This window comes from Nonlabens marinus S1-08, from assembly GCF_000831385.1.
GTDB classification, from domain to species: domain Bacteria; phylum Bacteroidota; class Bacteroidia; order Flavobacteriales; family Flavobacteriaceae; genus Nonlabens; species Nonlabens marinus.
Map to the genome: position 1 here is coordinate 1 of NZ_AP014548.1, position 461,373 is coordinate 461,373.

417 protein-coding genes, 8 tRNA genes, 3 rRNA genes, 1 other RNA gene and 2 riboswitches (1 of these 431 only partly in view) are annotated in these 461,373 nt (G+C 39.9%); of the genes, 191 read left to right on the forward strand and 238 right to left on the reverse strand.

Annotated elements, in window-relative coordinates; genetic code table 11:
• Positions 1–448: 448 nt before the first annotated feature.
• The 16 genes from rrf to NMS_RS14055 all read right to left on the reverse strand — a co-directional run bounded on the left by rrf (position 449) and on the right by NMS_RS14055 (position 17,054).
• Positions 449–557 (reverse strand): 5S ribosomal RNA (rrf, locus tag NMS_RS00005).
• Positions 558–665: 108 nt separating this feature from the next.
• Positions 666–3,488: ribosomal RNA gene (locus tag NMS_RS00010) — 23S ribosomal RNA — on the reverse strand.
• Positions 3,489–3,695: 207 nt separating this feature from the next.
• A tRNA-Ala gene (locus NMS_RS00015) sits at positions 3,696–3,769 on the reverse strand.
• Between the two features lie 127 nt (positions 3,770–3,896).
• Positions 3,897–3,970 (reverse strand) — tRNA-Ile (locus tag NMS_RS00020).
• 159 nt (positions 3,971–4,129) lie between these two features.
• A 16S ribosomal RNA gene (locus NMS_RS00025) occupies positions 4,130–5,651 on the reverse strand.
• The 16S, 23S and 5S rRNA genes sit together here with 2 tRNA genes alongside, the layout of an rRNA operon.
• 565 nt (positions 5,652–6,216) lie before the next feature.
• Positions 6,217–7,548, reverse strand: a complete 1,332-nt coding sequence (locus NMS_RS00030) for an MATE family efflux transporter (protein ID WP_041494780.1) — start codon at positions 7,546–7,548, stop codon at positions 6,217–6,219.
• A gap of 52 nt (positions 7,549–7,600) precedes the next feature.
• The gene (locus NMS_RS00035) at positions 7,601–9,004 is read right to left on the reverse strand and encodes a M20/M25/M40 family metallo-hydrolase (RefSeq protein WP_041494781.1); all 1,404 of its coding nucleotides are present in this window, start codon (positions 9,002–9,004) and stop codon (positions 7,601–7,603) included.
• Entirely contained in the window at positions 8,997–9,866 is an 870-nt protein-coding gene (locus tag NMS_RS00040) for a PPK2 family polyphosphate kinase (protein ID WP_041494782.1), read from the reverse strand. Before NMS_RS00040 ends, NMS_RS00035 begins: the two co-directional genes overlap by 8 nt.
• Positions 9,867–9,872: 6 nt before the next feature.
• Entirely contained in the window at positions 9,873–11,036 is a 1,164-nt protein-coding gene (locus NMS_RS00045; RefSeq protein WP_041494783.1) for a sigma-54-dependent transcriptional regulator, read from the reverse strand.
• Positions 11,036–11,914 carry a DUF6268 family outer membrane beta-barrel protein gene (locus NMS_RS00050; protein WP_041494784.1) on the reverse strand — a complete coding sequence of 293 codons (879 nt, stop codon included), beginning with the start codon at positions 11,912–11,914 and terminating at the stop codon, positions 11,036–11,038. The genes NMS_RS00045 and NMS_RS00050 overlap by 1 nt, the downstream gene beginning before the upstream one ends.
• 3 nt (positions 11,915–11,917) lie before the next feature.
• On the reverse strand, positions 11,918–12,811 hold the full coding sequence (locus tag NMS_RS00055) for a mechanosensitive ion channel family protein (protein WP_041494785.1): 894 nt from the start codon (positions 12,809–12,811) through the stop codon (positions 11,918–11,920).
• The gene (locus NMS_RS00060; protein ID WP_041494786.1) at positions 12,811–14,106 is read right to left on the reverse strand and encodes an ABC transporter permease; all 1,296 of its coding nucleotides are present in this window, start codon (positions 14,104–14,106) and stop codon (positions 12,811–12,813) included. The genes NMS_RS00055 and NMS_RS00060 overlap by 1 nt, the downstream gene beginning before the upstream one ends.
• The gene (locus tag NMS_RS00065; protein ID WP_041494787.1) at positions 14,099–15,028 is read right to left on the reverse strand and encodes an ABC transporter ATP-binding protein; all 930 of its coding nucleotides are present in this window, start codon (positions 15,026–15,028) and stop codon (positions 14,099–14,101) included. The genes NMS_RS00060 and NMS_RS00065 overlap by 8 nt, the downstream gene beginning before the upstream one ends.
• A 224-nt stretch (positions 15,029–15,252) precedes the next feature.
• On the reverse strand, positions 15,253–16,386 hold the full coding sequence (gene dnaJ / locus NMS_RS00070) for a molecular chaperone DnaJ (protein WP_041494788.1): 1,134 nt from the start codon (positions 16,384–16,386) through the stop codon (positions 15,253–15,255).
• A gap of 1 nt (position 16,387) precedes the next feature.
• On the reverse strand, positions 16,388–16,939 hold the full coding sequence (locus NMS_RS00075) for a nucleotide exchange factor GrpE (RefSeq protein WP_041494789.1): 552 nt from the start codon (positions 16,937–16,939) through the stop codon (positions 16,388–16,390).
• Complete coding sequence (locus NMS_RS14055; protein ID WP_262491886.1) at positions 16,923–17,054, reverse strand: hypothetical protein; 132 nt, start codon at positions 17,052–17,054, stop codon at positions 16,923–16,925. The genes NMS_RS00075 and NMS_RS14055 overlap by 17 nt, the downstream gene beginning before the upstream one ends.
• Before the next feature lie 102 nt (positions 17,055–17,156).
• Between NMS_RS14055 and NMS_RS00080 the strand changes: the two genes are divergently transcribed.
• Positions 17,157–17,810, forward strand: a complete 654-nt coding sequence (locus tag NMS_RS00080; protein WP_041494790.1) for a YceI family protein — start codon at positions 17,157–17,159, stop codon at positions 17,808–17,810.
• Positions 17,811–17,937: 127 nt separating this feature from the next.
• Here the strand turns inward: NMS_RS00080 and NMS_RS00085 are convergent, their stop codons facing one another.
• Positions 17,938–18,849, reverse strand: coding sequence for a TIGR01777 family oxidoreductase (locus NMS_RS00085; protein WP_041494791.1), 912 nt, complete (start codon positions 18,847–18,849; stop codon positions 17,938–17,940).
• A 119-nt stretch (positions 18,850–18,968) separates the two neighbouring features.
• Here NMS_RS00085 and NMS_RS00090 point away from each other — a divergent pair, with 119 nt between their 5' ends.
• Positions 18,969–19,952 (forward strand): Gfo/Idh/MocA family protein, encoded by a 984-nt coding sequence (locus NMS_RS00090; protein WP_041494792.1) that lies wholly within the window; start codon positions 18,969–18,971, stop codon positions 19,950–19,952.
• 49 nt (positions 19,953–20,001) lie between these two features.
• Here NMS_RS00090 and NMS_RS00095 read toward each other — a convergent pair whose 3' ends face one another.
• Positions 20,002–20,430, reverse strand: coding sequence for a DUF2141 domain-containing protein (locus NMS_RS00095; protein WP_041494793.1), 429 nt, complete (start codon positions 20,428–20,430; stop codon positions 20,002–20,004).
• Positions 20,431–20,610: 180 nt separating this feature from the next.
• On the opposite strand from NMS_RS00095, the gene NMS_RS00100 reads away from it, so the two are divergent.
• Complete coding sequence (locus NMS_RS00100) at positions 20,611–21,423, forward strand: hypothetical protein (RefSeq protein ID WP_148311305.1); 813 nt, start codon at positions 20,611–20,613, stop codon at positions 21,421–21,423.
• Here NMS_RS00100 and NMS_RS00105 read toward each other — a convergent pair.
• Both NMS_RS00105 and NMS_RS00110 read right to left on the reverse strand, forming a co-directional pair.
• Positions 21,418–21,744 (reverse strand): MerR family transcriptional regulator, encoded by a 327-nt coding sequence (locus NMS_RS00105; RefSeq protein ID WP_041494795.1) that lies wholly within the window; start codon positions 21,742–21,744, stop codon positions 21,418–21,420. The genes NMS_RS00100 and NMS_RS00105 overlap by 6 nt on opposite strands.
• A gap of 1 nt (position 21,745) precedes the next feature.
• Positions 21,746–22,726, reverse strand: coding sequence for a M23 family metallopeptidase (locus NMS_RS00110; RefSeq protein WP_041494796.1), 981 nt, complete (start codon positions 22,724–22,726; stop codon positions 21,746–21,748).
• Positions 22,727–22,942: 216 nt separating this feature from the next.
• On the opposite strand from NMS_RS00110, the gene alaS reads away from it, so the two are divergent.
• The 6 genes from alaS to NMS_RS00140 all read left to right on the forward strand — a co-directional run bounded on the left by alaS (position 22,943) and on the right by NMS_RS00140 (position 28,750).
• The gene (alaS, locus tag NMS_RS00115) at positions 22,943–25,564 is read left to right on the forward strand and encodes an alanine--tRNA ligase (RefSeq protein WP_041494797.1); all 2,622 of its coding nucleotides are present in this window, start codon (positions 22,943–22,945) and stop codon (positions 25,562–25,564) included.
• A 6-nt stretch (positions 25,565–25,570) separates the two neighbouring features.
• Complete coding sequence (locus tag NMS_RS13325) at positions 25,571–26,140, forward strand: RDD family protein (RefSeq protein ID WP_052476602.1); 570 nt, start codon at positions 25,571–25,573, stop codon at positions 26,138–26,140.
• A gap of 127 nt (positions 26,141–26,267) precedes the next feature.
• Positions 26,268–26,837 (forward strand): hypothetical protein, encoded by a 570-nt coding sequence (locus tag NMS_RS00125; protein ID WP_148311306.1) that lies wholly within the window; start codon positions 26,268–26,270, stop codon positions 26,835–26,837.
• Positions 26,838–26,855: 18 nt separating this feature from the next.
• Positions 26,856–27,149 (forward strand): hypothetical protein, encoded by a 294-nt coding sequence (locus tag NMS_RS00130; RefSeq protein WP_041494799.1) that lies wholly within the window; start codon positions 26,856–26,858, stop codon positions 27,147–27,149.
• Between the two features lie 63 nt (positions 27,150–27,212).
• Positions 27,213–28,130 (forward strand): GSCFA domain-containing protein, encoded by a 918-nt coding sequence (locus tag NMS_RS00135; protein WP_041494800.1) that lies wholly within the window; start codon positions 27,213–27,215, stop codon positions 28,128–28,130.
• The gene (locus tag NMS_RS00140; protein WP_052476603.1) at positions 28,127–28,750 is read left to right on the forward strand and encodes a DUF4230 domain-containing protein; all 624 of its coding nucleotides are present in this window, start codon (positions 28,127–28,129) and stop codon (positions 28,748–28,750) included. Before NMS_RS00135 ends, NMS_RS00140 begins: the two co-directional genes overlap by 4 nt.
• 89 nt (positions 28,751–28,839) lie before the next feature.
• Here NMS_RS00140 and NMS_RS00145 read toward each other — a convergent pair whose 3' ends face one another.
• The 3 genes from NMS_RS00145 to NMS_RS00155 are packed head-to-tail and all read right to left on the reverse strand — an operon-like array spanning position 28,840 to position 30,461.
• A complete protein-coding gene (locus NMS_RS00145) occupies positions 28,840–29,283 on the reverse strand; it encodes a hypothetical protein (RefSeq protein ID WP_041494801.1) in 444 nt (147 codons plus the stop codon).
• The gene (locus NMS_RS00150; RefSeq protein WP_041494802.1) at positions 29,280–29,882 is read right to left on the reverse strand and encodes a hypothetical protein; all 603 of its coding nucleotides are present in this window, start codon (positions 29,880–29,882) and stop codon (positions 29,280–29,282) included. The genes NMS_RS00145 and NMS_RS00150 overlap by 4 nt, the downstream gene beginning before the upstream one ends.
• A gap of 30 nt (positions 29,883–29,912) precedes the next feature.
• A complete protein-coding gene (locus tag NMS_RS00155; RefSeq protein ID WP_041494803.1) occupies positions 29,913–30,461 on the reverse strand; it encodes an RNA polymerase sigma factor in 549 nt (182 codons plus the stop codon).
• A 116-nt stretch (positions 30,462–30,577) separates the two neighbouring features.
• Between NMS_RS00155 and NMS_RS00160 the strand changes: the two genes are divergently transcribed.
• Together NMS_RS00160 and NMS_RS00165 are read left to right on the forward strand one after the other, a co-directional pair.
• Entirely contained in the window at positions 30,578–31,297 is a 720-nt protein-coding gene (locus NMS_RS00160) for a Bax inhibitor-1/YccA family protein (protein ID WP_041494804.1), read from the forward strand.
• A 16-nt stretch (positions 31,298–31,313) separates the two neighbouring features.
• Positions 31,314–32,135 (forward strand): zinc-dependent peptidase, encoded by an 822-nt coding sequence (locus NMS_RS00165; RefSeq protein WP_041494805.1) that lies wholly within the window; start codon positions 31,314–31,316, stop codon positions 32,133–32,135.
• Here NMS_RS00165 and NMS_RS00170 read toward each other — a convergent pair.
• The 5 genes from NMS_RS00170 to NMS_RS00190 all read right to left on the reverse strand — a co-directional run bounded on the left by NMS_RS00170 (position 32,132) and on the right by NMS_RS00190 (position 36,368).
• A complete protein-coding gene (locus NMS_RS00170) occupies positions 32,132–32,686 on the reverse strand; it encodes a hypothetical protein (RefSeq protein WP_041494806.1) in 555 nt (184 codons plus the stop codon). The two genes, NMS_RS00165 and NMS_RS00170, sit on opposite strands and share 4 nt — an antisense overlap.
• 185 nt (positions 32,687–32,871) lie before the next feature.
• Positions 32,872–34,563, reverse strand: a complete 1,692-nt coding sequence (gene ettA, locus NMS_RS00175) for an energy-dependent translational throttle protein EttA (RefSeq protein ID WP_041494807.1) — start codon at positions 34,561–34,563, stop codon at positions 32,872–32,874.
• Entirely contained in the window at positions 34,560–34,946 is a 387-nt protein-coding gene (locus NMS_RS00180) for a hypothetical protein (protein WP_148311307.1), read from the reverse strand. Before NMS_RS00180 ends, ettA begins: the two co-directional genes overlap by 4 nt.
• Positions 34,947–34,972: 26 nt before the next feature.
• Positions 34,973–35,155 carry a CAL67264 family membrane protein gene (locus NMS_RS00185; RefSeq protein WP_041494809.1) on the reverse strand — a complete coding sequence of 61 codons (183 nt, stop codon included), beginning with the start codon at positions 35,153–35,155 and terminating at the stop codon, positions 34,973–34,975.
• A 61-nt stretch (positions 35,156–35,216) separates the two neighbouring features.
• Positions 35,217–36,368 carry a THUMP domain-containing class I SAM-dependent RNA methyltransferase gene (locus NMS_RS00190; RefSeq protein WP_041494810.1) on the reverse strand — a complete coding sequence of 384 codons (1,152 nt, stop codon included), beginning with the start codon at positions 36,366–36,368 and terminating at the stop codon, positions 35,217–35,219.
• A gap of 44 nt (positions 36,369–36,412) precedes the next feature.
• On the opposite strand from NMS_RS00190, the gene NMS_RS00195 reads away from it, so the two are divergent.
• A complete protein-coding gene (locus tag NMS_RS00195; RefSeq protein ID WP_041497320.1) occupies positions 36,413–37,219 on the forward strand; it encodes a class I SAM-dependent methyltransferase in 807 nt (268 codons plus the stop codon).
• Position 37,220: 1 nt separating this feature from the next.
• Entirely contained in the window at positions 37,221–37,889 is a 669-nt protein-coding gene (locus NMS_RS00200; RefSeq protein WP_041494811.1) for a ZIP family metal transporter, read from the forward strand.
• Here NMS_RS00200 and trhA read toward each other — a convergent pair.
• Genes trhA through mnmA form a run of 4 tightly spaced genes read right to left on the reverse strand, consistent with a single transcriptional unit; the run spans position 37,886 to position 42,245 of the window.
• The gene (gene trhA, locus NMS_RS00205) at positions 37,886–38,521 is read right to left on the reverse strand and encodes a PAQR family membrane homeostasis protein TrhA (protein ID WP_041494813.1); all 636 of its coding nucleotides are present in this window, start codon (positions 38,519–38,521) and stop codon (positions 37,886–37,888) included. The genes NMS_RS00200 and trhA overlap by 4 nt on opposite strands.
• Positions 38,514–39,467 carry an NAD(P)H-dependent flavin oxidoreductase gene (locus NMS_RS00210; RefSeq protein WP_041494814.1) on the reverse strand — a complete coding sequence of 318 codons (954 nt, stop codon included), beginning with the start codon at positions 39,465–39,467 and terminating at the stop codon, positions 38,514–38,516. Before NMS_RS00210 ends, trhA begins: the two co-directional genes overlap by 8 nt.
• Positions 39,468–41,057 carry a S8 family peptidase gene (locus tag NMS_RS00215; protein ID WP_041494815.1) on the reverse strand — a complete coding sequence of 530 codons (1,590 nt, stop codon included), beginning with the start codon at positions 41,055–41,057 and terminating at the stop codon, positions 39,468–39,470.
• A 9-nt stretch (positions 41,058–41,066) separates the two neighbouring features.
• Positions 41,067–42,245 (reverse strand): tRNA 2-thiouridine(34) synthase MnmA, encoded by a 1,179-nt coding sequence (gene mnmA / locus NMS_RS00220; RefSeq protein ID WP_041494817.1) that lies wholly within the window; start codon positions 42,243–42,245, stop codon positions 41,067–41,069.
• A gap of 170 nt (positions 42,246–42,415) precedes the next feature.
• On the opposite strand from mnmA, the gene NMS_RS00225 reads away from it, so the two are divergent.
• Genes NMS_RS00225 through NMS_RS00235 form a run of 3 tightly spaced genes read left to right on the forward strand, consistent with a single transcriptional unit; the run spans position 42,416 to position 44,324 of the window.
• Positions 42,416–43,378: a fasciclin domain-containing protein gene (locus NMS_RS00225; protein WP_041494818.1), complete on the forward strand. Its 963-nt coding sequence runs from the start codon at positions 42,416–42,418 to the stop codon at positions 43,376–43,378.
• A 2-nt stretch (positions 43,379–43,380) separates the two neighbouring features.
• Positions 43,381–43,848, forward strand: a complete 468-nt coding sequence (locus NMS_RS00230) for a hypothetical protein (protein ID WP_041494819.1) — start codon at positions 43,381–43,383, stop codon at positions 43,846–43,848.
• Between the two features lie 14 nt (positions 43,849–43,862).
• Entirely contained in the window at positions 43,863–44,324 is a 462-nt protein-coding gene (locus NMS_RS00235; RefSeq protein WP_041494820.1) for a hypothetical protein, read from the forward strand.
• A gap of 7 nt (positions 44,325–44,331) precedes the next feature.
• On the opposite strand, the gene NMS_RS00240 is transcribed toward NMS_RS00235, so the two are convergent.
• Positions 44,332–44,766, reverse strand: coding sequence for a hypothetical protein (locus NMS_RS00240; RefSeq protein ID WP_041494821.1), 435 nt, complete (start codon positions 44,764–44,766; stop codon positions 44,332–44,334).
• A gap of 258 nt (positions 44,767–45,024) precedes the next feature.
• On the opposite strand from NMS_RS00240, the gene trmD reads away from it, so the two are divergent.
• From trmD to NMS_RS00260, 4 genes are all read left to right on the forward strand, one after another.
• Positions 45,025–45,705 carry a tRNA (guanosine(37)-N1)-methyltransferase TrmD gene (gene trmD / locus NMS_RS00245; RefSeq protein ID WP_041494822.1) on the forward strand — a complete coding sequence of 227 codons (681 nt, stop codon included), beginning with the start codon at positions 45,025–45,027 and terminating at the stop codon, positions 45,703–45,705.
• Positions 45,706–45,754: 49 nt separating this feature from the next.
• On the forward strand, positions 45,755–46,108 hold the full coding sequence (locus NMS_RS00250; RefSeq protein WP_041494823.1) for a T9SS type A sorting domain-containing protein: 354 nt from the start codon (positions 45,755–45,757) through the stop codon (positions 46,106–46,108).
• Positions 46,109–46,231: 123 nt separating this feature from the next.
• Positions 46,232–46,585 (forward strand): 50S ribosomal protein L19, encoded by a 354-nt coding sequence (rplS, locus tag NMS_RS00255; RefSeq protein WP_041494824.1) that lies wholly within the window; start codon positions 46,232–46,234, stop codon positions 46,583–46,585.
• Between the two features lie 259 nt (positions 46,586–46,844).
• Entirely contained in the window at positions 46,845–49,064 is a 2,220-nt protein-coding gene (locus tag NMS_RS00260) for an NADP-dependent isocitrate dehydrogenase (RefSeq protein WP_041494825.1), read from the forward strand.
• A 293-nt stretch (positions 49,065–49,357) separates the two neighbouring features.
• Here the strand turns inward: NMS_RS00260 and NMS_RS00265 are convergent, their stop codons facing one another.
• Positions 49,358–50,161, reverse strand: a complete 804-nt coding sequence (locus NMS_RS00265; RefSeq protein WP_041494826.1) for an MBL fold metallo-hydrolase — start codon at positions 50,159–50,161, stop codon at positions 49,358–49,360.
• A 173-nt stretch (positions 50,162–50,334) separates the two neighbouring features.
• On the opposite strand from NMS_RS00265, the gene NMS_RS00270 reads away from it, so the two are divergent.
• From NMS_RS00270 to NMS_RS00285, 4 genes are all read left to right on the forward strand, one after another.
• Complete coding sequence (locus NMS_RS00270) at positions 50,335–51,489, forward strand: trans-sulfuration enzyme family protein (protein WP_041494827.1); 1,155 nt, start codon at positions 50,335–50,337, stop codon at positions 51,487–51,489.
• A 9-nt stretch (positions 51,490–51,498) separates the two neighbouring features.
• Complete coding sequence (bshB1, locus tag NMS_RS00275) at positions 51,499–52,215, forward strand: bacillithiol biosynthesis deacetylase BshB1 (protein ID WP_041494828.1); 717 nt, start codon at positions 51,499–51,501, stop codon at positions 52,213–52,215.
• A 110-nt stretch (positions 52,216–52,325) separates the two neighbouring features.
• Positions 52,326–52,401 (forward strand) — tRNA-His (locus NMS_RS00280).
• 647 nt (positions 52,402–53,048) lie between these two features.
• Positions 53,049–53,891 (forward strand): M57 family metalloprotease, encoded by an 843-nt coding sequence (locus NMS_RS00285; RefSeq protein ID WP_041494829.1) that lies wholly within the window; start codon positions 53,049–53,051, stop codon positions 53,889–53,891.
• A gap of 63 nt (positions 53,892–53,954) precedes the next feature.
• Here the strand turns inward: NMS_RS00285 and NMS_RS00290 are convergent, their stop codons facing one another.
• The gene (locus NMS_RS00290) at positions 53,955–54,476 is read right to left on the reverse strand and encodes an adenine phosphoribosyltransferase (RefSeq protein ID WP_041494830.1); all 522 of its coding nucleotides are present in this window, start codon (positions 54,474–54,476) and stop codon (positions 53,955–53,957) included.
• A gap of 52 nt (positions 54,477–54,528) precedes the next feature.
• On the opposite strand from NMS_RS00290, the gene NMS_RS00295 reads away from it, so the two are divergent.
• The 3 genes from NMS_RS00295 (at position 54,529) to NMS_RS00305 (ending at position 60,491) form a co-directional block, all read left to right on the forward strand.
• A complete protein-coding gene (locus tag NMS_RS00295) occupies positions 54,529–56,364 on the forward strand; it encodes a DUF4139 domain-containing protein (protein WP_041494832.1) in 1,836 nt (611 codons plus the stop codon).
• Between the two features lie 72 nt (positions 56,365–56,436).
• Positions 56,437–56,510 (forward strand) — tRNA-Arg (locus NMS_RS00300).
• Positions 56,511–56,891: 381 nt separating this feature from the next.
• The gene (locus NMS_RS00305) at positions 56,892–60,491 is read left to right on the forward strand and encodes a metallophosphatase (protein WP_041494833.1); all 3,600 of its coding nucleotides are present in this window, start codon (positions 56,892–56,894) and stop codon (positions 60,489–60,491) included.
• A 720-nt stretch (positions 60,492–61,211) separates the two neighbouring features.
• Here NMS_RS00305 and NMS_RS00310 read toward each other — a convergent pair.
• The 12 genes from NMS_RS00310 to NMS_RS00360 form a co-directional block, all read right to left on the reverse strand.
• The gene (locus NMS_RS00310) at positions 61,212–62,492 is read right to left on the reverse strand and encodes an alpha/beta hydrolase-fold protein (RefSeq protein ID WP_041497322.1); all 1,281 of its coding nucleotides are present in this window, start codon (positions 62,490–62,492) and stop codon (positions 61,212–61,214) included.
• A gap of 190 nt (positions 62,493–62,682) precedes the next feature.
• Positions 62,683–63,804 carry a serine hydrolase domain-containing protein gene (locus NMS_RS00315; protein ID WP_052476607.1) on the reverse strand — a complete coding sequence of 374 codons (1,122 nt, stop codon included), beginning with the start codon at positions 63,802–63,804 and terminating at the stop codon, positions 62,683–62,685.
• 229 nt (positions 63,805–64,033) lie between these two features.
• Positions 64,034–65,074 (reverse strand): serine hydrolase domain-containing protein, encoded by a 1,041-nt coding sequence (locus tag NMS_RS00320; RefSeq protein WP_041494834.1) that lies wholly within the window; start codon positions 65,072–65,074, stop codon positions 64,034–64,036.
• A gap of 234 nt (positions 65,075–65,308) precedes the next feature.
• The gene (locus NMS_RS00325) at positions 65,309–65,629 is read right to left on the reverse strand and encodes a DUF3192 domain-containing protein (RefSeq protein ID WP_158448938.1); all 321 of its coding nucleotides are present in this window, start codon (positions 65,627–65,629) and stop codon (positions 65,309–65,311) included.
• 193 nt (positions 65,630–65,822) lie between these two features.
• Positions 65,823–66,218 (reverse strand): hypothetical protein, encoded by a 396-nt coding sequence (locus tag NMS_RS00330; protein WP_041494837.1) that lies wholly within the window; start codon positions 66,216–66,218, stop codon positions 65,823–65,825.
• A gap of 117 nt (positions 66,219–66,335) precedes the next feature.
• Positions 66,336–66,815, reverse strand: a complete 480-nt coding sequence (locus NMS_RS00335) for a hypothetical protein (RefSeq protein ID WP_041494838.1) — start codon at positions 66,813–66,815, stop codon at positions 66,336–66,338.
• A 6-nt stretch (positions 66,816–66,821) separates the two neighbouring features.
• Positions 66,822–66,917, reverse strand: a complete 96-nt coding sequence (locus NMS_RS14000; protein WP_231862345.1) for a nitroreductase family protein — start codon at positions 66,915–66,917, stop codon at positions 66,822–66,824.
• Positions 66,918–67,258: 341 nt separating this feature from the next.
• Positions 67,259–68,218 carry a hypothetical protein gene (locus tag NMS_RS00340; protein ID WP_041494839.1) on the reverse strand — a complete coding sequence of 320 codons (960 nt, stop codon included), beginning with the start codon at positions 68,216–68,218 and terminating at the stop codon, positions 67,259–67,261.
• A 70-nt stretch (positions 68,219–68,288) separates the two neighbouring features.
• Positions 68,289–70,010 carry a restriction system-associated AAA family ATPase gene (locus NMS_RS00345; RefSeq protein WP_041494840.1) on the reverse strand — a complete coding sequence of 574 codons (1,722 nt, stop codon included), beginning with the start codon at positions 70,008–70,010 and terminating at the stop codon, positions 68,289–68,291.
• On the reverse strand, positions 70,010–71,458 hold the full coding sequence (locus NMS_RS13330) for a restriction endonuclease subunit S (RefSeq protein WP_052476608.1): 1,449 nt from the start codon (positions 71,456–71,458) through the stop codon (positions 70,010–70,012). The genes NMS_RS00345 and NMS_RS13330 overlap by 1 nt, the downstream gene beginning before the upstream one ends.
• A complete protein-coding gene (locus NMS_RS00355) occupies positions 71,455–73,005 on the reverse strand; it encodes a type I restriction-modification system subunit M (RefSeq protein WP_041494841.1) in 1,551 nt (516 codons plus the stop codon). The genes NMS_RS13330 and NMS_RS00355 overlap by 4 nt, the downstream gene beginning before the upstream one ends.
• A 249-nt stretch (positions 73,006–73,254) precedes the next feature.
• A complete protein-coding gene (locus NMS_RS00360; protein WP_041494842.1) occupies positions 73,255–75,747 on the reverse strand; it encodes a M14 family metallopeptidase in 2,493 nt (830 codons plus the stop codon).
• A gap of 478 nt (positions 75,748–76,225) precedes the next feature.
• On the opposite strand from NMS_RS00360, the gene NMS_RS14075 reads away from it, so the two are divergent.
• Positions 76,226–76,324, forward strand: coding sequence for a GIY-YIG nuclease family protein (locus NMS_RS14075; protein WP_084217579.1), 99 nt, complete (start codon positions 76,226–76,228; stop codon positions 76,322–76,324).
• Between the two features lie 628 nt (positions 76,325–76,952).
• On the opposite strand, the gene NMS_RS00365 is transcribed toward NMS_RS14075, so the two are convergent.
• Positions 76,953–77,621 (reverse strand): FAD-binding oxidoreductase, encoded by a 669-nt coding sequence (locus NMS_RS00365; RefSeq protein WP_041497326.1) that lies wholly within the window; start codon positions 77,619–77,621, stop codon positions 76,953–76,955.
• A gap of 353 nt (positions 77,622–77,974) precedes the next feature.
• Here NMS_RS00365 and NMS_RS00370 point away from each other — a divergent pair, with 353 nt between their 5' ends.
• The 4 genes from NMS_RS00370 (at position 77,975) to NMS_RS13335 (ending at position 81,070) form a co-directional block, all read left to right on the forward strand.
• On the forward strand, positions 77,975–78,754 hold the full coding sequence (locus tag NMS_RS00370) for a patatin-like phospholipase family protein (protein WP_052476610.1): 780 nt from the start codon (positions 77,975–77,977) through the stop codon (positions 78,752–78,754).
• 95 nt (positions 78,755–78,849) lie between these two features.
• A complete protein-coding gene (locus tag NMS_RS00375; RefSeq protein ID WP_041494843.1) occupies positions 78,850–79,695 on the forward strand; it encodes a phosphatase PAP2 family protein in 846 nt (281 codons plus the stop codon).
• A gap of 122 nt (positions 79,696–79,817) precedes the next feature.
• Entirely contained in the window at positions 79,818–80,078 is a 261-nt protein-coding gene (locus NMS_RS00380) for a YgjV family protein (RefSeq protein WP_041494844.1), read from the forward strand.
• Between the two features lie 170 nt (positions 80,079–80,248).
• On the forward strand, positions 80,249–81,070 hold the full coding sequence (locus tag NMS_RS13335; protein ID WP_158448939.1) for a helix-turn-helix domain-containing protein: 822 nt from the start codon (positions 80,249–80,251) through the stop codon (positions 81,068–81,070).
• Here the strand turns inward: NMS_RS13335 and NMS_RS00390 are convergent.
• Positions 81,067–82,035 (reverse strand): NAD(P)H-dependent flavin oxidoreductase, encoded by a 969-nt coding sequence (locus NMS_RS00390; protein ID WP_041494845.1) that lies wholly within the window; start codon positions 82,033–82,035, stop codon positions 81,067–81,069. The two genes, NMS_RS13335 and NMS_RS00390, sit on opposite strands and share 4 nt — an antisense overlap.
• A gap of 128 nt (positions 82,036–82,163) precedes the next feature.
• Between NMS_RS00390 and NMS_RS00395 the strand changes: the two genes are divergently transcribed.
• Positions 82,164–84,587: a TonB-dependent receptor gene (locus tag NMS_RS00395; RefSeq protein WP_231862346.1), complete on the forward strand. Its 2,424-nt coding sequence runs from the start codon at positions 82,164–82,166 to the stop codon at positions 84,585–84,587.
• A gap of 2 nt (positions 84,588–84,589) precedes the next feature.
• Positions 84,590–85,393: a DUF4249 domain-containing protein gene (locus NMS_RS00400; RefSeq protein ID WP_041494846.1), complete on the forward strand. Its 804-nt coding sequence runs from the start codon at positions 84,590–84,592 to the stop codon at positions 85,391–85,393.
• Here the strand turns inward: NMS_RS00400 and NMS_RS00405 are convergent, their stop codons facing one another.
• Positions 85,394–86,026 carry an NAD(P)H-dependent oxidoreductase gene (locus NMS_RS00405; protein WP_041494847.1) on the reverse strand — a complete coding sequence of 211 codons (633 nt, stop codon included), beginning with the start codon at positions 86,024–86,026 and terminating at the stop codon, positions 85,394–85,396.
• A gap of 205 nt (positions 86,027–86,231) precedes the next feature.
• Between NMS_RS00405 and NMS_RS00410 the strand changes: the two genes are divergently transcribed.
• From NMS_RS00410 to NMS_RS00430, 6 genes are all read left to right on the forward strand, one after another.
• On the forward strand, positions 86,232–86,888 hold the full coding sequence (locus tag NMS_RS00410; protein ID WP_041494848.1) for a SanA/YdcF family protein: 657 nt from the start codon (positions 86,232–86,234) through the stop codon (positions 86,886–86,888).
• 94 nt (positions 86,889–86,982) lie between these two features.
• Positions 86,983–87,132: a hypothetical protein gene (locus NMS_RS13955; RefSeq protein ID WP_173405812.1), complete on the forward strand. Its 150-nt coding sequence runs from the start codon at positions 86,983–86,985 to the stop codon at positions 87,130–87,132.
• A 122-nt stretch (positions 87,133–87,254) separates the two neighbouring features.
• Positions 87,255–87,339, forward strand: a tRNA-Ser gene (locus tag NMS_RS00415).
• Between the two features lie 504 nt (positions 87,340–87,843).
• Positions 87,844–89,070, forward strand: a complete 1,227-nt coding sequence (locus NMS_RS00420) for an aminotransferase class V-fold PLP-dependent enzyme (protein ID WP_041494849.1) — start codon at positions 87,844–87,846, stop codon at positions 89,068–89,070.
• 310 nt (positions 89,071–89,380) lie between these two features.
• Positions 89,381–90,622: a cation:proton antiporter gene (locus NMS_RS00425; protein WP_041494850.1), complete on the forward strand. Its 1,242-nt coding sequence runs from the start codon at positions 89,381–89,383 to the stop codon at positions 90,620–90,622.
• Between the two features lie 122 nt (positions 90,623–90,744).
• Positions 90,745–92,376 carry an ABC-F family ATP-binding cassette domain-containing protein gene (locus NMS_RS00430; RefSeq protein ID WP_041494851.1) on the forward strand — a complete coding sequence of 544 codons (1,632 nt, stop codon included), beginning with the start codon at positions 90,745–90,747 and terminating at the stop codon, positions 92,374–92,376.
• Between the two features lie 82 nt (positions 92,377–92,458).
• Here NMS_RS00430 and NMS_RS00435 read toward each other — a convergent pair whose 3' ends face one another.
• The 3 genes from NMS_RS00435 to NMS_RS00445 all read right to left on the reverse strand — a co-directional run bounded on the left by NMS_RS00435 (position 92,459) and on the right by NMS_RS00445 (position 94,587).
• Positions 92,459–93,046: a DUF6642 family protein gene (locus tag NMS_RS00435; protein ID WP_041494852.1), complete on the reverse strand. Its 588-nt coding sequence runs from the start codon at positions 93,044–93,046 to the stop codon at positions 92,459–92,461.
• A 526-nt stretch (positions 93,047–93,572) separates the two neighbouring features.
• Positions 93,573–94,127 (reverse strand): hypothetical protein, encoded by a 555-nt coding sequence (locus NMS_RS00440; protein WP_041494853.1) that lies wholly within the window; start codon positions 94,125–94,127, stop codon positions 93,573–93,575.
• 70 nt (positions 94,128–94,197) lie between these two features.
• Positions 94,198–94,587, reverse strand: a complete 390-nt coding sequence (locus NMS_RS00445; RefSeq protein ID WP_041494854.1) for a hypothetical protein — start codon at positions 94,585–94,587, stop codon at positions 94,198–94,200.
• 463 nt (positions 94,588–95,050) lie between these two features.
• Here NMS_RS00445 and NMS_RS00450 point away from each other — a divergent pair, with 463 nt between their 5' ends.
• From NMS_RS00450 to NMS_RS00470, 5 genes are all read left to right on the forward strand, one after another.
• Complete coding sequence (locus NMS_RS00450) at positions 95,051–96,076, forward strand: PAS domain S-box protein (protein ID WP_041494855.1); 1,026 nt, start codon at positions 95,051–95,053, stop codon at positions 96,074–96,076.
• The gene (locus NMS_RS00455; protein WP_041494856.1) at positions 96,073–96,465 is read left to right on the forward strand and encodes a response regulator; all 393 of its coding nucleotides are present in this window, start codon (positions 96,073–96,075) and stop codon (positions 96,463–96,465) included. Before NMS_RS00450 ends, NMS_RS00455 begins: the two co-directional genes overlap by 4 nt.
• Before the next feature lie 161 nt (positions 96,466–96,626).
• Complete coding sequence (gene epsC / locus NMS_RS00460; protein ID WP_041494857.1) at positions 96,627–97,427, forward strand: serine O-acetyltransferase EpsC; 801 nt, start codon at positions 96,627–96,629, stop codon at positions 97,425–97,427.
• Entirely contained in the window at positions 97,424–98,302 is an 879-nt protein-coding gene (gene cysM, locus NMS_RS00465) for a cysteine synthase CysM (RefSeq protein ID WP_041494858.1), read from the forward strand. The genes epsC and cysM overlap by 4 nt, the downstream gene beginning before the upstream one ends.
• A gap of 242 nt (positions 98,303–98,544) precedes the next feature.
• Positions 98,545–99,201, forward strand: coding sequence for a glycosyltransferase (locus NMS_RS00470; RefSeq protein WP_231862347.1), 657 nt, complete (start codon positions 98,545–98,547; stop codon positions 99,199–99,201).
• On the opposite strand, the gene NMS_RS00475 is transcribed toward NMS_RS00470, so the two are convergent.
• Together NMS_RS00475 and NMS_RS13340 are read right to left on the reverse strand one after the other, a co-directional pair.
• The gene (locus NMS_RS00475; RefSeq protein WP_041494859.1) at positions 99,198–99,629 is read right to left on the reverse strand and encodes a BLUF domain-containing protein; all 432 of its coding nucleotides are present in this window, start codon (positions 99,627–99,629) and stop codon (positions 99,198–99,200) included. The two genes, NMS_RS00470 and NMS_RS00475, sit on opposite strands and share 4 nt — an antisense overlap.
• A 99-nt stretch (positions 99,630–99,728) precedes the next feature.
• Positions 99,729–100,148: a BLUF domain-containing protein gene (locus tag NMS_RS13340; protein WP_052476615.1), complete on the reverse strand. Its 420-nt coding sequence runs from the start codon at positions 100,146–100,148 to the stop codon at positions 99,729–99,731.
• Positions 100,149–100,437: 289 nt separating this feature from the next.
• Here NMS_RS13340 and NMS_RS00485 point away from each other — a divergent pair, with 289 nt between their 5' ends.
• Positions 100,438–101,277 (forward strand): bacteriorhodopsin, encoded by an 840-nt coding sequence (locus tag NMS_RS00485; protein ID WP_041494860.1) that lies wholly within the window; start codon positions 100,438–100,440, stop codon positions 101,275–101,277.
• A gap of 134 nt (positions 101,278–101,411) precedes the next feature.
• Here NMS_RS00485 and NMS_RS13345 read toward each other — a convergent pair whose 3' ends face one another.
• The 4 genes from NMS_RS13345 to NMS_RS00505 all read right to left on the reverse strand — a co-directional run bounded on the left by NMS_RS13345 (position 101,412) and on the right by NMS_RS00505 (position 105,238).
• Complete coding sequence (locus tag NMS_RS13345; RefSeq protein WP_052476617.1) at positions 101,412–102,089, reverse strand: response regulator; 678 nt, start codon at positions 102,087–102,089, stop codon at positions 101,412–101,414.
• A 5-nt stretch (positions 102,090–102,094) separates the two neighbouring features.
• Positions 102,095–103,828 (reverse strand): sensor histidine kinase, encoded by a 1,734-nt coding sequence (locus NMS_RS00495; protein ID WP_158448940.1) that lies wholly within the window; start codon positions 103,826–103,828, stop codon positions 102,095–102,097.
• Positions 103,829–104,197: 369 nt separating this feature from the next.
• Positions 104,198–104,620: a hypothetical protein gene (locus tag NMS_RS00500; RefSeq protein ID WP_041494862.1), complete on the reverse strand. Its 423-nt coding sequence runs from the start codon at positions 104,618–104,620 to the stop codon at positions 104,198–104,200.
• Positions 104,621–104,764: 144 nt separating this feature from the next.
• A complete protein-coding gene (locus tag NMS_RS00505; protein WP_041494863.1) occupies positions 104,765–105,238 on the reverse strand; it encodes a ferritin-like domain-containing protein in 474 nt (157 codons plus the stop codon).
• Between the two features lie 172 nt (positions 105,239–105,410).
• On the opposite strand from NMS_RS00505, the gene NMS_RS00510 reads away from it, so the two are divergent.
• Positions 105,411–106,811 (forward strand): exonuclease domain-containing protein, encoded by a 1,401-nt coding sequence (locus tag NMS_RS00510; protein WP_041494864.1) that lies wholly within the window; start codon positions 105,411–105,413, stop codon positions 106,809–106,811.
• Here NMS_RS00510 and NMS_RS00515 read toward each other — a convergent pair.
• From NMS_RS00515 to tgt, 6 genes are all read right to left on the reverse strand, one after another.
• Positions 106,808–108,034 carry an asparagine synthetase B gene (locus NMS_RS00515; protein WP_394330691.1) on the reverse strand — a complete coding sequence of 409 codons (1,227 nt, stop codon included), beginning with the start codon at positions 108,032–108,034 and terminating at the stop codon, positions 106,808–106,810. The two genes, NMS_RS00510 and NMS_RS00515, sit on opposite strands and share 4 nt — an antisense overlap.
• Positions 108,035–108,203: 169 nt before the next feature.
• Positions 108,204–109,754, reverse strand: a complete 1,551-nt coding sequence (gene dnaB, locus NMS_RS00520) for a replicative DNA helicase (RefSeq protein ID WP_052476618.1) — start codon at positions 109,752–109,754, stop codon at positions 108,204–108,206.
• Between the two features lie 270 nt (positions 109,755–110,024).
• Entirely contained in the window at positions 110,025–110,978 is a 954-nt protein-coding gene (locus tag NMS_RS00525) for an acetyl-CoA carboxylase carboxyltransferase subunit alpha (RefSeq protein ID WP_041494865.1), read from the reverse strand.
• 143 nt (positions 110,979–111,121) lie between these two features.
• Complete coding sequence (locus tag NMS_RS00530; protein ID WP_041494866.1) at positions 111,122–112,048, reverse strand: DMT family transporter; 927 nt, start codon at positions 112,046–112,048, stop codon at positions 111,122–111,124.
• Positions 112,035–113,105: an LptF/LptG family permease gene (locus NMS_RS00535; RefSeq protein ID WP_041494867.1), complete on the reverse strand. Its 1,071-nt coding sequence runs from the start codon at positions 113,103–113,105 to the stop codon at positions 112,035–112,037. Before NMS_RS00535 ends, NMS_RS00530 begins: the two co-directional genes overlap by 14 nt.
• Positions 113,106–114,236 (reverse strand): tRNA guanosine(34) transglycosylase Tgt, encoded by a 1,131-nt coding sequence (gene tgt / locus NMS_RS00540; RefSeq protein ID WP_041497337.1) that lies wholly within the window; start codon positions 114,234–114,236, stop codon positions 113,106–113,108.
• A 539-nt stretch (positions 114,237–114,775) separates the two neighbouring features.
• Between tgt and NMS_RS00545 the strand changes: the two genes are divergently transcribed.
• Together NMS_RS00545 and NMS_RS00550 are read left to right on the forward strand one after the other, a co-directional pair.
• Positions 114,776–115,621 carry a transketolase gene (locus NMS_RS00545; RefSeq protein ID WP_041494869.1) on the forward strand — a complete coding sequence of 282 codons (846 nt, stop codon included), beginning with the start codon at positions 114,776–114,778 and terminating at the stop codon, positions 115,619–115,621.
• A 33-nt stretch (positions 115,622–115,654) separates the two neighbouring features.
• On the forward strand, positions 115,655–116,611 hold the full coding sequence (locus NMS_RS00550; RefSeq protein ID WP_041494870.1) for a transketolase family protein: 957 nt from the start codon (positions 115,655–115,657) through the stop codon (positions 116,609–116,611).
• A gap of 71 nt (positions 116,612–116,682) precedes the next feature.
• On the opposite strand, the gene NMS_RS00555 is transcribed toward NMS_RS00550, so the two are convergent.
• Entirely contained in the window at positions 116,683–117,594 is a 912-nt protein-coding gene (locus NMS_RS00555) for an FKBP-type peptidyl-prolyl cis-trans isomerase (protein ID WP_041494871.1), read from the reverse strand.
• Between the two features lie 75 nt (positions 117,595–117,669).
• On the opposite strand from NMS_RS00555, the gene NMS_RS00560 reads away from it, so the two are divergent.
• Together NMS_RS00560 and NMS_RS00565 are read left to right on the forward strand one after the other, a co-directional pair.
• The gene (locus tag NMS_RS00560; RefSeq protein ID WP_041494872.1) at positions 117,670–118,050 is read left to right on the forward strand and encodes an RNA-binding S4 domain-containing protein; all 381 of its coding nucleotides are present in this window, start codon (positions 117,670–117,672) and stop codon (positions 118,048–118,050) included.
• 97 nt (positions 118,051–118,147) lie between these two features.
• A complete protein-coding gene (locus tag NMS_RS00565) occupies positions 118,148–118,636 on the forward strand; it encodes a phosphoribosyltransferase family protein (RefSeq protein WP_041494873.1) in 489 nt (162 codons plus the stop codon).
• Here the strand turns inward: NMS_RS00565 and NMS_RS00570 are convergent.
• Complete coding sequence (locus NMS_RS00570) at positions 118,628–119,170, reverse strand: shikimate kinase (protein ID WP_231862348.1); 543 nt, start codon at positions 119,168–119,170, stop codon at positions 118,628–118,630. The two genes, NMS_RS00565 and NMS_RS00570, sit on opposite strands and share 9 nt — an antisense overlap.
• Positions 119,171–119,257: 87 nt before the next feature.
• On the opposite strand from NMS_RS00570, the gene NMS_RS00575 reads away from it, so the two are divergent.
• From NMS_RS00575 to NMS_RS00615, 9 genes are all read left to right on the forward strand, one after another.
• A tRNA-Lys gene (locus tag NMS_RS00575) sits at positions 119,258–119,330 on the forward strand.
• Positions 119,331–119,381: 51 nt separating this feature from the next.
• Positions 119,382–119,466 (forward strand) — tRNA-Leu (locus NMS_RS00580).
• Between the two features lie 129 nt (positions 119,467–119,595).
• Positions 119,596–120,513, forward strand: coding sequence for a MerR family transcriptional regulator (locus NMS_RS00585; protein ID WP_041494874.1), 918 nt, complete (start codon positions 119,596–119,598; stop codon positions 120,511–120,513).
• A gap of 159 nt (positions 120,514–120,672) precedes the next feature.
• Positions 120,673–122,139 (forward strand): phytoene desaturase family protein, encoded by a 1,467-nt coding sequence (locus NMS_RS00590; protein WP_041494875.1) that lies wholly within the window; start codon positions 120,673–120,675, stop codon positions 122,137–122,139.
• A complete protein-coding gene (locus NMS_RS00595; protein ID WP_041494876.1) occupies positions 122,136–122,975 on the forward strand; it encodes a phytoene/squalene synthase family protein in 840 nt (279 codons plus the stop codon). The genes NMS_RS00590 and NMS_RS00595 overlap by 4 nt, the downstream gene beginning before the upstream one ends.
• Before the next feature lie 2 nt (positions 122,976–122,977).
• Positions 122,978–123,424 (forward strand): sterol desaturase family protein, encoded by a 447-nt coding sequence (locus NMS_RS00600; RefSeq protein ID WP_041494877.1) that lies wholly within the window; start codon positions 122,978–122,980, stop codon positions 123,422–123,424.
• 3 nt (positions 123,425–123,427) lie between these two features.
• Positions 123,428–124,891, forward strand: a complete 1,464-nt coding sequence (crtD, locus tag NMS_RS00605) for a 1-hydroxycarotenoid 3,4-desaturase CrtD (protein ID WP_041494878.1) — start codon at positions 123,428–123,430, stop codon at positions 124,889–124,891.
• A complete protein-coding gene (locus NMS_RS00610) occupies positions 124,888–125,508 on the forward strand; it encodes a carotenoid biosynthesis protein (protein WP_041494879.1) in 621 nt (206 codons plus the stop codon). The genes crtD and NMS_RS00610 overlap by 4 nt, the downstream gene beginning before the upstream one ends.
• Positions 125,487–126,626, forward strand: coding sequence for a lycopene cyclase family protein (locus NMS_RS00615; RefSeq protein WP_041494880.1), 1,140 nt, complete (start codon positions 125,487–125,489; stop codon positions 126,624–126,626). The genes NMS_RS00610 and NMS_RS00615 overlap by 22 nt, the downstream gene beginning before the upstream one ends.
• Here NMS_RS00615 and NMS_RS00620 read toward each other — a convergent pair.
• A complete protein-coding gene (locus NMS_RS00620; RefSeq protein ID WP_041494881.1) occupies positions 126,618–127,325 on the reverse strand; it encodes a hypothetical protein in 708 nt (235 codons plus the stop codon). The two genes, NMS_RS00615 and NMS_RS00620, sit on opposite strands and share 9 nt — an antisense overlap.
• 103 nt (positions 127,326–127,428) lie before the next feature.
• Between NMS_RS00620 and ggt the strand changes: the two genes are divergently transcribed.
• The 3 genes from ggt (at position 127,429) to NMS_RS00635 (ending at position 130,636) form a co-directional block, all read left to right on the forward strand.
• Positions 127,429–129,111, forward strand: a complete 1,683-nt coding sequence (ggt, locus tag NMS_RS00625; RefSeq protein WP_041497339.1) for a gamma-glutamyltransferase — start codon at positions 127,429–127,431, stop codon at positions 129,109–129,111.
• 10 nt (positions 129,112–129,121) lie between these two features.
• Positions 129,122–129,799: an acyloxyacyl hydrolase gene (locus tag NMS_RS00630; RefSeq protein WP_158448941.1), complete on the forward strand. Its 678-nt coding sequence runs from the start codon at positions 129,122–129,124 to the stop codon at positions 129,797–129,799.
• A 63-nt stretch (positions 129,800–129,862) separates the two neighbouring features.
• Positions 129,863–130,636 (forward strand): SDR family NAD(P)-dependent oxidoreductase, encoded by a 774-nt coding sequence (locus NMS_RS00635; RefSeq protein WP_041494883.1) that lies wholly within the window; start codon positions 129,863–129,865, stop codon positions 130,634–130,636.
• 77 nt (positions 130,637–130,713) lie between these two features.
• Here the strand turns inward: NMS_RS00635 and NMS_RS00640 are convergent, their stop codons facing one another.
• The 6 genes from NMS_RS00640 to NMS_RS00660 all read right to left on the reverse strand — a co-directional run bounded on the left by NMS_RS00640 (position 130,714) and on the right by NMS_RS00660 (position 138,636).
• On the reverse strand, positions 130,714–132,981 hold the full coding sequence (locus NMS_RS00640; RefSeq protein WP_041494884.1) for an aconitate hydratase: 2,268 nt from the start codon (positions 132,979–132,981) through the stop codon (positions 130,714–130,716).
• A 242-nt stretch (positions 132,982–133,223) separates the two neighbouring features.
• A complete protein-coding gene (locus tag NMS_RS13785; protein ID WP_148311310.1) occupies positions 133,224–133,403 on the reverse strand; it encodes a hypothetical protein in 180 nt (59 codons plus the stop codon).
• On the reverse strand, positions 133,404–134,357 hold the full coding sequence (locus NMS_RS00645) for an AAA family ATPase (RefSeq protein WP_041494885.1): 954 nt from the start codon (positions 134,355–134,357) through the stop codon (positions 133,404–133,406). It abuts the gene before it with no gap.
• Positions 134,358–134,377: 20 nt separating this feature from the next.
• Positions 134,378–135,853: a peptidylprolyl isomerase gene (locus NMS_RS00650; protein ID WP_041494886.1), complete on the reverse strand. Its 1,476-nt coding sequence runs from the start codon at positions 135,851–135,853 to the stop codon at positions 134,378–134,380.
• Positions 135,813–136,664 (reverse strand): hypothetical protein, encoded by an 852-nt coding sequence (locus tag NMS_RS00655; protein ID WP_041494887.1) that lies wholly within the window; start codon positions 136,662–136,664, stop codon positions 135,813–135,815. The genes NMS_RS00650 and NMS_RS00655 overlap by 41 nt, the downstream gene beginning before the upstream one ends.
• The gene (locus NMS_RS00660; protein ID WP_041494888.1) at positions 136,657–138,636 is read right to left on the reverse strand and encodes a peptidylprolyl isomerase; all 1,980 of its coding nucleotides are present in this window, start codon (positions 138,634–138,636) and stop codon (positions 136,657–136,659) included. The genes NMS_RS00655 and NMS_RS00660 overlap by 8 nt, the downstream gene beginning before the upstream one ends.
• Positions 138,637–138,757: 121 nt before the next feature.
• Here NMS_RS00660 and NMS_RS00665 point away from each other — a divergent pair, with 121 nt between their 5' ends.
• Complete coding sequence (locus tag NMS_RS00665; RefSeq protein ID WP_041494889.1) at positions 138,758–139,231, forward strand: SRPBCC family protein; 474 nt, start codon at positions 138,758–138,760, stop codon at positions 139,229–139,231.
• A gap of 50 nt (positions 139,232–139,281) precedes the next feature.
• Here the strand turns inward: NMS_RS00665 and NMS_RS00670 are convergent, their stop codons facing one another.
• Entirely contained in the window at positions 139,282–139,917 is a 636-nt protein-coding gene (locus NMS_RS00670) for an SDR family oxidoreductase (protein WP_041494890.1), read from the reverse strand.
• Between the two features lie 111 nt (positions 139,918–140,028).
• Here NMS_RS00670 and NMS_RS00675 point away from each other — a divergent pair, with 111 nt between their 5' ends.
• The 3 genes from NMS_RS00675 to NMS_RS00685 are packed head-to-tail and all read left to right on the forward strand — an operon-like array spanning position 140,029 to position 142,014.
• Complete coding sequence (locus tag NMS_RS00675) at positions 140,029–140,271, forward strand: hypothetical protein (protein ID WP_041494891.1); 243 nt, start codon at positions 140,029–140,031, stop codon at positions 140,269–140,271.
• A 10-nt stretch (positions 140,272–140,281) separates the two neighbouring features.
• Positions 140,282–140,623, forward strand: a complete 342-nt coding sequence (locus NMS_RS00680) for a hypothetical protein (protein WP_148311311.1) — start codon at positions 140,282–140,284, stop codon at positions 140,621–140,623.
• Between the two features lie 8 nt (positions 140,624–140,631).
• Positions 140,632–142,014 (forward strand): FAD-binding oxidoreductase, encoded by a 1,383-nt coding sequence (locus NMS_RS00685; RefSeq protein WP_041494893.1) that lies wholly within the window; start codon positions 140,632–140,634, stop codon positions 142,012–142,014.
• Positions 142,015–142,187: 173 nt separating this feature from the next.
• On the opposite strand, the gene NMS_RS13350 is transcribed toward NMS_RS00685, so the two are convergent.
• From NMS_RS13350 to NMS_RS00745, 11 genes are all read right to left on the reverse strand, one after another.
• The gene (locus tag NMS_RS13350; protein ID WP_052476621.1) at positions 142,188–143,927 is read right to left on the reverse strand and encodes a T9SS type A sorting domain-containing protein; all 1,740 of its coding nucleotides are present in this window, start codon (positions 143,925–143,927) and stop codon (positions 142,188–142,190) included.
• A gap of 291 nt (positions 143,928–144,218) precedes the next feature.
• Positions 144,219–145,127, reverse strand: a complete 909-nt coding sequence (locus NMS_RS00700) for a glycoside hydrolase family 17 protein (protein ID WP_041494894.1) — start codon at positions 145,125–145,127, stop codon at positions 144,219–144,221.
• 1 nt (position 145,128) lies between these two features.
• Positions 145,129–147,468 (reverse strand): MFS transporter, encoded by a 2,340-nt coding sequence (locus NMS_RS00705; RefSeq protein WP_041494895.1) that lies wholly within the window; start codon positions 147,466–147,468, stop codon positions 145,129–145,131.
• An 11-nt stretch (positions 147,469–147,479) separates the two neighbouring features.
• Positions 147,480–148,937 (reverse strand): glycoside hydrolase family 30 protein, encoded by a 1,458-nt coding sequence (locus NMS_RS00710; RefSeq protein WP_394330692.1) that lies wholly within the window; start codon positions 148,935–148,937, stop codon positions 147,480–147,482.
• Positions 148,938–148,980: 43 nt separating this feature from the next.
• Complete coding sequence (locus tag NMS_RS00715; protein ID WP_041494897.1) at positions 148,981–150,264, reverse strand: glycosyl hydrolase family 17 protein; 1,284 nt, start codon at positions 150,262–150,264, stop codon at positions 148,981–148,983.
• Positions 150,265–150,334: 70 nt separating this feature from the next.
• Positions 150,335–153,796 carry a hypothetical protein gene (locus NMS_RS00720; protein ID WP_041494898.1) on the reverse strand — a complete coding sequence of 1,154 codons (3,462 nt, stop codon included), beginning with the start codon at positions 153,794–153,796 and terminating at the stop codon, positions 150,335–150,337.
• 130 nt (positions 153,797–153,926) lie between these two features.
• Entirely contained in the window at positions 153,927–154,778 is an 852-nt protein-coding gene (locus NMS_RS00725; protein ID WP_316931158.1) for a glycoside hydrolase family 16 protein, read from the reverse strand.
• A gap of 10 nt (positions 154,779–154,788) precedes the next feature.
• Positions 154,789–156,720, reverse strand: a complete 1,932-nt coding sequence (locus NMS_RS00730) for an Ig-like domain-containing protein (protein WP_193789814.1) — start codon at positions 156,718–156,720, stop codon at positions 154,789–154,791.
• Positions 156,721–156,730: 10 nt separating this feature from the next.
• Entirely contained in the window at positions 156,731–159,898 is a 3,168-nt protein-coding gene (locus tag NMS_RS00735) for a glycoside hydrolase family 2 TIM barrel-domain containing protein (RefSeq protein ID WP_041494900.1), read from the reverse strand.
• A 303-nt stretch (positions 159,899–160,201) separates the two neighbouring features.
• Positions 160,202–162,982, reverse strand: coding sequence for a helix-turn-helix and ligand-binding sensor domain-containing protein (locus tag NMS_RS00740; protein ID WP_041494901.1), 2,781 nt, complete (start codon positions 162,980–162,982; stop codon positions 160,202–160,204).
• A 57-nt stretch (positions 162,983–163,039) separates the two neighbouring features.
• Positions 163,040–163,807, reverse strand: a complete 768-nt coding sequence (locus NMS_RS00745) for a 3'-5' exonuclease (RefSeq protein WP_041494902.1) — start codon at positions 163,805–163,807, stop codon at positions 163,040–163,042.
• A 147-nt stretch (positions 163,808–163,954) separates the two neighbouring features.
• Here NMS_RS00745 and NMS_RS00750 point away from each other — a divergent pair, with 147 nt between their 5' ends.
• Both NMS_RS00750 and NMS_RS00755 read left to right on the forward strand, forming a co-directional pair.
• Complete coding sequence (locus NMS_RS00750; RefSeq protein WP_041494903.1) at positions 163,955–164,347, forward strand: hypothetical protein; 393 nt, start codon at positions 163,955–163,957, stop codon at positions 164,345–164,347.
• A 3-nt stretch (positions 164,348–164,350) separates the two neighbouring features.
• Positions 164,351–164,731 carry a hypothetical protein gene (locus tag NMS_RS00755; protein ID WP_041494904.1) on the forward strand — a complete coding sequence of 127 codons (381 nt, stop codon included), beginning with the start codon at positions 164,351–164,353 and terminating at the stop codon, positions 164,729–164,731.
• On the opposite strand, the gene NMS_RS00760 is transcribed toward NMS_RS00755, so the two are convergent.
• The 5 genes from NMS_RS00760 to typA form a co-directional block, all read right to left on the reverse strand.
• Positions 164,728–166,020: an O-antigen translocase gene (locus NMS_RS00760; protein WP_041494905.1), complete on the reverse strand. Its 1,293-nt coding sequence runs from the start codon at positions 166,018–166,020 to the stop codon at positions 164,728–164,730. The two genes, NMS_RS00755 and NMS_RS00760, sit on opposite strands and share 4 nt — an antisense overlap.
• Positions 166,017–167,096 (reverse strand): DegT/DnrJ/EryC1/StrS family aminotransferase, encoded by a 1,080-nt coding sequence (locus NMS_RS00765; protein ID WP_041494906.1) that lies wholly within the window; start codon positions 167,094–167,096, stop codon positions 166,017–166,019. The genes NMS_RS00760 and NMS_RS00765 overlap by 4 nt, the downstream gene beginning before the upstream one ends.
• 60 nt (positions 167,097–167,156) lie before the next feature.
• On the reverse strand, positions 167,157–167,456 hold the full coding sequence (locus NMS_RS00770) for a hypothetical protein (RefSeq protein ID WP_041494907.1): 300 nt from the start codon (positions 167,454–167,456) through the stop codon (positions 167,157–167,159).
• Positions 167,453–168,295, reverse strand: coding sequence for a hypothetical protein (locus NMS_RS00775; protein WP_148311312.1), 843 nt, complete (start codon positions 168,293–168,295; stop codon positions 167,453–167,455). The genes NMS_RS00770 and NMS_RS00775 overlap by 4 nt, the downstream gene beginning before the upstream one ends.
• A gap of 223 nt (positions 168,296–168,518) precedes the next feature.
• A complete protein-coding gene (typA, locus tag NMS_RS00780) occupies positions 168,519–170,324 on the reverse strand; it encodes a translational GTPase TypA (protein WP_041494909.1) in 1,806 nt (601 codons plus the stop codon).
• A gap of 190 nt (positions 170,325–170,514) precedes the next feature.
• On the opposite strand from typA, the gene NMS_RS00785 reads away from it, so the two are divergent.
• Together NMS_RS00785 and NMS_RS00790 are read left to right on the forward strand one after the other, a co-directional pair.
• A complete protein-coding gene (locus NMS_RS00785) occupies positions 170,515–171,330 on the forward strand; it encodes an alpha/beta hydrolase (protein WP_041494910.1) in 816 nt (271 codons plus the stop codon).
• Between the two features lie 121 nt (positions 171,331–171,451).
• Positions 171,452–171,883, forward strand: coding sequence for an FKBP-type peptidyl-prolyl cis-trans isomerase (locus NMS_RS00790; RefSeq protein WP_041494911.1), 432 nt, complete (start codon positions 171,452–171,454; stop codon positions 171,881–171,883).
• A 77-nt stretch (positions 171,884–171,960) separates the two neighbouring features.
• On the opposite strand, the gene NMS_RS00795 is transcribed toward NMS_RS00790, so the two are convergent.
• Positions 171,961–172,338: a PH domain-containing protein gene (locus NMS_RS00795; RefSeq protein WP_041494912.1), complete on the reverse strand. Its 378-nt coding sequence runs from the start codon at positions 172,336–172,338 to the stop codon at positions 171,961–171,963.
• A gap of 216 nt (positions 172,339–172,554) precedes the next feature.
• Positions 172,555–173,295, reverse strand: coding sequence for a bacteriorhodopsin-like (locus NMS_RS00800; RefSeq protein WP_041494913.1), 741 nt, complete (start codon positions 173,293–173,295; stop codon positions 172,555–172,557).
• 86 nt (positions 173,296–173,381) lie between these two features.
• Here NMS_RS00800 and NMS_RS00805 point away from each other — a divergent pair, with 86 nt between their 5' ends.
• From NMS_RS00805 to NMS_RS00815, 3 genes are all read left to right on the forward strand, one after another.
• On the forward strand, positions 173,382–174,263 hold the full coding sequence (locus tag NMS_RS00805) for a Brp/Blh family beta-carotene 15,15'-dioxygenase (RefSeq protein WP_041494914.1): 882 nt from the start codon (positions 173,382–173,384) through the stop codon (positions 174,261–174,263).
• A gap of 178 nt (positions 174,264–174,441) precedes the next feature.
• On the forward strand, positions 174,442–175,770 hold the full coding sequence (ffh, locus tag NMS_RS00810) for a signal recognition particle protein (protein WP_041494915.1): 1,329 nt from the start codon (positions 174,442–174,444) through the stop codon (positions 175,768–175,770).
• Positions 175,771–175,794: 24 nt separating this feature from the next.
• Entirely contained in the window at positions 175,795–176,685 is an 891-nt protein-coding gene (locus tag NMS_RS00815; protein ID WP_041494916.1) for a bifunctional 5,10-methylenetetrahydrofolate dehydrogenase/5,10-methenyltetrahydrofolate cyclohydrolase, read from the forward strand.
• 339 nt (positions 176,686–177,024) lie between these two features.
• On the opposite strand, the gene NMS_RS00825 is transcribed toward NMS_RS00815, so the two are convergent.
• Positions 177,025–177,795: a hypothetical protein gene (locus NMS_RS00825; protein ID WP_041494919.1), complete on the reverse strand. Its 771-nt coding sequence runs from the start codon at positions 177,793–177,795 to the stop codon at positions 177,025–177,027.
• 96 nt (positions 177,796–177,891) lie between these two features.
• Here NMS_RS00825 and NMS_RS00830 point away from each other — a divergent pair, with 96 nt between their 5' ends.
• The 8 genes from NMS_RS00830 (at position 177,892) to NMS_RS00865 (ending at position 186,107) form a co-directional block, all read left to right on the forward strand.
• Positions 177,892–178,383 (forward strand): YkgJ family cysteine cluster protein, encoded by a 492-nt coding sequence (locus tag NMS_RS00830; protein ID WP_041494920.1) that lies wholly within the window; start codon positions 177,892–177,894, stop codon positions 178,381–178,383.
• A gap of 104 nt (positions 178,384–178,487) precedes the next feature.
• Positions 178,488–178,961: a TlpA disulfide reductase family protein gene (locus tag NMS_RS00835; protein ID WP_041494921.1), complete on the forward strand. Its 474-nt coding sequence runs from the start codon at positions 178,488–178,490 to the stop codon at positions 178,959–178,961.
• Positions 178,958–179,689, forward strand: coding sequence for a thioredoxin family protein (locus NMS_RS00840; RefSeq protein WP_041494922.1), 732 nt, complete (start codon positions 178,958–178,960; stop codon positions 179,687–179,689). The genes NMS_RS00835 and NMS_RS00840 overlap by 4 nt, the downstream gene beginning before the upstream one ends.
• 69 nt (positions 179,690–179,758) lie before the next feature.
• Entirely contained in the window at positions 179,759–181,171 is a 1,413-nt protein-coding gene (locus tag NMS_RS00845) for an MBL fold metallo-hydrolase (protein WP_041494923.1), read from the forward strand.
• Positions 181,168–181,485 (forward strand): rhodanese-like domain-containing protein, encoded by a 318-nt coding sequence (locus NMS_RS00850; protein ID WP_041494924.1) that lies wholly within the window; start codon positions 181,168–181,170, stop codon positions 181,483–181,485. Before NMS_RS00845 ends, NMS_RS00850 begins: the two co-directional genes overlap by 4 nt.
• Before the next feature lie 37 nt (positions 181,486–181,522).
• Positions 181,523–182,344 (forward strand): 3-deoxy-8-phosphooctulonate synthase, encoded by an 822-nt coding sequence (kdsA, locus tag NMS_RS00855; RefSeq protein WP_041494925.1) that lies wholly within the window; start codon positions 181,523–181,525, stop codon positions 182,342–182,344.
• An 83-nt stretch (positions 182,345–182,427) separates the two neighbouring features.
• Positions 182,428–185,703 carry a S41 family peptidase gene (locus NMS_RS00860; RefSeq protein WP_041494926.1) on the forward strand — a complete coding sequence of 1,092 codons (3,276 nt, stop codon included), beginning with the start codon at positions 182,428–182,430 and terminating at the stop codon, positions 185,701–185,703.
• Between the two features lie 23 nt (positions 185,704–185,726).
• Positions 185,727–186,107, forward strand: coding sequence for a ribosomal maturation YjgA family protein (locus NMS_RS00865; protein WP_041494927.1), 381 nt, complete (start codon positions 185,727–185,729; stop codon positions 186,105–186,107).
• Positions 186,108–186,156: 49 nt separating this feature from the next.
• Here the strand turns inward: NMS_RS00865 and NMS_RS00870 are convergent, their stop codons facing one another.
• Both NMS_RS00870 and NMS_RS00875 read right to left on the reverse strand, forming a co-directional pair.
• Positions 186,157–187,389: an NAD(P)-dependent oxidoreductase gene (locus NMS_RS00870; protein WP_041494928.1), complete on the reverse strand. Its 1,233-nt coding sequence runs from the start codon at positions 187,387–187,389 to the stop codon at positions 186,157–186,159.
• A gap of 97 nt (positions 187,390–187,486) precedes the next feature.
• Positions 187,487–187,867 (reverse strand): hypothetical protein, encoded by a 381-nt coding sequence (locus tag NMS_RS00875; protein ID WP_041494929.1) that lies wholly within the window; start codon positions 187,865–187,867, stop codon positions 187,487–187,489.
• 281 nt (positions 187,868–188,148) lie between these two features.
• Here NMS_RS00875 and ssrA point away from each other — a divergent pair.
• From ssrA to NMS_RS00925, 11 genes are all read left to right on the forward strand, one after another.
• Positions 188,149–188,547: a transfer-messenger RNA gene (gene ssrA / locus NMS_RS13605) on the forward strand.
• A gap of 610 nt (positions 188,548–189,157) precedes the next feature.
• The gene (locus NMS_RS00880) at positions 189,158–189,577 is read left to right on the forward strand and encodes an HYC_CC_PP family protein (RefSeq protein WP_041494930.1); all 420 of its coding nucleotides are present in this window, start codon (positions 189,158–189,160) and stop codon (positions 189,575–189,577) included.
• A 116-nt stretch (positions 189,578–189,693) separates the two neighbouring features.
• Positions 189,694–193,476 (forward strand): efflux RND transporter permease subunit, encoded by a 3,783-nt coding sequence (locus NMS_RS00885; protein WP_041494931.1) that lies wholly within the window; start codon positions 189,694–189,696, stop codon positions 193,474–193,476.
• A gap of 90 nt (positions 193,477–193,566) precedes the next feature.
• Entirely contained in the window at positions 193,567–193,920 is a 354-nt protein-coding gene (locus tag NMS_RS00890; protein WP_041494933.1) for a four helix bundle protein, read from the forward strand.
• A 1-nt stretch (position 193,921) separates the two neighbouring features.
• On the forward strand, positions 193,922–195,226 hold the full coding sequence (locus NMS_RS00895; RefSeq protein ID WP_148311314.1) for a TolC family protein: 1,305 nt from the start codon (positions 193,922–193,924) through the stop codon (positions 195,224–195,226).
• Positions 195,227–195,236: 10 nt separating this feature from the next.
• Entirely contained in the window at positions 195,237–195,764 is a 528-nt protein-coding gene (locus tag NMS_RS00900) for a DUF3347 domain-containing protein (RefSeq protein WP_052476626.1), read from the forward strand.
• Between the two features lie 7 nt (positions 195,765–195,771).
• Positions 195,772–196,998 (forward strand): permease, encoded by a 1,227-nt coding sequence (locus NMS_RS00905; RefSeq protein ID WP_041494934.1) that lies wholly within the window; start codon positions 195,772–195,774, stop codon positions 196,996–196,998.
• Between the two features lie 48 nt (positions 196,999–197,046).
• On the forward strand, positions 197,047–197,793 hold the full coding sequence (locus NMS_RS00910) for a heavy metal translocating P-type ATPase (RefSeq protein WP_041494935.1): 747 nt from the start codon (positions 197,047–197,049) through the stop codon (positions 197,791–197,793).
• A 6-nt stretch (positions 197,794–197,799) separates the two neighbouring features.
• Positions 197,800–198,288: a DUF305 domain-containing protein gene (locus NMS_RS00915; protein ID WP_041494936.1), complete on the forward strand. Its 489-nt coding sequence runs from the start codon at positions 197,800–197,802 to the stop codon at positions 198,286–198,288.
• 6 nt (positions 198,289–198,294) lie between these two features.
• Complete coding sequence (locus NMS_RS00920) at positions 198,295–199,086, forward strand: cation diffusion facilitator family transporter (protein ID WP_070097863.1); 792 nt, start codon at positions 198,295–198,297, stop codon at positions 199,084–199,086.
• Positions 199,087–199,096: 10 nt separating this feature from the next.
• Positions 199,097–200,842 (forward strand): efflux RND transporter periplasmic adaptor subunit, encoded by a 1,746-nt coding sequence (locus tag NMS_RS00925; protein ID WP_041497347.1) that lies wholly within the window; start codon positions 199,097–199,099, stop codon positions 200,840–200,842.
• An 18-nt stretch (positions 200,843–200,860) separates the two neighbouring features.
• Here NMS_RS00925 and NMS_RS00930 read toward each other — a convergent pair whose 3' ends face one another.
• Positions 200,861–201,253, reverse strand: a complete 393-nt coding sequence (locus tag NMS_RS00930) for a hypothetical protein (RefSeq protein ID WP_041494938.1) — start codon at positions 201,251–201,253, stop codon at positions 200,861–200,863.
• A gap of 390 nt (positions 201,254–201,643) precedes the next feature.
• On the opposite strand from NMS_RS00930, the gene NMS_RS13355 reads away from it, so the two are divergent.
• Both NMS_RS13355 and NMS_RS00940 read left to right on the forward strand, forming a co-directional pair.
• Positions 201,644–202,951, forward strand: a complete 1,308-nt coding sequence (locus NMS_RS13355; protein WP_052476628.1) for an ATP-binding protein — start codon at positions 201,644–201,646, stop codon at positions 202,949–202,951.
• The gene (locus tag NMS_RS00940) at positions 202,948–203,373 is read left to right on the forward strand and encodes a response regulator (RefSeq protein ID WP_041494939.1); all 426 of its coding nucleotides are present in this window, start codon (positions 202,948–202,950) and stop codon (positions 203,371–203,373) included. Before NMS_RS13355 ends, NMS_RS00940 begins: the two co-directional genes overlap by 4 nt.
• 66 nt (positions 203,374–203,439) lie before the next feature.
• On the opposite strand, the gene NMS_RS00945 is transcribed toward NMS_RS00940, so the two are convergent.
• From NMS_RS00945 to NMS_RS00955, 3 genes are all read right to left on the reverse strand, one after another.
• The gene (locus NMS_RS00945; RefSeq protein ID WP_148311315.1) at positions 203,440–205,200 is read right to left on the reverse strand and encodes a mechanosensitive ion channel family protein; all 1,761 of its coding nucleotides are present in this window, start codon (positions 205,198–205,200) and stop codon (positions 203,440–203,442) included.
• A 308-nt stretch (positions 205,201–205,508) separates the two neighbouring features.
• Positions 205,509–206,027, reverse strand: a complete 519-nt coding sequence (locus NMS_RS13360; RefSeq protein WP_052476630.1) for an OmpH family outer membrane protein — start codon at positions 206,025–206,027, stop codon at positions 205,509–205,511.
• 106 nt (positions 206,028–206,133) lie between these two features.
• Positions 206,134–207,483, reverse strand: a complete 1,350-nt coding sequence (locus tag NMS_RS00955) for a DEAD/DEAH box helicase (RefSeq protein ID WP_041494940.1) — start codon at positions 207,481–207,483, stop codon at positions 206,134–206,136.
• Positions 207,484–207,955: 472 nt separating this feature from the next.
• Between NMS_RS00955 and rlmF the strand changes: the two genes are divergently transcribed.
• Both rlmF and NMS_RS13795 read left to right on the forward strand, forming a co-directional pair.
• Positions 207,956–208,810 carry a 23S rRNA (adenine(1618)-N(6))-methyltransferase RlmF gene (gene rlmF / locus NMS_RS00960; protein WP_041494941.1) on the forward strand — a complete coding sequence of 285 codons (855 nt, stop codon included), beginning with the start codon at positions 207,956–207,958 and terminating at the stop codon, positions 208,808–208,810.
• Between the two features lie 9 nt (positions 208,811–208,819).
• Positions 208,820–208,987 (forward strand): Lacal_2735 family protein, encoded by a 168-nt coding sequence (locus NMS_RS13795; protein WP_041494942.1) that lies wholly within the window; start codon positions 208,820–208,822, stop codon positions 208,985–208,987.
• Between the two features lie 65 nt (positions 208,988–209,052).
• Here NMS_RS13795 and argS read toward each other — a convergent pair whose 3' ends face one another.
• Positions 209,053–210,837, reverse strand: coding sequence for an arginine--tRNA ligase (argS, locus tag NMS_RS00970; protein WP_041494943.1), 1,785 nt, complete (start codon positions 210,835–210,837; stop codon positions 209,053–209,055).
• 79 nt (positions 210,838–210,916) lie between these two features.
• Between argS and NMS_RS00975 the strand changes: the two genes are divergently transcribed.
• Complete coding sequence (locus tag NMS_RS00975) at positions 210,917–211,342, forward strand: hypothetical protein (protein WP_041494944.1); 426 nt, start codon at positions 210,917–210,919, stop codon at positions 211,340–211,342.
• Here the strand turns inward: NMS_RS00975 and NMS_RS00980 are convergent.
• Positions 211,339–213,018, reverse strand: a complete 1,680-nt coding sequence (locus NMS_RS00980; protein ID WP_148311316.1) for an LIC_10190 family membrane protein — start codon at positions 213,016–213,018, stop codon at positions 211,339–211,341. The genes NMS_RS00975 and NMS_RS00980 overlap by 4 nt on opposite strands.
• Before the next feature lie 215 nt (positions 213,019–213,233).
• On the opposite strand from NMS_RS00980, the gene NMS_RS00985 reads away from it, so the two are divergent.
• From NMS_RS00985 to NMS_RS00995, 3 genes are all read left to right on the forward strand, one after another.
• Positions 213,234–214,133 carry an ABC transporter ATP-binding protein gene (locus NMS_RS00985; protein ID WP_041494946.1) on the forward strand — a complete coding sequence of 300 codons (900 nt, stop codon included), beginning with the start codon at positions 213,234–213,236 and terminating at the stop codon, positions 214,131–214,133.
• A 2-nt stretch (positions 214,134–214,135) separates the two neighbouring features.
• Positions 214,136–217,807, forward strand: coding sequence for a M1 family aminopeptidase (locus tag NMS_RS00990; RefSeq protein WP_041494947.1), 3,672 nt, complete (start codon positions 214,136–214,138; stop codon positions 217,805–217,807).
• A gap of 105 nt (positions 217,808–217,912) precedes the next feature.
• Positions 217,913–219,340 (forward strand): SDR family oxidoreductase, encoded by a 1,428-nt coding sequence (locus NMS_RS00995; protein ID WP_041494948.1) that lies wholly within the window; start codon positions 217,913–217,915, stop codon positions 219,338–219,340.
• Between the two features lie 48 nt (positions 219,341–219,388).
• Here NMS_RS00995 and ctlX read toward each other — a convergent pair whose 3' ends face one another.
• The 38 genes from ctlX to rpsL all read right to left on the reverse strand — a co-directional run bounded on the left by ctlX (position 219,389) and on the right by rpsL (position 247,663).
• Positions 219,389–220,330 (reverse strand): citrulline utilization hydrolase CtlX, encoded by a 942-nt coding sequence (gene ctlX, locus NMS_RS01000; protein WP_041494949.1) that lies wholly within the window; start codon positions 220,328–220,330, stop codon positions 219,389–219,391.
• Complete coding sequence (locus tag NMS_RS01005; protein WP_041494950.1) at positions 220,330–221,250, reverse strand: dimethylarginine dimethylaminohydrolase family protein; 921 nt, start codon at positions 221,248–221,250, stop codon at positions 220,330–220,332. Before NMS_RS01005 ends, ctlX begins: the two co-directional genes overlap by 1 nt.
• A gap of 129 nt (positions 221,251–221,379) precedes the next feature.
• Positions 221,380–222,666: a citrate synthase gene (locus NMS_RS01010; protein WP_041494951.1), complete on the reverse strand. Its 1,287-nt coding sequence runs from the start codon at positions 222,664–222,666 to the stop codon at positions 221,380–221,382.
• Positions 222,667–222,923: 257 nt separating this feature from the next.
• Positions 222,924–228,164, reverse strand: a complete 5,241-nt coding sequence (locus NMS_RS01015; RefSeq protein WP_041494952.1) for a reprolysin-like metallopeptidase — start codon at positions 228,162–228,164, stop codon at positions 222,924–222,926.
• A gap of 161 nt (positions 228,165–228,325) precedes the next feature.
• Complete coding sequence (gene eno / locus NMS_RS01020) at positions 228,326–229,615, reverse strand: phosphopyruvate hydratase (RefSeq protein ID WP_041494953.1); 1,290 nt, start codon at positions 229,613–229,615, stop codon at positions 228,326–228,328.
• Positions 229,612–230,730 (reverse strand): glutamine-hydrolyzing carbamoyl-phosphate synthase small subunit, encoded by a 1,119-nt coding sequence (carA, locus tag NMS_RS01025; protein ID WP_041494954.1) that lies wholly within the window; start codon positions 230,728–230,730, stop codon positions 229,612–229,614. Before carA ends, eno begins: the two co-directional genes overlap by 4 nt.
• A 73-nt stretch (positions 230,731–230,803) precedes the next feature.
• A complete protein-coding gene (gene rplQ / locus NMS_RS01030; RefSeq protein ID WP_041494955.1) occupies positions 230,804–231,280 on the reverse strand; it encodes a 50S ribosomal protein L17 in 477 nt (158 codons plus the stop codon).
• Positions 231,281–231,310: 30 nt separating this feature from the next.
• On the reverse strand, positions 231,311–232,303 hold the full coding sequence (locus tag NMS_RS01035; RefSeq protein WP_041494956.1) for a DNA-directed RNA polymerase subunit alpha: 993 nt from the start codon (positions 232,301–232,303) through the stop codon (positions 231,311–231,313).
• 22 nt (positions 232,304–232,325) lie between these two features.
• Positions 232,326–232,931, reverse strand: a complete 606-nt coding sequence (gene rpsD / locus NMS_RS01040; RefSeq protein WP_041494957.1) for a 30S ribosomal protein S4 — start codon at positions 232,929–232,931, stop codon at positions 232,326–232,328.
• An 86-nt stretch (positions 232,932–233,017) separates the two neighbouring features.
• On the reverse strand, positions 233,018–233,407 hold the full coding sequence (gene rpsK / locus NMS_RS01045; RefSeq protein WP_041494959.1) for a 30S ribosomal protein S11: 390 nt from the start codon (positions 233,405–233,407) through the stop codon (positions 233,018–233,020).
• Between the two features lie 12 nt (positions 233,408–233,419).
• Positions 233,420–233,794: a 30S ribosomal protein S13 gene (rpsM, locus tag NMS_RS01050; RefSeq protein WP_041494960.1), complete on the reverse strand. Its 375-nt coding sequence runs from the start codon at positions 233,792–233,794 to the stop codon at positions 233,420–233,422.
• A gap of 3 nt (positions 233,795–233,797) precedes the next feature.
• Complete coding sequence (gene ykgO, locus NMS_RS01055; protein WP_015361145.1) at positions 233,798–233,914, reverse strand: type B 50S ribosomal protein L36; 117 nt, start codon at positions 233,912–233,914, stop codon at positions 233,798–233,800.
• A 1-nt stretch (position 233,915) separates the two neighbouring features.
• A complete protein-coding gene (infA, locus tag NMS_RS01060) occupies positions 233,916–234,131 on the reverse strand; it encodes a translation initiation factor IF-1 (protein ID WP_015361146.1) in 216 nt (71 codons plus the stop codon).
• 1 nt (position 234,132) lies between these two features.
• Positions 234,133–235,467 (reverse strand): preprotein translocase subunit SecY, encoded by a 1,335-nt coding sequence (secY, locus tag NMS_RS01065; protein WP_041494961.1) that lies wholly within the window; start codon positions 235,465–235,467, stop codon positions 234,133–234,135.
• Positions 235,468–235,476: 9 nt separating this feature from the next.
• Complete coding sequence (rplO, locus tag NMS_RS01070; RefSeq protein ID WP_041494962.1) at positions 235,477–235,929, reverse strand: 50S ribosomal protein L15; 453 nt, start codon at positions 235,927–235,929, stop codon at positions 235,477–235,479.
• A 10-nt stretch (positions 235,930–235,939) separates the two neighbouring features.
• Entirely contained in the window at positions 235,940–236,119 is a 180-nt protein-coding gene (rpmD, locus tag NMS_RS01075) for a 50S ribosomal protein L30 (RefSeq protein WP_041494963.1), read from the reverse strand.
• Positions 236,120–236,128: 9 nt separating this feature from the next.
• Positions 236,129–236,653: a 30S ribosomal protein S5 gene (gene rpsE, locus NMS_RS01080; RefSeq protein ID WP_041494964.1), complete on the reverse strand. Its 525-nt coding sequence runs from the start codon at positions 236,651–236,653 to the stop codon at positions 236,129–236,131.
• 18 nt (positions 236,654–236,671) lie between these two features.
• A complete protein-coding gene (gene rplR, locus NMS_RS01085) occupies positions 236,672–237,019 on the reverse strand; it encodes a 50S ribosomal protein L18 (RefSeq protein ID WP_041494965.1) in 348 nt (115 codons plus the stop codon).
• A 12-nt stretch (positions 237,020–237,031) separates the two neighbouring features.
• A complete protein-coding gene (gene rplF / locus NMS_RS01090; RefSeq protein ID WP_041494966.1) occupies positions 237,032–237,574 on the reverse strand; it encodes a 50S ribosomal protein L6 in 543 nt (180 codons plus the stop codon).
• 10 nt (positions 237,575–237,584) lie between these two features.
• Positions 237,585–237,983: a 30S ribosomal protein S8 gene (rpsH, locus tag NMS_RS01095; protein ID WP_041494967.1), complete on the reverse strand. Its 399-nt coding sequence runs from the start codon at positions 237,981–237,983 to the stop codon at positions 237,585–237,587.
• A gap of 19 nt (positions 237,984–238,002) precedes the next feature.
• Complete coding sequence (gene rpsN, locus NMS_RS01100; RefSeq protein ID WP_041494969.1) at positions 238,003–238,272, reverse strand: 30S ribosomal protein S14; 270 nt, start codon at positions 238,270–238,272, stop codon at positions 238,003–238,005.
• Positions 238,273–238,275: 3 nt separating this feature from the next.
• On the reverse strand, positions 238,276–238,827 hold the full coding sequence (gene rplE / locus NMS_RS01105) for a 50S ribosomal protein L5 (RefSeq protein WP_041494970.1): 552 nt from the start codon (positions 238,825–238,827) through the stop codon (positions 238,276–238,278).
• Between the two features lie 2 nt (positions 238,828–238,829).
• Entirely contained in the window at positions 238,830–239,141 is a 312-nt protein-coding gene (gene rplX / locus NMS_RS01110) for a 50S ribosomal protein L24 (protein ID WP_041494971.1), read from the reverse strand.
• Positions 239,142–239,149: 8 nt separating this feature from the next.
• Complete coding sequence (gene rplN, locus NMS_RS01115) at positions 239,150–239,518, reverse strand: 50S ribosomal protein L14 (protein ID WP_006795805.1); 369 nt, start codon at positions 239,516–239,518, stop codon at positions 239,150–239,152.
• On the reverse strand, positions 239,518–239,775 hold the full coding sequence (rpsQ, locus tag NMS_RS01120) for a 30S ribosomal protein S17 (protein WP_041494974.1): 258 nt from the start codon (positions 239,773–239,775) through the stop codon (positions 239,518–239,520). The genes rplN and rpsQ overlap by 1 nt, the downstream gene beginning before the upstream one ends.
• Before the next feature lie 11 nt (positions 239,776–239,786).
• Positions 239,787–239,969: a 50S ribosomal protein L29 gene (gene rpmC / locus NMS_RS01125; RefSeq protein WP_041494975.1), complete on the reverse strand. Its 183-nt coding sequence runs from the start codon at positions 239,967–239,969 to the stop codon at positions 239,787–239,789.
• A 9-nt stretch (positions 239,970–239,978) separates the two neighbouring features.
• Positions 239,979–240,398: a 50S ribosomal protein L16 gene (gene rplP / locus NMS_RS01130; protein ID WP_041494977.1), complete on the reverse strand. Its 420-nt coding sequence runs from the start codon at positions 240,396–240,398 to the stop codon at positions 239,979–239,981.
• A gap of 11 nt (positions 240,399–240,409) precedes the next feature.
• The gene (gene rpsC / locus NMS_RS01135) at positions 240,410–241,126 is read right to left on the reverse strand and encodes a 30S ribosomal protein S3 (RefSeq protein WP_041494979.1); all 717 of its coding nucleotides are present in this window, start codon (positions 241,124–241,126) and stop codon (positions 240,410–240,412) included.
• A gap of 4 nt (positions 241,127–241,130) precedes the next feature.
• A complete protein-coding gene (gene rplV, locus NMS_RS01140; RefSeq protein ID WP_041494980.1) occupies positions 241,131–241,538 on the reverse strand; it encodes a 50S ribosomal protein L22 in 408 nt (135 codons plus the stop codon).
• Between the two features lie 6 nt (positions 241,539–241,544).
• Positions 241,545–241,823 (reverse strand): 30S ribosomal protein S19, encoded by a 279-nt coding sequence (gene rpsS, locus NMS_RS01145; protein WP_041494981.1) that lies wholly within the window; start codon positions 241,821–241,823, stop codon positions 241,545–241,547.
• A 3-nt stretch (positions 241,824–241,826) separates the two neighbouring features.
• Positions 241,827–242,651 carry a 50S ribosomal protein L2 gene (rplB, locus tag NMS_RS01150; RefSeq protein ID WP_041494982.1) on the reverse strand — a complete coding sequence of 275 codons (825 nt, stop codon included), beginning with the start codon at positions 242,649–242,651 and terminating at the stop codon, positions 241,827–241,829.
• 14 nt (positions 242,652–242,665) lie between these two features.
• On the reverse strand, positions 242,666–242,956 hold the full coding sequence (gene rplW, locus NMS_RS01155) for a 50S ribosomal protein L23 (RefSeq protein ID WP_041494984.1): 291 nt from the start codon (positions 242,954–242,956) through the stop codon (positions 242,666–242,668).
• A gap of 3 nt (positions 242,957–242,959) precedes the next feature.
• A complete protein-coding gene (gene rplD / locus NMS_RS01160) occupies positions 242,960–243,589 on the reverse strand; it encodes a 50S ribosomal protein L4 (RefSeq protein ID WP_041494985.1) in 630 nt (209 codons plus the stop codon).
• Positions 243,589–244,206: a 50S ribosomal protein L3 gene (gene rplC, locus NMS_RS01165; protein ID WP_041494986.1), complete on the reverse strand. Its 618-nt coding sequence runs from the start codon at positions 244,204–244,206 to the stop codon at positions 243,589–243,591. Before rplC ends, rplD begins: the two co-directional genes overlap by 1 nt.
• 80 nt (positions 244,207–244,286) lie before the next feature.
• The gene (gene rpsJ, locus NMS_RS01170) at positions 244,287–244,592 is read right to left on the reverse strand and encodes a 30S ribosomal protein S10 (protein WP_041494987.1); all 306 of its coding nucleotides are present in this window, start codon (positions 244,590–244,592) and stop codon (positions 244,287–244,289) included.
• 10 nt (positions 244,593–244,602) lie between these two features.
• A complete protein-coding gene (gene fusA, locus NMS_RS01175) occupies positions 244,603–246,744 on the reverse strand; it encodes an elongation factor G (protein WP_041494988.1) in 2,142 nt (713 codons plus the stop codon).
• 2 nt (positions 246,745–246,746) lie between these two features.
• Positions 246,747–247,223: a 30S ribosomal protein S7 gene (gene rpsG, locus NMS_RS01180; protein ID WP_041494989.1), complete on the reverse strand. Its 477-nt coding sequence runs from the start codon at positions 247,221–247,223 to the stop codon at positions 246,747–246,749.
• Positions 247,224–247,288: 65 nt separating this feature from the next.
• Positions 247,289–247,663 carry a 30S ribosomal protein S12 gene (gene rpsL / locus NMS_RS01185; RefSeq protein WP_041494990.1) on the reverse strand — a complete coding sequence of 125 codons (375 nt, stop codon included), beginning with the start codon at positions 247,661–247,663 and terminating at the stop codon, positions 247,289–247,291.
• Positions 247,664–247,829: 166 nt separating this feature from the next.
• On the opposite strand from rpsL, the gene NMS_RS01190 reads away from it, so the two are divergent.
• The 5 genes from NMS_RS01190 (at position 247,830) to rlmB (ending at position 255,751) form a co-directional block, all read left to right on the forward strand.
• A complete protein-coding gene (locus NMS_RS01190; protein WP_041494991.1) occupies positions 247,830–249,494 on the forward strand; it encodes a BamA/TamA family outer membrane protein in 1,665 nt (554 codons plus the stop codon).
• Between the two features lie 118 nt (positions 249,495–249,612).
• Positions 249,613–252,648 carry a SusC/RagA family TonB-linked outer membrane protein gene (locus NMS_RS01195; RefSeq protein WP_041494992.1) on the forward strand — a complete coding sequence of 1,012 codons (3,036 nt, stop codon included), beginning with the start codon at positions 249,613–249,615 and terminating at the stop codon, positions 252,646–252,648.
• A gap of 14 nt (positions 252,649–252,662) precedes the next feature.
• Positions 252,663–254,153 carry a RagB/SusD family nutrient uptake outer membrane protein gene (locus NMS_RS01200; RefSeq protein WP_041494993.1) on the forward strand — a complete coding sequence of 497 codons (1,491 nt, stop codon included), beginning with the start codon at positions 252,663–252,665 and terminating at the stop codon, positions 254,151–254,153.
• 11 nt (positions 254,154–254,164) lie between these two features.
• Positions 254,165–254,914, forward strand: a complete 750-nt coding sequence (locus NMS_RS01205; protein WP_148311317.1) for a hypothetical protein — start codon at positions 254,165–254,167, stop codon at positions 254,912–254,914.
• Between the two features lie 102 nt (positions 254,915–255,016).
• Positions 255,017–255,751: a 23S rRNA (guanosine(2251)-2'-O)-methyltransferase RlmB gene (gene rlmB, locus NMS_RS01210; RefSeq protein WP_041494995.1), complete on the forward strand. Its 735-nt coding sequence runs from the start codon at positions 255,017–255,019 to the stop codon at positions 255,749–255,751.
• 3 nt (positions 255,752–255,754) lie between these two features.
• Here rlmB and NMS_RS01215 read toward each other — a convergent pair whose 3' ends face one another.
• Positions 255,755–256,435 carry a rhomboid family intramembrane serine protease gene (locus NMS_RS01215; RefSeq protein ID WP_041494996.1) on the reverse strand — a complete coding sequence of 227 codons (681 nt, stop codon included), beginning with the start codon at positions 256,433–256,435 and terminating at the stop codon, positions 255,755–255,757.
• Between the two features lie 102 nt (positions 256,436–256,537).
• Between NMS_RS01215 and NMS_RS01220 the strand changes: the two genes are divergently transcribed.
• On the forward strand, positions 256,538–257,833 hold the full coding sequence (locus tag NMS_RS01220; protein ID WP_041494997.1) for a replication-associated recombination protein A: 1,296 nt from the start codon (positions 256,538–256,540) through the stop codon (positions 257,831–257,833).
• Here the strand turns inward: NMS_RS01220 and NMS_RS01225 are convergent.
• The 6 genes from NMS_RS01225 to NMS_RS01250 form a co-directional block, all read right to left on the reverse strand.
• A complete protein-coding gene (locus NMS_RS01225) occupies positions 257,812–258,510 on the reverse strand; it encodes a YjjG family noncanonical pyrimidine nucleotidase (protein ID WP_041494998.1) in 699 nt (232 codons plus the stop codon). The two genes, NMS_RS01220 and NMS_RS01225, sit on opposite strands and share 22 nt — an antisense overlap.
• Positions 258,503–259,810 (reverse strand): DUF7033 domain-containing protein, encoded by a 1,308-nt coding sequence (locus NMS_RS01230; RefSeq protein WP_041494999.1) that lies wholly within the window; start codon positions 259,808–259,810, stop codon positions 258,503–258,505. Before NMS_RS01230 ends, NMS_RS01225 begins: the two co-directional genes overlap by 8 nt.
• Positions 259,807–260,508 carry a RadC family protein gene (gene radC / locus NMS_RS01235; RefSeq protein WP_041495000.1) on the reverse strand — a complete coding sequence of 234 codons (702 nt, stop codon included), beginning with the start codon at positions 260,506–260,508 and terminating at the stop codon, positions 259,807–259,809. Before radC ends, NMS_RS01230 begins: the two co-directional genes overlap by 4 nt.
• Positions 260,509–260,519: 11 nt before the next feature.
• Positions 260,520–261,281 (reverse strand): peroxide stress protein YaaA, encoded by a 762-nt coding sequence (yaaA, locus tag NMS_RS01240; protein ID WP_041495001.1) that lies wholly within the window; start codon positions 261,279–261,281, stop codon positions 260,520–260,522.
• A gap of 66 nt (positions 261,282–261,347) precedes the next feature.
• Positions 261,348–262,391 carry an RluA family pseudouridine synthase gene (locus tag NMS_RS01245; protein WP_041495002.1) on the reverse strand — a complete coding sequence of 348 codons (1,044 nt, stop codon included), beginning with the start codon at positions 262,389–262,391 and terminating at the stop codon, positions 261,348–261,350.
• Positions 262,366–263,010 (reverse strand): PASTA domain-containing protein, encoded by a 645-nt coding sequence (locus NMS_RS01250; protein ID WP_041495003.1) that lies wholly within the window; start codon positions 263,008–263,010, stop codon positions 262,366–262,368. The genes NMS_RS01245 and NMS_RS01250 overlap by 26 nt, the downstream gene beginning before the upstream one ends.
• Positions 263,011–263,147: 137 nt before the next feature.
• Between NMS_RS01250 and NMS_RS01255 the strand changes: the two genes are divergently transcribed.
• Genes NMS_RS01255 through NMS_RS01265 form a run of 3 tightly spaced genes read left to right on the forward strand, consistent with a single transcriptional unit; the run spans position 263,148 to position 266,334 of the window.
• Positions 263,148–264,128, forward strand: coding sequence for a D-alanine--D-alanine ligase (locus NMS_RS01255; RefSeq protein WP_041495004.1), 981 nt, complete (start codon positions 263,148–263,150; stop codon positions 264,126–264,128).
• Positions 264,125–264,577 carry a pantetheine-phosphate adenylyltransferase gene (coaD, locus tag NMS_RS01260; RefSeq protein ID WP_041495006.1) on the forward strand — a complete coding sequence of 151 codons (453 nt, stop codon included), beginning with the start codon at positions 264,125–264,127 and terminating at the stop codon, positions 264,575–264,577. Before NMS_RS01255 ends, coaD begins: the two co-directional genes overlap by 4 nt.
• The gene (locus NMS_RS01265; protein ID WP_041495007.1) at positions 264,577–266,334 is read left to right on the forward strand and encodes a M14 family metallopeptidase; all 1,758 of its coding nucleotides are present in this window, start codon (positions 264,577–264,579) and stop codon (positions 266,332–266,334) included. Before coaD ends, NMS_RS01265 begins: the two co-directional genes overlap by 1 nt.
• 1 nt (position 266,335) lies before the next feature.
• Here NMS_RS01265 and NMS_RS01270 read toward each other — a convergent pair whose 3' ends face one another.
• Positions 266,336–266,947 (reverse strand): NUDIX hydrolase, encoded by a 612-nt coding sequence (locus NMS_RS01270; RefSeq protein ID WP_084217582.1) that lies wholly within the window; start codon positions 266,945–266,947, stop codon positions 266,336–266,338.
• Here NMS_RS01270 and pyrE point away from each other — a divergent pair.
• Together pyrE and NMS_RS01280 are read left to right on the forward strand one after the other, a co-directional pair.
• On the forward strand, positions 266,946–267,593 hold the full coding sequence (gene pyrE / locus NMS_RS01275; protein WP_041495008.1) for an orotate phosphoribosyltransferase: 648 nt from the start codon (positions 266,946–266,948) through the stop codon (positions 267,591–267,593). The genes NMS_RS01270 and pyrE overlap by 2 nt on opposite strands.
• A 3-nt stretch (positions 267,594–267,596) precedes the next feature.
• Complete coding sequence (locus tag NMS_RS01280) at positions 267,597–267,983, forward strand: hypothetical protein (protein ID WP_041495009.1); 387 nt, start codon at positions 267,597–267,599, stop codon at positions 267,981–267,983.
• On the opposite strand, the gene NMS_RS01285 is transcribed toward NMS_RS01280, so the two are convergent.
• Complete coding sequence (locus tag NMS_RS01285) at positions 267,980–268,696, reverse strand: biotin--[acetyl-CoA-carboxylase] ligase (protein WP_041495010.1); 717 nt, start codon at positions 268,694–268,696, stop codon at positions 267,980–267,982. The genes NMS_RS01280 and NMS_RS01285 overlap by 4 nt on opposite strands.
• Before the next feature lie 78 nt (positions 268,697–268,774).
• Here NMS_RS01285 and rsfS point away from each other — a divergent pair, with 78 nt between their 5' ends.
• The 6 genes from rsfS (at position 268,775) to NMS_RS01315 (ending at position 273,625) form a co-directional block, all read left to right on the forward strand.
• The gene (gene rsfS, locus NMS_RS01290) at positions 268,775–269,146 is read left to right on the forward strand and encodes a ribosome silencing factor (protein ID WP_041495011.1); all 372 of its coding nucleotides are present in this window, start codon (positions 268,775–268,777) and stop codon (positions 269,144–269,146) included.
• A gap of 15 nt (positions 269,147–269,161) precedes the next feature.
• Positions 269,162–271,195, forward strand: coding sequence for an ATP-dependent zinc metalloprotease FtsH (gene ftsH, locus NMS_RS01295; RefSeq protein WP_052476632.1), 2,034 nt, complete (start codon positions 269,162–269,164; stop codon positions 271,193–271,195).
• Between the two features lie 64 nt (positions 271,196–271,259).
• Positions 271,260–271,883: an LUD domain-containing protein gene (locus tag NMS_RS01300; protein ID WP_041495012.1), complete on the forward strand. Its 624-nt coding sequence runs from the start codon at positions 271,260–271,262 to the stop codon at positions 271,881–271,883.
• A gap of 1 nt (position 271,884) precedes the next feature.
• Complete coding sequence (locus tag NMS_RS01305; RefSeq protein ID WP_041495013.1) at positions 271,885–272,706, forward strand: phosphatidate cytidylyltransferase; 822 nt, start codon at positions 271,885–271,887, stop codon at positions 272,704–272,706.
• Complete coding sequence (locus NMS_RS01310; RefSeq protein ID WP_041495014.1) at positions 272,696–273,346, forward strand: phosphatidylserine decarboxylase family protein; 651 nt, start codon at positions 272,696–272,698, stop codon at positions 273,344–273,346. The genes NMS_RS01305 and NMS_RS01310 overlap by 11 nt, the downstream gene beginning before the upstream one ends.
• Positions 273,347–273,625, forward strand: coding sequence for an acyl-CoA-binding protein (locus NMS_RS01315; protein WP_041495015.1), 279 nt, complete (start codon positions 273,347–273,349; stop codon positions 273,623–273,625).
• Between the two features lie 151 nt (positions 273,626–273,776).
• On the opposite strand, the gene NMS_RS01320 is transcribed toward NMS_RS01315, so the two are convergent.
• Entirely contained in the window at positions 273,777–276,410 is a 2,634-nt protein-coding gene (locus NMS_RS01320) for a valine--tRNA ligase (RefSeq protein WP_041495016.1), read from the reverse strand.
• 112 nt (positions 276,411–276,522) lie between these two features.
• Here NMS_RS01320 and NMS_RS01325 point away from each other — a divergent pair, with 112 nt between their 5' ends.
• Positions 276,523–276,894, forward strand: coding sequence for a DUF1573 domain-containing protein (locus NMS_RS01325; RefSeq protein ID WP_041495017.1), 372 nt, complete (start codon positions 276,523–276,525; stop codon positions 276,892–276,894).
• On the opposite strand, the gene NMS_RS01330 is transcribed toward NMS_RS01325, so the two are convergent.
• Entirely contained in the window at positions 276,895–278,232 is a 1,338-nt protein-coding gene (locus tag NMS_RS01330; protein ID WP_158448942.1) for a PDZ domain-containing protein, read from the reverse strand.
• Between the two features lie 74 nt (positions 278,233–278,306).
• Between NMS_RS01330 and NMS_RS01335 the strand changes: the two genes are divergently transcribed.
• From NMS_RS01335 to NMS_RS01365, 7 genes are all read left to right on the forward strand, one after another.
• On the forward strand, positions 278,307–279,497 hold the full coding sequence (locus NMS_RS01335; protein WP_041495020.1) for a pyridoxal phosphate-dependent aminotransferase: 1,191 nt from the start codon (positions 278,307–278,309) through the stop codon (positions 279,495–279,497).
• Positions 279,494–280,525: a UDP-N-acetylmuramate dehydrogenase gene (gene murB, locus NMS_RS01340; protein WP_041495021.1), complete on the forward strand. Its 1,032-nt coding sequence runs from the start codon at positions 279,494–279,496 to the stop codon at positions 280,523–280,525. The genes NMS_RS01335 and murB overlap by 4 nt, the downstream gene beginning before the upstream one ends.
• 47 nt (positions 280,526–280,572) lie before the next feature.
• Positions 280,573–280,779 (forward strand): membrane or secreted protein, encoded by a 207-nt coding sequence (locus NMS_RS01345; protein ID WP_041495022.1) that lies wholly within the window; start codon positions 280,573–280,575, stop codon positions 280,777–280,779.
• On the forward strand, positions 280,780–281,886 hold the full coding sequence (locus NMS_RS01350; protein ID WP_041495023.1) for a glycosyltransferase: 1,107 nt from the start codon (positions 280,780–280,782) through the stop codon (positions 281,884–281,886).
• Positions 281,887–281,933: 47 nt separating this feature from the next.
• Positions 281,934–282,806, forward strand: a complete 873-nt coding sequence (gene lipA / locus NMS_RS01355) for a lipoyl synthase (protein ID WP_041495024.1) — start codon at positions 281,934–281,936, stop codon at positions 282,804–282,806.
• A 47-nt stretch (positions 282,807–282,853) separates the two neighbouring features.
• Complete coding sequence (gap, locus tag NMS_RS01360; protein ID WP_041495025.1) at positions 282,854–283,849, forward strand: type I glyceraldehyde-3-phosphate dehydrogenase; 996 nt, start codon at positions 282,854–282,856, stop codon at positions 283,847–283,849.
• 157 nt (positions 283,850–284,006) lie between these two features.
• Positions 284,007–286,361, forward strand: a complete 2,355-nt coding sequence (locus NMS_RS01365) for a tetratricopeptide repeat-containing hybrid sensor histidine kinase/response regulator (RefSeq protein ID WP_148311318.1) — start codon at positions 284,007–284,009, stop codon at positions 286,359–286,361.
• On the opposite strand, the gene lpxK is transcribed toward NMS_RS01365, so the two are convergent.
• On the reverse strand, positions 286,358–287,326 hold the full coding sequence (gene lpxK, locus NMS_RS01370; protein ID WP_041495027.1) for a tetraacyldisaccharide 4'-kinase: 969 nt from the start codon (positions 287,324–287,326) through the stop codon (positions 286,358–286,360). The two genes, NMS_RS01365 and lpxK, sit on opposite strands and share 4 nt — an antisense overlap.
• A 48-nt stretch (positions 287,327–287,374) precedes the next feature.
• Between lpxK and NMS_RS01375 the strand changes: the two genes are divergently transcribed.
• The 22 genes from NMS_RS01375 (at position 287,375) to NMS_RS01480 (ending at position 308,740) form a co-directional block, all read left to right on the forward strand.
• Positions 287,375–288,466, forward strand: a complete 1,092-nt coding sequence (locus NMS_RS01375; protein WP_041495028.1) for a Nif3-like dinuclear metal center hexameric protein — start codon at positions 287,375–287,377, stop codon at positions 288,464–288,466.
• Between the two features lie 3 nt (positions 288,467–288,469).
• Positions 288,470–289,249: a zinc ribbon domain-containing protein gene (locus tag NMS_RS01380; RefSeq protein WP_041495029.1), complete on the forward strand. Its 780-nt coding sequence runs from the start codon at positions 288,470–288,472 to the stop codon at positions 289,247–289,249.
• Positions 289,250–289,370: 121 nt separating this feature from the next.
• Positions 289,371–290,018, forward strand: a complete 648-nt coding sequence (gene msrA / locus NMS_RS01385; RefSeq protein ID WP_041495030.1) for a peptide-methionine (S)-S-oxide reductase MsrA — start codon at positions 289,371–289,373, stop codon at positions 290,016–290,018.
• Positions 290,019–290,206: 188 nt separating this feature from the next.
• Positions 290,207–291,868 carry an asparagine synthase B gene (gene asnB, locus NMS_RS01390; RefSeq protein WP_041495031.1) on the forward strand — a complete coding sequence of 554 codons (1,662 nt, stop codon included), beginning with the start codon at positions 290,207–290,209 and terminating at the stop codon, positions 291,866–291,868.
• 192 nt (positions 291,869–292,060) lie between these two features.
• Positions 292,061–293,467, forward strand: coding sequence for an anthranilate synthase component I family protein (locus NMS_RS01395; RefSeq protein ID WP_041495032.1), 1,407 nt, complete (start codon positions 292,061–292,063; stop codon positions 293,465–293,467).
• A gap of 93 nt (positions 293,468–293,560) precedes the next feature.
• Complete coding sequence (locus NMS_RS01400) at positions 293,561–293,956, forward strand: hypothetical protein (protein WP_148311319.1); 396 nt, start codon at positions 293,561–293,563, stop codon at positions 293,954–293,956.
• Complete coding sequence (locus NMS_RS01405) at positions 293,953–294,528, forward strand: anthranilate synthase component II (protein ID WP_041495034.1); 576 nt, start codon at positions 293,953–293,955, stop codon at positions 294,526–294,528. Before NMS_RS01400 ends, NMS_RS01405 begins: the two co-directional genes overlap by 4 nt.
• 1 nt (position 294,529) lies before the next feature.
• The gene (gene trpD / locus NMS_RS01410) at positions 294,530–295,522 is read left to right on the forward strand and encodes an anthranilate phosphoribosyltransferase (protein WP_041495035.1); all 993 of its coding nucleotides are present in this window, start codon (positions 294,530–294,532) and stop codon (positions 295,520–295,522) included.
• Positions 295,523–295,563: 41 nt separating this feature from the next.
• Positions 295,564–296,367, forward strand: coding sequence for an indole-3-glycerol phosphate synthase TrpC (gene trpC, locus NMS_RS01415; RefSeq protein WP_041497356.1), 804 nt, complete (start codon positions 295,564–295,566; stop codon positions 296,365–296,367).
• Positions 296,364–297,002: a phosphoribosylanthranilate isomerase gene (locus NMS_RS01420; RefSeq protein WP_041495036.1), complete on the forward strand. Its 639-nt coding sequence runs from the start codon at positions 296,364–296,366 to the stop codon at positions 297,000–297,002. The genes trpC and NMS_RS01420 overlap by 4 nt, the downstream gene beginning before the upstream one ends.
• Positions 296,999–298,165, forward strand: coding sequence for a tryptophan synthase subunit beta (trpB, locus tag NMS_RS01425; protein WP_041495037.1), 1,167 nt, complete (start codon positions 296,999–297,001; stop codon positions 298,163–298,165). Before NMS_RS01420 ends, trpB begins: the two co-directional genes overlap by 4 nt.
• Positions 298,166–298,250: 85 nt before the next feature.
• Entirely contained in the window at positions 298,251–299,033 is a 783-nt protein-coding gene (gene trpA / locus NMS_RS01430; RefSeq protein WP_041495038.1) for a tryptophan synthase subunit alpha, read from the forward strand.
• 241 nt (positions 299,034–299,274) lie between these two features.
• Entirely contained in the window at positions 299,275–300,126 is an 852-nt protein-coding gene (hisG, locus tag NMS_RS01435) for an ATP phosphoribosyltransferase (RefSeq protein ID WP_041495039.1), read from the forward strand.
• The gene (gene hisD, locus NMS_RS01440) at positions 300,126–301,421 is read left to right on the forward strand and encodes a histidinol dehydrogenase (protein WP_041495040.1); all 1,296 of its coding nucleotides are present in this window, start codon (positions 300,126–300,128) and stop codon (positions 301,419–301,421) included. The genes hisG and hisD overlap by 1 nt, the downstream gene beginning before the upstream one ends.
• Before the next feature lie 32 nt (positions 301,422–301,453).
• Positions 301,454–302,698 carry a pyridoxal phosphate-dependent aminotransferase gene (locus NMS_RS01445; RefSeq protein WP_041495041.1) on the forward strand — a complete coding sequence of 415 codons (1,245 nt, stop codon included), beginning with the start codon at positions 301,454–301,456 and terminating at the stop codon, positions 302,696–302,698.
• A gap of 35 nt (positions 302,699–302,733) precedes the next feature.
• Positions 302,734–303,843: a bifunctional histidinol-phosphatase/imidazoleglycerol-phosphate dehydratase HisB gene (hisB, locus tag NMS_RS01450; RefSeq protein ID WP_041495042.1), complete on the forward strand. Its 1,110-nt coding sequence runs from the start codon at positions 302,734–302,736 to the stop codon at positions 303,841–303,843.
• A complete protein-coding gene (gene hisH / locus NMS_RS01455) occupies positions 303,840–304,472 on the forward strand; it encodes an imidazole glycerol phosphate synthase subunit HisH (RefSeq protein WP_041495043.1) in 633 nt (210 codons plus the stop codon). The genes hisB and hisH overlap by 4 nt, the downstream gene beginning before the upstream one ends.
• A 92-nt stretch (positions 304,473–304,564) precedes the next feature.
• Positions 304,565–305,335 (forward strand): 1-(5-phosphoribosyl)-5-[(5-phosphoribosylamino)methylideneamino]imidazole-4-carboxamide isomerase, encoded by a 771-nt coding sequence (gene hisA, locus NMS_RS01460; protein ID WP_041495044.1) that lies wholly within the window; start codon positions 304,565–304,567, stop codon positions 305,333–305,335.
• A gap of 164 nt (positions 305,336–305,499) precedes the next feature.
• Entirely contained in the window at positions 305,500–306,306 is an 807-nt protein-coding gene (hisF, locus tag NMS_RS01465) for an imidazole glycerol phosphate synthase subunit HisF (protein WP_041495045.1), read from the forward strand.
• A gap of 131 nt (positions 306,307–306,437) precedes the next feature.
• Positions 306,438–307,058: a bifunctional phosphoribosyl-AMP cyclohydrolase/phosphoribosyl-ATP diphosphatase HisIE gene (gene hisIE / locus NMS_RS01470; protein ID WP_041497357.1), complete on the forward strand. Its 621-nt coding sequence runs from the start codon at positions 306,438–306,440 to the stop codon at positions 307,056–307,058.
• Between the two features lie 48 nt (positions 307,059–307,106).
• Positions 307,107–307,433 (forward strand): YegP family protein, encoded by a 327-nt coding sequence (locus NMS_RS01475; RefSeq protein ID WP_041495046.1) that lies wholly within the window; start codon positions 307,107–307,109, stop codon positions 307,431–307,433.
• Positions 307,434–307,621: 188 nt separating this feature from the next.
• Positions 307,622–308,740 (forward strand): alkene reductase, encoded by a 1,119-nt coding sequence (locus NMS_RS01480; protein ID WP_041495047.1) that lies wholly within the window; start codon positions 307,622–307,624, stop codon positions 308,738–308,740.
• Here the strand turns inward: NMS_RS01480 and NMS_RS01485 are convergent.
• On the reverse strand, positions 308,730–309,296 hold the full coding sequence (locus tag NMS_RS01485; RefSeq protein WP_041495048.1) for a TetR/AcrR family transcriptional regulator: 567 nt from the start codon (positions 309,294–309,296) through the stop codon (positions 308,730–308,732). The two genes, NMS_RS01480 and NMS_RS01485, sit on opposite strands and share 11 nt — an antisense overlap.
• A 59-nt stretch (positions 309,297–309,355) precedes the next feature.
• On the opposite strand from NMS_RS01485, the gene NMS_RS01490 reads away from it, so the two are divergent.
• From NMS_RS01490 to NMS_RS01505, 4 genes are all read left to right on the forward strand, one after another.
• A complete protein-coding gene (locus NMS_RS01490; protein WP_041495049.1) occupies positions 309,356–311,008 on the forward strand; it encodes an aromatic amino acid hydroxylase in 1,653 nt (550 codons plus the stop codon).
• A gap of 60 nt (positions 311,009–311,068) precedes the next feature.
• Positions 311,069–311,371, forward strand: coding sequence for a rhodanese-like domain-containing protein (locus NMS_RS01495; protein WP_041495051.1), 303 nt, complete (start codon positions 311,069–311,071; stop codon positions 311,369–311,371).
• Positions 311,372–311,406: 35 nt separating this feature from the next.
• Positions 311,407–312,234: a helix-turn-helix domain-containing protein gene (locus tag NMS_RS01500; RefSeq protein ID WP_041495052.1), complete on the forward strand. Its 828-nt coding sequence runs from the start codon at positions 311,407–311,409 to the stop codon at positions 312,232–312,234.
• A 99-nt stretch (positions 312,235–312,333) separates the two neighbouring features.
• A complete protein-coding gene (locus NMS_RS01505; RefSeq protein WP_041497358.1) occupies positions 312,334–315,477 on the forward strand; it encodes a WD40/YVTN/BNR-like repeat-containing protein in 3,144 nt (1,047 codons plus the stop codon).
• Between the two features lie 74 nt (positions 315,478–315,551).
• On the opposite strand, the gene NMS_RS01510 is transcribed toward NMS_RS01505, so the two are convergent.
• Both NMS_RS01510 and NMS_RS01515 read right to left on the reverse strand, forming a co-directional pair.
• Entirely contained in the window at positions 315,552–315,944 is a 393-nt protein-coding gene (locus NMS_RS01510) for a hypothetical protein (RefSeq protein WP_041495054.1), read from the reverse strand.
• 152 nt (positions 315,945–316,096) lie between these two features.
• Positions 316,097–316,714 (reverse strand): MarC family protein, encoded by a 618-nt coding sequence (locus NMS_RS01515; RefSeq protein WP_041495055.1) that lies wholly within the window; start codon positions 316,712–316,714, stop codon positions 316,097–316,099.
• Between the two features lie 219 nt (positions 316,715–316,933).
• Here NMS_RS01515 and NMS_RS01520 point away from each other — a divergent pair, with 219 nt between their 5' ends.
• The 3 genes from NMS_RS01520 to NMS_RS01530 all read left to right on the forward strand — a co-directional run bounded on the left by NMS_RS01520 (position 316,934) and on the right by NMS_RS01530 (position 322,144).
• A complete protein-coding gene (locus NMS_RS01520; RefSeq protein ID WP_052476633.1) occupies positions 316,934–319,297 on the forward strand; it encodes a transglycosylase domain-containing protein in 2,364 nt (787 codons plus the stop codon).
• Between the two features lie 265 nt (positions 319,298–319,562).
• The gene (locus NMS_RS01525) at positions 319,563–320,702 is read left to right on the forward strand and encodes a BamA/TamA family outer membrane protein (RefSeq protein ID WP_052476635.1); all 1,140 of its coding nucleotides are present in this window, start codon (positions 319,563–319,565) and stop codon (positions 320,700–320,702) included.
• A gap of 278 nt (positions 320,703–320,980) precedes the next feature.
• Positions 320,981–322,144, forward strand: a complete 1,164-nt coding sequence (locus NMS_RS01530) for a DUF7467 domain-containing protein (protein ID WP_041495056.1) — start codon at positions 320,981–320,983, stop codon at positions 322,142–322,144.
• Between the two features lie 241 nt (positions 322,145–322,385).
• Here the strand turns inward: NMS_RS01530 and NMS_RS01535 are convergent.
• The 16 genes from NMS_RS01535 to mraZ form a co-directional block, all read right to left on the reverse strand.
• Positions 322,386–322,459 (reverse strand) — tRNA-Arg (locus NMS_RS01535).
• The gene (locus NMS_RS13365; protein WP_052477009.1) at positions 322,437–322,697 is read right to left on the reverse strand and encodes a GIY-YIG nuclease family protein; all 261 of its coding nucleotides are present in this window, start codon (positions 322,695–322,697) and stop codon (positions 322,437–322,439) included. The genes NMS_RS01535 and NMS_RS13365 overlap by 23 nt, the downstream gene beginning before the upstream one ends.
• Before the next feature lie 90 nt (positions 322,698–322,787).
• Positions 322,788–323,234: a GatB/YqeY domain-containing protein gene (locus NMS_RS01540; protein ID WP_041495057.1), complete on the reverse strand. Its 447-nt coding sequence runs from the start codon at positions 323,232–323,234 to the stop codon at positions 322,788–322,790.
• Between the two features lie 143 nt (positions 323,235–323,377).
• The gene (ftsZ, locus tag NMS_RS01545) at positions 323,378–325,381 is read right to left on the reverse strand and encodes a cell division protein FtsZ (protein ID WP_041495058.1); all 2,004 of its coding nucleotides are present in this window, start codon (positions 325,379–325,381) and stop codon (positions 323,378–323,380) included.
• A 70-nt stretch (positions 325,382–325,451) separates the two neighbouring features.
• Positions 325,452–326,813, reverse strand: coding sequence for a cell division protein FtsA (gene ftsA / locus NMS_RS01550; protein ID WP_041495059.1), 1,362 nt, complete (start codon positions 326,811–326,813; stop codon positions 325,452–325,454).
• A 3-nt stretch (positions 326,814–326,816) separates the two neighbouring features.
• Entirely contained in the window at positions 326,817–327,536 is a 720-nt protein-coding gene (locus NMS_RS01555) for a cell division protein FtsQ/DivIB (RefSeq protein ID WP_041495060.1), read from the reverse strand.
• Positions 327,533–328,891 (reverse strand): UDP-N-acetylmuramate--L-alanine ligase, encoded by a 1,359-nt coding sequence (murC, locus tag NMS_RS01560; RefSeq protein ID WP_041495061.1) that lies wholly within the window; start codon positions 328,889–328,891, stop codon positions 327,533–327,535. Before murC ends, NMS_RS01555 begins: the two co-directional genes overlap by 4 nt.
• Positions 328,884–329,978 carry an undecaprenyldiphospho-muramoylpentapeptide beta-N-acetylglucosaminyltransferase gene (murG, locus tag NMS_RS01565; protein ID WP_041495062.1) on the reverse strand — a complete coding sequence of 365 codons (1,095 nt, stop codon included), beginning with the start codon at positions 329,976–329,978 and terminating at the stop codon, positions 328,884–328,886. Before murG ends, murC begins: the two co-directional genes overlap by 8 nt.
• On the reverse strand, positions 329,965–331,164 hold the full coding sequence (locus NMS_RS01570; RefSeq protein ID WP_041495063.1) for an FtsW/RodA/SpoVE family cell cycle protein: 1,200 nt from the start codon (positions 331,162–331,164) through the stop codon (positions 329,965–329,967). Before NMS_RS01570 ends, murG begins: the two co-directional genes overlap by 14 nt.
• 1 nt (position 331,165) lies before the next feature.
• The gene (gene murD, locus NMS_RS01575; protein ID WP_041495064.1) at positions 331,166–332,527 is read right to left on the reverse strand and encodes a UDP-N-acetylmuramoyl-L-alanine--D-glutamate ligase; all 1,362 of its coding nucleotides are present in this window, start codon (positions 332,525–332,527) and stop codon (positions 331,166–331,168) included.
• A complete protein-coding gene (mraY, locus tag NMS_RS01580; protein ID WP_041495065.1) occupies positions 332,527–333,759 on the reverse strand; it encodes a phospho-N-acetylmuramoyl-pentapeptide-transferase in 1,233 nt (410 codons plus the stop codon). Before mraY ends, murD begins: the two co-directional genes overlap by 1 nt.
• A gap of 1 nt (position 333,760) precedes the next feature.
• On the reverse strand, positions 333,761–335,227 hold the full coding sequence (locus NMS_RS01585; protein ID WP_041495066.1) for a UDP-N-acetylmuramoyl-L-alanyl-D-glutamate--2,6-diaminopimelate ligase: 1,467 nt from the start codon (positions 335,225–335,227) through the stop codon (positions 333,761–333,763).
• Positions 335,224–337,203 (reverse strand): penicillin-binding protein, encoded by a 1,980-nt coding sequence (locus tag NMS_RS01590; protein WP_041495067.1) that lies wholly within the window; start codon positions 337,201–337,203, stop codon positions 335,224–335,226. The genes NMS_RS01585 and NMS_RS01590 overlap by 4 nt, the downstream gene beginning before the upstream one ends.
• The gene (locus NMS_RS01595) at positions 337,203–337,520 is read right to left on the reverse strand and encodes an FtsL-like putative cell division protein (RefSeq protein ID WP_041495068.1); all 318 of its coding nucleotides are present in this window, start codon (positions 337,518–337,520) and stop codon (positions 337,203–337,205) included. Before NMS_RS01595 ends, NMS_RS01590 begins: the two co-directional genes overlap by 1 nt.
• A 1-nt stretch (position 337,521) precedes the next feature.
• Positions 337,522–338,439 (reverse strand): 16S rRNA (cytosine(1402)-N(4))-methyltransferase RsmH, encoded by a 918-nt coding sequence (rsmH, locus tag NMS_RS01600; RefSeq protein ID WP_041495069.1) that lies wholly within the window; start codon positions 338,437–338,439, stop codon positions 337,522–337,524.
• A complete protein-coding gene (gene mraZ, locus NMS_RS01605; RefSeq protein ID WP_041495070.1) occupies positions 338,414–338,881 on the reverse strand; it encodes a division/cell wall cluster transcriptional repressor MraZ in 468 nt (155 codons plus the stop codon). Before mraZ ends, rsmH begins: the two co-directional genes overlap by 26 nt.
• 294 nt (positions 338,882–339,175) lie before the next feature.
• Here mraZ and NMS_RS01610 point away from each other — a divergent pair, with 294 nt between their 5' ends.
• The gene (locus NMS_RS01610) at positions 339,176–339,940 is read left to right on the forward strand and encodes an alpha/beta fold hydrolase (protein WP_041495071.1); all 765 of its coding nucleotides are present in this window, start codon (positions 339,176–339,178) and stop codon (positions 339,938–339,940) included.
• An 11-nt stretch (positions 339,941–339,951) separates the two neighbouring features.
• A complete protein-coding gene (yihA, locus tag NMS_RS01615; RefSeq protein WP_041495072.1) occupies positions 339,952–340,563 on the forward strand; it encodes a ribosome biogenesis GTP-binding protein YihA/YsxC in 612 nt (203 codons plus the stop codon).
• On the opposite strand, the gene NMS_RS01620 is transcribed toward yihA, so the two are convergent.
• The 3 genes from NMS_RS01620 to gldB form a co-directional block, all read right to left on the reverse strand.
• A complete protein-coding gene (locus NMS_RS01620) occupies positions 340,550–340,792 on the reverse strand; it encodes a DUF3820 family protein (RefSeq protein ID WP_041495073.1) in 243 nt (80 codons plus the stop codon). The two genes, yihA and NMS_RS01620, sit on opposite strands and share 14 nt — an antisense overlap.
• Before the next feature lie 96 nt (positions 340,793–340,888).
• The gene (gldC, locus tag NMS_RS01625; protein WP_041495074.1) at positions 340,889–341,230 is read right to left on the reverse strand and encodes a gliding motility protein GldC; all 342 of its coding nucleotides are present in this window, start codon (positions 341,228–341,230) and stop codon (positions 340,889–340,891) included.
• The gene (gene gldB, locus NMS_RS01630; RefSeq protein ID WP_041497362.1) at positions 341,231–342,208 is read right to left on the reverse strand and encodes a gliding motility lipoprotein GldB; all 978 of its coding nucleotides are present in this window, start codon (positions 342,206–342,208) and stop codon (positions 341,231–341,233) included.
• Between the two features lie 51 nt (positions 342,209–342,259).
• On the opposite strand from gldB, the gene nadE reads away from it, so the two are divergent.
• Positions 342,260–343,048, forward strand: coding sequence for an NAD(+) synthase (gene nadE / locus NMS_RS01635; RefSeq protein WP_041495076.1), 789 nt, complete (start codon positions 342,260–342,262; stop codon positions 343,046–343,048).
• Positions 343,049–343,166: 118 nt separating this feature from the next.
• Complete coding sequence (locus NMS_RS01640) at positions 343,167–343,793, forward strand: response regulator (protein ID WP_041495077.1); 627 nt, start codon at positions 343,167–343,169, stop codon at positions 343,791–343,793.
• On the opposite strand, the gene dnaG is transcribed toward NMS_RS01640, so the two are convergent.
• The 5 genes from dnaG to NMS_RS01665 all read right to left on the reverse strand — a co-directional run bounded on the left by dnaG (position 343,790) and on the right by NMS_RS01665 (position 349,221).
• A complete protein-coding gene (gene dnaG / locus NMS_RS01645) occupies positions 343,790–345,748 on the reverse strand; it encodes a DNA primase (RefSeq protein WP_041497363.1) in 1,959 nt (652 codons plus the stop codon). The two genes, NMS_RS01640 and dnaG, sit on opposite strands and share 4 nt — an antisense overlap.
• Before the next feature lie 134 nt (positions 345,749–345,882).
• A complete protein-coding gene (locus tag NMS_RS01650; protein ID WP_041495078.1) occupies positions 345,883–346,647 on the reverse strand; it encodes a hypothetical protein in 765 nt (254 codons plus the stop codon).
• A 79-nt stretch (positions 346,648–346,726) separates the two neighbouring features.
• Positions 346,727–347,866 (reverse strand): porin family protein, encoded by a 1,140-nt coding sequence (locus NMS_RS01655; protein ID WP_148311320.1) that lies wholly within the window; start codon positions 347,864–347,866, stop codon positions 346,727–346,729.
• Between the two features lie 82 nt (positions 347,867–347,948).
• Positions 347,949–348,668: a hypothetical protein gene (locus tag NMS_RS01660; protein WP_041495079.1), complete on the reverse strand. Its 720-nt coding sequence runs from the start codon at positions 348,666–348,668 to the stop codon at positions 347,949–347,951.
• Positions 348,658–349,221: an RNA polymerase sigma factor gene (locus NMS_RS01665; RefSeq protein WP_041495080.1), complete on the reverse strand. Its 564-nt coding sequence runs from the start codon at positions 349,219–349,221 to the stop codon at positions 348,658–348,660. The genes NMS_RS01660 and NMS_RS01665 overlap by 11 nt, the downstream gene beginning before the upstream one ends.
• A 248-nt stretch (positions 349,222–349,469) precedes the next feature.
• Between NMS_RS01665 and NMS_RS01670 the strand changes: the two genes are divergently transcribed.
• Positions 349,470–349,994 carry an ester cyclase gene (locus NMS_RS01670; protein ID WP_041495081.1) on the forward strand — a complete coding sequence of 175 codons (525 nt, stop codon included), beginning with the start codon at positions 349,470–349,472 and terminating at the stop codon, positions 349,992–349,994.
• Between the two features lie 63 nt (positions 349,995–350,057).
• Here the strand turns inward: NMS_RS01670 and era are convergent, their stop codons facing one another.
• Complete coding sequence (gene era, locus NMS_RS01675) at positions 350,058–350,948, reverse strand: GTPase Era (protein ID WP_041495082.1); 891 nt, start codon at positions 350,946–350,948, stop codon at positions 350,058–350,060.
• A 188-nt stretch (positions 350,949–351,136) separates the two neighbouring features.
• Here era and NMS_RS01680 point away from each other — a divergent pair, with 188 nt between their 5' ends.
• The 11 genes from NMS_RS01680 to NMS_RS01730 all read left to right on the forward strand — a co-directional run bounded on the left by NMS_RS01680 (position 351,137) and on the right by NMS_RS01730 (position 362,825).
• A complete protein-coding gene (locus NMS_RS01680) occupies positions 351,137–352,078 on the forward strand; it encodes a mechanosensitive ion channel family protein (protein ID WP_052476638.1) in 942 nt (313 codons plus the stop codon).
• Between the two features lie 230 nt (positions 352,079–352,308).
• Positions 352,309–353,178 carry an OmpA/MotB family protein gene (locus tag NMS_RS01685; protein WP_041495083.1) on the forward strand — a complete coding sequence of 290 codons (870 nt, stop codon included), beginning with the start codon at positions 352,309–352,311 and terminating at the stop codon, positions 353,176–353,178.
• A 195-nt stretch (positions 353,179–353,373) separates the two neighbouring features.
• Positions 353,374–354,027, forward strand: coding sequence for a fasciclin domain-containing protein (locus NMS_RS01690; RefSeq protein ID WP_084217583.1), 654 nt, complete (start codon positions 353,374–353,376; stop codon positions 354,025–354,027).
• Positions 354,028–354,196: 169 nt separating this feature from the next.
• Entirely contained in the window at positions 354,197–355,135 is a 939-nt protein-coding gene (locus tag NMS_RS01695) for a geranylgeranylglycerol-phosphate geranylgeranyltransferase (RefSeq protein WP_231862349.1), read from the forward strand.
• Positions 355,135–356,085: a carbon-nitrogen hydrolase family protein gene (locus NMS_RS01700; protein ID WP_041495084.1), complete on the forward strand. Its 951-nt coding sequence runs from the start codon at positions 355,135–355,137 to the stop codon at positions 356,083–356,085. The genes NMS_RS01695 and NMS_RS01700 overlap by 1 nt, the downstream gene beginning before the upstream one ends.
• A gap of 145 nt (positions 356,086–356,230) precedes the next feature.
• Positions 356,231–357,211 carry a pseudouridine synthase gene (locus NMS_RS01705; RefSeq protein WP_041495086.1) on the forward strand — a complete coding sequence of 327 codons (981 nt, stop codon included), beginning with the start codon at positions 356,231–356,233 and terminating at the stop codon, positions 357,209–357,211.
• Positions 357,212–357,291: 80 nt separating this feature from the next.
• Positions 357,292–358,683 (forward strand): type III PLP-dependent enzyme domain-containing protein, encoded by a 1,392-nt coding sequence (locus NMS_RS01710; RefSeq protein WP_041495087.1) that lies wholly within the window; start codon positions 357,292–357,294, stop codon positions 358,681–358,683.
• A gap of 51 nt (positions 358,684–358,734) precedes the next feature.
• Entirely contained in the window at positions 358,735–359,673 is a 939-nt protein-coding gene (gene speB / locus NMS_RS01715) for an agmatinase (RefSeq protein ID WP_041495089.1), read from the forward strand.
• 17 nt (positions 359,674–359,690) lie between these two features.
• A complete protein-coding gene (locus tag NMS_RS01720; protein WP_041495090.1) occupies positions 359,691–360,659 on the forward strand; it encodes a deoxyhypusine synthase family protein in 969 nt (322 codons plus the stop codon).
• Positions 360,660–360,691: 32 nt separating this feature from the next.
• A complete protein-coding gene (locus tag NMS_RS01725) occupies positions 360,692–361,099 on the forward strand; it encodes a hypothetical protein (protein WP_041495091.1) in 408 nt (135 codons plus the stop codon).
• A gap of 160 nt (positions 361,100–361,259) precedes the next feature.
• Positions 361,260–362,825 carry a bifunctional GNAT family N-acetyltransferase/carbon-nitrogen hydrolase family protein gene (locus NMS_RS01730; RefSeq protein WP_041495093.1) on the forward strand — a complete coding sequence of 522 codons (1,566 nt, stop codon included), beginning with the start codon at positions 361,260–361,262 and terminating at the stop codon, positions 362,823–362,825.
• 245 nt (positions 362,826–363,070) lie between these two features.
• On the opposite strand, the gene NMS_RS01735 is transcribed toward NMS_RS01730, so the two are convergent.
• From NMS_RS01735 to NMS_RS01765, 7 genes are all read right to left on the reverse strand, one after another.
• Positions 363,071–363,658 carry a helix-turn-helix domain-containing protein gene (locus tag NMS_RS01735; RefSeq protein WP_041495094.1) on the reverse strand — a complete coding sequence of 196 codons (588 nt, stop codon included), beginning with the start codon at positions 363,656–363,658 and terminating at the stop codon, positions 363,071–363,073.
• 131 nt (positions 363,659–363,789) lie between these two features.
• Positions 363,790–365,187: a glycosyltransferase 87 family protein gene (locus NMS_RS01740; RefSeq protein WP_041495096.1), complete on the reverse strand. Its 1,398-nt coding sequence runs from the start codon at positions 365,185–365,187 to the stop codon at positions 363,790–363,792.
• Positions 365,188–366,675, reverse strand: coding sequence for a cellulose synthase family protein (locus NMS_RS01745; RefSeq protein WP_041495098.1), 1,488 nt, complete (start codon positions 366,673–366,675; stop codon positions 365,188–365,190). It abuts the gene before it with no gap.
• Positions 366,672–367,373 (reverse strand): glycosyltransferase family 2 protein, encoded by a 702-nt coding sequence (locus NMS_RS01750; RefSeq protein WP_041495099.1) that lies wholly within the window; start codon positions 367,371–367,373, stop codon positions 366,672–366,674. Before NMS_RS01750 ends, NMS_RS01745 begins: the two co-directional genes overlap by 4 nt.
• A gap of 180 nt (positions 367,374–367,553) precedes the next feature.
• Positions 367,554–370,322 (reverse strand): outer membrane beta-barrel protein, encoded by a 2,769-nt coding sequence (locus tag NMS_RS01755; RefSeq protein WP_041495100.1) that lies wholly within the window; start codon positions 370,320–370,322, stop codon positions 367,554–367,556.
• A 45-nt stretch (positions 370,323–370,367) separates the two neighbouring features.
• Complete coding sequence (der, locus tag NMS_RS01760; protein WP_041495101.1) at positions 370,368–371,672, reverse strand: ribosome biogenesis GTPase Der; 1,305 nt, start codon at positions 371,670–371,672, stop codon at positions 370,368–370,370.
• Positions 371,673–371,820: 148 nt separating this feature from the next.
• Positions 371,821–372,798, reverse strand: a complete 978-nt coding sequence (locus NMS_RS01765) for a polyprenyl synthetase family protein (RefSeq protein ID WP_041495103.1) — start codon at positions 372,796–372,798, stop codon at positions 371,821–371,823.
• Between the two features lie 151 nt (positions 372,799–372,949).
• Here NMS_RS01765 and NMS_RS01770 point away from each other — a divergent pair, with 151 nt between their 5' ends.
• Positions 372,950–374,308 (forward strand): aryl-sulfate sulfotransferase, encoded by a 1,359-nt coding sequence (locus NMS_RS01770; protein WP_052476639.1) that lies wholly within the window; start codon positions 372,950–372,952, stop codon positions 374,306–374,308.
• Positions 374,309–374,343: 35 nt separating this feature from the next.
• On the opposite strand, the gene rlmN is transcribed toward NMS_RS01770, so the two are convergent.
• The 14 genes from rlmN to NMS_RS01840 form a co-directional block, all read right to left on the reverse strand.
• Positions 374,344–375,396 carry a 23S rRNA (adenine(2503)-C(2))-methyltransferase RlmN gene (gene rlmN, locus NMS_RS01775; protein WP_197539474.1) on the reverse strand — a complete coding sequence of 351 codons (1,053 nt, stop codon included), beginning with the start codon at positions 375,394–375,396 and terminating at the stop codon, positions 374,344–374,346.
• Positions 375,397–375,455: 59 nt separating this feature from the next.
• Positions 375,456–377,141, reverse strand: a complete 1,686-nt coding sequence (locus NMS_RS01780; protein ID WP_041495104.1) for a T9SS type A sorting domain-containing protein — start codon at positions 377,139–377,141, stop codon at positions 375,456–375,458.
• A 103-nt stretch (positions 377,142–377,244) separates the two neighbouring features.
• Positions 377,245–378,297, reverse strand: coding sequence for a tRNA preQ1(34) S-adenosylmethionine ribosyltransferase-isomerase QueA (gene queA, locus NMS_RS01785; protein ID WP_041495105.1), 1,053 nt, complete (start codon positions 378,295–378,297; stop codon positions 377,245–377,247).
• Positions 378,298–378,363: 66 nt separating this feature from the next.
• Positions 378,364–379,608 (reverse strand): 3-phosphoshikimate 1-carboxyvinyltransferase, encoded by a 1,245-nt coding sequence (locus NMS_RS01790; protein WP_041495107.1) that lies wholly within the window; start codon positions 379,606–379,608, stop codon positions 378,364–378,366.
• A 3-nt stretch (positions 379,609–379,611) separates the two neighbouring features.
• Positions 379,612–379,941 carry a nucleotide pyrophosphohydrolase gene (locus tag NMS_RS01795; protein ID WP_041495108.1) on the reverse strand — a complete coding sequence of 110 codons (330 nt, stop codon included), beginning with the start codon at positions 379,939–379,941 and terminating at the stop codon, positions 379,612–379,614.
• Positions 379,942–381,906, reverse strand: coding sequence for a DUF3857 domain-containing protein (locus NMS_RS01800; protein ID WP_041495109.1), 1,965 nt, complete (start codon positions 381,904–381,906; stop codon positions 379,942–379,944).
• A gap of 86 nt (positions 381,907–381,992) precedes the next feature.
• On the reverse strand, positions 381,993–383,969 hold the full coding sequence (locus NMS_RS01805; protein WP_084217584.1) for a DUF3857 domain-containing protein: 1,977 nt from the start codon (positions 383,967–383,969) through the stop codon (positions 381,993–381,995).
• Positions 383,970–383,977: 8 nt separating this feature from the next.
• Positions 383,978–385,888: a DUF3857 domain-containing protein gene (locus NMS_RS01810; protein ID WP_041495111.1), complete on the reverse strand. Its 1,911-nt coding sequence runs from the start codon at positions 385,886–385,888 to the stop codon at positions 383,978–383,980.
• A gap of 100 nt (positions 385,889–385,988) precedes the next feature.
• A complete protein-coding gene (gene dtd, locus NMS_RS01815; RefSeq protein WP_041495112.1) occupies positions 385,989–386,435 on the reverse strand; it encodes a D-aminoacyl-tRNA deacylase in 447 nt (148 codons plus the stop codon).
• On the reverse strand, positions 386,432–387,436 hold the full coding sequence (gene rsgA / locus NMS_RS01820) for a ribosome small subunit-dependent GTPase A (protein ID WP_041495113.1): 1,005 nt from the start codon (positions 387,434–387,436) through the stop codon (positions 386,432–386,434). The genes dtd and rsgA overlap by 4 nt, the downstream gene beginning before the upstream one ends.
• A gap of 97 nt (positions 387,437–387,533) precedes the next feature.
• Entirely contained in the window at positions 387,534–388,616 is a 1,083-nt protein-coding gene (locus NMS_RS01825) for a bifunctional 3-deoxy-7-phosphoheptulonate synthase/chorismate mutase type II (protein ID WP_041495114.1), read from the reverse strand.
• Positions 388,606–389,466, reverse strand: coding sequence for a prephenate dehydrogenase (locus NMS_RS01830; RefSeq protein ID WP_041495115.1), 861 nt, complete (start codon positions 389,464–389,466; stop codon positions 388,606–388,608). The genes NMS_RS01825 and NMS_RS01830 overlap by 11 nt, the downstream gene beginning before the upstream one ends.
• Positions 389,463–390,626 carry an aminotransferase class I/II-fold pyridoxal phosphate-dependent enzyme gene (locus NMS_RS01835; protein ID WP_041495116.1) on the reverse strand — a complete coding sequence of 388 codons (1,164 nt, stop codon included), beginning with the start codon at positions 390,624–390,626 and terminating at the stop codon, positions 389,463–389,465. Before NMS_RS01835 ends, NMS_RS01830 begins: the two co-directional genes overlap by 4 nt.
• Positions 390,623–391,435 carry a prephenate dehydratase gene (locus tag NMS_RS01840; RefSeq protein ID WP_041495117.1) on the reverse strand — a complete coding sequence of 271 codons (813 nt, stop codon included), beginning with the start codon at positions 391,433–391,435 and terminating at the stop codon, positions 390,623–390,625. Before NMS_RS01840 ends, NMS_RS01835 begins: the two co-directional genes overlap by 4 nt.
• A 295-nt stretch (positions 391,436–391,730) precedes the next feature.
• Between NMS_RS01840 and gldA the strand changes: the two genes are divergently transcribed.
• The gene (gldA, locus tag NMS_RS01845) at positions 391,731–392,633 is read left to right on the forward strand and encodes a gliding motility-associated ABC transporter ATP-binding subunit GldA (protein WP_041495118.1); all 903 of its coding nucleotides are present in this window, start codon (positions 391,731–391,733) and stop codon (positions 392,631–392,633) included.
• 303 nt (positions 392,634–392,936) lie between these two features.
• Positions 392,937–393,089 carry a hypothetical protein gene (locus tag NMS_RS13855; RefSeq protein WP_158448943.1) on the forward strand — a complete coding sequence of 51 codons (153 nt, stop codon included), beginning with the start codon at positions 392,937–392,939 and terminating at the stop codon, positions 393,087–393,089.
• Between the two features lie 49 nt (positions 393,090–393,138).
• On the opposite strand, the gene NMS_RS01855 is transcribed toward NMS_RS13855, so the two are convergent.
• Together NMS_RS01855 and NMS_RS01860 are read right to left on the reverse strand one after the other, a co-directional pair.
• Entirely contained in the window at positions 393,139–393,543 is a 405-nt protein-coding gene (locus tag NMS_RS01855; RefSeq protein ID WP_041495120.1) for a type II toxin-antitoxin system VapC family toxin, read from the reverse strand.
• Positions 393,540–393,836 carry a DUF6364 family protein gene (locus tag NMS_RS01860; RefSeq protein WP_052476641.1) on the reverse strand — a complete coding sequence of 99 codons (297 nt, stop codon included), beginning with the start codon at positions 393,834–393,836 and terminating at the stop codon, positions 393,540–393,542. Before NMS_RS01860 ends, NMS_RS01855 begins: the two co-directional genes overlap by 4 nt.
• A gap of 144 nt (positions 393,837–393,980) precedes the next feature.
• Between NMS_RS01860 and NMS_RS01865 the strand changes: the two genes are divergently transcribed.
• Together NMS_RS01865 and NMS_RS01870 are read left to right on the forward strand one after the other, a co-directional pair.
• Positions 393,981–394,772 carry a tRNA pseudouridine synthase A gene (locus tag NMS_RS01865; RefSeq protein ID WP_041495121.1) on the forward strand — a complete coding sequence of 264 codons (792 nt, stop codon included), beginning with the start codon at positions 393,981–393,983 and terminating at the stop codon, positions 394,770–394,772.
• Positions 394,773–394,818: 46 nt separating this feature from the next.
• On the forward strand, positions 394,819–395,418 hold the full coding sequence (locus NMS_RS01870) for a DUF2911 domain-containing protein (RefSeq protein WP_041495122.1): 600 nt from the start codon (positions 394,819–394,821) through the stop codon (positions 395,416–395,418).
• On the opposite strand, the gene NMS_RS01875 is transcribed toward NMS_RS01870, so the two are convergent.
• From NMS_RS01875 to NMS_RS01910, 8 genes are all read right to left on the reverse strand, one after another.
• Entirely contained in the window at positions 395,415–396,341 is a 927-nt protein-coding gene (locus tag NMS_RS01875) for a head GIN domain-containing protein (RefSeq protein ID WP_084217585.1), read from the reverse strand. The two genes, NMS_RS01870 and NMS_RS01875, sit on opposite strands and share 4 nt — an antisense overlap.
• Positions 396,338–397,477 (reverse strand): acyloxyacyl hydrolase, encoded by a 1,140-nt coding sequence (locus tag NMS_RS01880; RefSeq protein ID WP_052476642.1) that lies wholly within the window; start codon positions 397,475–397,477, stop codon positions 396,338–396,340. The genes NMS_RS01875 and NMS_RS01880 overlap by 4 nt, the downstream gene beginning before the upstream one ends.
• A gap of 15 nt (positions 397,478–397,492) precedes the next feature.
• Entirely contained in the window at positions 397,493–398,446 is a 954-nt protein-coding gene (metF, locus tag NMS_RS01885; RefSeq protein ID WP_041495123.1) for a methylenetetrahydrofolate reductase [NAD(P)H], read from the reverse strand.
• A 14-nt stretch (positions 398,447–398,460) separates the two neighbouring features.
• A complete protein-coding gene (locus NMS_RS01890) occupies positions 398,461–401,562 on the reverse strand; it encodes a vitamin B12 dependent-methionine synthase activation domain-containing protein (RefSeq protein WP_041495124.1) in 3,102 nt (1,033 codons plus the stop codon).
• Positions 401,552–402,577: a homocysteine S-methyltransferase family protein gene (locus NMS_RS01895; protein ID WP_041495125.1), complete on the reverse strand. Its 1,026-nt coding sequence runs from the start codon at positions 402,575–402,577 to the stop codon at positions 401,552–401,554. Before NMS_RS01895 ends, NMS_RS01890 begins: the two co-directional genes overlap by 11 nt.
• Before the next feature lie 149 nt (positions 402,578–402,726).
• Positions 402,727–402,831, reverse strand: a riboswitch (SAM riboswitch).
• A gap of 100 nt (positions 402,832–402,931) precedes the next feature.
• Complete coding sequence (locus NMS_RS01900) at positions 402,932–403,510, reverse strand: hypothetical protein (RefSeq protein WP_148311321.1); 579 nt, start codon at positions 403,508–403,510, stop codon at positions 402,932–402,934.
• A gap of 16 nt (positions 403,511–403,526) precedes the next feature.
• Positions 403,527–403,847, reverse strand: coding sequence for a 2Fe-2S iron-sulfur cluster-binding protein (locus NMS_RS01905; protein ID WP_041495127.1), 321 nt, complete (start codon positions 403,845–403,847; stop codon positions 403,527–403,529).
• Positions 403,840–404,916 (reverse strand): NAD(P)/FAD-dependent oxidoreductase, encoded by a 1,077-nt coding sequence (locus NMS_RS01910; RefSeq protein WP_041497375.1) that lies wholly within the window; start codon positions 404,914–404,916, stop codon positions 403,840–403,842. Before NMS_RS01910 ends, NMS_RS01905 begins: the two co-directional genes overlap by 8 nt.
• A gap of 500 nt (positions 404,917–405,416) precedes the next feature.
• Here NMS_RS01910 and NMS_RS01915 point away from each other — a divergent pair, with 500 nt between their 5' ends.
• On the forward strand, positions 405,417–406,622 hold the full coding sequence (locus NMS_RS01915) for a sensor histidine kinase (RefSeq protein ID WP_041495128.1): 1,206 nt from the start codon (positions 405,417–405,419) through the stop codon (positions 406,620–406,622).
• A gap of 5 nt (positions 406,623–406,627) precedes the next feature.
• On the opposite strand, the gene NMS_RS01920 is transcribed toward NMS_RS01915, so the two are convergent.
• From NMS_RS01920 to NMS_RS01930, 3 genes are read right to left on the reverse strand one after another with little or no spacing between them, the layout of a single operon-like run.
• A complete protein-coding gene (locus tag NMS_RS01920; RefSeq protein ID WP_041495129.1) occupies positions 406,628–407,719 on the reverse strand; it encodes a homoserine dehydrogenase family protein in 1,092 nt (363 codons plus the stop codon).
• A gap of 26 nt (positions 407,720–407,745) precedes the next feature.
• Positions 407,746–408,750 carry an alpha/beta fold hydrolase gene (locus tag NMS_RS01925; protein ID WP_041495130.1) on the reverse strand — a complete coding sequence of 335 codons (1,005 nt, stop codon included), beginning with the start codon at positions 408,748–408,750 and terminating at the stop codon, positions 407,746–407,748.
• Complete coding sequence (locus NMS_RS01930; RefSeq protein ID WP_041495131.1) at positions 408,751–410,043, reverse strand: O-acetylhomoserine aminocarboxypropyltransferase/cysteine synthase family protein; 1,293 nt, start codon at positions 410,041–410,043, stop codon at positions 408,751–408,753.
• A 127-nt stretch (positions 410,044–410,170) separates the two neighbouring features.
• Positions 410,171–410,287, reverse strand: a riboswitch (SAM riboswitch).
• Positions 410,288–410,874: 587 nt separating this feature from the next.
• Here NMS_RS01930 and NMS_RS01935 point away from each other — a divergent pair.
• The 3 genes from NMS_RS01935 (at position 410,875) to NMS_RS01945 (ending at position 415,429) form a co-directional block, all read left to right on the forward strand.
• A complete protein-coding gene (locus NMS_RS01935) occupies positions 410,875–412,110 on the forward strand; it encodes a tail fiber domain-containing protein (RefSeq protein ID WP_041495132.1) in 1,236 nt (411 codons plus the stop codon).
• A gap of 250 nt (positions 412,111–412,360) precedes the next feature.
• Positions 412,361–413,617: a methionine adenosyltransferase gene (metK, locus tag NMS_RS01940; RefSeq protein WP_041495133.1), complete on the forward strand. Its 1,257-nt coding sequence runs from the start codon at positions 412,361–412,363 to the stop codon at positions 413,615–413,617.
• A gap of 372 nt (positions 413,618–413,989) precedes the next feature.
• Positions 413,990–415,429, forward strand: a complete 1,440-nt coding sequence (locus tag NMS_RS01945; RefSeq protein ID WP_041495134.1) for a hypothetical protein — start codon at positions 413,990–413,992, stop codon at positions 415,427–415,429.
• Between the two features lie 74 nt (positions 415,430–415,503).
• On the opposite strand, the gene NMS_RS13860 is transcribed toward NMS_RS01945, so the two are convergent.
• The 10 genes from NMS_RS13860 to NMS_RS01990 form a co-directional block, all read right to left on the reverse strand.
• On the reverse strand, positions 415,504–415,671 hold the full coding sequence (locus NMS_RS13860; protein ID WP_158448944.1) for a hypothetical protein: 168 nt from the start codon (positions 415,669–415,671) through the stop codon (positions 415,504–415,506).
• A gap of 9 nt (positions 415,672–415,680) precedes the next feature.
• Positions 415,681–416,157, reverse strand: coding sequence for a rhodanese-like domain-containing protein (locus NMS_RS01950; protein ID WP_041495135.1), 477 nt, complete (start codon positions 416,155–416,157; stop codon positions 415,681–415,683).
• Positions 416,154–416,999, reverse strand: a complete 846-nt coding sequence (locus tag NMS_RS01955; protein ID WP_041495136.1) for a metallophosphoesterase family protein — start codon at positions 416,997–416,999, stop codon at positions 416,154–416,156. Before NMS_RS01955 ends, NMS_RS01950 begins: the two co-directional genes overlap by 4 nt.
• A complete protein-coding gene (locus tag NMS_RS01960) occupies positions 416,981–418,330 on the reverse strand; it encodes a sodium:solute symporter family transporter (protein WP_041495137.1) in 1,350 nt (449 codons plus the stop codon). The genes NMS_RS01955 and NMS_RS01960 overlap by 19 nt, the downstream gene beginning before the upstream one ends.
• A 191-nt stretch (positions 418,331–418,521) precedes the next feature.
• Positions 418,522–419,976, reverse strand: a complete 1,455-nt coding sequence (locus NMS_RS01965) for a SusD/RagB family nutrient-binding outer membrane lipoprotein (RefSeq protein WP_041495138.1) — start codon at positions 419,974–419,976, stop codon at positions 418,522–418,524.
• A 50-nt stretch (positions 419,977–420,026) separates the two neighbouring features.
• Complete coding sequence (locus NMS_RS01970; protein WP_041495139.1) at positions 420,027–423,236, reverse strand: SusC/RagA family TonB-linked outer membrane protein; 3,210 nt, start codon at positions 423,234–423,236, stop codon at positions 420,027–420,029.
• Positions 423,237–423,284: 48 nt separating this feature from the next.
• Positions 423,285–423,878: a TIGR04282 family arsenosugar biosynthesis glycosyltransferase gene (locus NMS_RS01975; RefSeq protein WP_231862350.1), complete on the reverse strand. Its 594-nt coding sequence runs from the start codon at positions 423,876–423,878 to the stop codon at positions 423,285–423,287.
• Positions 423,879–424,035: 157 nt separating this feature from the next.
• On the reverse strand, positions 424,036–425,007 hold the full coding sequence (gene arsM, locus NMS_RS01980) for an arsenosugar biosynthesis arsenite methyltransferase ArsM (RefSeq protein WP_041495141.1): 972 nt from the start codon (positions 425,005–425,007) through the stop codon (positions 424,036–424,038).
• A 126-nt stretch (positions 425,008–425,133) separates the two neighbouring features.
• Positions 425,134–426,207 (reverse strand): arsenosugar biosynthesis radical SAM (seleno)protein ArsS, encoded by a 1,074-nt coding sequence (gene arsS / locus NMS_RS01985; RefSeq protein ID WP_041495142.1) that lies wholly within the window; start codon positions 426,205–426,207, stop codon positions 425,134–425,136.
• Between the two features lie 405 nt (positions 426,208–426,612).
• Positions 426,613–426,948, reverse strand: coding sequence for an arsenosugar biosynthesis-associated peroxidase-like protein (locus NMS_RS01990; RefSeq protein ID WP_041495143.1), 336 nt, complete (start codon positions 426,946–426,948; stop codon positions 426,613–426,615).
• 148 nt (positions 426,949–427,096) lie between these two features.
• On the opposite strand from NMS_RS01990, the gene NMS_RS01995 reads away from it, so the two are divergent.
• On the forward strand, positions 427,097–427,297 hold the full coding sequence (locus NMS_RS01995) for a hypothetical protein (protein WP_041495144.1): 201 nt from the start codon (positions 427,097–427,099) through the stop codon (positions 427,295–427,297).
• A gap of 71 nt (positions 427,298–427,368) precedes the next feature.
• On the opposite strand, the gene NMS_RS02000 is transcribed toward NMS_RS01995, so the two are convergent.
• From NMS_RS02000 to NMS_RS02030, 7 genes are all read right to left on the reverse strand, one after another.
• Positions 427,369–428,793: an alpha-amylase family glycosyl hydrolase gene (locus NMS_RS02000; protein WP_041495145.1), complete on the reverse strand. Its 1,425-nt coding sequence runs from the start codon at positions 428,791–428,793 to the stop codon at positions 427,369–427,371.
• A gap of 19 nt (positions 428,794–428,812) precedes the next feature.
• A complete protein-coding gene (locus tag NMS_RS02005; RefSeq protein ID WP_041495146.1) occupies positions 428,813–431,164 on the reverse strand; it encodes an alpha-amylase family glycosyl hydrolase in 2,352 nt (783 codons plus the stop codon).
• A 17-nt stretch (positions 431,165–431,181) separates the two neighbouring features.
• A complete protein-coding gene (locus NMS_RS02010; RefSeq protein ID WP_041495147.1) occupies positions 431,182–433,065 on the reverse strand; it encodes an alpha-amylase family glycosyl hydrolase in 1,884 nt (627 codons plus the stop codon).
• 3 nt (positions 433,066–433,068) lie between these two features.
• On the reverse strand, positions 433,069–435,378 hold the full coding sequence (locus NMS_RS02015; protein ID WP_041495148.1) for a glycoside hydrolase family 65 protein: 2,310 nt from the start codon (positions 435,376–435,378) through the stop codon (positions 433,069–433,071).
• Positions 435,378–436,040, reverse strand: a complete 663-nt coding sequence (gene pgmB, locus NMS_RS02020; protein WP_041495149.1) for a beta-phosphoglucomutase — start codon at positions 436,038–436,040, stop codon at positions 435,378–435,380. The genes NMS_RS02015 and pgmB overlap by 1 nt, the downstream gene beginning before the upstream one ends.
• Complete coding sequence (locus NMS_RS02025; protein WP_041495150.1) at positions 436,033–437,478, reverse strand: MFS transporter; 1,446 nt, start codon at positions 437,476–437,478, stop codon at positions 436,033–436,035. The genes pgmB and NMS_RS02025 overlap by 8 nt, the downstream gene beginning before the upstream one ends.
• 118 nt (positions 437,479–437,596) lie before the next feature.
• The gene (locus NMS_RS02030; RefSeq protein ID WP_041495151.1) at positions 437,597–438,616 is read right to left on the reverse strand and encodes a LacI family DNA-binding transcriptional regulator; all 1,020 of its coding nucleotides are present in this window, start codon (positions 438,614–438,616) and stop codon (positions 437,597–437,599) included.
• A gap of 190 nt (positions 438,617–438,806) precedes the next feature.
• Here NMS_RS02030 and NMS_RS02035 point away from each other — a divergent pair, with 190 nt between their 5' ends.
• The 5 genes from NMS_RS02035 (at position 438,807) to NMS_RS02055 (ending at position 447,765) form a co-directional block, all read left to right on the forward strand.
• Complete coding sequence (locus NMS_RS02035; protein WP_041495152.1) at positions 438,807–441,713, forward strand: SusC/RagA family TonB-linked outer membrane protein; 2,907 nt, start codon at positions 438,807–438,809, stop codon at positions 441,711–441,713.
• 7 nt (positions 441,714–441,720) lie between these two features.
• Positions 441,721–443,316: a RagB/SusD family nutrient uptake outer membrane protein gene (locus tag NMS_RS02040; protein WP_041495153.1), complete on the forward strand. Its 1,596-nt coding sequence runs from the start codon at positions 441,721–441,723 to the stop codon at positions 443,314–443,316.
• 25 nt (positions 443,317–443,341) lie between these two features.
• A complete protein-coding gene (locus tag NMS_RS02045) occupies positions 443,342–444,499 on the forward strand; it encodes a SusE domain-containing protein (protein WP_041495154.1) in 1,158 nt (385 codons plus the stop codon).
• A 66-nt stretch (positions 444,500–444,565) separates the two neighbouring features.
• The gene (locus NMS_RS02050) at positions 444,566–447,295 is read left to right on the forward strand and encodes an alpha-amylase family glycosyl hydrolase (RefSeq protein ID WP_052476645.1); all 2,730 of its coding nucleotides are present in this window, start codon (positions 444,566–444,568) and stop codon (positions 447,293–447,295) included.
• 236 nt (positions 447,296–447,531) lie between these two features.
• Positions 447,532–447,765 (forward strand): hypothetical protein, encoded by a 234-nt coding sequence (locus tag NMS_RS02055; protein WP_052476647.1) that lies wholly within the window; start codon positions 447,532–447,534, stop codon positions 447,763–447,765.
• 54 nt (positions 447,766–447,819) lie between these two features.
• On the opposite strand, the gene NMS_RS02060 is transcribed toward NMS_RS02055, so the two are convergent.
• The 5 genes from NMS_RS02060 to NMS_RS02080 all read right to left on the reverse strand — a co-directional run bounded on the left by NMS_RS02060 (position 447,820) and on the right by NMS_RS02080 (position 455,555).
• A complete protein-coding gene (locus tag NMS_RS02060) occupies positions 447,820–448,749 on the reverse strand; it encodes a DUF58 domain-containing protein (protein ID WP_041495155.1) in 930 nt (309 codons plus the stop codon).
• A gap of 166 nt (positions 448,750–448,915) precedes the next feature.
• Positions 448,916–449,914 (reverse strand): NADP-dependent oxidoreductase, encoded by a 999-nt coding sequence (locus tag NMS_RS02065; RefSeq protein ID WP_041495156.1) that lies wholly within the window; start codon positions 449,912–449,914, stop codon positions 448,916–448,918.
• A gap of 210 nt (positions 449,915–450,124) precedes the next feature.
• Positions 450,125–450,445 carry a thioredoxin gene (gene trxA, locus NMS_RS02070; RefSeq protein WP_041497380.1) on the reverse strand — a complete coding sequence of 107 codons (321 nt, stop codon included), beginning with the start codon at positions 450,443–450,445 and terminating at the stop codon, positions 450,125–450,127.
• Between the two features lie 99 nt (positions 450,446–450,544).
• Positions 450,545–454,900 (reverse strand): DNA polymerase III subunit alpha, encoded by a 4,356-nt coding sequence (gene dnaE, locus NMS_RS02075; protein ID WP_041495157.1) that lies wholly within the window; start codon positions 454,898–454,900, stop codon positions 450,545–450,547.
• 208 nt (positions 454,901–455,108) lie between these two features.
• A complete protein-coding gene (locus tag NMS_RS02080) occupies positions 455,109–455,555 on the reverse strand; it encodes a ferritin-like domain-containing protein (protein ID WP_041495158.1) in 447 nt (148 codons plus the stop codon).
• A 220-nt stretch (positions 455,556–455,775) separates the two neighbouring features.
• On the opposite strand from NMS_RS02080, the gene NMS_RS13800 reads away from it, so the two are divergent.
• The 3 genes from NMS_RS13800 to NMS_RS02090 all read left to right on the forward strand — a co-directional run bounded on the left by NMS_RS13800 (position 455,776) and on the right by NMS_RS02090 (position 459,220).
• The gene (locus tag NMS_RS13800; RefSeq protein ID WP_158448945.1) at positions 455,776–456,054 is read left to right on the forward strand and encodes a hypothetical protein; all 279 of its coding nucleotides are present in this window, start codon (positions 455,776–455,778) and stop codon (positions 456,052–456,054) included.
• Positions 456,055–456,158: 104 nt separating this feature from the next.
• A complete protein-coding gene (locus NMS_RS02085) occupies positions 456,159–457,433 on the forward strand; it encodes a ribonucleotide-diphosphate reductase subunit beta (protein ID WP_041495159.1) in 1,275 nt (424 codons plus the stop codon).
• Between the two features lie 2 nt (positions 457,434–457,435).
• A complete protein-coding gene (locus NMS_RS02090) occupies positions 457,436–459,220 on the forward strand; it encodes a ribonucleoside-diphosphate reductase subunit alpha (protein WP_041495160.1) in 1,785 nt (594 codons plus the stop codon).
• Between the two features lie 125 nt (positions 459,221–459,345).
• On the opposite strand, the gene NMS_RS02095 is transcribed toward NMS_RS02090, so the two are convergent.
• Positions 459,346–459,918 carry a DUF3109 family protein gene (locus tag NMS_RS02095; RefSeq protein WP_041495161.1) on the reverse strand — a complete coding sequence of 191 codons (573 nt, stop codon included), beginning with the start codon at positions 459,916–459,918 and terminating at the stop codon, positions 459,346–459,348.
• 159 nt (positions 459,919–460,077) lie between these two features.
• Between NMS_RS02095 and NMS_RS02100 the strand changes: the two genes are divergently transcribed.
• Together NMS_RS02100 and NMS_RS02105 are read left to right on the forward strand one after the other, a co-directional pair.
• On the forward strand, positions 460,078–460,680 hold the full coding sequence (locus tag NMS_RS02100; protein ID WP_052476649.1) for a MarC family protein: 603 nt from the start codon (positions 460,078–460,080) through the stop codon (positions 460,678–460,680).
• Positions 460,681–460,682: 2 nt separating this feature from the next.
• Positions 460,683–460,880, forward strand: coding sequence for a hypothetical protein (locus NMS_RS02105; RefSeq protein WP_041495162.1), 198 nt, complete (start codon positions 460,683–460,685; stop codon positions 460,878–460,880).
• Here NMS_RS02105 and NMS_RS02110 read toward each other — a convergent pair.
• On the reverse strand, positions 460,877–461,373 hold the 3' portion of the coding sequence (locus tag NMS_RS02110; protein WP_041495163.1) for a S41 family peptidase. Its footprint extends 1,087 nt past the window's final position; 497 of the gene's 1,584 nt are visible here — the last part of the coding sequence; its start codon lies off the right edge, out of view — the gene reads right to left on this strand; it ends in the stop codon at positions 460,877–460,879. The two genes, NMS_RS02105 and NMS_RS02110, sit on opposite strands and share 4 nt — an antisense overlap.

Here is a 461,373-nt window from a genome sequence, read left to right on the forward strand (position 1 = left end):
GAAACTGCAGCAAACGCACCATCTAGTACGTTGCAATAGTTCCCTTAAGAGTTGTCTAACCAATGTAATATGATTGGCGGATCACCAAGTATCCATTAGTTAAACCATCTAGGTTAAATGAATTGCTTGTAAGCACAAAAGTAAATGCTATTAGGGATCAGCGAACCACATCCCTAGAAGAAGCATCAGGTATTAGCTGTGTCAAATACCACGAGATGACCAAACGCATCCATTAAGAGTTAGATGACTACATAGCATAAGGATAAAACTTATAATCTCTCATTAGAAGGGCAGTAGTACAATTTAGATAAGTAAGAAGGCTAGTAGTAAAATCTGAATAGCTCAAAATAGAGTAGAACTATAACCCTTCCAGCCGATACACAAGAAGACTCATTTGGGTACAGACCAAAAAAATCCCCCAACCAATAAAGGCTGGGGGATTTCATAAAGAAGGCGGCGACATACTCTCCCACAAATAGCAGTACCATCTGCGCAAATGGGCTTAACTTCTCTGTTCGGAAAGGTAAGAGGTGAGCCCCATCGCTATAACCACCTTAAGGTTATTCAGTGCTCTATAAAAGAACACTGTATGTGTTGACATACTGAAAAGATATAAATAATTGACATTTATAATATAAAAATAAGGGATACAAGAAGCGTCTCGAATACCTAAGCTTACGGGTAATTAGTATCACTCGGCTATGACATTACTGCCTTTACACCTATGACCTATCAACGTGGTAGTCTCCCACGACCCTTTAAAGAAATCTCATCTTGTGATGGGTTTCGCGCTTATATGCTTTCAGCGCTTATCCCTTCCCGACGTAGCTACCCAGCAATGCTCCTGGCGGAACAACTGGTACACCAGCGGTCAGTCCAACTCGGTCCTCTCGTACTAAAGTCAGATTCACTCAAATTTCTTGCGCCCACTACAGATAGAGACCGAACTGTCTCACGACGTTCTGAACCCAGCTCGCGTGCCACTTTAATGGGCGAACAGCCCAACCCTTGGGACCTTCTCCAGCCCCAGGATGTGACGAGCCGACATCGAGGTGCCAAACCCCCCCGTCGATGTGAGCTCTTGGGGGAGATCAGCCTGTTATCCCCGGCGTACCTTTTATCCTTTGAGCGATGGCCCTTCCATGCGGAACCACCGGATCACTATGCTCTTGTTTCCAACCTGATCGACCTGTATGTCTCTCAGTCAAGCACCCTTATGCCATTGCACTCTACGCACGGTTACCAAGCGTGCTGAGGGTACCTTTAGAAGCCTCCGTTACTCTTTTGGAGGCGACCACCCCAGTCAAACTACCCACCAAGCAATGTCCCTTCCAGCGGAAGGTTAGGTCTCAAATAAGCAAAGGGTGGTATTTCAACAATGACTCCACGACGCCTGGCGACGCCACTTCAAAGTCTCCCACCTATCCTACACATTACTTATCCAAGATCAATACTAAGCTATAGTAAAGGTGCACGGGGTCTTTTCGTCCCGTAGCGGGTAATCGGCATCTTCACCGATACTACAATTTCACCGAGCTCATGGCTGAGACAGTATCCAAATCGTTACACCATTCGTGCAGGTCGGAACTTACCCGACAAGGAATTTCGCTACCTTAGGACCGTTATAGTTACGGCCGCCGTTTACCGGGGCTTCAATTCAGATCTTCGCCGAAGCTAAACCCTCCTCTTAACCTTCCGGCACCGGGCAGGTGTCAGGCCCTATACATCATCTTTCGATTTAGCAGAGCCCTGTGTTTTTGATAAACAGTCGCTTGGATCTTTTCACTGCGCCCCATATTGCTATGGGGGACCTTTCTCCCGAAGTTACAGGTCAATTTTGCCTAGTTCCTTAGCCATGAATCACTCGAGCACCTTAGAATTCTCATCCCAACCACCTGTGTCGGTTTGCGGTACGGGCTGCTTCGCTTGCTTTTCTTGGAAGTTGCTCCACTGGATTATCCACTTGGCCGAAGCTTTGCGGTACTATCCCGATCTCAAAAATCGGTTCAACGTACTATTCCGTCAGTACGCACCAGTTTTACACCTCCGTCACTTTTAATGCGAGCAGGTACAGGAATATTAACCTGTTGTCCATCCACTTCTCCCTTCGGATACGCGTTAGGACCCGACTAACCCTCAGCTGATTAGCATAGCTGAGGAAACCTTGGTCTTTTGGTGAGGGGGTTTCTCGCCCCCTTTATCGTTACTTATGCCTACATTTTCGTTTCTATACGTTCCAACAGGCCTCACGACCCATCTTCAACACCTATAGAATGCTCCCCTACCACTCCGTAGAGTCCATAGCTTCGGTAATATGTTTATGCCCGATTATTATCCATGCCGTACCGCTCGACTAGTGAGCTGTTACGCACTCTTTAAATGAATGGCTGCTTCCAAGCCAACATCCTAGCTGTCAGTGCAGTACAACCTCGTTTCTTCAACTTAACATATATTTGGGGACCTTAGCTGATGGTCTGGGTTCTTTCCCTTTCGGACATGGACCTTAGCACCCATGCCCTCACTGCTGATCATCATTTTATAGCATTCGGAGTTTGTCAGGAATTGGTAGGCGGTGAAGCCCCCGCATCCAATCAGTAGCTCTACCTCTATAAAACTAAATCAACGCTGCACCTAAATGCATTTCGGGGAGTACGAGCTATTTCCGAGTTTGATTGGCCTTTCACCCCTACCCACAGGTCATCCGAAGACTTTTCAACGTCAACCGGTTCGGGCCTCCACTGTGTGTTACCACAGCTTCACCCTGCCCATGGGTAGATCACACGGTTTCGCGTCTACCACTGCTAACTATATCGCCCTATTCAGACTCGCTTTCGCTACGGCTGCGCACCTGAAGTGCTTAACCTTGCTAACAACGGTAACTCGTAGGCTCATTATGCAAAAGGCACGCCGTCACCACTCTAGGTGGCTCCGACCGCTTGTAAGCGTATGGTTTCAGGTTCTATTTCACTCCCTTATTCAGGGTTCTTTTCACCTTTCCCTCACGGTACTGGTTCACTATCGGTCTCTCAGGAGTATTTAGCCTTGGCGGATGGTCCCGCCGGATTCATACAGGGTTTCACGTGCCCCGCACTACTCAGGATACCACTATCAATAACATTGCTTACCTATACAGGGCTATCACCTTCTATGGCTCCACTTTCCAGTGGATTCTAATTCAAAATGCATCAAATATTGTGGTCCTACAACCCCACACAGTCCGTAAACTGCGTGGTTTGGGCTATTCCGCGTTCGCTCGCCACTACTAGCGGAATCACTATTGTTTTCTCTTCCTCTGGCTACTTAGATGTTTCAGTTCACCAGGTTTGCTTCCTTGCGGATAACATGTCTTCAACATGCTGGGTTGCCCCATTCGGAAATTCGCGGATCAATTCATATGTGCTGATCCCCGCGACTTATCGCAGCTTATCACGTCCTTCATCGCCTCTGAGAGCCTAGGCATTCCCCATACGCCCTTAATTTGCTTATGGTATTCTGGTTAGTTCTATAACGATATAAAACTAACGCCTTGCTCTTGTATTCTTATTCTTTATTAATAACAAACACATTTGTAAAAATGTGCCTATCTGTTTCTCGTTTAATCTTTTCAATATGTCAATGAACGTTGGCCCCCTGGCCCCCAAAGGGGTAACCCGGCGCTGACCATGGTATCGCAAGCGATCCCGTGGTGGGCGTAGTGGAGAATATCGGAGTCGAACCGATGACCTCCTGCGTGCAAGGCAGGCGCTCTAGCCAGCTGAGCTAATCCCCCATAATGGAATTCAGAATTATGAATTCAGAATTACCAATGTAGAATCCTCTAACTTCTAGAATTTCCAATAAAATATTTTAATGAACTAATCGCGATTTATGCTTTCGCGAAAGCGTATTTTAAAAAGTAGTCTCAGGCAGACTCGAACTGCCGACCTCTACATTATCAGTGTAGCGCTCTAACCAGCTGAGCTATGAGACTCTGACATACCTTCAAAAGGCATCTCACGTCTTTCGACTTTTTTATAAATAAGATTGACAGTTACTATTAATAAATAATAATATAAACAAACACGCCAAATAAGTGTAGCGCATTATGGAAGACTCCCGTTTTTAGGTACCATTATTTCAGGTACTCCAGAAAGGAGGTGTTCCAGCCGCACCTTCCGGTACGGCTACCTTGTTACGACTTAGCCCCAGTTACCAGTTTTACCCTAGGCAGCTCCTTGCGGTCACCGACTTCAGGTACCCCCAGCTTCCATGGCTTGACGGGCGGTGTGTACAAGGCCCGGGAACGTATTCACCGCATCATGGCTGATATGCGATTACTAGCGATTCCAGCTTCACGTAGTCGAGTTGCAGACTACGATCCGAACTGTGATAGGGTTTATAGATTCGCTCCTTCTCGCGAAGTGGCTGCTCTCTGTCCCTACCATTGTAGCACGTGTGTGGCCCAGGACGTAAGGGCCGTGATGATTTGACGTCATCCCCACCTTCCTCACGGTTTGCACCGGCAGTCTCACTAGAGTCCCCGGCATTATCCGCTGGCAACTAGCAATAGGGGTTGCGCTCGTTATAGGACTTAACCTGACACCTCACGGCACGAGCTGACGACAACCATGCAGCACCTTGCAATATGTCCGAAGAAAAACCTATTTCTAAGCCTGTCATACTGCATTTAAGCCCTGGTAAGGTTCCTCGCGTATCATCGAATTAAACCACATGCTCCACCGCTTGTGCGGGCCCCCGTCAATTCCTTTGAGTTTCATTCTTGCGAACGTACTCCCCAGGTGGGTTACTTATCACTTTCGCTTGGCCACCCAGTACTCAATCGTACCGGACAGCTAGTAACCATCGTTTACGGCGTGGACTACCAGGGTATCTAATCCTGTTCGCTACCCACGCTTTCGTCCCTCAGCGTCAATGTATTGTTAGTGACCTGCCTTCGCAATCGGTATTCTATGTAATATCTAAGCATTTCACCGCTACACTACATATTCTAGCCACTTCACAATAATTCAAGACTAACAGTATCAATGGCAGTGCCGGAGTTGAGCCCCTGCATTTCACCACTGACTTATTAGCCCGCCTACGGACCCTTTAAACCCAATGATTCCGGATAACGCTTGCACCCTCCGTATTACCGCGGCTGCTGGCACGGAGTTAGCCGGTGCTTATTCTTACGGTACCGTCAGCCCTCTACACGTAGAGGGGTTTCTTCCCGTACAAAAGCAGTTTACAACCCATAGGGCCGTCTTCCTGCACGCGGCATGGCTGGATCAGGCTCTCGCCCATTGTCCAATATTCCTCACTGCTGCCTCCCGTAGGAGTCTGGTCCGTGTCTCAGTACCAGTGTGGGGGATCTCCCTCTCAGGACCCCTACCTATCGTAGTCTTGGTAAGCCGTTACCTTACCAACAAACTAATAGGACGCATACTCATCTATCACCGTAACCTTTAACCAGTAAATCATGCGATTAGCTGGTACCATGAGGTGTTAATCCAAATTTCTTCGGGCTATCCCTCAGTGATAGGTAGATTGTATACGCGTTACGCACCCGTGCGCCGGTCGTCAGCGGAGCAAGCTCCCTGTTACCCCTCGACTTGCATGTGTTAGGCCTGCCGCTAGCGTTCATCCTGAGCCAGGATCAAACTCTTCATCGTAGAATCTTGTTAAAAAGATCTCTTGTGGGAGACCTCCCATAACACGATATCTACAAGCATTTGGCGTTTATGTCTGTTTACACTATATTATTTTCTTACCGATCCATTATTAATAAAAACAATGAACCTGTTCTTTATTTTGTGCTGTCAATCAATATCTCAATGAACTTATCGGAAAGTCTAAATCTCGGAACTTAAAGCACGGGCTCTTCACGATCCCTATCACTCCAGTCTTCCAGTATTTCCGATGAACGTTGCTTTGTTTTTGACTTAACGTCTCTTGCAAAGCGGGTGCAAATATACGCAGCCTTTTTCTTTCCAACCAAACTTTTTCAAGAGAAAAATTGAAATAATTACAATCTTTTTTTTAACCCCCAAATAACCAGTATTTTACAACACCTAAAAAACACAATCTTTTTTTGTCCCTCACTCTAAATCTACCTCAACTACCTCTCTCCCACTAACTCAACATCCGATCAACTGCATTTTATACAACCATGAGAGGGTTTGTAAATCAAAATCAACCCAAACCGAGGGGTGGAGATTCTGGAAATGAATGTTGAAACTATGCTGGAAGTCTAGAAAGGTATCTAAATCTCAAATACATCATAATTGCAGAAACTGATAACCCAGCAAGAAGTCCTAACCAAATACCATTGATTCCATAATCAGAATGTAAGCTCGAATAATAAGAAATAGGAAAACCTATCATCGTATAGGCCACAAAACAGATTAAACTAGGGACCCAAACATCTTGTAGACCTCTCAACGCACCCAAGACTACTACTTGCAACCCATCACTGATTTGAAATAATGCGGCAATTAACAATAAGCCTGATGCTAGTTCTATTACATATGGATCATCTATATATAGTTCAGGTAACATGTTCCTACCAAAATAGAATAACAAAGCAAAGAACACATCTATTATTATAGCCATTAAAAATATGGATCTTGCAATTCTAATTAAATCAGGCTTGCGATCAGGAGCAAGATGGTTACCAACTCGAATGGTAGCAGTTACACTAAGACCTACCCCTACCATGAAGGTTATTGCCGACAAGTTCAATGCAATTTGATTTGCCGCTTGATGCTCTGTTCCTAAAACACCTGAAAGGAAAATTGCCGAGGTAAATAAGGATACTTCAAATAGCATTTGTAATGCTGTAGGTAATCCTAAGTTTAATAGGGACTTCATATACTCCCATGAAAGTCTACTAAACTTCACAAAATACATTTTGGTCTGATCGCTATTCTTCAAAATGAAATAAAGGAAGATCACCATAAGTACTCTTGAGATCAGGGTGCCATAAGCTGCTCCCGCCACCTCTAATCTTGGAAAACCGAATGTTCCATAAATCAAAAGATAATTCAGTCCCACATTGATGATATTTGCAATAAGTGTGGCGATCATTGCATTTCGAGTAAGCGATAAACCATCAGAAAATTGCTTCATTGCTTGAAATAACATCAATGGAATTAATGAAATCCCTACGATACGCATGTATGGAATAGCTAGCTGCACCACCTCTATAGGCTGATCCATGGCGTACAGTAGTGGCTCTGCTAGAAATAGCATCAGAACCAAGAGTACACCACTAACAGCACACATGATAAAACCATTATGGAATGAAGCTCTTGCAACTTCTAGGTTCTTGCGACCGTCGGCTTCTGCCACCAATGGAGTTATGGCAAAGGACAAACCCATGCCTACTGATAGAGCGATGAAAATAAAGGTGTTTCCTAAGGATACCGCAGCTAGCTGGGCAGCTCCCAACTTTCCTACCATTATATTATCTGCCAAGGCAACTAACAAATGTGCGACCTGACCTGCCATTATAGGCAAGGCTATGGTTAAATTGCGTTTGAACTCGGCTGTATATTGAGAAAGAATCATTTATAAAAAAGACGGCGAAGATAAGTCTTCACCCTTTACTGCTTTGTCTTTTTTACTTCTTGAGTTTTTTACTGAGACCGTAGTTATCGAATAAATATATCAATGAAGTCATCGTTGCAGCTCCTAATTCCAGTTCTCTTTTATTCACTGCGTCAAATGTATCATTTGATGCATGGTGGTAATCAAAATAACGTTGCGAGTCTGGACGCAATCCTGCAAGCACTGCCCCTGTATCTTTCAATGGGCCAACGTCAGCACCGCTACCGCCCATTTCAAAATAGTGAATTAGGTATGGTTTGAATAGACCTTTCCATGATAAAATCTGTTGCATTTGCAGAGGAGAAGTATCAAAACCAAAACCTCTAGGCGTGAAGCCACCAGCATCACTTTCTAAAGCTAGAATATGCTTTTGATCTTGAGTTGCCACTGCAGCTGCATAGGCGTTTGCACCTCTTAATCCATTTTCTTCGTTCATGAACAACACTACACGTATGGTTCTCTTAGGTCTATAATTGGTTGCTTTCATGGTCTGCAAAACTTGCATGGACTGCACCACTCCTGCCCCATCATCATGGCTGCCATCTCCTAAATCCCAAGAATCTAAATGTCCACCTACCACGATCACCTCATCAGGAAACTGACTTCCCTTAATTTCTGCAATCACATTATATGATTGAACATCGCCGTGATTCTCGCTGTCTTGAAATAAATAAAACTTTAAATTCTTGTCTTCCTGAAGTGCTTGATGCAGCTTCTCTGCATCGTTTGTGCTGATGGCTGTTGATGGAATGTATTGATCCATGGGCAAATCACCATAGCTCATGGCACCTGTATGTGGAAAATCATCCATTCTCAAATTCATTGACCTTACAATAGTTCCCACCGCTCCATATTCTGCAGCAGCTTGTGCACCAGAATAGCGTTGATCTACACAGCCCCCATAGGATTCAAAAGTTTGAATTTTAGTAGATTCCATGGGGCGGTTGTAAAAAACAAACTTTCCTTCAATTTTGGATCTTCCTAATGATTTCAAATCTTCTAATCCATCTACTTCAATAACTTCTGCCCAAATTCCATTTGCTGGAGTTGCAATGGAACCGCCTAAAGCGCACACGTTCACTTTAGTATTGTTGCCTTCTGCATCTTTAAAATATGCTACTTCCGGAATTCCTCTGGTCCACTTAGGAACCATTACTGGTTGCAGGTAAGCGGTGTCTGCAACTTTTTTAAGTTCTTCTAAGGTGTATTCCACTGCTAATTGTGCTTGTGGTGATCCAGACAACCTACCTCCTATATTATTAGATAAGTGATCTAACCATTGGTAGCTCTTAGAAGAAGTAAGGTTCTGATTATAGATGCTACGCAATACAGTGGAGTCCATGGCTGCTGCGGATTTTTGCGCTTTCGCGAAAGCGAAACTCCCTAATATGACTGCAAGAGTAAAAATTCTATTCATGAGATAATTTGTTTTTAAATTCTTCCAGACGACCAGCCGTTTTCTCATCAAGGGTTGGGAACTGGATGTCTTTTCTAGGCTCTAAGTGATTTACTAGTATTTCACTCACCATATACCTAGCTATAGGTTTATCGTCTGCTGGGATTACATACCATGGGGCATTTTCAGTACTTGTGTTTTGAATGGCTTGTTCGTAGGCGTTCATGTACTTGTCCCAGAGTTCACGTTCTGCAAGATCACCTGCTGAGAATTTCCAATTCTTTTCTGGCAAATTCAATCGTCTCAATAGGCGGTTCTTTTGTTCTTCCTTGCTCAAATTGAGGAAGAATTTGAAAATGATGGTTCCGTTTTGAGTCAGTTCTTTCTCAAAATTATTGATTTGTTCATAGCGCATGTTCCAAAAATCCTGATCCACATCATCAACGCTATCAATTCCCGGCAAATTCTCGTTCATCAAATACTCTGGATGGACTCTAGTGACTAATACATTTTCGTAATGTGTTCGATTAAATATACCGAATGCCCCTTTTCTAGGTAAAGCTATATAATGACGCCATAAATAACCGTACGATAGTTCTAACTCGGTTGGGACTTTAAAGCTGTGTTGTTCTACACCACGTACATTGAAATCCTTAAAAACCTCACGTATCAAACTATCCTTGCCAGAAGTATCCATGCCCTGAAAACATACTAGAACTGCATACTTATCGTCAGCATAAAGTCGTTCTTGAAATTCAGCCAAGGTTCTTCGAGACTTTTTAAGGGCTTTCTTTGCCGCTTTCTTTTCTAGCGTTTGTTCTAGTTTGGTAGAATAACTCTCTAGTTTTTTGTCTGCTGTGGCACGGTAATTTTCTAAATTCATAGATTTCTATTTACTAGCAAATAACTTCACATCTTTTTCACTGATTTCTTTACCTCCTAAGATGATTAATCGTTCTACGACATTGCGCAGTTCTCTGATGTTTCCTGTCCAGTCATATTCTTGAAGCAATTTAATGGCTTCGTCTTCAAAACTCTTAGTGGCTGTTCCTTGTTCAGAAGCTATCTTTTCTGCAAAGAAATTAGCCAATAGTGGAATATCCTCTCGACGTTCATTTAAGGATGGAACGTTTAATAGGATTACCGCTAGCCTGTGGTAGAGGTCCTCTCTAAAATTATTTTCCTCAATTTCTTTTTTCAGGTTTTTATTTGTCGCAGCGAGAATCCGTACATCTACTTTTATGTCTTTATCGCTTCCTACGCGCTGTATTTTATTTTCTTGAAGCGCTCGCAGCACTTTAGCTTGAGCATTTAAGCTCATGTCTCCTATTTCATCCAGAAATATTGTCCCTCCATTTGCCGCTTCAAATTTACCTGCCCGATCCTTATTTGCTCCAGTAAAACTACCCTTTACGTGACCGAATAATTCGCTTTCTATAAGTTCTCCCGGAATCGCCGCACAGTTTACCTCAATAAAAGGGCCGTTAGCACGGTTGCTTTTTTCATGCAGCCAGTGAGCAACAAGCTCTTTCCCAGTTCCGTTTTCTCCAGTAATCAAGACGCGAGCTTCGGTAGGCGCTACTTTTTCAATGATATTTTTTATGATGACGATAAGTTCGCTTTTACCCACCATCTCATAATTCTTACTCACCTTTTTCTTAAGGCGTTTGTTTTCTACCACTAGTGTTTTGCGATCGAGGGCGTTGCGCACTGTATTAAGCAAACGATTCAAATCTGGTGGCTTAGATATGTAATCAAAAGCACCCAGTCGCATGGTGTTCACAGCAGTATCTAAGTCACCATGTCCTGATATCATGACAACTGGTATCTCTGGTTTGATTTTTTTGATGGCTGTTAAGACCTCAACGCCATCCATTTTTGGCATCTTAATATCACAAAGTACCAGATCATAATCATTGTCTTTGACTAACTCAGTTCCTTGAAGACCATCTGTAGCTTCAGTGACACTATAGTCTTTATTTTCCTCTGTGAGGATTTTGACCAGAACTCTGCGTATAGCGGATTCGTCTTCAATAATTAAAATAGTAGCCATTATAAAGAAAATTTTATGCCTGCTCGAGAATAAAAGGTATTCGAGTCATTTACCGTTTTTACATCATCACCATCATCATTGCGTAATCGTATGTCATTGATAAGCGAGTAGCCTACATAACCATATATGGATAAGTGTTTTGTAAAGTTATGTTCATATCCTAAACCAGCGACAAGGGTGGTCATACTGACATTGTCTGCTACCGCGCCCAGTTCTGTAATAGCATCGTTTTGAATATTTGCGTAAAAACCGTCTAGACGCAAATACGTCTGCATGCTATTTTTTTCATCAAAATTGTATTTCAAGTTCATTTTGGGAGCACCTAAAGAGTAACTCCACTTAGGTGCAAATTCTCTGTAATAATTCAGGTAAGGCAATGGGAATGGGCGTCCCACTCTTGTTGAATATTGCACACCTACAACTAATCGCCAAGGTTTACCATTGGGATTATCCCTTTTATCTTTAATAAAATAAACAGATCCTGAAAAAAACGTATCACCTGATTCAATGCTGCCAGAATCAAAATTTGAAGCAAATAAAGCACCTACCCTACTACCAAAACGCCAGTCATTTTTCATGGGAAAGGTAATACCTAGTGCCGCCTCGTAACTCTCGTAACGGTCCGTTCCAAACTGTGTAAAGAATTGCTCTTCATCCCTGATTAATAAATGCACATTTCTATATTCAAAGTATGGAACGATATAGGTTCCTTCATTGATTTTCAACGGTACATTAAAAAAAGTTCTAAACCTTCTGAAGCTGTTATCAGAATCTCTTTGGGGGAAATAGGTATATTCTGCCCTAAAAAGATCAGTTCCTTGGGAGTTCGCTTTCGCGAAAGCGAAAACCATCAAACAAATAAATAATTTCTTAATCATAAGTTACTCGTTAGATGAATTTCCTGATTTATCATTGTTTAAATGTATAGGTTTAGATTGATAAAAATGTACATCGCGTTGCGGGAACGGGATAGTAATATTGTTATCACGGAATGCTTGATCAATAGCAAATCTCAAATTACTTTTTATTCTAGGATCTGTAAAACTATCTCGAATGAAAAAATAAATCCCGAAATCCAGACTACTGTCACCGAAGTTGTTGAACATCACAAAAGGCTCTGGGCTTTTTAAAATAGACTTTTCTGCTTTAGCGCATTCTATCAAAAGTTTTTCCACTTTTCTCACATCACTCCCGTATGCCACTCCTACATGAACAGATTCGCGTGTTTTGGAATGGTTCTGAGTAAAATTATAAATGGTCTCGCTTAAAAATAAGTGATTAGGTAAGATCAAGACTTTATCATCCCTGGTTATAGCCCGAGTACTGCGTAGCTTAATTTCAAATACCCGTGCTACTTTATCATTTACCTCGATAACATCGTTTACCAGCAGCGATTTATCTACTAGTATGGTGATTCCTGCAATGATATCCTTAAATAAATCTTGCAATGCAAAACCTAGACCTACAAAGATAGCGGCACTTGCAGTGAGCACAGCTGTCAAATCGACATCGTAGCTGTGAAGGATCACAAGAATGACGATTAAATATATAAGATAATTAAAGTACTTGAAAATGCTTTGGAATTTGAGCTTTTCGCTCTCTTCCATATTTCTAGTGAAGAATCGTCTAATTCCACGCAATAAGAAGGTGACAATAACGATTGCAAAAATCGTCAAGATGAGCATCCATGTATCAAAGTGAAAATCTCCTTCCTTCCCTGCAGGAATGATTGGATAGTTAAAAAAATCTTTTATTTTTTGCCAGTCAATATTCATTAGTACTTAAGCCATTTATAGAGATCCTTCCAGTTGGTTTTCTTCCCGTACATCAAAATTCCTATCCGGTAAATTTTTGCTGCGAGATATGCTACTAAAATGATAGAACAATACAGAATCAAGATGCTTAAACCAAGTTGCCACCAAGTCACTTCACCAAATGGTATGCGCATCAACATTACAATGGGCGATGTCAATGGTATGTATGAGAAAATGACTGCTATTGTTCCATTAGGATTATCAATCACACTGAAGAACCCCACATATATAGAAAGGATTAATGGTAAGATGACAGGCAGCATGAACTGCTGTGTGTCAGTCTCGCTATCAACTGCTGCACCTATTGCTGTATAGATGGCCGCATACAAAAAATAACCCCCTATGAAATAAATAAAGAAACAACTGATCATGGTGGCCAATGGCAGCTGCATGATATCATTCAAAATCAATTGCATCTCGTCTGTATTCTGCGCTTGAGCAACCATATCCTGATTTGCCGGATTTTGAAAGGCTTCCACACCAAAAATTGCCGAACCCGCAACAATTAAAACAAAGCCTAGAATGACCCAAATTGCAAATTGAGTGATCCCAGCTAGTGATGTCCCTGTAATCTTACCTAGCATTAAATATATAGGCTTAACGGAACTCACTATGATTTCAATGATCCGATTCGTCTTTTCCTCAATGACAGATCGCATTACCATATTACCATAAATGATAATAAACATCATCAATAAATAACCAGATGCACCACCTAGGGCAATTTTAACCCAACTCGATGCTTTACTGTTTACAACACCAGAATAGGTCTGTAAAGCAACTGTGGTGTCAACTCTTGAACTTTCTAAGGTGTTCAAATCCACCCCTTGCTCAATCAGGTTGTCTTCCGTTGCTTTTTTAGAAATACGCTCCTCAATAGAAGTTATATAGGACAAGGAAGGTGAGTCATCGCTGTACATCATTACTTGCACCTGCCCATCTTCATTTTGAGTAATATGAACCAGACCATAATCATCATTCTTACCACTCATCGCAAGGGCATTATCTAAAGTGACATTTTCCAGCTTATTGTATTGGTAATCGTCCGTCTCTTCAAACAACAGGTCATAACCTTGAGTAGTATCATCTAGAATGGTGACCCGTTTCACATCGCTGTTATTGACGCTGGTAAGCCAACCTATGAGTAGTATAACTCCAATGAATATCAGAGGACTGACAAAGGTCATAATCACAAAGGTGCGGTTGCGCACTTTGTTAATGTATTCTCTCTTGATAATCAACCACAGCTTATCCATCTTGTCTTACGGTTTGAATGAATATTTGATTGACGCTAGGAATAACCTCACTAAAGTGAGTTAATTCTCCTAAACTGGTGAGTTGCTGTAACACTTGCGGAACACTTATATCCTCTGGAATCTGAATAGTCATGTCTGTGGAGTTATCCAATCCTTTAAATTCGGCTGGCACGACAGAGACAGTTTTCTCTAATTCACGAATTGCAGCTTCTCTAGTATCACAAATTAGAGAAACAGCATAGGTGCGATTTCTATACCGTTGTCTTACATCATTTAATTTGCCTTGTAGCACTACTTTAGATTTATTGATCAATGCGATATAATCACACATTTCCTCTACACTTTCCATACGGTGAGTGGAAAAAATTATAGTGGCTCCTTGATCGCGCAGTCTTAAAATTTCGTCTTTAATAAGATCAGCATTTACGGGATCGAATCCTGAAAATGGTTCATCAAAAATTAACAAATCAGGCTCATGCAATACGGTCACAATAAATTGAACCTTTTGCGCCATACCTTTAGAAAGCTCTTGCAGTTTTTTATTCCACCAGCCTTGCATTCCTAATCGTTCAAACCAGTACAGCAGCTTCTCTTTAGCTTCTGCCTTTCCCATACCTTTTAAACGTGCTAGGTAAATGCATTGCTCTCCTACTTTCATTGACTTATACAAGCCTCTTTCTTCTGGCATGTACCCTATATGTGATATATGCCGCGGTTCTAAAGGCTCAGTATTCAGTTTTACCATTCCAGAATCTGGAGCAGTAATTTGATTGATAATACGTATTAAAGAGGTTTTACCGGCACCATTAGGTCCTAGTAAACCATAGATGCTGCCTTTAGGGACTTGAATGGTCACTTGATTGAGCGCCGTAAAGTTTCCGTAAGATTTAGAAATGTTTAGGGCTTCTAGAGCATATTCCATAGAGTAGTTAATATCGCTAAATTAACAATATAGACCACTACTCTAGGGCATTTTTGAATTATTTAATAGAGCCAGGCGCTGCGGCACTATTTACCATAAAAAAACCCACCTCTCAATTACTTGAGAGGTGGGAAAAATTGCTATGAAAAAGAAAAATAACAATTGGTTGGTTAACCAAATGTCTACCAAATATAAACTTATTTTTCAGTTATCATAATATTTCCTTAAGAAAACATGTCTTTTACCTTCTCGAAGAAAGACTTGTCTCCTTGCTCTGGTGCTGGTTCAAAATGAGAATCAGTTTTCATACTTTCAAAAAAGTCTTTTTGCTCCTTGCTCAAACTCCTTGGAGTCCAAACGTTTACATGAACTAATAGATCTCCTGTTCCATATCCATTCAAACTAGGCATCCCTTTACCTCTCAATCGCAAGATCTTGCCACTTTGTATTCCTGCTTCTATAGGAATGCGCACTTTTCCACTTACGGTCTTTATTTCCTTAGATGTACCCAGTACCGCTTCAGGCACACTTACATATAAGTCATAATGCAAATTGTTTCCTTCTCGCTGTAATTCCGCATGTGGTTTTACTTCTATATCTACAAGTAAGTCACCGCTGACACCGTTGCCAGGTGCTTCGTTTCCTTTCCCGCCTACTTTCAAACGCATGTCGCTTTCAACTCCTGCTGGAATTTTTATGGAAACCGTCTCTTCTTCAGATATCAATCCTTGATTATCTGCTCCTGCTGGTTTGCTATCAATTATTTGTCCAGATCCACCACAACTGGTACAAGGAGCGCTTGTTTGCATGCGTCCTAAAATAGTATTCTGAATGCGAGCTATCTGACCGCTACCTTTACAAGTAGGACAAGTTTTGTAGCTTACTCCAGGCGCTTGTTTTTTGCGCTTTACTTTAACTTTTTTCTCGACGCCGTTTGCTGCCTCCTCTAATGTTAGAGAAACACGTATGCGTAAATCTTTTCCCTTAACTCTACGTTGACCACCGCCACCGCCGAATCCAGAAAAACCAGAGAAGCCACCACCGCCACCTCCAAAAATATCACCGAACTGGCTGAATATGTCTTCCATATCCATTCCTCCAAATCCGCCGCCACCGCCGAAGCCTTGACCGCCGCCAGAGGTATAAGCCTGGTGACCTAATTGATCATAACGTGACTTTTTCTGCGGGTCGCTTAAGGTTTCATAAGCTTCCGCCGCTTTTTTAAAGTTTTCTTCTGCAGCTGTATCTCCAGGATTTTTGTCAGGGTGAAATTCAATGGCTTTCTTACGATATGCCTTTTTGATTTCAGCTGCTGATGCTCCTTTTGATATGCCTAATATGTCATAAAAATCTGCCATGCTATTGTCCTATCACCACTTTTGGGAAACGTACAATCTTGTCGCCCAGTTTATATCCTTTTTCAATCACGTCGATAATCTTGCCTTTCATGTCATCGCTTGGGGCAGGAATTTGAGTAACTGCTTCATGCTCGTCTGCATTAAAAGGTTCCCCAGCATTCAGTTCCATTAAAGTAAGACCTTTAGACATTAATGTATTCCTAAGCTTGTTATGAATCAAAATCACACCGTCCGCTAGATCCTTATCTTCAGACTTTCCTATCTCCACCATCGCACGATCAAAATCATCAAGTACGGGAATCATATCTTTCAATACTCCTTCACCTGCTGTTTTGAAAAGCTCGATGCGTTCCTTGGCTGTGCGTCGTTTGTAATTCTCAAACTCTGCAAACAGACGTAAAAACCGGTCTTTCTCTTTCTGTACATCCTCCGCCAGTATTTCTTCTACCGTGCGCTCGTCTTGAGTTTCTTCTTCCTGAACTTGTTCCTGATCCTGAGAACCAGCCTGTTCTTCCAGAGGCTCTTCTACTTCATTCTTATTCTTCTTTGCCATATGCTGACGCTTCTTTAAATTCTATAGTTATTTTATGAAGTTGTAGGTAGTTCGCTTTCGCGAAAGCGAAAACCACATCAACTGCACTGCACGCAATGGTCAAAAGTGCTGCCACAAGTATACTGGTGTCAAAATGTCACCGAATTAATTTAATAATTCCTTAACTTCTATATTTGTAGGTACATCTATTTTTGCAATCTCATATAAATCAATCTAAATGACACGTACTTTTTTAAAAATGACAAGTTTAGCAGCTGTAATTGCAATTGCTGTTTCTTGTAAAGACAATCAAAATGAAGTGGATGCTACTGATGCAGAAACTGAAGCAATGGCTAGTGAAGCTGCTGTAACTTATAATGTTGACACTGAAGCTTCTACTATCAACTGGGTAGGCTCTAAGCCCACTGCAGACCATACTGGAACAATTGCTTTAAGCGATGGATCTGTCATGGTAAATGGTGAAACTGTTGAAGGTGGAGAGTTTACTGTAGATATGACGTCTATCAAAGTAACTGACCTAGAAGGGGAAAGCGCTATGAGTCTTAAGTCTCACCTAGAGGGAACTGCTGAAGGTAAGCAAACTGACTTTTTTAACACCCCTGAATACCCTACAGCTAAATTTGTAGTAACTGGTCTCAATGGTAACACACTTGAAGGAAACTTAACATTGAAAGATGTTACTAAGAACGTTTCTTTCCCTGTAACTGTTTCTTATGATGGTGACAAAATGATGTTGACTTCAGAAGAATTCACAATTGACAGAACTGACTGGGGAATCAAATATGGTTCTTCAAACTTTACTGACATTGTTGCCGACAAAGCAATATCTGACGATATTAAATTGAAAGTAAATCTGGTTGCTACTAAGTAATCAGTTGGTTAAATGATGAATGATGAAAGCCTTCTTGCGGAGGCTTTTTTTATTTAAATTACGTTGCTCGACTAAAATGATTACCGCAGTTTAAAGCGAGTCAGAAATGTGGCAATGTGATAGATTCTTAATCTAAATACTTTTCTAAGGCAGGCTTGAGTTCAGAAAATTTAAAGGAATAACCCGAGTCCTGGATTTTACTACTACTGGCATATTGACTGGAAAGAACCGTAGCGGCCATCTCCCCTAGCATGAGTTTCATCATAAATGCAGGAACGTTAGGTAAGAAAACTGGCTTATCCAACACTTTTCCTATGGTTTCCATCAGTGGTCTGTTGCGCACTGGAACCGGCGCTACTCCATTATAAGTTCCTTGTAGTTGGTTTTCTGTAATATGTTTAAAGATTCCAGCGAGGTCATCTATAGCTACCCAGCTTTGCCACATTTTACCGCTCGCAAAGCCAGCTCCTGCATATAGCTTGACTGGTTTGGCCATTTGTTCTAGCGCACCGCCTTTTGCTGACAGTACAATACCTATACGTACTATTGCATGCTTTAATCCCAACTCTTTGAATTGCATCCCTATGCTTTCCCAGGCCACACAAACTTCGCCTAAAAAATTATCTGCAGTAGGCGGCACCTCGTTTTCCTTCATAGGTGGACCTTCCCATTTATCTGGATATATTCCAATCGCACTTGCAGTAATGGCATGTTGAACGTTATGGTTGGTATCATTCAGCAGATTGATAAGCAACTGTGTACTATTTACCCGGCTGGCCATAATTTTTTCCTTAGCCTCATCTGTCCAGCGTTGAAAAACGGATTCACCCGCTAAATGAATGATAGTATCTACACCATCAATACAGCCTGGGTCTATTGTCATCGCTTTTACATCCCATAAATAACCTTGGTTATCAGGCTCAGACTTAATAGCTTCCTCGCGACTAGTAAGATAATTTACTTTGTGACCTGCGGCTCGCAGTACTTCTGATAATTTAGACCCTACCAGACCAGTGGCTCCTGTGATTAATATTTTCATACTCTAAAGTTATTATGCAGTGAATAATTAACAGAATCCTTAGCTAGAAATTAACGTACTCGATCCAGTTAAAGAGTTACATAAACTATATTGTATTCATTAACCTGAATGATGGGGCTATGGAAAACGAAAGGAATTGGGGTGTTATGGGGCTTGGGAAAATTGCTCACAAATTTGCTCAAGACCTGGTTCAGGTTCCTGGAGCGAACTTGCATGCGGTAGGTTCTCGATCTGAAGGTAAAGCGAAAGCTTTTGCAAACGAGTATCAAGTGACCAAAACCTATGCTAGTTATGAAGAGCTAGCGAAGGATCCAGAACTGGACATTATTTATATAGCAACGCCGCACTCGCTTCATTTTGAGAATACCATGATGTGCCTGAATGCCGGTAAATCTGTTTTATGTGAGAAACCTATTGCTTTAAATGCACAACAGGCAGAACAGATGATTGCTCTAGCAAAAAAGAAAAACTTGTTTTTGATGGAAGGCATCTGGACGCGTTTTATTCCAGCTACTCAAAAGGTATTGGATTTATTAAGCGAAGGATTAATTGGGGAGATACAATATATAAAATCCGATTTCGGTTTTCGAATGAGTGCGCCGCCGGAAAGCAGGTTGCGGGATCCAAAATTAGGTGGGGGTGCTTTATTGGATATAGGAATCTATCCGTTGTACTTAAGTTTATTGCTATTAGGAGAGCCACAACGATTGAAGGCGGAAGCCATTCTTGATGATCGTGGCATCGATACCTATTGTGCCATTATAGGCCAATTTGCTGGTAAGGCAAAATCTGTAATGGAGGCTTCTTTTCTGTCACATACGCAAACGGAAGCCTTCATTTATGGTATCAAAGGCTTTATCCATATGAAGTCGCCATTTCACAATTGCAGCGACATTGAGGTGACTACATACGAGACGAATACCACAGAAGTTTATCATCTTCCCATAACTGGTAACGGCTATTTTCACGAGATTGAACATGTTCAGCAATGTTTACAACAGGGTAAAACCGAATCTGATTTAATGCCACAGGAGATGAGTGCATCACTCATGAAGCATTTGGATAAAATCAGAGCATCAATAGGTCTAGAATACAACGCATAAAAAAGCCGGTGCTTTTAAAAAGCACCGGCCTTGCTTATTTGAGATCCTATTAGATCACAATTTTCAAAGCGGTATCCTCATTAAGTTCAAATTTCGCATCTGCCCAGGTAGGTGGGCCATAGCTCGTCGGGTTATTGCTCATCCCGTATGGCTCTAAGGGCATACCGTTAGCTTCATAGTCCATCTGACCATTACCGTTCTTGTCGTGCAAGACTAGTATGCCATAAGTACCTTTTGGTACATTTTCAAAAGTAACCGTAGCTACTCCATCCTTGATTTCCGCACTAGCTGATTGGACAGGAGCTCCTTTCATAAAGTTAGCTTCCGTGTTTAGTGAAAACATCATATCACCATCATTTGTTTTTGCATTAGGAACCGTGACCGTTAGCGTATACGTTTCTTGAGAAGTTGATGGGGTTTGCGCTTTCGCGAAAGCGGAAATAATAACGAGTAAAAGAGTTGTCATAATAGTTTTCATAATAAAAGGTTTTAGTTTGTTTGATATGTCAAATATGCGGTGACATTCCGCCTGTAAAAATTCCAACCTGCTGAACTGTCATTACTTAAAACTGAATTGTAGATTTCATTTTAAATCGTTCTTAAAAAAACAATAACTGCTCGTTTTACGTAGTTTTCCTCAACTATGAAGTTATTCAACATGAAACTATTACAGTATATTTTGCTTTTAGGAATATCAAGTTCATCTTTTGGTCAAGGCGTAATAGATGGATTTTACAATGGCTCAGGGAATTTGACTGCCGTTTTAGGGTCGGGCTATGAAAACAATCCTACCTACCTAACTGGGAAAAATGAAATTGAGCTTGATAAATCATTTTTCAACATCAATATGTTTGTTGGCTTTGGATTAGCAAAAAACCTAGATTTAAATGTGGCAGCCGCCTATGTGGAAAGCGACGCTGAAAAAAATCTGCAGGATGCTCGTTTCATTCTTAAGTATAAACTCCATGAATTGGAGTTGGATCGACACATTATTTCTATACAAATAGCCAGCGGAGTCTCTTTTCCTCTAACGAATTATGAAACGGAGGGACTCAATGCGATAGGGCAACGCGCTACCAGTATTCCTGCCCGACTGCTCATTCATGCTCAGCAAACCAACGGTTTGTTTTTCACCTTACAAGGCGGCTATGATTATAAGTTTGATCCTGTACCTAATGCTACTGCTGCTACCCTCAAGCTAGGAATGGCAAGACGCACCTATTATGTAGACGCATTTTTAGACTTTCAAAACGCAATCAATGGTAAGGATTATCGAGGCAGTCCAGCGCCCAATAACTTTCGGGAATTAGAAGTTGATTTTATACGAACTGGAGTGACATTTTTCAAGCCTTTTTCTAGCACCTTAGGTGCTTATCTGAACGGCACTTATACTGTAGATGGAAGAAATGTAGGCTTAGGCCCAGCGATAAATGCAGGGGTTGTTTATAGGTTCAACACTTATGGACTATAGGTTGTTCTTGATTTTAAGCAATTCAGCCTTGACGAATTCTAATTTTGAAATGATATCAAAATTGCTGATTTCCTCTTTGTGGGATTTCATGTATTCTCTAGCACCTTCCAGAGTAAATCCTCGTTCCTTAACCAGGTGATAAATACGCTTCAGGTTTTTAATGTCGTCCTGAGAAAATTTACGATTGCCCCTAGAATTCTTTTTAGGTTGCAATACATCGAACTCCTTCTCCCAAAAACGAATTAGTGATGGATTCACATCAAAGGCTTTAGTCACCTCGCCCATGGAATAATACAGTTTTTCAGGCAGCTCTATATGCATATTAATCCAGGGATATATTTTCCTGTTGAGATCTCTTAAGCAGCTCATTAAACTCTTCAGGAGTTAATGAACCGTAGTAGAAGTTGATCGGGTTAATGCGCTCTCCATCTTTGAAAATTTCATAGTGCAAGTGCGGTGCTTGTGAGCGACCAGTAGATCCTACGTAACCAATAATATCCCCTCGCTTCACTTTCTGACCTACTTTGACATTATAGGGATTGCGCTGGCGCAAATGTGCGTACAAAGAAACATAACCAAACCCATGATCTATACGTATGTGGTTTCCATAACCAGAGCTATTAGCATCTGCTCGTTCTACCACTCCATCACCTGAAGCAAATATGGGCGTCCCACGAGGTGCGGTAAAATCCATCCCATAATGAAATTTTCTAGTCTTATTAAAAGGGTCTGATCTATACCCATAACCACTGGCCATGCGGGTCAAGTCTTGATTACGCACTGGCTGGATAGCAGGAATGCTCATCAATAGATTTTCCTTATTCTCTGCTAAAACTGCTATCTCATCAAGAGATTTGCTTTGAATAGCGGTGCGCTTTTTCAATCTATCAATGGACTCACGCAGAGAAATGACTTTATCAGAATCTGAGTAACCTTCATAATTTTTATAGCGGTTCACACCGCCGAAACCTGCTTGACGTTGTTCTGAGGTAATAGGGTTTGCATCAAAATAAATACGGTAAATACTGTTATCGCGTTCCTCTACATCAGCAATAACTGCGGTGAGTTGTTCAATTTCTTCCTCCATATTCTCCAGTTGCAACTCGACAAACTTCTTATCGCGCTTGACCGTACGCAACTCAGGAGAATCATAGACTTGGCCTACAAATAGATACAGCAAAAATCCAACGAGGCAGCTAAAGAACACAAACAAGGTCACACCTCCTAGAATCTTACGCTTCCGGCGCTCGACTTTTCGGTAAGAAAGTGTTTCCTGATCGTAGTAGTACTTAACCTTTGCCATACGTTATAAAGTGCTATTTTTGCCTTGTTTTTAGCGTCTTTAATAGAACGCAGCCAGGTTGATTTTAGTTTGCTTACATAACGCACCAAGTGCGGTATGAACTTCTTTTTCATTTCGCTTTCGCAAAAGCGAAAAAGAAAGCAAATTCATTCTCAACCTTTCAACAACGAAGACAAAAGTAAGAAATTGTAATTAACCGCTACGAGAGCCACAAGAATGAAGTCAGAACAAATCAGATCCACTTTCCTGGAATTTTTCAATAATAAAAAACACGAGATCGTGGCGAGCGCGCCTATGGTTATTAAGAACGACCCGACGCTCATGTTTACGAATGCTGGGATGAACCAGTTCAAGGAATATTTTTTAGGTAATTCCACCCCTAAATCTGACCGTGTAGTAGATACCCAAAAGTGTTTGCGCGTGAGCGGTAAGCATAATGATCTGGAAGAAGTAGGTGTGGACACTTACCACCATACGATGTTTGAGATGCTGGGGAACTGGAGTTTTGGTGATTACTTTAAAAAAGAAGCTATTGCATGGGCCTGGGAATTACTTGTGGATGTGTATGGCATGGATAAAGACAGTCTTTATGTGACCATTTTTGAAGGTGATGCCAGTGAGGGACTTGAGCGTGATACAGAGGCTTATGATTACTGGGCAACGCTGATTGATAAAGACCGTATTCTTAATGGGAATAAAAAGGACAACTTCTGGGAAATGGGCGATCAGGGACCCTGTGGACCATGTTCTGAAATTCATGTGGATTTGCGTAGTGATGCTGAGAAAGCCAAAGTTGATGGCGCCACTCTAGTCAACAACGACCACCCACAAGTGGTAGAAATCTGGAATCTGGTATTCATGCAATTTAATCGCATGGCAGATGGCTCTCTTAAGACACTTCCTGCACAACATGTGGATACTGGAATGGGCTTTGAGAGATTGGCTATGGCATTACAAGGCAAAACATCCAATTATGATACAGATGTTTTCCAACCATTGATCACTGAAATTGAAACTATCACGGGACATCCTTATGGCAAAAAGCAGGAAGATGATATTGCCATACGGGTGATTTCTGATCATGTGCGCGCTGTATCTTTTTCTATTGCAGACGGCCAATTGCCGTCAAATACAGGAGCAGGCTACGTAATCCGTAGGATATTGCGTCGTGCGATACGGTATGGATTCACCTACTTAGATAAAAAGGAGCCGTTCATTTACATGCTGGTTCAAACCCTAGCACACCAGATGGGCGATGCGTTTCCAGAATTGAAGTCTCAAAAAGATCTGATCACAAATGTTATTAAGGAAGAAGAGCAATCCTTTTTGAGAACCTTAGATCAGGGTTTGATTTTATTGGATTCTATGATCGCTTCCGCGAAAGCGAACTCCAGCAACCAGATTGAGGGCTCCAAGGCTTTCGAATTGTACGATACTTTTGGATTCCCTATCGACTTAACTGCGCTCATCCTTAGAGAAAAAGGAATGCAACTCGATGAAGCTGGGTTTGACAAAGCGATGCAGGAACAAAAAAACCGTTCCCGTGCAGCTAGCGCCACATCTTCAACAGACTGGACAGAGCTGAGAAAAGACGATACCCAAGAATTTGTAGGCTATGACCGCCTAGAGGCTGATGTTTTTATTACTAAATACCGAATGGTAAGCAGTAAGAAAGAAGGCGATATGTATCAGCTGGTATTTAATATGACACCATTTTATGGTGAAAGTGGTGGACAGACGGGAGATAAAGGATATCTAGAAAGTGCTAGTGGCGATACCGTTTATATTATAGACACTAAAAAAGAAAACGGACAAACCGTTCATTTAACTAAGAATCTACCTAAAGATTTGAACGGACCGCATAAAGCAGTCGTCGATCTGCACCAGCGTCAACGCAGTGCTGCCAACCATACGGCCACTCACCTATTGCACCAGGCTTTACGTAAAATATTGGGAACTCACGTAGAGCAAAAAGGTTCCATGGTGCGCAGTGCCTCATTGAGATTTGACTTTTCTCATTTTGCTAAGTTATCTCCAGAGGAAATCACTCAAATAGAACAGTTTGTAAACGCTAGGATTGCTGAGCATTTAGAGCTTGAGGAAAATAGAAGTAATACGTACGAACAAGCCATAAAGGATGGGGCCATAGGCCTATTCGGTGAAAAGTATGGTGATGTGGTACGAACCATTAAGTTTGGGGCAAGTCATGAACTTTGTGGCGGCACCCATGTAAAGAACACGGCGGACATCTGGCATTTTAAAATCAAGAGTGAAGGCGCCGTTGCGGCAGGGATCCGCAGGATTGAGGCCATCACTGGCGATGCCGTCAAGGAATATTTTGAGCAGCAATCAGAAACACTGGAAGAAATCAAAACTGCTTTGAAATCAAGTTCGCAAGATCCGGTTGAATCTGTTAAGAGTTTACAAGAAGAAAATGCAGCCTTGAAAAAAGAAATAGAGCAACTTCTTAAGGATAAAGCTGGAAACTTAAAAGGAGACTTGATAGCAAGCGCCACAGAAGTCAATGGCGTGAATTTTATCTCTACGTCTACAGATTTAGACACCAAGTCTATTAAAGATTTAGCCTTTGAGATTGATCGTGAAATGGATAATTTATTCATGATTTTGGGATCCAACGCCGACGATAAAGCGACACTTACAGTGATCATCAGTAAAAATCTAGTGGACGAAAAACAACTGAACGCAGGCACAATTGTTAGAGAACTAGGCAAGCACATTCAAGGTGGCGGTGGTGGACAGCCACATTTTGCAACTGCCGGAGGTAAGAATCCTCAGGGAATTGCTGCCGCTCTTGAAGCAGCCAAATCCTATTTGTAATACTCCATGCAACAAGATCCTTTTCTAGATAACGAACAAACAGGTGATAGTGAGGAGTTGATTTTCGTCGGTTTCTGGCCTAGAGCACTCGCATTACTATTAGATTCTTTGATTGTAGGCATTCCTATAGCCATAGCAAACATCTATAATTTATTGATTCTTAAGAGTTTTTTGTTTTTTGTATTGATTTCCATGATTTCCATAGCCTATAAACCATTGATGGAGGGTATTTATGGTGCAACTCTAGGGAAAATGAGTATGGGAATGAAAGTAGTTGATTATAATGGTGAGGCCATCAATGCGGCGCAAGCCATATTGCGCAGTGTATTTACTATCGGGCAGTCCTTTTTTACCATTCCCGTATACTGGTTTGTTTTTAACGATCTTGATTTGATGGAACTCACTAATTATTTTGAACTGAGTTTGCAAATGGCAGCTTCCTATCCTATTCTAAATGTGATTTCTGGAGTGAGTACCTTGATCCTTTTCATTGAGACACTAACCCTTTTGATGGATCCACCATATTGGCGCTCATTACATGATAGGATTGCAAAGACGTATGTAATTGAAAAGTAATAAAATAGAAATTATGTTTCAATTACTCAGTAAGCATTGTAGTTCCAAACTTTTAATAAAGGTGAAAAAACTGATTTTTACATTCGCATGTTTGATGATGCTAATATCCTGTGATAATATCAGATCAGTGACTTACACTCAACCCGAACTTTTTGAAGAAAACATTCTGCAACTCTTACCTGGAACTTATACCGCAGTGCGACCAGACGTACCCGTAGCAATGAAGAGTGAAGTGAACTCTCTAATTGAAGAAACCTTTAAGGAACTAGTAGGGGATTGTTACGAACAGACAGTTCAAATTCAAGCACTTGAAATACCTCTTAATGGTTCCCAGCTTTTTACTGCTGATGTTGAGCGAATAAAATTTCAAGCTCCAAACTTGGATTTTCTCATCTATGTAAGTTCTTCCTATAGAGAACCGACAGTTACAGAATTTAGAGATAGTAGAACCTATCGACAACCTAGAGAGCATGTAACAGGTACGCTTTATATCTTTGACCTTAATAGTAACACCTTGCTCTTTAAACAACGACTTATTGGATCTACAGAAGAAGCTTACGATCCTTATGAGGAAGAGGAAGATGATGATGGAATAGTGTTCAAAGCTGAGGGTGAACTATTGACAACCAAAGTGTTGAAAAGACTGCTCAAAGGTATTGCTAGAAATGCGAAGTCCAGCAATTTGAAATGTGATTGAAAATATATAATTGAACCCATGAGTAGCGCAGGCAGTATACAAGCCATGATCACAGCAATGAAAAACAACGCCAGGCGTCGAAAGACTAGCGACAAGTCTCTTGCTGGAATACATGCTGGTGAACTCTACAATTCTGATAAAAGCCAAACACCCAATCACACACCCGAACAAATCGCCGCAGCAAAAGCTGCTTTTAAAATCAAGGCAATCAAGGAAAATCGAAAACGTCGACTAGTTCTAATAGTCACGATTATCGCAGCGCCATTGATAGGATATGTACTCTTTGAGTTGATGACCTACATTATCAATTAGTTTAGAATTCTCCTAACATCCACTCAAGGCTGATTCATTACATTTGGTTATCGCTTTGACCTTATGAAATTCACAACACCAGTTGAAATCTCGCCTTTAGAAAAATCTATCGACTATGATAGTTCTATAGTGCTCTTGGGCAGCTGCTTTTCTCAAAATATAGGAGATCAGCTCTCCTATTTTGGGTTTCAGAATCTTATAAATCCATTTGGAACACTTTTCAATCCACACAGCATGGCAACTTTGATTGAAAAGTCCTTAAAAAATGAATTTACAGCAAAGGATGTACAAGAGCGCTTCAGCTACTTTGCTCACTCTGACATTAGTGGCGCAAATGCAGATGACGTTTTAACTAACCTAAAAGATGCAGGAAGGAAACTAAAACACAGATTGAAAACTGCATCACACCTAATCATCACTCTGGGAACTGCCTGGGTCTATGAACTAAAGGAAAATGGAGAAATAGTCGCTAATTGCCATCAACAACCGCAAAAGCTATTCAATAAACGATTGCTTGAGCTGGAAGAACTAACAGCATCCTTACAAGGAATAGAGAATGTAACAAAATCTGCAAATCCGGATCTTCAAATCATTTATACCTTATCACCTGTACGACATACAAAAGACGGTATGGTAGAAAATACCCGCAGCAAAGCACGCTTGCATGAGGTCATTCTACAACAGTGCGAGCGCTCCAACTCCTATTATTTCCCGGCTTATGAAATTTTGATGGACGAGTTACGAGATTATCGTTTTTATGCTCAAGATATGCTCCATCCTAATGCAACCGCTGTGGATTATGTGTGGTTACGCTTTCGCGAAAGCGTACTTCACCAAAAAACTGCTACCACCCTAAAAGCCGTAGAATCTTACCGAAAACTGGCAGCACACCGCCCCAAAAATACTAAAGCACATCAAGAACAACTGGAAAAAAGTCTTTCCATTTTGAAAGAGCAAAACCCACAGATCCATATCGCATGAAACGAATTAAAAATCTAGTTACTGGCGCCATTATTATGTTGCTTATGGTTCTCATATATAATTTTTTTCATGGTGCCAATGAGGAAAGAGACACGCTGGAAGCTCAAACGTCCTTGATTGAAAAGCAAGTACGCAACGTGAGTAAACTAGTGGTGACTGAGGCTACCTATGCCAAGGTATATACCTATCAGAACACTAAAAGTTATGGCTGGGACTTTTTTGAGAGCAAGAAAACTGCTCTTTTAAGCTCTAATGCTCAAGTAACTGTAGGCTATGATCTAAAGAAAATGCACTTTCAGATTGACGCAGCTCAAAAGACGATTCGCATACTGAACATACCACCACCAGAAATAAATATCAATCCTAGATTGAGTTACTATAACTTAGAAAATGGTCTGGTCAATAAATTTGAAGCGGCGGACTTAAATCGTATGGAACGTCTCATAGCAAAAGACTTGAGAAGCAAGATCGAAAAAAGTGATATTGTAAGTAACGCACAGAACAGGCTGTTCAGTGAGTTGAGTCAGATCTATGTCTTGACCAGTAGCTTTGGGTGGACCTTAGAGTACGACGGCTCGCCACTAACGAGCGACGATGATTGGAAAGCAGTTCTGGACTGATGGTTACATATTTTATAAACCAACAAATCCCCTAAGAAAGTATCTCAAGGGATTCATCATCATTAACCAAAACTAAATCTAATCTCTTTTTAATTGTTGCGGCTGCGGCCTCGATATTCTTTCAACAGCTTTCTACGGAACTCTACCTCAGCCTTTTTCAAGGTCAAGAATCGCTTAGGGCCTATAATCTTGATAAGCTTGCGGTGTCTTGATTCAAAGTTAGATTCGTTCAAATCTGCTTCTATTTCAAACATTCGATCCACATATTCCTGTGCTTGATTGTCAGATATCGCCTCAAAATTACGAGCCATGTCGTACATCAATTTCTTTTTTTCTCTGTATAATTTTTCACGGTCTTTTTTAATGTCCGTATATACAGGCCAAAACTTTTGAGCCTCGTCTACTGTAAGTGACAGTTCTTGAGTTAAAAAAGCAACTTCAAGAGCCTCAATTTTCTCATTTGCAGTCCTGCTATCTTGAGCCAGGGAAAGCCCAGAAATAAGCACTACAATAATTATTAGTATATTTTTCATTCTTCCAACATTTGATTCATGTCCACCTCATCAGCAAGGTAGTTGAGCAATACTTCATTATCAATCGAGCTATTGAAAGCTGTGTCATCTAGAACGTCTGTATCTGTGTACAGAATATCAATAGCGTCTTGATCAGCTGTAAAGTCGGTATCTGCGATATACATTGCGAGCTCATCGCTTTCAATATCCTGCATCGTCAGTACATTACCGTCAAACAAACCATTAATAGTTACCATTGCAATAAAAATTGCAGCAACTGCTAATAAGGGTACTACCCATGATGGTGTCTCCCTATTCATCTGAACCACAGGCTTATCTGCTGTGACTTCTAGCACACGTTGTTCCAACTGCTCAAAATACCCTTGAGGTATGTCAAAAGGCGATGTGATTTCACTATCACTTTGTTTCAGTTTTTCTTCTACAGTGGCAGCGAGAATTCTAGATTCTAGATTCTCAAAATAATCCTTTGGAACAGTAAAAGGAAGCTCTTGGTTTGCCGCCTTTCCATTCATGGTATCGAACATACGATCCATGGCAGTATCAAAATACCCATCTGGTATTTCGAACCCTAGATCTTTATGTGTGTTCTTCTTTTTCATAATTCTATGACTCTTTTATGAGTCAATGGTTTAATCTCTTTTAAGGTACGCTTCTACCTTTTTTGCAGCAATGTGATAGCTTGATTTTACTGCTCCTTCACTTAATTCTAAAATCTCTGCAATATCCTTGAACTTGATCTCATCATAATAGCGCATGTTGAAAATTTCCTTTTGACGGTCTGGCAATTGAGCCAGTGCCTTTTGAAGTTCTAGTTGTATTGCATCGCCGGTAAAATAGACATCAGCCTCCAGTTGATCTACAAGATAATCCTGCATTTGCGCATCGTTAATCTGCAATATTTTAGACTTCCGCTTTAAGAAAGTCATGCTTTCATTATAAGCAATGCGGAACATCCATGTGCTTAACTTGCTTTCTCCTTTAAATTTAGGCAATCCTTTAAAAATCTTAATAAACACATTTTGTAAAACGTCGTCCGTATCCTCATGGTTCAAAAGAATCTTACGTATTTGCCAGTACAATTGTTGCTGATGCTGTTTTACCAATATACGAAAGCCCTTATCTAAAGTGTTAGGGCTGGCAACGAGAGTTAGAATTTCGTTTTCGGATACTTGGCTCATTCGGCTGTTATGACGTACTCAATGTAGAAAGGTTTAATACACATGGCAAGAAATTTGAAGATAATCTGAATTCTTGAAAATACATAGAGTATGTATCTTTACTTAAAATTACAACTATGCAACCTACAGAATATAATCCGTCATCTAATTACCAATCACTGATTGAGGTAACTGACGATACCAGAGCCGCGTTCTATCGTAAAACATACGGTCATGTTGCTCTAGCGACCTTACTTTTTATCATTGTAGAAACGATCTTACTGCGCATTGATCCTTTAGTAGAATTGATGTTGTCTTTAACCCAAGGATGGAAATGGCTTTTAGTTTTAGGAGCTTTTATGTTTGCAACAAACTATGCAGAAAAACTAGCTCATACCACACACGATAAAACCAAGCAATACCTTGCGCTGTTATTATTTGTAGTTGCAGAAGCTATCATTTTTGTGCCATTGCTCTACATCGCTATTTTTTATATGGAAGGTGATTACTTCTCTGTCATCAATCAAGCCGCCATTATGACGCTGGCGTTGTTTACAGGTTTGAGTGCCGTGGTTTTAATTACTAAAAAAGATTTTTCGTTCCTGCGCAGTTTTCTTGCGATAGGTTTTGTGATTGCCGTTGGTGCCATTGTTGCTGGGATGATTTTTGGATTCAATCTAGGGTTAGTGTTTAGTGCTGGAATGATTGTTTTAGCTGCGGGAACTATATTGTATCAAACCTCACAGTTAGTTCACAAATATTCCACAGATCAATATGTAGGTGCTTCCTTAGGTTTATTTGCCTCCTTGATGTTGCTGTTTTGGTACATCTTGAGCATCTTCATGTCTAACGATTAAATTTTTTATTTACATATTGCCACGTGACAACTATGATTGGCTCGCGCCTTATGGTTTTGCCTTTGTAGGTGTCATTTTACTATCAGCGATAGTGCATCTTGTCTTGCGTTGGGCGCAGAACAAGTATGACTTTCTATGGTACCGTCAGGTAATGAGCTTTAGAAAGTTATCGCTTTCGCGAAAGCAAACTCTAGAGACCTTTTCCTTTTATAAAAATCTTGATTCTACCTATCAAAAACAATTTGAACACCGTGTCGCCTGCTTTATAACAGATAAAGTTTTCCGTAGGCGAAGTGGTGCGCAAGTTACTGATGTCCAGAAAGTAACTATAAGTTGTGTAGCAGTGATGCTCACGTTTGGAAGACGCAATTACATGATGGATCAACTGGAAACCATTTTGATTTTTGAAGAACCTTTTACAAGTGCTGCCAACTCTCAAAAGCATAAAGGAGAATACAATCCACGCGCAGCAGTTCTTGCCTTGTCATGGCCTGATGTGCTGAAAGGAATAAAAGATGCAAAAGACAATTTTCATCTAGCGCTTCATGAGTTTACCCACGTGATTCACATTGAAAGTGAGCGAGCACAGCACATAGATGCCATGAGGTATCATAAATACCACCAATTGATTCTTATACGTTTAATGCAGAAGGACTTGCGACGTACTATGGAACGCTCACCATTTTTTCGAGAATATGCCTTTACAAATCAATACGAATTCATGGCTGTATTGACAGAGTACTTTTTCGAATCCTATGAAGAATTGAAAGCTCAATTTCCCCAATTGCACGAATTGATGAGCAAAGCGCTTTTATTTGAAGAGAAATGGATGAGTTAGGCGACTTGCCAATTTGAAGTTATAGGTCTTTGAGGTTGTAAGGCAGCAATGTAATTTAAAACTTCCTGGTGCGAATTCAAAGGACAAAAAGCGTCAGATGAAAACTGAGCTTTCCATTTCTCAAGGCTCGCAAGAGATTGAAGGGAAGCTATTTTGTTCATGAAACTGTCTCTTGGGGTTCCAAGGAAATTTCGTGCTTCGTTATGAATAGTCTGTAAAGAAGTTTTAAGACTACTATATTTTTTAGAATCCAATTCTTTACCACTCTCTAAACTTTTCGTGACATTAATAAATGCTGAAATAGAGTTAGATCGGTTAATCTCAAATTTTAATTCACGAAGAAAATCCTCGATACCGTGGCACAAAGGTTTGTATAAACATTGCTCTGTCTCTTCTAAAGGAAGATTATTTGATTTTTGATGTTGAACGAATTGTTGCGCACCTTTTATTTTCAAAAAAGATAGGTACATAATTAGTCCTAGATCTCGAGCTTGATCAACAGAGATGTCAGCTTGAGCGAGCTGGATCCCAACGGATAATAAAATTTTCATGTTGCTTGTTTATAGTTACCCTATTAACATGTACGCAAATTACTACAAATCAAGGTTCAACTCTATACCACATATGGGGTATTTCTCAGAACTTTAACGGAACCTATCATTAGGTGTTAAAAATTCCCTCAAATATCAAATGATGTTTAAACAAAACGCCGTTTGACTTGAGGGATTTTGTATAACTAGTCCCTAATCAATTTTTTGTAACGGATTCTCTTAGGAGTGACATCACCTAATCGCTTCTTCTTATTCTCTTCATACTCTGTAAAACTTCCCTCATAAGAATAGACTTGTGAATCGCCTTCAAACGCAATGATGTGCGTACACACACGGTCTAAAAACCACCTGTCGTGACTAATAATTACCGCACAACCTGCAAAATTTTCAAGCCCTTCTTCTAAAGCTCTAAGCGTGTTTACATCTAGATCATTTGTAGGCTCATCAAGTAGTAACACATTACCTTCTTCCTTTAAAGTCATGGCTAGGTGTAATCTGTTGCGTTCCCCACCAGATAGTGTGCTTACTTTCTTGTTTTGTTCTGATCCTGAGAAATTAAAGCGGCTCAAGTAGGCTCTTGAATTTACCATCTTACCACCCATCATCACCATATCCTGACCGTCTGCAAAATTTTCCCAAATTGATTTTTCTGGATCGATGTTAGAATGGTCTTGATCTACATAAGCAAGTTTTACTGTTTCCCCCACTTCAAAGGAACCTTTATCCGGCTCTACCTCATCCATGATCATTTTGAAAATGGTAGTTTTACCCGCACCGTTAGGACCTATGATCCCTACAATCCCGTTTTGTGGCAACACAAAATTCAAATCTTCATACAGCAACTTATCACCAAAAGCCTTACTTACTCCAGTGGCTTCGATCACATTTGTTCCTAATCTTGGGCCATTAGGGATGTAAATCTCTAGTTTCTCTTCTTTCCCTTTTTGATCCTCGTTTAACAATTTATCGTAGTTGTTCAAACGTGCTTTTTGCTTGGTTTGACGACCTTTAGCCCCTTGACGTACCCAGTCCAGCTCTCGCTGCAACGTTTTACGACGTTTGGATTCCGTTTTCTCTTCTTTAGCAAGTCGGTCACTCTTTTGTTCCAACCAGCTCGAATAGTTTCCTTTATAAGGAATACCCTCGCCACGATCCAGTTCTAGTATCCATCCTGCTACATTATCAAGGAAATACCTATCATGAGTTACCGCGATAACGGTTCCTTTGTATTGAGCTAAGTGTTGCTCTAACCATAACACAGATTCTGCATCCAAGTGGTTGGTAGGTTCATCCAGTAGCAAAATTTCAGGTTCCTGGAGTAACAAGCGACATAAGGCTACTCTACGCTTCTCTCCACCAGAAAGGTTTTTAATTTCAGCATCACCAGGTGGCGTGCGCAAGGCATCCATGGCGATTTCCAGTTTTGTATCCAGTTCCCAAGCATTCAATGCGTCTATCTTATCTTGCAATTCTGCCTGACGGTTCATCAACTTTTCCATCTTATCAGCGTCAGAATAGACTTCTTCCAGACCAAAATCGTCGTTGATCTTATTGTACTCATCAAGAATGGCCACCGTTTCTGCAACTCCTTCTCTAACGATTTCCATAACCGTTTTAGACTCATCCAGTTCAGGTTCTTGTTCTAAATACCCCACTTTATAACCAGGTAGGAAGTGAATATCCCCTTGATAATTCTTCTCCTTGCCGGCAATAATTTTTAACAAGGTTGATTTACCAGATCCATTCAGACCTAGAATACCAATCTTAGCCCCATAGAAAAAACTCAGGTAAATATTTTTTAGCACTTGTTTTCCAGTACTTTGATAGGTCTTTGAAAGACCTGACATAGAAAAGATTACTTGTTTATCGTCACTCATTGTTTAGCTTTTTTGTCTTTTAATATTCTGGTTAATTCTTCTAGAGATTCTGAGGTGTACCGCTTTCGCGAAAGCTTAATATCTTCCATCTCTTTTACACGTATCAAGAGTCCTTGCTCTTGTAAATGTATTTCTTGGATTTCTGAAAATAGAAAACCCATAGTTTTATTTCCCAACAATTTCATGGTCATGCTTTCACCACCATAAGAAACCGAATTGGCTGAAGTAAACCCCTCCAAACTTAAGGCTGTAAAAGAGGTCACTCCTAGGGCTGCTGCCGTATAGGAAACATAATCTGGTCCTCCCATCCACCAACTCATTAATGCTGCCAGAATGAGGATCGCACCAGCTGCCGTGAGAAAACGGTATTTGGGCGAATTCAAATTACGTATGTTAATGGTACGTTGCACTAAACCCTTCCTTTCAAAGCGTTAAACACCCAAGCGATGGCAAAAAAACCAATACCAACAGATGCAAAACCATAACCTGCAATATCACGATAACGGAAGGCTCCCATTGCAATCAATGCAATACCTATTACAATCATAATTAAAGTTGCCCATCCTAGAACTCCATTTTTATTCATTGCCATAATCTTCTTTCTTTAACCTGCTAAATATAAACTTTGCCTCTTTTTACTTACAAATCCATTTTTAATCCTGCTTGCTCGCTTTTTTAGAACCACGGTACATCTCATACTTGACAAGTCGCGCCTCTAGCTTTCCATTAAATAGTTTGATCCTGCGAGAAGGACGCAAACCTACGTGCTTTAACGCTTCTAGATTTCCTGTAATCATCCAGGCCGTACTGCCGGTATATCTCGATTTCAAGGTGTCTCCTATTTCCTTATAGAACTCCTCCATATTGATTTCCAATCGTTCATCATAAGGCGGGTTGAACATCAAAAAGGATTGAGCGCTTTGATGATCTCTAAAAAAATCACCTTTTTCCACACTTACAAAGTCTTCTAGATTTGCATTCTTCACGTTTTCCAGTGCTTTCTCTACCGTGTAACCATCTGCATCGCGAGCGATGATTTTACCATCAAAGCCTCGTATTTTTTTCAAGCAACTTGCCTGAATATTTTCAAATAGTGCATTATCATAATCGGGCCACTTCTCAAAACCGAATTCAGTACGGTTGATATTGGGAGCGATATTAGCTCCTATCATTGCAGCCTCAATGGCTATGGTCCCACTACCACACATCGGGTCAATAAATTCTGAGCGTTGATCCCAATCGCTCAATAAAATAAGTCCAGCGGCGAGCACCTCATTAATAGGAGCCACATTAGTCTGATCGCGATAACCTCTTTTGTACAAGGGTTCACCACTACTATCCAGGGAAACATCTACGGTTTGATCATTGATGTGTACAGAGATTCGTAAATCTGGTTGTTTTGTATCTACATCTGGACGACGGCCGTATTTCTCTCTCAGTTGGTCCACAATCGCATCCTTTGTTTTTAAAGCGATGTATTGACTGTGATTAAAGTATTGAGAAGAAACTGTGGCGTTCACCGCCAGCGTATCATGCGGCGTCAAATATTTTGACCAGTCCATTTGATAAATCCCGTCGTACAAATCCACCTCATTTCGCGCGCGGAAGCTGTGGATAGGCTTCAAGATACGAATCGCTGTGCGCAGCATCATATTAGCTTTGTACATAAATCCTTGATCACCTTTAAAACTGACCATTCGCACGCCTTTTTCCACGTCCATGGCGCCCAGATTTTTGAGTTCCTGTTCCAGGACTTCTTCTAGGCCAAAAAGGGTTTTGGCGATCATCTTAAAATTTTGCGACATTCTCTAGGGATTTGACCGGCAAAATTAAGGTATTTTTGCCTCCTATGAGCGATAGAAAAGAACCGATCACGTGGTATGCCAGTTGGTTTGACACACCTTATTACCACATTCTCTATAGAGATCGAGATTATAAGGAAGCAGGAGAGTTTATGAAAAGCCTCACATCACATCTAGGGTTACAGCCACAAGCTCAAATCTTAGATCTGGCCTGCGGTCGTGGCCGCCATAGCATTTTCTTGAACAGATTAGGCTATGACGTTACTGGTGTGGACTTGAGTGAGAGTAGTATCGCTTTCGCGAAAGCGAAATTAAACCACATAGAATCTGGAAATCTAGAATTAGGTGAACTAGGTACAGGTCCCGTGGATCTAGATCGTATCAAATTTAAGGTTCACAACATGACGGAACCTTTTCCTGCAAAGTTCGATGCCATTTTCAATTTATTTACCAGCTTCGGATATTTTGATGATCCTGCAGATAATTTAAAGACCATAAAAGCTATTAAAAAAAGTTTGAAGCCAGAGGGCGCGGCTGTGATCGATTTTTTCAACGTGAAAAAGGTAGTAGAACACTTAGTTCCGTATGATGAAAAAACAGAAAAAGGAATCGTGTTCCAGCAAACTAGAAAATTCAAAGACGGCTATATTTTCAAAGACATTGAATTTGTAGACGATAAAAACCGGTATCATTTCACCGAACGTGTCCAGGCCTTGACACTTGCCGATTTTGAAAATTACTTTGCTGCCGCTGGCATGCGATTAGAGAACGTTTACGGCAATTACCAATTGGAGCCTTTTGATGAAGCAAGTTCTGATCGTTTGATTCTGATTATTAAATCCGCAACCTATTAAAATGAATTATTTATTACCATTTATTGCGGTACTCATAGGCTGTCTTGCTGCTTTTTTAGTGAAGGAAGTGTCCCGACAACGCATGAAGTTATTATTGGCATTTTCAGGAGCATTTTTACTGAGTGCCGTTGCGACAGAATTTCTGCCAGAAATTTATGAAACAGGAGATGCGAGGTATGGCATCTATTTAATCGCAGGTGTTTTTGTACAAATCATACTCGAATTTTTCTCTAAAGGAGCGGAGCATGGACACTTGCATGTACATCAAGATGTTGCTAGGTTTCCTTATGCACTTTTTGTTAGTCTATGTATACATGCTTTTCTAGAAGGAATGCCGCTTCAAACGGCAGACGGAATGACCTATGGAGTGGCTATTCATAAAATTCCAATAGCCTTTATTTTTACTGGATTTCTTGTTTCTAATAAAGCTTCGTTGTGGAAAATTCTTTTAGTCATCGGGTTGTTCTCCATCATGTCTCCATTAGGTAGTTTTATTGCCCAACATGCGGAATTCTCTATGGACGCCATGCTACCTATTAAAGCACTAGTTGCTGGAATAGTGCTGCACGTTTCAACTACTTTAATACTGGAGTCCAGCGATGGACATCAATTCAACCTTGCTAAAATGTTAGTCATGCTTGCTGGGGCTTTCTTGGCTTTTTTGCTTTAAGTAGTAAGTATCAGCCACACCATTATCAAATGACTTAGGCTCCCACCTAAAACAAAGAAATGCCAGATTACATGGTTAAAGAACAACCTGTTCCAAGCATAAAATATAATCCCAACGGAAAAGGAAATGCCGCCAGCAATCAGCCAGTTCATTTCAGCTGTGCTAAAAGCGTCTTGCAATGCACCTACGTCAATAATGACCATCCATCCCATCACTAAATACAAGATGCTTGAAAACGCCTCGAATTTTCCTGTGAAAAACAATTTCCAAATGGTACCGAAGAGTACTATGCTCCAAACAGCTGTTAGTATCATCCAGCCGCTGGTCTGTTCTAAGCTTATGAGACAAACTGGTGTGTAGGTTCCCGCAATGGAAAAATAAATGGAAATATGATCCATTTTGCGAAGCGTCCATTTGATTTTTTCTGGCTTGGCATAGTGGTATGAAGTAGATGCCGCATACAAAAACAATTGCGATACACAATAGATAATAATTCCCATTAACGCGTACGGCGCTACGCTTTCAACAGCTTCAGTCAGCAAAAAATAGCTTGCAATAACAAAAACTAGAAATCCGAAGCCATGGGTAATGACATTCCAACGCTCTTCCAGTGCGGTTTGAGCTCTAGGCATTCAATGACTTTTGAATCAGCTCTTTTCTAGCGGTTTCATATTCTGAAACCATATCTTGTACTACTTGCGCTGCAGGAACAATGTCATCTATAAGTCCTGACACTTGACCTATTTCTAATTCTCCTTCATCCATATCGCCTTCAAACATTCCTTTTTTAGCTCGAGCTCTTCCTAGTAATTTAGTAAGGTCCTCTTTAGATGGCGATTGCTTGTAGAGTTCTTGTACTTGATTCCAGAACTTGTTGCGCATCATTCGTACTGGAGCGAGCTCCTTTAATGTAAGATGTGTATCACCTTCACCAGCTTCCACTATAGCTTTTTTGAAGTTCATATGACTGCTGGCCTCTGGAGTACATACAAACCTACTTCCTACTTGTACACCGTCTGCACCTAGGGTAATTGCGGCAAGCATTCCTCTACCTGTGGCAATACCTCCCGCGGCAAGTAGTGGTATATCAATGGCTTTAGCAACTTGAGGAATTAAGGTAAAAGTGGTGGATTCTTCCCTACCATTATGACCACCTGCCTCAAAACCTTCTGCCACTACTGCATCCACACCAGCTTCTTGAGATTTCAACGCAAATTTCACTGAGCTCACCACATGGACCACCTTAATACCTGCAGCTTTTAATTGAGGCGTATAGGTTTTAGGATTTCCTGCACTGGTAAAAACTATGGGAACTTGCTCCTCTATGATAATATCTAAAATCTCATCCAGATCTGAATATAGCAACGGGACATTTACCCCATAAGGTTGGTTTGTTGCTTTTTTAGTTTTTTGAATGTGTTCGCGCAACACATCTGGGTACATCGAACCAGCACCTATCAATCCTAGCCCTCCAGCATTACTAACAGCACTGGCGAGTTTCCAGCCACTTGCCCAGATCATCCCACCTTGTATGATGGGATATTTGATGTTGAAGAGTTGGGTAATTCTATTGGTCATTTATAATGAGATTTTATGTGCCACGGACTGCCCATGACTTCTAAAGAGGTAGAGCCCGCTAGAGAATTGGCTTAAATCCACCGTATCTTCTTGCTCCATTTGTGTTTCAAGTATTAATTGCCCTTGCAAGTTGAAAAGCTGGAAAGGATATTCGCTTTCGCCTGGAGCGGAAAAAATATACAGCACCTTATCCTTTACATAATATTTGAAGTCTGATACTGTCGTTATTTCTTGTTGGGATAAGGTTCTAAATGCATTTCCAAAATTTGGAATACCGTAACCTAATTGGTTGTCTGGGCTTACCGATTGAGTTCCAGTCTGCTGTACCGCTTCAATTAATTCTGCAACAGATAATTGTGGGTAGGCTTGAATTAAACAAGCCATGGCGCCGGCGATAATTGGGCCGCTATAACTGGTGCCACTACCTGATTTAAGCTCGCCAGACTCTTCCACCAGCTGGGTAGCAGATCCTTGTGCTGCGACACTAGGCCGAATGCGACCATCCCTAGTAGGACCTATGCTGGAAAAACTCGATTTACTACTTGAGGGAGTAACTGCTCCAATTGCAAAAACACCAGGAGCATCTGCGGGTGCAGCAATCCATGGATGAAAAGTACTATTGCCAGAATTACCAGCGCTTGTAACGATTAGCATACCTTTTTCTGTCGCAACAGTCGCTCCTCTAGAAATGAAGGAGGAACCATTCATGTCCTCATAGTTCAAGCTTTCGGATGGATTATCAAATCCCAAATAGCCTAAAGAAACATTTACCACATCAACACCCAGGGAATCAGCACGCTCTGCAGCGGCCACCCAGTAGCTCATTTCAACAGGTGTTTCACTAGCATCATCTTCCGTACGGAATAAATAATAACTGGCATCTGGAGCTGTTCCAACGTATTGATCATCGCCATTACTGACTTGGCCTGCCATGATACTCAACACTCGGGCACCATGAAAGTGATCGCCAAAATAGCTGTCATTTCCTGCTACAAAATCATAGCCGCCTAAGATTCGGCTTTCAGTTCTAATTGTGGCAAAAGCACGATTTGTATCCACATTTGGAAACCCACTATCGGTTACTGCTATTATAATTCCGCTTCCTGTATGGCCTTGATTGTGTAACTCATCCAGACCTATCATTTCTATCTGATTTCTAGTATTCCCATAATTTGCAGGCAGTAAAATATCTTCCTGAAATTTGTTGAAACTGCTTGTCGTAGCATTTTTACTAGGGTCAGAATACACCACCTGCTGCACGTAATCTAAAGATTCTAGTTGTTGAAGATTCTCGAACGTCCCTGTAACATGAGCACAATTGAACCACTTAGATTGAGTACGGTAACTTATTCCAGGCTGCCGTTGTATACCAGCAACATACTCTTGATTCACTGGGACATCCCTGTCATCAATGGAAATATTGTGACGCTGTTTCCTTTCTAAAGCACGCTGGGTAAGCATGCTTCCTGGATTTTGAAGATAGGTTGAGGTATTTGCTTTATCCTTAAAATAAACCCATGCATTCAAATCTTGCGCTACTAGGCTGGTAGAAACCAATATCATTATCCCTAGCAGTGCGATTCGTATCATGATTCTAATTTAAGCAATTACACCTGAACCTAAACACTCCTCGTCTTTATACCAAGCTGCAAACTGACCTGGAGAGATCGCACTTTGTGGGTCGTCAAAAACCATATAAAGACCGTCAGCACGTTGATACAGCGTGGCTGGCTCCAATTGTTGACGATAACGTATACGTCCCATCACGGGCATTGTTTCTCCTACCTCTAATTTCAAATCTGTACGAATCCAGTGCACTTCATCGGGTTTAATGAAGAGCCCACGGCGGTATAAGCCGGCATGATCTTTCCCTTGACCTACAAAAATAGTATTGGATTCAACATCTGTCTCGATGATGAACAAAGGCTCTGGAGTTCCCCCCACATTGAGGCCACGGCGCTGGCCACGTGTAAAATAATGAGCGCCTTGATGCTGACCTTTTAAAGTTCCTTCAGACTCTAGATAAGTTCGCTTTCGCGAAAGCGAAAAAACCTCATCCTCCGTACTCAATTCTGACATTCTTGAAACACTCAGGTGAGCTGGAATCTCAATAATATTTCCTGTTTTAGGCTGAAGTTGCTGCTGAAGAAAATCAGGCAATCGCACTTTACCTATGAAACACAATCCTTGACTGTCTTTTTTCCCTGCAGTAATTAGATCTTGAGATGCAGCGACTTCCCGCACTTCAGATTTTTGTAAATGCCCTATGGGAAAAAGGGTTTTGGCTAATTGCTCTTGAGAAACTTGGCACAAAAAATAGCTTTGGTCTTTTCCTGGATCGGCACCTGCGATCAAATGATGAATCGTTTGACCATTTTCAGTAGTGGTTTTCTTTTGACAGTAGTGTCCAGTTGCTACAAAGTCAGCACCTAAATCCAAGGCAATGTCCATAAAGACATCAAATTTGATTTCTCGATTGCACAGGACATCTGGATTAGGAGTACGTCCACGGGCATATTCATCAAACATATAGTTGACAATACGCTCCTTATATTGTTCACTCAAATCTACCGTCTGGAAAGGAATTCCTAGTTTATCTGCTACCAGCATGGCATCATTAGAATCTTCCAGCCAGGGACATTCATCACTAATGGTCACGGTATCATCATGCCAGTTTTTCATGAACAGCCCGATGACTTCATGCCCTTGCTCTTTCAATAGATGCGCAGCTACACTAGAATCTACACCACCAGAAAGTCCTATTACTACTTTTGCCATACTGCAAAAATACGGCAGATCCTGATGATGACATAAAACCACATATTCAATTTAACTATAGGGCAAAGCTGGCTGTCTATAGAGAATTAGCACAGTATTTTTGGTTGTAATTTATACAATAGCGCTAGAATGGTTTCGTTATTTTGCAGGACTAATAATTAAGCCAATCAATGAGGAGTTTCATATTTAAAGTTTTCTTACTAATCGGTTTTATTTCTGTTTTCACAGGTTGTGTGGATGAAGATGACAATAGTAATGTGATCAATGGCCCCACGGCATTGGATTTTCTTGTTGACAGTCCTAATCACTCGATTCTTATTGAAGCTCTCACAAGAACACAACTGGAACAAAATATTGATAATTCTGGCAGTTTTACCTTGTTTGCTCCTACTGACGCAGCGTTTAACGTATTCCTTCAAGCAAATGGTTTTGGCAGTGTGAATGCAATTCCAGAAGATGAATTGCGAACCTTATTATTATACCATCTGCAATCTGAAGTCCGGCTGGTTGATCAATTCAATTCGCAATACTATAAAACCCAAGCCTCCATAGATACAAGTCAAATGGATGCGTTTGTGAGTCTAACCTCAAATGCGCTACAGATAAACAATAGAGCCACGGTAACATTGCCTGATAATAGAGTAAGTAATGGTGTGGTTCACGTTGTAGATCAAGTTCTAGAATTACCTAGTGTGGTCACCTTACTCGCTGCCAATCCTAATTTCTCAAATCTGGTGACAGCATTGAATCAAGAAGGCTTAAGTATCGTTCTGGCTGATAATGCAGATGCGTCTGCCCCATTTACTGTTTTTGCCCCCAGCAATGCGGGATTCACTGCACTGATCGTATTTGACCCTAATGATAATTTGAATAATTTTCAAGATGTCTTGAATCAAAATAACCTAGACGATAAATTACTCTACCACATTTTAGGCAGTCAACGATTGCGACTAGAAGATTTTGAAAGTGGGGTTACTATTAACCCTTTGGGCACAGGAAATTTTGCTATAGACACTACCGCTGGTTTTACTATTCTAGACGGTTCTGGAACGACGACTAACCTTGTAGCCACTAATATTACAGCCTTCAATGGTGTGATTCACCAACTGGATTTTGTACTGAGACAAAACTAAGTATGAACCATCAGGAGCTCTTAGAATTCAAGCAACAGGTGCATCAAGCTTGTATGGCATTAGTACAATCTCAATTGGATACCATCCAGAAAAGTCTTGACGAACTGATGGAAGCCAAATCCAGCGAAACAAAAAGCAGTGCTGGAGATAAATATGAGACTGGAATGGCAATGATTCAAAATCAAGAAGAGTTGTATAAACGCCAGCGGGCAGACGCACGATCTAGACAAAATAAGCTTAAAAGCATCTCCCCAACAACTCAACTAACTAAAGCAGATAAAGGAGCCTTAATACTTTCAAGCCTCGGGAATTTTTACATCTGCATTGGGTTAGGAAAAGTGGTAGTGGAAGGACATGAGGTTTATGTAATTTCTATAGAGTCTCCCCTAGGAAAATCATTAAAAGGAAAACAATGTGGAGAAGAACTTACCTTCAACGGTAAAACAAGTTCTATAGAAAACGTAGTTTAGACAAAACCTTTCTCATGAAGAATCCATTACAAAAAGAATTTGACCAGCTACACACTTATCTAGAGAAAGGAGATATTCAAAATTCAGACATTTCTCAAAAAGGTATTTACTGGCATGTAGATCACTGCCTTCGTATTCTAGAAGGAGTCCCAGAGGCATTACGTACCTCCAAAAAAGAAGAGTTCAATCCTAAGACCAACTTGACAAAACTGGTCATTATGAACTTTAAGTGGATTCCTAGAGGTAAAGGAAAATCGCCAAAACATGTTTTACCTGACGCGGATCATCTTTCTAAAATAGAAATAGAAGAACGAGCAGATCGCGCCTTTCATCAGGTCAATTCTATTGCAAAATTGCCTGCATGGTCTCATTTTAGGCATCCTTTGTTTGGTTCCTTGAACCTTAAGGAAACTGTGAAGTTCTTAAAGATTCACACAAATCATCACTTAAAAATAATGAGGGATATTGTCAAATAGAACAGTTCTAGAAGCCGATTTTTTGCCCTCCTTCTGGATGGAATAAAGCTTTCACATGAGGTTTATTCAGCTCTACAAAGGTAAAAACACCCAATCCTATCCCTAGCATTCCAGTAAAACAATTAATGATTCCAGCTACAAAAATGAAAGTGTAGCTTTTTCTCTCCTTAATACGCTTTGCAGCTATCAAGGTAATTATCGCAAAAACCAAAGAAATAACAGCACCCACAACACCTATCACCACAAAGATCCAAGAGAGGTGCATAGGAAATGGAGTATTCTGACCTTCATGTGAAACCTGGTCCATAAAACCGAACATGAAAGATCCAAACAGTGCATAAACAATAAAGAACAGCACCCCTAAGAAGTTAAAACAAGCTTTGACTATATATAGTGTTCTTAATAAATCAAGATTATGATTCGGTTGGTAGATAGGTTGCATTTGATTCGTTTTGTTTATGAATTTAGCTGTTTTCTTAATGTTAAACCAAACAATTCTTCTCTTTTAAGATAGTGACTGTTAGGATTTCGCTTTCGCGAAAGCGAAATAAACCTTACCTCACTGCTTTCATTAAACTATTTTACCTCAACAAGAGTCCCACTTATAGACTTTAATAGATTCAAATTTCTATGAATTTGATGGAATATCACACTTCGGCATGTTTTTAGAAGAAGTACTTTTGTCCCAAATAAATTAATCGTGAGAATAGACATTATCACTGTACTACCAGAATTAATAGAAAGCCCTTTCCAGGCATCTATTTTGAAGCGGGCAGTTGAAAAAGGGATTGTAGAAGTGCACTTGCACGATTTGAGGAAGTACGGATTGAATAAATACAACCAGATTGATGATTATCAATATGGTGGTGGCGCAGGAATGGTGATGATGATTGAGCCCATTGACAAGATGATTGCAAAGTTGAAAGCTGATCGTGATTATGACGAGGTGATTTATATGACCCCAGATGGGGAAACCTTAAATCAAGGAATTGCCAATCAATTATCCATGAAGGGAAATATCATTATCCTTTGTGGGCATTATAAAGGAGTGGATCAGCGTGTCAGGGATTTGTTAGTCACCAGAGAGATCTCCATAGGCGATTATGTATTGAGTGGTGGAGAGCTGGGAGCTGCGGTATTGTGCGATGCTATCATACGATTGATCCCAGGAGTTATTAGCGATGAGACCAGCGCACTGACAGATAGTTTTCAGGATGGATTGCTAGCACCGCCAGTTTATACAAGACCTGCGGAGTATAAAGGAAGTTCAGTTCCTGAGATTCTTTTAAGTGGGAACCTCCCTAAGATTGACAAGTGGCGTGAAGATCAGGCTTATGCACGTACAAAAAACAGAAGACCAGATCTTTTAACCGACCATTAATACCGATAAATCACATAAATACTGTAATTTTGCAGTGAACTAGACACTTATGAAAATACTTTTACTCTCTTTACTTTTAGGTGTTTATGCATTTCCTGTAGATGCCTTACCACTTTTGGATAGAAATCCGAAGATGACTCTAGTTTCCCAGAAGCCAGAAAAGATGACCTTACTCGCTAATCCTATTAAGGATGGTGTGTTAAAACTGTCTTTTACTAACGTGCAAAGCGAGAACATCAACGTGGTGGTGATCAATTCCATAGGGAAGAAAGTCTATACGGCAGAGCGTAGTTTGAATAAACAAACTCAAATTTTTGATATTTCCAGTCTTGCTTCTGGCATTTACTTTTTGCGTGTAAATACAGACCGTTCCAACTTTGTCAAGAAGTTGATTATCCAATAAACATTCAAATCCATATTAAATTTTGCAGGAATAGATATTAATCCTATTTTTGCAGCTCGTAAAAATCAACCTCTGACGATACTCGTGAATGTTGTTTGTTTACCTAACACATAATCTATTAAGATGACTGATTTAGTAAAATTTGTTCAGGACGAGTTTATCGAGAAGAAAGACTTTCCAAAATTTGGCGCTGGTGACACAATCACAGTGTACTATGAAATTAAAGAAGGTGAAAAGAGCCGTACACAGTTCTTCCGTGGTGTAGTACTACAGGTAAGAGGTTCTGGTGCTACAAAAACCTTTACTATTCGCAAGATGAGTGGTAATGTAGGTGTAGAGCGTATCTTCCCTTTCAACCTTCCAGCGATCCAGAAGATCGAAATGAACAAAGCAGGTAGTGTACGTAGAAAACGTATCTTCTACTTTAGAGAACTTACTGGTAAGAAAGCTCGTATCAAAGAAGCTCGTAGAAAATAAACTACGCTTATCTATTAAAAAACAACCGTTTTGGACTTCCAAGACGGTTTTTTTACGTTGTAAAATGGATGAGAAGTTCGCTTTCGCGAAAGCGTAAGTCCTTCAGAATACAACAACCCTTAAAATAGTAGTGTATTTACAGAGTCAAAGTGCTAAGCCTAAGCAAAAATGCCCATAATTACCCTATCAACCCATTATATTTGTAAGCCGTGGCTTTTTTAAAGTCACATGAGTAAATACCTAACAAAAACTTTTATACATGTCAACCCAACAACCTAAGATCATATATACTAAAACCGATGAGGCGCCAGCATTAGCAACCGCTGCCTTTCTTCCTATCGTGAAGAAGTTCATAGAGCCTGCCGGGATAGATATTGAAACTAAGGATATATCCCTTGCGGCAAGAATTCTTGCTGTATTCCCTGATCGCTTAGGCGATAAAAAAGTACCAGATGCATTAGCAGAGCTAGGTCAACTAGTAACTAAAGAAGAGGCTAATGTGATCAAATTGCCCAACATTAGTGCATCCGTCCCACAACTGAACGATGCTATTAAGGAACTAAGAGAGAAGGGCTACGACTTACCCTTCTACCCTGAAGATCCACAGACTGATGAGGATAAGGAAGTGAAGAAGCGCTATGATAGTGTGAAAGGTAGCGCAGTGAATCCAGTGCTACGTGAAGGAAACTCTGACCGTCGCGCCCCTAAACCAGTGAAGCAATACGCTAAGAACAATCCGCACAGTATCGGTGCTTGGAGCAAAGACTCTAAGTCACATGTATCTACTATGGATCATGGGGATTTCATGCACAATGAGAAAAGTATCACTGTTGAAAAACCAACCACAGTAAAAATTCAGTTAGTTGATACCGATAAAAACACTCACATTCTCAAAGAAAATCTAGCTCTGAAAGCTGGAGAAATCATTGACGCTACATACATGAGTAAAGAGGCTTTACTAGAATTTCTAGAAGAGCAAATGGTAGATGCTCGTGAGAAAGACGTGTTGTTTTCATTACATATGAAAGCAACCATGATGAAGGTTTCTGACCCTATCATTTTTGGTCATGCCGTACGTACGTTCTTCAAACCTGTTTTTGATGCGTATAGTGCAGACTTTGATAAAATTGGTGTGGATGTCAACAATGGTTTCGGTGACTTGTTAAGCAAGTTACATGAGTTACCAGAAGAGAAAAAAGATGCGGTACAAGATGCCTTGCGTCGTGTTATGGAATACCGCCCAGATCTTGCCATGGTAAATTCAGACAACGGAATTACCAATCTGCACGTGCCAAGTGACGTCATTATTGATGCTTCCATGCCAGCAATGATTAGAAATTCTGGCCAAATGTGGAATAAAGACGGTAAATCTCAAGATACAAAAGCCGTAATTCCAGATAGTTCTTATGCAGGAATTTATGATGCAACTATAGAGTTCTGTAAAGAAAATGGCGCGTTTGATCCTCGTACTATGGGAACTGTGCCTAACGTAGGTTTGATGGCTCAAAAAGCGGAAGAATATGGATCGCATGACAAAACATTTGAACTTCCTAAGGCAGGAAAAGTTCAAGTTGTTGATGCAGATGGAAATGTACTAATGGAGCACAGCGTTGAGGCTGGTGACATTTGGAGAGCTTGTCAAACCAAGGATGCACCAATCCAAGATTGGGTAAAACTGGCTGTATCTAGAGCTAAGGCCACGGGAGATCCTGCGATTTTCTGGTTGGACAAGAACCGCGCTCATGATGCAGAGATTATCAAAAAAGTAAATACCTACCTTAAAGGTCACGATACTGAAGGACTGGATATCACTATAGCTTCTCCAGTAGAAGCAACAGAACGAACTCTACGCCGAATGAAAGATGGTAAGGATACCATTTCTGTTACTGGTAATGTTTTAAGAGATTATAATACAGACCTCTTCCCTATTCTAGAAGTAGGAACTAGTGCTAAAATGCTCTCCATCGTTCCATTAATGAATGGTGGTGGTTTGTTTGAAACGGGTGCCGGTGGATCTGCCCCTAAGCACGTACAGCAATTTGAAAAAGAAAACCATTTGAGATGGGATTCTTTAGGAGAGTTCCTAGCCCTTGCTGTTTCTTTAGAGCATACCGCAGAGAAATACAACAATCCTAAAGCTCAGATCATTGCTGATTCTCTAGATAAGGCTACAGAGAAGTTCCTTACTAACAAAAAATCACCTTCCCGTAAGGTGAATGAATTGGATAACCGTGGGTCTCAATTCTATCTAGCTTTATATTGGGCACAAGAATTGGCTAACCAGACAAAAGATGAGGAATTAGCTAATCATTTCTCAAAACTGGCTAAGGATCTATCCGATAACGAGGATAAGATCACACAAGAGCTGATTGAGGCACAAGGAAAATCAATGGACATAGGTGGCTATTACTTACCAGATCCTGCTAAAGAAAAGGCAGCGATGCGGCCTAGTAAAACCCTTAATGCGATTATAGGCTAAGTCAAACGCTTATCCTAGATTGAATCCCGATCCCGTTATAACGAGATCGGGATTTTTTGTTTAGACCATTAACTTGAGCTCACAATACTCATGTCCCTTGGAGTTAGCAAGTTTATACGGCCAGTACGGCATGGCTCAGTTGAATATGATTTATTCTAAATATCTGAAGGCCTATCATAGCGATCCTTCCATTACTGATTAAACTCATGAGGGATGAGTATTCATCATACGGATGATCGAATAAAAAAAGACCGCTAATAATAGCGGCCTTTAAACAATAATCTTAGGGGAATTTATTTAGCTCTACTAGGATACCACTCTAATAAGGTGACTTCAATATCAGGATTTTCACTATTGACCAGAGATTTGAACTTTTCTATATCAGAGAATTTATCCTGACCTCTATAGTGGTAAGGAACCACCTCTTTAGGTGCAAATTCTAATACAGCATCAGCTGCTTGTTCCACGTCCATCGTATAGGGTAAATTCATGCACACAAAGGCTTTGTCTATATTCTGTAAATTTCTCATCTCAGGAATTCCCTCGGTATCTCCTGATATGTATATACGGTATCCATCTTTTTCCAGTACATATCCATTACCACGTCCTTTTGGATGTTTGTCTAGGCGACCTTCTGTAATATTATACATAGGGATAGCAGTAATTCTTAGACCATTGCGAGTCGCTGCTTCACCATTATTTACAATAACAGTTGGTCTTAATTTGGCATCTAATTTATCTGCGACTGCTTGAGGAACAAAAAGAAAATTACTCTCATTTTTAACAGCTGCTATAGTTTCTGGATTCATGTGATCGCCATGAATATCTGTCACTAAGATTACCTCAGCATCTGGCATGTTTTCAAAAACAGCGGCACCGCCAACAGGGTCAACATAGATAATTTGATCATTCCAATTCATTACAAATGTGGCATGTGAAATAGGCCGTATCTGGATGTCTGGTATCACATTAGCATTATCCGCTTCTTCATTTATCATTTCTTCCTCACTAGTTTCTGTTTGATCAACAGTAGTTTCGGCCTCTTTACAGGATAGAGCGGTAATGGTCAATAAACAAATCCAAAGTAGGTTTTTCATAATTAAAGTTTTGACAAAGGTACTTTTGAAGTACCCAGACCCCTGTTAATGAAAACAGAAAATGAGCTGAAAGAAGGTTCACGCATAGCCGTTTAGAATAATATTGGGCAGTACTTTTTCTTACTTCTACTATTCTCACAAAATGCCCTAGCTTTGTGTCAGATTCATTTTTTATGAAAAAGAAGAAAAACCAAAATTACAGCTGTGTACATGCTGGCGAATTAAAGGATACAGTATACGGTGGCGCTACCGCGCCTATTTACACCTCTACCACATATGACTATCGCGGTCCGGGCACTAATTTGTATCCGCGATATTTCAACACTCCTAATCAAGTAGCTCTAGCCCAAAAAATGGCGGTACTTGAAAATACAGAGTCTGCCATGATTTTTGGTAGTGGAATGGCAGCGATCAGTGCTGTATTTATGGCTTTTCTCAAGAATGGAGATCACATTATCATGCAACGTGCTATCTATGGCGGGACCTCACATTTCGCTGCGGCCGAATTTGATCGTGTAGGCATAACTTATACGATGTTAGAGCATATAAACGAGGATACATTGCAAGAGAGCCTTCAGGAGAATACCAGAATGGTGTACATCGAGACTCCTAGCAATCCACTATTAGAAGTGACAGATATTGAAATGGTTTCCGCTTTCGCGAAAGCGAACTCCTTAATCACCGCTATCGATAACACCTTTGCCTCACCTATCAACCAGAATCCTGCAGATTTTGGCATCGATTTGATCATTCATAGCGCTACCAAATATTTAGGTGGTCACAGCGATATTTGCGCAGGAACGGTAAGCGGTTCACAGAAACATATGGAAACGTTGTGGAATACGGCCAAAAATTATGGGGGCAGTTTAAGTGATGTTACAGTACACCTATTAGAGCGCAGTATTAAAACCTTAGGATTAAGAGTAAAGCAGCAATCTAAAACAGCGTTGAAGTTAGCGACTTTTCTAGAACGACACCCAGATCTTGAAAAAGTAAATTATCCGGGTCTAAAAACTCATCCACAATATAAAATTGCCAAAAAACAGATGTACGGCTTTGGCGGCATGATGTCTTTTGAGCTAAAAGAGCATGTCGATCACAATGACTTTCTAGAAGAATTAAAAGTGATCAAACCAGCTTTGAGTCTTGCGGGAGTAGAATCTACCATTCTTTCACCAGCTCAAACTTCTCACAGCTTACTGACACCAGAAGAACGAGCTGAGCAAGGTATCACCGATCGCTTACTGCGATTCTCCGTCGGGATTGAAGAGTTGAATATCTTGATTGACGATATTGAGCAGGCGATTGAAAAGAGCCGTAAACGATAAATAGAGTACATGAAATTAGATATACTAGCGATAGGTGCCCATCCTGATGATATTGAGTTAAGCTGTGCAGGTGTGCTGGCTAAGGAACATGCCGCAGGAAAAAAAATTGGTATCCTAGACCTAACTCGTGGAGAATTAGGGACTCGCGGTACACCTGAGATAAGGGATCTTGAAGCTAGTGATGCTGGTAAAATCCTAGGCGCTCAGGTGCGAGAAAACCTAGGCTTTGCTGATGGTTTTTTTCTTAACGATAGGGAGCATCAATTAAAGATTATAGAGGTCATCCGCAAATACCGCCCAGAAATTGTTTTTTGTAACGCCGTTAAAGACCGGCATCCAGATCATGGGCGTGGCTCTAGTGTTGCTAGCATAAGCTGTTTTCTTTCTGGACTACGCAAAATAGAGACCTCCTTTAAGGGTGAACCACAAGAGGCGTGGAGACCTAAACATGTCTATCATTACATTCAATGGCAAGACATGGATCCAGATATCGTAGTAGACATCAGCGGGTTTATCGATAAAAAGATTGATTCCGTAAAAGCTTACAACTCTCAATTCTTTGATCCTAATAATAAGGAGCCTTCGACGCCTATTAGTAGCAACAACTTTTTTGAATCTATTCGATACCGAGCAGCAAACCTAGGAAGACTCATAGGAACAGATCACGCAGAGGGCTTTATGACAGAGCGTTATCCAGCTGTAGAAAGTATATTTGATTTGATATAAATTCTGTCAAAAAAATATTTGAGATTTTAAGAAATACATTAAATTTGCATCCGCTTAACGGCGAGTGGTTGAACTCTTGAGACCCACTTTAAAAAAACTCACATTGATATGGTGGTTGTAGCTCAGTTGGTTAGAGCGCTGGTTTGTGGTGCCGGAAGTCGCGGGTTCGAGTCCCGTCTTCCACCCTAAAAGGTCTTAGAGAAATCTAGGGCCTTTTTTAATTTAGGAACTTGACGAAACTGGGGTCTAAGGGACGAGAAGTTTATGCCGCTGTAGAGCGGTAAGTCCCGTCTTCCACCCTAAAAGGTCTTAGAGAAATCTAGGGCCTTTTTTAATTTAGCAAGGTTTCTTTCCAGTAATCCTCTATAAGCTTCTTCAGTATTTTAAGTCGTTGAACATATACGTATAGGTATATCAGCAGAAATTTTTTTTAACCTATTTATATCTTTTTACTTCTGAAGCTTTCAACAAATTATTTGATCACGTGATTCTGACCAATTTGTTTAAACAAAATAATTTATTTGACGTTTCTCTACGAAAACGTTGTAGTAAGGCAAAAAAATAGGGTTGTTTTATTCGCAAAAAAGAGAACAATTGATAATTATCTAGACGAACGTCACTTGAAAAATCAAACTTATTCACATTTCTCTTCTAATAATAAAATCCTATAGGCAGTAGGATCAAGCTATTTTTTTAACATTTTAACCAGCGTATTATTCTCAAATAGTTAAATTTTAACTAAATCATATTTGCAAACCTTGAAAGAATCCTCCTAGTTTTAGCCATCTCGAGATCAAGAATAAATCATAACACAAATCATTAAAAACCCCAAAATGAATACACAATTTATCAAAAATTCCTTTTTAGGATTATCTGCCTGCGCACTTCTATTTACTTCTTGTCAAAAAGAGGAAAGCTTTGAAGAGGTAGATCAAAAATCTGATCTTGCCCGAGCACAGGAGTATGCGCAAAAGATCGGTTACAACCCTGATCATATTACCATTGATGACTTCCAGTTTCCTGATGGAACTAGTGAAGAAAGAATATACATTGAAGATGACATTGCTCTTACAGCTGCTGATTTTTATGCGCTAGAAGACATGAACTCTATGGCTAAGCAATATAGAACTACAAATTTGGTTACTGGTACTAACCGTACCATTGATATCATTGGATATACCGGTGGTGGTGGTCAAGGATTGACTAGCACTCAGCAAACTGCATTGCAATGGGCAGTGGCAAACTACAACCGCTTGAGTGGTGTGAGTTTGAACTTCCGTTTGACGTTTGGAACTAGCTACCAAGACAAAGACATGGTGATCTACCGCAACCCTAGCAACACTGGTGCTGGTGGATCTGCAGGATTCCCTTCTAACGGGCGTGCTAACAAGTTTGTACAATTGTATGCAGGAATGGATGCTTATGACACTAATGTAAACGAGCACGTGATCACTCACGAGATAGGACACTCTATCGGTTTCCGTCACACTGACTTTTTCTCACGCGCATCTTGTGGTCAAAACACAAATGAAGGTGATGGTGGTGTAGGTGCTATAAGAGTTGCAGGAACTCCTAGCGGTTATGATGCGACATCAGTAATGTTAGCTTGTTTCGCTGCTAACGAGGATGGTGAATTTGGAAACAACGACATCATTGCGTTACAAGCGATGTACTAGACCTTTTAATCTGAAATTTAAAAGCTCCCATCTGCAGATGGGAGCTTTTTTTAAGACCTAAAATCAATAGTGAAGAACTGCATAAGTATCAATACCATCTAAAGCCGCTCTCCCATTGAGAAAATCCAGTTCAATTAAAAAGCTAGCTCCTATGATGGAACCTCCAGCCTTCTTTATTAATCGCGCCGTCGCAGCAGCGGTGCCTCCGGTAGCGAGAACATCGTCATGAATCAAGACAGTTGCGCCATCGGGAATAGCAGATAGTTGCATTTCAATGGCATCCGTACCATATTCTAGCTGATATTCTTGCGTCACCAGACTTCCTGGTAGTTTATTTGGTTTACGCACCATCACAAAACCAGCGTCCAAAACGTCTGCCAGCAATGATCCAAATAAAAAGCCTCTAGCCTCCATTCCCACAACATAGTCGACTTGCTGATTCATAAATGGTTTTGCTAGTAGTTTAGTGGCAGCATTTCTCGCTTTCGCGGAAGCGAGCAAAGGTGCAATATCCTTAAATACGATTCCTTCTTTTGGAAAGTCAGGAATATCATGTACGTGTGATTTTAAATTTTCTATATCCATTGCAGAAAGATATAAAAGGCCGTAGTTTGAGGCTCTATTTAAATTATAAATTATGAAATTTTGGATTCCTGTTATATTATTCTTCGGAATTGCAAGCGCTCAACAAAGTTCTGATTCTAAAATCGAACAAGTGACTGTTTACCTTTCAAATGCAAGGGTGACTCGCAACGCAAGTATTCAACTTAATCCAGGTTCAAACGAAATACAAATAAACAAGCTATCGCCAGATATAGATGAAAGCAGTATTCAAATTTCTGATCTTGATGGATTGAAGTTATTAGGGCTTTCTTACGAGGTGTATGCTGCAGAAGAAAAGGCAAAGAGCAACCATTTTGAGAAGATTCAGACTCGACTTGATTCAATAACTCAAGCACTAGAAAGTATAGGTGCAAAACATCAAGGATTAGAAGAAGAAGAATTGATCCTCAAATCAAACCGTAGTTTAAATAGTAAAGACACTGGTCTGTCACTGGCTCAAGTGAAAAGCTTCGGTAGTTACTACAACGAACGTACAGAGCAAATCTCACTGGCCAAATCTAAACTAACTACGACCCAAAACGATCTCAATCAATTATTTCGTGTGCTTAAGGCTGATCAAAGTAAGTTGGATCCTGTTTCTAATAAAGCTCAAGGAACAATAAATTTAAAGTTAGTAAGCACTGCTAAGAAGAAAGCTAAAATCACCCTAGTATATAACGTGTCTAATGCTGGGTGGGTGCCTACTTATGACATTAATGCTATGGGTAAGACTGATGATATTACACTTAATTTCAAAGGGCAGATTTATCAACAGACAGGTGCCGACTGGAGTAATGTAAGATTAAAATTATCCACAGGAGATCCCAATGTAGATAACACAAAGCCAAATCTGGAAGAAAAAAGACTCCGCTTTATCAATAATTATTATACAGGAAATGCTTCCCGCAGAAGCAATAAGAAGTACAACCCCACTGTGAATACAGTGCGAGGTAAAGTCATTGACCCTAATGGAGATCCTATTCTAGGTGCAGTGGTAATGGTTCCTGGTACTTCCAATGCTACCACTACAGATTTTGATGGGAATTATGTAATTGATGTGGAATCGGGTAAACTTTTAAATTATTCCTTCTCAGGATACGAATCAGTAACTGAGCCTGTATACGCTTCCACTATGAATCAAAAATTAAACACGAGTTTAGAAGCCGTAATTGTGACAAGTTATCGCACTTCGACAAAAGAAAAATCGAATATAGCAGCCAGTACAGTAACAACAAATGAAATTCAAAGTGTAGAGGATAATATTGCCTCCCGCAATTTTGAATTGAGCGAGAATTATACCATCCTATCTAGCGACGGAACTACAGATGTCAACATATTTAGTAATAAAATTGAAGCTACCTATGAATATTATACCGCACCGGTAATTAACGAGAATGTATTTTTAACCGCTATCCTAAAGAACTATGAAAATCTAAATCTGATCCCTGGAGAAGCTAATATATACTTTGAAGATGCCTACACTGGAAAGATTTACCTTGATACAGACACTACGGAAGAGAACCTGACTATAGGTTTAGGTGTCGACCCGCAAATCACGGTCAAAAGAGAAGAAATTAAGAACTTTGAAAGTTCTAGTTTTTTAGGTTCCAATCGTATAACTGAAAAGCGATATGAAATCACGATTAAGAATAACCGGAGCAATGCCACTCAAATCAAAATACAAGACCGCATTCCAGTTAGTAGCAACAATGACATAAAAGTAGATCAAGTAGAAATTGGCAACGCTACCTTGAGCGACAAGGAAAATTTATTGACTTGGATTATCGATTTAAATAGTGGACAACAGGAAAAACGAACCTTTAGTTACCGAGTAAAATTTCCAAAAGACAAAAGAATTAATCTTAAGTAATTAAAGATTTGCCTTTTTTCAAAATAGAGTTATATTTGCACCCGCTAAAAGAGCAATTCTTTATAGCTTTTAGGCCTCGTGGCGCAACTGAATAGCGCACTTGATTACGGCTCAAGAGGTTACAGGTTTGAATCCTGTCGAGGTCACAAGAAACCGCTATTATCCCAGTGATATAGCGGTTTTCTTATTATAGGGCATTATTTAGGGTAACTTCACGCTTTTTATGCCCTATTCTATCCTGATTTTTCAAAAACTAAAATTTTCCTCAATTCCAACTACTGTCAGACCACGAGAAATGTTTGATGTTGAGATTAAAGTTTGAAGTCCGCTTTCGCGAAAGCGAACTTCTAAGGGAAGGTATCAACGTCAGGGAACCTGGCATAAAGTTGAAGAATTCAAATCCTATATTTCCTGTGAAAAGCTCGTTTTTGAGTGAAAATCTTAAAGTTCGCCGCTCAAAACGTTAATCACTAGACCAAAACCTAATTAATTTATGACTTTTACACCTTTAAGTTGAAATTATATCTATGATTTATAAATACCATTCGTTTCAAAAGCACTATTCTCAGTACAGCCTTATTATAATTATTGGATTGCTATACCTATCATCAGGAATGATCCAGGCACAAGAAAATAAAGATATTTCTAAAACTATTTACATCACTGGGAATATAGGAGATCAAAAACAAAGCAAATCAGACGAAATCTTAAAAGCGATCGTCAAACAAAGCCAGTCTGATCCAAATGCCGTTTTTTTATCTACTGGAAATAATACCAGTAAGGCTGGTTATCCTAAGAATAAGGAAGCTCGTAAGAAAGAAGAGCAAAACTTAACCCAGCAATTGTTGAACCCTCTTAAAGAATTTAATGGTCAAATCATTCTGATTCCTGGTAAGAACGAATGGAATAGCGATGGACAAAAAAATATCGATGATCTAGAATCCTTCCTACAAGATAACAGCAAGGCTAAGTTTTGGCCTAATGACGGTTGTCCTATTGAGCGTGAAACCTTGAGTGATGAAGTGGAACTGGTCATGATCGATTCTCAATGGTATTTAGAAGATTGGGATGAACACCCATATATGAACAGCAAATGTGAGATTAAAACTAGAGAACAGTTTTTTTCTCAGTTTAAGGATGAACTAAAAGATGAACAGAATAAAACAGTAATTGTGGCTATTCATCATCCTATACTAAGTGCTAACAGACGTGGCTTTTTTGCAAGAATGGGCGGTTTTTCTAATCAAGCATATTTCAATAATCAGATGCAGTATCTGGTAGGCCGCTTGGAAACTATTGCTAGCCAATTTGAAGATGTTGTTTTCGTTTCTGGAAATAATAAAAATTTACAGTTTATAGTGGACGATGGTATTCCACAGGTTATTAGTGGCGCCACTACAACAACTGAAAAGACCAGAGATAATTCTGAGAAAGTTAAATATGCCAGTGATGATAACGGATTTGCTAAGCTTAGCGTTTTTAAAGATGGTAGTTCTCAAATAGAAATTTTCAAAGTAGAAAATGGCTCTACTCAACTAGTACACACTTCCAACATCCAACTGAAAAAAGGAAGCTTAGAAGATTTTGATTACCATACGCCTGATGAATTTGGAGCCACTTATGAAGCCTCTATTTATACGGAAGAAGAAACCGACAAAACGGGTTTTGGCAAATGGTTTTGGGGAGATCATTATAGAGAAGTTTACTCGAAGGAAATTACCGCACCTATATTGTTCCTAGAAAGCTTGCCTAATAATGTGCGAGCAATCACAGAAGGTGGTGGAAATCAGAGTAGAAGTTTACGATTAATTGACGACAATGAAAATGAATTTACCGTTCGTGAGTTGCGCAAAAGCGCCGTACGCTTTTTACAGTCTTCCATTGATGATCATTATGTAATGGATTACATGAAAAACACGGTTGCAGAAGATATTGTCCAAGATTATTACACCACTGCTCATCCATATGCACAGTTTGCCGTGAATGAGTTGATGACTGCAATTGATTTGTATCATGCAAACCCTAGGATTGTTTATTTACCTAAACAAGAACGACTAGGAAGGTTTAATGCCTCTTATGGGGACAAACTCTATATGTATGAAGAACATGTAGGAGATGAAAATAAGGAGTTTGAAACTTTTGGAAATCCTGATGATATCATCAGCACGAGCGATCTATTCATAGAGCTGAGAGAAGATAAAGATGCAAAAATTGACGAGCCAGAGTACATAAAAGCAAGATTGTTTGATATGCTGATAGGCGATTGGGATCGTCATCAGGATCAGTGGCGATGGGCATTGGAAGAACAAGAAGATGGAACTGAGCTTTATTCTCCTATTCCTAGAGACCGCGACCAGGCGTTTCCTAAGTACGATGGAGTGTTTCCAGCAATTTTAAAATTAGGAGCTCCCCTTGCCCGTAATATGCAGACCTATGCACCAGAAATTCAAAACATCAAAACCTTCAATAATGCAGGGTTTTATTTGGACAAGAGCTTTATAAGTTCTGCTACTTGGGAAGATTGGAAAGCTCAAGCAGAGTTTATTCAAAATAATCTGAGTGATGAAGTGATTGATAATGCATTCGCTCAATTATTACCTGATACGATTGATGAGGATACAGACAAGATCAAGGAGATCTTGAAACAGCGTCGAGCGAATTTGGTCAACATTGCGAGAGACTACTATGAGTATTTTAAAAAATATGAAATTGTTATAGCCAATTCCAAAGACAACACTATTGATGTTGTAAGATCGAAAAATGGAGTGACACAAGTAACCATCAAAGACGATGATAAAGTTATTCTTAACAACACATACTCCAAGGACTTAACCAAAGAATTGTGGATTTATGGTCTTGATGGAGATGATACTATCAATGTAAGCGGCGAAGGAAATAATTATATCGACCTTAAGATATTTGGAGGTGAGGAGAATGACATTTATACCATTGATAATAGAAGAGCCGTTCGAGTTTATGACTATGCTTCTAAGAAAAATACCTTCAATACTCCAGTAAGCAAAACATTGACCGACTCCTACGACATCAACAACTATGATCCACGCAAGCGCGTGTATTCCACAAATGTTTTATTGCCTAGCGTAGGCTTTGATCCTGATGCAGGTTTTAAAGCTGGATTGACTGATACGTATACTTCTTACAAATTACTGCGTAACCCATTTACTTCGCAACATACCTTTTCCGCTAACTATTATGCGGCGACACAAGGGTTTGAATTAAAGTATTATGGAGAGTTTGCACACTTCTTTTACAATTGGAATCTAGGTATAGATGCGCGTTACACGACTGACAATTATGCTACCAACTTCTTCGGTATAGGGAATGAAACTTTCTATGATGAGGATGCCGTAACTTTGGATTTCAATAGAACTAAAATCCAGCAATGGCATATTGAACCTTCTTTACAGTACAAGAAATATCCTGATTTTACGGCTCATATTTCTGGACGACTAGAATCGAATGAAGTAGACGATCAAGAAAATGGATTTGCTCAGCAGTTCTTTTCTGCCTCTGATAACGTGTTTGAACGCCAATTGTATGCAGGTGGTGAAGTGGGGCTTAATTACAACAACAAGCAAGGGTTGGTAAGCTATCCACGTCGTGGTATGGAACTAGAGCTAATTGCTGGATACAAACGCAATATTGAATCTGGGTTTAACAATGAGTTTTCCTATGTTCAACCCACTGTTTCTTTTATATACCCTATCCATGAAAGTGGAGCAGCTACCCTAGCTACTAAAGCACAGGCTAATTTTATCATAGGAAACACTTACGAATTTTATCATGCAGCGACTGTGGGTGGAAACAACAGCTTGAGAGGGTATCGTAATGATAGGTTCCTAGGGCAAACTTCCTATTTCCAAAGTACTGATCTAAGAGTAGGTATTACCAAGTTTCGCACCGCATATGTTCCTATTCGCGTGGGGGTTACCGCAGGCTTTGATTACGGTCGCGTATGGGATGATGGTATGGATTCTAATGAGTGGCACAACAGTTATGGTGGATCTGTATTTATCAACGGGTTTCAAGCCATAACCGCCAATGTCGGGTATTACGTGAGCGATGAAGACAGCCGTATCATATTTACAGCAGGATTCCGCTTTTAATTATTTTTATAAACACTAAACTCAAAAGGTTGAATTTAAAGATTCAGCCTTTTTTGTTGCTTCCTTTTTAGGTTTTTGAAAGATTACATACTAAACAACTTTAGCAGAATTCAAGTTTTTATTGATCCTCGATCGGTACTTCGTTTGAAACTAAGTACACTAAAAAATGAGATTCTATTTGCGTTAAATTATAGCCAAGCTAGATTCAAAATGCTTTCACATCAATGTACATTTATGATGCTAATTTAAACGTCACATATCATGGCACAACAGCAAAAAAAGCAGGCACAACCTGCTAAAGCACAGTCCAAGCCACAGCCTAAAGCTGCTGCTAAAACTGCAAAGCAAGCTCCTAAGAAGTAGCCTGTTTTTCATCGCATCCCGATTGCGATTTCATGTAGAACACTAAAAAGAAACCACGCTTGACGGCGTGGTTTTATCTTTTAAACAATCTGGATATATTCGCTGGTAGCTACTTTCGTTATGAAGGCTCGTTAATTACCTGGTTACAGATTACTTTTCTGTAAAAGCAACCGCAGAATTCTTTGCATTAAGATTTTTACAGCAACAACTTTAATTTGATGTTGAAGTATTATTTGAAGTAGATTGATCAAAATTTCGCTTTCGTACCGTGTCGAGCACGGCATAAACTTCCTGTTCAGATCGCTTTCGCGAAAGCGAACATAACCACTACCTTTCAGCTATTTTGAAGCAATTTATTCACTTCTTGTATTTAATTTTTAGGTTCTCGACTCTATTTTTGTACTGAATATCACCGCTTAATTCGTAAGCTTTGTTAAGTGATTTAATGGCATCAGGTGCATTATCTTGTGCTTCATAATAATCTGCGATAGAGCTATAGGCGTCCGCGCTCTTAGGATAATGCTTGATGGCAAGTTCAAAATACATTTTTGATTTTTCTATTTCTTGCATATCCAGGTTCATGTATCCCATCATAGTCATAAGTTCTTTTGGATAAGGTGCTTCCGAATACCCGAAGTGATCTTTGAGCTTCTGCTCCCTATAAGTAATAATGTTGGAAAGCTCCTCTTTAGAGGTATCAAAGGAATTGAGCTTATCCGTATGTTCCATTTGATACCATTTGAAAAGCGATATCAACCCATCCATCAATGAAGGAAAGGAAACGGTACCATGAATATCCTTAGGGTAAAATTTCCATGAGTAAGCCAATCCATTTTGGGAATTTGCCTTGACCAAGTTTGAGAATTCCATATTGGATCTTGGGAACAAGGTAAAGTCTGTGGTGTCTTGCATCACATTATCAATAGTGATTTGGGAATTTTGCATGTGCAGCTGTCCGCTTAAAGATACGTACAAGGCTTTACCATCCAAGTTCCGATCAGCAAGGGTTCTTTGAGCTTGTTTCAATAACTTTTGGTCGTCCCAGTCTAAACTTGGGTCAATAGCCAGATAATTCGCAAATAAATCAGGCAGTTCCATCAAAGTCGCGACGGCAAACAGGCTGCCATAGGAATGACCTACTAAAGTTCTATAACTGGTTACCGGATAAGTTTTTTCCACAAATGGAATGAGTTCCTTTTCTAAAAAAGATCTAAAGTTAGCGGCTTTCCCATTTTCTTGTTGAAATGGCATTCCATATTTGGTTGTTATGGTCGACGTGGTTAAATCTCTGGTCCTGTTCTTATCGGTAACGATACCTACTAATACCATCTCAGGAGTAAATCCACCGCTGTAAAAACTTTGAACTGCGTTAACGGCAGGCAACAACACTTTACCATCCAAAATGTAGACCACAGGATATTTCTGCTTTGAGTCTGGAGAGTAACTGTCAGGCAATTGAACATAGATCTCTCGTGTTTCATTCAATATTTTAGAATCGAGGCTATCTAGGACTCCTAATTTTTGAAGAAATTGAGATTGATGATCTGATTGTGAAAGGGCAGCGGTTTGTAAGAATACTGTCAGGCAAAATGCCAGTAAGAGTCGAAATCCTTTCGCTATTTTGATATCTCGGTTCATGGTGGTTTGTTTTATCAAGCAGTCTCTAAGCACATTCAAAATGCGTTGACGACATTCATTGAAGGCGCTGCTGACTTGATTTGTATTTTATTTGAAAGATGAAGATAGCAATTCGTGTTGAAAGCACAGTTCCAACTCCAGTTAGTAATAGCCAACTGGATTTAAAACCAAATTCTTAACCTAGAACTATTTAATTATTATCCAATGTATTGATCAAACCAAAACACAACTGATCCATATTCCCCATCTGTGGGTGAAAGGCAGAAACATTTGATAAGATGATAATGCCATTGTTGTGTTCTACATCCAGTGCCATGGAAGACGTATAACCGCCTGTTCCTCCATTGTGCCAAATCAACTCGCCACCATTTTTCCTTTTCAACACATGCCAACCCAGTCCAATGCTCATATTCTCATTGATTTTGAAAGTAGGTTGGTGCGTAAGAGCTAATTCGGCATTTTCTTTATTGAACTGAGCCAAACCAAATTTAGATAAATCTTCCACTGTTGAAAAAATCGCTCCACCACCCGCTAAGGCTTCAAAGTCCCAATTGGATGTCACTTCGCCTTCAGTATTTTGACCTTTGATGAGATTTGGTTTCAGCTGGTCTCTTTTGCTGGTAGAGTTGGTCATTGCATAACGGGAAAAGATCTTTTCTTGGAGTAACTCTTCATAAGTAGAATTAGAAATTAATGCCAACTCAAATCCTAAAATTCCTGCACCTAGGTTGGAATATTCGTTCTTGATTCCTGGTTTTTGATTCAATTTCATAGCATCCGTCAAGTAGGTCGTTAGTTTCTCACGATTGTAATCCTTATACGGATTGTCTTGATCTACTAATAACAGATTCAAATTAGAGGGCAACCTGGGCAGTCCAGACGTGTGATTTGCCAATTGCTGAAAAGTAATTTCTTCTTCCGTGTTGAGTTTAAAGTCTAGGTAATCCTGAATGTTATCGTCCAGTTTCACTTGCTCATCCTGTACTAAATTTGCTAGCAAAGTGGCGGTAAAAACCTTAGTAATGGAGCCTATTTCAAAAGCATCTTGATAGTTGTCTACCAGCCGGATCGTGTCTTTCACTCGCTTTACTCCTACATATGTGATTTCTTTGTTTTGGATAACGGCAATGGAAAGCTGGGTGTTGTTAGGAAACGATTTGACCTTGTTGTAAATCAGTTCTAGTTGTTCTTTCTCTATACCGCTTTCGCGAAAGTCCATCCCATTAACCGCCGTGGTCGTTTGTGCGTTGGAACAACTGATAAAAAAGAGTAGGCCTAAAGCCAGTGTCAACTTATAAATGGAAGCTTTCATAAAAGTTATGCTTAGTAATTGAGCGATTCGGAGAAATTGTTAACCTTGGTTGGATTTAGTTTTGATAATTGAATATAGGTAATTGTATGTACTTACTGGATTTATAAATTGCCTCTATTTTTTTGAACTTTTTTATCGCTTTTATGTTCGCTTTCGCGAAAGCGAAATGAACAAGAAGTTTATGACGTGCTCGACACGGGTCGAAAGCGAAAGTAACAACAGGCGTGAGCTACGAGTCAGATTCCCGTTCGATTATTTTCACAATTCTATTGATGAAAATCTGGGACAGATTCCAGTTGTAGCCTGTAAAGTCTGTGGTATTCATGACTTGAATGACTACCGTATCGATGTCCTCATGGTATTCCGCAAGGCTTTGATAACCTGGTAGCAAGCCGCCATGTTCGTATTCATAAATCTCAGTATAGGTTTTTTGCTCCTCAGGAGTCAAAAGCGTTCCCACACTCAAGGCTCTTAGAAAAATGCCCACATCCTCTGCAGTGGCGATCATAGAGCCATAATCGTTTGTCTTAATGTCTTCTTCAAATCCTACATAATAACCACTCATCAACTGGTCCTGGTCTATATCATTCAAACTGCTAAAGGTATTTTTTAACCCTAGTGGATCTAAAATCTGTTCTTTGATAAATTGATGCTGGGAATAACCTGCGGTCCTCTCTATGAGTCTTCCCAACAATAAGTAGTTGGTGTTGGAATACTCATTGTCGGTATCTGGTTCAAAATTGGCCGGTAGATCCAGCACGTAATCTAACACATCTGTGGTTTTATCTTGTGGCTGTTCCCAGAATCCTGGATGCTCTGTAAAATTAGGAATGCCACTGCGGTGCATCACCATATTTCGCACAGTGATACGATCTGCATACTGGATCTTGTCCTTGAGTTCTGGAAAGTAATGCGCTAGGTTTTGGTCGAGCGATAGCTTGTTTTGGTGTACCAATTTAGTAATAGCAACCGCTACATAAAGCTTGCTGATGCTAGCAATCTTGAAATACGCATGCGGATCTGCAGGGATTTTATTCGCCCGATCCTTAACGCCAGCAGCATAGAATTGTGGCGGTTGACCGGCTTGATCTACATAGACCACGACTCCATCGATATCATAATCCATCATCGCATCTACTTGCTCTTGTACAGTGTCTGGCAACGGCATGATCCAGGACTTTACTAGAATCCAAGGAACAAAGTACAAGGAAATTGCAGTGCCTAGAAACAACAGCACTCTAAAGATATTTTTTACTGATTTTTTAGTCATGTAGTTTACAAAACTAGGGATTTTCTAAAAAGTCGGAATCTTTTGCTAGGTTGGTTGGAATCCCCTGGGTCTTTGTGATCCGTTGCTACTGCCATTAATTTTGACGTAGTCTCTTTGATTGAGGACAAGATCATAACTTCCTAGATCCACACCTTCCAGATCAATCACTTCGAATTTCGAGCTATTTAATTACTTGTCTACTTGGATTAATAAAAAACAACCTTGCGTATAAAGTTAGTCGAGTTCAATCTTGTCTTTGGGAAGCAATTCTCGATACCACTTTTCTAACTTTTGATTCTTGAAAAGAAATAAATAAAATTCGTCATTGTTATAAGAGTCCCGATAAGATAAAACTTCTATTTCATTGCTGTCTTGAATTCGCTTTTCTGCAATAGTATACTCATTCCCCAATATCTCGGTCACCTGTTCTTTGGACATACCTAATTCAAGTCTATTCATTTTTTCACTTGTCATATGTACTACCTGACAAGACACAAAAGAATTTAGAAACAATAGCACAAAAGCGGAAAGAATACAAAATTTGATTTTTTTCATGTACATAATTTTTATTGTGTTATTCATATTCTCGAAAATTTAATTTTTCTCACTTACCCACGCAGGCCAAAGTATCATCCGTATCAGGCATTGCCTTTCGTTTATCAATTACCTTGCCTTAAAGATTATTTGAATCGACAAAACTGAATTGCTTTGAGTTAAATCAAAAGGTGCTTATTAGCGATTCAAATGATTATAAGTTCATTTCTCGCTCTCCAGTTATTAGATAGTTTTTCCATTGTACGACATTGGGCAATGTGAGAGGATAATTAATAGTTGGATTACACCACTCGTCTAATACTTCACAGACTTTTTGTCCTTCTTTATCTTCCATGTCCCAATCAAAATAATCAGAACCAATCGCTACTAGGGAAATTGTCATCAAATGTTGAAGCTTCAAACTACCATTTAAAACGTCATCACAAACAGTTAGCAAATTTTTAGGTTTGATTATAAATTCACCTTCCTGAATCATTTCAACCTCCTTCCAGTATGCTATTATTTTTGCGCTCTTAGCTTTATCTACTTTCACTAATTCTTTTGCGGGAATTAGCCCTAGGAAATAATCTCTTATTTTGGGTTCTGTCATAATGTTTCAAATACTCTTAATCACAGATCTATCTCTTTCCTTGACTTTGGTTTTTTATTAGATTAGTTGGAATCTCTGGATTTCTGTGGTCTGTTGATATTGCCATAAGTATGGCATCTATTTCAATTTGGGGTTTTCGAAGGTTCTATCATGATGTCCACTCCAAGAGACCACATAATAAGTGATGCAATCATAATTAAAGCTGTCCAGTATTTGTCCGCTTTCTAAAACCTTTATTCCTTCGTTCGTTAATAAAGTACTTGCGCTTCCACCGGCGCAAATCACAAGCAATACGTCACTTAATATTTTGTTGAAATAGTCCATTGCAACTTTGATCTCACTATCAAAATCTTGACTGCTAAAACTATCAAAATGATCGTGATAAATATCAAAGCCAATGGTGAACTCATTGTCTTCTGAACTCAAAAATAAATTGTGAGTGCTGTTTTCATTTATAGATTTTATCTCTAAACGAAGGTGATTTTTGCCAAAATCAGAAGGATGTATTGAAATATTCTCAACAAGATTGCTGTGCTTTTTAATCAAATACGCATATACTTTATTTGAGTATTCGTTTAAATCATTCGTGTTAATCATAGTGATCTAAGAATGTTTGGAGAGCTTTTCTATAGTTTCTCGATCTGAAACAAACGTGAATTTCCAAGGCTGACTATTGATGGACGATGGACTTAGTCTCAAAATCTCTTGTAATTCTTGAATTTTGCTAGACCCAATTTTTTTTTAGAGGCATCGTACTTTTTGGTCGTGTAACGCGTCTGCACGGATTCTAAAAAGGTCATAGGTATATTAATGTTGTTTTTACGGAGTTGTTAAATTTGAAGGTCGGTAACATCAAAACTATGTCCTGATCATTTAGTTTTATACAATTCTAATAATATTCTATAGCTTCTCAGGTGCATTGCTTTCTTTTAGTAATCTTTTTAGAGTTGGCGCGAAAGCTCTTTTAAATTTGCGAGGCACTATCAAATTTCAAAAGTGCTTGAACTTGCATTCACTGAATGTAAGTTTCTATTTTTTTTTTAATTATTAATTGCCTCTAGAAATGGAATTTTTAAAAAATTAACATCTCCATATTTGTTTCGGCCTAAATCACCAATATAGTCCTCGTGACTTATGCCTCGATTCATCATTGCAATATACTGTTCTTCATAATGCATCCTCATTTCGTCAGTGCAACACTCTGCTTTATAGTTTTCTTTGATTCCAAATATTCTGTCCCAAGAAGTTATTTGGTCAGTATTACCAGTACTTGTAATGTCGATTTCAATGTCTTCAGGTTCTATTGTTGAATCAAATGCTTTGTTAAATCTTATTTCAATTTCGATATCATGAGTTGTTCTGCTATATGGGTAAAACGCAATTGTTCTTGTTTTGCTTTCACTCTTTTTACCTTTGTTATTTGTAATATAGAGAGTGTCTTCACTCAACTTATACTTACCATTACAAATGTCACAAATTGGTATAAGATTCTTAAAATTCAGAGAATTGAATGGATAGTGTTTTCTCGGCAAATAGTGATCTAACGCGCTTCTGTGGGTATGAAATTGGGTTAGTACTTTATGGATACCACAACATTTACAAACGGAAGATTTTTTGACTACTCTTTTGTAATAAACGTTTATATCTTCATACACGGTATAAAATGGTGCGAGATTTATACAATGGTTATAGAGACAATCACAAAAAGTTTTTATTGCTCTTTTGAGGTTGATATTTATTACCTCTATTTGATCATATTTTACAGGCTCAATATCACCATTACATAATTCTCTAATTTTATTGTTGTTGTGAACTGCTGTCTTTAATAGCTTGATTTGTTTACGATTAAGTGTTTTGCAAATTATGTAAGCTTCAGCTAATGGGGTTAAAACATAATCATTATTGATACTATCAATAAGGTTTTTGTATTTCGGCAAAACCAATGTTGAACTAAAGGTAGCATCTGCGATATTCTTAGCATTAAAAATCACATCAAGCATTACGTGATTCACAAAGGATTGTACCTTCTGGATTTTGGAATATGAATAATTATATGGTTTTAGCATTAACTTAATTCTTGTCTGTAACTTCCTTAATTAGCATTAGTTTTTCAATTGAATCACCAAATTCATTGTTTAATTCCTCTATTAAATTTTCTGTTTTCTCTCCACTATTGAAGCGCTTTTTAAATTCCATCATTTTTGACATAGCGTAAGAACCAATTGTCTCTTTGTTTTTAAAAATCCTATTAGTTAAAAGATTTACGGATGTTCCATAGGTGTCAATTCCTAATTCACTAGCTTTCTTTGCTGAAGTATGGCCATCTTCGTCTTTTTCAAAAAGTACTACATTATCAGGTAAACAATCAGAAATAATAAATGGTGAATGCGAAGTAAGTAATACATCTTTCAATAAGTGAACATTAAAGTCTCCGTGTGGCAGGCCTTTTGGATTTCCTGATGAAATGCTATCATTAAGTGTTTTTACAAATTTTGCTCTCCAGCTTGGGTTAAAATGCGTTTCTGGTTCGTCTAATAACAAAATGGAACGTCTATCTTTTAGTAATAAACAAATTCCCATCGTATGGAGAAACTGATGTTCTCCATCTGAAAAACTTCTTAAAAGTAAATCTTTTACTTTACCTGTTTTAAGCTCTTTGTTAATATAAAAATCTAAAAAATGAAACATATCTTGACGAGGACTACCGACTGGTAATTTGCCATCAGTGTAAATACCTTTAGAGCGATACACATCAATTTTAGTTTCTTCATCAACAAAATGATTGTTTAGTTCGTATAACAATCTGAAAAACTGGAAGCATTCTAAAGAGGAATGAAAATGTTCTTTGAAAGCTAATTTGGTAGCATCATTTACGTGAAAATCTAACCATAGAGTTTTAGTTTTCCTATTTGAAAACCAAGAGGTAGCACACTTTTTTAAGGCTTCTAATTGATTTTGTTCTAGTAATTTAAGAATAGGAGTTTTTATAGTGCTTTTTGTTATTTCATCCTGAAACTCAAAATCGTGTAGGTGAATATTTATTCTAAAACTTGTCAATCCCAAAATACCAGTGTTATCAATATGTCTTAATGGTGCAAGTGTTTTTTTATTTTCAAAAAGCAAACACGCTAATAAAACCGCCTGACTCATATTGTTATCTATATAAATCAAACTGTTTTCAGGCTCATCAAAACGATCGTAATTATCTCTAGTTGCTTGTTTGTATTCGTCTAAATGCATTAAACGACTTTTAATAAATGGCAAACTTAAAATCTCGTTTTCACCAGATGAATAACCAATAATATGAGCTGGTAAGTATTCTTTTCCATCTGCTGCATTATCTCTTACTTTTGGTGGAGTAAGAGAAATTTCTCTAATTTCTACAGATTTATCAAAAGGAAATGGTTGAATGAACATTTGAGGTTCTTTTCCTTCCTTTTTTGTTATAATTACTTTGTCAAAATAAAATAATGTATATAATTTCCTATTGTGTTGCCCAATTAAATATTCTAAGGTAAATGCATCTGGCGAACATTCTGTTCTTTTAAAATTACTTAAATCTTTAATACTCTCAGGTAAATACTTTGCTACACAAACCTCCAAATGATAAAAAATATTTGCCAATGCCTCCAATACATTAGATTTTCCACTTCCGTTTAAACCAGCAAAGCAAAACGGGCGAAACTGTTCCATTGCTTCCGTATCTGCTAATGAATGGAAATTGATCTCAAACCCTTGTTGTAAGCTTCTGAATCCCTCTTTATTCTCTATTTTAAGTTTTAATAATTTCATCAGACGGTTAGCTTTACTCGATTCGTTTTTTTATCAAATACTTGTTTTACTTTTCCTTCTTTTAATAATTCAAATAAAAATACTTTTGCCTTGTCATATATTTCCTGCTCATAAAATTTGTTTTTGTTTAATTCACTTTTATCTAATCGTTCCAGAAGTAATCGAATGGATTTTGTATTACTGTTTACCTTAAAAAAATCATAATCGTTTTCTAACAATACTTCTAAATCAATAGCTTTTCCAAATTCTAAATCTCCTTTAAAAGCAAGTTGAGACAATGCCTTTTGTAAAGTTTCAAAATACTCCTTAGAAAGATTAAGCTTTCTTCTTATTTCAATGTATTTACTGTATTTTTCTTCAAATTGTTCCTGTAATTCAATATTGGGGAAAGGAATGCGGATATTTCTAAATTTAGCCATTGAAATATTTAGCATAGAGCCACTAGACCCTGTTGCTATAGAAAGAAAGGATTTTCTAACATCCTTGTTTTGCAAAACGTAATGCAGATAAACCTTTTTTATTAAAGTTTCATTTGTATCTATTTTCCAAATTTTATCAGGCAAGAAGAGTTTATCATAGTCTTCATCAACTATAGAAGTTGCACCGACTAATTCTAAAGTATTAGCTCGACTAAAAAGTAAATCTCCTTTTTTTGGATGTACCAATTCCTTTTTTATATTATCTCTTTTTACTGCTTTATATTCATCTGGATTGAAAATTCCTTTTGTTACTGCGCTAATTTTTAATACTCCAAATTCATTATTTTCAAGCTCTTTTTTGTTTTCTCCTCCATAGCTTGATCCTGCAGTTATTTTTTCAATACAATCATTAATTGGATTTATTTTCCATTGATTTGGTCTTTCCATTGGACTGCCAAACATTTCTAAAAATGTTGCTCTTAATAATTCATCATATTTAGCAATGGTTTCTTCCCTCTTATTCAAAATGGACTTTGCCTTATCTAGAATCGTTACTATTTTTTTTTGGATTTCGAGGTCTTTCGGAAAGCTTAACTTTATTTCCTTTAGATTTTTATTGTTTAAAATAGGAACAACCGCTTGGTTTGATTTATTTTGGAGTACCTTTTTGTTGTGACGAATTAAATAATTAAACAAATAAGGATTTATTATACTTTCATTTACTAAAACGCCTGTTATTTGTTGATTTGCAGAAGATTCTTTTTCGATTATACCTGAATTCCCTATGTCACCAATACAGGTAATTAAAATAGTTAATGGCTCGAATAGTGTTGCTGAATTACTTACAGCGTACTCAGAAATCATTCTAGAAGAATTTTTTAAAGTAAGTTTGGAAGTAGAAAAATCACTAGGCGTGAACCAACTGTAATTAGCATCTTCAAAGTTTAAAATTTCAGTAGTTTTTGGTGTTGAACCTGTTTTTATTCTTTTTGCTAAAGAACCAATACTTTTAGTTATGATTTCCGTCATTCAATAAGGTTTTTAAGATCTTCCATATCCTTTAGGATTTCATCTTCCAAATTATAAAGGGTTTCTAAAATCTTTTGAGGTGACTCATAAGTTTGTTCTTCGTACTCAAATTTTTTGTAACGATTATAACTCAGGTCAAGTCCATTTTCCTGTATTTCAGATATCGGAACATAAAAGTGATTGGTTCTTTCAATAGGTGTTTGGGTTGCTCTGTTTTTATAGGCATCTCTGGCTATGGGTAAAGGATTTTCGGCTAGTTTTTTTCTGTTATCATCCAGACTATACCCATCATTTTTTAATTCATAAAACCATACTTTTTCGGTATGCCAATTTGGGCTTTCTTCTTCCGCCTTGGTAAATATTAATATAGATGTTTTTACACCTGTATAAGGTTTAAACGCTCCGCTTGGTAGAGAAATTACAGCTTCTAGCTTGTTGTCTTTTAACAGTATTTCCTTAGTTTGTGTATGAGCTTTACTTCCTCCAAACAATACACCTTCAGGAATAATTACAGCAGCTTTTCCTCCAATGCATAGCATTTTAGAAATACGTATTAGAAAGAGTAGTTCACTATTGGTTCCCGTAATTTTGAGCTCATCACTGATTCCACCTTTATCAACTCTACCTGTAAATGGTGGGTTTGCCAAAATCACAGAATATTCTCCATCCTTATATTTTTTGTCATATTTTTTGGAAAGCGAATCGGTATTTTCAATTTGAGGAATCTTGATACCGTGTAACATTAAGTTCATCAAACCAATTCGAACCATTGTTTGGTCAACATCAAAACCAAAAAAAGCTTTTTCCCAGAGATATTGCCATTTTTCTTGCTTACGTATTTTATCTCCTCCAAATCTTTTGAATCTTTTTAAGCCGTTTTCATCTTTAATAATTTCTTTAGGACTTGTATATTTAGTTAGTATATATTGATAGGCTCCTACTAAAAAACCGCCTGTTCCACAAGCTGGGTCGCAAATTTTATCTGTTAAGTCTGGATCAATAATTTCACACATCAATTGGATTAAGTGTCTTGGTGTACGGAACTGTCCATTCTTACCGCCAGAGCCCATTTCATCTATAAGGTATTCGTACAAGTCGCCTTGTGTGTCCTGAAATTGTTGTCCTTCGTCCTGTTGTTGTTTTATATCTTGGAAAAGTTCATCAATGGATAGAACGGCTTCATTCAACAAAGCTGAATTTTTGATGATAAATGTAGCGTTCTCCATGTACCTAGAATAAGGTTGAGAAGGGTCATTTAAACTTTTAATAAAATCAAATGCTTTATTTGCAACCACATCTAACATCGCATCAGGTTCGAGTTGCGAGAAATGAGACCAACGACAATCTTCCTGACCTTTAAAAATAGAATCGTATTCTTTTTCATCAAAGGTTGCTTTAGCTTTTTCGAGTGTATCTGCATCATCAATTCTTCGCATAAATAGCAGGTAAGAGATCTGTTCAATAGCTGTAATAGGGTTAGTGATACCTCTGCTCCAGAACTTATCCCAAAGCTTATTGATTTTTGATTTTAATTCGTTTGATAACATTAGTGTGTATATGTTTTATTGTATCCCTGATTTTTCTTGTCCTGTAACTAATTTGCTTTTAGCTGAGACTATTAAACCTTGAACATCTATATCTAGAATTATAGCAATTCGTATTAGTGTTTTTAGTGTTGGTTGTTGTCTGTTTGGTACATAAGAATTCATATTATGCACTTTATATCAACTGTTCAATAGCGTTTAGCGCTAAAATCCTCGCTTCCACTTTTTCGCGAAAGCGAACTAAGAACACTCCTACAACTCTGGCCTGTTGTTATTCACTAGGAATACCGAGTTGACAAATAGCAATTTCCCGTTCTCCCAGAAGGCGCGAAACAGTGGGTCGTCCACCATATAGATCAGGCTACCAGCGCCTAGACGCTGCTCGCCAAATACCATGGAGTTTTTTAATTTGGTTTTGGCCGTGTCGCCTGCAAAACCAGAGACGTTGACCACGTCGTCTGTGATCCAGCCCACGTTGTAACCGCCGTCTAGATAGCTGTAGGAATCGCTGCCCAATTTTAAACTGTAATAGACATCACCATAGCCAAAGGCCATAGGGTGCGTCTTGTCCATCGTGATCTTGAAAATACTACCGGTGATCAAATCTGTCGTTCCAGATTCTTCACGGGATGCGTAAGGGATCAACAGGTCTTTTTTCTCGTCCTCACCTGCCATGGAATCTTTGTCTTTCTCATTATTGGTCACTCCAAAGCCTTCTTTACCCGCAAACGCACTCACCGCTCCAGACAAGGCGACTACTTTACCACCGCTGCGTACAAAGGTTTTGACTTTGTCCAGCGTGCTGTCATTGAGCAAACTGCCGTAATAACCGTCTGGCATGACCAGCACATCGAATTGGCTTAAATCGGCACGGCCTAGATCGCCGGTATCGATAGATGTTACTGGATAACCCAAGTCTTGCTCAAAGAAATACCAAGTCGCTCCATAACTTAAGGAAGACGTGCGCTCACCGCGCAACAACGCCACTCGTGGCGCACTGATCAACTTCACGTCTGGAGAACCAAAATCTGGTCCTGAGGTTGCGAAAGAACTTACCGCAGGTTCTAATCCTCGTTTGAATTCATTAGCCACTGAATTTACAATCAAGCCAAAGTTGTCGATGCGCTTATTATCACTTTTAGTAATGATCAAACTGCCGCGGTCGTAGGTGGTACCGTTGTTGACAAATGGCTTTTCAGTAAAGCGAACCTTGATGCCAGCTTTTAATAATTTGGCAAGGAATCTGGCGTCTTGCATGCTGTTCCATTTAGCAATGTAACCGGTCGCTGTGTTGTTGGTATTGTCTTCGGTTTTGATATCGAGTGTGGCGCTTGTTGCTGCAACATTGGTGGTACTGGCAACGGCTTCTAGGCCGTAAGCCTTTGGTAAGTTCCAGGCAGTAATGTCATAGGTCAATGGCGTGCTCAATTTTGCGTTTGGCTCAAAAAGCACTTGTACCATTTTCCCTTTGGGCTGGTTGGTAGAAACCACCATGGCGGTATCGTATTCCAGCGTGGTTTTCTTGTCGTTATTGTAGCCTAGGCCGCTGGTTTTTCCTTTTCCTGTAAAACCGTATTTGATTTCATGGCGGTCCAGTAATTTGGCGAGTGCCATGAGTTGGTCCGTGCTGCCTTTCAATACAAAGCTTTTGGTTTGCAGGTCGCTATTGTCAAAGTATTTCTCAAATTCTGTATTCAATTTTGCCACATTGTTAGAAGCGACTTCAATGGTAGAAAGTCCAGTCGTTTTATGGTGCGCCACACGATCTACCAGCGTCAACTCAAAACCTTCATCGTTATTGATGCCCAATCCCGCACGACCGTGACCAGCTTGCTCATAGGTCATTCCTATCGCGCCCATGTAGGTAGGATAGGTATCGCCATAACTAGGGTACAATAAATCAAAGCGTTCTTTAGTAAAATACAACCAGCCTTCGTTATCAAAATATTTGGCGTGGTTCTTCCCTATTTCGGTCTGGAAATCACGTTGGAAATCAGTGATGACTTCGTGAAAAGGTTCTGCTGCCGGAGCGAAATAGTACGGCTCATTAATGCCTTGCTCATGGAAATCCACGTGTATTTGTGGCATCCACTGATTGTACACTTTTAAGCGTTGCTGAGATTCTACCTGCGTTGCCCAAGCCCAATCGCGGTTCAAGTCAAAAAGGTAATGATTAGGACGACCGCCAGGCCATGGTTCGTTGTGTTCTACTGCGATTTGCAATGGGTCATAAGGTTCCCGCTTTACCTGGTTGTACCAGTTCGCATAGCGATCGCGACCGTCTGGATTCACACAAGGATCGATAATGATCACGGTATTATCCAGCCATACTTTTTTAGTAGTGATAAGTTCATAGAGCGTCACCATAGAGGCCTCTGTACTGCTGGCCTCGTTACCGTGCACGTTGTAGGACAACCATACGATAGCTTTATCAGACGTTGCATCACCTTCTATAATTCCTGTTTGAGCCAAATTATTTTTTCTAATCTGTTCAATATTGTTTTGGTTGGCCGGGCTTGTCACGATCGCATACGTCAGTGGTCGGCGCTCATTGGTCTTCCCGTATTCCTGATATGTCACCATATCGCTATTTGCCGCGACGTGTTCAAAATACCGCACGACATCGGCATGGCGGGAGAATTCGGTTCCTATTTCATAGCCTAGGAAATCGGCTGGGGATTGTAGTTGTGCCTGCACGGCGATGCTGGCGAGAAATAACAGACTTAAGAATAGTGATTTGCGCATGAATAAAATTTTGAAGTGCTAAGCTACTTAATAAACCGCAATACCTTTTTGGAAAATAGCAATGGGTTATCCACGAGTTATTTATTTATTGGATGCGTTTGAGTATCTCGCTTTCGCGAAAGCTTAAACACGAATAGCTTATTAACAAACGAATCGCTCGTTCTCGACACTTCGACAAGCTCAGTGCAACGCTGCCGCTCGAACCGGCTTACCATTGATTTCTGAAAAAGCATTGGAACCAGTATCGAGCATTTCGACAAGCTCAATGTAAACTCTAGTCGAGATATGGTTGTAGCACAATGACATTCCCTTACTCATGCCGCTCGTTCTCGACTGCCGCTCGAACCGGCTTGCATTTTTTTTACTATAAATCTAGTAAACCAGTATCGAGCGGCAGTCGAGAAATGGTTGTAGCACGATCTCTGTAAACCAGTATCGAGCGGCAGTCGAGATATGGTTTTTGCATTATCTTCATCTTATGTTCAACTCCTTCCACATCTACATACTAGAATGCGCTGATGGAAAATTATACACCGGAATCACAAGCAATCTGGAACGCAGATTATTAGAACATTAAACAGGTTATAGAGAAACAGCTTACACCCATCACCGCAGGCCTGTAAAGCTGGTTTTTCAATAAGCAATCGGAGACTTATTCCAAGCACTACATTACGAAAAGCGAATCAAGAAATGGTCTGCAAATAAAAAATGGGCACTGATTAATGGTGATTTTGATAGGCTGAAATTATTAGCCTTATGTCAGAATGACTCCAGTAGCGCTTTTGTTTCTTCGAACTATGTTCCTAAAAAAGATCGTGATAGGTAACCCGCTCGTTCTCGACTGCCGCTCGAACCGGCTTGCTTTTATCTATCTTAACAGCCTCATAAACCAGTATCGAGCGACACTAGAGATATAGTTCTTGCACAATGATATTGAGTTACTCAAATCGCTCGTTCTCGACACTTCGACAAGCTCAATGCAACGCTGCCGCTCGAACCGGCTAACCATTGATTTCTGAAAAGCATTGGAACCAGTATCGAGCATTTCGACGAGCTCAATGTAAACTCTAGTCGAGATATGGTTGTAGCACCATCTGATTAACATCTAAACAAGACTCAAAGTCCTCAAATAAAAAATGGAATGTCGCTAGAAATTATAAGCACATTCCATTCTCGATAAAGTATTAAGCTAATTCAGTAATATATTACTGATCATCCAGAGTTACAGCATCTGGCGAGGCGCCGCATTCTTCGAGGATTTTGCTAATGTCTTCGGTCATTTGTGGTGGTCCACACACATAGAAGTTTTTATCAAAATTGTCTACTTGATTTTTGATCAATTCCTTGTCCACACGACCCTTGAGATGTTGGGTATCTTCCTGATCCGTTATAATGTATGTCACACGATCGCCCAGCATTGCATCTAACTCTTCTTTTAAGATAATATCCTTGTTTGTTTTGTTAGAGAATAAAAGATGCATTCCATCTAATTGATCTTTCTTTTGCAAATCTCTAAACATGGCTATATAAGGAGTGATACCAGCACCACCAGCAATCACATAACCATCGCCCTTATATTCAATGGCACCCCACGTGTCTCTAATAATCAGGTGGTCTCCTGGTTTAACATGATCCAATTCCTCAGTCACTCCATCGTGATCTGTATAAATCTTGATCACAAACTCGAGCTCGTCGTCATTAGTAAGGCTGGTAAATGTAAAGGGCCTCTTTTCATCTTTCCATTGTTCCTTATCAATAGAAACCTCGGTCGCATGACCTGGCGTAAATTCATAACCGTCTGGTTTTTCCACACGAAATTGTTTTACATCGTGAGTTAATTGTCTAATCGACTTGATTCTTACAGAATGTTCCATTTTTTTCTTTACAAGATAAAGCATATGAAACCTATGTAAAAAGCAAGCCATGACACATTGACCAACTTTAGTAAAAGTTTATGCAGGTTGAGCTCATATGATAAAGGCGCACCTCTTTATTCAAAAAGTGCGGTAATTCACTTAAACACCACGATTTCAAATGATCTATAGTCATGGTAGAGATATATCTGTCACAAACAGAGTGTCTGATTTTAGTTTCGCTTTCGCGAAAGCAAAATACACAAGAAGTTAATGCCGTGCTCAACAAGTGACTGAAGCGAACTCCTAAACCATCTACCAGAACTAGGTCATTACATTCCTACTAGAAACAATCACAGTGCTATATTTGCCGCATGACTCCAACCCCAAAAATAGGACTCGCACTTGCGGGTGGCGGTGCTCGAGCATCGGCACATATAGGCGTACTGCAAGCCCTTAATGAACACGATATTTACCCTGATGAAATATCTGGTTGTAGCGCTGGTGCTATGATAGGTGCGCTGTATTGCCACGGCTATTCACCACTAGAAATTCTGGAACTATCCATGCAAGAGGAGTTTGTTCGCATCTTCAAATTTCAACTTTGGACAACGGAATGGAACCGGCTGTCCATGCTGCGCAAATTGCTACACAAACACCTGCCTGAGAATAGTTTTGAAGCGATGAAAATCCCTTTTCATGCCTGTTTGACTAACCTCAACAAAGGCTGTAGTGAATATCATACAACAGGAGACCTCACGACTTGCATCGTGGCTTCTTGTGCGGTACCTGTGATTTTCAAACCCGTACGCATGGATGGAATAACCTATGTGGATGGTGGCGTGCTTAACAATTTACCGATTGAGCCCCTACAAGATCGCGGTATGAAAATTATGGGAGTTAGCATTTGCCCACATGAAGAACTGGAGACTATTAAAGGAATCAGAGAAATCAGCGAACGCGTGTTCCAACTCAATGTATGGAGCAATACAGAACACCGTTTGAATCAATGTGATGTAGCGCTAGAAGTCGTGGATTCCTTTACCTATGGCATGTTTGACGTTAATAAATCAGAGGAATTGTTTAAAATAGGCTATGACTGTGCCATGAAACAAATGCCAGAGATTATCGCTGGGCTGCAAAAGCCCGCATAGACAGTTATTAATATCAACTTGCGTTTTCTACAATATTTCTTAAAACTTAAGAGGTTCATAACAACGGTCATATCTTTGTAGCAACAATTATTTATATGCGATACCTGATTGCCTTTTGTCTCCTAGTTTGCTCCTCCTCTGTTTTTGCTCAAAATGAATATGTCTTCGATCGCGGAGAAACAAATCTATGGCAAGACTTTACCTATGACATGGGTAATGTTTTTCAAGGGGTAGGTTTTGCTTATAGTCGCCCTTTGTACTGGCAAGGAGATGATTTTTTAAAGCTGGGAGGGGTCGCTGCAGGGACTATGGCTTTATACGCCTTTGATGAACCTATCAATACCGCATTTAGCGAGGACCGAGATGGTATTCCAAAACTTCTATTGGATTACGGCAATTATGCAGGAGCGCCTCAAAATAACTATGGACTGTCAGGAGCGGTGTATCTAACTGGTTTATTTACTAAAAACGAAAAACTAAGGCGTACAGGTGTGCTCTTGATCTCCTCTGCTACCGCGACTGGCTTTTTACAACAATTGACGAAATCTGCAACGGGTAGAGCGCGACCTGGAGGTGGTTTTGGGAGCAATCACTTCCGCCCGTTTGGAGGGAGTTCTGTTTACCGTTCTTTTCCTTCAGGCCATGCGGTGTTGACATTTACCAACGCCCATGTAATTGCCAAACAGTTTAAAAACCCATGGGTCAAAGCAGGGATTTATACTATAGGAGTCATTCCCGGGATTTCTCGCATTTATGACGAGCAACATTGGGCCAGCGATGTGTTCTTGAGTTGGGCGATGAGCTATTTTATGGTAGAAGCCATTGACTTGTACCTGGACCGTAAGTACGAGACTAAATACAATGACGATGGCAGCATTAAAACCTCTTCCTTAGACCTCAACTTTTCCTTGAACAGTGTTGGGCTCAGTTATAGTTTCTAACATTCTTTAGTTAAACATTGGTTTGTTTTCGCTTTCGCGAAAGCGTGCTTCTTTTCCCTTTTAAAAGCAAGGGAAAGTTTATTTTGCACCCTCAACTATCTTGACCCACAAATCGCCGTATTATGGAATTCAATTACACCGATCTGATAGGCTATGCCGCTAGTCTATTTGTGTTACTCTCATTTTTCAATAAGGATTTGCGCAAGTTGCGTATAGTGAATTCCATAGGTTGCGGTTTGTTTGTAATTTATGGTATTCTATTGCCTAGCATTCCCGTGATTTTGACAAACGTTGCGATTCTACTGGTAAATGCATATTACTTGTTTGTCAAAAAAGAACCTGTTAGCCCTGCACCAGATGTACATGCTGGAGAAGAAAGCTGATTTAGAGTTCCCTCAAACCTCCTTATCAGAATATCTTTAATTCTCAAAAAATTCTTACTTTTCAGGGTTTACAAGCCTTTGCCGTGTAAATGTCGGGTTTAAATACCTTCAAAAGCTTCATTAAATGTTTGTTTCATAAGTAACATTGTTCCAATCAAATGAAAAAAATCATGAAACAACCGGAACTAGGCGACTACATCGCCAACCTAAGAAAAGAGCAAGGACTTACCCAAGAAGAACTGGTAGAACGTTGCAATATTAATGTGAGAACCATACAACGTATTGAAGCTGGAGATGTGACGCCGCGCAATTATACCATTAAGAATATTCTGCAAGCGCTAGGAAGTTCTTATGCGGAAATCACTCAAGAGCTTCACAACAAACCAAAAACGGAAAAAACTCCAGAAAACTTATTAAAGAATCCTAAGAATGGATTGTGGGTAGCTATAGTTGGAATGGCATATGTGCTTACCTCTATTCCATTAACGATCATTGATCTATCCTTAAACATGTTCAACGATGCCATCGTCACTTCTGACAGCCGATTCTTAATAGCGGCACTTTATTGTATTCTAGCAACCGTATTTTATTTAGGGCTCTCATTTAACCTGAAGTTCAAAACCCCAATGCTAAAAATATTTTCTATTCTATACATTATGGTAGTCGTATTTTCAGAAATACTGTTTATGGATATTTATAACACCAATGTTTCTGGTGCAATTAGCCCTACAATTATAGGAATGACGATGATCATATCAGTGATCTTCTCAATTTCAATTGGTTTATTAAGCATACCCTTTTTTCAAAATAAAGATCGCTTTTCAAGACCTTATAAATATTTAGGATATCTATTGATCATTGCGGCAGCTTTTAATTTAACCGTTCTATTGTTCCCAATAGGTAGTTTATTGGTTACCGTATTTGAAATTATGATGGTGATTTACTTTATACAAAATCACAAAGCATTCGCTAATGAACCCACAATGGCTTAACTGAACCGTTTCAAATTCTCGATTTGCTTTTCAATAGAGCTTTTAAATTCAGATTTTAATCTGTCGATCAATTTTTTAGTAGATACGCAATCGTCAATGGTAGCCACACCTTGACCTGCACTCCAGATGGTTTTCCAGGCCTTGGCCTCGGTATCCATTTCTTTACCGAAATCGATTTTACCAGTAGCTTTTAATTGCTCCTCAGTAATTCCTGCGGCGTTCAAACTGGCCCCTAAGAAATTAGCACTCACACCTGAAATTGCAGCAGTATAAACTATATCAGAAGATCCAGCGTCAATAATCATGTCGCGGTACTCGTCTGTAGCTTTAGACTCATTGGTATTGATAAATCGGGTACCCATATAAGCAAGGTCTGCTCCCATTTGCAATGCGCTTGCTACATCTTGACCTGAACTCATAGCTCCCGATAATATAATTGCGCCGTTATAAAATGAGCGTACCTCGCGAATAAATGGCATAGGGTTTAATGTTCCTGCATGACCACCAGCACCTGCACAAACCAAGATCAATCCATCAACGCCGGCTTCTTGAGCTTTTTCAGCATGTCGCTTTTTAATGACATCATGAAATACCAGACCGCCATAACTGTGTACTGCATTCACCACATCTTTCACAGCACCCAGCGAGGTAATGATTAGCGGCACTTTGTGTTTCATGCACATCTTCAAGTCGGCCTCCAGACGCGGGTTGCTGCCGTGAACAATTAAGTTGACTCCATAAGGTGCTGCCTTCTTTCCTGTTTCTTCTTCCCAGTCTGCAAGTTCCGTTTCAATTTGAACCAGCCACTCTTCAAAACCTTCGGTGGAACGTTGATTGAGCGCTGGAAAAGTTCCTACAATCCCGTTTTTACAACATTCAATGACCAGTTCTGGTCCTGAAATTAAAAACATAGGCGCGGCAACTACCGGCAGGGATAAGCGATCGATCAATTGAGTTCCAGTCATAGGTCTTAGTTTTTGATAAAGTTACGCATCTATTTATAAGGCGTACTCATGGAATACTCGCAATTTCTATTTTGTTAATAGGTTTGTTTTTAAAAATAAATACGACTCTATTGCCTTAGTTTTGTCGCATGCATAAAATCAAGTGGTGTTTAGTGGTGTTGATGATTTTCGCTTTCGTACCGTGTCAAGCACAGCATACACTTTCTGTTCCTTCCGCTTTCGCGAAAGCGAACAAAAAAGCGAACTCCCAAAAATATACGTTATCAGGTACAGTGACTGAGGAGGAGACAGGAGAAACATTGCTTAATGTCACGGTCTCTATTCCTGAACTGGCTACTGGAACTGTTACTAATGAGTATGGATTTTATTCGATCACTCTGGAAGCTGGGACCTACCAAGTCATTTATAGCAGTATAGGTTTTCAAAGCATAGAGCGCACTGTCGTGCTGGATCAAAATCAAAAGATTTCACTTAAAATGCAAGAGCAAGGCGAACAACTGGACGCCATTATTCTCAAGAATGATATTGAAAAACTGAATACACGCTCACCACAAATGAGTGTAAATGCTTTGTCTATTGAATCCATAAAAAAAACTCCAGTGGTTTTGGGCGAGGTTGATTTGATCAAAACTTTGACATTACTGCCTGGGGTCACTACTGCTGGAGAGGGCGCCAGCGGTTTTAATGTGCGCGGTGGCGCTGCTGACCAAAACCTGGTCTTGCTGGATGAGGCGACTTTATATGGTAGTGATCACTTATTTGGATTCTTTTCTGTCTTTAATCCTGATGCCATCAAGGATTTAAAATTATATAAAGGTGGTATACCGGCGCGATATGGTGGCCGAGTTTCTAGTGTCTTAGACATTTACCAGAGGGATGGAAACAATAGAAAACTGAGCGGGACCGGTGGTATAGGCATCGTCGCCAGCCGATTGCTATTAGAGGGCCCAATACAGAAAAACAAATCTTCTTTCCTGGTAGGCGGTCGTAGCAGTTATGCACATTTGTTCTTTCCTTTATTTGGATTGGAGAATCAGGCCTATTTCTATGATTTAAATGCTAAGGTTTCCTTTAATCTGGATGATCGCAACCGCTTGTATGGATCTGCTTATTTTGGAAGGGATCGGTTTGAGGTGAATAATTTATTTGGGAATACGTTTGGGAACTCTTTTGTCAATCTGCGATGGAATCATGTGTTTAATGACAAGTGGTTCAGTAATGCCTCTGTAATTTATTCTGATTACAATTATGCGCTAGAGCTTCAATTTGTGGAATTTGAATTCTTTAGTGGTATTAGCAACCTGAATATCAAATACGACCTCACTCATTTTCAATCGGACAAAGCCAAGTTGCGCTACGGCCTTAATTCCATTTATTACGAATTTGATCCAGGAAAAATAGTCCCTACAACACCTACTAGTGCTATTAACGAGCGTCAATTGGTTAAAAAATACGCTTGGGAGAATGCATTGTATGTGGATGGAGAGTTTCGACTCACAGATCAACTGAATGTCAATGCAGGTTTGCGGTTGACTTCTTTTAACAGACTGGGACAAGACTTCATCAATATCTATGAAAATAACCAGCCGTTACTTTTCAATCAAGAACAAGGTGTGTACGAATCGGCCGAGCCTATTGCTACGGAAGAAAGCAGTAGAAGTAACACCCTAGAAACTTTTGTAAACTTAGAACCACGACTTTCTGTTGCCTACAGTCTGGATGATGATACCAGTATCAAGGCGAGTTACCAAAGGATCAATCAGTACATCCACCTAGTTTCTAACACTACAGCTCCTACTCCATTTGACTTGTATGCACCTAGTGGTAATTTCATAAAACCACAACAAGGCGATCAAGTAGCCGCTGGATTCTTTAAGAATCTGGGCGACTATTCGTTTGAGACTGAAGCTTTTTATAAATCGGTAAACAACCGCCTAGACTATATCGATGGTGCTGATTTGATTGCACAAGATGCCGTAGAGACCATATTACTTTCTGGGAAAGCGCGTGCTTATGGATTGGAATTCCTATTGCGCAAAAAAGAAGGAAAATTACAAGGATGGATTGCTTATACCTTATCTAAAAGTGAACAACGCACCCCAGGCAGAACGGCGGATGAGCCAGGAATTAATAATGGGGAATGGTACAATGCACCCTGGGATAAAACCCATGATTTGACTGTGACTGCCAACTATGAATGGAGCGATAAGTGGAGCTTCGGGAGCAATTTTGTTTTACAAACAGGACAGCCCGTAACTTATCCTAACGGTCAGTATCAATTCAACGGTCTTTTTGTTCCCACTTATGAATCTCGCAATGCTAGCCGTTTGCCTATCATCCACAGACTGGACATATCGGCTACATACATTCCAAAACCAGATAAGACCAAAGGCTGGCAAGGCAGCTGGGTTTTTAGTTTATATAATGCCTACAATAGGAAGAATGCAGCGAGCATCAGCTTTGGTGAGAACGAAGATACCAACAGGAATGAGGCGACGCGACTTTCCATATTTGGAATTGTACCTGCCGTCACCTATAACTTCAAATTCTAACTATGAAAAAGTGGATATCTATACTAGTTTTAGGAATACTTTGCTGGGGTTGCGAAGATGTGATTGATGTTGATCTAAATACCGCAGCACCTCGACTGGTGATTGATGCCCGGTTGGAATTATTAGAAGATGCTAGCAGTCAAAACACGGTATTGCTCACTAGATCTTCTGGTTTTTTTGAAGAGGATAATCCGTTGGTGACAGATGCACAAGTTCAAGTAATGGATGGAAATGGAGTGACCTATCCGTTTGTTTATGATCCCGCAAATGGCTTGTATCGCAATGCGAATTTACAAATTCAAGACGATCTGGACTACACACTGACTATTGTAGATCAAGGGCAAACTTATGAGGCTACACAGCAGTTGGTGCGGACCGTTCCATTAATAGATATTGAGCAGCAGGAAATTGAAGGGTTTGGAGAGGTCACAGAGATTACCGCATTTTACGAGGATCCCGAAACCCCTGGAGACAATTATCTGTTTGTATATGAAGATCCAAATAACTTTGAAGTTGACCTAAGGGAAGATGAGTTTAGCAATGGTAACCGCTCACCTCAAAGTTTCTTTATAGAGGAACTAGAGCCCAATACTCCTATCACTCTTAAAATTGCTGGAATTGACGCACAGGCCTTTCGGTTTTTTGAAACATTGCTCCAGCAAACAGATGCAGGTGGCGGTGGTCCATTTGACACACAACCAGCCACAGTTCGCGGGAATATTGTTAATCAAGAAAACCGGGAACAGTTTCCTTTTGGTTACTTTAGAGTTTCTCAGGTATATCAGATCAATTATTTAAGCCAGTAGCTAGTTCATAGAAATCACGCTGTCCTCTAATGGCAAGCGTACTTTCTCCATAGAGGCGAACTGGTCGTCTTCCTTGCGGTGACCTACAGGTAACAGGAGAACAGACTTCAATCCTTTTTCTGCAAGGCCCAGCAATTCGTCCACTTTTTTTGGTAAAAAACCTTCCATAGGGCAGCTGTCAATTCGTTCTTGTGCACAAACCGTCATGAGGTTTCCTAGAGAAATATAAGCTTGATTGCGTGCCCAGGCTTCCACTTCTTGATGTGGCATTGCGATGAATTTTTCTTCCAATTGTTTTTGAAAAGGTTCTAAAATTTCCCGAGGTGTCGAGCGGACCTGCTCTACTAATGAAAAATACTTTTGAACGTATGCATCATCGACACTAATGGTACAAAGTACTAAAACTGCTGGAGCATCCAATACTTGACGCTGACCGAAGGCCATGGGCATCATTTTCTCTTGTAAAACTTTGTTTTTTAATACCACCATACGGCAAGGCTGTAAACCATAAGAAGTCGCCGTTAAATTAAAGGCTTCTTTAAGAAGGTGGAGCTCGTCTTCAGCGAGATCTGCTTTAGGATCAAAATTTTTGGTGGCATACCTCCATTTAAGACTTTCAATACTTTTCGTCATGGCTAATCGTTATATTTGTGTGAAGAAAATTGTGGGGAATTCGCTTTTTTGTTCGCTTTCGCGAAAGCGGAAGGAACAGAAAGTTTATGCCGTGCTTGACACGGTACGAAAGCGGAACAAACACCACCCTAAATCATCACATTACAAAGGTAAACCCTAGGAAACTCTTACAACAATCATTGTTGATTTAAGCGCCAAAAGGCCTATGAGAAAACTTCTTAATATCGTTGTCTTCCTATTGATAGGTACACTGGTCGCCGTGATTTTTCTGCAGGTTTATGTGCAGCAAACCTCTTCTCGTTTTATTAAAGACGATATGAATGAGCTGGTGCCAGCGTATACGGGAATCGTTTTAGGTGCTAGCGTTAGACCCGACAAAAGCCTCTCGCCCATTCTTAAAGATCGGGTGGATGCAGCGAGATTGGCCTATGAGCAAGGAAAAATCAATAAATTTCTATTGAGTGGTGATCACGGTCAAGTGGATTATGACGAGGTGAATGCCATGAAGTCCTATTTGAATGAGCAAGGCGTACCGGACGAGGATATTTTTTTAGATCACGCGGGTTTTGACACTTACGACAGCATGATCAGGGCGAGATCTGTATTTAAAGTTCAAAAAGCTATTGTATTTACTCAGAAGTTTCATTTGCCTAGAGCTGTTTATTTAGGCCGTAATTTGGGATTGGACTTGCAAGGCTATGTGGTGGACCGGGAAAATTTCGAGCCCAGCTCACACCTGCTGCGCAGGGAATGGCTGGCAAATATCAAGGCCTGGACTGAAATTCACCTAGAGCAAAAACCTACTTTTTCTGGAGTGCCTATTCCTATTACTGGCAGTAGTGATCCCACACACGACAAGTAAGAATACGTTCTAAGATCCTTAACACAACGCGTTAAGTTGTGTTAATCTTAACGGGATGAAGTCGATATTTTTTTAACTTGAAAATAAAAATATCATGAGCGATAAGACACCAAATCCAGAAAAGACCAGTAAGAAAGAACAAGCTATCAATCTAGAAGAGTCACATGGAAAAAAAATAAACCATCAAGTAAAAGACAAAAGAGAACATCATCAACCTAGAGATACGATACAAGATCAATCTTAAGGATAGAACAACGAATAGAAAAACTGCGCCCACTGGTGCAGTTTTTTTTGTCTTAACACCTCTAATTAAATAAAATCTTTATATTTGCACCCGCAAAAATGGTGTACATTTCTTGCGTTTTAGGAGAAGTGGCAGAGTGGTCGAATGCACTGGTCTTGAAAACCAGCGAGGGTCACACCTCCAGGGGTTCGAATCCCTTCTTCTCCGCTAGAAGCCCCAGGATCGTAATGATACTGGGGCTTTCTTTTTTAAGGGTCATGATCAATGGGTTTCTTAGTTTAGATTTTCCAATCCGAAAGCATATCAATCATTGCGTTAGCTAATCGAAATACCAAGACTACGGAACTACTTAATTGGCCTAAACGGCAAAGACGTGAAACCCGGATTCTAAGTGTAGGTTTATGTTTGGCGTATTCTAGCTGCCACAACCAACTGTCCTGTGCGATACATAATGCTCATCAGGCATTCCAAATGTTCAACGCGAGGCTTTATTTCAGTGACATTAATTATCTTAATCAAGATAACCATCAAAAAGCAAGGCAACAGCCGGAACGCGAGGGAACTCCTCACACGCATTATACTTGAGCGGTAGCCTTCATTAAAACAAAAAAACTGGCTGGTGACAACAAACCAATTAAGCCAATGAGCAATGAGAATTATTTCTTATCATTATTGGATTATTGCCATATTTGATTTGAGTAAGATTTAACTATGAAACTTGACTTAGAATTTGTTCGCGCACAATTTCCTGCATTTTCTGAGCCTTCTTTACAGGGGTGGGCTTTTTTTGAAAATGCTGGAGGATCCTATCCTTGTATTCAATTTATTAATCGATTAACCGATTTTTATATGAAAAACAAGGTGCAGGTCAACTATCCTTATCCTGCATCAATGTTAGCTGGAGAATTAATGGAGGCTTCCTATAAGAGAATGGCTGATTACTTGAATGTTGAAGATTCAGAAATTCATTTCGGCCCATCCACAACACAAAATATTTATGTATTGGCAAACGCCATGAGTCCGATATGGAAGAATGGTGACGAAATCATTTTGTCTTGTCAAGATCATGAAGCAAATGCAGGTGCATGGAGAAAATTAGCCGATAAAGGAATTAAAATTGTAGAATGGCATGTCGATTCGGAAACAGGATTATTGAGTTTAGATGAATTGGAAGGTTTATTTTCTGAACGAACAAAAATGCTGGTTTTCCCGCATTGCTCGAATGTAATAGGTCACATTAATCCAGTTAAAGAAATTAGCCGTAATGCTCATAAGCATGGGGTTTTATCTGTAGTGGATGGCGTTGCTTACGCTCCTCATGCTTTTCCCGATTTAAAAGATTTGGGTGCAGATATTTATCTTTTTTCTTTGTACAAAACTTATGGTCCTCATTTGGGGTTGATGTATGTGAAGAAAGAGCTGATAGGAAAGTTGGAAAACCAATCTCACTTTTTCAAAGAAGGTATTACCAGAAGTATGTTAACCCCAGCAGGACCTGACCATGCTCAAATTGCGGCTACTAGTGGAATCTTGGATTATTTTGATGCGGTTTATAAGCACCATTTTGATGACGAAGCAGAACCTGCACAAAAAAACAGAGCGCTACATAAATTATTTAATGAGCATGAAAAAGCACTTTTGGATCGCTTACTTGATTTTTTAAAGTCTCGTGATGATGTTCAAATAATAGGTCCTGATGATGCAGAAATAAGAGCGACAACGGTTTCTATTCTTCCTAAAAATAAAACTCTCGATCAGGTTTATGCCACTTTAGTAAAACACCAAATAATGCTAGGGAAGGGCGATTTTTACGCGGTTCGACCCCTTATAGATATGGATATCCCAAGAAAACCTGGCGTGTTGAGAATTTCTTTTTTGCATTACACCAGTATGGAAGAAATTGATCAGTTAATAGAGGCATTAAAAGTTGCTTTATAATATATGCACTTTGATTCTTATCACATCGTTAATAGATAATTAGCTTTAAATAACGAAAGGCTAACAACACATGAAAAACATGGGCGAAAGGCGATTAATCGAGAGGTATGTGTGTATTTATTGAGTATCGCTAGCAATTGCCCTACGTTTCTTATACTAAACCGTTTACGCCTATTGCATTAGACTCTTCTTCTCCGCTATAAGCCCCAGGATCGTAATGATACTTGAGCTTTCTTTTTTAAGGTTGACAAATTGGTTGACTCAACAAACTATATTTAGTTCTCTGCACCCGATTGATTAACTTGCACTAATGGATCAGTTTTCTCCTTACTTGATGGCGCTTACCTTCCTAGGGTTGAGTTTGGCGCTCATGAATTTTCTGCAAGTGTACACGGCCCGTATCAAGATTTCTTACACCATATTACTACTCGGTTTAGGCGCCATTCTGCATGCGATTGGGGTACCCTTACCATGGCCTGATCCTTTATGGGATTTCCATACCGCCAAAATAATTACCGAAATTATTGTCATTGTGAGCTTAATGACCGCTGGGCTCAAAATAGGAACTTTCTACGATTGGGAACACTGGAAAAAACCCTTATCTCTGGTTATCATTACCATGCCATTATTTATGATTGGTATTTTTGTAATCAGCTATTATTTATTAGACCTAAATGGTCCCGTGTCTTTACTTCTAGCTGCCGTACTTGCGCCTACAGATCCTGTACTTGCCAGCGAAATTCAATTGGAAGATGAGCAGTCTATTGATTCTAGAAATACCGGCTTAAGATATATTTTAACAGCTGAAGCTGGAATTAACGACGGTATCGCTTTTCCATTTGTTTTTTTGGCGATCCTTTGGAGCAAGGCAGGGAACTTTTATGATATAGACTTTACAGAATATTTTGGTTATTATATCATCTTCAAAATTTTAGGCGGCATTCTAATTGGTGGTGTGATAGGTGTCGTTTTTAGCAAATGGATCTATGCACACCATCACAAGAACCAAAAACTGATTCTAAAAGGCTTTCTAGCTTTGGTGCTTACCTTTTTTGCTTACGGCGCTGCAGAATTGTGCAGCACTTATGGTTTTTTAAGTGTGTTTGCAGCTGGGGTCACTTTACAGTATTATAGACCCAAGCAAGACCAAAGGAAAAAGCAAAACCGCAACATCCTCACCTTTGTTGCTGAAAGTGAAAAACTACTAACCACTCTTTGGGCCATTTTCTTCGGTGGCGCACTACTATCGGGCATCTTGAGCTATACAGACTGGTATGGAATTATGGCAAGCCTTGTCATCATCCTCATCTTACGACCACTGCTAGGCTATCTTGGTGTCGTTTGGTATGACCTTAAAGAGTCTAAAAAATGGGCAATTGGCTTTTTTGGAATCAAAGGCATCGGTAGTTTCTTTTACCTGAGTTTTGCTCTTATGGAAGGCTCCTTCGCGGACTATGATCAATTATTCGGTATCGTCTCCTATGTAGTTCTATTTAGTATTCTCATCCACGGCCTTACCAGCATTAGAGTAGTAAACTACTTTAACAATTGATAGTTCGCTTTTTTGTTCGCTTTCGCGAAAGCGTAATCCGCCTCATCTCTTAGCAAATTATAGAAAGGTCCATACTTGCTCACAGGCATTTATAATACTTTTGCACTCTCAAAAATGAGTTTATGATATCTGTAGATCAATTGGCGGTAGAATTTTCTGGAACTACCCTTTTTAGTGGAGTAACCTTCAATGTCAATGAAAACGACAAGATTGCGCTCATGGGTAAGAATGGTGCAGGAAAATCTACCTTGATGAAGATCATTGCTGGCGTTTCAAAACCCACTCGTGGTCACGTACGAGCACCCAAAGACGCGGTGATTGCCTACCTGCCACAACACCTGTTGACTGCTGACGACTGCACGGTGATGGAAGAAGCCTCTAAAGCTTTCGGCACCTTGCTGGACATGAAAAATAAGTTGGACGAACTCAACAAAGAGCTGGAAACCCGTACTGACTATGAGAGTGATGCCTATATGAATATCATTAATGAGGTGTCTGACCTGGGTCTGAAATACTATGCCATTGAAGAGGTAAATATTGAAGCCGAGGTAGAGAAAGCCCTCAAAGGCCTAGGCTTCACCGCAGCAGACTTCAATCGACCTACCAGCGAATTCAGCGGTGGGTGGCGCATGCGTATTGAATTAGCCAAAATCTTACTTCAAAAACCCGACCTCATCCTACTGGACGAGCCCACGAACCACGTTGATATTGAATCTGTTTTATGGCTGGAGGACTTTTTGATTAATAAAGCTAAAGCCGTCATCGTGATCTCCCACGATCGCGCCTTTATCGATGCAATCACTAACCGCACCATAGAGGTGACCATGGGACGTATCTATGATTACAAGGCTAATTACAGTCACTACCTGCAACTGCGAGAAGACCGCAGGGCACACCAGATCAAGGCCTACGAGGAACAGCAAAAAATGATTGCCGATAACCGCCAGTTTATTGAACGTTTTAAAGGGACCTATTCAAAAACAAACCAAGTGAGTTCACGAGAACGCATGCTGGAAAAATTAGACATCATTGAGATCGACGAGATAGACAATTCCTCACTGGCGCTGCGATTCCCACCAGCTCCACGATCTGGTGATTTTCCAATAACGGTGAAGGACGTGAGCAAATCCTATGATGAACATGTGGTCTTTAACAACGCTAGTTTTTCTATCGCTCGTGGCGAAAAAGTAGCCTTTGTAGGCCGCAACGGTGAAGGAAAATCTACCATGATTAAAGCTATCTTGGGAGAGATTGCTGTAGAAGGAACCTGCCAGTTGGGCCATAATGCTCAGATAGGCTATTTCGCCCAAAATCAAGCCGCCCTACTCGATCCTAATCTTACCGTTTTCCAGACCGTTGACGAGGTCGCCAAAGGCGACATACGCACCCAAATCAAAAATATTTTAGGCCAATTTATGTTCTCTGGAGATGCGATACAGAAGAAGGTAGGTTTGCTATCAGGTGGTGAAAAAACCAGGCTTGCCATGGTAAAACTGTTGCTGGAGCCTGTCAATGTACTTATTCTTGATGAACCCACGAACCACCTGGATATCAAGAGTAAAGATGTATTGAAAGAAGCGCTCAAAAATTTTGATGGCACGCTCATTCTGGTTTCCCATGATCGTGATTTCCTACAAGGCTTGGCTAACAAGGTTTTCGAATTCAAGGAAAAACGGGTGATCGAGCATTTTGAAACTATAGATGCATTCCTAGAACGCAATAAAGTAGAGACGATGCGAGAGCTAGCGCTTTAAGGATTACGTTTAACCACTGGGAAAACAGCTAGCAATTAGCTAGGCTCTATTTCGCTTTCGCGAAAGCGGAATGAAAAAACATCTAATAGTAAAGCCTGAAGTCCAACAGCTTACACAATTTATAATGCTTGTTGAACATCTGTTCTACCACTTCCCTGAGGTCATCATTTTTATAAAATAAACTAAAGAACACTCGGTCGATGGTAAAAGCACTGGTCATTTGCTCAGAGTGGAACCCGTAACCAGATATAGCCCTAGCGCCAGTCACATCTAGGAAATACTGTGATTCGTCGTCAGTTAGGTCTAGTATTTTCTTGTTGGCAAAATGGATTACTTTACCTTCCATTTTACCTTCAAACAACTCGGCAATCTCTTCTATGCTGTAATAATATCCATTGATAAGAATATTATTTGCCTCTCCAGGTAGCACTAGGTAAATGATCTCATAATCATTGAAGTTATGATCGTTGTACAGCAAATTATCTATACTTTGCTCCAGTCCTTCTATCGTATCACAGGCTTTGTAAATACTGGCAATATTTTGATTGAAAGCGACATCTTCCAGAATCTTGAGAACTTCAGTAGTTTCATCATGATCTGCATCAGGCACGACTTCTAGGCAATAGATAAAATTTTCAATATCGGTAATAGGTACTTCCAGTTCACTCATAGTATTCCTTATGCATATTTGTAACTAGTGCTCCCGCAATAAACAAGCAGTCGTAATCCCACAAGATAAGTTGCACTATTGCATTTCAAAAGTTTAATTCAAAACACCTTTAGGCATAAACATGTGGGGTGGTGAAATTGGGCTAAAAGGGTTACTTTCAATTGACTACAGCTGAACAACGCTCTGATTATCAACAGTTCATTAACTGTTTAGGTTCTGATATTGTTAAGAATTAAAAAGGGCATAAACGCTATTGCTGAGCTGATTTTGAAGAGGTATGTATCTAAAATATTATGAATTAGATAGTTTTCAACAATTGTCTTTATTCACAAATGAAGAATTCAAAAAAGGCAGAGTGATAAAAGATGTAATTTACTCTTCCGCTCCGTTCAAATGGACCTGTTAAACTAATTTAAAGTTCGCTTTCGCGAAAGCGACCAAATTAAAAAAATCCATCTCTAAAGCGAAGCAACCAGTAAGTTCAATGGCACCTGCGTTAGGATGGACTTCAACCACAGATGAAGGATTAAAATAAAGCAATTCTTGATAAATCCAGCCCCCTTGTAATTACCACAGGCGGTGCTTCTAGAACTACTTCCTTATCTAATAAAGACTGAAGGAATATTTGCCACTCTTGAGCGATAGCGAGTTCGCCGCTTAATTGCAGGCTATCGTTATCGTTAAAGAGTTCTAATCGCTGCGTGGCTCCTGTAGATGTGTTTATGAGGAGTAGATCCAATTTTTGAATGGTGTCCATAAGCCCTGGTTTATTGGTAATGTTATTGACTTGTTGATCCATCTTGCATTTGTTAAATACACGCAGATCGATTACTGATTGTTCTAAAGCGCCGTTCTCTCGTTCTTTTATAAAAAACACAGTTTGAGCGTGTCCATCTACAGCAATAACAAAATTGTTAAAAAAACTGGATTTTGAGGCGATAGCCGAGTTGCATTTTAAAAGAACGTCGAGCGCTTTGGTGAGTTTAGAATGATGTTTTTTGTTGCTAATGCCCATGAGTATGAAAGGGCTTGCCACAATAATAATGAGTATCGCAGATAATACGATGATTCCTGTTTCCATGATTAAGAATATTATAGAGGTTAAAAAGTTTAGATTTCCAACTGTTAGAAGGATGTGAATTACTAAGCTTTTACCAATAGGAATGGAAAGGATAAAGAATCCGTCGAACGTATTCGAATGCAACGGTAACTGTGCCAGCTACCCGGGTGGTAGTTTTAAAACGAGAACCATGAACCGTCGCATGCTCATTATTTAGAGTGAGATAGGCATTCCCAGATCCCGCAGGAAATTCTAGCGTTCTAGGTGAAACTTTTACTGGTGTAGAAATGCGAGATAAGTCTATAGACTTAGATCCCATATCATATGCGGCGGTGATTGTTTCATCATCCATGTCTAGAGCAACTGCCAATTGTTCTACTTCAACTTGTGAAGTGTAAACACTCCATATTTCTGCACTGATAGATGGAAGGACCCATGCAAAAACTAGACTTAGATAAACGTGAAACGCTCGTGAAATCATCGAGTAAAAATGCTTTATTAAAACTTAAAAAAATAGATAGAACAAGTTAATTCTATGGTAAGATTTAAATCGACAATTACTAATTGTCAAATAAAATATTTTGATCAAAATTCATGTTGATAGTAATAGTCTATCAACAATTAATACTGCAGATAAAGTAGAGTTTCAATCTAATGCTGAGAGTAAATTAGCTTAAGTGTAAAATAGTTGTTCAACAACCCACTATTCGCTATAAAATTAGTTTTAAAGTAGCGCTTTTGTTAAGTTTACCTTCCTTATAGCAGTTCCAATAAAGTTTGATGAAAATGTTAAGTGAATGGAAGTTAAGTTCACTTTAAACGGAGGATGTGAAAATCAATACAATTTGTAGTACCTTATTATTAAAAACTTGCCGAATAAATTTCAGCTAATGAAGTCTTTAGCTTTGATATGTTGAAGCGCTAAGATTTAAAGTTATTGAACCATGCAAATAAAGCCGTCTAGCCATAAGGTTTTAATCATTGAGGATGATCCACTGTATTTGCATCGGATTCAAAATTATTTGAAAGCTTTTTTTGAAACTGAAAATCAAGCAACTGCAATTACATATACTGCTGTGAAACAGATATTAGATGCAACATCTAATAAATTTGACATCATATTATTAGACTTAACGTTACCAGATTTACAAGACATACCATTGTTAAATGAAGTACTTCAATTGGCAAATAATATACCTGTTGTGGTACTAAGTAGTCATGAAAATATGTCCTTCAGTATAAAAACATTAGATCTAGGAGCATCTGATTTTTTATTGAAAGAAGAATTAACTGCCTTTTCTTTATACAAAGCAATTACTCATAATATTGAACGTAAAAAATATATTCTACAAATTGAGAAAACTAGAAATCAATACACGGAATTATTTCAATTAAGTCCTCAACCTTTAATTACCTATACGGTCGATGATAAAAAGATCTTAACCGTTAATGATGCAGCATGCGAATTATATGGCTATACTAAAGAGGAGTTTTCACAGCTCAGTTTGGCTGATATCAGGCCTAAATCTGAGATAGATTTTCTTAATCAAGAATTTAAAAGAATTTTAGAAAAAGGAATTTCTTCCCATAATTACATGGGAACCTTTATACACCAAAAAAAACATGGTGAAATATTTACGGTTGAAGTTTATAGCAATCCAGCCTCTCACTTGAATAAAAATATAAGGATTTCCTTAGTTAACGATGTGTCAGAAAGAGTCAAATACACGCAGCAAATTGAGGAACAAAACAAGAGGTTGAAAGATATTGCTTGGATTCAATCTCACGTGGTCAGAGCGCCATTGACACGTATCATGTCATTAATCTCGCTTTTTAAAGATGTTGAGGTGGAGAAAAGTGCTTCAGAGGAATCATTTATATTAGAAAACATATATAATTCCTCTAAGGAACTTGACGATGTATTAAATGACATCACCGTTAAAGCATCTAATCAGCAAAATGTAGAATGAGTAAAAAACTAATTATCATCGATGATGATCCTATCTGCTGCTTCATACTAGAAAAACTGCTCAGTAAAAATGGAATGCATACTGTTGCATGCTTTAATAATGCTACAAAAGCCCTTCAATTCTTAAACGAATCTAATGCTAAAACGGACTACTTGATATTCCTAGATTTGAATATGCCAGTAATGGATGGGTGGGAATTTTTAAAAGCTATGGAACATAATGATTATGACTTTGAAATTGACGTAGCAATCGTGACTTCGTCCATAGATCCAGAGGACATAAAACGAGCAGAAACATACGATTCCGTGATCAGCCTGATTACAAAACCAGTTACTCATGAGCATTTGAATAAGGTTTTGAAAACGACTTCAAAGTCAGCGATCACCTAAATCTACAAATCACTTCATATCTTTACAATAACAGCCTATTTATGAAATGATGGGGGTTTTGTTAGAAGTATCTAAAAGATTGTTCGAAAAAATCCCCTTGACTCCATTACTATTTCATGGTTATAATTTTTGCTGTTTATAAATTCATCTGGTAAAATATTATGACAGCTTCATCACAATTAATAACATGCATACAAGAGCAAAAAGCAGATATCAACATATCAATGCGGCTCAAACGTCAATCGCATCAGTTTACTGAACTTTTATTCAATGCCCTTTTTGATAGCGAGACTGATGCACAGCAAACGCTGGTAGAGTTGGAAGATCTATTTCTAGCCATCCGTAACCTAGCCTGTCCTGAAATCACTGGGAAACCTTGCAAAACATGGAATGATTTTACTGAGGTTATTCCTGATTTGTTTTGCAGCCTTAAAAAAGATGCGCTAGCGATTTTTAATAACGATCCAGCGGCCCGGTCCATTGAAGAAATTTATCTCGCCTATCCCGGTTTCTATGCCATAGCCATTTACAGAATGGCACGCGAGTTTTTTAATTTAAAACTGCCGCTTATTCCACGATTAATGACTGAATACGCACACCAACTAACAGGAATCGATATACATCCTGGTGCTTCTATAGGCCATTCTTTTTTTATAGATCATGGGACTGGAGTTGTGATAGGTGAAACGGCGCAAATTCATGACCATGTAAAACTCTATCAAGGAGTTACCTTAGGTGCGTTAACTGTAAAAAAAGCACTGCAAAACAAGAAGAGACATCCTACCATTGAAGACCATGTAATTATTTATGCTAATGCCACTATCTTAGGCGGCGACACCACCATAGGTGCCTACAGCGTTATAGGTGGTAATGCTTGGGTAACCGAATCCATTGCAGCAAACACTCGCGTGATGCACACCCCAACTGTTGATATAACTACTCAAAAGAGAACCATTGCATGAACCACAGTTTGATTGATCAAATAGGAAACACGCCATTGGTAAAGTCCATGGTTTTGAATACCAACCCAAATGTGACCCTGTATTTTAAAATGGAGGGAGACAATCCAGGTGGAAGTGTCAAAGATCGAGCGGCATTGAATATGATTAAAACTGCGCTAGACGCTGGAACCATAGATCACAATTCTAAATTGATTGAAGCGACCAGCGGAAATACTGGTATTGCACTGGCCATGATTGCCGGGATTTATAATCTGGATATTGAGCTGGTAATGCCAGAATCAGCCACCAAGGAGCGGGTGTTAACCATGCGAGCCTATGGTGCTAAGGTTACTTTACACCCTGACGGTATCGAGGGTGCCCGGGATTATGCTGATGATAAAGTGAATAATGAGGGTTATTTCTCTTTCAATCAATTTGCTAATGACAACAATTGGAAAGCCCACTACAAAACTACAGGGCCTGAAATATGGCGTGACACTCAAGGTAAAGTAACCCATTTTGTATCTTCCATGGGTACTACTGGTACCATAATGGGAACCTCCACCTTTCTAAAAGAGCAGGATAAAAATGTACAGATCGTAGGCGTACAACCTACAGATGGTTCCAGCATTCCAGGAATACGCAAATGGCCTACCGCCTATTTGCCTGCCATTTTTGATGCTTCTAAGGTCGATCGAGTCATGGAAGTAAGCGAGGAAGAGTCCATCGCTATGGCGAGACGACTGGCAAAAGAAGAAGGTATTTTATCAGGCATGAGCAGTGGTGGCGCCACAACTGCCGCATTAAAATTAGCGGATGAATTAGAAAGCGGTATTATCGTTAGTATCATTTGTGACCGTGGAGATCGCTATCTTTCATCAGGACTTTTTGAATGAGTCTTCGCTATAATGCAGCTTTGAATTTCTAGCATTTCTGCTTAAAATTAATTCGCTTTCGCGAAAGCTAAATTCTTTGAACCATCAAACATGCTTAGAGAAGTCAAGCTCCAATTAATCAACACGCGGGTTCTTAAGTATTTAATTCTATATTTAAAGAACAAAATCTGCATTTATGAAAGCCCTTTTCTTGACCAGAGAACACCCACCTTGTGTGTATGGCGGCTGAGCTTGCAAAATTGATGGAAATCGAGGTACGCAGTTTTGGTGATCAGAACATTAAAGGCTTGAATCCTAGTGTGGAAGGCTATGATTATGAAAATGACGCTTTCGCGAAAGCGGACTCCCAATTAAAAGCACTTCTACAAACCATCAGTACTGGAACCCACATGAATATCAAACCTGTGGATGCCGATGTGGTACATTGTCATACGTGGTATTCTCATTTTGCTGGTATACTAGCTAAGCTTTGCTACGGGACGCCTTTAGTGGTGACTACTCATTCCTTAGAACCGCTGCGTCCCTGGAAACGAAATCAACTGGGCCGAGGCTATGATGCCTCTTCCTGGATTGAAAAAACGGCTATCGAGATGGCAGATGCCGTTATCGCCGTGTCTAAAGAAACTAAGGAAGATGTCTTGAACTACTTCAACGTTGATGAGAAAAAGATCCAAGTGATTTATAATGGTATCAACCTAGAACAATATCAAAAAACTACAGAAGCCAGTGCGTTAAAGAAACACCAGATAAATACAGAAAAGCCATTTGTACTTTTTGTAGGACGCATTACCCAGCAAAAAGGCATCATCCACTTAGTCAATGCTATTAAATATATTCATCCTGACACGCAAGTTGTTCTCAAAAAAGGTGCTGTGATTCTCGCTGGATTTACACTTTAGTCCATTTGTTTATCGTCAGCCTCATACATCATTAAGAAGGGTTGTAACAATCGCTTGAGTTTATCGCTACCTAGATGTGATTTATTCATTTCCAGATAAGAATAGATAGCCTTCAAATCTTCCAAAGTTTTTAAAACATTAAACTTTGACTTGTATTTCAAAAATATAGGGTGTGCAGTTGTACCGTGGTAAACTTCAAAGATCTCATCATGACGCTCATCATTTTTTATCTTTTCATACAACTCTAATAAACTTTCCTCATTTCCTTCCAGCACTTGAAAAAAATTACCGAAGCTATACAGTAAAACACCACTGATATCACAGCTGTTATTGTACTTCCAGGATTTTTCAAAAATCTTTTCAATTGACGTCTCATCGAGGCTTGTGTCAGATTTACTTACATAACAAATAGTATAGATACGGTTCAATAGATTAGATTAGATCAAAATGAAATTACAAGATATAAAAAAGAGCGGTATAGGAAATAGACGTTAATAGATACTTACAGAGTACCTTTAAAGATGGAATTAATTTTCAAAGTTTCGGGACTCCAGAAAAGGCCTTAACAATTCTTCCATTTCAGATTCTAATCCCATGCGTCGTTTCCGTTTTAAATATTCATTTAAATTGAGCCAATCAAACTTGTCGATTACCAAGTTGAACTTAGAATTATAGTTCCGGAAAACCATTTCCTTAGCTTTCTCTTCAAAAAGTACGATGAGTGTATCGTGCCTTTTGTCTTTTTCGATCTTAGCAAATGTTTCTTTTACAAGGCTTTCCTCACCTTCTAAGACTTGCAGAAAACTGCCTTCTCCGTAAAGTAAAATACCATTCAGTCCTTTCTTGTTATTACGGTATTCAGAATTTTCCAGCAACTCTAGAATATCTATTTCATTAAGTTGATCAGCAGCTCTACTGATGTATAAAATGGTATATGAATCGGTCATTAATTGTTCAAAAATTAGCAATTTAAGAATTCCATCCCTTTTTGATGACCCATTTTATATCTGGAATTAAAATTTATCTGACTCTCTGAAACCTGCATATTTTAGAAACTTGAAGCATTTGATTGTACGTGGAAGACTTCATTTGCAAATATTATAAAGCTTACCAATGACTACTTTTGACTATTGTTTTTTGTTAAAATTGATTATAAATTTATAAATATTCCTTAATATCTTTAAGGTCATGACTTTAATTCCTACTTCATAATAATAACCCATCAAAAACAAAAACATGCAACAATTAGGCAATTCAAATTTTGAAAATTACATAGGCGCTTCAGAAGGTTTTTCTGAAATGGCTTATCAAATGACCTCTCATGTACTCACGTTAGGGTACGCAGTGATGCTCGCTGGACTACTTTATTTTATACTGACAATTAAAAAAGTGGATAAGAGATTCCAAATGTCTAACATATTATCTGCGGTAGTAATGGTATCTGCATTTCTTTTATTGTATGCGCAAGCAGGCAATTGGACCAGCAGTTTCACATTTGACATAGAATTAGGACGCTACTTCCTAGATCCAGACGGCGACCTTTTTAATAATGGATATCGCTATCTCAACTGGTTGATCGATGTACCTATGTTATTATTCCAAATACTTTTTGTGGTAACCTTGACTAAATCAAAACTTAGTTCCATACGCAATCAGTTTTGGTTCTCTGGAACCATGATGATCATTACAGGATATATTGGTCAGTTTTATGAAGTGTCTGATATCACTTGGTTCTTAATTTGGGGTGCCATTTCTACCGTATTCTTCTTCCACATTCTTTATTTAATGAAGAAAGTGATCAATGAAGGAAAAGAGGGCATTTCTACTAAAGGGCAAAAAATACTGAGTAATATCTGGATCCTTTTCCTTATCTCTTGGTTCTTATACCCAGGAGCCTACCTGATGCCTTATTTAGGAGGTATCGATGGATTCTTATACAATGAATCTGGTGTGGTAGGACGTCAAATCACCTATACCATTGCAGACGTTTGTTCTAAAGTAATTTATGGTGTCTTGCTAGGAAATCTAGCCATGACATTGAGTACCAAAAATAAAAACGAGCATAAGCCAGCATAAGTAAACACTTAAGATTAATTGAACTCCAGTGATTTAGGTTACTGGAGTTTTATTATGTCTCACTGTGTAGTTATTTATTAATTGAAGTTCGCTTTCGCGAAAGCGAACATAACCACACCATAATAACAATTACTCTATTCTAAAGCATCAGAAACCTCGTCGCTTAGACTTCTAGATATTTTGAAGACTTTGTCTTGAACGTAAACATGTGTTTTATCCATACGATCGATGGCCTTGCGGCGTACGGCTACACTGCGATTGACCCTAATCATCTCATGATGGGGAAACTCTTCAAGTAGACCGTGTAGAGAAATGCGCAAAACATCTGATCCATTTTTATGAAAAAGCTCTGTATAGACGTGATCTGCCTGCGCATAAAGCACATCGTCAAGTTCATAGCAGTAAACTGATGAACCTATATGTATCATTATTTCACGAGATCGCAGTCCCAGACTTTCAAAAATGATATCAATATTTGTAGTTAGGGTAGCGGACTGTATAGGTTTTGAAAGATAGCCCACAGGTTTCGTCTCTTTCAGTTTTTCTAGAATAGATTTATTTGTATTTGAAGTGAGGTACATGAATGGAGTTTTATAGCGCTTATTGATCTCATGTGCCACATCCATACCTCCTTTTTCACCAGAAAGATTGATATCTAGTAGTACAAGATCAAAAGGCTCGCGCTCTAGGGCTTCCATAGCTTCATCAAAGTCTATAGCAATGGCCGGCACTTCATAGCCATGTTTTTTCAACATTCGCTCTAAGTTTCCAGCTATCATGAGCTCATCCTCGACAATTAATATTTTTTTCATTGCACCTATTTTCTTTTTACTACTATCTGATAATTAGAGCCTATGCGTGTTACTGTACCTCTTAACTGTCGAACCATTGTTTGTATAATATATAATCCCAAGGTTTGGGCATTTTCCATTTCTATGAAATCCTTCCCGTTGTCCTTGTAAAAGATCGATAAATGATCATCAGCTTCTGAAATGTTGAGCTGGATGGAGATGGTCTTAGAAACGGGTTGGGCATGCTTAATGGAGTTCGTAATAAGTTCATTGACTAAAATACCAATAGGGACTGCCGTTTCTAGGTTCACGTTGATATCGCCAATTTCTTGATGGTATTCTAAATCACTACCATTCACTTGAATCAATGCATCTGCAATTGCGGCTATGTAAGATTGAATCGGCACCTCTTTATGTGCCATGGTACTATTTGCTTCTATAAACTGATCGTGAACGGTAGCTATAGCCTGAATGCGGTTATTCAGGCTCATAAAGTCTTTGATACTTTCAGGAATTTTAGTTTCTTCCATTTGAAATGCAATCAAACTTTGGATAAAAGCTAGGTTATTCTTTACTCTATGGTTCACCTCTTGAAGAAGAAATTCCTTTTCTTCTAAGCTTTGAGATAGCTGAAAATTTGATTGAGTGATTTTTGAGTTTTGATCGTTAATCTTTCTGTTCCTAGCAGCTAACGTCAAAAACATCAAAATCAATGAAATTAAAAATAGTCCTAAACCTAATACGCTGTACAGTAGAAGTTTTTCATTGGTATTAGCACTCTCAAGTTGGCTTGCAAGTTTGATGTTTTCTAGAACCGCTTTTTCTTTATTGAATTCATATTCATACTCCTTCACCTTCATTTTACGCGATCTATTCAGGCTTTGAATTTCTTCCTGTGTATAGAGCTTTTGATAGACTAATGCGTTCGCAATATCATTTTGGAGTTCTAATATTTTAGCTTTTTGTTGGTATAAAGTAGCTCTAAAATAATCAGTTTTACTATTGTTTATAAGCTCTATAGCAGAGTCATTGTAAGCAAAAGCATTCTCATAATCTCCTTCTTTAATATAAGTCTGAGCTATTAAATAAGTCAAGCGAACCTCACCTGGTTCATTATCAGCGGCTTTCCATATTTGAAGTCCATCGTAAAAATACTGACGCTTTTTAGCTAGCTGAGTACTATCCATGTTAAGCCCCATCAAAAGCTTGCCAGTAGCCTCCACGTCTAGAAAATTGTTTTGGGCACCATAGTCAATGGCATTTTCAGCCCATTCTACTGATTCGACTTGCCGGCCACCTACTCTGTACCATGAGGATAGACGGTACAAGTACCTCCCATAGTTCTGGTCTTTTACCATGGTAGTGTCTTCATAAATTCTGGCAACTCTATTTAAGTTCTTTTTACTTTCTGGTAAATTATCCAGCAACTCATAGATCAGTGCTTTTTCAAGCAAAACCGATATTTGCAATTCTTGAGTCAAACCTTGCTGTTCAAGTAACTCATTAGCCAGTTCCAAAGCGTCGTCAAAAAACTGAAGTTCTACTAAGGCCTTGAGCTTATAAGATTTGAGAATGTTTTTTTGGTGCGGTGTAAAATCTGCCAGCAACATCTGGTTCAACCCCATTAAGGATTGGGCTCTTTCAAAAGAAAAAATCTTTTTTTCAAACCGCTCTTGAACCACTTCAAAGGGTAGGTCTTTAAGATATCTGCCTTGAGCTTTCTGTGCGTAGAGGTTAGGAGCATTCAGAAACAAAAACAACAATAGAAATATCGAAGACCCCAGAAAACCCTCTGCGGCTGCATCTTTCTGGCTTCTAAGATTAAAAATAAAATGTAACGTATTAAAGATCATACAAATAACACTATACTATTTATTTAATTTGATTTTGAAAACTCGCTTTTTTGTCATTCAGAACAAAAAACCCAGCATTCAGAACATAAATTTTATTGGTCCTAATTAGCTACTTATATTCACGTAAGTAAAGAGAATTATAAAGATAAGGGTTACAGCTTAACTTCAATTTTTTAGGGTAGTAGTTATACATAGGGACCTTTTTAAGGGTATAATTACACAAATAAACCAGCCACTCAGGCTGGTTTTTTCTTTGGTAAATAATGAACCTTTGATTTATCTACGTATTCTTTTAAAAATGTAACGAGTTACAAAAATCCCGTTAGAATCATCGTTTCCACTAAAACTTTCGACACCACTATTTACAAAGGCTAATTCCCAGCCCATAGATGCCATATCGTTAATTTTAGATGTTACTACCACATCATTTGCGGCAATATTTTGAAAACGAATACCTGCAATATTGAAAAAGTTGAGCAGTTTTGTTTCTTCAAAATTTTTAACGCGTATATCGCCGCGGTCTGATTTATTACGCTCATCATCTTCTTCACTACGAGAACTAGTAAAGTCTTGATAGTTGCGAGTTTCTTCACTTGAAATCATTCGCGATCTCCCTAAACCACTAGGGATAATCGATTCAACTACAGTAACTGTTTGATATTCATACGTTGGCAGAGTAACTGCGGTAGATGAATTCATGTCGTGAGTCTGTGCTAGAATCGTTGATGAGAACAAGATTGTGATGCTACATAAAATAGGATACATTTTCATAGGTTAGTTTTTAAAAATGAAAGCCTGATCTAAATCATTAGACCAGGCTTTAAATGTACACCTAAGGTACTACTATTTCAAATCTTCAAGTCTTTTCACTGTATTGAGGGTAGTTTCAATACGTGACAGTTGTCCTTTAATGATCGGCACTACTTCTGCGAGTAGCGTTTCTCCTTTCAAAGCTTCCTTATATTCTTCTACACTAGCTTTTTCTCCACGTATACACTCCTCTAAAATATTTTCCTCATTTTCTTGTGTCCAGCTGGTTTTAATATCCATCCAAGTACGGTGGATCGCTCCAGTTACAGAACCTTTCGTTTTTGGCTCTTCATTCAACTGATGCAGTTCATTATGCAGTTCAGTTGTAAAATGGCTTCTTTCTGCTGCTCTTTCTTGAAAGAATCTTTTTAATCTTGCAGATTCTACATTCTCAATGGCATTCTTATAACCCTTCTCTGCATCATAACTTTTTTCCAATAATTGGTTCAGTTCAGATACCGTGTGATCGTGTAATTTTTTATGTGCTGCTTCTCTAGTGGTTTCCATATATGTTTTTTGTTAATTAGTAAGATAGTAAGACCACCATAGCATTTTCTACAATAAAAATCCAATTCACACCTCTTTAACGATAAGGATGCTTGGCATACATAAAAAGGAATAGTTCCAAAATAATTGTCATTTTAGGAACAATTCCAAGTTCTAAAAGTATCTTTGCGTTATGAATTTGGAAAATCAAATCTACGCTGTTGTAGATGTAGAAACCACTGGAAAAGGTCTAGGAGGTAACCGCATTACTGAAATTTGCATCGTGCGGATGCAAAACAATCAAGTACTTGACAAATTTGTAAGTTTGGTGAATCCGCAACAACCTATACCTGGATTTATTACTCAACTTACCGGCATTGACGACTCGATGGTGGATTCGGCACCATTATTTTCAGAGATTGCACAAGATGTTTTGGTCTTTTTCAAAGACGCTATTTTTGTAGCCCATAATGTCGGCTTTGACTACAATGTAATCCGCAATGAGTTTAAACGCTTAGAGATTGATTTTACTAGCAAGAGATTGTGTACAGTTAGGCTTTCGCGAAAGCTGCTTCCCAACAAATCTTCATACAGTCTTGGGAGATTATGCTACTCTTTAAGTATCCCGCTAGACAATCGCCATCGCGCTGAAGGTGATACAGATGCGACGGTTATACTTTTTCAACGACTGTTATCGCTGGATGACGATTTTGAAGTTATTCAATCCTTTTTAAACACTAAAAGTAAGGAAAGTACTTTGCCACCACACGTTCCCAAAGCCCAGTTTGATGAGTTGCCAGCCACACCAGGGGTGTACCTTTTCAAGGACCAGTCTCACAAAGTGATTTATGTAGGTAAGGCGATCAATATCAAGAAAAGAGTACTGTCGCATTTTTACACTAAAAAAAGTAAATCCTATCTCATGGGGCAAGAGATGTACCATATTGATTTTGAGGAAACAGGTAACGAGGCTGTCGCATTACTTAGAGAAGCTGATTTGATCCGGCACTTTTATCCAAAATTCAATAGTGCTCAAAAAAAACCTAGGAACACTTATCAAATTATCTCCTATAAAAATCAGCGTGGGATAATCCAGCTAGCTGTAGCGGTTTCAAAATCCTTTGATTATTCTGTGATTACTTTTTATAACAGGGCACAAGCGGTAGAAAAACTGGAATGGATGTGTGAAGAATTTCAATTGTGCCCACGGTACTGCTCCTTACAAATTACAACTGGTCGCTGCACACATTACAAGCTGCGCGATTGTGAGGGTATATGCGCTGGAGAAGAAGAGGTGGATCACTATAATACCAAAGTGAACGCAGCTATTGATGGGCTACAAAATGACAAACCTACCTTTATCATCAAGGAATCTGGACGGACTAAAAGTGAGAACTGTTTTGTCTTGATTAAGGATGGGTGTTATCAAGGTTATGGCTATGTTGACCATGATGTAGCAGTAAACAGCATTGATGAATGTGAAACTTTTATTGAGCGCAAAACACCCAATTATCACACGTATCAAATCATCAATACCTATTTGAGAAAGAATGAGATGCGCAATGTAGTTTCTCTAGATCAACTAAGCGCTTAGGTTTTCTGCTTTTTCTTTTTAGCCGCTGGGAATAATACGTTATTAAGGATCAAGCGATATCCTGGGGAATTGGGGTGCAAACTTAGTTCCGTTGGTGGGTCACCTACGCGATGCTGGTAATCTTCTGGATCATGGCCTCCATAAAAGGTGAAGAAGCCTTTGCCGCGTATACCGTGAATGTATCTTGCTTCCTGATTGGATTTATTTTCACCTAATACCAATACATTTTTCTTAACCTCTTCTCGATCATAGCTGGTGGTTTGCCCCATAAAACCCTTGACCAGGCTGGTGTGATTTTGATTGAGCATGGTAGGTATTGGGTCCCACTTAGCGCTAAAGTCCATTAAGGAGAAGTAATCTCGCTCTTTATCAATCCTGCGTTTAGCAGTCATATCAATGGAACTGAATTCGTATACCATAGGTGAACGTTCGAGTTGGAAATCAGTGAACGCAAAAGTTTTAGAGTAATCAATTTTGTTTTGGTAGTCCGCCTCTGATGGGTCGCCGTCAAACATGGTTTCCGCAATATCAATACCTTCTGCCGCAAGGGCAATGTCAAAACTGTCTGTAGCGCTGCACATAGCAAACATAAACCCACCGCCAACTACATAATCCCGTATTTTCAACGCCACTGCTCGCTTCTCTTCACTGACTTTAGAGAATCCTAATTCATTTGCAAGGGCTTCTGCATTTTGTTTCTCCTCAATATACCAAGGTGCGGTACGGTAACTACGATAAAATTTACCGTATTGACCTGTAAAATCTTCATGGTGCAAGTGCAACCAGTCGTAGAGCAACAATTCATCTGCCAAAACTTCGGTGTCATACACTTTCTCATAAGGAATCTCGGCATACGTCAGCACCATGGTAACCGCATCATCCCAAGGCGCTTTACCTGTGGGGGTGTAGACTGCAATCTTAGGTGCTTTTTCTAAAAGAACCTCCTGCATGTTTTGTGAAGGGCTGGCAATAAATTCTAGAAGTGAAGAAACCTCGCCTTCTGACATGGGTTCGAAGGAAACCCCTCTTACAACAAGTTCTTTTTTGAACTCTTCAGTCTCAGGAATTAAGAAAGATCCACCGCGATAATTGAGTAACCACTTGACTTTAGTGCCCTTTGCAAGAAGCCAATAAGAAATTCCGTACGCTTTTAGGTGATCCGTTTGAGTTTCAGCGTCCATGGGTACCAGTAAATACTGACTCAGGGCTGCTTGACCAAACATCAAAAAACTAAAAACAAGGAATAAGCGAGACATCAAAATGATCTACTGTTGTTAACTCTAGTGTTTTGTAGGAGCGGTGAGCGGTATTTCGCTTTCGCGAAAGCGAACTTCTCCACCTACAGCAATATACAATTATGAAAAGCTATTCGCAATTTTCTTGCCAGTTCCCCTAAAATGCAAGGCCATCATCATCCTCACTTTTAGGGCCATCAAAAGCGTCGTTAGGATTTCCAAAACGAGGCGCTGGAAATTCTGGCTTCATGGTATCGTCGTTTGCGGCATTCATCTTAGAGCCAAATTCCTGTGGGGTACTGAAAAACTGATCTAGATTATCAAATTTACCGAATTGACCCAAGAACTTCAATCTAATGGAGTCTGTCGCACCGTTCCGGTGTTTTGCCACGATAAATTCTGCCTGATCCTTAGTAGGAGTTCGATCGTCATCATCCCATTCTTCCAGGTTGTAGTATTCTGGACGATAAATGAAGGAAACAATATCTGCATCCTGCTCGATTGCTCCAGATTCCCTAAGGTCAGAAAGCAAGGGACGCTTGCTGCCACCACGAGTTTCAACTGCACGCGACAACTGGGATAGTGCAATCACGGGCACCTCCAATTCTTTAGCTAATGCTTTCAAGTTACGAGAGATGGTGGAAATTTCTTGTTCGCGATTTCCACCTTTAGCATTCGTTTGAGCGGTCATTAACTGCAAATAATCAATCATGATGAGCTTAATACCATGTTGCGACGCCAGCCTTCTACACTTTGCTCTAAGGTCAAAAATAGAGAGTGATGGAGTATCGTCGATAAAAATTGGAGCTCGCTCTAGGTCTTTTACTTTAACATTGAGTTGTTCCCACTCGTGAGGTTCGAGTTTACCCGTACGCAATTTCTCTGAAGACAAACCAGTTTCTGATGATATTAAACGGGTAATCAACTGTACACTGCTCATCTCTAGTGAGAAGAATGCCACTGGGATGTTGCTTCCTACTGCTATATTACGTGCCATGGACAATGTAAATGCTGTTTTACCCATACCTGGACGAGCCGCAACGATAATTAAATCACTAGGCTGCCATCCACTGGTCAAACGATCCAGATCTGTAAAACCAGTAGGGATTCCACTAAGACCATCGCGGTTTGCAATTTCTTCAATACGCTGTTTTGCCTGACGTACTAGGTCCATAGCAGTTTCTGTACTCTTACGTATGTTTCCTTGTGCTACCTCATATAGTTTTGATTCGGCCTTATCGAGTAGGTCAAAAACATCGGTAGACTCTTCGTATGAATCATTAATAATCTCGGTAGAGATTTTAATCAAACTGCGCTGAATGAATTTTTGCAGAATGATGCGCGCGTGAAATTCAATATGCGCGGTTGAACTCACCATTTGGGACAATTGTACCAGATAATGATCCCCACCCACGGACTCTAACTTTTCATCCTTACGCAATTGAGCAGAAACGGTTAATAAATCCACTGGACTACCGCTTTTGAACAATTTATCAATGCTGTCAAAAATGGATTGATGTGCTTTGTGGTAAAAAGCATCAGGTGAAAGTAAGTCGATGACCTCATCAACTCCTTTACCATCAATCATTAACGCCCCTAATACAACCTTCTCAAGATCAACTGCTTGAGGTGGTATTTTCCCTTTTTCCAATGAGATCACTGGACTGTTTCCAGAAACTATTGAGACGCGTTCTTGTACTTTTTCCATAGAGATCAAAAGTAGTGGTTTGCTTTAGATTTTTAAGGTTTCCTTGTCTTATGGTAATCAACAATTACAACTTAAATTCAGTTTAAAACCTGTTAACAACCTATAAAGCTTTGAAGCTTCATCCGTTAGTACGCTGTTGCTGGTCGTAAGAATATTCTGTAAGAAATAATTAGAATGATTTGAATTGCGGATAACTTAGAAATCTCACTATTTGACAGAAAAAAACCAACCTAACGGCTGGTTTTTTTATTATCGGCAAGGTTTAGATTCTTATCCTTTAAACACGCCCATATTGGCATATTTATCCATACGCTCCTCCACCAACTCCGTTGGGGTAAGATCTTTCAATTCTTGGTAGTTACGATCAATACATTTAGCTACTGAAACGAAAATCTCTTCGCGATTTCTATGCGCTCCACCTTCTGGCTCGTTGAGAATCTCGTCTACCAGTTTCAATTTCTTCATATCCTTACTGGTCAGCTTCAAAGCTTCTGCAGCTTCTTCTTTGTGCTCCCAACTTCTCCATAATATTGAGGAACAAGATTCTGGAGAAATAACACTGTACCATGTATTTTCTAACATGACAACTCTATCTCCTACACCTATTCCTAAAGCTCCACCGCTGGCTCCTTCTCCTATAATCATCACAATGATAGGCACCTTAAGGCGGGTCATTTCAAGAATATTACGAGCAATGGCTTCTCCCTGGCCGCGCTCCTCTGCTTCTAATCCTGGAAAGGCTCCTGGAGTATCGATGAGGGTAACCACAGGGATGCCAAATTTCTCTGCACTTTTCATCAAACGAAGCGCTTTGCGATATCCTTCAGGGTTTGACATACCAAAGTTGCGGTACTGTCTAGTCTTTGTATTGTATCCCTTTTGTTGTCCTATGAACATATAGGTTTGATCTCCTATCTTTCCTAGACCACCTATCATCGCTTTATCGTCCTTTACATTACGATCTCCATGCAGCTCAAGCCAGGTATCACCACAAATACTTTGGATATAATCTAAAGTATAAGGACGATCTGGATGGCGAGACATTTGGACTCTTTGCCAAGGTGTCAATTTGCTGTAAATATCCTTCCTAGTAGATTTCAATTTTTTCTCTAGTTGCTGAATGGTCTTGCTAACGTCCACGTCGTTTTCCACTCCTAGCTCTAGGGTTTGCTGGTATTTTTCTTCCAGTTCTTGTATAGGTAATTCGAATTCTAAGTATTCCATTGTGGGCATCTCCATTTTGGGATAAACAAATATAAGAAAACAAGACAGTGTGTGGTAGGCTTGTTAGTATCTAATATTAAGAATTGGGATATAGGGAATTCCGTTTTCGCGAAAGCGAACTCAACCTCAACCCATTGCAAGTGTTATGGATGCTTCTTTATAGCAAGTTTTTGACGCCTCGCGATCCTGTTTTTGACGATACCATTCGTAATGATAACTCCTATTATGACTAGCGCACCTATATAGAATTGCGGCGTCATTTGCTCTGAATCTCCTAGTATAAGGAAGGCCAAGATAATACCATATACTGGCTCTAAGTTAATGGTTAACATAATGGTGTAGGCACTTAAAAATTTCATCACTTTCACACTAGCGATAAATGCGTATGCGGTACAAACACTGGCCAAAACGCCTATCCACAGCCAGTCCGTACTAGAGAGTGCTGATGGCGGTGCAAAGTCTGAAGGGACGATTAAAAAGTAGATACTCAACAATCCTACACCACTAAGCAGCTCATAAAAACTAATGGTAGACGGTGGGTGTTCTTTGGCCCATTTGACATTGATGATTGAAAATGTGGCGCTCAACAAAGCACTAATCAATCCCAGAATCATTCCCAGTACATATTCCGTCTCTACTTGAAAAATGTAATACAAGGCACCTATTATGACGATTCCAAAAATCAATTCGTAGCCTACAAATTTTTTAGGAGTAAATAACGGCTCTAGTATGGCGGTAAAGAAAGCTCCAGTACTCATCATGGCTAGTGTTACCGACACATTACTCACTTTAATAGCTCCAAAAAAGGTCACCCAGTGAAGGGCGATCACGATGCCTGCGGCTACAAAACCTAAAATGCGTTTGCGTGGCAAAGCGTTGGATCCTGTGGGTTGCAAGGGAATCCCTCTAACTTTCATATAAAGTAATATCAAGACAACTGCCATTCCCATACGCCACCAGACAAGAGGCACACTATCAATACTAATAAGCGCTCCCAATACTGCGGTAAAACCCCAAATAAAAACAATAAAATGAAGATGTAGGTAATTGACTATTCTATCGTCGCGCATTTCTCAATAAAAATAAAGCTACAATGGCAAAGAAAATATTAGGAGTCCATACCGCGATCCATGGGGAGAAGGTGCTTTTCTCTGCAATTGTCCCAAATACCTTGTCAAGAAACATGTAGGACATTGCGATGACAATGCCTATGGCAAGATTCACTCCCATACCACCTCGCTTTTTAACACTAGAAACCGCCACAGCTATGATCGTAAAAATAAAAGCACTGATAGGAATAGAGATGCGCTTGTACTTCTCCACATAGTAGATGTTCATGTTAGCATTCCCTCGTTTTTCTTCTAGTGCGATGAAATCATTGAGGTCTGAATAGGATTTGGTTTCAGCAATGTAAGTGGTAGGTGTAAGTTCATCAATATCAAAATCGAGTACAGTATCGAGTCTGTTTTGAGTTTGTAGAATTTCACCATTTTCAGTGATGATGCGTTTTTTATATTGACTCAACACATAAACGCTATCCTCAAAACTGATGCGATTCGCATATATTTTGTACTTCAAAACGTTGTCCTCAAAATGCTCTAGTGTGAAGTCAAAACCTCGTTGACTGGAAGGCTGGTAATTGCTCACATAGACATAGTCATTGTCATTGATTTGCCGGAAAACGTTAGTAGTTTCTAGTTCGCTTCCTTTTTTAAAATACTTGTATTGATATTCATTGAATCCTGATGCCGCTGCTGGAACAAAGATGGTACTTAGCAGTAAAGCTAAACCGCAAATGATAGTTGCTCCTATAATATAGGGGCGCAAGAATCTATTGAAGGAAACACCTGAACTTAGGAAAGCGATGACCTCTGTATTGTTAGCCAACTTAGAGGTAAAAAACATGGTTGAAATAAACAGAAATATAGGAAAGAGAAAATTGGTAAAATACATAGTAAAATCACCCAGGTATACCATTGTCTCAGACAACGGAACATCTTGACCCAGTATTTTTCCAATTTTTTCCGCAATGTGAACTGTTACCATGATAGGTAAGAACAGCATCAATAGCAGGAAGAAACTTCCTAAGTATCGCTTTAATATGTATTTATCCAGTATGCTTAGCACCTACAGTCTATTATCCATTTGTTTGACCATTTGATCCTTCCAGGTTCTAAAATCTCCAGCCAGAATATGCTTGCGCGCTTCCCTCATCAACCACAGATAAAAAGCGAGATTGTGGATCGTACAAATTTGTCGGCCTAACATCTCATTAACTGTAAATAGATGTCTAACATAAGCCTTAGAATATTCCGTGTCCACCCAGGCATATCCAGCTTCATCTAATGGACTGAAATCCATTTCCCACTTCTTATTTTTAATATTGATACTCCCATGAGTGGTAAATATCATACCGTTCCTACCGTTTCTTGTAGGCATTACACAATCAAACATGTCTATACCCAGCGCTACATTTTCCAGTAGGTTGATGGGAGTTCCCACCCCCATTAAATAACGTGGTTTATCCTTAGGAAGTATAGCTGTCACCACTTCAGTCATTGCATACATCTCCTCTGCTGGTTCTCCAACTGACAATCCGCCGATGGCATTTGCATCCATGTCACAGTTCGCTACAAATTCGGCACTTTGCTTTCTTAAATCAGTATAGGTACTTCCTTGAATAATTGGAAACAAGGTTTGCGTGAACCCGTACTTATCTGGAGTATTGTCAAAACGCTCGATACATCTTTTCAACCAGCGGTGAGTCATGTGCATGCTGCGTCGTGCATAATTAAACTCACAAGGATAAGGCGTGCACTCGTCAAAAGCCATAATGATGTCTGCACCAATGCTGCGCTGTATATCCATAGCACGCTCTGGAGTAAAGGTATGGTAGGACCCATCGATATGAGATTTGAACTTAACTCCTTCTTCCTTAATCTTGCGATTTGCACTTAAAGAATAAACTTGGTATCCGCCAGAATCAGTAAGTATAGGTCGATCCCAATTCATAAATTGGTGTAATCCGCCTGCTTTTTCCAGCACTTCCATTCCAGGTCTTAAGTAAAGATGGTAGGTGTTTGCCAGAATGATGTCTGGATTTACATCTTCTTTAAGTTCTCGTTGATGTACTCCTTTAACGGTACCCACGGTACCTACAGGCATAAATATAGGCGTCTCAATTGCGCCATGATCGGTATGCACAACGCCGGCTCTCGCTTGACTGTTTGCATCTGTTTGTAAAAGGTCAAATTTCATTTTCATGCGGGACAAAGATAAGTTTCTAGTAGGAAGTTTAGAGAAGCTTATTGGTATTAAGTATCTAGTACGAAGTAATAAGACTCAAGAATTATCTTGACATACAACTCGCTCGTCAATCGCTGCGCACTTGACTTACTGACAAACGACCTACGCCTTTTCAGCTGGGCTACTGATTTGCCAGTACTCGATTAATGATAAAAATAGATTTTAGTTATAACAGGGGCTTAAAAACCACTTTCGTATAGAAGTTCGATATCCAGAACAGCAAACGTGAAAAAGTCATTAGTCTAAAGTCACGAGAGTTCCCGAAGGGAACACGAGCGTCACACGTCATTCCCCTTTCAAATTAAAGTTCGAGTTTGATTTTGATTTTGATTTTGATTTTGATTTTGATTTTGATTTTGATTTTGATTTTGATTTTGATTTTATCAAAGTTGTTCACAAAACCGTGTAAATCGTTAATAAATCAAAATCTAGGTAAAAGCCATTGGCTTAGGAACTACTTACCTTTACAGCTACTAACAAATTTTCAAGAAATGGCTGATATACAGCACTTAAAAGATTTAGTCTCGCAGGTACGCCGCGACATCGTTCGTCAAGTACATGCCGTCAACAGTGGTCACCCAGGAGGTTCCTTAGGTTGTACCGAGTTTATTGTTGCTCTCTACAATGAGATCATGGATCACGATCCTTCCTTTCAAATGGATGGAAAAAATCAAGACCTGTTCTTCTTATCCAATGGTCACATTTCTCCCGTGTTCTATAGCGTTTTGGCACATGCCGGCTATTTTCCAAAGGAAGAATTGAATACCTTCCGTAAACTGAATTCCAGATTACAAGGCCACCCAACTACTCATGAAGGACTCCCTGGAGTACGAATTGCAAGTGGTTCTCTAGGTCAGGGAATGAGTGTGGGAATAGGCGCAGCGCTTACTAAAAAGCTGAATGGCGATGACAAAACTGTTTTTACCCTTCACGGTGATGGTGAATTGCAAGAAGGTCAGATCTGGGAAGCTGCAATGTATGCTAGCGCAAACCACGTGGACAATCTTATCGCGACTATCGATGTAAACGGTCAGCAGATTGATGGTAGTACAGACACCGTACTCACATTGGGCGACCTCCGTAAAAAGTTTGAAGCTTTTGGCTGGAATGTAGTTACCGTAAGTAAAGGAAATGACATGGAATCTGTTATTGCAGGAATTAAGGAGGCTATCTCGCTTTCGCGAAAGCGAACTCCTATATGCATTCTGCTACATACTGTGATGGGACATGGAGTAGACTTTATGATGGGCTCACACGAGTGGCACGGTATCGCGCCTAACGATGAGCAACTTGCGGAAGCACTGAAGCAAAACCCTGAAACACTGGGCGACTATTAATCAAAAAACGACCGTGAATCACGGGACGCATTTATGAAGACATATACAAATACAGGAAATAAGGACACAAGATCAGGATTCGGCGCTGGACTGGAAGAATTGGGAAACAGCAATGAAAATGTAGTAGCACTTTGTGCTGACCTCACAGGCTCTCTAAAAATGAACGCGTTTGCTGACGCACATCCAGATCGGTTTTTTCAAGTAGGAATTGCGGAGGCTAACATGATGAGTATAGCAGCTGGAATGACCATAGGAGGAAAAATTCCTTTTACAGGAACTTTTGCAAACTTCTCAACGGGTCGTGTTTACGACCAGATTAGACAAAGCATCGCTTACTCTGATAAAAACGTGAAGATTTGCGCTTCGCACTCTGGATTGACGCTGGGAGAAGATGGAGCAACCCACCAGATCCTAGAAGATATTGGGTTAATGAAAATGTTGCCAGGAATGACAGTGATCAACACTTGTGATTTCAACCAGACTAAAGCAGCAACTCTAGCTATTGCAGACCATCACGGGCCAGTATACTTGAGATTTGGCCGTCCTAAGGTGGCGAACTTCACTCCTGAGAACGGAGAGTTCAAAATTGGTAAGGCCGTGATTTTAACTGAAGGTACAGACGTTACGATTGTAGCGACAGGACACTTAGTCTGGGAAGCACTAGAAGCTGCGAAAGCCTTAAATGAAAAAGGAATCAGTGCAGAGGTCATCAACATCCACACCATCAAGCCTCTTGATGAGGAAGCGATTATTAATTCTGTAAAGAAAACAGGCTGTATCGTAACTGCGGAAGAGCATAACTATATGGGTGGACTAGGAGAAAGTGTCGCTAGAACATTAGCGCAACACACGCCTACCCCACAAGAGTTTGTAGCTACTCAAGACACCTTTGGTGAGAGTGGAACTCCAGAGCAGTTGCTAGAGAAATATGGTTTAAATGCTGAAAACATTACCTTGAAAGCTGAAGCAGTTATCAAGCGTAAGAAATAAGTATTAAAAAATACTCATAAAAAATGCCTGCTATTGATAGCAGGCATTTTTTTGTTTTGTAAACGGATAATTTAGTTTTCCGTCCTTGCGTCTAAGTAGTCTGGAATACCATCACCGTCTGTATCCAGTGCATCATTTGGGTTACCATCACCATTAGGGTCTGCATTTTCGTTTACGGTAAGGATACCGTCATTGTCATCGTCAATTTCTAGATAATTGAATCTTCCATCCCTATCCGTATCATCAGCAAAATTAGGAGAGCGTAAATTTTTATCGTTGTTCAAATCTTCAAACTTAGAAAAGATACCGTCACTGTCGTGATCTGTAGTTTTTGCTCTTCGCAATTTGAAAGTGAAAATAATAGGAGAATATGCTGGAATACCACTTTGAGTACGCTCAAAATAACCAAGCCCAGAAGGAATAAAAACAGCTCCTATACCACTCCCTTCATAAGATAAGGTTCCATCTCCATTTGGATTAATAGCAGAAGCGTCTTTAAACTGAGTCACACCAGCGGTAAAACCAGTGATTGTGGAAGGTAAGTCAAACCAAATGGAGTTGATACTGCTATCAAATACATTTCCATTAAGTAAGGTACCTTCGTAACTCACTAAAGCACTATCTGCAAATGTGGGCTGTCTGGCCCCAGAACCTTCTCGTACTTTAAGAGTATATAACTTGTAATCCACACCATCCCTAGTGATTGTTTGACTCACCACTTGCTGTGATAGCGGTGTCCGTCCAGAATTAGCACCAGCAATCGTATCAAATTTTATTTCAAAATCAGCTCCTGCTGGAGTGTTTTGGAATTCATCCTCATTATAGAAATGAGTGTTTAAAAAGGCGTTTATTTTGGCAAGGTCTTCTATGTATACCTCTTGGCGATCACGTATTGGGATTGCATCTGGCCCGTCATCTGGACTACAAGCGATTGAAACCAATAGGAATATTAAGATTAGAAATTGTAATTTTAAGTTTTTCATGCAAAATTTTAAAAGCTTCAAAGATACCATTTTCAGCTATTTTTGTAGAGATAACGCTATTTTATAAGACATCATATGCGCATTGATAAATATTTATGGTCCGTTCGATACTATAAAACTAGAAGTAAGGCAACTGATGCTGCAAAAAAAGGCCGCTTTAGAGTCAATGGGGACATTGTCAAACCAGCGAGAGATGTCTACCCAGGTGACATGATTACCTTGCGCAAAGATCAAATTGATTACCAAGTTGAGGTTCTTGACCTGCCTGCAAATCGAGTAGGAAACAAATTAGTAGATCTTTATAGAATGGACCGTACGCCTAAAGAAAGTTTTGAAGCGCGTAAAATGGTCGAACTTAGCCAAGACTATTATCGCCGCAAAGGAGAAGGAAGACCGACGAAAAAAGACCGCCGCGATCTAGACAACGTAATGGATCAAACTGAAGAGGATGTTTAAACTCACAAAGTATAATTAAGGAGCGAATTTCGCTTTCGCGAAAGCGAAATTTTCCAAACCAGTCAAACAAACCCAATTACCTATTAAATATCCATCTATGGAAATTTTAAATCACGATCAAGTAAGCAATAAAATTAGAAGAATTGCCTATCAAATTGCCGAAGTGTACATGGAGCACGATCAGTTGATACTCGCTGGTATTGCAGAAGGAGGCTACACTCTAGCTCAAAAGCTCAAGGAACAACTGGTAAACATCTGTGATCTGAATGTAGTGCTTTGCGAGGTGAAAATGGATAAGAAAAATCCACTAAACTCTGTTACCACAAGCATTCCAGCGAGTGATTATCAAGATAAAGGGATTGTTTTATGCGATGATGTTTTAAATTCCGGGACCACACTTATTTATGCTGTGCGTCATTTTTTAGAAGTACCTATCAAGAAATTTAAAACTGCTGTGTTAGTGAATCGCAATCACAAAAAATTTCCCGTAAAGGCAGACTTCAAAGGTATTTCTCTCTCTACAACGATGGAAGAACATGTGCAAGTAAACATTCAAGGGACTACCTACAGCGTTAGCTTATCCTAAACCTGTGATTTCTCTAACTAAAAGTTCTGGTGATTTGCCTTGAACATCTATAGTAAAATCTGCCTGATTGTAAAATACAGATCTTTCGAGTAAGTGCTTTCCTATAAATTCTGCAAGATTTTCTTCTGAAGTTGTCGCCGCAATTAAAGGTCTATGCGCTTTTTCAGGAAAAAGACGGTAGGTAAGAAAAGGAACGTTAGCTCGCAAATAAATGGAACGTGTGTGAGGCGCCTCAATGATTAATTTCATATTATCGTAATAACAAGGAGTTCCACCACCTAAAGAAATCACGGTTTGCTCTGCACCTTCCAACAATTCTATAAGACAGGTTTGTTCCAATTTTCTAAAGAAGAGAATACCTTTTGACTCAATAATCTGGGAAATAGTCATTTTTTTTTTCGATTCTATATAATCGTCCAGATCCAGATGCCTCCAGGACATTTGCAACGCAAGCTCCTGACCTACAGTCGTTTTTCCAGATCCCATATAGCCTAAAAGCACAATATTTGAAATAGGTTCTTTGCTGATTTTCAAAGAGATAATTTTTATACAAATTTATAGCAAAAAGATTAGCAGGTTACCACTGATACGTTTTATATTTGCACCCGCAATTAAAAACAAGACTTGGTAGCTCAGCTGGTAGAGCATCACACTTTTAATGTGAGGGTCCTGGGTTCGAACCCCAGCCAAGTCACTAAGGCCGTAAGGCATTAAAGTCCTTATTCAAAATAAGGACTTTTTTTTTACCCGGGTGCTGGAATTGGTAGACAGGCACGGTTGAGGGCCGTGTGTATTTATACGTGTGGGTTCAAGTCCCATTCCGGGTACCAGTAGTAATTAGCTCGCTTCTTTTATAGACAGCGAGCTTTTTTTGTTTAATATTTCATAAGGTTAAAGGAATCTGCCTACAGCAAGATATATTTTGTCTAACTTTACCCATTATCCATTAAACAGCACAATTGATTAAGACTACCTTCAGTATCAAGGATTTAGAGAATCTGAGCGGGATCAAGGCTCACACCATACGCATCTGGGAAAAAAGATACAGCCTTTTTACTCCAGAGCGGACTGATTCTAATATCAGGCGATACGATACAAACGCTCTACAGCGTATTCTTAATGTAAGCTACCTCAACAATAACGGCAATAAGATAAGTGCCATTGCTGCTATGGATGACTGCCAGCTAGAAGCCGAAGTCAAAAAACACGCTGAAAAAGGCAATACTACAAATCACAGTTTGCAGGAAATCAAACTGGCTATGGTCAATTTTGACAAAAACCTTTTCAATAGAGTCTTTAATACTGGTTTGAAAGAATTAGGATTTCAAGGGGTTTTTAGGGAAATACTGATACCTTTTTTAATCGAGCTAGGTCACCTATGGCACAGCAACACCATAAATGTCGCACATGAACATTTCATAAGTCATTTGATCAAACAAAAATTGTTGAGCCACATGGAACATGTGGATTATCAACCTGATGAACAACACAAAGAACTATATATACTATTTCTCCCTCAAAATGAGATGCACGACTTAGGATTACTGTTCTTAAACTATGAACTGCTTTCTCGAGGTAGAGAAACTCTTTACTTGGGTACTTACATGACCTTAGAAGCCTTAGAGCATTTTCAAAACAAAGGTAAAAAACTGGTATACATCACATATATTACCGTGGATCCAACCATAAAAAAAGTACCTAAATTTCTAAAGCAATTTGAAAAAAACGTCAATAAAAATGGAAATAGCGACCTATGGATTCTAGGACAGATGGTCGCCAAAATGAAGGACCTCAAACTAAATCCAACTCATAAAACTTTCGATTCTATCGAACAATTGATAAACGGATTAGAAACCAGTAAAAAACTTGAGCACTAGTAATCAATATAGTTCGCTTTCGCGAAAGCGAACTTCCTATAAGATTCGATAGGTCCTTACGACCAACTCAAAAACCTCGCGAGAGCTTTAAAATTGAAAAACTACAACAATATACTAAAGCCACTAAATTAGTCATAACCATTGATCAACCAACCCCTTATGAATCATAAAATTGCCGTCATAGGCTCCGGGTTTTCTTCCCTCGCTGCAGCTGCCTATCTAGCGCAATCTGGGCATGAAGTAACCATGTTTGAAAAAAATGATACCGTTGGAGGTCGCGCACGACGTCTAGAACGTGATGGCTTCACCTTTGACATTGGGCCGTCTTGGTACTGGATGCCTGATATCTTTGAACGCTTTTTTGCAGATTTTGATAAAAAACCTTCAGATTACTACACACTGGACAAATTGAACCCAGCATATTCTGTTTATTTTGAAAATGATCGCATACAAATAGGTGATAATTTAGAAGCTATAAAACAGACATTTGAGGCCATCGAACCTGGAAGTGCACAGAAGTTGCAAGAATTCATGGACAAATCCAGCGAGAATTATGATATCGCTATTAAAAATCTAGTATATCGTCCAGGGGAATCTCCATTGGAACTTGTAACACCCCAAACCGTTAAAAAACTAGGTGCTTTTATTGGGAATGTTTCTAAAGATGTCCGTAAAAAATTCAAAGATCCAAAATTAGTTTCTATACTAGAGTTTCCTGTATTGTTTTTAGGTGCTACTCCAGGAAATACGCCAAGCTTTTACAATTTCATGAATTATGCAGACTTTGGACTAGGAACTTGGCATCCTAAAGGCGGGATGTACGAGGTTATTCTGGGTATGAAAAAGTTGGCTGAGGAGCAAGGTGTAGTGATAAAAACAAACGCGCCCGTGACTGAAATCCTTGTCGATGAACATGGAACTGCAGAAGGGATTTCGCTTGATGGGGAAATCCATTTGTTTGATGTCGTGCTATCTGGAGCAGATTACCACCATTCCGAAACTCTTTTGAAGTCTAAGTACCGGCAGTATTCCGAAAAGTACTGGGACAAAAAAACTTTTGCTCCCAGCTCATTAATATTTTATGTAGGCTTTGAAGGCAAGCTTAAAAATGTGGATCACCACAACCTGTTTTTTGATACAGATTTCACGAAACACGCCAATGAAATTTATGAAGATCCTAAATGGCCTGAAGACCCATTGTTTTATGCTAATTTCACTTCTATAACAGATTCTCAAACAGCGCCTGATGGCTGTGAAAATGGATTCTTCCTTATTCCACTAGCACCAGGATTAGAGGATACCCCTACGTTACGAGAGGAATATTTTAAAAAGATTATGGATAGGTTTGAAAAATTGACCGACCAAAAAGTGATGGATCGCATTCTGTTTAAGGAGTCTTTTTGCGTTAATGATTTCAAGGACGCCTACAATAGTTATAAGGGAAATGCATATGGGATGGCAAATACATTACTTCAAACAGCATTTCTTAGACCTAATTTGAGGAGTAGAAAGGTAAAAAGTCTGTATTTTACGGGTCAATTAACCGTACCCGGACCAGGCGTGCCGCCCTCTTTGATTTCTGGAAAGTTAGCCGCACAATTGATAAACAAACACTTGAGTACATGAAAAGTATCTTTGACGAGGTTTCCAGACAATGCAGTCGGGCAGTAACTAACAATTACAGCACGTCTTTCTCGCTTGCCAGCAAAATGCTAGGGCCGTCGATTAGACAAGATATACACAACATTTATGGTTTTGTCCGGTTTGCTGATGAGATCGTGGATACCTTTCACGACTATGACAAACGCGTATTGCTAGATCGTTTTGAACAGGATCTTGCTTATGCAATTGATGAGAAAATTAGCCTGAATCCTATTCTCAATTCCTTTCAAGAAACAGTAAATAAATATAATATTACTCCAGATATGTATGGAGCATTCATTCACAGTATGCGCTTGGATCTAGATAAAAGCGTTTATTTGACTGAGGAAGAATATAAAAACTACATCTACGGTAGTGCGGACGTGGTAGGACTTATGTCTTTAAAGGTGTTTGTAAAAGGGGATCAGCAGAAGTATGACGATCTCAAAGAAGACGCCATGCGTTTAGGTAGTGCCTTTCAAAAAGTGAATTTTCTAAGAGACTTGAAAGCAGACCTTGACGTATTAGAACGTAGTTATTTTCCAAACACAGATCTTCATGATCTTAAGGAAGAGGATAAAGCACGATTGATTGAAGAGATTGAAGCTGACTTTGACGCAGGCCTTAGAGGAATTCAACGTTTACCAGTGGAGGCTAAACTAGGCGTGTACACGGCATACAAATATTACCGCCGCCTACTGACTCGATTAGAACGAACGCCATCAGCAGAAATACGCAATACAAGAATACGCGTTCCTAATTATGAAAAAATTGGCTTGCTAGCTAAAGGCTATGTGAGCTATAGACTCAACTTAATCTAGGTATGGAAATAGTATTATGGTCCCTTATTTTTATAGTCACTTTTATAATAATGGAGTTCAATGCATGGTTCATCCATAAATATATTATGCACGGTTTTCTATGGAATTTGCATGAAGACCACCATCACAAAACCCACGACAGTTGGTTTGAAAAAAACGATTGGTTTTTTGTTTTTTTTGCGAGTATTAGCATCACATTTAAATTATTACACAGCTTTTTAGACCTGTGGTGGGCATTGCCTATCAGTGCTGGAATATTTGCATATGGTGTTGCGTACTTTGTGGTACACGATATTTTTATTCACCAACGCTTTAAATGGCTGCGTAAAGCGAACAATACTTATGCAAAAGGCGTGAGACGCGCTCACAAGATCCATCACAAGCACTTAGGTAAAGGCGATGGGGAGAACTTTGGTATGTTGATCGTACCATTGAAATACTTTAAATAAATCGTGGTTACTGCTGCCGTTATAGGTGCAGGAATCGGTGGGCTGGCGACGGCATTGCGATTGCGTCATAAAGGTTATGATGTGACTGTTTTTGAAAAAAACGAGTACGCTGGTGGAAAACTGCACGCCATTGAACAAGATGGCTACAGGTTTGACCTAGGTCCTTCCCTATTCACCTTACCAGAATTAGTACTGGAATTGCACCAACTTTTTCCTGAAGTCGTTCAGAATTTCGATTTTAAAACTTTGGATACCGCTTGCCATTACTTTTGGGAGGATGGAGTCACTTTTAAAGCTCCTACAGGTACAGACCAATTTGCTAAAGAAGCCACTTTAGTTTTTAATGAAGAGGAAAATATTCTGAAAAGTTACCTCAATAATAGCAAGTCAAAATACAATATTACAAAGTCCTTATTTCTTGAAAAATCGCTTCACCGCTGGAAGACCTACCTGAGTCGCGACACCATTAAGGCGATTATAAAAATTCCATTCTTAGGTATTAGCAATACGTTACACGAGCAAAATGAGCAATTTGAGAACCCTAAGCTGACTCAGCTTTTCAATCGCTACGCCACTTACAACGGTTCATCACCTTATTCGACTCCGGGAATTATGAGTATGATTCCGCATTTGGAGATTGGGCTAGGAACTTATTACCCTGAAGGTGGTATGCATCGCATCTCGCAGTCGCTCTACGAACTTGCAGAAAAAGTTGGAGTGAAATTCCGCTTTCGCGAAAGCGTCACCTCCATCAACCACAACCAGAATCAGGCTACGGGAGTCACCACTGCTCAAGGCTTTTATGCACAAGATCTCGTGGTGTCTAACATGGATATTTATCCCACTTACCACCGGTTGATTACTGATATTGAGAAACCAGAAAAAACATTAGAACAAGAACGATCCAGCAGTGCCTTGATTTTTTATTGGGGAATTTCAAAAAAGTTCCCGCAACTGGATCTACACAATATTTTATTTAGCGAGGATTACCCTACTGAATTTGAATACATTTTTAAGAAAAAAGAGTTGTACAATGACCCGACAGTTTACATCAACATCACTAGTAAGATGACTCCTAGCGATGCTCCTCAAGGGTGTGAAAATTGGTTTGTGATGATCAATGCTCCTGGGGATTATGGTCAAGACTGGAAACAATTAGTAGCTGAGGCAAAAGCTGATATCATCGCAAAGATTCATCGCACGCTACATATTGACGTGACGCCACTTATCGAGACAGAATATATTTTAACGCCTCAAGGGATCGAAGAAAATACCAGTTCTTACCGCGGTGCCTTATACGGTGCAGCAAGTAATAACAAGTTTGCCGCATTCTTAAGACACCCAAACTTCAATGGAAAACTTAAAAACTTGTATCATGTAGGCGGGTCAGTTCACCCTGGCGGTGGAATCCCACTGTGTTTACTAAGCGCACAAATTGCAACAGACATGATTCCTCCAGCACAATGAAAAATGGCCTCCTTATATTTTTGTGGATCGTCCATGTGAGTGCTCTCATTGGTCTAGCCTTGGGTTATGAGGAATTTTTTTTAGGAAAATCACCCTTTACCATGCTCTTGCTTGCTGGGTTACTCATTTACTATTTCCCCATTACCGTTCCTAAAACAATCCTGTTGTTCCTAAGTTTTACTGCCATAGGTATTGCGGTGGAATGGATAGGCGTTCATACAGGTTGGTTATTTGGAACCTATTCCTATGGCGATAATTTTGGCCCTAAACTCGACGGTATTCCCTATTTGATAGGTATCAATTGGGCATTATTGACATTTAGCACCCATATTATTGCAAGAAGGTTTTTCCACAACCGATGGATCATTGCAGGCGCAGGTGCTGCGTTAATGGTAGTTTTAGATCTATTCTTAGAACAAATTTGTGATTATGCGGGATTCTGGAGTTTTGAAAATGGCGCTGGATGGTTCAATTACCTCTGCTGGTTTGTCATCGCTTATGTACTACATCTCATTGCTAATAGCTTCAATTTAAAAGGAGATTTCAAAGTCTCGGCACATTTATACATCGTTCAACTTATCTTCGCCGCCATTCTATGGATTATCATTACGACATAGCAATAGTAGGATTAGGCTGCGCTGGTAGTCACGTGCTGATTCAAATGCTGGATCATCCTGAAATGAAAGATAAAAAAATCATCGTCTTTGATGATTTTCAGGCAGACAGCCTTGAGAAAACTTGGAGCTTTTGGGAGAAAGGCGCAGGAAAATGGGACTCGCTTTTGCTGGATCGATGGACTCAAGGCAAATTTCAAACCAGCCAAGTAGAGATCGATCTGGGATTGAATCCTTATAGCTATAAGACAATAAAGAGTAAAGGTGTGATCGCTTTCGCGAAAGCGAAACTCCAACAAAACCCTAACGCAACATTTGTAGATGCTCGAGTAGACCGCATTGAAGAATCAAAAGTTGCCGCTATTCATACAAATAAGGGAGTTTTCAAATCTAAACTCGTACTAGACAGCAGAGTGTCTCCAGAATTTTATAAGGATACTGAGGCAATCACATTGCGTCAGCATTTTCTGGGATGGCATTTAAGAACTGAGCAAGAAGTATTTGATCCCGAGCGATTTGTGATGATGGACTACCGTTTAATGGATCCAGGGACAACAAGCTTTATGTATATTCTTCCTTATTCGGAAACGGAAGCCCTAGTAGAGTTCACCTATTTCTCACCAGATTTAGTGGCAGACCAGGTGTATGAAAACTACCTAAACCAATACATTGACACCTATTTAAATGCCACAGACTATAGCATAGTTCAAACCGAGCAAGGCGTCATTCCCATGACTACATATAGATTTGAAAAGCATCACACATCATTTGTGCATAAAATAGGTACCGCTGGTGGCTGGGTGAAGAGCAGTACGGGTTACAGTTTCAAGCTGAGTGAAAAACGAGCTACTCAATTGATTTCTAATTATATTAAAGGTAGGGATTTAGACCATGGAATGCAGAAGAAACGTTTCCGGTTCTATGATGACATCATGCTAGATGTATTGCACCAGCACAACAATCGCGGACATTTACTCTTTGAGAATTTATATTCAAATAATCCGATTGCTAGAATATTTTCCTTTCTAGATGAAGAAAGTAACTTCTTGCAGGAATTGAAAATCATGCTTCCGCTCACATCACTTCCTTTTATTAAAAGCTTCTTTAAAAAGCTATTTTAAACTTTCAGGAATTTCAAAATCAGGCCAGCTCCCTTTTATTTGATAGGGCTGGAATCTGGTAAATAATTCTTCCTTATACCACTGCAAAGCCTGTGTTTGTTGAATCGCTTGTTTGTGGTTTTTACCTCGATAAGCAAATTTCTTCAGTGCGTTAACATCATCCCACAAACTAAAAGTAGCCATTTGAGTGACAGGCCGCTCTCCCACTCCTGCAGTCAATAATAAATTAGGATGATCGACCAAGTCTTTTTGAGACGTAGGAACATAATTCCAAAACTTGCGAAGCATTGTCAACTTTATAGTTGCTCTGGTAATCACAGCGATGTAAGGATTGCTGTCATCAAGCTCAGAACTCGACTTGAAAGGATTTTCTCCAGACCATAAGCCGTAAGCCCTAATCGATTTCATAAAAATAGTCAATCTATGGCTGCTATGCTTTTCATAGCGTTTGCTTAGAGAATTAGCATTAAAATACGCAACTGCTTTCTCCTCGCTATCCCATACCTGCAAAACTGCATATACTGAAAAGTCAGGTCTTGGGTCAAAATTCTCCTTGCCACTGCCTAATAATTTATAAAAACTCAAGCCTTCTACTCTTTTCATAGGGCGATGTGCAAACTGCATCATCCCAAATGCCCATAACTGATCCCAGAAAGAATCGTATTTGTAAAAGGTAAGCGTGGTAATTTGATTGGACATAAAAATTGTGATAATCAAAGGTAGTCTTGGCGCCTGTAGACCACAAATTTTGCGCCTGTTGAATAAGGTTTTGGTCGTATCTTTTTCGAAATATTTCCTTTTCATGAAGAATTACTTTTTAGAGATTTCATTTCTATTATTTCTACTAACATTCAGCTCACTGAAAGCACAAACCTATGCCCGTAATGGGATGGTTGTTTCAGACAACAAGCTCGCTAGCGATGCAGGTGTTCAAATTCTAAAAAGAGGTGGCAATGCCATAGATGCAACCGTTGCTACTGCATTTGCGCTTGCCGTAACACACCCTGCTGCGGGTAATATAGGTGGTGGTGGTTTTCTAGTGTACTTACCAGAAAATGGACAAGCAACTACAATCGACTTTAGAGAAAAAGCACCTTTAGCTTCCAGTCCAACTATGTTTCTAGACGAGAATGGAAAGCTTGTTCCTGGAAGCAATCATGATTCTATAAAAGCTATAGGTGTTCCTGGAACCGTGGCAGGAATGTTTTTGGCCCATAAAAAATACGGCAAACTTCCATGGTCAGATTTACTGTCTCCAGCAATCCAACTAGCAAAAACAGGATTCCCTCTTACTTGGGCATTATATAATGAAGGGAATTATCATTATACCAACAACTCTACTGAATTTCTCAAGAATTATTTTATTAAGGACGATGGCTCAATGACCAGTTTTGGAGAAGTTTGGAAACAACCAGAATTGGCCAAGACCTTAGAGTGGATTGCTAAAAAAGGTCAAGATGGTTTTTATAAAGGGAAAATTGCCAGCCAAATAGATGCCTTTATGAAAGCGAACGGTGGTTTGATCACGACACAGGATCTCGCAAAATACCAAGCGGTAGAAAGAGCACCAATTCACGGGACCTTCAACGGTTATGATATTTACAGCATGCCACCGCCTAGTTCAGGAGGTGTTACCATGACGGCAATGCTCAATTTTATAGAACAGGCGAATGCTGAGGAAATACCTTTCAACTCAACCGCCTACACACATTTGATGATTGAGGCGATGCGTCGTGGTTATGCCGATCGTGCAGAATATTTAGGGGATCCAGATTTCAATCTGGAGATGCCTTTGAATCTTTTAACTTCTAAAGACCATGCGATCGCAAGGTTTAAGAACTTTGACAAAAACAAGGCATCTGTGAGTGATTCGACCAGCTTCGGCCACCCATATGACGGTGAAAATACCACTCACTTTTCAGTGGTCGATAGGGAAGGAAATGCTGTAAGTGTGACCTACACACTGGAACAATCTTACGGCTCTGGGCTAGGAGATCCTGAACTAGGTTTTATATTCAACAATGAAATGGGTGATTTCAATGCTGTACCTGGTGAAACAAAAAGCAATGGACAGATAGGAACTGACCCTAATCTCATTGCACCAGAAAAACGAATGCTCTCTTCTATGAATCCTACCATCGTTGCAAAGGATGGTCAGCCAGTTCTGGTCATGGGAAGTCCTGGAGGGCGCACGATTATCAACACCGTTTTCCAGGCGGTGCTGAACACCATTTTATATGACATGCCGGTAGATGAATCAATTGAAGCAATGAAAATCCATCACCAATGGTTGCCTGATGTCACCTATTACGAACGCAATAAAATGTCACCAGATACGGTGCGAGCATTGGAAGCCATGGGACACGAAATGATTCCCGTGGGCCAGCTAGGTAGGCTCATGGGAATTCAATTCTTCCCTAAGGATGGAGTTTACTTTGGAGCGTCTGACAGTTCAAGTCCAGATGGAGCTGCTGTAGGTTATTAAAATGAGAGGTATGAATTTTCTGGTCATTTCGCTTTCGCGAAAGCGAACTCTTTCTCCTATTAATTACAATCAATGGATTTTATCGACGGTATTGCTATTTGCTTCCTTATCTCTTTATTCTCAAAAGATGGAGCGTCCATTGCGACTAGGGGTTCATATAGGATATTCTCAGCAAGATGTTTTTCCATTTGGGGATGAAGACTATGCACATACATCGAGGTATATCAAATTACAAATAGGCACGCCCATCTGGGAGAGGCAACGTCAAAGCTTGGAGGTCTTAGTAGAACCCTCAGTCTACTTTGTAGAACATCAATTGCTGAACCTCTTTTTTATCAAGCCATCTCATCCCAATTTTCAGGAAAATCGGGAGCTTTTTACTCAAAATAGATCCTACCAAGAATATGCGCTCAATCTAGGTTTGATCTATGCATATAGCTTAAATCAAAATTTCAAGACTTATGGTTTGATCAGCGTTGGTCCCATGACTGCAACGGCAGATACAGAACGGCAGCGTAAAGGCTTTTCCTTCTCTGACATTCTGGGTATAGGAATGCGCTATGAATTAGGGAAATGGAATTATGATTTACGTTTTAGCTTGCGTCACGTGAGTAGCGCAAATTTGCGACGGCCTAACAACGGTCACAATAATGCGGGAATTGAAATAGGATTCTCCTATAATTTATGATTTCATTTAAATTCGGGCTGATTTTTGTAGGGTACATTACCACATTATCCCTATTACAATAAAATGAAAAACACAGCCCTAATCACTGGTGCCAGTAGCGGCATAGGTAAGGAATTATGTATTATCCATGCCGAGCGTGGCAACGATCTGGTCGTTATCGCTCGCAGTGAAAAACATTTAAACGGTTTAAAAGCGCAATTGGAATCTCAATATGGTATTGAGGTCTATGTCATCGCTAAAGATTTAACAGAGTCCAAGGCCGTGCATGAAATTCATGCAGAGTTAGAACAACAAAAAATTACTATTGATTTCTTAATCAATAACGCTGGATTTGGTGGAACTGGATTTTTCCAAGAACGCGATTGGAAAGAGGATCAATCCATGATACAATTAAATGTTATGGCATTGACAGAACTTTGTCATAAGTTCCTTCCAGAAATGGTCGCTAGAAATAGCGGTAGAATCCTCAATGTTTCTTCAACTGCTAGTCTCATGCCAGGACCGCTTCAAGCGGTTTATTTTGCTACCAAAGCCTACGTTACTTCACTAAGTAATGCTATGAGTGAAGAACTCAAAGACACTAACGTTACAGTGACTAACTTAATGCCTGGAGCCACAGAAACTAATTTTGCTAAAACTGCAGGGCTTGAAAACAGCGCCTTGTTTGAGGACACGGCAAGTGCTCAAAGCGTTGCTCTAGCTGGCTATGAAGGAATGATGAAAGGGAAAATGGATGTCAAGGCTGGATTGTCTCTAGGCCAAAGCTTAATGCTAAAAGCCTTACCATTAACTCCTAAAAAAATAGTGATGGGCCAAGTGCGTAAAATGCAAGAATAAAACAGCTGATGCTCCCAAAATAAAAAGAGCGTTACCAATCAATGGTAACGCTCTTTTATTACGTAACAGTTTAAAAATTAAGCTGCGTTTTCTTCTTTTATCAAGTTCAAGGCACTTCCCTTACGATACCATTTGATTTGAGCATCATTGTAGGTATGATTTACTTTAAAGGTATCCTTAGAACCATCCTTGTGAACCAATTCAACCGTCAATGGTTGGTCTGGAGCAAAGTTTTCAAGATCTACAAAGTTGAAAGTATCGTCTTCTTGAATCAAATCATAGTCTGATTCATTTGCAAAAGTGACACCTAACATCCCTTGCTTCTTAAGGTTGGTCTCATGAATTCGAGCAAATGACTTCACTAATACCACATAAACTCCTAAGTGACGAGGCTCCATGGCAGCATGCTCTCTAGAAGAACCTTCACCATAGTTATGATCGCCAACTACAACCGTTGGAATCCCAGCTTTCTTATAAGCTCTCTGTGTTTTAGGTACTGCATCGTACTCACCATCAATCTGGCTCTTCACTAGATTGGTTTGTTTGTTGAATGCGTTTACCGCTCCAATCAAACAGTTGTTAGAAATATTATCCAGGTGTCCGCGGTACTTCAACCATGGTCCTGCCATAGAAATATGGTCTGTAGTACACTTACCGAAAGCTTTGATCAACAATTTAGCTCCCATTAAGTTTTCTCCATCCCATGGTTCAAATGGAGTTAGTAGTTGCAAACGGTCGCTATCTTCCGCCACTTTTACACTTACTTTACTCCCATCTTCTACAGGCGCTTCATATCCCGCATCCTCTACTTCAAAACCTTTAGGTGGTAATTCAATTCCTGAAGGTTCATCCAGCATTACTTCTTCACCGTCTTCATTGATGAGTTTATCCGTCATTGGGTTAAAATCCAATCGACCTGATATGGCAATCGCTGCAACCATTTCTGGTGATCCTACGAAGGCGTGTGTGTTTGGGTTTCCATCAGCACGCTTAGAGAAGTTACGGTTGAATGAGTGTACAATGGTGTTTTTAGCATCGCCTTTAGCATCACTACGATCCCATTGACCTATACATGGTCCACAAGCATTCGTAAATATAGTAGCATCAAGATCTTCAAAAACCTTCAGGATTCCATCACGCTCTGCTGTAAAACGGATTTGTTCAGAACCTGGGTTGATACCAAAATCAGATTTAGGCTTGATATTTTTCTTTACCGCTTGTTCAGCAATAGAAGCTGCTCTAGTTAAATCTTCATAAGAAGAGTTGGTACAAGAACCTATAAGCCCCCAATCTACTTTTAATGGCCAGTCATTTTCTTTGGCTTTCTCTCCTAGCTGTCCTACTGGAGTGGCTAGGTCTGGAGTAAATGGTCCATTCAAATGTGGTACCAATTCATCCAGATTGATCTCAATTACTTGGTCAAAATATTGCTCTGGATTTGCATATACCTCATCATCTGCCGTTAGGTATTTTGCTACTTTGTCTGCTTCATCAGCGATATCTGCACGGTCTGTTGCTCTTAGGTATCTAGACATGGATTCATCATAACCAAATGTAGAAGTGGTAGCACCTACTTCAGCACCCATATTACAGATAGTTCCTTTACCAGTACAGGATAAGTTTTTAGCTCCCTCACCGAAATATTCAATGATCGCACCTGTTCCTCCTTTTACCGTAAGAATTCCAGCTACCTTAAGGATCACATCCTTAGCACTGGTCCAGCCGTTTATTTTTCCTGTTAGTTTCACTCCTATCAACTTAGGGAATTTTAATTCCCAAGCCATTCCTGCCATAACATCTACAGCATCTGCCCCACCTACTCCAATTGCTACCATTCCTAGTCCACCAGCATTTACCGTATGTGAATCAGTTCCTATCATCATTCCTCCTGGGAACGCGTAATTTTCAAGAACCACTTGGTGAATAATTCCTGCACCTGGCTTCCAAAATCCAATTCCATATTTATTAGAAACGGAACCTAAAAAATCAAATACTTCATGACTCACATCATTTGCGCGTGCTAAATCCTTACTCGCACCTTGCTTTGCTTGAATCAAGTGATCACAGTGAACCGTTGTAGGGACTGCTACTTGACTTTTTCCAGCTTGCATAAATTGCAATAATGCCATTTGAGCCGTTGCATCCTGACACGCTATGCGGTCTGGAGCAAAATCAACATAATCTTTCCCACGAGTGAAAGGCTTCTCTGCCTTACCATCCCATAGGTGAGAATAAAGTATTTTTTCTGAAAGTGTCAAGGGTTTTCCGACAAGCTCACGTGCTTTGTCCACGCGCTCTGGCATAGTCTCATACACTTTTTTGATCATGTCAATGTCAAAAGCCATATATATGTAATTTTTATAAAATCTGTTTCCCGCGAATTTACGAAATACTAAGGCTATTTGAAAATATCAGTAGAACCTAGTAAATGATTGTTGTATTCTTAGGAATTCCATAAATTCACACTCCTAAATTCAGTGAATCTGCATTTTAGGTGATGATGAATTATCAGATTCACATTTCAAGAGTTGTAAATTGATGTTTTTTCGCTTTCGCGAAAGCGAAAAAACAAAAGCCTCTTTACAAATTATGACTTTTGAAACCTTATTTTGATAAAAAGAGCGATGGCAAGGATGTCGATACCGTATCCAAAATAGAATAAAATAGAGGAAATTAAAGGCTGTGAGTCACGCACTGGTGCACTCAATGCAACCAAAAGACCGCCTAGAAAAAGCATCAAAAGTGGTAAGGTGTACCGTCGGGCCATCTACATTATTTTTGCAATCAGGCTGTCCTCCGTATGGCCTTCTGCTTCTGCCTTATAATTCTTAATGATGCGATGTCTAAGGATTCCTGGAGCCACAGCCTTGACATCTTCAATGTCTGGACTGTATTTACCGCGGGTAGCAGCATGGGTTTTAGCGGCGAGTATCAGGTTTTGTGAGGCTCTAGGTCCTGCTCCCCAGTCAATGTATTCCTTAATAATTTCAGGTGCCTTGTCTGACTTAGGCCTAGTTTTACCAACCAACTGGACAGCGTATTCAATCACATTATCAGCCACGGGAATGCGACGAACTAATTGTTGCAAATCCACGATCTCTTGCGCACTGAATAATGGAATCACTTTAGGTTTGTGATCTGAAGTAGTAGCCTTCACCACATCGATCTCTTCCTGATAGGATGGATATTCTAAATTGATAGCGAACATGAAACGGTCCAATTGCGCTTCAGGCAATGGATAGGTTCCCTCTTGTTCAATGGGATTTTGAGTAGCAAGAACGAAGTATGGATTTTCCAACTCGTACCTGTGTCCTGCCACTGTTACTGATCTCTCCTGCATAGCTTCAAGCAAAGCAGCCTGTGTTTTAGGAGGTGTACGATTGATCTCGTCTGCGAGAATGATATTAGAGAATACCGGGCCCTGAATAAATTTGAATTGACGGCTTTCATCAAGTATTTCACTACCTAAAATATCAGATGGCATCAAGTCTGGAGTAAACTGAATCCGCTTAAATTTCAAGCCTAAAGCCTGGGCAATGGTGTTCACCATCAACGTTTTTGCCAATCCTGGAACACCTATGAGCAATGCGTGACCTCCAGAAAAAATACTAATCAGAATTTGATCAATGACATGATCTTGTCCTATAATGACTTTACTTATTTCTTTCTTAAGCTCTTTGTGTCTAACGACTAGATGGTCGATCGCTGCTACATCTGACATGCGCTGGTTGGTTGTTATGGTTACTTAGTCCACTCTTGCAGTAGATCACATTCCTTAAAATCTGGACCTATTTTAATATACGTGTCCTTGATTTTATCCTCTCTCCATTGTTTGATCTTACGTACTTGCTTATCTCTAAGTGCCAGTTCTTTGATCTTCAAGAAATCCTTAGTGTAGTCTGCCTCGTGGTCCTTTACTTTACGTATTAGGTTTACAATAGTGAAAGTCATTACACCTACATTACGACGATCCTTTTCTTCAATAATCCCACTCACGTCTCCTTCTTCCATGAATTGGACTGTAGAAACTAATCCAGGCGCCGCTTTAGTCAAGTCTAATAAATTCTCTCCTGTTGTTGGATTCACGAACAAACCACCGTTTTTGGCAGTCTCCTTTTCATCACTGATGGCTCTTGCAGCATCTGCAAAAGTGGTGTCACCTTGTACGATTCTATCACGCATTTCATCCAGCATGGCTCTTGCCTTAGCCTCTTGTGAACGACTAATGTATGGGTAGAGTAGAATGTGTCTTACATCACGAACGGATCCTCTAATTTTTTCAAGATATACAATATGCCACCCAAACTCTGTTTCAAATGGTTTGCTTATCTGTCCTTCTTGAAGGGAGAAGGCTGCTTCTTTAAACTCTTTAGCATAAGGTTCACCTCTACGTAAAGAAATCAATCCCCCTTGACGCTCCGTTCCTACATCTTCTGAAAATAAGGTTGCTTTAGCGGCAAAATTGGCACCGTTGTTCAACACATCATCACGGTACTCATTTAATTTTTCAATAGTTTCCTTGACGGATTCTTCACTAGGTTTGGATTTTACCACGATACGTGCGATCTCCACTTCTGTATTAAATAGTGGTCGCTCGCCCTCTGGAATACTAGCAAAGAATTGTCTTACTTCCTCTGGAGTGATTTGAATGTCTTCCGTCAATCTTTGTTGCATGCGGCTCGCCAGCAACTCATCACGATTGATAATATTCAACTCGTCTTTTACCTGCTGTATGTTATCCATACGGTAGACGTCAGCGATTTCTTGATCACTAGCACCGTTAAGTTGGGATCTAAAATATTCGATACGCTGCTCTGTCATGTTTGCAATCTCTTCATCTGAGACTGTTATACTATCTTGTATGGCGTGGTGCGCATACAACTTCTCACCCAGCATGGACTCCATCATCTCACATTTACTGATGTCGTCAAGACTACCTGCGCGTTTGTACGCCATGATTTGCTTTTCAATATCAGATTCCAAGACCACATAATCACCAATCACTCCAGACACGCCATCTACTTTATAACGAACTTTCGTAGGCTTCACGGTGTCGGCAAGCGCGGCAAGCACTTCTTGCTTGATGGCCTCGTCTTGTGCGGCATTTGTAGGTTGTGGAGTAGTTTGTGCTGTCATCGCTTTCGCGAAAGCGAAAACTACCAAAACACTAGCCCAATTACGGATTAATCTTAAGTCTATTGCTTTCAATCGCCTCATTTAATAAGTCTTTTTCTATTTTTTTAATGTACGCCAGTTTCCGCTGGTTACGTAAAATCTGTTTGATCGTGGGATTGACGTAGGATAGTGGTGCTTGCTCGCCGCGACGTAACACGTCCTTAAAGCGCACCAAATATACGCCAAGACTATCTTCTAGCTCCCAACTGCGACCTGGTATTATGTACTCGTTTTCATTTGCTGCTGTGATAGGCAAAATTCGATCCAAAAGGATGCTTTTCTTTACCCAAATGCTATCATTTAAAGAATAACTGCGAAATCCAAGAGATAAACTGTCTAAAATTTTTAAGCTTTTGCGATCTCCCTTCTCAAACCAGTTGGTCACCTTATCTAATTCTGAATAGGTTTTATCCACCCATAAATAGCGAAATTTGACGAGATCCTCATTGAGAACAAACTCTTCTTTACGGGCTTTGAAATAATCTTGAATGGCTTCTTTTGAAACACTGGTGTCCAAGTTTTGTTTGATCAACTCCTGTAAATAAGCCTGCGCGTAAAGTTCTGTTTTATAGCGTTGAATGAGTACATCTAGATTTTGTTGCTTTTCTTCAGATATATTTTGACGGGCATTTGCCATCAACATCTGGTCAGTTGCCCACTCGTCTATAAATTTTTGAACAATAAGTATGGAGTCATTTTCAGTGTACTCAACTGGCAATATCGACTGTATTTCTGCCCTGGTCAAATAAACGTCACCTATTTGAGCTACCGCATCAACTTGTACTTCCTTTTCAAAAAAGGAACAAGAGACCAGTAGTCCTAAAATCAATAAATAAATCCAGTTTTTACGCACCCTTCTTTGTTACTTCTTGTTTTACTTGTTGGAACACTTTGTCATTTACCTTGATCTTCCTACCCTCGCGCAAGTTGTCCATCCATTGTTTTTCCAATTCCTGCTGGTAGTCGTTAACAACATTACCACGCGCTTCTTCAAAAGTTTTTATTGAAGGTTCTAAAATTTCATTCACTTTAATGACTTTATAAAACCCGTTTTCCTCCTTCTCAAATATACTCGAGACACCTTCTTTTACTTGAAACCCTTTAGGAAGCCTAGGGTATGTTTCTTCTACAATTCCTGTGGACACCATCACTTTAGTATTTCCCTTTTCATTGACTTGGTCCTTGATTTCCTCTACATCCTTTCCATCTAATAGTAAGCTTCTCACTTGCTGGGCTACATCTTCAGTCGTGCTTTGAGTCATTACAATATCTAATCTACGTTTCCAGCGGTATTTATCTTTGTGAGCCTCATAATACTTCATTTGACCTAGACTGTCCACCTTAGCTTCTTCCCACACTTTTTTCTCCATCAAATCAAATAAGAGTAAGCCTTCTTTATATTCTCCATAAATAAAAGCGAAGTCTTTATTATCTCTCTCTAGGTGTGTATCGTAATACCCAATCAACGAATCATTGATAAACTCTTTATAATAGGTCGCTAATTTCTCCTCCAGACTACCGAATTGACGGTACTCTTTCTGTTGTTTTTTTGATACAAACTCGTAAAAATCGTTTACTGTAAATGCCTGATCTCTTATCACAAACAATCCCTTTGCTTTACCAGCTCCAGCTTGAAATCTCCATTTTCCCATCATTAATGAATCAGTAACTTGAGGAAATTGACTTGTATAAGAATTGATATTCGGTAATTGGACTTTGTATTTGGCAATTAGTTTATTTGTGAAGGCTTCTGTTATTTTTCTGGAGCGAGGAGAGTTTTGAATTTGCTTACGTAAATTTTCTTCGCTCTCTTCAAAACTAGGAACAGGGTGCTTCTCAATCAACTTAATAATGTGCCAACCATACTTTGTTTGAACAGGCTTAGTGTAACTATTGAGCTGGTCAATTTCAAATGCAGCTTGTTCAAATTCTGGGGCATTGAGTCCTCCGGTTCCGAATCTAGGCATTGTACCACCATTGCGAGAACTGTTGATGTCTTCAGAAAACTCTCTAGCCATTGCAGCAAAGTCTCTTCCAGCTTCCAATTGCCCATATATTTCTTCTATACGCTCTTGTGCTGTTGCAATGCTGTCATTACGCTGGTCGTACGTCATAATGTGAGCAACGGTTACATCGCCCGGAGCCTTACGTTTATCATTCACTTTAAGAATATGATAACCAAAATCTGTGCGAAATATAGGTGACACCTTCCCAACTTGAGTTTGGTACGCAGCATCTTCAAATTCATCAACCATTTTGAAAGGTCCAAACCACCCTAATTCACCACTAGAAACCGCACTAGGACCTTCACTTTCATTGCGTGCAATCACAGCAAAATCCTCACCATTGGCCACCCGTTTTTTGAGTAACTCTATTTTTTTATAAGCCGCTACAGTATCTTCTGGTGTTGCCGTTCTGTTTGCTTTTACCAGAATATGACTGGCGTTGACCTCTTGCGTCATTCGGGCATAAGCTTCTTGCACCAGTGCATCTGTCACCTCATTGTCCGTAAGGTAGGATTCTGCAAGGCTGTTGCGGTAAGATTTTAGTTCTTGTTTGTAAGATTCACCATTTTGAAGACCCATTTCCTGAGCTTGAAGCAATTTCAAGCGGTAATCTATATACAGCTGCAGGTAGCTATCCATATCCTTTTGAGCTGGATCTTGTACAATATCCAGGTTTTTGAGATATACCCGCATAAAAGTTCCCGCATCATACTCATTACCGTCAATAGTTAGAAGAATTTTATCTTCCAGTTGCTGCGCAGTACAAATACCTGAAAAACAAACGAATAGTAAAATTAAAACCGACTGAAATCTTATCATAAAAATAGTTCTACTGCCATGGGCAAAAATAGTTAAAACCCATAGGGGAACAAAACGTGAAGAACCCCTACTTATTATGCAACTCCTGTTAAGTTCTACCAGTTTTGCGTACCAACTTGATATGAATCATCAGTATCAAATTACCATTGACAAGCCCATTGACTATATCATGGAATTATTTTTAAATCAGGACAACTTTAAGCACTGGCAAAAAGGCTTGATTAGTTTTGACAATTTGACTTCAACTGTGGGTGAGAAAGGGAGTAAAAGACGTCTTAAAATTAAAACTCTGGTAGGCACTGTAAGTATGGTAGAGGAAATTATTGAGCGGGACCTGCCACACCATTGGAAAGCTACTTATAGGACTAAGGGTGTACTGAATATGCAAAGCAATCGCTTTCGCGAAAGCGAAAAAACCACCGATCAAAAAACCATCAAACAAACGGTGTGGGATGCGACTTCTGAATTTAAATTTACAGGCATGATGCGGCTGGTCGCTAAAGCAAAGCCTGATCTTTTTGAACAACAAACCTATCAGTTTATGAAGGATTTCAAGAGTTTTGCAGAAGATGGCACCTCTGTAGCCGGTAACTAAAAATGGGAACCGACTTCTCGATTCCCATGATTTAATTTATAATCTGACTCTTATAAATGATCTGTATTTTCTAAGGCTTTACCAATTAAGGTATCGCCCTGCAGCATTTCAAAAATTGTTTTATTTGCTGTATCATCGTGCAAAACCCTTGTCAACACTTGCGCCACATCAGCTCTTGATACCTCACCATCTTGCTCCAGCTTCTTAGTGATAATAATGTGATCAGTTGCCTTTTCATTATTTAAAGCTCCTGGACGTACAATCGTGTAATTGAGTTGGCTTTTTTTCAAGTGTTCATCGGCATTATGTTTTGCCCATAGATAATCTTTAAGATCGTCTGCCTTATCTGGAGCGTCAGCACCGCGAGAACTCAACATCACAAACTTATTGACGTTATTATTGCTAGCGGCGTCGATCATTTTCTTTGCTCCATTTTGGTCGACCTCAACTACTTTTTTACCTCCAGAACCAGCAGCAAAAACTACTTTATCTATATTATTAAAAGCACTAGTTACGTCTTCTTCAAGATCTGCTAGTACTGTTTTAATGTTTCTGCTTTCAAATTGAGCCTTTTGATCTTCCGTTCGAACCATGGCAACAGGCTCAAAATATTGAGATTCTTTTAAAAGGTCTACTATCATTTTTCCTGTGGTGCCAGTGGCGCCTGCTACTAATACATTTTCCATTTTTCTAAATTACAATCACCAGTAGCTCTAACTGTGAAGTATTTGTTGTTTAACAACAGTTTATAATGGATAAGATTCTTCAAAGCCGAAAGACTACCGTATTTTTAGAAAATGAGAACACTTAAACTGATATGGGATATTAAAGGTCCTGATGCGGAATTGACCGCGCAACATCATTTGACCCATTTAAGGGAATATATCAAAGAGCATAAAGTAGAAGTGGTAGCTAGTGGTGTAGAACATATGAATGGCGTTCATCATATTTGTTTTACAGCTGTAAAAGAGAAAGACATGCCCCAAATGAGAGATGATTTAAAACCTCATCGTGCTCAGCTGTGGCAAGAAAAATCATAATCAAAAACCTATGAACTCAAGTGAAGCATATTTAAAATGGAATCGAGAGGAATTCATCGCTTACGTGATGAGCTATGCTGCTCGAATTGATGTGGATCATAGTGTTGAAGAAAGAAGAATGATTCGCGATTATTGTTCTTTTTCAAATTATCAATCGATTCAAAAAGAGATAAAAAAGGATAGTGATATTGAGGCGCTGCATAAAATTGAAGCCTACGCTAGACATCATGAATTAACCTTACTAGACCAAGACCTCGTGTTGACAGAAGTACGCAAAATGTTCGAGTTCAATGAAGAGCATTCTGCTATGGAAGAAGGCATTCTTGCCATGCTTAAAAAACTATTCCCATAATTTCACCAATGAAATTCATTGAACAACTCAAAGAATTCTTACCTGAGCATAGAGTACTAACAGGTGACTCCCTAAAGGAAAGGTACACTCACATTTGGACCATGGATCAACCATTGAGAGCCATGTGTCTTGTTTTACCAAAAACTACAGAAGAAGTTAGCAAAATCTTGAAGATCTGCAATTCTAATGATATCAAGGTCGTAGTTCATGGTGGTTTGACAAACCTTGTAGGCGGCACAGAAACGAGTGGTGACGAAGTCGTACTATCTCTCGAGCGAATGAATACAATTGAGGAGATAGATTCAGAAAGCCGCTGCGTTACGGTGCAATCAGGAGTGATTCTAGAACACCTACATGAAGCTGTCGATGCACAAGGTTTGTTGTTTCCATTGAATTTTGGGGCGAGAGGATCTGCTCAAATAGGTGGAATTATATCTTCAAATGCTGGAGGTTTGCGAGTTTTGAAATACGGTATGACCCGGCAACTCGTTCTAGGACTAGAAGCAGTACTTGCTAACGGAACGGTGATCAGTTCTATGAAAAAGATTATCAAGGACAATTCTGGTTATGATCTTAAACAATTATTTATAGGATCAGAAGGCACCCTGGGAATCGTCACTAAAGCTATATTGAAATTAGAAGAAGCACCTAGCAGCAGGAATGCTGCTTTTCTTGCTGTGAATGATTATGATAGCGTGATGCGATTGCTTAAATATTTTGATCAAGGACTTGCTGGCAAATTAAGTGGCTTTGAATTGATCTGGCGAAATAGCTATGAGCAAATGACCGCTACTAGCGATGCCGTGCGACCACCACTACCCTACAACTATGAGTTTTACATATTGATAGAATCTTTAGGTAGTCAACTACAACAGGATCAATTAGAGTTTCAAAACCTGCTAGAAATTGTTGTAGAAAAGGAAATGGTTCTAGATGCTGTTATGGCGCAGTCGCCCAGTGATGTAGAATGGTTTTTCAGAATAAGAGAAGACGTCAATAATTTGACTGATTCCATGACTCACGATCAGCATTTTGATATCAGCTTGCCTATTCCTCTAATAGGGCCGTACATAGCAGATTGCTATGAAAAACTGAAAACTCTAAAAGGTGTAGAGCAGGTGTATGCCTTCGGTCACGTGGCTGATGGGAACATCCATTTCATGGTAGGTAAGGAAAATACAGAAGATGAATTGAGGCTTGCAATCAACGATATCATCTATTCTGATTTGAAATCCATAGGTGGATCTGTAAGTGCAGAACATGGTATAGGCCTGCATAAGAAACCTTATTTAAAAATAAGCCGAACGTTTGAAGAAATTCAATTGATGAAGACGCTTAAAACGGCCATGGACCCAAAAGGAATACTTAATCCTGGGAGGATTATTGATTAAGACCTCATTAAGTTCGCTTTCGCGAAAGCGAAAATTGACACCATAAAATCTCTCTCTAGAATTCAAAGGCTTCATCAAGCTATTCAGAACCCCAGACAGGATTAATGAATACGAAGCATAAAAAAAGGGTTGTCTAGTAAAATACAACCCTTTCATTATTTAAAATAGAAGCTCTATTCCTTAGTCAACTTTATACTGCGAACTTCTCCATCAGTTGAAGAAATTTTAGCAATGTATAAACCTTGTGAAAGTCCTGACGCATCAATAGTTGCGGAAACTGCAGCTTCATTATGCTCTATCACTAACTTTCCTGTAACATCATAAACAGCTACCGAGCTAATAGGAGAGCTTAAAGATTCTATGTTCCAAACATTTTGAGCTGGATTAGGATACACTTTAAACATTGATCCATCAACCTCATCCACGCTAGCAGTGGAAGCTTTGTATAAATAGATATTATCTAAATAAACGACTCTCGATCCATTGTCAGCTCCTGCAACAGTTAGGACAAACTGTCTTAATGCATCTCTACGTTGATTAGGCGCATCAATAGAATTCATGGTTGAAATTGGAATATCAATAGACACCCATTCTCCAAATGTATTTGCTGGATTATTTAATTCAAATGCAGACGTTTCTCCATCATTACCCACGTGATTGGAGAACTTAGGATTCACTATCAACCCTGTTCTTAAGCTAGTGTCGGTCCAATAGTCAAAGTGAAACATCGTTTTGTCAGAAGTATTCACTGTAGTACCCCAATCTGCAAATAAGAATTGAGAAGCCGGTTGATTCAAAGTTGCTTTAATAAAATTATCCCCATCAATAATAACCGTCTCAAAATCTTGACTTCCTACTCCAAATGCTCCAAAAACAACACCTTCTTGATCTGCATAAGCATCACTATAAACTGAAAAATAGTCTTGTGAATTTCTAGCAGGAGGAGTTGGTGCAGATACTGTTGGAACAGCATCAGTATTACCACCTCCGCCGCCGCCTGCGTTTTTGACTAAGGATACATTATCTAGAACTACAACACCTACTTCAGCACCCATATCAAAAATTACACGGCTATTAGCTCCTCCAAAATTGGTAGCAGTCAAAACCAGTGTGAATGTTTGATTCTCAGTAGTTAATGCAACTGATTCAACCGTAGCATCAAAAGGTGCTTCATTGAGACCTATACCAGCAAGAATGGTCCGATTGCGATCTGATGATGCATCGAAGATCATAGTGTAAGTTTCGCCTTGTTCAATAGTAAGTACTTGACTAAGATTCACCGCAAAAGCATCTCCTGCTTGCTCCACGTTAGCAAAATTAAAGCTATTGTTTCCTTCAGTTTGTTTATTTGCAGCGTTTCCAAACCAAGGATCTATAGTCGCAGCTTCAAAGTCACCATTAACAACTAGTTCAGCACCAGCTCCACCGGAATCTCCCGTTTCATCAATTAAAACAACATTGTCTATCACAACAGTACCCGTATCTGCTCCCATATCAAAAATGACGCGGCTTTGAGGGCTTCCAAAAGTGGCAGAACTTAACGTTAACGTGAATGTTTGAGTTGTTGTTGTGAGGTTAACCGTTTTAACATCTGCGTCAAATGGAGGTCCATTGAGGCCTATACCAGCAAGCATTGAACGTTCCCGATCCGAGGAAGCTTCAAAAGTAAGGGTGTAGGTTCTATTCTGAACTATTTCTAACTCTTGACTTAAATTGACATCAAAAGCATTTCCTGCTGTTTCGACATTAGCAAAATTGAAGCTATTACCTCCTTCAGTTTGCTTATTTGCAGCGTTTCCAAACCAAGGATCTATGGTCGCAGCCTCAAAGTCACCATTGGTAACTAAATTCGTCTGCGCTTGTACCAAGGCAGCTCCTAAAAATAGGAACATCAAAAAAGTAATTTTTTTCATAGTTGTTTATTTAAATTAATACGGTTTAATTCTTTTAAATATAAGGGAAGGTGTTATTTATTGCCCAGATAGCACCTTTACAAATGACATACACACAAAATAATTCTAGTTAAGATAAGCGTTTTATCTCAAAATACTTTAAATCAGCGTATTAAAATATTTTTTAAATAGGATTTTAAAAATACTATTGCGATTTCTTATCGAATGTTGTACTAATGTTGTATTAGAGATAAATTGAAACACCTCAACTCCAACGTTTGAGTTATTCCGTTGAAAAACCGTTACGCGTAATTAGAACTTTAATTTCTCGTCCTTATCCCACAGTCCCCAATACGCACCTACTTCACCTTCATCTCCTTTTTTCCAGGATTCATCAAAAGAAGAAAAGTAAAATACATCAATATCATTTCTTTTAGACCAGTGCTGGGTGTCAACAAAATACTTCATTGCATTCGTGCTTGATGGATGTGCATCGCGAAGGCTCTCCCCTTGACTGGGCCATCCGGTTTCTGTCACAATCACTCGCTTACCGTCACAAACATTCATAACTTGATGAAACATATCATTCATGTGCCCTAATGCATATTGAATTTCAGTTCCTTCCCAGTAAGGATAGCAATTAGTAAGTATCACATCAGAATTTTGGACTAACTCTGGATGAACTACAAATTCATAATAGGCATCTACGTATCCAACGGGAATCTTAGGAAGTGCTTCCCTGACTCTCTTCATGTATCCTAGAAGTTGTTCTAATGAAAGATCATTACGATACAATACCTCATTCCCTACTGCAGCTATGTCGACAAAACCTTTCTGCGCAAGATCAATTAGCGCTTCTATTTCTAATTCATTTTTTTCAAGGTCGTCGCTCAACCATGCGCCAACTAAGGTTTTCATCCCATACTTATGCGCTATTTGAGGGACAAATTCATTTCCCTCAATACACGAGAAGGAACGCACCCAACTGGAGTACTTGTTCAATGTCTTAATGCGGCGTTCTACTTGTTCTTTGGTAATGTGATCTCCTGGCTCTTGTCCGTCTTCATACATGCTGAAGCAAATACCATGCATACCACCGTCAAGCGTTTCACGCCATAACTTCTGGAGATCGGCGTCGCTGAGAGTTGAAGTATCGATCCCTTCAGACTGAGCAAATTTTACCCTGTTTGCTTTTAAAAAATGTTCTCCTCTATATGACATGTTAGTATTTTAAATTTTCGTTTTTATCCCATATTCCCCAGCGAGCACCTACTTCGCCTTCTTGACGTATTTTCCACGACTCATCAAAAGAAGAGAAGTAGAACGTATTAACTCCTTTATCTTTTGACCAATTCATAACGTTTACGAAGTATTTCATGGCGTTTACTTTTGAAGGTACTGCGTTTTGGTTTATTTCCCCTAGATTGGGCCATCCTGTTTCTGCAACCAGGACCGGTTTACCATTAGAAACTTCCGCTACCATTTGGTGCATCTGGTCTAGGTAAGCGGTTGCTCTATCAATGTCACAGCCTTCCCAGAATGGGTAGCAATTTGCCAATATCACATCACATTCGTCGATTAATTGTGGATGTTGTACAAACTGATAGTATGCGTCAACATACGCCACTTGTACATTCGGAACCTCATCTTTCACTCTTTGAATATAACCTAGGATTTCATCAAGTGATAGTTCTCCTCTCAAAAGAACTTCATTCCCTACCACAGCAATATCAACCATTCCTTTTTTAGCTTGACTGATCAGTCCTTGAATCTCTAGCTCATTTCTATTTTTATCATTACTTATCCATGCACCAGCAACACTTTTAAGCCCCTTAGACTTTGCCGAAACAGGTATGAGCTCGTTCCCTTCCGTACAAGAAAATGATCGAACCCATTGTGTGTAAGGCGCAATGATTTCCATGCGTTCATCAATTTGAGTGCCTGTTAATTGATCTCCTACGTTTTGCCTCTCTTTGTAAGGGCTAAAACAAATACCATACACCCCTGCATTTAGATGAGATCTAAATTGGATTTGTACTTCTGATTCTGATATGTTTGGATTCACGTCAGTTGGATAAGTCCCAGTTGCATTTAAAGACACTAATGTCTCCAGTTTGTTCAGAGCGTAAAAAGAAGAACTTACTGGTTTCAATTTATCTCGTTTGCGTTGTGCCAACTGGGCACTAATGAGCTCTGCTTTCTTTTCAGTTAAGTCATAGTTGCGCATGATGTACATAGCACCTAGGGTTCCTAAAATGGGTAAGCCTGAATAAAATAATCTAATTCCGGTTATGGATGCTTCGGTATTTACTGCATCTGGAACAAACCCAACAACGAACATTATCCCACCTGTCAAAAGTCCTGCGATGGCAAAACCAAACTTTACCATCCACCAATAAATTGCTCCAAATACTCCTTCTCGTCTTTTACCTGTATTCAATTCATCCACATCAATAACATCTGAAGTCATTGACATCATCAACGTGAACAAACTACCTATACCAAAAGAGAAGAATGGTAATGCAAACAAAAACATGTAGGGCTTGCCAGGAATAAATAAGAACCACAACATTATATACCCTACCACAGATATACCTTGAGACCATAGAAAGGCTTTCTTTTTCCCTAGTGTTTTTGACATTCTTGCCACTATAGGTATAACTAAAAATGTAGTAACTAGAGCTCCAATACTCCCTAACAAAGTGGGCCAGATGCCAGCGGCGTTTGCATCGCCAGCAAATAGGTAATAGACAACAATAAAAAATGAAAAACCTGCAACAGTATTGAAGGCATTGAATATTAAAAAGGTAGAATAACAAAGCCTTTTAAAATCGTCAATTTTAAAAGCTTCTTTGAAGTTTTCAATGATTTGCTTTAAGCTACCCCCAATTGTTTTCAATGTCAATGGGGTTAAGCTTTCGTCATCCTTCGTAGACCTACTCTTTACAAAGAATGCAGGAACCATAGCAAGTATTGCACATACCACAGCTACCCAAATGGCTATGGTTCGAGTCGCTACTGCTCCATTTTCAAACCACTCTGGATCATACATAATTACCCAAAACCATGGCGCAATTACCCAAGCCCATTGACCTATCCATTGCGCAACTGCCATAATATCAGTGCGCTCATGAAAATCATCACTCATTTCGTACCCCATCGCTACGTATGGCACGCTGAATATGGTAAGCCCTAGATAAAAAACGAGCGACCAAAAAAGAAAATAGGTAAAGTTGTAGCTCAGGCTGTCTACCTCATACAGTTGCCACATCAAGGCAAATGAGACTCCCATCACAATAGCACCTATAAAAACATATTGTCTCCTTCTACCCCATACAGATCTTGTGTTATCTGATATAAAGCCCATAATAGGATCAGTTATGGAATCAAACACTCGTGGCAGAAAGAATAAAATACCCCACATCCAGGTAGGAAATCCTAAATTTTGAACCAGTACAACCATAAATATTCCCAGTGCAGCAGGAAACATTTGGTTTGCTAACATTCCTAAACCAAAAGCAACCTTCTGACCAAAATGAACCTTACTCTTAGCACTAGACATATGAATGGGTTTTAGTTAGTTACTGGTATTAGTACGGTTTGAAGACTTTGCGCACCTAGGTTGATGCTTATTTCGCTTTCGCGAAAGCGAACTGTGTAATTTTTATTTTCCATCCCTTCATTAAAAATAACGAATGCTATAGACCCGTCTGGGTTCTTTGCGGCCGTGACCATTAAATCTTTATCTGGGTTATCTACTCCAATAACCTGAGCACCAGGACGTATAAATTTGCTAAAATGAGCCATGGTATAATAAAGTGGCGTAAAGTAAACCTCATCTTTATCCGGATCCACGATTACGGGTGCAGCGCACCAGTTCTCAAACCAGTTAGGTCCACCTTGCTTGTCCAATACCATGTTCCAGTCCACCCAGCCATCTACCCAATTGTTTAGGCAGCCTATAATATCTCTTGCATAACGATTTACTGGCGCGTACTTGGGATGTAGATATTTCTGATCTTCAGCAGCCCAATCCCAGCCCCAATCAGTTGCTTCTTTGGACCAATACCATTTGTCATCTTTCCATGCTGGCACTTCAGAATCCACGCAACCTTCCGTTTCTATAAGGTATTTATCTGGCGCCTTATTGTGAGCGTATTGCAATTCTTCTGGAAACACTTCATAGGTACTTTCATACCAGTGGATGGCAGTTCCATCAAAGTACTTAGAGGTTGCTTCGTTTTCATACATTACGTCTACCCATTCTCTAAGCCCGGCTCTATTCTGATCGTAACCTAGAATGATTTTATCTCCATGGCCGTCTGCTTCTAATTTTGGCCCCAAATGAAACTGCACAAAGTCTGTCATCTCTCTAGGTGTGAAGTGCATGCTTTCCCAGTTATTCCCATTTCCATGAGGCTCATTTTCTACTGTAAAACCCCATATAGGAATGCCTTCTGCTTTATAAGCATCGATGTATTTAGAAAAGAAAAGGGCCCAAGTATCATAGTATTTAGGTAACAAACTTCCACCTACCCACTCGTTATTATCTTTCATCCACGGCGCTGCGGTCCATGGTGATGCAAATATTTTAAAACCATTTTCAGACGCTGCCATGGCGTCTTTGATCATCGGGATCAAATCTGGCTGATCTGCTTCAATGGTAAAGTGATCTAAATTCATGTCACCTGCCACCGGAGAATAAGAATATTGTGACAAGGAAAAGTCGCAACTGTTCATGTGCGTACGTGTTAATGAGTAATTTGCACCCTCTCTTGAAAAGTATGCATTGATAATCGTATCTCTATTTTTTTCACTCAAACGATTGAGTAAATAAGCAGAAGATTCTGTAAACGCTCCACCAAAACCTGTAATGGTTTGAAAGGTTTTGTTCTCATTAATAGTAATCACTGTAGCGCTATCACTCACTTGAAATGGCTCTACTTTAGTCAAGTTATTCCCATCAGCAGATGTCTCGTAAACCTCTACACTCAAAACATTTCCAGTTTCCTTTTGATCCTTACAACTCATCAGTGCACTAATTATTAAGACTGGTAATAAAATGGATTTCCATTTATTCATATCCTTTTAAATTTAATTTCAATGGTGGGACTTTTACATGATCCAACAATTGTTTTTTATTACCATCATAGCTTTTGACAATAGAGTTACCATCTCTTGTTAATCCTTCAAAAGCATTGCTATCTACAAGATCCCAAACCGCATATTTAGCCTCACCATCTAGTGCAAAAAGTCCAAAATGATTTTCAGATCCCAATGGGTTTGCTGCGTCTTTCCATTGCTCATCAAATGCTTCAAAATAAAAACAGGCCACCTTGTTCTTACGGCTCCATTCTCGCATTAATTTATAATAGGTGCCTGCTTTGAATTGATCTGCAGCTTTAGAGCCGTCATCTCCGTACAAGTCACTGGCATAGCTTGCCCATCCGGTTTCCCCTATATGGATAGGTTTATCTACACCTATAGAGGTCATATATTTATGTACTCTATTGTATTGGTCGACCGCATAATTAAAGGATCGTGTCATCAATCGATCTATTTTCTGTTCTTTGTTTAAGGCAATACCTTTAGGTGAAATACCCCAGAACACCGGATTGTAATGGGTATCGTGCATTGGGTAGGTGTGTACAGACAAATAGTCTACGGCTTTTATCAATTCGTTTAATTCCTCCGTATGATAAATACCTTCTCCACCACCCCAGGACGCAAAGTTGTCTGAACTCGTGATCCATAAGTCTTCAGGAAGAGTTCCTTCTTTTTTCAAACCTTGAAGGTGATTTACCCATTTCAAAATGACCTCAGGTTGCACATAGTAACTGGTCGCCCATTTTACCATAGCTTCATTGCCTACTGCAATAATTTTGATGATATCTGGATACTCTTTGGTAAGTGCAACTGCTCTGTCAATTTCTGCCGCATTTTGCTCACTTTCAACCATATGATCTGGCTCCTTTCCAGTCCACGCATTTTTACAATCAATCCAGGCGCCCAGCATCACGTACATTTCAAAACCAGGCTGTTCTTCTTTGAGCTCGTCAATTGCCTTTACCACGTTTGTAGCCATGGGTAGTTGCATATTATAAGTACGCAATATTTTGATACCCATAGCCGCTAGAATTCTCATATCCTCCTTAATTTGAGCTATGGTGGGTTGCACATTTCTAGTAGTATCTCGATATCCACCGTAGGATATGGCTTGATAATCGGAATTTGATAAGATCGCACTTGCTGTCATTAACGTATTCTCAGTTGCTGGTTGTTCCGGCTCTTTCACATCTTTACAGGCCATTACTACAAGTAACAGCAAAGTGGTTAATGATGTGATTTTGATTCTCATACCGGTTTAAAAAAGGTGGTGTTTTTAGTTCGCTTTCGCGAAAGCGAACTCATTTACCCATCTCATTGGATTATTTATTAATATAAACTTCTAGATATTTGACCTCTTGAGTGCGTTTAAACAGCTGATGGCTGGTCGTTTTATCTAGACACGACTCCTCAAGTTTCTTTTCACTTCCATCCATGTAAGTCACCTGAACGCCTCTCTTGTCGCTCAACGTATAAACCACCGGAACCTGGCAATAAGTGAATGCAAGTGATCCTGCATTCAAGGAAATACTCTGTTTATGGTTATTAAGGTCGATGTACTCAAATTCTTGAGAGTTTTTTAGGAACTCTTGATTGCGCAATAAACTAGGTTTAAAACAAAGAATACCACCTTCCACAACAATACCCAGTTCACCGAAACGACTTAAGATATCTTCCTTCACTTGGCCTGTCATTCCTGGCTGCTGAGCGCCTTTTGTTGCTGGCGTGTGCGAATACGGATCTGTAGGTATGGCACCGTATAATTTTGGCGATTTGTGCGCCCCTATACCTGCCTGAATTTCATAATAGTGATCTAACATCTTACCGATGACCGCGTCACTAGCTCCCTCATTTACTGCTTTGATGCAGCATTCCTGAACAGCTAATAACAACTTGGAAACCATGTGCCAGTAAATAGAACCTAAGCCTTCATAGCCGAAGAATGTTCCTGATCGCCCAGTGAATGCTTTGTGGTTGAAAACAGTTTCAAAGGTTTGTTCCAATTGCTTTTGCTCTGCAGACACTAATGCCGCATATTCTCCTTGAGCCAATTGTTTCAAAGCCTTTTTAAGACTGTTAGCATTATTGAAGCTTGCGTTGAAGTGATATGCTCCAGTAGAATCTTGAACGATCACTTTTTCATTACCTTCTTTTAGAAGTTTTTGGAACAACTTTGATTTGGCTACCAGTTCCTTAGGAAGGATGTTTTTTTCTTCAAAACCTGGTAAATCTTTATTAGGATAGAGGATGTAGCTGTATTGATCCTCCCTAAATAATGCACTGGATTTCAATCCATCCATTACCTCTAAAGCTTGCTTTGAACTCACATAACCAGAACTTAATACTGCTACCTGACCTTCTAACATTTCTGATAAATAGGAAATACTTACATCTCCATTATCCGTTATTGTCATCAAGTTGTAGGCATGATACATACCATCTGCGCGCTTGTTAGCATCGATACTCTGATCCAGATATTTGAGGGTCACTTGAATAAATTCTAGTAAGCTGCTTTTAGATAGTTCTTTCTTTTCTCCTGAAAAGTTGGATTTATAAATGCCGACTCTATAGTCACTTGCTGGTTGAGATACACCATCAAGGATAGCTCTACGCTGAGTGTCATTTATCTTACCATCAAGCAGTGCTTGATGGTCTTTCAAAGTTTTAAGTACTGCTTCATAAAAGGCTCCTAACTCTTTTGAAACAAGAGATGATTCAAAATCAGCATTTTTGATAAAGCCTTCAAAATAATTAAGGAAGCGCCTTAAGTAATATAGGGTTACCATAGAAACACCGTTTCCTACTAGCGCATTGTTAGCGTCATTCCATTCTGGACGTTGTGTGTTGAGCCAGATTCCTGCTTCTGGAATGAAGTTGGAAACTTTAGCCAAAAGAGTAGCCAATAATTTTTCTACTAGATTCACTCTGTAAATAGATCCAGAGCTTGTTTGTAATAAAGCACCATCTGCACCTATTTCCTCACGTCGCTCTTCAATAGTTTCTTGTAGCGCATAATCGAAATCAATGGTGTCCTTAGGATTTTCTAGGATATCTGCATATTCTTTGATTTTATAAGGAACGTTTGCATACACAAACAAGTCCTCATTTAAAAAACTATCTAGTTTACCCGGGTAATAATCTTGTATAAATTCTAGGAATTTCAGTAAATAGATGATCTGGTGATCGCCCCAGTATCCTATGTAAGACCATGGATCATCTTCTTCAATAACTTCCCAATCAAACCCGCCTTTTGTAACCCGGTAAGGATTGTAACCATCAAAGGTGGTAGCATTTAAGAATTTATGGATCATCCCATCGATAAACTCAGGATAGGAATGAGCCAAGGCTTCCCAGTTTTGGAAAATGTCGCGCCAATTTCCTTCATAGTCAAGAATTTTAGAACCATCTACTTCACTGCGGGTGTTGATAGAAAACTTGTTCCATGGGCGGCTAGGATCTCCATGCCTTCTACTAAATTTTAAAGGAAGGTATTCTATAACCAGCCTTTTGAAATCAGCATTATCAGTTGAATGAGCAATATTGGATAATTCACTTTGATCGAAGTCAGCGGAAAGGTTGCTCAACAAATGCTTCGTGTTTTCGAACACCTCCTTGTTTGCTGCTTCTAAATATTCTAAAAAATCTTCTTTTTCAATAACGTAATTGTTATCAAAAATTCCACCTCGCATGATGTTGAACATCGTGTTTGCAAAGTGGCGGTTATTAGTTAGTGGATCTGCAGTTAGTTGTAAACCGTCCGATGCAGCGATGAGATTCACTAGTTTTTGGGATCCAAGTTCTATATCAGCTTTAATTTTTTCAATCAGGTTCTTGTCTGCCTTGATCTGATCTGAAATGGCGTTGATGGTGACAATATTCTGATTTACATCAGCCAAGAAATACCATTCTTTAGAGCTTTTCGCTCCTACCTTGATTTTAGAAACTGTGAAGTAAGCTCCTTTTTCTGCCTTGACGTCTGTTTCTGGATGGATTTCCAATCCTCTTCTAAAATCCTCTAACTGCCTGCTAGAAATCAAATATGTAGGGTTTTCTAATCCTAACGACCAGACAACATTTGCCTTAAGCGCCTCACTTGGTTCTGCTTTATCCACAATCACTGCACTTAAAGCAATGATACCTATTCCTGTTTCTTCTTTGAGTTCTGTTCTTTTGTAAGCATCTACTAGATTACTAGAAGCTTTTTGCAAATCTTCACCCACGGTCGCAGGTAAAATATTTTGCAAGCCATCAAGAACAGTTACCTCAACCTCCCCAGCATTATGGTTGATCAACTCTGCTTTCTTTACAAAACCATAGGTGTCACTGGAATTCCAATGGTATCTGTAGGTAAGATTCAGGTCTTCATTGATCTCTTCAAATACCAGCTTGTTCCCGTATACATTTTTATACAGGTTGCGGGTGATTTTATAAACACCAGTGTATCTGTTAGAAAAAGGTTCCCAAAGAAGATCACGATCCTTTTGATGTACTCGTACAATCGTTTTGCTACCCGTGATGTCATTAGACTCTGTGATCTTGTCATCTGTGTAATAAGGAAATAGAGCAGCGTCGCTATTCTTACGGCCAGCAGTAAGGCCTCCATTACTAGATATGAACATCCAGTGATTGGAATCACTTACAATGCTCATAAAGAAGGGACGCATCCCATCGTGATTGCTGATTTTATAGTACTTCTCATTTTGAAAATCAACGAGCTCTCCCTTTACTTCCTCTTGTTTGTAGGTCGCTTTTTGATCTCCTAAATATGTATTTTGTTTGGCCATTTCTTTGATTAGGTTACTCTGCACTCGTTTTAAAATAAATAATTACTACTGTGTGATTGTTTTAAAATGGTAATTACGCTTTCGCGAAAGCGCCATTACCATCCATTCGATCTACATTATGGTCTGTGTGTTATTCATACACCCGCACGTAATCCACTAAGAGCGTTTGTGGAAAAACGGTGTTCTGATTAGGCGCTCCCACGAAAGAACCACCTACTGCAAGGTTAATGAGCATGTAAAATTCATTGTTGTTGAATACCCATTCTCCATTAACATCTGCTGGAGTAATCTGGTTGTACAGCACATCGTCAATGTAATAATTGATATAATCTGGACCCCACTCTATACCGAAAATGTGGAAGTCTGTATCAAATCTATCATTGATTAAAGAGTAAGATTTAGAAACCGCCTCGCCTCCAGAATATCCTGGACCATGCACACTTCCTAGAGCAACGGTAGGGTTTTGACCACGGTATTCCATAATGTCAATTTCCCCTAACTGCGGCCATACTAGTGTTCCATTTTGATCATCACCTAGCATCCAGAATGCCGGCCAGATTCCCTGACCCCAAGGCAATTTCATTCTAGCTTCAAATCGGCCGTATTTTTTTTGAAATTTCCCCTCAGTCAATATTCTGGCGGAGGTATAACCAGAGTTCTCGAAATTTTCTTGGTAGGCCGTAATCTTAAGCATTCCATCTTCCACAACGACATTTCTAGGTCTATCTGTATAGCTTTGAAGTTCATTATTACCCCAACCTACTAGCCCACGTGCGGAGCCATCTCCCAAATCATAACTCCATAAATTAGGATCAGGAGCGCCGTCAACGTTGAACTCTTCTGACAAAACCAACTTGTTTAAAGTGGTTACTTCCTGTTGTTCGTCATTTGAACAGCCAAAAAAAGTAGCTGTGACTAAAGTAGAAAACAGAAATCCTATAGACATGGAGATACAACAGTTCCTTTTCAAAATATTTTTCATTTTCAATTCTTTAATTTAAAATTTTTAAATCATCAAAATAGTAGGTGCTACCATCTCCAGCTCGATTGGGAATAAATTCAAAGAAAATGACTACCCTCACGTAACTGGGTGTCGTATTCATTCCTGTAAAGTCCCACTCCAGTTCTTCCCATTCATTTGCTACAGTTGTCGATGCATCCAGAAATATTCTAGAAGAGTTGGCCGCGTTTTCCAATTGAATTCGGATGGGAATACCAGCTTTAGGAGAACGCACCTTCATTCTAAATTTCTTCGAGTTAGACAGGTTGACAGGAGCATCTAGTTCAAGACTATTTCCTGCAAAAAATTGAGCTCCGTTAGTTTTTATTGACTGTCCTACTTTGGCTGTAGGGTTGATTCCTGTGCGAGATGGATTATCTACTACCGAGGGAACTGCTCCCTCAAACCCGCTTAATCTATAGGTTAAAGTAGCAGATTCAAAACCTACTGGTAGTGCCACTTGAGTTGCAGCAGAGTCATCTACATTAGGCGAAGGAGCCACTACATCTTTATAAAAGTAAATATTGTCAACATAAATGTTAGAAATTGTAGGAACATTAGCGTTATTATTAGAAATGAAGAATAGTAATCCGATAGCATTTCTCGCTGATAATCCGGTAAACTCACCTAAAGGTATATCAAACCCAACCCACTCGTTGGTTCTCAAGTTTGCACCACTAATAACTCTACTACCAGATATTTCATTTGCTGTTTGAACCCCATTCAGCAGTTGAAGAGTTAATTGATCTCCAGCTTGTATCACCTCTTGAACATTAATATCCACATGTATGTGGGTCATCTGGGAGGCGTTAATAGGTTGCACGTCCATGAATGCACCTATACCAACAAAATTCAAGTTGGTATAATTGATAACTTCTTGCCCGTTGATGTCAATAGGCGGCGCACCACCTTGAGTGGTTTGTCCATCGCCATTAAAAAACCCATTGTAGTAATCAACAGGAACATTAGGATAGGCATCACTGAAAATTGAAATAACATTAGCTGGATCTCGAGTAGGTGTTGGAGCCTGTGTAAATTCTCCTAAAGACTCTAGCGTAAGGGATCCCGTCGCATTTTGGCCTTGGAGACTAGCGGTTATAACAGTGGTTCCTGAACCAATTATAGACACTTGCCCTGTCTCGTCCACGGTAGCCACACTTGTGTTAGAAGACACAAAATCAAAGTAGGCTGGTGCAGGAACTACGGTTACGTCTCCATTAGCCGTATTGAAGGTCGTGGTGAGACCATTGAGATTTGTAGAGGCACCTATAAATGTTTGCTGAGAAACATCTTGTCCGTTGAGAATAGAAGCTCTTGGCTGGGCAATCGTACCTAATTTTTCGTATTGCAAATTATCAATCCAAAACGTGTATCCATCACCATCCTCAGGTCCTTCAGCATACCAAAACAAACCACGTTCTTGAACTAAAACAGATGGATCAGGAATTGGAATGATGTACTTTTTCCAGGCAGTTGTCAATCTAAGGTTGGGTCGAACGACTTGGTATTTATTCTCACCAAAGTCTTGTCCAAATCCTATTTCGTTGATCGTTCCTGGAGTTGTGGCTTTAGCGTAAAAGGTCAGTGCATCATAGCCCGTCAAATTGCGACCTCCATTCTCCTCTCTAAAAATAGCGCCTGCGAAAGCTCCATCAGGATCCCCTACATTAGGAACATCAAACCTCATTGCTGCGGAACCCTCAAAAACAGTTTCAGTATCCACTGTAAAGGCATCCAGCTTTGAACCTCCAAAAGGGAAATAATCTAATCCTGCACTAAACCCATCAATAAAAACATCTGGATTGTTAGAGAAAAGAGCTTCAACAGCGTCATCAGATATCTCACGCTCACAGCTGCTTAACGCCAGAATTGCTAGACTAAAAACAACTATATTTATCCACTTCATTTTATATTTATTTTTCATTATCGCCATTTTATTTTCCAATATTAAAGTGAACATAGGTTCTTATCTCCCATTCAGATCCATTTGGGAACCCAACTGGACTAATGGTAGGTTGATTGGCAAATTCTGCTGCATTATTAGGGCTGTATCTAGGAGAAAATTGGTTCATAGATCTCCAGGTACCTCTTATTCCCATTACCGTACTAGGTAAAATGAACCAATCTGGTTTACCTAAGGAAGTAGATAAGTCTAACATTAATTGTAGGGGATATGTCAGGTTAAAATCTCTATGGTAGTCAAAAGGACCCCAATCGTTAACCTTAACGTGCCCCATCATTTTCATCTTTTTATAAATTAACCTCAAGTCTCCACCTCCACGATAAATTAATCGTTCACTATCTCCATTTGCTTGACCTTTACCATAATACAAGTTTCCAATAAGTGCAAGCTCTGGAGATATTTTAGATACCATTCTCACATTTGCTTCCCATAAGTCTTCAGCAGGCACTGAGTTAGGGAATGCAAAAAAGGTACGGTCTGCTTGAAAACCAATGTGTGCATCCTGTTGTGTAGGTAAGTGACGGTATACAAAACCTGCATTCATTGCAAAAGCTGCGTCTTCAGACCTATCATTATCCCATTCATAAAACCAAGTTCCTGGTGTAGGGTCAAAAGTCAAAAGTAGTTCTCCCGCCGTCGTTTCTCTGTTACCTCTAACAGCAAATGGATCATCAATTACATTTCTCAGTCTTCCAGGAGCATCAATACCGTCAGGCATGGCCTCCACTAAAGGTTTTTGCCACAAAAAATTAGGGGCGATTTGCCAATCCCCTACCGAATAAGTAAATCCGGTAAGAAAGTTAGACATATTTCCGCTTCCTATATCCTTTAACCTCCATCCTGTAAATGTTTGAGTTTGATCAGCTCCTCCTCCAGCAACTAATCCAGCTACACCACCTTGAGCATACCAATTGACTTTTCCACCCTGGTAGGTTACTTTAGCTTTAGCGCCCCAGTTATCTGTTGATTTGATTCGGTCTTCTACCACCGTATAATTCCCGGGCTCACCTCTTACATCTTGATAAGTAAGACCATTTCTAGGCGATCCTGCCCAAATACCACCAAGGGTAAACCCGAATTTTCCAAAATCTCTCTCCACCACGAGAGTAGCTCTTTCCGTTGGGAATGGAGGTATAATACCACTACGCAATTGATTAGCGTCCAATTCTCTACGACCGTCATCACCTAACCTAATTTCAGTTTCAAAATCTCTGTGATAAATTCCAGTGACATCCCATCCAGATAGATTCTTGCTGTATTTTAGTAAAGTTGTTGGGTTAGCACCCCACCACAATTGTGGCCCAACAGCTGCTTTAAGACCAGATAGTGCTCCTTTACCGTCAAGTTCCGCTCCTAAAATCTCACCTCCATAGATATCTAAGTTGGGACCGTAATTGGCTTCAGGATAAAGACCAAAGAAATCACCTTCATAACCCCAATGGTAATGTCCTGTTCTATAGAATCCACGTAAATCAAAATCTTTAGCATTCCATTCAAATTCTGCATCGTAGACGTTAACTCTATTAATATCATCCACAATGACCCTCTGATTATTTTGATCCAAAGAAACCACTGGTCTTGCTCTATTTTCATAAAAGATTTCATCAATTGGATTTTGAGCTACTTTACCAATGACATTAAAATTGACATTAGCACGCACATTCGCAGCTGGTTTCCCTTCTATTCCTACAAAATAGGACTGCATGTGGTCAAAGCCTAGTTCATTTGGAAAGGCATTAGAATCTGGATCTGCGGTTTCTGGAGTGGTTATCAAACTACCTCCTGTACTGAAGGTGGTGAACCTAGCACTCAAGTTACTAATACCTAATTTAGAACCACTACCGCCACCGCCTAAAGCAGCAGCATCACCACGTGCTCGCAAGACAGCATCCATAAGACTAATACTGTTAAAATAATTTTCCATAAAAGCGGCATCAACACCGCTGCCATAAGGGTTTAGTTGATGAACTTCTTTCAAAGTATAATAAGCTGCCCGTGGATATAAATCATATAGACCTCTCTCATTAGGGAATCCTTTGGCGCAAATCCCAAACCATTCCTCATTCATATTTTTAGAACTTCCATCAGTATCCTTAGAATAACCACCACTCAACCAACTAGCTTCTGTATTGTGGATGTCCAAATCTTTGGTTTGTCCTCTTTTCCACCATCCATCACTAAACTGAAAGGTAAATCCACCTAATGAGTTTTGAGCTTTTCCTAAACCAGCTGCGTTCTGGTAGATTTCTTTCCAATTGTTAAACATATAATAGGCCTGCATCTTTTGATCCTCTTTATTGTCCAAAGCATTAAAAGCATCAGATCCAAATTCAGAAAACATTAATGGCTTGCCTAACTCATCTTTAACACGATCAAAAGCATCGCTAAAAGAAACACCTCGATACATGTTTGTAGCATATATATCGATATCAGTACAATATTCTGCAACAAGATCAAGGTAAAGCAGATCACCGTTACAAATCGCAATTGGGTGTGCGGCATCTATTTTTTTCATTTCAATGACTGCATCATTGAAAAGTTTGTACATAGCTCGGGCTCTTGTGATAACTGTACCTTCTGTCTCGATCGGAATATCCTCAGTCTCTGCACCGCCCCAGGATAATCCGTAATTATTTTCATTCCCTAGCATGAACACTAGAAGTCCACGAGTGTCTTTAAACTCATTTACCAAGCTCGTTGCTTCTTGCAACAATAGTTTTCTAGTTGCCGGGTCAGCGTACTCCGTATTAGGAAACCATGTTCCATTAATTGTTAATCCATAACGACCGAAGGAATGATTGATCATGGTATAAATACCGTAATTATCATAGATGAACTCTACCCATTTTGGCTGCATTCCGGTATATACACGAATCGTATTTACTCCCATATTCTTGAGTAGACCCATCTCAGAATCTAAAGCCGATTTTATAAACTCATCGGACTGAGCCCAAAAGTTATAAGAGTAATTTTTACCTATAGGTACATAATCCCAGTTCATACCATTAATGATAAATGGCTTGCCATCTACCATCAGCTTTTGACCATTCATATCTTCCGTAACAGAAACTGTTTGACTCTGTGAAAAACCGATGGTAACGGTAAATGCCATTAGGATACTTAAATAATAATTCTTCATGCGTACCTGGTGTTTAGTAAAAAATAAAAGCGACTTCGGAAGCTTCCCTATATTTCTCATCAAAGAAAATCCACCTTTTAAATCAGTGCGATAAATATAATTTTAGTAATTCTTTAAGATAAAAAAATTACCACAACAAAAAATATACAGCAGTTAATCACAATGGATTCCTTTAAAATTACATGAGAATAGTTATAGAGACCTAATAAACAGCAACATTTAAATGCCGATATGACAAAATACCTGAAGGGAATTTCAAAATGTTGTGGTATTGTTGAGGTAAAAGGAGGCAAGTTTGAGATTCTAAATCTCAACAATGTAGCTGGTAAGACTTTCTTCTCTTGTCAAACCTAGTTTTTTACGCAAACGATATCGTTTGATTTCTACGCTTCTTGGAGAAATGTTTAATAGCGGAGCAACTTCCTTAGAAGATAAATTGAGTCGTAAATAGACGCATAAACGCAAATCTCCAGAAGTAAGCGAGGGATGCATTTCTTTAATCTTTTTGAAAAAATCTTTATCTACATTGTTAAATGCTTCTTCAAACGTGAGCCAATCTTGTTTACTGTTCAAACTCTTTTCTAGCATCTTTTTTAATGATTTAGACTCTGAAGTTTTAGGTAAATTATCAAGTTCCTCTTTTAATTCATTCAAAGTTTCATTTTTCTTAATCATCGCCATGGTAGTAACGGCTAACTCACGATTTCTTGAATCAATATCTGAATTCAACTGTTGATTTTTCAAATCAGCTAAGTCCTTTTGACTTTTCAAAAGGTTCAATTCCATTTGCTGCTTTTGTTTTTCCAGCTCGTGATCTCTTTTTCTCTTATAGTACCATCTAGAGAATGCACCTACTAAAAGTAACATCCCAATTAATATCAGTAAATAAAAAAGAAGTGCAAGTTTTGTTGCGTAGAAGGGTGGCTCGATTTCAAACTCTGTACTGATTTCAGTTTCAAGCAAACTACCATTAACAATTGCCCGGATATCTAATTGATAAGAACCATAACTCAAATTTTCAAACCATAAGGATCCTTGCTCAAATGGCTTTGACCATTCCTTTTCAGAACCATTGAGTTTGTATTGGTATTTCACATTGCTAAAAGCATCGTACTCCGTAGTGTAGAATAGAAATTGAATGCTTTTAATATTGTTTGAAATGCTATGTTCGTTCTGGATTTCTAGTAATTCCTGTGAATTATTTTTATTAGTCACAATAATTCGATCTAAAACAAGCGTATTAGTACTTTTAGCTAATTCCTTACCATCCATAAGTAGATAACCTTGTGACGTTCCCATTAAATAAGAGTCGTTATGTAATTGAATGATACTTTCATATCCTTTAGTTTCAGACCTCTTGTATTGTGGTACCAGTATGCGTTTAGTCTCAAAGGAGTTGTTTATAGGTTCTATCACCACCTCTATCAAAGATTTTTTAGTGAACAACCAGAAGGAGTTTTCTGTGATTTTGTTCATACGTCCTGATGAATACCCATTACTAGATATTAAAGAAGACAGTTTACTGTTTAAGACGAAATCCTCAGAGTTCTTTTCCTTAATGTAGATTCCTTGATCATTTGAGTATAATACATCCTCACCCAGGGTAATCACGTCTGACTTCATCCCAAAACCGACGTTTGTTACCAGCCTTTCATCAATTATAGTTTCTAATTGATCGTCTACCTTAAGTTCATACAGTCCTCGTTGTTCATGGCCTACATATATGGTATTATCAACTAACGCAATGTCCTTAGAACTAATGCCGAAACCATCGATCTTATTTCTGAATTGCCAGCCCACGCCCTTATTTTCTAAAACGTTTAATCCGTTATAGCTTCCTTGAATCAGTATGTCTGGACGATTTTTTAGTGTTTGAATATCCCAGGTCCCAACTGTTCCTGAGATCTTGATTGCTTTGGTACCCTCAATTGTAAATGTTCCTAAATTGTGTCCACAAAACAGAGTTCCATCGATATTTTTGAGCATCCATACCTGACCTTGGGTTCCCTCAACAAACTGAAATTCAGTTGACTCAGCAGATTTGAAATACAAACCTTGATTAGTTCCTAGGTACAGTTCGCTATCTTTACTATATGCTGCATAAACGGTTCCCAACCTCCCGGTTCTATCTATGAATGCTTTGAAGGGTGATTGCAAATCGATAAAATCAATACCGTTGTCTAGTCCCAGCCAGAGATTCTTATCCAAATCCTCAAAAACAGATAGCACCGTATTATTAGTAAGGCCTTGTCTCTTATCTATTTGATATTGCACCGCGCCCTGTTTGTTTACAATAAGTAAACCATTAGAAATAGTTCCTATAGCAAAATCCCCACCCATCAATTTGGTGGCTGAATACACAGTGATTGGTCTAGGGAATTGGTTTTTTGAGACCAATTCCAGTTCGTTAAAATCAAGCTTAAAAAGTGAATTAGTAGAAGTTATGATAGAGATGTAGGAGCCAGAATCGCTCATTTCTATCACCTCGCCATTTATTGCTTCAGTAGATGCTATCAAAATGGATTTACCCGTGACAAATTCAAAGAGTCCGGAATCCTGAACATTGTAAAATATCCTGTTATTCACCTCAAATACTTTGGTAAGCTTTGGGTTTTCTAGTACTGTTCTAATTTTTCCGCTAGTCGGGTTGTACGTATATAAGCGATCCAGCGATTGAAATAACACACCTGATTTGTTAGATATGATGTTCCAAAATTGCTCATCTTCCTTTAAAGAAACTTTAAATTTTTCAACAAGTGAGATATAGGTCAATGTATTATCGGGCAGTTGTTCCCAATATCCAAAATCCATGAAAGACCCAGTATAAAGCAAACCATCGTGCCAGTGTACAGATCTTACGATACTCTCGTTAGGTGTGGTATAACTATACCACTGCTCCCCATTATACTCCAACAAACCATTGTTGTTTGCAAAATAGACCTTCCGGTTATCTGCTTGAGACACCATCCAGTTCTGATTCCCTGCGTTATATTCAGCAGGAGAAAAATTACGGACTGGCGGTAATGCCTGCCCATTCATTAAATAACTGAAGAGGATGAGTAGAAAAAATAGCCTTCTTTTCAAGAATCAAAGATTTTTCTAAAACTAAGACAAATCGTCTAATTAAGAAGACCTATAACACTATTGATTAAAGCCACGCAACTTAATCGCGGTTAATACCTTTTTAGTATACAACGGGAAATCAGCATTTTGAATCCAGCTGTAATATCCAGGCTCTTGTTCCAGAACATCCACAATGCGCTTGCCTTTGTGCTTTCCAAAATTAAAACATTCTTCTCCTTTATCGTTATATGCCAGCATTCCAGCAAAATCAACCGGCTTGCGACGCGTTGAAAATTCAGAAAGAGACTTCATATCATTTTCCAGTTCTGGATAGCGGTCTAGCTGACCTTTAAGTACTTCATATGTAGCGATGGTATCTGCCTCAGCACTGTGCGCGTCAGTCAAATCCTTATCGCAATAAAACTTATAAGCAGCAACCAGTGTGCGTTGTTCCATTTTATGGAAAATATTTTGAATGTCAATGGCATTGCGATTACCCATCTCAAAATCCACACCGGCGCGCAGCATTTCTTCTGCAAGTAAGGGAATATCAAATCGATTGGAGTTAAAACCAGCAAGGTCAGAGTCCTTGATAATCTCGTTGATTTTGTGCGCCATTTCCTTAAAAGTAGGTTCCTCCTTCACCATATCATCTGTAATTCCATGAACTGCAGTAGTAGCTGCGGGAATAGGAACCGTAGGATTGATGCGGTAAGTAAAGGTTTTTTCTGTACCGTCGGGAAACACCTTATGAATGGAAATCTCTACAATTCGGTCTTTGGAAATATTAGTGCCGGTAGTCTCCAAGTCAAAAAAGCAAATAGGACGGTGCAGGTTCAGCTTCATAGCAATTCAAGGTTTTATGGTGAGCGGGAAATTAGGGTTTGTTTCGCTTTCGCGAAAGCGAAAACACAACAAGATTCCATTTTGTTATATTTACAATGGTATCAGGTGCTTACATTACGGTACGTGATTTGCAGCGAAACTTGCTATATGAAATACATCATTTTTACCTTGCTAATTACAGGACAGCTTGCATTTGCACAGCAAAAACAGGCGAAACCTGAAATCATTGTGGTCACGGGTTCTACAGTTAACACTGGAATCCCAACCGGTGCAGCACTACAAGAAATGCTGGAAAGCGAGCAACTCATTTATGTAACTGTTGGAAACATGACCGGACAGTTATCTGCATATGATGAGTTTTTCAGGTCACACTTATACAGCAACTATGGAATTGGGTACAAATTCTTCGGGTGTTCTCTTATGGGGCCAGAGCTTGCCTTTATGAATGCGATGAATCGTAAGATCAAAAAAGAATTTGGAGAAGATTTTATATCGAAAGAAAAAGCTCTAGCTCGAATTGAATTTGAAAAACAGTCGTAAGATATGTTGAAATACATTTTGTTATTTGCAGTTTTACTATCGGGATTCACCACTCAGGAGCCTCAAGGCATTAAGATAAACGTAGTCACGGGTCACAAAAAAATCACCTATACCGCAGAAAATATCACCGATGAACCTCTCGACTTGTTTTTTAAGGTGGATAGTGAAGGGTTTCGCCGTCGGGCTGACCGACCTGTTATCGTAAAAATTCCAGCCAGATCTAAAAAGAACCTGGTTACTTTAATCCCTTTGAAAGATGCGGATACCACACATACCTATATTGCAATTGTGACAAAACCTGAAAACAATATCGCTATCCGCAAAACGGATACACTAGATAGAGAAATACGCCGGGTTGATCCCGATTCTATAGGTGGTCGTTAGGAATTCTTGAAAAGCTCCTTTCTCAATAAGAGGAGTAATGCAATTCCATAACATAAATAGCTGACCAGGTAAGCTATCACAGTACCATTGTTACCGTAGTAGCGAATCATGAAATAATTGGCAATATAAAAGGTAGAGAGACTCACCACTTCCGCAATTAAATAACGCTTCAAATCATTGATGGCAATAAATCGAAATGCCAGTACTGTAGTGATGATTTTGATAAAATCTCCAGCCAGCTGCCATTTGAACATAGGAATCATGTCCACAAATTCTTCGGTAAATAAAAAACTGACAATTAATTCTCTAGACAGATAAATCGCCACAAGCCCTAAAGCTACAAGCGGTAAAATTGTTTTATAGAAGTGAGTAACAGTTGACCGGTATACTCTACTTGAGAAGTCCTTGCTTAATTGTGGTAATACATACAGACTGATCAACGTGGTTACAAACAGCATATAATATCCCGAAATGCGCTGCAACATTTCCCAATCGCCAGCAATTACATCGCCAAGAACAGCTCTTACGTCTTGCCTAATAGCGATATAAGTAATCGGAATTAAAACAGCACTTGCTAATGCCATCGCACTATAACTCAATAACGGTCGCAATCGTTCCGAATGGTATCCAAAGACAAGTATCGATCGTAATTTGATATCAGGTCTATTACGATTCCACAGCATCGCCCCTACACCACATTGAAAAATGGGCGCAATGACAATAGAAATCAAGGCACCCGAAAGCGCATAAGCATAAATTAGAATAACACTCACCGCAAATATGACGAGGTTAATAATAATATTGATGGTAATGAATTGCTTGTACCACTCAAAACCCTGCAACAAGGAAGTGATAAGTACAAAAAGAACGTAAAAAGGCATGGCTACTGCCATGGCTTGGAATACAAATGCGTAGCTTGTAGAAAGCCCTATTAAATAAGCATCTAGCCATCCCGCAGTTAAAAACACTGCGACACTCAACAATAGAGTGATCGACAGGCTTGCAATCCACGCCGTACCGTAGGTTTCTAGTAAGGGTTTTTGATCTTCTTTGTACTGGGTGGCGTAGCTGACCAGACCATTTTCTAGCCCCAATACACTAAAGCTCTGTAAACCTTGAAAAAAGTTGCGAAGGTTTCCCATCACCGCCATCCCATTGGGACCTATCATGCGAGCCAAAATCCAAGACATGATGCCTCCTATCCCTATGCGCAATAAAATGTTTACAGAATTGTATCCCGCAACCTTGAGTAATAGATTACGGTTGAATCGCCGCATCAAATTTCTCATGTATACTCATTTATGGCAATAATAATTTCTTGTATTTCATGATCCTCCAGCAATGGGTGGCATGGGAGACTCACTTCCGTTTGATGTAGGTATTCGGTTTGTGGGAATTGTAAATGATTCAATTCTTTAAACGCATCCTGTTGATGTGGTGCAATGGCATAATGACAATTGGTCTGTATTCCATGACCGCTTAAATAGGCTACAAACTTCTCCCTATCGTCCACAAAAACGGGAAACACGTGTATGGCGTTTTCCTCAAGAAACTTTAACTCAGGAAGCTTGACTTTTTCATTTTCAATTTGTTCCACATAGGTCTGGGCAATCTTGTAGCGTTTCTTGTTGTCATTGTCTAGGAACAACAAGCGGTTGTTTAAAAACGCGGCTTGTAATGTATCCATACGACTGTTCACGCCTTTAACATCGTTCACAAATCTGGAACTGCGACCGTAATTAGCAATTTGTCGAGCAGTTCTAGCTAGCAGGTCATCATTGCAGGTGATGGCTCCAGCATCGCCCATAGCTCCCAAGTTTTTAGTTGGGTAGAATGAGAAAGCACTGCCTCTTCCGCGAGCGCCTGATTTTACTCCGGTAGCAGTTTTAGCACCGTGAGATTGTGCTGTGTCAGTGTAGATGTGTAAGTTGTTCGCTTTCGCGAAAGCGTAAACTTCATCATCTACTAGCTTCCCATAAATATCTACTGCCACTATAGCGTCAAAGGACCCCAGTTGGGCCTCAATGACATCCACCGTTAAAAGTATAGGATTGACATCCACTGGAACCGGAATCATTCCCGCCTCCACTATACTTAAAAATGTAGCGATGTAGGTATGAGCAGGAACTAAGATACGGGCGTTTTGAGGAAGATTGCCCAGAGATTGATCAGCACGCAACAGGATGATTAAAGCATCGAGACCATTACCACAACTCACACAGTGATTGACGTCACAATAGTCAGCAAAATCTGCCTCAAATCGATCCACTGGCCCACCAGCTATAAATTGTCCCGCTTCTTGCAACTCTTGCAAGGCCTCTCGATCGCGCTGCGCAAATCGCTGCTGCAAGGCTGGTAAGTCCAAATATGGAATGTGAAAATCGATTGTGCTTGATTTCTAGTTATCGTAAAAGTAATCAAGTATTTAGGAAAATACTCCCGCCACAGCCGATAGATTTTGCAAGAGGTTCACTGCTAGCAATATCATCAAGATAGTATTCACAACTAGCCCTATAATTTTTTGATAAGAAGCTTGCTCTCGCAAACTAACCATAGCGCAAACAAAACCTATAGTTACAGTTACAAAAAAAAGAGTGATCATGTATCCAACGACATCATCTAGACGGGTACTACCGTTTCTATTGCTAACAGACAATACCAGAAATGCTACCATCAAAACGATGGAGAAAGCGGCAAAATGGTAACTACGTTTAGAAAAGTTCATGGCCGCAAATCTAAGGCAATCTCAATAACTGGTGTAACCACGGCACCTAGTTGTTTTTTGAAATGCATTAAACCATGGTTAATTCTACCATCCCGATGATTCACCGTTCCTAAATCCACATATTGTTTCCCTAAAGCCCTAGCTTCTTTTATAATTTCCAAGTACAGAAAATCCATAGCGTTTTTCTCAAATCCAATGTCATTTCCCGCTGCATATTGAACTTTCAGAATATTTCCGAAATCAAATAGCGTTATTCCAGCTATTTTGCTGCCTTCAAACTCAACATCATATTGTAAAATTTGAGAGGGAAACCGGCTTTGCAACAACTGAATCTCCTTTAAGCTATGTGTAGGTTTTGCATTATGGCGTTTTCTTAATTGTGGTATAAGAAGTTCCTCCCAAAACTCGCTAAAATCGTCACAAACTCTAATTTTTAATGAATCAAATTTGCCGTTTCGGTAACCTGCGGTCTTCTTGTGACTTGGGGACCAGCCTTGTTTTAAATTAATCACTAAATCCTGCGACTCTTCCGTGATTTCAAACTTATACTTAAATAAATGATCGTAATGTTCATCAAAATAAGGATCGAAAAATGGTGGTGGTAATTTTATTTCTAATCTTTTAAAACCATGATGTTTAAGGTATTCTATCAGTTCAGTAACCAGAATGGGATACAACCCAGACGACACAATTAAATTCTGCTGATTTGTAATCGAGGCTTCTGATTTGACTACTGAAGTCATCAATCCGGCATACGTTAGTCCTAAATGACTATAAATCACGCTTTGGGCTGAATGTGCCGGAAAACAAGCCACAAGCTCCTCACCTTCAAAAAACATCAAACTGTGATCTTCAAATCGGTCAGAATGGTATTCCATAAAATTGCGATCATGCAAAAAACAGCCATTCGCAGATTTCTTTATTAAATCGTTCCACTGGTCTTTATAGCTACTGGAATATTTGACAACCTTCAATTAGATGCTCTTTACGGCTAAGATAGAATTTGTTCTAAAAAGAAAAGGCAAACCTTGCGGTTTGCCTTTCTATATAAAATCATGAGATTTAGCTCAATTCTTTGTTTCTACGTTTGCGCTCGTTTTCATCTAGGAAAATTTTACGCAATCTCAAGAAGTTAGGAGTTACCTCAACATATTCATCCTTCTGGATGTATTCTAGTGCTTCTTCAAGAGTAAATTTCACTGGTGGAGCGATTTTTACTTTATCATCATTTCCTGCACTACGTACGTTAGAAAGTTTCTTAGTCTTTGTCAAGTTGATCGCAAGATCATCCGGTCTAGAGTTCTCGCCTACTACTTGTCCTCCATAAATCTCTTCACCTGGGTGGATGAAGAACTTACCGCGGTCTTGTAGTTTATCCATAGAATAAGGAATAGAAGTTCCCTTTTCCATAGAGATCATAGAACCATTGATACGTCCTTGAATCTCGCCTTTATAAGGTTCGAACCCGATAAAACGGTGGTTCATGATCGCTTCTCCAGCTGTTGCTGTGATCAATTGGTTTCTAAGGCCTATGATACCGCGAGAAGGTATTTTGAATTCAATCAACATACGCTCTCCTTTAGGCGCCATACTAGTCATTTCACCTTTTCTCAAGGTTACCATGTCTACTGCCTTACCACTTACGTTTTCTGGCAAGTCAATAGAAAGCTCTTCAATAGGCTCACATTTTACACCATCAATCTCCTTGATGATAACTTGTGGTTGACCTATCTGCAACTCATAACCTTCACGACGCATAGTTTCAATCAATACAGAAAGGTGCAATACCCCACGGCCGAAAACCATGAACTTATCTGCCGCTCCTGTATCGTGAACTTGCAATGCAAGGTTTTTCTCTAATTCCTTAGTCAAGCGATCCTTAATGTGACGAGAAGTCACAAATTTTCCATCCTTACCGAAGAATGGGGAATCGTTGATCGTGAACAACATGCTCATGGTAGGCTCATCGATAGCGATGGTTTCCATAGCTTCAGGGTTTTCAAAATCTGCGACAGAGTCGCCTATTTCAAAACCTTCTAAACCTACAATCGCACAAATATCACCAGCCATTACTTCTTCTGCCTTGGCTTTTCCCATACCGTCAAAGACATATACTTCTTTGACTTTAGTTTTAGTTTGTGATCCATCACGCTTACATAATGTAACATTTTGTCCTTCCTTTATAGAACCTCTCTTGATACGGCCTATCGCGATACGACCGGTGTAGTTAGAGAAGTCTAGAGATGTAATCAACAATTGAGTTGTTCCTTCTTCCACTTTAGGAGCTGGAACATGCTCGATAACCATATCTAACAGTGGCTCGATACTGTCTGTTTCATTTTTCCAGTCGTCAGACATCCAGTTGTTCTTCGCACTACCATAAACAGTAGGGAAATCCAGTTGCCATTCTTCAGCACCCAATTCGAACATCAAGTCAAAAACAGACTCGTGAACCTCGTCTGGAGTACAGTTTTCTTTATCTACTTTATTTACAACAACACAAGGTTTCAAACCTAGGTCGATCGCTTTTTGTAATACAAAACGAGTTTGTGGCATAGGGCCTTCAAAGGCATCTACTAACAACAATACACCGTCAGCCATGTTCAATACACGTTCTACCTCTCCACCAAAATCGGCGTGACCAGGCGTGTCAATAATATTGATCTTCGTCCCTTTATACATCACTGAAACGTTTTTAGCAAGGATGGTAATCCCGCGTTCCCGTTCAATATCATTATTATCTAGGATCAAATCTCCCGTAGTTTCATTCTCACGGAATATTTCACAGTGGTGTAAAATCTTGTCTACCAGGGTCGTTTTACCGTGGTCAACGTGAGCAATAATCGCAATGTTTCTAATATCTTTCATAAAAATAGCGCTTCTTAGCGGCTGCAAAAGTAGTCTTATTTATTGGTTTTTAGCCCTTTGGTGCGTTAAAGTGGTTCTAAATGCAAGTGATTGATTTCCAGATATACTATTTATGTAGAGTTCGCTTTCGCGAAAGCGGAAAAATCTACCTCTATTTTACTACTTTTAAACTCTCTACAATTCTGAACACATGAGACAACTTCTATTCGCTGCATTTTTTCTATATCAATTTACGTCCATTGCTCAATCGGTTTCTAAAAAGCCATTAGAAATAGGCGAGACTTTAAGCTTCAATTCTAAATACTTAAAAGAAAAAAGAGTTTTAAATGTGTATTTACCTGAGAGTTACTCCAGTAGCGCTAATGAAACGTATCCCGTAATTTATGTTCTGGATGGTTCTATAGATGAAGATTTCTTACACATGGCAGGATTGATTCAATTCCAATCTTACCCATGGATCAACAAAGTTCCAGAGGCTATCGTAGTGGGCATCGCAAATGTGGATCGCAAACGAGACTTTACAGATGAATCCAGCCAGGCTGCCGACAAAAAAGAGCTGCCAACTAGCGGTGGGTCTAGTGCTTTTATCTCTTTTCTAGACGACGAAGTAATTCCGTTGATTGAAAAATCCTATCGGACTAATGATTCCTCTACAATTGTTGGGCAATCTTTAGGTGGACTTTTAATTACTGAAATTCTTTACCGTCATTCTAATATGTTTGACAATTATTTGATCGTGAGCCCTAGTCTATGGTGGGACGATGAGCGCTGGTTGCTTTCAGAGCCGGCATACATTAATAATAGTAAGAGTGTTTACATAGCCGTGGGTAAGGAAGGTGAAGTTATGGAGCGAGTCGCTCAATCGTTGTATGAAAAACTTCAATTGATGATAGGTAAAGATCACTCCATCCACTTTAGGTATTTTGACAATTTAGATCACGGAGACACCTTACATCTCGCGGCATATCATGGTCTCGAAGAAATCTTCAAATTTCGACGCATGTAACTGCGCATATAAAACACGTAGCACTTGTTAAGCTTCTCTTAATAAATAGGATTAAATCTGCTCTGGCTTTGTTAGGGATCTCTAATTTTTACCTTCGCGTTTAAACGATAAAAAAGTTAAAATGAGTCAAGTACAAGCAAACGACACCGTAAAAGTACATTACACAGGTAAACTGAAAAATGATGGCCGTGTCTTTGACACTTCAGAAAATAGAGAACCACTTGAGGCTAAATTAGGTCAAGGCCAATTGATTCCAGGGTTTGAAAAAGGATTGATTGACATGAAAGTCAATGAAAAAAAGACCATTGAAATCCCAATGGATGAAGCTTATGGAGATGTTCAAAAAGAACTTTTTCATAAAGTAGAAAAAGATAAATTACCAGAAGAAATCAAGCCAGAAGTAGGCATGGGACTTATGGCACAAAATCCAGATGGAACAGAACGCCAATTGCGCGTCGCAGACGTTAAAGATGATTTCATTATTGTGGATGCAAATCACCCACTGGCAGGACAGGATTTAGTTTTTGAACTAGAAGTAGTAGGAATCAACTAGGGATTAAACGGATTAAGGGAAACGCTCATTTGATTGATCTCAAATGAGCGTTTTTATTTTTCTAGAGTGAGTATTTCTTAACAGGTTTTACTAGCTAAAAGTCTCTGTACTTTAAATACATCTACCGCTTTAGAGAATTTCTTGCTCACGCTAGGTAGATTCTCACTGGAAATCCAGATTTTCAATTCGGCATCACGATCAAAAGTACCTGCAGTTTCTAAAGAAAATCTAGAAATACTTTTATAAGGCATGGATTTCATATCCATTTTTTTTCCAGTAAAACCTTGTTTATCTATTAAGATCAACCTCTTGGTTGTGAATAGAAACACATCTCTAAACAAAACGAATCCCATTTCTACATTCTCATTTTCAATGAGCAAATGACCGTATTCTTTGAGAAGCTCCTCAACAGAAACCTCACCTGCATTACCTAACATCTTATCTATAAAACTCATACCTTATTTTATTGTTTAAGCAGCCTGCGGTCATCCCACCAGCATATTAATATGAGCTCTAAATTATACAATTAGTACACCGTTAAATGGTAGAGTGATGTTAAAGAGAACAAAGTTCTGAAGTATGCGCTCCACAACTTAAATCAATCTTAAATTCCTGCTCAAAAAAAAACCGCTTCCCATAGGAAAGCGGTTTAACTTTAAATGAAGGGATAATTAATTAACTAATCCATCTTTCTTATTCGTTGCTTGTACAGCAAGATTATAGATTACAAGACCGAAACCGATTTTATTAATAGCGTCTCCAATGTTGTAAATCACGTTGAGATCCCATCCTCCAAAAATGGAGTCATACCATCCTGGAGTTCCCGCCATGTAACCAATAGGGTAAATCGCCCAACCAACTAATACAAACCAGCAAAGTGTTTTGTGAGCGGCTAGAACATCGCCTCCAGCTGCAACTGCGAGCTTTTTAGCCTTACCAAACCAAATTTCAATAACAATCCAAAAATATGCTACTCCTGAAAAGAGACCCCATAACCAAGCATTACCTCTATCTACCGCCTCACCGAAGTATCCTGTAACCAGCATTACTACTGATAGGAATATTAACTTCCACATCAATGATTTCTTTGCTCCTGCTACTTTAAGGATCAAGTAGAATTCCACACACATCAACGGCACGGTAAGCACCCAGTCCACATACCTAAAAAACACAGGCGACTCTGCAAAGCCAGACCAGTAATCGCGCATGTACCAGTAATGTACTGCAGCAATAAACGTAATGAGTCCAGAGACTAAGATAGAAGTGCGCCACTTTCTTTCAAAACTACTCATGGATAAGAAGAAGAAGGCACTTGCTGCCATCATGGCCATACACCCTACAAAAAAGGTGAAGCCTACATAATCGTCGGCGGCTAATCGCACTACCTCGATATTTAAGAGTAAATTATTCATAATTAAAGAATTTTTTGTTCAACTAAATTTACAGAACTTTAAACAAAACCTTTTTATTTCATTAAGTTATTTTTGTAAGATTATTCATGGAGGCATCAAAAAATTTATATAACGGTATTCTCATCCTTAGTCTTTTTGCACTATGGCTTGCATTGAGAATCACAGATGGAGTAGAATACACGATTTCCATCATGCTCATATTATCGATTGGAATAGGTCATGGCGCTAATGATTTAAAGATTTATTTCAAAAAAGAAAAGCTTAGCTGGCGCAAAATCATTTCATTTATAGCGGTTTATGCACTGATGGTAGCCAGCATATTTTGCGGCTTCTTTTTACTTCCTGATCTAATGCTGTGTCTATTTCTTTTAGCAAGCGGTTATCATTTTGGGCAAGAGCATTTTGAAAAGTATACATTAGATCGTTCCATACTTACCTACTTATTTGAAATGAGTTATGGACTTTCTATCATCCTGTGCTTGCTGTATATAAATAGCGCGGAAAGTCTTGCGGTAATAAACGATTTAATTGAGACTGAAATAACGGCTGACTGGTTGATGATTTCTCTTATCGGGAGCACTGTAATATGTTTATTTACTGGAATTAAAACCATACGATCTATCGCTGGCAGCAACATTCTAAGAGAATTACTGTATTTGTTAGTTCTATTTGTGCTGTTTGATAGCAGCAGCTTGATTTGGGGCTTTGGAATCTATTTCGTCCTATGGCATAGTGTTCCCTCAATGTACCAACAAATTGAGCATTTACATGGCGCCGTCTCCTTGAAAACACTTTGGAAGTATATCAAAAACTCTCTACTCTATTGGCTATTAGCCTTAGGTTTTCTGGCAGCACTCTATTATGTTTTAATAGACAATGAAACTTTATTTCTAACAATATTGGTCTCCTTTCTAGGTGCGATAACTTTCCCACACTTGCTGGTGATGCATCGATTGTACAAACAATGACAAGGTCGTGTCCCGCAACCGCTTCTTTTAAACTTGATTGTTGCAGGAAAAATTGTTTTTATTTCGCTTTCGCGAAAGCGAAAAAATCCTCCACCTCATCGCATAGATTAAGGCTCTAAAACCTTGAACGCCACCCAGCGGTATTCTATCTTTGCTTTCTTTAAAATGCGTATAGAATATGTTTGATAATTTAACGGACAAACTGGACAAGGCGATGCACGTCCTTAAAGGACATGGTAGCATCACTGAGGTTAATGTGGCTGATACACTTAAGGAAATACGTCGCGCACTTGTCGATGCGGATGTGAATTATAAAATCGCCAAAGAATTCACGGCGACTGCAAAAGAAAAAGCAATAGGCCAAGGTGTTCTTACCACCCTTAAGCCAGGACAACTTCTAACTAAAATTGTCAAAGACGAGCTCACGGAACTTATGGGAGGCTCTGTTGAAGGGATGAATCTTTCTGGCAATCCTAGTATTATATTGATGTCCGGTTTGCAAGGTTCAGGTAAAACGACTTTTTCTGGAAAATTGGCAAATTATCTCAAAACCAAAAAAAGTAAAAAGCCCCTATTAGTTGCTTGTGACATTTACCGTCCTGCAGCAATTGACCAGTTGCATGTAGTGGGAGAGCAAATAGGCGTTGAGGTTTTTTCCAACAGAGACGAGAAAGATCCTGTAAAAATTTCTGAAGCTGCAATAGCATATGCTAAACAGAACGGTTTCAACGCCGTGATAATAGATACTGCTGGTCGTCTTGCTATCGACGAGCAAATGATGAAAGAAATTGCAGATGTACATGCTGCGGTGAAGCCACACGAGACCTTATTTGTTGTGGATTCCATGACTGGTCAAGATGCCGTGAATACAGCCAAAGCCTTTAACGAGCGTTTAAATTTTGACGGTGTTGTACTTACTAAATTAGATGGTGACACCCGTGGTGGTGCCGCACTATCTATTAAATCTGTAGTAGATAAGCCTATCAAATTTATAGGTACTGGAGAAAAAATGGAAGCGATTGATGTGTTCTACCCAGAGCGTATGGCAGATCGTATTCTAGGGATGGGTGATGTGGTATCTCTTGTAGAACGTGCACAAGAGCAGTTTGATGAAGAGGAAGCAAGGAAGTTGAGTAAAAAGATCGCTAAGAACCAGTTCGGTTTTGATGACTTCTTATCCCAAATCCAGCAAATCAAAAAAATGGGTAACATGAAGGACCTGATGGGAATGATCCCTGGCGCAGGTAAAATGTTGAAAGATGTCGATATTGATGACGATGCTTTTAAAGGTATAGAAGCCATCATTCATTCTATGACAATTGAAGAGCGCACCCAGCCTCAAGTAATCAATGGTTCCCGTAAGAAGCGTATCGCAGCAGGAAGCGGTACCAGCGTTACTGAAGTAAACCAGCTATTGAAGCAATTTGACCAGATGAGCAAGATGATGAAAATGATGCAAGGTGGCAAAGGAAAAGCCATGATGCAGGCGATGAGCAAAATGCGCTAAAAAACAAATTTCAAAAAATAACCTATGATCATTTTAGACGGTAAAAAAACTTCAAACGATATAAAGGACGAGATCACACAGATCGTCCAAGAGATGAAGAATAACGGTGAGAAAGTACCACACCTTGCCGCAGTTATCGTTGGGAATGATGGAGCGAGTTTGACTTATGTAGGATCTAAGGTCCGTGCCTGTGAACGTGTAGGTTTTGAAAGTACCATGGTACGCATGCCTAACACTACCAGCGAAACAGAATTGCTGCGTGAAATTCATAAATTAAACAAGAATCCAGACATTGATGGATTTATTGTTCAATTGCCGTTGCCTAAGCAAATAGATACCCAAAAAGTATTGATGGCCGTGGATCCAGACAAAGATGTAGACGGCTTTCACCCGACTAATTTTGGTCGTATGGCACTGGACATGAGCACGTTTATTCCTGCAACACCATTTGGGATTTTAGAGTTATTAGAACGTTACGACGTATCTACTAAAGGGAAACACACTGTTGTTATTGGAAGATCCCATATCGTGGGACGTCCTATGAGTATTTTGATGGGACGCAAAGGGTTTCCCGGAAATTCTACAGTGACTTTAACGCACAGCCACACTAAAAACATCACACAAATCACCTCGCAGGCTGATATTATCATTACAGCTTTGGGCGTTCCCGGATTCCTAAAAGCCGAAATGGTAAAAGAAGGTGCTGTTATTATCGATGTAGGCATTACTCGTGTTCCTGACGAGTCTAGAGAACGTGGTTATTATATTACGGGTGACGTAGATTTTGAAAACGTTTCTAAAAAAGTAAGTCACATCACTCCCGTTCCTGGAGGTGTAGGCCCTATGACTATTGCGATGTTATTGAAAAATACGTTGCTAGCCAGGGAGCGTCATAGAGAAGCTTCAGGGCAGTAAGGTTATTATATTCGCTTTCGCGAAAGCGAAAAACACTATTAACAAACAATCATTTAACTGAAATGAGGAATCTGTTCATTTATTATTTTTTGATTTTATTACCGCCAGTCCTTTTATTTTGGTTTAAGGACAGTGCAGGTATTAGCTCAACTGTCTGGATTGCTTCTATCTCAGGTTATGCATTAGTTTATCGTACTTATGTTGATGGCAAGAGGCTTGCTGCAAAAAATATAATTCGAGAAAAGGACATCTGGAAAATGATCCTGCCTGGAAGAAGGTGGTTGCACTTCAGAGAATTATATCTAAAGCCTTAAATAGCAAAAAAGGCTTCTTTAAAATCTATTTTCCTCCGTTCGCTTGTAAGTCTGCTAGACATTGACTGTCCAATTGCGGAATACTTGTCATATTCATCATGTTGAGGACATTACCTCCATTAATCTCAAAAAACATGAGGCAACCTTCAACATTACAGTGATTGTCACTATTCGCATCTTCATGGGCGCTTTGTAAGGGCGTCCCCAGATTTACCAATCCCATCAAGTGAGCAAACTCGTGATTATAAACTGTAGTTTCTAGATCAACCCTAGAAGGCTGCCCCACACCCCCACTGAATCGCTCTACCGTATTTTGATAAATCACGAGTGAAGTATTTCTATAGGCGGTTCCTAACACTACAGAATTGCCTTCATCTTTTTCATTGGGCTTGTCAACAAATATGACACTTACTGCGATGGTGTTATCTCTCGTGTAGCTGGTGCGATTTGCATCTTCAAGATTTCTAACTTCCTCAATGGTGTACTCAGCCCCAGTATCGTCAGTTATATTTCTTTCTGTGAAATTAATGCCGCTGGGTTTATTGAGACGTTGCTGTAAAAAGCTTTTCAAATTGTCAATTGAGCTGGCTTCTGGTCTAATTCCATTTACATACAACAACTCTACCTCTAGTTGATTAAAAGTGTTGCCTCTCAATAATTCTTCAGCACTAGCTCCAGTATTTCTAAGATTAGCGCTGCCATTGTTACCTGGGCTGTCCACTACATCGCTGGTATCGTCACTCCCACAACTTGCTAGGATCAAGGCTAAAGCAATTCCTACTAATTTAATTTTCATTTTACTTGATTTTATATTCACAATACTACTACTCTAACGCATTACAAGATCCAAAGGATCTGCTAAAATCCCGTCTATAATTCCGATATTGCAACAATGATTTCGCCCACGGACCTTCCAGTTTTAGCTGCACAACGCAAAAAGGAGAACGTTGCTTTTTTCAAAAAATTGAAACGTAAGACTCCTAAAAACCTAGATCAAATCACTCAACAACTACATAATGATGTGTTTGAAGAGGTGGATTGTTTAAAATGTGCCAATTGTTGCAAAACCACTGGTCCTTTATTTACGGAAAGCGACATCAATCGGATTGCGAAACACTTTAAAATGAAGCCCGGCGCATTTATTGAATCCTATTTAAGGATAGATGAAGACCGTGATTATGTGTTGCAAAACACACCTTGTTCATTTTTAGGTGCGGATAACTACTGCGGTATTTATGAGGTTAGACCTAAGGCCTGCCGGGAATACCCACATACGGATCGGAGAAAACTACAGCAGATAGGTTCACTCACAGTTGCTAACACATTTATTTGTCCAGCAGCCTATACTATAGTCGAACGTATGAAAGAAGCGGTGAATCATTAATTTGTAATAAATCACCTACTAAAATTATCTAATAAGCTTAGATTTTTTAGCTAAGGTTAGTTAATAGTTGTCTATACATTATTCCTACAACGTATATTTCACTCATGCGTGTCATCTATATAGTGTTATTGTTTGTAATCATTACTGCTTGCAGTGAGAAGGAAGTCAGTACAACACAGATTGTACAACGTGATTTTCTTACACAACTGATCAATGAGCCATCTACAGAAAAAGTCCAAGTCATCAACTTTTGGGCAACCTGGTGTGCTCCTTGTGTTGAAGAATTACCTGCTTTCGTAGCCATTGATGAACGTGATGATGTAGAAGTTATTCTTATTTCTCTAGATGAAGCAAAAAACGTAGAAAGCCTAGTGAACCCGTTTCTTGTAACAAATAAAATAACCTCCACAGTCAAGTTATTAGACGACCCATATGCTGCAGAATGGATTCCCATGGTGGATGAGCACTGGGATGGTGCTATTCCAGCAACCCTAATTCAAAAAGGTTCAAAAAAAATGTTTTACAATCACTCTTTCACTACAAATGAATTGGAAGAGGAAGTCTCAAAATTCCTATGAAAACTTTAAAAATCCTTACGGTCATTTGTATTATCGCTTTAGCTAGTGCAGTAGTTTTTGGTGTGGTCAACTATTCTAACCCGAGCGAACTTTATGCTAGTAATCCCGAAGCTCCTCAAGAGCGGTTTGATGAAAATCCAAGAGAGCAAGTTGCTCCATCTCGATCCATAAATATGAAGGAAGATGAACTTATAGGATATCGAATAGGAGATGTCGCTACTGATTTCGAACTTCAAAATATTGATGGATCGATGGTTTCTTTAAGCAATTACCCTGATGCAAAAGGCTTTATAGTTATTTTCACTTGTAATCATTGTCCGTATAGCAAGGCTTATGAGGACAGGATTATTACTATCGATAAAGAGTTTAAGAAAAAAGGCTACCCTGTAATTGCAATAAACCCTAACAACCCTGAAAAATACCCAGACGACAGCTTTGCTAAAATGAAGATCAGATCCAAAGAAAAAGGATTTACATTCCCTTATTTATTTGACGCAAATCAAGATATTTACCCGCAATACGGTGCGACTAAAACTCCTCATGTGTTTCTTTTAAATAAAGAAAACGGTAAAAACATCGTCAAATACATCGGCGCAATTGATGATAACTATCAAGATCCCAAAGCCGTAAAAAATCATTTTTTGAGAGATGCTGTTAACTCGCTGATCGCAGGGCAAGAAATTCAAAATAAAACAACAGTGGCCATTGGTTGTTCCATTAAAAGTTAGTCAGCTCTACTAATGCGGTGGACGGGAGAATTCTGTTTGTTAATCCGTATTTTTGCATAAAAATCTGCAATGGTACTAGAGCAGTATTATACCAAATGCCTGGCACAAGGCACCTACTACTTATCTTCTAATAAGGAAGCGGCAGTGATCGACCCATTGCGGGAAGTTCAACAATATATTGACCGAGCCCACGAAGAAGGTTCCACCATTAAATATATTTTTCTGACTCACTTTCACGCAGATTTTGTTTCAGGTCATGTAGATCTGGCTCAAAAAACTGGAGCGACCATCGTTATAGGTCCAAATGCTGAGACGAGTTACGCTTTCGCGAAAGCGGAACACCTACAAAAATTCACCATAGGCGACATCAGCTTGACCTTATTGCATACACCTGGGCACACTATGGAGTCCTCCTGCTACCTAATGAAGGACGAAAATCGAATTGCAAAAGCCTTGTTTACAGGCGACACCCTTTTTATAGGTGACGTGGGTAGACCAGATCTTGCCGCAAAAAGCGACGTCACAACTGAAGATCTAGCAGGCTTGTTATACGATTCTTTACGAAATGTGATCATGCCTTTACCTGACGATATCACCGTATATCCAGCTCATGGTGCCGGTAGCGCATGCGGCAAGAACATGAGCAGTGAAACGAGCGATAGTTTAGGAAACCAGAAAGCCACCAACTATGCATTGGATGCTTCCTTGAGCAAGGAGGATTTTATCAAAGAGGTAACTTCAGGGATTGCACCACCACCCGCTTACTTTCCTAAGAACGTTCAAATGAACCGTGGCGTCAACTCTAGCATTGATGAGGTGTTGAAACGTGGTATATCTGAAATCAAACCATTGGCTTTTCAAGCACTAGCGCAGGATGCTGAGTTTTTGGTTTTAGACGTACGCTCCCCTCAGGAATTTACAGCTGGACATGTTCCAGGGTCTTGGTTTATAGGTTTGGACGGTCAATTTGCCCCATGGGTTGGCTCTTTAATTGAAGATATTGATCAAAAAATAGTTTTGGTAGCCCCATTAGGTCGTGAAGAAGAGGCAGTCACACGGCTTGCAAGAGTTGGATACGATAATGTTCAAGGATTTTTAAAAGGTGGTTTTGAAGCATGGAAGCAAGCTGGTTACTCCATAAGTTCCATAGAAAATATGTCCCCTGAAAAGTTTGTGATGAGTCTTGAAGATGGCAGTATTGCAAACCCTATTGATGTGCGTAAACCTAGAGAGTATGAAGCAGCGCACCTAAAAAACGTCACATTAGCTTCTCTAGATGAGATTGCACAAAACCTTAAAAACTTAAATACTACTGAAGTTTACCATATTCACTGTGCAGGTGGTTACAGGTCTGTGATTTATGCCAGCATTGCGAAGGCTAATGGATATTCCAAACTAATAAATATAGAAGGTGGGTATGGAGCCATAAAAAAGGTAGCCCCTTCCCATTTAATTAATAACGATACAAGAGCAACCCTATGAAAAATTTGAGTAATTCTGAATGGAAAGAAGAAGTCGCTAACGACTCGAACGCCATAATTCTAGATGTAAGAACAGATGACGAAGTTGCCGAAGGCATCTTAAAGAATGCGATACATCATGACATTCATCAACCACAAGAATTTATGGCTGCATTAGATAATATGGATAAAAGTAAAAATTACTACGTGTATTGCCGTGCGGGCAGCCGTAGCAGTCAAGCTTGTCAAATCATGGATCAGATGGGATTTGAAAACACCTACAACCTCACTGGAGGATTCAGCAACTGGGACGGAGCGGTGGATCAAATTAACTAATCCGACTTTAAATTAAATTCTCATAAAACTATTCAGCATGCAGCTTAAAAATATTCCACAGTTAAAACATATTGATGCTAATAACTTCTTTCTCTTATCAGGGCCATGTGCCATTGAAGGCGAAGAAATGGCTTTAAGAATTGCCGAGAAGGTTGTGAGCATTACAGATAAGCTGCAAATTCCTTATATTTTTAAGGGAAGCTTTAAGAAAGCAAACCGTAGTCGTATTGATAGCTTTACGGGTATAGGCGATGAAAAAGCGTTGAAGATTTTGAGAAAAGTAAGTGAGACTTTTAATATACCCACAGTCACTGACATTCATGAAGTAAGCGACGCAGCAATGGCTGCTGAGTATGTGGATGTCTTACAAATACCCGCATTTTTAGTACGTCAAACAGATCTTGTAGTAGCTGCCGCAGAAACTGGAAAAGTTGTAAACCTCAAAAAGGGTCAATTTATGTCACCAGAAAGCATGAAACATGCAGCGTTGAAAGTGACCGATTCTGGAAACGAGCAAGTCATGATTACAGATCGCGGGACAATGTTCGGGTATCAGGACATGATTGTAGATTTCAGAGGGATTCCTACCATGAGACAATATGCGCCTACCGTGTTAGACGTTACTCACAGTTTGCAACAACCCAATCAATCTAGTGGTGTAACTGGTGGCCGCCCAGACATGATAGAAACAATCGCTCGAGCAGGAATCGTGAATAATGTAGACGGACTGTTTATAGAGACTCATTTTGATCCTTCAAATGCCAAAAGTGATGGAGCAAACATGCTGGATTTGCAATATTTGGAAGGTTTAATGACTCGACTTGTAGAGATTCGCAAGACTATCAATTCCTTTGAGTAATTTAATTTAAAGTTCGCTTTCGCGAAAGCGTAACTTCTTTCCACATCCTTTTTATATCTTAGAGGTTCTTTAAAATCAACCTCATGAGATGTCTAGCTGGAATACTCTTTTTTCTTTTTACTACTTGTATTTATAGTCAAGGTACAAGATTGTTGCGTCAACCCACGGTGCATGGCAACGATGTAGTTTTTGTTTATGCTAATGACCTATGGAAAGCTTCCATCAACGGCGGAGAAGCACAGCGATTGACTAGCGATATAGGCTATGAAAGTGTGCCTCACTTTTCTCCAGATGGCAGCATGATTGCTTTTACTGGAGAGTATGATGGCAACATCGACGTGTTTGTGATACCTAAAGAGGGAGGAATTCCAAAACGACTTACTTATCATCCAGGCGGTGACTTTGTGACAGGCTGGACACCAGAGGGAACGATATTATTCCGCTCTGACAGGGAAGGAAAACCCACAGAAACCACGAAGTTCTATACCATAGGAATAGAAGATTCATTTCCAGAATCCCTGGCTTTAACCAGAGCAGCATATGGAGAGATTTCTCCAGATGGTAAATATATCGCCTACACTCCTATCACCTCTTGGGATCCAGAATGGCGCAACTATCGCGGTGGTCAAGCAATGCCTATCTGGGTAGTGAACATGGACACCAAGGCTCTACAAACAACAAGCCAACCCACTAAAGAACGGCATCTGGACCCAGTATGGCACGATGGGAAAGTTTATTTCCTTTCAGAAAGAGATTATACCAGCAATATCTGGTCTTACAATCCTAATACAAAAGAAGAAAAGCAAATCACTTTTCATAAGAAGTTTGATGTCAAAAGCCTTGACGCTGATGAGACTCAAATAGTCTACGAACATGGCGGATATTTAAACCTTCTTAATCGAAGTACAGGATCCTCTACCGTTATCCCAATCACTGTAAACGCAGATTTAAATACTTCACGAGAGCGATGGGAAGATGTTTCTGCACGCAGTATTGCTAATTCAGCCATATCACCTAATGGGATGCGAGCGCTTTTTGAGCACCGTGGTGAAATTTTTAGTGTACCTAAAGAAAAGGGTTCATGGAGAAATTTAACAAACTCAAGTGCCTCAGCAGAGCGTCATCCAGTTTGGTCGCCTAAAGGAGATAAAATTGCTTGGTTTTCTGATGCATCAGGAGAGTACCAGCTAGTGGTTGCTGACCAGTATGGAACTGTTGAAAAGTCAATCCCACTTGAAAACCCTACATTTTATTTCAAACCTACATGGGCACCGGATGGAAACCATATTGCCTATACAGATACCGATTATAACATTTGGGTTACAAATGTAGTGACAGGAAAAACATGGAAAGCTGACACCGATAGCTACGCGCATCCAGATCGTTCTATGAATCCCGTATGGTCGCCAGATAGCAAATGGATCGCTTATGCAAAACAGCAAAAAAGTCACTTCAAATCCATTTATGCTTACAACATTGATTCTAAAAAAATCATTCAGCTTACTGACCCACTGGCTGATGCCATCACCCCTATATGGGATGAATCTGGAGAATACCTATATACTCTAGCTAGTACGAATTACGGTTTAACTTCTGGATGGCTAGACATGAGTTCTTATGATCCATCTACCACCAGAGCACTTTATGCGATTGTATTATCTAAAAATGGGAAATCACCCCACCTCCCTCAATCTGATGAAGAAACCATAGCTGATATAAAAGAGGATAAAACAGAGAAGCAAAAAGAACGCGAGAAAAAAGGTTTTGATGCTGAAAAGGAGGACAAAAAACCAGTGACTGTAACCATCGATGAAGACGGTATTTTTGATCGAATCATGGCAATGGATTTACCTACCAGAAATTATACAGGTCTTGGCAAAGCAGACAAAGGTTTTGTCTTTGTAATGGAATCTATTGAAAACGAAGAAGGCCTTAAACTCCATCTTTACGATACTAAAAAACAAAAAGCAGAAGAATTTACTAATGCTGTTCAAGGCATAGCCACCAGTTTTGATGGCAAGTTTGCTTTAATCGACTATGGTTCCAGTTATTCTATTAACTCTACAGCTACGCCGGTGAAGTCTAGTGATGGTAAATTGCCTCTAGACTTGAAAGTAAAAGTGAACCCACGCGAGGAGTACGAGCAGATTTTTAAAGAAGGCTGGAGATATATGCGAGACTTCCTATATGTGGACAATGTGCATGGAGCTCCTTGGGATACTATTTATGAATGGTATGTGCCCTGGATCAAAGACGTTAGGCATAGAACAGACCTCAATTATGTAGTCGACATCATGAGTGGAGAGGTAGCAATTGGACATTCCTATGTTTCCGGTGGTGACCTACCAGATACCAAACGCATTCCGGTAGGTTTACTGGGCGTTGATTTGAAAAAAGAAGGGAATGCTTATCAAATTGAAAAGATATACAATGGCGAACGATGGAACCCAGACATCCAGAGTCCATTAGGGATGGCTGGGATTGAAGTAAAAGAAGGTGATTATTTAGTTTCCATAAATGGAAAGAAATTAGACGGTTCTTCAAACCCATATCAATTATTAGAACAAACCGCAGGTAGGGAGATCTATATTGAGGTAGCCACTAATCTTAAAGGGTCTGAAAAGCGTAAAGTATTAGTACGTCCAGTATCTAGCGAACGGAGCTTAAGGTACATCGACTGGGTAGAAGGTAACCGCCGTAAAGTGGATGAATTATCAAATGGCAAACTAGCCTACGTCTACATCCCGAACACCAGTGAACCAGGCTTTACTTCATTCAATCGTTACTTATTTAGTCAACAGGATAAAAAAGGAATCGTACTTGATGAACGTAATAATGGCGGCGGGAGTGCTGCAGATTATATGATTGACATTTTAAAAAGAACCCCATTCGGTTATTTCAATAGCAAGGCTAATGATAACCGTCCTTGGACCACTCCTATGGCAGGAATTTTTGGTCCTAAGGTGATGATCATCAATGAGCGTGCTGGATCAGGTGGTGACCTATTGCCTTACATGTTTAAGCAACAAAACTTAGGCCCCTTAGTAGGTACCAGAACTTGGGGAGGACTGGTAGGAACTTGGGATACACCACCGTTCGTGGACGGCGGTCGCATGGTGGCACCACGTGGCGGCTTTTACGACTTAAATGGAGAATGGGCTGTAGAAGGAGAAGGTGTAGCTCCTGACATTGAGGTGATTCAGACTCCGCGATTGACTATTCAAGGACAAGACCCGCAACTAGAGCGAGCGGTAGAAGAAGCGATGAAATTATTAAAGACCCAAGAATTTAAATATCAACCAGAACCGGAAGCTCCAGTTAGATGGAAGCGTCCAGATGGATATCAGAATGACAATTAATATTCTTTAACCTACTGACTTCAATGCATAGAAAAAGTCAAGCGACCTATGTACTAGGTACATTGGTATTTTTTCTAATAGAGGTATTCATAGCAGTGTACGTTTTTGATGACATTGTCAGACCTTATTTAGGAGATTTGCTAGTAGTCATTCTACTCTATTGTTTTACAATGGCTATAACACACCTTCGTATCATTACTGCGTTGACGATTGTTTTGTGCTTCAGTTTTGTAGTGGAATTTTTACAGGGAATCCAATTGATAGAAATGTTGGGGTGGCAAAATTCTAGGCTAGCGCGAACCATTATCGGAACCTCGTTTTCTTATTGGGATCTTTTAATGTATACCGCTGGAGCTTTATTGATTCTAAGCATAGAATGGTTTATAAGCACTAGGAAAGCTTGATCAATGTTCCATAAAGAACATTAACAAGCTTCATTGAAAAATGTAGAACTTAGAATCGCGTTTTGGGCTCGTTGACATAATCCTCGAGATAAGAAAAACGTTCAGTTAGTGTACCATCCTTAGTCGTCATCTTGGCTCGTTCCAGTATCCCATCAGCGTCATCGTTAAAAAAGGCAGGAAATACATGCTCTAAAAACATCTCGCCAAAACCCTCACTAGCATCTTTAGGCAATTCGCAAGGTAAATTATCTACTGCCATGACCGCTATAGATCCAGGTGTATTGAAAGCTACTTCCTTCTCGCTGGATGGATCATAACCATACAAGGGGTCAGCGATAGTAGATGCCCGTAAGGTACATGCAATAGGACCATTAATATCACAGCTTACATCTGCTACTAGCGAGATGTTGAAATTTTCTGATTTCATATCCTCTCTTGTGAAGAAATACGGTGCGCCATCGCCATAAAAGTGACCCGTAATCAAAATATCAGCCACAGCGGCAAATTTCATAAAATCAGACTCAAGAAGTTCTGGATTGTTGTAGCATTCTGTTTTAGTAGGTGTTAAACCATCCTTTCTCGTATAGTAGTCGTCAACGTCCAGCTGCGTAAACACCGTCTGATTGTTCTGAAATTGACCTAATTGCAAAAACTCTTTAGGCGTTAATTCATGTATGTGTAATAGTTCTAGAATCTCTTTAATACCACCACTTACCTTACCACTACCAGTAATCACAATATTTACAGGCGGTAACTCCGTTCGTATAAGTTCCAATTGGGTTTTTACCGCGTCGAAATCGGCAAGATCATCTACTTTAGGCAACTTAAACAAATTGTCCTTCAGTCCCAGCGCCCTGAATGCATTGTAGGCTCCTACCAATCCAGCATACCTTCCAAAACCTATTAAACGCATATTGCTTTCATTCACAATGGTTTCGTGATCGTACAACTCAATTTTCTTATCGAGTATGGCACATAACAAATCTCTATTGTAAGGTTGCTTTTTAATGGTGTGTGAAAAGAAAAAGTATTTTTTACCTGGAATCAAAGCATCAACGGGAACTTCCTTCACTCCTATCATGACGTCTGCTTCCGTGATATCTTCCGCTACCTGGAGACCTGCTTGAGTATAGCTAGAATCTGGAAATATTCTTACTTGTGATGGTTCTATGAGGAGTTCCGCTTTCGCGAAAGCGTGCTCTAATTGAGCTGCTTGAACAGGCGAGAGCACCACACGTCTATCTGGCGGGTTTTTGCGTTCTCGAATTAAGGCAAACTTCATAAGTACCGTTTAAAAGTGCATACTAGCAAGATAAGGAAAGTGCAACGGTCTATAAATAATACTACTGAGAAAAGAGGCTAGGAACTAGAATTTGCTTCTACAAACTCGTTCTAAAAAACTTTTGAGCCCACTTGATTCCTTCTTCTAATGTTCCACACACGTGAAATTCATTACTGTAAAATTTACCTTCAAACTCGGCTGTTTTTTGCGATATGGATTGAGGCGTCACAATACAAATCGCTTTTAAAGTCTCTACCGTGGCTGCTTCTCTATAGATAATGGGACTAACGTTATAAGCGTACGTGCGATTTGAGATGTAAACGAAAGGCTTATCTTGATAATGATCAGTCAGTGCCTTGATCATGGTCGGATTATTTCCTGGTTCAAGAAGAGTACCTTCCTTAAGTTGAGAGATGACATATTTTTCAAAAAAAAAGAGCTCGGCAAAACCGATATCCTGATAATATATCGCGGCCATAGAAGAAATTTTAGGGAACACTTTAAGGTTGTTGCAAACCTATAAAATTGTATTGAGTTAATAAACAACTGAAGATTATTTAAATTCACTAATGGTAATTAAGTTTTATGTTAGGTTGGGAGTTTCGTTTATGAAGATCCAGACCCACTCTAAAATTATGACAGTCTGAAATTAGATTTGGCATGGTTTTTTATATTATTTAAAAGGCAGATCTTTATATTTGTCATCCTTATTTTTCAAGCTCAGCTTGATACTATTGGGATAACGTGAAAGCGTTAAATGGGGTCGACTGGTTTTGACAGCGAGACCGAGTTGATTGTAAGCATGTAGAGCGCTGGAACATAGCTCTTAAATATCATGATTCAACTTTTTTAAACGGCGAGAATAACTACGCCCTAGCAGCATAATCCGAATCATAGTAGGATGTGCCTCGGCCCACTAGGTGGGCATGCAGGAATTCTCTCAAAGGCCTTGGTTTATGGCACTTGATCTAGAGAATTCGTAAAAATAGACCTATCCCCATCAGGGCTTTGATGATGGAGAGACACTCAATTGAAGATAAGGGATGCGTTGGTGGTTTCTGACCGGCAACTCCACGAAAAGTTAAACAGAAACTAAACATGTAGAAAGCGATGAAGTCGCTCGTTTGGACGAGGGTTCGAATCCCTCCGACTCCACACTTAAGAACCACATTCAACTGATTTTCAGTTTTATGTGGTTTTTTTTTATTTGTGTAACATCGATCAGGATTTCATTGAAGAATTTAGCTCGAACCTTGAAAGTCAAAGCGGACATTTTAATTGAAAGCAATTGATTTTCAGTTTTAAATATGGGGCCATTTAAAACACCTATTGATAAGCGCTAATTTCTGAACAATTCCATCAAATATGCATACCCTTGTGTGTCACCTGTAATCAATATCTGCTCTAAAAATGTCGCTGACGAGACTTATATTATAGTGCGGGTAATGGATTAGGTTTTGACATGGACATAGCTGAAGGTAAAATATTTCGCTTAAATGAAACCTTTCATGAGCACACAGATAGTAAAGGGGGTAGGCTTATATTTAGTCCATGATATAGATGAGCACCTACGGCGGTCGTGTTGAAGTGTCAAGCGCATTAAATGACGGAACTACGTTTACCCTTATTTTTTCTAATCGCTAGGGTGTTCCTCCAATACTTGAAATTTCAGGTACCTACTTAAAAATCAAGGGTTTCAAAACTCTTACATTTCAATCTATGAGGAAAAAAAGTACAACTTAAGAGAATCTTTACTAGTTTTACCACAATGAAACAATTCATCCACAGATCAATGGCGCTTTTAATGGCGATGGTAGTCCTAATGACGACTACCAGTTTTTCTATGGACATGCATTACTGTGGTAAAACTCTAGTCGATTATTCATTCACACAGCAAGCAAAGTCATGTGGGATGGAGAAAGTCATGACTGCCACAGATTGTGAATTGCCGGTTATTTCTCAGAAACCCTGTTGCTCAGACAAGCAACTGGTTAAAGAAAGTACAGACGACCTCAAGGTTTCATGGGATCAATTGGCTCCAGTTCAACAGTTCTTTCTGTCGTCTTTTGCTTACTCTTATTCCAATCTTTTAAACAGTACAGGAACGAGCACTAATCCCTTTGCTGATTATTCCCCACCTTTTCTCAGGCAGGATGTACAAGTGTTGCATCAAACTTTCTTAATCTGATCATTTAATAGGGATATCCACGATGTTGTGGATGTCTACGCTTTCGCGAAAGCGAACTAACCTCTATTCCCTGCATCTCAGGAAATAGAAGTCAACTATTTAAATATCAGAATTCCATGCTGAATAAAGCCATTAAATTTCTTATTGAGAACAAGCTCGTTGCTGTTTTACTTCTTGCTCTATTTGTGGGCTGGGGTATAGTGAACGCACCCTTTAATTGGGAAACTGGCTTTCTACCTACAGACCCAGTTGCTGTAGATGCCATTCCAGACATAGGCGAGAACCAGCAAATTGTATTTACTAAATGGCAGGGACGCTCGCCACAGGATATTGAGGATCAGATCACGTATCCTTTGACGACCTCATTGCTGGGAATCCCAGGTGTAAAAACGATTCGTAGTTCCTCCATGTTTGGGTTTTCCAGTATCTACATCATTTTTGAGGAAGATGTGGAGTTCTACTGGTCACGCAGTCGTATACTGGAAAAACTCAATTCATTACCCGCAAATTTATTACCAGAAGGAATAAATCCAGCTTTAGGACCTGATGCCACAGGGTTGGGACAGATTTTCTGGTACACCTTAGAAGGACGTGATAAAGACGGTAATGTAACTGGCGGTTGGGATTTACAAGAATTGCGCAGCATTCAAGATTACTACGTAAAATATGGTTTATCATCAGCCAGCGGAGTGTCAGAAGTCGCTTCTATAGGCGGTTATGTACAGGAATATCAGGTGGATATTGATCCAGAGAAAATGCGGCAGTACAACGTGAGCATGAGCGATGTAGTCAAAGCAGTTAAAGAGAGTAATCAAGATATAGGTGCACAAACCCTTGAAATCAACCAAGCGGAATACCTCGTACGTGGTTTGGGTTATGTAAAATCCATTAAAGACATTGAAAGCGCCGTGGTAGATTCTGAGAATTTCACTTCTATCAAAATACAAGACATTGCCAATGTCCATTTAGGTCCTGCGACGCGTCGCGGCATTCTCGATAAGGAAGGTGCCGAGGTGGTGGGTGGCGTTGTAGTCGCTCGCTATGGAGCAAATCCGTTAGAGGTCATCAACAATGTCAAGGATCAAATCAATGAGTTATCCTCTGGATTACCCTCTAAGGTCTTAGCAGATGGTAGAGTTTCTCAAGTCACCATTGTTCCCTTCTACGACCGTACAGAGCTAATACAAGAAACCCTAGAAACACTCAATGAGGCGCTGACACTTGAGATTCTGATTACGATTTTGGTGATTATCGTGATGGTCTTTAATCTAAGAGCTTCCATCCTAATTTCTGGATTATTGCCAGTTGCCGTGTTGATGGTTTTTATTGCCATGAAACTTTTCGATGTAGATGCAAATATTGTAGCCCTATCGGGAATTGCCATTGCTATAGGAACCATGGTCGATGTGGGCGTCATCCTTGCTGAGAATATGATTAGACATATGGACGACGATCAGCTGCGATTGCAAGCAGACGGCACGCCATTAACCATGAATGAATTGATGTATAAAGCAACAGCTGAGGTCTCTGGAGCCATTCTAACGGCTGTTCTCACGACCATAATTAGTTTTCTTCCCGTCTTCACAATGATCGGTGCAGAGGGAAAATTATTCCGACCGCTCGCATTCACTAAAACCATGGCACTCACCGCATCTTTACTGATTGCACTGTTTTTAATACCGCCTATCGCAGCATTTTTATTCCGTAAAACGGATCTTAAAAAAAGATCCAGATGGTTACTTCACGGAATCTTAATTGTTTTGGGGATTGCCGCCATTCTATACGGCTCGTGGCTAGGGTTGATACTCATCGCGTTTGGATGTAATGGGTTGTTCTTTTCGCTTAAAGCGAAAACAGAATACCAACTAACCCTATCTAGATTTCAGTTTTCCGTTACTCAAAATTTATTCAACATCATCATATCTGCCACAGCTATTGTGATCCTGCTAGCAGAATACTGGCGACCGCTAGGTTTTGACCGCAGTGTTATCATGAACTTGATCTTTGTGGCCATCATCTGTTTTGGATTACTAGGAATCTTCTCGCTTTTCAAGAGGTACTACGATACAATACTGCGCTGGGCACTGGCTAACAAGGTCTTATTTTTTATTATTCCAACCACTGTTTTAGTTCTTGGAATCTTGATCATGCGCAATACGGGCAAAGAGTTCATGCCGGCGCTTAATGAAGGTTCTTTCTTATTAATGCCTACTTCCCTACCACATGCCGGTGTTGAGGAAAATAAACGCGTGCTCCAGCAACTTGACATGGCCGTTGCCAGCATTCCAGAAATTAAAACCGTCGTCGGGAAAGCCGGTAGAACAGAGTCTGCGTTAGATCCTGCACCCTTATCTATGTATGAAAATCTGATTCAATATAAATCAGAATACATGCGTAATGCCAGCGGTGAGCGGCAGCGTTACAAAGTAAATGATGACGGCCTGTTTGTACTCAAAAACAACAAGTTTATCATCAACCCTAACAACGAGATTGATGATGATGTCAACTATGAGGCGTCTCAGTTAAAGACTACTGCCACTCACGATGATTTAATCCCAGACGATGATGGCTCCTATTACCGAAACTGGCGACCAAAAATCAATAGTCCAGATGATATATGGAATGAGATCGTACGAGTAACCAAGTTGCCAGGCGTGACATCTGCACCTAAGCTTCAACCTATCGAGACGCGACTGGTGATGTTGCAAACAGGGATGCGAGCACCTATGGGAATTAAGATTAAAGGTCCAGATTTACTAAGTATAGAAACCTTTGGACTGCAGCTAGAGGAAATCATCAAACAAGCGGAAGGTGTAAAGGAACAAGCGGTTTTTGCAGACCGCATTGTTGGAAAGCCCTATTTACTGATTGATATTAAGAGAGATCAGCTGGCCAGATACGGCGTGTCCGTCATGGACGTACAAGACATATTGCAAGTAGCTGTCGGTGGAATGCCATTAACGCAAACCGTGGAAGGTCGAGAACGATATTCCGTTCGAGTGCGCTATCCTAGAGAGTTGCGTGAAAATCCTGATGATTTACGGAATATTTACGTTCCAGTGGAAAAAGGAAGCCCTGTGCCATTAAGTGAACTGGTGGAGATACGCTATGAAAAAGGACCAATGGCGATCAAGAGTGAAGATACATTCCTCATAGGTTATGTATTGTTTGACAAACTTGATGGTTTTGCTGAGGTTAATGTAGTTGAAAATGCGCAGGCGCTGATCCAGCAAAAGATTGATAGCGGTGAGCTTATCGTTCCTCAAGGCATCAGTTATAGATTCACGGGAACTTATGAAAACCAACTGCGTGCAGAAAAAACTTTATCGGTCGTGGTGCCGCTAGCGCTGGCGATCATCTTTTTGATTTTGTATTTCCAGTTCAAGTCGGTTTCTACATCCTTGATGGTTTTTACAGGTATTGCGGTTGCATTTGCGGGTGGCTTTATTATGATCTGGTTATACGGTCAGGACTGGTTCTTCAACTTCAGTCTGTTCGGTGAGAACATGCGGGATTTGTTTAATATGAAGACCATCAATTTGAGCGTGGCGGTTTGGGTAGGTTTTATTGCCTTATTCGGTATAGCAACAGATGATGGCGTGGTCATGGCGACCTACTTGACTCAAACTTTTGAACGAGAAAATCCCGCCGATAAGAAATCCATCCGACTCACAGCATTAGAAGCAGCAGGAAAACGCATTCGTCCTTGTTTAATGACTACGGTAACTACCATTCTAGCCTTACTTCCCGTTTTGACTTCTACTGGAAAAGGAAGCGATATCATGATCCCGATGGCGATCCCCATTTTTGGTGGAATGATCATCGACATTACTTCTTATTTTCTTGTCCCGGTGCTCTTTAGCTGGAGGGAAGAATTGAGGTTGAAAAGATTAAAATGAAAAGTAAAAAGATTAAAGTGAAAAACGAAAAGTGAAAAGTGAAAAGTGAAAAGTGAAAAGTGAAAAGATTGAAATGAAAAAATTAGAATTATGGCAGAGAGTATTTTAAAAACCAAAAGTTATGCGTTTGCAATTGAAGTGGTGAGACTCTGCCGTTTATTGGTTTCTGAGAACAAAGAATATGTCATCAGCAAACAGCTACTTCGCAGTGGCACTGGGGTTGGCGCTCTAATCCGAGAGGCTGAATTTGCCCAAAGCTCGAAAGATTTTATCAATAAAATGAGTATAGCGCTCAAAGAAGCAAATGAAACTATATACTGGCTGGACCTTTTAAAAGATACGGACTACCTACAATTTAATCAACATCAAGATTTACAAAAAAAATGTAAGGAGTTAGTAGCCATGCTTGTCAGTAGTGTCAAAACAGCCAAATCAAAACTTTGAAATGAGAGACCAATTATCATATATCATCACTCTACTTAGAGACACAAAAATCGACGTGACACGGGCAACTGGAGTGAAATCTGCGTTAGGCATAGCACTTGTTTTTTACTTTTCACTTTTCACTTTTCACTCAGCAGCCGCGCAATCCGTAGAAACCTACATTCAAGAAGCTCAACAAAACAATCCAGAAATTCAAGCCTTCAACCTGCGGTACAACATTGCGGAAGAAAAGGTGAACGAAGCTAACTGGTTGCCAAATACGGAAATAAGCGCAGGATACTTTGTGAGCGAACCAGAAACCAGGACAGGGGCGCAACGGGCCCGAATCGGGTTCAGGCAAATGTTCCCATGGTTTGGTACGATCACAGCACGGGAAAATTACGCCACTTCTATGGCAGATGCGGAGTATGTGGAAATCACTATTGCCAAAAGAAAACTGGCATTAGCAGTGTCACAGTCTTATTATAAATTGTATTCCATAAAGGCAAAACAAAATGTTTTAGAAAAGAATATTCAGTTGCTGGAAACCTATGAACGACTGGCATTGACGTCTGTAGAAGTAGGCAAGGCAAGTGCGGTGGATGTACTGCGATTACAAATACGTCAAAATGAATTGCAACAACAGCATGAGATTCTAGAAGTAGAAAATGATGCAGAAAAAGTCGCATTCAACAACCTGCTGAACAGGAAAGACGGTGCACCAGTAGAGATCATCCTATTTCTAGAGATTCCAGCGATAGACCCTGTCTTTAATGATGAAGCCATCCAGCTAAATCCAGAGCTTTTGAAATATGACAAGCTTTATGAGTCTGTTGTACAATCTGAATTGCTTAATCAGCGGGATGCGCAGCCCATGTTCGGTGTAGGCGTGGACTACCTGCCAGTAACTGCACGAACAGACATGATGCCCAGTGACAATGGGAAGGATGTTTTGATGCCTATGGTCTCGCTATCCATTCCCATTTTCAACAAGCGTTACAAATCGATCAGCAAACAAAACGAATTGCGCCAGCAAGAGATCGAATCTCAAAAAGGTAACCGGTTGAATGTTTTGGAGTCCGCTTTCGCGAAAGCGAAATCACAACGCAATCAAGCACGCATCGCATTTGACACACAACAGAAAAACTTGAAACAGGCGCAGGATGCGGAGCAGATATTAGTCAAAAACTACGAGACCGGTACAATAGATTTCAACGACGTGCTGGATATTCAGGAATTGCAGTTGAAGTTGCAAATCAATCAAGTGGATTCCATACAGAACTACTTTTTACAACAATCAATAATCAATTATTTAATAAATCAATAAATCTCAAATTATGAAAACTAGTATTAAAATCACAACCGCACTATTTGCCACATTGAGCATCTTTTCTTGTAAAAATGTCGAAACAGACGCCACAGCAACTGATGCAGATGAAATTACAGTGGAAGAAACTGCGACCGATATGGCTTCTCTAGAATTTAACAATGAAGCAACTAAAGAGATGTTCCAGCATTATGTGCATATCAAAACAGCTCTTGTTAATTCTGACTTGGACGAAGCAAAATCTGGTGCGCAAATGTTGATAAAGGCTAGCACAAATGAAGAGGTGACAAACGCATTGACTGCTATTGCAACAGCAAATGATATCGAGACCCAGCGTACTGCATTTTCTACATTGACAACTACATTGACGCCTATTATTGAGAATGACATCACCTCTGGCGAGATTTATCAGCAGTTTTGCCCAATGGCATTTAATAACGCAGGTGGCTACTGGTTATCTAAAGAAGAAGAAATACGCAATCCATATTACGGCGATCGCATGTTGAAATGTGGTCGTGTAGCGCAAACTATAAAATAATTAAAGCATGGAGGAGTTTCTCAAACAATGGGCCGAGGCTGCCTATACCACTACAGGGTTTTTCTGGATGGCACTGTGGGCATTTATTTTGGGTTATATCATCAGTAGTATGATACAGATTTTCGTGACGGAAAAGAAGATGCAAGAAACAATGAATGAAAATGAAGGAAAGAGTGTGTTGCTGGGAACATTTTTCGGTTTTATTAGCAGTTCATGCAGTTTTGCCGCTCTTGCTTCAACCAAATCTATTTTTAAGAAAGGCGCAAGCTTTGTGTCTTCCATTGCGTTTTTACTTGCGTCGACAAATCTTGTCATTGAGCTAGGGATTTTAATCTCAATCTTTTTGGGATGGCAATTTGTGGTGGGCGAATATGTGGGTGGGATACTGCTAATCCTTATCTGCTGGGTTTTGATACGCATTATCAATCCCAAAAAACTCATTGAGAAAGCCCGTAAAAATCTTGAAAGCGAAGCCGATGATGACGGGATGGATCATTCCAAAGACTGGAAAAAGCAGATACAACAAGAATCCAGCTGGGCAAAAGTGGCCAGAAAATATAAGATGGAATGGAAGATGGTCTGGAAAGATGTAACCGTGGGATTTACCATTGCTGGTATTACCGCTGCCTTTGTGCCTGATGCGTTCTTTGAGACTCTTTTCATCAACAGCGGTCAGGGCAATTCAGATTTTACCTTTTTTGAAATACTGCAACATATTGTAGTAGGTCCATTTGCCGCATTCTTGACTTTTATAGGCTCGATGGGTAACATTCCATTGGCAGCTCTATTATTCGGCAAAGGTGTAAGTTTTGCGGGTGTGATGGCATTTATTTTTAGTGATCTGGTGGTATTTCCCGTGTTGCGCATCAACGCAAAATACTACGGTTGGAAAATGTCGTTATTCATACTTTTTCTATTGTTTACCGCACTCATAGGGACAGCTCTTGCCTTGCATTATTCCCTTGATCTATTAAGCCTACTACCAGATCCCTCTCAGGTTACCATCCAGGAAAAGGAACATTTTAAAATCGACTACACGTTTTTTTTAAACCTCGCCTTTCTAGCAATTTCAGGATACCTAATCTATCTGGGCTTCTATAAAAGAAAAGATGTCGATCATTCCATGAGCGAGATGGCACCTAAGAGTCCGCTGTTGGAATCCATTTTGAAATACGCCGCCTTTATTTGTTACGTATGGCTAGCGGGTGGTCTGATTGTAAGATTTTGGATATAATAAAAACCTAACTGGTTCTCAAATCCTGTTAGGTCTAAATAAATAAATATGAAACACACTTATAACATACATGGGATGACCTGCAACGGTTGTCGCAACAGCGTTGAGCAGAAGCTCTCGCAAGTAAATGGTGTCTCAAACGCATCTGTAAATCTCGAAAAAGAAGAAGCCGTTATACAAATGGATCACCATATTGACACGGCAACATTTCAAAAAGCACTTCCGGAAAAATATACCATTTCAGAAAAGAACGAAGACAAGAACGTTTTTGCTAGTAATGACAACAACGCTTTCGTGAAAGCGGAACAAGAAGAATCAAAACTGCAACAGCTCAAACCCTTGCTCATTATTTTGGGATACATCGCTATCGCAACGGTATTATTGAACTATCAGCGAGAGAATTGGGATGGTGCGATGCTGGATTTTATGGGGCTGTTCTTTATTGTTTTTAGCTTTTTCAAGATTTTGGACTTAAAAGGATTTCCGGAAAGTTTCCGCATGTACGACCCGTTGGCCAAAGTTCTTCCCGCGTACGGCTGGATTTATCCTTTTATTGAAACAGCGCTGGGTCTGATGTTCTTGATGCGTTTTGAAATACCTGTTGCATTGATAGCGACGCTGATAATTTTAGGTATAACAACTATAGGTGTTACAAAAATATTACTGGACAAAAAATCGATACAGTGTGCCTGTTTAGGAACCGCCTTGAAACTGCCCATGACCGAAGCCACTTTCATAGAAAACGCCATCATGATAGTGATGGCAGTTGTAATGCTATTTAAATATATAAACTAAGAACTTATGGAATCAAACGATCACACAACTTCTGGAAAATCAAAAAATCATTACACACGTTTTGTAGCTATGCTCGCTTCCTCATTTGTAGCAATGTACATCACCATGTATCTAAACACCTATGAATGGGACCACGTTTGGTTCAGCCTTACCCGTTTCTATATGGTCTGTCTGGGTATCGCCGCTATGGCCATTATAATGTTTGTGGCAATGCGCGGCATGTATCAAAACAAAAAGAAGAATATCGCAATAGTCTTGGGAAGTATCTTTCTATTTGTAGGTGCATTGGGACTGGTACGCGACCAAAAATCCACCGTGGGCGATGTATTGTGGATGAAAGCAATGATACCGCACCATTCCATCGCAATCCTTACCAGCGAGCGTGCGGATATAGAAGATCCAGAAGTCAAAAAATTAGCAGAAGAAATCATTAAAGCACAACGCAGGGAAATTGCCGAAATGAAGGCGATGATTGAACGTTTAGAAAACGAGTAAAACAAAGTGGATAAATCAATATTCAAAATATCAAAAATGGATTGCCCTTCAGAAGAATCTATGATTCGGATGAAGTTGGATTCAGTTGGTCAGATTTCAAAATTGGATTTCGATGTTCCCAATAGGAAGCTGACGATTTTCCATAGTGGCAACTTGGAAGATATTCATGAAGCCATTGCAGATTTGAAGTTTAATGAAGAATTGATTTCCTCAGGGCCAACCGATGAAGTAATTGTTGAAGACTCAAACAACCAGCGTAAGCTGCTATGGTCCGTTTTGATTATAAACTTTGCCTTTTTTGTCATTGAAATGACTACAGGCTTGATTTCAAAATCGATGGGTCTCATTGCAGACAGCCTAGACATGCTGGCAGATTCTTTTGTGTATGGGTTAAGTCTTTTTGCAGTAGGTGGTTCTCAACTACTCAAAAAGAGAATAGCAACAACTGCAGGGTATTTTCAGATACTTCTTGCGATTATTGGAATTGTAGAAATAGTGAGAAGATTTATAAATCCTGCCGAAGTTCCGGATTTTAAAACAATGATTATAGTCTCAATATTGGCTTTATTGGCTAACGGGTTTTGTCTATTTCTTCTTCAAAAATCTAAAAGTAAGGAAGCGCATATGCAGGCCAGCATGATTTTCACATCAAATGATGTAATCATTAACTCTGGAGTTATAATAGCAGGGCTTTTGGTACTATGGACTGGCTCACGATTGCCTGACTTAATTGTAGGCGCAATCGTTTTTATAGTTGTTGTCAGAGGTGCACTCAATATTTTGAAACTAGGAAAATAAAATTATGAATATGAATAAGAACATTTTATATATAGCAATAGCCATAGTCATTGGACTTTTGGCTGGTTGGTTGATCTTCGGTGATAGCGGTACAGATACTGCTTCTAACAAAGATTTATCTGACTTGACAGAAAACCATGACCATGATGGGGAAACGGCAAGTCAAATGTGGACTTGCTCCATGCACCCACAAATCATGCAGCCAGAACCTGGCGATTGTCCCATTTGTGGGATGGACCTCATCCCAGCCGAATCCAGCGCAGAAGGACTGGCTATGAATGAGATCAAAATGACAGATAATGCCGTGGCACTGGCAAATATCCAGACTACCATTGTTGGCACTGGAAAGACGTCCAGCAGTGATGGGGTTATTTCTCTATCTGGTAAGATCGCAACTAATGAAGAGAACAACACCATACAGGCGAGTTATTTTGATGGCCGTATAGAGCGTTTGAATGTCAATTATGAAGGCCAGCAGGTCAGTCGTGGTCAATTATTGGCAACCATTTATTCACCTAGTCTAATAGCGGCGCAGCAGGAACTTCTTACCGCAGCATCCCTGAAAGATTCTCAGCCAGCATTATACAACGCCGTTCGTAATAAATTAAGAAACTGGAAGGTTTCAGAAAGCCAAATCAATGCTATTGAATCATCCGGCAAAGTGCGAGAAAATTTCCCAGTATACGCTACCGTTTCTGGTACCGTGGTTGAGGTGATGGCGCGGGAAGGCGATTATGTCAAACAAGGACAACCTATTTTGAAGGTGAGCAATCTGGGTAATGTTTGGGCAGAATTTGATGCGTATGAAAGCAGTATAGCCCAATTTAAAAAGGGTCAAAATATAACCATAACTACTAATGCGTATCCTAACAAGGAGTTTGACGCCACCATATCCTTTATCGATCCTATTTTAAACACGGCCACGAGAACGGTAACAGTGAGAGCGACTTTAAATAACAAAGAGAACCTGTTTAAACCAGGAATGTTTGTCACTGGAAAAGTGAAGGGTACGACCCCTACTGTTTCAAATGAATCTGTGACTGTTCCTGCAAGTGCGGTATTATGGACAGGAGAACGGTCGCTGGTGTATGTAAAAACAAATCCTAATGAACCTGTTTTTGAAATCCGCGAAGTGACTTTAAGCAATCGAAACGGAGACACTTATATAGTGGTTTCTGGATTGAGAAATGGCGAGGAGATTGTCACTAACGGGACCTTTACTGTAGATGCTGCGGCGCAGTTGCAAGGCAAAAAGTCGATGATGAATCAAGGTAAAGAAGATGAAGCGATGATGCCTATGGCGCAGATGGAAATGAGTCTTCCAATAGCTTTTCAGCAAGGTTTCAAAAAAGCCTTGCCTTCTTATTATAAAATGAAAGATGCCTTTGTGAGCAGTGATGCTGTAAAGGTTTCCGCTTTCGCGAAAGCGACCTCTCAACAATTAAAATCACTTTCCACGTCCAGCCTGGGAGCTATGGAGCAATCTCATTTCAAAAAATCTATAGAGATGCTGGAAGCGATCGTTACAAACGATTTGCTAGAGAACCAGCGAGCTCATTTTGTGATTCTTAATGAGAACATGGTTGCGCTGGCTAAAAACATCGCATCTGTGGATAGCGCTATTTACGTTCAAAAATGTCCAATGGCTGATAACAACAAAGGCGCCCTATGGTTGAGTACCGAGAAAAATATCCGGAATCCGTATTATGGCGAGCAGATGATGACTTGCGGTAGCGTGATTGAAACAATTCAATAGAGATTTGTCTTCAAATTATTAGATATCAGTGACTCCTGCGGCATCTACAACAGCTTCACTCCATACCATGGCGTCAAGCAAACTGTGAGTAATGTGAAATTTTTTTTTATAAAACGTACTTTCAAAATGCGCCGTTTCTTGGCTCGCACCTTTTGTGGTCACTATACACATCCCCACTAGGTTTTCAATCTTAGAAGTTTCCATATAAGTCATGGGGCTCACATTGTATGCATGTATTCTATTTGCGATATAGACTAGTCTCTTAGTAGCAAAATGCTTGCGGATGATATCTCTCAACTGCTCATTATGTTGAGGCTGCAATACGAATCCTTCTCTTATTTGAGAGATTATAAAGGTATCAAACACAAATACTTGAGTAAAATCAAGATCGTAATAGTGGATGGGAAACATTATACCTGAGGACTTAAATTGTTATATTGACTGATTATCAAATAGTTCCATTTAATGATAGATGAAGTTAAGCAAAAATAGGATAGGATGAAATTGTTTTTTAGCAGCCTTCAGAATCATCAGACCTCTAGATTACCGTGAATTGGGTGTTAGATACGACCTCCAATAATTTGTAGAGACTTATTAGAATTAAAATCTCTTTTTTCGAAGCTACCTTTCAACGATAACTTTGAAAAGTCTATTTTAATGAAGCTTATATGATTAATGGTAATAGACATCGGCTTAACAAAACCATATTGTGTATTTAAACGTATATATAAGTGTTTCGGCTATGTTTTTGATATTAGAATTAGATCCATCGCGCTTATATACATTGGACAACGATAATTTATGGATATTAAAAACTTTCCAAGGACCGCTTACCTTGTATTTGCAGTTACCATAACCATGGTGATTATTGCTAAATCTCTTGGCGTTACCTACTTCATAAAACTTCAAAAACAAGATGCAGAAACCATAAACATTTCTGGGCGCCAGCGCATGTTGAGTCAGCGAATTATTAAACAAGTATATTATCAACTCATCAAAGGACAAAACGGGGTGGAATCCTATAAGGAAGAAAGTCTTGCGAAGGATATCGAAGATTTTAAACAAGGGCATTCCTATTTGAAAGGAAACAATCAAGAGCATTCAAGAAACCCTAAAATTGATTCTCTACTTAAAGTTGCTGAATCTTATGTAATGCTTATTTCTACTCAAGCTGATCTAGCACGTAGATCAGACGATGTTGAAATAATTAAAAACGCAGCTATTCAAATAAGTACTGCTGAAAAGCAGTATGTCCGTTTAATGGAAACTGTTACACAATTAATCCAACAAGTAGCTGAAGAGAAAAACTATAGGTCGATGCAGATATCTTATTTTCTCGCGATCCTATCTCTTTTTATAATCCTTGCTGAACTTTTCTTTGTCATCATCCCTACCTTTAAGAAATTGAAGAACAGCAATCAAATCCTGACTAATAAGAACAGACAGTTATCAGATTTTGCACAAATAAGTGCCCATAACTTGAGAGCGCCTATAGGTAATCTGATATTTCTTTCCAATTTCTATAAAGACACAGATGATCCTGCGGAAAAGGAAGAGTTATTTGGAAAAGTAGAGGTGGTGGCAGAACACCTTGATGAAACTATAGGTATACTAGTGGACAGCTTAAGAATCCAAAACCAAATAGATCTTAAAAAGGAGTTTCTATATTTTGAGAACGTCTTAAAAACTACAAAAGCTATTCTCGCAGGTGAAATTTTAAAGACTCAAGCAGTAATTACATCTGACTTTAGTAAAGCTCCATCTTTAGAGTATCATAAGGTATACATGGACAGTATTTTTTTAAACTTGATAGGCAATGCTATTAAATACAAAGCACTAGATCGCAAACCTGAAATTCACATCAGCAGTAAAAAAACACCAAAGGGTATTCAATTAAAAGTCAGTGATAATGGATTAGGCATTGACCTTAAACGACAAGGGAAGAAAATCTTCGGTCTACACCAGACATTCCACCGTCACACTAATGCAAAGGGAATCGGTCTTTTTATGACAAAAAATCAGATTGAATCTTTAGGTGGAACCATAGAAGTAGAGAGCGAACCAAATAAAGGCAGTATATTTATTATCAACTTTAAAACAAAACTATGAGTCCAAATCCATTTATTTTAAGCCTAATCGACGATGATGAGATTTATCAATATGGTTTCAAAAGAACGGTGGAACTTTCAAATTTTGCTAAAAAGGTTTTGATCTTTTCAGATGGAGAGGAAGCTATAAATTTCTTGATAGATAATATCGCTACTGCCGTAGCATTACCTGATGTTATATTCTTGGACATCAATATGCCTATCATGAATGGTTTTGAGTTCATGGAAGAATACATCAAATTAAAACCAAGAGTAGGTAAAAAAATTACAATCTACATGGTATCATCTTCTATAGACCCATCAGATATCAATCGAGCTAAGTCTATAAGTGAATTGTCTGATTACATCATAAAACCAGTAAGTAAGGATCGGTTGAAAAATATTATTGAAGACCTAGAGCGCGAACATGGCTTATCCAAGTAGCCGGCTCTGTTTCAAATTATATAGACCCCAAAGAAAGGTATAAGTCTAAATAATAGGTAAAGAACATTACGTTTTAGAATTAGATTCAGCTTCCGTTCTTAAGTCATCAAGCTCCACCCTTGTGCGATTTAAGTAAAGTCCATCTTCTAAACTAGCAATGTAGTCTACCAATTGCTCTCTCAATTCACAGTGTAAGGCCCAGGTGGTACTGGCATCTTTACCAGAACATAGCGCTCGTATCTGTATGGTATCTTTCTCTGCTTCTACGACTTGAATCACTGGCTCATGTTCTTCATCCCATTTGTCATTGCTGTGCAGCAGCTCGTCATACTTCTTCCTTACATCCTCAACATTAATGCGATAATCTGCATGCACAATGATGGGTCTCACTTGATGCGGATTCGTCATCGACCAGTTTTCAAAAATATTACTAATGATATATTTCAATGGGATCACGAGCCTACGCTGATCCCAGGTTCTTACCACCATAAAAGTAAATCGTATGTCTTCCACGTAACACCATTCATCATCAATGTAAACCGTGTCTCCGATTTTTGCTGGGCTGGTCAATGCGATTTGAACTCCTGCGATAATATTTCCTAACGTACTTTGTGCCGCAACACCTAGAACAACTGTCAAAACACCCGCTGATGCCAGTAAAGAAATTCCTAGTTTTTCTAAAGACCGAAATTGTCCTATAATTACTATAAACCCAATAATGATAATGATAAAGGTGACCACACGACGGGCGACAGACACATAGGTCAACATTTGACGGGCGCTGCTGTTTTCTTCCGGATTGGTATCTCCTATCCTATTTTCAGCAACATAAATCATGAAACTGTCAATAAATTTCATGATCAAATAAGTAATAGAACAAATTACCACAATCAATAAGAAGGAATATACCCAGCTGGCAAGATTTCCGCTAAAACTAATCAAGGAGTTCAAGGTGATGTAAAAGAACAAAACGGCAACGGCAAAGCCTGTAGGTTTTGATAAAGTGTCATGAACAACTCGCAACCATGAAAATCTTGAATTCTTGAAGGCCCAAAGCATTACCCTTGAAACGAGCTTACCCATTAAAAAAGCAATACCCAAAAGCAAGAGCGTTCCTACTAATTTCCAAACAGGAATGCCTAGAAAGTCAAATCTAGCCCAACTGGGAATCATACGGTCCAGTTTCCTGGGACCATATACTTCATAAAGCTCCTCGATATTCTCAACAGTATCGGCACTAATCAACCAAAAAGCACCGTAATCTAAATACTTGACTCGTTGCAACCTTAATACTGCATCACGACCATTTAGATCTACCTGACCAAAATATACACTACGTCTAGGTTTACCAGCTATCGCCTGGTTGGTCGCTGTTTGAATATCAATTTGACCATCTGGACGATCTGATACAGATCCCCATTCAATAGCAACGCGTTGGTTAATTACAAAAAATAATTTTTCAGCAAGTATGGCGGCCTTTTCCTTAGTGAGACTACTTGGCATGCGATTAAGATTTAAGGCATATGCCGCCGCCTCAAAATCATCTTCCCTACAAGAGAATATAAATTCTTCTAGGGTCGCTTGAGGCGTCCTAAAATTCATACTTGTAGGCGGTAGTCCAATGTTTTGATTGATGCGAGATAAAATGTAATAGGAATCATTGTATTCCTCAATGGGATTGCTGCCATAACTAGGATTTTCTCTTATGACAGATTCCTCAGATGGAGGGCGGTTTTCCTTAGTATCAAGACTATCTGCTTTTTCTTGTGAGAAAGAAGTGTTCAATAAAAAGGCAAAGAAAAAAAGCGATAGAAAAGATCTCATCATAACTAAAAATTGAATCTTAAAGATAGAAATTCAGGAATGCTGAATTCTTAAGCCTACCATAAACGTTTGGAAATGACAGTTTACCACTTAGGTTTCTAGGGTGAACAAAACAAAATTGAACTAAAGGCGATGCTGGACATCACCATTTGTATTCAACACTAACTTTTTTGTAGGGTTGACTTGCATTTTTTCGCTTTCGCGAAAGCGAAATTTAGATTCCTATTCAATGCTCGTATAGTTTCTTAATGGCATCCAAACAAAAAACCCAACTCTCTCGAGTTGGGTTTGTAGTAATTGTTGTGATTTTCTTAGTTGCCTGTTGGCTTTCCTTCAGCATCGATCTTGATACCTAAACGTTTTGCAACGTCAATAGAAATATTAGCACCTGGCTCAGAATAAACAACTTGAGTAGCATTAACCACAAGTTTCAATCCTTTTTCTTTAGCTACTGCTTGAACAGCTTCGTTCAATTTCAAAAGAATAGGTTTCATCAAGTCGTTTTCTTTTGCTCCTAGTTGAAGCTCAGCTGATTTTGCTGCGTTTTGATATTCCGCTTGAAGTGCAGCTGCTTGTTGAGCTAGTTGTTGCTTCTCTTCAGCAGTAACATTTGGTTTTGCAGCACGGTATTGAAGGTCTTGCATTTTTTGAGCTGAATTAGCTTCTGCTTTATCCAACTCTGCACGTAGTTTCTCTGAAAGATCTCCTAATTCCTTACGGATAGGCTCCACTTCTGACATGCTGGCAAGGATTGCTTCATATTGTACGAAGCCTGTTTGAGCCATTGCTGTTCCTGCTACTAGAAATAATAATAAAAGTACTTTTTTCATTTTAAAGATTTTAAAGGCCGCAAGATAAGCAAGTCAGCCATTTTTGTTATTGATTATGATGGGTAATTCAAATACTAGACCATTTTTAAAACAGATGGTTTAATTTTTATTTTTTGTTGCGCTTGTTATAATTCTTATCACCGCGAGTCTTAGGTTTCTTATACTTTTTGGCAATTTCTCTGCGGTAACTACCACCTAGATTTTCTTTCTTATTCTTATCTTTTTTCTCATGAAAGGAATCGCCACGCTCATCTTCAATTACCGCATGCGGATTGTGATGCTCGCGTTTGATAGGACTTTCTTCAGGCGTTTTTTGGCTGGAGACTTCCACTACTTCTGGAAAATCGATCACATCAATCTTACGATCCATCAAATCTTCAATATCCTTTTTAAGGGTTGCTTCCTGCTCAGTAAAAAACAAAATAGACTTCCCTTTTTCCTCTGCCCTACCCGTTCTACCTATGCGGTGCATGTAGTTTTCTGCATAGCGAGGGACATCCATGTTGATTACATGCGATACCTTAGATAAATCTAAACCACGCGCCATAACATCAGTCGCTATCAATATACGACACTGCCCGCTGTCAAATAATTCAATACTACGCAGGCGGTAATTTTGTGTTTTATTGGAATGAATCACAGCGATCTCCTTACCATAATGTGGGGCCATCACCTCTTGTAAGCGGTCTGCACTTTTTTTGTTTGGAACAAATACCACTACCTTGGAATACTCCTCTTTGTCAGAGAGTAAGTGCATTAATAAATTAGCCTTAGTATAAAAGTTTTCTACTGGATAACTGGATTGCTCGATGTTTTCTAGTGGTGTTCCTGACACTGCGATACTCACCTTTAAAGGATTGAAAAAGTAAGCGACAATAAATTCCTCGATATCATCCGTCATGGTGGCAGAGAACATTACATTCTGCCGCTTTGAAGGCAAGTGGTCAAAAATATTGTTCAGCTGAAAGCGGAATCCTAAGTCGAGCATCACATCTACCTCATCAATCACAATCTTTTTGCAAAACTTCAGTTTTACAGATTGTGCTATAATAAGGTCGTATAATCTTCCTGGTGTTGCCACCACAATGTCACAGCCCTCACCTAATTCTCTCTTTTGGGTATTTATGTTAACCCCTCCATAGATCCCTAGAATTCGGACATTAATATATTTCGCGTAAGCGTCTATCTGCTCCACCACTTGAACGACCAATTCTCGTGTAGGTACTAAAACTAAAATACGTGGATCTGGGCTCTCGCTGTATTTCAACTCATGCAGTAACGGCAACATATACCCTAAGGTCTTACCAGTACCGGTCTGCGCAATCCCAATCATGTCCCTACCTGATAGAATTGCCGGAAAAGCTTCCTCTTGTATAGGCGTCATGGTCTGGAATCCTAGATCGTCCAATCCATTCTTGAGCGGTGTTTTTAATTGTAGTTCCTCAAAGGTTTTCATCAACCGTAATTTTTTGCAAAGATAATCCTTTCATACAGCGGAAGCTAAACCTGAATTTATGAGCTATCCTGCTAGAACGTAGTACTAATTATTGATTTGTCTCGCAAATCTTGATTCTTGAGAATTCCTGATTGACTATTTAGTGAAAAGCCATTTTTTTTTGATTTGGATTTTGATTTTTCAAGTTCGAGTTCGAGTTCGAGTTCGAGTTCGAGTTCGAGTTCGAGTTCGAGTTCAAGAAAACACCCATCTCTTATCTTCCCTCCCAGGGAAGACGATCCTTTTTTGCTCGCAATCAGATTTGAACATAACTAGTGACGTCTCAGTTCCTTTGAGGAACACCTCTTGCAATCAAGAAATCTCTTCGTTTGTTTTTTTTTGGTATCAGTTCATGAGGACTTCAAAAACACTGTGTTTTTTCAAGTTCGAGTTCAAATTCAAGTTCAAACTCCATAAACTCTATCTTTGCAACGTGCATATAAGAAACATACATAGATACGGCTACGACTTTCCTAAACTGGTAGCCGCGCATCCAGCGCTAGAGCAGCATTTAGTCACGACACCTACAGGCGCCATAAGCATCGATTTTAGTCAGGCGACTTCTATTTTAGAATTCAACACCGCACTGCTTAAACACCATTATGGAGTCAAATACTGGAAATTACCAGAAAATACGCTTTATCCACCCATCCCGGGCCGTGCTGATTACATTCATCATATTGCAGACCTGGTAGGTAAAGGTTCTAAAACTGGCCTGGATATAGGCTGTGGAGCAAGTGCCATTTATCCCATCCTAGGAAACGCCATTTATGATTATAAAATGGTAGGTAGTGATGTTGACGCAGATAGTATCGCTTCCGCGAAAGACAATACGCTTAAAAACCCAAACATTGAAATACGGTTGCAGGAAGACCGCTCCAACATCTTGGAAGGAGTTATTCAGGAAGGCGAGCAGTTTGATTTCACGATGTGCAATCCGCCTTTTTATACCAGTAAGGAAGAGGCCGACAAGGCTAATCTAAAAAAACAGCGAAAGCTAGGCACTACTGAAAATGGCCGCAATTTTTCTGGAATGTCTCACGAATTGTGGTGTAACGGTGGTGAAGCCTTATTTGTAAAACGACTGATCAAAGAATCTGTAAAGTTCAAAGATCAAGTGGGCTGGTTCACAAGTTTGATTTCGCAAAAACAAAGCGTTTCTAAACTAGAGAAACAAGCAAAGAAATTAAAAGCGGAAGTTCAAGTGATCCCGATGCAAACAGGAAACAAGGAAAGTAGAATAATCGCGTGGAGATTCAGTAAAGAATCAACATCCTCATCGACCTAACCTAAAAAAATGTTCGGATTATTCAAGAAAAAGTCAGAAGCAGAAAAGTTACAAGAGCAATATAAAAAACTCATGTCTGACTACCACAGACTTTCCACTACAGACCGTGCCGCTAGCGATGCTGCTTATGCTCAAGCAGATGAAGTTGCTAAGAAATTAGACGCTCTTACTAAGTAACCTAATTTCTACTTCAGGTATGGATTGAAGTCAGCTTTCGCGAAAGCGAACTACTTCCCCCATAACTACATCTGATCTGGAACCTCAATCCCTAGCAGTCCAAAACCACTCTTGATCACTCGCGCCGTCTTGTAACACAACAACAATCGGAAATGCTTTAAGTCTTCATTTTGCTCTTCTACAATCTTTGGAACATTTTGATAGAAGCTGTTGAATTCTTTGACCAGTTCAAATAGATAATTTGCAACCAATGCCGGACTGTAATTGCGTGCTGCAGACTCCACAGTTTCTGGATATTGCTGCAGTAACTTGATCACCGCAACATCTTTATCAGTCAATGTGAGATCTTGAGCGGCGTTCAAATCTGAGCTATTAAAATCTGCCTTTTTGAGAATGGACTGGATACGCGCATGAGCGTATTGAATAAAAGGTCCTGTATTTCCTTGGAAATCCACAGATTCTTTAGGGTCAAAAACCATACTCTTCTTAGGGTCTATTTTAAGCATGAAATACTTCAAAGCCCCCAAACCGATCATTCGGTAAAGTTCTTCTTTTTCATTAGTGCTCAATCCCTCCAGTTTACCTTGCTCTTGGGCAATTTCTCTAGCAGTGTCCGTCATCTCTTGGATCATATCATCTGCATCTACCACGGTTCCCTCGCGAGATTTCATTTTACCTGACGGCAACTCAATCATACCGTAGCTCAAATGGTACAGATTTTTTGCCCATGCATAGCCAAGTTTTTGAAGAATCAAAAACAACACCTTAAAGTGGTAATCTTGTTCGTTTCCAACGGTGTACACCATGCTATCGATGTCGTGATCACGAACGCGTTGTACAGCGGTTCCTATATCCTGAGTCATGTAGACGGCCGTACCATCAGATCGCAATACGATCTTTTCATCCAGGCCATCTTCCGTCAAGTCAATCCAGACAGATCCATCGTCTTTTTTGTAAAACACACCTGAGTTCAAACCGTGAGCTATAACATCTTTACCTAGTAGATAGGTGTCACTCTCATAGTACAAGCTGTCAAAATGAACTCCCAGATCTCTGTAAGTGGTATCAAAACCTGCATATACCCAGCCGTTCATCATTTTCCATAGACGTACGGTTTCCTCATCACCTTGTTCCCATTTGCGTAGCATTTCTTGAGCTTCCAGTATAGATGGCGCTTGTTTTTTAGCTTCCTCCTCAGTCATTCCTTCAGCTTGCAGCGCTGCAATTTCCTTTTTGTACTCTTGATCAAACTTGACGTAATAATCTCCTACAAGCTTGTCTCCTTTTACTTCGCGAGATTGTGGAGTGACACCTTCACCATATTTCAACCATGCAAGCATGGATTTACAAATGTGAATCCCACGATCGTTGATGATTTGGGTTTTCACTACCTCTTTACCAGTAGCTTCAATGATTTGAGCCATGGAGTATCCCAACACGATATTACGGATATGCCCCAGGTGCAGAGGTTTATTAGTATTAGGTGAGCTAAATTCGACCATGGCTCCAGGCTGGTTATCTTTAACCGTTGTTTTGCCAAACTGTTCGTTTTCTAGCATCACATTGAACTCTTTCAAAAACGCAGCCTGAGAAAGTGTCAAGTTTAAAAAGCCTTTGATCACTTCAACCTCAATAACCATATCGCTTTCTAGAAGCAATTGATCTCCTATTTGCTGACCTATCGCAGCAGGATTCCCTTTGATATGACGTAACATAGGAAAAACCATCACGGTAAAATCACCAGATTGATCTTTGCGCGTTAACGAAATATCTACATTCTCCAACCGTACATCATAGATGGATTCCACAATGTCAATCGTGGTCTGCTCCAGATTTTTCAGTAATCCCATAGGTCAATTTTGAGCGCACAAATATACGGATATTGAAAGGCTTGAGCGTGCCTGCAGACTAAGTTTGTAACTTTAGCCTATGCTGTACAACGTCTCTTATAACAATCGCGAAATCGAACGCAAAATCAAGCTGGAAGTAGGCCCGATGCTCACGCTTAAGGAGCGCTGGAAGCTGAAAGGTTCTGGCTCACCTCAACTCCAGATTACAGATTGCAGCATACAGATTTATAATTTGATGATTCTGGATATCAATAAAAATACCTGCAACATTGAATTGCGGGAAAAAGGCATCATCATCCGGTTCAGGTCTTTACTAGAAACCTATGCATTGCCAATTCCTTTTTATAAGCTTACCCTCTACAAAGGTCGTGCGGAAGAGTACAGCCTCTATCGTGACAACTACTTTGTCAAGATCCTGGCAAATAAAAAAAGTATTCACAAATTCATGGACAAAATCTCCCAGCTTAAAAGCGATCAAGGTTTTACCTATGTGGATGACCTTTAGTTTCTAATGGCACGGAACCCCTGTTGAGGAGAATCGCCTCTATATTCTGGCGACACCATAAAGTAGGTTCTAAAATATTCAAAGTATTCTGGCTGGGCAGCTGGTAGAGGAATGTCATAGCTACCGTAGAAGAAATCGGCACTTTCTGGGTTGTTATATGTGATGTTGTTGATGTTCGCTTTCGCAAAAGCGGTTCCAAAACGAGATGCTGCTCCCGGGTAGATCATATGATCGATTGAAAAAGTAGGCACTTGCTTCATCCGTGGATTATCTGTAAGAAGCGCAACGACTGACGGTACGATTAACATAGAACTACTCGCAATGATACCCACTACTGCGATCTTGTAACTTCGTTTTCTTAATACAGGTATAGAGTAAATTCCTAACAGAATCAGAGCAGGAAAAAGCAGTGGCAAGAAAAATCGAGCTTGCGGCGATGTCAAAAACAAGGTGATAGAGAATAACAGGAACACAATAAAAACTGTTCTAAGCCTTGACTTCTTGAAAAAAACTAAAGTTGCGATTGAACTACTTACAATAACCAATCCTATGAAAATATTTATCCAACCTTCAACTCCATCTTGAGTCAGCCAGATGACCATTCGCTCCCAGGCACCTAGTGATTGTAAATCGGCTACTGCAATACCGTAAGCTTGGGCTTCCGTAGCTGCAGTATAAAATTGAGCCATTTCTAACGGTAGAATCCAGTCTACATTCAATGAAACAAAAGTCAATGGAAATAAAGGATAGCCACTAGCGATTCCATTCTTGATGATTATAACTACAAGAAATGCAAATGGAAAGACCGCCAATTTTCCTGCAGATTTCCAATTGCTTTTAAATCCTTTGATAAATAGAAAGACAGGAAAAACAGTCAGGTATATAGCTGTCATTTTGAAATAACACGCAAGACTTACCAGAGCAATACTAATCAGTAAATTTTCTGATTGTTTTTCTGCTACGGGAAACAGGAACTTATAGATCACATAATAATGGATCAAAATAACAGGCACATCAGGCGATGGAGCTGTGCCTAAAAGCAATAGTACAGACAGCACTAAAACCATCAAATTGCGATATGCCTTTTGGACCGTGGATTCCTCGATAACCGCTGGTAGGATGGACCAAAACACCATGACCAGAGTTAGAAACAACCCAGTATCATTGAAAGAAATATTAAAAAAATCGAAGTTAAGAGCGGCTTCTAGGACATGAAACCCGCTTTGTTGAGCTAGGAACAAATGCCAGTTCGCAATCCCAGGAACTAGTGCATAGGTATCTAGCCATTTGATAGTCTGAATGTAATAGCTATCATTATCCAATACATAACCCGATAAAGTCCCGAAAGCTAAAATCAGTAGAGTAATCAGTATAATCCCCATCTTTTGTAGTTTGGGGAGGTTTAAAAAGAAAACGATTATACTCCATATCAACTGCCGTGTATAGGGAACAAAAGCCATAGAGATCAAAGCAACTATACTAATGATTGTACTGAAAACATAGTTCAAAGACCCGAAAAATGACCACACACCAGCACACAATGCGATGCTTGCCATACCCATCCATACGATGTCTAATAGGAACAAACTCTTCCTAGTAAAAATTCTAGAGGCGAACGCACCTACTCCTACAGACACAAGTGTGAGGAACATAAAGTAGAGGAATAATACTGCCATGGCTCAAACATAGCAAGATTTTAGAAGCTATGATGACAACAGATAATTTGTTTATGTCCTTGTCAAATGTTCGCTTTCGCGAAAGCGAGCTCCTCCAACCATGGATCTCTTAAAAGCAATAAAGGAAATTACAGCAAGTGCCGCCGATTTCTTTAGCATTTCTGTAACGTTTAAGGGCTTATACTCACTAATCTGAAAATAGAAAATCCGACTACATGATACTTAGTTTGAAAAATGTTTCCAAGACCTATGATAATGGGGTTAAGGCACTTGATGGAGTAACCATTGATATTCATAATGGAATGTTTGGTTTATTAGGACCTAACGGTGCTGGTAAATCTTCTTTGATGCGCACTATAGCCACCTTGCAATCGCCAGATAGTGGTGAGATCCATTTAGAAAACTTGAATGTGTTGGAAGAGAAAATAGAATTTCGCAAGACGCTGGGGTATTTGCCTCAAGAGTTTGGGGTATATCCTAAAATGAGTGCGGAAGAGTTATTACATTATTTCGCCAGTCTTAAAGGAATCACCAATAAGGCAGAACGTAACGCCATTGTTGAAAAAGCGCTGGAAGTCACTAATCTTTCTGAGGTTAAACATAAACATGTAGCCGGTTATTCGGGTGGTATGAAGCAGCGTTTTGGGATCGCGCAATTGTTATTGAACGATCCTAAACTAATCATTGTTGATGAACCTACTGCAGGACTGGATCCAGCCGAGCGTCATCGTTTTCTAAATGTCCTGCGTGAGATAGGAACCAATCACATCGTGATCTTTTCCACTCACATTGTGGATGATGTGAAAGAATTATGTACAGACATGGCGATTTTAAATGGCGGCCGCATTCTAGCGCACGCTACTCCTAAAGAATTAGTCGCTGGACTTCAAGGCAAGATCTGGACGACAGTGGTCGCTCGCGAGAATATTGAAGCCTTGCAAAAAGAGTACAATGTGATTTCCTCCAGTTTTGATGAGGACAACAATCTTAAAGTACGCGTACTTGCCGACGTATCGCCTAGTGAACAATTTACAGCAAACACGCCTACACTGGAAGATGTGTACTTCACCACATTAAGTGAAGATCAATACATCGCACAACCAGAAACCGTATAATTATGTTCTCAACAATTTATCTACACGAGATCAAGACCTGGTTTAAGAAACCCTTGTTCTACATATATTCTGGGGCTCTTTTTGTTCTAGCCATGCTCCTATCTGCCATTGCGGTAGGTGTCTTTGACAGCGACAACGTCACGGTAACTGCTTCTATTGAATTGAATAGTGCGGTGGGAATTTATGGAATGATAGGCTTTTTTGCCCTACTTACCTATTTGTTGATTCCTTCCATCATGGGTGGAACCATTCAGCGGGATTTTGATAACAACATGCACAACGTGCTGTATTCCTACCCATTAACTAAGATCACTTATTTACTAGCCAAGTTTAGCGCTGGTATGACGGTCACCTTATGCGTGATTATTGCCAGCCTATTAGGTTTGACCATAGGCTTTTATTTACCAGGAGCAAATGAGTATTTAGTGGGTCCCTTTGACATCATGAATTATTTGCAACCTTTCCTGGTGTATATCATTCCTAACGTGTTTTTCTACGGGATCATCGTATTCTCCATCACAGCGTTTGTAAGAAATATCAACATAGGCTTTATGGTGGTGTTGGTAATGATCATTGCTCAGTTCACGGTTGGTTCTGGTATGGATTCTATGGAAGATACCTACTGGGTAGAACTGCTAGAACCTACAGGCGACGCGGCAACTTACAATCAGATACGTTACTGGACTCCAGAAGAGCAAAGCACGCAGCTCATACCTATAGAAGGTACATTATTGTACAACCGCTTGATCTGGCTGGGTATTTCTTTAATAGTTTTTGTCTTAGTATTAATACGTTTTAATTTCTCGCAGAATCCTGCGAGTTTCAAATTATTTCGTACCAAACCACAGCGGGCTACTAAACGGAATTTTGGTACGATTCAATCCATAGTAATGCCTAAAGTTACGACTGACTTTTCATGGAGAGGACAGTTGAAAACCTCTTGGATTCTGGCCAAATCTGATTTAAAATATATCATCACGGGCTGGCCGTTTATCATTATTGTCGTTGTCGCATTTGCATTTTCCTTAGTGACCATGCTAGTTTCTGGAGAAATTTACGGAACCGGGATTTTACCTAAAACCTGGCTCATGTTAAGTATTGTGACAGGTTTATTCAGCTTGTTTATTTATTTATTAATCTTCTTGTATGGAGGCTTGATTATGGATCGAGCAAATACGGCACATTTAAAGCAAATGATTGATGCGACACCTACCCAAAACTGGACGGTGCTAATTTCCAAGTTCATTGCCTTGGCAATGATGACCTTGACCTTGCTTGTGATTGTCATGATCAGTGGTATGATTATTCAAGCCTATAATGGCTTCTTTGATTTTGAGATCCCGCTGTATTTATTTGACTTGTATGTGATCAACTCTTGGAATTTCATACCGTGGATTTTATTGACACTTTTAGTGCACACCCTCATCAAAAACAAATGGTTAGGATTATTGGTATTGTTAGTATTTGCTATAGGAGTGCCTTTATTGATGAGTGCCATAGGTGTGGATCAAGGACAATTTATATTCAATCAGGGAGGCAGCTCCCCATCACCTAGTGATATGAACGGCTACGGGTTTTCGTTGCCGTCCTTCTATGCGTATCGGGTGTATTGGATTGCTTTTGGAATTGCCTTATTTGCCCTAGCCGTATTGTTTTACAGACGTGGGATGGGCAGCAGTACGAAAGAGCGGTTCGCTTTCGCGAAAGCGAGAACCACCACAACCATTACTGCAACTATCGCAATTTCGTTAGTCGTATTCTTAGGTCTAGGAAGCTATTTCTGGTATCTCAATAACGTCCTGGATGAGCAAATGTCTGGTAAGGAACGAGAGGAATTGCAAGTGAACTATGAGAAGGAATTAGGCAAGTTTGCAAATATTCCACAGCCTATTACGGTTGCGATCAATACCTACATGGATATTTTTCCAGAGACTCGCGATTTTAAAGCAGGTGCTACATACACGATGGTGAATCGCTCCAACGAGCCTATTGACACTTTACATGTCAATGTACCCGATCGTCCTACCAGCATTAACATGGATCGAATGTCTGAAGTTGTTTATGACAATGAGGATTACAATTACCGCATGTATCAATTCGAAAAACCGTTGATGCCAGGTGATACCCTTCAATTTTCTTTTACTACGGAGAACGAACCGAATAGTCTATTACAAAACAACTCCCCAGTTCTAGATAATGGAACCTTTATCAATAATGGGATTTTCCCAGCTATAGGATACAATGAGCAAGGTGAGTTGCGTGACACTCAAGTACGTTTGAAATATGACTTACCACCTAAGGACCGTTTACCAGCACCAGATGCACCGGGAGCTCGAGATCGTAACTACTTAGGTCCTAATGCACACTGGATTGATTTTGAAGCGACCGTGAGCACATCGCCAGACCAGATTGCCATTGCGCCAGGATACTTGATCAAAGAATGGGAAGAAGATGGACGCAGGTATTTCCATTATAAAATGGATTCTAAAATGCTGAATTTCTATGCCTTTTTAAGTGGTCGTTATAAAGTCTTGCGGGACGAGCATGAAGGTGTAGCATTAGAAATCTACTACCATCCAGAGCATGATTACAATGTGGATCGTATGATGAACGGACTCAAGAAAGGATTGGATTATTACAATGCTAATTACACGCCTTACCAGCACCGTCAAGCTCGAATTATCGAGTTCCCAAGATCTGGTGGAGGATTTGCACAGGCATTCCCTAACACCATTCCATTCAGTGAAGCTATAGGTTTCATTGCAGATGTAGATGATGAAGCAAACGATAACGTCAACTATCCATTCAGCATTACCGCTCATGAGCTGGCTCACCAATGGTGGGCACACCAAGTCATAGGAGCAAATGCAAAAGGTGCAACTTTACTTTCCGAAAGTATGTCTGAGTACAGTTCGTTGAAAGTATTGGAGAAGACCTACGGCAAATACCAAATGCGAACCTTCTTAAAGGATGCCCTAGACGGTTACCTGTTAGGAAGAACGGTAGAGAGCATAGGTGAAAACCCGTTGATGTATAATGAGAATCAGCAATACATTCATTATCAAAAAGGATCTCTTGTACTTTATGCCATGAGCGATTACATAGGTGAGAAGAAATTCAACGATGTAGCTAAAAGATTTGCCGAGAAATATCAATTCCAAGGAGCTCCTTATCCAGTTGCCACTGAGTTTGTTTCAGACATCAGGGCGGTAACTCCAGACAGTTTGCAGTATTTAATTCGCGATATGTTTGAAACTATCACTTTGTATGATAACAAAGTCAAGGATGCGAGCTACACTGAAAAGAGTGATGATCTCTATGAAGTTGACATCAATGCGCTGGTTTCTAAATACCGATCTGACGCTAAAGGGAAATCGATTTATACAAATGTAGCAAACGACAGCATCACCTTCACTCCAGAAGGCAAAAAGAAAGCCATCAAATCCTTACCGCTAGCAGATTATATAGAGGTGGGTGTTTTTGGAGCTGATGAGGAAGAAACAGGAATGCCTAAGGTGCTGTACGTTCAGAAGCTGAGAATCGACCAGATCAATAATGATTTCAAGATTTCAGTTAATGAAAAGCCAGTAGAGGTAGGTATCGACCCATTCAATAAATTAATTGATAGAAACACGAGCGATAACCGCCGTGGTATTTCTGAAAAGAAGGAATAAACGCCTTCACCTCAAAAACCATAAACTGCCGATTCTTTGAATCGGCAGTTTTGTTTTAACACCACCGTGTTGCTTGAACACATCGCTACCGCCTATCTTTAGAACATGAAGGTATTGCTTACAGGTGCGAATGGTTATATAGGAGTTCGACTGCTCTATGAATTACTAAAGGAAGATCATGAAGTGGTTTGTGCGGTACGCAGCGCAAGTCGTTTGTCCGTACCTGAGGAGGTACGGGAACAAATCGAAATCATAGAAATTGATTTTCTTGATGTACCAGATAAGAACCCTATTCCAGCTGATATAGATGTGGCGTATTACCTGATTCACTCGATGACCAGCAGTACGGACAGCTTTGACCAGATGGAAGCAGACAGTGCTACCAATTTTTTAAGACAAATCGCGCACACTTCCTGCCAGCAAATTATTTATTTGTCTGGAATTGTAAACCAAGATGTGTTGAGCAAACATTTGCTTTCGCGAAAGCGAGTAGAAGAAATATTAAGTGCTAGTTCCATTCCCACTACCGTTTTAAGAGCTGGTATCATTGTAGGCAGCGGCAGCTCTTCCTTTGAAATTATTCGGGATCTGTGCGAGAAATTACCCGTCATGATTACCCCTAAATGGGTAAATACAAAAACACATCCCATCGCCATTCGCAACGTCATGAGCTTTTTAATAGGAGTGCTGGGGCGCGAGGAATGTTTGAACCAATCCTATGATATAGGAGGGCTTAACGTACTCACCTACAAGCAAATGATGCAGCAATATTCAGAGAATAGGAATCTGCACTTGACCATGCTCACAGTGCCTGTAATGACGCCAAAATTAAGTTCCTACTGGTTGTATTTTGTGACCAGCACCTCATACAAGTTAGCTAGAAATCTAGTTAACAGCATGTCAGTAGAAGTGATTGCAAGAAAAAATTCCCTAGCGGAGGATCTAGGCATCCAACTTTATAGTTATAAAGAAGCCTTGGATATGGCTTTCGCCAAAATTGAACAAAACAACGTGGCCAGCAGTTGGAAAGACAGTATGGTAAGCGGTAGGTTTAGATACAACATCAATAAATTCAAGCAAGTACCGAAGTATGGCTGCTTGCGAGATGCACAGACCCGAAAAACGGAAAATCCTGAAGAAGCACTCAACCGTATCTGGTCCATAGGTGGACGCAATGGATATTACTATGCCGATTTTCTATGGAAAATACGTGGGTACGTTGACAAACTTTTTGGAGGTGTAGGCTTGAGACGAGGACGAACCAATCAGGACAAGATCTACTCTGGTGATTCCCTTGATTTTTGGCGCGTTTTAGTAGCCGATAAAAAAGAAAAACGACTCCTGCTATTTGCTGAAATGAGAGTTCCTGGCGAGGCCTGGCTAGAGTTTCAGATTGATGAAGACGATGTCATCCATCAAACCGCCACCTTTAGACCGCGAGGTTTGTGGGGTCGTTTATACTGGTACAGCATGCTGCCGTTTCACTACTTTATTTTTGCGGGTATGATTAAGCATATTGCGAATGGGAAATAACCTATCATCACTTCCCATTTCAAGTTATTGAAAGTATTACCGGTTGAGTTAGGATTTGGGCAAAAACACCTCAGCCATCATGCATCGCACGCTACCGCCACCTAGAGTTTCTATGGTTTTGATATCTGGATGTAGGATCTCGTTGTACTTTTCTAATTTCTTGATTTGGGCAGGTGTTAAGGATTGGTAGGCCTGATCGCTCATAACCAGTAACTTCTCCCCTTGCTTGTTATGCAACTGCATCATATTACCTGCGTAGGATTCTACTTGAGCTTCCGTAATGTTGATCACTTCTTTTCCTGACTCCTTCAGGTGTTTGAGAACGGCTTTGACTTCTGCCTTGCTGTCTATGGCATCCAGACAAATCACTGCATACTCCTCGCCTAGCGCCATCATCACATTAGTATGGTAAATAGGTAATCTCGCCTCACCAACGGTCTGGTAAGCTGTGAATAGTACAGGCGTATATTCAAAATCTTCACAGAACTCGATAAGCAGCTCTTCATCTGCTCTTGGAGAAATGCTGCAATAGGCTTTTTCATTAGCTCGATCCAGCAATAAACTTCCGGTGCCTTCTAGATAAATCCCTTGAACTTCCGCAGCGGTGTAATCCATGATATCTTTGATTACAAAACCATGCTGTTCTAGGGTATCTAGAACTTCTGGGCGGCGTTCTAGCCTTCTATTTTCAGCAAACATGGGGTATAAAACGGCAGTTCCATTTTCATGGGTGGATAGCCAGTTGTTTGGAAATATGGAGTCAGGAGTATCATGCTTGTCATCGTCGTTGACGATAATGACCTCGATGCCTTTGTCTTGTAACGCTTTCGCGAAAGCGTCAAACTCTTCCTGCGCTTTTGTATTTGCAGTGGCGTTTTCTATTTCTTTTTGGAACTGTTGATCCTGGTAGTAATTATTCACAGCAGTCTCCTCATTCAAACGGAACTGCACTGGGCGTACCATCAATATGGTATCAGTAATTTGTTTCATTAATCTCGTATTAAGGGTAAAGTGGAACAGCGTAGGAGGCCTTCTTGTTTTGCGATCTCTGCATAAGGAACTTCTTCCACAGTGATGCCATGGCTGCGCAACCAGGTGTTTAAACGGGTAAAGTTGCGCTCAGATACAACCACGTCTGGCGCTATGGAGAAAATATTTGAATTCATCTCATACATTTCTTGCTGAGTAATTTCAAAACAGTTCTCTTTTCCAAAGAGGTCTACTAAGAACTGGTATTCCTCTTCTTGTAAAAAGCCACCTTTATAGATGATGCATTTATCAACGCCTACAGGCTGGAAGCAGCAATCTAAGTGTAATGCATTGTTGTAGGGATCTAAATTGTCTTTTCGTAAATTGAAAGACACTACTTTTTTATGAGGGAAAGTTTTTTTCACCCATTCCACACCTTCCACGTTAGTTCGAGCTATAATATAATCTGCATAGTCCTCACCGCGGTAGGTACCCACAAAGATGTAATCGTTGTATAACATCACATCACCGCCTTCAATGTGAACCTCCTCTGGCGGTCGTATCACTTTTTCTGGATCCACTTGATCGAGCATATATTTTATGGCTTCTAGTTCTTCCTCACGGTCCGGTAAAATATTCGCTTTGACAAAAATGTCGTCTATAACAAAACCAATGTCACGAGTAAATATCTGGTTGCAATCTTCAATTTGCTTTGGTCTAAAAACTTCTACTTGATATTTCTCAAAGACAGCTGCTAATGCTTCCATTTCTACCACCATATCCTCATTCTTAGGATAGGTTCCCGCAATAATGTGCTCGCGAGACTTAGGGTCATAGGCGTCCTTTAAATCTGGAACTGGCCCATTGCTGCGCGCTGTGCCCAGTACTACAGCCCTTAATCGAGAGGTCTCGTTTTGTACGTGTAAATCCAACTTTTTCATGCTGCAAAAATACCTAGTTGGGTTTGTATTACAGTCCCGTTTTGTAGCCTTTTCCATCATTTTATCAAAAAACCGTGAATAGAAAACCCAAGCCGGCTGGCTTGGGTTTATAAAATTTATGATTTGTTTCTATCGCTCAGAAACTGGCTTGAATGGTCTGTGCGTTTCTCCTGTATAGATTTGACGTGGACGACCTATAGGCTCTTTGTTCTCACGCATTTCTTTCCATTGTGCGATCCATCCTGGCAGTCTACCTAGTGCGAACATTACGGTAAACATTTCAGTTGGAATGTTCATGGCTCTGTAAATGATTCCAGAATAGAAATCAACGTTAGGGTACAATTTACGGTCTACGAAATAAGAATCTTCCAAAGCTTCTTTCTCTAATCCTTTTGCGATATCAAGAATAGGATCTTCTACTCCTAAGTCACCTAGAACCTCATCAGCTGACTTTTTGATGATCTTAGCTCTTGGGTCAAAATTTTTGTAAACACGGTGACCGAAGCCCATCAAGCGGAAAGGATCTAACTTATCCTTTGCCTTACCCATGTATTTTTTAGTATCTCCACCATCTTCCTTGATAGCTTCTAGCATTTCTAAAACTGCCTGGTTAGCACCACCATGAAGTGGTCCCCATAATGCATTTATACCAGCACTTAAGCTAGCAAAAAGACCTGCATGTGAAGAACCTACAATGCGGACGGTACTGGTAGAACAGTTCTGCTCATGGTCTGCATGAAGGATCAATAATTTATCAAGAGCATCTACTAGCGTAGGGTTCTGCTTGTATTCAGAGTTTGGCTTTTTGAACATCATTTTCAAAATGTTCTCTACATAGCCTAGATTGTCGTCCCCATAATCTAATGGTTGACCTGTTTTCTTACGTAAAGTCCATCCGACCAAAACCGGGAATTTACCCAGAATCTTCACAATAGCTTTGTACATATCTTCCTCACTCTCTACATTAACTGAAGATGGGTTGAAAGCAATCAACGCACTAGTTAGAGAAGACAAAACGCCCATAGGATGAGCAGACTTAGGGAAACCATCTAGAATTCTCTTCACGTCCTCATCTACATGAGATTGTGCTTTTATGTCGTTATGAAACTTTTCTAATTGAGATGTTGTAGGTAGTTCACCAAAAATTAACAAGTAGGCTACTTCTAGAAAGTTTGCTTTTTCAGCTAATTCCTCTATAGAATATCCACGATACCTTAGAATCCCATTTTCGCCATCTAGGAACGTGATGGCACTCTCACAACTTCCCGTATTCTTATATCCTGGATCAATGGTTACCACACCATCCGTCACGCCCCTAAGGGTTTTGATGTCTATTGCTCGTTCATTTTCAGTTCCAGTAATTACAGGAAATTCAAACTTCTTCCCGTCAATTTCTAATATCGCTTTATCTGTCATTATCTTTTCAAGTTTATCAATTTCAAAAATACGACTGGAAGGGCTTAAACTGAAATTTTATCACTTTATGTTCAACACTTTAATAAATAATTTGGTTTTGAGGTGGCATAATCCCGAATTTCATGGGATTGCCCCTACTACTGGCAGGGTAATGTGTGTGAGTTCGCTTTCGCGAAAGCGAAATACTCTAGAAATCCATAACAAAACAGCGACCCTTTTTAAGAGGTCGCCGTTTGCAAAATCTATAGTTGAAATAGTTACTCTACAATCAATCGGAAGGTCTGACTTCTACCAGAAGCTTCTATTTGTAGCATATACACCCCAGCAGCGATGTTGGGATCCAACTGAACCTGTTGCAATCCATTAAAGCTATATTCCTTTTTAAAGACCAGCTGCCCTAAGGTATTGATCAATTGCAATTGCATGACACTCCCTGTTGCGTTATAGTTAGCAATAGTAAATTCGTGATTTTTAGCGGGATTAGGATACAAGTCCCAACCGCTTATTTGAGCGTTGGTCGTACCTAAGGTAGATTTATCAAACGTGATAAGGAATCGATCCTTAGCACGAGAGGCGGGATCTTCAGTAATGGTAAAATCAATGCTGGTGTTGGAATCCGAAAGCTCCATTTGAGTGTTCTCAAATTGATCTATGAGTATAGGATTCAAATTCATGCGGTCTTCAATCAGGATGCCTAAGGTGTATTCCATATAGCGCAATTGATCCATATGCAATGGGATTACGTCAGACTCCAGTGGCAACTTTCGCTTTTCTACACTCAATAATGTACCCCCATTTGAAGTAGCTAAGGTTTCATCCTGATTGTAGAATTTAGTCGCATCTGCATCAGTCACTTCATTCTCATAGGAATCACTGAAAACAATTCGTACCTCATCCATATTAGACTGTAGGGAGTTGCTTATGGATACTTTTATTTCAGGACGGGTTTCTGTTGTGCTGAATACAGCTAAGGATGCCGTTTCTACTGCTTTGAACTGTTCTACAAAACGTATGGAAGAAGGTCCAGTAGTCTTAACGAAAAAGGCTTGACCAGGCTGGATGTATTTATTTGCCACACTGGCAGATGGTGTAGGAGTTCCATTCTCGGTATCCATGTCTAAAGTCACATACCCTCCACGCTCATTCAAGTTAGGATCCCACACATATAGAAAGGTCTGAGAGATTCCTAGGGTTGTTGTTGCATTGATCAACTGCTTCCCGTCGATGTTTGCTTGATATGGATTGCCTAATAGCGCAAATTCCTGATCTGCTGTAGTAAAGGATGCATCGAAATTACCTGTACTCAATGTTCCCATGGCGCGCAGGACTGTAGGGGTAGGCGCAGGTGTATTGATAGTAAGGTCAGTAGATCGATCCCCACGTACTAACAATCTATAACCAGTTCCTGCAGTAAGTACATCTGTATCTGTATTAGGAGTCTTTATCCATTGATAGTTATTGTTATCAAATAAATAAAGTGAAGCATTTCCTGTAGCCGTAGCATCAAAACCGTTTGCTCCAGTTTTTGAACCTGTGATATGAGTCCCTAGGCCTGCTGTATAAACTCCATTTTCTTGCCAATTCTCATAAATGCTTCCAGTTGAAGTAACCGGCGAGGAAAGTAATCTATAAGCTCGTCGTGCAGGAATATATCGCTCTACAGTTACCGCACCGTTGATGGTAGCATTCTCTGCGTTAGCTAATTGTGCCGTACCACTCGCGTCACTGTTAAAAACCAAATTCCCATTTGTTGTGAGAATTGAGTTATTAGGGTATAAGACATTATGAACTGTAACTTCAGACTGTAAGCTGACACCTACCGTATTGTTTAAAAATAGATCATTAATAGCAATAGAACCACCCCCTTGAATGGTTTGTGCAGTTGTAGATTGAAACTCGATAGTACCAGAACCAGTTGTGGTTAATTCTCCAGCGATATTCATATTACCCTTGACGGTCAAAGGAGATTGTATTGAAATGGATTGACCTGAAGAAACCTCTAAGTCCAATACACTTGCAGCTGTTGTAATAGATGGGGAACCACTTACTACTCTCGCAACTAAAGTTTCAGTGTCTGATGACGGTGCGAATGGCGTCCAGCCATTGTTATAAATTAAGACAGGTGTATCGATTGCAATAGGCAATGAAGTGGCAGTGGACAAAGTACCATCTACTCCTTTTACCACATAAGTCATTTGATCTGTATAGATCAATTGAGTAGATGTATGTTGATAAGCAATGCTTCCTGAATCGATGTCTGCTTGAGTAAAGGTATCTCCCATGGTGAGATCAATACCATTAAGCTGAATAGTTCCATAAACAGGAACTTTTGTGATTACATATATTAAGGCATTAGTAGCAGTTCCTGTTTGAGTGATATTAAGATTAGAAGCATCAACCGTGGTACTTTGATCAAACCCAGCTGTCAATGAATTGACTGTGCTATTGAATTCATTCACGTATTGCAATCGACCGCAAACGTTAATTTTGAATAGTTCGAAGGTACCGCCATTAGAATCTGCCTCTCTATCAGTTACTAATAATTCCCATTGCCCCTTTGCACTTTGACCGTGAAATCTAGTGAATGCTTGTCCTGGGAGAACGTCTCCCATTAGAGCCCCAGTATATCCAGGATCACACCCAAAGGCTTGAGTAGCATTATCCGTAACGGTTACGTCAATATTCCTACCCGCAGCACATTCTCTATTGTAAACCTCGCTGAAGGTTCCAGATGGTGCCCTAAATTGCATTTTAAGATCTCCAGTATCGCTATGCGTTGCTTTCATTGAAAAGCTTACATCCGTTACTTCAATATCATCTGGAATATTAATATATGCGCTAACTGCATTATTAGAGTTAGTTGCCCATTGATCATTCTGGGTGCTATTTTCATTAAAAAAAGTCGCATTTGCATAAGACTTACAAACTTCTTGTGCAGTTTGAAAAGCATATACAGTCGTGAATTCACCAGCAATGCAATCATTGAAAGGTTTGACACTCCAATAGTAAATTTGACCAGGCAATAAGTTAGTAGGTTGATAACTAGTAGCGTTGCCTACATTTATCGTTTCCGTAATTGTAGAAAAATCTGGATTCAAAGAAATCTGTACTATATAAGTAGCTGCACTACCCAGATCTTCCCAGCTCAGTATTGGATTAGAAACCTGATTTTGAGCACCATTTACCGGTGAAGTAAGCTGAACTTCACCAATCGAATTATTGAATATCTTTAAAGTCAGCTCCTTTTCAACAGTTGCGCTAGCGGTGGTCACCACTAGTTTGAAAGGATAAGCACCTGGAGCAACAGTGGACGTATTTGAAATGGTCATGATAGCTGTAGCGTCTGTGGACACATTATTTTGATCAAACGCAGCGGAAATACCAGAAGGTAGATCTTGTGCTGTAAATACAGCCAACTCTGTAAATCCAGGAGCGGCATCATAATCGAATACCAGAGTCGTGTCGCTAGGGGAACAGGATGCCAAAAGTGTGCTCACAGTAGCTATCTCAAAGGTTGCCGCCTTGATTTCAAAATTACCAGAGTTGATGTTAAAAAAATAGTTGTTCGAAGCTTCGACCATGATTCTCGCCTTGGTAGATAATACACCAGTAGGTACAGTAATAGCAGCGCTTCCATCATTACTTGTATTTGCTAACAAAGTGATTGGGTAAGTCAATCCGCCATCGGTAGAAAGCTTTATGTTAACATTTTCAGAATAGGTTGCCGTTCCTGTCCCATTCACTTGCCATGTAATTGTTTCCGAAGAGCCGGCATACCAAATATTGTTTGCCGGATTTGAGACTGTCAGCGGGCCAGCAGCTCCCACCGTTAAAGTAACACCACCATAGGAAGTCTGTCCTCCATTGGGATTGTTATCTCTGATGGTACAAAAGAATCGCATGGATCTCTCCACAGATGGTAAGGTTTCCCATTTAGGGTCAATCCCATTAGCTAGATCAGGAAGATTGGGGAAATACCTAGTAGGATCTATCGTAGCGAATTTAGAACGAAACATTGGACCCGTGGAATTAGTAGCTACCGGAGGTTGTGTGGCCCCAGTTTGCGCTGCAGTCCCAGTATCTAATTGCTCCCAATTATAAGTGTACTGCTCCCCTGAATCAGGGGCCGTGGTACTACTACCAATTAATTTGAAAGGAGTACTTTTGGGGATAGTCGTTTCTGTAAAAGAAACAGAGTTAGGAGCTGTATCGTTTAGTGGCTTTAAATTGGTTTCAACATCGCACGCATCGTTAGCTAATTGTCCCTGCATTTCAAACAAGCTGATGAGATGAAAATAAGCATCTGAGTTATCCTGCACATTAGGAGCACAGATTCCTGCATACCCCATAATTGTAGAGGCACTTCCAGTTTCAAAAGGTTGTGGAGATGGACTTCCACCAAAACAACCATTATAAAAAGTATGACTGGCCCCAAACTGGTGTCCAATCTCATGTGAAACATAGTCAATATCAAAAGGATCAAATTCCGGTGTAACGATACCCGTTACGCCTCGTCCTTTGGTAGTATTCGAACATCTAGAATTAGAAGCCACCCCACCACCACCAGTAGAAAATATATGTCCAATATCATAGGCACCAGATCCTATCACTGCATTTATTTCTCCGGTATTAGCACCTATCATTTGATTAGCACTGAAATTATCAAAATTTTCAGATCGATTGTTCTTATTCCTCCCTAGATGGTAGATTAATAAGTCGTTATTCCCCACAAGTGTAAAACGGATGGATATCTCTTGTTCAAAAACAGAATTAACGCGAGCCAGCGTAATCACAATTCCTGATAAAGCATCAGAGTAGGCGTCACCGTTACTAGCGTCATTATCGTTATGATAGGCAGTATACTCTGAAGTTGCAGAAATGGCCATACGATAGGTATGAAAAGTCAAGTCTTCAAAAGCTTTGGCGATATTATTAGGGTTAGCTAGTGGCTCAACGTTCAAACCTGAATCCTGCGTTTCACATTCAAATAGTTCTTGAGCATCCCTTTTCAAATCCTTGCGATCATATACCATGATTGAATTCTTTGCACTTGATGCATAGGGATCCATATGTACTATACGTTCCCCACGTATGAGACCATGAAATCCTTTAGGTGTTATTGTAAAATAAATTTTATTCAAGGTGTTATCTGAGCTGTACCCGTAATAAGACCGAATATTAGGGTACTTTTCTTCTAACGCCTTTTCCATCGACCCAGCGTTGAAGACCTCAAAACTTTCAAATTCATTACCTCCTACCGGGAAATTAATGGCTATAGAAGCACCACCGCTAAAACGATCGACTGCATTTTCTAACTTGGTTGAAAGTTGTGCTATATCTAGATTGTATGTCTCAAATTCTTCAGGAATGATCTTGCGTTGTTCTACTGGAATTTTAGATAAGGCTCCTTTGGAGGATTGCACCCATAATTCTTGACCTTGAACCATATGACTTATGGAAAAAAATAGAATAATAAGAGGGAGTAATTTTTGAAACATAATGGAGGTTTATACCTACAAATAAAGCTCCTTAACCGCATAAGTCCTAAAGAAACCTTAAAGAACTATATTTTAATCGTTTCACTGTGTCATACAACGATAAAAGCCACCTCTTTAAGGTGGCTTTTCTTGATTTATTCGCTTTCGCGAAAGCGAACTGATTACGAAATACGGAACGCCTTTCTTCCCGGGAAGTAAGCAGAATCATGAAGCTCTTCTTCTATTCGGAGAAGTTGATTGTATTTTGCCATACGATCTGATCTAGAGGCCGAGCCTGTTTTGATCTGACCTGTACCTAAAGCTACTGCGAGATCTGCAATGGTATTGTCCTCAGTCTCACCACTACGGTGTGACATTACAGAGGTGTAACCAGCTTTATGAGCCATATTTACAGCTGCAATCGTCTCAGTCAAGGTACCTATTTGGTTTACCTTGATTAATATAGAATTCGCGATATTTTGCTCGATACCACGGGAAAGTCGCTCTACATTAGTAACAAAAAGATCATCACCTACCAATTGAACTTTATTTCCTGCAATCTCTGTCAACATTTTCCAGCCGTCCCAGTCGTTCTCATCCATACCATCTTCAATGGAGATAATCGGGTACTTATCAGCTAGTGAAGCTAGATATTCTGCTTGTTCTTTACTGGATCGAATGACTCCTTTATCCCCTTCAAATTTTGTGTAGTCGTATTTCCCGTCTACAAAGAATTCTGCTGCAGCACAGTCTAATGCTATCATTACTTGTTTGCCTGGTGTATAGCCAGCATTCTTTATAGCTAGGAGAATTGTGTCCAATGCATCTTCAGTACCATCCAACGTAGGCGCAAAGCCACCTTCATCACCTACAGCAGTACTCAATCCACGATCGTGAAGCACCTTCTTTAAGTGGTGAAAAATTTCAGTCCCCATTTTCAATGCTTCTGTGAAGGACTTAGCTTCCACCGGCATTACCATAAATTCTTGGAATGCAATAGGTGCATCACTGTGGGACCCTCCATTAATGATATTCATCATGGGGACTGGCAAGGTTGCAGCACTCATCCCACCGATGTATTTGTATAATGGTTGGTTCAATTCATTTGCAGCGGCCTTAGCTACGGCTAGAGACACTCCTAAAATTGCATTGGCTCCTAATTTCGCTTTGTTAGATGTACCATCTAGATCGATCATTAATTTATCGATATAGCTCTGTTCGAAAACTGAAACACCGCGCAATTCGTCTGCTATGGTTTTGTTTACATTGTCCACTGCTTTTTGAACGCCTTTACCCATGTAATCTGAACCACCATCACGTAATTCGACCGCCTCGTGTTCCCCAGTGGATGCCCCAGATGGCACTGCTGCTCTCCCTAAAACCCCATTTGCTGTAAGTACATCTACTTCAACGGTAGGATTCCCACGAGAATCAAATATTTGTCTTGCATGTACTTCTATAATCGTACTCATATAGCTTGTTTTTTAGTTGATTTGACGGTGTCTATAAACTCATCAAAAAGATAAGTAGCATCGTTAGGTCCAGGACCAGCTTCTGGGTGGTATTGAACTGAAAAACACGGCTTGCCTTTGATGCGCATTCCAGCGACTGTATGATCGTTCAAATGCGTGTGCGTGATTTCGATATCCTGGTTTGCTTCCGCTTGTTCCTTGTTTATGGCAAAGCCGTGATTTTGCGAAGTAATTTCTCCTTTACCTGTGATCAAGTTTTTCACTGGATGGTTGATACCACGGTGACCGTTGTGCATTTTGTAGGTATCAACACCGTTAGCTAGGGCAATCACTTGGTGACCTAAACATATTCCAAAAAGCGGGTGGTTGTTGTCTAGTACCTTTCGCGCAAGCGATATAGCTTCACTCAATGGTTCTGGATCACCAGGTCCATTAGAAATAAAGAAACCGTCTGGATTAAATTCCATCATTTGCTCATAGGTAGAATTGTATGGAAAGACTTTTATAAATACATCGCGGGAGGCGAGATTGCGCAGGATATTTGTTTTGATCCCGAGGTCTAAGGCTGCAATTTTAAAGGTTGCATCCTCTTTACCAAAAGTGTATGATTTTTTAGTGGAAACTTTTGAAGCCAGTTCTAAACCTTTCATGGATGGTGTCGCTTTGAGCTCTTTCTTCAATTGATCACGCTGGTCTACTCTAGAAGACACAATTGCATTCTGTACACCATGTTCTCTAATGTGAGCTACCAAGGCTCGTGTATCGACATCAGAAATTACAATTAGATTTGCTTTTTGTAAAAAATCGTAGAGAGAATCGGTTGCTAGAACTCGTGAAAATTCTCCCGAGAAGTTTTTACAAACGAGGCCTGAAATCTTAACAGAGTCGGACTCTAAATCCAAATCAGTTGTACCATAATTACCAATGTGGGCATTAGTAGTGACCATAATTTGCCCATAATACGACGGGTCTGTAAAAATTTCCTGATACCCGGTTGTTCCTGTGTTAAAACATATTTCACCTGTAGTAGTTCCCTCAGGTCCTACCATTTTGCCGTGGAAAATTGTCCCATCTTCCAACAGGATGATTGCTTCTTTTTTCTCTAAGTATGCCATATTTCAAAAATAATAATAAAAAAAAAGGATCAATGCCTAAACATTGATCCTTTAAAATAATTGTTATGAAGGTTTACTCTTCTTCATTGCTTGCTTCTTTGTTCTCTTGCGCTGCAGGCTGCGTGTCTTTAGACTTACTACGACGACTACGTCTTGTAGTCTTCTTAGACTCTGTTCCAGTCGTGTAGATGTCGTTGTAATCTACTAACTCGATCATCGCCATATCTGCATTATCACCCAGTCGGTTACCCAACTTAATAATTCTTGTGTAACCGCCTGGACGGTCACCAACCTTAGTCGCTACTTCTCTGAACAATTCCGTTACCGCTTCTTTGCTTCTTAATTGAGCAAAGGTTAATCTGCGGTTGTGGGTGGTATCAGATTTTGCTTTAGTAACTAGAGGCTCTACAAATTGCTTAAGAGCTTTTGCTTTTGCTACAGTAGTATTGATACGCTTGTGTTCAATAAGGGAACAAGCCATATTAGATAACATCGCCTTACGGTGAGCTGTCTTTCTACTTAAATGATTTACTTTTTTTCCGTGTCTCATTTTCTTCTATTTCTACAACTAGGTGAAAACCTAGTCACGGTCTAATTTATATTTGGACAGATCCATACCGAAGTTAAGACCTTTCACATTTACCAATTCTTCTAATTCAGTCAAGGACTTCTTACCGAAGTTTCTAAACTTCATTAAATCGTTCTTGTTGTAAGAAACTAGGTCACCTAAAGTTTCCACTTCTGCAGCTTTCAAACAATTAAGTGCACGTACGGAAAGTTCCATATCGACTAACTTAGTTTTCAATAACTGGCGCATGTGTAGACTTTCCTCATCATAGGTTTCTGTCTGAGCGATTTCATCTGCCTCAAGAGTAATTCTCTCATCCGAGAATAACATGAAGTGGTGGATCAATGTCTTAGCTGCTTCAGTAAGAGCGTGCTTAGGGTGAATACTACCGTCAGTGATGATTTCGAAAACTAATTTTTCATAATCAGTTTTTTGTTCAACACGGTAGTTTTCTATGCTGTACTTTACGTTTTTGATAGGAGTAAAAATACTATCAATAGATATTGTACCTAAAGCAGCACTTGTATTTTTATTCTCTTCAGCAGGAACATAACCTCTTCCTTTTTCAATTGTCAACTCAAGATTTAAATTGATGGAAGACTCTGTATTACAGATTACCATTTCAGGATTCAAAACTTGAAAACCAGAGATGTATTTCTGCATATCACCAGCAGTGAATTGATTCTTTCCAGAGAAAGATACATTTACAACTTCACTATCTACTTCGTCAATTTGTCTACGGAAACGAACTTGCTTGAAATTCAAAATAATTTCAGTTACGTCCTCCACTACTCCTTCTATTGTAGAGAATTCATGATCAACACCTTCAATTCTGATAGATGTGATAGCGAATCCTTCAAGAGAGGAAAGTAATACTCTTCTCAGAGCATTTCCCACTGTTAAACCATAACCAGGTTCTAAAGGTCTGAATTCAAACTTACCTTCAAAATCGGTTGAATCGATCATGATTACTTTATCCGGCTTTTGGAAATTTAATATTGCCATAAGAATTTTGTGGGTTTAACTATTATTTAGAGTACAATTCAACGATCAACTGTTCCTTGATATTTTCAGGAATCTGAAGTCTTTCAGGTACAGCTACGAAAGTACCAGACATGCTGGCTTTGTTGAACGTAATGAAGTCATATACGTGCTCATTAGATGATAAAGAATCATCTATTGTAGTCAATGACTTGGACTTTTCACGAACTGCTACTACATCACCGGCTTGAAGTTGGTAAGATGGAATGTTCACTAATTGTCCGTTTACAGTAATGTGTCTGTGAGAAACAAGTTGTCTTGCACCGCGACGTGTACGAGCTATACCCATACGGTATACCACGTTGTCCAAACGAGACTCTGCTAATTGAAGAAGAACTTCACCGGTAATACCTGTGCTACGAACTGCTTTTTCAAACATCAAACGGAATTGCTTTTCAAGAATACCGTAAGTGTACTTCGCTTTTTGTTTTTCTTTAAGTTGAACCGCGTATTCCGATTCTTTTCCACGGCGTCTGCCGTTTCCATGCATTCCTGGAGGATAGTTTTTCTTCTCCAGTGCTTTACTAGGGCCAAAAATCGGTTCTCTGAATCGACGAGCAATTTTTGCCTTAGGACCTCTATATCTTGCCATTTTGTAATTGTTTAAAAGTGATGTACTGAGAATTCAGGTCTATATCCTTCTGCAGTCTGATAATCACCAGATATTATTAATTAAATTTATACTCTACGTCTCTTAGGAGGACGACATCCATTGTGTGGTAATGGTGTAACGTCAATGATCTCAGTCACTTCGATACCAGCATTGTGGATAGTACGAATTGCACTCTCACGACCATTTCCTGGTCCCTTCACATATGCCTTCACTTTTCTAAGTCCAGCCTCGTGAGCTACCTTAGAACAATCTTCTGCTGCAAGTTGAGCTGCATAAGGAGTGTTCTTCTTAGAACCTCTAAAGCCCATCTTACCTGCGGAAGACCATGAAATGACCTCTCCTTTTTTATTAGTCAACGATACAAGGATATTATTGAAGGAAGAAGAAATGTGTGCTTCTCCGACGCTATCAACAATGACCTTACGTTTTTTTGCTACTGTTTTAGACTTTGCCATATCAGTTACTTATTATTTAGTTGCTTTCTTCTTGTTAGCAACAGTCTTACGTTTTCCTTTACGAGTACGTGAGTTATTCTTAGTTCTTTGCCCTCTCAATGGAAGACCTGATCTGTGACGAATACCTCTATAACATCCAATGTCCATCAAACGTTTGATGTTCATTTGAGTTTCAGAACGCAACTCACCTTCAATAGTAAACTCACCGATAGCGTTACGGATTTTCCCAATCTCGTCATCATCCCACTCGCTAACCTTTTTGTTTGCATCAACGCCAGTTGACTCCAACACTTGTTGAGCTCTACTTTTCCCTACACCATAGATGTAAGTAAGCGCTATCTCACCTCTTTTGTTTTTAGGTATATCTACCCCTGCGATTCTAGCCATAGCTTAACCTTGTCTTTGTTTAAATTTTGGGTTCTTCTTGTTGATTACGTAAAGACGGCCTTTACGACGTACGATCTTACAATCTGCACTTCTCTTTTTAATTGATGCTCTTACTTTCATATTAGTATCTATAGGTGATCCTTGCTTTCGTCAAATCGTAAGGACTCATTTCTAATTTAACTTTATCTCCTGGTAGTAATTTAATGTAATGCATACGCATTTTACCAGATATGTGTGCTGTTACAACATGGCCATTTTCCAGCTCTACTCTAAACATTGCGTTTGAAAGAGCTTCTATGATGGAACCATCTTGTTCTATAGCGGATTGTTTAGCCATATTATGCTACTGCTTTTCTATTTTTACCTGTCTTGATCAAACCATCGTAATGGCGATTCAACAAGTATGAATTAATTTGTTGCATGGTATCAATCGCAACACCTACCATAATCAACATAGATGTACCTCCATAAAATAATGCCCAAGATTGCGTAACTCCCATGAGAGAAACGAATGCTGGAACAATTGCAACTAGCGCCAAAAATATGGAACCAGGTAAGGTAATTTGCGACATGATGCGATCCAAATACTCTGATGTCTCCGTTCCTGGACGAATCCCTGGAATGAAACCACCATTGCGTTTTAAATCATCTGCCATTTTATTAGTTGGAACCGTAATCGCCGTATAAAAGTAAGTAAACACTATAATCAATAAGGCAAATACTAAGTTGTACCAGAAGCCAAAGATATCACTAAATGCCGTAGCAACTGATACAGCCCAATCAGAATCTAAGGTGCCTAAAGCTTGTGGAACAAACATTAATGCTTGCGCGAAAATGATAGGCATCACACCTGATGCATTCAACTTCAATGGTAAAAACTGACGAGAACCAAAAACATTTTTTTCATAACCGCCGGAAGCAGTTCTTCTAGCATATTGAACTGGTATCTTACGCACAGCCATTACTAGCATAATACATGCCAAAATAACTAGTAACCAAATAACAACTTCAATGATCATTACAAAAGGACCGCCTACACCATCAATTCTAGATACAAATTCTTGTGCGAATGCTTGCGGTAACGTTGCTATGATACCTACCATGATAAGTAGCGAAATACCATTACCGATACCTTTATCAGTAATTTTCTCTCCTAACCACATGGCAAATACACATCCAGTAACTAAGATAATAGTACCGACAACTAGAATTAATGTTTGGTTGTCAATAAGGTATGCTTCTGGTGGAACACCTAAAGTACCTAAACTCAACAAGTAACTAGGCGCCTGAATCAAACAGATCCCTATGGTTAACCATCTCGTAATTTGATTGATCTTTCTACGTCCAGACTCTCCCTCTTTTTGTAGTTTCTGTAAATAAGGAACCGCAATTCCCATGAGCTGTACTACAATACTAGCAGAGATGTAAGGCATAATTCCTAAAGCAAAAACAGAAGCATTAGCAAAAGCTCCTCCCGTAAAAGCATTAAGTATAGATCCTATACCACCACCCTCAAAATTTGATGCAAAACCGGCTAATTGAGTAGAATCTATAAATGGAAGCACTACTTGTGCGCCGAATCTATAAACTAAAAGCAAGCTAAAGGTCATAATAATACGATCCTTTAACTCCTCTATTTTCCAGATATTCTTTATTGTCTCAATTACCTTCATGGAATACTGTTATACGGTTTCGACTTTACCACCTGCTTTTTCAATAGCAGCTTTCGCCGAAGCGGTAAATTTATGAGCAGTTACGTTAATAGAAACGGAAATTTCTCCACGTCCTAAAATCTTAACTAGGTCATTTTTATTCACCAAACCTTCATTAATTAGATCTTCAGTAGTCACAGTATCAGTCAAACGACCTTCTTTATGATATGCCTGAAGTGTATCAAGGTTGATACCTTTATATTCCTTACGGTTGATATTTGTGAAACCAAATTTAGGCACACGTCTTTGAAGAGGCATTTGACCACCTTCAAAACCAATCTTTTTAGAATAACCAGATCTAGATTTAGCACCCTTGTGACCACGGGTGGCAGTACCACCTTTACCAGATCCCTGTCCTCTACCAATGATCTTGGCGGATTTTTTTACTGAACCTTCTGCTGGTTTTAAATTATGTAGACTCATCTTAATTTTATTATGCTTTTTCTACGGAAACTAAGTGTGCCACTTTGGCAATCATACCCAAAACTGCTAAACTATCATCATGCTCCACAACTTGATTCATCTTGCGTAAGCCTAAAGCTTCTAGAGTTTTCTTTTGACGTGCCGTTCTATTGATCGCGCTACGTACTTTTTTTACATGCAACTTTGCCATGATGAACTTTTATCCGTTAAATACTTTATCTATTGAAATACCTCTTTGCTTAGCAACTGTTGCTGCGTTACGCAATTGTAATAGCGCATCAAAAGTAGCTTTCACAACATTGTGAGGATTGGATGATCCTTGGTTCTTAGAAAGAACATCGTGAACACCTACTGCCTCAAGTACAGCACGGATAGCACCACCTGCAATCACTCCAGTACCCGCAGATGCAGGAAGAAGCAACACTCGTGCACCACCGAATTTTCCTTTTTGCTCATGAGGAATAGTCCCCTTCTGCAATGGAATACGTACTAAGTTCTTTTTAGCATCTTCAACTGCCTTAGAGATAGCTTCAGAAACTTCTTTTGACTTTCCAAGACCATGACCTACTACGCCATTTTCATCTCCTACCACTACAATAGCAGAGAAACCGAATGCACGACCACCCTTTGTTACTTTAGTAACACGTTGAACGCCTACTAAACGATCTTTAAGATCTAACCCTCCAGGCTTTACAGTCTCTATGTTTTTATACTTTTGATACATTATCCTAAATGTTTCTAATTAAAATTTCAAACCACCTTCGCGAGCTCCTTCTGCTAAAGACAGAACTCTACCATGATACAAGTAACCTCCACGATCGAAAGAAACTGTTTCAACTCCAGCCGCTTTGGCCTTTTCAGCAATCTTCATTCCTACTTCCTTAGCTGCATCCTTTTTAGGTGCATCGGACTTCAACTCTCTTGAGCTAGCAGAAGCGATGGTTAAACCATCAACATCGTTAATTACTTGAGCATAAATCTCCTTGTTGCTGCGATATACAGATAAACGTGGACGTTCTGCAGTACCAGAAACAGTCTTTCTGATTCGGCGACGTATTTTTTCTCTTCTAGCTGACTTTGAAAATGCCATAATACTCTATTGTTATGCTGATTTACCAGCTTTTCTTCTTAAAATTTCTCCGACAAATTTAATACCTTTTCCTTTGTATGGCTCAGGCTTACGGAAAGCTCTGATTTTAGCGGCAACTTGACCTACTAACTGCTTATCAAAAGAAGTTAATTTAATAACTGGATTCTTTCCTTTTTCAGAAACAGTCTCCACCTTTACTTCTGGAGCAATGTCCAAAACAATGTTGTGAGAAAACCCTAGCGCTAAGTCTAGTTTTTGTCCTTGATTGGACGCTCTGTAACCTACACCAACAAGTTCTAATTGTTTCGTCCATCCTTCGGAAACACCTTGAATCATGTTGTTTACTAAAGAACGGTATAAACCATGTTTTGCTTTGTGATCTTTAGAATCAGATGGTCTCGTTACGAAAACCTCATTATCTTCAACTTTAATATCAACATCAGCATATGGTTGAACCAACTTGCCTAATTTACCTTCTACATTTATGTTACCGTCTGCGATTGTTACCTGTACACCAGATGGTATTGCAACGGGATTATTTCCAATTCTTGACATAATTCAGTTTTTAATAAACGTAACAAAGAACTTCTCCACCTACATTTTCTGAACGAGCTTGCTTATCTGTCATCACACCTCTAGAGGTAGAAATGATAGCAACACCTAATCCGTTCAAAATTCTTGGTAGTTCAGTAGACCCAGCATACTTTCTAAGACCTGGCTTAGACAAACGCTGAATGTCTTTGATTACTGACTCTTTTGTTTCACGGTCATACTTAAGAGCGATCTTAATTACGTCTTGAGCTGGATGCTCTACGAACTTATAACTAAGGATGAAGCCTTGATCAAAAAGGATTTTAGTAATCTCTTTTTTCACGTTTGAAGCCGGTATCTCCACCACTCTATGATTCGCACGCACCGCGTTACGAATTCTTGTTAAATAATCTGCTATTGGATCTGTATTCATAATCTTATCTTTAGACTAGTTACCAACTAGCTTTTTTAACACCTGGTATTAAACCCTTATTAGCCATCTCTCTGAACATCACCCTAGAAACACCAAATTGTCTCATATATCCTTTAGGACGACCAGTTAATTTACAACGATTGTGTAAACGTACTGGAGAAGCATTTTTTGGCAATTTCTGAAGCTCTTCATAATCCCCAGCTTCCTTCAAAGCTTTACGTTTTTCAGCGTATTTTTCTACTAACGCTTGTCTCTTGCGCTCACGCGCTTTCATTGATTCTTTTGCCATTGCTTAGTCCTTTTTAAAAGGTAAACCTAGTTCTGTAAGAAGAGATTTAGCCTCTTTGTCTGTTTGTGCACTGGTAACGAATGTGATATCCATTCCAGATATTTTATTCACCTTATCGATGTTGATCTCAGGGAATATGATTTGTTCCGTAATTCCAAGATTGTAGTTTCCACGCCCATCAAAACCAGTAGCCTTGATACCTTGAAAATCTCGTACCCTAGGAAGAGCAACAGTGATCAAACGATCCAAGAATTCGTACATTCTTTCACCTCTAAGCGTAACCTTCACACCGATAGGCATTCCTTTACGTAGTTTGAAAGATGCAACATCTTTCTTAGATAAGGTCGCTACTGCCTTTTGACCAGTAATAGCTGTCAACTCATCCATTGCATAATCGATAAGCTTCTTATCTGCAACTGCAGCACCTACACCTCTACTCAAAACAATTTTTTCAAGTTTAGGTATTTCCATTACGTTACCGTAACCGAACTCTTCTTTCAAAGAGACTGTGATGCGCTCTTTATATTCTTCCTTAAGTCTTGGAATGTATGACATGACTAAATTTCTTCTTTAGTTGATTTGGCAATACGTACTTTTTTACCATTATCTAGCTTGTAACCTACTTTAGTAATATTACCATTAGCATCGATAAGAGATAAATTAGATATCTGCAAAGCCGCTTCTTTTTCCTTAATTCCACCTTGGGGGTTTGTTGCACTTGGTTTCTCATGTTTAGAGACCATGTTAACACCTTCCACTATGGCTTTATTTTTATCAGTAAACACACGTGTCACTTTACCTTCAGCACCTTTGTGCTCACCAGCAATAACTCTCACGTTGTCTCCTGTCTTTATTTTTAATTTTCCCATGACTTGAATTATAATACTTCTGGAGCTAGAGATACAATTTTCATGAATTGCTTATCACGAAGCTCTCTTGCTACTGGTCCAAAAACACGAGTACCGCGCATTTCAGAGTTTGGGTTTAACAATACGCAAGCGTTGTCATCAAAACGGATATAAGATCCATCTGGACGTCTCACCTCTTTTTTCGTTCTTACAACTACGGCAGTTGAAACAGCCCCTTTTTTGATGTTACCGTTAGGTGTAGCTTCCTTTACAGAAACAACAATCTTATCACCAACTGACGCGTAACGTCTTTTAGTACCTCCCAATACACGTATACAAAGAACTTCTTTGGCTCCAGTGTTGTCCGCAACTTTTAATCTTGATTCCTGCTGTAACATTATTTAGCTCTTTCTAAAATTTCAACCAATCTCCATGTCTTGGTTTTGCTCAAAGGACGTGTTTCCATTATTCTAACGGTATCTCCCTCGTTGCAATCATTCTTTTCATCGTGAGCGACATATTTTTTGGTATTCAATACGAACTTACCATACATCGGGTGCTTTTGTCTCTTGACTTCAGCAACGACAATACTTTTGTCCATTTTGTTGCTACGAACCACACCGATACGCTCTTTTCTTAAGTTTCTTTCTTCCATTACAATTCGTATTATGAATTATTAATCGCTGTCTTTAACCTAGCAATAGTTTTTCTAAGCTTAGTGATTTCTGATGGATTTTCCAGTGGAGAAACTACGTGCGCTCTTTTCAAATCAGCATAAGACTTTTGGGACTCTGCTAATTTATCTTTCAATTCTTCCTGAGAATATCCTTTTACTTCTGATTGTTTCATGGTCTTGATCTATTCTTGATAATCACGTGCTACAATAAACTTAGTCTTCACTGGTAGCTTTTGAGCTGCCAAGCGTAACGCTTCTTGAGCAGTAGCCAATGGAACTCCAGATACCTCAAATAAAATTCTTCCTGGCTTAACAACAGCTGCCCAATACTCAACAGCTCCTTTACCTTTACCCATACGAACCTCAAGAGGCTTCTTAGTAATAGGCTTATCCGGAAATATTTTAATCCAAAGAGAACCTTCTCTCTTCATATAACGTGTTGCTGCAATACGAGCGGCTTCAATCTGTCTTGAATTTATAAACTCAGAATCCAATGATTTGATACCAAAAGTACCATACGCTAGCTGATTACCACGTCCAGAATCGCCTTTCATGCGGCCCTTCTGTTGCTTTCTAAATTTTGTCTTTCTAGGTTGTAACATTTCTAGCTATATTATTTTCTGCGACGACGAGAGTTTCCTCTGTCACCACCACTTGGTTTACCTTGTTTTTTTGATAGACCAGCAAGTGGGGAAAGCTCACGCTTACCATATACTTCACCTTTCATGATCCATACTTTCACACCGATTCTACCGTAAGTAGTATGCGATTCAACTAGTGCATAATCAATGTCTGCTCTAAAAGTAGACAATGGAATTCTACCGTCTTTATAAGATTCAGAACGAGCCATTTCAGCGCCATTCAATCTACCAGAAATTTGAACTTTAATACCCTCTGCATTCATTCTCATTGCAGCAGCGATAGCCATTTTAATGGCACGACGGTAAGAAATACGATTCTCGATTTGGCGAGCTATACTAGCACCTACTAAATGAGCATCTAATTCTGGTCGCTTGATCTCGTGGATATTGATTTGAACATCTTTACCAGAAATCTTTTTAAGCTCTTCCTTTAAACGGTCAACTTCTTGACCACCTTTACCGATAATGATACCAGGTCTAGCAGTAGTGATGGTAATAGTAACCAATTTGAGCGTACGCTCAATAATGATTCTAGAAACACTAGCTTTAGCAAGACGCGCATGGATATACTTCCTTAACTTATCGTCTTCGGCTAGTTTATCTCCATAGTCATTTCCACCGTACCAGTTAGATTCCCATCCGCGGATGATACCTAATCTATTTCCTATTGGATTTGTTTTCTGTCCCATATTACTAGTTCTTCTCGGTATTGGATTCACCCAATACTAGAGTGACATGGTTTGATCTTTTTCTAATTCTGTGAGCTCTACCTTGTGGTGCAGGTCTCAATCTCTTCAACATAGTACCACCATCCACACGGATCTCTTTGATAAATAATCCAGCGTCAGCAACATCACCTTCTTCATTCTTAGCTTGCCAGTTAGCCACCGCAGATAAAACAAGTTTATCTAATCTACCCGCTGCTTCCTTAGAAGAAAACTTAAGGATATTTAAAGCATCCTCAACTTTCTTACCTCTAATGATATCAGCAACAAGACGCATCTTACGTGGCGAAGTTGGACAATTGTTCAACTTGGCGAAAGCTATGCTCTTCTTCTCTTCTTTCAACCTTTCGGCTGTCTGTCTTTTACGAACTCCCATTGCCTATTATTTTTTTCCTTTATTCTTTGCAGCTGCGTGACCACGGTACGATCTTGTAGGAGAGAACTCCCCAAGCTTATGCCCTACCATGTTCTCAGTAACATATACAGGAACGAACTGACGCCCGTTGTGTACTGCTATCGTCTGACCTACAAAATCAGGAGTTATCATTGATGCACGAGACCATGTTTTGATAACGGTCTTTTTTCCGGACTCAACATTTTGAGCCACCTTAGATTCCAACTTATGGAATACATAAGGTCCTTTTTTTAATGAACGAGCCATAATTTATTTCTTTCTACGTTCTAAAATATATTGAGTACTTGCTTTGTTCAAGTCACGGGTACGATAACCTTTAGCAGGTATACCATTACGTGATCTTGGATGACCTCCTGAAGCACGGCCTTCACCACCACCCATTGGGTGATCCACAGGGTTCATCGCAACTGGTCTAGTTCTTGGACGTCTACCCAACCATCTACTTCTACCAGCTTTACCACCTACAACTAGTTGATGATCACTGTTAGATATAGCACCGATAGTTGCCATACATTCTTGTAATATCACACGGATTTCACCAGAAGGCATTTTCAAAGTAGCATACTTACCATCTCTTGCCATCAATTGTGCAAAAGAGCCAGCACTACGAGCAATAACAGCTCCTTGTCCAGGACGTAACTCTACACAACTAACAATAGAACCTAGAGGTATGTTTGCTAATTTCATTGCATTACCAACTTCAGGAGCCACAGAGTCACCAGACACAATGTTCTGACCTACTTGTAATCCGTTTTGAGCGATCACATAAGACTTCTCACCATCCTGGTAGTTTACCAAAGCGATAAAAGCAGTCCTATTAGGATCATACTCAATAGTTGCCACTGTAGCAGGAATACCAAAGCGGTTTCTTTTGAAATCGATAATACGGTAGCGACGCTTGTGTCCACCACCCTTGTAACGCATAGTCATACGACCTTTTGCATTACGACCACCTGAGCGTTTGTTCGGAGCGAGCAAGCTCTTCTCCGGCTTATCAGTCGTGATGGCATCAAAGCCATTCACAACTCTAAATCGCTGCCCTGGGGTTACAGGTTTTAATTTTCTTACTGACATTACAGTACTTTTATTTATAGATTACTATAAAGATCGATGGTATCACCATCCTTAAGTTGTACGAAGGCTTTTTTAATAGCGCTTGTTTTACCAACTTGGATCCCTGTTTTAGTATGTTTAGTTTTGCGACCTATTCTAGTGTTCATTGTTCTTACTTTAAGAACAGTAACACCGTAAGTAGCTTCCACTTCTTTTTTTATTTGAACCTTGTTAGCCTTAGGAGACACCTCAAAACCGTATCGATTCAATAGCTCACTATCGCTAGTTGCTTTTTCAGTTATTATGGGTTTTATTAAAATGCTCATGGCTTATTTACTTAGATTTTGCTCAATTCCTTCTAGCGAACCTTCAAAAACAACAACGTTATTAGCGTTGATAATCTTGTAAGTGCTTAATTCAGAGTAAGTTATAACTTCAGTACCCTTCAAATTTCGCGAAGACAAATATACATTATTATTTGATCCGCCCAACACAAAGAGAGATTTTTTATTATCAAGTCCTAATGCATTTAAAACGTCGATGAAATCTTTCGTTTTAGGAGCATCAAAATTGAAGTCTTCAATCACGTGAAGTGTACCTTCAGCCGCCTTCTGACTCAATGCACTTTTACGTGCTAATCTCTTTTGTCCTTTATTCAATTTGAATGAATAGTCTCTAGGAGTAGGACCAAAAATACGACCACCACCTCTAAATACTCCAGACTTGATAGAACCAGCACGTGCTGTACCTGTTCCCTTTTGTTTCTTAATCTTACGAGTACTTCCTACGATCTCCGCGCGTTGCTTGGATTTGTGAGTACCCTGACGCTGGTTAGCGTGGTACTGCTTTACATCCAGATAAATAGCGTGATCATTAGGCTCGATACCGAACACATCATCAGACAATTCTACCTGACGACCTAATTCTTTTCCTTTAAAATCTATTACAGCTACTTTCATTATTTCTGAACGATTACGTAAGAATTCTTATGACCCGGAATGGCACCTTTAACTACAAGGATGTTTTTCTCAGGTACTACTTTAAGTACTCTTAAATTTTCAACTTTTACCTTTTCATTTCCCATCTGTCCTGCCATGCGCATTCCCTTGAATACACGTGCTGGATATGACGCAGCTCCAATGGAACCAGGCGCTCTCAAACGGTTATGTTGACCGTGGGTCGCTTGACCTACACCAGCAAATCCGTGACGTTTTACGACACCTTGGAAACCTTTACCTTTTGAAGTACCAGACACATCAACAAATTCACCTTCAATGAACATATCAACCGTTACGGTATCTCCTAATTTGTACTCCTTATCAAAACTCTTAAATTCAGCAACTTTTCTCTTGACAGCAGTACCAGCTTTCTTGAAGTGCCCTTGAGCAGCTTTAGAAGCATTCTTGTCTGATTTGTCATCGAAACCTAGTTGCAGGGCGGCATAACCGTCTGTATCTTCAGTTCTGACTTGGGTAACTACACAGGGACCTGCTTGAATGATGGTACATGGCATGTTCTTACCATTCTCATCATAGATGCTGGTCATCCCGATCTTTTTTCCTATTAACCCAGACATAATATTTAATTAATTGTTATTATTTTTTGTTGTTGTTCCGCTTTCGCGAAAGCGAACTTGTTTTTAATCTACTGCTACTATCACACTTTAATTTCCACTTCAACTCCACTAGGAAGTTCAAGCTTCATAAGAGCATCGATCGTTTTAGAAGAAGAACTGTAGATATCCAACAATCTCTTGTAAGAACTCAATTCAAACTGCTCACGGGACTTTTTGTTAACGTGAGGAGATCTCAAAACGGTGAAGATCTTTTTATGTGTAGGCAATGGTATAGGTCCAGTAACTACGGCACCTGTACTTTTTACGGTCTTTACAATTTTCTCAGCAGATTTATCTACCAGCATGTAATCGTAAGACTTTAACTTGATTCTGATTTTTTGACTCATCTCTTGAAAATTAGTTGTTACCCTTAGTTGCAGCGATTACTTCTTCGCTTATGTTTTTAGGAGTCTCTGCATAATGAGAGAATTCCATTGTAGAAGTAGCTCGACCTGAGGAAAGGGTTCTTAGTGTTGTAACATATCCGAACATTTCAGAAAGTGGCACTTCCGCCTTAACGACTTTAGCTCCTGCTCTATCACCCATGTCATTCAATTGACCACGGCGACGGTTCAAGTCACCAACGATATCACCCATGTTTTCTTCTGGAGTAATAACTTCAACTTTCATGATAGGCTCAAGTATTACAGCACCTGCTGCTTTAGAAGCCGCTCTGTAACCCATTCTTGCAGCAAGTTCAAAGGATAGTGCATCAGAATCCACAGGGTGGAAAGATCCATCCTTAAGTGTAACTCTCATACTATCCATCTCAAATCCAGCCAATGGACCATTAGTCATTGCTTCTCTAAATCCTTTTTCAATCGCCGGGATAAATTCTTTAGGAACGTTACCACCCTTGATCTCATTGATGAACTGAAGTCCTTCTGCAATCTTACCTTCCTCATCTTCATGAGCTGGCTCCATTGTAAAGACAATATCTCCAAATTTACCACGTCCACCAGATTGCTTCTTATAAGTCTCACGGTGATTTGCTGATCTTGTAATCGCCTCTTTGTATTCTACTTGAGGTGCTCCTTGATTCAACTCTACCTTAAACTCGCGACGCATACGATCGACGATGATATCTAGGTGAAGCTCACCCATTCCAGAGATAATAGTCTGACCTGAAGCTTCATCTGTTCTAACTTGGAATGTAGGATCTTCTTCTGCAAGTTTAGCAAGTGCCATACCCATCTTATCCACATCTGCCTTAGTCTTAGGCTCTACCGCGATACCAATTACTGGATCAGGGAAGTCCATAGATTCAAGAACGATAGGATGATCCATGTCTGTCATGGTATCACCAGTCTTAATATCTTTAAATCCTACTGCCGCTCCAATATCTCCTGCCTCGATAAAATCGATAGCATTTTGCTTATTAGAGTGCATCTGATAAATACGAGAGATACGCTCTTTCTTACCAGAACGATTGTTCAAGATGTAAGAACCTGCATCTAGGTGACCAGAATAAGCACGGAAGAATGCTAGACGACCTACGAAAGGATCTGTTGCTATCTTAAATGCTAATGCTGCAAAAGGAGCAGTAACATCTGGCTTACGCAATTCTTTTTCTCCAGTATCAGGATTCGTTCCTATGATACCTTCTTTATCTGTAGGAGCTGGCAAGTAACGACAAACAGCATCCAATAAAAATTGAACTCCTTTGTTTTTAAATGCTGATCCACAGATCATAGGAATGATAGACATATCCATTACCGCAGCACGAAGCGCAGCATGCACTTCATCTTCAGTAATAGAGTCTTCATCTTCCATGTATTTCTCTAGCAAGTTCTCATCATATGCAGCTACCTCTTCGATAAGCATTCCACGATATTTTCTTGCCTCTTCTTTCATGTCTTCTGGGATATCGATCACATCAAAAGTTGCCCCTTGAGTTTCATCATGCCATACAATAGCACGATTCTTTACTAGATCGACGATACCTCTAAAGTCTTCCTCATCACCAATGTTCAATACAATTGGCACAGCGTTAGACTTCAACATATCTTTCACTTGCTGACATACAGCAAGGAAATTAGAACCCTGACGGTCCATTTTATTTACAAAACCTATACGTGGCACTTTGTAATTATCAGCTAGTCTCCAGTTCGTCTCAGATTGTGGCTCAACACCATCCACTGCACTAAACAAGAATACTAATCCATCAAGTACACGTAAGGATCTGTTTACCTCTACGGTAAAATCAACGTGACCAGGAGTATCGATAATATTAAAGTGATACGACTTAGTCTCAGGTAGTTCCTGAGCATTTTCCATTGGAAATTTCCATGAACATGTAGTCGCTGCAGATGTAATGGTAATACCACGCTCTTGCTCTTGCTCCATCCAGTCCATAGTAGCTGCACCATCATGCACCTCACCTATCTTATGGCTTACTCCAGTATAAAATAGAATACGCTCTGTAGTAGTGGTCTTACCAGCATCAATGTGCGCAGCAATTCCAATATTTCTTGTGTATTTTAAATCTCTTTGTGCCATTTTTAGAATCTAAAGTGTGAGAATGCCTTATTGGCTTCTGCCATTTTATGAGTATCCGTTTTCTTCTTAACAGCAGCACCTTCTTCCTTAGACGCGGCTAAGATTTCAGAGGCTAGTTTTTGAGAAAAGGACTTCTCATTACGCTTTCTAGAATAGCTGATCAACCACTTCATTGCAGTAGATATCTTTCTATCTGGACGTATTTGCATTGGAATCTGGAATGTTGCACCACCTACACGACGGCTGCGCACTTCAACGTGAGGCATCACGTTAGAAAGAGCTTCTTTCCATATTTCCAAAGATGTTTTTTCTTCGTCTTGGTTCTTTTCTTCTACGATATCCATTGCATCGTAAAAGATTTTAAATGCTACTGACTTCTTCCCGTGTAACATCATCATGTTAACGAAACGCGTCACTAGCTGGTCGTTGAAACGTGGATCCGGAAGGATCGGGCGTTTTTTGGCCTGTCTTTTTCTCATTTCTTCTTGTTGAAATTGTTAATTAAAAAGTCCAGACACAGCTATGCCCGGCTCTTTTAAAATTTTTAGTTCTTAGGGCGTTTAGCACCATACTTAGATCTACGTTGTGTACGACCTGCAACACCTGCTGTGTCCAGTGCACCGCGCACAATGTGGTATCTAACTCCTGGTAAATCTTTTACCCTTCCACCTCTAACCAATACTATCGAGTGTTCTTGTAGATTGTGTCCTTCTCCTGGAATGTATGCGTTTACTTCCTTACCATTGGTAAGTCTCACACGCGCTACCTTTCTCATTGCTGAGTTAGGCTTCTTAGGCGTAGTGGTGTAAACACGAGTACAAACTCCACGACGTTGAGGACAAGAATCTAAAGCAGCCGATTTGCTCTTCTTGGTTATTTTGGATCTTCCTTTACGTACTAATTGTGAAATCGTTGGCATATTGTTTTACGCTAATAAATTAATCCCCTATTTTAGGGTCGGCAAAGGTATGAATATTATTTACTTATTCAAATCTCATTTTCAAGTTTTTACAATATCTTTTACTCACAAATCAATAATGCACCCCTATTTGCGTTAGATCCTACAGCTTAATCTGTAACCTATTTTGAAGTCACGCATTGTCCTTATTATATATATAGCTTGCTTAACTACCATTACAGCACAACACTCCCGACTAGAAACCTTTGTATTTCAAGACCTTACCACCATCCCAATTGACACGATCGCTGTAAATCGCGGAATGATAAATAATGCAGCGTCTATCACGGACAGTATACAGCAGCTATATTTAAAACAAGGATATTTGAACCTGCGGGCTAGCATCGATTCTACAAGTTCAAACGATTTGATTCGACACTCGCTATTTTTAGGCAATCGATTTTCCACCATTGCTGTTTCTACACAGATCATAGATTCCAGTGGAAATTTGATGGAAAGTTCGCTTTCGCGAAAGCGGAACACCTACACCTCCCCTGCGCGATTAGAAAAAGTAGTACTCCGCATCCAAAATAATTGGAACGATCAAGGTCAACCGTTTGCGAAAATAAGTACTAAAGAATGGGATTTTAAAAATAGGGATACAGCAAAACTTATCCTAAGCGTACAAAATTCTAACAGTCGAAAAATCGACAGAATTGTAGTAGAGGGCTACCCTAATTATCCAAGCAATCAGATTCAGAATGTACTGAACAAGAAAACGGTTTATAACTCTAGGAATCTTAAGCGAATTGAGAACCAATTATACAACTACCCGTATTTTGAAAAAATCAGGGAACCTCAAGCACTTTTTAAAAAAGACAGCACCTTATTATATGTATACCTTAAAAAGAAATCAGCAAATAGTGCAGATGGGCTTATAGGCTTCAACACTGATGAAGCAGGGAAACTAGAATTGAACGGTTTTCTGGAGGCCACCTTAATAAACAACTTCAATCTAGGAGAACGCCTGGATTTTGAATACCGTAATGACAATGAAGATCAAACTAGACTAAGTCTTGATGTGGACCTGCCATCAATTATAAAGAAAAGGATAGGTATAACTACCGGATTGGAACTATTGAGAAGAGACAGTTTATACCAAAACACCACTTTGATTCTAGGTGCAAACTACATGTTACCTCAAAATGCCACTCTAAGGGTCACCTATCAAAGTAAAAACTCTACAGGAAGTCTGAACACAAATAACAACTTACCAGAAGCAACTAACTACGACTTGAACGGAATAACAACTAGCTACTCCATCTTGACCACAAATAGCAACCAGCTACAACCAGAACTTTTCAAACTTCACTTAACCGCAGGATACCAGAATCGAACCTTGCAAGGAGCCCCAGATAATCAAATAGAGGTAAGTGCTGTGGCGAAAAAGCTTTGGAAACTCCCTTACCGAATCTATTTATCGACCCAAATCAATTCGTACTTATTGAAAACGAATAATTTACAATTCAATGAACTGGTTCAAATAGGAGGAACAAATACGATTAGAGGCTTCAATCAAAATAGCATTGACACAGCAGCCTATAGTTTGCTACAAACAGACCTTAGATACGTCATAAACGAGCAGATTTACATTAATTTACTGGGGGATGGAGGTGTATTTGAAGAATATACATCCCGAAATCCGCAATATTTATACACATTTGGTGCTGGATTTGGAATTCTTACTAGGGCTGGAGTGCTGCGATTTGAAGTAGCAAATGGAAGATTCAATCGGTCTAAACAAGGCATTTCCAGTACAATAGCCCACCTAAATCTCAAGGTATTTTTCTAACTATGTTAGCTTAACGTTAAGCAGGGCTTAAATAATTCTATAAATTAGCATTGCAAAAGTTGTTTTATTAACTCTTTTTTGGCACTTTTGGCACTGGCTAATTCAAATAAATCTAAACATGAAAACAAAATTAAATGGAATTTTAACGCTATTGCTAGCGTTAGTTGTGCAAGTAGCTTTTGCGCAGCAAACGGTTACCGGTAAGGTAACTGACGCCAATGGGGATCCCGTCCTGGGAGCAACCGTTCAGGTACGTAATAGTTCAAACGCTACTACAACAGATTTTGATGGTAATTATTCCATTCAAGCGGCGCCAGAAGATGTTCTGGTAATATCCTTTTCTGGGTATGAGCCTCAAACGTTTACTGTAGGTACTAAAACTACAATCAATGCTTCTCTAAAAACATCCTTAGAGGCGGTTATTGTTACTAGTTATCGTACCTCCACTAAAGAAAAAAGTAACATATCGGCCTCGGTAGTCACAAACGAGACCATTGAAAACAGACCTAACGCTTCCTTCGTTCAAACATTAGAAGGTCAAGTAGCTGGTTTGAATATCTTTACTACATCAGGACAACCAGGAGCGAACTCTACGGTTAACTTGCGTGGTATTGGTTCGATCAATGGTAACACTGAGCCTCTATTTATATTAGATGGTGCACCGATTGATGAGGACAACTTTAGAAGTTTGAACCCTCAAGATATCTCTGAAGTAACTGTACTTAAAGATGCTGGAGCAACATCAATCTACGGTAATCGTGGTGCAAATGGTGTAATCATCATTAAGACTAAGCAAGGTAACTTCAACAGTCCTCTTAGAATTCAAGCGAACTCTATCTTATCCTTTACTACATTGCAAGACAATGACTACAATAAGATGAGTTCTCAACAATTGTTGACATTGGAAAGAGAAAGAGGAGCAGGAGTTGGAGCTAATGGTTTTGATTTTTCTGGTACTCCATTGACTGATGCTGAAATTGCTGCAGCGCCAAATACGGAGTGGACTGATTATTTCTTCAGAACTGGTTTATCTAAGAACAACACTATTAGTTTAACTAGTGGTGGTGCTAAAACGAGACAATACACTTCCTTTGGTTACTTTGATCAAGAAGGTATCCTTGTAGACTCAGACCTGAAACGTTTCAACATTAGAAACAACGTTTCTGGTAGATCTGACAACGAGCGTTTTAGTTATGACTTCAATAACACCATGAACTACTCTATTTCTAATGAACCTAGTAGTATTGGTACAGGAGCGATTAATAGAAATTACGTTCTTGCTGCCTACAACTCTGTTCCTTATTTCAGACCAGAAGATTATACTACTGGTGCGGATTATCTTTCTCCACTGAGATTTGTAGAGACTCCATTCTTCCTGATTGACCGTTTAAGAACATTTAATCGCGTGGATGAGGAAGTTAAATTAGTTGGTTCTGCTCAATTTGCTTATAAATTGACAGACAACCTGACTGCTAGAAGTGTATCTAGTTACGATTACCAAAACCAAATATTTACTCAAGCGGAAGAGTCAGACTCTTTCAATGCCTTGTTATTTGGTGGAGCGGCTAACCCAAATGCGGGTCGTCAATTCCAACAAAGTACACGTCAATTCACTTTCAACCAATTGACTTCTTTGAACTACGACAAAGTATTTGCTGAAAAGCATACTGTAAGTTTAGGAGCTTATACAGAATACTTTAAAGCTCACTTGAGAGATTTTGGATATGACGCTAGAGGTCTTGATGGAAGAACCTTTGCTTTCGGTGATGGGTCTGGGTTCTTAGGTGCGGTTATCCGTAATGGAGCGATTATTTATAATGATAACGCTAATGCGCAAATCCTGAATGCAGGTTTATTCTCCTACTTTGGATCAGCTGATTATGATTATGATTCTAGATATGGTATCGGCGCTACGATCAGACGTGATGCTTCTTCTAGATTCTCAAACACTAACAGATGGGCAACTTTCTACTCTGTTTCAGGACGATGGAATGTTTCTAACGAAGAATTCTGGGGTGATGATAACCCATTTGAAGTTCTTAAGCTGAGAGCTTCTTATGGTACAGTGGGTAACCAGAATGTAAATGGTGGTGGATACTTCTCAGGATTAACATTAACTACGGACACTTTCCGTACAGGTCGTGGATATACAGGGGCTAATGCACTTTTCCCTTCTGTTTTTGGAAACTCTGATTTGAAATGGGAAACTACTCGTCAATATAACGTAGGTGTTGATTTTGAAGCTTTCGAAAGAAGGTTGAGAGGATCTCTTGACTTCTACTACAAGGATACCGAAGATCTTTTCCAATCAGCGCCTATCTCTGGAGCTGTTGGTACTGGAGGTTACAACTTGAATGCTAACTTTGGATTACTTACTAACAAAGGTTTTGACTTAGAATTACGTTATGATGTAATTAGAGGTGTTGATCCAGGTGACTTTGAATTAGATGTCTTTGTTGTAGGTAACGTGAATGAAAACGTTCTTAGAGACCTGCCAACTGAAGACGGAGTAGTATTAGGAGTGGGTCGTGAAGGCGGACCAATCGGAGAGTATTTCACTGTTCGCCAAGTAGGTGTTAATCCAGCGAATGGTAACTTGTTGTTCCTAGATGCTGATGGTAACTTGACTGAATCTCCTAACAATGACACAGACCGTGTATGGTTGGATCAGAATTTAACTCCTGAAATGCAGGGTAGTTTTGGTTTGAATATGGACTTTAAAGGTTTCTTTGCTCAAACTCAATTCCAGTTTGCTACAGGTATCGATCGTTTCGATTTTGACTTAGCAGATGTTCAAGACCCTACAGCTTTAGGTCAATTCAACTTAAGTCAAGACTTATTTAGAGCTTGGACTCCAGACAACAGAGTAACTGATATTCCTTCCTTAGATGCGACTAATATCAATACTTTTGATTCAGATCGTTACTTAAGAGAATCGGATTATTTAAGATTACGCTTTGTAACTGTAGGATATGGTTTTGATAAGCAAGTGTTAGATAAGTTAAACTTGAGCACTCTTAGATTGTTCGTGAATGCTGAGAACTTAGTAACTTTCACTAAGTGGAGAGGTTTTGATGCTGCTGGGTACAACAACGGTTCAAGACAATATCCTACGCCAAAGATTGTTTCTCTAGGTGTTGAAATAGGAATCTAATAAATAAAACGAAAATGAAAAAAATCAAATTATATACAGTACTGGCATTATCTGCGCTCGTGATGAGTTGCGAGGATGCTATTGATATCCAGCAACCAGGTTTGCTGGACGCAAATGCGGCTTTCCAATCCGTTTCTGACTTGAACGATGGACTATTGGGTGCTTACAACTCTTTGGATATTACTCCAGAGATGCACTTCACTAGTGTATTCACTGATGAGATTCGTATCGGTTTTGATAATGGTGGACAGGGACAGTCCTTGTACCGTTTCCAATTGAACCCTGGTAATGCTGGACCATCTGTGATCTGGACTAGAGGTTTCCAAGGAATCACTAGAGCGACACGAGTAATCGTTGCTTCTGAGAGCTTATTAGCTCGTAATGACGACAATGACCCTAACAATGATGTGGATGCTGCTGCGGTAGCTAACATCGTTGGACAGGCTTATGCAGTAAGAGCTTATATCAATCTACAGATGTTGAGCTACTACAGCCCAAATATGTCAGATTCTAGCTCTTTAGGTATTCCTATCGTTGATTTCGTAGCAGGTACAGACTTCTTGCCTACTAGAGCAACTACTGGAGATTCTTTCGACTTTATTCAAGCAGATCTTCAAATAGCAGCCAATCAAATAACTGCGCAATCTTCATTGAGATTCTTCAGTAAAGATGCTGTAGATGCTTTGAGAGCTAGAGCCTATGCTTATAGAGGTCAATACGGTAGTGCAGAGCCACTTGCCTCTAGACTTCTTGCAGCGTATCCACTTGCAGCTACTCAAGATGCTTATGAAGCGATCTTTAGAGATACAGGTAACGCAGAGGTTATCATGAAGTTGGAGCGTACTGTAGTTGACACGTACAACAACCAAGGTGCTACTGGTAGTTCTGCTGCTGGTGGATGGGGAGGTGCAAACTATGCATTTACCGGTCCTGGTATCAACGGTTCTCCATACTATGAAGTAGCTACTGATTTAGCCTTAACGGTTGAGCCAGGAGATCGTCGTAGTGCAGTTATCTATGAGTTCTTCCCTAACTTCTCACAAGCAGGTAGAGATGTGTACACGGTAAACAAATACAGAGGTTCAGAAGGGCAACCACTTATGAACGATCACAAGATCTTCAGATCTTCAGAGATGTTATTGATTCTTGCGGAAGCTGCTGCAGCTAACAACAACACGCAAAGAGTTACTGATCTTATCGATGATTTACGTGATTCTCGTTATGGGGCTGACGTTGCTGATAAAGTAGTAAGCAATCAAACTCAAGCGTACGGATTAATCCTTGACGAAAGAAGATTAGAATTCGCTTTTGAAGGTCACCGTTACAATGACTTGAGAAGACTTGGAGCACTTGGTAATAGAAGTATAGACAGAGCAGCTGAAGACTGTGCTTCATTTGGAGCTTGTGATCTTCCAATATCTGACTTCAGATTTACTTGGCCGATCCCACAAGCTGAATTTAATGGAAATCCTGGGCTTAGAGCACAACAAAATCCTGGATACTAAAAACAAAAAACATGAAAAAAATAATTTTATTAGGATTTGTAGCGATGTTAACGCTGGTATCCTGTGACAAAGATGACGAACTAAGAGTGTTCGATAATGAAGGCGGACAAACTGCTTTGTCTTTCCAAACAACTAGTTATAACGTATCTGTACCTACTGAAGATTTAAATCTTCAAATTCCAGTTTCTGTAACTACAGTTTCTAATCAGGAAAGAACATTTACAGTTGCTGTTGATGAAGCGACTAATGCTAGTGAATTTACTGCAGGTAACGTAGTAATACCAGCGGGTCAATATGAAGGTAATCTTACGATTAACTTTGACTTTAGCGCTATCACTGGTGCTGATGGAGAGACTAAAACAGCTGTTTTCAGTCTTGTGCCTCCAGCAGGTGGTTCTACCTATCAAGATGTAGTTGAAGTAGTATATTTTAGAGAAATTGTTTGTAATGACCCAGTACTAAGTGTTACTACTGACTTTTTCGCTAGTGAAACTGGTTTCTTTATAGAGAATTCAGCAGGTGTTACCGTATTTAACATCCCTCAAGGGTCTTTCCCTAATGGACGTGCTAACTACACCATCCCTGTACCTACTCTACCTGATGGGTCTTATACCATCACCATTACTGATGCTTATTCTGATGGACAACAAGATGGTACCGTTACTGGTAGCTATAGCCTTGACTGTTCTATCATCAACCTTGTTACCGCAGGGGGAGCATTCGGAGCATCTCAAACTAGAGCTTTCGAAATCAATCCATAAGAGAACATTCTCTTAATATCCAAAACCCGTCTAGGCAACTAGACGGGTTTTTTAATGGGACCTTCTCAAGTGCATATGGGTAAATGCCATTATCTTTGCACCATGGACAAAAATGAAATGATCTATGGGTTGAGACCCATCCTAGAAGCAATCGAAAATCAACGAGATATTTCCAAGATCTATTTCCTTAAAGATGGAAATGGAGTGCTTTTTAATCAATTAAAACACGCTGCTAAAAAGGCTGGTGTGGGAACATCGTTTGTCCCTGAAGAGAAACTATACAAATTAACTAAAGAAAATCATCAAGGAGCCGTAGCGGTCCTATCCCCTATCAGTTATGCAAACCTGGAGGAGGTTCTAGAAGCAACGGACCTAACTGAAAATCCAATGTTTCTACTTTTAGATGGTGTAACGGACGTAGGGAACTATGGAGCGATTATTAGAACCGCAGAATGTACTGGAGTGAAAGCAGTAGTGGTTTCTGAAAAAGGCTCTGCTCCTATCAATGCAGTAGTGGTCAAAACAAGTGCGGGAGCTGTGTTTAATTTACCCATCTGTAAAGTGAATCACTTGAAAGATGCAATTTTCTTAATGCAGGCGTACGGTATCAAAACGGTGGGTGCCTCAGAAAAGGCGGATAACTCCATATATGATACAGATTTGAACACACCATTAGCTCTGATCATGGGAAGTGAAGATCGCGGAATCAATCCTTCCACTCTTAAGACCTTAGACAAAACTTTTAACCTGCCTATGATGGGCAAAATAGCTTCCTTGAATGTTTCTGTAGCCTGTGGGGCGATGCTCTATGAGGCGGTGCGCCAGCGTCAAGACTAAAAGCTATTCTTCTTCATCCATTACAATAGGTGAGAAATTACCGTTCTCATCAAATTGTTGCATGAACCAATCGTCTTCAGCATCATATTCTGGTCGTTGCCAATTATATTTTTGTTCTTTTATCACTTTAGCCTTGATTATTGAGGCCAAGGTTAAACCTGTGATCGCTCCGCTTAAATGGCCTTCCCAAGAAATAGTCGGATCCACTGGAAATAAATACCAGACTAGGCTTCCGTATAGAAACACAATGATTAAACTCAATGCAATCAATCGGTAATATCTTGTGAAAATTCCTTTGAAGAACAAAAAGCTGGCCAGCATGTAAATTAAACCGCTAGCCCCTATGTGGAAAGAGTCTCTCCCAATCAACCAAGTAAGTATACCAGAACCTAATAGCCCAATTAGGAACACTCTAAGACTGATGTTTCTATAAAAATAAAACAGACTGATACCTAAAATAAGCATAGGCAGCGTGTTGCTCCACAGATGGGAAAAGCTCCCATGAATAAATGGACTCGTAACAACGCCCACTAACCCAGTTGAAGATCTGGGCTCCAGCCCATAGGATGAAAAATCAGTATGGAATCGCATTTCGACCCAAAACACCAGCCACATCAATAACACTACTGCGATAGGCACCACTACCGTTTTCGCATCAAAAATGTGTTCTTGTTTGTTCATCATATGAAACTAGCAAAAATATAGCCTTGTTGATCACAGCAGTAATATTGTCAGATAAAGAGATCTAGGATTGTGACAGCTGGCGCGGTACAGTATCTTCGTAACATGCTTACAACACCACTAGCAGAACGTATACGTCCAACGACACTAGAAGGCTATTTAAGTCAATCCCACCTGGTGGGTGAGAACGGGACTTTACGCAGACACATTATCAACGGGAATGTTCCTTCACTTATTCTTTGGGGACCACCAGGCACAGGAAAAACGACTCTGGCACAAATTATTGCACAAGAATCAAAGCGTCCCTTTTATACATTAAGCGCCATCAATAGTGGAGTTAAAGATATTAGGGAAGTCATAGATAAAGCAAAAAATGCTGGTGGGCTTTTTACCAGCAGCAATCCTATTTTATTTATTGATGAAATCCACCGTTTCAGCAAATCGCAACAAGATTCATTACTCGCAGCTGTAGAAAAAGGATGGGTCACCTTAATAGGTGCCACTACCGAGAACCCAAGTTTTGAAGTGATCCCTGCGCTACTTTCCAGATGTCAGGTCTATGTTCTAGAGGCATTTTCTAAAGAAGATCTTATCGCACTCCTAGAAAGAGCCATGAAAGTGGATAAATCTCTCGCTTCTAAAACGATAAAGCTTCAACAAACGAATGCCTTGTTGCGTATAAGCGGCGGCGACGCCCGCAAGCTGTTGAATGTTTTTGAATTAATAGTCAATTCGCAAGAAGGCGATTCGATCGTCATTACCGACAAAATTGTCTTGGAACAAGTACAGTCTAATCCTGCACGATATGACAAAACTGGTGAGCAACATTATGATATCATCAGTGCCTTTATCAAATCCATCAGAGGTAGCGACCCAAATGCAGCTGTGTACTGGTTGGCCCGTATGATTGAAGGAGGTGAAGACCTTAAGTTTATCGCTAGACGTCTTCTCATTCTGGCAAGTGAAGATATTGGAAACGCAAACCCCACGGCATTAATCATGGCAAATAACGCTTTTCAAGCTGTAAGCACGATTGGCTATCCAGAATCTCGAATTATTTTAAGCCAGTGTGCCATTTATCTCGCTACTAGTATTAAGAGTAACGCCAGTTACATGGCCATCAATAAAGCACAACAACTGGTCAAGCAGACTGGGGATTTATCAGTTCCATTAGGATTGCGCAATGCCCCAACTAAGCTGATGAAAGATCTGGGTTATGGAGACACTTATAAATACGCTCACGATCATCCAGGCAATTTTGCCCATTACGATTTCCTTCCTGAAGAAATAAGCCGTACGACCCTATTCCAGCCGGGAAACAATCCTAGAGAAAAAGTACAAAAGGAATTTTTACAGAAAAGATGGAAAGACCACTACGATTATCGGGAGAATAAAGAATGAAGATCAGCCAGGTCGTGTATGACTATCTCTCCTTCTGGAATTTCCTCTTGGGTTGTATGAAACCAAACCGTTCGCAGTCCAGCATTCTTAGCTCCCAGAATATCCGCCTCATAACTGTCGCCTATCATGACACTATTGGAAGGCCGTGCGCCTGTATCCTTAAGCGCTCGTTCAAATATTTTTACATCTGGCTTTTTGATACCTGCAGTTTCCGCAGTAAGCATATAGGGGAAATAATCTTTGAGTCCAGAGTTTAATATCTTATGTCCTTGCACCTCATCAAAACCGTTGGTTATTAGATGCAACTTATAATCCTTCCTCAAAATGTCTAGTGTTTCTAGACAGTTGGGAAATAAATGATTGAATTTTGGCAAATAATCCAAATACAGATCTGCCATGCGATGTATCATAGGATCACTGACTCCAAATTCACAAGCATCAAAACTCGCTTTTAATCTTTGGTAACGCAGCTGCTCTTTAGTTATTTCGCTTTCGCGAAAGCGTCTCCAAAATTGTAAATTGAGCGGCTCGTATTTTTCAATAAAAACATCTATGGGAAGATCAATTTTCTCAGTTTCAAAAATACGACCGTAAGCCAATTTGCTGTTGCGGTCAAAATCCCAAAGCGTGTGATCTAAGTCGAAAAATAAGTGCTCTACGTCGTGAAAATTACTCATTGATAATGGATTCCAATACTCCGAATGCGTGACTTTTTATGTCGCGATCAAAGTGTTCATAATAATATTGCGCGATGAAGTTCCCTCCTACCGCCTTTACGTTTTCTAATATTTCGTGCAAGGTTTGTTGTTGACCATTCAACATTTTAAGCGAGATGCTGTTGTAATGAATCGCGTAAGGGTGAATCAACAGTGGCGTTTGCACTTCATAATCCAGGTCGTAAAAATAGAACGGAAAGCTAGTGCTGGCACGCAACCCAGGCTCATTAACGTAGCCCATACTGTAATCTTCCATCGTTTTAGTGTCTACCAACAGTTTATAATGCCCAGGCATCGCAATTTTTGAATGCGCCGCCATGGTATGGTGCAACGGGCGTTTTAAAAGTTCTTCAAATCGCTTTTCCTCTTTATAAACATCCTTTTGTGAGGTGTTTGATGAGAATCGCAGTCCTATTTTTACATAGTCGGCGATATGCTTTATAGCTTCCAGGTAGCTTTTACTTTTATAGGTAACACCGGTATCTTGGTCGTTGTAATCTCCCAGATGGAAGAAGTATAAAACCTCCAGACCATTCCTTTCCTTATAACTTCTGACAGCACGGTACTTTTTAACCAAATCAAGTATTTGATCGCTATTGTTGTAAGGGTCGTCCTCCAGATTCAAAAGAGTTTTCAATTGTATCCATGCGCGGTCCAGCTGTAACTTGCGCAAATGACGCAAAAATGCCGTGGCATTGATGACTACTCCACGTTTTTTGTACTTGCTAAATGTAGCTACTTCTATAGCAATGAGCTTATTGACATCTCGCTTTCGCGAAAGCGTGCTCAACTCCTCACCATGCAATTGTTTGCCGAATTTTTGTACCCACAGATCTATTAATGGGAGCTTGAGGAAATTATTCTTAAATGCCGCGCTCTCATAAGGGCTGTAACGCCCGTAATCATCTTTTACTTGCGGTAAATATTCTTCATATCTAGTGATCAAATAAAAGGCAGCAGAAAAGATATCGAAAGGCACGTCACTACGCTCAGGTGCAGGAAAAAAGGCAGGTAAGTCATCCCACTCTATCATCTCTATATCATGATCGTCAATACCATGCTCGTCTAACAACCCGTGCGACCAGATAAAGGTTTCTTCCCCCAATGGCTTTGTACCATAGGAGAATTTGATGCCTTCATGCCCTACGAAAACATTAAGCTCTGCCGTTATTTCATATTCCACTTTCATCAACCTGCGGAAGATGTGCTTGAATATGTACTGCTTACGCGGCGTGAGATCGGGACAATATATGAGTATCATGAAAGGATTCCGTTATCTGCAAAGCTATAGTAATCCTGCTGGGTGATGATGATATGATCGAGAACTTTGATATCTAAGGTTTCTCCGGCTTGAATAATTTTAGAAGTGATTTGCTTGTCTGCAGTGCTGGGTATCAAAGTTCCACTAGGATGATTGTGAGCAATAATCACGGCTACCGCTCCTGCCTCTAGAGCTTTTTTAAATATCAATCTAGAGTCTACATGGGTGGCGGTAATGCCACCTTTGCTTACCTGATGCTTCTCTAGCACCTTATGACTGTTGTCCAATAATAAGGTCCAAAATTCTTCATGCTCCAGTTCACCCATCACAGGTTGTAATATTTTAAAAACATCCTGACTGCAAGTAATTTTAAAGACTCGATCTGGCATTTCCATGGCGCGCCGTCTTCCCAATTCCATGGCTGCTGCAATAGTTATTGCTTTAGCCTCTCCTATGCCCTTATGCTTCATCAACTCCTTGAGCGTTTTCTTCCCTAGCTGTTGTAAGGATTGATTAGCATCTTGCAGTACATTCCGGCTCACCTCCACCGCACTCATAGAAACTGTTCCGGTACCTAACAGAATGGCTATCAACTCTGCATCGCTGAGAGTACTGCTACCATTTTTGAGCAATTTTTCTCTGGGCTGATCATTTTCTGACCAGTCTTTTATTGAAATATAAGAGGATTTTTCACCCATTTGAGATGTGACTACCTAGTAAAAACAGGTTCATTTTCTTTCTGTGTATCTTTTTCAGAATACTTATAATCGTCGCCGTTAAAAGCAAGAATATCTTGCATGGACTCTGATTTATTTTCTACCAAGTAGCGAGCCATAATACCACGGGCTTTTTTAGCGTAAAAAGAAATGACCTTTAGCTTCCCGTTTTTATAGTCTTTAAAAATAGGAGCAATTAGTTTTCCTTTTTGGTTCTTTTTATCAATCGCCTTGAAGTATTCATTGCTCGCTAGATTTACTAGCAATTCGCCTTCTTTCATCTGACTGTTCAGCTCAGGAGTAATCTTGTCTTTCCAGAAGGCATATAAATCATCATTTCGCTCTATAGGAAGTTTCGTCCCCATTTCTAAACGATAAGGTTGTAATAAATCAAGTGGCCTCAAAACCCCATACATTCCAGACAGGATTCGAACTGAATCTTGTGCATAATCCAACAGATCCGTATCTAAAGTATAGGCATCAAAACCAGAGTACACATCTCCTGCAAAGGCATAGATAGCTGGCCGAGAATTCTTTTTAGTGAACTGGTCTTCAAAGTCTTTATATCGCTGGTAATTGAGTTCTGTAAGACTTTCTGAGATACTCATCAGATCGCTAATCTCCGCCTTAGTTTGACGTTCTAGTTTAGCATTGATCTGTATAGCCTCATCAGCAAAAATAGGCTGTGTACCTCTGGTGGTTGGAAGTTCTGTTTCATAATCCAGCGTTTTAGCCGGAGACAATAGAATTTTCATAAGCAGCTTTTGACTTTAAAAATACTACTTGGAATGGGGAATCTGCTAGGAAAATGAGAAACTCTTTTAGAGTTCTTGTAGTGAGTTAGATGCATAGGACCTCCATTTATTGATACAAGCCGTCATATCTTCTGGGACTTCGCTATTAAAACGCATCCACTCCTTAGTGACAGGATGTTCAAAACCTAAGGTTTTAGCATGCAAAGCTTGTCTAGGCAGTATTTTAAAACAGTTATCTACAAACTGCTTGTACTTAGTGAAATTAGTTCCTTTCAAAATGCGATCTCCACCGTAGCGCTCATCATTAAACAAAGTATGACCTATGTACTTCATGTGTACTCTAATCTGGTGTGTGCGACCCGTTTCCAGCTTGCACTTGATCACGGTCACATACCCTAAGTCTTCCAACACTTCATAATGAGTGACTGCTGGTTTTCCTTTATCACTTTCCTCACCTTCCCATACAGTATTCTGCAACCTATTTTTAGGGTGTCTACCTATATTGCCTTCAATCGTGCCTTGTTGCTCATCAAAGTTTCCCCAAGCAATCGCAACGTATTCTCTCTCACTGGTTTTTGCTGCAAATTGCGCAGACAAATGAGCCATGGCCTGTTCCGTTTTGGCAACTACTAAAAGTCCACTGGTATCTTTATCAATACGGTGAACCAGCCCTGGACGTTCACTGGAGTTATTGGGCAAATTTTCAAAATGGTAAATCAGCGCATTGATCAATGTTCCAGCATAATTGCCGTGGCCTGGATGCACCACCATTCCCGAGGGCTTATTAACAACCACAACCGTATCATCTTCATAAACAATGTCCAAAGGAATATTCTCAGCTACTAGCAATTGTTCGTGTGTGGGATGCTCCATCAACACGCGCACCTCATCACCGGGCTTTACCTTATAGTTGGATTTTACAACTTCATCATTGACGCGCACGCCACCATCTTTAATCGCAGCTTGGATTTTACTACGAGTAAAATCTTCAATAAAATTCATTAGAAATTTATCTACGCGCAGCGGCTTTTGACCCGCCTTTGCAGTAAAATGGTAATGCTCATGTAGATCTTCGTGATCTAAATCACTGTCCGTCTCCTTGTCCGTCATCCTCGTATTCTTCAATGATTGGTTCCTCTTCAATTGGATCACTCGATCCATCCTCATACTTTGCTCCGGGTCTATTTCCATCACCTAAAACAAGGTCAACGACAGATGCTTTTCTTAATTGACTTCCTGGTTCTAAAATTGAGCCATTGTGTCGCATTTCAAGCACCATATCCCTAGCAATGTTTGGGCTGTACGTGATATCTCCTATCTTGAAACCTAAAGCTTCCAGTGTGGGGACTGCTTGACGTTTGGTTTTAAAAATAATATTTGGAACTAGGGTATTCCCATATCCAGATGGATTGAGTTTCAAATAAATTTGCCTGTTCGACTTTACAAATCGTCCCGCTTTTGGGTTTTGCTCAATAACAGATCGCGGCGGATATTCTGGATTGAAGCTAGCGCTATCAATAATTCTACGTCGTAGATCCAATTCTTCCAAGACCAAGTCAGCCTCGGAGATTGATTTTCTCGTCAAATCTGGAACTTCAATTTTCTCACCATGGTTCGTATGCCAGTCTAGCCAATACAAATAACCGAAACACAGCACTACCACAACAAACACAGCTAGTACTACCTGAATCCAAAAAGTTTTGGTAAACATGAATTGTATAAAATTCATAAGCAAGTTTTTTATCTCGAGGTCAACGCCCTCAAATAAAAGATTAATAAATAAAAATCAAAGATACGGATGTAGACCCTACATAGAACGACACCTTTTGTAACTTTGTTGTAAACGCTTTCGCGAAAGAGAACTATATGAGAAACATTGCGGTCATTATGGGTGGCTATTCCAGCGAGAAAGAAATTTCTATCAAAAGCGGACACGTCATTTTAGAAAATCTAGAACCTTCTAGATACAACGGCTATGGTATCGTCATCGAGAAAGGAAAATGGTTTTGCACGAAAGATTCACAAACTTACCCTGTAGATAAGAATGACTTTTCCATTACCGCAAACGGTGAGAAGATCATATTTGATTGCGTTTATAATACGATTCATGGGACACCTGGAGAAGACGGTAAGTTTCAAGCTTATCTAGAACTGATAGGGATACCACATACTTCCTGCGATTCGTATCAGTCTGCCATTACGTTTAATAAACGTGACTGTATTGCTGTGTTAAAACCATGGAGCATACATACTGGAAAACACCTTTATTTAAATCAAGGAGAAGAAATCACTATGAACGATATCACAGACGCCGTCGGGCTCCCTTGTTTTGTAAAGGCAAATCGCAGTGGCAGTAGTTTTGGGGTTTCAAAAGTTTATGGAATGGAAGACCTTCCTAAAGCCTTGCAAACTGCATTTGACGTCGATGAAGAAATCATTATTGAATCCTTTCTAGATGGCATGGAAGTATCTGTTGGAGTTTATCAAATAGGTTCTGAAATCCATGCCCTGCCTCCTACTGAAATTGTAAGCGAGAATGATTTTTTTGATTATGAAGCAAAGTATTTAGGGAAATCTGAAGAGATCACTCCAGCGCGACTGTCTGAATCTGCTACACTTGCAGTTCAAGAATTGAGCAAACGTATATACCATATCCTTAAACTAAAAGGAATCGCACGAGCCGATTTTATTTTTCATGAAGGAACCCCTCATTTTATTGAAATCAATACCAATCCAGGAATGAGTAAAGAAAGTATTATCCCTAAACAAATAAAAGCTTCTGGACAAGAACTGGATAAAGTCTTAACTTCGATTATCGAGGATACCATAAATAATTACAAACCATGAGAAGAGCCGTGTTTCCAGGTAGTTTTGATCCAATCACCTTAGGTCATAGTGATATTATCAATCGTGGCTTAAGCCTCTTTGATGAAATCATCATCGCCATAGGAATCAATGCCGACAAGAAATACATGTTCTCCTTAGAACAACGTGTTTCTTTCATAGAAGATTTATATTCTAACGAACCGAAGATTAAAGTCATGACCTATGAAGGTTTAACAGTGCGTTTTTGTCAAGACAATGATGCCGGGTTTATTCTTAGAGGCCTTCGCAATCCTGCAGATTTTGAATTTGAAAAAGCAATTGCACACACCAATAGAATGCTGAGTGAGATTGAAACCGTTTTCCTTCTCACGAGTACTAAAACAAGTTATATTTCCTCCTCCATCGTTAGGGATGTCATGCGCAACAATGGTGACTATTCCCTACTTGTTCCTAAAACCGTCAATAAATAATGAAGTTTTCGCTCCTTTCCCTTTTTGCACTATTATTAATCTTGATCTCCTGCAAGGATTCGCCCAATAATCCAAATGCGATTGTTGTAGATTCTGATTATAAAACGCCGTTTGAACTAGGTAATGGCAATCAAACTACTACCTATCAAGATTGTATTGCTTTCTACCAGCAGTTAGCAAATGACTTCAGCACAGTTACTATAGAGGAAATAGGAAAAACTGATATCGGATTACCTCTTCATGTCATTCATTACTCCAACTCCTCCATAAACTGGGGCTCTCTAAATGAAAACAAAATAAAGATCTTGATTAATAATGGGATCCATCCTGGTGAGAGCGACGGGATCGATGCCACAATGATGCTCGTACGCGATCTGGCAACGGGCAAAATGAAAGTTGAAGACAATGTTATTTTCAGTACCATAGCTATTTATAATGTGGGTGGCTCACTGAATCGTAATACGGGCACTAGAACTAATCAGAATGGACCAGAATCTTACGGTTTTAGAGGGAATGCAAGAAATTACGATCTCAATCGTGATTTTATTAAAGCAGATACCCGCAATACTAGAGCCTTTGCACAGATCTACCACAAAATAAAGCCCGACATTTTTATTGATAACCACGTAAGTAACGGTGCTGACTATCAATATACACTCACCCATCTGTTTACCCAACACAATAGAATAGGATCTGCCACGGGATCTTACATTCACAACACATTTCAACCAGCATTAGAACAAGCATTAAAAAACAGATCCCTGGACATTACACCATACGTGAATGTTTACAATCAATCCCCTGATAAGGGATTTAGTCAATTTGTGGACTATCCTCGATATTCTACGGGCTATACCGCTTTATGGAATACCATAGGCTTTATGGTAGAAACACACATGCTCAAACCCTATAACGACCGTGTATTAGGAACTAAAGCAATTATGGAAGAGGTGATTCATATAGGTAGCAGCAATGTAGAGGCGATCAAAAAAGTAAGACAAGAGAATTTTACTGCATTCCAAGCAGCTAGCTATTACCCCATAAATTTTGAAGTGGATGAATCTTACGCAGACACCTTAGACTTCAAAGGCTACGAGGCTATAGAGAATGTAAGTGAACTAACAGGCAATAAGCTGATGACTTACGATCGTGACCAACCTTTTACAAGGAAAACGCCTTTCTATACCTATATGAAAGCAACAGATTCAATTAGAATTCCAGAATATTATGTGGTCCCACAAGGCCAGTGGGAAGTTATAGAATTGATGAGACTTAACAATATCATCATGAAGCCACTGGAAAAAGACAGCACTATGACCGTGGGTAAATACACCATGAATAAATTTAATACAGCACCTTCTGCTTATGAAGGTCATTACCCACACAGCAATGTTAAGGTCCAAGAAAAAACTAGAAAAGTTCGCTTTCGCGAAAGCGATATCCTCATCCCTACAGCTCAACCCGGGATCAAATACATACTAGAAACTCTTGAGCCCGCAGCTCCAGACTCGTTTTTTAAATGGAATTATTTCGATACGATTCTGCAGCAAAAAGAAGGTTATTCTGCTTATGTGTTTGAAGCTACTGCCAGAAAAATGCTGGAAGAAAATGAGTCTTTGAGAAAAAGGTTTGACTCCATGAAGCGTGCCGATAGAAAATTTGCAAACAGTAACAGGGCACAACTTTCCTGGTTACATGATAGATCAGACAATCACGAAGACGCCTACCTGACCTACCCTATTTATAAATTAAATTAGTTTATTTGACAGGAATGCGCTCAGGGAATAATTCTCTAATGTTTGCATAGCTAGATTCTAGCGCATCGTTTGCATCCCGGGCATCAAGCCAGACTGCCTGATCGATACCTTCCTTTTCTTGAGGAATCAATTCTCCTGTGTAATCAGTGGTCATGGAATACCAATGAGTCAATTTTAACCGCATCTTTCCATTTCTAGAAAAGACGTGATAGGTGGGGCCTAGATATTTTTTAACTACTAAGTTTTTAACACCTGTTTCTTCCTCTACTTCACGTAAAGATGTCTGTTCAATACTCTCTCTGTTTTCAGCCTTTCCCTTAGGTAGGTCCCACTTCCCATTGCGGTGGATAAAAAGGTATTGATTTAGCTCATTCTCCACTAGACCGCCACCTGCTAATACTAACGGGAGGATCTTATGCAACCGTTTTAACAGTTTATCAGGATTGTCTGAATATAGCAATGGACGTTCTACTTTCCCTTTTTTAATGGCTTTGGCCAATTTTTTGAACTTTACCGTCTTAAGATTGAAAGCATCATGATCCGGGAAAAGATCCTTGTCTGAGGTCACGATAATCGCGACTTCTTTGACAAAAACTTTATACATTTGCGGCATGGTCAGAGATAAAAACGTTGGGATTAAAACTGCTGAATTATTGCTGCAAATTAAAGCAATAAAACTTCAACCGCAAAAGCCATTTACATGGGCAAGCGGGTGGAAGTCGCCTATCTATTGTGATAACAGGGTGACTCTCTCCTATCCTAGCATTCGTAATTTCCTGCGGGAACAGCTTTCAGCTCAAATTGAAGAACTCTATGGTAAACCAGATGTGATTGCTGGAGTAGCTACAGGCGCCATAGGTATAGGCATGCTAGTGGCTGATTATATGAAGCTCCCTTTTGTCTATGTACGACCAGAAGCTAAAAAACATGGCCGTCAAAATCAAATAGAAGGACATCTAGAGAAAGATCAAAAGGTAGTTATTGTAGAAGATTTGATCAGCACTGGTAAAAGTAGCTTGAATGCAGCAGCAGCTTTAAATGAAGCTGGCGCTAAGGTTAAAGGAATGGTAGCCCTTTTCTCGTATGGTTTTGACTTTGCTGTCGACAACTTTGAAGAAGCAGGAATTGAGCTCACAACCTTGAGCGACTATAATCACTTAATCGAGGTTGCTGAAAAACAAGGACACTTTGATAGTACAGAAACTGAATTACTTACCAGCTGGAGAAAAGATCCCAGCAATTGGAACCACAGTAACTAACTTATGAATTTAGAAAGCCGTGTGGTCAACACACAAAAATCCCCAGAAGAACTTTATAATTTTCTTACTCAGGTAGAGAACTTTAAACAACTGCTTCCTGAAGATGCAAAGTTCGAATTGCTTGGGGATGATAAATTCCTTTTTGGATTAAAAGGAATGCCAGAAATCAAACTAGGTTTAAAAGATTCCATCAAATTCACTAAAGTTATTTTAGGGTCTTTAGGTGACAAAATGCAATTTACATTGACTTGCAGCATAGAACAACTGGCCACAGGATCTCAAGCACAGTTAGTATTCAATGGAGATTTCAATGCCGTGATGGCAATGATGATCAAAGGGCCTATCAACAAATTCCTAGAGCAATTAGCTACTGGAATTGAAAAACTTTAGTAGACCCACTTAACTTGTTTGAGTCCGTAGGTGCTTCTGCCATAGGTGTTAGAGATTAAAATGAGTCGGCCGGTGTCATCGACTCCTTCCACCCTAGCGGTTAATTCTTTACCATCTATTTGAAATCGTGCTTCTTGATGGTATTTGAATAAATGTTGCTCATAACGAGAAATCGCCTCGCCTGGATTTGCTAATGCTTTCTGCAGGGCTTGTAGAAAATCGATCAACAACAATTCAAGGTCGTATGTCTTATTAGTGATTTGATTCAAGGAAATTGCTTTTTCTAAATCAGGAAAATCCATCTGATTTACATTCAACCCTATCCCTATGATCGAACAGGCTCTAGAATTTCCTTTATATATATTTTCAATAAGCACACCCGCCAATTTATGCCTTACTGACAGTATGTCGTTAGGCCACTTGATGACCGCCTGAATCTGTAATTTTTCGCGCAACCATTCTACTAATACAACTGTAACGAGTTTATTTATTTCAAAATCAGTAAATTCAGCATTCAAATTAGACAACAAAACGCTGAATGTCAGGTTTTTAAAAGGCTCTGAAACCCAACTGGACCCCATTTGACCTTTACCAGCGGTTTGATGATCTGTATATATTGTGGTTAGGTTAGGTAGTTCGCTTTCGCGAAAGCGAACTTTCAATTCCTCATTTGTGGAAGCGGTGGCATGTAATTTGACTAGTTGAAATGACACAAATAAGGCGAAGTTTAAAGTTAGTTATTTAAGCTGCGTTCAAAAAAAGAATAAATTTGTGGATACAAAAAATTTTTAATGATTAAAGAAAAAGTTTCTTCCGATGCCCTCATAACGCAAATCATTGCAGGAATCGAGGATGTAAAGGGGAATGACATTACTATACTCGACTTAAGAGAAATTGAAAACACGGTAACCAGCTATTTCGTGATCTGCAACGGTACCTCAAATACTCAAGTCAATGCCATCGTCAATTCAGTACAGAGAAAGGTAAGCAAAGAACTTCAGGAAAATGCATGGCATGTGGAAGGTTCTTCTACGGCAGAATGGGTTCTTATGGACTATGTAAATGTTGTAGTTCATGTGTTCCAAAAGCACATACGTGAATACTATGACCTGGAAGGGTTATGGGGCGATGCCAAAACGACCAATATCGAGAGTACTTACTAATTACAAATAAGCTAAATGTCCCAGGATACCAATAAGCAAAATAATAAGGCACCTAAAAAATCAGGATCGCCTCTTAATAACAAACCTAAATTCAGCATCTGGTGGATCGCTGTGCCCATCATACTCGTATTTCTGGGTTATAACTTTGTCTCTAATCAGTTATCTGCTCCTAAAGCAACAACACCTGACGAATTCTTTGAGTATTTAGAAGATGGCGAGGTGAGCAAGGTGATAGTCGTGAAAAACCGAAGCATCGCGAAGGTTTATCTTACAGATGAGGCGCTAAAACTTCAAAAGCATAATAAATCTCAAAAAGATGGCGTGCTTGCGGGAAGTGATGCCCCTCAGTACAGCGTAGAGTATGGCGACCTAACCTTATTTCAAAACGAAATTAAAGAGACTATTGCAGAAAGAAACCTTGATACTACGGTAGGTTTCAATGCGGAAGAAGATGGCTGGTCCAGTTTGTTAATCAGCATCCTTCCTTTTGTATTGATCATCGGTATTTGGATCTTCTTGATGAGAAGAATGTCTGGTGGAGCTGGTGGTGGTGCTGGAGGACAAATTTTTAATATCGGTAAATCAAAAGCAAAGCTTTTTGATCAAAAAACAGATGTGAAGACCACATTTAAAGATGTAGCAGGTCTAGAAGGTGCTAAGGAGGAAGTTCAAGAGATTGTTGATTTCTTGAAAAATCCTGATAAATACACCAGTTTAGGTGGTAAAATTCCGAAAGGAGCTTTACTTATAGGCTCACCCGGTACTGGTAAAACTTTATTAGCTCGAGCAGTTGCAGGTGAGGCTAAAGTGCCATTTTTCTCATTGAGTGGTTCTGACTTTGTAGAAATGTTTGTAGGTGTAGGGGCAAGCCGTGTGCGAGACTTGTTCAAACAAGCTAAAGAGAAGAGTCCAGCGATCATATTTATTGATGAGATTGATGCCATTGGTCGTGCTCGTGGTAAATCTAATTTTTCAGGCTCTAACGATGAACGTGAAAATACACTGAACCAATTGCTAACTGAGATGGATGGTTTTGGGACAAATACAAATGTTATTGTTCTAGCAGCTACCAACCGTGGCGATATTTTAGATAAAGCATTGATGAGAGCGGGTCGTTTTGACCGCCAGATTTATGTGGACCTTCCAGATGTTAGAGAGCGTGAAGAAATTTTTGAAGTTCATTTGAGACCGATCAAAAAAGTAGCTAACGAATTAGATACTGAATTTCTCGCTCGTCAGACTCCTGGATTCAGTGGTGCTGATATTGCAAATGTTTGTAATGAAGCTGCATTAATCGCAGCTCGCAAGGACAAAAAAGCAGTAGATAAACAAGATTTCTTAGACGCCGTCGATCGTATCGTAGGAGGCCTAGAAAAGAAGAATAAACTTATCACTCCTAGCGAGAAGAAAACTATTGCTTACCATGAGGCTGGTCACGCAACGGTGAGCTGGATGACAGAACATGCAGCACCATTAGTAAAAGTGACTATAGTTCCTAGAGGTCAATCTTTAGGAGCGGCCTGGTACTTACCAGAGGAACGCCAGATTGTGCGACCTGAACAAATGCTGGATGAGATGTGTGCTACTATGGGTGGTCGTGCTGCTGAGAAAGTGATGTTCAATAAAATCTCTACAGGTGCCTTGAGCGATCTTGAGAAAGTAACTAAACAGGCACGTGCCATGGTTACCATCTATGGATTGAATGAAAAAGTAGGTAACATAACCTATTACGATTCTAGTGGGCAGCAAGAATACAATATGACAAAGCCTTATAGCGAGTCTACAGCTGTTATTATTGACGAAGAGATTTCAAAAATAATCGAGGAACAATACCAGCGCGCCATAACTCTTTTGACAGAACATAAAGAAAAGCTAACTGAACTAGCAGAATTATTGTTAGAGGAAGAGGTGATATTCAAGGATGATTTAGAAAAGATATTTGGTAAAAGAGCATTCGTTAAAGAAGAACCCATTGCTTTAAAATCATCAAATCGATCCGTTGCTAAAGAACCTTCAGATGTTATAGAAGATTCTACAGAGGAAGAATAGTTTGCTACCCTTCAAATTAGTAGCTATATTTACGATGATCCTCTAATTTAGGTGAACGACGGCGATGAGCATATTTAAAAAAATCTTCAAGAAATCCCCTGATTCTGATGATACTAGCAGGAAGAATGCTGATCGCTCTAAATATATGCCTGAGGAAAAGTTGCCCTTAGACGAGCAGTTTATTCACAATTTCACCCAGCATGGAGGTAGATTTTTATATGCTATCGATGAAAATGAGATTCAACAGCATTTTGAAGATGTGTTAGTAGAACACGATTTCTTTGAAACAGATGTGTTTTGTTATGATACTCAACTCCAAAACAGGTTCAGCGATTTTAACCTGAAATTTAATCAAGCAAAAAGAGATAGCAGTTTCTTTTTAACGACTTGTGAATATATTATCGCTGATAATGGGGCAATCCTATTTTCATCAAATCAGATAAAAGAGAATAAACCTAAGGATTTACCAGACACGTTTGTTGTTTTAGCTAGTACCAGTCAGATTGTAGAATCGATTGGCGAAGGATTAAGAGGAATTAAGTTCAATAGCAAAGGAAGCATCCCCACAAATATTACAACTCTCAAGAATTTTCAAGATAAGGCTATCAAGCAGGAAAAGGAAAAAGACCTGATGAACTATGGAGTTCCCAATAAGAGACTTTATCTCCTATTATTAGAAGATTTATAGCATGAGAGAATTATTAGTTCGTTCCATATCGGGAATACTTTATGTCTCGTTGGTGGTTCTCAGTGCTTTATACGCACCAGAATGGGTTTTCATACTTCTATTTTGCGTTTTTGCTTTCATTTGCTTAGTAGAATTAATGCCGATGATTCGACTAAGACAGTGGGTAATTTATCCACTACTCCCCATCGCTTATTACCTTGTAGCATGGCAAGGTGTTTCACAAAATATTGTCTATGTACTACTGGTAGCCACCTTACTAGTAAATGTGTATCTGATCAGAGACTTAGTATTAGTTGATCGAATTGCTTTATTCAATACAAAGAAACACATCATCGCTCTTTTATACCTTATTGGCTCGAGTTTATTCCTTGTATTGATTCCTAATATTGTAGAAAGCTATAGGCCTGAGTTACTGATTGGGATTTTTGCGATTATATGGACGAATGATAGCTTTGCCTACATCACAGGTAGACTATTTGGGAAACATAAATTAATGAAACGCATTTCTCCTAAAAAAACGATTGAAGGCTTTTTAGGTGGTCTATTTATGGCAATAGGTGCAGGTATAGCGCTTCACTTTTACTTAGCATCTACAGGACGTGACGATTATTCAGTCTACGATTGGGCCATTATTGCATTTGTCGTAGCATTTTTTGGGACGATAGGAGATCTAATTCAATCAAAAATAAAGAGACAAGCAGCTGTAAAAGATAGCGGTAGTATTATGCCTGGTCACGGTGGTATATTTGACCGCATGGACAGCATCATATTTGCAGCTCCCTTTGCTTACTTAACTTTTTTAATCATCAACCATGTTTCATAAAGAAGGTACTCCATCCATCATTATAGCTATCATAATTGCCACAGCACTCGCAGCAGTAGCGTTCACAATTCCTATGCCTATATGGCTACATTTTGTGCTAGTTGCTCTTTCTGTATTTGTAATTGTAATTATTCTTCAATTCTTTAGAAATCCAAAAAGAAGAACCGTTTTAGATGATACCACCATTGTTTCCCCAGTGGATGGTAAGGTTGTGGTCATTGAAAAAGTAAAGGAAAATGAATTTTTCAAAGATGAGCGGATCATGATATCTGTATTCATGTCACCCATCAATGTTCATGTCACCCGTTACCCTATAGGCGGTAAAATCGCGTACAGTAAATACCATCCAGGTAAATATCTAGTGGCTTGGCATCCTAAAGCCAGTGAAGAAAATGAGCGTACTACTGTAGTTATCAACCATAAAAACACTACACGTATTATGTACCGTCAAATTGCTGGAGCATTGGCTAAGCGTATTGTGAACTACGCTGTAGAAAACGATACTGTGGTGCAGGGAACGGATAGCGGATTCATTAAATTTGGATCACGCGTTGATGTTTACCTTCCTTTAGATGCAAATATTAAGGTGGAGCTCAACCAGAAATTAAGAGGTGGAGAATCGATCCTAGCTAGTTTTTAAATGACAGATGACGAGTTAGATACTAATTTTAAGGCCGCTTTCGCGAAAGCGAGCTCTGAAGAACAGTCCCAAGTACCCATGGAGCTGCAGCTCCACTTGTATGCTTATTACAAAAGAGTGATCGACGAGCCTTACGTAAGCAATCGCAGCTTTGAAGCAAACGATTTAAGGTCGGGATTTAAAATGAACGCATTAATTCAAGTGCAACAAATCTCCAAGAAGGAAGCAAAAAAACGATACATCGAAATCATCGAAAAACTGTACCCTAAACCTTGGTAATTCACAACTAATTAAAAAGCCTCGCGATTGCGAGGCTTTTTTGTGCGAATCACGCTACTTCCTTTTCCTAAGAATGTAAATTGCAAGAGCAATCAAACAAACCATCATACCGCCGAAGAATACTACTATAAATGTAAATGGATTCATGGTTTTATGATTTCAAAGATTTCATGCTTGCTTCAATAGTCTCAATTTTGGCGAGTGCATCTGCCTCTTTCTTCTTTTCTAAAGCTACAACTTGCTCTGGTGCACCAGCCACAAATCGTTCGTTGCCTAGCTTTTTCTGTACACTTATCAAGAAACCTTTAGCATGTTTTAATTCAATAGCTAGTTTTTCAAGCTCTGCATCAACATCTACCGCACCAGCTAATGGGATAAAATATTCACTGGACTTCACCCGGAAACTTGCAGCGCCTGGAACCTGGTCTTGTACACTTTCAATTTGAGTGACGTTCCCCATTTTGCAGATCAACTCATCATAGCTCTTAGAAAGGTCCTCATTATTGATCACCATCAATTCAATCTTGTTTTTAAAGCTTATCTGCTTTTCCTTACGCACTTTTCTGATTCCTGAAATGGTTTCTTTAACTAGTTCAAAATCATTCAACATGCCTTTATCAACTGTACCAATCTCTGGCCAGGTATTGATACATAGCGCCTCTTCCACCTTACGATCAGTAATCGATTGCCATACCTCTTCCGTTATGAAAGGAGTAAAGGGATGCATCAAACGTAAATTATCTTCTAACAACTCGGTCACTTGAGCAAGAGTTTGTGGATCAATGGGCTGTTGGTATTCTGGCTTTATAATTTCTAATAACCATCCACAGAAATCATCCCAAATCAACTTATAACTAGTCATCAAAACATCACTAATACGGTATTTGGAATAATGATCCTCTATCTCATTTAATGCTTCAGCAAAACGACTGCGGTACCAGGCGATTCCTTGAGCAGCATAATCAGGTTGCGGCAATGATTTATCCACTTCCCAACCTTTTATCAGTCGGAAGGCATTCCAAATCTTATTGACAAAATTCTTTCCTTGCTGGCAAAGATCCTCGTCAAACATCAGGTCATTCCCTGCGGCACTGCTAAGTAACAACCCAACGCGAACACCGTCTGCTCCATATTCCTCCAGCAATTTCAGCGCATCAGGAGAGTTCCCTAATGACTTTGACATCTTGCGCCTTTGCTTATCGCGTACCAATCCTGTGAGATACACTTTATCAAAAGGTTTCTCATCGCGCAGCTCATAGCCTGCAACGATCATACGTGCCACCCAGAAAAACAAGATATCTGGACCCGTTACTAAATCACGTGTAGGATAGTAGTAATTGATCTCTTCATTTTCGGGCTCCAAAACACCATTAAAAACACTGATAGGCCATAACCAACTGGAGAACCACGTGTCTAGAACGTCATTTTCTTGGCGCAAATCCTCCTCTGTAATGGAGTTGTTGTTAGTTCGCTTTCGCGAAAGCGATACAGCCTCATCCATACTGCTTGCCACGACAAAATCTTCTTTACCATCACCATAATAGTAGGCTGGTATGCGTTGCCCCCACATCAATTGACGTGAAATATTCCAATCCCGCACATTCTCCATCCAGTGGAAATAGGTGCTTTTGAATTTAGCAGGAAGCAACTCAACAATATCCTCACGCACGGCTTTTATGGCAGGTTGCGCGAGATCTTCCATTTTAAGAAACCACTGATCAGAAAGCCGAGGCTCAATTACCGCTTTTGTACGCTCACTGGTTCCCACTTTATGGACGTGGTTTTCTTTTTTAACTAGAAAGCCTTTTTCTTCTAGTTCTTGCGATATCTCTTTACGTACTTCAAAGCGATCTTTACCTTGATAATGCAATCCAAAGCTATTGAGGGTAGCATCTGGATTAAAAATGTCGATCACTTCTAGACCGTGCTTCTCTCCTATTTTTTTATCATTCTCATCATGCGCTGGCGTGATCTTTAAACATCCCGTACCGAATTCTACATCAACATACTCATCTGCAATTACAGGAATTTCTCTATTTGAGATAGGAACTAAAACCGTTTTACCGATTAAATGCGTGTAGCGTGAGTCGTCAGGGTGCACGCAAATCGCTGTGTCTCCAAGTATTGTTTCAGGTCTCGTTGTAGCGATGGTCACTTTATCTGTAGTGCCTTTTACAGGATATTCTAGATAATATAAATGACCGTTGCGCTCTTCATAAATAACCTCTTCATCGCTAAGTGTCGTTTGAGCTTCTGGATCCCAATTCACCATGCGGTATCCGCGGTAAATCAATCCTTTATTGTACAAATCAATAAATACCTGAATCACACTTGCTGACATATCGTCGTCAAGAGTAAATTTTGTCCGTGACCAATCGCAACTAGCTCCTAATTTCTTGAGTTGTTCCAAAATTATCCCACCGTACTCATGAGTCCAATCCCAAGCATGGGATAAAAACTCCTCTCTTGTTAAGTCGTTTTTATCTATTCCCTGCTCCTTTAGTTTCTTAACGACTTTAGCCTCTGTAGCTATAGAGGCATGGTCAGTTCCAGGCACCCAACAGGCATTAAATCCCTTAAGTCTTGCACGGCGTATGAGCACATCTTGAATCGTATTGTTTAACATGTGTCCCATGTGCAAGACACCCGTTACGTTAGGCGGCGGGATGACAATAGTATAGCTTTCTCGATCATCAGGAACCGACTTAAAAAAGTCGTTTTCCATCCAGTAGGAATACCATTTTTCTTCAGCTGCTTTGGAATCGTATTTAGATGCTAATGACATGTTTGGCTTAGTTATTGGAATTAGCCTGCAAAAGTAATTATAAGTTAAATCATAAGCAGCATGAGCTGCTGGTTTAAGAACAAAGAGTACCTTTAACTTTAAAGCTAAGATCATGAAATACTTCGTTCTATTCCTAACTGTGATTTCTATGAGCCTTTCTATACAGGCACAAAAGAATACCACCATCGAGTTTGAAAATAAAGTGATTGACTACGGCACTATTAAAAAGGGAAGTGACGGCAACCGTACTTTTGTTTTTACAAATACTGGATCTACAGATTTTGAAGTGGCTAGTATTTTTTCCTCATGCACTTGTGATGTAGTATCCAAGCCAGACGTACCCATCAAACCAGGAGAAAAAGGAAAGATTATTGTCAACTACGACACTAAGAAATTAGGCCCTATCGTCAAAACATTAACGGTAAAAGGTAATATGGAAGGCGGTATTGTCGCTCTTAAACTGAAAGGAAATGTAGTGGAGTAACTATTTAATTACCGGAATCAGTCTAAAATTGAATTTTAATTCTTTTTCTCCTCTTTTTACTTTTAACTTTATTTTAGAGTACGGGTTTTTAAAAAATTTTGATGAGGTATTATCAAGAGTTAGGTTACCCTTACTGACGCCATTCAGTTTTAGAATCTCGTCTCCTTCTTGTACCCCTGCTAGATCTGCTGGGGATTCTGGTCTTACATAATTTACAAATAGTCTGGGGACCATGCTATAGCTATACTGCTTGCTAGTAGATATAGTCTTTTCATTTTCCAATGTTCTATAAACACCTCGTACTTTCCGGTTTCTATCATCTGTTACTGTAGTAAACAGTTCTTTTTCACCTGCAACAATATTTATGCCCGCCATGTTGTAAAAAAAGCCATACTTAAACTCATCATTTGGCCTTAAATAAAGTATAGATCTTGCATAATCGAAAATAACATCGAATCGACTTAAAACTTCGCCACCTACTGATCCAGTATAACTTTTCTCTACCTCTGAAGCTATAATTTCTACAAACTGACCTTCTCCAGGTTGAGAAGTTGTTAACCGATTCAATTGGTAGTTTCCGAAGATAAGCTGATCCATTTTTGACCTAGTGCCTGAAACCTCACCGTTCATTCCAAAGCCTAAGTAATCCTCAAAGCTTTCATTATTCTTCATGAAGTTCTCTGGAATGTCTAACAACCACAACGCGTCACCACTCCCCAAATCAATTAGTAAATCTGCAGGAAGCTCTTGAGAACCATTTCTGAAAAATCCTTTGGTATAGGGTTTACCATTGACAAAAGTAATTGGCACTTTTCTCATGGACCTGGTTTTATATTTTATAGCCTCAGGGTTTTTATATAAAATTACTTCTCGTGAGAGATAATCAACCTCTACTAATGCATCTTGAAAAAACTGAGTACTGAGCAAGCCATGTACTTCAAACCCTAATGTTGGTAAAAGGTCAATTTCCCTTTCTGCAGCCACAAAAATATTTGCCGACTTGTTTTCGTAGCCATTCACATCTAGCGTATTTCCCTCGCTGTAATAGGCACTAAATGTTTTTCCTTTTCCATAACCTTCCACTACTAGGAGGTTTCCCTTATTGACTTGTAATGAATCTATTCCAGAAAGATTGAAGATGATGGATTTGCTTGCTCCAGTATCCAGTATCATGTTTAATTCAACACCATTGACTTTTACTGGCAACACGATCAGGTTATACGCAGATTGAAAAGGTATTTCAATCTGATCTGTCCCAGGGGGAAACTTATATGAATCTTGAGCTTTAGAAATAAAGCCTAAGCAGATTATTATTAGTAAGCTATAAACTCTATACATGTAATCTAAATATACGCTTTCCTGTTTGAGCATGCACCTTGCACTGCTTACCTTTGCACTGCAAAAATAATTCCATGCCACATATATCTGAAAAAGGAAGACAAATGCCGTCTTCTCCAGTACGTAAATTAGTTCCTTATGCTGAAGCTGCAAAGGATAGAGGTATTAATATCTACCAGTTGAATATAGGTCAGCCTGATATAAAAACTCCTACACACGCTCTAGAAGCTGTGAAAAATACGACCATGGACGTATTGGAATACAGCCATAGTGCTGGAAATCAAAGCTACAGAGAGAAACTGATCATGCACTACAATAAAATTGATATGGACCTGTCCATAGATGATATTATAGTGTCCACAGGAGGTAGTGAAGCCTTGATGTTTGCTATGGGAAGCATTTGCGATTATGGGGATGAGGTGATTATTCCAGAGCCGTTTTATGCGAACTATAACGGTTTTGCTACAGCAAGTGGAGTCACTGTAAAACCTATTACCACTACCATAGAAAATAACTTTGCATTACCACCCGTATCGGAATTTGAAAAGTTAATCACAGATAAAACTAAGGCCATTCTCATTTGCAATCCTGGAAACCCAACAGGCTACCTTTATACGCAAGAGGAAATGGATCAATTAACGGCACTAGTCATAAAACACGATTTATTTCTAGTGGCAGATGAAGTCTACAGAGAATTCGCGTATGACGGCAGGGAGCACTTCTCCGTAATGAATCAAGCCGGATTAGAGCAGCATGCTATAATGATAGACAGCGTTAGTAAGCGCTACAGCATGTGCGGAGCTCGTATAGGCTGTGTGGTTTCAAAAAATAAAGAGGTGATAGCTGCTGCGATGAAATTTGCGCAAGCACGATTGAGCCCACCTACTTTCGCTCAAATTGCTGCAGAAGCTGCCCTAGATACACCGCAGGAATATTTTGATGAAGTGATAGAAGAATACATAGCACGTCGGGATTTATTAATCAGTAGTCTCAAAAGTATAGAAGGAGTTAAAGTTGCTAATCCAGGTGGCGCCTTTTATTGTGTTGCCGAGCTTCCAGTTGAGAATTCTGACGATTTTGCGCAGTGGTTGCTAGAATCTTTTGAATATGAAGGTGAAACTATCATGGTCGCCCCAGCTGCAGGTTTTTATAGCTCCCCTGGGATGGGAAACAATCAGATCAGGATTGCCTACGTATTAGAGAAAGAATCTCTTAAACGCGCGGTCGTGATTCTTGAAAAAGCCCTTAAGGCGTACAATGCATGATAGAAATTCAACACCATTTCCAGCTCAAGGAGCATAATACTTTTGGAATTTCCGCTTTCGCGAAAGCGTATATCCCAGCAGTAACCTTGCAGCAACTGAAGGAAGCGGTGTCCTATTACCAGGAAGAGGATCTTTTTATTTTAGGCGGTGGCAGTAACATGCTGCTTATCAACGATGTTGAACGTCCAGTACTGCATGTACTTTTAAAAGGAATCGAAATACTAGATAACAATCAGGGTAAAGTCCGGCTGAAAGTGATGGCCGGTGAAAACTGGCATGATCTAGTCATGTATTGCATTCAGAATAATTTTGCAGGTATTGAAAACCTAGCACTGATTCCCGGGAATGCAGGAACTTCACCTATTCAAAACATAGGCGCATATGGAGTTGAACTTAAAGACACCTTTCATTCTTGTGAAGTTATAGAAGTGGCAACGGGCAAGGAAGAAACTTTGACAAAGGCAGATTGCAACTTTGGGTACAGAGATTCTATTTTCAAAAATGTTGCAGCAGGAAAATACATTATCACTTCAATCACCTTAGAATTGACAGATCTAAATAAGACCAGTGATTATAAGTTGAAAACAAACTATGGTGCAATACAAGAAGAAATGGATCAGTTGCCGGGAGAGAATTCTATTTCTAAGGTAGCACAAGCCGTAGTAAATATTAGAACTAATAAACTTCCAGACCCTAAAGTGATAGGTAACAGTGGTAGTTTTTTCAAAAACCCTATCATCTCACGCACCTCTTATAACGACCTAATTCGCATGCACCCACAGATGCCCTGCTATGAAGTAGATGCTGAATCCGTAAAAGTTCCAGCCGGCTGGTTGATTGACAAATCTGGTTTTAAAGGTAAGCGTTATGGCGACGCAGGTGTTCATGATCGACAAGCCTTAGTGCTGGTTAACCATGGAAAAGCTACAGGTAAAGAGATTTTAGAGGTGGCAAAAAAGATTCAAGAAGCAGTTCAACTACGGTTTGGTATATCCATTGAAACTGAAGTAAATCTCATTGAGAATTAGCATCGTTTCCCAGCTCATTCCATTGCCTTAATTTGTAAATTTGCACTATGGAATTACTCTTCATCACCTTCGGTTTATTACTTCTAGCATTTGCTGGAATCGCCATTAAAATATGGGGCAAAAAAGATGGTAAGTTTTCAGGGACTTGTGCCAGTCAAAACCCATACTTAAACAAAGATGGTCAAGCTTGTAGCATGTGTGGAAAATTGCCAGAGCAGCAAGGCGACTGCAGCACACCTGCCAAAACTTCTTAAATGGAGATAGGTTTACCCTTTTACACCCTATTGATAGTTGTAATTATCAATCTGACTTATTACCTATATTTTGCTAAATCGGCATACGTCAAACAAGCGCTGCCCAGCAAAAGCTCTAGTCCCGTATCTGTTATTGTGTGTGCTAAAAACGAAGCGCAAAATCTACTAGAGTTAGTCCCCTTACTTCTTAACCAAACCCATCCAGATTTTGAAATTATCTTAATCAACGATGCAAGTTCAGACGATACAAGATCAATCGTCGAGGATTTTTCTAGCAAGCACCAGAACGTGCAGATGGTTGATGTGGTTAACAATGAGACCTTTTGGGCTAATAAAAAGTATGCACTTACTTTAGGGATTAAAAAGGCTAAAAATGACCAGCTTGTTTTTATCGATGCTGATTGTCGACCATCCAGTAGCGAGTGGCTATCCCTCATGAGTGCTCCATTGAGTGGATCCAATCGCATTGTTTTAGGGTACGGTGGGTATGAAAAGGTCAAGGACTCGATACTCAACCGCCTGATACGGTTTGAAACAGTATTTACCGCCATGCAGTACATGGGATATGCCCTGCGCGGCAATCCTTACATGGGTGTAGGCCGCAACCTTGCTTATACCGCCCAGCAATTTTACGACGTTAGCGGTTTTATGGCTCATATGCGCATTATGGGAGGCGACGACGATCTGTTTATTAATGAGGCAGCAACTGCAGAGAATACTGCGGTCCAATTAGATCCAGACAGTTTTGCAATTAGCAAACCCAAAACAACATGGGCACAATGGTGGACTCAGAAAAAAAGACACGTAAGTACTGCAAAACATTACAAAAGGAAGCACAAGTGCACTTTAGGTCTATTTTTCTTATCCCAATTTTTTTTCATTTTAAGTACTATTGTTGCCTTCATTTTTGAAACCCACTGGGAAATCATTATGGTACTGGTAGTCTTGCGTTACCTGGTGGTAATGATTATTATGGGACGTGGGTTGTCTCGCTTTCGCGAAAGCGAACTCCTCCCACTTCTACCCTTGCTAGAATTATTATTAATAGGCACCCAAATAGGCTTATTTTTTTCCAACACTAACAGCCAACCTAAGCGCTGGAAGTAGTCAGGTATTTCCTCTTGTTACGACTACTTAATCCTTAACTTTGTTCTATGAATACAGCTGAAACATCTGTTGCACCACCTAAAGGAAAGCCAAAATGGTTACGGGTTAAACTTCCCGTAGGCCAGAAATACAAAGAATTGCGTAGTGTCGTGGATAAGTACGACTTGCACACGATCTGTACCTCTGGAAGCTGCCCTAATATGGGGGAGTGCTGGACTGAAGGTACAGCCACCTTCATGATTTTAGGAAACACTTGTACCAGATCTTGTGGGTTTTGTGGCGTAAAAACAGGCAGACCAGAAGATGTCGACTGGGCAGAGCCTGAGAAGGTAGCTCGCAGTATCAAGCTCATGAATATCAAACACGCCGTTCTTACTAGCGTGGATAGGGATGACTTGAAAGATATGGGAAGTATTATATGGAAAGAAACTGTTGCTGCAGTGCGACGTATGAATCCTACTACTACCCTAGAAACCCTTATTCCGGATTTTCAAGGAGTGACCAGAAATATTGACCGCATTGTGGCTGCCAATCCAGAGGTAGTTTCTCATAACATGGAAACCGTGAAGCGCCTAACCCGGGAGGTGCGTATTCAAGCAAAATATGAGCGCAGTCTAGAAGTGCTGCGATACTTGAAGCAGGAAGGCATCAACCGTACTAAGTCAGGGATCATGTTAGGTTTAGGAGAGTTGGAACCTGAGGTCATTCAGACCATGGAAGATTTGAGAGAAAATAATGTTGATGTAGTAACTATAGGTCAATATTTACAACCCAGTAAAAAACACCTACCGGTAAAAGAATTTATTACTCCAGAGCAGTTCAAGAAATATGAAACTATAGGTCTGGAAATGGGCTTTAGACATGTGGAAAGTGGCGCTCTAGTGCGCAGCTCGTACAAAGCTCATAAGCACATTCTCTAATAGCCTATTCTATTTTATTCCAGCTTTAAAATACGTCACCCATTTCTATGATTAAAGTAGCTATTAACGGTTTTGGCAGGATAGGAAGAACTTTTTTAAGGACGGCTCTAACGCAGGCTGATATTCAAGTAGTAGCTATCAATGACCTTGCCCCATTAGAAGTGATGTCTCATTTGTTGAAATATGACTCCGTTCATGGTGTCCTTAAAAACAATGTTTCTCACGAGGATGGCCATCTAAAAATTGACGATCATCTTATCAAATTTACCCATGAAAGTAGGATTGAAAATCTAGACTGGCACGACGTGGATATTGTCATTGAATCTACTGGCAAATTCAAGACAAAAAAAGATCTTGAAAAACACCTTGATGCTGGAGCTAAAAAAGTTATTCTAAGCGCGCCTTCAATCGACGATGATATAAAGACCGTGGTCTTGGGAGTCAATGACCATATTCTAAATGCTACAGATCAAATCGTGTCAAATGCCTCATGTACAACGAATAATGCGGCTCCTATGATCAAAGTTCTGGATGAGCTTTGTGGTGTGAAACAAGCTTACATCACCACCGTACATAGCTACACAACAGACCAGAGTCTACACGATCAACCTCACAAAGATCTACGCCGGGCACGTGCTGCAGGACAATCCATTGTACCAACAACCACTGGAGCAGCAAAGGCTCTTACTAAAATTTTTCCTCATTTGAGCGATGTTATAGGAGGCTGCGGTATTCGCGTACCAGTGCCCAATGGAAGTTTGACAGACATGACCATCAATGTGAAGCAGGAAATTACAGTGGAGCAGGTGAATGAAGCTTTTTTCGCTTTCGCGAAAGCGAATCCGTCCACATTTAGTTACACCACGATCCCCCTAGTTTCCATCGATATTTCGGGCAGTCCCTACTCTTGTATTTACGATAGCGAAATGACTTCAGTGATCGGAAATATGGTAAAAATAATAGGCTGGTACGACAATGAAAGTGGGTACTCCAACCGCTTGATTGACATGGTTATAAAGTTAGATTCTTTAAACAATAGTTAATTAAAGAGCCCTATTATCGACGAAAGGTAGTAAAAGGGAGTAATTTCAACCTAATTCCGTGAACTTGAAACCAAGATTCTATATTTGTGTTTCAAGCTATTTTGTGTTAAGAGGCATAATTTTATCGATTGTCATTCTCGTGTTGGGGAATTTGGGAATGGCACAACAAACGGATCGACCGGTTTCTACGGAAAGCCAGCAGATCGCCGTGGACGCTATTCTTGATCGTGCTAATCTAGCACTTCAACGCAATAAATTTGCTGAGGCTCAAAAGATCATCGTAAGTGCAGAGGAAATTGCCACAGATTCTGCGATATTCGCTCGCACTCAAATTGTCCATACAAAATATTATTCCTTCATTGGTCAATTAGATAAGGCAGCAAGCAATATTAAAAAGCTTGAGCAAATCATACCTAAGGATTCGCCTTCTTACCTTGATCTCATGCTAGTTAAGGCAGCCGTCAACATCAAGAAAAAAGAGTTCGTTGAAGCTAACGAAGCGCTAAAAACAATTAACATCTTACTGGTTAACAATCCGGAAAGAAGTAATGTAATCCAAGCGGAATACTTGAAGGCAGATTTGTTATTACACACCAGCAATTTTGAAGAGGCGATTAACGTCTATAAGCGCATTCTTCCAGAGTTGAAAGAAGAAAAATTATTTTATTTTGAAGCAAAAGCCGCTTTCAACTTATCCTTATCCTATTACAAACAAAATGCAATTGAAGATGCAAATACTTCTCTCGATGACGCCATGGCTAAAGCGACAAGCTTTGGATTTACTGGAATTGAATTGGATTGCTACGATCTGAAATACAACATCGAAAAGACCCTAGGCAATTATGAGTTGGCCTTAGAATATTTAGTTAGATACAACAGAGTGCGAGAAACTGCTGGATTGTCACTGGCAGGTCAAATGAGCAATCCTGAAATACTGGGAACCATAGAAAACCTTCAGTCTGAAAATAACATGCTAAAGGCCAAAACAGAGGAACAAACCAGTGAGCTTAAGGGACGGGAGATGTATTCCATTTTGCTCTTTGTTTTGCTTACATTGCTTTCCCTGTTGACCATGTCTTTGTTCAAGAATAACAAGCTGCGCGCTAGAAGTAATCAAGCATTAGAAGGCAAAAATTCTGCGCTGATTGACGAGCGAGATCGAGCTCAAGATGCTGCTAAAATTAAAGCAGATTTCCTATCCACAATCACCCACGAGCTACGTACTCCTATGTATGCAGTAACTGGATTGACTCACTTATTGTTAGAGACAGAACCTAGAGATGATCAAAAGGATCATTTAGAAACATTACAATCTTCAGGAGAGTATTTGTTATCACTTATTGATAATATTCTAGATTTCAATAAATTAGAGGCTAATAAGGTACAATTGGAATCTATTCCTTTTGATCTTAAGAAGCGAGTGGAAGACATTACGGTTTCACTTGGAAATCAAGCAAAAGATCAACTGAATAACTTAAATCTAGAATTTGACAAATCGATCCCTAGCCGCATAAAAGGAGATCCAGTCAAAATTTCACAGATACTCATCAACTTAGTTGGAAATGCCATCAAGTTCACTAAAAACGGTAACATCTGGATACGCGTGAATCAAGTGAAGCAAATCGACGACAAGTGTTTGATTCATTTTGAAGTAGAAGATAACGGCAAAGGAATATCTGAAGAAAAGCAACAGGACATCTTTAATAACTTTACTCAAGAAGGATCTAGTACAACTAGAGAATATGGAGGTACTGGTTTAGGTCTTGCCATCGTGAAAAATTTGATAGAGCTGATGGGAAGTAAAGTTGAATTAGATAGTAAAATAGGTCGTGGTAGCGTCTTTTCTTTTGATTTGTGGTTTGAGCTTCCTGATTCTAATAAATTCTATGAAGAGAATTCTACTAAAGGATACGATCACTTTAAAGAGGTAGAAGAATATCCAGAATACAAAAAACCTGTACGTTCAAACTCAAATGCAGAAATAAAACCAGAGCCTAAGATAAACGAAGAAAATAAAGAATCAACAACGACACCTGTAGCGCCCTCAACTCAAGATTCAAGTCCTGAGAATACTGAAGACAAGCCTAGATCTAATAACGACGTCATAGCCATAAAACAGGCAACACCCAAAGACCTGATCGCTAAAAAGATTCTTATTGTAGAAGATAATAAGATCAATCAAATGATTACAAGGAAGATTCTAGAGGGGAAAAACTTTGATTGTGAAATTGCCAATAACGGTATTGAGGCTCTAGGAAAAATCAAAGAAAATCAATACGACCTTGTCCTTATGGATATCCACATGCCTGGAATGGATGGTAAACAATGCACAAGAGAAGTACGCAAGTTTGATCGTGAACTGCCTATCATAGCTCTTACCGCTGTTACCCTGGATGAATCTGAAAAAGAATTTTATGAGATAGGATTTGACGACATCATTCCTAAGCCTTTTAAAATGAATGAATTCTTTGAGAAAATTCAAAAGGCGTTTACAAATTACCAGATTTACTAAAATTTAGGAGCTTCTCCTAAAAATTCCATCGTGATAGGAACATAATACACATGTTCCAAATTATACTGTTTTAGGCGCACAAAATCTTTTTCAGTTGTGATAATGAGTTCCTTTTCTCTAAAACGGTCAATATCTTTTTGAGTAAAATTGTAATGGTCTGGAAAGTATAAGTGATCCACTTCCATATACTCTTTCAAATAACTCACAAAATAATCAGGCTTTGCAATTCCAGTAATTACGGTAATTTTTTGACCTGATAATTTATGAAGCGTTAGGCTCCCTGAAATTCCTATCGCTTCGGCGGCATATCCGATAGTAGAAAAATAAACTCCTTGATAGCTTTTAGGATTTATTTTTTTGATGATCTGTTGCTGCTCTGTCTCACTTAGATCCTCTGGACATTTAGTAACTACGATATGACTGGCACGATATGCTCCAGATCGGGATTCCCTCAAGTTGCCAGCTGGAAGCAGGTGATCATAATAAAAAGGTTGACCGTAACTAGTGAGCAAGACATACGTTGACGCTTTAACATATCGATGTTGATACGCATCATCTAGAAGTATCAAGTCCAATTGATGATTCCTCAGCAAGGTTTCCACTCCATCTACACGTTTTTCACATACAGCAACGACAATAGAATCCTTAAATTTTAATTTGAATTGCAATGGTTCATCTCCAACCTCGACTGGCGTGTTTTTTTCGAAAACTTCTAGAAACCCTCTCGTTTTCCGACCATAACCACGACTTAGAACTGCCACTTTTTTATCGGAATTTTGCCGAATTAAGTATTCGATCATAGGTGACTTTCCAGTACCGCCGGTACTCAGATTTCCAACAGCAATGATGGGAATATCAAATTGCCGCTGCTCTAAAAACCCTTGATCAAAACCCCAATTACGTAACCCAGTAATACCATCGTACAACACTGAAAATGGATATAGTAAAAATCTAAGGTTCGTCATGGCTTCAAAAGTAGCTTAAATTTTATCTTTACTTTTTTACCTCTGTATATGAAAATTCAAGAAGTTACCGATTATTTAGAGCTCTTAGCTCCTTTACACTACGCTCAAGATTTCGATAATGTAGGGTTGCTAGTGGGAGACCCTGCCACTGAAGTAACTGGAGTTCTAGTTACATTAGATTGCCTAGAAACGGTAGTTGATGAAGCGATTGCCAGTAACTGTAATTTGATTATTTCATTTCATCCAATTATTTTCTCTGGCCTGAAACACCTACGAACATCAGATTATGTGCGCAGGACTGTAATCAAAGCCATAAAAAATGATATTGCCATTTACGCAACTCATACCGCTCTGGACATGGCTCATGGCGGCGTAAGCTATCGAATGGCTCAAGAATTGAATCTGACAGAGGTGCGAACCTTAATTCCTGAACAAAACCTAATTAAAAAACTCTCGGTACATGTTCCAAAATCACATGCGAGTCAGCTCAGGGAATCCCTATTTGCTTCAGGAGCTGGAGAGTTAGGCAACTATAGCGAGTGTAGCTTTTCAATAGAAGGCACTGGCACCTTCAAAGGCAGTAAACAAAGTAATCCTGCAATAGGCACTGCAGGAGTTCGCGAGACTTTACAAGAAGAGCTCCTAGAAATTACATTTTTACCACATCTGGAGGGTACTATTCTTAAGACCATGAGAGAAAATCATCCTTATGAAGAGGTTTCTTACTCGCTTCAAACTATCGAGAACACTTATGATAGGATAGGAATGGGAGCGATTGGATTCTTAAAAGAAGAAATGAGTAAAGAAGATTTCCTAAAAAAGATAAAGTCTGTATTTAAAACAGGTGTGGTAAGAAGTTCGCTTTCGCGAAAGCGAACCATTCAAAAAATAGCGGTTCTAGGCGGGTCCGGTGCTTTTGCCATTCAAAATGCAAAGCGCGCTGGTGCGGATGCCTACATCACGGCAGACTTAAAATACCATGATTTTTTCCAAGGTGACGACATCCTTCTTTGCGATGTGGGACATTATGAGAGTGAACAGTTTACAAAAAACCTTTTACACGAATATCTTAGTGAAAAATTTAGTAATTTTGCAATCCTTTGCGCACAGACGCAAACAAACCCTGTAAATTATATATAGCAGATGGCAAAAAAGACCGAGGCAACTGTAGAAGACAAGTTAAGAGAGCTTTACGACCTACAACTAATCGATTCTAGGATAGATGAGATACGCAACGTACGTGGTGAATTGCCACTAGAAGTTCAAGATCTTGAGGATGAAGTGGAAGGATTGAATACCCGCCTAGCAAAACTTGATGCGCACCTAGAGGACCTAAACGAGCAAATCAAAGGCAAGAAAAACTTGATCGAGGAGTCTAAAACTCTTATCAAGAAATACTCTGAGCAGCAAAAGAACGTACGTAACAATCGTGAATTCAACTCTTTATCTAAGGAAATTGAATTTCAAGAATTGGAAATCGAGCTGGCTGAAAAGCACATACGCGAATTCAAAGCACAGATAGAGCAACAAAACGAAGTGATCAAGGACAGCAAGGAACGCGTAGAACAACGTGCTGAACACTTAAAGCATAAGAAAGAAGAACTTGCTGAAATCTTGAAAGAGACAGAGAAAGAAGAGCAAGCGCTTATGAAGATGTCTAGCGATCATGCAGACTCTATCGAACCACGATTGATGAAAGCTTATTCTAAGATCAGACATAGCGTTAAAAATGGTCTTGCAGTAGTGCCGATTGAAAGAGGAGCTTCTGGAGGATCTTACTTCACTATTCCACCACAAGTACAGGTAGAGATTGCGAGTCGCAAGAAAGTAATTACTGACGAGCACTCTGGACGTATCTTAGTAGATGCAGCTTTAGCACATGAGCAAGCTGAAAAAATGAATAGCGTTTTTGACAAGCTATAATTAGACTGTATCAAACCTCACAGAAAACCCGTCTACGCTATGCGTGGACGGGTTTTTCTTTTAACTAGGTTTTAATAGAAAGACGCCATCCTCATTCTACTTTTATATAAAAGATTTAGCGATGAAACTATTGAGTTTATTATTAGTAATGTTTGCTGCAAACAGCTGCAATCAAACGACAGGTGAAACTTCTACTGATACTGCAATGAGCAAAGATCCTGTAGAGGTGCCAGCCTCTGCAGAAGGTATGGAGAAGGCTTATTTTGCCAGCGGTTGTTTTTGGTGTGTAGAAGAAATATTTGAAAGTGTAAAAGGGGTGGAAGAAGCCATATCGGGTTACAGTGGTGGCGAGACCCAAAACCCTACTTATCAGGATCATGCAGACCATGCTGAAGCAAATGAGATCATTTATAATCCAGAGGTAGTTAGTTTTGAAACTTTAGTGGATGTTTATTTTGCCTCTCAAGATATCGAACAAGTAAATGGTCAAGGACCGGATCGTGGAAAGTCCTACAGGAGCATTATATTTTATCAAAACGATCAACAAAAGCAAATCATTGAAGATAAAGTCGCAGCCTTAGAATCAGAAGGTTATGATGTCGCTGCTGAGGTAAAACCCTTCACAAAATTTTGGGTAGCGGAAGATTACCACCAGGATTATGCAAGACTGAACCCTAATAATGGGTACATTCAAAATGTTAGCATTCCACGCTGGAAACGCTTTGCCGCCAAGATGCCTGGCGTTCTTAAAGAAGATGTAAGTCATTGAGGTAGAGAGTTTCTATCCAAATTAGGATATTAAAAGAAACTTATATACATTTACTGTAACATGAACACAATCAATAATATCAGAACTAATAATAATCCGTCACGAGAGTGAGGTAGTTCCTGATATTTTTAAAACAAATCAAAAGGTCTACTTCACAGTAGGCCTTTTTTCATTTAAACCAACCAATTATGTGCGGAATCGTAGGAGTATTTGACCTGAAAAAAGACAGTGCCAGCCAAAGGCAAGATGTGCTAGAACTTTCAAAAAAACTGAGGCATCGCGGACCTGACTGGTCCGGGATCTATTGCGGCGAGAAAGCTATTCTTGCCCACGAACGCTTAACTATCGTGGACCCTCAATCTGGCGGGCAACCCTTATACAGTCCTGATGGTAAAATCGTTCTTGCTGTAAACGGTGAGATCTACAATCACCAAAAGATACGCGAGCAATACAGCAGCTATGAGTTCCAAACTAAATCTGACTGTGAGGTTATTCTAGCTCTATATCAAGATAAGGGCGTGAACTTCATGGATGTACTTAACGGTATGTATAGTTTTGCCCTTTACGACAGCGAGAAAGATGTTTTCCTGTGTGCGCGGGATCATCAAGGAATCATTCCGTTGTATTATGGAACTGATGAAATGGGACAATTCTACGTTGCGAGTGAATTAAAGGCGCTGGAAGGAACATGCAATGAGATCGCTCCATTCCCTCCAGGAAATTATTATTATAGTGAAGACAAAGAATTTACCAAATGGTACGATCGCGATTGGAAAGACTATGATGCGGTAAAGGACAATACCAGCTCTGTAAAAGAATTGCGCAAGGCAATGGAAGATAGTGTTCACAGACATTTGATGAGCGATGTTCCTTACGGCGTATTGCTTTCAGGTGGATTGGATAGCTCTATTGTAAGTGCAGTTGCTAAGAAATATGCTGCACGACGCGTGGAGTCTGGTGATTATGCAGACGCCTGGTGGCCACAGCTACACTCGTTTGCTATAGGCCTAGAAGGAAGTCCAGATCTTGCGGCAGCAGAAACCGTTGCAGAACATATAGGAACGGTACATCACAGCGTGAACTTTACCATTCAGGAAGGTCTCGACGCGATCAAAGATGTCATATACTACCTAGAAACTTATGATGTGACTACAGTGAGAGCCTCCACGCCTATGTATTTATTGGCGCGGGTCATCAAGTCCATGGGAATCAAGATGGTACTTTCTGGAGAAGGTAGCGATGAAATTTTTGGAGGTTATCTGTACTTTCATAAGGCTCCTAGCGCTGAAGAATTTCATAAAGAAACCGTTCGCAAACTGGACACGCTGCACTTGTACGACAATCTGCGCGCTAATAAATCATTAGCTGCTTGGGGTATTGAAGGGCGTGTTCCTTTCCTAGATAAAGAATTTATGGATGTAGCGATGCGATTAAATCCAAAAGATAAAATGTGTGGCAACGGTAAAATGGAAAAGCACATTTTACGTGAGGCTTTTGAGGACTACCTTCCTAAAAGTGTTGCGTGGAGACAGAAAGAGCAATTTAGCGATGGTGTAGGCTACAGCTGGATAGACACCTTAAAAGAAACCGTGAATGCATTAGTGACAGACGAGATGATGGAATCTGCCAAGTTTAAATTCAAAATTAACCCACCTCAAAGCAAGGAAGAATACTACTACCGCAGCATTTTCAGCGAGCACTTCCCTAGCGACGCCGCAGCGAGCTGTGTACCTTCTGTTAAGTCTGTGGCCTGCTCCACGCCTATCGCACTTGAATGGGATGCAGCGTTTAAAAATATGAACGACCCGTCTGGTAGAGCGGTCGCTGGCGTGCATGATGACGGATATTAAAATGTGGTCTTAAAATGTTTGCGCTTTCGCGAAAGCGTAATTATCTTTGGCACTCAATGGAAAACACAAATCATACTTGGTGGTGGAACAACATAGCTCAACAGCCGTGAAGTCGCCCGTATGAATATCTATACAAGGTCTGCTTAACGGCAGACCTTTTTTGTTAGACCTATTCCATTTAATAGAAAGAAAATGAACACTTTTAAACCAAATACATTACATCAAATACTCCTAGCGGACACCATGACACCCGTAGGGATTTACATGAGGTTGCGCGATAAGTATCCAGGAAGTATTTTACTAGAAAGCAACGAATACGGGCAGCGCAGTAACAGCTATTCTTTCATTTGTTGCAATCCCGTAGCGACTTTTGAGATTGATTACGCGCAAATTTCCATTACCACTCCAGATCAAAACATTGAGGAGCAAGAATTCTCAACTGATTATGACCTAGTAAAAGGTCTGGAAAAATTTAAGAATCGATTTGATCCTGGTAGCACTGATTTTCCTTTTCCAACGAATGGTCTTTTCGGTTACCTAAGTTACGACGCGGTCCAATTGTTTGAGAATATTGAGTTTGCAAAGCATAAGATTGTAGATGAAGAAGCGATTCCGCTGGTTCACTATCAGGTATTTCAAAATGTGTTGGTCTTTGATCATTATCACAATCAGCTGTATGTTTTTGATCATGTATATGAAAACGGAACTTCTAAAATGGAGAACCTCATCAACATCATTCAGCACCGCGATATTGCCAAATATGACTTTTCCACCAACGGCAATGAAGAATCAGAAATGTCTGATGCTGATTTCAAACAACTGGTAGAAAAAGGGAAAGAACACTGTAAGCGTGGTGACGTCTTTCAAATCGTTCTATCTAGGAAGTTCACTCAAGCCTACAAAGGTGATGATTTCAACGTATATCGCCAGTTACGGGCCATCAACCCTAGTCCATATCTTTTCTATTTTGATTATGGAAATTTCAGGATTTTCGGATCTTCGCCAGAGGCACAATTGCTTATCAAAAATGACAAGGCGAGCATCCAGCCCATCGCTGGAACATACAAAAGAACTGGCGATGACACTGCAGATCTTACTGCTGCTCAAGAACTCAAAAAAGATCCTAAAGAAACTGCAGAACATGTGATGCTGGTAGATCTGGCCCGAAATGATTTGAGCCGTCACGCTAGAGAGGTTGAAGTGACCGATTACCAAAACATCCATTTCTACTCACACGTGATCCACATGGTCAGCACGGTTCAAGGAACTATTGAGGAAGAAGATAGAATACCATTGATAGGAGATACGTTTCCAGCAGGTACCTTAAGCGGCGCTCCTAAATTTCGAGCAATGCAGCTTATAGATCAATATGAAAATAGTGCGAGACAGTTTTACGGCGGCGCAATAGGCTACCTTGGCTTTGATGGAAGCTTCAACCATGCGATTATCATTAGAACCATATTATCCAGCAATAACAAAATTCACTTTAGAGCCGGAGCTGGGGTAGTTGTCGACAGCGATCTAGAAAGCGAAAATCAAGAAGTTTATAATAAAACAAATGCCTTGAGAAAGGCGATTCAACAAGCAAATCAACAATAGATTATGAAAATAATTCATGCATCAATTATACTAGTTCTACTTCTGTGCTTAACATCTTGTAGTAATAACAAAGAGCTTTTTAAAACGAATGTTGTGCAAAATGGGGACTTTAAGAATGTAAGTTTTGAGCCTAACATGCAATTTGTAACCGTGATGGATAGTGCGTACCAATATTTTTCCAAAGAGGATTATAAAATGGTACTCGCTGGATCTGTAGCTAGAGGGGAAACTATATATCAATCAGATAAATTTAGTTTGAAAATCCTCTTACGCACATACAATCTAGTGGATAGAGAAGAGTACGAGTTTGTACTGAGAACCTTTAGTAAAGATTTCAAAATTATTGATTCCTATGTGATGTCTAGCACGTTAAATAATCTATCCTGCGACGGAAGCATCGATAATGATCTCGTTATTACAAAAACTTGCGATGACGGCACCAGCAAAACAGCAACCATCGATGAATATGGAAAATTCATAGTTGAATGAAAAAGTCGCCCAACATACTGGTTATAGACAACTACGACTCGTTCACCTACAATCTGGTGCACTATCTGGAAGATCTTGATGCGATGGTGACCGTGGTAAGAAATGATAAAATCGAACCCAAGGAAACCTTAGAATACGATGCCATTATTTTATCGCCTGGACCAGGAATCCCGCGTGAGGCTGGAAAACTGATGGAGATCATTGAAGCAGCAAAGGATTCAACTCCGATTTTAGGAATCTGCTTGGGACACCAGGCGATTACAGAAGCTTTTGGCGGCACCATCGTCAATCTTGAAAAAGTATATCATGGTATTGCTACGGTGATGGAGCACGATGACAGCTCGTTTTTTGATCAAGTGGATCAAAAGTTTGAAGCTGGTCGTTACCACTCGTGGAACGCCCAAGAATCTGATTTTCCTAACGTACTTCAAATCACCGCCCGAGATGAAAACGGTCAAATCATGGCTCTCAAGCACAAAGAACTGCCCATCTATGGCGTTCAGTTTCATCCAGAAAGCGTGATGACGCCACAGGGAAAAACGATGCTCAAGAACTTTTTAGCCACACTCTAGCATGAAAGAAATACTCAACGAATTATTTGAACATAAAACGCTTTCGCGAAAGCGTGCTCACGACATTCTTACGGCAATCACCGCAGGCGAGGTAAACGATTCTCAAATCGCTGCATTTCTTACCGTCTATGGAATGCGCAGCGTGACCGTGGATGAGTTGGCTGGTTTTCGAGATGCGATGTTGGAGCAAGCCTTGTTGATTGATCTAGAAAAGTATAATCCGATTGATTTATGTGGTACTGGTGGTGATGGGAAAAATACGTTTAACATCAGCACATTGGCTAGTTTTGTAACTGCTGGTTCTGGTGTTAAAGTAGCAAAACACGGTAATTATGGCGTGAGCAGTGTGAGTGGCTCCAGCAACGTGATGGAGTCCATGGGTTTTAAATTCACAAACGATTTTGAAACGCTGGAAAAGCAAATCGATCAAGCCAATATCTGTTTCCTGCACGCTCCCCTATTCCATCCTGCAATGAAAGCGGTGGCGCCTATTCGAAGAGCATTGGGCATCAAAACCTTTTTCAATATGCTCGGCCCTTTGGTAAATCCTGCACGACCAAAATTGCAGAGCGTGGGTGTTTTCAATCTGCAGCTCGCTAGAAACTACGAGTATTTGTTTCAAAACGAAGAAGGGAAACGCTACGCAATCCTACATGCGCACGACGGTTATGATGAAGTAAGCCTTACTGGTAAAACCAGAATTGCTGGAAATATCGGAGTAGTCGATGTAAAACCTAGCGATTTTAGCCTCGACAAACTAACGATGAATCAAATCTCTGGTGGTGAAAGCCTAGAGGAGGCTGCGACCATTTTTAAAAATGTTCTGGAAAACAAAGCGACGGCGGCACAAAAATCGGTAGTTATTGCAAACGCTGCCACCGCAATATCAGTCGCCCAAGAAATGCCACTTTTAATGGCCGTTGAAAAAGCAACTGAGTCATTAGAGTCTGGAAAAGCACTTGAATGTTTTGAAAAACTATTGGAGTTAAACTAGAAACGAAGTCTCAATACTTCGTGCTAAAAACTGAAACTATTTTGGAAGACATCTTAAAAAAAATAACGAATCAAACCGCCGCTGACCTGAAAGAACGTCGGGCAAAAACTACGCTGGCATCGCTTAAAGAAATGCCGCATTACGCTCGCATGCCATTATCACTGCATGAAGCGCTCAAAAATGGTAGCGGGATTATTGCAGAGCATAAGCGACAAAGTCCTTCTAAAGGATCTTTTGAATGCCCTGCAAGCCTGGAAGATGTGGTTAAAGGCTATGAAAAAGCTGGTGCCAGCGCAATTAGTTGTTTGACAGACGAGCCGTTCTTCGGTGGCACATTGCAAGATTTAGTCGACACTCGTGAGTTTGTAAATATTCCAATCCTGCGCAAAGATTTCATCATCGATTTGTATCAAATCCATGAGGCCAAAGCCCACGGTGCAGATGCAATCTTACTTATCGCTGCTTGCCTGGATGATGAACAGTTGAACACACTATCGCTTGAGGCGCTCAATATAGGCCTCGAGATCCTTTTTGAGGTTCATGATGGTACAGATCTCGACCGTGTCAAAAAAAGTACGGTACAACTCAATCCCACAAAATATATCATAGGCGTCAACAACCGGGATTTAAAGCGTTTCAAGACAGATGTCAAAATCAGTGAAGATCTCATTCCTGCTTTTCCTGAAGGTGTCTTAGCAATTTCAGAGAGCGGAATTTCAGATCCTGAGGTCGTGAAAAACTTGCAAATAGTAGGCTATCAAGGTTTTCTGATAGGTGAGAATTTTATGAAAACTACAGATCCAGGTTCTAGTTGCGCAGAATTCATAAAAGCAATTCAATCATGATGATCAAGATTTGCGGTATGAGAGAAGTTGAAAATATCAATGCTTTGCAGCAGTTGGATATTGACTTTATGGGCATCATCCGCTATCCTAAAAGCAAACGTTTTGTGGACGAGCAGCAAAAGTCTGCTATCGAAAAACTGACCATGAATAAAGGAACCGTCGGTGTTTACGTGAATGCCAGCTTTGAGGAAATCTTGCAGGATATCATTCCCTTGCAGTTGGATGTGCTGCAGTTGCATGGTGATGAGGATTCCGCTTTCGCGAAAGCGTTACTAGAATTGGACATCAAGGTATTCAAGGCTTTCCAGATGAATGAAGACTTTAATTTTGAGTCTTTTAAAGATTGGGAACAACTCGCAAAAGAATACCAAGGCAAGCTATTTTTCCTGTTCGACACGGCGACTAAAAATTATGGCGGCAGCGGCAAGAAATTTAATTGGCAATTGCTCGACAACTATACCGGTAACATACCTTTTTTGTTGAGCGGCGGTATTTCCAATGACGATGCAAGTGATATAAAAAACATTAAACACGATATGTTTCTAGGTGTAGACTTGAACTCACAATTTGAGGACGAGCCCGGATTAAAGAATATCGAAATGATTAAAAGTTTCATAGAAAAATTAAGAAAATGAGCTATCAAGTAGACGATAAAGGGTTTTACGGCGAGTTCGGTGGTGCATTCATACCAGAATTGCTATATCCTAATATTGAAGAGCTTCAGGAAAACTACCTGAAAATTGAGAAAAGCGAAGAGTTTCAAATCGAATTTCACCAGCTGCTCAAGGATTATGTGGGCAGACCTACACCATTGTTCCTCGCAAAAAGATTATCTGCAAAATACGGCGCAGAGATCTGGCTCAAACGCGAGGATCTTTGTCATACTGGTGCTCATAAAGTCAACAATACAGTAGGTCAAATTCTGCTAGCAGAAAAACTAGGCAAAAAACGAATCATTGCCGAAACCGGCGCAGGCCAACACGGTGTTGCCACAGCAACCGTTTGTGCCTTAAAAGGCTTAAAATGCATCGTCTACATGGGTGAGAAAGATATCGAACGTCAAGCACCTAACGTGGCTCGCATGAAAATGCTAGGCGCCGAAGTACGACCAGCCACCAGCGGTTCTAAAACCTTAAAAGACGCTACCAATGAAGCGATGCGCGACTGGATTAATAATCCAGAAGACACACACTATATCATAGGATCTGTAGTTGGACCACATCCCTATCCAGATATGGTAGCACGTTATCAAGCTATTATTTCTAAGGAAATTAAAGAGCAAATGCAAGGCTTGCCTGATTATGTGATCGCATGTGTAGGCGGTGGCTCTAATGCCATGGGTGCCTTCTACCATTTTCTAGATGATCCATCAGTCAAATTGATAGGTGTAGAAGCAGCTGGTTTAGGAGTTGATACAAATAAGACAGCAGCAACATTAACCTTGGGAACTCCAGGCGTTTTACACGCCAGCCGTTCCATCATGATGCAAGATAAAGACGGTCAAGTGGTAGAGCCACATAGCATCAGTGCCGGACTGGATTATCCAGGAATTGGCCCTGCTCACGCTTGGTTAAAAGTTTCTGATCGTGCCCAATACATGGCAGTAACAGATGCAGATGCTCTAAAAGCAGCCGTGGAATGCAGCCAGATGGAAGGAATTATTCCAGCATTGGAAACAGCTCATGCTTTTTCTGTATTAAAAGATTTGGACTTAAATCCAACTGATCGTGTGGTGATCAACCTTTCTGGACGTGGCGATAAGGATATGGATACTTACATGAGAGAACTTCATCTTTGATGAATCTGAACGCAAACTTGAACTTCAATAATAACAACTGCAATTTTCCCCTTTGGGGAAATGTCCGCAGGACAATGGGGCTACTATGACGAACAAATTAACCCGACTCTTTAGCAAGAAGCAAAAAAACCTGCTTAATATATTTTTTACAGCTGGGTATCCTCAACTGGAGGACACAACGGTAATCTTAAAAGCTTTAGAAGACTCTAAAGTGGATCTGGTAGAAATAGGCATTCCTTTTAGCGATCCACTGGCAGATGGTCCAACAATCCAAGAAAGCAGTAAAAAAGCTTTGGAGAACGGAATGAGCATTGAAAAACTCTTTTCACAACTTGAAAAGTTCAAGAATGATAATCCAGATTTTGATACTCCTGTTTTACTGATGGGTTATTTGAATCCTGTGATGCAGTATGGATTGGATCGTTTTTGCGAGCGCTGTGCGGCCGTTGGTGTGGATGGTTTGATCATTCCAGATTTGCCCATGTATTCCTACCAAATGGGATTCCAAGAGACCTTTGAGAAACACAACATTTCGAATGTTTTCTTGGTCACACCACAAACCTCTGAAAAGCGAATCAAAGAAATTGATGCCAATTCGACCGGTTTTATTTATGCGGTAAGCAGTGCGAGTACCACAGGTTCTAAAGCAGATTTCTCTGCTGCTGCAGACTATTTAGGCAGATTGCGTGACATGAATTTAAACACGCCAGTATTGACAGGTTTCAACATCAAGAACGCTCAGAATTTTAAGGATGCCTGCAATTATGTGGATGGGGCCATCATCGGTAGCGAGTTTATTCGTCAGATTTCAGCATCCTCAGACTTAAACGATACGGTTCGTGAATTTGTAAAATCAGTTAAAGGTTAAATAAACGTGATTATTTAGTTTTCCGCTTTCGCGAAAGCGAAACACCACTTACATTTGCAAAGCAATGAAACAAACTATTACACATCACCATCATTTAAATACTTCCCGCAAGGCGAGCTAAAAATGTATTGATGTAACTCAACATATTTATAAACCCGTCTTTTTTAGGCGGGTTTTTGCATTTCCATCAGGAACCAAAAGCGATCTAAAAGAGACTCCAAACGCTGTAAAGCACCAACTAATGATTAGAATAGCAGTACAAAAATCAGGAAGATTATCAGACAAATCCCTTCAATTACTCAAAGATTGCGGGATCAAATTTGATAACGGAACACGCAAATTGAGCTCTAAAGCCAAGAATTTCCCGATAGAGATTCTCTTCTTACGCGACGATGATATACCGCAATATGTCGCACAAGGCGTGGCAGATCTTGGAATTCTAGGACTCAATGAAGTTGAAGAAAAAGATCAGAAAGTGGACGTCATCAAGCAACTAGGTTTTGCTGGCTGCCGTTTAAGTCTTGCTGTTCAAAAAGATGTGGACTATACAGGCCTCGAGTGGTTTAATGGAAAGCGAGTGGCGAGTAGTTACACTACCATCGTAAAGAAATTCTTTGCTGATAAAGGCATCAACGCCACCACTGAGGAAATAGGTGGTAGTGTTGAAATAGCACCAGGAATAGGCCTTGCGGAAGGTATCTGCGATATCGTTTCCACAGGTTCCACACTTATCATGAATGGTTTAAAAGAAGTGGAAACCGTTATGTACAGTGAGGCTGTTTTGATTGCAAACCCATCCTTGAATGATGAGAAAAAAGAGCTGCTGGACAAATTGATGTTCCGTATGGAAGCGGTTCAAAACGCTGCCAAAAACAAATACATCCTCTTGAATGCACCTAACGACAAGATTAAGGAAATTTCTGATCTTCTACCAGGAATGAAAAGCCCGACCGTGCTACCACTAGCTGAAGAAGGCTGGTCAAGCTTGCACAGCGTCATTGAGGAAAACGACTTTTGGAATGTGATCGATCAGCTCAAAGACGCTGGAGCACAAGGTATTTTAGTAAGCCCTATTGAAAAACTAATCGTCTGATGGAAATCGTTCTAAATCCCAATATCAATCAGCGTGATGCTCTGTTGGAGCGACCGCTCAAGCAACGCAGCGAGGTCGACAGTGCCGTAAAGGATATTATTCAGCTGGTCGTAGAAAATGGCGATGAGGCACTGATTGCTTTTGCAAAACAGTTTGATAAAGCAGAGTTGACCCAACTAAAAGTAACTCTTCCAGAAATTGAACGAGCCTCTGAACAAGTCGATACAGACCTTAAAAAGGCTATACAAACTGCCTACGACAACATTTATAAATTTCACGAGGCCTGTTTTACAAAAGATTATGCAGTCGTAGAAACCATGCCAGGCATCACTTGCTGGAGAAAGTCATTACCCATTGAAAAGGTAGGACTATACATTCCAGGTGGCTCTGCTCCTCTTTTTTCTACCGTATTGATGCTGGCCATTCCGGCACAAATCGCGGGCAATAAAAAAGTAGTGTTGTGCAGTCCTACCGACGAGAACGGTGACATCAATCCAGTCGTTCTTTACACAGCAAACCTATGCGGTGTTACCGAGATTTACAAGGTGGGCGGCGCTCAAGCGATTGCTGCGATGACCTATGGAACCAAAACCATTCCATCGGTTCACAAAATCTTTGGTCCTGGAAATGCGTTTGTGACCAGGGCTAAGGAACTTGCCCAGCAGCAAGGCGTTGCTATCGACATGCCAGCCGGACCTTCAGAGGTTTTGGTCATTGCAGATGCGCAGGCAAATCCTACCTTTGTTGCAGCAGACCTGCTCGCTCAGGCGGAGCACGGTCATGATTCGCAGGTCATTTTGCTAACCGATTCTGAGGACCTAGCCAAAGCTGTTGATGAGGAAATTGAAATTCAGATAAGTTCGCTTTCGCGAAAGCAAACTGCCAAAGCTGCACTGGAAAACAGTAAGACCATCGTGTTAGATAGCATTGATCAATGTGTAGAATGGTCTGATGTTTATGCACCAGAACACCTAATTATTAATACAGTAGATGCTGATAACGTGGCCAATGAAATTGCTGTAGCTGGTTCCATTTTTATAGGTTCCTACACTTGCGAGAGTCTTGGTGACTATGCCAGCGGCACCAATCACACGTTACCAACTTACGGTTATGCACGCAATTATAGCGGTGTATCTGTGGACAGTTTTGTAAACAAGGTAACCTATCAAAAAGCCACCGCACAAGGAATTAAAAACCTAGGCCCAGCGGTAGAAACCATGGCAGCTGCCGAAGGTCTGGATGCGCATAAAAACGCGGTGAGTGTGCGATTAAAAAGTTTAGAAAATAACGATTAAGCGATTCCGCCCTGCGGCGGAATGACAACAAAATGAAATTCAATTTACAAAACATAGTTAGGAAGAACATCTGGAACCTAAAGGCCTACTCTAGCGCGCGCTCTGAGTTTAAACTTTATGGCGATGTCTCTCCAAGTAGAATTTCCCCTTTCGGGAAAATGTCCGCCGCAAGCGGACAAATAGGGCTCACGCTATTAGATGCTAACGAGAATCCCAACGATCCAAGAACTCATAACTCTGAACTCATAACTCCTAACTTGAATAGGTATCCTGATCCATTACAAAGCGAGATCAAAGAATTATTGAGTGAGCAAAAAGGTATTTCACCAGATCAGATTTTTGTAGGCAACGGTAGCGACGAGGCTATCGATTTACTGTACCGCATATTTTGTGAACCTGGAAAAGATAGTGTAATTACATGTCCGCCTACATATGGAATGTATGAAGTAAGCGCAGCGATCAATGATGTGAAGAATGTTGAGATCCCGTTGACAACAAGTTTTGAGTTAGACGTCGAGCAGATCCTGAAACGAGTTCAGGATGACAAGTCTATAAAACTCCTATGGATCTGTTCGCCTAATAACCCAACAGGAAACGTACTGCTTAAAGCCGACCTGGAGCACGACTGGCAGGCAGAAAATTATACTAAAGGTGGTATGATGGACATGCCCTTTGCGCCAGAATTTGAAGAGGAACTCAAAGAAAATCAGCGGTTGATGGATCAATTGATCGGTGGATTTAACGGCATAGTGGTGGTAGATGAAGCCTATCAGGATTTTACAGAGAACCAAAGTTTTATCAGCCGTCTGGATGATTATACAAATCTTGTCGTGTTGCAAACCATGAGTAAAGCACACGGTCTTGCTGGTGCTCGGACTGGTTTTGCCTTTGCTTCACAAGAAATTATTGCGCTGTTCAACAAAACAAAGCCGCCATATAATGTGAATGAATTATCGCAAAAAGCGGTCGCTTCTGCTCTTAAGAATGTAGAGCAAACCAGATTGCAGGTAGAGGAATTGATAGACAATCGAGAAATCCTCATTGCCGATTTGCAACAGCTTCCTTTTGTAAAGCAGGTATTCCCAAGTGAAGCCAATTTTATTTTGGCTGAAGTTGAAGATGCAACCAAAGTTTATAATTATTTGAAAGATCAATCATTGATTATTCGCAATCGCAGCAGTCAGATTCCGAATACTTTGCGATTTACCGTGGGAACGAGAAAGGAATGTGCGGATTTGATGGAGGCATTGAAAGCATATAAAAGCATTGAAGTTTAATTAAAAAGCGAAGCCGTCCAGCGACGACTTGACTTATGAAAAAAGTATTATTTATAGATCGGGACGGTACCATCGTCAAAGAGCCGCCAACAGATTATCAACTCGATAGCTTTGAAAAGTTGGAGTTCTTACCTATGGCGATCACGCAATTGCACCGCATCGCTCGAGAGTTGGATTATGAACTAGTGATGGTGACCAATCAGGATGGTTTGGGGACAAATAGTTTTCCAGAAAAAACCTTCTGGCCAGTGCATAACCTTATGATGGAAGTTTTAGAAAATGAAGGTGTGAAATTTAGTGAGGTATTGATTGATAGATCGTTCCCAGAGCAAAATGCGCCTACTCGAAAACCACAAACAGGTTTATTAACACATTACATCAAAGGCAATTACGATCTAGCCAACAGTTTTGTTATAGGTGATCGCAATAGTGATATGCAATTGGCTAAAAACCTAGGCTGCAAAGGCATTCAGTTACCTTCTATTACAGATGATTCTACATTTGAAAATGATTTGGTCGTTCTAAAAACTGATTCCTGGAAAGAGATCTTTCAATTTTTGAGAGGTCAGCCTCGCAAGGTTTCGGTTAGCAGGAAAACGAATGAAACCGATATTCAAATCACGCTCAACCTGGACGGTTCTGGAAACGGGACGATTGATACAGGCTTGAAATTCTACGATCACATGCTGGAGCAGTTGCAACGTCATGGCTCACTGGATCTGGACATCAAAGTAGATGGCGATTTAGAAATAGACGAGCATCACACTATTGAGGATACCGCCATTGCGCTGGGTGACGCTTTCGCGAAAGCGTTATCCACTAAAAAAGGCATCAATAGATATGGCTTTTTGTTACCTATGGATGACAGCCTTGCACAGGTTGCCGTGGATTTTGGAGGAAGACCATGGATCGTCTGGGAGGCAGAATTTAAAAGAGAATACGTGGGTGATATGCCTACAGAATTGTTTTACCACTTCTTCAAATCCTTCAGCGATGCGTCAAAATGCAACCTGAACATGAAAGTGGAAGGTGACAACGAGCACCATAAAATTGAATCGCTATTTAAAGCTTTCGCGAAAGCGATAAAAATGGCAGTCAAACAAACCGGCGACGGCAAGTTGCCTAGCACCAAAGGCACGTTATGATTGCAATCGTAAAATATAACGCGGGCAACATAGGCAGTGTGACCAATGCTCTCAATAGGCTAGGCATTGAAAACAATGTAACAGACGATCCAGCCGAATTAAAAGTAGCAGACAAAGTGATTTTTCCAGGAGTTGGCGAGGCTGGAACGGCCATGAAATATTTGAAGGAACGTGGTCTGGATGAAATTTTGAAATATCTAGAACAGCCATTTTTGGGGATTTGTCTTGGTATGCAATTGATGTGCAACCATAGTGAAGAAGGCGATACCGAGTGTCTTGGTATTTTTGATACTGATGTGAAACGATTCCGCCCTTCGAGTGCCTCAGGGCTCGGAATGAAGGTGCCGCATATGGGATGGAATTCCTTGAGTTATGGGTTAGGAGTTCAGGGTTCAGAGTCGGTCATAACTCAAAACTCTGAACTCTTAACTAATATACAGAGCGGTAGCGACGTATATTATGTCCACTCCTATTACGCAGAACTTTGTGAGGATACAGCTGCCACTTGCGATTATATTTTGCCATTTAGCAGCATGTTGCAAAAAGACAATTACTACGCGACCCAGTTTCATCCAGAGAAAAGCGCTGGAGTTGGAGAGCAGTTGTTGAAGAATTTCGTCAACCTATAAATCGAAGCCGTCCTGCGACGGCTTGACAAATGAATTAAAAATTGCGGAAGTAATTTTCCACTTTGGAGAAATGTCCGCAGGACAATGGGCCTATGAGAATAATACCAGCAATAGACATTATCGACGGGAAATGCGTAAGGCTTTCTCAAGGAGATTATAACCAGAAAACGATCTATAATGAAGACCCGCTTGAGGTTGCAAAAGAGTTTGAGGCTAACGGAATCGAGTATTTACATCTAGTGGATCTTGATGGTGCTAAAAGCGCTCACGTGGTCAACTGGAAAGCGTTGGAACGCATCGCAAGCCAGACAGGTTTGAAGGTGGATTTTGGCGGTGGCGTAAAAACAGATGAAGACATTAAAATGGTCTTTGAAAGTGGCGCCAAGCAAGTAACGGGCGGCAGCATAGCCGTCAAGGACTCGGATACATTTGAAGGTTGGATCGAGAAGTACGGTAGTGATAAAATCATCCTGGGCGCAGACGCTAAAGACGGAATGATAGCCACGCACGGCTGGCTGGAAAGCAGCGAACTCGAAGTGATTGAATTTATCAATGAATGGAACAAGAAAAATATTGAGTACGTTATTTGTACAGATATTGCTAAAGATGGCATGCTCGCCGGTCCCAGTTATCGATTGTATAAAAGCATTCTAGCATTGAATGATATAAAAGGCAGTGAAACACCACTTCCATCCTTTAATCACATGAAAATTGAACGACCTGTAAAGCTTATAGCTTCAGGAGGTGTCGCCGTTGCAGACGATTTGCATCGTTTACGGGAGATGGGTTGTGAAGGAGCTATTGTAGGCAAAGCATTTTATGAAGGTAGAATCAGTTTTAAGGAGTTGAGAGAGTTTATCTAATACCTGCGGACGCAGGAATCTAGCTGGTTGAAAACCGGCATTTGAATGAAATAACATAGCGAAGCCGTCCTGCGACGGCTTGACAAAGGAATAGTCATCTTGTAGATGGCGTAAATTTAAAGTAGGTGTTTGATCCGCAGAGATCTCCGCCTACGCGGAGAACTATGCTAAAAAAAAGAATAATACCATGCCTTGACATCAAGGACGGACGCACCGTTAAAGGAATCAACTTTGTTGGCTTACGCGATGCTGGCGATCCCGTACAACTTGCCCGGCAGTATGCTGATCAAGGTGCTGACGAATTGTGTTTTCTGGACATCACTGCAACGGTTGAAAAAAGAGAAACGCTAGTGCCACTTGTACGTGAGATAGCAGCAGTCTTAAATATTCCATTTACCGTTGGTGGTGGGATCAATGACGTGAAGCTCGCTAAAGAAATCATCAAAGCTGGCGCTGATAAAGTTGCGGTGAATAGTGCGGCAGTTCACAGACCAGAATTGATCAACGAATTGGCGGCTGAACTAGGAAATCAGTGTGTCGTAGTTGCTGTGGACACGAAGAGAATTGCAGTGACTGACGGAGCGAAGCCGTCCTTCGACGGCTTGACTAACAAAGTCTTCGTCGCGGGCGGCAGAATCGAGACTGAATTAGAAACCATTGCCTGGTGTGAAGAATGTGAACGTCGTGGCGCCGGCGAAATCCTGCTTACCAGTATGGATCACGACGGCACCAAAAACGGATTTGCACTGGAGATAACAGATACGCTTTCGCGAAAGCTAAACATTCCCATCATCGCCTCTGGTGGTGGTGGAACAGCTGCTCACTTTGAAGAATTATTCAAAGATACACATGCCAGTGCAGGACTTGCGGCTAGTATTTTCCATTTTGGAGAATTGCCCGTACCAGAATTGAAAAAACAACTGGCTAAAGCTGGAGTTGAAATCAGGATTCCTGCGAAAGCTGCGATTTAAATTTGAGTAAATAGAATAGCGAAGCCGTCCTGCGACGGCTTGACAATTAACCAACTAAATGGTTAAATTGAATAAATTAAAAAAATAGTGGTCGGAACTTAATGGTTTCTGCCTGCGCGGAAATTGATCTTATGAAACTAAATTGGAATAAAGGAGAAAACGGTTTACTACCAGTCATCGTTCAAGATGCGACTAACAAGCAAGTGTTGATGTTGGGTTACATGAACGAGGAAGCATTTGAGAAAACCACATCAGAAAAGCGCGTGACCTTCTACTCTCGCAGCAAAAAACGCTTGTGGACAAAAGGTGAATCTTCTGAAAACTATTTGGATGTAGTGAGCATTTCGACAGACTGCGACAGTGATTCCATATTGATTCAAGCAAATCCTCAAGGTCCAACCTGTCACACTGGGAAAACGTCTTGCTTTGAAGCTGGAGAAGAAGTTCGCTTTCGCGAAAGCGAAAACAAGTTCACCATCAACGATCTAGAAAAAACCATTCACCAACGCATCGATGATCAAGTGGAAGGATCTTATACTTATTCGCTCATTCAAAAAGGAATCAACAAGGTTGCTCAAAAAGTAGGTGAAGAAGCGGTGGAAACCGTGATTGACGCTATTAATGGTAAAGAAGAAGACTTTATTTATGAAGCAGGCGACTTGATGTATCACTATCTAGTCCTTCTCAAGGCAAAAGGCTACTCCCTGCACGATATTGAGGCTGAACTTGCTAAAAGACACTTAAAGAAATAGGCGAACAAACTGACTATTAGTATATTTAGGAAACTTAAAAACTTACCGATGGGAAAATTTGAAAAGTACAATGGATCAAACGGCGACTTTAGATTTCGCTTAAAAGCTGGGAATGGTGAAAACATCTTAGCAAGTGAAGGATATACTACCGCTGCTGCTAGAGACAATGGAATTGAAAGCGTGAAGAAAAACAGTACCGAAGAAAAGCACTATGATCTTAAAGAAACTGCTGCTGGAAAATGGCATTTCAACGTGAAAGCCAGCAATGGTCAAGTGATTGGTTCTAGCCAGTCGTACGCCAGCGAAAGCTCTGCCAAGGCAGGAATGCAAAGCGTGATGAAAAACGCACCAGATGCCAGCATAGTAGACGCATAATATTTATATAACATCTTTAATAATCCGCAACCTAACAGTTGCGGATTATTTATTTAATGCTTGTTTTAAAGATGGGCAGGACATTCTAGAATATCAAATATCAAGTCTGATCTTAATCTAAGTTATCAATTAACTTGACCTTAACCGCAAATGCTTGTACATACAATAACTTTATAAAAAAACATATTATGAGTGACACTCAAGAATTATTGAAATCTATAAAGATAGGAGCGGTAGAACTGAAAAACCGCGTGGTAATGGCACCTATGACCCGATGTCGTGCTACTAATGAGCATCAAGCACCAGAACAAAAACATGTAGATTATTATACACAGCGCGCCAGTGCTGGACTCATCATTACAGAAGGAAGTGAAGTATCTAAAAAAGCACGAGGTTATCCTTTTGTGGCTGGTATTTTTAATGATGCCCAAGTAGAAGGATGGAAACAAGTAGTTGACAGCGTGCATGCAGATGGTGGTAAAATATTCATGCAACTGTGGCACGTAGGACGAACTTCCCTACCTGATTATCATGACGGCCAATTACCATGGGCGCCTAGTGCCGTGAATCCAGAAACAGAATTGCGAAACGATAAAGGCGAGAAAAAGCAGACTGTGACGCCCCACGCCATGAGCAAAGAGGAGATCAAACAAACCGTAGCGGAGTTTGGTCATGCGGCGGCTAATGCAAAGAAAGCTGGTTTTGATGGTGTGGAAATTCATAGCTCTAATGGCTATCTAATCCACCAATTCTTTAATAGCCAATCCAACATACGTACAGATGAGTACGGTGGTAGTAATGAGAACAAGGCACGTTTCTATTTTGAAGTGCTAGAAGCTGTAAAAGAAAGCTGGCCTGAAAACCGCATAGGAAGTAGATTTAATCCTTCATTACACGGCGTTTTTGGGATAGAGGGAACTGTAGATACGATTCCGTTTTTTGATTATTTGATCAATCGATTGAATGATTACGATCTCGCATACATACATTTATCTGAACCCTTTACTGATGTGAGCGACGTCAACTTTTTAGAAAGCGATATTGCTAAGCATTACCGTCCTATTTATAAAGGAAATTTGATGATCAATAGTGCCTTTGATCGTGAATCAGGAAATAAGGTCATTAAAGAAGGGTACGCAGATTTGGTCGCTTTTGGAAAGCTATTTATCTCTAATCCAGACTTGCCGCATCGTTTTGAGCTCAAGGCAGAAACTGCAGAATGGGATCAGGACACCTTTTATTCCCAAGGACTTGAAGGGTATACGGACTACCCAACATTTGAAGAACAGAAAGCCCCTACGATTTGATTCCTTTCAATAAAATAACCGGTAATTCCTTTTCAAGATCAGCTACTTCAGTAGCTGATTTTTTTGGTATCCATAGGTAAATGGATCTTAGTGTGCTCAGGAGGTTGAACAGCATGGTTTCCACGCTCAACTTCTTGAACTCACCGCTTAGAATCCCATCTAGCAAGATCTGTTTAAAATCCAGTTCATACTTCCTACGCAGCGCAATGTATTCTTCATAAGCTTTGCCTTCTAAATGCATCCAGTCCGTATTTAATACCGCAAGGGCATCTGTATGTTCGACTGCTATTTTGATGTGAAGAGCTATGAGTTTTTCCGCTTTCGCGAAAGCGGAATCGCCATCCAGCTGCACTGCATGCATCCCATTAGTGAACTTATGAGCCACTTCAAGGATCAATTGAGTTAGAATCTCCTGTTTTCCAGAAATGTGATTGTACAGACTCGCTGCTTTGATATCCAGCGCTGCAGCCAGGTCGCGCATGGTGACCGCGCTGTAACCACGTTGCTTGAAAAGCTGGGCTGCGGTGCGAACGATCTGTTTTTTTCTTGCGGTCATGGTGGCAAAGGTATGGCTTATCCATTTTTCTAAAGTAGCTTTGACTATTATTGAACATCATGTCAGACAAGATCATTTCCAATCCCTTAATAGACCGTTTACCACCACATCTTAAACAGTTTATAAAGCCACAAAATTATGAGCTATACACCGCACAAGATCAAGCGGTGTGGCGTCACGTGATGCATAAAAACGTGGATTACCTATCAAAAGTAGCTCACGGCTCCTATCTGCAGGGATTGAACAAAACGGGAATTTCTATTGATGAAATTCCTTCTATGTACGGTATGAATCGCATCCTAAAAGAAATAGGCTGGGCGGCAGTAGCCGTAGATGGATTTATACCACCAGCGGCTTTTATGGAATTTCAAGCCTATAAAATATTGGTGATTGCTGCAGACATCCGCAAGTTGGAGAATATTGAATATACCCCAGCACCAGACATCATTCATGAAGCGGCAGGTCATGCCCCTATAATTGCGAGTCCTGATTATGCTGAGTATTTAAGACGTTTTGGTGAGATAGGCAGCAAAGCTATTTCTAGCGCGCACGATCACGAGATGTATGAGGCTGTTCGGGAACTATCTATCTTAAAAGAGATCAGGAGCGAGAAAAAAGATCCCGAATTGGATCAAAAAATAGCAACTGCTGAAGCTAAGGTTGAAGACCTTCAAAATAAAAAAGTAGATCCTAGTGAGATGTCGCTTATCCGGAACTTGCACTGGTGGACCGTGGAATATGGGCTGGTAGGTACACTAGAAGATCCTAAACTCTATGGTGCTGGATTGCTTTCCAGTATAGGAGAAAGCAAAAGCTGTCTGGATCCTTCAGTTATAAAACGACCTTACACCATTGACGCGGCGTATCAAGATTTCGACATCACCCAAAAGCAACCACATTTATATGTGACACCAGACTTCGCTCACTTGAGCGAGGTTTTAGAAGAATTTGCTAATACTATGGCAGTGCGTAAAGGTGGTCATCGTGGTCTTCAAAAATTGATTAATTCAAAAAGCTTAGGGACAATCGAACTTAGTACAGGTCTTCAAGTTTCTGGAATTTTTACGCGCATGATTAAGAATGAAGATAACGAGGTGGTGTTTTTTGAAACTCAAGGAAAAACAGCCTTAGCCTACCGTGAAAAAGAATTGATAGGACATGGTACTAGTAAACACAAGAAAGGTTTTCTATCACCTATTGGAAAGTTAAAGGGTATCAATCTAGCCATTGAGGATATGGGGCCTCGAGATTTACAAGCCTATAACTTTTACGACAACGAGCGCATTGAATTTACTTATGAAAGTGGCATACGGGTGGAAGGATTGAATGTGACAGGGATGCGCAACGTCAACGGTAAATTAATGTTGATTCAGTTTACGGACTGCACAGTCACGTATAAAGGTGAAGTACTCTTCTCCCCAGCAGATGGATTGTTGCATCTTGCTGTGGGTAAGGAAATAGTAAGTGCCTATGCAGGTCCAGCTGATTATCACAGTTTTGATATGGTATATCATGAAAGTGAAACCAAAACAGTAAAACCTGAGCGTTCTACAAGAGAAGTTGCTGTGAATGGTCTATATCAAAAAGTTAGGAACTATAGGGAAGAAGATAAAATCAACAAACCGCTGCTAGAGAAAATTAAAGCTCAAGTGCAGCAAGATTACTTAGATCAATGGTTATTGCTATTTGAAATTGATGAATTACTTGCCTAAAGTTTACAGCCTAATTTGCAATGGAAACAATGTAATTTCGACTTCAATTTAAAAACAAACATGTTCGGACTTTTTAGAAAAAGAAATGAGGGTAAAATAAAAGAGTATCTTAAAAAAGGTGCAACCCTACTAGACGTTCGTACCTCGTCAGAGTATAACAATTCAAATATTATTGGATCTGTAAATATTCCAGTGCAGTCAATGGATCAACAAATCAACAGTTTAGACAAATCCAAACCCATCATCACCTATTGCGCTATGGGTGGTCGCAGCACTATGGCGGCCGCAAAACTCAAATCCATGGGCTATCATGTTGTAGATGCTGGTAGTATTAAAAACATGAGAAAGCAATTGAAATCATAGATATAATAAATCTATTATTAACCTACTTTTAGGTCATGAGAGCAGTATATCCAGAGAATGAAAATGAAAGCAACTTCATTTTTACTGGTTTTCAATCTCCCACATCGCGCCACTTACTTCGTGAGCGAAAACTGTTCAAAATCATATGGTGTACTGATCTTAGCCAGGAGCTCATCGTTGATGGAGGCCTAGTCAATTTACAACGGTATCAGTTACTATTTTGCACACCTGAAAATATCATAGAAATTCCCGAAACTAGTCCAGAACTTTTAGGATACCTATTTCCTGCTGAATTCTACAACTTGCAGAATCAAAAGTCAGACAATGGTGCTAACGGCATTTTATTCTATGGACTTGACAATGCTCCTGTAATTCAATTAGAAAAAAGACAGCAGAAAATTATAGAAGCGATCCATATTTTGATACAAGAAGAGTTTCGGCAAAAAGATGATCTACAAGGTGAAATGTTGTGCCTGCTTCTACAGAGAATCCTTTTTACCGCAACCCGAGTGTTACAAATGAACCAGGGTCAACATCTATGGAGCAATAAGCAAGTGGATCTGGTAAAAAGATTCAATTTATTGGTGGAACTTCATTTTAAGGAAAAGCACCAGGTAGCCGACTATGCCGAACTTCTTTCTAGGTCGCCTAAAACCCTATCCAATCTTTTCAAGAAGCACGACATTCCATCACCGCTCAAGATTATTAATGGGCGAATCATGTTAGAGGCTAAAAGATTACTCCATTTTTCAAACCTCACAGCGGAAGAAATAGGGCAGAAATTAGGCTACAGCGAGCCCAGCCATTTTTCTAAATTCTTCAAAAAGCAAACAGGTACATCGCCTTTGAGTTTTCGGAAGTGAGAATAGCATTTGTCCATTGCACAATTTTGTGATAAAGATTTCGTGCTTTGGATGATTCAATCGCCATTTACTATCTTTAAAGACCAAATTTGTGTATTTATGAAAATCAATTACTTGATAGCCGTTCTATGTTTTTTCGCTTTCGCGAAAGCGAACTCACAACAACTTCCCGATCCACCAGAAGCTCAAAAATATTACGAGTCTCAAGAATTCCGCTTATTGGGCCCATTCCGTGGTGGGAGAAGTGCGGCGGTGACTGGAGTGCCAGGAAAACCAAATCTATTTTATTTTGGTAGTACAGGCGGTGGCGTGTGGAAAACGACAGACGGCGGCCGTACCTGGAGCAATATTTCTGATGGGTATTTTGGTGGTAGTATTGGTGCCGTGAGCGTTGCACCTAGCGATCATAATGTGATCTACGTAGGCGGTGGTGAAAAAACCGTGAGAGGAAATGTCTCAAGTGGTTATGGTATATGGAAATCTGTAGATGCTGGTAAGTCCTGGAAGCCAGCAGGTTTGCCTAATAGTCGACATGTGCCACGCATTTCAATAGACCCCAATGATCACAACATCGTTTATGCCGCTGTACTAGGAAACATCTATAAGGAGTCTAAAGATAGAGGTGTCTATAAATCTACAGATGGAGGTAAAAGCTGGAAAAAGACGTTATTCGCAAATGATCTCGCTGGAGCGGTAGATCTTATCATTGATCCTTCCAATCCTCGCAACTTATATGCCTCTACCTGGCGCATTCAACGTACTCCTTATAGCTTAAGTAGTGGTGGTGACGGCAGCGCGCTATGGAAAAGTACAGATTATGGTGAGACTTGGTCTGAAATTTCTAAAAATGGAGGCTTTGCTAAGGGGACATTAGGGATTATGGGAATCACCGTTTCTCCAGTGAATTCAGACAAACTCTATGCTATTGTAGAAAACAAAGATCAAGGTGGTGTGTATCGCAGTAATGATGCAGGGATGACTTGGACTAAAACCAATGACGACCGCAACTTGCGACAACGCGCCTGGTACTACACTCGTATTTATGCAGATACCCAGGATGAAGACGCGGTATATGTTGTCAATGTTTCCTACCACAAGTCTACAGACGGTGGTCATAATTTCTCAAGTAATAGAGCACCCCATGGCGATCACCACGATTTATGGATCGCACCAGAAGATCCAAAACGTATGATCATGGGAGATGATGGTGGCGCACAAGTCACGTATGATGGCGGTGAAACCTGGTCAACCTACTACAATCAGCCTACCGCACAATACTATAGAGTAACTACTGACAATTCATTCCCATATAGAATTTATGTGGCGCAGCAGGATAATGGAACGATCAGGATTCCTCATAGAACCACTGGAGGATCGATAACCGAGACCGACTGGGAAGGAACCGCAGGTGGAGAAAGCGCTCATATTGCTGTGGATCCTAATGATAACGATATTGTGTACGGTGGTAGTTATGGGGGTTTCCTCACCCGTTACAATCATAAAACAAAATCCCAACGTGGGATTAATGTATGGCCAGACAATCCTATGGGACATGGTGCTGAGGACATGAAATACAGGTTCCAGTGGAATTTCCCCATCTTTATTTCTAGCCATGGTGACAATAAACTATACTCTTTCTCAAATCATGTACATGTGACCAGCAATGAAGGTCAAAGCTGGGAAACGATTTCTCCAGACCTAACCCGTAACGATCCCACTAAATTAGTTTCCAGTGGGGGACCTATCACTCAAGACAATACTAGTGTGGAGTATTATGGAACCATTTTCGCAGCTGCAGAGTCTCCACTCAATGAAGGAGAATTATGGGTAGGTAGTGATGATGGTTTAGTACACCTATCAAGAGACAGTGGGAAAAACTGGAGTGATATAACTCCTATGGACCTTCCAGAATGGGCTCAAATCAATAGTATAGAAGCAAGTAGGTTTGACCCAGCTGTAGCTTATCTAGCAGCTACTAGGTACAAATTAGGAGACTTTGCTCCCTATTTATACAGGACTACAGATTACGGAAAATCATGGAAGAAAATAGTATCTGGCATACCTGATGAGCATTTCACAAGAGTCGTGAGAGAAGATGAAGAGCAGAAAGGTTTGCTATATGCAGGAACTGAAACAGGGCTTTATATAAGCAATGATGATGGAGCCACCTGGAAATCCTTCCAAATGAATTTGCCTATAGTACCTATAACAGATCTTGCTGTAAAGCAGAATAATCTAGTCATTGCAACCCAAGGACGCAGCTTATGGATTCACGATGATTTATCTATGGTAAGACAAGGCTTGAAAGCAGCTGCTGCTTATCCGAAATCTAAAAAGGGAGCGTCCACTGAGAAAGTGATGTTGTTTCAACCTAAGGAATCTTATCGCATGGAAGGCCGCGGTGGTCGCAGTTCATTAACAGCAGGAACTAATCACCCGTCAGGTGTGCAAATCAATTATTTCCTACCAGAATTGAAAGAGAAAGATAGTGTCGCACTACGATTCATGGATAACAGTAATAAGTTGATCAAGGAATATGCTACTTATTCTAAAAAGGACATACTAAAGCCTGAGGCAGGAGCAAACTCATTCAGCTGGGACACTAGTTATGAAGGTGCAGAAGAATTGGATGGTATGATCCTTTGGTGGGCAGATCTTTCAGGACCTAAAGCAGTTCCTGGATCCTACACTGTAGAGTTGGAAGTTAATGGAGTGAAGCAAACACAGCCTATTACTATTAAAAGAACTCCTATAAGTGAAGCTACTGAAGCGGACATGAAGTCTCAATTTGAATTTGTGACTGACGTTAATAGTACAGTAGATAAAGCACATGCTTCGATTAAAAACATTCGAGATTTCAATAAGAAATTGACAGCTTTCAAATCGGTTTATGGAGATCGTAAAGAAGATGGAATCAAGGAAATGCTTGTCCTGGCAGACAGCATGAAAACTAAGTTTAGTGAAGTGGAAAAAGCATTGTACCAAACTCAAAACCGCAGCGGTCAAGATCCTTTAAACTTCCCCATTAAATTGACGAATAAATTGGCTCACCTTAATGCGTTGGTTACTATGGGTGATTTTGGGCCTACAGCACAGGATATAGCTGTTAAAAACGAATTGACAGCCCAAATTAATCAGGAGCTTAGCAAATTCAATCAGGTTCTTGACACAGACATCAAGGAATTCAACAACAAGTTTAATGCTCTAAAACTGGACTACCTGGTTATTGAAACAGAAGATTAATTGCAACTTTGTAAATGTAAAAACCGCTATTCTATAAAAGGATAGCGGTTTTTTAATTTATGTTGTTGTCCACATCAGATAGTCAACACATCAGCGCTAGAGATAAGTTCTGTTGCCCATACGATGGCTTCATCCATAGTCTGAAATATTTCAAAATGTTTGTGATAAAAAACTTTTTCAAAATTTGCGTTTTGAATGTTTAACCTTGAATTTGTAACGATGGCCATTCCTTCAAGATTGCGTATACGCCCTACTAATGGATATACTAATGGGTTAACTGAATAAGAATTGGTACGGTTGCTTATGTAAACCATTTTGCGATTCCCAAAATGTTCTGTAATCATATCCCGCAACACCTCAACGTGTTCCATACCCACATTTACCCCATCATTAATTTGATTGATCAAATAATTTTGAAAGATATACACTTGGGCATATCCTAAATCGTGGTTAGAAATTGCACTCATAAGGAAAAATTCTACCTAAATTTAAGAAAATAGGAGTTGAAAAAGAAATTAAAGAGGGATATATCAGAATCCAGTAAAATCCTTAAGAACTAATATATATGAGGAATTTAATGGGGGAATTTCGCTTTCGCGAAAGCGAACATCTACAACAATTATGCTTGCTCGATCACCAATTTGATACCATCGATAACCATGGTGGTACCGATTATAGCAATGATCAGCCCCATAATTTTTCCAATGACAGTGATCACATTATTCCCAATGCGATCTACAATAAATGTGCTATAACGAAATGCCAAATAATTCATCCAGCAAATCAATCCTGCGATAGCAACTACAATACCTATGTAGAGATAAGAGGCATCAGTCACAAAATTCATGGTGGTGACGATCGTTCCAGGGCCCGCAATAAGAGGAATGGCTAGTGGGGATATGGCAATATTTTCATCTACATCTACTGTGTCTAATGTTTTAAGGTTGGACTTTTTAGATTGCAACATGCGGAATCCTGCATAAAATATGAGCAGTCCACCTGTTATCTTAAAGGCAGGAATTGTAATTCCAAAAAAATCAAAAATGAATTTGCCCAGTAAGGTAAACAGCATAATAATTAAAAAAGCAGTCGTGGTTGCCTTTTTATTGATGCGATTCTTCTCTACGTTTCCTGCACCTTCAGTAAGGCCTAGAAAAACAGGGACATTAGCAATCGGGTTGGTGATCGCAAAAAGTCCAGTAAATACAGTAATGGCAAATGTCCAGTATTGCTCCATAGCTACAGCTCGTTTTAAAGCGGTGCAAAGATAGTATTATGTTGATGTCTTGAATGGTACACTAGTATAATGTTAACAAAGAGCACGAAAACCTACCTGATTTAAATAGAACCTATTAGGGGGGTGAATGTAAAGACAGTCGCTAAATGGTCAAAGAGTTGAAATGAAATCTCTCTGCAAAATTCTTATCTTAACCCTCTGGAACGTAAATAAGTTTTAATGACCACTGAATCTACCCAAAACTCTTTCTTGTCTAAAGGAAAAGATTTTCTTCACTATATAAAAAAACATCCTTTTAAATCTTTTGGGTTTGCAGTGCTTGCAGGGTTTGCATTTGTTCTGCTACTTTTTATAGGAACATGGGCAGGTCTATTTGGACATGTCCCTAATAGTAAGGAATTAGCTAAACTGGAGAACCCGATTACATCTACCGCTTATGGCAGCGATAAAAAACCTATTGCCACTTATTATCTTCAAAATAGAAGCAACATTGAGGCTGAAGAATTGAACCCATACTTAGTACAAGCTCTCGTAGCGACGGAGGATGTTCGATTTTACGAGCATTCTGGAATTGACTACAGAAGCTACGCACGTGTTTTTATAAAATCTATACTCATGCAACAAGGTAAAGGTGGCGGTAGTACGGTAACACAGCAAATTGCTAAAAACGTTTTCGGTCGGAAGGATTTATGGTTCTTAAGCACTCCTATTAATAAAATGCGCGAAGTCATCATTGCAAAGCGCCTAGAGTCTATTTATTCTAAAGAGGAACTCTTGCTGCTGTATTTCAATACGGTTTCCTTTGGTGAGAATTTGTATGGTATTGAGATGGCTTCTCAACGATTCTTTAGCAAGACCCCCAGTGAATTAAGCCTTTCAGAATCTGCTACTTTGGTAGGGGTTCTCAAAGCTCCTTCCTATTACAATCCTAGAAAGAACCCAATAAACTCAACTAACCGCCGCAATGTTGTGCTCCAGCAAATGGTAAAAAACAATGCTATTACTCAAGAAGAGGCTGATGCTGCTAAGACACCTATCGAACTCAAATACAGTACGCCTGAGAAAAACTCTTCGCTTTCTGGATATTATAAAGAATACATAAGACAAGAATTTAATGAATGGGCTGCAGAAAATCCGGGTCCTGATGGTGAGACTTACGATCTAGAACTAGACGGACTTCAAATATACACTACTCTACAGCCCAATATACAGCGCTATGCTGAGCAGACCATGGAGCGCAATATGGTACGCTTGCAAACATTGATGGATAAACACTGGACCAGCAAAACCACAGAAGGTGGTAAAGAAGCATTTATAGCTGATCTGATGGCAAAGCAACCTATCATTAAAAAGATGAAGCAAGAAGGTGCGACTGATGCGCAAATTGCAAATTATTTGAGTAAAACTAAGGATCGTAAATATTGGGAGATAGGAAAAGGATTCGAACCCAGGCCACAGTCCGTTCAAGACAGTATCATCAACTCGATTATTAGATTACACACAGGTATTCTGGCTATGAACAGTCGCAGTGGTGCTATTTTAGGATATTTAGGTGGGATTGATTACGGGTTTTCTCAAATAGATAATGTGAAAGGTAAAAACCAGGTAGGTTCTACCTTTAAGCCTATCACCTATTTGACCGCTTTAGATCAAGGAATAGATCCTTGTCGATTCTATGACAACTCTCTACGCACGTATAGCAAGTATGAGGACTGGCAACCTAAAAACAGCAACGGCAAGTATGGTGGCAGCTACAGTCTCCATGGAGCTTTAGCAAATTCAGTAAATACCGTTTCAGCTGCATTGCAATTACAAGTGGGTGTATCAAATACCATCGATAAGGCTAGGAGGATGGGAATCACTTCAGACATTCCAGAAGTCCCTTCCATCGTCCTCGGCACTGCCAACATCAGCCTGATGGAAATGGTGACCGCTTATGCAAGTATTTCGAATGGAGGTAATAAAGTATCTCCTTTTATGATTCAAGAAATTCAAGATCAAGAGGGAAACATCTTATATCAAGCCAAACCTCAATACGATGGTCGGGTTGCCTCAGGTGAGAGTATTAGAGAATTGCAGCAAATGATGGGCGAGGTATTGACAAATGGTACTGGAGCTGGATTTAGCAATTGGAATATTCCTTACAATATTATAGGTAAGACTGGGACCACTCAAAATAATGGCGACGGTTGGTTCATTGCTGCGTCACCCCAGGTGGTAATTGGCTCGTGGGTAGGTGCTCGCGACAAACGCGTGCATTTTGAAAGCACCTATATGGGTAGTGGTGCCAATACCGCAATGCCTATGGTAGCTTCTATGTTTAAAAGCCTAAGCAGTTGGTCTAGGCCTATGCTGACCAACTTTGAATATGACTCTCCCTACTTTCCCTGTCCAGACTTTGCAGAGCAGCCAGCAGCAGAGGCAACTGACTTTTTCAAAAGCGATAGTACCTACCTAGAAACCTTAAGAATTAAAGATTCTTTATTTAGAAACCCTCCAGTAGTGGTGGATAGCGTGATGATCGATAGTTTACAAAACATTCTCAATACGATAAAAGAAGAGACTCCCGTGACGGAAAATTAAGTTGTTTTTTCGCTTTCGCGAAAGCGAAATTATTCCTGCTCAACGCAATGTTCAAGCCTGTTTATCCATTGACAACAATGCCTCTTAGTCTGAGATTCAATTCTCTGCTTGAATTCTAATTTACCTCTCAATAGCGGCGGTATGCCCATCGTCCGCTATTAATTTTATCACAAAGTGCCAACATAGCTTAATACATAGCCCACAGAATAAGTACTTTGCTCGCTTAAAAAACTTGCGAAATATTAAAACTTCTCGATCTACGTTAATGTTGCTGTTGGTTCTGGCAGTATACTTAATACCCTACCCTGCTTTCTCTCAAAATATTGATGCCCTACAAGAATTTTTCACGTTCTATCCTAATAGAAAATCTGTAGCGTTAGACTCCTCCATTTACCCATCAAAATTTATTGCAGCGCCAGTAATCAGTTATTCTCCTGAAACAAATTTTGCTTTTGGTATAGGCGCAAAGTACCTTTTTAAATTTGCAGGAAGCGGTGAAGAAACAAGAGTTTCTAATATGCCTATTACCTTTCAATACACCTTGAATAATCAATACTTTTTATATTCTGGTTTTGAAATATTTACCAATCAAGAAAAATGGGTCATTGAAGGTAATATTTTACTACAGAACTATCCTAGACTCTATTACGGGACCGGTAATCGAACCGAAGAATCTGCGGAAGAGGTGTATGAATACAATCAACTCCTTATAGAACCCATTTTTCTCAAACAGATGTTCTTAGAACACTTGTTTATTGGTGGTGGGTTCAGATTCAATCACATCTATAACACTGAGATAGAAGAGGATGGGTTATTAGCGATAAACAGGCCGGATGGTTTTGAAGGATCCACATCAGTAGGTGCTGAAGTTGCCGCTTTATACGACAGTAGAGATATAATCCTGAATGCCTCTACAGGATGGTATCTCGAGTTTACTCACGGCAAGTACGGTGAAGTCTTAGGTGGAACTAATAATTTCAACCTGACTCGTATGGACCTCAGGCACTTTTTGAGAGTTTCTAAAAATAATGAGGATGTTTTAGCATTTCAATTTGTAGGTCGTGCTGTTAGAGGTAAATCGCCCTTTTCAGAATTCTCTCTTCTAGGTAGCAGTGAAATCATGCGTGGCTATAGAGAAGGAAGATTTCTTGATCGAGACTTTCTTGCTACTCAAGTTGAGTATCGTAAGAACTTTAAAAATTCTAGAATAGGTGCCGTGGCCTTCCTAGGAACAGGAGATGTGTATAATAATATCGACGAGTTCCAATTCAGTGGACTCAAGCCAAATTATGGTGTAGGCGTTCGTTTTAAAATTGATAAAGAGGAAAATTTAAATCTCAGATTGGATTTCGGTTTCGGTCGTGGGACGAATGAAATTTACTTAAGCATCGCTGAGGCTTTTTAGTCTAATCTAGCTCTTACTAGAATTTATAACCACTCCATATTGTTAAAAATAATGGATGTGATACAGCTCAAATGCGACTGTGAAAACCTATTTATATTCTTTCAATTAACTAAACCCCAACGTTTTATTAAGAAATATCTATCTGACAAACTACTCAATTGATTGGTTTAATTGCATGGGATTATTTCAAATTTGACTTTAAACTAAACATCTGGTACTTTGTAGAAAATTTATTTTGTCTAAGAGATAGAGTTGTACCTTGATCTAAAATAAACAAGATGAAAAAGATAGTTACTATAAGCAAACTGCTATGTGTAGCAGCTTTTGTTCTGGCTACTTCATGTAGTGAGAACGAATCAGAAGTCGACATGCAACAGGAACCTAATTTTACGGTTATTCCCCAAGATGCAGCTCGAGTAACCTATAAATTAGAAGAAGCAGATGTTCCTGGAATTCAAGGTGAAATCACCATGAGAGATGCAGGTGACATGGGTGTTGAAGCTTACATTAAGTTAGAGAATACGATAGAAGGTATTATGCACCCAGTTCATATTCATGAAGGCCTTTTTGGTCAAGGAGGAGATCGTAAGAAAACTTTAAACCCAGTAGACGGTAACACTGGAATAAGTCAAACATTTTTCAAATTCATGGACAATGGTGATGTAGCGGGTTATGATGAACTTGTAAACAATCACGAATATTATGTGGGTCCTCATTATAGTATGGACCGATTAGAAACTATTATCGCAAAAGGAAACATAGGCATAAACAACCCACCGATACCTTGTGGTCCTTGTGATGGTAAAGTCGATCGATTAACTTTTAGATATACTGGATCTGAAACTGTATTAGTTACGGTCATTCAGAAGAAAGACAATGTGATGTTATACCATAACAGAATAGGTGAAGGAACACAATTTACAGTTGAAGGAAAAGACAAGAAAGGGACGTTAAGTACTGAGGTTTACATTCTTGTAAACGGAACTCAAGTAGCTCAAATTCACACCAGCTGTAGTGTGCCTATTGGAATAGGTTACGCCGTCGATGATTTCATTATTGTAGATGGTAGCAGTCGCAATGGCGGGCCATTGTGCGATATTTCAATTGATGATGTGCCTCCAGGGTGTAACACTTGTGATGGCAAAGTTGATTATTTAGCTCTAGAATATGCAGGTGAAAATGGTGTCAACCTAAAGCTAGTACAGGCTAAAAACAATGTGGAACTTTTCAATGGAACTGTTGATGATGGTGATGTTGTAAACATCACAGGTCAAGACAACCAAGGAACTCTGTCTAGTAAAGTTTATGTCTATATTAATGGTGTACAGCAAAAAGAAATACACACCAGCTGCAGCCAGCCTATAGGGATTGGATCTATATTCGGTAAACTGGAAGTAGTAGATGGTAGCAGTCGCAACGGTGGGCCGTTATGTCCACTCTAGTAAAAAACTATAGTATTAGAAACCGCTTCTCAATGAAGCGGTTTTTTTTTGACTATCGTTAGATTTCTGGGTCTTAAAAAGACTTAACCAATAAAAAGTCGAGTTTACAGATTCAGGTAAGCTTGATCTGATGATAAAAAAGGATTGCTGTGCGATCCCTCAGAGCTCCGCTCTGAAAACAGAAATGCCTTGAAAATACTTGAGCGAGCTCAGACATTTTCAAGGCATTCCTATTTATTCGTGACCTCGAAGGGATTCAAACCCCCAACCCTCAGAGCCGAAATCTGATGCGCTATTCAGTTGCGCCACGAGGCCATATTTTTGTTTTCAGAAATTCTCTTCCAATTCCTGATTTAAGGTAAACTCCCCTTTTTCTTGCTTCTGCAAATGTCTTAAATTCTTCACTGTAAACCAACGACCACGGCCTATAGGGTTTTGTAGAGGGCGTCCTTCCAGAGTTATGTTCAATCAACCTACTTGAAATCGATTTTGTAACGCCTTTATACCATCTCCCGTCCTTCTGACTCTCAATTACATAGGCATGATAACTCATATCTGATTAATTTGCGCCCTGCCTGCCGGCAGGCAGGCAGGTATTCAGTTGCGCCACGAGGCCATTAATTCGTTAAACGAAGTTACAAACTTAAGACAATTTTGCCTTTACAAGGGTACTAATTGTTCTTCCATCTGCCTTTCCTGCTAGCTGTGTATTTGCCATTCCCATAACTTTACCCATGTCTTTCATACCACTAGCTTCTGTTCTAACAATAATTTCAGCTACCACGGCTTCAATCTCCTCCTCGCTCAATTGAGCTGGTAAGAATTGTTCCAATACTTGAGCTTGTGCCAACTCTGGCTCCGCTAGATCTTCTCTGTTTTGCTCTGAATAGATGCGAGCACTGTCCTTGCGCTGCTTTACTAGTTTTTGAACCAGTTTTACCTCTTCGTCTTCAGTCAAGCCGTTAGCATCTCCAGATGTTTTAGCTAATAGCAGTTCGCTTTTGACAGCACGTAGTGCCGCCAGTGCAGTTTGATCTTTAGCTTTCATCGCCTCCTTCATGGCTGTCATCACCTTAGTTTCTAAACTCATAATTCACATTTTGAAATACAAAAATACAGAATACCCAGTCAATAGAATAACCCTCTAACAGATCGTTATAGAATTATCAAACACAAAAAAAAACCCGAAATCTAAAAGACATCGGGCTCATCTACAAGGGGACACTAGGGTAATTAATCTACGTTATCGTGCAGGAAAGAATTGTTAGATCTTAATTGAACGTCGTTATTTTCATCAGTGGACAAGGTGGTTCTGGAACGGTCACTGTCTGAAGGATTTTTATCCAGCTCGATACCTTGACGCAGGTAGGCTGGTTTCTTTTCTATCTCATCCAGACGATGGCTGCTTTTAAACTTGAAGTTATAGGCATGCATCTTGAGCTTACGCTCTTCAGCTCGCATTTTCAATACTTCATTTATAGGTAAATCAGTCGGATCCAGGTTTTCTAGCACCTCTTTCTTTACTGTCTCTTGCTTAGGTTCTTCTAATGTAGAAACATGAACCTCATTCACCACGGGCTTCTTAGCTGCTGGAGCTGCGTTATTTAGCTGCTTTTCTACTTCCATATAGTCGTCTAAAGAATATTTCTTGATACCTTCATTGGAAACTTCTGTAACTGGAATCACATTGATAGGATCATTTACCTCTATGTCTTCCAACTGGTAGGTGATCTTTTCTTCTTTAGGCTCTTGTGATCTCGTTAATGGCAGATCAAAATCTAATAGAAACTGGTCTTTTTCCTCTTCTTGCTCTGGAGTGGTTGTTTTTGAGACAGGCTCAAAGAACTCTTCCTGTACCTTAGGAACTTCAACTTGTGGCGTAACAATAAGCGTTGGCTCTTGATCTAGAACTTCTTCAAAAACTACATTTAAGTTCTTGATAAATTCCGTTGTTGGAATTATTGGGTTCTCAGATTTTGGTACGATCATCTCTTCAGGATCCTCATCTCCTAATTCATGCATAATGATGACGGGTTCTGAAGGCTCTACAACTGGTTCAGGAGTTTGTGGGGTTTCCGCTTTCGCGAAAGCGAACTCATTATCAACCTTCTGCTCCACTTCATCATCCTTATCCATGATTAAGGTTCCAGCAACAACTCTATCGTTAGTCTCGTCCAATACCTTAGTCGCACGCTGATCTTCCTCCAAAGTATGGATGATGCGAGTTCCCTCAGTATTTGAGATTTCATTTTGCTGCTCTGCGTTAAATCCCGTGGCAATTACAGTAACGGCAATCGCGTCGCCAAGAGATTCGTCCTCGCCCACTCCCATGATGATGTTTGCGCCACCGCCTGCCTCGCTCTGGATGTGCTCGTTGATCTCTCCTATCTCATCAATTGTAATCTCCTCAGCACCTGAAACGATAAGTAGCAATACGTTTTTAGCACCGGTAATCTTGTTGTCATTCAGCAATGGACTATCTAATGCTTTCAATATTCCTTCCTGAGCACGATTAGAGCCTGTTGCTTGTGCACTACCCATGATCGCGGTACCTGAATTTGATAAAACAGTCTTTGCGTCACGCAAGTCAATGTTTTGCGTGTAGTGGTTTGTAATAACTTCAGCAATTCCACGAGAGGCTGTAGCAAGTACCTCATCTGCTTTACTGAAACCGGCTTTGAAACCTAAGTTTCCATATACATCACGCAGTTTATTGTTGTTAATGATTACCAGAGAGTCAACGTTCTTGCGGAATTTCTCTATTCCTTTTTGAGCCTGCTCGTTACGTACTTTTCCTTCAAAATGAAAAGGCGTAGTGACGATTCCCACAGTCAAAATTTCCATCTCGCGAGCCACTTGAGCAATTACCGGTGCAGCACCTGTACCCGTACCACCACCCATTCCTGCGGTAATGAAAACCATTTTAGTCCTGCTATCCAGCATGGCACGTACGTCTTCAATGCTCTCCTGGGCAGCACGCTCTCCTACCTCAGGATTTGCTCCTGCACCTAGACCTTCAGTCAAGGAAACTCCTAACTGAATTTTGTTAGGAACTGGGCTATTTTCTAGGGCTTGTGAATCTGTATTACAAATCACAAAATCAACCCCTTTGATGCCCTGCTGGAACATGTGCTTGATGGCATTGCTACCACCGCCACCTACACCTATCACCTTGATCACGTTAGATTGGTTCTTAGGGAGGTCAAATGCTATGCTGTTAAAATCGTCGTTGCTCATATGCTGCTACTTTTACTACTTATATATTTATGACGGTCTGGTGAACACGTCTTGCTTCTTTTTCTTTTTTTTATTCCGCTTTATCAAGGAAGTCTTTGAACTTATTTGCCCAGGTTTCAAAAATCCCTTTAGTTTTCTTAGGTTGAGTCACGGAAGGTTGGTCTTCAATTGGCTCTTCTATTTCTTCAACTTCTTTAGCTGGTTGCGATGTCGCAGAACTGTTAGGCGATACCGGTTGAACGGTTGATTTCTTCTCAGCCATTTCTAGTTCCTGTGCTTGTAATCCCTTCAGTACTAATCCAACGGCTGTTGCAAATAGTGGACTGGTACTTTCTGTATCGCTGTCGCCTGCGAGATGCTCATTAGGATAACCTATTCGGCTAGGCATTCCAGTCACATATTCTGCTAACTGTTTGATATGTTTCAACTGGCTACCACCACCTGTAAGCACTACACCTGCTATCAATTGCTTTTTAGGCTCGTCGTGACCGTAGTTTTTGATCTCTACAAATACGGTTTCTAGTATCTCGATCACTCGAGCATGAATGATCTTGCTCAAGTTCTTAAGCGTAATTTCTTTGGGCTCACGTCCACGCAATCCTGGTATGGAAACGATCTCGTTTTCTTTATTTTCTCCAGGCCAGGCACTACCAAATTTTGTCTTCAGCAGTTCCGCTTGCTTTTCTATGATCGAGCAACCTTCTTTAATATCTTGTGTAATGATGTTTCCACCTTGTGGGATTACCGCAGTATGACGTATGATACCATCTTTAAAAATGGCAAGATCTGTAGTTCCACCACCTATATCGATAAGGGCAACACCCGCTTCTTTTTCTTCTTGACTTAGCACAGCTTCTGCACTGGCAAGAGGTTCCAGTGTGATATCACTCAAGTTAAGATCTGCACTTTTCACACAGCGATAAATATTGCGTATGGATGCCACCTGGCCTACCACCACATGGAAATTTGCCTCTAGTCGACCGCCGTACATTCCAACAGGTTCCTTGATCTCTGATTGACCGTCAATTTTGTATTCTTGAGGTAAAACGTGTATGATCTCTTCTCCAGGAAGCATTACCAGTTTAAATACTTGATTACAAAGTTTTGTGATATCCTCCTGATTGATCACAGTTTCACTGTCTCCACGAGTAATGTAGTCGCTGTGCTGTAAGCTACGTATATGCTGCCCAGCAATACCAACAGTCACTTCTTTGATCTGCATACCACTAACTGTTTCTGCTTGCGCAACAGCTTGCTGTATGGAAGTGATGGTTTGAGTGATGTTATTCACCACACCACGGTGTACGCCTAAACTTTTAGATCGCCCTACTCCCAGGATCTCCAGCTTGCCATACTCATTCTTGCGACCTATCATGGCTACGATCTTAGTCGTCCCTATGTCGAGTCCTACTGCGTATTCTTGTGGTTCCATCTTCTAACTCTTTTTAACTACAATTACTTGATGATTAAATCTCAAGTCAATTTTTTCTACTTGATCGACCGTTTTGTCCTTCTCCATTTTGGCTAGCATCGCTTTAAAGTTTTGCAACTTCCAGTCATAGCCTTCTATTTTTCCCAGTTGTATTTTCAAATCATGCGCACGCAATCTCAAGGTTACGTTACCATTTTTATCAAAACCAACTTGTGTAATCGCCATATCTAGCAATGGGTCTTCATTTATATCTGAAAGGAATGCATATAACTCTTCTTGATATGCTTCCTTAAATCCTGTAACAATGGGTACTAAAACAGAGTGTTCGCTTGACAAAGGCATGATCTTATTATCCTTATCCAAATAGACGTCAGTAGTACCCAGTATTCTGGCAATAGGCACTCGTGGCTCCACCAATACATCTAAGCGACCATTCAAATCAACAGAAACCTCTGCGGTTCTAATCATTGGGTGGGCGTCTAGGCGCATTTCACTCTTATTCAAATCTAAATTTTCTACATACGGCTTCCCTAGTGTATCTTCTTTTTGTATCAACAATTTATTAACGTTTATTTCTGAGACAAGAGGGTCGCTGTAATCTGTAAATGAGATATTTATATCAGTCAAATTTCTTTGCATATGACGTGCTCCAGCAAAGGCGTAGAGTCCTAAAACGCATAAGCTTATAAGCATCAAAATCAAGATGTCTTTTAATCCTTTCATTGACTTAATTTTTCTTTAACTCGTTCCACTTCTACTCCTATATCTCCAGCTCCTAACATCAAAACAATTCGGTTGTCCATTTCTTCAATAAACTCGGCGAGATCTGTTTTTTGCACTACTGTACTCACCACTGGTGCATTTTCTTGCTCCCCAATGCGCTGGCATAGCACAGCAGAGTCCACGCCTTCCATAGGCTCTTCTCTGGCTGCATATATATCTAAGATGCCCACGCAGTCAAATTGACTTAAGCTCCTTGCAAAGTCTTCCATAAAATCGTTAGTTCTAGAATACAAATGCGGTTGAAAAATTACCGTGTATTTCTCACCTGGATACATTTCTGCCACCGCATGGTACACAGCATCGATTTCAGTTGGGTGGTGGGCATAATCATCAATAAGCACTCTTTCTAAAGTATCAATACGATAACTGAATCGTCTTTCTACACCCTGAAAACTAGCTAGTGCTGTTCGTAACTTTTCAATAGCAACACCATATTGATGTGCTATGGAAAGTGCGAGTAAGGCATTAGCTAAATTGTGACGTCCTGGAAGTTTGAGATAAAAGTTTTTTACTATGGAATCTGGCGTATGAAAATCAAAGTGATACGCACCATCAACGATGGTCAAATGCTCTGCATGAAAATCGCCATTCTCCACACCTACCGTGGCGGCTTCCCACTTTATAGCAGTATTGACAAAAAGCTTGTCTTTAGAAACTAGTCCAGCAAATTCTTTAAAAGATTCTTCAAAGGCTTCAGCACTTCCATAAATATCTAGATGGTCTGGATCTATTGCTGTAATTCCAGCATAATCAGGCTGCAATTGTAAAAAAGATCTATCGAACTCATCTGCCTCCACGACCATAACGTCTGTTCCAGAATTCAGATAGTTGGTCTGATATCCTTCTAGAATCCCACCTAAAAAGGCGGTCATTTTTACCTCACTATTATACAACAGGTGAGCAAGAATTGCACTAGTTGTTGTCTTACCGTGGGTACCGGCAATAGCTAGACAGGTCATTGTTTTAGAAATCTGACCTAGCAATTGCGCACGTTTAGTGATGGGAATTCCGCTTTCGCGAAAGCGAACCATCTCACCAAATCCTTGCGGCACAGCGGGTGTATAAACCACCTGAGCGGTGTCTGGATTCTTAAATTCTGCTGGAATAACCTCGTAATTGTCATCGTAATGAATAGTAATCCCTTCTGTTTCCAGCTTTTTAGACAAGGATGTAATCACGCGATCGTAGCCTGAAACGGTTTTACCCTGGGCATGCAAATATCTTGCTAGCGCACTCATACCTATACCGCCGATGCCGACGAAATAAAAATGGGTTATGTCTTTCAAATCACGCATGTAGCAGTTGTTCTATATGATTTACAATGTCAATTGTTGCTTTAGGTTTAGCGAGTTTCGAAATGTTTGCTGACAATTTTTCTCGCAAAGGCTGGTCTGAAATAAGTTGTTTCCAGATGACTGGGAAATTATCTTCCAATTCTTGCTCACGTATCATTAATGCCGCATCCTCGTCCTGAATTGCTAAGGCGTTTTTAGTTTGATGATCTTCGGCCACATGAGGTGATGGAATGAAAAGAACGGGTTTACCTGCCAGCGCTAACTCTGATATTGTCCCGGCACCTGCTCGAGAAATGATCACATCTGCAGCAGCGTAGGCGAGATCCATACGGTCTACAAATTCCAACACCTTCACGGTTTCAGAATTGTAATTCTTATACTGCTCGTAATAAAGCTTCCCGCATTGCCATAAGATTTGCACATCTTGCTCTAGATTTTGTAACTGGGATTCTATCAGCTGATTCACTCTTCTAGCTCCTAGGCTGCCGCCTAACACAAGAAGGACTTTTCTACTCTTATCTGTCTGTAACCCAAAATGAGACAAAGCATCTTTTTTATTCACTGGAATATCAATCAGATCTTGACGCACTGGATTACCGGTGAGCTCTATTTTATTTTTAGGGAAGAAACGTTCCATGTGATCGCTTGCTACACAAATCTTTTGGACGCTTTTTGCCAATAGTTTATTTGTGATTCCGGGATAAGAATTTTGTTCTTGTATTAAGGTTGGAATACGGTTGCGGTGCGCCATATAAAGCAATGGCCCGCTGGCATAACCACCCGTTCCAATAGCCACATCTGGCTGGAAGTCGTTGATAATTTTTCTGGCGTCTAATAAACTCTTTACCACCTTGAAGGGAAATGCCAAATTCTTAGCAGATAAACTGCGCTGCAGTCCGCTTATCCACAGACCTCTAATCTCATAACCAGCCGCAGGAACTTTCTCCATCTCCATACGATCTTGAGCTCCCACAAAAAGGATCTCACAATCGCTCCATCGTCGACGGCATTCATTTGCAATCGAGATCGCTGGGTAAATGTGACCACCAGTGCCACCACCTGATATGATGATTCTATAAGGCTTCACTGAGAACGTCTAAGGGGTTCAACTCTTCCTCAGGAGTTTCCTGAGCTTTAATAGCTTGTCTTTTTGCACTGACGCTTAAAATAATTCCGATAGCGAGGCATGTCATCCAGATGGAAGTTCCCCCACTGGAGATGAGCGGCAAGGTCTGACCGGTAACTGGAAATAGATTTACAGCCACTGCCATGTTGATAAGCGCCTGTAAAACGATAGGAAAACCAACACCAATGACTAGCAGAGTACCAAAAATTGTATCTGCTTTATTTGCAATAACGACTACCCTAAACAATACGAGCATATAAACTAACAAGACTATACCGCCGCCTATCAAACCAAATTCCTCGATGATGATGGCATAAATAAAGTCACTGCTGGATTGTGGTAAAAAGTGTTTTTGCTGGCTCTTGCCTGGTCCTACACCACTGATGTATCCTGTGGCAATCGCAGTTTTTGCTTTATCTACTTGATATACAGAATCAGAATCTCCATCCCCTGCAAAGCTTTCAATACGACTCGCCCAAGTATCTACCCGATTAGGGAATACACCAGGCATGGCCTTCGCTAACAAAATGAAAAATGCAAGGGCTAGTAATCCAGCTCCAACGATTCCTAGTAAGTACTTCCACGGATAACCTCCTATAAAACAAATCAACAACACCATCAAAAAGATGATAGCCGTGGTTGAGAAGTTAGATGGCAAGATCAACATCAAGACTAAGCCTACCGGAAGCCAAAGTGGCAAGAGCGATTTTTTAAATTCGATCACTTTATCCTTCATAGAATTCAGGTAGCGCGCTACCCAAACCATCAGCACTACAGCGGCAAGAGTGCTGGTCTGAAAGCCAACACCCACTACTGGTATTTGAATCCACCTGCTTGCATTTGCACCACCCATCTGTGTACCTTGAAAGGCAGTAAAAATGAGCAGCACTACAACAATGGGCAACATAATAAAGCTTAGGCCCTTGAAGTAGTTGTAAGGTATTTTATGTACCGCATAGGCAATACCTAGGCCTAAGACTAAATGTGCAAAATGCTTGACTATATATTTCAAAGTATTCCCCTCGCCACCATTGAGGTATGCAAGGTTGCTGCTCGCACTGTACACAGGCAAGAACGAGAAGATCGCAAGCATTACTACTAATGCCCACAGGAATAAATCTCCAGATATGTAATCTTTAATTTTCAACTTATAATCCTCTTACGGCGTCTTTAAATTGGCGGCCTCTGTCTTCATAATTTTTAAATAAATCAAAACTGGCACAAGCTGGACTTAGTAATACATTGTCCCCAGCATCCGCTAGCTTATAAGCTACGCGTACTGCATCTTCCATTGAATTTGTTTCTACCATTTGATCCACACACCCACTAAATGCATTTACAATTTTAGAGTTGTCTGTTCCCAAACACACAATAGCTTTTACATGCTTATTAACTAGACCAAAGAGCTGGGAATAATCATTCCCTTTATCCACACCACCTACAATCCAGACAGTAGGATGCTCCATGCTATCAAGTGCATAGAAAGTGGCATTGACATTTGTGGCTTTAGAATCATTGATGTACTGCACTTTGTTAATCTTAAGCACCTGTTCTAGGCGGTGTTCTACACCTTGAAAGGATTGCATGCTCTGCCGGATCGTTTCCTTACGAATTTTTAAAAGTTTAGCGGTGGTTGCTGCTGCCATAGCATTGGCAGTGTTGTGTTGTCCCTTGAGGGAAAGTTGTTCAATCGGCATAGTGAATGGAGTTTGGTCAATCGCGACCTTTATTGTGTTGTTTGAAAGTGATGCACCGTATTCCAGTTCTCTTGTCATCGAGAAAGGAACTAGTGTAGATTTTGGTTTGTTTTTTTCTATTGCGCTGGTAATCGCCTCATCGTCTGCATTATAAACTAGGAAGTCATTTTCATCCTGATTCATAGCGATGCGCATTTTAGAGTCTATGTAGTTTTCAAATTTGTAATCGTAGCGGTCCAGGTGATCTGGAGTCACATTAAGCAATACAGCAATGTGAGGTTTGAAGTTTAAGATCCCGTCTAGCTGAAAACTACTTACTTCCAGCAATCGGTGTTCGGCAGGTCCTTCTACCAGTTGCTGGGCAAAGCTTTTACCTATGTTTCCTCCCATGGTATAATCCAATTCGGCTACCTGGAAAACGTGTCCTAATAAACTGGTGGTTGTGGTTTTACCATTGCTACCGGTAACAGCAACGATGGTCTCCGCTGTATGCGAGGCAGCAAATTCGATTTCCGAAATAACGGGTATACCTGCTTCAGTTACCTGTACAATAAGCGGTGCCGTATCAGGAATGCCTGGACTTTTCACAATCAGGCTTGCCTTAAGAATTCGGTCAATGGAATGAGTTCCTGTCTCGTAGGGAATGTTTTGGGTTTGTAACGCTTTCGCGAAAGCGGAATCCAACTCATCTCTATTGCTCAAAAACACCTCATAACCACGGTCAGATGCCAGCAAGGCTGCACCAACGCCACTGATACCACCACCGAGGACGACCACGTTTGAAAAATTATATGTGAATTTTTCCTGGCTCATTAGCGTACTTTAAGTGTTACGATGGATATGATAGCGAGTAAAATTCCTACAATCCAGAAGCGAACTACTATTTTACTCTCGTGAAAACCACGTTTTTGGTAATGATGGTGCAATGGCGACATCAAAAAGATGCGACGGCCTTCACCTGAAACTTTTCGGGTGTATTTGAACCAACTCACTTGCATAACCACAGATAAATTTTCCATGATGAATACACCGCAAAGGATGGGAATCAATAGCTCCTTGCGTGTAGCGATAGCTAATACTGCGATGATTCCACCTATGGTTAGACTTCCTGTATCGCCCATAAACACCTGAGCTGGGAACGTATTGTACCATAAAAATCCAACCAAAGCACCTGCAAAGGCAGTGACAAATACCACCATCTCGCCAGAGTTGGGTATGTACATCACATTGAGGTAATCTGAGAAAATGATGTTTCCTGAAATCCATGCAAAAAGCGCTAGCGTGATGACAACGATGGTACTGGTTCCCGCGGCGAGTCCATCGATCCCGTCTGTGAGGTTGGCACCGTTGGAGACTGCAGTTACAATGAATATGACGATAGGGATAAAAATGAGCCAGGCATATTTAGCCAGGTCTGGATTGATCCATGTCAGTAAGGATGCATAATCAAACTCGTTTTCTTTTACGAATGGAATGGTTGTCTTAGTAGATTGTTCTGCTGGGCCAAATTCTACTGGAGAATTTTGAGTACTGAGTTCCTGTGAGGCCTGAGGATTTACAATTTCTTCCTTGATGGTAACGTCCTCATGAAAATACATCGTGGCACCGATAATACACCCTAGTACTACCTGACCTATCACCTTGAACCAGCCTTTCAAACCGCCTTTATCTTTTTTAAAGATCTTGATGTAATCATCAGCAAAACCTATCAAACCCATCCATACAGTTGTGACTATAAGCATGATAACATAAATATTATCCAATTGGGACAATAACAAAACAGGAATTAGAGTCGCCAGAATGATGATTACCCCACCCATTGTAGGAGTTCCTGCTTTTTGAGCTTGACCTTCTAAACCTAGATCACGTACACTTTCACCTACTTGCTTGCGCTGCAGATAATTAATAATGCGCTTCCCATAAATAGTTGAAAATCCTAAAGAAAAAACAAAGGCTATCGCAGACCTGAAGGTGATAAACTCAAACAATGAGGCCCCAGGTATTTGAAACTCGCTTTCCAGATATTGAAATAGGTAATAGAGCATGTTATTTTTCTAGTTGGTTGAGTATGGTGGTAATCTTTAAGCGGTCGTCAAAATCGTGACGTATGCCATTGATCTCTTGATAGGTTTCATGGCCTTTCCCAGCTATGAGAATGATATCTTTTTCGCCAGCCATGTTGGCTGCCGTTTTTATTGCTTGTTCTCGATCTGCAATCGTAATGGACTTTTTAAAATTTTGAGGCTCGACACCAGACTCCATTTCTTTCAATATTGTAAGTGGATCCTCAGTTCTTGGATTATCGCTGGTCAGGATCACCTTATCGCTTAACGAGGTGGCTATGTTTGCCATGATAGGGCGCTTGGTATTGTCCCGATCACCGCCACAGCCTACTACGGTAATCAGGTTTTCATTTTTTGTACGAATGCTATTGATAGTTTCCAATACGTTTTTAAGTGCATCCGGTGTATGGGCATAATCTATAATAGCGGTAATGTGACTTTTAGCGGTAGTGAAGTATTGAAATCGTCCTGCCACACCGTCGAGTTTAGAAATTGTTTCCAAAACTTCAAGTTCTGTCAAACCTAATTCCATAGCACAGGCATAAATGGCTAGTACATTATAGGCATTGAACTCCCCTATCATTTTAGTCCACAACTCGTGACCGTTTACTTTCAAGAGCAATCCGCCAAATTGGTTTTCTAAAATTTGCGCTTGATAATCCGTATAGGTTTTTAATGCATAACCTAATTTTATAGCTTTCGTATTCTGAACCATGACTGGTCCGTTTTTATCGTCTTTATTGTAGATAGCAAAAGCAGTAGCTGGCAATTCATCAAAGAATCGTTTTTTCACATCTCGATACTCTGCGAAAGTGGCGTGGTAATCCAAGTGGTCATGAGAAAGGTTTGTGAAAATTCCACCGGCAAAATGCAAACCAGTGACTCTTTCTTGAGCAATACCGTGACTGCTGACTTCCATGAAACAATAATCTACACCTGCGCCTCTCATAGCGTCAAGATGTTCATTGATGGTCATAGGATCTGGAGTGGTATGCTTTGTAGCAATGGATTTACCATCAATTAAGATCTCAACAGTAGAAATAAGACCTGTTTTATATCCTAAGTTTTTGAAAAGCTGATATAATAAACTTGTAGTGGTGGTTTTCCCATTCGTACCAGTAACTCCTACGAGCTTCATGTCGCGGGAAGGATTCTCATAAAAATTTGCTGCCATAAGTGCCAGCGCTTTATGAGAGTTTTCAACTACTACATATGTTACATCGCTGTTCTGGTCAGTAGGTAACTCTTCTACTACCATGGCACGCGCTCCTAATTCTATAGCTTTCTCTATATATTCATGCCCATCACTAGCTGTTCCTTTGATAGCCACAAAAACATCATCAGTTGCTACCGCTCTAGAGTCAAAGACAATTTTTTCTACGTTTACATCAGTAACACCAACGACTTTATCGATGCTTACTTTGTATAATAAATCTCTCAGTTTTTTCATGATAGAGTAAGAATAACTTGATGTGACTTATTGATTTCAGTCCCAGGCTTGATGCTTTGGCTGGATACTTTCCCTGAACCTACAATCTTGACCTTTGCCCCCATGTTTTCAATGATGGTAATGGCATCCATAACTTCCATACCTCGCAAGTCGGGTAGGTTTTTAGTGGCTTTTCTAGCTTTTGTATAATAGACCTCCTTGTTTTTGATAATTTCAGAAGGAACTTCTTTGGGTAGATTGATCTCGTCTGCACGTGGGTTACTAGCGTATATTTTTTGAGCAATCTTTTTAAAAACTGGTCCCGCCACGATGTTGCCATAGTATCCTTTAGCGGTATTAGGCTTGTGGATTACGACAATACAACTGTACTTAGGCTTATCTGCTGGGAAATAACCTGCGAAAGAAGCGATGTAGTTTCCTGCACTCTTCCAATATTCCGTTTGACAAGTACCTGTTTTTCCTGCCATACTAAAATTCTCACTGTACAAATTTTGTGCGGTGCCACGACGCACCACATTTTCCATCATCACTTTTACCTTGTCAATAGTTTCTTGACTGCAAATGGATGGGTTGATGATCTGGCGATCGTATTTTTCTATTAATTTATTTTTTGAACGAACCTCTTTGATCAATCGTGGCTTCACCATCACGCCATTATTTGCAACGGCATTATAAAATGTCAATGTTTGTAAGGGTGTCATTTGAACCCCATAACCGAATCCCATCCACGGTAAGGAAAGACCGCTCCAGTTTGCATCGTCTGGATGTGGTATCAGTGGAGCTCCTTCTCCTATAATAGGAAGCCCCAATTTATTTTGAATGTTCATGCTGTAAAGTCGATCCACATAGCGCTCTGGATCGTCAGCATAATTTTCTTGTACCATTTGGACAAGTGCAGTGTTGGAACTAAGCTCAAAGGCTTTGGCAACGCTTATTTTGCCATAACCTCCATATTTTGAATCTCGTACATTCCTTCCGTAATAAGATATTTTCCCGTTTTGAGTATCGAATACTGTGCTCGTATCTATCACCTTATCCTCTAATGCTGCAATCACACTCATTAACTTGAAGGTGGAACCCGGCTCGTGAGACTCCCACAAGGCATAGTTGCGCTTTTCAAAGTATTTACCATCACTGGAGCGGCCCAGATTAGACAAGGCTTTGATCTCTCCAGTTGCGACTTCCATCACCACAGCAGTACCATGGTCTGCTTCAAAATATTCTAATTGTTCTAACAACGCATGATGCGCTACATCTTGCATGTTCACATCTATAGTAGTGTACACATCGCGCCCATCTCTAGGCTCAATCTCATTGACATTATTTATAGGGCGCCATTCATTACCTGAAATCTTTTGTTCTAATCTAGAACCGTCATCACCTTTCAAAAATGCACGGTAAGCGCCTTCCAGACCAACACTTGGTTTACCCGGCTCGTCATACCCAACCAGTCGTTCGGCCATTTTACCTAGCGGGTATTCTCTTTCAACATGAGGCTCAACAATCAAACCTCCTCTGTAAGCTCCACGCTTGAATAATGGAAATTGCTTGATTTCTTGTAAATCAGTAAAGCTTATATTTTTGGCAATCTCTAAATACCTTGAATTGTTCGTCCTTGCCTTTTGAAACTTTTTAAGCAATTCTGATTTGGGGACGTTCAGCTTTCGCGAAAGCGAACTTGCCAGAGGTTCAATTTCTTTATTGAAATCATCTTGACCAGGAGCCACTGCATCAAAGCGTATGTCATATTTAGTTATCGACGTCGCGAGCAACTGACCGTTAGCATCGTAAAGGTTTCCACGATTCGCATCTACAATTTGATTGCGGAAGATGCGCTGCTCTGCTTTGGCTCGATACTCTTTTCCTTCCCAAAACTGGATATGCACGATCTGCGCCACGATAGCGATCGCCACCACGGCAAAGAAAATAGACACGCCATAGATGCGGTACAAGATGTTCTTATCTGTGGTTGCCATTAATTAGTGCGATTAACTATGATTTTATAAGGCGGCTCTTTAGGCGGAGCGATGCCTGTTTCTTTAAGTCGACTGGCTACAGTACTCTCCATTTGCAGGAACATCAATTGTCGCTGGCCATCGACATACTCACTTCTCAATTCATTCACCTCATCGCTAAGCTGTCCCATGTAATGAACCTTGCTTTCAAAACGATGACCAGTCCAGATCATAAATAAAGCAAGACCTGTGACAAACAGCATGAACTTCCAATTTTTGAAAGCATCTTGATTGGTCAGGAAACCACCTCGTAAAAAGTCATAGAATTTGGCTGCCATATTATTCTTGCTCTAACCGTTCAGCGATGCGCAATTTTGCACTGCGAGCGCGACTGTTTTCTTTCAACTCTTCCTTACTAGGAACGATAAGCCCTCCTACTTTTTTGAAGGGAACGCTAACTCTTCCAAACACATCTTTTTCTGGTTCGCCTTCAAATAACCCATTGCGAATAAATCGTTTTACCGGACGATCTTCTAAGGAGTGGTATGAGATCACGCTCAAGCGACCATCTACTTTCAGTAAATCTCTAGCCTGTTCTAGAAATTCATACAAGGCCTCCATTTCTCTATTTACTTCTATACGTATGGCTTGAAAAACTTGAGCCATTTGCTTGTTCTCAATACGTGCTGGCACTAGTGGAGCACATATCTTCTTGAGATCTTCTACGGTCTGTACGGGTGTATTTTGTCTACTAGCAACAATACTTTTAGCAATTCGTGGCGCGTTGCGCAACTCACCGTACTCCTTAAATATTCTACGTAAATCAGATTCATCATATTGATTGAGCACCTTCACGGCGTCCAGCTCTGATTTTTGATTCATCCTCATATCAAGTCGTGACTCAAACCTGGTGGAGAACCCACGAGACGGCTCGTTAAATTGATGGGAGCTCACTCCTAAATCTGCTAGGATACCATCAACTTGCTTGACCCCATAAAGCCGTAAAAAACGCTTGATGTATCTAAAGTTTTCAGGTATTAAATCAAACCTATCGTCCTCAATGATGTTGCGTTGTGCATCTGGGTCCTGATCAAAAGCATACAATTTACCTTGCGGGCCTAGTCTACTTAAGATCTCTCGAGAATGGCCACCACCACCATAGGTAACATCGACATAAATACCGTCAGGTTTTATGTCGAGCCCATCTACAGATTCCTTAAGCAGGACTGGATTATGATAAGAGGTCTGTTGTGTCATTTCCCATTACTTCTTGAGCGAGGTCTGCAAAGTCTGCCGCACTGGCACCAACAGCTTCCTCGTATTTGTCTTTATCCCAGATTTCAATAATATTGATAGCACTAGCCACTGTAAGCTCCTTAGATATTCCAGCAAAACCAATTAAATCCCTAGGGATGAGCAGTCTTCCATTTGCATCTACCTCAACGGTTTTTACACCTGCAGTGAAAAGGCGTATGAAGTCGTTATGATTTTTTTTAAACCGGTTAAGCTTGCCTATTTTTTCCATCACTGCATTCCATTCCTTCATAGGATACAACTCTAAACAAGGCTGGAATATGGAACGGCGAATCACAAAACCTTCCTCGATCATAGGAAGCAACTGCTTCTTGATTGCGGCGGGCATCATAAAGCGACCTTTTGCGTCTGCTTTACACTCGTATGTTCCTATGAAATTGGTCATTAAAAATGGGCCTAATCGACTGTTATAGTCAAATATAGAAAACTCTTACCCACTTTTTACCACTTTTTACCACATTGTTGATAAAAGCAGCCTTTTCTGAATAAGTACGAGACTTATGAACAATGTCGATGATCGATCATCGCACACTGCATCGTGTCCTTGAAGAATTCGTAATGTGGGAAATTTTTGTTGTTTTCGCTTTCGCGAAAGCGAAATAAACTCAAATATTGCCTTACCAAATGGCTGATTTCATTAAACCAAATCAACTATATTTGTCTTTGACACTACCCATATATGGCGCAAGATTTAATTAAGGATGGCAAGTTTGAATACTTCACGGAAGGTGAAGGAACCCCAATAATCATCCTGCATGGCTTGATGGGCGGCTTGAGTAATTTTCAGGGCGTCATTGATTATTTTCCCAAACTAGGATATCAAGTAGTTGTACCTTCCTTGCCTTTGTATACCATGCCATTGATTAAAACCAGCGTGGGCACATTTGCAAAACACATCAACAGTTTTATTGAACACATGGGCTGGGAAGAGGTGATTCTTTTAGGAAACTCTCTAGGAGGTCATATAGGTTTAGTAACTACAAAACTGTACCCTAAAAAAATCAAAGCGCTGATCATCACTGGAAGCTCTGGGCTTTATGAAAGTGCCATGGGAGAAAGTTACCCTAAACGCGGTGATTATGAGTACATCAAGAAAAAAAGTGAGGATGTTTTTTACGATCCTGCGGTAGCGACTAAAGAGATTGTAGATGAAGTTTTTGGGGTGGTGAATGACCGCAAAAAGCTGATCAAAACTCTTGCTATCGCAAAAAGTGCCATACGCCACAATATGGCTAATGACTTGCCTAAAATGACCACGCCTACTTGCATCATATGGGGAAAACAAGATGGTGTTACCCCACCTAACGTGGCGGAAGAATTTCACGAAAAACTTCCGGACAGTGATTTATTCTGGATCGACAAATGCGGCCACGCTGCCATGATGGAACACCCAAGAGAATTCAATGAGGTCTTACACCAATGGCTTAAAGAACGTCAGTTCTAAAAACCCATTTTATGAAAATCAATAGTGCTGAGTTTATCATCTCTAATCAGGATGTATCTAAATGTCCATCCAACAGATTGCCAGAATACGCCTTTATAGGTCGTTCCAACGTTGGTAAGTCATCGCTTATCAATATGCTAACCGATTTTAAAAGCTTGGCTAAAACCTCTGGCCGTCCTGGTAAAACCCAATTGATCAATCACTTTTTGATTAATAAAAACTGGTATCTAGTGGATTTGCCTGGCTATGGATATGCCAGAGTTTCTAAAAGTAGCAAGGCAAAGTTCCAGAAATTCATTACCAAATATTTCGAGCAACGAGAGCAGTTGGTTTGTGGTTTTGTACTGGTAGATGTGCGTCATGAGCCTCAAAAAATAGATCTAGAATTCATGGAATATCTAGGAGAAAGCGGCATACCATTCAGCATCATATTTACTAAGGCTGATAAGTTGAAACCAAATGCGCTAGAGCGCAACGTGGAACATTATAAAAAAGTGATGCTTGATGGACTGTGGGAAGAAATACCACCTTATTTTGTAACCAGTTCTACCAATAAAGCGGGTAGAGATGAAGTACTTGCTTATATCGATGAGATCAACCAGAACATGTCTAGTGATCGTTAATCGTATTCATACGTATTTCTTTTAACATCGCCTCGATCCCGTTGACCTTCATATCACAAACGGTCTGCATATAGTTACCTAATTTCCCCTGCGGAAACCCTTGCCTGCGGAACCATATATAATAAGACTCTGGCAACTCACTTAGGAATTTCCCCTTGTGTGCGCCGAATGGCATCTTGTACCAAGCCAGTTCTATGAGTTGTTTATGATCAAAGGGAAGTTCAGACAAGGGTTTTGTGATTTATTGGATATTCTAATATAGATCTAACAATCTCCCTGTTTACTTATCCGATGCGCAGTGACAATTGATTTTGTGATCGGTCTATTAATCTTCCTTCTTCAACTCCAACTTTTCCGCAAAATAATCGCAAAAATCTAACATCGTATCTCTCATTTTCTCATCGTTAGTAGCACGATGATAGGTGTCTGCCATGCTGACTAATGTTTGATGAAAAAATACGCGCATTTCATCTACAGGCATATCTTTTGTCCACAGGTCAATACGGAAGCTTTCTTTATCCTTAGGATCCCACATGGAAACCATCATAGCTTTTGACACCGCACTTTCCACACCGCCATCTGGGGCGCTCCAGACGATGTTCTCTGGCACACGATTCTCGTCTAACTCGATTCCTATACGTATTTCTGAACGTTTACTATTTGCCATTTAAGATCTGGGTTTATATCTGGATTTATTAAAAATATCAGTGGCTGAGGTACGTATGATCTCATCCACCGCTGCATTGTTTGTTGCTGCATAACTAGACACGATCTGGTAGCCTATGTATTGAGCGATGCCTCCTGGCGTATCTTGATCGATCTCTAAATAAAATTTTGAAAAAGGTGCCGGCAGTAAAAATCGTGAAATCAATTGTTGGTCTGATTTGTAAAGCAATTCTTTATCTACAAAATACCGGTACACGTACTCCTCATTTTCTTGTGCGAACTGCATCTTGTTTTCTGGATACCCCATCAGCTGTGCAGGCGTGGATGCTGGTGCAAATAACTGCTGCACATAATGAAGCTTGCCGTAATAAATCATCTGGTCTAAAAAACCGCGACTGGATACGGGTGGTACAAAAAGCTTTGCATAGGCTAGAGCTACGTCAGCTGCTAAGCGGTCTCTATCCAGTGTGACTGATTTGTACTTACTAATTCCTTTATATAATTGATGGTCTGGCCCTAAGTAATTGTCAATACCTATTAATAAAAATTGAGGAGTTGGCACCACTTTCAAATCATCATCCACTTCACTCAAAACGGTAATAACAGGCACAGGCTCAAATTCTGGAAAATAATACTCCACATGTTTCATCACCAGTTCTACTTCTTTCTGGATGTTTTGATAGTCAAAATCAGCAGATGCCACGGCCTTTTCCAGCACGTTTTGAATAGTGTCTTGCCCAGCAATTTTAGCCTTCCAAATACTATCAGAGACCACTGTGGGAAAGAATTGAGGAAACTGCTCTTTTAACCTAGGTAAGTCACTGAGTTGTGCGTTTGCAAATTCTTCATGAAAACGCACGAGTTCCACCTGCAACGGTATCGCTTGAATTTCCTGTTCTAACTTAGGCTCCTGGGTGCAGGAGATTATCGCTTTCGCGAAAGCGAACACTAATAAAATTGTTGTTATCTTGTTATACATTTGATCCTTCTGCGAACTAATGAATAGTTTTGAGTTGGTAAAAATACGATTATGCAAGTAGAAAGAGTGTCAGAATCAATTACAAAATGGCTAAAAGACTACGCCCAAAACGCAGGAATGAAAGGATATGTTGTAGGGATAAGTGGTGGTATTGACAGTGCCGTAACTTCCACTTTATGCGCAGCTACAGGACTCGATACGTTATGTGTAGAAATGCCTATCCATCAACATCTTGATCACGTAACTCGCGCTCAGGAGCATATCAAAAGTCTAAAGGCACGATTTAACAACGTGAGCGATGTGCGCAGTGATTTGACACCTGTTTTTGACACGTTTATAAAGACCATGCCTGATGCTGACCCTAGTCCATTAAAAGAATTGACTGAAGGAAATACTAGAGCACGTTTGCGTATGACGACTCTTTATTACCATGGGGGCATGAACAGCCTTCTTGTTGCAGGGACTGGGAATAAAGTGGAGGACTTTGGGGTAGGATTTTATACTAAATATGGGGATGGTGGCGTTGATGTAAGTCCCATAGCAGATTTGCTAAAAAGTGAAGTCTATAAATTGGGAAAATACTTGTCTGTACAGCAATCGATCCTAAAAGCTGCTCCTAGTGATGGATTATACGGAGCAGAAAAAACCGATGAAGAACAAATAGGAGCGACGTATGACGAACTCGAGTGGGCGATGGAGGAAATAGAAAAGGGAAAAACGGCAGAATCCTTTGTAGGTAGAGAGAAGGAAGTTATGCACATTTATTTGAGTTATAACTCTAGAAATCAGCACAAAATGAACCCAATACCCTTGTGGGAATTTCCTGGTAATTTGAGATAATAACCAGTATTAACCGAAGTGAAATTACACGTAAGGTTTTACCTACAATCCTAATAGTGAAACATATACGTCTTACTCCTATCTTTGGAAGAATGGGAAAAATGAAAGAGCGAAGCCAATGAATATTCTTATAGCTGATCACCATCCGGTATTTCGTCGAGGATTAAAATGCATGTTGAAGGGTGATAAAAACTTCAACTTTAAAGGTAAAGTAGAAGATGGTAGATTTCTTATCAATGAAATTCAAAAGCACCATCCTGATATTATCATTTTAGAAATTGACCTACCTAATTCTAATGGGGTAGGAACTTTAAGACAAATACGCAGTCATTTCCCAGAGGTAAAGATTCTCGTTGTAAGCTGTCATCCTGAAGAGATCTATGCGATATCTGCAGTTAAAGCAGGAGCAAATGGTTTTATCGCTAAAACTCGAACAGTAAAAGAGATTAAAAGCGCGTTATTCACTATTTGTAAAGGGGACAACTTCCTATCTGACAACATTAAGAAAAAAGAAAGCAGTGATTCTCGAAAAGCCGAGATCTTAAAATTCAAAACTTTATCTACTCGTGAGATTGAAGTATTGAATCTTCTATCCCGTGGAAAGCGTAACAAAGAGATTGCTCAAGATCTTTCCATTAACGAGAAAACAGTCAGCACTTACAAAACAAGGTTGCTCAAAAAGCTAAATGTGGATAACATAGCAGACTTGATCCACCAATCTCGATTACTACAAATTACAGATTAAACGACTCTATTCAATCGTTTTCCTAAATAACGGTGAAGGACTAAATTGTCTTTTATCTGAGACATTATTTCCAAGCGTTCTACCTCATCATCAGTCATTTGAGCCATCATCGATTGAATTTTTGTATCAATCATCAACCTACGGAAATTCAATATCGTATCCATTAGATAAGTTGCCACCGTATCTTCCTTTTGTTTTACAAATATCTGTCGTTCATCCCAGCGGCTTAATTGATATCGATCTTCGTCCATAATAAGATCTGCTACTAACTGGGCTTCTTCATCACTCAATTCTGTCATCACCGTATTCACATCAATTCTACCTTGCAATAAGAGAACGTCAATTAATTTAGGGTACAGCTTTTTAAAAGAATCGTTAGAAAATTCAATTTCATCATTTTGCAGATCGACATACACTTTTTCATAGACAAGCATCGTGTCTTTCTTTTTCTCAACTACCAGATCACCACCATCTGGTTCTTGTAGGTATTCTTCATCAAAAACCTCTTCACGTTCTCCGTAAAGTAGTAAGATTCTAATGATGTTGCGCTCTAGGACTTCCCGGCGATCCACAGCTTTTGTTGCCGGAGCATCTGCTACTTTTTGCATTCCTTGAGACTCCTGCTCGCGTTTCTGCTTTTTGCGAACTTCTGTAATTTCAGAACTGCGCATTTGAGCAAGAGTGGAAAACAAAACGTCTTCCCCTATTTCAAGAATAGCAGCACTTTCTCGTACATAGATTTCACGGGAAATATCATCTGGGATTTTAGCAATGCTTTGCACAATCTCCCGGATCATCCCTGCCTTCTTGATAGGGTCGCCAACCGCTTCTTTTTTCAAAAGACCGGACTTAAAGCGTATGAAGTCCACGGCATTATCTTTCAGAAACTCTTTGATCTCAGATTCCGTGTGGGATTTTGCGAAACTGTCTGGATCCTCACCTTCAGGAAAAGTGCAAACACGTACATTCATTCCAGCTTCTAGAATCAAATCAATCCCACGTATCGCAGCTCGCAATCCAGCGGCATCCCCATCGTAGAGGACGGTTATGTTTTTAGTTAGTCTACTGATCAATCGTATTTGCTCCGTGGTCAGAGCAGTTCCAGAACTGGACACCACATTTTGAATTCCTGCCTGATAGAGCTGGATGACATCAGTATATCCTTCTACTAGATAGCACAAGTCTTCTTTAGCCATTTCTTGCTTGGCTTCATAGATACCGTACAGAACTTTTGACTTGTCATAAATCTCACTTTGCGGTGAGTTTAGATATTTTGCAGCTTTCTTTTCACTGTTTAGAATCCTACCTCCAAAGCCCAAAACTCTACCAGACATGCTGCGTATAGGGAACATTACCCGACCTTTGAATCGGTCGAACTGCTTGTCGTCTTTAACGATGGTCAAGCCAGTTTTTTCTAAAAACTCCAGCTTATAGCCTGCTTTAATAGCAGCATCTGTAAAAGCGCTCCACTGCTCTGGCGAATAGCCTAGCTGAAAATAATTGATGGTCTCTTCTGTGAAACCTCGCTCTTTGAAATAACTGTAACCTATACTGCGGCCTTCGTCAGTTTTGAGTTGGCCTGCAAACCATTCGGCTGCAAATTTAGAAACCAGAAACATGGACTCTTTCTCATCCTGCATTTGCTTCTGCTCGTCGGACTGCTCCGTTTCTTCCACTTCAATCCCATATTTCTTAGCGATGTATTTGATCGCTTCTGGAAAAGTAAAATGCTCGTGCTCCATGATGAAGGTCACTGCATTCCCCCCTTTACCAGATGAGAAATCCTTCCAAATTTGTTTTACCGGCGACACCATAAAACTGGGGGAGCGCTCGTCAGTAAAAGGACTAAGCCCCTTGAAATTACTTCCTGATTTTTTAAGTTGTACAAAATCACCAATGACTTCTTCTACCCTGGCGGCGTCGAAAACGGCATCAACTGTAGTACGTGAGATCATGGAATTTTCTGCTTGAAGAAGTTGCTGAAAATGGATCGCCAGCAATACTTCAAAAATAGGGAAAAGGATTGTTTTGAGTTCGCTTTCGCGAAAGCGAACTCAACAAAAAATACCAGAAACTATTCAAGCAGCTACTACCTAAATCTGAAACCGATACTTACATGACGTTGATCTACAGGTGAGTCTTTGAAAATTGTATTCAAGCCATATTTTGCGAAAATCTGTAAATGGTGATTTCCAGCGTAAGCACTCAATCCATAAACAAATCTTTCCATCTCAAAGTCATTGTTAAGACTGGTAGAAATATCGCGTCCACTGCGTTCAAACTCCAATAACTGGCTTGTTGCGGTGTTTAAGCCTAGATAGCCGCCTATGCCAACTACAAAGGTTTCGGTTCGATCATATCTTGACACGCCGTTATCATATGTCTTCAACTCGCCGCGCCCTATTTCTAGATGCAATGGGACGATAAGTGTGGATTGAGCAAACTTTGATTTGTCCACATTAAATGGAACTGGTTCCAATGTTGTAATATCATCATTAGTTTCAAACTGCCTATTACCGTTGATCCTAAGAGTCTGCCTTTGAACTGAAAGTCCATAATTAAAACGCAATAAGTCATCTTCCTTTTGAAGTCGCGTAGAGAAATCTATTCCAAATTCAAATATGCCCGAACCCCAAAAGCGATAATCATCACCAATTCCATTGCCATCACCTAAGGCTTGATTCCAGCCTATTGCCACAACAAGATTAGTTGTGGTCATCACCTCGCGCTCTTTTCTTTCTTCATCAAAGAAGTTCAAAAAATCATAAGGTCCTTTTTCCACTTCTTCTTCAGATTCCTGCGCAAATGTGATCACACTAAATAAGAACGATAATAACAAAATGAGATGTTTCATGAGAGATTAGTTTTTATAAATATAAAACAACCCTTGTAATTCCTTACAAGGGTTGTCTTGGGCTAATCGATCATGTAATTTACCAATTCCAACGGACTCCAAATGCCATATACTGTCCATCTACTGACCCTGTGTCAAATATATCATTAAGTGCCATTCGACCGAATATGCTGAAATCATCAATCCCCACATAGGCATCTACACCGTATAGCAACACGTTATTATCAAATGCATTAATAGTGGTTTGCTTGATATCGTCACCAGACAATTCATATTTATATTTTAATCTAGAACTCATGTTAAAACCTGCGTACCCACCCAATCCAATTTTGAATTTCTTGTAATTATCAAAACGCACACGTCCATCTTCATACTCTTTGCGATTAGTTCCTCCTATTTCAAAATGTAAGGGAAAAACCAATTGATCTTGACGAAATTTTGCTTTATCTGCATCAAAACTCAGTCGCTGAATCTGTGTGTTATCTGGGTCACTAATCGTGAACGCTCTGTTACCGTTGAGCTCAGTGCCCTGGCTTTGATATTCGATACCATACTTGAACCTTACGGTTTGACTTTTATTAAGGGCTGTTAGCCAATAAACACCTACCGAGAAATAGTTATTATTTGCATAGCTAAAATCATCAATGCCTAAATCATCGCCATTAATAAAGTTATACCCGAAACCTAAAGAAAGTCCAGAGGTGGTATTGACGTTCTTATCTGCCTCTTTATTGCGATTTTTAATGCGAATATTCACTCCGTCTCCAAAATCTGCAACCACAGCGTTGCCTTCTCCATTAGACAGTTTAGTGGTCACCTTTTCAAATTCTATTTGAGCGTCAATTAATCGATTGTGCTTATTTATTCTTTCGGCAAATTGTTCTGCAGTACCTTCTTTGTCTCTTTGAGCCATTTCCTGCGTATAGGCATCTATTTTATTAACTCTTTCATCTATTTCCTCTATTCGTTCAGCAAGTTGTGTCCTTTGATTAGATTCATAAATCCTCTTTTTCTCTACTAATGCATCTATATTTTTACGCTTTGTTGCTTGAATACTTTCATATATCTTTTCTGATTCATAGTAAATAGTTCTTGGTTCTCCGTTTATCGTATCGGTTACTTTATATAGGTCGTCTAGCGTCGATTTATTCTGCGCGTAAGCTGCAAGCGTGCCAGCCAGCATTAAAATGATAGTTATAAAGTGTAATTGCTTTTTCATGATAGTTGATTTTAAAGTGAGTGATTCCTGTCTGCTATACCTAAATAGCTGATTATTGTTATTTATATTTTTTTTTGATTTACTAGTTTCTATCGATCAACGCGACGGCCTCTCGTTTGAGTCTTCCCAGGCCATCGAGCAAAGTATTCTCTAGCCTGTTGTGTTTTTTATCCATTAGATCCCATTCGGTTTCTCGTAAAAGTTTTTCGGGATTGATCGTGGTTGCCGTCGCTTCTTTCAATTGGATTTTTTGCAAGGCTTTATTTAATAAGGCATCCGCTTCATTGATAGGTGTTTCTGGATTTTTATCCTCTTCAATACCTGGAGCTACTTGCGCCACACCCGTTTGTGTGTCAGTTGAAATTGCCATCGCTTTTTTAGGCTGTTCTAAAATGATGTCCTGGTTTTGAAATTTTGTTGCTGATGGTGTTTTCGTTGTTTTTTGAGTGGCTTTTTTTGTGTTTTCTACTGTTGCAATGGCTTCTTGTTCTCTGTACACCTCTGGAATCGTTTGGTTCTCCGTTTCTACCTCCATTGATTCATGAGTTTCTGGAATCTCTACTTCTGGAGTTTCCTGCACCATTTGATTATCTATAGGAGTTACCTCAGTATTGAAAAACAAGGAAGGAACTACTGTTAATCCTAAAACCAATATCGCTGCTGCTGCAGCCAACCATAACAGGATCGGCTTTTTACTATTCTTGTCATTGTTATCCAATCGTTTAGACAATCGATCCCAAGACCCAGCACTAGGCTGTATTTCTCGATCTTCAAACTTGTTTTTTATATCATTAAGCTTCATAGCGCTTCTTTTTTAAATCTATTAACTGTTCCTGTAACATCAATCTCGCTTTACGGAACTGTGACTTGCTCGTATTCTCACTTATGTCCAGCATCATCGCAATCTCCCTGTGTTTCAATCCATCAATGGCATACATCACAAAAACGCTTTTGTAGCCATCTGGCAATTGATCGATGCATTCTTGAATGGTATCTAACGGGACATCGTCATCGTCATCAACAGGTTCTTCTTCTAATTTTTCCTCGTCAATGGCGGCACTCCATTTGAAGGGATCTTTTTTACGCAAAGAATTTAAACATTCTCTTATCATGATACGTCTTACCCAACCTTCAAAACTTCCCTCGTGCTGGAATGATTCCAATTTTGTAAAGACTTTAAAAAAACCGTTGAGCATGATCTCTTCTGCACTCTCAAGAGGAGAGACGTATTGCCTGCAAACGCTCAACATTTTACCAGCGTGCTTATCGTAAAGTCTGCGTTGCGATTTGCGATCGCCTTGCGCAGCTTTTTCAATCAGCTTTTTTTCGTTGGTATAAAGTTGAATCACTTTCACGTTTTAGATGCTTTCTATTAACATAGACACAGCAGTTTTGAAATGGTTGCCTGAATTTCAAAAGATTTTCAGATCAAATGTAATTTACGATTTAGAAACTAGAGCATATGTAGAAACCGCTGTATCCTCTAGTTTGTAAAGCTAATGGAGGAAAATTCGCTTTCGCGAAAGCGAAATAACGATACTCAATTGAGTATCAGATAAAAAGAAATCGTATCTTAGAGTACTAATCTTTAAATCCTACCATTATGAAACTATGGAATACCACCGCAGCGATCTTAATTGTAGCATTCTTCATTTCTTGTGACCAAAAGGTTGAAGAGAAAGAAACTACAACAAATAACCTGGAAGAAACGATACGAGAGACTAATGAAATTAGGTATCAAGCCTGGAACACTGGCAATCCTGATTTAATGGAGGCACAACTGAGCGATGACTTTGTGCGTTATGCAAATGGTGATATTGAGTTTGAAGGTAAATCTGGTTATACAAATTTGATGAACATGTACCTGACCGGATTTCCAGACCTACACTTTGAGTACGAGCTCGTGGCTGTAAAGAACAATAAAAGCTTTACCAAATGGACTGCCACAGGTACAAATGCGGGAATGTTTAATGGAGCACCGGCTACGGGTAACCAGATCATGGTTCATGGCTTTTCTGTCATTACCTATAATGATGAAGGTAAAATTATTAAGGAAGAAGCCTATATGGACAACTTAAAAGCTTATACCAGCATCGGTTACTCTCTAGCGCCACCTAACGTTGATTGACTTTCTATTTTAAAGACAAAAAGCCGCTTATAGCGGCTTTTTATTTATAGGATATACTGACGTTTATTTGTTCTCTCCCTTGTAACCAAACCTCTTTAACTGCTTCTCGTCGCTGCGCCAGTTCTTGTTTACTTTGACATATAATTCTAAGTGCACCTGTTTACCGAAGAATTTTTCTAAATCTTTTCTTGCTTCTACTCCTACCCTTTTAATAGCAGTTCCCTTGTGCCCTATGATGATCCCTTTTTGGGTTTCCCGCTCGACCATAATCACAGACCGGATGCGTATGATAGTTTCATCCTCAAAAAACTCCTCTGTATCAATCTCTACGGAATATGGTATTTCTTTTTTGTAATGAATCAATATTTTTTCACGAATGCTCTCATTGACAAAAAAGCGTTCTGGTTTATCTGTGAGAACATCTTTAGGATAATAAGCTGGAGAAACGGGTAAAATCTCAATGATGCGATTCAGCAATTGTGGTACTCCAAAGTTTTCTAGCGCACTTATTGCAAAAATTTCAGCTTTAGGAAGTCGCTGTTTCCAGTGTTCCAGTGCCTCAGTCAACTGCTCTTCATTCCCCTTGTCAATTTTATTGATCAATACAATTACAGGAACCTCTGCAAAAGTCAGTCGCTTCTCAAACTCTTCATTTTTTAACTCCTTCTCGCCTAGCTCTACCATGTAAAGAATACAATCTGCATCTTCAAAAGCATTCTTGACAAAATCCATCATACTTTCTTGAAGCTTGTAGGCCGGCTTCATGATTCCAGGAGTATCACTCAAGACCATCTGAAAATCCTCACCATTAACAATGCCCAGAATACGGTGTCTGGTTGTTTGTGCTTTACTAGTAATGATTGACAAACGCTCGCCTACTAGCGCATTCATCAATGTACTTTTACCCACATTAGGGTTTCCTACGATGTTTACAAATCCTGCTTTATGCTCCATGCTACAAAGATACTGGGAATTGTGGTGGCAGCATCTTAAAAATAGCTCAACACCGGTTGTGATATGCTGTCATACCATAAGTCCTGAAAGTTCTCTATTAGATACAATCATCCTATATTGTTAATGCTAGAATCGTTAAAACCTGTTAAGGATCAAGGTTTCCGTTTACAAAAAGATATTTTTGAAGGATGATGACATTTTTACAAGAAGCAGCACAACAAACTTCAAAGACTGCCCAAACTGGCACTGAAATTAAAGATAGCGGCGAATTGATCTGGGATCAATTGGCTGGATGGTACAACTCCTTCATAGCTCACTTACCTAATATAGGTATTGCAATCGTTGTATTACTCCTTGCCTATTTTACCTCAAAGTATATTGATAAGGGTATTCAACGGTTGCTACAAGGGCGTGTGTCGCAGGCAAGCGTGCGCAGACTTGCCGGTAAGGCTGTTGCCATAGTGGTAGTGATCGCCGGGATATTTATTGCCATGAGTGTCCTAGATCTCAATGATGTCGTTCAAGGTATTATTGCTGGTGCTGGTATCTCTGGACTGGTAATAGGCTTGGCGCTTCAAGGCTCGATGTCTAATGTTATTAGTGGTATCATATTGTCTTTCCGAAAGGAGGTACGTGTAGGCGACTGGATAGAAACCTCTGATTTTTCAGGTGAGGTGATGGAAATCCAATTGGATAAATTTCTTATCAAACAAGCCGATAATAATATGGTCGTCATTCCTAACAAGACCATTATTGATAATCCATTAAAGAACTTTACACTTACCCCTAGAATGCGTGTGGTGGTAAGCTGTGGTGTAGGTTATAAAATGGATCTTGAGTTTTGTAAAAAACTAGCAATAGACGCCATAACAGAGAAATTTGAACAGAAAGATGGTGAAGAGGTGGAATTTTTCTATCAGGAATTCGGCGATAGTAGCATCAATTTCATCATAAGATTCTGGGTGGATGCCACTAAGAAAAAACAGAATTTACAAGCACAAAGCGATGCGATACTTGCCATCAAGAAAGTGTATGATGCAAACGATATCAATATTCCTTTCCCTATCCGCACTTTGGAATTCAATAATAAGTTGCAGATGGACGGCACCGCGCCTACAGAAGGTGAGTAAAACAGTTGCAATACTATAAATACAATCCCGAGATTCAAAATCTCGGGATTTTTTTTTGTGGTAAAGTTCGCTTTCGCGAAAGCGAACTCCTTACCAGCATAGAGCGACTTCAGGGCAATTTATTTCCAGCTCTTTTAGTTTTTATTTGAACTCTTTAACAAAACTCTAATACACTCCAGATACTAGAACTGCAATTGGGGGGTTTTCTAGGCAACCTAAAAACCCTAAATATGAATAACAAGTTAACAAAGGCTGTTGGTACCCTAACCATTGCAGCCGTTCTCGTAAGTTGTGTCTCTAAAAAGAAATACAACGAATTAGAAATCGATTACAACAACACTAGATCAGAGTTGCTCAAAACTCGAGTCGAAAAAGAAGATCTAGAAGCAAAGTTTGCTGCGATTGAAACTAGAGTAGATCGCTACAATTCTAAAATTGCTTCTTTACAAAGTGAGAAAGAAGGAATGCTCGTAACCTCCAACAATGGAGAGTTTGCTGTTTCAGAGAAAAACAAGCAAGCGATGCGTCGCACCCTTCAAAATGTGCCAGCGGAGCAACTAGCAACTGCTACTACATTAAAAGACAGTCTTAATCTGGCTATCAGTTACAAGATGTCGCAACGATTACAAGGTGAAAACGCCGGTAAGAATGTCGACATGAGAATCGAGAATACCGTCGTAATGATAGAGATTGCTGACAATCTTCTATTCAATGACAGTAGTTATAAAGTAGGAAATAAAGCAGACGACATTCTTTCTAAGATCGCGGCCGTTGTTAATTCTGAACCATCTCTAGAAATCCTAGTGGAAGGTCATACAGATAGCCGTACGGTAAAAGAGGGCAGTTATGTAAAAGATAACTGGGATCTAAGTACCGAAAGAGCTGCGGCTATAGCTCGTAGATTAAGTTCTAAATTCAATGTGCCAGAAGAGCAATTAATTGTTGCTGGTAGATCTAGTTTTGATCCACTTGTGGCTAATGATAGTAGAGAGAACAGAGCCAAAAACCGACGTACTCAAATCGTTATCATGCCTAATCTAGACAAGTTTTTTGCGATGCTGGATAGCGACCTAGCCGTTTTAGACGCTTCACAGCAATAAAACAGGATAAAAAATTGTAAGAAAACCACCTGTATTCTAATTCAGGTGGTTTTTATATGCCTGAATTTTAGCATATTATACAGACGAATGTATCTAGATTGTTAAATATTACCTAATCAATTGATAAACATACGTTAGACGTAGTTTGATATATCATTCCCACAATATATTTACACCTCAATTAAATCAACAATTATGAAATTTACACAAGTATTAAGTTTTGCTCTTATTGCAGGAACGTTAACACTAACATCCTGTAAAGATGAGGAAAAAGAACAAATGGAAGCTGAAAAACTAGAGATGGAGCAACGTACTGCTGACTCTTTAGCTATGGAAGAAGAAAAAATGATGGAACGTGATGCTATGGCTGTTACTGTAGGTGGTGCAAAAATGTACCCAGACATGACGATCGTAGAAAATGCATCAAAAGCTGATAACCTTACTACACTAGTTGCTGCTGTACAAGCTGCAGGTCTTGTAGAAACGTTGAACAGTGAAGGACCATTTACTGTATTCGCTCCTACTAATGACGCTTTTGCTGCACTTCCAGCTGGAACTGTAGACACTCTATTGAAGCCAGAAAATAAAGAAACTCTTTCTGGAATCTTAACTTACCACGTAGTTAGTGGAAATGTAGATGCAGCTTCATTGATCCAAATGATCGAAGAGAACAATGGTAAAGCTACTTTAACCACTGTAAATGGTGGAGCTTTAACTGCAGCTGTAGTTGATGGACAAGTAGTACTTACTGACGCTAAAGGTGGTAAATCTACTGTAGTAATCGCAGATGTTAAGCAATCAAATGGTGTAGTACACGCAGTAAATGCTGTATTGATGCCAGCGAAGTAATTAGAACTTCCTAAAAATTTGAAAAGCCTGAAACTTTTGTTTCAGGCTTTTTTTATGTCTGAAATACAGGTCGTATTTTACTACACAGATAACTTATTTCATTTTTTACAGATGGTCAATCTTGATCGATATAAGATTTTAGAGAAACAATAATCGCTAACTTTGATTCATGCCTGCAACTACCACTATGAACGGTAACAAAAGTAAACTCAAGCCACTTGCTATCAAGGTATTGAGTTTGTTCTCTAGTGTACGTTTGTATAACGTAGCCTTAGTGGCACTCGCACAGATTCTAGCCGTTATTTTTATTATTGCTCCCAGCCGTTCCGTACGTGAGATTGTTACAGATTATAAGTTATGGTTAATCATTGTCGCATCTGCCGCTGCGATTGCAGGTGGATATATTATTAATAATTTTTACGATAGAGAAAAAGACCTCATCAACAGGCCCCAAAAAACCTTGTTAGAAAATCAGGTGAAGCGCTCCACCTTATGGTCGGTCTATTTTTTGCTTAATGGGATTGCCTTTGGTTTTGGATTGATAATTTCTTGGCGCGCAGGATTATTCTATGCCGTTTACATTACCACCATGTGGTTCTATTCCCATAAACTTAAAAAGGTCTTGTTTATCGGGAATTTGATTGCCGCTGCACTAGCCATCATGCCGTTCTTTGTACTGTTTATGTACTATAAAAATTTCTATCTAGTTGTCCTGGTTCATGGGTTGTTCCTATTTTTAATCATAGGTATGAGAGAACTGATCAAGGATTTAGAGAATTTGAGAGGGGATCTAGCCCATAACTATCATACAGTGCCAGTGGTACTGGGCGAGAAGACTACAAAGAAGTTTTATACGGTATTAACGGTAGTGACCATTTTACCAGTAGCTGCATTGATCCTGTTTTTTGAAACAGGATATATGAATTACTATTTTGCCTTTATCACAGGCGCATTGTTAGTTTGTTTACCACTGCTGTGGTCTTCTCGTAGAAAACGCGAGTATTTATTGATTCATTTTATCCTCAAAATCATTATCGTTTTAGGTGTATTTTCTATTCTACTCATCGATTTGCCAGGAATTTTAGAACGTTTAAATACCATACTATAATGAATTCGAACATCAAGGTAGCACTAGCTCAAATCGCACCCGTATGGCTGGATCGTGAAGCGACTCTTGAAAAGATATTGCAAAGCCTAGAGCAGGCAAAAAATGAAAATGCAGAATTAGTAGTTTTCGGTGAAGCCTTGTTACCTGGTTACCCGTTTTGGTTAGCGCTTACAGATGGTGCTGCTTGGAATAAAAAGGTGGTGAAAGAATTACACCGGCATTATTGCTTAAATGCCGTGGACATAGAAGCAGGAGATCTTGAGGTGGTTTGCGCTTTCGCGAAAGCGAACTCCATAGCCATCTATCTAGGAATCATAGAGCGCCCCAGCGATCGAGGTGGTCATAGCTTGTACGCCAGCCTGGTTTACATTGACCAAAATGGCTTGATTCAAAGTGTGCATCGCAAACTACAACCTACTTATGATGAACGACTTACTTGGTCACCAGGCGATGGAAACGGATTAGTAACTCATCACCTTAAAGGCTTTACAGTAAGTGGTCTCAATTGCTGGGAAAACTGGATGTCGTTACCTAGAGCTGCTATGTATGCTCAAGGTACTAATTTGCATGTGGCAGCCTGGCCAGGTAGCGATTACAATACTAAAGATATTACCAGATTCATAGCTAGAGAAGGACGCACCTTTGTTTTGTCTGTTTCTAGCCTTATGTTGAAAGAGCATTTCCCAAAAGGCACACCACATTTAGAAGAACTGCTAGAAAATGCACCTGCAGTTTTAGCAAATGGTGGCAGTTGTATAGCTGGCCCAGATGGCGAGTGGATTATCGAGCCGCAAATAGGGAAAGAAGAGCTGATCACCGCAACTTTAGATTTAAATAGAGTATTTGAAGAACGTCAGAATTTTGATCCAGCTGGACATTATTCCAGGCCTGATGTGACTCAATTAAACGTCAACAGAAAGCGACAGTCGACTGTTAAATTTGAAGATTAGTTATTTCTATCCTGTAATCAGCAAACGAAAACAGCAGATATAGGTCGTATCATATTACAGTCAAATATCTGGAATGAAGTATTTGTGAATTACGATTTTTCGTGTAGCATTTACCAAAAAGTTATCTTTGCAAAAAATTGAAGTGATGAGTAGAGGAAATGAAGGTTCTAAAGGAAAAGGCAGTGGTCGTCAAGGCGGTAGCGGTAGCTCAACTGGAAAAGGTGGTAATCGAAGAAACGCTGGATCCCAAGAGCATACTAGCAACACCTCTGGGCGTGGGAGTGCCTCTACAAAAAATACCCGCGGTGGAAAAAATCAAGTAGTAGGAACCTCCAGATCTGGAAATCCTGTTACTAAAAAAGAATACATCAACCGTAAGAAAAAAGAAACGACAGCCACGGCTAAATCAGATGCTAAAGGAATACGCTTGAACAAATACATCGCTAATAGCGGTATTTGCAGCCGTCGAGATGCAGATATTTATATTGCCGCTGGAAGTGTTACCGTTAATGACAAACCCGTTATTGAAATGGGTTATAGAGTTCAACCGTCTGACGAGGTGAAATTTGATGGCCGCTCTATTGAGCCTAAATTAAAAGAGTACTTTTTGCTTAATAAACCTAAAGGATTTATTACTCCGCGTTCAGGAGAGAAGGCTTCAAAAACCGTTATGGATTTGATGGCTAACGCCAGTACCTCTAAACTTCACTACGTAGGTAGATTAGGAAGAAAATCCGTAGGGTTGATGCTATTTACAAGTGATTTAGAACTGGCAAATTCAATGAACAACCCTAACAAGAAAGTGCGCCAAATTTATCACGTTGCACTGGACCGTAGTTTTAAGCATGAAGACTTGATGAAAATCCGCAATGGAATTTCTATTGAAGGTGAGGAAATTAAGGTGGAAGAAATCAGCTATGTAGAAGGTGGAAGAAACAATGAGGTAGGAATTGAAATACATAGCAATCAGGACAACATTGTACAAAGAATATTTGATCACGTAAACTATGAAGTAGTCGTATTAGACCGCGTTGTTTTAGGTGGTTTGACTAAAAAAGATTTACCTAGGGGTAATTACCGCTTTTTGACCAAGCAAGAAGTCATCAATTTGAAGATGAGTTTTTAAATTTAATATTTGTCTAACATACATATAGCCGACAATACGGAACTTAGTTAGTTTATTAGTAATTATTATAAATCAACGTATTGAATACCAAATACATAGATCTTATTGATCAAACCTATCATTTTCCGTCAGAGGAATTTGATCTCGTGGACCGACAATTACAATTTCATGGCATAGACCTTATGTCATTGGTTCAGGAATATGGTAGCCCATTGAAGTTCACCTACTTACCTAAGATTTCAGAAAACATCAATCGTGCAAAAGGTTGGTTTGAAACCGCTTTCGCGAAAGCGGACTACCAAGCCACCTATAGGTATTGCTATTGTACCAAGAGCTCTCATTTCAAGCATGTGCTGGATGAAGCGCTCAAAAACGATATACATATCGAGACCAGTAGTGCTTTTGACATCAACATTGTAAAGAGCCTCAAAGCAAGCGGTAAAATCACTAAGGATACTTATGTGGTGTGTAATGGTTTCAAGCGCGATTTGTATATAGAAAACATTGCTGATCTGATCAACAGCGGTCAACACAATTGCATTCCCGTCATTGATAATCTAGAGGAGTTGCCGCTTTTACAACAGGCAACAGAGAAAAAATTCAAAGTTGGGATTCGGATTGCCAGTGAAGAAGAACCTAAGTTTGAATTCTATACCAGTAGATTAGGTATAGGTTATAAAAATATCCAAGCCTTTTACAAAAACCAGATTGAAGGTAACGATCAAGTGGAACTTAAGATGTTGCACTTTTTCATCAACACCGGTATACGCGACACCGCTTATTACTGGAACGAATTACACAAATGCCTGAAGGTGTACATTCAGCTCAAAAAGATGTGCCCTTCATTAGATAGCTTAAACATAGGTGGTGGCTTTCCTATTAAGAACAGCCTCGCTTATGAGTTTGACTATCAATACATGGTGGAAGAAATCGTAAGCCAAATCAAATTAGTTTGTGAAGACTCTGGAGTTGAGGTTCCTCATTTGTTTACGGAATTTGGTTCTTTTACAGTGGGAGAAAGCGGCGGAGCGATTTATAAAATCTTGCACCAAAAACAACAAAACGATCGTGAAAAATGGAGCATGATCAACAGCTCATTTATCACTACACTGCCCGATTCTTGGGCTATAAGCAAGCGTTTCATATTACTCCCACTCAATAGGTGGCATGATGAATACGAGCGTGTTTTGTTGGGCGGATTGACCTGTGATAGCGACGACTATTACAACAGCGAGCAAAACGTAAATGCTATTTACTTGCCTAAATACCATAAAGACAAACCGTTGTACATAGGTTTCTTTAATACAGGAGCTTATCAAGAAAGTATAGGAGGTTATGGCGGGCTTCAACATTGTTTGATCCCTAATCCTAAACACGTCTTGATCGAGAGAGATGAAAATGGCGAAATACAAACGAGGATTTTCAGAGAGCAACAAACATCAGAGCAGATGCTGAATATATTAGGCTATTAATCTGCCTTTGATATTTATTATATTTATCCACTTGACACTAAACATTTTATCATGAGTACTACTAACTACGCTGGCATAGAAGATCAATATGCTGGTTTGGACAATGCATCCATAGTTCTAATTCCAGTTCCTTATGATGGAACGAGCACGTGGCAAAAAGGAGCCGATAAGGGTCCTGAAGCTTTTCTAGACGCTAGTCGCAATATGGAATTGTACGATATAGAAACAGATACTGAAGTGTATCAACACGGCGTGTATCTTGCAGACCCTGTGGCAGAGCGTGGCTCACCAGAAGCTATGGTGGATGCGGTACACGCAACGACAAAGAAATATATTAAGAAGAATAAATTTGTAACCCTTTTTGGAGGAGAACATTCCATTTCTATAGGAAGTATACGAGCCTTCAATGAGATGTTTGAAAACTTGAGTGTCTTACAAATCGACGCGCATGCAGACTTGAGAAAAGAATACGATGGCAGCACTTGCAATCATGCATGTGCGGTTTATGAAGCCAGCCAAACGACCAATCTCGTTCAGGTAGGAATACGCAGTATGGACAGCGTGGAATTAGGCATCAACGATGAGGAAAAAGTATTCTACGCTCATGAGATGGCACAAGACGACTACTGGGCCGAAAAGGCTACAGAAGCGCTGACTGAAAACGTATTCATTACCATCGACCTTGATGGTTTTGACCCTTCTATTTGTCCCTCGACGGGCACTCCAGAGCCTGGCGGCTTGTTTTGGTACGAGACCTTAGACTTTTTAAGAGGCGTTTTTGAAGAGAAAAACGTGGTAGGGTTTGACATCGTTGAATTATGCCCTAATCCAAATGAAAAGTCATCCGACTTCCTTGCAGCTAAGTTGTACTACAAAATGCTGAGCTACAAATTCAAGGACATTGCCCTTGAAGGAGAAGAAGGATATGATTCTGATAAAGCTTTCGCGAAAGCGGGATTAAAGAAAATGAAAAACATCAACGAAGACTAGTCTTCAAAAACAAACTCATGAGTAAACCTATTACAGATTTCATAGAAAAATATTTCCTTCACTTTAACGGTGCCGCACTAGTCGACGCTGCTAAAGGTTATGAAGCCCAACTGAACCAAGGTTCCAAAATGCTAGTTTCACTGGCTGGAGCAATGAGTACGGCAGAGATTGGGAAGATTTTTGGTGAAATGATACGTCAGGATAAAGTACAAATCGTCTCCTGTACAGGTGCTAATCTAGAAGAAGATTTAATGAATCTAGTGGCGCACTCTCACTACAAGAGAGTTCCTAACTACCGTGACTTGACACCACAAGACGAGTGGGATTTGCTAGAAAAAGGATTGAATAGGGTTACGGATACTTGTATTCCTGAAGAAGAAGCATTTAGAAGATTACAAGAGCACATCGTAAAGATTTGGAAAGATGCGGAAGCTAAAGGCGAGCGTTACTTTCCACATGAGTACATGTACAAATTGTTATTAAGTGGCGTACTGGAGCAATACTATGAGATTCCAATCGAAAACTCCTGGATGTACGCAGCAGCTAAAGCTAATTTACCTATAGTCGTTCCAGGATGGGAAGACAGTACCATGGGGAATATATTTGCGAGCTATGTAATGAAAGGCGAGCTTAAAGCAAGCACCGTTAAGAGCGGGATTGAATACATGACCTATCTGGCAGACTGGTACACAGACAACAGCCAGAACGGTATTGGTTTCTTCCAGATAGGTGGTGGTATCGCAGGAGATTTCCCTATTTGCGTGGTACCAATGTTGTATCAAGACATGGAACGCACGGACACGCCATTTTGGAGTTATTTCTGTCAGATTTCAGATTCCACAACCAGTTACGGTAGTTATTCAGGAGCTGTGCCTAACGAGAAAATTACCTGGGGAAAACTAGATATGGACACCCCTAAATTTATAGTAGAAAGCGATGCTACGATTGTGGCTCCATTGATATTTGCGTATCTTCTAGATATGTAAAATCTCACTGTAAAACCCTTAAAATAAGCATTATGAAAAATATATTTCTTATACTATTTATCGCGGCAGCAACCATTTCTTGTGGTTCTAATAAAGATAAAAACAGAGTGTCTCAAGATTTTAAGATCAAATTCGTTTCACTTAAAGATGCGATCGTAAAACTGGAGTGTACAGAAGGTTGTGCCTGGAAGGAATTATCCTGGTCAAAGAATAACAATCGCCCACAAGCGATAAATGCTTACGGAATGATAAGTCAGGATGAACCTATTAATACAAAGGATAAACTTCCAGATTTTAAAATTCTTATAGAGCCTACCGACAATGGAGCTACACTACAAAGCTTGAATGGAACGGCGTGGAAGAAACTTTCCTTCTCCTGTGTTGATTTGAGTGACTGCAATCAGTTTGTTGACTTCAACGGAGTGACACAACAAAAGTAAACTTTCTGAGATAAGTTCGCTTTCGCGAAGGCGGAACAACCAACCACCTGCATTGCCTAATTATAGACTATGCAGGTTTTTTGATATATAGAATTAACAGCAATTAGGCAGTGAAAAACGTTGGTACGACTACCTTTGCACAGAAATTAACACCCACTAAATGAGTACAGTAAACATAGACAAAATAGATAATTTGAATTTGGAGTTCCTAAACGTGGCTGACTATGAGCAGTTGAAACACGCGATGATTGACTCCTATTCTAACTTGCCAGATTCTATATGGAGCAAGCAACAAATCAAGACATTAGTCGATAAATTCCCGGAGGGCCAGGTGGTTCTAAAAGTGAACGATGAGATTGTCGCCTGTGCGTTATCTATTATCGTGAACTATGACGACTTCCGTGGGCATTATACGTATGAAGAAGTGACGGGCAGTTACAAGTTTGACACCCATGATGATGAAGGGGACGTACTGTATGGGATTGAAGTATTTATAAAGCCACAATACCGCGGGATGCGATTGGGTCGTCGTTTGTACGATTACCGTAAAGAGTTGGTTGAGAATTTGAACTTGAGAGGTATTGCCTTTGGTGGGCGTATTCCTGGGTATCATAATTATTCTAAGGACCACACACCTAAACAATACATCGAGAAGGTGCGTATGAAGGAAATCAACGATCCTGTCTTGAATTTCCAATTGAGTAACGACTTTCATGTGACTCGTGTGCTAAAGAATTACCTAGATGAAGACGCAGCTTCTAAGCAATATGCAGTATTGTTAGAATGGGATAATATTTATTATACAGCGCCTTTAAAAGCAGACGATACAAAGACGGTGAAAAGCACTGTTCGACTTGGTTTGATTCAATGGCAAATGCGCCCTTATGCGGGCATTGAGGAGCTGATGCAGCAAGTAGAGTACTTTGTGGACAGTCTAGCTGCTTACAGGTCTGATTTCGCTTTATTCCCGGAATATTTCAACGCGCCATTGATGGCAGCATATAATGACAAAAGCGTTAGCGAGGCGATACGTGAATTGGCTAAGTACACCGGAATGATTAGGGATCGATTTTCTGAACTTTCCATCAAATACAATATCAATATCATCACAGGTTCCATGCCTGAAATCATCGATGGGCATTTATACAACATAGGAAACCTGTGTCGTCGCGATGGAACTATTGAGCAATACGAAAAGATCCATGTAACTCCAGACGAGCAGAAGGTCTGGGGATTGAGCAACGGGAATAAAATTCAGACCTTCGATACCGACTGTGGGAAAATCGGGATTCTTATTTGTTACGACAGTGAATTCCCTGAATTGAGCCGCATTATGGCAGAAGATGGGATGCAAATGCTGTTTGTTCCTTTCTTGACAGACACTCAAAATGCGTATGCACGAGTACGTTTATGTTGTCAGGCCCGAGCGGTAGAGAATGAATGTTATGTAGCTATTGCTGGTAGCGTGGGTAACCTACCTGCGGTTGAAAACATGGACATTTCTTATGCTCAAAGTGCGGTATTTACCCCATGTGATTTTGCCTTCCCATCTAACGGAGTAAAAGCAGAAACAACGCCTAATACAGAGATGATCCTCATTGCTGATGTAGACCTAGATCTTCTAAAAGAATTGCACCATAATGGCGCTGTGAAAAACTTGAAGGACCGCCGTCATGATTTGTACAGCGTTTCAAAAAAGAAAGAACACGAGTCGCTTAAGAAGTAGGTTTCTTTGAGAGTTCAAAGTTCAAAGTTCAAAGTTCTGTAAGATTTGGGTTTTTTCTTTATTATTCAATTTAATTCCCTAAAAAGAGTGTCTGAAACTGCGTTTCAGACACTCTTTTTTTGATGCAGGCGATCCTTTCTAAGTAATTTATCTTTTATCTATGACTAAAATCGAATCATCACTGATTTCAGAATTACCTTCTCACTCCTTCTCGACTTTCACCCGCTAACGCTTAGAAAGATAAACTACTTGATCATCGGGATAATACTGGGATAAGTTATCTGTTTGTCGCGGTAATTTAAAATGGCAAAAACAACCGCTAACGCATAATTGATAAAACTAAATCCTCCAAAACTATAGATGATCGAATTAAAGGTGGGTATGTTATCGACAAATTGAAAATATGGCTCTAGATCCGATCCAAAAAACATGATAACTATCGGCAAGGAATAGGAAAGTATGGTCCAGACTATTTGAAAGTTTAGTAATCTAGCTCCCACTCTATTGAGCCCGATTATTTTATCTCTTTTAGTCAGCCAGAGAATCATAGGGAGAATGATGTTTCCTGCGGGAATAAATACACCACAAATGACTGATAGGTGGAAGAACATCAGAAACTGTCGGTCTTCCTTCTTCCCATAATCTAATAGATCTTCAATATTGATTTGCAATGTATCGCATATCAATTGCAAGGTTTTCCCGCGAGGTTCGTTCTGCTCATTCTCGATGCGTTGAACAGTGCGCAGGCTAATTTGAGACTGGTCTGCGAGTTCTTCTTGAGACATGCCTTTCCTTATACGGGCTTGTTTTATTTTAGAAGCAATGGATTCCATGGTTTTATTTTTAAAGTTGGATCCAAAAGTAGCTGAGAGAAATACCAACTCTGGAATTTAAGTCTTGACTTATCTGTGACACTCTTGCGACAATCCTGTCAATAGGCTGTTATATAGCTACTTAATTTAATCTATTTATATCTCGTGTTGGGCATCCATCGAGATTGAACCCATAATTCATAGGTTAGAAAAGCTATGACCATCGAATATTCTATTCCAATCCACCACATATTTTCTTGAAACAAGGCGTTCGAGTATGCTGAATAACTCACGAAAACCAAGCCACTCCAAATAACCATGTAACGGTATTTTGTGAAAATTGAGAATAATAAAGGTATGGTCAAATACCAAGGATGCACGGTGGTGGAGAACAACAGGTAAATTGTAAAAGAGAACAGAATGCTGGTTAGTAGGATTTCTGGAAATTGATTTTTGCGAATTACAGCAAGCAATAGAATAGACATCAATGTAATTACAGGCAAAATTTTACCTACCGTGCCTATAATGTTATAACCAGTGATCTGGAACCCTATCTCTCGAATGATATAATATACACTTGCATTAAATTCAAATGTTCCAAACCAAAGCCCTACAGAAGACCCATAGTTTTCAATCAAATCTGCTGAAATAAATGGAGCGAATCCGAGTGAAACTGTAGCAGCTAAAATGCCGAAGTATAAAAACCACCTTTTCCATTTCATACCTTTCAACAACAACGGCAAAATCATGACTGGCAATAGCTTTAATAAGATGCTAAAACCTATAAAAACAGGACTCTTCAAACGCTGGTAGGTGATAAAATAATACACTCCCATAAGCATCAAACATGCCATCACTCCTTCCCAGTGCAAGTTTGCAGTCAACTCAATAATTACAAATGGATTCAAAAAGTAAAGCAAGATCAAATAATCAGGTTTGCCTATCAAGCGCAGCAACCTGAGCCCATAGAAAAACACCACTACATCTGCAGCAATAATGAACACCCGCATCCATACGACCGTCATCAATAAATTATCACCTCCTAAGTAAGCCGCAGCTGCAAAGAAAAGTTGATTGAGTGGTGGGTAGTTCGTATAATGACCGCTAGAAAGTTCTCCCATGGAGGAATGCAGCAGCTGTGCATTTGGCACAACCTCAACGCCAGCAGCTATTAAATCATCTGGTAGATATATGTAAGGATTCAGACCGTTGAGCAGCAAATGACCGTCCCAGATAAACCGAAAGAAATCTTGTGATAATGTGGGCGTGTTCCATAAAAAAACCAGTCGCAATACGATACCCGCAATTAACCAAACCAAAATATGAGGAGGCCGCTGCCACAAACGTCCTAGCTTAAAAGAAAATAGCTGAATTTCTCGGGATTGAGCCGTTTTGAAAATCCAGTAAAATCCACCGAAAAACACAAATAGTGTGGTGTAGCAGATGAGACTGTCGAGAAACTGCTTTCGCGGAAGCGAACTAAAGACAGCACACTCTAAAAAACTGAGGATCAGCAAGATTCCAAAACCGTTTTGCAACCGCGCTTTCATCTATTGCTTGTCCGTTAGACTGCGAATAAATACAAACCCAAAACCGATGACCAGCATTAAATGAAAAGGAAATAGTCCAAAATCGCCGCCTTGATCACCTACTATAAAGGCAGAGTATAAACCGAAGATAAAATAGAGCGTCAATAAGCCTTCAATAACAACATTGGGGCTCAGCTTTTTGCGTAAGTATTTATTGGCTTTCCAATTGCTACCCACGGCGGTTAAATTGAACTTAGGCGTGCGCACAAACTCACTGCGCTTTCCTATATGACCTTCTATTACCGCAATCGAATTATGTAAAGAAAATCCCATCGCAATAGAAAAGAAAGTGAAAAACATACCAATGTAAGTGACGAAATTTTTGAAACCACCGCCATAGATGTTGCGATACATGTACCAATAACACACAAAAAAGATGAGTGTACTGATCACGAAAAAGCTCATCACTATAAAGTAAACTTTCAAATGCTCGTACTCGTTTTTAATATACAGCATAGGAATGCTTAGTACAGCAACAATCAGCACATTGAGAAACATGGTGCTGTTTAATAAATGTAAAATCCCATGAAACTTTGTTTTGGCTGAAATGGTCTTGCTGCTCAAAACACGTTTGAACATCTTTTGAAAATTCTCTGCGCCACCTTTATTCCATCTGAACTGCTGGGAACGAGCAGCACTGATGACGATGGGCAATTCCGCTGGAGTGGTGACGTCTTCTAGGTATTTGAACTTCCATTGCTTGAGTTGGGCGCGGTAACTTAGGTCTAGGTCCTCAGTCAAGGTGTCGCCCTGCCAGTTTCCAGCGTCGTATATGGTTTGTTTGCGCCATATTCCTGCAGTGCCGTTGAAGTTTATAAAATGACCTTTTGAATTACGGCCTACTTGTTCTAGGGTGAAATGCGCATCTAGTGCAAATGCTTGGATCTGCGTCAGTATACTGTAGTTTCTGTTCAAATGGGACCATCGGGTTTGTACAACGCCTATATCTGGATCCTGAAAATATCCTACCGTTTTAAGAAGCCAGTCTGGTTGTGGAAGGAAATCAGCATCAAATATGGCGATGAATTCTCCTTTGGCGGTTTTGAGACCTTCTTTAAGTGCACCGGCTTTATAACCGCTGCGATCAGTCCTCATGATGTGCTGAATGTCGAATCCCAGATTTTGAAGTTTATCTACCTCCATAGAGGTGATCTCTAGTGATTCATCTGTGCTATCATCTAGCACTTGGATTTCTAGTTTGTCTTTGGGGTAATCAATGAGGGCGATGTTTTCTAATAACCGCTCTATAACATACAACTCATTAAAAACGGGCAGTTGTATAGTTACATAGGGCAAATCTGCCTTAGTAGGGACTTGGTAGTTAGTGGCGGAGGCTTTTCTATTTGCCTGCAGGTAATTCACCAATAAATTCAATTGGGAAAGTGCATAAAACAGGATCATAATTAATGATGCTGAATAGATAATGATACAAATCCACTCCAGTATCATTTTTTAAGCCCGTATTTGAAGATCCATGTCAATATCTTAACGCCTGCAAAGATAGCACCTTTGAATGTTCCTGACACTTTGGACACGCCTATTCTATTACGGTAGCGTACAGGAACCTCTTCATAAGTGTAGTTTTTCTTCAACGCTTTCAATTGCATTTCTACGGTCCAACCGTAGGTTTGATCTTGCATTTGTAACGCAACTAACTTTTCATATTTGATCGCTCTAAATGGGCCTAAATCAGTAAACCTTGAATTAAAAAATAACTTCATCAGGTTAGTGGCCAGCCAATTGCCAAAAATCTGAGGACCTGTCATCGATCCTGTTTCTCGTAATTTTTTATCACGAGCTCCTATAACAAAATCGATATCTCGCTCGATAATAGGCGCAGTAAGCAAAGGCAACTGTTCTGGATAATCGCTGTAGTCGCCATCAATAAACACGAGAATATCTGGTTGTCGTTCTAGGCCTGCGATGTAATCCATGCCTTTTAAACAAGCAAACCCATAACCACGCCTAGACTCCTGGAGTACTGTGGCTCCAGCCGCCATGGCATTTGCGACGGTTTGATCTGTAGAATTGTTACTGACTACAATTACTTCATCAATATATTTTGGTAAATCCTGTATCACAAGCCCAACAGAACCTGCCTCATTGAATGCAGGAATCAGGACTTTAATGATGGGCTGTTGTGTCAATTTAAATCTTTTGAAGGCGCAAGTTATGCAATATGTAATGGCTACAAGAAGCTATTACCCATATCATGTACGGGACAATGCGCTTTTGGGTTGCTTAAAGTGCTAGAAATTGAGAACTAAATAGATGTAAAACCTTTGCAGTAGGTTGTTGATGAGTTCGCTTTCGCGAAAGCGAACTCTCTAGAAAAATTTAGTTTTATTGTTATCCGGATCTGATCCACCAAATTTGGACAATTTATAGGTGAAGCTCAACATGAAATATTGTTGTAATACCAGGCTGCTTGTATCAAGTACGAAATCCTGGTTTACATTACGACGTGTTGCAATCACCTGATCGAGTAAATCATAAGCCGTGACTTTTAAAATAGCCTTATCCTTTGCAAACTTGTAGCCTAGACTTCCTATCAAAACAAAGCTGTCATTATCAAATTCTGAAGAGACATTACCAAATCTGTTGTATTCTCCTCGCAATCCCATGGTTAAATTTTCTGGCCAAAAAGTAGTCAAATCAATGGCTGCTGTATGATTAGTAAAACTTTGGTCTTCTATAGAAGCGATGTCGTATGCTGTTGAATTCAGGTTCAAACTGTAATCCAGTTCAATTTCAAACAGGTCACGAATACTGTATTCAAAACTAGCTCCTGGCGTAATTCCTAAGGATTCACTGGCAAACTGAATACCATTAGTAAAGGAAACGAAACGGTTATAATTAGCATTTATGGAGATATCTCCACCAATGTCACGCTTGTCTTTTTTCCATGTTTTGCTAAAACTAGAATACAAATATCCATTTCTATTCCCGTCAACATTTGTGTAGGTAGTTGTTCTAATCAAGTCATCATCAGTCGTGGTGATTGCAGCGACTGCATCTTTGTTAAAGGACATATTACCACCCATGTAAAATCCAGATCCTTTTTCCCAATCGTAATTACTCCAATTGAGATTTACATTATGCCTGATCGTTGCGTCTAGATCAGGATTACCTACAACGATATTAGTAGGATTTGTACGGTCTTCTACAGGTTGTAACTCACGAACACTTGGTACGTCAACACTATTGTTGTAGTACAAATAAACTTGACCAAATTTTCCTATTTTCTGACGTAGGTTGGCTTGTAAAAACAGGTTGTTGAAATCCTTACTGAAGCTTACTTGTTGTAAAACATCCTCACTTTCTAAGGTTTGGAAGATATATCCAGTGCCTAATTCCATGCGGAATTCTCCCTTTTCATAGGAGACGCCAACTTCTGGACGTTGTTGCGTGCTTATTACATCAAAGTCATTGCTCAAGGTCGTATTGAAATCCCTGTTTCCACTATTAGGATCAATATCAAAAACATTACGCTCACTACTTTGATCTCTATGCTGGTAATTATATTCTACCGAAGCACGCCAATTGCTATCCAATGCCTGACGATATCGCGGCCCAAAACTATAGGTGGTGTTTCTCGTATTTTGATTGATCAACTGGTTTTGAATATCAGTAGTCGTGGTGTTATTATTGAACGTATTACGTTCTGAATTAAAACGATTGTCTGAATTGTTCTGATCTTCACTAAAATCTGCAGAGAGGCTTATAAAGCTTCCTTTAGTTTTCAAACGTCTACTAACATAAAGGTTAGCCCCCAGATTTCTGTTATCCGATATATTGTTACTGGTCGTAGTTACATCATTTATCAAGTTCCCGTCTTCATCTCGAGAAGCAGAGAACTGATTAGAATTACTGCTATTATCAGAAAGCGTTGCTCTAGGTCTAAAGTAGATGGAGGTGAGCGTATCTGGTTTTACAGTGATACGACTTCCAAACCTGTGATTGTTCCCTAGGCTATTGCTATTGTTCGAACTAGTAGTAGTAAACGTACGATCTGGAAGGAAAGTCGTCCTTCTGGAATCAGTGGCCGATATGTTATCAGAGCGTCCATAAAAGTAGTTGGCATCTGCCTCTACTTTCTCACCGTACTCGTCGCTGTAATTGAAACCTGCAGATCTACTGCTTGTGATACCACTATTGCTACCAAAGTTGACTCCATTGATCCCAAAACTACCATTAGAACTGCGACTGATGGAATAAGCACTGCTCCCCATGGCGTCATAAATTTCATCAAAACTGAATCCTGGTGAATTGATGTTATTGCTACTTCCTAGAACACTAACTCTCAATTCGTCCTTAAAATAATTAGCAATACCACTCATGGAGTACCTATCATCAGTTCCAGCTCCTGCGGTAAGCCTAGAAAACCAGCCTTTATTCTTGTCCTCATCAATGGTGATATTGATCTCACTGGCATTATCATCACCTGCATCACCACTTTGTTTTTGTTCTTCTGTTTTAGATTCGGTGACCTGAATTTTATCAATGATTTCTTTTGGTAGATTTTTTAAAGCAATTTGCGGGTCGTCACCAAAGAACTCTTTCCCGTTCACCAAAATCTTAGTCACCTGTTTTCCATTAACAGTGATATTACCGTCCTTATCCAATTCAACGCCAGGTAATTCTTTAATAACATCTTCTAATGTAGCGTCAGCTTTAGTATTGAACGACTTAGCATTAAACTCTAATGTATCTTGTTTTAAAGTAATAGGTGCCTTTCTCGCAGTAACAACTACATCCCCTAAGGATTCGATATCGTTGCTCAACATTATATTCCCCATATCGATCTGACGGTTTTTACTCAAATCGAGTACTCGAGTAATTTCCTGATAGCCTTGAAACGAAGTATAAAAATTTAAAAGCTCATAGTTTGTATTCCCAGTCAAATTGAACTTTCCATCAATATCTGTGATGGAGTAAGTGATCAAGGTTGAATCCTCAACGGACTCTAGAAAAACAGTTGCACTTAAGAGTTTTTGTTTAGTAACAGAATCAGTTACTGTCCCAGTAATAGTAAATTGTTGAGAATGGACGAACAGGCTACCTAAGAGTAGCGCTGCAATAACGAATTTATTCATAAATGGTTTGGTTGGTCAAAAAAGGTCATCAAGAACTATTCCTTTTTACTTTTTTCTCATATACACACTCACAGGGACGCCGTGAAAATCAAAGTTCTCTCGCAATTTATTTTCTAAAAATCGCTTATAAGGGTCTCTCACATATTGAGGGAGATTACAGAAAAAAGCAAATTGCGGCTGCGGTGTAGGCAGCTGAGTAATAAACTTGATTTTTACAAACTTCCCTTTCAAAGATGGTGGCGGCGTGTGTTCTATAATAGGTAACAGCACCTCATTCAACTTGCTGGTCTTAATTTTCTTACTGCGGTTTTTGTAAACTTCTACCGCTGTTTCTATAGCCTTGAAAATACGTTGCTTGTTAAGAACGGAGATAAAGACAATAGGCACATCTGTAAATGGCTCCATCTCACGGCGTATTTGTGCTTCATAATCTCTAACAGAATTGGTTTCTTTTTCTACCAAGTCCCATTTATTCACCAGTATCACGATTCCTTTGCGGTTACGTTCTGCCAGCCAAAATATATTTTGTACCTGACCATCAAACCCACGGGTGGCGTCCATAACAATCAAACAAACATCACAGTGCTCAATAGCGCGTACACTGCGCATTACACTGTAAAATTCTAGATCTTCTTTAACCTTTTTCTTACGACGTATACCAGCGGTATCCACTAGATTGAACTCAAATCCAAAACGATTGTATTTAGTATCAATGGAATCACGAGTGGTCCCTGCAATATCCGTAACAATATAGCGCTCCTCGCCTATCAATGAATTGATAAAGGAAGATTTACCCGCATTAGGACGACCTACCACAGCAAATCGAGGCAAGTCCTCTTCTACCGTTTCAACATGCTCTGGTAAAGCTTCTACTACTGCATCTAGCAAATCACCCGTACCACTACCGCTAATGCTAGAAATAGAATGATAATCCCCTAAACCTAGATTATAAAACTCATAGGCATCTTGCTCTCTCGCCGGATTATCCACTTTATTGACCACCAATAAAACAGGTTTTTTAACCTTGCGCAATAAATTAGCCACATCCTCATCTTCTCTAGTAATCCCATCTGAGGCATCTACCATAAAAAGGATCACATCAGCTTCATCTATTGCGAGCTCTACTTGCTTGTCAATTTCTTCTTCAAATACGTCATCACTACCTATGGCATAACCACCCGTATCAATGACTGAAAAGTCACGGCCATTCCAGTCGCTTTTCCCATAATGCCTATCTCTTGTCACTCCACTGATAGCGTCGGTTATCGCCTCGCGGCGCTTGATCAAACGGTTAAAAAGGGTGCTTTTTCCAGTGTTGGGTCTACCAACGATTGCTACAATACTCATAATCCTGCTTTTGCAGCTGCAAAGGTACTTTTTTTAAGCGCGGTAGTTGAAGGAATTTATGGCGGAATAGCAATAGATTTCGCAAGCTGTTTTATGTAGAGATCTGGAAGATTATTTCGCTTTCGCGAAAGCGAAATAGCATCACAAATAATCACTTCTTCCGGTCGATCACGTAATCTACCATCATCAGTAAAGAAGTCTTATACTCAGAATCTGGATAGGTGTTTAAGATCTCTAACGCCCGGTTTTTGTAGTCATACATAGCATTGACGGCATAATCAAGTCCGCCATGATCTTTTACAAACTGTATTACTTCACGAACGCGTTTCTTATCACGATTGTAACGCTTCACGGAATTGATGAGCCACTTCTTTTCTTTTTTAGAGACCGTGTTGAGCGTATGAATAAGCGGCAAGGTCATTTTTTGCTCTTTGATATCTATTCCTGTGGGCTTGCCTATACGTTGATTGCCATAATCAAAAAGGTCGTCCTTGATCTGAAAAGCGATTCCTATCAGTTCACCAAATTTTCTCATTTTCTCAACATCCGGACTTTCTGGTGCCATCGCACATGCGCCTAGACTGCAACATGCAGCTATGAGTGTTGCGGTTTTCTTAGTAATAATATCGTAATAAACCTCTTCTGTAATATCGAGACGTCGCGCTTTTTCAATTTGCAATAATTCGCCCTCACTCATTTCTCGCACCGCCACACTGATGATTTGGAGTAGGTCGAAATCCTTATTATCAATCGACAGTAGAAGACCTTTAGACAGCAAATAATCCCCAACTAGCACAGCGATCTTATTTTTCCACAACGAGTTCACGGAAAAGAAGCCGCGTCGTTTGAAGCTTTCATCCACCACGTCGTCGTGAACTAAAGTGGCGGTATGAATCAACTCGATCACTGCAGCACCACGGTAGGTGCGGTCATTGACCTGGCCATTACCTACCATTTTAGCAACTAGAAAGACAAACATAGGTCTCATTTGCTTCCCTTTACGATTCACAATGAAATAGGTGATCCTATTGAGTAGAGGTATACGAGAAGCCATAGAAAGCCTGAACTTCTCTTCAAAGAGTTCCATTTCATGGCTTATCGGGTTCTTAATCTGCTCTACGACTTTCATGCTTCAAAGATAAGGGGAAGGAATTAATGCAGCGATGAGAATCTGGTTTTGATAGATCTTATACCTGATTATCGAATTGAAATGTGAGTATCAATAACAATCTCAGTAGCTTATATTTGTGAACCCGTTTTAATATTGTTTTATTACTTGTATGAAAAATGTACCCTTATTTTTAATTTGCTTTTTATTTGCACTCGTAAGCTGTACGGACGATGATACTCTTGCGATTATTGATCCAGTTGAGCCTGTTGAATTTTCTCCTGCGGTGACTGTATCTATCACTGATAAGTATGAGGATGATTATATTCTTGTAACTCCTATTTTCACTAAGGATACATACCTTCTGAATCGCCAGGGATTCCCTGTTAGAAAATGGACAAGTGAGCGCAATGGCTTAATGGCATACTTGACTAACGATGGTAGTATTTACAGGCAAGCTACAGCACCTAACCCACCAGTAACCTTCGGCGGACAGACGGGTATTATTGAAAGGTTTGACGCAGCTGGTACTAAAACATGGGAATATTCTATTATCAATCCTGATCTAGTCATCCATCATGACCTCGCTTTATTACCTAATGGAAATTTATTAGCCACCTTATGGGAACGTCGTGCAGCGAGTGATGCTATAGATAATGGTCGTGACCCTAACAATATCCCAAACGGGAACATCTGGCCAGACAAGATTATCGAATTGCGTCCTGTAGCTAATAATCAGGCAGAAATTGTTTGGGAATGGAGCTTGTGGGATCACCTTGTACAAGATTTTGACAGCACTAAGGCTAACTTTGGGGATGTAAGCGCAAGCCCAGAACGCATTGATGTCAATTACAGTGACGGCACTTCTAATTTTACTCACTTCAACAGCATCAGTTACATAGAGGAACTGGATCAAATTGTGGTGAGCAGCCGTGTCTTTAATGAGATATGGGTTATTGATCACAGTACCACTACTGCACAAGCGGCGACAAGCTCTGGAGGCAATTCTGGTAAAGGTGGGGATTTACTCTACCGATGGGGAAATCCACAAGCTTATAAAGCTGGAAATGCCTCAGATCAAAAGCTTTTCGAACAACATGACGCCAGCTACATTGGAAATCTACCAAATGCTGGAGGAAGTTTCTTAGTTTTTAACAACAACATCAGCGCTACAACATCAGCAGTGGTAGAAGTAGGCGTTCCTATCAATTCTAATGGCAGCTACAATTTGCAACCAAACGTGGTGAACGCTCCATCCAATTTTGCCTTTATTTATGAGACCACAGAAATCTTTTCACCTCGAACTTCTGGGGCTAGACGTCTCAAAAACGGGAATACACTGATTACTAGTAATTCTGCTAATATTATAAGAGAGATTGACGCTAGCAGTATTGTGGTTTGGGAATACAATTTAGACAGTCAAAACGGATTCGAATTGAGCAATAACGCTTTTAAAGTAGAGCCGTATCCGCTAGATCATCCTGCATTTAATGGGGAGGTTCTACCACCGTTAGATCCTAGTCAATATTGATAGATGTTCGCTTTCGCGAAAGCGAACTCATTCTTTTAAGAGGACTTATTTGCCAATTGCCCACAGGCCGCGTCGATGTCTTTACCACGACTGCGACGTATATTGACGGTAATTCTGTTTTTTTCTAACTCGTGCTCGTACATGTCGATGGCTTCTTTACTCGCTTGCTCAAATCTTGCGTCATCGATGCTGTTGTATTCAATAATATTCACTTTGCAAGGGATTACTTTACAGAACTCAACTAGCGCTTGCACATCTTCCATCTGGTCGTTGAATCCTTTCCAGACGATGTATTCATAAGTAACTCGAGTGCCAGTTATATCGTACCAGTACTTCAGAGCCTCTTTAATATCCTCTAAGGGGAATTGCTCATTGAACGGCATGATCTTCACCCTTTTTTCATTTATCGCGCTGTGAAGAGAGAGCGCTAGATTGAACTTAGGCTGGTCATCTGCCAGTTTCATCATCATTTTAGGAACACCGCTCGTAGATACTGTGATACGTTTAGGCGACATACCTAGCCCGTCATCTCCTGTGATTTTATCAATGGATTTCAAGACATTGTTGTAATTCATCAAAGGCTCACCCATCCCCATGAATACGATATTAGAAAGTGGTCGATTGTAGTAGGACCTGCTTTGCTGATCTATCGCCACGACCTGATCGTAGATCTCGTCCGGATTTAGGTTACGCATGCGTTTTAAACGCGCTGTCGCACAAAATTCACAGTTCAAACTGCAACCTACTTGAGAAGAAACACAAGCTGTAGTCCTGGTAGCCGTTGGAATCATTACAGATTCTACCGTAAGACCATCGTGTAATTTCACTGCATTTTTTATGGTCCCATCGCTACTGCGCTGCATATCATCCACCCTAATATGGTTGATAACGAAGTGCCCGTCGAGGAATTCACGAGTAGACTTTGAAAGATTGGTCATGTCATCAAAAGAGTGCGCCCCTTTTTTCCATAACCATTCATAGATCTGATTCCCTCTAAAGGCTTTCTCACCTTGCGCGACAAAATAATCGCGCAGCTGCTCGAGAGTTAATGACCGTATATCTTTTCTAGTATCCTTCAATTGTTCCATAAAAAAACGCGGCGCAAAATTAAGAAATCCTGCGACGCGCCTTGTATTTTAAGCAGTCTTTATTGTTTGACCAGTTTTCTAGTAATCGTTTGCTCGCCAACTGAGATTTTCACAAAATACAATCCAGCAGCAGCATCACTAATATTTAATTGGTTTCCTGATATGCCTGTAGCTCCAGATAAAATCATCTGCCCGTTTAAGTTAAATACCTGATAACTTGCAGACAAGTCACTTTCAAGTGTATAAACACCGCCAGAAGGGTTAGGATAAATTTTGATGTTTAGCTCAATTGCTGGAACATCTTCCGTACCCAGAGTGGTGTAGTAAGCACCATCCAGAGTTACCACTCCAGAATTTGAAGGGTCTAACCAATCTCTTAAACGTTGAGAGGCGTTAAAACCGCTATTCCAACTAATATCAAACTTTCCGTAAATATCAAACTGTCCATTATCTGAAGTGCCTGAACATGCAGCAGCACCCCCAGCTAATTGACCAACGATACGTTCATTTTGATCCAATATAAAACTACCAGAAGAACCTCCTTCTGTCACTCCATAGTCCCAGTTCTCGATTCTCCACATTTGTGCGGCTGGGTTGCCATTAAAACTTGTAATGGCAGACGTGCAAGTCTGGTCATTTCTAGCAATTTTCATTATATCTCCAGAGGGATGGTGTATCCCAAATTGCGCAGTTGAAGGAACTGTAGATCTATTCCATCCTGCATAGTAGATATTCCAATCGGCTGGAGGCGTTTGATTGATTAGGAATAAGGCGAAATCACTATCATCATTATTCGCTCTTAATTGTGCACCTGAAAGAACACGAGTGGGATTTTGTGGCCCTTGTGTTCCAGCAAAAGTTGCACAGTCCGGAGTAGTAGTAAACCATTGAAAGCCAAATGACCATCCACTGGCATTAAATGAAGACCCTGCGCCATCGTTTACACTCCCTAGGCAGTGGTTTGCAGTTAAAAAGAAAGGTGTAGTATCTTGAGCTGCGTTATTGATCATCGATCCTGTGCAAAGAAAAGAGCCCTGAGAGGTCGAGATTAATATGCGAGCTACTGAATTTTTATAATTATCACGGGCATTGCTCCAATCTTTCTGTCCAGTATTCCCTACGTTAGGGTCACACAATACATCAACATTACATGCTCCAGATTCATTGATCTTTGCAATCGAATCTTTATCAGCATTAACATCTACGTACCCATAAGTTATGGATGACAAGCTCAATCTTCCCTGTCCTTTTACTGCTGCCGGCTCATAATATTCCAACCATAAATGATCTCCAGAAATCATCCAAGAACCTAGAACACCGTCTTCTTGATTTTCACTAGAGGTATAAGGCCCAATTTTATCTGTTCTTTGGTTATTGTACAAATACAATTCTGCACCTTCTGGAAGACTGTACAAATCAAAAATAGCTCTAAGAAACTTTGCGTTTTCTGCCTTTACATTTAGCATCCAGATGCGATCTCCATTGCTAAGATTCTTCCAAGTCCCACTATTAAACAGGTTCATTGAAACATTGATCTCACTTCCCACTCTCAAGGATTTTCTTAGATCATTTTGAGATGCAAGGTCTTCACTTTTTAACTGCTTAACATCTGGAGCACGCAACACTATTGGTGCTACGTCAGACTTTTCCAGTACTGACCAGCCGCGTGGTGTCGCTTCATTAGTTACTTGTGCACTAAGTGCTACACTCGTAAGGAAAATGATTAAAAGGAAAATATTCTTCATTTGTCAATATTTAGGGGAAGATCGAATATACAATAACGGTACAAAAAACCCTTTAACTGTAGCAGTTAAAGGGTGTATTTTAAGATAATTAAGTAATTAAACGTTAGTCAATGATCAACATCGCATCACCATAGGTACTGAATCTGTACTTTTCTTTCATGGCAATATCATAAGCCTTCTTCAAAAAATCATAGCCGGCAAAAGCTGCCGCTTGCATCATTAAAGTTGATTTAGGATGATGAAAATTAGTAACCATGCTGTTAGCAATAGAAAATTCATATTCTGGGAATATGAATTTATTAGTCCAGCCATCGAATGTATTTAAATGACCGTCACTGCTTACTGCACTTTCTAAAGATCTCATGGTCGTAGTTCCTACAGCACAGATATTTCTACGCTTATCAATAGCCTCATTAACAATATTACAAGTTTCCTGAGTGATGAACGCTTGCTCGCTGTCCATTTTATGTTTTGACAAATCTTCTACCTCTACTGGGGAGAAGGTACCTAAACCTATATGCATAGTCACACTTGTAGTGATGATGCCTTTAATTTCCATGCGCTTCAACAAGTGCTTAGAGAAGTGCAATCCAGCTACAGGAGCTGCAACAGCACCTTCGTTTTTTGCATAAATGGTCTGGTAACGCTCTTCATCTTCCGGCTCTACCTCACGTTCTAGTTCTTTAGGTAATGGTGTTTCACCTAGTTCTCTCAATTTTTTACGGAATTCCTCATAAGTGCCGTCGTAAAGAAAACGCAGTGTTCTACCTCTAGAAGTAGTATTATCAATCACCTCAGCTACTAGACTTTCATCTTCACCAAAGTATAGTTTGTTCCCAATTCTAATTTTTCTTGCAGGGTCTACAAGAACGTCCCATAACTTAGTCGTAGGGTTCAATTCTCTCAACAAAAACACCTCGATACGGGCACCTGTTTTTTCCTTGTTCCCGTAAAGACGTGCTGGAAAAACCTTAGTATCATTCATCACAAAGACATCTTTCTCATCAAAATAGTCCATGATATCCTTGAACATCTTGTGCTCTATCTCGCCGGTTTTCTTGTGCAGAACCATAAGGCGTGAATCGTCTCTATTCTCAACAGGATGCTTTGCTACAAGCTCTTCTGGCAGCTTGTAACCGAATTGTGATAACTTCATAAATAGGTTTAGTTATAATTTGCAAATATACGATCCTGCAATAGGCGTTGTCAAGTAAATCAGTACTTAAATTTCTGTTATGTTGACCTTTACAGCTTTCATATCTTCCCAGTAGTCCCCATAGCTTTTAGTCACCACATCAGCATCCCTGATTATCAAGGTAGTTTTCATGCATAATGGCGCAAATGCTAGTGCCATACGGTGATCCTTGTAGGTATCAATTGAGACCTTATCTTTAAAGTGACTTTTTGAAAGAAAATGAATTTCTATCGTGTCTGGAGATGTTTTTATTTCGCTTTCGCGAAAGCGAGCTCCTTCTACAGCCATCGCCTCAATACGATCCGTTTCCTTAATGCGTAATGTGTGCAGGCCTGTTAACTTCAAGTCTATACCCAAACCTATACAAGTCGCAAATATAGTCTGTGCCTGGTCGGGTTGTTGGGTCAGGTCAAATTCCAGTTTTTGTGGATGCTGAAAGTCCTGACGTTTTTCCAGTAGGATGTGATCATTTTCAAAACTGGTGGCGACGCCCAATTTTTCATAGATATCTACCAACTTTGAATCACCTTGAAGGCTGGTCTTTTTATAAGAAGACAGCTGCATCGCGTATCCAGGAGACTGTAGGGCTACCCAACTGTACCAGTAGCCCGCACTGCTCCAATCCGATTCCACGGTAATTTTTACGTTTAAAATTGTCTTTTTAGGCTCTATATGAATATGATTTTCTTCAAACCGCGTACCAATTCCAACTTCCTTCAACAGCGAAGTGGTCATCTCTAAGTAAGGCCTTGAAGTGAGTTTGCCAGCCAGACGTAGTTGCAGTCCATGTTCCATTTGAGCACCTATAAGTAACAAAGCGCTCAAATACTGACTAGAAACTCCAGCATCCATGGTCACTTCACCGCCTTGTAATTTCTTTCCTTTGATGCGTAATGGCGGATAGCCCTCTTTTTCTAAATAATCAATCTGGGCTCCTAGATACCTTAATGCGTCCACCAATATTCCGATGGGACGTTCTTTCATCCTAGCACTTCCCGTAAGTGTCACCTCGCGACCTTCTTGATTTGCCAGATAAGCTGTCAGAAAACGCATGGCGGTTCCTGCGTGGCCAATGTCTAAAACATCAGTACCGCTGTTTAAGGCATGCTGCAAATGCACTGTATCATCGCTGTTGGATAGGTTCTTTATTTTTAAGTTAGGATATTGCTGTTGCAAGATCAGCAGTCGATTGCTTTCGCTTTTGGAGCCTGTAATCTGAATCGCTTTCTTTTCTACTACCGTTAATTTTGGAGCTTTAAGTTGAAGGTTCATAGGTTATGGCTTAAGCTTGTCGTTAGAATGATGCCTGTCGTGATCTCTTATAGTTTTGATCTCCAATTTTTTCTGAAATGCCGTTTCTAAGTCTGTTCCTGTTTGATTAGCAAGGCACAGCACTACAAACATCACATCTGCCAGCTCTTCTCCTAGATCTTTATTCTTATCGCTTTCTTTCTCGCTTTGCTCGCCGTAGCGACGTGCTATAATGCGAGCAACTTCACCAACCTCCTCAGTCAGTTGAGCCATGTTTGTCAACTCATTAAAATAACGAACACCGTGGTTTTTAATCCAGGCGTCCACTTGTTCTTGTGATTTTTTGATGCTCATTTATATCTTTTTGAGGACGATTTTTTCTTGCTTTTTAGCAATTACTGACGTGAAAAACTGTTTCCATTGCATATAGAAAGTTGGTTCAATTATCGAATTTTTCATTTGAAAATCAGAAACTACGGTAATCCTATTTCCTATTTGAGAAATGGCATATTGATATGAAGCAACATCGCTTTCATAAACCAATTTCTCAGAGTTGGGAAGCGCTACAACTTCAAAACCGTTAGGAATGATAAAGTTCACAATTTTTTTCTGTGAATATGGAAATTTGAAGTTAATAGGTAGTTTTCTTGATTCTAATTTAAAAGGGTTTTCTTCAACCTTTTCCTCGAGTAAGGGGTTCAAGTAATAGAAACCTCCAATTTTTTCAATCCCTTTTTGTTTAAATGTAAATGAGATTTCCAACGGCTTTTCCAACTCATCTATGTTTTCTAATGATATCTCTTCTAAACCTACTTCCGTATCATGGTCTATAATCTCCTTATAATCTAGACTATCCAAGGATTCAATTTTACTGCGCATAATATACGCATCTAATTTAGTGTAGCGCTTTCTCACGTTTGATGAAATGGACAGATCTTCATTTATCACTGCGTTATTCATAGTAATCTCTTCGGACTGATAATCTGGCTCTAAATTCACCCAACATGTTAATCCATCTGGTTTGATAAGTCTGCCCTTCCCGTTTGCCGCTCTCACGGGTAATTCTCCTGCCGCGGTAAGTTTTGAAGAAGCATCACACAGAAGCCAAGAATCCCCATATTTTACTGCTACTATCAAATAGTCAAAGGTGGCTGTGCTGGGATATAAAGGCTCAGGATTCCCTTTACTACTGGAAACTACAGGATAGGCTTCCATATTCAGTTCTTTAAGTATTGCCAGTAAGATGAGATTAATAGCACCCACATTACCACTGCCACTCTCGTATACTTCTTTCAACTGCTCACTAGCGTAAAATCCATCGTACTTACTCCATGCTACCTTAGACCTTACAAAAGCTAACGCAGCGTTGACTTGCTCTTCTCTAGTTGTAATTTCCCTTAATGACTGGGGAATCTCTTTTCTAAGAAAATCAGTGTTTTTTAATTCATTGGTATAAATCTCATCGGACACCTCCTTGAACAATTCTTCCCAGCTTTTATCATATCGCTGTAATGGTTGTTCTCTAAATCTAGAGGAAGTTCGTCTAAAGTACATCCTAGCTCTGTATTGCTCAATATTATAAGTTAAAGGCTCCTCTTCCAATGCTGGAATATCGTGCGCTTTAATATTTACTACTTGAGTGGTAGCAACACCTACCGCTCTATTACCTAACAAAACACTTGGATCGACTCGAGAATTCCCTATACTAGGCACAAAGGACGAATTAGGATTAAATAATATGTCATACGTATTATAAGCTGGGAGTTGGGCAGTTACATCAAGAATTTTAATGGGAATATCATATTGGAGATCAATACTAGACCGACCTCCAAAAGGAGATTCAATTTCATACATATATTCAACGATACTACCTGGAGCAACTGAATTCATAGTGAAAGAATACTTCCTAGAATTCTCCTCTAAAACTATCTCAAATTGTGATGCATCTGCAATAGGATAGGTGATAACTACCCCATCAACTAGCTGATAGGTCGCCGCCTTGAGGTCCTTTATAATTTCATGTCTAGCAGATTCCGATCCAAATAATGAATTGCTTACGGTCGCATATTTGAAGCCTTCTTCTTTATTGATACGCACCCGTTCGTGTATCTTCTTATATTGCGTGACGCTGAAAATATTGAACAACCAACTGATCTCCTCTTTTCTGTAAAGCACCTCAGCGCTGTAAGGACTTGCAAGACCTTCCTCAACTGGTTTAAAATCACTTGCAGCTACTTCTCCAAAAGTAATATCTTGCCCGTTAGCTGTATTGAACCCAAAAACCAATATAAAGATTCCAAGTTTTCGGATCCAATTCATACGCTGACCATACTGATGATTAAACTCAAATCGAGTGACTTATTTTGCGGTGATTATTCCGCTTTCGCGAAAGCGAAATAGCTCATTTATATTTTCTTCAACACGATTTTCTCAGCGTCCTTATCTACAATAGAGGTGAAAAACTGCTTCCAAAATTTATAATCGTTAGGGATTACAGTGGTGCCATTCATCGTATAGTCTGACATTACAGATATTCTATTCCCATTTTGGGAAACCGTATACTTATAGACTCCTACATTATCGCCATAAACGTATTGTGCGCTTTCCGGCAAGGACTCTACTGCATAGCCCTCTGGAAGGTCAATGTTCACAATAGTTTTTGAGCCTCGTGGGTAAACAAAGTCAATAGGAAATTGTCTATCCTCTAATTTGAAAGGGTTCTCATCAGTAAGCTCGTTTAACAATGGGGTGACATAAATTTTATCCCCAATAGCTTCTGCAGCATTTTTAAGAGTAACATTAAATTTTGCTCCAACTGGCTTTTCTGGATTTTTCAAATCCATCATTTCTAGGTTCTTAATCTCAAATCCCGGCGTATCGCCCATAAAATACTTGCTAATATCATCTGACACTCTATCGCGGTAGGTAGATCTGAAACCGTAGGCACGGTAATCTGTCATCCTTTTTTGCGTCGTCCCTGTTAAAGTCAAATCCTCGTTTAACGCTACATTAGCAATGGTCATCTCAGTAGACAATTCAGACGGTGTCAAGTTTACAAATTCAGACTTACCGTTGTCTTTGACTACTCTTCCCTGCCAATTCAGCGCTCGTACAGGTAATGAATTTACGCCGGTATTTTCATCAGTAGCATCCATTAAGTAATATCCATCGTTGAAATTAGCTTGAGCTACTACATAATCAAACCCAAATCGAGTTGGAAATAAGGGTGTTCCATTATTTCTGGAACTGACTAAAACAGGATTCGCATCTATTCCTGCAGTTCTAAGCATGGAGACAAGTAGTAAATTGATATCGCTTACATTACCAGAGCCTTCTTCATAAGCATCTTTCAATCCTTTTTGGGCCATAGTCCCGTAGTACTGATTCCACTTAACTTTATTTTGTACGAAACTTAGAATTTTTGAAGCTTTCTCCTTAGGGTTAACCACCCCTTCTACAAGTTTAGCTAAGTCATCCTCAAAAAACTTTGTTCGTTTCAACTGACCACCAAAATCATCATTATCGTAAATACTACTAGCTACTGCCTCCCATCCAGTAGACATCTTTTCCATTGCTTGATTTGGAAACTTTTTAGCTGCTAGTTCTATAGTTATTTTGGCTCTGAAATTATCTACCGCACCCATCATAGGCTCTTCTTTCAAGGCTGGAATATCATTCTCTTCTAGTGTTAGCACCTGGTTGCTTAGCTCGAACTGTTTTGCGTCTAATTCTGCTCTAATCTTATCATCTTGAACTCCCCTAGTTATACTTGGCTCATAGGCAGCTCTAGGATTGAACATGACATTGTATATGTAGTACTCGAGCATCACAACCCGAATTTCTGATCTTTTGATGGGGATGTCATATTGTAAAATAACATCGTCGATAGTTATAAATGGTGAGCTAATTAAGTATTCATATTCAATTACAGACCCTACCCTAGCATCTGGCATTGTAAAGGATTCTTGCTTGTAATTTTCACTTAATTCCTCTTCAAATTCATTTTCACTACGGATCTTTTCATCTTCAATTTTTCCATCAATCAAATTATAAGTCCGTCCCTTAAGTTTCGACATGGTTTCCTTTCTAGAACCACTAGCGTTATAGAGTCTGATTTTTTTAGTTGCGTAATCTAAACCATCTGCCGTATTGATTTTAATACGCTCATGAATTCTTCTTTTTTGTGTAAATCCAGAGTTTTCACTGTAATCCCAACTTATATCTTCATTGTGATATAAAACTTCAGCAGCCGGAATTTCTTCTCCTTGCGCATAGGTGTTTTTAAAATCTATATCGTCCACTTTTCCAAAACGATAATCTTGTGCCATGGTAAGGGAGCTTACTACTAGACATATCACTACAACAATTACTAACTTATTCATATTTTAATTTATAATTTAATGACCCCACGAGCATTGTCGTGCTTTACTATATCTGATCTGAATTTTCTAAAATCGGCATACTCTGTACTTTTAAAAGTACCTGACTCCATCTTTAAAAAACGCTTGACTTCAATTTCATTTTCTCCTTTTGCTGAAACTGTCAGCTGGTAAGTTCCAAATTTATTGATTATTTCAACGGGTTCAGGAAGTGCGTCTACCACCATTCCAGGCTCTAATGCTATAGTGTATTGATCGATATCCACATAACCTCGCTGAATTTCTACATCAAAATAGCGGTTGTCATACACTGGCGGCTCTGATGTATTTCTATTGAAAACAACAGGGTGAAACAATAGCAGGTTGCCCGTTTTAGAAGCATAACGTTCAATATTCATCTCTACTTTTTCTCGCAGCTCTGGAATTTTTTTATTGTTATTGATTCCAGACCCCATCACTGTCATTCCATTCAAATGACTCCAGCGTTCCATGTAATTGGATTTTGTGTCTATAGCAGTATTGTCGATTACATCACTGCGCCATGCATATTGAACGCCTGTTGTGGTCATTTCTAGCTCTGCTGCAGCGCTCCCATCTGGCTTTAGTGATACTGTGGCCACCGTAAGCTGTTTGCTTAAATCACCAGGGTAGGCCGTGGTATGCATAATTTTACCGCCTTCAGGAGTAATTACTAGAGCGTCCCTATCGTCTGTAAACCCACCTAGAAAACCAAAAGGATTGGTTTTACTCGTACATTCCAGCCATACATCATCCTGACCATCTAGTTGCGGCAACATGATGATTGCGTGATTTCCTTCTGGCATGGAAAACTCTGTATCAAAATTTATAATACTCGACCCTCCATAAATACCTACGTAATTAGCATCTACACCAACCTCTTTGAGCAGTGCCATGGTATAATTAGAAAGTCCTTTACAATCTCCATAAGCCATGTTATGAACTTCACTGGCATCGATTGGCTTCCATCCTCCTATACCCACTTGTACACTGATGTACCTGCTGCGATCTTGCATGAACTGGTATACTATTTCTGCTTTTTCTCTATCTGTATTTGCTCCAGCTGTAAGACTTTTGATTTCATCTTTTACGTTTTGTGGAAGTTCTTGTACATCAGATAATAATTCATCGTGCATCCATTTTCCAAATTGCTTCCAATCTTTATTTGCGCCACCTACACCTTCCATTTTAAAAACCTCTAAGGCTACTTTTACGATAGGTGTTGTTTTTGACAAACTGGGTTGGTAGGCTTCTTTTTTGAGTGCAGGGACATTGCTAATACTCCATTTATTTTTTCCATCAACTGCAACCTCATAGCCTTCAAAATTTTCCTCTTTAGTTTTAAGATTGATCTCAGAATCATTAAGAACCCTAAAGGTGCTAGACTCTACACCTACATAAAAATCTTCCATAGGCATCCATCGAGGCAAGAAAGCGGTTGAACTTATTTCAACTTTTGCCGTAAAGTGTACCGTAATAGGGTACGATCTAGGTGTGTATTCCATGTATTTGACACGGTTATCCTCGTACAAACTAAAGTCACTCACCGCACTCACATCTCTAAAATCTTTCTCCTTAATGGTTTTAATTTCATTCCCTAACGCGTCGTAGATAACAGCTCGCAAATCCTTGATTTGGAAATTATCACTGTAAGATTTTGCAGCATTCACATCCCGCATGCCCAAGTCGTTTAGCACGGTTATGATTCGATCTGTTTCGACAATAGCCTGATCTACGTCTTTAATATAAAGGGTAACATCATGTTGACGTACTACAGAGTTTGCATTGACTTTTAAATCTTTGGGAGTGGTGAGTGAGATGAATTTAGACGTCGTTTGTGCCTGGCTCCCCCAGGTGTTACAAAACAGGAGGCTCGCCAGCACTAGTCTTGAGATATTTTTCATAAGCTCCACAAATTATGCGATTTCATACATTAAATAAACACAAAAATGTGATCTTAACATTCTTGGGATCTAAAATTTCAAGAATCAACACTTTTAACGATTATTCTTTACTATCAAGAATGATGGTAACCGGCCCGTCGTTTACGAGACTTACTTGCATATCTGCACCAAAAGTTCCGGTTGGAATGTCTCTATCTCGCTTTCGCGAAAGCGAACTCATAAAAGCCTCATATAAAGGAATGGCGATTTCTGGTCTTGCCGCATTTATGTAACTGGGTCGATTTCCTTTTTTTGTCTCGGCGTAGAGTGTGAATTGTGAAATGACTAAAATATCAGCGTCTACATCTTCAATGCTCAAGTTCATCGTTCCATGCGCATCTGGAAAAATACGCAACCCGCAGATTTTTCTTACTAAATAATCAATATCCGCTTGTGAATCGTCTTGCGTGATTCCCAATAAAACTAGTAAACCAACGCCTATACTGCCTACGACCCTATCGTCAACAGATACACTAGCCTTTTTCACTCTTTGAATGACTACTCTCATGTGATGGCATGTTTGTCCTGGCGGTAATTATCCTCATCGCCCTTGACGATTTGAACATAACTTTCATACCTACTCAAGTGGATCTCTCCATTTTCAACCCCTTCTTTGATAGCACACTTAGGCTCTTCCATATGTAAGCAATTATGAAATTTACAATCCTGTTGGCGTTCGGCAATTTCAGGGAAGTAGCCTCCTATTTCTTCTTTCTCCATGTCCACAACACCAAAACCTTTAATACCCGGCGTGTCTATTAATCGAGCACCGAAATCCAAATCAAACATCTGCGCAAATGTCGTGGTATGCTGTCCCTGACTGTGCTGGTCTGAGATTTTTTTAGTCTTTAGGTCTAGGCCCGGCTGGACGGCATTTGCCAGCGTACTTTTTCCTGCACCACTATGGCCTGCAAACATGCTGGTCTTATCCAGCATCTTTTCCTTGATTTTCTCTATATTCTTACCTGTTTCAGCACTGATAGCAATACATTCATAGCCTATGGATTTGTAAAGACTCATCAAGTAACGGACTTCATCCAACTCAGTCATTGTAAGTAGTTCCTCACCAGTTTCTGGGTCGATGCTCACCTGATCTTGATCATCATTATAGGTGTCAATCTTGTTGAACACCAGTACTGCTGGGATCTGATAAGCCTCTGCCGTTAGTAATACCCGGTCAATAAAAGAGGTAAAGGTTGGCGGATTGTTGAGTGTAATCAACAGAAATACCTGATCAACATTTGCCGCAATAATATGAGTTTGTTTAGAAAGATTTACCGATTTGCGAACGATGTAATTCTCGCGGTCGTGAATCAAATTAATAATTCCTATTTCCTCATCGCCCTTCTTCTCGATTTCAAAATCCACCTTGTCGCCTACTGCTACTGGATTTGTACTCTTGATGCCGCTCAAACGGAATTTACCCTTGATCCTACACGAATAAAATTCACCATCAGTGCCTTTTACTTCATACCAACTTCCCGTGGATCTGTAAACAATTCCTGTCATCTATATCGTGCCTGAGTTTTCCATAAAACAAAATTAAGGTATTTGAAACGAGCATACCCGCTCTATTCAAATACCTTAACTATACTCAAAATCAGCATCAACCGTTGATAACTTTCTCCTGGTGATTAATAGACTCCTGGTGAATTGCCTTGAAAACTCTCAAAATAAATTCCTCACTCAAACCATGTTCTTCACCTTCCAGAATCATTTTCCCTAGAATCTCATTCCATCTTTTTGATTGAAGCACCGCAACGTTTCTTGACTTTTTTAAGGCACCTATGGAGTCTGCTGTTTTCATGCGCTTGCCCATAGTTTCTATAATGGCATTGTCAATCACGTCGATTTGAGCTCGCAATTGGCTCAATTTTGATTGGTATCCAGCCTCGTCATCATGCTCCTTTCTTATGCGCAGGTCAAGGAAAATCTGTTTTAAGGAATCTGGAGTTACTTGTTGTGCTGCATCACTCCATGCGTTATCTGGGTCGTAGTGGGTTTCTATCATAAGACCATCATAATTCAAGTCTAGTGCTGTTTGTGAAACTTCTAGAATCATATCGCGCTTTCCTGTGATATGTGATGGATCACAAATAAGTGGGATATCAGGATATTTAGATTGGAAATCCACGGCGATTTGCCATTCTGGGTTGTTGCGATATTTTGACTTATCATAGGTAGAGAATCCTCTATGAATCACTCCTAAATTCTTGATATCTGCTGTGTATAGACGCTCCACGGCTCCAATCCACAAAGCTAAATCTGGATTAACAGGATTTTTCACAAGAACTACTTTATCAGTTCCCTGCAATGCGTCTGCAATCTCTTGGACTATGAAAGGGCTAACAGTAGAACGCGCTCCTATCCATAAAAGATCTATATCATGTTCTAAAGCTAGGTCTACGTGAGCTCTATTAGCAACCTCAGTGGCAGTTAACAATCCTGTTTCTGCTTTCGCTTTTTGCAACCATTTAAGTCCAATAGCTCCTACACCTTCAAAGTTTCCTGGACGTGTTCTAGGCTTCCAGATTCCTGCACGTAAATAAGTAGTGTCACTATCTTTTAATTCGTGGGCTATTTTCAATACTTGTTCTTCCGTCTCTGCACTACATGGTCCTGCGATAACCAATGGATGCTCCAGTCTGTGGGCTTCTAGCCAATTCCTAAACTCCTTTTTATTTTCCATTTTCTATTCCTTTTAGTATGGTTTTAATTCTATTCGTTTGTTCCATATCTTCAAATATGGCTTTGTGATCGTTGTTTTTTACGCTTTCGCGAAAGCGGGATAAATTCTCAATATAGCCATCCAATGCATCTAGAACATGTTGTTTGTTTTGCGCAAAAATAGGCGTCCACATGGCTGGTGAGCTCTTGGCAAGACGTACCGTGCTCTCGAAACCACTGCCCGCTAGGTCAAAAATATCTCGCTCATTTTCCTCTTCCTGAATCACCGTTTTCCCTAGCATAAAACTGGATATATGCGACAGGTGGGAGACATAAGCAATGTGTCTATCGTGGGCAGCAGGCGTCATGTATCTGACTCGCATTCCCAAAATTTCAAAAAGCTCTTTTGCCAATTCCTGCAACTTAAACGCGGTCTTTTCTACCTCGCAAACGATCATCGTTTTCTTTTGAAAAAGATTCTTGATCGCAGCATCTGGCCCAGAAAATTCTGTTCCAGCAATAGGGTGGGCGGCTAGAAATTGTCGGCGGTTTTTATGCTTTGAAACCACATCGCAAATTGCTTTCTTAGTCGATCCTACATCGATGATTAAAGCATTTTCAGGTACTAAATCTAATGCCTGTGGCAATACCTTCAAAGTTGCATCTACTGGGATCGAGATCAAAACAAGATCTGCATTTATCAGGTCTCCCATGACCGCCACTTTATCTATGATTCCGTTTGTTACCGCTCGTTTAGCATGGCTATTGTCTTTATCAATCCCGTAAAAGGTAGCATCCTTTAAATGACTGCGCAAATCAAGCAACATCGATCCTCCAATGAGTCCTGTACCTATTAGAAAAACATTTTTCATGTTCTATCCTTTTTTGAGACTCGGTCCAGCATAATCGCTATTTCTTCTTCTTTTACACAAAGTGAAAATCGCACATAGCCTTCTCCATTCATACCAAAAATACTTCCAGGCGTGATGAAAATATCCTGATTATGGAGCACCTCATCTACGAACTTTTTGTCATCTTCCTTTCCTTGTGGTAATTTGCACCACACAAACAATCCACCAGTTTGTGGTTCTGGTTTCAGGTCTAAGGTTTCCGCTACTTTCAGGGTCAGTTCTCTTCGATTTTGATAGATTTTATCTTGTTCCGCCAGCCAGTTTTCATCGGTTTTTAACGCAGCAATTGCTCCTTTCTGGATGCCGTAAAACATGCCGCTATCCATATTGGTCTTTACTTTTAAAACTTCTTTCAAAACATCAGCGTTTCCGGTCAACATGCCTACTCGCCATCCAGCCATGTTGAAGGTCTTACTGATGGAATTCAATTCCAACGCACATTCTAGCGAACCTTCCACCTGGTGAATACTCATCTTTTTCTCGTATCCTACACAACTGTATGGGTTGTCATTTACTACAAGTATGTTATGCTTTCGTGCAAACGAAACCAACTTTTCAAAAACCGCTCTACTTCCAGCAGCACCTGTAGGCATATTGGGATAATTGGTCCACATCAACTTCACTTTAGAAAGATCTAGTTGCTCCAGCGCTTCAAAATCCGGCATCCAGTTATTTGCTGCTGTTAGATTGTAGGTGACTGGTTGCGCCTCGCACAATTTGGTCGCGCTGGCGTAAGTAGGGTAACCAGGATCTGGAATCAACACCTGATCGCCTTTATTGAGAAATGCTAGCGAGATATGCAAAATACCCTCCTTACTTCCCATGAGTGGTATGATCTCAGTTTCTGAGTCCAAATCCACATTATAATGGGATTTATAAAAACTGGCCATTCCCTCCCTAAGCTCAGGCAAGCCCAAATAACTTTGATACGCATGTGCTTTGGGGTCTTGCAGCGCAGCAGTTAATGCTGGAATCACATGGTCTGGCGGCAATAGGTCTGGACTACCAATTCCTGCATTTATGATGGGTTTGCCCGCGTTCATCAGGTTACGAACCTCTCGCAACTTAGTTGCAAAGTAATATTCTTGGACGCTCTTTAGTCTATTAGCTGTTGCAATCATAAAGAAGCGTTTTTATAAATTCCTAATATATCTAGTTGTTCCACGTAAGGTCTTATTTGCTGCTTTGCCTTCAGAAACTGTTCTAAATCTTCCAACTCTAGATCAGCCACGAAAGAAAAAACAAATGGTTTTTCAATGACAGGTATCGACTGAATCTTACTTAAATTGATACGCTGAGCTCCAAAAATTGTCAAAATCCTTGCAAGCGTTCCCGGCTCATGACTGGTCGTGAAATTAATCGTCGCTTTATTGGCATCATCCACATAATTAGGTTCCCGCTCTACGACCACAAATCGTGTAGAATTATTGGCGACGTCCTGTAGGTCGCTCGCAATAATATCTAATTCATAAAGCTGTGCAGCGGTATCACTTGCGATAGCCGCAACACCCTTTTTTCCATCTCGATGTATCCGATAGGCAGCCGCGGCTGTATCATTTGTCTCAACAAGTTTCACCTCTGGATAACCTTGAAAGTAATTTCTGCACTGCAATAAGGCCATAGGGTGGGATTGCACTTCTTTTATATCCTCTATTTTTTGTCCCGGCAGCGCCATCAACTGGTGTGAAATATCTAGATAGTACTCTGCAGTGATGTAAATCTGATTTTGTCTGATCAAGGTATAATTAGGCAGTATACTACCAGCTATGCTATTGCCTATCGCCATCACAGCTTTATCGACAACACCTGATGCTACCGCTTGTGCCACTTGGTCAAAAGTGGAGCACTCCAGCAAATCAGCTTTTTCATAAAGAAGGTTCGTCACCTGATGGTGGTACGACCCTTTGATACCTTGAATAGCTACCTTCATTTTATACTATAAAAAAAGTCCTGATGTGGATCAGGACTTTATTGGGAGTTATATTTTTAAAATTACTTCAATAGAGTCCTTGCTTCCATAAAATAGAAGTAGTAGCCGTTCCAGAAGTAAGTATTTGAATTCATAATAAGTGGCTAAAGTAGAATACTTTATTTAAAAGACATAACAAAGTGCCGACATTTCAACAAAAAAGTTACGACAACGTTATTGTTGCTTATAGATGAGTTCGATTTCTTTAGTTTTCGCTTTCGCGAAAGCGAACCCCCACAATTATTATATTTACACTATGTCTATTGAAGTTTCACACATTACAAAAACATATGGCAGCCAAAAGGCGCTGGACGATGTTTCCTTCTCTATAAAGTCTGGAGAGATCGTTGGTTTCTTGGGGCCTAACGGTGCTGGAAAGTCTACCATGATGCGCATTTTGACTACCTATCTCAATGCAGATGAAGGTACAGCAACCGTGAATGGACATGATGTCACCACAGATTCTCGCGCCGTGCAGAGTTCCATAGGATACCTGCCAGAGAACAATCCGCTGTATCCAGATATGTATGTGAAGGAATATTTGGGGTTTAGCGCTAGAATTTACAAGCTGGAAAACGCAAAACAACGCATCGCTGAAGTAATTGCCGAAACAGGTCTAGAATCGCACCAAAATAAAAAGATCCAAGAACTTTCCAAAGGCTACAAGCAACGTGTAGGTCTTGCCAATGCGCTGTTGCACCAACCTAAAGTTTTGATTCTTGATGAACCTACAACTGGTTTAGATCCTAATCAGCTGGTAGAAATACGTAGTTTGATACGTAAGGTTGCTCAGAATACTACCATTCTACTTTCCACGCATATCATGCAGGAAGTTGAGGCCATGTGCGACCGTGTCATTATTATCAATAAAGGAAAAATCGTCGCGGACGATTATTTGAAAAATCTTAAAAGCGATGAGATCCAAGTTATCGACGTAGAGTTTGACTATCGTGTGGAGCCAGAATTGTTACAACGTATACCGCTAGTTCGCGAGGTAAAAGAATTGCACGGCTTCAACTATCGCTTAAGATTTGAAACCAAAACAGATCAACGTTCAGGCGTTTTTGATTTTGCACATGATAATGAGCTAAAGATTTTGTCCTTGAATAAAAGGAACAAGAATCTGGAGGCGATGTTTCAGGAGTTGACTGGGAAGTAAAATTTCATCTGTATGATTAAAAATATACTTCACATAATTATATTCATTTTTTGCACTACCAGTTGCACAAATCAAAGAGGAAACGAGAATTTAGAGTCTCAAATTGATCTCTTAACATCAAATAACGACTCGCTAACTAAGCTATTATCACATAAAAAAACTGAAAAGAATTACTGGTTCGAAGACGAATATGATGGATCAAGGTTCATAGAAGCTGGTATATCAAATCCATCTACATTTATAACATACAATCTTCGAAACAAAACAGAACTAATACCACTCAAAGCGACATTGGGTGGAACAATGAGATTCGGGAAAATTCAACTTTTAAGTAACGAATGGTTGATAGCAGACTTCGATGATGGTCACGTTCTAGGGAAAGCTATCTATCAATACAGGTTGACAGAAAACAGTGAACTTCAATTTGAATTATTAAGTTTCAATGTGCCCGAATAAATAATTACAATGATCGTGAAGGTTCTAACAACTTCATCGTTATAGTCGATCAAAACAAAACCTCCTCAGGCGCAAAGACTGGAATTGTGGAATGTTTGAAATCTTTTTTATTTCTAGTTATGATGCCGTTGATGCCTTTTATAGATGCAGCGCATTCAAATTGGACAGCATCTTCGTAGTCTGAAATTTTACTTATAGTGGCATTCAACAACATTTGTTTTGAAACTGGAACGATTTCCAAATCAACTAAAAAATCTGCGATCAAACGCTTTGATTCTTCTCGATTGATTTTTTTTGATATCATATAGTAACAAGTAGTAATGACATTGTCTGAGGTATAAAGCAGCCAATTGCGTTCCTCAATATTTTTGAATATTTGTAGAGAATTCTCAAAAAATTGAGGACGTTTCAACCAAATATCCAAAATAATATTGGCATCGATAAAATATCTCATTTTAGGTATTTTTCATATCGAATGGCACGTATTTTCTCTTTATCCTTTACAGGATCGACATCCCAATCCTTTAATATACCTATATGCTTATCGTATTTGCTTGGCTTTGTATTAGATTTTCGTGCATCTTTTATGCGATAAGTTCCATGTTGTTCTTGAACCAAATCCACGCTCAAAATTCTAGCCAGATAACTTTCTATTAATTCTGATAAACTACGATCCGTTCCTTGAGCATATTGTTTTGCCTTTTGGATTACATCTTCATCGATACTTAATGTCAATTTCTTTTTCATAATTCATTCCTTTTTCATGCCGCTCAAAAGCAGCATCGGTTTGTCCGTAACGTAGTGCTATTTTAAATACATACGTATACTTATTATAAATATACGTATAAATATTATTTCTATTGATATAAAAGGATTCCACATCTTTGCACCATGTTCCGAAAAGAAAGACATTATTACATCATCAAACTCCAATACCTAGGCTTCAGATTTCACGGTTGGCAAAAGCAGCCAGATCTGCCCACGGTAGAACGTATGGTGCAGCGCACGTTGCGCTTTGTTTTTGATCATTCCAACTTCAAAATTTTGGCAGCTGGAAGGACTGATGCTCGAGTTTCTGTGAATGAAACGGCTATTGAATTGTTTCTCGATGATGAACCTATTTCTGATCTCGATGTATTTCTCAAAGAATTCAACCTCAACTTGCCTAGCGACATTAGAGCGTTGGGAATAGAACCAACCACAGCCGACTTCAACATTATCAATTCTCCCAAAGTCAAGGAATACATCTACTTGTTTTCGCATGGTGAGAAATTCCATCCCTTTTGTGCGTCCTTGATGGTGTACATGAAGTCAGAGTTGGATATTGAACTCATGAAAAAAGCCGCACAACTCTTTGTGGGCGAGAAGGACTTCTGGTCGTATACCTACAAACCTCAAGCGGAAACCAACACGACCAGCGTGGTAGACAGCTGTTATATCGAAGAAAACAATCTTTTTACGGCCAACTTTTTTCCAGAGGAGAGTTTTTGCTTTCGCGTAAGCGGAAAAGGTTTCAAACGCCACCAGGTGCGCCTCATGATGGGAGCGCTCTTTGATCTGGGTATGGGAAAAATGACGTTGGAAGATTTTGAGAAAACACTGGACGGAAGCAACAAAATCCATCTTTCCCACATTGCGCCCAGCAGTGGCTTGATGCTTTTTAGAACGGAATTAACATCGTGAACCCGCAATGGGCGTATCATTGTAACAACAAATAATTTGTAACATTATGAAAAACATACTTTTAGCCGCTGCTGCCATGGCAATCACCTTTACGGCAACAGCACAGGATTTTGACAAAATGGACAAGAGTCCAATGGACGCAGCATACTTTCCTGCACAGTCCACAAAGCGTGCTTTCGCGAAAACAGAGGAGCAAAAAGCGGCGTTGCAACCACAGATCAGAGTGCTTTACGGAAGGCCTAGTCTTAATGACCGTGCAGTTTTCACGGCAACCGATGAGAAAGGTTCTGGAATCCAAAAATTTGGTGAAAAATGGAGATTGGGAGCAAACGAAAACACAGAAATAATGCTAATGAGCGATGCGATGATAGGTGGCAAAGAACTTAAAGCAGGTCGCTATTCCATGGTAGTTGTTCCTACTGAGAATGAATGGACGATCCACATCAATAGCGAGATTGACGCCTGGGGACATTACTCCCATAAGGAAGAAATGGATGTTGTAACTACTACAATTCCCGTAACAAATGATGGAGAAAGTCTTGAAAACCTAAGCATGGCTTTATATTCACCTAATAAAGATGAGGTTGTACACCTTAAAATGGGTTGGGGAACTTACAGAGCAGAAATGCCTATCACGCTTCTCTAATTATTAAGATAGATCAATCGACCACGCCAAGTCTCATCGACATCAACGGTTGTAGGTTGATTATTTAATATCACATCGCCGTAGCCATTGATGGTTCCGGCGATGTTTTGTTTTACCTCCATGCGCCATTCTGATGTACCACGATGAAAAATTTGCGCATTTTGAATTTCAAGATCTTCAGCGTGTATGCGACCGTCGCCTTCTAGGAATGTAATATTTGCATTTTCTACCGTGCCGCTTAAATAAAAATAGCTCAGGTTGTTTGAAACGATGGTCAAGTTTTGAACGTCTAGTGCCAGTCTAAAATCACCATCCGTATTATAGAAATCTTCTTCTACCGTGGCATCTTCAGAAAGTAAGGTCAAGTTGGGATAGTTGAGTACGCCATCACTTATGATGTCCTCGCCGGTGCTGGTTCTGATTTCGGTAAGGTTGGGTGATGTGATTTCGATTTGGGTTATGCCGTAGTTCCGTATCACATTACAGCCATTGTTATTGATAATTTGCAGCTGGCCATCCACTACTTTAAGTTCAATGTCGTTGAAGAGATTCTCACCAGTGGTCACAACTACCTTTTGAATTGGACCTTGTTTAAAGGTTGCTCCCATTCGTTCAAAAATTACGACTTTATCAAACGCATCAATGTCAACTTCAAAACTCTGGATATCGCCGGCGGTTTGGGTACAATTAAGGCCTTCCTCGCTATCGCAACTGGTTGTACTTGCTAGCGTGATGGCTAGTAATAGGATGATAACAGTTGACGAATTGAATTTTTGGCGTTTGATCACATTCCAAATTCCAAATTCCAAAAATAAATTCTGAATTTTGAATTGAGGTAACTGAACTGTTCTCGACACTTCGACAGGCTCAGTGCAGCGCTGCGCTCGAACTGACCTTTTTGTAATTCCTAACTCTGAACTCATAACTTCTCCGATTTAGAGTTAAACACTTTATCAAATCGGTAGCCTATTCCCAGGCTAACGCCTTCTGCCTTTGCACCATGTGCCTTTACGGTAACGCTTGCAAAAATGTTATCGGTCAACCTTCTTTGTAGACCCAATCTATTGTAAAACTTAGATTCAAACTCAATAGGTTGATATATATAATAACCAAATTGAGACAACACACTTGTTTTTCCTAGGTGCAACTCATGACCTATCAATAATCCTACACGCTGGAAATTCTCACTGCCATCGATGCCTTGTTCTGGAAAACTATTGGCTACATAATCGCGGTATTCCTCGAGAAATTCGGCAACAAAAAGCTCTACTCCTGTGTGCAAACTGCTCTTAATATTGATGCGCTTATCGGCATACACAGAAAAATCATAAAACGGATATTGACCGCTGCCTCTAAAATCGCTTTCATTAAACCCCAATCGTGCCACTGCATTGATGCCTATAGGCTCTGTATAACCACGCTTTTCCCAAATCTTATATTCTGGAATCTCGTCACGGTTCAACGTATAATTCAGACCAGCATTGAAAAACCAAGTGTTAGTCGAGTTATTGGGCGCACGCACGTTAGCATTGGAATAATGGATAATACTAGCTCCCGCATGAAATCCCAATCCCTTATAAATATTCTCTTTTCTATAATTCGCAACCAAATAAGTAGAACTCGTGATCGTCGTACCATAAGCATTGTTCTGCGGGTTTGTCTCCACGTCAAAAGGCTTGGTCATGTAGGCCAATCCTTGCCCAACTCTAAATTGGAGATTGCGATTGAAAAAATGAAAATTGTAGTGTGCGTAAGCACTGTAAGCCTCACCCAGATTATAATTCTTCATATCCTGATAGGCCGCGCTGAATCCCCAATCTGGAAAGCCATATCTGGATTCCCATTCATTCTCGCCAAAGGTCTTGCGGTTGTAACTCAGTAAAACTCCTTTTGGATGTTCTGTGATTAGGTGTGAAATATCTGGGTTGTGTTGCAGGATCGTCCCATGCATCAAGGAGACGTCTAGTGTTGCAATACTGGGAACTTGTTCTTGTGATTGTGCGGTCATCGCTTTCGCGAAAGCGAGAAAAACCACCACAAATAAAATACGGTACGTCATTAAAGCGAAACTACATTAAAAAATGGCTTTGGCAATGTCGTAGATGTTATCGCTTTTGCCCATGCTGTAAAAGTGCAAAACGGGCACATTATGCGCCAGTAATTCACGGCACTGCTCGATACAAAACTCCACGCCTACTTGACGTACGTCTTTATTCGTCTTGCAGTTTTCTACAGCGTCCACTAAATCTTGCGGAATGTCTAGGTGAAATGTTTGCGGTAATAATTGTAGGTGTCTTTTAGTCGCGATAGGCTTGATCCCGGGAATGATGGGAACTGTGATTCCTATATCGCGCGCCGCTTTGACAAACTCAAAATATTTCTTGTTGTCAAAAAACATTTGGGTAACTACATAATGTGCGCCTGCATCGACCTTATTCTTCAATCGCTTCAAATCGGTTTTCATGCTGGGTGATTCTTCATGTTTTTCTGGGTAACCCGCAACGCCTATACAAAAATCCACATCGCAAGAAATCTCGATGACATCATGTAGGTAATGACCTTTGTTTAATTGTTCAACTTGCTTAACTAGATCTATCGCAAATTCGTGACCGCCTTCTGTGCACTCAAAGCGTTTATCTCCTTTACGGGCATCGCCTCGCAATGCCATCACGTTATCGATCTCTAGGTATTGACAGTCGACCAATAAATATTCTGTTTCCTGCTGAGTAAAACCACCGCAAAGCAAGTGCGGAACTGTATCCACATCGTATTTATTCTGAATCGCTGCACAAATACCCAAGGTTCCCGGACGCATTCTGGTCAATTTTTTCTCGAGTAGTCCGTTCTTTTTTTCGATGTAGATAAACTCTTCTCGAGAGGTCGTCACATCAATAAATGGTGGTTTAAACTCCATTAAGGGATCGATATTGCTGTACAATTCCTGTATGGATTTACCCTTTACTGGCGGTATAATCTCAAAGCTGAACAGCGTTTTTTTGGCTTTTTTTATATGATCGGTGATCTTCATTTTTGATACTGTTGTTAGTCCGCAATATTTGGGTTAAGCCATTTTTCCGCTTTCGCGAAAGTGATTCCTTTACGATCTGCATAATCCTTGACCTGATCTTCCTTGATCTTGCCTAATCCAAAATAGCGGGATTCAGGATGCGAAATGTAATAACCTGAAACGCTAGCAGCTGGCCACATAGCAAGACTTTCCGTCAACTTGACTCCTATTTGGTCTTCTACTTTCAGCAGTTCCCAGATCGTTTCTTTTTCCAGATGATCCGGACAGGCTGGATAGCCTGGTGCTGGTCGTATTCCCTTGTATTCTTCCTTGATCAAATCATTATTTTCCAGCTGCTCATCGCTGGCATAACCCCAGAATTCCTTGCGGATTTTCAAATGCAGATATTCTGCAAGAGCCTCGGCAAGTCGGTCTGCAAGTGCTTTGAGCATGATGGAATTGTAGTCGTCGTGATCTTTTTCAAATTGGGCTGCACGTTCTGGAACGCCAAAACCTGTGCTCACGCAAAAAGCTCCAATGTAATCCTGTTTGCCAGAATCCTTCGGCGCGATGAAATCTGCTAGTGCTATCTGTGGTTTTCCTGTGGCTTTTTTTGATTGCTGGCGCAGCGTTCTAAAAATAAATTCCTGATCGGTTCCCTCAACTTTAATGTCGTCGTGGTTAATGGTGTTTGCTGGAAACAATCCGTAGATGGCTTTGGCTTCCAGCCAATTTTCATCAATAATTTGCTGGAGCATTTCTTGAGCATCGGCAAAAAGCTCTGTGGCTTGTTCGCCAACGACTTCATCACTCAAAATATCCGGATAACGACCGTGCAAATCCCAACTGCGGAAGAACGGTGACCAGTCAATATATTCTGAAACACGATTTAAATCAATGTTCTCCAAAACATGAACCCCTAGCTTTTCCGGCTTTACGGCCTCATAACTTGACCAATCAATGGCAAACTTGTGTTCACGTGCCGTATCAATGGTTAGGTAGTCTTTCTTTTTAGCCCTTCCTAGAAAGTCGTCGCGCAGCTTTGTGTATTCTTCTTTTTTCGCTTTCGCGAAAGCGAAATAATCATCATCCTTATCGCCTGTCAATTCTCCAGCAATTGTCACGGCTCTGCTCGCATCGTTTACGTGGACAATGGTTCCCTCATATTCTGGAGCGATCTTCACGGCCGTGTGCGCTCGCGAGGTTGTCGCACCGCCTATCATGAGTGGCACCTCAAAATTGCGACGCTTCATCTCTTTGGCGATATACACCATCTCGTCCAGCGACGGCGTAATGAGTCCGCTGAGTCCGATAATATCGACATTATGCTCAATCGCTGCATCCAATATTTTTTCTGGTGGCACCATGACGCCCAAGTCGATGATCTCATAATTATTACAGGCCAATACGACGCTCACAATATTTTTCCCGATGTCGTGGACGTCGCCTTTTACGGTGGCCATGAGGACTTTGGGGGCGCTGGCCCCTAAATCCCCAGAGGGGACTTTTTTGAGTTCGTATTGAACTTCGTTCAAAACGAACTCAATATCGTTGAGCACTTGTTCGTTTTTGAATCTTATGACTCTAAATCCATGCTCTTGAAGCCAGTTGGTTCTTTCTTGATCTTTTTCTTGTTGTTCTTCTGTATCGTGATAACCACCATCTATTTCAATCACTAGATTTTCTCTAAGACAAACAAAATCTACGATATACATTCCGATAATATGCTCTCTGCGGAATTTGTAACCATCCAATTTTTTATTACTCAAAACTTCCCACATCTTATTCTCTGCAGGTGTTGGGTTTTTCCGTTTTTCCTTTACTCTTTGTTGCAATAAGCCATAGGCTATTGGATTGGCGGTACGCCATGATGAAAAAGTCCCCTTTGAGGATTTAGGGGCTTGGAGTCTAAGTCTCTCCTTTTCCTTCTCGATAAAAGGCAACAGATAAGCCACAGCTTTTTTCATTACACGCGCGCTTTTTACTACCTGCGGCAAGAACATTTTTCCAGAACCAAAGAGATCGCCCACTACATTCATTCCCGTCATCAGGTTGCCTTCGATTACTTCGATGGGTGCGGTTGCGGCAAGTCTGGCTTCTTCTACATCTTCTATAATATAGGCGTCAATTCCTTTTACTAACGCTCGTGTGATGCGGTCCTGCAAGGAAGTTTCTCTCCAACTGTTGTCGATAATACTGGTTCTAGCAGTTTGGGTTACACTTTCTGCATAGTCCAGTAGACGCTCTGTGGCATCATCACGACGGTTGAGTAGCACATCTTCTACGTAATCGAGAAGTTCTTTGTCGATATCATCATAGACTTCCAGCATCGCTGGATTGACGATTCCCATATTCATTCCGGCCTTGATCGCATGAAACAAAAAAGCGCTGTGCATTGCCTCGCGGACTTTATTATTACCACGAAAACTGAAACTCACGTTGCTCACACCACCACTAACGCTCGCGTGCGGTAGGTTTTCTCGTACCCATCGCGTTCCTTCAATAAAATCAATAGCATTTAGTTTGTGCTCGTCCATTCCCGTTGCAACTGGGAAGATATTGAGGTCAAAAATGATATCCTCAGGTGCAAACTTCACTTCATCCACCAAAATATCATAACTGCGTTTTGCGATCTCGATGCGACGCTCATAGGTATCGGCTTGACCAACCTCATCAAAAGCCATAACGATCACGGCCGCACCGTAGCGCTTGATAGCTTTGGCGTGTTTTATAAATTCTTCCTCGCCTTCTTTAAGGCTGATGGAATTGACCACACATTTTCCCTGAACCACCTGCAATCCAGCCTCGATGATTTCCCATTTGGAACTATCGATCATGATAGGCACTCTGGAAATATCGGGTTCTGCGGCAATGAGATTCAGGAATTTGACCATCGCAGCCTTGCCGTCGATCATTCCATCATCCATGTTGATGTCGATGATCTGTGCGCCATTTTCTACCTGTTCTCTTGCAATCTCCAGCGCCTCATCAAATTTCTCTTCGTTGATGAGTCGTAGGAATTTTTTGGAGCCAGCAACGTTGGTGCGCTCACCAACGTTGACAAAATTACTTTCGGGTGTGATGACCAGCGGTTCGAGTCCGCTAAGTTTGAGTGGCCTAAAATCCTTATCCGACATCTGCTAGTTTTTGAAATGATGGAATAGGTCTAGGTTGGTATTCTTCTGCTAATTTAGCTATGGCAGCAATATGTTCTGGAGTCGTCCCACAACAACCACCAATGATGTTGACCAATGATTTGTCCAAATATTCCCTGATTTGTGAAGCCATTTGCTCTGGCGACTCGTCGTATTCACCAAACGCATTAGGCAAGCCCGCATTGGGATAAGCACTAATCCCGAATTGAGATTTCCCTGCAACAGTTTCTAGATATGGAGTCAATTGTTTTGCGCCCAAAGCGCAATTAAACCCAACCGACAATAGCGGAATGTGTTCAATGGAAATCAGAAAAGCCTCGGCAGTTTGACCGCTTAATGTTCTTCCTGAAGCATCGGTTATGGTACCGCTGACCATAACTGGAATATCCGATCCCAATTCTTCTTTGAGTTCTTCAATGGCAAAAAGGGCAGCCTTAGCATTGAGCGTGTCAAATACGGTTTCTACCAGTAAAATATCAACGCCGCCTTTGACGAGTCCAGCAGCTTGTTGTTTGTAAGCCTTGCGTAATTCCTCAAACGTGATCGCCCTAAAACCAGGATCGTTTACATCTGGCGACATGCTGGCCGTTTTGTTGGTTGGGCCTATGGCGCCTGCTATGAATCTGGGTTTGTGAGGTTCTTTTTTGGTAAACTCGTCGGCTACTTGACGGGCGATTTTTGCGCTCTGGATGTTGAGCTCGTCCACCAGATCTTCCATGTGATAATCTGACATGGCAATGGTTGTTGCACTAAAGGTGTTGGTCTCTACAATATCTGCTCCAGCCGCAAAATAGGCTGCGTGAACGCCTGCGATGGCTTCGGGCTGAGTAATAGAAAGTAAATCGTTATTTCCCTTTACATCAGATCCGTAATCTGCAAACCGCTTGCCTCTAAAATCTGCCTCGGTAAATTTGTGTCGCTGCAGCATCGTTCCCATGGCACCATCCAGCACTAGGATGCGCTCTTGCAAGGCATTAAATAAATCGTTATTTCTCAATCTTTATGTTTCTAATTAAAGGCTCGCTTGCAACCGAGTTTCATCAAATGATGAAGTTTTTAGTTTGCTTGATTTTTGAGTAGAAGTTCGCTTTCGCGAAAGCGAAAAAAAGCGTGCAATTTTAAAAGAAAGAATAGCGATGAAGCTGATAGTTATCTGTCCACATTGCTGCGGTAGAATGAGGCACCTTCTGCAAAGTCGCAGGGTTGCCAAGGTCTCAACGGGTCTAATCCCTGAACCTTTCTTTATAACTCAAAATGCAATGAACTGATACAAATATGGACTTTGAAAAGTCAAAAACAAAATTAAAATCAAAAATAAAATTCATAGAAATAGATAATTTATTAAAACAGATCAATTCATTTTAAAAAAATTATCGACCTCGGTGAAATAATCTTCACCATAGTGCTTCAAAAAACTACCATCAGGTTTCAATAGAAAAAAAGCCCCACAATTTTGGTCTGAAGTAAAAAGGTTCGATTTGAAAAACCCAGGATCTGATTGATATTTCTCTATTGCTTCATAGATGTTTTGAAATTCTGCAATATCCTCATAAACAAAAAAATCAACAGCATTGTACTTTTTACTCATTCTAGCAGAAATTCGAATTCCATTATGAGCGACGACATCTTTAGTTTTTAATGAAGCATTAGCTATCAGACAATTAGTCCCAAATTGCTCATAGTTAATAAGAATCGCTTTTTCGGGATCAATTTTTGTTTGTAACTGACTCTGTAATGAATCTCTCAGTTGGTCAGCATCGGCTTTACTCAATTGCCCAAAAAATGATTGTCGACTCTTTTTATACTCTCTGTTTAATTTCGAATTAACTCTTACATCACCCTCATCATAGGGGTTCGGCGCGAATATTTCGCCAGTTTTACAAGACATCAACACCAATGTTGCAGCGAATAATAAAATAACCTGTTTCATAAGATCTTATACTACACTACTCCTCAGGAGCCAGTTCAATCACCAACCCCTCCAAATCTTCAGTAATCGGAATTTGACATCCAAGCCTTGAGTTATCTTTTACAAAAGATGCTTCCCAAAGCATGGCTTCTTCATCATCATTGCGCTCACCTAAATCGTGATCGCTAATGATATAACATTGACAGGTGGCGCACATTGCCATACCGCCACAAACCGCTTGGACAGGTAAATCATAGGCCTTGCAGACTTCCATGATGTTCATGTTCATGTCTGTAGGCGCATCGACCTCGTGACGCTGGCCTTCACGGTCAATGATGGTGATCTTGATATCAGACATTCTGCTTGTTGCCTATTTTTTTGACCACTGCTTTTTCAGCTTCTTTTCGGGAACCGTCAAATCCATCAATGCCGCCAACGGTGGTGTATTTCATGACATAACGTTTGTCTGGAAAGATTCTTTGGTAAGCACTCTGACACATTAATGTTGCCTCGTGAAAACCGCAAAGAATCAGTTTCAATTTTCCTGGATAGGTATTCACATCGCCTATAGCATAGATGCCAGGAATGTTGGTTTGATAGTCCAAGGTATTATCCACTTTGATCGCATTCTTTTCTATTTCTAGACCCCAATCGGCTATAGGGCCTAATTTAGGAGCAAGACCAAATAACGGAATAAAAGCATCGCACTCGATGACTTCCATGCGTTTTGCCTCGTCGTTGTGTTGCAATAGAACGGATTCAACAGCACCTTCACCATTGATGTCAAGGATTTCGGCTGGAGTGACTAGTCTGATTTTATCTTGATCGACCAACTCCTCTACTTTCTCCACACTATCCAGCGCACCACGGAATTCCTCACGGCGATGTACCAAAGTTACCTCACTGGCAACATCTGCCAAAAAGATCGACCAGTCCAACGCACTATCGCCACCACCAGCGATCACTACTTTTTTGCCACGATAATCCTCTGGATCCTTGATCATGTAAGCAAGTCCTTTATCCTCGTACTTCTCCAATCCGTCGATGGTTGGTTTACGTGGTTCAAAAGAACCCAAACCGCCAGCAATAGCGACGATTTTTGTATGATGTTTAGTTCCCTTGTTAGTGGTCACTATGAATGTTCCATCATCCAGTTTGTCTATGGTTTCGGCACGCTCGCCTAGTGTAAATCCAGGCTGGAACGGTTCGATCTGTTTCATAAGATTATTAACCAGATCTCCGGCCAGTACTTCTGGAAAGCCTGGAATGTCGTAAATAGGCTTTTTAGGGTATAGCTCAGTACATTGACCACCAGGTTGCGCAAGTGCGTCAATGATGTGGCACTTCAGCTTCAACAATCCGGCTTCAAAAACGGCAAAAAGTCCCGTCGGGCCTGCACCTATAATCAAAATATCTGTGGTAATCATCTCTTTCTCCATAGCAATTTCTTCCTCTCTTAGGGATGTGCAAAGGTCGTTAGCAAACGGCAGCTAAACAAGTCTTTAAGTATAAAGGAACAGCGCTTTACGATACCTTCCAAAAATTGTTTAGCAAATGTTTATAAAAATGCTTTGAGCAATGCAAAACATATCGATAAAAGTAAAGCAGTGTACTATTTTAATGACTAAAGTTATAACTTTTTAGTAGTCTAATTCTTACTTTATATTGGATAATTCCTACAAGTTTGTTTATGTATAAAATTATTATTGTGTAATAAAACAATCATTTATCTAAAATATGTAAAACAAACTCGCTTTTCGTCCTACAAGATCATATTGGCTTTCGTCTACTTTTATATTGTAATTATTTGGTTTACAAGCAGGCAACTAATCGAAAAAAAATCAATAAGAACTTTTGAAGTTTGTAATTCGCTACCTTTGTAAGAAATAGCTACCCCTATACTTTTAAACGATTACCAATATTCTATATGATAGTAGCCTTACATCCCGATAATGAGGATCAACGACTTAGATCGTTAAGGAATATTAATATTCTGGATTCCTTACCAGAAGAAAAATACGATCATATTACCGATTTAGCTACCTTCATTTGCGGCACTAAAAGCAGTGCCATTTCCCTGGTCGACGAGAATAGACAATGGTTTAAATCGATTAAAGGGATGGCGACTTGTGAAACTCCTAGAGAAGTTAGTTTTTGCTCGCACGCTATTTTAAATCCTGACGAATTGATGGAGGTTCAGGATGCCAAACTCGATGAGCGATTTAAAAGTAATCCTTTAGTAACCGACCTAGAAAACCCCATAAGATATTATGCAGGTATTCCCATAAAAAATTCAGACGGAATGGTGCTAGGAACTTTATGTGTGCTAGATGATAAGCCAAATAGTCTTTCCCATGATCAAAAAATTGCTTTACGCAATTTAGGACGACAGGTTCAAGAGTTGGTTAAACTACATGTTGTCAACGAGGATTTACGGGTCTCTAGGAATCAATTGAAAAAACACAACGGCCTACTGGAAGATTTTGCAGGTACGGTTTCGCATGACATGAAAATGCCACTAGCTAACCTTATTGTGACCTCAGACATATTAAATAAGAAGTATCACGGTCTCGTTGATGACGATGGTCGTAAGTACTTGAAATATTTAAAGAGTTCCTCTTTATCCTTAAGTGATTACATCACAAATATTCTAGCACACTACGAAAGCTCCGCTTATGAAGTGGATGACAGGGAAGATTTTGACCTTAATGAACTTTTAGAAAATATCATTGAGCTTATTAATATCAAGCACCACTGTGATATTCATTTACCAGAACAGAACTATCAATTGCATTGTAATCGCGTTGCACTGGAGCAGATTTTCCTTAACCTAATAGGCAATAGTATCAAATACAATGATAAGGAAGAGACCGTCATTGATTTTGGGGTAACCGAAACGGAAGATCTATACAAATTTTCAATAACAGATAATGGCCGCGGTATTCCTAAAGAAAACCTACTTCACATTTTCAATCTATTTAATACCGTAGGAGAATACGATAGGTATGGGAATCAAGGACACGGTATAGGACTCAGCACCGTTAAGCAACTCGTGGAAAACCTTGGAGGCTCTATTCATGCAGAATCTGTTCTAGGCGAAAGCACTACATTTTATTTTAGTGTTTCTAAATAAAGCTTTTAAAGAATTTGAGATATCTCTATAGAAGTAGCTATTTTGCTGATCTTTACAATATCTGACACCAATCCCCTAGCAGTAACTTCCCTTCCTGCACCAGCGCCTTTGATCACTAATGGGTGTTGTGTATAACTCTCAGAATAAATTTCAAAAAATCCATCGCTCCCCAGCAATTGTCCAGCGGGAGTGTCATTTCTAACTGCTTGCAAAGAAACTTTCAGTTGCCTGTTTTGGACATGCAATTGCCCCAAATGCCTGAGAACTTCGTCCTCTTTTAATGCGTTCTTGCGCTCTTGAAAATAGGAATCCAGCTGAGGCAGATCCGTCAAAAATTCACTTAACGAGGCGCTTCGTAAATTAGGGGTTACTAAATTTTCAATGGCTATATCTTCAAATTCTAATTTGAGACCTGCTTCCCTAGCCAGAACGAGAAGCTTCCTAGCTACATCATTTCCAGATAAATCTTCTCGTGGGTCAGGTTCTGTATAACCCAATTCAAGGGCATCTTTTACCACTTCAGAAAACAGCACGTCTTCCTGAGAATACCTATTAAATATATATCCTAGAGAGCCAGAAAACACCCCATTGATCTCAAACAACCGCTCACCGCTATTGTAGAGATCTCGTGCAGTTTGTACTATAGGCAATCCTGCACCTACATTAGTTTCATATTCAAAAAAGAGATCTTTCCCCTTTAAAATAGAGCGTAATTGATCATAAAAGTTTTGAGATAGCGTATTGGCTATTTTATTTGCTGTAACGATATGAAATCCATGTTCGGCAATTTCTGGATAAAATCTAGACAGCTCTATACTTGCTGTTGCATCGACTGCAATTTTAATGGCTTCCTGAGTCTCAGAAAATCTATAGAAACTCTGTGGATCTCTAGGCGATCCATTTGCATCAAAGATTTCCTTCCATTCCTTATCAATTCCTTCTTCTAGGGTCAAAACAGTGCTTGAATTAGCAAGGCCTACGATACGCACATCGAGTTGATGATGAGACTTGAAAAAAGGTCGGCTGTCGAGAATTTGTTGGATAAAAGTTTTACCAACATTCCCAATGCCAAATAAATATAGATGTACTAGTTTCATAATAACTTTATGGGTTTACTGATGATTTAATTGGTGACCTGATCCAATCTTGTTGAGGGATCTGATTGTAAATTCCTGCGGAATATATCTTTTAGAATTTGAGCCACCTGATCGTGTTCTATTAAGAAAGCGTCGTGCCCATGCAAACTTTGAATCTCATGATACCTCACAGGATGTTGATCTCGCAATAAATCAAAGGTTTCTCGATCTTCCGCCGCTAGAAAGAATCCATCGCTATCAATGGCGATCATTTCTATTATGGTATCACTTCTTTTTAAGATTTTTTCAATGTTGCCTTCAAAGCTGGCAGCTGCGTCTATATTCCACAATAAATGGTTGAGCAATCTATAAGAAGGCAGCGAGAAACGTGCTTCTAAAACTTTTCCATGATGATCCAGCCATTGGTTTACTTTAAACTCATTGGCCAGTTTCTCGCGTTTGAACTTCTCTTTCAAACCTTGAGGTGCCCTGTAAAAAGTCATCGCGTGTTGGCGCGCTGTTTCAATAGGTTTTTCAGAATATTTCAAAATCTGTTCTTGCACATGACAGCAAGCGATAAGCCAGTCGGTAGATTTCCAGTCTGCAGCGATAGGAATGATGGTTCCAAAAAGCTTTGGTTGAATAGCCAAAAGTTCCCAGAGCAAAGCGCCTCCTATGCTACCACCTATGCCTATATCAATGTGCTGTATGTTTAAGGTTTGTATCGCTTTCGCGAAAGCGAATGCCACATCACCCAAACACCATTCTTGATAATTATAAATCAAATGATCTGTGATGCCGTCATACCCATTTCCAGGTATGTCAAACGCCAAAACCGTGACTTGATTGAGATCAATAGTTTCTCCATCGCCAACTAGGGCGCCCCACCAAGATGGGACGTTAGAGTTACCTGTCAGTGCATGATTAACCAATACGATGGGCGCGCTGTGCAATTCGCGCCCAAAAGTTTGGTAAGAAACCTGAATCGATTGCTTCTTGCCAGATTGTAAGAGCAGATCTGGAATAGCGATATGGTTCAATTTTTCTGACATCTATGCCTCTACTGTTGACTTGATTTGTTGGAAGGCATTGACTAGATCTTGCTTCAAATCGGCAAGATCTTCAAGTCCTACTGACAACCGAATCAAATCTTTAGTCACACCAGTGCTTAATTGGTCTTCATCTTTCAATTGCTGGTGGGTAGTGCTTGCCGGGTGAATGATTAAGGATTTCGTATCTCCTATGTTTGCTAACAGCGAAAATACTTTGGCACTGTCCACAACTTTCTTAGCATTCTCGTAACCACCTTTCACACCAAAGGTAACAATCCCGCTTTGACCCTTAGGCAAATATTCTTTGGCGAGCTCATAATAATCACTGGATTCCAGTCCTGGATAATTTACCCAGGCGACATCTGATTGTTCTTTGAGCCATGTAGCTAAGTCTAAGGCATTTTTAGAATGTTGAGCGACGCGCAAATTTAAGGTCTCTAGACCCTGAATAATTTGCCATGCATTGAATGGAGAAATGGCTCCTCCTAAATCGCGCAGTCCTTCAATCCGGACTTTTGCAATAAACGCTGCGGCTTCTAGTGCCTCGCTATAAACTAAACCGTGGTATCCAGCAGATGGTTCAGTAAATTCTGGAAACTTACCATTGGTCCAGTCAAAAGTTCCTGCATCAATAATGATCCCGCCTAGCGCAGTGCCGTTACCATTGATGTATTTAGTCAAGGAATGGATCACGATATTCGCACCGTGCTCGATAGGATTGAGCAAGTATGGTGTAGCAACCGTATTGTCCACAATCAATGGAACTTTAGATGCTTTAGCTTGTTGGCTGATTTTTTTGAGGTCTAGTACATCTAATTTTGGGTTACCTAATGATTCTACAAATATCGCACGGGTGTTTTCTTTTGTCGCTTTCGCGAAAGCGTCATCCTCATTAGGGTTCACAAAAGTAGTCGTGATCCCCAAACGTGGAAGTGTCACAGAAAGCAAATTGAAAGTGCCTCCATAAAGGGAGTTGCTCGCCACAATGTGATCTCCCGCACGCAACAGCGTTAATAATGTGGTAGAAATAGCACTGGTTCCTGAAGCAGTGGCCACTGCTGCAATTCCACCTTCTAATGCTGCGAGTCGTTGTTCCAACACATCGACGGTTGGGTTGTTCAAACGGGTGTAAATCCATCCAGGTTCTGCAAGTGAAAATAGATTTGCCGCGTGATCGCTGTTGTTGAAAACGTAGGCAGTGGATTGATACAATGGAACAGCGCGAGTGCCGCCGTGGGATTTTACATCGTGTCCTGCGTGTAATGCTTGGGTTGAAAATTGTTGATCTGACATTTTTTTCTTATTAAATTAGAAATTGAATTAATGCCCAGAACCAATAGAAATATAGATTTACCATTTCGCTATTGCGAAAAGGAAAAATCAAAAAAGAAACTTGTGGTAGTATAACCTACTTACATGTGTATCATCTTGTCTCACCAGTTGTGAGCAGAATTTAGCACCTTCTCCAAATATTTACATAAATGAAGGGTTGCTAAGGAGTCGATGGGTCTGTTCCCTCGTCCTTTCTTGATAATTTCAGTATGGTTATGAACGTGAGTGTAAAGATTCAATAATTAAAATGGGTATTCCAAATTTTTAACAGCTTATTTAGTTTTTTCAGTCCGTGTAGAGAGGCTAAAATTGAGAATATTCATGATGTAACAACTTGAACAACAATTGTTTTTGTTGATGTACTTCCCAACTAAGATATATCATCCAAGCCTTAAATATTGCCCGGGTACTAGCGATGATTTTTGTTGATATGGAAGCTATTTCGCATTTTAGGAAAAAGGTAATAGTTCAACGAGCGTATAGCTCATTTTAAAGAAGAAGCACTCTTCGTTATATAATTTAAGAGATACTTGTTTTAAGTGATATAATAGAATCGACGAAAGTTGTCATGAAATGATCGTGTGCGAGCTACATTTTTTAATCTGTGGCTATGATGTCTTGAATAGCATCTAAAATATCTCGATGAAATACGTCAGAATTTACTTTAAATCTCGCTTTTAAACACTTAAACGGTGCTTAAATGTGGAAACACGTTTAAATCGCTTGTTTTTTCGCCAAGATACAACTGTGTTCGTTTTACACACGTAAGTATAATACAACTCAAATACCAAAATGAAAAGAATTATACTTTCTTCCGTGTTTCTTCTATCAACGTTTCTTAGCCTTTCTCAAGTAGGAATAGGAACTAACAGTCCCAGCAGTGCCTCTTTATTAGATATACAAGCGGCATCAGGTGACAAAGGGATTATGATCCCTAGAGTCAATATCGTTAACCTTTCTAATCAAGCCCCAATTGTAGGCGCTATTGAGGAAAGTTTACTTGTTTTTAATCTTAATGATGCAACAGGAAAGGGTTTCTACTATTGGTCTGGAAGCAAATGGGAAAAATTGACAACCCCTAATGATACCCCAACGACTTCTATGGAGGCTGGAGATGCGTGGTCTCTTTCAGGAAATTCTGGAACCACACCAGGGGGTGGTACAAATAACTATTTAGGAACATCTGACAATACAGACCTTTCAATCGCTACAAATAAAATCGAGCATATCAGAGTAAAGGCAAATGGTAATGTGGGAATAGGCGCTGGAGCGACCAACCCAGGAAATGCTCTTGTGATAAAGACGAATACAAACTTTGATGGGTTATCACTTGATTTTTTAAATTATGATCTAAATATGATTCAATCTGGCGACATCTTTTTTATGCAAAACACCCAGGCCACTGGGTCGATAAATTTAGCGTTCGGGAATAGCAGCCGTCTATCATTTGATACCAATGCGATGCTCCCTGCCGTGGACGCGCCTAATAATATCACGACAAATAATGGAACTTATGACCTAGGTAGATTTGATCGCCATTTTAGAAGAATGTATACTAAAGGCGTGCATTCCAACGATAACGATGCTAACGGTGGCTTGAGAATCAATATTGGTTCTAATGGCGGCTCACTAGCTGATTATCATTTTACAAACTTTTCATTTTTTGCTGTAGAAAATAATCGTGATTTAGGTAGAAATGACAAGCCATGGAGAACCCTTTACTATCAAAACGCTCAAGTAGTAAGCGACCGTAGAAAGAAAGAGAATATTGCGCCGCTTTCTCATGGGTTAGATAAAATCCTTTCACTCAAGACTTACTCTTACAACTATAAGAATGACAGTGAAAGTAAAGAACGATATGGCTTTATTGCGCAAGATCTTCAAACAGATCTTCCAGCAGTAGTTGAGGAGGCTCCAGATGAAATGAAATCTTTATCCGTTGACTATACTGCGATTATTCCAATCCTAGTCAATGCGATTAAAGAGCAACAAGTGCAGATCGATGCCTTGAAAAAACAGCTCCAATAGGTTCATCATCAAAACAGATGGTTCACATGATAAAATCTATCTCTCAATTACTTCAATGCAGGCATAATATGTATCTTTGAATGGAATAAGAGGATTGATTTGACTGCTTGCAACCTCGTTCTATCTCGGTAGAACACAAATGCTAAATCAGGAGTATTTGACCGCGCACAGTCCTTCTTCCTTCTTACGATTTTTAATTTACTGCGAGAGCGCTTTATGGAGTTCGCTTTCGCGAAAGCGCAATAATCATATGCCCTATTTATTTACATCAGAATCTGTGAGTGAAGGTCACCCAGATAAAGTAGCCGACCAAATAAGCGATGCCTTGCTAGATAATTTTCTAGCTTTTGATCCTGAATCTAAAGTTGCCTGTGAAACCCTTGTTACTACTGGGCAAGTAGTTCTTGCAGGTGAGGTTAAATCAGATACCTATCTAGACGTTCAAACCATTGCTAGAGATATCATCAATGAGATAGGTTATACTAAAGGAGAATATCAATTTTCTGGAGATTCTTGTGGTGTGATCTCTTTGATACATGAACAGTCGCAAGATATCAATCAAGGGGTGGATCGCGATAGCAAAGAAGAACAAGGTGCTGGTGATCAAGGAATGATGTTCGGTTATGCAACTGATGAGACAGATAACTACATGCCACTGGCTTTAGATATTTCGCATAAGGTCTTGATTGAGCTGGCAAAGCTGCGACGTGAAAATAAAGACATCACCTATTTGCGGCCAGATGCTAAGTCCCAGGTCACTATCGAGTATAGTGATGACAATGTACCGCAGCGTATTGACGCGATCGTTATTTCTACACAACACGATCCTTTTAATGAAGACGATGATACAATGTTATCACAAATCAAAAAGGACTTAATTGAAATTTTGATTCCTAGGGTACAAAAGCAACTTCCTGCTTATGCGCAGAAATTGTTCAACGACAAAATTAAATATCACATCAATCCAACTGGGAAGTTTGTGATAGGTGGACCACACGGTGATACTGGGCTGACCGGACGCAAAATCATTGTGGATACCTATGGTGGTAAAGGAGCCCATGGGGGTGGAGCATTTTCTGGAAAGGATCCGTCCAAGGTGGATCGCAGCGCTGCCTATGCTGCGAGACATGTAGCTAAAAATCTAGTCGCAGCTGGACTGGCTACCGAAGTTCTTGTACAAGTATCCTATGCGATAGGAGTGGTGGAACCTACTTCCATATATGTGGACACTTACGGCACCTCCAAAGTTGACCTAACAGATGGAGAAATTGCCAAAAAAGTTGCCAAACTTTTCGATATGCGTCCAGCGGCTATAGAGTCCCGACTAAAATTACGCAACCCTATTTATAGAGATACCGCTGCTTACGGCCACATGGGTCGGGAACCTAAAATAATGACAAAGGTTTTTGAATCTCCATACAACGGTAAAATCACAAGAGAAGTAGAGTTATTTACATGGGAGAAATTGGATTATGTAGACCAGGTAAAAGAGACTTTCGGTTTATAATTCCCAAGGTTTTTTAAAAAAAGCCCAAGCGATCGCTTGGGCTTTTTACATTCTATATGCTTCGGGAATACTTTTTGCAGGGTAAGAAAACACACTTTAGTTCATGTTTAAAATTAACAATAATTCGTTTATACGTTTAAAGTGATTTTTAATCGTTTAAGTGAGTTAGTTTAATGTTAAAATATCAAAAATGGAAGTGTGTGATTCCTCCCTATCATTTGTTACAAACATCTGTTTTTCAGTTGTTTGATTCCTTTTAAACAGATGCTAGTTTACTTTATAAAGTGGTATTTGTTAATTTATATTGGTGTTATTTTTTATAAACGTGTCTTTGGTCGGTATATTTGGTGCTTTAACTTACTTTATCCCCTTATGAAGACATTTTACTCTACTCTCCTATTGCTATTCAGTTTTAGCTTTGCATTCTCTCAAGTGGGAATTAACACAGCTCAACCAGATCCTTCCGCAGCTCTTGATATAAAATCTGAGAATTCAGGTGTTCTCATACCTAGAATGACTCAAGCGCAAATAGATGCCATTGTCAACCCTGCATCTGGGTTATTGACGTATAACACAGACCTAAGTCAATTTAGCTATTTTGATGGTCAATGGAACACTGTTGAGTCGAATAAGCAAACTAGAGATAATCATGTCATCGTGAAAAGCCAGGCTGACTTTCCAGTTCCTGTTGCAGGTGTTATTACGTTAGATACAAACACAAGTTATCAATTGAATGGCACTATCTATATGACCAATAGTCTGGACATGAATAACGCCACGATCTATGGACAATTTACACAGCGTGATGCCCTAGTGATGACCACCACTACTCCATTATTTAAAGGAGCAACTGGAGGCACGCTAAGAAATATTGCCATTGCAGGTTCGCCTGGTATATCTACAAAAGTATTCGAATTAGCTTCCAATCCTGCCGGTACAAATGGCCCTCAAAACTTAGCATTTCAAACTATAATTATAAATGGAGCAGCATCCGTAGGTACTATAAGTGGCTATGGACTCATATTTTTTGATATTGCACAGTTCTTGAACAACGTTGACGGGATTACTTTCAGCAATACAGGTGTAGTCCTTCTCAATGCAATGGGTTGGGATGGATCCAACACTGGAACTTTCGAGACTTTCACCGGAACTTTTCAGTTGATCGAACAACAAAGTGGATTCATGAATGTAACCGGTTCAAATATGGGTGTGGACATAATGGGAGTGAATGACATCACAGGTAGCGCAGTAATTGAAGGTGTGGTGTTTTATGGAGGAGGTAACTATATTGATGGAAACTCTCCATATACTGGGTATAACTTTACAAATGATTGGAGTGTCGATTGTCCTGGACTTGTAGCTGAAACAGATGAAAGAGCCACTGGAAACATATACATGACTGGATCAACACCAATTAATATTACAAATAATAACGCCGCAAAACTTTCCGTAACAACCACTGCTGCTCGATTATTCCGTACCAGAGATCAAAATACGAGTGGAACGACTTTCAGTAATAGAATTTATTACGATGGAATGGAGGCTAAAATTATGACTACTCAAGTTGCTCTAGCCTATACCGCTACTGGCGGGAGCCAATTTCAATTCTCCCTATATAAGAATGGAACAACATTAGTACCAGGGACGACTACAATCGCAAATACATTGACGACTAATCAAAATCAATCAGTGTCCATATTAGGAACGGTAGATATGAACCCTGGTGATTACATTGAGGTATTCTGCAGAAAGACTTCTACAGGCAACGAGCAATTCCTTACTACCTCTTACAATCTTATTTTAAGCAATTAACTTAATGCCTCTACCCTAGAAAAGATCTCAACTAATCCCCTGGTTGAGATCTTTTTATTTATAACCCTTCCAAGTTATTTACGTATCTGTCTTAACGCAAACCATACCGCCATCAAAAACAAAAACAGATACCAAATGTAACTACGATCCTGTTCACCAGTAGCCATGAGGTATAGCACATAACCACTACCAACACAGCTTGTGTACAGTAAAATTTGCCAAAACCATTTAGGGATTTCCATACTGACTCTTTAATAAACTTTAATTCCTGACTTGAGATATTTCGCCCAGGTCTTTGAATAGGTGTGCACTTTCTCTGTAGGTTTTTCCTTATTGTCGAGCACTTCAAAACCTGCATTTTTCCAGGCAAAAATACTACCATATAAATTTTTTACCTCAGTATAGCCGGCCTCCTGTAATTGTTCCCCATAATCTTCACTGCGTACGCCTACACTGCAATAAACTACAATCTTAGCATCTGTCGCAACCTTTTTTGATAATTGCCAGTTCTCACCTACCCAAATTGCATTGGGCAAGTGACTCACTTCAAACTCCTCCTTTTTACGGGTATCAAGCACCGTATAGTCGGAATAATTCATGGCCAATTCCTCTACACTTATGTAGGGGACCGTATGACTATTATACTTTTTAAGTAAACTGTCTATAGATTGCGCTTTCGCGAAAGCGGAACACATGACAGTAAACAAAGCAATCATTATTAATCTCATAATTCCTGTTCTACTGGTTGGAATGCAATTTCCTTGCCTTGTTGCTCTTTTTCAGCAGCTGGCAGAATTTCCATGTTATCCCAAAGGCCTGTTTTCAAGGTCAACGCATATTCTATGGGCAGCGCGTTTTTCTTCATTTGATCCACAGCAGTTTCATAATCGTAAGACAGGGCAATATGTTGATATTCAAAACCATCCAAATCATCCAATATCATGGCCCAGGTTTTAGTCGTTCCATCGTTTGCTGGCATACCAATCACTCCCGGATTAAGCCAGAAGGCATCGCCTTGTTGATCTGTAAAAGGCAATCCGCAATGGCCTGCGATGATGACATCAGACTTCAATGCGTGTAAACTGGCTTTCTTTTCGTTCCAGTCTGTAGATTTAAATACAAATTGTGAGACCTGATCATAACTCCCATGAACAACGCCTATTTTCTTGCCCGCATAGTTAAAAATCATGTAGTCAGGCAAGGATTTAAAGTATTGCTTTGTGGTGGTGTGTAAGTTCGCTTTCGCGAAAGCGTACCAGATCTCACTAAAACCATCACATCGAGAACCTGTGGTAAAATCACAGCCGCAATCCTCTTGATCGTCCCGCAACTGGATCTCTACATTCCCCAAAATGCTATGTGCTCCCCAATTCTTAAAAGTTTCCAGCGTCTCTTGAGGTTGCCCGCAATAACCGATAATGTCGCCTGTACAAATACAATTTTCTGGAGCAATACCGTGATCATTAGCAAGCTTGATCAAACTTTCTAGCGCCTGCAAATTGCTGTAAACACCTCCAAAAAGGAGCATCTTGCCACTCTTGTAGCCTAAGTCTATGATCTTCTTATCCATGCAGGAAGTAAAAATAAAATGAAACTAAGAAATACTCCATAAATATTGATCCATAATAGGGATGCGTACTTTCCTGTGGTAAAAATGAGCTGGTCCGGAAACCATTCAAAGATGAGCAATACTCCAAAAAAAAGGCCGCATATTACGGACAAAAAATAACTGACTTGCGGTACTTTCATCTTCCATAGCATAAATACCGGTGTTAATCCTATGACCATGGTTCCACTGATTGTGGTAGCGCTCAAAATTTCTGCATTTAAAAATACAGGTATGGTTCCCAGTACGGCTACGATAATCATCATCACCCGCCCGAAGGTGACTGTTGCACCTAAGTTCAAGTCCAGCGTCAATAGCTTAGAAAAGCTTGAAAAAGTACTGTCCAGCGTGCTGGCGGCACTTGTAATCATGATAAAGTTGATGATGAGTAGTAAGACAACGCCTAGTTTTTTGGCGACCTCAACCGCAGCCTGACCTTCTAATCCGGCCTGCTGTGCATACACCCCCACAAGACTAAAAAGTACAATACATATGCCTCCTAATACCGCAGCCCATAAAAAGCTTTTCCTCGTGATCATTGGGCTCGTGATAAATCCACGATCGGTCAGAACAGGATCGTGAAACGGGTAACTAAAACTTTGAAGGATCGCGGCAAAGAACAGGTTTAATCCCAGTTCCATCGACCAGGTGCCGCTGGTCAACATCTCACCTACATCTGCAGAAGGCTCTGCGAATATGACTCCTAAAATGATCATCAACAACACAGAGAATAAGACCATCTGGATCACATCAGTAAATATGGAACTGCTCAATCCTCCCTTTAGAGTGTAAGCCAGCGTCAATAATGTAAAAACAATGATGGCGGCATAATAAGGAGTACTCCCCATATCACCGAAGTAGGTTCCAATGACCATCGTGTTCGACCACACTTCATTAAACAACCTAAAACTGATCAATATAGAAAACAAACCGACCGCCTTTCTACCGTATTTATCAGTTAAAAAGTGATGGATGCTGGTATAGCCTCCCACCGTACGCAGCTGATAAATAATGATACCTGCAACTGCAAAAGAAAGGTAATATCCCGCATATGCCACTCCTCCCACCAGACCAAATTCCAACCCTAAGTTTGCTGCATTGGTAATGCTTTTGGCAAAGATCCAAGAGATAATCAAACTTCCCGTCAACATCAACATATTAGGTGACTTGCCGCGATGTTGTGCCTTAAAAAAGGTAGCAACATCCTTTGCATCGGGAGCGAGTATGAAAAAAATCACACTGCTGACTATAATAAGCAACCACTGTAAGGTCGATGTCTGGGTTAGGTATTCCAAAGTTGGTAGTTAGTAGTTAGTAGTTAGTAGTTAGTAAAAATGCTCGAAGCGGCTTACTTCAGAATTTCCATGTCTTAAATCAAAACTTTTCATTCACTAATCGTTAATCAAAAACATCCCATTCGATTTGAGTTCAAGTTCGAATTCGAGTTCAGGTTTAAATTTGTTTTGATTTTGATTTTGATTTTTCATCACTCATCCCACCAAACCGCTACGTTGATACTGTTATCATTAGTTGCATCTGCCGCTATTTTATAATTATCTGCATTCAAGGCAGCTTCTTCTGCTGGATAAGGCATTCTTACGGGAATCAATCCGTTGTTCAAACTGGCCGATACTTGTTTAAAGACTGGAAATCCTGTTCTTCTATATTCAATCCAGCCTTCATAGCCGTTGATCATATTTGCAATCCACTTTTGTGTAATGATTTGTTGTAGGGGATCATTTCCATTTGCTGCATATGCACCAGTCATGGAGAGGTAACTTACAGGTAATTCTGTATTCCAATATTCGTAAGCCTGTGCAACTCCCGTTTCATACAACTGCTGTGCTGGTGCCGTTATCAAGCCTTTCTGGGCAGCTTCAGCAAGTAAGAAATTGGTTTCCCACGCCGTCATATAATTCGCATCCAGCATTCCCGTATTTTCTCTAAAAATTCGTCCCGCTAGTGAATAATCTGCAAGACTTACAGATGTGGAAGATGCGTCGATCCCATTGATCAAGCCTTCATAGTTATCCCTATTGCTATTATTAGCTCTTGGTCTAAAGAGTACATTGATGCGATCATCGTTCAGTCCTTCTAGCACTTCTTCCATCGTCTCGCTCATCACAAAATTGTTAAAGTCACCAGCTCTCAATCGCGCCATACGGAAGTTGTTAGGCTCACCATCTGTAAAATTGAATACCGCATTTTGCGCATTAGAACTGATGTAGTTTTGTCCGTTGTATAAAGCTTGTAATTGGGCGTTTACATTCTCTTTAGCCGATATGCGCATCAGCGCTTTTATCTTTAAACTATTTGCAAATCGTACCCAAGCTTGTAAATCGCCATTGAAAAGCACATCACCTTCTAAACGTATGGTACCGCTGTAATTCTGTATCGCTGCAATTCCTTGGTCTAGGTTATCCAAAATCCCACCAGGCTGTAAGTAAATATTTTCTTGCAAATCATACTTAGGTTGCACAGTTCCACTTAATCCCTTGAAAGCTTCTGTATAAGGAACGTCTCCAAATATATCTGTTAAGCCTGCAGTCATGTATGCTTTAAAGATCAATGCTGGACCTTCATAGACCGCAAAGGCTGGTGTGCTTTGAGATTGATTGATGATGATTTCATTATCTCTCAAGTTCCTATAAAATATAGGCCATGGATCACCACCCAGCTGCGGGCTTTTGAGCGCATGACGGTCAAAAAGGTTGAAATCCAGTGCTGTCAAATGCTGACTCAACAATCCTCCAGCCACAAAACCTTCATAGGACATTTGCTCGCCATAGTCATAAATCACTTTGCGCAAAAGCAAGCTAGGTTGCACGTTTACTGGCGCATTAGGATTCGTGTTCAGTTCCTCAAAATCGTCTGTACAGGAAATCATCGCTACACCCATAAAGGCAAGTAGCAGGATGTAATGTTTAGTTATATGTTTCATCTGTTGTATTCTTTGTGTGTTGAGTTCGCTTTCGCGAAAGCGAAAAAATCTTAAAAATTAATACCTGCTTTGATCCCTATACTTCTGGTCGAGGCATAGGACATATCCTCCACTCCATTGACAAAGCCTTGACCTTGAACGGCCAGTTGTTCTGGATCAAAATGCGGGATTTCACTAAAGGCAAATAAGTTTCTACCAATCAACGACAGTCTCAAGTCTGCTACATCACCGAAGATCCCAAAAGCCCCTTCTTTTAATACGAAATTGTAACCTATCGAGAACTGACGCAGCTTTAAATAACTCGCGTCGTACACATTGTTTTCCTCGTGATTGCGGTCGTAAAACTGACGGTAATAACTTTCTGCCGTTACTGCGGTAGTGTTTTGAACGTAAATTGGATTCTGCGCGGTTCCTGTATTTACGACTCCATTTGCAACGATTCCTGCTTCTGGTCTAAACGAGGTTTCCTCTAATTGTCCTGCGACAGCACCTAGGGCTAGGGTTCTTGAAACTAAAATCCCGCCTTGTCTCCAGTCTAGTAAAAAGGATGCGTCAAAGTTCTTATACTGGAAGGAATTGGTCAGACCAACCGTAAAATCTGCATTGTAATTTCCTAGTTTTTTAAGGGTAGGATCTGCAATAAAACGACCTTCAGGCGTCAAAACAAAATCTCCATTCTCATTACGGGTGTAGCCGGTTCCATAGAGATCTCCTACACGACCACCTTCTTCCACCTGGTGGAAAACGGTCTGGTCAGAATTATTATAAACTCTGGAAAAACCCAACGTCAAGCGACCGTCTTCTTGTGGTAAGCTTTCTACAATAGCCCTGCTGCTGGCAAAGTTTACAGTAGAACTCCATTGAAATTCTGGGGTTTGTACTGGAATAGCATTAAGGATAATTTCCACACCCTGGTTTCTTACAGATCCACCGTTGACTACTTGCTGGCTAAATCCTGATGATACCGCAATAGGCAAGGATAATATCTGATCGTCTGTTACCGCGTTATAATACGTAAAGTCAACATTCAATCGCTGCTTCAACAACCGCAGGTCAAAACCTAACTCAATGCTCGAGGTAGTTTCTGGCTTTAAGTTGGCATTCGGTATAAAATCCTGATTGGTAAAAGTAGGCTGAGAATTCACTGGAGTTTGGGACAGGAAAGTTCCTTGCGTCTGGTAAGGGTCTGTATCGTTTCCTACCTCAGCATAACTGGCTCTAATTTTGGCAAAGTCAATCACTCTGGGCAGTTCTACCACATTACTCAAAATAAAGCTGGTGGATGCTGATGGGTAGAAAAATGACGTGTTCTCTGCGCTGAAAGGTGTTGCCAGTGCACTGGACCAGTCGTTACGAGCGGTAATGTCCAGGTACAGGAAGTTTTTGTAGCCCGCTTTCGCGAAAGCGTACAAGCTATTAATCCGCTTTTCTGATGTAAAACCGAAGGTCTCAATAGGACTCGCTGCATTGTTCAAGGAAAAGATTCCAGGCTGTGCAAGGCTCGTGGTTTGCACTTGCGTAGTTTGTGCATATTGATTCAATCGATTCCCTCCCGCGCTAGCATCAAAACTGATGTCACCAAATTGTTTTTTATAATTCAACAAGAAGTCTGTATTCACCTCACGGTACAACACATCATGCTCTGCATAAGCACCATTGCGGAATCTATTCGAAGAATAATTACGTAAAAAGCGGCGCTTTTCATTGCTGTAATCCATTCCTGACCGCACGGTTGCCGTAAGTTCTGGAGTTAATTCTCTAGAAATCGAAATGTTTCCAAATAAACGATCCCGACCAAAGCTATTGCGGTTTTCCTTTAATATAAAGTAAGGATTGTCAAAGAAGGTATAGTTAAATGAGTACTGCTGCACACCTTCTAATCCCGGTTGCCAGTAGTCGCGTAAACTATCGATATTTAAAGAGCGAGGTCCCCAGGCTACAAGCGAATAATTTACATTCTCACTACCGTAACCGTTTGATGGTCTGTTATCAGATTCACTATTGACATAATTGATACTAGCGTTGATTTTAGTCTTGTCGCTAGGTCTAAAGTTTAGCTTTGCGGCAACGGTTTGTCGATCAAGATTCACGCCTGGAATAATGCTCTCACTGCGCAGGTCTGTAAAACTCAATCTGTAATCACCTTTTTCAAAACCATTGCTTACGGCTATATTATTGATGGCGGTATAACCCGTTTCATAAAAGTTTTTCAAATTGTCTGGGTGGCTCACAAAAGGAGTTGGCGTTATGGGAAGACCGCTGTATAGAGATGTATCACCACCGCGTACAACAGTTCCATCAGGCAAAGTTACTGGACTATCAAATTGCGGAATCAACGTTCCTTGATCTAATCGTGGACCCCACGAGTAGGAAATATTATCGTTAATTCCACCGCCTAGACCGTTGACATATTCAAACTGGCCGCTGTTCCCTTGACCGAATTCATTTTGGAATTCAGGAAGTTTGAAAGCACTGTCCATAAAGAAACTGGTGTTGTAAGAAATACCTAGTCCAGGCCTTTTACCTCCACTTTTTGTCTCAATAATAATCGCACCATTTGCTGCACGAGTTCCGTAAAGTGCCGCAGCAGCTGGACCTTTAAGGACGGAAACGCTGGCAATATCATCTTGATTAATTTCACCTGCACCGTTGCCAAAATCTACCTCTTGAAAACCTGCCGCCGCCTCATTTGTGAAATTGAAAACCGAATTGTTGTTGACTGGCGTTCCATCCACAATAAACAGCGGATTGTTATTTGAGAAGCTCGCCTCACCACGTATGGTAATTTTAGAGGAAGAACCCACACCGGTAGCACCAGGCGTCACCGTGACCCCAGCTATTTTACCTTGGAGGTTATCGACTAGGTTCACTGATTTTACTTCCTGAATATCTTCAGCATCTAGTGTTTGAACTGCATAACCTAACTCGCGTTCTTGACGTTTGATCCCTAAAGCGGTAATCACCACCTCATCCAGCGCATCACCTTCTTGAAGTGTAACATTGACCGTTGATTGTCCATTTACTTGAACTGTAGCAGTTTGATACCCTACAAATGAAAATGTCAATACGGCATTTTCAGCAACGGTTATGGAATAGGTACCATCCACAGCTGTTGTGGTTCCGTTTTGAATACCGCGTTCTGCAACGTTTGCAAAAGAAATGGGAGTGCCGGTAGCGTCGCTTACCGTTCCCGTAATTGTTAGTTGTGCCCATCCTGTAAAACCACACAGGAGAAGCATGAATAGAGTAATTCTCTTCATGAATAAAATAAAACAAGTGAAATAAAAACCCAGATAGGGCGCTGAATGTTAGGCCGCGATAGACGCTGGCGAGCCTTTATTCAAGGGAAGTTCAAAAGAAACCGATTCGGTTTGTTTTGATGTATAAACGTGTGAGGCACGTTTGTTAATTAAAGTCTTTAATATGGATTGAGCTAGACTGCTCCTCAAATCCGTGCCGTCAAAAAGGCGTTTGATGTCTTCTTCAGAATCTAGGTCTACTAGATATTCCAAAAGATCCACTCTTAGCAACTGCTCTTCTAGCAATTTGAAATAACTGGATGCTAATTTGTTGGTTTGCCAAGGCAGGCTTTCAAATCTTACAGCATCAAAATCAGCTGAGTTGATTCCCATTAAATAAAATCCGCCATCTAGCGATGGACCATTTACGGCCTTACCAGAGTTCAAAGAATTTACGGCTGAAAGTAAATGAGAGCTTGTGAGTTGTGGCGTATCGTTACCAATACAGATAACCTTATCGTAGCCTTTCTCAAATACTTTTTGAATACTGTTTGAAAAACGCTGACCAAAACCAAGGCCTTCCTGTTCATCCTCAGTAAAATGAAAATAGTCAAGTCCACTTTTTTCAACCGTTTTCAACACACGATCATTCAAGACATCCATTAATTGCCCATTATGAGCAAGTGGTTTGTATTGAATATCAGCCTGCGCAGTTTGTGCGAAGACTAGTATTGCCGTATTTGAAAGTTTTCTATTGATGACTAAATGAGGTTAAACCTATGGTTGAAAAGACAGCGAATGTAATTGTAAAAGTTAATATCTAGCAACATCCACCACCGTCATAGTGGTAGGTAGATTCACTAAAATAAATATCGTCACGACCCAAATCCTTAAGCGCTGCGGCTGTTTTATCACAAATAGCTAACGGCTGGTTATTTACTAACACGTGACCTTTCCCGTCATCAAACTGGCGCTCGCTTCCAAAATAAATAGCAGCCTTACCCGTAAAGATGCAAGGCCCATCTTCTGGCATAGGATCCTTAATAGCAGCTACTTCAATAGACTCAATGTAGATCAACTCGTCAGTCGGGTAATTTTTTGTATCCAGAATACGGTACGGCTTGCGGGCACGTATCTCAATCGTTCCAAAACCTACGTCTGTCAACGCCTTAACATATTGAGCAATAGGCAATGAGCCGCTCAAGCACAACGCTCTTAATCTATCATCGTTACGCAATTCATCATTCATTTCCTGCTCGCAAGTAGGATCACTCATGACTAATCTACCGTGAGGCTTCAGTACACGATACATTTCTTCAATCGCTTTTTTAAGGTCTTCCTCCTTAAAGATATTAAACAGGCAGTTTTGTGCCGCAACGTCTATGGAATTGTCTGCAACAGCGCTTAAATTTAGCGCATCGCCTTTATGTAGTTCTACAAACTCACTTTTAAACCAGTCGTTTTCTACCTCAGCGATTTTGAAGTTTTTGCGGGAAGCTTCAAGCATTTCAGGAACCACGTCAATACCTATAACGCCCCCTTTTTGACGAGAAAAATAGGCAAACTGCAACAATTCCATTCCACCACCTACTCCTACATACAATACCCTAGGACTGTTGCTCAAATCTCGTGCATGAACGGTTGAACCGCAACCATAATTCATTTCTTGCATGATTCTAGGAATTTTCAAGCCAGGTAATTCCCATACTGGATTTGTAGTGCAGCACAGCCCTACATCAGGGACAAGTGCAGCGTCTCTGTATAATTCTTCGGTGGCATTTAAATAACTCATGTGGTATTGTGATTGTGGTTGATTCTACTTTAGTACCGCATTACTTCGACAAGCTCAGCATGAAACAAGTGTGGTATCAATTTCTTTGAATTTCGCTTTCGCGAAAGCGAACAAATGATTGAATATTTAGTTTGCAACAACTCCCTGACAACTGCTTCCAGCGCCAGCGGTACAGCCGTAACAATGTTGTGAAATCTGAATCTTGCGGTCATTGAGCAAGTCTTCATTATAATCTTTAACATGCTGGATCTTGTTGTCCACTTTCAAATCGAGCATCTGGTTGAAATCGCAATCGTACAACCAGCCATCCCATGAAATAGAAATGGTATTTGTACACATGACGTTTGCAACAGCGGCTGGATTGTAGGCTTCTACAAGCGCATACATGTAGTCCTCATAATTCTCGCTCGCCACTAGGTAATCTAGGAAGCGCGCGATAGGTAAATTAGTAATCGCAAACAGATTGTGGAATTGAATCCCAAAATCTTCCATTAATCGAGACTTCATTTCCTTCTCCATACTGGCTTGATCGCCCGGTAAATAAGCACCGCTAGGATTGTAGACTAGGTCTAATCTTAAGCTGCTATCTGGCATACCATAGCCGCGTTCATTCAATTCTTGTAATGCCTTGATTGATTTATCAAACACACCGTCACCACGTTGCTTGTCGGTCTTTCCTTTAGTCCAGTGTGGCATAGAGGAAACTACATGAATATTGTGTTTTTTGAAAAAGTCTGGTAGGTCGTAATATTTTTTGTTAGCTCGAATTATTGTCAAATTGGATCGAACTATAAAGTCTTGGATTCCAGCTTTTGCTGCTTCCTCCACAAACCATCTAAAGTCTGGATTCATCTCTGGTGCACCACCTGTAAGGTCCAGCGTGTGAGCCTCAGTAGTTTTGATCACATCGAGAATCTGCTGCATGGTATCTCGCGTCATTATTTCCTTGCGATCGGGTCCTGCATCCACGTGACAGTGAGCACAAACCTGATTACACATATATCCCACATTTACTTGAAGTATCTCAAGCTTCTTAGGCCTGAGCGGGAATTGATTGGTTTCTTTTATCTTCTTTGCGAACGACGGTAATTCACCATTAGAAAAGGGTTCTCCATTAAGGACTTCCATTTGCTTATTGATGTTTGCCAGGTCTGCATCGCGTTTGTGAAGGGACTTTTTAGTATTTACTGCTACACTCATAGGTGTGTTTCTGCTTTTTTAAAATGGTTTGCGTGTTAAGGCGATACATAATTACGATAAAAACCTCAGGCAAGTTTTATAAAAACCCATGATATTCGTTTTGCGATAATTCTAATCTCAATTATATTCCCAAATATTCTGGCTTTTTCACTTGCTATGAATTGGTCATCATCCTGCGTAAATCTTACAAGTCCAAGTATGCTAATTGCAATAATGTATCATAGCTTACCTAAGTCTACTAGGGTAATAATTAATAAGTTTTGCTTTGCAACATATTCTTTAACGCTGGCTGGATCTTTCTCGTAAGCATCGTGGAAATTACATTCAAAGTCCCAGATAAATGACTTACTGCGATTTATAAGGATGTAAAATCTTTCTATTCTGCTTTCGCAGAATATTGAAATGCTACATCTCTAGTTTGTTGACCTTATTCATCATTTGAACACCATGAACCAGAGTGGCACCACCTTTAATAGCTCCTGCAACATGAATAGCTTCCATCATCTGTTCTTTAGTCACGCCGCGTTTGAGAGTATCGCTTGTATATGCATCGATACAATAAGGACATTGCACGGCATGGGAGACGGCAAGTGCAATCAAGGATTTTTCCCTTGCTGTTAGCGCACCTTCTTCAAACACACTACCGTAGTAATCGAAGAATTTAGTTCCTAGCTCTTCACTCCATTCTGTTATTTTGCCAAATTTCCTAAGGTCTTTAGGATCATAATAGGTCTTGTCCATTGAAATTGATTTTAAAGGCTCCAATTTACGATTAAATGATAGTAACAAAAGCTATTAACATACATTCTACAATTGATTAAATATCAGTTAAAAACAAATTTTGTTTTAGAAGTTCGTCTACATTTGGCTCAATATATAAACAAAAATCATGATCAAAATATTAGCAGTTATAATGGCGGTAGGTGGTGCCATCGCTCTTATCTTAGGGGTATTATCAATATTTGGATCCTTAGCTTTAGGTGCAGGACAGTGGCCATCTGTCATTTTAGGTGTCATATTCTTTTTTGCAGGAATCAGCTTACTTAAGTACCGCAAGGATACCGATGTGATTTCTGCCGAAAATAAATAGGGCATTTCTAATTAATCAAAAAAGCCGCAGAAGAATATTCTGCAGCTTTTCTTACTCTATTGACGTTCAAATTAATTTATAGGCTCTAGTAATAAGTAGGCATAAGCCGACATGTCGCTGGCCATTCCTTCTTGAAATTTGACCGTTGCTCCTGACATCAAGTCGCGGTACTCTCCATTAAGGCCAGAAACTTTTGCTTTAATGGGTTCATTAGATAGATTAGACACAAAGATCACCCGTTGACCATTTTTTGATCGTTCAATTGCATAAATAGATGCATCATCATTTGTTATAAGGCGTTTGTAAGCAGCAGCGTCTTTCCCACCATGTAATGCAGAATTGCTATTTTTCAATGTTCCTAATTGCTTCATTTGCTCCCACACTCTTCCTTTAGTCTTAGGAATACTGTCTTTTTCAAAGAATTTCAATCGCTTGTCCATCCCATACTCTTGTCCAGAATATACTAATGGCATTCCAGGTATTACATATTGAAATACAAGCATAGCGTCACTTGCTTTACCCATGCGCTCCTGTACCGTACCATTCCATGAGTTCTCATCATGGTTGGTAATAAAGTTCATTAAGATATGATCTGCAGGATAGGTGGTGTCTATTTTTTTCATGTAAGCATCCCATTTATTTACGTCTGCTTTGCCCTGAGCCAATTCGTTCATAATGTGATGACCTTCCCAATTATAACCGATATCAAAAGCTTCATCAAAAAGATCTTTCTTCTCACTTTCAGCGAGCATGAATAGAGGTTTGATAGTTTCCAACTCTGCATTATTCGCATTCCAAAAATCAGTTGGAACTTCATGTGCCACATCGCATCTAAAGCCGTCTATATTATGTTTCTCTACCCAGTATTTCATGGAAGCAGTCATCGCATCACGCATTTCTTGATTATCATAATTGAGATCTGCGGTATCTGTCCAGTCCGTTCCTGCGGGATGGATAATTTCTCCAGCTTCATTTTGAGTGTACCATTCTGGATGTTCTGTAACCCATTTGTTATCCCAGCCGGTATGGTTTGCAACCCAATCTAGAATAACAAACATGCCATTGTCGTGCGCTGTCTTGATGAGTGCATCCAGATCTTCTTCAGTTCCTAAATCAGGATTGATCCCGGTATAATCTGCTACTGCATAGTAACTTCCTAAATACTTTTTTCGTTCCTCCATATCCTCAATGTCTTCTACCATTAAGTCACCCTTTGCCTTTCTATTCTTTTCTGAAATAGGGAAAATGGGCATCAACCATATGACCTTCACGCCTAATTCCTTCAACTCAGGAATATCTTTAGTAAATTCATTAAAAGTACCCGCCTCAGAATACTGACGTATGTTAGCTTCATAAATTACTGCCGTTTCCAGATCTTCATCGGTAATAGGTGTGTATTCTACTACGGATTCTTCTTGTTTTTCCTCAACCTTCGCTTCGTCTTTACAGGCAAATAGAAAGCTTACGAGAAATAAGGACCAGATGTATTTTTTCATAGTGAACTAGTAGTTTGAGTTAATTTGAATTTTTATCAGTTTTTCTTTTGGCCTGAATAATGGCAAAATTGCGGGCCTTGACTTGTATTTGGGAATCGGTTTCTAGCGCGTTGATGAGGGTTGTTTCGCTTCCGCGAAAGCGTTTATTTTTATCAGCCACGTTCATCATAATAGGTGTTTCATTGAAATAAACGTAGGTTTCTTCATCAAAATAAGCTCTACGCAGAACGAGCATTCCATTTGCATCAGTAATCACCTGCGTCGTACCATAAAGTAAGGACATGGAGTTGCGACGGAGCTGAGCTAATTCTTGCACCAGCTCTCGCAATTGAGATTCCCTGCGCGTAAGATTGTCAAACTTCATCATCTTGCGATTGTCTGGATCACCAGCACCTATACTACCGTATTCATCCCCATAATAGATCACTGGCACACCTGGAATGGTCATGTTGAACGCTTGAAGCATTCCTAATCTATCGTAAGCTGTGGAATCACTCATTTGCGTTTCACGAGTCCAGCCAGCAAGTTTAGCATCTTCATCAAAGCGTACGTCACCACTGGCATAACTAATAAATCGAGCCCGATCCTGATTTCCGGATATGTTCCCCATCAAGTGGTGGTGGCCGTAGTATTCGAGTCCTTTATTTAAGGTTTCTGCAAGATTGGAGTAGCTGTTATCCGCTTTCGCGAAAGCGGAAACCGCAGCATCATACATATTAAAATCAAACTGTGCATCGAGCATGCCGGTACTCACGTAGCTGCGTATGAGGTCGTAGGAACCATAAGTTTCCCCAATCTGATAAATAGGTCGATCCGTATTATTGCGTATTTTCTTAGTTAATGTTCTCCAATAGGCCTCAGGAACATGTTTAGTAGCATCATGACGGAAGCCATCTAAGTCATAATTAGTCACCCAATACAATGCTGAATCGGTCATTTTTTCTACCACTTCTGGCTGGGAAAAATCAAGTGTAGGCATAAAGGTATCGAACCAAGTGGTCAACCTATGATCATCCCAACGCTCCGTATTGAGTGTGCTGTCTGGTAAATATAGATTGGTTGCCCATTCTGGATGTTCTTTATATAATGGGTGTTCTTCATGCACGTGATTTGCTACATAATCTAAAATCACATTCATCCCACGATCATGAGCTGCAGCAATGATTTCTTTCATCAATTGTTCCCTTCCAAAACGGTAATCCACTGCAGTATTCGAGATAGGCCAATAACCGTGGTACCCACTGAATTTTGTTTTAGGCTCTGGCCACAAACCATAGGCAGTTTCAGGGTTTTGCGTGATCGGAGATAACCAAATGGTATTGATACCCATGTCTTCAAAATAGCCGTCATTGATCTTTTTAAGTACTCCAGCCAGATCGCCACCCATGTAATTTGCTTTAGGCAGGATTTCTGGATCAGCGACTGGTTTGGTATTAGATGGATCTGCATCTAGAAAACGATCTATCATCATGAAGTATAGCACTTGTGTATGAAAATCAGATCGATCTAGTTGAGAAGGGTCTCTTACTACTTTACCATTTTGAACAGGAACCAGTAGATCGTTTGTTCTACCGTTTGTATCGCTCGCAAATACTCGAACTAGCTGTGTTTTAGAAATTCGATCTGAAAAGTCCTTTTCCGGTAGTGTCACATGATATGTAATTCCTTCTAGGGTTGCTGGTATTTTCTGATTCTCGTAAAAGACGACTACATTTTCTAGTTTGCCGGTAGTGGTAAATGTGAACCCATTGTCTGTAATAGCTCCATAACTTAATTCTGCTGGGAAGGCTTTGCGGCTGTTATCAATTACCCGGTTAAAGCCACCCATTCCATTGCTTACAATAAAAGGCTCAGTTCCATTTAGCTTTTCTTCCTCTCCGTCTACAATAAACAAGTATTGAAATTTACCAGAAGGCACCGTGGCGTCATAATAAAGGTTTGCTCCATCAGTTTGAAGATCTGTCGGTGCCCAATTTGTGAATTCTCCTTTGATCTGGACTTTAGAATCTACCGCAGGTTTATCATAATTAATGCGGATTACCTTGCTCGAACTTTTAAATACCGGAACGTCGTTTCTTATACCGTCTGTCCATAGCGTCATTAAGCTCACAGCTGGACCATCCATCATTTCAAAAGAAAAAACACTGTCTGTTCTTGACCATGGCAAGGCCTTTATCCCTTTATCTACTGTGATACTATCGGCAATCTGATCACCTGCAATGTAATCTGCAATCAAAACTTCTGTCTTGCCATTATTCGCATAGACTGGACTTGTAGGTACTTGAATTATACTGGCAGATTCTAACGAGGCTTTATCCTCTTTACAGGAAACTAAAAAAACGACTGTAATTAGAAATACTATTTTTTTCATAGTCATAGGTTACGTAATTAATCCAAGTCGATGACCATAGATTTTTTGCCGCCAATTTTTAATGGCTGAGTGAGATCAATGGAGTTTTCAATTAGAATATCTTGACCTTGTTTACGTTCTTGGATTCCTTCCCTGAATCTTTCGAGGTTCAATTCTATCTCGCTAGGATTGTTGTTAATTACCACCATCACTCGGCTTTTCCCTTTAATTCTAAAATAAACGTAGCAATTCTGTTCTGGAACGTATTGTAGCAACTCACCTTTATGCAACACAGGCTTGTTCTTACGGTAATTGAGTAACTTTTTAGTAAAATCCTGATACCCTTTCTGTAAGGCAGTCGGATTACTAAATGCATTTCGCGCATCTCCTTTCCAGCCTCCAGGGAAATCCCGGCGTATGTCGCCATCACCGTCAGTATCTCGATTACCTGCCATTCCAATCTCATCTCCATAATACAGTTGCGGAATCCCTCTTGTGGTCAATACTAACGTCATGGCAAGTTTGTATTTATCCAGATCACCATTATAGAGTCCGTCTCCACTGATTCTATTGGTATCATGGTTGCCTGCAAAAACTAGAATGTTATCTACATCAGCATACAAGAAGTCGTTGACAAAATTTTCATACAAGCGAACCGCACCTTTATCCCAGCCTTGTTCGTTTTCATTGAAACTCGCCATTAATGCATCGTGCAAAGTGAAATCCATTACACTAGGGAGCCCTGTATTGTAAGACTGAATTGCACCTACTGGCGAATCTTTTTGCCAATATGCAATCTGAGCTTGATCGTGCAACCAGGTTTCACCTACAATATTAAAATTTGGATACTCCTTCATGATGGCTTTCGTCCATGCAGCAATTCCTTCTTTCTCGTTATAGGAATAGGTATCCACCCGCAGTCCATCCAGACCAGCATATTCAATCCACCAAATAGTGTTTTGGATTAAATAATTGAGCATTAATGGGTCACTTTGATTTAAGTCCGGCATGGTGCTTACAAACCAGCCTTTCTCCGCATATTTTTTATCAATAGCGCTAGCGTGAGGATCCATTTGGGTGGTCTGACGGTAGGAGGAGTTGGCATATCCTTTTACAGGAAAATAATTCTTGTCCTTATTATCGTCAAATTGATGAATCCAGGTATCAGTAGGCAAGTCCTGCATCATCCAGTGGGTGGCTCCCCAGTGATTGGTGACGTAATCCATGACCAACTTCATATCCCGACCATGTAATTCATCAGCAAGGCGGCGGTACAATTCATTGGTTCCATAACGTGGATCAATTTGATACAGATCGCTTTGAGCATAAGTATGATAGGAATAGGCTTTATCATTATCAGCCAGTAAAGGTGTACTCCATATCGCAGTTGCCCCTAGGTCCTCAATATAATCTAGATGATCAATAATCCCTTGAATATCACCACCATGACGACCTCCTTTTTCATCCCGATTGGTCTTTTCTGTCATTGAATCTACAGAGTCATTAAATGGATCACCGTTTGCAAAACGGTCTGGCATGATCAGGTAAATGGCATCACTAGAATCAAAACCGTTACGATCCTTTGAAGTAGAAACTCTTGGTTTTATCTCGTAATCAAAAGTTAGAGAAGGTAACTTATGAGCTGTCATTTTCATCTCGTAAGTCCCGACGACAACTTGCTCCGTGTCTATAGTGACGAAAAGATAATTAGGACTGTCACCTGCGACCTTCTTTATTATTGGCAACCTTGTTTGTAAATCATATTTCGCCGCATTGGGGGCGTGAATCAACACCTCGACCTCGCTATGCTGCATTCCTGCCCACCAAAATGGGGGCTCAACGTGTAATGGTGATTGTGCTAGGCACGCTTTCGCGAAAGCGAAATACATCAACAAACAAAATGCAACTGGAGAGGTTTTCATAATTTAAGAATTTACTGCTACAGGTTCCAAGGTTTGCTTTTCACCGTTAACCAAAATATCTTGACTACTATCGCCATCTAAGGTTACTGTGGTACCGTCTTTAGCCACATGTACTTTCAAAATCTGATCTCTAAAGTTAATCTTGAAACTGAAGGATTCCCACTGTTCTGGCAATCGGGTATTAAAACTAGGCATGTCATCCACAATCTTCAAACCACCGAAACCTTCTACAATACTCATCCAGGTTCCCGCCATACTGGTGATATGACAACCTTCCTCCACCTCATGATTGTAATCATCGAGGTCTAAACGCGAAGTTCTCAAGTAAAACTCATAAGCCTGATCCATTCGACCCAAATGTGCTGCTTGTATGCTGTGAACACATGGAGAAAGCGAACTTTCATGAACAGTCAATGGCTCGTAAAAATTAAAATGTTTTTCTAGATCTTCTTTAGAAAAATGATCTTCAAAAAAGTAAAATCCTTGAAGCACGTCTGCTTGTTTGATATAGCAACTGCGTAGAATTCGATCCCAAGACCATTTTTGATTGATAGGTCGCTGGGAGGCTTTCAACTCTGAAACAGGAACTATTTCTTTGTCTAAAAATCCGTCTTGTTGTAAATAAATACCTAAGTCTTCATCAAAAGGCTCATACATATTTTGAGCAACCTCTAACCAGGAAGCCACCTCTCCATCGGTAATTTTAGTAAGACCTATGATCCTATTGTAATCATCATTATGGCCATCCTTTACTTTGTTAAGATGATTAACCGTTTGCTCAATACACCATTTTGCTAGGTAATTCGTGTACCAATTATTATTGACGTTGTTTTCGTACTCATTAGGTCCAGTGACTCCCAGAATCATGAATTTATTGGCACGTTGAGAGAATGTGGCTCGCTGATGCCAGAATCTAGCAATCGCAATCATGACTTCTAGTCCCATTTCTGGCACATAAGAATAGTCTCCTGTATATCTAACGTAGTTGTGAATTGCGTAGACCATCGCGCCATTGCGGTGGATCTCTTCAAAGGTAATTTCCCATTCATTATGGCTTTCCTCACCATTCATGGTGACCATAGGGAATAGAGCAGCTCCATTAGAGAACCCCAATTTCTCGGCATTCTCAATGGCCTTGTCTAGCTGCTCATACCTATATTTCAGTAAGTTTCTAGCTACTTTTTGATCTTTAGTAGCCATGTAGAAAGGTATGCAATATGCTTCAGTATCCCAATAGGTTGACCCACCATATTTTTCACCAGTAAATCCTTTAGGGCCTATGTTTAATCTTGCGTCTTTACCAGAGTAAGTTTGATTTAATTGGAAGATATTGAAACGTATCCCTTGTTGTGCTTTCATATCACCTTCAATAGTAATATCTGCCATCAACCAAATTTGGGCCCAGACGTCTTTTTGCTCTTCAAGCAATTGATCGTAGCCTTTCTCGATTGCTTTATGAAGCACATTCTTTGCTGCATCAAATATCTCAAAGTGCTCGTAATTCAAACTTGAAGTATATCCAGCATATTTTAATAAAGTTGCAGTATCGCCTTCTGCAAGTTGAGTTGCCACTTTATGACGAATTACTGTTTCATTCTTGTCAAATGGATCTGCGTATTGCACATGCTCGCCATTCTTGTACAACTCAGATTGCATGAATGTGCAAACGTAGAAATTGGTTTTATTAGTTCGACTGCGAATGAATGCTTGATGATCTGTAGTCTGTAACTCTTCTACTTCCCAAAACTTATCATCCCAGTTAGAGTCTTCATTAGTAATTCCAGCGTCCAGGTAAGGCTGGAAGGAAATACGCATATCTCCTTTCAATGCCGTTACTTGGTAATTGATAACGGCAAGTTCATCTATGTTTAAAGAAAGAAATCGGCGAGCGGTTACTTGGATCGTCTTAGCGTCAGAAAGCTCTATTTTAAATGAGCGTTCGTACCAACCTTCTTTCATGTTCAATTCACGGCGGTAATCCTTAACGTCAGATTTTTCAAACTTTGCTAGATCCAGAGCTTCTCCATCAATAAAGACATCTATCCCAATAAAATTTGGGGCATTCAACACTTTAGCAAAGTACTCTGGGTAACCGTTTTTCCACCAGCCTACTCTCGTTTTATCTGGGTAATACACTCCAGCTACATAACTGCCCTGAAAGGTTTCACCACTGTAAGTTTCTTCAAAATTAGCTCGCTGTCCCATGGCGCCATTACCAATAGAAAAAAGGCTTTCACTGGATTTAACTAGGTCTGGATTCCAGCCTTCTTCAATAATAGACCAAGGATTTGGTTTGATATATTCTCGACTCATTACTTCGTTTTATTCAATAACTGATGTTGATAATCTGTGGGCATTTCTAAGAAGCTTTCAAAAACTTCATCTGCCTCACTTAAATTTTTCTGATCTCCTAAACCTATACTGATCATACCTGCATTATTAGCAGCTTGAACTCCAGCAATGCTGTCTTCAAAAACCACCGCGTTTTTTGCTGGCATATTTAGTAGTTGACAGGCATTTAGAAATACTTCGGGATCTGGTTTTGCTTTGCTCACGTCTGTTCCATCCACTATGGCGTCAAACAGATCATAGATTCCCAGTTTCTTAAGGATAGGCCTCGCATTTTTGCTGGCACTTCCTAAAGCTATAGGTTGTTCGCTTTCGCGTAAGCGTAATAAAAAATCATGTACTCCAGGAAGAATATCCTCTTGTGTTAAGGTTTCTACCATTTCTAGATACTCCTCATTTTTCTGGATGAGTTTCTCTTCAAATGTTTTTTGATCAATTTCTTTATTGCCCCATTTCAAAATTTTCTCTAGGGAGCGTACTCTAGACACTCCTTTAAGCTGTTCGTTTTCTTCTTCGGTAAAATTGATACCTAGACTAACCGCTAGTCGTTGCCAAGCCACAAAATGGAATTTGGCTGTATCGACTACGACACCATCTAGATCAAATATGAATGCTTTCTTACTCATTAGTAATAGATGGTTGATATGTGATTGCTTTTTTGTTAGTGATCAAAAGGTTAGATAGTGCTGCTAGAATCAAAAATATTCCCGCAATGGTCATGGCATGGATGGACTCCTCGCCTATCAAATTGTGCAATAGGACCACTCCACCTAGAGCCGCAATGATTTGTGGGATGACGATGAACATATTGAATACTCCCATCATTAATCCCATTTTTGAACTTTCCACACTACTGGAAAGCATGGCGTATGGCATGGAAAGTATGCTCCCCCAGGCTATACCCACTAGGGCAAAGCACAGCACGAGGTATTCTGGCTCGCCAGGAATGTAAAACATAAGCAGGAAGCCTAATCCTCCCAGTACCAAACTGGCCATGTGTACCACTTTCCTGTTGATGCTATTATAAGCAGTGTAAAAAGTCAACAACAATGCAAAAGCCATGGACGATAATCCATAGATACCCATTTTAGAACCTACATCATCTGAAGCTTCATTGTACGCTTTATCTTGTGTTGTATAGGCATCTTCTTGAGTTTGATCTAAAAATAGGGTTGCTTGATTTGCATCTAGCAATACATTATCGCTATCATCTAGCTGAGCGAAATTTTTAACATCAGGTTTTGGGGCATTGTAAATATGCTCTGTCAATGCTGGGTTTGCAAGCGTCCACATGGCAAAAAATGCAAACCAAGAAAAGAATTGAACCACCCCCAGTTTTTTCATGATGACCGGCATCAGCGCATAGGTGGAACTGATTGTTGCCCACATGCCTTTTTTCTCTTCTGGCTCACTGGCATCATCGAAAGCCGCCATTTCTTCTGGTGAGTATTCCTTTGTAGTAAATATGGTAACTAGAATCGAAGTGATGAAAACCAAAGCACCTACACCGAAAGCTATTTTTACCGAGTCAGGAACAACCCCTGGCGCTGCCTCATTTGAGATATTTAATGTGTTATTGAGAAATTTAGGAAGGTTACTGGCTATCCAGGTTCCTACCCCTATAATTAAAGTTTGAACCACAAAACCGTAACTGCGTTGAGATTCTGGTAATTTATCAGCAACCAGCGCCCGGAAGGGCTCCATGCTGATGTTGATGGAAGCATCTAAAACTAGAAGAAGTCCAGCGGCCATCCATACTTCAGAAGAAAAAGGCATGAATAACAAGGCAATACTACTTAGAATCGCACCTAACAAAAAGAAAGGTCTACGTCTTCCTAATCTTTTATGCCAAGTGTTATCACTTAGGTACCCAACAATGGGTTGCACAATCAAGCCAGCTAAAGGGGCCGCAATCCAAAGCATAGGAATATCATCCTTGCTAGCTCCTAAAGTTTCAAAAATACGTGACATGGTTGAACCCTGTAGGGCAAAACCGAACTGAATACCCAGGAAACCGAAACTCATATTCCAGATGTCCCAGAAACCTAACTTAGGCTTTTGCATATCGTTATTTATTAATGACGATAAGCCTTATGACTTATCAAAACTTAGACGTGTGTGAAGAAGACTAGTTTTGATAAATGCTGTGATTACGAAAAAACACGAGTCAAATATACTATTATTATGGTGTGGATTCCCGTTCAATAAGGGAAGTTTTTACGATAACGGTTTCGTAGCTTTCATCGATATCCTGTTTACTTTCAAGGCGTTCAATCAATTTAGCTGCAGCGAGACCTCCCATATCCTCGCCCTTTTGACCGATTGTCGTTAAGGTGGGACTGGCATATTTACTTAACATTCCATCTGTAAATGCTATGATAGCCACGTCATCAGGTATCGTTTTACCTAAATTTTGCAAAGCTTTACTCGCAGTCACTGCAAACAATTCATTGACCGCCACAATGCCATCGTATGAATCCTTCTTTAAAAAGTTTTCGATTTCTGTAGCACAATTTTCGGCATCCTCTATTTTGAGAACACTACTTTCTTTAAAATCTAAACCACGACCTATCACGGCATCTTTAAATCCTTGAGTACGCAGTCTTCCAACATTCACATAGTCTACCGTTGATATGATCGCTAGATTTTTGCGGCCTTTTCTCATAAGGAAATCTGCAGCGCTATAGGAAGCGGCAGCGTCGTCTATAATGATTTTATCGCAGGCAATACCTTCCACCACACGATCAAACATAACGATGGGCATCCCTTGATTCAGCACCTCTCTCAAGTGATGAAAGTCTTGCTTTTCCATAGTTTCTTTAGACAAACTCATGATAAAACCATCAATACTGCCGTTAGCTAACATATCCATATTAACCACTTCTTTCGCAAAACTTTCGCCAGATAGACATATAATGACTTGATATCCTTTCTCGTTAGCCACTTTTTCAATACCAGAAATGACCGTCGCAAAGAAATGGTGTACAATCTCAGGAATGATAATTCCTATTTTTTTGGTCTTTTGGTTCTTAAGACTTAGGGCAATATTGTTGGGTTTATAATTGTATTTTTTAGCATACTGCTTGATCTTTTCGCGGGTCTCTAGACTGATTTCGTGTGAGTCACGTAAAGCTTTAGAAACAGTAGAGATGGACACCTGTAAGTCCTGTGCGATCTTCTTCAAGGTAATTTTTTGAGCCATCAAATAAAATTTTAACTGTAGGGGTTTTCGCTTTCGCGAAAGCTAAATATACTCCTTATAACACAACTATAAAAAGTCGAAAACGTTTTCGTAGAAACTGTAGTTGAAAATATTTCTTAACGTTTTCTTTACATAGTTTTATCCCGTGTGAGAAGAAGACTGCCATTAACTATTAATTCAAATCTCAATAATGAATCAAAAATTTAAAATAGCCTTGTTATTTCTAGTGCTGCCGCTGCTTGCTATTGCGCAGCAAGTATCAGGAACTGTCACAGACGCTGCCAACAACCTCCCTATTCTAGGGGCTTCCGTTGTTGTAAAAGGAACCAGCAATGGTACTGCAACTGATTTTGATGGAAAATATTCGCTTAACAACATACCTCAAGGTGCTACCCTAGTTTTTAGTTACTTAGGCTTCGCGACCCAAGAGATTGAATATACTGGTCAAACTATTATAAATGCAATACTTGATGAAGATGCTTCACAATTAGATGCCATTGTCCTTATAGGTTATGGTAGTACCACTAAAGAGAATGTGACCGCAGCACAGACCACTGTAAGTGATGATGAGTTTAATACAGGTGCGATAGTATCTGCTGGACAACAATTAGCTGGTAAAGCGGCTGGTGTACAAGTGGTTGCAGCAAGTGGTAGTCCAGGGGACGGCCCTGTAATCCGAGTGCGTGCTGGTTCAACTCTTAGTGCATCCCAAGACCCACTTTATGTAGTAGACGGTGTGCCTCTTGATCAAGGTAATGCTAATTTAAACAGCTTGAACCCAAATGACATTGAAAGCTATACCATCCTTAAAGATGCAAGTGCTACCGCAATTTATGGTAACCGTGCTTCAAACGGTGTTGTATTAATTACCACTAAAAAAGGACAATTAAATAGTGATTGGGCGGTGAGCTATGACGCACAATTCGGTGTTAACAGAAACTTCAATCAAGTAGATGTTTTGACTGCAGATGAATTACGTGCGCTGGCAACGGAAAGAGGGGAAGACCTAAGCTTATTAGGAGACGCTAGTACAGACTGGCAAAACGAAATTTATCAAACGGGTACTACTGGTATTCACAACTTATCAATTTCTAAAGGTTGGGAGTCCACTTCCTTAAGACTAGGACTGGGACAAACCAATCAAGCAGGTACACTTATCGGGTCTGATTATAGTAGATCTACTTTAAATCTTGCATTAACACAGCGCGCTCTGGACAACAAATTGAAATTAACTTACACAGCTCAGGGTGCTTTAGAAAATAGAGGCTTTGCTGATGGTGGGGCTATAGGTAGCGCTATAGTATTTGACCCTACAAGGCCTGTAAGATCAACTGACCCTAATAGTTCGATTAACGGTTTCTTTGAATTTTTTAATGGTGGAACACCAGAGGTGAATGCACCTGCTAACCCAGTGGGTTTATTAGAGAGCCTTGATTCTCAAAATGACAATCATCAAATCAGAATGAACCTGAATGCTAACTATAAGCTTCCTGTTGACGGACTGGTTTTTGATGGTAACGCAGGTTTCGATTATAATGAGTTTGACTCTTTCTCTATAAGAACTGCTAATTCAAGAGCAGGCTTTTTTGATAATGGCTCAAGATCTTTTTCGTATGGATTGCGAAGAAACACCTTGTTAAACGGTCGATTGGACTATAAAAAATTCCTGGAGGCTATTGATACTGATTTTGAAGCTACAGTAGGTAGCAGTTATCAAGATTTTACAAGAGAAACATTCAGCAGAAATACCATTGATGGGTCATTCTCGGACTCAAATGGGGACCCAATACCTCTTCGGTTTTTCCCTGGGGACAATCGCTTGGTTTCTTTCTTCGGACGTTTGTCTTTTGATATAAAAGATTTAATTGTTTTATCAGGAAGTATTTCAAGAGACGGATCTTCTAGGTTTTCTCCTGAAGAAAGGTTTGGAACCTTCGGAGGCGCGAGTGCTGCTATCAAGTTAACTAACCTAGATTTTGTTCAAAACAGCAGCTTTATTTCTCAACTTAAATTGCGTGGTGGTTATGGTGTCACTGGTCAACAGGAAATCGGACCAGACTTCGCCTTCATTCAAGTGTTCACGCCGGGTCAATTACAATCTTCTATCCAACTAGGTGATACATTTTTACCTACCATACGACCTGAAGGCGCTCAAGATCTTAAATGGGAAGAAACTGCACAGTATAATGTGGGGATTGATTTAGGTTTTTTTGACGATCGATTAACCGGTAGCGTTGATGCTTATTACCGTGAGACTTCAGACCTTCTACAATTTGCACCTATTGCCGCTGGCGGGTTAGAAAACTTTGTACTACAAAATGTAGGAGACACAGAAAGTAGAGGACTTGAAATAGGAGTTAATGCAAAGTTGGTTAGGTCAGAAAACTTCAATTGGAATATAGGTGGTAACCTTACATTCAACGAGATTGAAATTACCAACCTTGCTGGACCTAATAACAATCCTGTTGCAGTGGGAGGAATCTCAGGTGGTGTAGGTAATAACATTCAAGAATGGGCGGTAGGCTCTGACCCTAGTTCATTTCATGTTTACCGACAAGTTTACGATCAAAATGGAAACCCTTTAGACGGCGTTTTCGTAGATGTAAATGGGGATAACGTTATTAATGAGGCTGATAGGGTACGTTACAAAAAAGCAAACCCAGATGCGTATTACGGATTTACCTCAAACTTGAATTATAAGGAATTCTTTATGAGTTTTACTTTGAGAGGATCTGCAGGACTATACAACTACAATAACGTTGATTCCAACTCAGCCACTTTCGAGAACATTTTCAATAATCCTGGAAATTATTACACTAATAGTACGACAGATGTATTGGAATCTCAATTTACAGATCCACAACTTTTTTCAGACTACTACGTTAGAAAGGCAGACTTTTTAAAATTAGACAATGCCACTATAGGTTACACATTCCTAGGTGACAAGGTCGACATTAGAACCTCCATTACTGGAACAAATTTATTTACCATCACAGATTATGATGGTCTAGATCCAGAAGTGTCGGGTGGTATAGACAACAACCTTTACCCAAGAAGTAGAACGGTTGTTTTAGGATTAGGATTTACACTTAAATAATATAGCTATGAAATTACACAAATATCTTTTCGGTGCTTTTCTTGCATTGCTAGTTTTCACTGGCTGCCAGGAAACGCTGGATTTAGAGCCAAGAGGTGAAGAACTTACCGCAGGCGATATACTTAAAGATCCAGATTCTTATCCAGGTTTGATTGCCAAAGTATATGGTGGATTGATCGTTGGAGGTCAAGAAGGCGGCGATGGAAATGCAGACATTAATGGAATTGATGGTGGATTCTCTAATTATTTACGACTATTCTGGTACCACCAAGAACTTTCTAGCGATGAAGCACTCATCGCATGGAATGATGGTACGATTAAAGATTTTCAACGTCAAACTTGGAATGATGGGAATGAATTTATAAGAGGTATGTACTCAAGGATCAATTATCAAATTGCCTTGTGTAATGACTTTCTAAGAAATACATCTGAGGCCAGTCTAGATTCTAATGGGATTCCAGAATCTGCTCGAGGACTGATCAGAGAATATAGAGAAGAAGCACGATTTTTGAGAGCCTATTCTTACTATCATGGTATGGATCTTTTTGGATCAATGCCTTTTCAAGATGAAAATACAGACCCTAATGTCCCTGGACAACTTATTACCAGAGCAGAATTGTTCAACTTTGTGGAATCTGAGCTTTTAGCTGTTGAAAGTACGATAGTTCCGGCACGTCAAAACGGCTATGGTAGAGCAGATCAAGCAACGGTGTGGATGACCCTCGCAAAAATCTACTTAAATGCTGAAGTTTATACAGGTACTGCTAGATATACAGATGTAGTTGATTATACCTCCCGAGTTATCAATGCAGGATATAGTGTGGACACAAACGCTCCTTATACAAATCTATTTTTAGCAGACAACAATTCTAATGGCTCACAAAATGAGTTTATCTGGACATTGAATTATGATGGTCAAAGAACCCAAACTTTCGGTGGAACAACTTTCCTTACTCATGCACCAGTAGGTGGTGACATGAATCCTAGTAACTTTGGGATCAATGGTGGATGGTTTGGCATTCGTACGACCCCTCAATTTGTAGCTAAATTTCCTGGCGAAGAAAATTCAGCAGATGGCAGAGAGCAGTTCTTCACGAACAATCAGACCAAACAAATTGCAGACGAGAGTCAATTTGGTCAAGGTTTTGCCATAGCAAAATTCAAAAATGTAGATGTTAATGGTAATCAAGGATCTGATGCTACCGGAGATTTTGTAGACATAGACTTTCCTGTTTACAGACTCGCTGATGCCTATTTGATGTATGCTGAAGCTGTAGTTCGAGGTGGAGGTGGTAGCCAAGCCCAAGCGGTTAACTACATCAACATCTTAAGACAAAGAGCCTATGGAAACAATGGCAGCAACATTACAGCCTCACAGCTTACTTTACCCTTTATATTAGATGAGAGGGCAAGAGAATTGTTTTGGGAAGCACATAGACGTCAGGATCTAATTAGATTCAATCAGTTTACTACAAATTATACATGGGCTTGGAAAGGCAACGTACAGACTGGAACCACAACTCCGGCATTCAGAAACTTGTATCCTATACCAGCAGAACAACTTAATCTTAATGATAATTTAGTCCAGAATCCTGGATATTAATATTCACCTCTTTAATAAAAACACAATGAAAAAAATCTATAGCTTATTTGTGGTTCTTGCGATCATAGCAGGAATCATAGCCTGTTCAGATAATGATGAGCAGTTTACATTAGACACGAATCAAAAAGGCGAATTGGTATTATCGCCTCAGTCCAGCAGTTTTGTGGTAACAGCTGATAATCAAGAAAACCTAGCAGAGCGTTTCAACTGGGAAGGTATTGAATTGACCCTTCCTGTAGCTCTAACTTATTCCGTTCAAATGGATAAAGCAGATGGTGATTATTCCGCACCCTACGTTTTGGCTCAATCATCTGGAACAGACACACCAATTACTTACGGCCAAATCAATGAAGCAGCACTTGCTTTAGGTGGTGAGAACGGTACTGTAGGTGTATATAAAGCTCGAGTAGTAGCAACTACAAATGATCCAGCAGTAAGCGCTATCACTTCTAGCGATGTATCTGTAACTGTAACTCCATTTGTAGGTTACCCTTATGATGTATTATACTTTGTAGGCGCAGGTTCTCCGTTACAAGACTGGAATAATGGTGATGGTAACAATGGTATTAATCCTCCATTATTCATCAATCCTGATAACAAAAATCAATTTTTCTTCACAGGACGTTTTTCTGCAGATGGTTACAAGATCCTTCCTCAGGTAGGTGCATGGCAACCACAATACGGTTCCCGTGGTGCTGCTAACCCTATTACTTTAAATGACGGTGGGAATGAGCCTGATCCTTTTAGCGTACCATCAGCAGGTTATTATACTGTTGAAGTAGACATTACTGGTGTTACAGGTACCTCTACAGGAAACGGTAGTTATTCAATGACTCCTTATCCAGCAGGTGATACGGCAACAACTTATACTTCTATCGGTATGTTAGGTAGTTCTTTCCCTACTGCACCTTTTGATACTAGTAATGACATCAACCTAGAGCGTTTTAAGCTTAATAATGGAAACAACTTTGATCCACACCTATGGGTAGCACGTAATGTGACTGTTACAGGTGGCGAGATGAAATTCAGAGCAAACGATGCTTGGGATACGAACTGGGGTGCTGGAACTGTTTATACAGGTAAAGGAGCGATGAACGGTGACAACGTTCCAACTGTTGCAGGAACTTATGATATTTTCTTTAGTGATTTAGATGGCCGATACCTGTTTGTTCCAAAAGAATAATTTAGGTTTATTCAATTAAGGGCTGTTCGCAGCCCTTTTTTTTTCTCAAATTTTAAATAGCATACCATGAATCATAGACTTTTACTCATTGCCCTGTTGATGTTCGCTTTCGCGAAAGCGCAATCACCAGTAACAACAGTACCAGCTACTCCTACTCAAGAGAGTTCTGTCAAACTAGTTTTTAATGCTGTCGGAACCGAACTTGAAAATGAGACAGGTCAAATTTATGCTTACACCGGTGTAAATATCAACGGCGAACGCTGGCAAAACATAAAAGTGCCTGCCTTTGATGAAAACAATGGTGCACCACTATTTGTAAGAACAGGAACTAACAGCTATGAGTTAGACTTTGGAATGTCAATCGAGCAGTTCTACAATGTACAGCCAGGAGATGTGGTGAGCGAAATCTGCCTAGTAGTCAGAAACTCAGACGCTACAAAACAGACCCGACCAGATATCTTCTTACCTGTTTTTTTACCAGGACTAAATGCGGTCATCACTGCCCCAGAAAACAATTCGATATATCAAGTTAATGAAACTCTGACAATTACCGCAGAAAGTTCGCAGTCGGCAGATTTACAACTCACTGTCAATGACATATCGATTGCGACTGCAAATGCATCGACTATATCTGAACCTTATACTTTCTCATCTTCTGGGAACTATGTGATAGGATTCACAGCAGATAACGGGAATCAAGTAGCAAGCGATAACAGGACCGTATTTGTACCTGGAGAGACTGTCGATGCAACACGTCCTGCAGGTTTAAAAAATGGTGTGAATGAAAATCCAGATGGTAGCGTCACCTTCTTGCTCGCTGCACCAGGAAAGACAGACGTCAATCTGTTAGGAAGTTTTACCAGTTGGAATTTAGAGACGGAGTACCAAATGTTTAAAGATGGGAATTATTTCTGGATCACATTACCAGCTAGTGAATTCACAGCAGGTGATTATTTCTCATACCAATACTTGGTTAATTTTGAAACTAAAATAGCAGATCCGTTCAGCACTCTGATCCTGGATGCTCAAAACGATCAATTTATCAAGCCGGGTAATTTCCCAAATCTACCAGCCTACCCTACTTCCCAGACCACGGGTGATGTAACCCTGCATAAATACAAAGAGGATCCATATAACTGGACGGTTAATAATTTTGAAAGACCGAATAATGAAAACCTTGTGATCTATGAACTGCTGGTACGTGATTTTTCAGAGGAAGATAGTTTTCAAGCAATAATCGATAGAATCGATTATATCGTCAATCTAGGAGTAAATGCGGTTGAATTTTTACCTTTAAATGAATTTGAGGGAACTGACAGTTGGGGTTACAACCCTAAGTTTCATGGCGCACTCGATAAAGCTTATGGAACTCCAGACAAATTCAAAGAATTAGTAGACCTACTTCACTCTAAAGGTATTGCTGTGATTGTAGATATCGTTTATAACCATGCTTTTGGTCAAAGTCCATTAGTACAAATGTGGCCAGATGACAGTGGATTTAATGCAGGTCCAGACAATCCATATTTAAATCAAACTCCTAGACACCCATTTAATGTTGGAACTGACTTTAATCATGAAAGCCCTTGGACTAAGGAGTACACAAAACAAACCATGCAGTATTTCTTGGATGAATTTAGAATAGATGGATTTAGATTTGACCTTTCTAAAGGATTTACTCAAACAAATACTGGAAATAATGTAGGAGCCTGGGGGCAGTATGATCAATCAAGAGTTAATATCCTATCTGAATACAGAGACTTTATCTTAGCCAATAACGATGACGACGTTTACTTGATACTGGAACATTTATCAGATAATCCAGAAGAAAAAGCACTTGCTGATATCGGATTCATGTTGTGGGGTAAAATGTCAACGGAATATAAGCAGAGTTCTCTAGGGTTTTCTAGCAATGCTAACGTTTTTAGAAGTTACTATACTTCACGTAATTATAATGATCAACACCTAGTGGCTTATTCTGAAAGTCATGACGAGCAACGCATCATGTATGAGACACTACAATTCGGTAACACGAGTAACTCTGCGCACCAAACTAGAAGTTTGCCAGTCGCATTAGATAGACAAGAAGCTATAGCTACTATTTTGTATACCATACCTGGACCAAAAATGCTGTGGCAATTTGGAGAGTTAGGTTATGATATCCCTATCGATCAAAATGGTAGAACAGGTAGAAAACCAGTTCCTTTTACAAACGGCTATGCAACTGATGCAGATCGTCTTGATTTATATGGTGTGACTAGTGAATTGATAAAGCTCAAAACAAAATACCCAGAGACCTTTAATAACACGGACAATGATCTTGATGTGAATGGCTTGGTCAAACGCATCACTCTCAATGGACCTAATTTTGATGTAGTAGTCGTGGCTAATTTTGACGTCACCTCTAAAAGCGTAGCTCCTAGATATACGCAAACTGGAACTTGGTATGAATATTTTACAAATACTACTACTAACGTTACCGATCAGAACTCGTTGATTACCGTGGAACCTGGTGGCTATAAACTTTATAGTACACAGCCGTTAAACACCACAGCGAGTCTAAATGGAATTACGCAAGTTAATTCAATACAACTCTATCCTAATCCAGCGTCTTCTAGTTTCCAATTGAGTGAAGCGGTAAATCAGGTGGAGGTATACAACATGACTGGTCAACGTGTTAAGGTTTTTGAGGGTAGCGCTTCGTCGTATGATATATCAGATTTAGCATCTGGGATGTATATTATCGAAACTGAAAATGCAGAAAACAACCGTTCATCTATCAAACTACTTAAAAAATGATGTAGTTCGTCTAATAATAGGCAGTAATGTTTGGAGAATCGGGTAAACTCAACTAAATTCACATTAGATAATTTGTTATAATCCCTAACTATAACTTTTATCTATTGAAGTAACCTTTACTCTTTTCAACATAATATGGTTACAAAACCTGCCTTTCCCAAGGCAGGTTTTTTTTTGATATTATTGGGACTTCTAATACTTTGATTAAGATACATTTGACTCCTAAATAAGAAATAATGAAAACTATTTTTAAAGTATCCCTATTCTCTCTAGCTCTAGCAGCTGCAATGGTTTCTTGTCGTAATGAAGAGGAGTCTGCAGATGACGCAGTTCAAGAAATGATCGAAAATGGCGATGAAGTAAAGATTAAAGAAGACAAGATCAAGATTGAAGACGCGGACGGTGACGAGACTAAAATCAAATATGACGAAAACGGTAACGTTGAAAAAATCAAAACCGACGATAACTAGTCATTTTTGACAAACATCACATGGAAAAGCCAGTCTATAAAGACTGGCTTTTTTTTATTTAAACAGTTGGCGTTCTAATATAAACGTCGTCAAAAGGGTATTGAAATCCTTCCGGATATCAAGGGGCATGTATTTTATACGGTATTGACCACAACGTATTCGTAGCTGTTCAAAATACTTTTGAACCGAATCGCTATAAGCTTCCTTCACATTATCTGCGTAAAGGTTTACATGTTCACCAGTTTCTACATCTAGGAAACGAGTAGGTCTATTCTCATATTCAAAATCAACTTCTAGCTTGCTATCAAAAACATGAAATAATACCACATCATGCTTGTTGTATTTCAAATGCCGCAACGCTTCAAATAGCTCATCCTCTTTGCGATCACTTTGAAACATGTCTGTAAAAAGTATGATTAAAGATCTACGCTTGATATTTTCTGCAATCTCGTGTAGGTATTTATAGGAATCTGTTGACTTTTGTTGTGCCTGCGTTGAACACATCAAGTTCAGCTGATCCAGCAGCATATTATGATGGCGTTCACTTCCTTTTTCAGGAGCGTAATATTCATAGGTAGAGGAATAGATGCTCAAACCTACAGCGTCCCTTTGTTTTTTCAACAGGTTCATAAGACTAGCCGCGGCAAGAGCAGAATAACCGATTTTATTCAACTCGCCCAACTCTTGCTTTTTGACTGCAGGAAAATGCATAGAAGAGCTGCTGTCCAGAATCAGATGACAACGCAAATTGGTTTCCTCGTCGTATTTTTTAGTGTAATACTTATCGGTCTTAGCGTATAGCTTCCAATCGATATGTCGCGTACTTTCTCCAGGGTTATAAATTTTATGTTCTGCAAACTCTGCACTAAAACCATGAAAAGGTGATTTATGCATCCCGCTGATGTAGCCCTCCACCACCTGACTAGCCAGCAGCGCCAGGTTTTTAAAGCCTTTAGTTTTATTAAGTTCTTGTTGCAGGTCCATAAAGTGAAGATACTAATTCGTAATCCATCGATCAACGCTGTGCCATCACAAATCCCTAGTTTCTTAAATAGGACTTAAGGCTTTCTCATATGAATACGGGACATAAAAAACCTGATCGTATTCATTAAAAAATAAAATCAGGTCTTCAATTATAAATGATAGTGTTCTAATAAACTTTTACCACCATTTTCCCTTTGTTCTTACCGTCAAACAAGTCAATGAAAGCTTGGGGTATTTCATCAAACCCTTCTACTATGGTCTCCTCATACTTTAATTTACCATCTTTCAACCAGCTGCCTAGTTGCTGGATTCCTTCAGCAAACCTATCCTCAAAGTTTCTAATGATGAATCCTTGAAGCTTCAAACTTTTCTTGACAATTTTAGTTTCTAATCTAGGTCCAGTTGGCTGCTCCGTTTCATTATACAGTGATATGGCACCACAATGTACCACACGACCGAATCTATTGATGTTTTCCATCGCTGCATCTAACGTATAACCTCCCACATTATCAAAATATACATCCACTCCATCAGGAGCTGCATCCCGAATGGCTTTACCCATATCGTCCGTCTTCTCATAATTGATAGCAGCGTCAAAATCAAACTTATCTTTTAATAAATCAATTTTTTCATCGCTACCTGCGATTCCAATCACACGACACCCCTTAATTTTTCCAATTTGCCCTACGACAGACCCAACAGCACCTGCGGCTCCAGAAACTAATAAAGTTTCTCCTTCTTTAGGTTCTCCAATAGTGGTCAACCCAAAATAGGCAGTCAGTCCCGTCATTCCTAAAATTCCAAGATAGGCACTTAAAGGAGCCTTTTCACTATCCACTTTACGCAAACCTTTCCCATCGCTCACTTGATACTCTTTCCATTCCATCATGCCCGTGAGAAAATCACCTTTTTTGAACTTCTCATTTTTGCTTTCCACCACCTCAGCCACCACTGCTGACGCTATAGGCTCATCAAGTTTAAACGGCTCGACATAAGATTTTTCATCCCGCATACGACCTCGTAAATATGGATCTACAGATACATATTTGCTTCTCAAGAGTACTTCACCATCCTTGGGTGTTGGCTTTTCTATTTCCTTAAATTCAAAATCGGTAGTCTCTGGTCTGCCCTTAGGTCTACTTTTTAATAATATGGTCTTATTCATGATTCTTGCTTTTCATTCAAGTTACAATTCCGAGGCTGATTCTGCTGTTGCAACAATCTTAAACTTGCAAGGTTTTCCGTTAAAAAAAATGATTTACTTGTTTGATTCATTTGATGTATTGTTCGCTTTCGCGAAAGCGAACTGCCCTCAAAATTTTGCATAAAAAAAGCCCATCGCAATGATGGGCTTTGTGCTTGTATGTATGGAGTCTTAGTTCAAAAGAGCATCCAATGCATCAGTATATGCATTTTTAGGAGCAACGCCTACTTGACGGCCTACTACTTCACCATTTTGGAACACCAATACGGTTGGAATGTTGCGCACTCCATATTTTGCAGCAAACTCTTGATTTGCATCTACGTCCATTTTACCGACAACTGCTTTGTCTGTATATTCTTCAGAAACCTCATCGATGATAGGTCCTACCATACGACATGGTCCACACCATGCTGCCCAAAAGTCAACCATTACTGGTTTGTCACTTTTAAGTACGGTTTCTTCAAAATTTGCATCTGTTATTTCTAGTGCCATGATTTCTTCTTTAATTGTTACCACCAAATTTAAATAAAACGTGTGTCAATTATCCTAAACTTATATTAGAGTTGCCTATAAAGGTATGCGATTACCCGATTACCCATTGACTCCATAGCCAATCTCTGCCTTATCAAGCATCTCTAGCAGCTCTGCAGTGACGTTTACTTTTTGCATTCTACTCGACATATTAATGGATATTTTTTCCTCATGATCTTTCAAGTTGAAATATAATTGTTGATCTCCCTTATGTTTTTCCAGTACTTCCTTCAACAGCGCCACGCGCTTATCCATGACCTCGCTCACATGAAACTCTATCGTTAAAGATTTTGCAGCACTTGACATAACGTCTTGTAATTGCTGCATATGGGTAAAAAGTACTCGTGGCTCTCTAGGCTTACCTGTATTTTTATCTGGCCAACCTTGCTGGATTTTAACCTTAGCATGAAGAAATGTATTAGGCACTAAAAAATGCCTGAATTTCAAATAGTCTTCCCCAAACAATCGGAACTCATACGTATCGTTATAATCTTCTACTGAAAAGAAGCCGTAGCCTTTCCCTGCCTTGCTCACGGCATGACGGCATTCCGTTACCACACCGCAAAAACTTAGGTCACGATTTACTAAAGTTTCTAACTCATTAAAATTAGCGAGTTCGCTGTTGCAGAAGAATTCCATCTCCTTTTTATAATCATCTAGCGGGTGTCCAGAAATATAAATTCCTACTACTTCTTTTTCTCGCTTCAACTTCTCCATGGTTCCCCAGTCCTCACAAATAGGTAGCTGAGGCTCTGGTATCTGCACGTCACTAGCCTCGCCAAAAAGGCTTACCTGTGCGCTGTTTTCGTTTTCTTGGAATTTTTGTGCGTATTTCACTACCAACTCTAAAAATATCTGGCCGTTGTCCATTTCATGGAAAAACTGCGCCCGATTCTCACCTCCTAGCCCGTCAAAACCACCGCTTAATGCTAATGCTTCAAAAGATTTTTTGTTAGCTGCTCTCAAATCAATACGCTTGGCCATATCAAAAATGCTGTGATAAGGCTTTTCCTTTCGGTTTTCGATTATGGTCATTACTGCATTGAAGCCAAGTCCTTTCACTGCTCCCATTCCAAAGCGGATAGCACCTTTAGCATTTACAGTAAATTTATAATTGGACTCATTCACATCTGGACCTAAAACATCAAGTCCCATACGACGGCATTCATCCATAAACTTAGTGACATCCTTGATCTGGTTCATGTTATTTGACAAAGTAGCCGCCATGAACTCTGCTGGATAATTTGCTTTCAAATAAGCGGTTTGATAGGCAATCCAGGCATAACAAGTGGAGTGAGACTTGTTAAAAGCATAAGATGCAAATGCTTCCCAGTCTTTCCAGACTTTTTCAAGCACCGTTCTATCGTGACCATTCCCTTCTCCAGCATCTAAGAATTGGGGCTTCATCTTTTGCAGGGTCGCCATTTGCTTTTTACCCATTGCTTTTCTCAAGACATCGGCATCACCTTTTGAGAAGTTTGCCAGTTTTTGAGAAAGTAGCATTACCTGCTCCTGATAGACGGTAATTCCATAAGTTTCCTTAAGGTATTCCTCCATGGCCTCTAGATCGTAAACAATTTCCTTGCGGCCATGCTTGCGATCAATAAATTCTGGAATGTATTCCAGCGGTCCAGGACGGTACAAGGCGTTCATGGCGATCAAGTCGGCAAACTGGGTAGGCTTGAGCTCCCGCATGTATTTTTGCATTCCGACACTTTCATACTGGAAAATGGCAGTGGTTTCCCCTCGCTGGAACAATTCATAGGTCTTGTCATCATCTAGCGGTATGGCTTCAATGTCCAGAGCTATACCATGGCGCTCTTTGATTATGGCCACAGTATCCTTAATTTGACTCAAGGTTTTCAATCCTAAAAAGTCCATTTTCAGTAACCCTGCGCTTTCTACGACTTCATTGTCAAATTGAGTGACATATAAATCAGAGTTTTTTGCGGTAGCGACTGGAACAAAGTTGGTCAAATCGTCTGGCGTGATAATTACTCCACACGCATGGACTCCCGTATTTCTTACAGATCCTTCAAGAATTCGCGCTTGTTTCAACATTTCAGCCACAGGGTCGTTGCCTTCTGCAAGGCCGCGTAGTTCGCGTACCATTTCAGCGTCCTCTCCACGGAAGCTGCTGCTTATTTCATTGTCTTCTAGTGCAAAAATCTTTTTCAGCTTCGCAAAATCAGGAATAAGTTTTGCTACACGATCAGCGTCTTGTAGCGGTAAATCTAAGGCTCGTGCACAATCTCTAATAGAAGATTTTGCTGCCATGGTGCCGTAGGTAATGATTTGTGCTACTTGTGAGGCTCCATATTTTTCAATCACATAATCCATCACTTTGTATCGATTTTCATCGTCAAAGTCAATATCAATATCTGGCATGGATACCCTATCTGGGTTTAGGAAACGCTCAAAAAGCAGGTCATAATGTATGGGATCTACATTCGTAATCTTTAAACAGTAGGCAACAGCACTACCTGCAGCAGATCCACGACCAGGACCTACTGCCACATCCATTTCTCTAGCTGCCTTGATAAAGTCCCAGGTGATCAAAAAGTATCCTGGATACCCTGTGTTTTTAATAACCTCTAATTCAAAGTCCAGTCGTTCCCTGATCTCATCGCTAAAATCATCGCCATAGCGCATCTTAGCCCCTTCATAAGTCAAGTGCCTTAAATAAGCATTCTCTCCGTTCTTCGTTTTATTCTCAGCATCAGTAGGGTCCACAAATTCTTGTGGAATATCAAAGGCAGGCAACAGTACATCGCGAGCTAGCTCATAAGCTTCTACTTTATCTACTACTTCTTGAACATTTAAAATCGCTTCAGGAAGGTCTTTAAATAGCTCTTTCATTTCCCGGCTGGATTTGAAGTAGTATTCTTGATTTGGTAAACCATACCTGTATCCGCGCCCGCGACCTATAGGTGTTGCCTGTTTTTCATTATCCTTGACACATAATAATATATCATGCGCATTAGCATCTTCTTTATGGACGTAGTAGGTGTTGTTTGAAGCCACCAGCTTTACATCATGGGTTTTAGCGAGTTCAATCAATACCGCATTGGCCCGTTGTTCATCTTCCTGACCATGGCGCATGATCTCTATGTATAGATCTTCGCCGAATTTTTCTTTCCACCATAGCAAGGCTTCCTCTGCCTGCTTTTCTCCTACGTTCAAAATTTTAGAAGGGACTTCTCCATATAAATTACCTGTAAGAATAATCAGGTCATCCTTATGCCGCTCAACCAACTTTTTGTCAATACGAGGTAGGTAATAAAACCCGTCGGTGTAGGCTTTGCTCGCCATTTTTGCAAGGTTGTGATAGCCGTTCTTGTTTTTGGCAATCATCACGATCTGATACCCGTTGTCCTTGATGGACTTGTCATTCATGTCTTCACAAACCTGAAACTCACATCCTATAATAGGTTTCATGGGCTGACGGTCTTGAAGATCTTCATTGCCGGCAAGGCTGGCATTATAAGCCTTTACTGCTTTTACAAAATGAAAAGCACCCATCATATTTGCATGATCTGTCATGGCTACTGCAGGCATTTCATTTGCAGCAGCAGCAGCTACTAAATCCTGAACGCTAGCGGTGGATTGCAGTATGGAAAACTGGCTGTGGTTGTGCAGGTGTGTGAAAGGTGCGGTACTGAGCTCATCCAGGTTTTCAGCAATTTCTTGCTTAGTTATTTCTGGCTCGGTGTGTTCTACCAGTTGCGCAGAAGCTTTCTTTAAATTGACATGCTGTAATCCTGCAGGCTGTATGGTTGTTGGGTTGCTTTCGCGAAAGCGAACTAAATAATCTGCATCTTGCTTTAATTGAGCGACAGTGTACTGCTGAAGCCTAACCAACTCAAAGAAACATCTTGTAGTTGCCTCAACATCTGCCGTGGCATTATGGGCTTCATTGAATGGTTGTTGGAATAAAAACTCATGCAGCTCCGTCAATGTAGGCAGCTTGAACTTGCCGTAACGACCTCCAGGCAGCTGACACAGTTGCGCTGTATGCTCTGTACAAGTATCGAGCACAGGAGTTTCTTGTAATGAATTAGTGATGCCAGCACGCTCAAACTCGGCACCGGTCACATTTAAGTCAAACTTTAAGTTTTGGCCTACAACAAAAGTAGTTTTGGCTAAAGCTGCATTAAATTTCTCTAGCATTTCCACTAGGGGAATCCCCTCTTCTTGAGCTAGAGCGGTAGATATACCGTGTATACGCTCTGCATCATAAGGTATGTCGAACCCGTCTGGTTTGATCAGGTAATCTTGATGATCGACCAGGTTTCCCATATCGTCGTGCAGCTGCCAAGCCATTTGTATCACTCGAGGCCAGTTATCAACATCTGTGATGGGCGCATCCCAACGTTTAGGAAGTCCAGTAGTTTCAGTGTCAAAGATTAAGTACATGTATGGAGCCTATATGAATTGCCTCATTGCCTATAATAGGCTAAAGACAAGCAGATTAAAATTAACAGAATCAGAAATTCAAGAATTTTAAATATATGTTTTTTAGTCCCTTTTTGAAAAAATTCTTATGAACAACGCCACATATCCATGAACATAAAAAAATCCCATCAACGTGATGGGATTTTTTTCAATCTGTAGAGAAGTTAATTTAAGCAATCGCTTCCATTTCGTTTACCTTATTCAAGGACTGTTGTATGGAATCTCTGTGTTTTGTCAATATATTTTTAGTAGAAGGTGGTAATGTAGTCTCATTAATGATCTCATTATACTCTTCTATTGCAGCTTTCTCTCCACGAATAGCTTCTTCAAGTATACTCTCTTCATTGTCACTACTAAAGGTAGATTTGATATTCATCCACGTTCTATGCATGTCACCTTTTACACTAGTACCTTTATCCGGTTCTTGTCCAAAAGTTTTCATTTCCGTCTTTAATTCATGACCGAAATTATATCGTTCTTGTTGTTGTCTATCGAAAAAACTTTTCAGTGCAATATTATCTACTTTTTCTTTAGCAAGTTTATAACCAGCTTCCGCATCGTAGTTCTTCTCTAAAAGTTCATTTAATTTATTTCCTATTTTATCTGTGTAGTTCATAATATTGGTTTGTATGGTTTTGATTATTAATTACTTCAATATAAGGTCAATACTCTATTTAAAAGACTGATTACCATTATCTTAAGTTAATATTGTACCGATTTTAACGTCAAAATGATTATTTATCGATTGTTGTTAAATTAATTAACTGTTTAAAAGGGTTTTTTCTCTTAACCACTAAATCTCTTCCATTCATTTGACCTACAGTTGTACCTTAAAAATGAAGAAGTGCTTACTGATGATTTTACTCAATACATATTTTACACAAAATCAAACACTTAATAGAATGACATCTACCAACTGTTCATGGCTTTTTTTAGAGGGACGCAGTAAGTCTTATAAAAATGTTATTGATCGATTATTGATTCTCAATGATGATCATTTGACGCTTTCGCGAAAGCGAAATGGAAAAAAGCCTGTTCACAACAAATGGAAGAATGCAGGATTCAAGTGTAGGAAACGGATTATTAATGAACTGTTATGCAGTCACATTCTATGATGAAACGGATGTTGATAACCATGTGAAAACGAATTTGCAGATCTTGTAAAATTTCCCCCATCTATCCCGACTTTTAAATTAATCAAGTTATTTAAAGTTTGCCCATGGAAATCACTCACATCAGAAAGAGAGACTTCAGCGTTAAGCCGTTCGATCTCAACAACATAACAAATGCAGTTTTTAAAGCATTATCTGCCGTAAACTCTGGAACTCAGGAAGACGCCCAAAACGTAGCCCTTGCCGTTTACCAAACCTTGATGAAGAGAAAGGATATTGACCCTAATTACATTCCTACCATCGAGCAGGTTCAAGATATTGTCGAGAACAAATTGATGGAGACTGAATTTCATGAGGCGGCCAAAGCATACATATTATATCGTAATCAACGTGCATTAGAGCGCAAGACTGATATTTTTGAGAAGCGAGTGAACTTAAAACCGTATGAGTATCCGCAGTTATATGATTACGTTCCAGCGATCAGACACTCCTACTGGATCCATACAGAATATAACTTTACAAGTGATATACAAGATTTTAAATCCCGCTTGACTCCATTGGAGCAAAGTGCGATTAAAAATACGATGCTTGCGATCTCTCAAATAGAGATTGCTGTAAAATCCTTCTGGGGAGACTTATACCACCGCATGCCTAAGCCAGAAATAGGCGCAGTAGGATCCACTTTTGCAGAAAGTGAAGTACGTCATGCAGATGCTTACTCTCACCTTATCGAAATTTTAGGATTGAATGAAGAATTCAAAAACCTTAAAAAGAAACCTGTAATCATGAAGCGTGTGCAGTATCTAGAAACTGCATTACGTAACTCTAAAGCAGACGATAACCAGAGTTATGCAGAAGCTGTTTTGCTTTTCTCTCTGTTTATTGAGCATGTTTCGCTATTCTCTCAGTTCCTTATCATCATGGGCTTCAATAAGCACAAAAATATGCTTAAGGGAATTTCTAATGTGGTAGAAGCTACCAGTAAAGAAGAGCAAATTCACGGTGACTTCGGTATTGACTTGATCAGAATTTTACGTGATGAGCAGCCAGAGTGGTTTACTGAAGAATACCATGAACGCATCAAACAAATGTGTATCAAATCCTTTGAATCAGAAAGCGCGCTTGTAGACTGGATCTTTGAAGAAGGAGAACTTGACTTCCTACCTAAGGCAGTTGTCAACGAATTTATCAAAAACAGATTCAACAACTCTCTTGCCAGCATCGGGATTGAGAAAGTGTTTGAAATCGACGAAGAACTAATCGCACAAACTGAATGGTTTGATGACGAGATCATTGCAACGAAACATGGAGACTTCTTTGTGAAGCGATCCATCAACTATACCAAAAGAGCCCAAAGTGTAACCAAAGACGACCTATTTTAATTATGAAAGAACAAACTACCACGACTCAAGAACAACAAAAGGTTGACGCAAACCAGAAGCTTGCTGATGCAAGAAAGGAAGCACTCAATGCTGCTAAACCTAAACAAGAAGCAGGTTTTGAATGGCTCAATGAAAACAGTCGTAACTTTCTAGAAGCGGGTTATCTGACCCCTGGTGCAACACCAGAAAGCCGTATGCGTGAGATCGCAGAGCGTGCTGAAGAAATTTTACAAATTCCTGGATACGCAGATAAGTTTTACGGGTACATGAGTGAAGGATTCTATTCCCTTGCGTCTCCCGTATGGTCCAACTTTGGAAAGCGTCGTGGCTTGCCTATTAGTTGTTTTGGTTCACACATTGACGATGATATAGGTAACATTTTATACTCACAATCTGAGGTTGGAATGATGTCTAAACTAGGTGGTGGTACATCAGGTTATTTTGGAAAAATACGCCATCGTGGTGCAGCTATTAAAAATAATGGCGAAGCATCTGGTGCGGTTCATATCATGAGATTGTTTGAATCCATGGTAGATGTTGTAAGTCAGGGATCTGTACGTCGCGGTCGTTTCTCACCTTACCTACCTGTAGAGCACCCAGACATTGAAGAGTTCCTAGAAATAGGAACGGAAGGAAATCCTATTCAGGAATTGACGCATGGTGTCACCGTGACGAATGAGTGGATGGAGCAAATGATCGCTGGAGATGAGAAAAAGCGTACCATATGGGCACGCGTACTGCAATCTCGTGGTGAAATGGGCTATCCATACATCTTCTTTACAGACAACGCTAACGACAATGCGGCAGATGTGTATCAGGATAAAAAGATGCCGATCTATGCGAGTAACCTGTGTACAGAGATCATGTTACCATCTAGCGATGAATATTCTTTTGTTTGTGTATTGTCCAGTATCAACCTATTGCACTATGACAAGTGGAAAGATACAGATGCGGTAGAAACTATGGTGTATTTTCTAGACGCTGTAATTACAGAGTTTCTTGACAAATTAGAAGCTTACAGAGACTCAGACAAATTAGACGATAGACAGACGTTCTTATTTATGGAACGCGCTTACAAGTTTGCTAAAGACAATCGTTCCCTAGGTCTAGGAGCATTAGGATGGCATTCCTTACTACAGTCTAAGAAACTTGCCTTTAACAGTCAAGAAGCTTTCAATTTAAATAGCGAGATCTTTAAAGCACTTAAAGATAAAAGCTATAAAGCGAGTGAAGAATTAGCACAAAAATTTGGTGAGCCTGAATTACTAAAAGGTTACGGTCGTAGAAATGCAACGCTTAATGCAATTGCTCCTACCACATCTAGTGCCTTCATCTTAGGTCAAGTATCTCAAGGTATAGAGCCTATCTGGTCTAATATTTATGTGAAAGATATTGCCAAAATAAAAACCACCATCAAAAACCCTTACCTAGAAGAGCTTCTAGAGGAAAAAGGAATGAACACTCAGGAAGTATGGCACGACATACGCAACTATGATGGTAGCGTACAACACCTAGATTTCTTGACAGAAAATGAGAAAGCGGTCTTTAAAACTTACAGCGAGTTGGATCAAATGGACATTATTTATCAAGCTGCCAACCGTCAGAACCACATCGATCAAGGTCAGTCCGTGAACATCATTGTTCATCCAGACATGGCTACTAAGGATGTGAACAAGATTCACATTACAGCCTGGAAGCTAGGATTGAAGTCCTTATACTACCAGCACAGTATGAATGCTGCACAAAAGTTCAAGCAGAAAAAGGAGTGTGTAAGCTGTGAAGCTTAAGACTTTCTAACCTTTTAAAAAGCCGTCTAATTCCAATGGAGTTAGACGGCTTTTTTATGATGGTGAAATAATAAAGGGATTTTCGCTTTCGCGAAAGCATCAAGAGCTATGATTTAAAACAAACTCTATTTATGAGACTTTGCGGCTGCTATTGCCTCTAAATCGGCATACCATTTTTTACCAAACTTGCGAATCAACGATTCTTTCAAAAACTTATAGACCGGAACACCTAACTCCTCACCTAGCTCACATGCGTCATCGCATATTTGCCACTTGTGATAATTGACTGCTGTAAAGTCTGTGTATTCTTGAAGCCGCACAGGATATAGGTGACAGGAAATAGGTTTGTAAAATTGTGTTGCGCCATCTCGATAAGCGGCCTCGATACCGCAAAGTGCAGTCCCATCCTTTTTAAAGGTCGTATAAGCACATTCCGCATTATTGACTAGAGGTGTTTCTAGCTCTCCGTTTTCTCTCTCAATCCAGGTACCTTGAGCTTCAATAGCATCAATTCCCTCTTGCCTTAGATAAGGTTTGATGGCTGCATATTCCTGATCGAGAATATCCAGTTCCTTTTGTTCCAACGGCGCACCTGCCTCGCCGGCCACACAGCAAATTCCCTTACATGCGGTAAGATTGCAAACGAAGTCTTTATCCAATACATCGTCTGAAATTATTGTTTTTCCTAGTTGAAACATATCAAAGATTTGATTGTACAAATATAAAGTGCGAGAATGGAGACGGCTGCTTTCAAGGCTGTTGATTTAATCGCTTTTTGATAACTCAAACTTAACAGCGAGGAAGAGTCGTTAAACCCCTAAAAGGCAGTACTTTTGCACGCCGAAAAAAAGGGAGCCATGAATTTAAGTGTAGTTTCAGACTTTTTCAAGTCCGTTAATGTAAAGGAGATTTTTACTGCGAGTATGATACTCTTTGCGGTGATCGATATTATAGGTAGCATTCCTATAATCGTTGACTTAAGACGTAAAGTGGGGCATGTTCAAAGTGAGAAAGCTTCTATCGTGGCCGGATTACTCATGATTGTTTTCATGTTTGTAGGCGAGAGCATGCTGCACTTGATAGGTATTGACGTGAACTCTTTTGCGGTTGCAGGAGCGTTTATCATCTTTTTCATTGCCCTAGAAATGATTCTAGGGGTACAATTGTACAAAGATGAACAACCAGAAACAGCAGCAATCATCCCTATAGCTTTCCCGCTGATTGCAGGCGCAGGAACTTTGACCTCAGTATTATCACTAAGATCAGAATATAGTGCTGTGAATATTATTGCAGCGATTCTAATCAATATAATTTTTGTGTATATCGTCCTCAAAAACTCAGGTCGTATCGAGAAAGTATTAGGGAAACAAGGGATTAGTGTGGCTAGAAAAATCTTTGGGGTTATCTTGCTGGCGATAGCTGTTAAACTATTTGCGACTAACGTAAAAGAATTATTTTAAACATGAAGTACATCGTTTATATCCTAATGGTATTAGCCATTTCAAGCCTGGTTTTCAATGCATTCAAACTAGATTTTTCAAACTTATTTGTGGGAGAAAGTCAGATTGCAGTCATCAGTGTAGTAGCATCACTGTGTGTAGTTGTGTTGCTTAGCATTCTCCTGTTATCTTATAAAATTAAGGAGCGTCAGGAATCCTAGCGAGACTGTGTGCTTAGCTCTACCAGTCGATCGATGACCTTATTTCGAGTGTTGAGCAACTTCACTTTAAGCTCTGTTCCATATAGCTGTTCTGCTAGAGAGGATTTAATTAAAAGTGTCATGAAATCTCTATTCCCAGTAAGCCGTAAAGAGTTGTTGTAACGCCGTGCGTTTTGGTAAAAAGTGAGCAGTAAGCTTTCTGGAACTTGATAGCTGTCCATGAATTCCTTTTGCTTCATGTTTCTCAAGAACTTGCCCTCTTTTTGCAAATAATCATTAGCCACTCGATCAGCGAATCCGGTACGCGCAAAATAATCTAAGATTTGCGCTTCATACCCTAAAGGACCAGAGACAAATACATCTGGTATGATACCGCCGCCGCCATACAACACTTTGCCACCTGGAGTTTTATACCTCAAGGAGTCATTTACTTCAATATTATTCTTATCAGTCAGCTCTCCATTTTCATAGCGCTTTAAATATTCATTGAAAT

Coding starts and splice junctions, on each gene's coding strand:
- NMS_RS00435 (WP_041494852.1), bottom strand. CDS start 93,046: ATGAGTGAACTGGAAGTACCTATTACCGATATTGAAAATTTTATCTAT.
- NMS_RS00735 (WP_041494900.1), bottom strand. CDS start 159,898: ATGAAGAATTATTATTTAAGTATCCTAATGGCATTTACCGTTACCATC.
- queA (WP_041495105.1), bottom strand. CDS start 378,297: ATGAAGTTATCACAATTCGGTTACAAGCTGCCAGAAGAGCTTGTAGCA.
- NMS_RS02030 (WP_041495151.1), bottom strand. CDS start 438,616: ATGGCTCAAAAAATTACCTTGAAGAAGATCGCACAGGACTTACAGGTG.
- NMS_RS13355 (WP_052476628.1), top strand. CDS start 201,644: ATGGATATTAAAAACTTTCCAAGGACCGCTTACCTTGTATTTGCAGTT.
- trpD (WP_041495035.1), top strand. CDS start 294,530: ATGAAAGAAATACTCAACGAATTATTTGAACATAAAACGCTTTCGCGA.
- NMS_RS00380 (WP_041494844.1), top strand. CDS start 79,818: ATGGAATTCAATTACACCGATCTGATAGGCTATGCCGCTAGTCTATTT.
- NMS_RS00080 (WP_041494790.1), top strand. CDS start 17,157: ATGACACGTACTTTTTTAAAAATGACAAGTTTAGCAGCTGTAATTGCA.
- NMS_RS00910 (WP_041494935.1), top strand. CDS start 197,047: ATGAAACACACTTATAACATACATGGGATGACCTGCAACGGTTGTCGC.
- rplB (WP_041494982.1), bottom strand. CDS start 242,651: ATGTCAGTAAGAAAATTAAAACCTGTAACCCCAGGGCAGCGATTTAGA.
- NMS_RS01975 (WP_231862350.1), bottom strand. CDS start 423,878: ATGGATGTCTTGAATGATCGTGTGTTGAAAACGGTTGAAAAAAGTGGA.
- NMS_RS01925 (WP_041495130.1), bottom strand. CDS start 408,750: ATGTCAGAAAAATTGAACCATATCGCTATTCCAGATCTGCTCTTACAA.
- trpA (WP_041495038.1), top strand. CDS start 298,251: ATGACGAACAAATTAACCCGACTCTTTAGCAAGAAGCAAAAAAACCTG.
- NMS_RS00715 (WP_041494897.1), bottom strand. CDS start 150,264: ATGAGAATCAAAATCACATCATTAACCACTTTGCTGTTACTTGTAGTA.
- NMS_RS00195 (WP_041497320.1), top strand. CDS start 36,413: ATGAGCGATAGAAAAGAACCGATCACGTGGTATGCCAGTTGGTTTGAC.
- NMS_RS00705 (WP_041494895.1), bottom strand. CDS start 147,468: ATGTCTAGTGCTAAGAGTAAGGTTCATTTTGGTCAGAAGGTTGCTTTT.
- asnB (WP_041495031.1), top strand. CDS start 290,207: ATGTGCGGAATCGTAGGAGTATTTGACCTGAAAAAAGACAGTGCCAGC.
- NMS_RS00675 (WP_041494891.1), top strand. CDS start 140,029: ATGAGAACACTTAAACTGATATGGGATATTAAAGGTCCTGATGCGGAA.
- hisH (WP_041495043.1), top strand. CDS start 303,840: ATGATTGCAATCGTAAAATATAACGCGGGCAACATAGGCAGTGTGACC.
- NMS_RS00170 (WP_041494806.1), bottom strand. CDS start 32,686: ATGAAAATTTTATTATCCGTTGGGATCCAGCTCGCTCAAGCTGACATC.
- NMS_RS00140 (WP_052476603.1), top strand. CDS start 28,127: ATGAAACGAATTAAAAATCTAGTTACTGGCGCCATTATTATGTTGCTT.
- dnaE (WP_041495157.1), bottom strand. CDS start 454,900: ATGTACTTAATCTTTGACACTGAAACTACTGGACTTCCTAAACGTTGG.
- NMS_RS00215 (WP_041494815.1), bottom strand. CDS start 41,057: ATGATACGAATCGCACTGCTAGGGATAATGATATTGGTTTCTACCAGC.
- NMS_RS00420 (WP_041494849.1), top strand. CDS start 87,844: ATGAAACTTGACTTAGAATTTGTTCGCGCACAATTTCCTGCATTTTCT.
- NMS_RS02100 (WP_052476649.1), top strand. CDS start 460,078: ATGAATTTAAGTGTAGTTTCAGACTTTTTCAAGTCCGTTAATGTAAAG.
- era (WP_041495082.1), bottom strand. CDS start 350,948: ATGGAGCATAAAGCAGGATTTGTAAACATCGTAGGAAACCCTAATGTG.
- NMS_RS01255 (WP_041495004.1), top strand. CDS start 263,148: ATGAGAAACATTGCGGTCATTATGGGTGGCTATTCCAGCGAGAAAGAA.
- hisD (WP_041495040.1), top strand. CDS start 300,126: ATGGAAATCGTTCTAAATCCCAATATCAATCAGCGTGATGCTCTGTTG.
- NMS_RS01540 (WP_041495057.1), bottom strand. CDS start 323,234: ATGAGTTTAGAAACTAAGGTGATGACAGCCATGAAGGAGGCGATGAAA.
- NMS_RS02015 (WP_041495148.1), bottom strand. CDS start 435,378: ATGAGTCGAGAATATATCAAACCAAATCCTTGGTCTATTATTGAAGAA.
- NMS_RS02055 (WP_052476647.1), top strand. CDS start 447,532: ATGAAAACTATTTTTAAAGTATCCCTATTCTCTCTAGCTCTAGCAGCT.
- NMS_RS00830 (WP_041494920.1), top strand. CDS start 177,892: ATGATTTCGCCCACGGACCTTCCAGTTTTAGCTGCACAACGCAAAAAG.
- NMS_RS01215 (WP_041494996.1), bottom strand. CDS start 256,435: ATGATGAACAAACAAGAACACATTTTTGATGCGAAAACGGTAGTGGTG.
- NMS_RS00390 (WP_041494845.1), bottom strand. CDS start 82,035: ATGACTGGAACTCAATTGATCGATCGCTTATCCCTGCCGGTAGTTGCC.
- NMS_RS00030 (WP_041494780.1), bottom strand. CDS start 7,548: ATGATTCTTTCTCAATATACAGCCGAGTTCAAACGCAATTTAACCATA.
- rpmD (WP_041494963.1), bottom strand. CDS start 236,119: ATGGCAAAGTTGCATGTAAAAAAAGTACGTAGCGCGATCAATAGAACG.
- NMS_RS01345 (WP_041495022.1), top strand. CDS start 280,573: ATGGAATTACTCTTCATCACCTTCGGTTTATTACTTCTAGCATTTGCT.
- NMS_RS01475 (WP_041495046.1), top strand. CDS start 307,107: ATGGGAAAATTTGAAAAGTACAATGGATCAAACGGCGACTTTAGATTT.
- rsfS (WP_041495011.1), top strand. CDS start 268,775: ATGATTAAAGAAAAAGTTTCTTCCGATGCCCTCATAACGCAAATCATT.
- NMS_RS01900 (WP_148311321.1), bottom strand. CDS start 403,510: ATGAAACAGGTTATTTTATTATTCGCTGCAACATTGGTGTTGATGTCT.
- NMS_RS00340 (WP_041494839.1), bottom strand. CDS start 68,218: ATGCTTGATGTGATTTTTAATGCTAAGAATATCGCAGATGCTACCTTT.
- infA (WP_015361146.1), bottom strand. CDS start 234,131: ATGGCTAAACAATCCGCTATAGAACAAGATGGTTCCATCATAGAAGCT.
- NMS_RS01930 (WP_041495131.1), bottom strand. CDS start 410,043: ATGTCAGATCAACAATTTTCAACCCAAGCATTACACGCAGGACACGAT.
- NMS_RS00050 (WP_041494784.1), bottom strand. CDS start 11,914: ATGATTAAGAAATTATTTATTTGTTTGATGGTTTTCGCTTTCGCGAAA.
- NMS_RS00240 (WP_041494821.1), bottom strand. CDS start 44,766: ATGCAACCTATCTACCAACCGAATCATAATCTTGATTTATTAAGAACA.
- NMS_RS00375 (WP_041494843.1), top strand. CDS start 78,850: ATGCGATACCTGATTGCCTTTTGTCTCCTAGTTTGCTCCTCCTCTGTT.
- NMS_RS01485 (WP_041495048.1), bottom strand. CDS start 309,296: ATGACCGCAAGAAAAAAACAGATCGTTCGCACCGCAGCCCAGCTTTTC.
- NMS_RS01195 (WP_041494992.1), top strand. CDS start 249,613: ATGAAAACAAAATTAAATGGAATTTTAACGCTATTGCTAGCGTTAGTT.
- NMS_RS01790 (WP_041495107.1), bottom strand. CDS start 379,608: ATGAACCTTCAACTTAAAGCTCCAAAATTAACGGTAGTAGAAAAGAAA.
- NMS_RS00155 (WP_041494803.1), bottom strand. CDS start 30,461: ATGAGCCAAGTATCCGAAAACGAAATTCTAACTCTCGTTGCCAGCCCT.
- rsgA (WP_041495113.1), bottom strand. CDS start 387,436: ATGACAGGAATTGTTTACAGATCCACGGGAAGTTGGTATGAAGTAAAA.
- NMS_RS00795 (WP_041494912.1), bottom strand. CDS start 172,338: ATGAGTTTTATAGATAAGATGTTAGGTAATGCAGGTGAGGTTTCTGTT.
- NMS_RS02010 (WP_041495147.1), bottom strand. CDS start 433,065: ATGAAAACCTCTCCAGTTGCATTTTGTTTGTTGATGTATTTCGCTTTC.
- mraY (WP_041495065.1), bottom strand. CDS start 333,759: ATGCTCTATTACCTATTTCAATATCTGGAAAGCGAGTTTCAAATACCT.
- NMS_RS01915 (WP_041495128.1), top strand. CDS start 405,417: ATGATAGTAGCCTTACATCCCGATAATGAGGATCAACGACTTAGATCG.
- NMS_RS01395 (WP_041495032.1), top strand. CDS start 292,061: ATGAACACTTTTAAACCAAATACATTACATCAAATACTCCTAGCGGAC.
- NMS_RS00545 (WP_041494869.1), top strand. CDS start 114,776: ATGGCTGATATACAGCACTTAAAAGATTTAGTCTCGCAGGTACGCCGC.
- NMS_RS00225 (WP_041494818.1), top strand. CDS start 42,416: ATGAGGAGTTTCATATTTAAAGTTTTCTTACTAATCGGTTTTATTTCT.
- NMS_RS00095 (WP_041494793.1), bottom strand. CDS start 20,430: ATGAAAACTATTATGACAACTCTTTTACTCGTTATTATTTCCGCTTTC.
- arsM (WP_041495141.1), bottom strand. CDS start 425,007: ATGAGTTATTTAAATGCCACCGAAGAATTATACAGAGACGCTGCACTT.
- NMS_RS00680 (WP_148311311.1), top strand. CDS start 140,282: ATGAACTCAAGTGAAGCATATTTAAAATGGAATCGAGAGGAATTCATC.
- NMS_RS01855 (WP_041495120.1), bottom strand. CDS start 393,543: ATGAGATATTTTATCGATGCCAATATTATTTTGGATATTTGGTTGAAA.
- NMS_RS01305 (WP_041495013.1), top strand. CDS start 271,885: ATGAGAGAATTATTAGTTCGTTCCATATCGGGAATACTTTATGTCTCG.
- NMS_RS01530 (WP_041495056.1), top strand. CDS start 320,981: ATGAAAAAGATAGTTACTATAAGCAAACTGCTATGTGTAGCAGCTTTT.
- NMS_RS00100 (WP_148311305.1), top strand. CDS start 20,611: ATGAAACTATTACAGTATATTTTGCTTTTAGGAATATCAAGTTCATCT.
- NMS_RS00650 (WP_041494886.1), bottom strand. CDS start 135,853: ATGAGGCGATTGAAAGCAATAGACTTAAGATTAATCCGTAATTGGGCT.
- lipA (WP_041495024.1), top strand. CDS start 281,934: ATGAATACAGCTGAAACATCTGTTGCACCACCTAAAGGAAAGCCAAAA.
- NMS_RS02095 (WP_041495161.1), bottom strand. CDS start 459,918: ATGTTTCAACTAGGAAAAACAATAATTTCAGACGATGTATTGGATAAA.
- NMS_RS00900 (WP_052476626.1), top strand. CDS start 195,237: ATGAAAACTAGTATTAAAATCACAACCGCACTATTTGCCACATTGAGC.
- NMS_RS00440 (WP_041494853.1), bottom strand. CDS start 94,127: ATGGAAACAGGAATCATCGTATTATCTGCGATACTCATTATTATTGTG.
- NMS_RS00525 (WP_041494865.1), bottom strand. CDS start 110,978: ATGGAATACTTAGAATTCGAATTACCTATACAAGAACTGGAAGAAAAA.
- NMS_RS01595 (WP_041495068.1), bottom strand. CDS start 337,520: ATGGCAGCCAAATTCTATGACTTTTTACGAGGTGGTTTCCTGACCAAT.
- NMS_RS00315 (WP_052476607.1), bottom strand. CDS start 63,804: ATGAAAGCTTCCATTTATAAGTTGACACTGGCTTTAGGCCTACTCTTT.
- rplS (WP_041494824.1), top strand. CDS start 46,232: ATGACTGATTTAGTAAAATTTGTTCAGGACGAGTTTATCGAGAAGAAA.
- rpsQ (WP_041494974.1), bottom strand. CDS start 239,775: ATGGAAGAAAGAAACTTAAGAAAAGAGCGTATCGGTGTGGTTCGTAGC.
- NMS_RS00555 (WP_041494871.1), bottom strand. CDS start 117,594: ATGAAAAACTTAAAATTACAATTTCTAATCTTAATATTCCTATTGGTT.
- NMS_RS01650 (WP_041495078.1), bottom strand. CDS start 346,647: ATGAAACATCTCATTTTGTTATTATCGTTCTTATTTAGTGTGATCACA.
- NMS_RS00470 (WP_231862347.1), top strand. CDS start 98,545: ATGGAAATCGAGGTACGCAGTTTTGGTGATCAGAACATTAAAGGCTTG.
- NMS_RS00985 (WP_041494946.1), top strand. CDS start 213,234: ATGATACTTAGTTTGAAAAATGTTTCCAAGACCTATGATAATGGGGTT.
- NMS_RS02000 (WP_041495145.1), bottom strand. CDS start 428,793: ATGAAAAAATACATCTGGTCCTTATTTCTCGTAAGCTTTCTATTTGCC.
- NMS_RS00620 (WP_041494881.1), bottom strand. CDS start 127,325: ATGTCCAATCAAATTACCACGCTTACCTTTTACAAATACGATTCTTTC.
- NMS_RS00055 (WP_041494785.1), bottom strand. CDS start 12,811: ATGAATATTGACTGGCAAAAAATAAAAGATTTTTTTAACTATCCAATC.
- lpxK (WP_041495027.1), bottom strand. CDS start 287,326: ATGACGAACCTTAGATTTTTACTATATCCATTTTCAGTGTTGTACGAT.
- speB (WP_041495089.1), top strand. CDS start 358,735: ATGAGTACTACTAACTACGCTGGCATAGAAGATCAATATGCTGGTTTG.
- ffh (WP_041494915.1), top strand. CDS start 174,442: ATGTTTGATAATTTAACGGACAAACTGGACAAGGCGATGCACGTCCTT.
- rplO (WP_041494962.1), bottom strand. CDS start 235,929: ATGAGTCTACATAATTTAAAACCAGCAGAAGGTTCAGTAAAAAAATCC.
- NMS_RS00660 (WP_041494888.1), bottom strand. CDS start 138,636: ATGATAAGATTTCAGTCGGTTTTAATTTTACTATTCGTTTGTTTTTCA.
- carA (WP_041494954.1), bottom strand. CDS start 230,730: ATGGCATACTTAGAGAAAAAAGAAGCAATCATCCTGTTGGAAGATGGG.
- dnaB (WP_052476618.1), bottom strand. CDS start 109,754: ATGGAAAAAGTACAAGAACGCGTCTCAATAGTTTCTGGAAACAGTCCA.
- kdsA (WP_041494925.1), top strand. CDS start 181,523: ATGCAGCTTAAAAATATTCCACAGTTAAAACATATTGATGCTAATAAC.
- secY (WP_041494961.1), bottom strand. CDS start 235,467: ATGAAGGTAATTGAGACAATAAAGAATATCTGGAAAATAGAGGAGTTA.
- NMS_RS00410 (WP_041494848.1), top strand. CDS start 86,232: ATGAGAAAACTTCTTAATATCGTTGTCTTCCTATTGATAGGTACACTG.
- NMS_RS00190 (WP_041494810.1), bottom strand. CDS start 36,368: ATGTCGCAAAATTTTAAGATGATCGCCAAAACCCTTTTTGGCCTAGAA.
- NMS_RS00870 (WP_041494928.1), bottom strand. CDS start 187,389: ATGAAGTTTGCCTTAATTCGAGAACGCAAAAACCCGCCAGATAGACGT.
- gldB (WP_041497362.1), bottom strand. CDS start 342,208: ATGTATAACAAGATAACAACAATTTTATTAGTGTTCGCTTTCGCGAAA.
- NMS_RS00800 (WP_041494913.1), bottom strand. CDS start 173,295: ATGAATAATTTACTCTTAAATATCGAGGTAGTGCGATTAGCCGCCGAC.
- yihA (WP_041495072.1), top strand. CDS start 339,952: ATGAAAATCAATAGTGCTGAGTTTATCATCTCTAATCAGGATGTATCT.
- NMS_RS00990 (WP_041494947.1), top strand. CDS start 214,136: ATGTTCTCAACAATTTATCTACACGAGATCAAGACCTGGTTTAAGAAA.
- rpsS (WP_041494981.1), bottom strand. CDS start 241,823: ATGGCTCGTTCATTAAAAAAAGGACCTTATGTATTCCATAAGTTGGAA.
- NMS_RS01335 (WP_041495020.1), top strand. CDS start 278,307: ATGCCACATATATCTGAAAAAGGAAGACAAATGCCGTCTTCTCCAGTA.
- hisIE (WP_041497357.1), top strand. CDS start 306,438: ATGAAACTAAATTGGAATAAAGGAGAAAACGGTTTACTACCAGTCATC.
- NMS_RS00850 (WP_041494924.1), top strand. CDS start 181,168: ATGAAAAATTTGAGTAATTCTGAATGGAAAGAAGAAGTCGCTAACGAC.
- NMS_RS13860 (WP_158448944.1), bottom strand. CDS start 415,671: ATGGAAATCCCTAAATGGTTTTGGCAAATTTTACTGTACACAAGCTGT.
- rpmC (WP_041494975.1), bottom strand. CDS start 239,969: ATGAAACAATCAGAAGTAAAAGGATATTCTCAGGAAGAATTGAAAGAT.
- NMS_RS00930 (WP_041494938.1), bottom strand. CDS start 201,253: ATGTTTCCCATCCACTATTACGATCTTGATTTTACTCAAGTATTTGTG.
- NMS_RS00320 (WP_041494834.1), bottom strand. CDS start 65,074: ATGACTAAAAAATCAGTAAAAAATATCTTTAGAGTGCTGTTGTTTCTA.
- NMS_RS00615 (WP_041494880.1), top strand. CDS start 125,487: ATGGATTATCATTACGACATAGCAATAGTAGGATTAGGCTGCGCTGGT.
- NMS_RS13345 (WP_052476617.1), bottom strand. CDS start 102,089: ATGAAAAAAATATTAATTGTCGAGGATGAGCTCATGATAGCTGGAAAC.
- NMS_RS01245 (WP_041495002.1), bottom strand. CDS start 262,391: ATGACGGACAAGGAGACGGACAGTGATTTAGATCACGAAGATCTACAT.
- NMS_RS02090 (WP_041495160.1), top strand. CDS start 457,436: ATGAAAGAACAAACTACCACGACTCAAGAACAACAAAAGGTTGACGCA.
- NMS_RS00955 (WP_041494940.1), bottom strand. CDS start 207,483: ATGAAAACCTTTGAGGAACTACAATTAAAAACACCGCTCAAGAATGGA.
- rplW (WP_041494984.1), bottom strand. CDS start 242,956: ATGAGCATTTTAATAAAACCCATAATAACTGAAAAAGCAACTAGCGAT.
- NMS_RS00760 (WP_041494905.1), bottom strand. CDS start 166,020: ATGAGAAATTTGATGCGGCGATTCAACCGTAATCTATTACTCAAGGTT.
- NMS_RS00940 (WP_041494939.1), top strand. CDS start 202,948: ATGAGTCCAAATCCATTTATTTTAAGCCTAATCGACGATGATGAGATT.
- NMS_RS02040 (WP_041495153.1), top strand. CDS start 441,721: ATGAAATTACACAAATATCTTTTCGGTGCTTTTCTTGCATTGCTAGTT.
- NMS_RS01500 (WP_041495052.1), top strand. CDS start 311,407: ATGAGAGCAGTATATCCAGAGAATGAAAATGAAAGCAACTTCATTTTT.
- rpsD (WP_041494957.1), bottom strand. CDS start 232,931: ATGGCAAGATATAGAGGTCCTAAGGCAAAAATTGCTCGTCGATTCAGA.
- NMS_RS00035 (WP_041494781.1), bottom strand. CDS start 9,004: ATGAATAGAATTTTTACTCTTGCAGTCATATTAGGGAGTTTCGCTTTC.
- NMS_RS00755 (WP_041494904.1), top strand. CDS start 164,351: ATGTTGAAATACATTTTGTTATTTGCAGTTTTACTATCGGGATTCACC.
- NMS_RS00185 (WP_041494809.1), bottom strand. CDS start 35,155: ATGGCAATGAATAAAAATGGAGTTCTAGGATGGGCAACTTTAATTATG.
- NMS_RS01445 (WP_041495041.1), top strand. CDS start 301,454: ATGAAATTCAATTTACAAAACATAGTTAGGAAGAACATCTGGAACCTA.
- NMS_RS01965 (WP_041495138.1), bottom strand. CDS start 419,976: ATGAAACATATAACTAAACATTACATCCTGCTACTTGCCTTTATGGGT.
- rplC (WP_041494986.1), bottom strand. CDS start 244,206: ATGTCTGGGTTAATAGGAAAAAAGATCGGGATGACCAGCATCTATGAT.
- NMS_RS01755 (WP_041495100.1), bottom strand. CDS start 370,322: ATGAATAAATTCGTTATTGCAGCGCTACTCTTAGGTAGCCTGTTCGTC.
- NMS_RS00405 (WP_041494847.1), bottom strand. CDS start 86,026: ATGACGAAAAGTATTGAAAGTCTTAAATGGAGGTATGCCACCAAAAAT.
- NMS_RS01315 (WP_041495015.1), top strand. CDS start 273,347: ATGACAGATGACGAGTTAGATACTAATTTTAAGGCCGCTTTCGCGAAA.
- NMS_RS01840 (WP_041495117.1), bottom strand. CDS start 391,435: ATGAAGGTAGCTATTCAAGGTATCAAAGGGTCGTACCACCATCAGGTG.
- NMS_RS01700 (WP_041495084.1), top strand. CDS start 355,135: ATGAATTCGAACATCAAGGTAGCACTAGCTCAAATCGCACCCGTATGG.
- rsmH (WP_041495069.1), bottom strand. CDS start 338,439: ATGACACAACAGACCTCTTATCATAATCCAGTCCTGCTTAAGGAATCT.
- arsS (WP_041495142.1), bottom strand. CDS start 426,207: ATGAGTGTAGCAGTAAATACTAAAAAGTCCCTTCACAAACGCGATGCA.
- NMS_RS00370 (WP_052476610.1), top strand. CDS start 77,975: ATGACTCCAACCCCAAAAATAGGACTCGCACTTGCGGGTGGCGGTGCT.
- NMS_RS00400 (WP_041494846.1), top strand. CDS start 84,590: ATGAAAAAGTGGATATCTATACTAGTTTTAGGAATACTTTGCTGGGGT.
- NMS_RS13350 (WP_052476621.1), bottom strand. CDS start 143,927: ATGAAAAAAATTACTTTTTTGATGTTCCTATTTTTAGGAGCTGCCTTG.
- NMS_RS01265 (WP_041495007.1), top strand. CDS start 264,577: ATGAAGTTTTCGCTCCTTTCCCTTTTTGCACTATTATTAATCTTGATC.
- rplV (WP_041494980.1), bottom strand. CDS start 241,538: ATGGGAGTTCGTAAAAGACAGACAGCCGAAAGGTTGAAAGAAGAGAAG.
- NMS_RS01800 (WP_041495109.1), bottom strand. CDS start 381,906: ATGAATTGGATCCGAAAACTTGGAATCTTTATATTGGTTTTTGGGTTC.
- NMS_RS00270 (WP_041494827.1), top strand. CDS start 50,335: ATGAAAAAGAAGAAAAACCAAAATTACAGCTGTGTACATGCTGGCGAA.
- rplE (WP_041494970.1), bottom strand. CDS start 238,827: ATGTCATACATTCCAAGACTTAAGGAAGAATATAAAGAGCGCATCACA.
- typA (WP_041494909.1), bottom strand. CDS start 170,324: ATGAAAGATATTAGAAACATTGCGATTATTGCTCACGTTGACCACGGT.
- NMS_RS02060 (WP_041495155.1), bottom strand. CDS start 448,749: ATGGACCTGCAACAAGAACTTAATAAAACTAAAGGCTTTAAAAACCTG.
- NMS_RS00060 (WP_041494786.1), bottom strand. CDS start 14,106: ATGGATAAGCTGTGGTTGATTATCAAGAGAGAATACATTAACAAAGTG.
- NMS_RS02045 (WP_041495154.1), top strand. CDS start 443,342: ATGAAAAAAATCTATAGCTTATTTGTGGTTCTTGCGATCATAGCAGGA.
- NMS_RS00945 (WP_148311315.1), bottom strand. CDS start 205,200: ATGATGAGATCTTTTCTATCGCTTTTTTTCTTTGCCTTTTTATTGAAC.
- NMS_RS02025 (WP_041495150.1), bottom strand. CDS start 437,478: ATGCAAAAGCCTAAGTTAGGTTTCTGGGACATCTGGAATATGAGTTTC.
- NMS_RS00365 (WP_041497326.1), bottom strand. CDS start 77,621: ATGGAACATTCTGTAAGAATCAAGTCGATTAGACAATTAACTCACGAT.
- NMS_RS00135 (WP_041494800.1), top strand. CDS start 27,213: ATGAAATTCACAACACCAGTTGAAATCTCGCCTTTAGAAAAATCTATC.
- NMS_RS00745 (WP_041494902.1), bottom strand. CDS start 163,807: ATGAAGCTGAACCTGCACCGTCCTATTTGCTTTTTTGACTTGGAGACT.
- NMS_RS00590 (WP_041494875.1), top strand. CDS start 120,673: ATGAATCATAAAATTGCCGTCATAGGCTCCGGGTTTTCTTCCCTCGCT.
- rplN (WP_006795805.1), bottom strand. CDS start 239,518: ATGTTACAGCAGGAATCAAGATTAAAAGTTGCGGACAACACTGGAGCC.
- NMS_RS01490 (WP_041495049.1), top strand. CDS start 309,356: ATGTCAGACAAGATCATTTCCAATCCCTTAATAGACCGTTTACCACCA.
- rplQ (WP_041494955.1), bottom strand. CDS start 231,280: ATGAGACACGGAAAAAAAGTAAATCATTTAAGTAGAAAGACAGCTCAC.
- NMS_RS00325 (WP_158448938.1), bottom strand. CDS start 65,629: ATGAAAAAAATCAAATTTTGTATTCTTTCCGCTTTTGTGCTATTGTTT.
- NMS_RS02035 (WP_041495152.1), top strand. CDS start 438,807: ATGAATCAAAAATTTAAAATAGCCTTGTTATTTCTAGTGCTGCCGCTG.
- ftsZ (WP_041495058.1), bottom strand. CDS start 325,381: ATGAGCAACGACGATTTTAACAGCATAGCATTTGACCTCCCTAAGAAC.
- NMS_RS01725 (WP_041495091.1), top strand. CDS start 360,692: ATGAAAAATATATTTCTTATACTATTTATCGCGGCAGCAACCATTTCT.
- cysM (WP_041494858.1), top strand. CDS start 97,424: ATGAACCACAGTTTGATTGATCAAATAGGAAACACGCCATTGGTAAAG.
- murD (WP_041495064.1), bottom strand. CDS start 332,527: ATGAGCCAGGAAAAATTCACATATAATTTTTCAAACGTGGTCGTCCTC.
- NMS_RS00905 (WP_041494934.1), top strand. CDS start 195,772: ATGGAGGAGTTTCTCAAACAATGGGCCGAGGCTGCCTATACCACTACA.
- NMS_RS00560 (WP_041494872.1), top strand. CDS start 117,670: ATGCGCATTGATAAATATTTATGGTCCGTTCGATACTATAAAACTAGA.
- NMS_RS00725 (WP_316931158.1), bottom strand. CDS start 154,778: ATGAAAAATATTTTGAAAAGGAACTGTTGTATCTCCATGTCTATAGGA.
- NMS_RS01945 (WP_041495134.1), top strand. CDS start 413,990: ATGAAGACATTTTACTCTACTCTCCTATTGCTATTCAGTTTTAGCTTT.
- NMS_RS00450 (WP_041494855.1), top strand. CDS start 95,051: ATGCAAATAAAGCCGTCTAGCCATAAGGTTTTAATCATTGAGGATGAT.
- NMS_RS00550 (WP_041494870.1), top strand. CDS start 115,655: ATGAAGACATATACAAATACAGGAAATAAGGACACAAGATCAGGATTC.
- NMS_RS00355 (WP_041494841.1), bottom strand. CDS start 73,005: ATGTTATCAAACGAATTAAAATCAAAAATCAATAAGCTTTGGGATAAG.
- NMS_RS01555 (WP_041495060.1), bottom strand. CDS start 327,536: ATGAAAGGATTAAAAGACATCTTGATTTTGATGCTTATAAGCTTATGC.
- NMS_RS13335 (WP_158448939.1), top strand. CDS start 80,249: ATGAAACAACCGGAACTAGGCGACTACATCGCCAACCTAAGAAAAGAG.
- NMS_RS00630 (WP_158448941.1), top strand. CDS start 129,122: ATGAATTTTCTGGTCATTTCGCTTTCGCGAAAGCGAACTCTTTCTCCT.
- NMS_RS01910 (WP_041497375.1), bottom strand. CDS start 404,916: ATGATTACCACAGATATTTTGATTATAGGTGCAGGCCCGACGGGACTT.
- NMS_RS01365 (WP_148311318.1), top strand. CDS start 284,007: ATGGCACAACAAACGGATCGACCGGTTTCTACGGAAAGCCAGCAGATC.
- NMS_RS00885 (WP_041494931.1), top strand. CDS start 189,694: ATGCTGAATAAAGCCATTAAATTTCTTATTGAGAACAAGCTCGTTGCT.
- NMS_RS01970 (WP_041495139.1), bottom strand. CDS start 423,236: ATGAAGAGAATTACTCTATTCATGCTTCTCCTGTGTGGTTTTACAGGA.
- NMS_RS01955 (WP_041495136.1), bottom strand. CDS start 416,999: ATGGATAAGAAGATCATAGACTTAGGCTACAAGAGTGGCAAGATGCTC.
- rpsG (WP_041494989.1), bottom strand. CDS start 247,223: ATGAGAAAAAGACAGGCCAAAAAACGCCCGATCCTTCCGGATCCACGT.
- rplP (WP_041494977.1), bottom strand. CDS start 240,398: ATGTTACAACCTAGAAAGACAAAATTTAGAAAGCAACAGAAGGGCCGC.
- NMS_RS13360 (WP_052476630.1), bottom strand. CDS start 206,027: ATGAAAAAAGTACTTTTATTATTATTTCTAGTAGCAGGAACAGCAATG.
- rpsN (WP_041494969.1), bottom strand. CDS start 238,272: ATGGCAAAAGAATCAATGAAAGCGCGTGAGCGCAAGAGACAAGCGTTA.
- rpsK (WP_041494959.1), bottom strand. CDS start 233,407: ATGGCAAAGTCTAAAACAGTAGCAAAAAAACGTAAGGTCATTGTTGAT.
- NMS_RS00980 (WP_148311316.1), bottom strand. CDS start 213,018: ATGGCAGTATTATTCCTCTACTTTATGTTCCTCACACTTGTGTCTGTA.
- NMS_RS00305 (WP_041494833.1), top strand. CDS start 56,892: ATGATTTATAAATACCATTCGTTTCAAAAGCACTATTCTCAGTACAGC.
- NMS_RS01375 (WP_041495028.1), top strand. CDS start 287,375: ATGAAAATTCAAGAAGTTACCGATTATTTAGAGCTCTTAGCTCCTTTA.
- NMS_RS13330 (WP_052476608.1), bottom strand. CDS start 71,458: ATGACGGAAATCATAACTAAAAGTATTGGTTCTTTAGCAAAAAGAATA.
- NMS_RS00485 (WP_041494860.1), top strand. CDS start 100,438: ATGCAACAATTAGGCAATTCAAATTTTGAAAATTACATAGGCGCTTCA.
- NMS_RS01830 (WP_041495115.1), bottom strand. CDS start 389,466: ATGAAAAATGTTTTTCTAATAGGTACAGGACTCATTGGAGGATCGATG.
- NMS_RS01590 (WP_041495067.1), bottom strand. CDS start 337,203: ATGGCAACCACAGATAAGAACATCTTGTACCGCATCTATGGCGTGTCT.
- NMS_RS00090 (WP_041494792.1), top strand. CDS start 18,969: ATGGAAAACGAAAGGAATTGGGGTGTTATGGGGCTTGGGAAAATTGCT.
- NMS_RS01350 (WP_041495023.1), top strand. CDS start 280,780: ATGGAGATAGGTTTACCCTTTTACACCCTATTGATAGTTGTAATTATC.
- pgmB (WP_041495149.1), bottom strand. CDS start 436,040: ATGAGTAAGAAAGCATTCATATTTGATCTAGATGGTGTCGTAGTCGAT.
- NMS_RS01920 (WP_041495129.1), bottom strand. CDS start 407,719: ATGAAACTAGTACATCTATATTTATTTGGCATTGGGAATGTTGGTAAA.
- NMS_RS01905 (WP_041495127.1), bottom strand. CDS start 403,847: ATGTCTGATATCAAGATCACCATCATTGACCGTGAAGGCCAGCGTCAC.
- NMS_RS00290 (WP_041494830.1), bottom strand. CDS start 54,476: ATGGATATAGAAAATTTAAAATCACACGTACATGATATTCCTGACTTT.
- NMS_RS00310 (WP_041497322.1), bottom strand. CDS start 62,492: ATGAACCGAGATATCAAAATAGCGAAAGGATTTCGACTCTTACTGGCA.
- murC (WP_041495061.1), bottom strand. CDS start 328,891: ATGCGTGATTTGAAAGACATAACCCATTTTTATTTCGTCGGCATCGGC.
- NMS_RS13800 (WP_158448945.1), top strand. CDS start 455,776: ATGAAGAAGTGCTTACTGATGATTTTACTCAATACATATTTTACACAA.
- NMS_RS00865 (WP_041494927.1), top strand. CDS start 185,727: ATGCATAGAAAAAGTCAAGCGACCTATGTACTAGGTACATTGGTATTT.
- NMS_RS13855 (WP_158448943.1), top strand. CDS start 392,937: ATGAGATTCGGGAAAATTCAACTTTTAAGTAACGAATGGTTGATAGCA.
- murB (WP_041495021.1), top strand. CDS start 279,494: ATGATAGAAATTCAACACCATTTCCAGCTCAAGGAGCATAATACTTTT.
- hisG (WP_041495039.1), top strand. CDS start 299,275: ATGATTAGAATAGCAGTACAAAAATCAGGAAGATTATCAGACAAATCC.
- NMS_RS01860 (WP_052476641.1), bottom strand. CDS start 393,836: ATGAAAAAGAAATTGACATTAAGTATCGATGAAGATGTAATCCAAAAG.
- NMS_RS00840 (WP_041494922.1), top strand. CDS start 178,958: ATGAAAACTTTAAAAATCCTTACGGTCATTTGTATTATCGCTTTAGCT.
- NMS_RS01745 (WP_041495098.1), bottom strand. CDS start 366,675: ATGATACTGGAGTGGATTTGTATCATTATCTATTCAGCATCATTAATT.
- NMS_RS01950 (WP_041495135.1), bottom strand. CDS start 416,157: ATGAGATTAATAATGATTGCTTTGTTTACTGTCATGTGTTCCGCTTTC.
- hisF (WP_041495045.1), top strand. CDS start 305,500: ATGCTAAAAAAAAGAATAATACCATGCCTTGACATCAAGGACGGACGC.
- NMS_RS01880 (WP_052476642.1), bottom strand. CDS start 397,477: ATGACGTACCGTATTTTATTTGTGGTGGTTTTTCTCGCTTTCGCGAAA.
- NMS_RS01220 (WP_041494997.1), top strand. CDS start 256,538: ATGCTTACAACACCACTAGCAGAACGTATACGTCCAACGACACTAGAA.
- NMS_RS00445 (WP_041494854.1), bottom strand. CDS start 94,587: ATGATTTCACGAGCGTTTCACGTTTATCTAAGTCTAGTTTTTGCATGG.
- NMS_RS01015 (WP_041494952.1), bottom strand. CDS start 228,164: ATGTTTCAAAAATTACTCCCTCTTATTATTCTATTTTTTTCCATAAGT.
- rlmB (WP_041494995.1), top strand. CDS start 255,017: ATGGACAAAAATGAAATGATCTATGGGTTGAGACCCATCCTAGAAGCA.
- eno (WP_041494953.1), bottom strand. CDS start 229,615: ATGAGTACGATTATAGAAGTACATGCAAGACAAATATTTGATTCTCGT.
- NMS_RS00595 (WP_041494876.1), top strand. CDS start 122,136: ATGAAAAGTATCTTTGACGAGGTTTCCAGACAATGCAGTCGGGCAGTA.
- NMS_RS00235 (WP_041494820.1), top strand. CDS start 43,863: ATGAAGAATCCATTACAAAAAGAATTTGACCAGCTACACACTTATCTA.
- NMS_RS01205 (WP_148311317.1), top strand. CDS start 254,165: ATGAAAAAAATAATTTTATTAGGATTTGTAGCGATGTTAACGCTGGTA.
- NMS_RS01870 (WP_041495122.1), top strand. CDS start 394,819: ATGAAAAACATACTTTTAGCCGCTGCTGCCATGGCAATCACCTTTACG.
- gldA (WP_041495118.1), top strand. CDS start 391,731: ATGTCTATTGAAGTTTCACACATTACAAAAACATATGGCAGCCAAAAG.
- NMS_RS02080 (WP_041495158.1), bottom strand. CDS start 455,555: ATGAACTACACAGATAAAATAGGAAATAAATTAAATGAACTTTTAGAG.
- NMS_RS00075 (WP_041494789.1), bottom strand. CDS start 16,939: ATGGCAAAGAAGAATAAGAATGAAGTAGAAGAGCCTCTGGAAGAACAG.
- dtd (WP_041495112.1), bottom strand. CDS start 386,435: ATGAGAGTAGTCATTCAAAGAGTGAAAAAGGCTAGTGTATCTGTTGAC.
- NMS_RS00785 (WP_041494910.1), top strand. CDS start 170,515: ATGAGACAACTTCTATTCGCTGCATTTTTTCTATATCAATTTACGTCC.
- metK (WP_041495133.1), top strand. CDS start 412,361: ATGCCCTATTTATTTACATCAGAATCTGTGAGTGAAGGTCACCCAGAT.
- msrA (WP_041495030.1), top strand. CDS start 289,371: ATGAAACTATTGAGTTTATTATTAGTAATGTTTGCTGCAAACAGCTGC.
- rplX (WP_041494971.1), bottom strand. CDS start 239,141: ATGGGAAAATTAAAAATAAAGACAGGAGACAACGTGAGAGTTATTGCT.
- nadE (WP_041495076.1), top strand. CDS start 342,260: ATGCAAGTAGAAAGAGTGTCAGAATCAATTACAAAATGGCTAAAAGAC.
- NMS_RS02085 (WP_041495159.1), top strand. CDS start 456,159: ATGGAAATCACTCACATCAGAAAGAGAGACTTCAGCGTTAAGCCGTTC.
- NMS_RS00425 (WP_041494850.1), top strand. CDS start 89,381: ATGGATCAGTTTTCTCCTTACTTGATGGCGCTTACCTTCCTAGGGTTG.
- NMS_RS01990 (WP_041495143.1), bottom strand. CDS start 426,948: ATGGACAAGACCTATTATGATCCTAAAGACCTTAGGAAATTTGGCAAA.
- mnmA (WP_041494817.1), bottom strand. CDS start 42,245: ATGGCAAAAGTAGTAATAGGACTTTCTGGTGGTGTAGATTCTAGTGTA.
- ykgO (WP_015361145.1), bottom strand. CDS start 233,914: ATGAAAGTAAGAGCATCAATTAAAAAGAGAAGTGCAGATTGTAAGATC.
- NMS_RS00805 (WP_041494914.1), top strand. CDS start 173,382: ATGGAGGCATCAAAAAATTTATATAACGGTATTCTCATCCTTAGTCTT.
- NMS_RS02050 (WP_052476645.1), top strand. CDS start 444,566: ATGAATCATAGACTTTTACTCATTGCCCTGTTGATGTTCGCTTTCGCG.
- NMS_RS00845 (WP_041494923.1), top strand. CDS start 179,759: ATGGTACTAGAGCAGTATTATACCAAATGCCTGGCACAAGGCACCTAC.
- NMS_RS00345 (WP_041494840.1), bottom strand. CDS start 70,010: ATGAAATTATTAAAACTTAAAATAGAGAATAAAGAGGGATTCAGAAGC.
- NMS_RS00330 (WP_041494837.1), bottom strand. CDS start 66,218: ATGACAGAACCCAAAATAAGAGATTATTTCCTAGGGCTAATTCCCGCA.
- dnaG (WP_041497363.1), bottom strand. CDS start 345,748: ATGATCTCACGTACTACAGTTGATGCCGTTTTCGACGCCGCCAGGGTA.
- NMS_RS00770 (WP_041494907.1), bottom strand. CDS start 167,456: ATGAACTTTTCTAAACGTAGTTACCATTTTGCCGCTTTCTCCATCGTT.
- NMS_RS00635 (WP_041494883.1), top strand. CDS start 129,863: ATGAAAAACACAGCCCTAATCACTGGTGCCAGTAGCGGCATAGGTAAG.
- NMS_RS01935 (WP_041495132.1), top strand. CDS start 410,875: ATGAAAAGAATTATACTTTCTTCCGTGTTTCTTCTATCAACGTTTCTT.
- NMS_RS00710 (WP_394330692.1), bottom strand. CDS start 148,937: ATGAGTTGTAAGGATCAAAAGGAAACTGGAAATGTTTTGAGTGTAGAG.
- NMS_RS00515 (WP_394330691.1), bottom strand. CDS start 108,034: ATGTTTGGTCAAGCAGCCCTGAGTCAGTATTTACTGGTACCCATGGAC.
- NMS_RS00505 (WP_041494863.1), bottom strand. CDS start 105,238: ATGGAAACCACTAGAGAAGCAGCACATAAAAAATTACACGATCACACG.
- NMS_RS00665 (WP_041494889.1), top strand. CDS start 138,758: ATGAATCATCAGTATCAAATTACCATTGACAAGCCCATTGACTATATC.
- NMS_RS00645 (WP_041494885.1), bottom strand. CDS start 134,357: ATGTCAGATGTAGCAGCGATCGACCATCTAGTCGTTAGACACAAAGAG.
- trpB (WP_041495037.1), top strand. CDS start 296,999: ATGAGCTATCAAGTAGACGATAAAGGGTTTTACGGCGAGTTCGGTGGT.
- NMS_RS13955 (WP_173405812.1), top strand. CDS start 86,983: ATGAGCGATAAGACACCAAATCCAGAAAAGACCAGTAAGAAAGAACAA.
- NMS_RS00110 (WP_041494796.1), bottom strand. CDS start 22,726: ATGGCAAAGGTTAAGTACTACTACGATCAGGAAACACTTTCTTACCGA.
- NMS_RS01890 (WP_041495124.1), bottom strand. CDS start 401,562: ATGTCGGATAAGGATTTTAGGCCACTCAAACTTAGCGGACTCGAACCG.
- NMS_RS00610 (WP_041494879.1), top strand. CDS start 124,888: ATGAAAAATGGCCTCCTTATATTTTTGTGGATCGTCCATGTGAGTGCT.
- NMS_RS01300 (WP_041495012.1), top strand. CDS start 271,260: ATGAGCATATTTAAAAAAATCTTCAAGAAATCCCCTGATTCTGATGAT.
- NMS_RS01770 (WP_052476639.1), top strand. CDS start 372,950: ATGAAAAATGTACCCTTATTTTTAATTTGCTTTTTATTTGCACTCGTA.
- NMS_RS00150 (WP_041494802.1), bottom strand. CDS start 29,882: ATGAAAAAGAAGAACACACATAAAGATCTAGGGTTCGAAATACCAGAT.
- NMS_RS00730 (WP_193789814.1), bottom strand. CDS start 156,720: ATGAAAAATAAATATAAAATGAAGTGGATAAATATAGTTGTTTTTAGT.
- NMS_RS01495 (WP_041495051.1), top strand. CDS start 311,069: ATGTTCGGACTTTTTAGAAAAAGAAATGAGGGTAAAATAAAAGAGTAT.
- coaD (WP_041495006.1), top strand. CDS start 264,125: ATGAGAAGAGCCGTGTTTCCAGGTAGTTTTGATCCAATCACCTTAGGT.
- ftsH (WP_052476632.1), top strand. CDS start 269,162: ATGTCCCAGGATACCAATAAGCAAAATAATAAGGCACCTAAAAAATCA.
- NMS_RS01685 (WP_041495083.1), top strand. CDS start 352,309: ATGAATAACAAGTTAACAAAGGCTGTTGGTACCCTAACCATTGCAGCC.
- ettA (WP_041494807.1), bottom strand. CDS start 34,563: ATGAGTGACGATAAACAAGTAATCTTTTCTATGTCAGGTCTTTCAAAG.
- NMS_RS01995 (WP_041495144.1), top strand. CDS start 427,097: ATGATCAAAATATTAGCAGTTATAATGGCGGTAGGTGGTGCCATCGCT.
- NMS_RS13325 (WP_052476602.1), top strand. CDS start 25,571: ATGCAACAAGATCCTTTTCTAGATAACGAACAAACAGGTGATAGTGAG.
- NMS_RS00530 (WP_041494866.1), bottom strand. CDS start 112,048: ATGCGCGACGATAGAATAGTCAATTACCTACATCTTCATTTTATTGTT.
- trxA (WP_041497380.1), bottom strand. CDS start 450,445: ATGGCACTAGAAATAACAGATGCAAATTTTGAAGAAACCGTACTTAAA.
- NMS_RS13365 (WP_052477009.1), bottom strand. CDS start 322,697: ATGAGTTATCATGCCTATGTAATTGAGAGTCAGAAGGACGGGAGATGG.
- NMS_RS00105 (WP_041494795.1), bottom strand. CDS start 21,744: ATGCATATAGAGCTGCCTGAAAAACTGTATTATTCCATGGGCGAGGTG.
- rplD (WP_041494985.1), bottom strand. CDS start 243,589: ATGAAAGTAGCTGTAATAGATTTTAAAGGAAAAGAATTAGGTCGTCAG.
- NMS_RS00880 (WP_041494930.1), top strand. CDS start 189,158: ATGAAACAATTCATCCACAGATCAATGGCGCTTTTAATGGCGATGGTA.
- NMS_RS13795 (WP_041494942.1), top strand. CDS start 208,820: ATGTTCGGATTATTCAAGAAAAAGTCAGAAGCAGAAAAGTTACAAGAG.
- NMS_RS01325 (WP_041495017.1), top strand. CDS start 276,523: ATGAAATACTTCGTTCTATTCCTAACTGTGATTTCTATGAGCCTTTCT.
- NMS_RS00600 (WP_041494877.1), top strand. CDS start 122,978: ATGGAAATAGTATTATGGTCCCTTATTTTTATAGTCACTTTTATAATA.
- gap (WP_041495025.1), top strand. CDS start 282,854: ATGATTAAAGTAGCTATTAACGGTTTTGGCAGGATAGGAAGAACTTTT.
- argS (WP_041494943.1), bottom strand. CDS start 210,837: ATGGGATTACTGAAAAATCTGGAGCAGACCACGATTGACATTGTGGAA.
- NMS_RS00700 (WP_041494894.1), bottom strand. CDS start 145,127: ATGTCATATAGAGGAGAACATTTTTTAAAAGCAAACAGGGTAAAATTT.
- ftsA (WP_041495059.1), bottom strand. CDS start 326,813: ATGGAACCACAAGAATACGCAGTAGGACTCGACATAGGGACGACTAAG.
- NMS_RS00790 (WP_041494911.1), top strand. CDS start 171,452: ATGAGTCAAGTACAAGCAAACGACACCGTAAAAGTACATTACACAGGT.
- NMS_RS01835 (WP_041495116.1), bottom strand. CDS start 390,626: ATGATTGCAACAGCTAATAGACTAAAGAGCGTCCAAGAATATTACTTT.
- alaS (WP_041494797.1), top strand. CDS start 22,943: ATGAAGTCAGAACAAATCAGATCCACTTTCCTGGAATTTTTCAATAAT.
- NMS_RS00925 (WP_041497347.1), top strand. CDS start 199,097: ATGAATAAGAACATTTTATATATAGCAATAGCCATAGTCATTGGACTT.
- NMS_RS00335 (WP_041494838.1), bottom strand. CDS start 66,815: ATGATTAACACGAATGATTTAAACGAATACTCAAATAAAGTATATGCG.
- NMS_RS00640 (WP_041494884.1), bottom strand. CDS start 132,981: ATGGCTTTTGACATTGACATGATCAAAAAAGTGTATGAGACTATGCCA.
- NMS_RS13785 (WP_148311310.1), bottom strand. CDS start 133,403: ATGGCCCGACGGTACACCTTACCACTTTTGATGCTTTTTCTAGGCGGT.
- NMS_RS01765 (WP_041495103.1), bottom strand. CDS start 372,798: ATGAAAGTCGTAGAGCAGATTAAGAACCCGATAAGCCATGAAATGGAA.
- NMS_RS01510 (WP_041495054.1), bottom strand. CDS start 315,944: ATGAGTGCAATTTCTAACCACGATTTAGGATATGCCCAAGTGTATATC.
- ggt (WP_041497339.1), top strand. CDS start 127,429: ATGAAGAATTACTTTTTAGAGATTTCATTTCTATTATTTCTACTAACA.
- NMS_RS01035 (WP_041494956.1), bottom strand. CDS start 232,303: ATGGCAATATTAAATTTCCAAAAGCCGGATAAAGTAATCATGATCGAT.
- NMS_RS00975 (WP_041494944.1), top strand. CDS start 210,917: ATGCTGTACAACGTCTCTTATAACAATCGCGAAATCGAACGCAAAATC.
- NMS_RS01320 (WP_041495016.1), bottom strand. CDS start 276,410: ATGTCATTAGCATCTAAATACGATTCCAAAGCAGCTGAAGAAAAATGG.
- NMS_RS01480 (WP_041495047.1), top strand. CDS start 307,622: ATGAGTGACACTCAAGAATTATTGAAATCTATAAAGATAGGAGCGGTA.
- NMS_RS00395 (WP_231862346.1), top strand. CDS start 82,164: ATGCATAAAATCAAGTGGTGTTTAGTGGTGTTGATGATTTTCGCTTTC.
- NMS_RS00130 (WP_041494799.1), top strand. CDS start 26,856: ATGAGTAGCGCAGGCAGTATACAAGCCATGATCACAGCAATGAAAAAC.
- rpsM (WP_041494960.1), bottom strand. CDS start 233,794: ATGGCTAGAATCGCAGGGGTAGATATACCTAAAAACAAAAGAGGTGAG.
- NMS_RS00825 (WP_041494919.1), bottom strand. CDS start 177,795: ATGAAAATTAAATTAGTAGGAATTGCTTTAGCCTTGATCCTAGCAAGT.
- rpsC (WP_041494979.1), bottom strand. CDS start 241,126: ATGGGACAGAAAACAAATCCAATAGGAAATAGATTAGGTATCATCCGC.
- NMS_RS00145 (WP_041494801.1), bottom strand. CDS start 29,283: ATGAAAAATATACTAATAATTATTGTAGTGCTTATTTCTGGGCTTTCC.
- NMS_RS00285 (WP_041494829.1), top strand. CDS start 53,049: ATGAATACACAATTTATCAAAAATTCCTTTTTAGGATTATCTGCCTGC.
- NMS_RS01520 (WP_052476633.1), top strand. CDS start 316,934: ATGACCACTGAATCTACCCAAAACTCTTTCTTGTCTAAAGGAAAAGAT.
- NMS_RS01805 (WP_084217584.1), bottom strand. CDS start 383,969: ATGAATAAGTTAGTAATTGTTGTAGTGATATGTCTAGTAGTAAGCTCC.
- rpsE (WP_041494964.1), bottom strand. CDS start 236,653: ATGTATCAAAAGTATAAAAACATAGAGACTGTAAAGCCTGGAGGGTTA.
- NMS_RS00065 (WP_041494787.1), bottom strand. CDS start 15,028: ATGGAATATGCTCTAGAAGCCCTAAACATTTCTAAATCTTACGGAAAC.
- NMS_RS01380 (WP_041495029.1), top strand. CDS start 288,470: ATGGCAAAAAAGACCGAGGCAACTGTAGAAGACAAGTTAAGAGAGCTT.
- NMS_RS01730 (WP_041495093.1), top strand. CDS start 361,260: ATGAGTACAGTAAACATAGACAAAATAGATAATTTGAATTTGGAGTTC.
- mraZ (WP_041495070.1), bottom strand. CDS start 338,881: ATGACCAATTTCATAGGAACATACGAGTGTAAAGCAGACGCAAAAGGT.
- NMS_RS02105 (WP_041495162.1), top strand. CDS start 460,683: ATGAAGTACATCGTTTATATCCTAATGGTATTAGCCATTTCAAGCCTG.
- fusA (WP_041494988.1), bottom strand. CDS start 246,744: ATGGCACAAAGAGATTTAAAATACACAAGAAATATTGGAATTGCTGCG.
- NMS_RS00685 (WP_041494893.1), top strand. CDS start 140,632: ATGAAATTCATTGAACAACTCAAAGAATTCTTACCTGAGCATAGAGTA.
- NMS_RS00265 (WP_041494826.1), bottom strand. CDS start 50,161: ATGAAAAACCTACTTTGGATTTGTTTATTGACCATTACCGCTCTATCC.
- NMS_RS01705 (WP_041495086.1), top strand. CDS start 356,231: ATGAGTAGAGGAAATGAAGGTTCTAAAGGAAAAGGCAGTGGTCGTCAA.
- NMS_RS01225 (WP_041494998.1), bottom strand. CDS start 258,510: ATGAGTAATTTTCACGACGTAGAGCACTTATTTTTCGACTTAGATCAC.
- NMS_RS00200 (WP_041494811.1), top strand. CDS start 37,221: ATGAATTATTTATTACCATTTATTGCGGTACTCATAGGCTGTCTTGCT.
- NMS_RS01330 (WP_158448942.1), bottom strand. CDS start 278,232: ATGTATAGAGTTTATAGCTTACTAATAATAATCTGCTTAGGCTTTATT.
- NMS_RS01310 (WP_041495014.1), top strand. CDS start 272,696: ATGTTTCATAAAGAAGGTACTCCATCCATCATTATAGCTATCATAATT.
- NMS_RS01005 (WP_041494950.1), bottom strand. CDS start 221,250: ATGAAAAAGTTGGATTTACACGTACAAAACGAGACCTCTCGATTAAGG.
- NMS_RS00210 (WP_041494814.1), bottom strand. CDS start 39,467: ATGACCAATAGAATTACCCAACTCTTCAACATCAAATATCCCATCATA.
- NMS_RS00260 (WP_041494825.1), top strand. CDS start 46,845: ATGTCAACCCAACAACCTAAGATCATATATACTAAAACCGATGAGGCG.
- NMS_RS00775 (WP_148311312.1), bottom strand. CDS start 168,295: ATGTTTTTTGAAGGTGAGGAGCTTGTGGCTTGTTTTCCGGCACATTCA.
- NMS_RS00510 (WP_041494864.1), top strand. CDS start 105,411: ATGAATTTGGAAAATCAAATCTACGCTGTTGTAGATGTAGAAACCACT.
- NMS_RS02065 (WP_041495156.1), bottom strand. CDS start 449,914: ATGAATAAGACCATATTATTAAAAAGTAGACCTAAGGGCAGACCAGAG.
- pyrE (WP_041495008.1), top strand. CDS start 266,946: ATGGTCAGAGATAAAAACGTTGGGATTAAAACTGCTGAATTATTGCTG.
- NMS_RS01010 (WP_041494951.1), bottom strand. CDS start 222,666: ATGACAGATAAAGCGATATTAGAAATTGACGGGAAGAAGTTTGAATTT.
- NMS_RS13340 (WP_052476615.1), bottom strand. CDS start 100,148: ATGACCGATTCATATACCATTTTATACATCAGTAGAGCTGCTGATCAA.
- hisB (WP_041495042.1), top strand. CDS start 302,734: ATGAAAAAAGTATTATTTATAGATCGGGACGGTACCATCGTCAAAGAG.
- NMS_RS01610 (WP_041495071.1), top strand. CDS start 339,176: ATGGCGCAAGATTTAATTAAGGATGGCAAGTTTGAATACTTCACGGAA.
- NMS_RS01720 (WP_041495090.1), top strand. CDS start 359,691: ATGAGTAAACCTATTACAGATTTCATAGAAAAATATTTCCTTCACTTT.
- NMS_RS00040 (WP_041494782.1), bottom strand. CDS start 9,866: ATGAATTTAGAAAATTACCGTGCCACAGCAGACAAAAAACTAGAGAGT.
- rplR (WP_041494965.1), bottom strand. CDS start 237,019: ATGGCATTTTCAAAGTCAGCTAGAAGAGAAAAAATACGTCGCCGAATC.
- NMS_RS00250 (WP_041494823.1), top strand. CDS start 45,755: ATGAAAATACTTTTACTCTCTTTACTTTTAGGTGTTTATGCATTTCCT.
- NMS_RS01680 (WP_052476638.1), top strand. CDS start 351,137: ATGATGACATTTTTACAAGAAGCAGCACAACAAACTTCAAAGACTGCC.
- NMS_RS14075 (WP_084217579.1), top strand. CDS start 76,226: ATGTTCAACTCCTTCCACATCTACATACTAGAATGCGCTGATGGAAAA.
- NMS_RS01795 (WP_041495108.1), bottom strand. CDS start 379,941: ATGAGCATCAAAAAATCACAAGAACAAGTGGACGCCTGGATTAAAAAC.
- NMS_RS00565 (WP_041494873.1), top strand. CDS start 118,148: ATGGAAATTTTAAATCACGATCAAGTAAGCAATAAAATTAGAAGAATT.
- rpsL (WP_041494990.1), bottom strand. CDS start 247,663: ATGCCAACGATTTCACAATTAGTACGTAAAGGAAGATCCAAAATAACC.
- NMS_RS00915 (WP_041494936.1), top strand. CDS start 197,800: ATGGAATCAAACGATCACACAACTTCTGGAAAATCAAAAAATCATTAC.
- NMS_RS00430 (WP_041494851.1), top strand. CDS start 90,745: ATGATATCTGTAGATCAATTGGCGGTAGAATTTTCTGGAACTACCCTT.
- epsC (WP_041494857.1), top strand. CDS start 96,627: ATGACAGCTTCATCACAATTAATAACATGCATACAAGAGCAAAAAGCA.
- NMS_RS01865 (WP_041495121.1), top strand. CDS start 393,981: ATGTTCCGAAAAGAAAGACATTATTACATCATCAAACTCCAATACCTA.
- NMS_RS00875 (WP_041494929.1), bottom strand. CDS start 187,867: ATGGCCGCGATATATTATCAGGATATCGGTTTTGCCGAGCTCTTTTTT.
- NMS_RS00360 (WP_041494842.1), bottom strand. CDS start 75,747: ATGCGCAAATCACTATTCTTAAGTCTGTTATTTCTCGCCAGCATCGCC.
- tgt (WP_041497337.1), bottom strand. CDS start 114,236: ATGAAATTTGACCTTTTACAAACAGATGCAAACAGTCAAGCGAGAGCC.
- rpsJ (WP_041494987.1), bottom strand. CDS start 244,592: ATGAGTCAAAAAATCAGAATCAAGTTAAAGTCTTACGATTACATGCTG.
- NMS_RS01525 (WP_052476635.1), top strand. CDS start 319,563: ATGTTGCTGTTGGTTCTGGCAGTATACTTAATACCCTACCCTGCTTTC.
- NMS_RS00670 (WP_041494890.1), bottom strand. CDS start 139,917: ATGGAAAATGTATTAGTAGCAGGCGCCACTGGCACCACAGGAAAAATG.
- NMS_RS00890 (WP_041494933.1), top strand. CDS start 193,567: ATGGCAGAGAGTATTTTAAAAACCAAAAGTTATGCGTTTGCAATTGAA.
- trhA (WP_041494813.1), bottom strand. CDS start 38,521: ATGCCTAGAGCTCAAACCGCACTGGAAGAGCGTTGGAATGTCATTACC.
- NMS_RS01810 (WP_041495111.1), bottom strand. CDS start 385,888: ATGAAAAATATCTCAAGACTAGTGCTGGCGAGCCTCCTGTTTTGTAAC.
- NMS_RS01585 (WP_041495066.1), bottom strand. CDS start 335,227: ATGAAAAAACTGAGAGATTTATTATACAAAGTAAGCATCGATAAAGTC.
- rpsH (WP_041494967.1), bottom strand. CDS start 237,983: ATGAATACAGATCCAATAGCAGATTATTTAACAAGAATTCGTAACGCG.
- NMS_RS01405 (WP_041495034.1), top strand. CDS start 293,953: ATGAAAAAGTCGCCCAACATACTGGTTATAGACAACTACGACTCGTTC.
- hisA (WP_041495044.1), top strand. CDS start 304,565: ATGAGAATAATACCAGCAATAGACATTATCGACGGGAAATGCGTAAGG.
- NMS_RS01780 (WP_041495104.1), bottom strand. CDS start 377,141: ATGAAGAATATTTTCCTTTTAATCATTTTCCTTACGAGTGTAGCACTT.
- NMS_RS00720 (WP_041494898.1), bottom strand. CDS start 153,796: ATGGCCAAACAAAATACATATTTAGGAGATCAAAAAGCGACCTACAAA.
- NMS_RS00045 (WP_041494783.1), bottom strand. CDS start 11,036: ATGGCTACTATTTTAATTATTGAAGACGAATCCGCTATACGCAGAGTT.
- NMS_RS00835 (WP_041494921.1), top strand. CDS start 178,488: ATGCGTGTCATCTATATAGTGTTATTGTTTGTAATCATTACTGCTTGC.
- NMS_RS01875 (WP_084217585.1), bottom strand. CDS start 396,341: ATGAGTTCAGAGTTAGGAATTACAAAAAGGTCAGTTCGAGCGCAGCGC.
- NMS_RS01655 (WP_148311320.1), bottom strand. CDS start 347,866: ATGAAAAAGCAATTACACTTTATAACTATCATTTTAATGCTGGCTGGC.
- NMS_RS00295 (WP_041494832.1), top strand. CDS start 54,529: ATGAAATTTTGGATTCCTGTTATATTATTCTTCGGAATTGCAAGCGCT.
- NMS_RS01270 (WP_084217582.1), bottom strand. CDS start 266,947: ATGCCGCAAATGTATAAAGTTTTTGTCAAAGAAGTCGCGATTATCGTG.
- NMS_RS01670 (WP_041495081.1), top strand. CDS start 349,470: ATGAAACTATGGAATACCACCGCAGCGATCTTAATTGTAGCATTCTTC.
- NMS_RS00860 (WP_041494926.1), top strand. CDS start 182,428: ATGAGATGTCTAGCTGGAATACTCTTTTTTCTTTTTACTACTTGTATT.
- NMS_RS00995 (WP_041494948.1), top strand. CDS start 217,913: ATGAAGGTATTGCTTACAGGTGCGAATGGTTATATAGGAGTTCGACTG.
- NMS_RS01420 (WP_041495036.1), top strand. CDS start 296,364: ATGATGATCAAGATTTGCGGTATGAGAGAAGTTGAAAATATCAATGCT.
- NMS_RS01695 (WP_231862349.1), top strand. CDS start 354,197: ATGCCTGCAACTACCACTATGAACGGTAACAAAAGTAAACTCAAGCCA.
- NMS_RS00815 (WP_041494916.1), top strand. CDS start 175,795: ATGATCATTTTAGACGGTAAAAAAACTTCAAACGATATAAAGGACGAG.
- NMS_RS01825 (WP_041495114.1), bottom strand. CDS start 388,616: ATGGAAAATAAAAAGGAGTTTAGGAATTGGCTAGAAGCCCACAGACTG.
- NMS_RS00750 (WP_041494903.1), top strand. CDS start 163,955: ATGAAATACATCATTTTTACCTTGCTAATTACAGGACAGCTTGCATTT.
- NMS_RS01515 (WP_041495055.1), bottom strand. CDS start 316,714: ATGGAGCAATACTGGACATTTGCCATTACTGTATTTACTGGACTTTTT.
- NMS_RS01735 (WP_041495094.1), bottom strand. CDS start 363,658: ATGGAATCCATTGCTTCTAAAATAAAACAAGCCCGTATAAGGAAAGGC.
- NMS_RS01230 (WP_041494999.1), bottom strand. CDS start 259,810: ATGATACTCATATATTGTCCCGATCTCACGCCGCGTAAGCAGTACATA.
- radC (WP_041495000.1), bottom strand. CDS start 260,508: ATGGGTGAAAAATCCTCTTATATTTCAATAAAAGACTGGTCAGAAAAT.
- NMS_RS01660 (WP_041495079.1), bottom strand. CDS start 348,668: ATGAAGCTTAATGATATAAAAAACAAGTTTGAAGATCGAGAAATACAG.
- bshB1 (WP_041494828.1), top strand. CDS start 51,499: ATGAAATTAGATATACTAGCGATAGGTGCCCATCCTGATGATATTGAG.
- NMS_RS01690 (WP_084217583.1), top strand. CDS start 353,374: ATGAAATTTACACAAGTATTAAGTTTTGCTCTTATTGCAGGAACGTTA.
- NMS_RS00895 (WP_148311314.1), top strand. CDS start 193,922: ATGAGAGACCAATTATCATATATCATCACTCTACTTAGAGACACAAAA.
- NMS_RS00500 (WP_041494862.1), bottom strand. CDS start 104,620: ATGAATTCATCTACCGCAGTTACTCTGCCAACGTATGAATATCAAACA.
- NMS_RS01640 (WP_041495077.1), top strand. CDS start 343,167: ATGAATATTCTTATAGCTGATCACCATCCGGTATTTCGTCGAGGATTA.
- yaaA (WP_041495001.1), bottom strand. CDS start 261,281: ATGAAAATTCTATTGTCTCCGGCTAAAACGCTGGATTATGAAACAGAA.
- NMS_RS02005 (WP_041495146.1), bottom strand. CDS start 431,164: ATGAAAAAAATAGTATTTCTAATTACAGTCGTTTTTTTAGTTTCCTGT.
- NMS_RS01740 (WP_041495096.1), bottom strand. CDS start 365,187: ATGAAAGCGCGGTTGCAAAACGGTTTTGGAATCTTGCTGATCCTCAGT.
- ctlX (WP_041494949.1), bottom strand. CDS start 220,330: ATGAAACAAATTACTGATACCATATTGATGGTACGCCCAGTGCAGTTC.
- NMS_RS00455 (WP_041494856.1), top strand. CDS start 96,073: ATGAGTAAAAAACTAATTATCATCGATGATGATCCTATCTGCTGCTTC.
- NMS_RS01200 (WP_041494993.1), top strand. CDS start 252,663: ATGAAAAAAATCAAATTATATACAGTACTGGCATTATCTGCGCTCGTG.
- NMS_RS00160 (WP_041494804.1), top strand. CDS start 30,578: ATGCAACCTACAGAATATAATCCGTCATCTAATTACCAATCACTGATT.
- NMS_RS00085 (WP_041494791.1), bottom strand. CDS start 18,849: ATGAAAATATTAATCACAGGAGCCACTGGTCTGGTAGGGTCTAAATTA.
- rplF (WP_041494966.1), bottom strand. CDS start 237,574: ATGTCAAGAATTGGAAATAATCCCGTTGCAATACCATCTGGTGTACAG.
- dnaJ (WP_041494788.1), bottom strand. CDS start 16,386: ATGGCAGATTTTTATGACATATTAGGCATATCAAAAGGAGCATCAGCA.
- metF (WP_041495123.1), bottom strand. CDS start 398,446: ATGAAGATCACCGATCATATAAAAAAAGCCAAAAAAACGCTGTTCAGC.
- NMS_RS00230 (WP_041494819.1), top strand. CDS start 43,381: ATGAACCATCAGGAGCTCTTAGAATTCAAGCAACAGGTGCATCAAGCT.
- NMS_RS01280 (WP_041495009.1), top strand. CDS start 267,597: ATGAATTTAGAAAGCCGTGTGGTCAACACACAAAAATCCCCAGAAGAA.
- rlmN (WP_197539474.1), bottom strand. CDS start 375,396: ATGGAACAATTGAAGGATACTAGAAAAGATATACGGTCATTAACTCTC.
- NMS_RS01250 (WP_041495003.1), bottom strand. CDS start 263,010: ATGAATTTTATACAATTCATGTTTACCAAAACTTTTTGGATTCAGGTA.
- NMS_RS01505 (WP_041497358.1), top strand. CDS start 312,334: ATGAAAATCAATTACTTGATAGCCGTTCTATGTTTTTTCGCTTTCGCG.
- gldC (WP_041495074.1), bottom strand. CDS start 341,230: ATGGCAAATAGTAAACGTTCAGAAATACGTATAGGAATCGAGTTAGAC.